Origin of the sequence: Sorangium sp. So ce836 (assembly GCF_028553905.1) — a bacterium.
Taxonomy (GTDB): Bacteria; Myxococcota_A; Polyangia; order Polyangiales; family Polyangiaceae; genus Sorangium; species Sorangium cellulosum_D.
This window is the reverse complement of the sequence record NZ_CP102233.1, coordinates 9,312,570-9,773,942: the sequence shown is the minus strand read 5'-3', so window position 1 is coordinate 9,773,942 and position 461,373 is coordinate 9,312,570. Positions and strand designations below refer to the sequence as shown.

At 71.9% G+C, this 461,373-nt stretch carries 331 protein-coding genes and 9 tRNA genes (2 of these 340 running past the window's edge); 181 read left to right on the top strand and 159 right to left on the bottom strand.

Annotation, left to right across the window (positions count from 1 at the left end; translation table 11 throughout):
- Positions 1–720, top strand: the 3' portion of a protein-coding gene (locus tag NQZ70_RS35390) for an SMP-30/gluconolactonase/LRE family protein (RefSeq protein ID WP_129578166.1). It extends 354 nt beyond the left edge of the window; 720 of the gene's 1,074 nt are visible here — the last part of the coding sequence; its start codon lies beyond the left edge, outside the window; the stop codon is at positions 718–720.
- Between the two features lie 37 nt (positions 721–757).
- Here NQZ70_RS35390 and NQZ70_RS35385 read toward each other — a convergent pair whose 3' ends face one another.
- The gene (locus NQZ70_RS35385; RefSeq protein WP_237244324.1) at positions 758–1,045 is read right to left on the bottom strand and encodes a hypothetical protein; all 288 of its coding nucleotides are present in this window, start codon (positions 1,043–1,045) and stop codon (positions 758–760) included.
- A 345-nt stretch (positions 1,046–1,390) separates the two neighbouring features.
- Here NQZ70_RS35385 and NQZ70_RS35380 point away from each other — a divergent pair, with 345 nt between their 5' ends.
- The 3 genes from NQZ70_RS35380 to NQZ70_RS35370 all read left to right on the top strand — a co-directional run bounded on the left by NQZ70_RS35380 (position 1,391) and on the right by NQZ70_RS35370 (position 6,876).
- Entirely contained in the window at positions 1,391–3,676 is a 2,286-nt protein-coding gene (locus tag NQZ70_RS35380) for a hypothetical protein (protein WP_129578165.1), read from the top strand.
- 127 nt (positions 3,677–3,803) lie between these two features.
- On the top strand, positions 3,804–4,508 hold the full coding sequence (locus tag NQZ70_RS35375) for a YafY family protein (protein WP_129578164.1): 705 nt from the start codon (positions 3,804–3,806) through the stop codon (positions 4,506–4,508).
- Positions 4,509–4,590: 82 nt separating this feature from the next.
- Positions 4,591–6,876, top strand: coding sequence for a M20/M25/M40 family metallo-hydrolase (locus tag NQZ70_RS35370; protein WP_129578163.1), 2,286 nt, complete (start codon positions 4,591–4,593; stop codon positions 6,874–6,876).
- Positions 6,877–7,019: 143 nt separating this feature from the next.
- On the opposite strand, the gene NQZ70_RS35365 is transcribed toward NQZ70_RS35370, so the two are convergent.
- The 4 genes from NQZ70_RS35365 to NQZ70_RS35350 form a co-directional block, all read right to left on the bottom strand.
- On the bottom strand, positions 7,020–7,886 hold the full coding sequence (locus NQZ70_RS35365) for a fibro-slime domain-containing protein (protein WP_237244323.1): 867 nt from the start codon (positions 7,884–7,886) through the stop codon (positions 7,020–7,022).
- A 182-nt stretch (positions 7,887–8,068) separates the two neighbouring features.
- Positions 8,069–9,133 (bottom strand): pyridoxal-phosphate dependent enzyme, encoded by a 1,065-nt coding sequence (locus tag NQZ70_RS35360; protein WP_129578162.1) that lies wholly within the window; start codon positions 9,131–9,133, stop codon positions 8,069–8,071.
- A gap of 37 nt (positions 9,134–9,170) precedes the next feature.
- The gene (locus tag NQZ70_RS35355) at positions 9,171–9,632 is read right to left on the bottom strand and encodes a PaaI family thioesterase (protein WP_129578161.1); all 462 of its coding nucleotides are present in this window, start codon (positions 9,630–9,632) and stop codon (positions 9,171–9,173) included.
- A gap of 59 nt (positions 9,633–9,691) precedes the next feature.
- Complete coding sequence (locus tag NQZ70_RS35350) at positions 9,692–11,155, bottom strand: DUF2156 domain-containing protein (protein ID WP_237244322.1); 1,464 nt, start codon at positions 11,153–11,155, stop codon at positions 9,692–9,694.
- Positions 11,156–11,461: 306 nt separating this feature from the next.
- On the opposite strand from NQZ70_RS35350, the gene NQZ70_RS35345 reads away from it, so the two are divergent.
- From NQZ70_RS35345 to NQZ70_RS35335, 3 genes are all read left to right on the top strand, one after another.
- Entirely contained in the window at positions 11,462–13,354 is a 1,893-nt protein-coding gene (locus tag NQZ70_RS35345; RefSeq protein WP_129578160.1) for a DUF4215 domain-containing protein, read from the top strand.
- A gap of 163 nt (positions 13,355–13,517) precedes the next feature.
- The gene (locus tag NQZ70_RS35340; RefSeq protein ID WP_129578159.1) at positions 13,518–14,255 is read left to right on the top strand and encodes a hypothetical protein; all 738 of its coding nucleotides are present in this window, start codon (positions 13,518–13,520) and stop codon (positions 14,253–14,255) included.
- Between the two features lie 267 nt (positions 14,256–14,522).
- The gene (locus NQZ70_RS35335; protein WP_129578158.1) at positions 14,523–14,960 is read left to right on the top strand and encodes a hypothetical protein; all 438 of its coding nucleotides are present in this window, start codon (positions 14,523–14,525) and stop codon (positions 14,958–14,960) included.
- A gap of 31 nt (positions 14,961–14,991) precedes the next feature.
- Here the strand turns inward: NQZ70_RS35335 and NQZ70_RS35330 are convergent, their stop codons facing one another.
- From NQZ70_RS35330 to NQZ70_RS35320, 3 genes are all read right to left on the bottom strand, one after another.
- Positions 14,992–16,443: a peptidoglycan-binding protein gene (locus tag NQZ70_RS35330; protein ID WP_129578157.1), complete on the bottom strand. Its 1,452-nt coding sequence runs from the start codon at positions 16,441–16,443 to the stop codon at positions 14,992–14,994.
- Positions 16,383–18,005 carry an NAD(P)/FAD-dependent oxidoreductase gene (locus tag NQZ70_RS35325; protein WP_269467622.1) on the bottom strand — a complete coding sequence of 541 codons (1,623 nt, stop codon included), beginning with the start codon at positions 18,003–18,005 and terminating at the stop codon, positions 16,383–16,385. Before NQZ70_RS35325 ends, NQZ70_RS35330 begins: the two co-directional genes overlap by 61 nt.
- Positions 18,006–18,082: 77 nt before the next feature.
- On the bottom strand, positions 18,083–18,787 hold the full coding sequence (locus NQZ70_RS35320) for a hypothetical protein (RefSeq protein ID WP_129578156.1): 705 nt from the start codon (positions 18,785–18,787) through the stop codon (positions 18,083–18,085).
- 212 nt (positions 18,788–18,999) lie between these two features.
- On the opposite strand from NQZ70_RS35320, the gene NQZ70_RS35315 reads away from it, so the two are divergent.
- The 12 genes from NQZ70_RS35315 (at position 19,000) to NQZ70_RS35260 (ending at position 32,015) form a co-directional block, all read left to right on the top strand.
- Complete coding sequence (locus tag NQZ70_RS35315) at positions 19,000–19,746, top strand: RibD family protein (protein ID WP_129578155.1); 747 nt, start codon at positions 19,000–19,002, stop codon at positions 19,744–19,746.
- On the top strand, positions 19,730–20,806 hold the full coding sequence (locus NQZ70_RS35310; protein WP_129578154.1) for a zinc-binding alcohol dehydrogenase: 1,077 nt from the start codon (positions 19,730–19,732) through the stop codon (positions 20,804–20,806). The genes NQZ70_RS35315 and NQZ70_RS35310 overlap by 17 nt, the downstream gene beginning before the upstream one ends.
- A 14-nt stretch (positions 20,807–20,820) precedes the next feature.
- Positions 20,821–21,219, top strand: a complete 399-nt coding sequence (locus tag NQZ70_RS35305; RefSeq protein ID WP_129578153.1) for a 6-carboxytetrahydropterin synthase — start codon at positions 20,821–20,823, stop codon at positions 21,217–21,219.
- Between the two features lie 646 nt (positions 21,220–21,865).
- Positions 21,866–24,403 carry a nitrite reductase large subunit NirB gene (gene nirB / locus NQZ70_RS35300; RefSeq protein ID WP_129578152.1) on the top strand — a complete coding sequence of 846 codons (2,538 nt, stop codon included), beginning with the start codon at positions 21,866–21,868 and terminating at the stop codon, positions 24,401–24,403.
- A gap of 104 nt (positions 24,404–24,507) precedes the next feature.
- Positions 24,508–24,924 (top strand): Rieske 2Fe-2S domain-containing protein, encoded by a 417-nt coding sequence (locus tag NQZ70_RS35295; RefSeq protein WP_129578151.1) that lies wholly within the window; start codon positions 24,508–24,510, stop codon positions 24,922–24,924.
- 428 nt (positions 24,925–25,352) lie between these two features.
- Positions 25,353–26,075 carry an HPP family protein gene (locus tag NQZ70_RS35290; protein ID WP_165374682.1) on the top strand — a complete coding sequence of 241 codons (723 nt, stop codon included), beginning with the start codon at positions 25,353–25,355 and terminating at the stop codon, positions 26,073–26,075.
- Entirely contained in the window at positions 26,072–27,199 is a 1,128-nt protein-coding gene (locus NQZ70_RS35285) for an MFS transporter (RefSeq protein ID WP_129578149.1), read from the top strand. Before NQZ70_RS35290 ends, NQZ70_RS35285 begins: the two co-directional genes overlap by 4 nt.
- Positions 27,200–27,223: 24 nt before the next feature.
- Positions 27,224–29,449: a molybdopterin oxidoreductase family protein gene (locus NQZ70_RS35280; protein WP_129578148.1), complete on the top strand. Its 2,226-nt coding sequence runs from the start codon at positions 27,224–27,226 to the stop codon at positions 29,447–29,449.
- Positions 29,446–30,114: a 4Fe-4S dicluster domain-containing protein gene (locus tag NQZ70_RS35275; RefSeq protein ID WP_129578147.1), complete on the top strand. Its 669-nt coding sequence runs from the start codon at positions 29,446–29,448 to the stop codon at positions 30,112–30,114. The genes NQZ70_RS35280 and NQZ70_RS35275 overlap by 4 nt, the downstream gene beginning before the upstream one ends.
- On the top strand, positions 30,114–30,629 hold the full coding sequence (locus NQZ70_RS35270) for a ubiquinol-cytochrome c reductase iron-sulfur subunit (protein ID WP_129578146.1): 516 nt from the start codon (positions 30,114–30,116) through the stop codon (positions 30,627–30,629). Before NQZ70_RS35275 ends, NQZ70_RS35270 begins: the two co-directional genes overlap by 1 nt.
- 8 nt (positions 30,630–30,637) lie before the next feature.
- Complete coding sequence (locus NQZ70_RS35265; protein WP_129578145.1) at positions 30,638–30,901, top strand: DUF6755 family protein; 264 nt, start codon at positions 30,638–30,640, stop codon at positions 30,899–30,901.
- A gap of 67 nt (positions 30,902–30,968) precedes the next feature.
- Positions 30,969–32,015, top strand: coding sequence for a glycosyltransferase family 4 protein (locus NQZ70_RS35260; RefSeq protein ID WP_129578144.1), 1,047 nt, complete (start codon positions 30,969–30,971; stop codon positions 32,013–32,015).
- Between the two features lie 4 nt (positions 32,016–32,019).
- Here NQZ70_RS35260 and NQZ70_RS35255 read toward each other — a convergent pair whose 3' ends face one another.
- Both NQZ70_RS35255 and NQZ70_RS35250 read right to left on the bottom strand, forming a co-directional pair.
- Positions 32,020–32,547 (bottom strand): hypothetical protein, encoded by a 528-nt coding sequence (locus NQZ70_RS35255; RefSeq protein WP_129578143.1) that lies wholly within the window; start codon positions 32,545–32,547, stop codon positions 32,020–32,022.
- Between the two features lie 496 nt (positions 32,548–33,043).
- Positions 33,044–33,991 (bottom strand): 1-acyl-sn-glycerol-3-phosphate acyltransferase, encoded by a 948-nt coding sequence (locus NQZ70_RS35250; RefSeq protein ID WP_272826309.1) that lies wholly within the window; start codon positions 33,989–33,991, stop codon positions 33,044–33,046.
- A 244-nt stretch (positions 33,992–34,235) separates the two neighbouring features.
- Here NQZ70_RS35250 and NQZ70_RS35245 point away from each other — a divergent pair, with 244 nt between their 5' ends.
- Positions 34,236–35,705, top strand: a complete 1,470-nt coding sequence (locus NQZ70_RS35245) for a cytochrome P450 (RefSeq protein WP_129578142.1) — start codon at positions 34,236–34,238, stop codon at positions 35,703–35,705.
- 21 nt (positions 35,706–35,726) lie between these two features.
- On the opposite strand, the gene tpx is transcribed toward NQZ70_RS35245, so the two are convergent.
- The 6 genes from tpx to NQZ70_RS35215 all read right to left on the bottom strand — a co-directional run bounded on the left by tpx (position 35,727) and on the right by NQZ70_RS35215 (position 42,556).
- Entirely contained in the window at positions 35,727–36,221 is a 495-nt protein-coding gene (gene tpx / locus NQZ70_RS35240; protein ID WP_129578141.1) for a thiol peroxidase, read from the bottom strand.
- A gap of 172 nt (positions 36,222–36,393) precedes the next feature.
- A complete protein-coding gene (locus NQZ70_RS35235) occupies positions 36,394–36,768 on the bottom strand; it encodes a hypothetical protein (RefSeq protein WP_129578140.1) in 375 nt (124 codons plus the stop codon).
- Positions 36,769–37,178: 410 nt separating this feature from the next.
- Positions 37,179–38,477: an SGNH/GDSL hydrolase family protein gene (locus NQZ70_RS35230; RefSeq protein WP_129578139.1), complete on the bottom strand. Its 1,299-nt coding sequence runs from the start codon at positions 38,475–38,477 to the stop codon at positions 37,179–37,181.
- Positions 38,478–38,752: 275 nt separating this feature from the next.
- Positions 38,753–40,174, bottom strand: coding sequence for a hypothetical protein (locus NQZ70_RS35225; protein ID WP_129578138.1), 1,422 nt, complete (start codon positions 40,172–40,174; stop codon positions 38,753–38,755).
- Between the two features lie 331 nt (positions 40,175–40,505).
- A complete protein-coding gene (locus NQZ70_RS35220) occupies positions 40,506–41,849 on the bottom strand; it encodes an endo-1,4-beta-glucanase (RefSeq protein ID WP_237244320.1) in 1,344 nt (447 codons plus the stop codon).
- A 158-nt stretch (positions 41,850–42,007) separates the two neighbouring features.
- A complete protein-coding gene (locus NQZ70_RS35215) occupies positions 42,008–42,556 on the bottom strand; it encodes a tol-pal system YbgF family protein (protein ID WP_165374334.1) in 549 nt (182 codons plus the stop codon).
- A 438-nt stretch (positions 42,557–42,994) separates the two neighbouring features.
- On the opposite strand from NQZ70_RS35215, the gene NQZ70_RS35210 reads away from it, so the two are divergent.
- Positions 42,995–44,776: a CotH kinase family protein gene (locus NQZ70_RS35210; RefSeq protein WP_129578135.1), complete on the top strand. Its 1,782-nt coding sequence runs from the start codon at positions 42,995–42,997 to the stop codon at positions 44,774–44,776.
- Between the two features lie 66 nt (positions 44,777–44,842).
- On the opposite strand, the gene NQZ70_RS35205 is transcribed toward NQZ70_RS35210, so the two are convergent.
- Both NQZ70_RS35205 and NQZ70_RS35200 read right to left on the bottom strand, forming a co-directional pair.
- Positions 44,843–46,261, bottom strand: a complete 1,419-nt coding sequence (locus tag NQZ70_RS35205; RefSeq protein WP_237244319.1) for a proteinase inhibitor — start codon at positions 46,259–46,261, stop codon at positions 44,843–44,845.
- 362 nt (positions 46,262–46,623) lie between these two features.
- A complete protein-coding gene (locus NQZ70_RS35200; RefSeq protein ID WP_129578134.1) occupies positions 46,624–47,757 on the bottom strand; it encodes a hypothetical protein in 1,134 nt (377 codons plus the stop codon).
- A gap of 417 nt (positions 47,758–48,174) precedes the next feature.
- Here NQZ70_RS35200 and NQZ70_RS35195 point away from each other — a divergent pair, with 417 nt between their 5' ends.
- A complete protein-coding gene (locus tag NQZ70_RS35195; protein WP_129578133.1) occupies positions 48,175–49,599 on the top strand; it encodes a peptide MFS transporter in 1,425 nt (474 codons plus the stop codon).
- Between the two features lie 54 nt (positions 49,600–49,653).
- On the opposite strand, the gene NQZ70_RS35190 is transcribed toward NQZ70_RS35195, so the two are convergent.
- The 7 genes from NQZ70_RS35190 to NQZ70_RS35160 form a co-directional block, all read right to left on the bottom strand.
- Entirely contained in the window at positions 49,654–50,013 is a 360-nt protein-coding gene (locus tag NQZ70_RS35190) for an S-adenosylmethionine decarboxylase family protein (RefSeq protein WP_129578132.1), read from the bottom strand.
- Positions 50,014–50,110: 97 nt separating this feature from the next.
- A complete protein-coding gene (locus tag NQZ70_RS35185; RefSeq protein ID WP_129578131.1) occupies positions 50,111–53,761 on the bottom strand; it encodes a response regulator in 3,651 nt (1,216 codons plus the stop codon).
- A 112-nt stretch (positions 53,762–53,873) separates the two neighbouring features.
- Positions 53,874–54,920: a response regulator gene (locus NQZ70_RS35180; protein ID WP_129578130.1), complete on the bottom strand. Its 1,047-nt coding sequence runs from the start codon at positions 54,918–54,920 to the stop codon at positions 53,874–53,876.
- Complete coding sequence (locus NQZ70_RS35175; RefSeq protein WP_129578129.1) at positions 54,917–55,291, bottom strand: response regulator; 375 nt, start codon at positions 55,289–55,291, stop codon at positions 54,917–54,919. Before NQZ70_RS35175 ends, NQZ70_RS35180 begins: the two co-directional genes overlap by 4 nt.
- A 527-nt stretch (positions 55,292–55,818) precedes the next feature.
- The gene (locus NQZ70_RS35170) at positions 55,819–56,535 is read right to left on the bottom strand and encodes a hypothetical protein (protein ID WP_129578128.1); all 717 of its coding nucleotides are present in this window, start codon (positions 56,533–56,535) and stop codon (positions 55,819–55,821) included.
- 255 nt (positions 56,536–56,790) lie between these two features.
- Positions 56,791–57,255 carry a PaaI family thioesterase gene (locus tag NQZ70_RS35165; RefSeq protein WP_129578127.1) on the bottom strand — a complete coding sequence of 155 codons (465 nt, stop codon included), beginning with the start codon at positions 57,253–57,255 and terminating at the stop codon, positions 56,791–56,793.
- Positions 57,252–60,179: a 2-oxoglutarate dehydrogenase E1 component gene (locus NQZ70_RS35160; RefSeq protein ID WP_129578126.1), complete on the bottom strand. Its 2,928-nt coding sequence runs from the start codon at positions 60,177–60,179 to the stop codon at positions 57,252–57,254. Before NQZ70_RS35160 ends, NQZ70_RS35165 begins: the two co-directional genes overlap by 4 nt.
- Before the next feature lie 144 nt (positions 60,180–60,323).
- Between NQZ70_RS35160 and NQZ70_RS35155 the strand changes: the two genes are divergently transcribed.
- Positions 60,324–61,961, top strand: a complete 1,638-nt coding sequence (locus NQZ70_RS35155) for a glucose-6-phosphate isomerase (protein WP_129578125.1) — start codon at positions 60,324–60,326, stop codon at positions 61,959–61,961.
- 164 nt (positions 61,962–62,125) lie between these two features.
- Here NQZ70_RS35155 and NQZ70_RS35150 read toward each other — a convergent pair whose 3' ends face one another.
- The 8 genes from NQZ70_RS35150 to NQZ70_RS35115 form a co-directional block, all read right to left on the bottom strand.
- Positions 62,126–62,920: a hypothetical protein gene (locus NQZ70_RS35150; RefSeq protein WP_129578124.1), complete on the bottom strand. Its 795-nt coding sequence runs from the start codon at positions 62,918–62,920 to the stop codon at positions 62,126–62,128.
- Between the two features lie 47 nt (positions 62,921–62,967).
- The gene (locus NQZ70_RS35145; protein ID WP_129578123.1) at positions 62,968–63,726 is read right to left on the bottom strand and encodes a hypothetical protein; all 759 of its coding nucleotides are present in this window, start codon (positions 63,724–63,726) and stop codon (positions 62,968–62,970) included.
- Positions 63,727–63,845: 119 nt separating this feature from the next.
- A complete protein-coding gene (locus NQZ70_RS35140) occupies positions 63,846–65,237 on the bottom strand; it encodes a S41 family peptidase (RefSeq protein ID WP_129578122.1) in 1,392 nt (463 codons plus the stop codon).
- A gap of 589 nt (positions 65,238–65,826) precedes the next feature.
- Positions 65,827–67,503: a hypothetical protein gene (locus NQZ70_RS35135; protein ID WP_237244318.1), complete on the bottom strand. Its 1,677-nt coding sequence runs from the start codon at positions 67,501–67,503 to the stop codon at positions 65,827–65,829.
- 56 nt (positions 67,504–67,559) lie between these two features.
- Positions 67,560–68,306 carry a hypothetical protein gene (locus NQZ70_RS35130; protein WP_165374333.1) on the bottom strand — a complete coding sequence of 249 codons (747 nt, stop codon included), beginning with the start codon at positions 68,304–68,306 and terminating at the stop codon, positions 67,560–67,562.
- 151 nt (positions 68,307–68,457) lie between these two features.
- Positions 68,458–70,068 (bottom strand): hypothetical protein, encoded by a 1,611-nt coding sequence (locus tag NQZ70_RS35125; protein ID WP_165373713.1) that lies wholly within the window; start codon positions 70,066–70,068, stop codon positions 68,458–68,460.
- 143 nt (positions 70,069–70,211) lie between these two features.
- The gene (locus NQZ70_RS35120) at positions 70,212–71,198 is read right to left on the bottom strand and encodes a c-type cytochrome biogenesis protein (protein ID WP_129578120.1); all 987 of its coding nucleotides are present in this window, start codon (positions 71,196–71,198) and stop codon (positions 70,212–70,214) included.
- A gap of 22 nt (positions 71,199–71,220) precedes the next feature.
- Positions 71,221–72,843, bottom strand: a complete 1,623-nt coding sequence (locus tag NQZ70_RS35115) for a serine/threonine-protein kinase (RefSeq protein ID WP_129578119.1) — start codon at positions 72,841–72,843, stop codon at positions 71,221–71,223.
- 338 nt (positions 72,844–73,181) lie between these two features.
- Between NQZ70_RS35115 and NQZ70_RS35110 the strand changes: the two genes are divergently transcribed.
- Positions 73,182–73,919 (top strand): FmdE family protein, encoded by a 738-nt coding sequence (locus NQZ70_RS35110; RefSeq protein ID WP_207217576.1) that lies wholly within the window; start codon positions 73,182–73,184, stop codon positions 73,917–73,919.
- An 85-nt stretch (positions 73,920–74,004) separates the two neighbouring features.
- On the opposite strand, the gene NQZ70_RS35105 is transcribed toward NQZ70_RS35110, so the two are convergent.
- Positions 74,005–74,988, bottom strand: a complete 984-nt coding sequence (locus NQZ70_RS35105) for an ATPase (protein WP_129578118.1) — start codon at positions 74,986–74,988, stop codon at positions 74,005–74,007.
- A 1,256-nt stretch (positions 74,989–76,244) separates the two neighbouring features.
- On the opposite strand from NQZ70_RS35105, the gene NQZ70_RS35100 reads away from it, so the two are divergent.
- The 4 genes from NQZ70_RS35100 to NQZ70_RS35085 all read left to right on the top strand — a co-directional run bounded on the left by NQZ70_RS35100 (position 76,245) and on the right by NQZ70_RS35085 (position 78,657).
- A complete protein-coding gene (locus NQZ70_RS35100; protein WP_165374332.1) occupies positions 76,245–76,391 on the top strand; it encodes a hypothetical protein in 147 nt (48 codons plus the stop codon).
- A 636-nt stretch (positions 76,392–77,027) separates the two neighbouring features.
- Entirely contained in the window at positions 77,028–77,318 is a 291-nt protein-coding gene (locus tag NQZ70_RS35095; RefSeq protein ID WP_237244317.1) for a hypothetical protein, read from the top strand.
- Complete coding sequence (locus tag NQZ70_RS35090) at positions 77,315–78,094, top strand: hypothetical protein (RefSeq protein WP_129578117.1); 780 nt, start codon at positions 77,315–77,317, stop codon at positions 78,092–78,094. Before NQZ70_RS35095 ends, NQZ70_RS35090 begins: the two co-directional genes overlap by 4 nt.
- On the top strand, positions 78,091–78,657 hold the full coding sequence (locus NQZ70_RS35085; RefSeq protein ID WP_237244316.1) for a hypothetical protein: 567 nt from the start codon (positions 78,091–78,093) through the stop codon (positions 78,655–78,657). Before NQZ70_RS35090 ends, NQZ70_RS35085 begins: the two co-directional genes overlap by 4 nt.
- 172 nt (positions 78,658–78,829) lie before the next feature.
- Here the strand turns inward: NQZ70_RS35085 and NQZ70_RS35080 are convergent, their stop codons facing one another.
- The 3 genes from NQZ70_RS35080 to NQZ70_RS35070 form a co-directional block, all read right to left on the bottom strand.
- Positions 78,830–79,498, bottom strand: a complete 669-nt coding sequence (locus NQZ70_RS35080; RefSeq protein WP_129578116.1) for a hypothetical protein — start codon at positions 79,496–79,498, stop codon at positions 78,830–78,832.
- A 198-nt stretch (positions 79,499–79,696) separates the two neighbouring features.
- A complete protein-coding gene (locus NQZ70_RS35075) occupies positions 79,697–80,872 on the bottom strand; it encodes a hypothetical protein (RefSeq protein ID WP_129578115.1) in 1,176 nt (391 codons plus the stop codon).
- Between the two features lie 224 nt (positions 80,873–81,096).
- A complete protein-coding gene (locus NQZ70_RS35070) occupies positions 81,097–82,035 on the bottom strand; it encodes an AraC family transcriptional regulator (RefSeq protein WP_237244315.1) in 939 nt (312 codons plus the stop codon).
- Positions 82,036–82,090: 55 nt separating this feature from the next.
- Between NQZ70_RS35070 and NQZ70_RS35065 the strand changes: the two genes are divergently transcribed.
- Positions 82,091–82,228 (top strand): hypothetical protein, encoded by a 138-nt coding sequence (locus NQZ70_RS35065; protein WP_165373712.1) that lies wholly within the window; start codon positions 82,091–82,093, stop codon positions 82,226–82,228.
- Complete coding sequence (locus NQZ70_RS35060) at positions 82,218–82,667, top strand: DUF4267 domain-containing protein (protein WP_237244314.1); 450 nt, start codon at positions 82,218–82,220, stop codon at positions 82,665–82,667. The genes NQZ70_RS35065 and NQZ70_RS35060 overlap by 11 nt, the downstream gene beginning before the upstream one ends.
- Positions 82,668–82,764: 97 nt before the next feature.
- Here the strand turns inward: NQZ70_RS35060 and NQZ70_RS35055 are convergent, their stop codons facing one another.
- Complete coding sequence (locus NQZ70_RS35055; protein WP_207217575.1) at positions 82,765–83,910, bottom strand: hypothetical protein; 1,146 nt, start codon at positions 83,908–83,910, stop codon at positions 82,765–82,767.
- Positions 83,911–84,538: 628 nt separating this feature from the next.
- Between NQZ70_RS35055 and NQZ70_RS35050 the strand changes: the two genes are divergently transcribed.
- From NQZ70_RS35050 to NQZ70_RS35040, 3 genes are all read left to right on the top strand, one after another.
- Positions 84,539–86,188, top strand: coding sequence for an FAD-dependent monooxygenase (locus NQZ70_RS35050; protein ID WP_165374330.1), 1,650 nt, complete (start codon positions 84,539–84,541; stop codon positions 86,186–86,188).
- Between the two features lie 128 nt (positions 86,189–86,316).
- Positions 86,317–87,168: a Cof-type HAD-IIB family hydrolase gene (locus NQZ70_RS35045; RefSeq protein WP_129578111.1), complete on the top strand. Its 852-nt coding sequence runs from the start codon at positions 86,317–86,319 to the stop codon at positions 87,166–87,168.
- A gap of 22 nt (positions 87,169–87,190) precedes the next feature.
- Positions 87,191–88,591, top strand: coding sequence for an FAD-dependent oxidoreductase (locus NQZ70_RS35040; protein WP_129578110.1), 1,401 nt, complete (start codon positions 87,191–87,193; stop codon positions 88,589–88,591).
- A 91-nt stretch (positions 88,592–88,682) separates the two neighbouring features.
- Here the strand turns inward: NQZ70_RS35040 and NQZ70_RS35035 are convergent, their stop codons facing one another.
- Positions 88,683–91,130, bottom strand: a complete 2,448-nt coding sequence (locus NQZ70_RS35035; RefSeq protein ID WP_129578109.1) for a membrane dipeptidase — start codon at positions 91,128–91,130, stop codon at positions 88,683–88,685.
- Positions 91,131–91,255: 125 nt separating this feature from the next.
- Here NQZ70_RS35035 and NQZ70_RS35030 point away from each other — a divergent pair, with 125 nt between their 5' ends.
- Positions 91,256–92,341 carry an AraC family transcriptional regulator ligand-binding domain-containing protein gene (locus tag NQZ70_RS35030; protein ID WP_129578108.1) on the top strand — a complete coding sequence of 362 codons (1,086 nt, stop codon included), beginning with the start codon at positions 91,256–91,258 and terminating at the stop codon, positions 92,339–92,341.
- A gap of 63 nt (positions 92,342–92,404) precedes the next feature.
- On the opposite strand, the gene NQZ70_RS35025 is transcribed toward NQZ70_RS35030, so the two are convergent.
- Positions 92,405–94,645 (bottom strand): cytochrome c peroxidase, encoded by a 2,241-nt coding sequence (locus NQZ70_RS35025; protein WP_129578107.1) that lies wholly within the window; start codon positions 94,643–94,645, stop codon positions 92,405–92,407.
- A 729-nt stretch (positions 94,646–95,374) separates the two neighbouring features.
- On the opposite strand from NQZ70_RS35025, the gene NQZ70_RS35020 reads away from it, so the two are divergent.
- The 5 genes from NQZ70_RS35020 to NQZ70_RS35000 all read left to right on the top strand — a co-directional run bounded on the left by NQZ70_RS35020 (position 95,375) and on the right by NQZ70_RS35000 (position 101,648).
- Positions 95,375–96,445: an L-tyrosine/L-tryptophan isonitrile synthase family protein gene (locus NQZ70_RS35020; RefSeq protein ID WP_165374329.1), complete on the top strand. Its 1,071-nt coding sequence runs from the start codon at positions 95,375–95,377 to the stop codon at positions 96,443–96,445.
- An 81-nt stretch (positions 96,446–96,526) separates the two neighbouring features.
- The gene (locus NQZ70_RS35015) at positions 96,527–98,014 is read left to right on the top strand and encodes an MFS transporter (RefSeq protein ID WP_207217573.1); all 1,488 of its coding nucleotides are present in this window, start codon (positions 96,527–96,529) and stop codon (positions 98,012–98,014) included.
- Positions 98,011–98,607: a DUF4142 domain-containing protein gene (locus NQZ70_RS35010; protein ID WP_129578105.1), complete on the top strand. Its 597-nt coding sequence runs from the start codon at positions 98,011–98,013 to the stop codon at positions 98,605–98,607. Before NQZ70_RS35015 ends, NQZ70_RS35010 begins: the two co-directional genes overlap by 4 nt.
- Positions 98,608–99,063: 456 nt before the next feature.
- Positions 99,064–100,683 carry an ABC-F family ATP-binding cassette domain-containing protein gene (locus tag NQZ70_RS35005; protein ID WP_129578104.1) on the top strand — a complete coding sequence of 540 codons (1,620 nt, stop codon included), beginning with the start codon at positions 99,064–99,066 and terminating at the stop codon, positions 100,681–100,683.
- 95 nt (positions 100,684–100,778) lie between these two features.
- On the top strand, positions 100,779–101,648 hold the full coding sequence (locus NQZ70_RS35000) for a phytanoyl-CoA dioxygenase family protein (protein WP_129578103.1): 870 nt from the start codon (positions 100,779–100,781) through the stop codon (positions 101,646–101,648).
- A 27-nt stretch (positions 101,649–101,675) separates the two neighbouring features.
- Here the strand turns inward: NQZ70_RS35000 and NQZ70_RS34995 are convergent, their stop codons facing one another.
- Positions 101,676–102,599: a hypothetical protein gene (locus NQZ70_RS34995; protein WP_129578102.1), complete on the bottom strand. Its 924-nt coding sequence runs from the start codon at positions 102,597–102,599 to the stop codon at positions 101,676–101,678.
- 142 nt (positions 102,600–102,741) lie between these two features.
- Between NQZ70_RS34995 and NQZ70_RS34990 the strand changes: the two genes are divergently transcribed.
- The 4 genes from NQZ70_RS34990 to NQZ70_RS34975 are packed head-to-tail and all read left to right on the top strand — an operon-like array spanning position 102,742 to position 108,047.
- Positions 102,742–106,542 carry an RHS repeat-associated core domain-containing protein gene (locus tag NQZ70_RS34990; protein WP_129578101.1) on the top strand — a complete coding sequence of 1,267 codons (3,801 nt, stop codon included), beginning with the start codon at positions 102,742–102,744 and terminating at the stop codon, positions 106,540–106,542.
- A gap of 29 nt (positions 106,543–106,571) precedes the next feature.
- The gene (locus NQZ70_RS34985) at positions 106,572–107,159 is read left to right on the top strand and encodes a hypothetical protein (protein WP_207217572.1); all 588 of its coding nucleotides are present in this window, start codon (positions 106,572–106,574) and stop codon (positions 107,157–107,159) included.
- Entirely contained in the window at positions 107,146–107,442 is a 297-nt protein-coding gene (locus tag NQZ70_RS34980) for a hypothetical protein (protein WP_129578099.1), read from the top strand. Before NQZ70_RS34985 ends, NQZ70_RS34980 begins: the two co-directional genes overlap by 14 nt.
- Positions 107,439–108,047, top strand: a complete 609-nt coding sequence (locus NQZ70_RS34975; protein WP_129578098.1) for a hypothetical protein — start codon at positions 107,439–107,441, stop codon at positions 108,045–108,047. The genes NQZ70_RS34980 and NQZ70_RS34975 overlap by 4 nt, the downstream gene beginning before the upstream one ends.
- A gap of 616 nt (positions 108,048–108,663) precedes the next feature.
- On the opposite strand, the gene tnpC is transcribed toward NQZ70_RS34975, so the two are convergent.
- The 3 genes from tnpC to NQZ70_RS34960 form a co-directional block, all read right to left on the bottom strand.
- Positions 108,664–110,700, bottom strand: coding sequence for an IS66 family transposase (gene tnpC, locus NQZ70_RS34970; protein ID WP_165374010.1), 2,037 nt, complete (start codon positions 110,698–110,700; stop codon positions 108,664–108,666).
- 276 nt (positions 110,701–110,976) lie between these two features.
- Entirely contained in the window at positions 110,977–111,378 is a 402-nt protein-coding gene (gene tnpB / locus NQZ70_RS34965) for an IS66 family insertion sequence element accessory protein TnpB (protein WP_129572581.1), read from the bottom strand.
- Positions 111,318–111,731 (bottom strand): helix-turn-helix domain-containing protein, encoded by a 414-nt coding sequence (locus tag NQZ70_RS34960; protein WP_129572580.1) that lies wholly within the window; start codon positions 111,729–111,731, stop codon positions 111,318–111,320. The genes tnpB and NQZ70_RS34960 overlap by 61 nt, the downstream gene beginning before the upstream one ends.
- 131 nt (positions 111,732–111,862) lie before the next feature.
- Between NQZ70_RS34960 and NQZ70_RS34955 the strand changes: the two genes are divergently transcribed.
- The 9 genes from NQZ70_RS34955 to NQZ70_RS34915 all read left to right on the top strand — a co-directional run bounded on the left by NQZ70_RS34955 (position 111,863) and on the right by NQZ70_RS34915 (position 124,743).
- Entirely contained in the window at positions 111,863–112,270 is a 408-nt protein-coding gene (locus NQZ70_RS34955; RefSeq protein ID WP_129578097.1) for a hypothetical protein, read from the top strand.
- Between the two features lie 106 nt (positions 112,271–112,376).
- Complete coding sequence (locus NQZ70_RS34950) at positions 112,377–112,928, top strand: hypothetical protein (RefSeq protein WP_129578096.1); 552 nt, start codon at positions 112,377–112,379, stop codon at positions 112,926–112,928.
- A 124-nt stretch (positions 112,929–113,052) separates the two neighbouring features.
- Positions 113,053–115,257 (top strand): type VI secretion system Vgr family protein, encoded by a 2,205-nt coding sequence (locus NQZ70_RS34945; RefSeq protein WP_129578095.1) that lies wholly within the window; start codon positions 113,053–113,055, stop codon positions 115,255–115,257.
- A 12-nt stretch (positions 115,258–115,269) separates the two neighbouring features.
- Complete coding sequence (locus tag NQZ70_RS34940; protein ID WP_129578094.1) at positions 115,270–117,507, top strand: type VI secretion system Vgr family protein; 2,238 nt, start codon at positions 115,270–115,272, stop codon at positions 117,505–117,507.
- Positions 117,508–117,510: 3 nt separating this feature from the next.
- Complete coding sequence (locus NQZ70_RS34935) at positions 117,511–120,186, top strand: type VI secretion system Vgr family protein (RefSeq protein WP_129578093.1); 2,676 nt, start codon at positions 117,511–117,513, stop codon at positions 120,184–120,186.
- A 6-nt stretch (positions 120,187–120,192) separates the two neighbouring features.
- Positions 120,193–121,221 (top strand): DUF2169 domain-containing protein, encoded by a 1,029-nt coding sequence (locus tag NQZ70_RS34930; RefSeq protein WP_129578092.1) that lies wholly within the window; start codon positions 120,193–120,195, stop codon positions 121,219–121,221.
- Positions 121,218–122,261 (top strand): hypothetical protein, encoded by a 1,044-nt coding sequence (locus NQZ70_RS34925; RefSeq protein ID WP_129578091.1) that lies wholly within the window; start codon positions 121,218–121,220, stop codon positions 122,259–122,261. The genes NQZ70_RS34930 and NQZ70_RS34925 overlap by 4 nt, the downstream gene beginning before the upstream one ends.
- Positions 122,258–122,632 carry a PAAR-like domain-containing protein gene (locus NQZ70_RS34920; RefSeq protein WP_129578090.1) on the top strand — a complete coding sequence of 125 codons (375 nt, stop codon included), beginning with the start codon at positions 122,258–122,260 and terminating at the stop codon, positions 122,630–122,632. The genes NQZ70_RS34925 and NQZ70_RS34920 overlap by 4 nt, the downstream gene beginning before the upstream one ends.
- A 77-nt stretch (positions 122,633–122,709) precedes the next feature.
- On the top strand, positions 122,710–124,743 hold the full coding sequence (locus NQZ70_RS34915; protein WP_129578089.1) for a hypothetical protein: 2,034 nt from the start codon (positions 122,710–122,712) through the stop codon (positions 124,741–124,743).
- Position 124,744: 1 nt separating this feature from the next.
- On the opposite strand, the gene NQZ70_RS34910 is transcribed toward NQZ70_RS34915, so the two are convergent.
- The 4 genes from NQZ70_RS34910 to NQZ70_RS34895 form a co-directional block, all read right to left on the bottom strand.
- A complete protein-coding gene (locus NQZ70_RS34910) occupies positions 124,745–127,102 on the bottom strand; it encodes a hypothetical protein (protein ID WP_129578088.1) in 2,358 nt (785 codons plus the stop codon).
- Positions 127,103–127,566: 464 nt separating this feature from the next.
- Positions 127,567–127,743 (bottom strand): hypothetical protein, encoded by a 177-nt coding sequence (locus tag NQZ70_RS34905; RefSeq protein WP_165374328.1) that lies wholly within the window; start codon positions 127,741–127,743, stop codon positions 127,567–127,569.
- Positions 127,744–127,783: 40 nt separating this feature from the next.
- Positions 127,784–128,047 carry a hypothetical protein gene (locus NQZ70_RS34900; protein ID WP_020738639.1) on the bottom strand — a complete coding sequence of 88 codons (264 nt, stop codon included), beginning with the start codon at positions 128,045–128,047 and terminating at the stop codon, positions 127,784–127,786.
- Positions 128,044–128,664 carry a hypothetical protein gene (locus NQZ70_RS34895; RefSeq protein WP_129578087.1) on the bottom strand — a complete coding sequence of 207 codons (621 nt, stop codon included), beginning with the start codon at positions 128,662–128,664 and terminating at the stop codon, positions 128,044–128,046. The genes NQZ70_RS34900 and NQZ70_RS34895 overlap by 4 nt, the downstream gene beginning before the upstream one ends.
- A 51-nt stretch (positions 128,665–128,715) precedes the next feature.
- On the opposite strand from NQZ70_RS34895, the gene NQZ70_RS34890 reads away from it, so the two are divergent.
- The 18 genes from NQZ70_RS34890 to NQZ70_RS34805 all read left to right on the top strand — a co-directional run bounded on the left by NQZ70_RS34890 (position 128,716) and on the right by NQZ70_RS34805 (position 142,354).
- Positions 128,716–130,380, top strand: coding sequence for a Ppx/GppA phosphatase family protein (locus tag NQZ70_RS34890; protein ID WP_129578086.1), 1,665 nt, complete (start codon positions 128,716–128,718; stop codon positions 130,378–130,380).
- A 190-nt stretch (positions 130,381–130,570) separates the two neighbouring features.
- Entirely contained in the window at positions 130,571–132,055 is a 1,485-nt protein-coding gene (locus tag NQZ70_RS34885) for a hypothetical protein (RefSeq protein ID WP_237244313.1), read from the top strand.
- A 146-nt stretch (positions 132,056–132,201) separates the two neighbouring features.
- Positions 132,202–132,615 carry a hypothetical protein gene (locus NQZ70_RS34880; protein WP_044986386.1) on the top strand — a complete coding sequence of 138 codons (414 nt, stop codon included), beginning with the start codon at positions 132,202–132,204 and terminating at the stop codon, positions 132,613–132,615.
- Positions 132,616–132,794: 179 nt separating this feature from the next.
- Positions 132,795–133,874: an NAD(P)/FAD-dependent oxidoreductase gene (locus NQZ70_RS34875; RefSeq protein ID WP_129578085.1), complete on the top strand. Its 1,080-nt coding sequence runs from the start codon at positions 132,795–132,797 to the stop codon at positions 133,872–133,874.
- A gap of 32 nt (positions 133,875–133,906) precedes the next feature.
- Positions 133,907–135,130 (top strand): tetratricopeptide repeat protein, encoded by a 1,224-nt coding sequence (locus NQZ70_RS34870; protein WP_165374327.1) that lies wholly within the window; start codon positions 133,907–133,909, stop codon positions 135,128–135,130.
- Between the two features lie 220 nt (positions 135,131–135,350).
- On the top strand, positions 135,351–135,527 hold the full coding sequence (locus tag NQZ70_RS34865) for a hypothetical protein (RefSeq protein ID WP_165374326.1): 177 nt from the start codon (positions 135,351–135,353) through the stop codon (positions 135,525–135,527).
- A gap of 498 nt (positions 135,528–136,025) precedes the next feature.
- A tRNA-Lys gene (locus tag NQZ70_RS34860) sits at positions 136,026–136,099 on the top strand.
- A gap of 151 nt (positions 136,100–136,250) precedes the next feature.
- Positions 136,251–136,322: transfer RNA gene (locus NQZ70_RS34855), tRNA-Asn, on the top strand.
- A 175-nt stretch (positions 136,323–136,497) separates the two neighbouring features.
- Positions 136,498–136,572: transfer RNA gene (locus NQZ70_RS34850), tRNA-His, on the top strand.
- 97 nt (positions 136,573–136,669) lie between these two features.
- Entirely contained in the window at positions 136,670–138,349 is a 1,680-nt protein-coding gene (locus NQZ70_RS34845; RefSeq protein ID WP_129578083.1) for a TROVE domain-containing protein, read from the top strand.
- Between the two features lie 185 nt (positions 138,350–138,534).
- Positions 138,535–138,606: transfer RNA gene (locus tag NQZ70_RS34840), tRNA-Arg, on the top strand.
- 76 nt (positions 138,607–138,682) lie between these two features.
- Positions 138,683–138,804, top strand: a tRNA-OTHER gene (locus NQZ70_RS34835).
- Positions 138,805–138,811: 7 nt separating this feature from the next.
- Positions 138,812–138,883, top strand: a tRNA-Asp gene (locus NQZ70_RS34830).
- Between the two features lie 154 nt (positions 138,884–139,037).
- Positions 139,038–139,109 (top strand) — tRNA-Ala (locus tag NQZ70_RS34825).
- Between the two features lie 139 nt (positions 139,110–139,248).
- A tRNA-Glu gene (locus NQZ70_RS34820) sits at positions 139,249–139,321 on the top strand.
- A gap of 71 nt (positions 139,322–139,392) precedes the next feature.
- Positions 139,393–139,465, top strand: a tRNA-Leu gene (locus NQZ70_RS34815).
- A 60-nt stretch (positions 139,466–139,525) separates the two neighbouring features.
- On the top strand, positions 139,526–140,044 hold the full coding sequence (locus NQZ70_RS34810; RefSeq protein ID WP_129578082.1) for an HNH endonuclease: 519 nt from the start codon (positions 139,526–139,528) through the stop codon (positions 140,042–140,044).
- Between the two features lie 114 nt (positions 140,045–140,158).
- Positions 140,159–142,354 carry a serine/threonine-protein kinase gene (locus NQZ70_RS34805; protein ID WP_129578081.1) on the top strand — a complete coding sequence of 732 codons (2,196 nt, stop codon included), beginning with the start codon at positions 140,159–140,161 and terminating at the stop codon, positions 142,352–142,354.
- 75 nt (positions 142,355–142,429) lie between these two features.
- Here the strand turns inward: NQZ70_RS34805 and NQZ70_RS34800 are convergent, their stop codons facing one another.
- The 4 genes from NQZ70_RS34800 to NQZ70_RS34785 all read right to left on the bottom strand — a co-directional run bounded on the left by NQZ70_RS34800 (position 142,430) and on the right by NQZ70_RS34785 (position 146,861).
- The gene (locus NQZ70_RS34800) at positions 142,430–143,005 is read right to left on the bottom strand and encodes an HPF/RaiA family ribosome-associated protein (RefSeq protein WP_129578080.1); all 576 of its coding nucleotides are present in this window, start codon (positions 143,003–143,005) and stop codon (positions 142,430–142,432) included.
- A gap of 34 nt (positions 143,006–143,039) precedes the next feature.
- On the bottom strand, positions 143,040–143,447 hold the full coding sequence (locus NQZ70_RS34795) for a hypothetical protein (RefSeq protein WP_129578079.1): 408 nt from the start codon (positions 143,445–143,447) through the stop codon (positions 143,040–143,042).
- 696 nt (positions 143,448–144,143) lie between these two features.
- A complete protein-coding gene (locus tag NQZ70_RS34790; RefSeq protein ID WP_272826290.1) occupies positions 144,144–145,220 on the bottom strand; it encodes a hypothetical protein in 1,077 nt (358 codons plus the stop codon).
- A gap of 63 nt (positions 145,221–145,283) precedes the next feature.
- A complete protein-coding gene (locus tag NQZ70_RS34785; protein WP_237244312.1) occupies positions 145,284–146,861 on the bottom strand; it encodes a DUF4215 domain-containing protein in 1,578 nt (525 codons plus the stop codon).
- 278 nt (positions 146,862–147,139) lie between these two features.
- Between NQZ70_RS34785 and NQZ70_RS34780 the strand changes: the two genes are divergently transcribed.
- Complete coding sequence (locus NQZ70_RS34780; protein WP_129578077.1) at positions 147,140–148,108, top strand: ornithine cyclodeaminase family protein; 969 nt, start codon at positions 147,140–147,142, stop codon at positions 148,106–148,108.
- A gap of 9 nt (positions 148,109–148,117) precedes the next feature.
- Here the strand turns inward: NQZ70_RS34780 and NQZ70_RS34775 are convergent, their stop codons facing one another.
- On the bottom strand, positions 148,118–149,329 hold the full coding sequence (locus NQZ70_RS34775; protein WP_129578076.1) for an SUMF1/EgtB/PvdO family nonheme iron enzyme: 1,212 nt from the start codon (positions 149,327–149,329) through the stop codon (positions 148,118–148,120).
- A gap of 678 nt (positions 149,330–150,007) precedes the next feature.
- Here NQZ70_RS34775 and NQZ70_RS34770 point away from each other — a divergent pair.
- On the top strand, positions 150,008–150,901 hold the full coding sequence (locus NQZ70_RS34770; protein WP_129578075.1) for a hypothetical protein: 894 nt from the start codon (positions 150,008–150,010) through the stop codon (positions 150,899–150,901).
- A gap of 205 nt (positions 150,902–151,106) precedes the next feature.
- Here the strand turns inward: NQZ70_RS34770 and urtE are convergent, their stop codons facing one another.
- From urtE to urtA, 5 genes are all read right to left on the bottom strand, one after another.
- The gene (gene urtE, locus NQZ70_RS34765) at positions 151,107–151,808 is read right to left on the bottom strand and encodes an urea ABC transporter ATP-binding subunit UrtE (protein ID WP_129578074.1); all 702 of its coding nucleotides are present in this window, start codon (positions 151,806–151,808) and stop codon (positions 151,107–151,109) included.
- A gap of 4 nt (positions 151,809–151,812) precedes the next feature.
- Positions 151,813–152,676: an urea ABC transporter ATP-binding protein UrtD gene (gene urtD, locus NQZ70_RS34760; RefSeq protein WP_237244311.1), complete on the bottom strand. Its 864-nt coding sequence runs from the start codon at positions 152,674–152,676 to the stop codon at positions 151,813–151,815.
- 15 nt (positions 152,677–152,691) lie between these two features.
- Positions 152,692–153,852, bottom strand: a complete 1,161-nt coding sequence (urtC, locus tag NQZ70_RS34755) for an urea ABC transporter permease subunit UrtC (protein ID WP_129578073.1) — start codon at positions 153,850–153,852, stop codon at positions 152,692–152,694.
- Between the two features lie 14 nt (positions 153,853–153,866).
- Positions 153,867–154,763, bottom strand: a complete 897-nt coding sequence (gene urtB / locus NQZ70_RS34750; protein ID WP_129578072.1) for an urea ABC transporter permease subunit UrtB — start codon at positions 154,761–154,763, stop codon at positions 153,867–153,869.
- A gap of 106 nt (positions 154,764–154,869) precedes the next feature.
- The gene (gene urtA / locus NQZ70_RS34745) at positions 154,870–156,174 is read right to left on the bottom strand and encodes an urea ABC transporter substrate-binding protein (protein WP_129578071.1); all 1,305 of its coding nucleotides are present in this window, start codon (positions 156,172–156,174) and stop codon (positions 154,870–154,872) included.
- A gap of 677 nt (positions 156,175–156,851) precedes the next feature.
- Between urtA and NQZ70_RS34740 the strand changes: the two genes are divergently transcribed.
- Both NQZ70_RS34740 and NQZ70_RS34735 read left to right on the top strand, forming a co-directional pair.
- Positions 156,852–157,613, top strand: coding sequence for a hypothetical protein (locus NQZ70_RS34740; RefSeq protein WP_129578070.1), 762 nt, complete (start codon positions 156,852–156,854; stop codon positions 157,611–157,613).
- A 364-nt stretch (positions 157,614–157,977) separates the two neighbouring features.
- On the top strand, positions 157,978–158,490 hold the full coding sequence (locus tag NQZ70_RS34735; RefSeq protein WP_207217571.1) for a hypothetical protein: 513 nt from the start codon (positions 157,978–157,980) through the stop codon (positions 158,488–158,490).
- Between the two features lie 201 nt (positions 158,491–158,691).
- On the opposite strand, the gene NQZ70_RS34730 is transcribed toward NQZ70_RS34735, so the two are convergent.
- The 3 genes from NQZ70_RS34730 to NQZ70_RS34720 all read right to left on the bottom strand — a co-directional run bounded on the left by NQZ70_RS34730 (position 158,692) and on the right by NQZ70_RS34720 (position 163,593).
- Positions 158,692–160,506: a hypothetical protein gene (locus NQZ70_RS34730; RefSeq protein WP_129578069.1), complete on the bottom strand. Its 1,815-nt coding sequence runs from the start codon at positions 160,504–160,506 to the stop codon at positions 158,692–158,694.
- Position 160,507: 1 nt separating this feature from the next.
- Positions 160,508–161,557 (bottom strand): M48 family metallopeptidase, encoded by a 1,050-nt coding sequence (locus NQZ70_RS34725; RefSeq protein WP_237244310.1) that lies wholly within the window; start codon positions 161,555–161,557, stop codon positions 160,508–160,510.
- Between the two features lie 272 nt (positions 161,558–161,829).
- On the bottom strand, positions 161,830–163,593 hold the full coding sequence (locus NQZ70_RS34720; RefSeq protein ID WP_237244309.1) for a serine/threonine-protein kinase: 1,764 nt from the start codon (positions 163,591–163,593) through the stop codon (positions 161,830–161,832).
- 349 nt (positions 163,594–163,942) lie between these two features.
- Between NQZ70_RS34720 and NQZ70_RS34715 the strand changes: the two genes are divergently transcribed.
- From NQZ70_RS34715 to NQZ70_RS34700, 4 genes are all read left to right on the top strand, one after another.
- The gene (locus tag NQZ70_RS34715; RefSeq protein ID WP_129578068.1) at positions 163,943–164,878 is read left to right on the top strand and encodes an ABC transporter ATP-binding protein; all 936 of its coding nucleotides are present in this window, start codon (positions 163,943–163,945) and stop codon (positions 164,876–164,878) included.
- Positions 164,878–165,930, top strand: coding sequence for an ABC transporter permease (locus NQZ70_RS34710; protein ID WP_129578067.1), 1,053 nt, complete (start codon positions 164,878–164,880; stop codon positions 165,928–165,930). The genes NQZ70_RS34715 and NQZ70_RS34710 overlap by 1 nt, the downstream gene beginning before the upstream one ends.
- Before the next feature lie 147 nt (positions 165,931–166,077).
- Positions 166,078–168,849 (top strand): hypothetical protein, encoded by a 2,772-nt coding sequence (locus NQZ70_RS34705; protein ID WP_165374324.1) that lies wholly within the window; start codon positions 166,078–166,080, stop codon positions 168,847–168,849.
- A 299-nt stretch (positions 168,850–169,148) separates the two neighbouring features.
- A complete protein-coding gene (locus tag NQZ70_RS34700; RefSeq protein ID WP_129578066.1) occupies positions 169,149–170,507 on the top strand; it encodes an LLM class flavin-dependent oxidoreductase in 1,359 nt (452 codons plus the stop codon).
- Between the two features lie 161 nt (positions 170,508–170,668).
- Here the strand turns inward: NQZ70_RS34700 and NQZ70_RS34695 are convergent, their stop codons facing one another.
- The 5 genes from NQZ70_RS34695 to NQZ70_RS34675 all read right to left on the bottom strand — a co-directional run bounded on the left by NQZ70_RS34695 (position 170,669) and on the right by NQZ70_RS34675 (position 176,230).
- Positions 170,669–171,037: a VOC family protein gene (locus tag NQZ70_RS34695; RefSeq protein ID WP_129578065.1), complete on the bottom strand. Its 369-nt coding sequence runs from the start codon at positions 171,035–171,037 to the stop codon at positions 170,669–170,671.
- Between the two features lie 696 nt (positions 171,038–171,733).
- Positions 171,734–173,032: a diaminopimelate decarboxylase gene (gene lysA / locus NQZ70_RS34690; protein ID WP_129581756.1), complete on the bottom strand. Its 1,299-nt coding sequence runs from the start codon at positions 173,030–173,032 to the stop codon at positions 171,734–171,736.
- A 181-nt stretch (positions 173,033–173,213) separates the two neighbouring features.
- Positions 173,214–174,866, bottom strand: a complete 1,653-nt coding sequence (locus tag NQZ70_RS34685) for a phospholipase D-like domain-containing protein (protein ID WP_237244308.1) — start codon at positions 174,864–174,866, stop codon at positions 173,214–173,216.
- Positions 174,867–175,078: 212 nt separating this feature from the next.
- Entirely contained in the window at positions 175,079–175,336 is a 258-nt protein-coding gene (locus NQZ70_RS34680) for a hypothetical protein (RefSeq protein WP_129578064.1), read from the bottom strand.
- Between the two features lie 348 nt (positions 175,337–175,684).
- Positions 175,685–176,230, bottom strand: a complete 546-nt coding sequence (locus tag NQZ70_RS34675; protein ID WP_129578063.1) for a hypothetical protein — start codon at positions 176,228–176,230, stop codon at positions 175,685–175,687.
- On the opposite strand from NQZ70_RS34675, the gene NQZ70_RS34670 reads away from it, so the two are divergent.
- Positions 176,229–176,696: a hypothetical protein gene (locus NQZ70_RS34670; protein ID WP_129578062.1), complete on the top strand. Its 468-nt coding sequence runs from the start codon at positions 176,229–176,231 to the stop codon at positions 176,694–176,696. The genes NQZ70_RS34675 and NQZ70_RS34670 overlap by 2 nt on opposite strands.
- 178 nt (positions 176,697–176,874) lie before the next feature.
- On the opposite strand, the gene NQZ70_RS34665 is transcribed toward NQZ70_RS34670, so the two are convergent.
- Positions 176,875–178,626 (bottom strand): alpha/beta hydrolase, encoded by a 1,752-nt coding sequence (locus NQZ70_RS34665; RefSeq protein WP_129578061.1) that lies wholly within the window; start codon positions 178,624–178,626, stop codon positions 176,875–176,877.
- A gap of 332 nt (positions 178,627–178,958) precedes the next feature.
- Here NQZ70_RS34665 and NQZ70_RS34660 point away from each other — a divergent pair, with 332 nt between their 5' ends.
- From NQZ70_RS34660 to NQZ70_RS34650, 3 genes are all read left to right on the top strand, one after another.
- The gene (locus NQZ70_RS34660; protein ID WP_207217570.1) at positions 178,959–179,876 is read left to right on the top strand and encodes an SAM-dependent methyltransferase; all 918 of its coding nucleotides are present in this window, start codon (positions 178,959–178,961) and stop codon (positions 179,874–179,876) included.
- 214 nt (positions 179,877–180,090) lie between these two features.
- A complete protein-coding gene (locus NQZ70_RS34655; protein ID WP_129578060.1) occupies positions 180,091–181,122 on the top strand; it encodes a hypothetical protein in 1,032 nt (343 codons plus the stop codon).
- 3 nt (positions 181,123–181,125) lie between these two features.
- A complete protein-coding gene (locus NQZ70_RS34650) occupies positions 181,126–181,608 on the top strand; it encodes an SIR2 family protein (protein ID WP_165374323.1) in 483 nt (160 codons plus the stop codon).
- Positions 181,609–181,900: 292 nt separating this feature from the next.
- Here NQZ70_RS34650 and NQZ70_RS34645 read toward each other — a convergent pair whose 3' ends face one another.
- On the bottom strand, positions 181,901–183,271 hold the full coding sequence (locus NQZ70_RS34645; RefSeq protein WP_129578058.1) for a sigma-54-dependent Fis family transcriptional regulator: 1,371 nt from the start codon (positions 183,269–183,271) through the stop codon (positions 181,901–181,903).
- A 176-nt stretch (positions 183,272–183,447) separates the two neighbouring features.
- Between NQZ70_RS34645 and NQZ70_RS34640 the strand changes: the two genes are divergently transcribed.
- Positions 183,448–183,756: a ferredoxin family protein gene (locus NQZ70_RS34640; RefSeq protein WP_129578057.1), complete on the top strand. Its 309-nt coding sequence runs from the start codon at positions 183,448–183,450 to the stop codon at positions 183,754–183,756.
- Positions 183,757–184,043: 287 nt separating this feature from the next.
- On the top strand, positions 184,044–184,721 hold the full coding sequence (locus NQZ70_RS34635) for a hypothetical protein (protein ID WP_165374322.1): 678 nt from the start codon (positions 184,044–184,046) through the stop codon (positions 184,719–184,721).
- A gap of 56 nt (positions 184,722–184,777) precedes the next feature.
- Here NQZ70_RS34635 and NQZ70_RS34630 read toward each other — a convergent pair whose 3' ends face one another.
- Positions 184,778–185,242, bottom strand: a complete 465-nt coding sequence (locus NQZ70_RS34630; RefSeq protein WP_129578055.1) for a helix-turn-helix domain-containing protein — start codon at positions 185,240–185,242, stop codon at positions 184,778–184,780.
- Positions 185,243–185,675: 433 nt separating this feature from the next.
- On the opposite strand from NQZ70_RS34630, the gene NQZ70_RS34625 reads away from it, so the two are divergent.
- Both NQZ70_RS34625 and NQZ70_RS34620 read left to right on the top strand, forming a co-directional pair.
- Positions 185,676–186,524 (top strand): polysaccharide deacetylase family protein, encoded by an 849-nt coding sequence (locus NQZ70_RS34625; protein ID WP_237244307.1) that lies wholly within the window; start codon positions 185,676–185,678, stop codon positions 186,522–186,524.
- An 810-nt stretch (positions 186,525–187,334) separates the two neighbouring features.
- On the top strand, positions 187,335–188,846 hold the full coding sequence (locus NQZ70_RS34620; protein WP_237245696.1) for a hypothetical protein: 1,512 nt from the start codon (positions 187,335–187,337) through the stop codon (positions 188,844–188,846).
- Between the two features lie 16 nt (positions 188,847–188,862).
- On the opposite strand, the gene NQZ70_RS34615 is transcribed toward NQZ70_RS34620, so the two are convergent.
- Together NQZ70_RS34615 and NQZ70_RS34610 are read right to left on the bottom strand one after the other, a co-directional pair.
- Complete coding sequence (locus NQZ70_RS34615) at positions 188,863–190,224, bottom strand: restriction endonuclease subunit S (protein ID WP_129578053.1); 1,362 nt, start codon at positions 190,222–190,224, stop codon at positions 188,863–188,865.
- Entirely contained in the window at positions 190,221–191,684 is a 1,464-nt protein-coding gene (locus tag NQZ70_RS34610; RefSeq protein WP_129578052.1) for a class I SAM-dependent DNA methyltransferase, read from the bottom strand. The genes NQZ70_RS34615 and NQZ70_RS34610 overlap by 4 nt, the downstream gene beginning before the upstream one ends.
- A gap of 191 nt (positions 191,685–191,875) precedes the next feature.
- Between NQZ70_RS34610 and NQZ70_RS34605 the strand changes: the two genes are divergently transcribed.
- The 3 genes from NQZ70_RS34605 to NQZ70_RS34595 are packed head-to-tail and all read left to right on the top strand — an operon-like array spanning position 191,876 to position 193,821.
- A complete protein-coding gene (locus NQZ70_RS34605) occupies positions 191,876–192,511 on the top strand; it encodes a hypothetical protein (RefSeq protein WP_129578051.1) in 636 nt (211 codons plus the stop codon).
- A complete protein-coding gene (locus NQZ70_RS34600) occupies positions 192,508–193,398 on the top strand; it encodes a DUF4159 domain-containing protein (protein WP_129578050.1) in 891 nt (296 codons plus the stop codon). Before NQZ70_RS34605 ends, NQZ70_RS34600 begins: the two co-directional genes overlap by 4 nt.
- A 6-nt stretch (positions 193,399–193,404) precedes the next feature.
- Positions 193,405–193,821, top strand: coding sequence for a hypothetical protein (locus NQZ70_RS34595; RefSeq protein WP_129578049.1), 417 nt, complete (start codon positions 193,405–193,407; stop codon positions 193,819–193,821).
- Positions 193,822–193,885: 64 nt separating this feature from the next.
- Here the strand turns inward: NQZ70_RS34595 and NQZ70_RS34590 are convergent, their stop codons facing one another.
- On the bottom strand, positions 193,886–195,292 hold the full coding sequence (locus NQZ70_RS34590) for a PAS domain-containing protein (protein WP_129578048.1): 1,407 nt from the start codon (positions 195,290–195,292) through the stop codon (positions 193,886–193,888).
- Between the two features lie 279 nt (positions 195,293–195,571).
- Between NQZ70_RS34590 and NQZ70_RS34585 the strand changes: the two genes are divergently transcribed.
- Positions 195,572–197,932, top strand: coding sequence for a glutamine amidotransferase (locus tag NQZ70_RS34585; protein WP_129578047.1), 2,361 nt, complete (start codon positions 195,572–195,574; stop codon positions 197,930–197,932).
- Positions 197,933–197,987: 55 nt separating this feature from the next.
- On the opposite strand, the gene NQZ70_RS34580 is transcribed toward NQZ70_RS34585, so the two are convergent.
- The 7 genes from NQZ70_RS34580 to NQZ70_RS34550 all read right to left on the bottom strand — a co-directional run bounded on the left by NQZ70_RS34580 (position 197,988) and on the right by NQZ70_RS34550 (position 205,998).
- Entirely contained in the window at positions 197,988–199,121 is a 1,134-nt protein-coding gene (locus tag NQZ70_RS34580) for an SMP-30/gluconolactonase/LRE family protein (RefSeq protein ID WP_237244306.1), read from the bottom strand.
- A gap of 428 nt (positions 199,122–199,549) precedes the next feature.
- The gene (gene sigJ, locus NQZ70_RS34575) at positions 199,550–200,521 is read right to left on the bottom strand and encodes an RNA polymerase sigma factor SigJ (RefSeq protein ID WP_129578046.1); all 972 of its coding nucleotides are present in this window, start codon (positions 200,519–200,521) and stop codon (positions 199,550–199,552) included.
- Complete coding sequence (locus NQZ70_RS34570; protein ID WP_129578045.1) at positions 200,518–201,843, bottom strand: FAD-dependent oxidoreductase; 1,326 nt, start codon at positions 201,841–201,843, stop codon at positions 200,518–200,520. The genes sigJ and NQZ70_RS34570 overlap by 4 nt, the downstream gene beginning before the upstream one ends.
- 97 nt (positions 201,844–201,940) lie before the next feature.
- Entirely contained in the window at positions 201,941–203,500 is a 1,560-nt protein-coding gene (locus NQZ70_RS34565) for a hypothetical protein (protein WP_237244305.1), read from the bottom strand.
- A 131-nt stretch (positions 203,501–203,631) separates the two neighbouring features.
- A complete protein-coding gene (locus NQZ70_RS34560) occupies positions 203,632–204,708 on the bottom strand; it encodes an ABC transporter substrate-binding protein (protein ID WP_129578044.1) in 1,077 nt (358 codons plus the stop codon).
- Positions 204,708–205,490: an ABC transporter permease gene (locus NQZ70_RS34555; RefSeq protein WP_129578043.1), complete on the bottom strand. Its 783-nt coding sequence runs from the start codon at positions 205,488–205,490 to the stop codon at positions 204,708–204,710. The genes NQZ70_RS34560 and NQZ70_RS34555 overlap by 1 nt, the downstream gene beginning before the upstream one ends.
- Positions 205,491–205,866: 376 nt before the next feature.
- The gene (locus NQZ70_RS34550; protein ID WP_257792738.1) at positions 205,867–205,998 is read right to left on the bottom strand and encodes a hypothetical protein; all 132 of its coding nucleotides are present in this window, start codon (positions 205,996–205,998) and stop codon (positions 205,867–205,869) included.
- A gap of 428 nt (positions 205,999–206,426) precedes the next feature.
- On the opposite strand from NQZ70_RS34550, the gene NQZ70_RS34545 reads away from it, so the two are divergent.
- The 6 genes from NQZ70_RS34545 (at position 206,427) to NQZ70_RS34520 (ending at position 211,962) form a co-directional block, all read left to right on the top strand.
- Positions 206,427–207,266 (top strand): hypothetical protein, encoded by an 840-nt coding sequence (locus NQZ70_RS34545; protein WP_129578042.1) that lies wholly within the window; start codon positions 206,427–206,429, stop codon positions 207,264–207,266.
- Positions 207,267–207,326: 60 nt separating this feature from the next.
- Positions 207,327–207,974, top strand: a complete 648-nt coding sequence (locus tag NQZ70_RS34540) for an HAD family phosphatase (protein ID WP_129578041.1) — start codon at positions 207,327–207,329, stop codon at positions 207,972–207,974.
- 159 nt (positions 207,975–208,133) lie between these two features.
- Positions 208,134–209,108: a hypothetical protein gene (locus tag NQZ70_RS34535; protein WP_165374320.1), complete on the top strand. Its 975-nt coding sequence runs from the start codon at positions 208,134–208,136 to the stop codon at positions 209,106–209,108.
- Positions 209,109–209,298: 190 nt separating this feature from the next.
- Positions 209,299–209,901: an RNA polymerase sigma factor gene (locus tag NQZ70_RS34530; protein WP_129578038.1), complete on the top strand. Its 603-nt coding sequence runs from the start codon at positions 209,299–209,301 to the stop codon at positions 209,899–209,901.
- Complete coding sequence (locus tag NQZ70_RS34525; RefSeq protein WP_237244304.1) at positions 209,898–210,677, top strand: hypothetical protein; 780 nt, start codon at positions 209,898–209,900, stop codon at positions 210,675–210,677. The genes NQZ70_RS34530 and NQZ70_RS34525 overlap by 4 nt, the downstream gene beginning before the upstream one ends.
- A gap of 70 nt (positions 210,678–210,747) precedes the next feature.
- Positions 210,748–211,962 carry a glycosyl hydrolase family 8 gene (locus NQZ70_RS34520; protein ID WP_237244303.1) on the top strand — a complete coding sequence of 405 codons (1,215 nt, stop codon included), beginning with the start codon at positions 210,748–210,750 and terminating at the stop codon, positions 211,960–211,962.
- Between the two features lie 101 nt (positions 211,963–212,063).
- Here NQZ70_RS34520 and NQZ70_RS34515 read toward each other — a convergent pair whose 3' ends face one another.
- Both NQZ70_RS34515 and NQZ70_RS34510 read right to left on the bottom strand, forming a co-directional pair.
- Complete coding sequence (locus NQZ70_RS34515) at positions 212,064–212,834, bottom strand: class I SAM-dependent methyltransferase (protein WP_129578036.1); 771 nt, start codon at positions 212,832–212,834, stop codon at positions 212,064–212,066.
- Between the two features lie 58 nt (positions 212,835–212,892).
- A complete protein-coding gene (locus tag NQZ70_RS34510; RefSeq protein ID WP_129578035.1) occupies positions 212,893–213,336 on the bottom strand; it encodes a hypothetical protein in 444 nt (147 codons plus the stop codon).
- A gap of 298 nt (positions 213,337–213,634) precedes the next feature.
- Between NQZ70_RS34510 and NQZ70_RS34505 the strand changes: the two genes are divergently transcribed.
- Positions 213,635–214,636: a metallophosphoesterase gene (locus NQZ70_RS34505; RefSeq protein WP_129578034.1), complete on the top strand. Its 1,002-nt coding sequence runs from the start codon at positions 213,635–213,637 to the stop codon at positions 214,634–214,636.
- 36 nt (positions 214,637–214,672) lie between these two features.
- On the opposite strand, the gene NQZ70_RS34500 is transcribed toward NQZ70_RS34505, so the two are convergent.
- Positions 214,673–215,020, bottom strand: coding sequence for a glycerol-3-phosphate acyltransferase (locus NQZ70_RS34500; RefSeq protein WP_237244302.1), 348 nt, complete (start codon positions 215,018–215,020; stop codon positions 214,673–214,675).
- Between the two features lie 181 nt (positions 215,021–215,201).
- On the opposite strand from NQZ70_RS34500, the gene NQZ70_RS34495 reads away from it, so the two are divergent.
- From NQZ70_RS34495 to NQZ70_RS34465, 7 genes are all read left to right on the top strand, one after another.
- A complete protein-coding gene (locus NQZ70_RS34495; protein WP_129578033.1) occupies positions 215,202–216,488 on the top strand; it encodes a patatin-like phospholipase family protein in 1,287 nt (428 codons plus the stop codon).
- Positions 216,489–216,646: 158 nt separating this feature from the next.
- Positions 216,647–218,680 (top strand): bifunctional serine/threonine-protein kinase/formylglycine-generating enzyme family protein, encoded by a 2,034-nt coding sequence (locus NQZ70_RS34490; RefSeq protein WP_129578032.1) that lies wholly within the window; start codon positions 216,647–216,649, stop codon positions 218,678–218,680.
- A gap of 294 nt (positions 218,681–218,974) precedes the next feature.
- The gene (locus NQZ70_RS34485; protein ID WP_237244301.1) at positions 218,975–219,661 is read left to right on the top strand and encodes an STAS domain-containing protein; all 687 of its coding nucleotides are present in this window, start codon (positions 218,975–218,977) and stop codon (positions 219,659–219,661) included.
- A gap of 101 nt (positions 219,662–219,762) precedes the next feature.
- Positions 219,763–220,395: an RNA polymerase sigma factor gene (locus NQZ70_RS34480; protein ID WP_129578030.1), complete on the top strand. Its 633-nt coding sequence runs from the start codon at positions 219,763–219,765 to the stop codon at positions 220,393–220,395.
- On the top strand, positions 220,386–221,663 hold the full coding sequence (locus NQZ70_RS34475) for a FecR domain-containing protein (RefSeq protein WP_272826271.1): 1,278 nt from the start codon (positions 220,386–220,388) through the stop codon (positions 221,661–221,663). Before NQZ70_RS34480 ends, NQZ70_RS34475 begins: the two co-directional genes overlap by 10 nt.
- A 71-nt stretch (positions 221,664–221,734) precedes the next feature.
- Positions 221,735–222,772 (top strand): hypothetical protein, encoded by a 1,038-nt coding sequence (locus tag NQZ70_RS34470; protein ID WP_129578028.1) that lies wholly within the window; start codon positions 221,735–221,737, stop codon positions 222,770–222,772.
- Positions 222,773–222,847: 75 nt separating this feature from the next.
- Complete coding sequence (locus NQZ70_RS34465; RefSeq protein WP_237244299.1) at positions 222,848–224,416, top strand: hypothetical protein; 1,569 nt, start codon at positions 222,848–222,850, stop codon at positions 224,414–224,416.
- A 30-nt stretch (positions 224,417–224,446) separates the two neighbouring features.
- Here the strand turns inward: NQZ70_RS34465 and NQZ70_RS34460 are convergent, their stop codons facing one another.
- Positions 224,447–225,466, bottom strand: coding sequence for an amidohydrolase family protein (locus NQZ70_RS34460; RefSeq protein WP_257792737.1), 1,020 nt, complete (start codon positions 225,464–225,466; stop codon positions 224,447–224,449).
- Positions 225,467–225,642: 176 nt separating this feature from the next.
- Here NQZ70_RS34460 and NQZ70_RS34455 point away from each other — a divergent pair, with 176 nt between their 5' ends.
- The 3 genes from NQZ70_RS34455 (at position 225,643) to NQZ70_RS34445 (ending at position 228,790) form a co-directional block, all read left to right on the top strand.
- Entirely contained in the window at positions 225,643–226,446 is an 804-nt protein-coding gene (locus tag NQZ70_RS34455) for a hypothetical protein (RefSeq protein ID WP_165374318.1), read from the top strand.
- Positions 226,447–226,650: 204 nt separating this feature from the next.
- The gene (locus NQZ70_RS34450; protein WP_129578024.1) at positions 226,651–227,832 is read left to right on the top strand and encodes an oxygenase MpaB family protein; all 1,182 of its coding nucleotides are present in this window, start codon (positions 226,651–226,653) and stop codon (positions 227,830–227,832) included.
- A gap of 55 nt (positions 227,833–227,887) precedes the next feature.
- Positions 227,888–228,790, top strand: a complete 903-nt coding sequence (locus tag NQZ70_RS34445) for a hypothetical protein (RefSeq protein ID WP_129578023.1) — start codon at positions 227,888–227,890, stop codon at positions 228,788–228,790.
- Positions 228,791–228,825: 35 nt separating this feature from the next.
- On the opposite strand, the gene NQZ70_RS34440 is transcribed toward NQZ70_RS34445, so the two are convergent.
- Entirely contained in the window at positions 228,826–229,899 is a 1,074-nt protein-coding gene (locus NQZ70_RS34440) for an aldo/keto reductase (RefSeq protein ID WP_129578022.1), read from the bottom strand.
- Between the two features lie 121 nt (positions 229,900–230,020).
- Here NQZ70_RS34440 and NQZ70_RS34435 point away from each other — a divergent pair, with 121 nt between their 5' ends.
- Entirely contained in the window at positions 230,021–230,971 is a 951-nt protein-coding gene (locus NQZ70_RS34435; RefSeq protein WP_129578021.1) for a LysR family transcriptional regulator, read from the top strand.
- A 192-nt stretch (positions 230,972–231,163) separates the two neighbouring features.
- The gene (locus NQZ70_RS34430; protein ID WP_237244297.1) at positions 231,164–232,477 is read left to right on the top strand and encodes an endo-1,4-beta-xylanase; all 1,314 of its coding nucleotides are present in this window, start codon (positions 231,164–231,166) and stop codon (positions 232,475–232,477) included.
- Between the two features lie 129 nt (positions 232,478–232,606).
- Here NQZ70_RS34430 and NQZ70_RS34425 read toward each other — a convergent pair whose 3' ends face one another.
- The 3 genes from NQZ70_RS34425 to NQZ70_RS34415 all read right to left on the bottom strand — a co-directional run bounded on the left by NQZ70_RS34425 (position 232,607) and on the right by NQZ70_RS34415 (position 235,830).
- Positions 232,607–233,158 (bottom strand): nuclear transport factor 2 family protein, encoded by a 552-nt coding sequence (locus NQZ70_RS34425; protein ID WP_165374317.1) that lies wholly within the window; start codon positions 233,156–233,158, stop codon positions 232,607–232,609.
- Positions 233,159–233,704: 546 nt separating this feature from the next.
- Positions 233,705–234,199 carry a hypothetical protein gene (locus NQZ70_RS34420; protein WP_129578019.1) on the bottom strand — a complete coding sequence of 165 codons (495 nt, stop codon included), beginning with the start codon at positions 234,197–234,199 and terminating at the stop codon, positions 233,705–233,707.
- 182 nt (positions 234,200–234,381) lie between these two features.
- Positions 234,382–235,830, bottom strand: a complete 1,449-nt coding sequence (locus NQZ70_RS34415; protein WP_237244296.1) for a glucose/sorbosone family PQQ-dependent dehydrogenase — start codon at positions 235,828–235,830, stop codon at positions 234,382–234,384.
- Between the two features lie 675 nt (positions 235,831–236,505).
- Here NQZ70_RS34415 and NQZ70_RS34410 point away from each other — a divergent pair.
- Both NQZ70_RS34410 and pgm read left to right on the top strand, forming a co-directional pair.
- A complete protein-coding gene (locus NQZ70_RS34410; RefSeq protein ID WP_129578018.1) occupies positions 236,506–237,228 on the top strand; it encodes a cyclopropane-fatty-acyl-phospholipid synthase family protein in 723 nt (240 codons plus the stop codon).
- A gap of 150 nt (positions 237,229–237,378) precedes the next feature.
- Positions 237,379–239,025 (top strand): phosphoglucomutase (alpha-D-glucose-1,6-bisphosphate-dependent), encoded by a 1,647-nt coding sequence (gene pgm / locus NQZ70_RS34405; RefSeq protein ID WP_165374316.1) that lies wholly within the window; start codon positions 237,379–237,381, stop codon positions 239,023–239,025.
- A 168-nt stretch (positions 239,026–239,193) separates the two neighbouring features.
- On the opposite strand, the gene NQZ70_RS34400 is transcribed toward pgm, so the two are convergent.
- Positions 239,194–239,439, bottom strand: coding sequence for an RING-H2 finger protein (locus NQZ70_RS34400; RefSeq protein WP_129578016.1), 246 nt, complete (start codon positions 239,437–239,439; stop codon positions 239,194–239,196).
- A 213-nt stretch (positions 239,440–239,652) separates the two neighbouring features.
- Positions 239,653–241,989: a DNA polymerase II gene (locus NQZ70_RS34395; protein WP_129578015.1), complete on the bottom strand. Its 2,337-nt coding sequence runs from the start codon at positions 241,987–241,989 to the stop codon at positions 239,653–239,655.
- A 455-nt stretch (positions 241,990–242,444) separates the two neighbouring features.
- On the opposite strand from NQZ70_RS34395, the gene NQZ70_RS34390 reads away from it, so the two are divergent.
- Positions 242,445–243,113: a DUF4142 domain-containing protein gene (locus NQZ70_RS34390; protein WP_129578014.1), complete on the top strand. Its 669-nt coding sequence runs from the start codon at positions 242,445–242,447 to the stop codon at positions 243,111–243,113.
- A gap of 174 nt (positions 243,114–243,287) precedes the next feature.
- Here NQZ70_RS34390 and NQZ70_RS34385 read toward each other — a convergent pair whose 3' ends face one another.
- Together NQZ70_RS34385 and NQZ70_RS34380 are read right to left on the bottom strand one after the other, a co-directional pair.
- A complete protein-coding gene (locus NQZ70_RS34385; RefSeq protein ID WP_129578013.1) occupies positions 243,288–244,457 on the bottom strand; it encodes a zinc-dependent alcohol dehydrogenase in 1,170 nt (389 codons plus the stop codon).
- Positions 244,458–244,459: 2 nt separating this feature from the next.
- Positions 244,460–245,245 carry a hypothetical protein gene (locus tag NQZ70_RS34380; protein ID WP_129578012.1) on the bottom strand — a complete coding sequence of 262 codons (786 nt, stop codon included), beginning with the start codon at positions 245,243–245,245 and terminating at the stop codon, positions 244,460–244,462.
- Positions 245,246–245,571: 326 nt separating this feature from the next.
- Here NQZ70_RS34380 and NQZ70_RS34375 point away from each other — a divergent pair, with 326 nt between their 5' ends.
- The 4 genes from NQZ70_RS34375 (at position 245,572) to NQZ70_RS34360 (ending at position 251,634) form a co-directional block, all read left to right on the top strand.
- Positions 245,572–246,429, top strand: a complete 858-nt coding sequence (locus NQZ70_RS34375) for a carbohydrate binding domain-containing protein (RefSeq protein ID WP_129578011.1) — start codon at positions 245,572–245,574, stop codon at positions 246,427–246,429.
- Between the two features lie 196 nt (positions 246,430–246,625).
- On the top strand, positions 246,626–248,149 hold the full coding sequence (locus tag NQZ70_RS34370; RefSeq protein ID WP_129578010.1) for a sugar ABC transporter ATP-binding protein: 1,524 nt from the start codon (positions 246,626–246,628) through the stop codon (positions 248,147–248,149).
- The gene (locus NQZ70_RS34365; protein WP_129578009.1) at positions 248,146–249,246 is read left to right on the top strand and encodes a sugar ABC transporter permease; all 1,101 of its coding nucleotides are present in this window, start codon (positions 248,146–248,148) and stop codon (positions 249,244–249,246) included. The genes NQZ70_RS34370 and NQZ70_RS34365 overlap by 4 nt, the downstream gene beginning before the upstream one ends.
- Before the next feature lie 213 nt (positions 249,247–249,459).
- The gene (locus NQZ70_RS34360; RefSeq protein WP_207217568.1) at positions 249,460–251,634 is read left to right on the top strand and encodes a catalase; all 2,175 of its coding nucleotides are present in this window, start codon (positions 249,460–249,462) and stop codon (positions 251,632–251,634) included.
- 276 nt (positions 251,635–251,910) lie between these two features.
- Here the strand turns inward: NQZ70_RS34360 and NQZ70_RS34355 are convergent, their stop codons facing one another.
- The 6 genes from NQZ70_RS34355 to NQZ70_RS34335 all read right to left on the bottom strand — a co-directional run bounded on the left by NQZ70_RS34355 (position 251,911) and on the right by NQZ70_RS34335 (position 261,129).
- Complete coding sequence (locus tag NQZ70_RS34355) at positions 251,911–253,836, bottom strand: ABC-F family ATP-binding cassette domain-containing protein (protein ID WP_129578008.1); 1,926 nt, start codon at positions 253,834–253,836, stop codon at positions 251,911–251,913.
- Between the two features lie 254 nt (positions 253,837–254,090).
- Positions 254,091–257,363, bottom strand: a complete 3,273-nt coding sequence (locus tag NQZ70_RS34350) for an FG-GAP-like repeat-containing protein (RefSeq protein ID WP_129578007.1) — start codon at positions 257,361–257,363, stop codon at positions 254,091–254,093.
- Positions 257,364–257,585: 222 nt separating this feature from the next.
- A complete protein-coding gene (locus NQZ70_RS53170) occupies positions 257,586–257,924 on the bottom strand; it encodes a type II toxin-antitoxin system VapC family toxin (RefSeq protein ID WP_324293069.1) in 339 nt (112 codons plus the stop codon).
- Between the two features lie 53 nt (positions 257,925–257,977).
- On the bottom strand, positions 257,978–258,223 hold the full coding sequence (locus NQZ70_RS34345) for a type II toxin-antitoxin system prevent-host-death family antitoxin (protein ID WP_129578006.1): 246 nt from the start codon (positions 258,221–258,223) through the stop codon (positions 257,978–257,980).
- 194 nt (positions 258,224–258,417) lie between these two features.
- Positions 258,418–259,245: an ABC transporter ATP-binding protein gene (locus NQZ70_RS34340; RefSeq protein ID WP_207217567.1), complete on the bottom strand. Its 828-nt coding sequence runs from the start codon at positions 259,243–259,245 to the stop codon at positions 258,418–258,420.
- 105 nt (positions 259,246–259,350) lie between these two features.
- On the bottom strand, positions 259,351–261,129 hold the full coding sequence (locus tag NQZ70_RS34335) for a bifunctional serine/threonine-protein kinase/formylglycine-generating enzyme family protein (RefSeq protein ID WP_129578005.1): 1,779 nt from the start codon (positions 261,127–261,129) through the stop codon (positions 259,351–259,353).
- Between the two features lie 238 nt (positions 261,130–261,367).
- Here NQZ70_RS34335 and NQZ70_RS34330 point away from each other — a divergent pair, with 238 nt between their 5' ends.
- The 7 genes from NQZ70_RS34330 to NQZ70_RS34300 all read left to right on the top strand — a co-directional run bounded on the left by NQZ70_RS34330 (position 261,368) and on the right by NQZ70_RS34300 (position 272,671).
- Entirely contained in the window at positions 261,368–262,327 is a 960-nt protein-coding gene (locus NQZ70_RS34330) for a GNAT family N-acetyltransferase (RefSeq protein ID WP_129578004.1), read from the top strand.
- Between the two features lie 21 nt (positions 262,328–262,348).
- Positions 262,349–263,134 carry an aldo/keto reductase gene (locus tag NQZ70_RS34325; protein ID WP_129578003.1) on the top strand — a complete coding sequence of 262 codons (786 nt, stop codon included), beginning with the start codon at positions 262,349–262,351 and terminating at the stop codon, positions 263,132–263,134.
- A gap of 11 nt (positions 263,135–263,145) precedes the next feature.
- Positions 263,146–264,120, top strand: a complete 975-nt coding sequence (locus NQZ70_RS34320; protein ID WP_129578002.1) for a D-2-hydroxyacid dehydrogenase — start codon at positions 263,146–263,148, stop codon at positions 264,118–264,120.
- Between the two features lie 83 nt (positions 264,121–264,203).
- Positions 264,204–265,472: an ATP-binding protein gene (locus NQZ70_RS34315; RefSeq protein WP_129578001.1), complete on the top strand. Its 1,269-nt coding sequence runs from the start codon at positions 264,204–264,206 to the stop codon at positions 265,470–265,472.
- An 11-nt stretch (positions 265,473–265,483) separates the two neighbouring features.
- Positions 265,484–267,868 (top strand): ATP-binding protein, encoded by a 2,385-nt coding sequence (locus tag NQZ70_RS34310; RefSeq protein WP_129578000.1) that lies wholly within the window; start codon positions 265,484–265,486, stop codon positions 267,866–267,868.
- Between the two features lie 580 nt (positions 267,869–268,448).
- Positions 268,449–270,473 carry an FG-GAP-like repeat-containing protein gene (locus tag NQZ70_RS34305; RefSeq protein ID WP_129577999.1) on the top strand — a complete coding sequence of 675 codons (2,025 nt, stop codon included), beginning with the start codon at positions 268,449–268,451 and terminating at the stop codon, positions 270,471–270,473.
- Between the two features lie 230 nt (positions 270,474–270,703).
- The gene (locus NQZ70_RS34300; protein WP_129577998.1) at positions 270,704–272,671 is read left to right on the top strand and encodes an FG-GAP-like repeat-containing protein; all 1,968 of its coding nucleotides are present in this window, start codon (positions 270,704–270,706) and stop codon (positions 272,669–272,671) included.
- A gap of 284 nt (positions 272,672–272,955) precedes the next feature.
- Here NQZ70_RS34300 and NQZ70_RS34295 read toward each other — a convergent pair whose 3' ends face one another.
- From NQZ70_RS34295 to NQZ70_RS34270, 6 genes are all read right to left on the bottom strand, one after another.
- Positions 272,956–273,501: a hypothetical protein gene (locus NQZ70_RS34295; RefSeq protein ID WP_129577997.1), complete on the bottom strand. Its 546-nt coding sequence runs from the start codon at positions 273,499–273,501 to the stop codon at positions 272,956–272,958.
- Between the two features lie 50 nt (positions 273,502–273,551).
- Positions 273,552–275,735, bottom strand: coding sequence for an FG-GAP-like repeat-containing protein (locus NQZ70_RS34290; protein WP_129577996.1), 2,184 nt, complete (start codon positions 275,733–275,735; stop codon positions 273,552–273,554).
- Between the two features lie 267 nt (positions 275,736–276,002).
- Positions 276,003–277,754, bottom strand: coding sequence for an EGF domain-containing protein (locus NQZ70_RS34285; RefSeq protein ID WP_207217566.1), 1,752 nt, complete (start codon positions 277,752–277,754; stop codon positions 276,003–276,005).
- Between the two features lie 732 nt (positions 277,755–278,486).
- Positions 278,487–278,972, bottom strand: a complete 486-nt coding sequence (locus NQZ70_RS34280) for a hypothetical protein (protein ID WP_129577995.1) — start codon at positions 278,970–278,972, stop codon at positions 278,487–278,489.
- A gap of 153 nt (positions 278,973–279,125) precedes the next feature.
- Positions 279,126–279,632 carry a hypothetical protein gene (locus NQZ70_RS34275; protein WP_129577994.1) on the bottom strand — a complete coding sequence of 169 codons (507 nt, stop codon included), beginning with the start codon at positions 279,630–279,632 and terminating at the stop codon, positions 279,126–279,128.
- A 727-nt stretch (positions 279,633–280,359) separates the two neighbouring features.
- Complete coding sequence (locus tag NQZ70_RS34270; protein WP_129572542.1) at positions 280,360–281,949, bottom strand: IS1182 family transposase; 1,590 nt, start codon at positions 281,947–281,949, stop codon at positions 280,360–280,362.
- A 122-nt stretch (positions 281,950–282,071) separates the two neighbouring features.
- Here NQZ70_RS34270 and NQZ70_RS34265 point away from each other — a divergent pair, with 122 nt between their 5' ends.
- A complete protein-coding gene (locus tag NQZ70_RS34265) occupies positions 282,072–283,733 on the top strand; it encodes a hypothetical protein (RefSeq protein WP_129577993.1) in 1,662 nt (553 codons plus the stop codon).
- Positions 283,734–284,028: 295 nt separating this feature from the next.
- Here the strand turns inward: NQZ70_RS34265 and NQZ70_RS34260 are convergent, their stop codons facing one another.
- Together NQZ70_RS34260 and NQZ70_RS34255 are read right to left on the bottom strand one after the other, a co-directional pair.
- A complete protein-coding gene (locus NQZ70_RS34260) occupies positions 284,029–284,772 on the bottom strand; it encodes a hypothetical protein (RefSeq protein WP_129577992.1) in 744 nt (247 codons plus the stop codon).
- Positions 284,773–284,963: 191 nt separating this feature from the next.
- Positions 284,964–286,274 (bottom strand): RNA polymerase sigma factor, encoded by a 1,311-nt coding sequence (locus tag NQZ70_RS34255; RefSeq protein ID WP_129577991.1) that lies wholly within the window; start codon positions 286,272–286,274, stop codon positions 284,964–284,966.
- Positions 286,275–286,573: 299 nt separating this feature from the next.
- Here NQZ70_RS34255 and NQZ70_RS34250 point away from each other — a divergent pair, with 299 nt between their 5' ends.
- The 3 genes from NQZ70_RS34250 (at position 286,574) to NQZ70_RS34240 (ending at position 290,827) form a co-directional block, all read left to right on the top strand.
- Entirely contained in the window at positions 286,574–287,554 is a 981-nt protein-coding gene (locus tag NQZ70_RS34250) for a hypothetical protein (RefSeq protein ID WP_272826249.1), read from the top strand.
- A gap of 32 nt (positions 287,555–287,586) precedes the next feature.
- A complete protein-coding gene (locus NQZ70_RS34245; RefSeq protein WP_129577989.1) occupies positions 287,587–288,702 on the top strand; it encodes a hypothetical protein in 1,116 nt (371 codons plus the stop codon).
- A gap of 799 nt (positions 288,703–289,501) precedes the next feature.
- Positions 289,502–290,827: a PAS domain-containing protein gene (locus NQZ70_RS34240; protein WP_129577988.1), complete on the top strand. Its 1,326-nt coding sequence runs from the start codon at positions 289,502–289,504 to the stop codon at positions 290,825–290,827.
- A 133-nt stretch (positions 290,828–290,960) separates the two neighbouring features.
- Here the strand turns inward: NQZ70_RS34240 and NQZ70_RS34235 are convergent, their stop codons facing one another.
- The 4 genes from NQZ70_RS34235 to NQZ70_RS34220 all read right to left on the bottom strand — a co-directional run bounded on the left by NQZ70_RS34235 (position 290,961) and on the right by NQZ70_RS34220 (position 297,237).
- Positions 290,961–292,937 carry a hypothetical protein gene (locus tag NQZ70_RS34235; RefSeq protein ID WP_129577987.1) on the bottom strand — a complete coding sequence of 659 codons (1,977 nt, stop codon included), beginning with the start codon at positions 292,935–292,937 and terminating at the stop codon, positions 290,961–290,963.
- 195 nt (positions 292,938–293,132) lie between these two features.
- On the bottom strand, positions 293,133–295,952 hold the full coding sequence (locus NQZ70_RS34230) for a cation-translocating P-type ATPase (protein WP_129577986.1): 2,820 nt from the start codon (positions 295,950–295,952) through the stop codon (positions 293,133–293,135).
- A gap of 13 nt (positions 295,953–295,965) precedes the next feature.
- Positions 295,966–296,799, bottom strand: a complete 834-nt coding sequence (locus NQZ70_RS34225) for a PspA/IM30 family protein (protein WP_129577985.1) — start codon at positions 296,797–296,799, stop codon at positions 295,966–295,968.
- Between the two features lie 48 nt (positions 296,800–296,847).
- Positions 296,848–297,237 (bottom strand): hypothetical protein, encoded by a 390-nt coding sequence (locus NQZ70_RS34220; protein ID WP_129577984.1) that lies wholly within the window; start codon positions 297,235–297,237, stop codon positions 296,848–296,850.
- Positions 297,238–297,732: 495 nt separating this feature from the next.
- Between NQZ70_RS34220 and NQZ70_RS34215 the strand changes: the two genes are divergently transcribed.
- Entirely contained in the window at positions 297,733–299,265 is a 1,533-nt protein-coding gene (locus NQZ70_RS34215; RefSeq protein ID WP_257792736.1) for a serine/threonine protein kinase, read from the top strand.
- Between the two features lies 1 nt (position 299,266).
- Positions 299,267–300,658, top strand: a complete 1,392-nt coding sequence (locus NQZ70_RS34210) for a sigma 54-interacting transcriptional regulator (protein ID WP_129577982.1) — start codon at positions 299,267–299,269, stop codon at positions 300,656–300,658.
- Between the two features lie 377 nt (positions 300,659–301,035).
- On the opposite strand, the gene NQZ70_RS34205 is transcribed toward NQZ70_RS34210, so the two are convergent.
- A complete protein-coding gene (locus NQZ70_RS34205; protein WP_129577981.1) occupies positions 301,036–302,838 on the bottom strand; it encodes a monovalent cation:proton antiporter-2 (CPA2) family protein in 1,803 nt (600 codons plus the stop codon).
- A 123-nt stretch (positions 302,839–302,961) separates the two neighbouring features.
- Between NQZ70_RS34205 and NQZ70_RS34200 the strand changes: the two genes are divergently transcribed.
- The 3 genes from NQZ70_RS34200 (at position 302,962) to NQZ70_RS34190 (ending at position 308,368) form a co-directional block, all read left to right on the top strand.
- Entirely contained in the window at positions 302,962–304,362 is a 1,401-nt protein-coding gene (locus NQZ70_RS34200; RefSeq protein ID WP_129577980.1) for a B12-binding domain-containing radical SAM protein, read from the top strand.
- 386 nt (positions 304,363–304,748) lie between these two features.
- Entirely contained in the window at positions 304,749–306,287 is a 1,539-nt protein-coding gene (locus tag NQZ70_RS34195) for a hypothetical protein (RefSeq protein WP_129577979.1), read from the top strand.
- Positions 306,288–306,793: 506 nt separating this feature from the next.
- Positions 306,794–308,368 (top strand): hypothetical protein, encoded by a 1,575-nt coding sequence (locus NQZ70_RS34190; protein ID WP_129577978.1) that lies wholly within the window; start codon positions 306,794–306,796, stop codon positions 308,366–308,368.
- Positions 308,369–308,398: 30 nt separating this feature from the next.
- Here the strand turns inward: NQZ70_RS34190 and NQZ70_RS34185 are convergent, their stop codons facing one another.
- Complete coding sequence (locus tag NQZ70_RS34185; RefSeq protein WP_129577977.1) at positions 308,399–308,920, bottom strand: hypothetical protein; 522 nt, start codon at positions 308,918–308,920, stop codon at positions 308,399–308,401.
- Positions 308,921–309,389: 469 nt separating this feature from the next.
- Between NQZ70_RS34185 and NQZ70_RS34180 the strand changes: the two genes are divergently transcribed.
- Positions 309,390–314,243, top strand: a complete 4,854-nt coding sequence (locus NQZ70_RS34180) for a hypothetical protein (RefSeq protein WP_237244294.1) — start codon at positions 309,390–309,392, stop codon at positions 314,241–314,243.
- A gap of 531 nt (positions 314,244–314,774) precedes the next feature.
- A complete protein-coding gene (locus NQZ70_RS34175; RefSeq protein ID WP_237244293.1) occupies positions 314,775–315,941 on the top strand; it encodes a serine/threonine-protein kinase in 1,167 nt (388 codons plus the stop codon).
- Positions 315,942–316,106: 165 nt separating this feature from the next.
- On the opposite strand, the gene NQZ70_RS34170 is transcribed toward NQZ70_RS34175, so the two are convergent.
- From NQZ70_RS34170 to NQZ70_RS34160, 3 genes are all read right to left on the bottom strand, one after another.
- Positions 316,107–317,321, bottom strand: a complete 1,215-nt coding sequence (locus NQZ70_RS34170; protein ID WP_237244292.1) for a glycosyltransferase — start codon at positions 317,319–317,321, stop codon at positions 316,107–316,109.
- 812 nt (positions 317,322–318,133) lie between these two features.
- The gene (locus tag NQZ70_RS34165) at positions 318,134–320,833 is read right to left on the bottom strand and encodes a hypothetical protein (RefSeq protein WP_269467621.1); all 2,700 of its coding nucleotides are present in this window, start codon (positions 320,831–320,833) and stop codon (positions 318,134–318,136) included.
- An 864-nt stretch (positions 320,834–321,697) separates the two neighbouring features.
- Positions 321,698–323,017, bottom strand: coding sequence for a ferritin-like domain-containing protein (locus tag NQZ70_RS34160; protein ID WP_129577974.1), 1,320 nt, complete (start codon positions 323,015–323,017; stop codon positions 321,698–321,700).
- 296 nt (positions 323,018–323,313) lie between these two features.
- Between NQZ70_RS34160 and NQZ70_RS34155 the strand changes: the two genes are divergently transcribed.
- Complete coding sequence (locus tag NQZ70_RS34155; protein WP_129577973.1) at positions 323,314–323,856, top strand: GNAT family N-acetyltransferase; 543 nt, start codon at positions 323,314–323,316, stop codon at positions 323,854–323,856.
- A gap of 39 nt (positions 323,857–323,895) precedes the next feature.
- Here the strand turns inward: NQZ70_RS34155 and NQZ70_RS34150 are convergent, their stop codons facing one another.
- A complete protein-coding gene (locus tag NQZ70_RS34150) occupies positions 323,896–325,542 on the bottom strand; it encodes a serine protease (protein ID WP_272826246.1) in 1,647 nt (548 codons plus the stop codon).
- A gap of 175 nt (positions 325,543–325,717) precedes the next feature.
- On the opposite strand from NQZ70_RS34150, the gene NQZ70_RS34145 reads away from it, so the two are divergent.
- Together NQZ70_RS34145 and NQZ70_RS34140 are read left to right on the top strand one after the other, a co-directional pair.
- The gene (locus NQZ70_RS34145; protein WP_129577972.1) at positions 325,718–326,350 is read left to right on the top strand and encodes a TetR/AcrR family transcriptional regulator; all 633 of its coding nucleotides are present in this window, start codon (positions 325,718–325,720) and stop codon (positions 326,348–326,350) included.
- On the top strand, positions 326,350–327,654 hold the full coding sequence (locus NQZ70_RS34140; protein WP_129577971.1) for an MFS transporter: 1,305 nt from the start codon (positions 326,350–326,352) through the stop codon (positions 327,652–327,654). Before NQZ70_RS34145 ends, NQZ70_RS34140 begins: the two co-directional genes overlap by 1 nt.
- Here the strand turns inward: NQZ70_RS34140 and NQZ70_RS34135 are convergent.
- Positions 327,623–329,011: a sorbosone dehydrogenase family protein gene (locus NQZ70_RS34135; RefSeq protein ID WP_165374312.1), complete on the bottom strand. Its 1,389-nt coding sequence runs from the start codon at positions 329,009–329,011 to the stop codon at positions 327,623–327,625. The two genes, NQZ70_RS34140 and NQZ70_RS34135, sit on opposite strands and share 32 nt — an antisense overlap.
- 315 nt (positions 329,012–329,326) lie before the next feature.
- Here NQZ70_RS34135 and NQZ70_RS34130 point away from each other — a divergent pair, with 315 nt between their 5' ends.
- Positions 329,327–329,986: a histidine phosphatase family protein gene (locus tag NQZ70_RS34130; RefSeq protein ID WP_129577968.1), complete on the top strand. Its 660-nt coding sequence runs from the start codon at positions 329,327–329,329 to the stop codon at positions 329,984–329,986.
- 34 nt (positions 329,987–330,020) lie between these two features.
- Here the strand turns inward: NQZ70_RS34130 and NQZ70_RS34125 are convergent, their stop codons facing one another.
- The 3 genes from NQZ70_RS34125 to NQZ70_RS34115 all read right to left on the bottom strand — a co-directional run bounded on the left by NQZ70_RS34125 (position 330,021) and on the right by NQZ70_RS34115 (position 339,366).
- Positions 330,021–331,607 carry a cache domain-containing protein gene (locus NQZ70_RS34125; protein WP_165374311.1) on the bottom strand — a complete coding sequence of 529 codons (1,587 nt, stop codon included), beginning with the start codon at positions 331,605–331,607 and terminating at the stop codon, positions 330,021–330,023.
- A 534-nt stretch (positions 331,608–332,141) separates the two neighbouring features.
- Complete coding sequence (locus NQZ70_RS34120; protein WP_129577966.1) at positions 332,142–338,129, bottom strand: AAA family ATPase; 5,988 nt, start codon at positions 338,127–338,129, stop codon at positions 332,142–332,144.
- A gap of 130 nt (positions 338,130–338,259) precedes the next feature.
- Entirely contained in the window at positions 338,260–339,366 is a 1,107-nt protein-coding gene (locus tag NQZ70_RS34115) for a P1 family peptidase (RefSeq protein ID WP_129577965.1), read from the bottom strand.
- 156 nt (positions 339,367–339,522) lie between these two features.
- Between NQZ70_RS34115 and NQZ70_RS34110 the strand changes: the two genes are divergently transcribed.
- Positions 339,523–339,717 carry a hypothetical protein gene (locus NQZ70_RS34110; protein ID WP_129577964.1) on the top strand — a complete coding sequence of 65 codons (195 nt, stop codon included), beginning with the start codon at positions 339,523–339,525 and terminating at the stop codon, positions 339,715–339,717.
- Here NQZ70_RS34110 and NQZ70_RS34105 read toward each other — a convergent pair.
- Positions 339,707–340,822 (bottom strand): GIY-YIG nuclease family protein, encoded by a 1,116-nt coding sequence (locus NQZ70_RS34105; protein ID WP_129577963.1) that lies wholly within the window; start codon positions 340,820–340,822, stop codon positions 339,707–339,709. The genes NQZ70_RS34110 and NQZ70_RS34105 overlap by 11 nt on opposite strands.
- A gap of 143 nt (positions 340,823–340,965) precedes the next feature.
- Between NQZ70_RS34105 and NQZ70_RS34100 the strand changes: the two genes are divergently transcribed.
- Together NQZ70_RS34100 and NQZ70_RS34095 are read left to right on the top strand one after the other, a co-directional pair.
- A complete protein-coding gene (locus NQZ70_RS34100; protein ID WP_129577962.1) occupies positions 340,966–341,169 on the top strand; it encodes a hypothetical protein in 204 nt (67 codons plus the stop codon).
- A gap of 54 nt (positions 341,170–341,223) precedes the next feature.
- Positions 341,224–342,426: a glycoside hydrolase family 16 protein gene (locus NQZ70_RS34095; RefSeq protein ID WP_272826244.1), complete on the top strand. Its 1,203-nt coding sequence runs from the start codon at positions 341,224–341,226 to the stop codon at positions 342,424–342,426.
- A gap of 492 nt (positions 342,427–342,918) precedes the next feature.
- On the opposite strand, the gene NQZ70_RS34090 is transcribed toward NQZ70_RS34095, so the two are convergent.
- From NQZ70_RS34090 to NQZ70_RS34075, 4 genes are all read right to left on the bottom strand, one after another.
- A complete protein-coding gene (locus tag NQZ70_RS34090) occupies positions 342,919–343,335 on the bottom strand; it encodes a hypothetical protein (protein ID WP_129577961.1) in 417 nt (138 codons plus the stop codon).
- 161 nt (positions 343,336–343,496) lie between these two features.
- Positions 343,497–343,622, bottom strand: coding sequence for a hypothetical protein (locus tag NQZ70_RS34085; RefSeq protein WP_257792734.1), 126 nt, complete (start codon positions 343,620–343,622; stop codon positions 343,497–343,499).
- A 27-nt stretch (positions 343,623–343,649) separates the two neighbouring features.
- Positions 343,650–344,147 (bottom strand): response regulator, encoded by a 498-nt coding sequence (locus tag NQZ70_RS34080; protein ID WP_129577960.1) that lies wholly within the window; start codon positions 344,145–344,147, stop codon positions 343,650–343,652.
- Positions 344,148–344,161: 14 nt separating this feature from the next.
- Positions 344,162–349,570, bottom strand: coding sequence for an ATP-binding sensor histidine kinase (locus NQZ70_RS34075; protein ID WP_129577959.1), 5,409 nt, complete (start codon positions 349,568–349,570; stop codon positions 344,162–344,164).
- A 541-nt stretch (positions 349,571–350,111) separates the two neighbouring features.
- Between NQZ70_RS34075 and NQZ70_RS34070 the strand changes: the two genes are divergently transcribed.
- The 8 genes from NQZ70_RS34070 (at position 350,112) to NQZ70_RS34040 (ending at position 358,797) form a co-directional block, all read left to right on the top strand.
- On the top strand, positions 350,112–352,304 hold the full coding sequence (locus NQZ70_RS34070; protein ID WP_237244290.1) for a hypothetical protein: 2,193 nt from the start codon (positions 350,112–350,114) through the stop codon (positions 352,302–352,304).
- A gap of 147 nt (positions 352,305–352,451) precedes the next feature.
- A complete protein-coding gene (locus tag NQZ70_RS34065) occupies positions 352,452–353,387 on the top strand; it encodes a LysR family transcriptional regulator (RefSeq protein ID WP_129577957.1) in 936 nt (311 codons plus the stop codon).
- 229 nt (positions 353,388–353,616) lie between these two features.
- On the top strand, positions 353,617–354,624 hold the full coding sequence (locus NQZ70_RS34060) for a hypothetical protein (RefSeq protein ID WP_129577956.1): 1,008 nt from the start codon (positions 353,617–353,619) through the stop codon (positions 354,622–354,624).
- An 844-nt stretch (positions 354,625–355,468) separates the two neighbouring features.
- Positions 355,469–355,834, top strand: a complete 366-nt coding sequence (locus tag NQZ70_RS53535; RefSeq protein WP_129581744.1) for a transposase — start codon at positions 355,469–355,471, stop codon at positions 355,832–355,834.
- 115 nt (positions 355,835–355,949) lie between these two features.
- Positions 355,950–356,159: a hypothetical protein gene (locus tag NQZ70_RS34055; protein ID WP_129577955.1), complete on the top strand. Its 210-nt coding sequence runs from the start codon at positions 355,950–355,952 to the stop codon at positions 356,157–356,159.
- Between the two features lie 69 nt (positions 356,160–356,228).
- Positions 356,229–356,429, top strand: a complete 201-nt coding sequence (locus tag NQZ70_RS34050; protein WP_129577954.1) for a hypothetical protein — start codon at positions 356,229–356,231, stop codon at positions 356,427–356,429.
- Between the two features lie 89 nt (positions 356,430–356,518).
- A complete protein-coding gene (locus NQZ70_RS34045) occupies positions 356,519–357,448 on the top strand; it encodes an alpha/beta fold hydrolase (RefSeq protein WP_129577953.1) in 930 nt (309 codons plus the stop codon).
- A gap of 443 nt (positions 357,449–357,891) precedes the next feature.
- Positions 357,892–358,797, top strand: a complete 906-nt coding sequence (locus NQZ70_RS34040) for a YihY/virulence factor BrkB family protein (protein WP_129577952.1) — start codon at positions 357,892–357,894, stop codon at positions 358,795–358,797.
- 21 nt (positions 358,798–358,818) lie between these two features.
- Here the strand turns inward: NQZ70_RS34040 and NQZ70_RS34035 are convergent, their stop codons facing one another.
- Positions 358,819–359,973, bottom strand: a complete 1,155-nt coding sequence (locus NQZ70_RS34035; protein WP_129577951.1) for an AI-2E family transporter — start codon at positions 359,971–359,973, stop codon at positions 358,819–358,821.
- 1,811 nt (positions 359,974–361,784) lie between these two features.
- On the bottom strand, positions 361,785–362,507 hold the full coding sequence (locus tag NQZ70_RS34030; RefSeq protein WP_237244289.1) for an IS110 family transposase: 723 nt from the start codon (positions 362,505–362,507) through the stop codon (positions 361,785–361,787).
- Between the two features lie 24 nt (positions 362,508–362,531).
- Between NQZ70_RS34030 and NQZ70_RS34025 the strand changes: the two genes are divergently transcribed.
- A protein-coding gene (locus NQZ70_RS34025; RefSeq protein ID WP_129572590.1) for an IS3 family transposase occupies positions 362,532–363,700 on the top strand; the annotation gives its coding sequence in 2 pieces (ribosomal slippage) (positions 362,532–362,784 and positions 362,784–363,700; 1,170 coding nt in all).
- On the opposite strand, the gene NQZ70_RS34020 is transcribed toward NQZ70_RS34025, so the two are convergent.
- The 7 genes from NQZ70_RS34020 to NQZ70_RS33990 all read right to left on the bottom strand — a co-directional run bounded on the left by NQZ70_RS34020 (position 363,632) and on the right by NQZ70_RS33990 (position 372,083).
- Entirely contained in the window at positions 363,632–364,234 is a 603-nt protein-coding gene (locus NQZ70_RS34020; RefSeq protein WP_129577949.1) for a transposase, read from the bottom strand. The genes NQZ70_RS34025 and NQZ70_RS34020 overlap by 69 nt on opposite strands.
- Positions 364,235–364,916: 682 nt before the next feature.
- Positions 364,917–365,291: a DUF4406 domain-containing protein gene (locus NQZ70_RS34015; RefSeq protein WP_129577948.1), complete on the bottom strand. Its 375-nt coding sequence runs from the start codon at positions 365,289–365,291 to the stop codon at positions 364,917–364,919.
- Between the two features lie 157 nt (positions 365,292–365,448).
- Positions 365,449–366,483 carry an aspartate-semialdehyde dehydrogenase gene (locus NQZ70_RS34010; protein ID WP_129577947.1) on the bottom strand — a complete coding sequence of 345 codons (1,035 nt, stop codon included), beginning with the start codon at positions 366,481–366,483 and terminating at the stop codon, positions 365,449–365,451.
- 298 nt (positions 366,484–366,781) lie between these two features.
- Positions 366,782–368,044 (bottom strand): glucose-1-phosphate adenylyltransferase, encoded by a 1,263-nt coding sequence (gene glgC, locus NQZ70_RS34005; RefSeq protein ID WP_129577946.1) that lies wholly within the window; start codon positions 368,042–368,044, stop codon positions 366,782–366,784.
- Positions 368,045–368,465: 421 nt separating this feature from the next.
- Positions 368,466–369,137 carry a hypothetical protein gene (locus NQZ70_RS34000; protein ID WP_207218054.1) on the bottom strand — a complete coding sequence of 224 codons (672 nt, stop codon included), beginning with the start codon at positions 369,135–369,137 and terminating at the stop codon, positions 368,466–368,468.
- Positions 369,138–369,399: 262 nt separating this feature from the next.
- The gene (locus tag NQZ70_RS33995; RefSeq protein WP_129577944.1) at positions 369,400–371,055 is read right to left on the bottom strand and encodes a serine hydrolase; all 1,656 of its coding nucleotides are present in this window, start codon (positions 371,053–371,055) and stop codon (positions 369,400–369,402) included.
- A 200-nt stretch (positions 371,056–371,255) separates the two neighbouring features.
- On the bottom strand, positions 371,256–372,083 hold the full coding sequence (locus NQZ70_RS33990; RefSeq protein ID WP_129577943.1) for a TIGR02452 family protein: 828 nt from the start codon (positions 372,081–372,083) through the stop codon (positions 371,256–371,258).
- A gap of 206 nt (positions 372,084–372,289) precedes the next feature.
- Here NQZ70_RS33990 and NQZ70_RS33985 point away from each other — a divergent pair, with 206 nt between their 5' ends.
- On the top strand, positions 372,290–373,294 hold the full coding sequence (locus NQZ70_RS33985) for a DMT family transporter (RefSeq protein ID WP_272826233.1): 1,005 nt from the start codon (positions 372,290–372,292) through the stop codon (positions 373,292–373,294).
- A gap of 1,653 nt (positions 373,295–374,947) precedes the next feature.
- On the opposite strand, the gene NQZ70_RS33980 is transcribed toward NQZ70_RS33985, so the two are convergent.
- A complete protein-coding gene (locus tag NQZ70_RS33980; protein WP_129577941.1) occupies positions 374,948–375,268 on the bottom strand; it encodes a hypothetical protein in 321 nt (106 codons plus the stop codon).
- Positions 375,269–375,744: 476 nt separating this feature from the next.
- On the opposite strand from NQZ70_RS33980, the gene NQZ70_RS33975 reads away from it, so the two are divergent.
- The 6 genes from NQZ70_RS33975 to NQZ70_RS33950 all read left to right on the top strand — a co-directional run bounded on the left by NQZ70_RS33975 (position 375,745) and on the right by NQZ70_RS33950 (position 380,497).
- Complete coding sequence (locus NQZ70_RS33975; protein WP_129577940.1) at positions 375,745–376,185, top strand: hypothetical protein; 441 nt, start codon at positions 375,745–375,747, stop codon at positions 376,183–376,185.
- A 407-nt stretch (positions 376,186–376,592) separates the two neighbouring features.
- The gene (locus NQZ70_RS33970) at positions 376,593–376,943 is read left to right on the top strand and encodes a hypothetical protein (RefSeq protein WP_272826231.1); all 351 of its coding nucleotides are present in this window, start codon (positions 376,593–376,595) and stop codon (positions 376,941–376,943) included.
- 7 nt (positions 376,944–376,950) lie between these two features.
- A complete protein-coding gene (locus tag NQZ70_RS33965) occupies positions 376,951–377,514 on the top strand; it encodes a hypothetical protein (RefSeq protein WP_129577939.1) in 564 nt (187 codons plus the stop codon).
- Between the two features lie 303 nt (positions 377,515–377,817).
- Positions 377,818–378,648 (top strand): hypothetical protein, encoded by an 831-nt coding sequence (locus NQZ70_RS33960; protein ID WP_129577938.1) that lies wholly within the window; start codon positions 377,818–377,820, stop codon positions 378,646–378,648.
- A gap of 751 nt (positions 378,649–379,399) precedes the next feature.
- Positions 379,400–379,864, top strand: coding sequence for a MarR family winged helix-turn-helix transcriptional regulator (locus NQZ70_RS33955; protein ID WP_129577937.1), 465 nt, complete (start codon positions 379,400–379,402; stop codon positions 379,862–379,864).
- Between the two features lie 72 nt (positions 379,865–379,936).
- Positions 379,937–380,497 (top strand): carboxymuconolactone decarboxylase family protein, encoded by a 561-nt coding sequence (locus NQZ70_RS33950; RefSeq protein ID WP_129577936.1) that lies wholly within the window; start codon positions 379,937–379,939, stop codon positions 380,495–380,497.
- Between the two features lie 53 nt (positions 380,498–380,550).
- Here NQZ70_RS33950 and NQZ70_RS33945 read toward each other — a convergent pair whose 3' ends face one another.
- A complete protein-coding gene (locus NQZ70_RS33945) occupies positions 380,551–381,954 on the bottom strand; it encodes a serine/threonine-protein kinase (RefSeq protein WP_129577935.1) in 1,404 nt (467 codons plus the stop codon).
- Between the two features lie 170 nt (positions 381,955–382,124).
- Between NQZ70_RS33945 and NQZ70_RS33940 the strand changes: the two genes are divergently transcribed.
- From NQZ70_RS33940 to NQZ70_RS33930, 3 genes are all read left to right on the top strand, one after another.
- On the top strand, positions 382,125–383,006 hold the full coding sequence (locus NQZ70_RS33940; protein ID WP_165374309.1) for a hypothetical protein: 882 nt from the start codon (positions 382,125–382,127) through the stop codon (positions 383,004–383,006).
- Positions 383,007–383,014: 8 nt separating this feature from the next.
- The gene (locus tag NQZ70_RS33935; RefSeq protein ID WP_129577934.1) at positions 383,015–387,070 is read left to right on the top strand and encodes a serine/threonine-protein kinase PknK; all 4,056 of its coding nucleotides are present in this window, start codon (positions 383,015–383,017) and stop codon (positions 387,068–387,070) included.
- A gap of 97 nt (positions 387,071–387,167) precedes the next feature.
- Entirely contained in the window at positions 387,168–391,034 is a 3,867-nt protein-coding gene (locus NQZ70_RS33930; RefSeq protein WP_129577933.1) for a serine/threonine-protein kinase, read from the top strand.
- Between the two features lie 13 nt (positions 391,035–391,047).
- Here the strand turns inward: NQZ70_RS33930 and NQZ70_RS33925 are convergent, their stop codons facing one another.
- A complete protein-coding gene (locus NQZ70_RS33925; protein ID WP_129577932.1) occupies positions 391,048–393,501 on the bottom strand; it encodes a thrombospondin type 3 repeat-containing protein in 2,454 nt (817 codons plus the stop codon).
- 242 nt (positions 393,502–393,743) lie between these two features.
- A complete protein-coding gene (locus NQZ70_RS33920) occupies positions 393,744–395,753 on the bottom strand; it encodes a hypothetical protein (RefSeq protein WP_129577931.1) in 2,010 nt (669 codons plus the stop codon).
- Positions 395,754–396,280: 527 nt separating this feature from the next.
- Here NQZ70_RS33920 and NQZ70_RS33915 point away from each other — a divergent pair.
- Both NQZ70_RS33915 and NQZ70_RS33910 read left to right on the top strand, forming a co-directional pair.
- Positions 396,281–396,979, top strand: a complete 699-nt coding sequence (locus tag NQZ70_RS33915) for an alpha/beta fold hydrolase (RefSeq protein WP_129577930.1) — start codon at positions 396,281–396,283, stop codon at positions 396,977–396,979.
- A 388-nt stretch (positions 396,980–397,367) separates the two neighbouring features.
- Complete coding sequence (locus tag NQZ70_RS33910) at positions 397,368–398,009, top strand: glutathione binding-like protein (RefSeq protein ID WP_129577929.1); 642 nt, start codon at positions 397,368–397,370, stop codon at positions 398,007–398,009.
- Between the two features lie 130 nt (positions 398,010–398,139).
- Here NQZ70_RS33910 and NQZ70_RS33905 read toward each other — a convergent pair whose 3' ends face one another.
- Together NQZ70_RS33905 and NQZ70_RS33900 are read right to left on the bottom strand one after the other, a co-directional pair.
- Positions 398,140–399,057, bottom strand: a complete 918-nt coding sequence (locus tag NQZ70_RS33905; RefSeq protein WP_129577928.1) for a fatty acid desaturase — start codon at positions 399,055–399,057, stop codon at positions 398,140–398,142.
- Positions 399,058–399,777: 720 nt separating this feature from the next.
- On the bottom strand, positions 399,778–400,767 hold the full coding sequence (locus tag NQZ70_RS33900; protein WP_129577927.1) for an FAD-dependent oxidoreductase: 990 nt from the start codon (positions 400,765–400,767) through the stop codon (positions 399,778–399,780).
- A 224-nt stretch (positions 400,768–400,991) separates the two neighbouring features.
- Here NQZ70_RS33900 and bluB point away from each other — a divergent pair, with 224 nt between their 5' ends.
- Complete coding sequence (bluB, locus tag NQZ70_RS33895) at positions 400,992–401,666, top strand: 5,6-dimethylbenzimidazole synthase (RefSeq protein ID WP_129577926.1); 675 nt, start codon at positions 400,992–400,994, stop codon at positions 401,664–401,666.
- Positions 401,667–401,764: 98 nt separating this feature from the next.
- Here the strand turns inward: bluB and NQZ70_RS33890 are convergent, their stop codons facing one another.
- The 6 genes from NQZ70_RS33890 to NQZ70_RS33865 all read right to left on the bottom strand — a co-directional run bounded on the left by NQZ70_RS33890 (position 401,765) and on the right by NQZ70_RS33865 (position 413,619).
- Positions 401,765–403,093: a formylglycine-generating enzyme family protein gene (locus tag NQZ70_RS33890; RefSeq protein ID WP_237244285.1), complete on the bottom strand. Its 1,329-nt coding sequence runs from the start codon at positions 403,091–403,093 to the stop codon at positions 401,765–401,767.
- 209 nt (positions 403,094–403,302) lie between these two features.
- Positions 403,303–405,201, bottom strand: a complete 1,899-nt coding sequence (ilvD, locus tag NQZ70_RS33885) for a dihydroxy-acid dehydratase (RefSeq protein WP_129577925.1) — start codon at positions 405,199–405,201, stop codon at positions 403,303–403,305.
- A 219-nt stretch (positions 405,202–405,420) separates the two neighbouring features.
- Entirely contained in the window at positions 405,421–407,388 is a 1,968-nt protein-coding gene (locus tag NQZ70_RS33880; RefSeq protein ID WP_237244284.1) for a cytochrome D1 domain-containing protein, read from the bottom strand.
- Positions 407,385–412,121: a copper oxidase gene (locus NQZ70_RS33875; protein ID WP_207217563.1), complete on the bottom strand. Its 4,737-nt coding sequence runs from the start codon at positions 412,119–412,121 to the stop codon at positions 407,385–407,387. Before NQZ70_RS33875 ends, NQZ70_RS33880 begins: the two co-directional genes overlap by 4 nt.
- 432 nt (positions 412,122–412,553) lie before the next feature.
- A complete protein-coding gene (locus NQZ70_RS33870) occupies positions 412,554–412,787 on the bottom strand; it encodes a hypothetical protein (protein ID WP_061623714.1) in 234 nt (77 codons plus the stop codon).
- Positions 412,788–412,833: 46 nt separating this feature from the next.
- Positions 412,834–413,619, bottom strand: a complete 786-nt coding sequence (locus tag NQZ70_RS33865; protein ID WP_129577924.1) for a bifunctional 2-polyprenyl-6-hydroxyphenol methylase/3-demethylubiquinol 3-O-methyltransferase UbiG — start codon at positions 413,617–413,619, stop codon at positions 412,834–412,836.
- Between the two features lie 878 nt (positions 413,620–414,497).
- On the opposite strand from NQZ70_RS33865, the gene NQZ70_RS33860 reads away from it, so the two are divergent.
- From NQZ70_RS33860 to NQZ70_RS33850, 3 genes are all read left to right on the top strand, one after another.
- Positions 414,498–415,028 (top strand): hypothetical protein, encoded by a 531-nt coding sequence (locus tag NQZ70_RS33860; protein ID WP_129577923.1) that lies wholly within the window; start codon positions 414,498–414,500, stop codon positions 415,026–415,028.
- A gap of 236 nt (positions 415,029–415,264) precedes the next feature.
- Complete coding sequence (locus tag NQZ70_RS33855; protein ID WP_129577922.1) at positions 415,265–417,130, top strand: type IV pilus twitching motility protein PilT; 1,866 nt, start codon at positions 415,265–415,267, stop codon at positions 417,128–417,130.
- A 1-nt stretch (position 417,131) separates the two neighbouring features.
- Positions 417,132–418,202, top strand: a complete 1,071-nt coding sequence (locus NQZ70_RS33850; protein WP_129577921.1) for a type IV pilus twitching motility protein PilT — start codon at positions 417,132–417,134, stop codon at positions 418,200–418,202.
- Positions 418,203–418,361: 159 nt separating this feature from the next.
- Here the strand turns inward: NQZ70_RS33850 and NQZ70_RS33845 are convergent, their stop codons facing one another.
- Complete coding sequence (locus NQZ70_RS33845) at positions 418,362–421,757, bottom strand: ATP-binding protein (RefSeq protein WP_129577920.1); 3,396 nt, start codon at positions 421,755–421,757, stop codon at positions 418,362–418,364.
- 261 nt (positions 421,758–422,018) lie between these two features.
- A complete protein-coding gene (locus tag NQZ70_RS33840) occupies positions 422,019–424,316 on the bottom strand; it encodes an AAA family ATPase (RefSeq protein ID WP_129577919.1) in 2,298 nt (765 codons plus the stop codon).
- Between the two features lie 397 nt (positions 424,317–424,713).
- Here NQZ70_RS33840 and NQZ70_RS33835 point away from each other — a divergent pair, with 397 nt between their 5' ends.
- Positions 424,714–425,532 carry an arylamine N-acetyltransferase gene (locus NQZ70_RS33835; protein ID WP_129577918.1) on the top strand — a complete coding sequence of 273 codons (819 nt, stop codon included), beginning with the start codon at positions 424,714–424,716 and terminating at the stop codon, positions 425,530–425,532.
- 129 nt (positions 425,533–425,661) lie between these two features.
- On the opposite strand, the gene NQZ70_RS33830 is transcribed toward NQZ70_RS33835, so the two are convergent.
- Both NQZ70_RS33830 and cysS read right to left on the bottom strand, forming a co-directional pair.
- Entirely contained in the window at positions 425,662–428,172 is a 2,511-nt protein-coding gene (locus NQZ70_RS33830) for a LamG domain-containing protein (RefSeq protein ID WP_129577917.1), read from the bottom strand.
- A 1,224-nt stretch (positions 428,173–429,396) separates the two neighbouring features.
- A complete protein-coding gene (cysS, locus tag NQZ70_RS33825) occupies positions 429,397–430,935 on the bottom strand; it encodes a cysteine--tRNA ligase (RefSeq protein WP_129577916.1) in 1,539 nt (512 codons plus the stop codon).
- A gap of 158 nt (positions 430,936–431,093) precedes the next feature.
- Between cysS and NQZ70_RS33820 the strand changes: the two genes are divergently transcribed.
- The gene (locus tag NQZ70_RS33820; protein WP_207217562.1) at positions 431,094–432,155 is read left to right on the top strand and encodes a class I SAM-dependent methyltransferase; all 1,062 of its coding nucleotides are present in this window, start codon (positions 431,094–431,096) and stop codon (positions 432,153–432,155) included.
- A gap of 52 nt (positions 432,156–432,207) precedes the next feature.
- On the opposite strand, the gene NQZ70_RS33815 is transcribed toward NQZ70_RS33820, so the two are convergent.
- On the bottom strand, positions 432,208–433,764 hold the full coding sequence (locus NQZ70_RS33815) for a serine/threonine-protein kinase (RefSeq protein WP_129577915.1): 1,557 nt from the start codon (positions 433,762–433,764) through the stop codon (positions 432,208–432,210).
- Between the two features lie 85 nt (positions 433,765–433,849).
- Between NQZ70_RS33815 and NQZ70_RS33810 the strand changes: the two genes are divergently transcribed.
- Both NQZ70_RS33810 and NQZ70_RS33805 read left to right on the top strand, forming a co-directional pair.
- Entirely contained in the window at positions 433,850–437,827 is a 3,978-nt protein-coding gene (locus tag NQZ70_RS33810) for a serine/threonine-protein kinase (protein WP_129577914.1), read from the top strand.
- 173 nt (positions 437,828–438,000) lie between these two features.
- On the top strand, positions 438,001–438,915 hold the full coding sequence (locus NQZ70_RS33805) for a hypothetical protein (protein WP_129577913.1): 915 nt from the start codon (positions 438,001–438,003) through the stop codon (positions 438,913–438,915).
- Between the two features lie 498 nt (positions 438,916–439,413).
- Here NQZ70_RS33805 and NQZ70_RS33800 read toward each other — a convergent pair whose 3' ends face one another.
- Complete coding sequence (locus NQZ70_RS33800; RefSeq protein ID WP_129577912.1) at positions 439,414–440,235, bottom strand: hypothetical protein; 822 nt, start codon at positions 440,233–440,235, stop codon at positions 439,414–439,416.
- 371 nt (positions 440,236–440,606) lie between these two features.
- Here NQZ70_RS33800 and NQZ70_RS33795 point away from each other — a divergent pair, with 371 nt between their 5' ends.
- Positions 440,607–441,749 (top strand): AAA family ATPase, encoded by a 1,143-nt coding sequence (locus tag NQZ70_RS33795; RefSeq protein WP_129577911.1) that lies wholly within the window; start codon positions 440,607–440,609, stop codon positions 441,747–441,749.
- Positions 441,750–441,752: 3 nt separating this feature from the next.
- Positions 441,753–442,364: a DUF4276 family protein gene (locus NQZ70_RS33790; RefSeq protein WP_129577910.1), complete on the top strand. Its 612-nt coding sequence runs from the start codon at positions 441,753–441,755 to the stop codon at positions 442,362–442,364.
- Positions 442,365–442,439: 75 nt separating this feature from the next.
- On the opposite strand, the gene NQZ70_RS33785 is transcribed toward NQZ70_RS33790, so the two are convergent.
- The 5 genes from NQZ70_RS33785 to NQZ70_RS33765 form a co-directional block, all read right to left on the bottom strand.
- Positions 442,440–444,455, bottom strand: a complete 2,016-nt coding sequence (locus NQZ70_RS33785; RefSeq protein WP_237244283.1) for a serine/threonine-protein kinase — start codon at positions 444,453–444,455, stop codon at positions 442,440–442,442.
- Between the two features lie 97 nt (positions 444,456–444,552).
- Positions 444,553–445,188, bottom strand: coding sequence for a hypothetical protein (locus NQZ70_RS33780; protein WP_129577909.1), 636 nt, complete (start codon positions 445,186–445,188; stop codon positions 444,553–444,555).
- A gap of 26 nt (positions 445,189–445,214) precedes the next feature.
- The gene (locus NQZ70_RS33775) at positions 445,215–445,736 is read right to left on the bottom strand and encodes a hypothetical protein (protein WP_237244282.1); all 522 of its coding nucleotides are present in this window, start codon (positions 445,734–445,736) and stop codon (positions 445,215–445,217) included.
- Positions 445,737–445,806: 70 nt separating this feature from the next.
- Positions 445,807–446,874 carry a fibrinogen-like YCDxxxxGGGW domain-containing protein gene (locus NQZ70_RS33770; RefSeq protein ID WP_237244281.1) on the bottom strand — a complete coding sequence of 356 codons (1,068 nt, stop codon included), beginning with the start codon at positions 446,872–446,874 and terminating at the stop codon, positions 445,807–445,809.
- Positions 446,875–447,055: 181 nt separating this feature from the next.
- On the bottom strand, positions 447,056–448,228 hold the full coding sequence (locus NQZ70_RS33765) for a PAS domain S-box protein (protein WP_129577908.1): 1,173 nt from the start codon (positions 448,226–448,228) through the stop codon (positions 447,056–447,058).
- Between the two features lie 352 nt (positions 448,229–448,580).
- Between NQZ70_RS33765 and NQZ70_RS33760 the strand changes: the two genes are divergently transcribed.
- From NQZ70_RS33760 to NQZ70_RS33740, 5 genes are all read left to right on the top strand, one after another.
- Positions 448,581–449,480 (top strand): 1,4-dihydroxy-2-naphthoyl-CoA synthase, encoded by a 900-nt coding sequence (locus NQZ70_RS33760; RefSeq protein ID WP_061629811.1) that lies wholly within the window; start codon positions 448,581–448,583, stop codon positions 449,478–449,480.
- A gap of 353 nt (positions 449,481–449,833) precedes the next feature.
- Complete coding sequence (locus tag NQZ70_RS33755; RefSeq protein WP_129577907.1) at positions 449,834–451,807, top strand: glycoside hydrolase family 9 protein; 1,974 nt, start codon at positions 449,834–449,836, stop codon at positions 451,805–451,807.
- Between the two features lie 108 nt (positions 451,808–451,915).
- Entirely contained in the window at positions 451,916–453,838 is a 1,923-nt protein-coding gene (locus NQZ70_RS33750; RefSeq protein WP_129577906.1) for a DEAD/DEAH box helicase, read from the top strand.
- Positions 453,839–453,971: 133 nt separating this feature from the next.
- Positions 453,972–454,373 (top strand): DUF4398 domain-containing protein, encoded by a 402-nt coding sequence (locus tag NQZ70_RS33745; protein WP_237244280.1) that lies wholly within the window; start codon positions 453,972–453,974, stop codon positions 454,371–454,373.
- A 17-nt stretch (positions 454,374–454,390) separates the two neighbouring features.
- Entirely contained in the window at positions 454,391–455,341 is a 951-nt protein-coding gene (locus NQZ70_RS33740) for an OmpA family protein (RefSeq protein WP_237244279.1), read from the top strand.
- A 110-nt stretch (positions 455,342–455,451) separates the two neighbouring features.
- Here NQZ70_RS33740 and NQZ70_RS33735 read toward each other — a convergent pair whose 3' ends face one another.
- The gene (locus tag NQZ70_RS33735) at positions 455,452–456,243 is read right to left on the bottom strand and encodes a hypothetical protein (protein WP_129577904.1); all 792 of its coding nucleotides are present in this window, start codon (positions 456,241–456,243) and stop codon (positions 455,452–455,454) included.
- A gap of 169 nt (positions 456,244–456,412) precedes the next feature.
- On the opposite strand from NQZ70_RS33735, the gene NQZ70_RS33730 reads away from it, so the two are divergent.
- The 3 genes from NQZ70_RS33730 (at position 456,413) to NQZ70_RS33720 (ending at position 459,724) form a co-directional block, all read left to right on the top strand.
- Entirely contained in the window at positions 456,413–457,702 is a 1,290-nt protein-coding gene (locus tag NQZ70_RS33730; protein WP_237244278.1) for a nitronate monooxygenase, read from the top strand.
- A 95-nt stretch (positions 457,703–457,797) separates the two neighbouring features.
- Entirely contained in the window at positions 457,798–458,640 is an 843-nt protein-coding gene (locus NQZ70_RS33725; RefSeq protein ID WP_129577902.1) for a CPBP family intramembrane glutamic endopeptidase, read from the top strand.
- A 304-nt stretch (positions 458,641–458,944) separates the two neighbouring features.
- Positions 458,945–459,724, top strand: coding sequence for a hypothetical protein (locus NQZ70_RS33720; protein ID WP_237244277.1), 780 nt, complete (start codon positions 458,945–458,947; stop codon positions 459,722–459,724).
- A gap of 97 nt (positions 459,725–459,821) precedes the next feature.
- Here the strand turns inward: NQZ70_RS33720 and NQZ70_RS33715 are convergent, their stop codons facing one another.
- The gene (locus tag NQZ70_RS33715; RefSeq protein ID WP_129577901.1) at positions 459,822–460,463 is read right to left on the bottom strand and encodes a glutathione S-transferase family protein; all 642 of its coding nucleotides are present in this window, start codon (positions 460,461–460,463) and stop codon (positions 459,822–459,824) included.
- Between the two features lie 209 nt (positions 460,464–460,672).
- On the opposite strand from NQZ70_RS33715, the gene NQZ70_RS33710 reads away from it, so the two are divergent.
- Positions 460,673–460,996, top strand: coding sequence for a helix-turn-helix transcriptional regulator (locus NQZ70_RS33710; RefSeq protein WP_129577900.1), 324 nt, complete (start codon positions 460,673–460,675; stop codon positions 460,994–460,996).
- Positions 460,997–461,038: 42 nt separating this feature from the next.
- On the opposite strand, the gene NQZ70_RS33705 is transcribed toward NQZ70_RS33710, so the two are convergent.
- Positions 461,039–461,373: the 3' portion of an SDR family oxidoreductase gene (locus tag NQZ70_RS33705; protein WP_129577899.1), read on the bottom strand. Its footprint extends 427 nt past the window's final position; only the last 335 of its 762 coding nucleotides appear in the window; the start codon falls outside the window, past its right edge; its stop codon occupies positions 461,039–461,041.

Sequence of the window (461,373 nt, the reverse complement as noted above, 5' to 3'; positions counted from 1 at the left end):
AACATCGTTCGCTACGAGGCCTCGGGCCATACCTCGAACTTCGCGTCCCTGCCGGGCAACGTGCTCGGGCTGCGCTACCGGCCCGACGGGACCCTCGTGGCCGCGCGGCCCGGCCAGGGCGACGTCGTCCAGATCTCGGCGGCCGGCATCGTCATCGAGTACGTGGAGGGCCTCCAGGAGCCGAACGGCCTCGCTGCGGACGCCGACGGCAACGTCTGGGCGACCGACCACGCGGCCGGCCGCGTGCTCCGCCTCAACCCGGACGCCACGGTCGACGAGATCGCGAGCGGCGCCCCCGAGGTGAGCCAGCCGAACGGAATCGCCTTCGATCCGGCGCGAAAGGCCGTGTTCTACACCAACGCCGCCGCCGGCGAGATCCGCAGGATCGACCTCGCCGACCCCGGCGCGCGGCCCTCGCTCGTGGCCACGATCGCGTCGGCCACGCTCGACGGGCTCGCCCTCGACACGTGCGGTCACCTCTACACGATCGATAACAAGGACAGAGAGCTCTACCGCGTGCGGCTCGACGCGGGCGGGGCGGCCGTGGGAGAGCCGGAGCTCCTGGCGAGCTTTCCGACCGGGGTCGCCAATGCGCAGTTCGGATCGGGCCCCGGCTTCAACGCGAGGACCCTTTATGTCGGGGGCGCGTCCGGCTCGATCTACGCCGTCGCGGTCGGCATCGGCGGCGCGCCGGTCCCCGCGCCGCCGGAAGCGCCCTGATGAACGCTCCTCGGCGGCGCGCTGGCTCGGCGGTGGTTCAGCGGGCGCCCTCGGCCGCGGCCACGTCACCCTTCTTGAGCTTCTCTTGAAGCTCGCCGAGCTTCCCCGCCGTCCGGTCCAGGGCGCGCGCGGCGTGCTCGAGCGCGAGCCGCCCATACCCGATCGCCACCCCTGCCCAGGACGTGCCCCGCTCGCGCAGCGTCTCGATGAAAGGCGGCTTGGTCGCCGGCGCCGCGGCGCTCGCGTCGGCCTGATGCGCGGGCGCGGCGCTCCCGTTCACGCTGTTCTCGACCTTCGGCTCCGTGATGCTCTGCGTCTCACTCATGATCTGCCTCCCACCTCGGTTGTTCCCCCCGCGACGGACGCGGGCGTACAGAAACGATCCATCGAGCACAGGCCGACCGTCCTCGCACATCGCCCGCTCTCGCGAGGACGCAAGATGCGATGTGCACTGGAACGAGGGGCCTCGCCGCGCGGCCATGCCAGCCGACAGACCCACGCTGTGGCCTCGTCGGAGGCACAAACGCGACGCAACGACACTGCGACGCGACGCGTTAACTGTCAAGCCCTCATGTCGATTTTGTTGCAGTCGTTTTTCGCTACGCTGTTTGATGAGGACGCTGCGGCGGCCATCGCGTTCGCTCGGCAGGTCAACGAAGGGAGTCTCCCTATGTCGCTAGCGCGCTGGAACAAGGCCGCGCCTCCAAGGCTCTTCTGGTTCCTCGTGGTGCTGTTGCTGCTCGCCGTCCCCTCGCTCTCGCTGGCGCAGGCGCCGGCAGAGGCGACGGCGGCGCCTGCTGCGGGCGCGGCGCCCGCGGCGCCCGCGGCGAAGGCCGCCGCGGCGCCGGCGCACGCGTCGTCGCCGCCGCCGGACTCATGGGCAGGTCAGCTGGAGATGCTCTCGCGCTGGGTCGATCAGCGCCGCGGCCCGGGGCACTGCGAGGAGCGCTGTTACGCGCTCGACCGGCTGCGCATCACCGGCGCGGTGGGCGAGGGGCCGCTCCAGTTCGAGCTCTCGGGCGGCGTGCTCGCGGATGGCCCGGTGGCGGTGCCGCTCTTCGGGCCGCCGGCGCACGTCCGCATCGAGGCCATCCTCGACGACGGACGGCCCGCGTCGCGCCGCGAGGCCGCGCCGATCAGCTTCGAGAACGACCATTACTACCTCTGGACCGCCGCGCGCCGCTTCGTGCTCCGGGGCACGCTGTCGCTCGACGGCGATCTCACGCTGCTCGTGGCCGGCCCGCTCAACTCGTTCGAGGCCGACGTCACCGGCGGCTCGGTCGCGGAGGGCGCGCAGCTCTCGGGCCTCTCGGGGGCGACGCTCCACTTCAGCCGCGACGGGGGCGCGGCGGCGCAGAGCGCGGGCCCCACGGTCTTCCAGCTCTCGCGCGCGGTGCGCGTCGGGCGGGAGATCGGCTTCGAGTACCGGCTCGTGCTGCGGTCGGGCACCGATCTCGGCGTGGTGCGCCTGCCGCTCGCGTTCGGGGAGAAGGTGCTCGACGTCTCCGGCGCGAGCGGCTTCCGGGTCGAGGGCGAGGAGCTCGTGCTGCCCACCTCGGGCCGCACCGCCGAGGTGGCGATCTCGGGCACGCTCCCGAAGGTCGGCGTCTTCTCGCCCGACCCGCGCTCGGCCTACGAGTGGTGGCTGTTCGAGTCGGACGCGGAGCACCGGCTCACCGTGAAGGGCGACGCTCGCCAGGTCGACGCCGCCGAGTCGCCGATCCCGCGGACCCAGGCGACGTCGCGCCTGCTGCTGGTCCAGCGCGGGCAGCGCGTCGAGGTCGCGGTCGAGCCGCTCGCGGGCGTCGAGGTGCTCGCCGCGGTGGTGCGCGAGCACCGCCGCACCCTGATCCTGACCGAGCGCGGCGACCTCGTGGCCGACGACGCGTTGACCTACGAGAACAACGGGATCGATTACCTGCCCTACGCGCCCGGCGGGCGGCCGATCTTCCTCGCCACCGACGGCAAGGCGCAGCGGATCATGCACCAGGGCGCCGCCGCGGAGGAGGTCCTCGTGCCCCTGCAGACGGGGAGCCACAGGATCCAGGTGCAGTCGCTGGGGCAGGCCGCGGTGCGCCCGCTCGGCGGGTCCCTGGAGCTGCCGATGCCGGGCTACTCGCTCACCGCGAGCGAGGTGGCGCTCACGGTCGGGCTGCCCGAGCGCGTGGTGCCGCTCGCGCTGCTCGGCGGCGACCGGCCGGTGTGGTTCGCGGACGCGGGCGACGCCGTCGCCGTGGCGATCGGCTTCGTGGCCGCGTGGATCGCCGTCCGCCCCGGCGGGGCGCCGAGCCGCGCGCGCCTGCGCGCGCTGCGGGCGCTGGGCGGGCTGATCATGGCGGGCCTGTGGTTCGTGGCGCCCGCCACGTTCGTGGCGATCCTGGTCGGGATCGCGACGGCCGGGGCGGCGTGGCTCGTCGGGCGGCTCTTCCGGGGCACGAGCCGCGCGGTCGCGATGGTGGTGCTGCTCGGCGCGGGCGGCCTCGCGCTCCTGGTCGGGCTCTTCGCGGTCTCGGCGGGGCGTTACCGGTCGGAGCGGTGGAACTCGTACGAATCGGCCATGGCGCCGGCCGCGGCCCCGCGCGCCGTCAAGGGCGACGAACCGTCCAAGGGCGGCGGCTCGCTCGCGCCCGGCGGCGCCGTGCTGGAGGGGGTGACGCCGGTGGCGCTGTCGCTCCCGGACTACGAGCGGTCCGTGCAGGCGAGCCGCGAGCTCGTCACGCGCGAGCGCGCCTTCCGCCCCGTGCTCGTCTACACGACGTCCTCGGCGCTCGTGCCGCTCGCGCTGCTGTGGCTGGCCGGGGCGACGGTCCTCCTCGCCGCGCATCGCGCGCCGCTCACGGAGCTCTACCAGCGCGCGGCCGCGCGCCTGTCGCGCCGGCCCGAGGACGAGGACATCGACCGGCCCGGGGGCGGCAGGCCCCAGGGCGGCCCGAGGCCCACGGCGCCGCTCGGCTGAGGCGGAGCCCGGGCGCCGGCGGGCCGGCGCGGATCGGATCGACGCTCCTGACAGCTCGCTGTCAGGAGCCCCGGGCTAGGCTCCCTCCACGCGCCTCGCGTCCGCGCCGGCGAGGGGGCGCGCCACCATGCGGAGAGCCGACCGACTGTTCCAGATCGTCCAGCTGCTGCGCCGCCGCCGCATCACGACGGCCGCGCGCCTCTCCGAGGAGCTCGAGGTCTCGGAGCGGACCATCTACCGCGACGTCCGCGATCTCATCGCGTCGGGCGTGCCGATCGAGGGCGAGGCCGGCGTCGGGTACGCCCTGCCTCGCGGCTTCGATCTGCCGCCGCTCATGTTCCAGGACGACGAGATCGAGGCGCTCGTGCTCGGCGCGCGCATGGTGGAGAGCTGGTCCGATCCGGCGCTCGTGCGCGCCGCGAGGCGCGCCCTCGAGAAGATCGAGGCGGCGCTGCCCGAGCGCCTCCGGCCCAGGGTCGCGGCGAGCGCGTTGTTCGCGCCGAGCTTCCACATCCCCGAGGGCGCCACGGCGCACCTCGCCGAGCTGCGCGCCGCGGTCGGCGAGCGCCGCAAGGTCCGCTTCGGCTACGCGCGCGAAGACGGCGCCCGCTCGACGAGGACGGCGCTCCCGCTGGGGCTCTTCTTCATGGGCACCGGCTGGTCGCTCGCCGCCTGGTGCGAGCTGCGCGCCGAGTTCCGCAGCTTCCGCCTCGATCGCATCCACGGCCTCGAGGCGCTCGACGAGCGCTTCGAGGAGGTGGAGGGCCGGACGCTCGACGACTTCTTCCGGTTCCGGCGGGCCGAGGCGCGGAACGATCGAGGCGGTCCGTGACCGGCGAGGCGCGCCCCCTCGCGCCGTGGGAGCGGCCGGCCGCGCGCTCCGCGCCGCCGCGGATCGGTGATACGACCGCGGCATGGCGTGGTCGCCCCGTCTCGCCGTGGCCCTCGCGCTCCTCGCGCTGATCGCGCTCCGCATCGCGCAGCTGAGCCCTCCGAGCGTCGTCCCGCAGAGCGCCCCGCCCGACGTGTTCTCGGCCGAGCGGGCCAAGGCGCACCTCCTCGAGATCGCCGCTGAGCCGCGCCCCACGGGCTCGGCGGGGCACCGGCGGGCGCGCGACTACCTGCTCGCGCAGCTCGCGGCGCTCGGCGTGCAGGCGGAGGTCCAGCGCACCTCGGTGCTCAGCCGGCAGTGGGGCCTGCCGTACGACGCCGCGCGCGTCGAGAACGTCGTGGCGCGGCTGCCGGGCGCGGACAGCACCCGGGCGGTCGCGCTCGTCGCGCACTACGACTCGGTGCCCGGCAGCCCGGGGGCCGCCGACGACGGCAGCGGCGTGGCGGCGCTGCTGGAGACGCTGCGCGCGCTGAAGAGCGGCCCCCCGCTGCGCAACGACGTGCTGCTCCTGTTCACGGACGCGGAGGAGGGGGGCGTCCTCGGCGGCAAGGCGTTCATGGACGAGCACCCGCTGCGCGGCGAGATCGGGATCGCGCTCAACTTCGACGCCCGCGGCGCCGGCGGCGTGGTCGCGATGTTCGAGACCGGGCCCGGGGACGCGCTCCCCGTCCGCGAGCTCGCCCGCGCCGCGCCGCTGCCGATCGCGTCGTCGCTCTTCCCCGAGGTCGCGCGGCGCCTCGGCCACGGCACCGACTTCAGCGTCTTCAAGCGGGCCGGCATCCCCGGGCTGAACTTCGCCTTCAGCGACGACGCCGCGCACTACCACACGCCGTCCGATACCGTGGACAATCTCGACCTCCGGAGCGTGCAGCACGCCGGCGACTACGCGCTCTCGCTCGCGCGCCGCTTCGGCGGGCTCGACCTGCGGAGCCTCGATCGCGAGGACGCGGTGTACTTCAACACCTGGGACGCCCACGTCGTCGCCCACCCGATCGGCTGGGCGATCCCGATCGCCGCGCTGGTCTTCGGCCTGTTCGCGGGCGCCGCGGCGCTCGCGCGGCGCCGGCGGCGCGCTTCGCTCGGCGGCCTGTTCGCGGGCTCGCTCGCCTTTCTGGCGCTGCTCCTCGGCGCTGCCGGGGCGGTGGGCGGGCTCGGCTGGCTCCTCCGGCGCGTCCACCCGGCGCTGCGGGCGATGCCGTTCGAGCCGTACAACGCGCCCGCGTTCCGGCTCGCGCTCACCCTCGCCGCGCTCGCGGTCTCGGCGGCGGGCTACCGGCTCTTCCGGCGGCGGCTCGGGGCCTGCGCGCTCGCCCTCGGCGCGCTGCTCGTGTGGCTCTCGCTCCTCGTCGGGGCGAGCCTCTTCATGCCGGGCGCGAGCTTCTACTTCGCCTGGCCGCTCGCGTTCGCGCTCGTCGGCGTCGTGGCCGTGACGATCCGGCGCGGCGACGCCCCGCCCACGCTCGGCGACGCGGCGCTCCTCGTCGCGACCGCGGCGCCGGCGGTCGCGCTGGCCGTGCCCGGCCCGTACCTGCTCTTCGTCGCGCTGGGGCTGCCGCTGGCGGCGGCGCCGGCCCTGGCCGTCGCGCTCGTGTTCGGGCTCTTCCTGCCGCACGCCGAGCTACTCGGCGGCGGCGCCTCGTGGCGGCTCGCGCTCGCCTTCGCCCTGCCGGGCCTCGCGGCGCTCGCCGCGGCCTGCGCGACCCACGGCTTCACCGAGGCCGAGCCCCGGCCGGCGAGCCTCGCGTACGCGCTCGACGCCCCCGGCGGGAGGGCCCACTGGCTCTCGGCGGACCGGGACCTCGACCCGTGGACCGCCGGGTACTTCCCGGCCGGGCGCGCGCAGGCGCCCTCGTTCGCGGTGCCGTACGTGCGCGTGGCCCGCCAGAGCGAGGCGCCGGCCCTCGCCCTGCCGCCGCCCTCGCTCACGGTGCTCGGCGACGCGACGGGCGGCGGCGTGCGGTCGCTCCGGCTGCGCGTCGCGTCGCCCCGGGGCGCTCCCTGGCTGCTCGCCGAGGTGACGTCCCCCACGGCGGTGATCCGCGCGGTGGTGGACGGGCGGCGCGTGGAGGAGTCGGCCCGCGGGGCGGGGCGGAACCAGCGTTGGGGGTTCACCTACATGGGCTTGCCGCCGGAAGGCATCGAGTGGTCGCTGGAGGTCGAGGACGCGGGGCCGATCGAGATCCGGCTGCTGGACCAGACCTATGAGCTCCCGCGCGAGCTCGCGCCCGGGTCGCGGCCGAAGGAGATCATGGGGGTGCCGTACCGGCTCGCGGATTCGACGTTCGTGAGCGGGTCGTCCTGGCTTTAGCCCCGCGCCGCGGCGTCGTCCCCGGGCTCACGAGAGAGAGAGAGAAAGAAAGAACCACAGAGGGCATAGAGGGCACAGAGGGAGAAAAATAATCTCTGTGGCTCTGTGCCTCTGTAGCTCAAATCCTCCCGAGGAACGCACGCTCAGTCGACGAAGATGGGCTCGCAGTTGGTGAACGCGAGCGTCGACTGGATCTTGAAGTTCGACTCGTTCGTGTGCCGCTCGGCGTGGAAGAAGTCGAGCGGATACTCCTGGCCGGGCGTGATCCCGAGCTCGCTCGCCATCGCGTCGAGGTCGAGCTCGTCGGACTGCGGGCTGTGGAGGCCGCCGAGATCGATGGCGAGCCGGTTGTTGATGAACACCCAGAGATCGTCGTCGCCGGAGAACGAGAACTCCTCGCCACCTCTGTAGACGAACTTCATGTGGAGCTCGAACGTGAAGTGGAAGTTGTGCTCCCTCCGCTCGTTCCCGAAGCCCTTCCCGTCGATGGGGAAGAAGGCCCGGTTGTCGTAGGTGGCAATGCCGTTCCCGTCGACCGTGGGCGTGATGGTGAACTGGATCGGCATGTTCACGCCGTCGACGTCGCGGTACCACTGATCGAACTCGGCCGGCCCGGTCGTGTGCTCGGTGCCGCCCCGGTGCGCATAGACGGGCTTCTGATCCGGGCCCAGCTCGCGCTCGACGATGCCCTTCAGGCCCTGGCCCGTGAACGTCTCGAAGTCGGGGTGCCCCTCGCCGCGGTTGTAGGCGCGGAAGTCGCGCACGATCCCCGTGAGGGTCGTGTCGCATCCGCTGCCGCTGCCCGCGCCCGAGCCCGCGCCCGGCCCCCCCGTCACGCCGCTGCCGATGTCGTCGCCGCCCGTCGGCGCGCCCGCGCCAGCCCCGGCGCCGGAGCCGGCGCCGTTCCCGGAGCCGCTCGACTCGCCGTCGCTGCCGCCACAGGCGACCCCGGCCAGGACCAGCATCATTGCGAGCGGAGCACACCAATTCGATTGCAGCGGCTGAAGCATGCGAAGACTCCTTCTGAGCGTGAGTTGCGCGCGCGAGGCGCCCGGGCAGCCAAACCAAACACCGGCCGAGGGCGCAAGGGAGAACGCGATCTTATCCCGCCGCCATCGCTGGTCGAATCATAAAATTGCGACGATGCGACAGAGCGGTAGGTCCGCCGGAGATGCGCTGAGCTGTGGGGCATTCACCGAGCGCCGCCGCCGCAGTGGGCGCCGAGCCGCTGCGACAGCGTCGCCGGGAGGCGGTCGCAAAAGCCGGGCGCGCGGGGCAGGGGCTCGCGCCGCGCGGTCTGCCAGAAGAGCGCCGGGCCGAGCCGGCGACGCCGCGCGTCGGCCATGAGCGCGGCCATCGCCTTGCCGGTGTAGACCGGCTCCAGCGAGATGCCCTCGGCCGCGAGCGCCTCGCAGGCCGCGAGCGATTCGGGCGTCGGGGCGCCGTACCCGCGGCCGAGGTAGCCGTGAACGAGGTCGATCGGCGCCGCGGCGGGCACCGGCCAGGCGCCCTTCTGCGCGAGCAGGGCGCGGAGCTCGGCCGTGAGGGCGCGGAGGCGGAGGCGCGAGGCGAGGAGGCGCTCGACCACGGCGACGGCGACGACGCGCGACCGCAGGCCGCCGAGCGCGAGCCCGACGGCGAGCCCGGCGGCGGTGCCGCCGGAGCCGAGCGGGACGTAGACGCGCTCGGGCTCGGGGAGCTCGCCCGCGCGCACCTGCGCGCAAAGCTCGAGCGCGGCGCGCGCGACGCCCACCATGCCGAGCGCCGAGGTGGCGCCGAGCGGCACGATCGCCGCGCCGTCGCCGTCCCGCGCGCGGAGCGGCAGGAACAGCGATGGGCGCGCGAGCGCGAGCTCGAGGCGCGAGGGGTAGAAGCGGATCGAGGTCGGCCCCGAGGCGATGAACGCGAGGTTGTCGACAACGCTCCTCGACAGGTCGGTCCAGAACAGGTGCGCGTGCACCCGCCGGCCGAGCCGCTCCGCCGCGGCGGCGAGCGCCGCGAGGTTGCCCGAGCCGATGCCGCCCGCCGCGGACCACGCCGCCGCGGTCGAGAGCGGAGGGGCGGCGAGCACGTAGTCGAGCTTCCGCATCTTCATCCCGCCGTGGACGGGCTCGCAGAGGTCGTCGCGCTTGACGCCGAGGTAATCGAGGCCCAGCGCGGCGGCGAGCCGCGGCAGCGCCGCGACCGGCGAGGGGGCGTCGATCCAGCCGAGCCGGGGAATGCGATCGATCGTCCGGAGGGCGGCTGCGTCGCGCATCGAGGGCACCTCGCGAAGGGGCGTCGAGGCTACCGCGTCAGCCGGGCGCGCCGGCGCGCTGCCCGGCGAGCACCGCGTCCGGCTCCAGCACGAGCAGGCGCACGCGCCCGGTGGCGCAGAGCCGTCCCTCCTCGTCGTGGACCGAGCCCTCCCAGACCTGGGTGCGCCGCCCGCGGTCGAGCGGCCGCGCCCCGGCGCGGAGCTTCCCCGACCGGACCGCGCGCAAGAAGCTCGTGTGGTTCTCGAGCCCGACGACCGATCGGCCGTCCGGCAGCGCGTGGAGCGCGGCGCCGACCGACGCGAGCGTCTCGATGATCCCCGCGTGGACGCCGCCGTGCACGATGCCGTAGGCCTGCCGGTGCTGCGGCCCGATGTCGAGCTCGGCCTCGACCCCGTCGCCCGTCGCGCGGAGGAGCCGGAGCCCCATGGCGCTGACCCAGCCGTCGATGTTCGCGGCGTTGAACGCCGCGGCGAAATCTTCAGGTGCCCCTTCGGCCATGGAGACAGCCTAGTCCATCGTCGGCCGGAGACGAACCCGCAGTGGCAGGTGCTGCGATCCTATCGTGAGTGCACGGTCGAGGACGAGCTTGGGCCTCGAATCTGCGGTGGCGGACCGCGCCGCGCCTCGTCTCGCCGGCTCCTCCGAGGCGCCGCCAGGACGAGCCGCTTCGGCCTGTGCATCCGTGCGCTCCACAGCAGCACCGCCGCGACCGCCGGCGCCGCGACCGCCACCCCCACGACCGCGAGCTCGAACGCCCCCCGCGCCCGCGGCAGGTTGAACAGCAACGCTTGCGCCAGCGTCAGCGCAGCGTCGCAGGTCACCAGCCCGGCCAGCACCAGAGAGAGCGTCTGCCCGTGCCGCTGGCTCAGCCGCAGCATGGCCGGCGCGAGGCACACGTCGAACGCCACCCACGCCCATTTCACGGCGGGCGACGGGAACCATCGCTCCGCGGGAGCGAGCGCGAGCAGCGCGGTCCACGGAATGAGCAGCCAGCCGAGCACCTCGAAGACCACGGCCGGCCCGCGCAGCAGCGTCGCGAGCCCGAAGCGCAAGAGACCTCCGCGCGCGAACGCCGCGAGCGCGTCATAGATGGCCACGAGCCCGTGGCCGCCGGGCGGGTACACGAGGTAGATCGGGACCCAGCTGTCGGGCCGCAGCTTCGCCTTGAACGCGTAAAGGCCCTGGAAGTCGTAGAGACGAGCCCCGAGCCGCTGCGCCGCGCGCAACCCGCGCCGCACAGGCCCGGCGAGCGGCGCGAGGCCGAGCGTGACATAGACGCACTCCTCCGCCGCGGCGGTGCGCATCGCCTGATCCACGAGCAGCTCCGTGGTGCCGTTCGGCGCGGACGGGTCGCGCAGCAGGTCCTCCAGAAAGAGGCCGCGCCGCGCGTACACCGGCACCGCCGCGAGGAAGCCGACCACCGCGCCTCCGGCCTCCGCCACGACGTAGCGCCGCTCGCCGGCGAACGAGAACGGCTCCAGCTGCACGAGGAATCCCATGGGCGCCATCGGCCGCGAGGAGGCCCAGCGCGCCATGAGGCGCTCCACTTCGCGCCGCAGCGGGCTCTCGGCGTCCTCGATCTCGCCGGGGCTCACCGCGCGCGCGACCACGCCCTTCGCGCGCGCGCGCCGGAGCTGCTCGCGCAGCCTCCGGCTCGACCGGAGGACATCGCCCCAGCGCGCCGGATCCCACACCGGCTGCTCCCCGATGAGCATCGCGCTCCACGGGACCCTCTCGGAGAGCCGCGCCTCCGCGCCGAAGAGGCACGCCCGCCGCCCCGCCGTCGCGGCCGCCTCCACGAACGCCCGCGCGACCTCGGCCAGCCGCTCGGCCGCCGCGATCGGGGCGCCGGCGGCGACCCACGCGCCGCCGGTGTCGACATAGGCCACGCAGGCGTCTTCGCCGTGGAACCAATACCGAAAGTCGGACTCCAGGGTCTGGAACGAGGTCGCGTTCCACCCGTGGCGTTTGAGCAACGCGAGGACGCGCTCGCGGTCGGGGCCATGGTTCAGCGGCGGCACGGTCCGGCCGAGCTTAGCGCAGGGGCGCTCCGGTGCGCGCCGGGCTGTTCGAGGCAGCCGCGTCGATACGCCACGCAGGAGTCCAGCGGCAAACGGCCTGATCGACAGCGCGGTCCTCGATCCGCCCTTGTAGAAAAGCGACGCTGCGTCGGTATTTATCCGCGCACCGGAGAAGGGGCCTTCACCGCGCGATCCTCGCGGTCGGCGGCGCGGCCCACGAGGGGCTCGAGTTCAGGGCATCCGCGTGAAAGACTGCGGCCGCTTCGCGCATCTCGGGCGATCGCGGGCGACCGAAAGGAGCAGGTCATGCGTCCTCGTGCTTCGTGCTTTGGTTCGACGATCTTCATCGCGGGCTGCCTCGCCGTCGCGGCGAGCTGCTCTGCGGCCAGCGAGGGCAAGACGGGCACGTCCGGCGGCGGCGGCGGCCCCGGGGACGGCCCCGGCGCCGGCGCCGGCGGCGATTTCGGCGACGGCGACATCGGCGTCGACGGCCCGACGTTCCGTTGCGGTGACGGCGTCCTGACCTCGGACGAAGCGTGCGACGACAGCAATATCCAGAGCGGGGACGGCTGTGCCGGGGATTGCCTCTCGGTCGAGCTGGGCTGGTCGTGCCCGATCGCCGGCGCTGCCTGCTCCCGCATCGCCCGCTGCGGGGACGGCGCCGTGGTGTTTCCGGAGCTCTGCGACGACGCCAACACCGCTGCGGGCGACGGCTGCTCGCCGACCTGCAAGATGGAGGTGGGCTACAAATGCGCCGGCAGCCCGAGCGCCTGCGCGGCGACGACCTGCGGCGATGGCGTCCAGGAGGGGGCCGAGAGCTGCGAGGACGGCAACACCATGCCCTTCGACGGCTGCTCCTCGACGTGCCAGGCCGAGCCCGATTGCTCCGCGGGCACCTGCGTCTCCCGCTGCGGAGACGGCCTCGTGCTCGCGGAGGACTGCGACGACGGCAACAACATCGACGGCGACGGGTGCTCCTCGGCGTGCACGAGGGAGCCCGGTTATGAGTGCGCCGTGCCCCAGCCTTCGGGATCCATGGCCGTGCCGGTGGTGTTCCGCGACTTCCGGGCGGCCCACCCCGACTTCGAGCCGAACGGTCCAGGCCGGAGCGCGCCTGTCTTCGGCATGGTCGCCAACCGGCTCGACGCGGAGAAGAAGCCGGCGTACGTGGCGGCGGCGAACAGCCAGGTGAGGAGCGCGCAGAGCTTCGCCGACTGGTATCACGACGTGCCTGGCACCAACAGCACCACGGTCACCACCCTCACGCTGTGGGACATCGGGGATGGCCGCTTCGTGAACCGCTGGGGCGAGGACGGCGCGCCGTGGACCCTGCTGTCGCCGGAGAGCGCGCACTATTGCGGCAACGTGGGCAACGAGGTGGACGGCGAGCGCTGCACCTCGTCGACCGAGAACACGGCGGCCTGCGGCGACATCCACGGCCCCGATTTCCGCAGCTGCGAGGTGCGCGGCGGCGTCTACTGGGCGAGGTACGTGGAGGCCACGTACGACGGGAACCCGCTGTTCTTCCCCGTCGACGGAGATCGGTTCACCCCGGCGGCCGAGCGCGTCCCTGCCGATATCTTCCCGAGCTACGGGGACGGGAGCTGGCTGAAAGAGGAAGGCACCCCGGACCACAACTTCCACTTCACGAGCGAGATTCGCTACTGGTTCCAGTACACGGCGGGCGAGCAATACGTGCTCGACTTCACCGGCGACGACGACGTGTGGGTGTTCATCAACGATCGTCTCGCGGTCGACGTCGGCGGCATCCACAGCGCCGTCACCGGGCACCTCGTCATCGGCGCCAACGGGACAGGGACGGTGACCTACGCCGGGGGCGAGGACGACGTCATCCGGCCGCGGAACGTCGACCTCGGCCTCGCGGACGGCGGCGTCTACCAGATCGCCGTGTTCCACGCCGAGCGCCAGACGGCGGCGTCGACGTTCAAGCTGACGCTGCAGGGCTTCGCGACGGCGCGCAGCGAGTGCAGGCCGATCTGCGGCGACGGCGTCGTCGGCCTGGGCGAGCAGTGCGACGACGGCGTGAACGACGGCGGCTACGGCGAGTGCGGGCCGGACTGCCAGCTCGGCGAGTACTGCGGCGACGGCATCGTCCAGGGTCCCGAGGAGTGCGACGACGGCAACAACCGCGACGGCGACGACTGCGGCAGCGGCTGCCGCAACCTCATCCCCCGCTGAGCCGGCGCGCGCCCGCGCGCGCGGTCGCCCGGGAAGCGCGTCCCCCGCGAGCGCGCGCCCGCATGTGCGGGCGGGCTCGGCCACATCGAGGACGGCCGATCGCCGACAGCGTGCGCACATCTCCCACGCAGCGCGGAGGGCGCCTTTGCGCTACGACTGCGGGATGTTCGGTCCCGGGCATCCTCAGTATCGTCCCCAGCAGCCGCCTTATTACCCTCCCCAGCAGCCGCCTTATTACCCTCCTCCGCCGCCGCCGCCGCAGCGCCCGAAGCCGGGCGTGTCGCCGATCGTGATCGTGCTCGCGGTCCTGGGCGGGTTGTTCGCGCTCGGCGTCGGCGCGCTCGTCGTGATCGGCGGCGTGGTGTACGTGGTGGCGAGCGCGGAGCCCGAGAGCGCGGAGCCCGAGAGCGCCGTCGGCGAGCCCGCGCTCACCGGCGCGCCGACCGCGGGCGGCGCCTCGCCCGTGCTGCCCGTGCCGCCCGCGTCGACGAGCACCCGGCTGCGCCCCGACCAGGAGGCCGACGAGGCGGCGGGCGCTGACCCGTCCAGCGGCGGCGACGGCGTCCCCGAGGTGCCGTCGCCCGCGGGCGACGACGGGGCGGGCGACGCGCCGGCGCCCGCGGTGGCCGGAGCGCGGACGCCCGCCGCCCCGAGCACGGGCGCCGCGAAGGAAGGGTCGAACAGCGGGAGCGCGGCGGGCGGGACGTCCTGGTGGTGCACGGCGAGCGCGTCCGTGCGCGTCTGCGGCTTCGCGGGCGCCTGCAACTATCAGATGGTGTTCGGCAACGGCACGGGGAACGACCGCTTCATGGCGTCGCAGCAAGCCAAGCGCTCGTGCGAGGCGAGCGCGCGCGCGAAGGGCGCCTCAGCCATCTGCGTCGTGCAGTGCAGCCCTCGCTGACGTCGTCGATGATGCAGAGTCGATGTCGTCCGATGTGAGAGGGCGACGAGCCGTCGTTGCGTGCGCGCGCGAGCGCGGCGGATGAATCAAATAAATCCCCAAGAGCCCTCACGATCGATTAGTTTACGCTTGGGAGCTCCGTCGCCCCGGAGCCAACCAAGCAGAGGAGATGGCTCCGGAGCCGATAGGACATGCGCCTCCGGCGCGCTTGCTTCGGGCAGCCGCGTGCGGGTCGTCACGCGGTGGGTATCTAAGGGTATCGTCATCATGAAATTGTCCAGTGTGCTTCTGATCCTGGGTTCGGCGTTCGGGCTCGCGGGGTGTGTCGCCGACATGGACTCCTCGTCGGAGCAGGGGGACGACGTGGAGGCCGGCGAGCAGACCGGTGTCGCCGAGCAGGGGGTGACGAACGGCGCGATCAACGCCGCCTGCGCCGATTCGCTCACGCTCCGCAGCTCACCCGGCGGAGCGACGATCGGCACGATGTACACGGGCCCGTACAACGGCATCTCGAAGTTCTACGTCTGGTCCACCGACAAAGATGGCTGGTCGTATGGCTACTCGTATTCGCTTGGTCGCCCTGGCTACGCGATGGCCTATTACCTGACGACAAACTATTTGGAGTCGGGCACACCGGGGCAGATCGGCTACAACTACGCGTGCTATCGATCGGACGGGACGGGCAGAGGCGGCGGTATCGGCTGACCGGCGCTCGGGGTCGCGGGCGGCGCCGCCCCTAGCCCCTGAGGGTCGCGCCGTTGATGTGCGCGGCGAGATCGGCGTACTTCATGCGAAACCGGCCGCCGCGCTCGGGGACCGGCGCGCGGGGCGGGGGGCCCTGGCAGCTGTCCGCCCCCACGGGGTTGCGCAGGATGACCGTGGCGGGCGCGCCGTCGGCCCCGCGCTCGATCTTCTCGGCCGCGACCCAGTGGTAGCCGCCGTCCCATTTCAGGAGGACGGGCACCCTCTCGCCGCGATCCATCGCCGCGGCGACGTCGGCGGCGACGGACGCGCCGCTGCGCAGGAGCGACGAGACGCTCGTGTAGCTGCCGCCCATGATGTCCTGGAACAGGCTCGTGAAATTGCCGAGCGGGACGCGCGAGTCGCCCCCCAGGGCGGCCCAGAACGAGTCGTTGTCCTCGGGGTTGTCGTAATCGAAGATCCAGCTCATCGCGGTCGCGTGGTTCATGAGCGCGGATTGCAACAGCCGGTCGATGTCGACCCGGCCCGAGGCGTCGCGCAGGATCGCGTTGCGCGGCATCCTGAGCGCGCGGCCCGAGCGGAGCGTCACCTCGCCCGCCTCCCGCGTGATCCCGTCGAGGATCCGCACGAACTCGGCCGGATCGACGCGCAGCAGGACGTACTCCATCGTCCCCGCGCCGCAGGTGCCGTGACACGCGCCCTGCTTGACGCGCAGCGGGTTGTCCACGTGCCGGATCGCCTGCGCGAGCACGAGGTGCGGATCGATGCCGCCCTCGAGCACGAGCCTCGGATCGCGCCGGACGCCCGCCATGGTCGCCAGGTTCGGCAGGAGCGCCCCCGTGTGCAGCCGGCCCGCCGCGAGCAGCCTGTCGAGCGCGGCCAGCGCGGGCGCGTCGCCCCGGAGCGCGCGCCGGACCTCGTCGAGGCGCGCGCCCCGATCGGCGGCGAGCGCGCCGGCGGCGGCGGCCGCGGGCCTGTCGTCGACGGAGTCCACGGCGGGCGGCGGCGAGTCCGGATCCGGCTCGGCCCCGGGCACCACCTGCGGGAGCCCGTCCGCATCCCTGAAATAGCCCTGAGCGTGGCGCGAGGGCGCGGCGGACGCCTGGACCGCGGGCGACTTGCGGCCGAGCGCCGCCACCTGGTCCGGGCTGAGCCCCGCGGCTCTGGCCAGGGCCTCGTCGAGCGCGAGCGCACGCTGGGCGGCGAGGCGTCGATCGAGGACGGCGATCGTCGCGGCGTCGACGATGCCCGTCTGCGGCAGGCCCTCCGCGGCTTGCAGCGCGACGATGGCGTCGCGCGTCTTCGGCCCGAACGAACCGTCGGCCGTCATCCGGTCGCCGATCGCGCCGAGCGCCTCTTGCAAGGCGCGCACGCCGTCGCCGCGCGCCCCCTCCGCGAGCGTCGCCGCGCCCGCCGCGATCGATCTCAGCTCCTCGTTCGCCGCGAGCTCGGGGGCGCCGAGCCCCGTGTTCCCGCTTTCGCCCATGGGTCCCCTCCGGCAGTCGCCACACGCGCTGGTTCCGTCCCAGGATACCACGCCTCCGCGTGCCGAGGACGCGCCGCGCTCGCGACATCGCGGCGCGGCGGCCGACCCTCTTTGGAAAAGACCATGGCGCGGTCCTCCACCGGGCCGAGCTTCATCGCGAGCAGATCGAGCACGTAGTTCTGGCGGAAGTACCACGGCGCCTTCGACCCCTGCTTGGGCAGGTGGTCCGCCGAGCGCCGCACGTAGCCCGACGTCAGGCCGAGCAGCGGCCGAGGATCGAGGTCGGATTCGTCAGGGCGGGGCAAGCACTGCCGGTAGCCGTGGCGATCCATGTGGCTTAGCAGCCGACAGACGTATATCGAGGCCAGCTCCGCGCGGAGCGTCCACGAGGCGTTGGTGTAACCGAAGCAGAGCGCGAAGTTCGGGACGCCGCCCAGCATCAACCCCTTGTAGATGAACGCCCGCCCGGGCTCGAGGACGTCGCCGTCGACGGCGATGCGGATACCGCCGCAGAGCAGGAGCTCCAGGCCCGTCGCGGTCACGATGATGTCCGCCTCTAGCTCCTTGCCCGACTCGAGCAGGACGCCGCCCTTCGTGAAGGTCCGGATCCGGTCGGTGACCACCGAGGCGCGCCCCTCCTTCACCGCACGGAAGAGGTCGCCGTCGGGCACGAGGCAGAGGCGCTGATCCCACGGATCGTAGCGAGGGTTGAAGTGCGTATCGATGTCGAAGTCGGGCGGCAGGTGCCGGGCGACGCCGCTGCGGAGCATCCGCCTGGCGAGCCGCGGCGCGCGCTGACAGACCTGGTAGACGAGCAGGCTGAGCGCGACGTTCTTCCAGCGCGCGACGCGGTGGGCGATCCGCTCCGGCAGGTGCTCGCGGATCGCGTTCGCGATCGCGTCCTCCGAGGGCAACGAGGCGATGTAGCTCGGCGAGCGCTGGAGCATCGTCACGTGCGCTGCGTCGGCGGCCATCGCGGGCACCAGCGTCACGGCCGTGGCGCCGCTGCCGATGACCACGACGCGCTTGCCCCGGTAGTCGAGATCTTGCGGCCAGCTTTGAGGGTGCACGAGCCGTCCCTGAAAGTCGTCCGCGCCAGGGAAGCTGGGCGTATAGCCGCTCTCGTAGCGATAGTAGCCGCTGCAGACGTACAGGAAGTCGCAGGAGTAGCGGACGCGCTCCTCGCCTGGGCCGACGTCGACCTCGACGGTCCAGCGCGTGTGCTCCGAGGACCACGACGCGGAGCGAACCCGGTGATTGAACCGGATGTGCCGGTCCACGCCGAACTCCCGGGCCGTATCGCGCACGTACTCGCGGATCGACGGCCCGTCGGCGATCGCCTTGGCCTCCTTCCAGGGGCGGAAGGAATAGCCGAGCGTGAACATGTCGGAGTCCGAGCGGATCCCGGGGTAGCGGAACAGGTCCCAGGTACCGCCGATGGCGCTGCGCCCCTCGAGGATCGCGTACCGCTTGCCGGGGCAGCGCGCCTGGAGGTGGTAGCCGGCCCCGATGCCGGAGAGGCCGGCGCCTACGATCAGGACGTCGAAGTGCTCGATGGACATGCTGCGTTCCCTGGCGGCGAGCGCCGTGGCGCTCCAGGACCCGAGCATAGCCTGGCGAACCACGGCTGTGCTCGGCGCTACGAGCTGATTTCGCTGCGCCCCGCGGGCGGGGCAGCGCGGAGGAACGCGCGCATGTGGAAGCGGCGTTGATCGTCGGAGTAGATGTGCTCCTGCCCGACGGGGCACGCGCGGCGCGACAGGCACCCTGCGGTCATGCACGCCCCGGCAGGCTGGGCGTCGAGGTGGCCGACGCAGGCGGCGACGTCGTAGCTGCCGGGCGAGAAGGCGGAGACGGGGCAGGCGCGCAGACAGGGCTTGTCGGCGCAGGACGCGCAGGGGCTCGGCAGGTCCTCGCGCGGCGGGAGCGACAGCCGCTCGGCGAAGACGAGCGCGGCGCGGTACCCGTGCCAGAGGCCGAACCGCGGGTGGATGAGGATGCCGAGGGGCGACGGGGACACCGGCTCGGCCCGCTGCGCCCAGCGCTGGAAGGGCCAGTACGGAGGGCCGGTGAAGGGGAACAGCGGGGCCGCGCCGAGCTCCGCGGCGAGCGCGGAGACCACCGCGGAGGTCCAGTCGTCGAGCGCGAGATCGGGCGCTTGCTCGCGGGCGCGCGAGAACGCGCGCCACATGGAGGGGCCCGCGTTGCCGAGCAGGACGAGCGTCCCCGCGGCGAGCTCTCCGGCCGCGGGGACGCCGTCGCCCTCGCAGGGGTGGAACCCGCCGCGCAGCGGGATGCCCGCGCGGTCGCAGCGCGCCGAGAGATCAGGCCAGCCGATGGGCATCGGGGCTCGCTTAGGGCGCCAGCGCCGGCGCGGCAAGTGAGCGACGGCGAACGCGGCCCCGCGGGCGCCCTCCTCGCCCGATCAGGCGTTCTGTTCTAGAGTGGCGCCGTGGTCCGGAGGCTCGATGGCCGGCTCGGGACGAGGACGTCGTCCCCCAACGCCCGCGCGGCGCGCGCGTTCGGCCGCGCCGGGCGTCCGCCCGCGAGCGCGCCATGAGCCTCCCGCGCCCGCTGGTCACGCTCCACTTCGCCCAGACGCTCGACGGCCGCATCGCGGCCCCCAACGAGCGCGTCGAGCTCAGCACGCCCGCGGGGATCGAGCACGCCCACCGGGCGCGCGCGGATCACGACGCGGTGCTCGTCGGGATCCGCACCGTCGTGATCGACGATCCCCTGCTGACGGTGCGCGCATGCGAGGGCCCGCAGCCGATGCGCGTCGTGCTGGCGAGCTCCCTCGGCGTGCCGGAGGGGGCGCGCCTCTTGCGATTGTCGTTCACCACGTCCACCACGTTCACCACGTCCACCACGTCCTCCGCCATCACCGGCACCGCACGAGGGCAGCCGGCCGGCGGGCGCGTGGTCGTCGTCGGCGCGGCGGGCCGCGCGCTCGACAGCGCGCGCGCCCGCCTCGAGGAGCGCGGCGCGGCGGTGATCGTCGTGCCCGCGGACGACCACGGCCGCGTCTCGCTGCCGCACGCGCTCGCCGAGCTCCACGCGCGCGGCGTGCGGCGGCTGCTCGTCGAGGGGGGCGCCGCCGTGCTCACCTCGTTCCTGCGCGCGCGGCTCGCCGATCGCGCCGAGGTCGAGATCGCGCCGCGCCTGCTCGGCGACACGGCGATCCCCGCGGTCGGCGCCCTCGGCGAGGCGCCGCTCGCGTCGGCGATCGACCTGCGCGAGCCGGCGGTCGAGCTCCTGGGGGGCAACCTGCTCTTGCGAGGGGAAGTTGCCTATCCCGACTGATCCTCCGGCGCCGCCCGGGACCTCCGCGCCGCCCGCGGCGCCCGCGCCGCTCGCGGGGCCCGCGCGAGAGCTCTGGTTCGTCCGGCCCGGCGTCGTCGAGGTGCGCGCCGGCGACCCGCCGCGCGAGCCGCGGGCCGGCGAGGTCGTGGCGCGCGCGGTCGCCTCGGGCATCAGCCAGGGGACGGAGCTCCTCCTCTTCCGCGGCGAGGGGCCGACGCCGTTCGATCCGTCGCTCGACGCGCCGGGCGCGCCGACCTACCCGCGCCGCTACGGCTACGCGTGGGTCGGCGAGGTCGTCGCCCGCGGCGAGGGCGCGGCGCTCGGGCTGGGCGACCGCGTCTTCGCGCTCGCGCCGCACGGCGATCTGCACCTGTTCGGGCCGGGCGCGGCGCGCGCGCTGCCCCGCTCGATCCCGGGCGAGCGCGCGGTGCTGGCCGCGAACCTCGAGACGGCGATCACGTGCGTGTGGGACGCGGGGGTGGGGCTCGGGGACGCCGTGGTGGTGCTCGGCGGCGGCGTCGTCGGGCTGCTCGTCGTGGCGCTCGCGCGGCGCGCCGGGGCCGAGGTCCGCCTGGTCGAGCCGAGCGAGCGGCGCCGCCGCGCCGGCCTCGCGCTCGGCGCCGCCGCGGCGATCCGGCCGGAAGACGACCGGCCGCGCGGCGACGCGGACGTCGTGATCGCCGCGACGGGCGACCCGGGCGAGCTCGACCGCGCGATCGCGCACGCGGCGCGCGAGGCGACGGTGACGGTCGCGTCGTTCTACGGGGCGCGGACGAGCCCGGTCGCGCTCGGCGCGGAGTTCCACCGCCGCCGGCTGCGCCTGCGCGCGAGCCAGGTCTCGACCATCCCGCCCGAGCGCGCGCCGCGCTGGGACCACGCGCGCCGCTTCGCGCTGGTGCGCGCCCTGCTGGAGGACGCCGCGCTCGACGCGCTGCTCGACCCGCCCGTCCCGTTCGACGCCGCGCCCTCGGTGTACGCCGAGCTCGCCGCCGCGCCCGGGGCGAGGCTGCAGACGGTCTTCCAGTACGCACCGCGATCGGCTACGCGAGGGGCAACCTAACCAAGGGGCCTCCCATGTTCCTCCTGGGCGTCAGCGATCACGTGATGATCGCGCACAGCTTCTCCGATCCGTTCTTCGGCCCGGCGACCCGGATGCACGGCGCGACGTACACCGTCGAGGTCGAGATCCGCGCGAAGGCGCTCGGCCGGTACCACGTGGTCATGGACATCGGCGCGCTGCACGCGTCGCTGCGCCGGGCGCTCGACACGATCGACTACCAGAACCTCGACGAGCACCCGGCCTTCCCCGGGCGCACCTCCACGACCGAGCGCGTGGCCGAGCACGTGGCCGGCCTGCTCGCCGCGGACATCGCGAAGCTCCCCGCGGACGAGGCGCCTTGCCCGGGCGCGACGCTGCGGGTGCTCGTCCGCGAGTCGCCCACGGCATACGCGGGCTTCGAGCGCGACCTCTAGGCTCTGTCCGACGAGCTGCTGCGCCGCCCGGACGGCCGGCCGACCCCGCTCGAGGACCTGCAGATCTCCTCGCTCGCTCTCCCCGGCCCGAGGCCGCTCGCGACGCTCGTCCGGCAGAGCCGAGCGCCCTTGCGCCCGGCGAGGCGCGCGCCTGTCCGGCCGAGGCCGAGCGGCCAGCGGCTCGGCGCCTGCTCCGGCGCTCGCGCGGGAGCAGGGCAGTCGGCTCCGCCGCCATAACAAGGCCGAGACAGGCTTATTCCTCTGACGAGCGATCTTCACAGAGACGCCATGTAGCCCGCCCGGGCGCGCCCGTAGGACACCCGCGGTGTCTCGCGACGTGCGATCGGGATCCCACAATTCGTCACGACGCCCGGAACCCGGCACCCCCCTGTTCCGTCTTCTGGGCCACAAAGGCGCGGCGCATCAAGGCGACCCGCGCGGGGCTGGATCAATTTTTGTATCCATGTTGCATCAGTAACTCGATGCGAGAAGGCGACCGAGCCCGCTCCGCCGCGTCCTCGTGACGTCGAGGGGCCGCTGTTCCGGATGGCCCGACGAGCGCTCTCGTAGGACCGCGGGCGACAGCGCTCGGGGCGCGCGCAGCCGCGTCGAGCGGCTGCCTGAAGAACAAGGAGGACTGGATCTCATGAGCGATGAACCTGGATCTGCCGTCGCCGACGGGGGCACGACCGGCAGGAGCGGGCAGGCGGTCCCAAAAAGGGAGAGGGAGCGCCTCGTGGTGATCGGCAACGGGATGGCAGGCGCGCGGTTCGTGGAGGAGCTCGTCGCGCGGGGGGGCAGGGACCGCTTCGAAATCGCGATGTTCGGCGATGAGCCGTACGGCAACTACAACCGCATCCTGCTATCGAACGTTCTTGCGGGAATCCAGGATCCGAACGACATCTTCATCAACCCTCTGTCGTGGTACGAGGACAACGGCGTCCGCCTCCACGCCGGGGTCCGGGTCGCCTCGATCGACCGCAGGAGCAAGACCGTCCGCGGCGCCTCGGGCGTCGTCGAAGCCTACGACAAGCTCGTCATCGCCACGGGGAGCCGCGCCTTCGTGCCGAAGCTCGAGGGACTGGAGCGGGAGGGCGGCGGGTACAGGAGCGGCGTCTTCGTGTTCAGGACGCTCGATGACTGCAGCGGCATCATCGAGCACGCGAGGCGGTCGCGGCGGGCCGCCGTGATCGGCGGCGGGCTCCTCGGCCTCGAGGCCGCGCGGGGCCTGCTCGGGCTCGGGCTGGAGGTGCACGTGGTGCACCTGATGAAGCACCTCATGGAGGTCCAGCTCGACGCGGCCGGCGGCGCCGTGCTCCGGCGCGCGCTGGAGGACATGGGGCTCGCCATCCACCTCGAGAAATCCACCCGGGAGATCCTCGGCGACGACCGGGTCGAGGGGCTCCGCTTCGAGGACGGGAGCGAGCTCGCGTGCGATCTCGTGGTGATCTCCGCCGGAATCCGCCCGAACGCAGAGCTCGCGCGCGACGCGGGGCTCACGGTCGAGCGGGGGATCGTCGTGGGAGACGACCTCTGCTCGCCCGACGATCCGGACGTCCATGCGATCGGCGAGTGCGCACAGCACCGCGGGCGCACCTACGGGCTCGTGGCTCCCCTGTGGGAACAGGCGCAGATCCTGGCCGATCGGCTCACGGAGCGCAGGCCCGACGCGGCGTACGCGGGCTCGAAGGTCTCCACCAAGCTCAAGGTGATGGGCGTCGATCTCCTGGTGATGGGGGAGCAGCGCGCCGCGACCGACGCGGAGGAAGAGGTCGCCTACGCCGAGCCGTCGCGCGGGATTTACCGGAAGCTCGTGATCCGCGACGGGGTGCTGGCGGGCGCCATCCTGCTCGGCGGCGGGGGGCCCGGCGGGAGGCTGCTCCAGGCGTTCGAGCGGGGCCTCGCGATCCCCGAGGATCGCGCGGCGCTCCTCTTCCCCGGGGCCCACGCCGGCGCGGGCGAGCCCAGCGTGGCGGACATGCCGGACGAGGCGCAGGTATGCAACTGCAACGGCGTCTCGAAAGGCCAGATCGCCGCGGCGGCGCGGGGCGGGTGCCGCACGCTCCGGCAGGCGTGCGCGGCGACGCGCGCCGGGTCGGGCTGCGGGGCGTGCAAGCCGCAGGTGCAGGCCGTCCTCGAGCTGGTCCTCGGGAGCGGCGCGGCGGAGGACCCCGCGGCCCATTACTACGTGCCCGGCGTGCCCTACGCGAAGCCGGAGCTCGTCCGGCTCATCAAGGAGCGCGGGCTGCGCAGCGTCTCGTCCGTGTTCCGGGAGCTCGCGGGCGGGCAGGAGGACGTCGCGAGCAAGCCGGGGCTCGCCTCGCTGCTCAAGAGCATCTGGGGGAGAGCCTATGAGGACGAGCGCGACGCGCGCTTCATCAACGATCGGGTGCACGCCAACATCCAGCGCGACGGGACGTTCAGCGTCATCCCGCGCATCTATGGAGGCGTCACGACGCCGGCCCAGCTCCGGAAGATCGCGGACGTGGCCGAGCGCTACGACGCGAGGATGGTGAAGATCACGGGGGGCCAGCGGATCGACATCCTCGGCATCTCGAAGGAGCGGCTGCCGGACGTGTGGCGCGACCTGGGCATGCCGTCCGGTCACGCTTACACGAAGGGATTCCGCACCTGCAAGACGTGCGTCGGCAGCGAGTTCTGCCGCTACGGGGTCGGGGACAGCACGGCGCTCGGCATCGCGATCGAGCGCCGGTTCCAGGGGTTCGAGGCGCCCCACAAGCTGAAGCTCGCCACCGCCGGCTGCCCTCGCAACTGCTCGGAGGCGACGACAAAGGACGTGGGCGCCGTCGCCATCGAGGGAGGCCGGTGGGAGATCTACGTGGGAGGCGGGGCCGGCTCGCGCGTCAGGAAGGGAGACCTGCTCTGCGTGGTTGACACGCAGGAGGAGGTCATCCGCTACGCGGGCCGCTTCATGCAGTATTACCGGGAGCAGGCGAGGTACATGGAGCGCTCGTACGATTTCGTCGAGCGTGTCGGCATCGAGAAGGTGCGGAGGGTGATCGTGGACGACGCCGAAGGGATCGCGGCGCGCCTCGACGCGGAGGTCGAGGCCTCGGTCGACGCATACGCGGACCCCTGGAGCGAGGCCGAGAGCCCGATCCATCCGTCCCAGTTCACGACGCTGCTCCCGCCGCCGAGCGGCACGCTCGCGCCGGCGGAGTAGGCGGTGGATCGGCGGAGAGGAGCGCCGGGCCAGCGCCCGGCGCCCGCGGAGACGATGGGTGTCATGCGGCCGGCCCGCGCGCCGGCCGGGGAGGAGTTCAGGTGATGGGCAATGTAGCGCTGAAGGAGAGGAACGTCTTCAACCTTGGCCCGCTGGGCCAGATACCCGAAGGAGAAGGGAGGGCGTTTCATGTCGGCGGCTGCGAGGTAGCCGTGTTCCGGACGCGAGCAGGGGAGCTGTTCGCCGTGCAGGCGCGCTGCCCTCACCGGGAAGGGCCGCTCGCGGACGGGCTCCTCGGGGGCAACGTCGTCCAGTGCCCTCTTCACGGGATCGCCTTCGACCTCTCGACCGGTCACCCGATCGGCGCCGAGTGCAGCGCGCTCGCGTGCTTCGAGGTGGCGCTGAGCGCGTCGGGAGAGATCCTCGTCCGCCTCTCGCGTCCCGAGGCGGGCACCTCCCCCTTTTCGCGCGAGGAGCTACCCGCGCTGGCGCAGCTGCGCGCCGAGGCGACCGCCCGCTGAGGAGGGCAGTCGGCGCGCACTATCGAAACACTATCGAAACAATCCCGATCCCGAAACAATCCCGATCCCGAAACAATTCCGAGCCGCGCGTATTCCGCCGACACGATCTCTTCGTGAACGCCATTCAGGCTGGCCCGGTCGCGTCCGGATGACACGCGCGGTTTCTCACGAATCGCTCGGGGCTCTCCTGAATCGTCGTGACATTGGAACCCGGCGCACGGCTCGTTCCGTCTTCTGGGTTACATGGATGCACGTCGAGGCTGCCGGGCAACGGCGCCTGTTCTACTGCAATCGTGCTGCATCAGTGACGACGTGGCCGGAAGGCGGTCGAGCCCGCCGTGTCGCGTCTGCCCGGTAGCGCTGGACGCGGCGGCGAGCGAATGCGAGGGCCCCAGCCCATGATGGAAGACAGGGACATTCGATCCAGGATGCAGGAAGAGCCGTGGGGCGCCGGGCGCGGCTACGGCCCGATCTCGCCGCGCCACCCGCTCGGCGGCGAGATGTCGGACGTCGCGCGCGGGATCTTCTCGCGCCTGCGGCTGCCGCGGCTCCTTCAGCGCTACGCACAGGTGCCGGTGCTCGCCGCGTTCAGCTTCGTGAACGGGTTCGTGAGCATCGGCCTGATGGCGGCCCTCGCCGCCGTGACGAAGGAGCCCTTCGTGTTTCCGTCGCTCGGTCCGACCGCTTTCTTGTTCTTTTACACGCCCAGGGCTGCCTCGGCCGCGCCGCGCAACACCCTCATCGGGCACAGCATCGGTATCGCGGCCGCTTACTTCAGCCTGTTCGTCACGGGGCTGACGCACGCGGGCCCGGCGACCGCCGCGAGCGTGACGCTCCCGCGCGCCCTCGCCGCCGCGCTCTCGCTGGGGCTCACGGCCGGCCTCATGGTGCTCGCCCGAGCTCCCCACCCGCCGGCGGGCGCCACGACGCTCATCGTCTCGCTGGGCATCCTGGACCGGCCGCCGATGTTCCTGGTGCTCCTCGGAGGCGTCGCCCTGCTCACGATGCAAGCCATCGTCATCAATCGCCTCGCGGGCGTCGATTACCCGCTCTGGGCGCCGCGGCAGGCGCGCGGAGCGGAGGACGCGCCGCCGCACGTCGCCGCGCCGCCGGGGCGGAGCGCGGCGACCGGCACGGCGGTGCAGCCATGAGCGCGGAGCTCACCGAGCGCCCCGCGTGCCGCGCGGTGCCCGCGCGCCCCGGCGCCGCCGCGAGTGCGCCGCGGCGCGTCCCGCTCGCGCACTGGGGCGCGGTCCGCAACGGGGCCGTCGCCGCCGCCGCGCTCGCGGCGCTCATCGTCCTCGGCAGCCGCGACCTCGCGGACTTCGACTCCGCGCTCGTGGGCTACACCTTCGCGTGCCTCTTCATGACCTTCGGGGTCGTGTACCGGTACTCCGTCTGGCTCAGCAAGCCGCCGACCCGCAAGTACTGGGTCCGCGGCGTGGAGGTGCTCTTCTCGCCGCGCCGCTGGCCGCGCCTCGGCCGCCCGACGCTCATCGTCAAGGCGCTGTGGTCGAAGATCATCGCGCAGGATTTCATCCTGCGTCGCGGCCTGACCCGCTGGATCGCGCACATGCTCATCGCGTGGGGCTGCGCGCTCGCCGCGGCCGTGACGTTCCCGCTCGTGTTCGGCTGGCTCCACTTCGAGGCCGGCGCCGCCGGCGCGGTCTATCGCGTGGTGCTGTTCGGGGTCCGCGTGTCGGAGATCCCGGTCCACGGCGTCGTGGGGTGGGCGATCTTTCACGCGCTCGTCGTCAGCGGCTTCATGGTCGTCCCGGGGGTGATGCTCGCCATGCTCCGCCGCATGCGGGAGGGCGGCGCGGTGGCGGCCCAGCGCTTCGAGCGCGACCTCCTGCCGCTCCTCCTGCTCTTCGCCGTGAGCGCGAGCGGGCTCTTGCTCTGGGTGAGCTACGAGTGGCTGCACGGGTATTTCTACGGCGCGCTCGCCCAGGTCCACGCGCTGACGGTGATCGTCACGCTCGTTTACCTGCCGTTCGGCAAGCTCTTTCACGTGTTCCAGCGCCCCGCGTCGGTGGGCGTCACGTTCTACAAGGAGGCGGGCGGCCGGGGCGAGAAGGCGGTCTGTCCGGTCACGGGCGAGGCGTTCGCGGCCAAGCTCCAGACCGACGATCTCAAAGAGGTGCTCGCGGAGGTGGGGTTCGACTACGCGGCGCCGACGGCGACCGGACCTGCGTGGAGCGAGATCTCCCCGCGGGGGCGGCGGATGCTCATCGGCCGCGCGCACCACCGCGCGCGCGGTGGCCGCTTCTCGTGAATGACGGAGCGGAGGAGACGACACATGGCTCACCTGAGATTGCCTATTTCCGACTACATCCGCGAGTACGGGCCGCACGTCTCGGACTCGCCCGTGACCGGGTGGGGACCGAAGCCCGAGCCCGACAGGCTGGTCGAGACGCACTGCTGCTTCTGCGGGATGCAGTGCGGCGTGAAGCTGCAGGTCAAGGACAGCCGGGTCATCGGCATCGAGCCGTGGGAGGAGTTCCCGTTCAACGAGGGGCGGCTCTGTCCGAAGGGGGTCAAGCGGTACATGCAGACGCACCACCCCGACCGCCTGACCGACCCGCTGATCCGCGACGGGGCCGGGTTCAGGAAGGCGGGCTGGGACGAGGCGCTCGATCTCGTCGCGTCGAGGGTGCGCGCCATCCAGGCGAAGCGGGGCAAGGACGCCTTCGCGATGCTGAGCGGGGTCTCGCTGAGCAACGAGAAGAGCTATCTCGTGGGCAAGTTCGCGCGCCTCGCGCTCGGCACCGCCAACCTGGACTATAACGGCCGGTTCTGCATGGTCTCCGCGGGCGCGGGGAACAAGAAGGCGTTCGGGATCGACCGCACCGCGAACCCGTGGGAAGACATCCCCGAGGCCGGCGTCGTGCTGCTCGCGGGCACCAACGTGAGCGAGTGCTTCCCGACGCTGACGCACTACATCTGGAAGGCGCGCGACCGGGGGGCGAAGCTCATCGTGGTCGATCCGCGCGAGACGCCCATCGCCCGCACCGCCGACCACCACGTGGCGCTTCGCCCGGGCACCGACAGCGCGCTCAACCAGGCGCTGCTCCACGAGCTCGTCGCGAACGGCTGGTTCGACCGGGAGTTCGTCGAGCAGCGCTGCACCGGCTGGGCCGAGCTGCGCGCCTCGGTCGAGCGCTGCACGCCCGAGTGGGCCGCGGAGATCTGCGGCGTCCCGGCGGCGCTCATCCGCGAGGTCGCCGCGGCGTGGGGGCAGGCGAAGACGAGCTTCCTGCTGCACGCGCGCGGCGTGGAGCAGCACACGAAGGGCGTCGAGAACGTCCTCAGCCTGATCAACCTCGTGCTCGCCACCGGCAGGATCGGCCGCAAGGGCTGCGGCTACGGGACCATCACGGGGCAGGGCAACGGGCAGGGCGGACGCGAGCACGGGCACAAGTGCGATCAGCTCCCCGGCAACCGCGACATCGAGAACCCGGAGCACCGCAAGCACATCTGCGATATCTGGGGGATCTCCGACGCCGAGCTGCCGCGCAAGGGCAAGACCACCGTGGAGATCGTCGAGGCGATCCACGCGGGCGAGATCCGCGGGCTCCTCAACATCTGCTTCAACCCGATGGTCAGCCACCCCGACACGGGCTTCGCCCGCGAGGCGCTCGAGAGGCTCGAGTTCTTCTGCGTCGTCGACTTCTTCATGAGCGAGACGGCCCGCTATGCCGACGTCGTGCTGCCCGGCTCGCTGCACGAGGAGGAAGAGGGCACCTCGACGACGGCGGAGGCCCGCGTGGTGCGCATCCGCGCCGCCGTCGATCCGCCCGGCAACGCGCAGCGGGACACGTGGATCCTCCTCGAGCTCGCGAGGCGGCTCGGGAAGGAGGAGCACTTCCGCTTCTCGAGCAGCGAGGACATCTTCAACGAGCTGCGCCGCGCGAGCGCGGGAGGGACCGCCGATTACGCCGGCGTCACATACGAGCGCGTGGAGCGGGAGATGGGGGTGTTCTGGCCCTGCCCGTCGGAGGGGCACCCGGGCACCCCGAGGCTCTTCGAGGACGGAAGGAGCTACCACCCCGACGGCAAGTTCAAGCTGATCCCCACGCCTCATCGCCCGAGCGCGGAGGTGCCCGACGCGGAGTTTCCGCTGTACATGACCTCGGGCCGGAGCGTGTTTCATTATCTCAGCGGGACACAGACGCGGCGGATCAAGTTCCTCGTCGAGAAGAGCCCCGGGCCGAGCTGCGAGATGCACCCCGCGCTCGCAGCGCGGCTCGGCCTCGCCGATCGGCAGCTGGTCACGGTCGAGACCCGGCGCGGCGGGATCACGGTCCCGCTCCGGGTCGCCCCGACGATCCGCCCGGACACGGTGTTCCTCCCGTACCACTGGCCCGAGGAGCTCGCCGCCAACCAGCTCACGGTCCGCGCGCTGGATCCCGTGAGCAAGATGCCGGAGTTCAAGGTCGCGGCGTGCAGGGTGCGCGCCGCCACGCGCGCCGAAGCCGCTCGGGCGCGAGCGCTGTTCGCCGAGCTCAAGCTGGAGGCCTCATGAGCGCTGTGGTGCGAGATTTCTTCATCGATTTTCAGCGGTGCATCGGCTGCCAGGCGTGCGCCGCGGCGTGCTCGGAGTGCCACACGCACCGCGGGCTACCGATGGTGCACGTGGACCTCGTCGCGCCGGGCGTGTCGCTCCAGACCGCGCCGATGGTCTGCATGCATTGCGCCGATCCGACGTGCGCGTCGGTCTGCCCCGCGGACGCCATCAAGGTCGATGAGCACGGGATCGTGCACTCGAGCCTCAAGCCCCGGTGCATCTCCTGCGGCAACTGCGAGCTCGCGTGTCCGTTCGGGGTCCCGATCATCAAGATGGAGATCCAGCAAATGCAGAAGTGCGACATGTGCTTCGACAGGACGAGCGCCGGGAAGAAGCCGATGTGCGCGACGGTCTGCCCCACGGGCGCGCTGTTCTACGGGACGCGCGAGGAGATCGCGCAGCAGCGGCCGGCGAGCAAGCCGATCAACCGCTGGCGCTTCGGCAACCAGCGGATCGCGACGCGCGTGCACGTGATGGTGCCGCACGACGTGGACGAGATGGCGGTCGAGCTGCCCGCCTTCGACGAGGGCGGCGGCCCCGCGGCGCTCGCGACCGCGTTGGCGGCGGGCGCGGGCGACGGGCGAGCGCCGGAGGAGGCGCAGCCGGAGGCGGAGTTTCTGTGATGGGCGCGGACGATCTGCCCAAGTGGCGAGAGGACTTCCCCTACGAGTCCGAGGGCGACGACCACGTGACCCGCCGCGATTTCGCCCGCTTCCTCGTGCTGCTGAGCGGCGGGCTCGCGACCGGCAACGCGGTGGTGTACCTCCGCTCGCGCCGCCCGCCCGCGGAGCCGCCCGGCCGCGTGGAGATCGCGCGGATCGACGATCTCGCGCCGGGGAGCGCCGTGGCCTTTCGCTACCCGGACGAGACGACGCCGGCGCTGCTGATCCGCCGGGAGAGCGGCGAGCTCCTGGCCTTCGAGCAGAAGTGCTCCCACCTCGGATGCCCGGTCTCCTATGCGCGGGAGGGCGGGGAAGAGCACCTCCGGTGCTACTGCCACAACGGCCGCTTCGACGTGGCCACCGGCGAGGGCACGTCCGGTCCGCCGCGCGACCTGCGGCCGCTCGGGCGCATCGCGCTGGCGGTCGAGGACGGCAAGGTGTTCGCGGTCGGGCTCTCGCGGCGGCGCGCGACGTGAGGTGAGCGATGCCGATCCCTGGACCGAAGCACGATCTGCGCCCTGGAGCGAAGGGCGCGATGAGCGCGAGGCTGCTCGCCGTGGTGATGCTCTGCGCGTTCCAGTACTGGCTCCTGACGTCCACGGTCGAGGCGTACAACGGCGGCGATCGCGACATCCCGCTGCCCGCGCTGGCGACCTCGCTGGTGTGCTTCGCGCTGGGCGCCGGCCTTGTCGCGGCGGGGGAGCTGTCGGCGTGGAGGGAGCGTCGGAGGCCCCCGCCCGGCGCGTGACACCCGGGCGCGGCGGCTGGCCGCCCGCGCGGGGCTGGCCGGGTTCCGTGGTACTGGGTCGACGCATATGCGCATCGCCTGGGTCGTCTACGGCGCCCTCGACCAGATCACGGGCGGGTACATCTACGATCGGCTCGTCGTCGAGCGGCTGCGGCGGAGGGGCGATGTCGTCGAGGTGGTGTCCCTCGACCCGGCGCCGCGGTCGCGCGCGCTGGCCGGGCTCGCGCTCGCGGAGCGCCTCGCCCGGCTCGACCCCGCCGTCGTGGTCGGCGACGAGCTCTGCTTCCCGGAGCTCGGCCCGGCGTTCGCGGCGCTGCCGCGGCGGATCGCGCGCGTGCTCCTCGTGCACCACCTGAGCGCGTGGGAGCTCCCGCCCGGCGCGCGGCGCGCGGCGCTCGCGCTCGCCGAGGCGGCGGTGATCCGGCTCTGCGACGCGCACCTCGCGACGAGCGCGACGACCGCGGCGCGGCTCCGGCGCGAGCACGGGCTCGCCCGGGTGGACGTGGCGCCGCCGGGCGCGGACCGGCTCCCCTTGCGCCCTCGCGCCGCGCGGGGCGGCGGCCCGCTGCGGCTCACGTTCGTGGGGAGCTTCATCCCGCGCAAGGGGCTCCTGGAGCTGCTCGCGGCGTTCGAGCGGGTCGGGAGCGCGCGCGCCGCGCTCGTCCTCGTCGGCGACGCGGCGCGCGACCCGGCCTATGCCGAGCGCGTGCGCCGGGCGATCGACGGCTCCGCGCGCCTGCGGGCGCGCGTCGAGGTGCGCGGCGTGCTCGACGACGAGGCGCTCGCGGCCGCGCTCGCGGAGACGGACGCGCTGGTCCTGCCCTCGCGGCTGGAGGGGTACGGCATGGTGCTCACCGAGGCGGTCCGCGCTGGCGTGCCGGTGCTCGCCGCCCGCGCCGGCGCGATCGCCGAGGTCGTGCAGGACGGCGCCGAGGCGCTGCTCTGGGACGACGGCGAGGGGCTCGTGCGGACGCTCACCCGCTTCATCGAGGACGGGGCGCTCAGGGCGAGCATGCGCCGCGCGGCGATGCTCCGCGCTCCGGCGCTGCCCACGTGGGACGGCGCCGCGGCCGCGGTCGGCGCGGTGCTCGCCCGGGCGGCGCCGGGGCGCTGAGCCGTCATCCGCCGCTGCCGCCGGGGTTGCGCAGGACGCACCTCTTGGCGCGGACGAAGGCGTCGAAGCGGGCCTCTTGCAAGCCGTCCGCGTCCGGGGTCGGGTCCTTCACGATGCACGCCGCCACGGAGAGCTCCCCTTCGTAGAGGTCCTTCTCGCGAGTGGTCTTGTGGTTCAGCTGGCAAACACCGCTGAGCACGTCGTCGCCGAGGTTGGCGGACACGTTCCATTCGTCGTCCAGCTCGCGAGATGCGCGGAGGGTGATACCCCAGAACCCCTTCTTTTCCCGGATGGGATCGTTGAGGATCATCACCTCGAGCCCATCGCCTTTCACCCCACAATCCGTGTACCAGCTGCGCTGGTTGTCCTCGTCGAACGCGACCGCGGTCTCCCCGTTGTTCCCCGTATCGAGGAAGAGCTGCTTCGCGCCGAGGGTGAGCACGGCTCTCCCCGCGACCAGCGGCGGCTCGAAGTCGCTGCCGCACCCGAGCGGCGCGAGCGACAATGCGGTGGCGAGCAATGTCCTGAGCATGGGTATCCTCAGTTGCGAGGATCATGCGTGGTCAATCCACAAGTCAATCGTCAAATCGACCGAATCGCGCACGGTGACGCGACAATTTATATGGGCTCGCGGGAATGATGCCGGCTGACACCGTGGAAATCGGTCTCCCCTGAACCATCCGCATGCAGTTTCATGAACCCAGGGCGGGAACAGGGGCAGAGCATGAGAATTTTCGTCGGTTTATGGGAATGGGTGCGCTGTGGGCCTCATTGCAGCAGAGCCGCTGTCGCCCTCCATCGCGGTGCTCTCGCGCTTTCCCCTGCGGCCGTGTTGCGCGCGGTCAGCCGCAGCAAATACCGCACAACCTCATCGACGCCCCCCGCGGCCCCTCACGCCAAGCCTCCTCGACCGGATCCACCCCCCTTTACCGTAGGCCCCCGGAGAGGGTGTTCTCGGCGCGGGGTGGGGGGTGGGGATGGGCCGATGTTTGAGCCTGAGATGTGAGCCATCCGGCTTGCCGGATGGCTCACATCTCAGGCGAGTTCGGCGGGGCCCCACCCCCCACCCCGCGCCGAGAACACCCTCTCCGGGGGCCGGTCCTCGCGTGCAACGCCGCCGCCTCTTCCCGGAGCCGCCGCGTGAGCCCCGCGTCATCGTCCCCCTCGCCGACCGCCGCCGCCGCCTCCCGCGCCTCGCCGAGCCGCACCCGCACGTCGACGTCGTCGAAGCCCGGCAGCGTCACCTGGAGGAGCGGCGCCAGCGTGCTGATCCCGCGCCGCTCGGCCCAGCGCGTGACGGCCAGCCGCTTCGCCCGAGGCGAGTGCACCCCCGAGACGACCGCAACCGCGACGCGCCCCCCCGCGGCCGCCGCCGCGCGCAGCAGCGCCCCGGCGCTCGGATGCCACGCCCCGAGCGGCGCGTCGCCGTCGCCCGCGAACGCCGGATCCGCCTCGATGCGGCCCGCGGGGAAGTGCAGCAGCGCCCCCCCGCCGCGCAGGTGCCGCAGCGCGCGGCGCACCCCGGCCGTGCGCGCCGCGAGCTCCCGCCCGCCGCCGCCCCCATCGATCGGCACGAAGAGCAGCCGCTCGCTCACGTGTGGCAGCGCCCGCAAAAACCGCCGCTCGGCCGCCACGATCATGAGATCCCCCCGGCCGATCGCCGCCATCAGCGCGAGCGCGTCGTAGGCGCCGGGGTGGTTCGACACCACGAGCAGCGCCCCGCGCGACGGCGGCGCCGCGTCGGCCGTCCACCGCGCCCCGAAGCCCGAGAGCGCCTCCCGCGCCGCCACGTGGATCCCCGCCTCGCCGGCGCGCCGGTCGAACCGCGCGAGCGCGCGCCCGAGCGGCCACGACGGCACCGCGAACGCCGCGCGCCCCGCGCGGCGCACCCACGCCGGCGCCCCGCCGAGGCCGAGCGCCGCCACCATCTCCTCGCCGGACAGCATCGCGAGCTCTCTCGCCAGCGGTTCCGCCATGTCCGCGTCTCTACCCGCGCCGGTGCCGCCACGCCAGCGCCGCGCTCCGGCCCGGCCGACCACCAGGCGCCGCGATCCGTACCCCACCGACGCTGCGGCCCACCGCCCCGGCGCCGGGCGACGGCCCGGCGCGCGACGGCCCGGCGCGTGGCGGCCTCGAGCCGCGCTCCAGCGCGACCTGCGGCGCGCCCATCGTGGCCTGTCGTGTTTGCGCCGGGGCGCGCCGGCTCTGTATGAAGAGAGCATGAAGGCCACGTCCCTGACCATGGATGACTCCATCCGACGCGGCGCCGCGCCTGCGCGCCCGCGGCGGACGCTCGCGGACCTCCCGGGGCCGAGGGGGCTGCCCGTGGTCGGTCATCTGCTCGCGCTCCACCCCGACCGCTGGCACCTCGACTTCGAGCGATGGTGGCGCGCCCACGGAGACCTGTTCGCCGTCCGGCTGGGCCGCAAGTCGAACCTCGTCGTGGCCGACGGTGAGCTCGTCCGCGACGTGCTCCAGCGCCGTCCCGCGGTGTTCCGGCGGATGCGCACCATCGAGGACGTGTCGCGCGAGGCGGACATGGTCGGGCTGTTCTCGGCGGACGGGGACGCGTGGCGGAAGCAGCGGCAGCTCATCGGCCCGACGTTCCACGCGCGGCACGTCGAGGGCTTCTTCCCGAGCATCTCCGCGATCACGGGCAGGCTGCGCGCGCTCTGGGCGCAGGCGGCCGACGAGCGCGCCGCGCGCGACGTGCTCGGCGATCTCATGCGCTACTCGGTCGACGTCACCTCGTCCGTCGCCTTCGGCCGCGATCTCGACACGCTCGCGCGCGGCCCGGACGCGCTCCAGGAGCACCTCCAGCGCGTCTTCGTCGGCCTGAACCGGCGGATGCTCGCGCCGCTGCCCTACTGGCGCTACCTGGGCCTCCCCGCCGACCGCGCCTACGATCGCGCCATCGCCTCGGTGAAGCGGTTCATCCTCGATCTCGTGACCGCCGCGCGCCGCGAGATCGAGGGCGGCGCGGACCGGCCCGCGCGCCCGAGGACGCTCCTGGAGCTCATGATCGCGGCGCGCGACGGCGAGGACCCGAAGGCGCGCCTCTCGGACGCCGAGGTCTACGCGAACGTCCTCACGATGCTGCTCGCGGGCGAGGACACGACGGCGAACACCCTCGCGTGGATCCTCTATTACCTCGGCTCGCGCCCCGACGTGCAGGCGCGCGCCCGCGAGGAGGCGGATCGCGTCGTCGGCGGCGCCCTGATCCCGACGCTCGAGCAGAGCAAGCGGCTGGAGTACGCGGGCGCGGTCGCGCACGAGACGCTGCGCCTGCGCTCCGCGGCGCCGCTGCTCTACCTCGAGGCGAACCACGACACCGTCGTGGGCGACGTCGCGGTGCCGGCCGGCGCCGGCGTCGTGGCGCTCACGCGCGCCGCGGGGCGGAAGCCCGAGTATTTCGGCGATCCGGAGTCGTTTCGCCCCGAGCGCTGGCTCGGGGGCGCGCCCGCGACGCTGCCGCACGAGCCGCGGATGGCGCTCGCGTTCGGCGGCGGGCCGCGCGTCTGCCCGGGGCGCTCGATGGCGCTGCTGGAGTGCGCCGTGACGGTCGGCATGGTGCTCCGGAGCTTCACGGTGGAGCTCGCGGATCCCGCGGCGCCGGTGCGGGAGCGGATGGCGTTCGCGATGCAGCCGGAGGGGCTGCGCATCCGGTTCACGAGGCGCGCGAGCGCGTGAGGGCGAAGGCGCCGGCGCGGCTCACCGCACCTTGGCGAGGGCCGCGTCGTAGTCGGGCTCCTGCGCGATCTCCGGGACGAGCTCCGCGTGGACGACCTTGTTCTGCTCGTCGAGCACGAGGACCGCGCGCGCGAGCAGGCCGGCGAGCGGCCCGTCCACCAGCTTGACCCCGTATTTGTCCCCGAAATCGCCCCGGAAGGTCGAGAGGCTCTCCGCGTTCTTGATGCCCTCGGCCCCGCAGAAGCGGCCGTGCGCGAACGGCAGATCGGCCGAGATGTTGAGCACCGTCACGCCCGGGAGCTGCGCGGCGCGCTCGTGGAACGTCCGAACGGACTTCGCGCAGACGCCGGTGTCGACGCTCGGAAAGATGTTGAGGATCTTCTTGCCCGAATACGACGAGAGCTTGCCTTCCGACAGATCGCTCTTCACGAGCGTGAAATCGGGTGCGGTCGCGCCGACGGACGGCAGCTCGCCGGCGGTGTGGACGGGGCTTCCCTTGAACTTGGTCTGAGCCATGGTCGCATCCTCCTCTGTGCAGCGGTGCTTCGGCGCCCGTCGTAGGCGCGCGGAGGGCGGATGCCAAGCAGATCCAGCCAGGCCGCCGGCGCCCCGAAGCGCCGGCCGGCCTGCCGCGTGGGCGATCGCTGCCTCGCGGGCTTCCGGGCGCGAGCCGTCGCTCGCGGCCGGATCATCCGCCGAGGGGCGAGCGACTCACCAGGGGGAACGGCTCGACCTCGGCGTCGTCGGGGTTCATCGAATCCCTGCTGTACCCGATCTCCTGCTCGGCCGTGGTGATGATGAAGGGCCCCCCGATCTCCTCGGGATCCTCCGCGTCCTCGTAATCCTCGGTGGTGTCGCCCTTGCCCGACGTCGCGGAGGCGAGGTACTGCTCGGCGATCTGCTCGGCGAACTCGTCCACCACCCGCGGCGGGCCGTCCCCCGGATCGGGGATGAACGCATCGCGGTCGTCCGTGCGAGTCGCGCTCTTGCGCGCTGCCTCCACGAAATCCTTTCCGTGGCTTCTGCTGGTGGCCCGCTGGGAGCCGTCTTGCTTGGTCTGCATGATGGGTGATCTCCTCGCTCGGCGGCACGCTCCCACGCGCTTTCAGCGGCGCCGCCCGTCCGGTGTTCCAACATCGAGAGATGCACCGCGTGTACCAAGGCTGAAACGCTGCGCTGCGCGCGCTGTGGCGAGCCGATCCGATCGGCGCTCGAGCGCCAAGGCGCGGGCGAAAGCCCCAACGCGCGTCGGGTGTAGCGGCGTGCCACAGCCGACGAGAGGCGCCGGTGACACGATGCCCCGGCGCTGCGCCGCCGGTGCACGGCGTTGCCCCGGCGTGTCCGGCTCGCGTGGGCTGCTGGAGAAGAGGCCAATCTCATGGCCGGCGCCTCGTCGAGCGCCGCGCGCGGCGAGACGCGGCGCGCGCCGGAGCGCCGCGGAGGAGCGATGTCGTTGCGCCCCGCGCCGTGCCTTTACCAGCCGAGCTCTTCGCTGATCGCGTCGGCGAGCTGCTCGGCCATGTCCCGGTTCTTCTTCGCGCTCGGGTGCCAGTCGCAGCCGAGCCCGTCCGTCGCCTTGTCGTGCGGCGGGAACTCGAGGAAGCGCACCCGATCGTCGCCGCCGGCGGTCCGGTCCTCCACCACCTGGCCGATGTAGTCGCGCGCCCTGCTGAGCGCCTCGGCGCCCTCCGGGTACGAGTCGCTGAGCATGGGCCCGATGGTGCAGAAGATGTACGCCTCCGGGTAGTTTTTCCTGACCGTGTCGACGAGGCCCTCATAGGCGTTCGTGAACGGCGCGCGGAACTGGGCGTCGCCCGGGACGTTGATGCTGAAGTCGTTCGTACCGAGGTTGATCACGACGACCTGCGGCACCCAGGACGAGAAGTCCCACGCGGGCTGCGCCTCGTCGGCGATCGTCCGGCCGTAGATCTCCGGCATGGTGGGCACCTTCTCATCGTCGTAGTTGCGGACCACGCCCCTGCCGGACCAGGCGACGATCGTTGTGTCGGCCTCGAGCAGCCGGCCGACCAGGGCGCTGTAGGCGAGGTAGTTGTTCTCCGTGTCGCTCGTGAACGGGCACGTCTCATCCGCTCCGTCGACCCCGTAACCGGCGGAGATCGAGTCGCCGATCACCTCGATCCGGCGCTCGGGCGCGGGCGCGACCGGCAGGAGCTCCCCGCCTTGCTCCGGGACGAACTCGAGGAACTGCGTCACGCCGACGAGCGGCTCGGTCCGGCGGTGGAGCAGGAGATCGTGCTCGCCGTCGGGCAGCCCTTCGGCGACCGTGTAGAGCTCCTCGTTGGCGTTGACCTTGAGGACGCCCTTCGACTCGCCGTCGATCACCACCTGGAAGAAGTTGGACCGCGCCGTCGTCGACGCGTCGTCGAAGCGGACGCTGATCGACGTCCCCGAGAACCGCGTGGCGATCGCGCTGCCGGCCCAGGAGAAGCGGGGGCCTTCAGGCTTCGTGGTGTCGAAGCGCCCGATGAAGCGGACGGTGTCCCCGGAGGGGTTTCCCCCGCCGGTGCCGCTCGTGCTCGACGCCGTCGTCGCGCCTGCGCCGCCCTCGCCGGCGCCGCCCTCGCCCGTGCCGCCCTCGCCCGTGCCGCCGTCGCCGCCCGCGCCCGAGGCGCTCGTCGTCGAGGTCGATGAGCCGGCGCCGCTGCCCGTCGTCCCGTTCGGATCGTCGTCCCCGCACCCGGCGAGCGCCGACCAGGCGATGCAGACGGCGGAAACGAGCTTCGGGAAGGTTGAGTAAGCTGCTGTCTTCATGGCGGCGGAGGATGCTGCAGGTCGGTGGCGCACACAACTCCAATCTGTCCCTGGAAACCGGTGCAGACTCCGCGATGCGGCCGTGGAGAGGCGGAGATCGGTTGGCGCGCGGGCGCTCCGACGATGTCGGGTGAGCGAGGGGCGGCGCTGTCGCCAGAAGAGGGGACTCGAACAGGAGGGCGGGGAGGCGGGGCGGGAGCGCTGAGTGGTTTGCGCGCCTCGGCGGCCGCGCCGGGGGTCAGGGGGAAGGGGACGCGCGACCGGCGCGGAGGCGCTCAGTTCCAGGTCCGGTTCTGGCTCTGGTGCTCGGAGCGACCGCTCTCCTCGGCGGAGGAGCGGCCTGGGCCCTGCGAGGCGCGCACGTCGTCGCGCTCGTGGACCCGGGTCGAGTACCCCTGCGGGATCTCGTCGCCCATGAAGCGGCCGAACCCGGGCCGGCGCTCCGGGCGGTTGTAGATGTCGCCCTGGCCGCCGCGCTCCTGGCCGCGGCCGTGGCTCTCGCGCTCGTCGCTGCGGCCCTGGTGGCCGCGGTCCTCGTCGCGATCGCGGCGACCGCCGCGCTCTGCCTCCCAGCCCCGGCCGCCGGCGCGCTGGTGCTCGTCGCGACCGCGCTGGCCGCTGGACCCGCCGCGCTCGTCGCCCCAGCCGTAATGGCCGGGGTTCTGGCGCTCGTCGCCGCCTCGATACCCGCGGTGCTGGCCCTCGCCGCGCCCGTAGCTCTCGCGGCCCTGGTACTCGTCCTGTCGCCCGTAGCCGCGGCCGTAGCTCTCGCGGCCCTGGTACTCGTCCTGTCGCCCGTAGCTCTCGCGGCCCTGGTAGTCGTCGCGGCCCTGATAGCCGCGGCCCTGGTAGTCGTCGCGGCCCTGATAGCCGCGGCCCTGATAGTCGTCGCGGCCCTGATAGCCGCGGCCCTGGTAGTCGTCGCGGCCCTGATAGCCGCGGCCCTGGCTCTGGCCCTGATAACCGCGGCCCTGGTAGTCGTCGCGGCCCTGATGGCTGCGGCCCTGGCTCTGGCCCTGGTAGCCGTGGCCCTCGTACTCCTCCTCGCGCCCGTAGCCGCGGTGCTGGTTCTCCTCGCGGCCGTAATCGTCGCGACCGTAGTAGTCGCGCCCGTAAGAACCGCGGCGCTGGCCCTCTTCCTGTCCGGTGGTTCCGCGGTTCACGTCGCGGCCGTAATAGCCGCGGTTCTCGTCGCGCCCTCGCTGCGCCGAACCGAACCCTCTGCGCTCGTCCTCCGCGCCCCGGCCGCCGAAGTGATCGCCGCGCCCGCCGTTCCGCTCCCACGAGGGGCTGTCCTGTCCGTACGCGCGGCTCTCCTCGTGCTCGCGGTAGCCGCGCCCGCCGTAGCCGCCTTGCTCCTGCCCGCGCCCGCCGTACCCGCCGCGGTGGTCCTGCCCGTGCTGGCCGCCCGCTTGCCACGGTCCCCTGCCTTCGCCGCGCCCCTGCTGGCCATAATACTGCGGCTGCCCGTACTGCGGCTCCTGGCCCAGCTCGCCCTGCCGGCTGCCGCCGCTCTGGTTCGCGTAGTTGCCGCGGCTGTACGAGCCTCGTTCGAACGCGTCCCGCTCCTCCTCGTGGCCGCGGAAGCCGCGTTGATCGTAGCTCCCTGGAAAGCGCCCCTGCTCTTCCCGGCGACGCCAGTCGTCGCGCGCCCCCTGGTCACGGAAATCTCGGTCGTCGTAGCGATCTCGTGCCATGTCGCTCTCCTTGCTGGGTGCTGGTTGACAACGCTCGTGGCTCACGCAAGCGAACACCTCCGTGAGCAGCGGGCCTACTTGCCCAGCAACCGACGTGCCCGCAGGAGACGGAGGACGAGCGCCGGCGCGCCGAGCGACGCCCTCGGCGGCCCGATCGCGCGCCGCGCGCCGCGCGCGCGACGACGCGCCAATGCGCCACACGCTGGGGCAAGCTGTCACGCGAGCGCGGTCGAGCTCGTCCAGGATGAGCTCGCCACCGCCGGCGCGACGACGAGGTTCAGGCTGGATGGCGGGAAGCGCGGCGCCGCGGACAGCGGCGCTCGCCCGGCGCTCAGTACCGCGTCTCGCAGGGGTGCTGATCGGCGAACGCCTTCACGCGGGTCTTGTTGGACGACCAGGGGAAGTTCGCGTCGGTGACCGACCAGGACATCGCGCCCGCATACCCCATGTTGTAGAGGTCGCCCACGAACTTGTCGTAGCCCACGTCCATCTCGGCCATGTTGATGGGGAACTCGCCCATGACGACCGGCTTGTCCGTGAGTCGGTACTCGGACAGGGGCTTGTCGTACGGGAAGTAGTCGTTGACCCAGCCGTACATGTGGACCTGGTAGAAGTCGACGTCGGCGTGGGTCCACGCCTGACCCCACTTGATCGCGGCGCTGCCGACGCTCACGGGCGCGCCGGTCTCCTCCCGCAGCACCGCGGCCGACTCCTTGGCGAGCGCCTCCATCTGCTGGTGCGTGACGAGATCGAACTTGCTCGAGTCCCCCTCGAACGCCGGGTCGCCGCCGTAGAGGCTCGGCCCGGTCATCGCCCACTCGGGCTCGTTGATGACGTCCCAGGCCAGCATCCGGCCGCGGTGCGGGCTCGACGCGACCGTCTTGGCGATCGGCCGGACGACGTTCTCGATGAGCTTGGCCCGCCGGCCCGCGTCCGCGACGATCGGCCCCATGCTCCAGACCGTCAGGCCGTTCGGTGGGTTGTGCGACGTCTTGTAGAAGCCGTCGAAGGAGAACAGGGTGAACATCACGTTGACCTGCGCCTGATCCGCGAGCTCGAGCGCCGCCAGGATGTCCTGCGCCGAGGTGCCGCCGAGCCCGGTCGGGTTGCCCTGCCCATCGAAGTTGATCTGGTCCCCGTAGAAGCGGGGGTAGATCCACCAGCGGACCACGTCGACGCCGTTGGCGCGCATGTCCTGGAGGTCGGAGAGCACCTGGCTCCTCTTGCCCGAGACGCCCGCCTGGCTCCACCTGGACTGGCCGCCGAAGTCGGCGCCGAAGTCGCGCCACGCGTAGTTCACGCCGTACATGAAGCGGAGGCGGCAGGCGATCTCGACCCCGGCCTCGAACGGGCATTCGTCCTCCACCGTGCAGGTGCTGGGCTCTCCGCCGCTGCTTGTGCTGCTGCCCACGGGCTCGCCGCTGCCCGTGCTCGCGGGCCCGCCCGTGGGCGCGCCGCCGCCCGTGCCGGTAGGCCCTCCGCCGCCCGTGCCCGTGGGCGCGCCGGCGCCCGTGCCCGTGGGCCCGGCGGTGCCCGAGGAGCCGCTGCCGGTCGGGCCGTTGTCCGCCGATTCCCCGCCGGCGCCGCCCTCGCCGCCGTCGCCCGTCCCGTCGCCGCACCCAAGGCCAGCCGCGGTGAGCTGGAGAACCCCAACAAGAAGAAGCCAATTGCGCATGGGCCGATTATCGCCAGAAACGCACGTTCGAGCCAGCCCGAAATCTTAATCGGTTCAGTGACTCGCCGCGCAACGTTCTGCCGTGGCTACAAGATGCTTGTCACAGCGGCCCTGGCGAGATCATCGCCTCTCCTCTGCGGCAGCTGCGGTGTTTCGCCTTACCGCGAGGGGCCGCGCGGCCTCGGGTGAACCCCCATATAGGCGGCGGCGCTCCTGGCGGACGGGTCGTCCGGATAGCGCTCGATGAGGTCTTCCGCGAGGCTGCGGGCCTGGCCGGCCCGGTCGAGGCGCACGAGCGCCCGCACGCGGAGCAGGCCGCGCTCGGCGGCGCGCGAGCTGTCGTCGAAATCGCGCGACGCCGCGTCGTCGAGCCGGAGCACCTCCTCCGGGTCGCTCGTCAACGCGGCGCGCATGCGCTCGATGACGCGGGCCTCGGGGTCCGCGTCCAGCGCCGCCGGCGCCGCGTCGGGCTGCGGTGCTGCGGCGCTCGCGGGGGCAGCGGCCGGCGGCGGCGCCGGGGGGACGGCGGACGACTCGTCGCGTCGCTGCGGCCTCGCGCCCTCGCTGGGCTCCGCGCTCGACGGCCGCGCCTTCGGGGCGGGGCGCTCGTCGCGGCCGAGCGCGAGGAAGCCCGCCACGGCGAGCGCGGCGAGGGGGAGGCCGATGAGCAGCGCGCGGCGGGTGCCGGACGGTCGGGGTGCGTCCACGGCGGCGAACGTAGCGCGCCGGCGTGGCCGGCGGTAGCCGCCGCTCGAACGGCGGGGCGGCGGCTCGGGCGCGCTCGATCACGACATGAGGGCGCGCGGGTCGTGGAGCGAGCCATCCTCGGAACAGGCCATCGAGGTGCGCTGTGCGCCGCGCGAGGGCCGCGCGCTGGAAGCGCGTTGAGGGACTCGCCCTGTCGGAGCGCGAGCTGGCACAGATGGCCGCGGCGCCGGGGGAGTGTGCCAGGATCTGATCCCCGTGTCATGAGGGGGCGAAGGCCGCGCGCCGCGCGGCCCGCGGGGCGAGAGGGATGAGCTCCTCGAAGATCTCACCGGATCTGCGGGGTCGGCATGGCCCCGGGGCATCGCCACCGTCGCTGTCACAATTTTGCCACGGACGGTACGATTTTTGCAGTGACATGGTGCGGAAAGGTTGCGCTCATGCCCTCTCAGCTACCGTCTCTTTCGGCTCGGTCACGGTCGTTCCGCACGCGAGCGATTTCGCTGTTCGCCCTCTCGGTCATCCCGTCTGCCATCCTCCTCGCGGGCTGCGCCGATCCGCCGGACACCATCAACAACTACTATTACACGAACGGGGAGGGCGGGGCCGGCGGCGACGGCGGCGACCGCGGCGACGGCGGCGATGGCGGCGCGCCGGCAGAGGAGTTCCCGGGGGCGCCCGTCGCGGACACCGAGGTGGCCGATCATGCGCTCGACGTCTTCGGCGCCATCGGCAACCGCTACTGGCTCGCCGTCTCGAAAGAGCAGCTCGAGCTCATGAACGAAGGGCTCGACAACGGCCCGATCCCCATCGCGCGGCCGGGGTTCGGGGATATCTACTCGCCGACCGGGGAAGACGCGACCTTCGTGGATCACCTGTGGGTGACGACGGCCGGCGCCAAGGGCAAGACGGCCGATTACGGCAAGGTCCAGGTGGGGGTCGCCGGCCAGTCGACGCTGCGGCCCTGGACGAAGCGGACCATTCCCAACCTCAACGTCGACGCGGACGAGTTCGTCGAGAAGCAGCGGCTCGGCGGCTTCGAGCACCTGCGCTTCAACAACGGCCAGGTCGGCACCGTCTTCCGCGAGCGCCTCACGCTCGAGCTCTATGCCCGCCTCGATTACCCGGCCCCCCTGACCAACTACGCCTGGATCTCGAGCAACGTCTGGGGGCCGGAGGTGTCGATTCCATACATCGTGGTCGAGCGCTACAAGAAGGCGTTCTGCGCGCGCCTCGGGGACAAGCTCGGCGGCGGCTGCGCCAACATGTGGGAGTTCGCCGGGGACTTCGCCGGCAACATCCCGGGGGGCGGCTGGATCCCGAAGCCGATCGACGTGGTGATCCCCGGCGGCAGCATCTTCGACGACCCGGCGACCTGCCAGCTGAAGACGTGCGACAACACCCGCGCGAAGGCGCTCGAGCAGGCGATCGCCGAAACGCCGCCGGGCGAGGGCTTCAAGGCCGCGCTCGAGGGCTGGATCGACTGGCCTGCTTTCCACCGGTTCCAGTGCCTGTCGTGGGTGCTCGCCACCGGGGATGACGCCATCCACAACAGCAACAACGTCGTGCTGGTCGAGCGGTCCGATGGTCTGTTCCAGTACCTGCCGTACTCGGTCGACATCAGCCTGGGGCAGAGCTGGTATCCGCTGGTCCCCCTGGCCGGCGCGAACTCGCTGGCGCGCGGGTGCCAGAGCGATACGGCCTGCTGGGCCGACACGATCGCGATGTGCGAGGACGTGATCGAGGATTTCGCGGCGCTCGACCCGAACGCGGTGCTGAAGGGCATTTACGAGCAGCTCTCGGACGAGGGGATGCTCCGTCCGGGCGACGAGGAGCGGTACGCGGCGCTGGACGCCTGGCTCACCGAGCAGCTCAAATTCCTGCCGGAGGATCTGGAGAGGAACCGCGAGCAGCCGCAGCTCTGCGTTCCTCCGCAGGTCGATTGCGGCGGCTACTGCGGCTATCCCCAGGACTGCGGCTGGGGCGTCGGTGCGGCGGTCGGCGCGGGCGGCTTCGGCGAGGGCGGTGGAGGTGAGGGCGGATTCGGCGAGGGCGGTAAAGGCGTCGGCGGATTCGGCGAGGGCGGTGGCGGCGTCGGCGGCTTCGGCGAGGGCGGTGGAGACGCGGGGAGCGGCGGCGTGGGCGGAAGAGATGCGGGGAGCGGAGGCCTGGGCGGCGGCGCGGCGGGGAGCGGCGGCGCCGGCGGTGAATCCGCGGGCTGACGCCGGGTAAGCCTCGACAGGCTCGACGCTCGGAGAGGGAGGGGCGCCGCGCTCCGGCGCTCCCTCTCAGGGCGAGATCTCGAACAGGCACCGCGTGATCGGGATGCCGACGTCCGCCAGCACGTAGAGATAGTATTTCGTGCCGGGGACGAGCTCCTCGGGGGTCCCGTCGGCGGGATAGCCCTGCTTCGTGCTCGGCGGGGCCTCGCCGTAGGTGATACCGCTCTTCATGGGCTCGGCGCTCGAGGGCACGTCGAGCCGCCAGATCGTCCCCTCGGGCAGGTCGAGGTTGGGGGGAGCGCCCGGGTTCTCGGCGTCCGCCGACATGACGTAGACGTAGCGGGCGCCGCCGCCGGCCCAGGTGACCTTGCCTGCGGCGTCCACGCCTTCCCCCGCCGCGCAGTCGCTCGGCTCGTAGAGGCTCTGTTCATAGATGGGCCCGCCGAACGGGGTCATGTCCGCGAAATCCTCCCTCGTGAACCCGCGGCGCTCGAGCTCGCCCTCGAAGAACGCGATCATGCGCGCCGGGTCCGTGGTGGGCAGCCCGGCGACGTCGCGGGAGAAGCCGTTGTTCTGGTCCGGCGGATACGCGCCGAGCGCCGCCGAGGAGACCCAGCCGGCGGCCAGCGCGAGGCCCGACGGCTTGAAGCTGTCGGTCCAGACCGGCCCGGCCTCGATGTACCAGTTCGACGGCCCCGCGGCGGGCGCGGCCTCCGTCGAGTGACAGCACACGCACCCGCACGCCTCGGTCTGCTCCGTGACCCAGGCGAGCTCGGCGAGCCATGCCGGGTCGGACAGGCGCGGATCGTCGCTCGGGGTCTTGTACTCGGAGGGCGGCGCGGGCCAGTACGGGCGCTGCGTGAGGACAGGCTCGCACGACGCGTAATCGGTGAACCGGCGGCCCGGCTCGGTGCAGCCCGAGATGGCGCCGAACGTGCAGACTTTGCCGTCGCTCTGCCCGGCCGGCTCGCCGGCCTTCGGATCGACGCAGACCTGCTCGGGCCACTGGAAGACGGCGCCGCCGGTGCCGATGCCGGGGTCCTCGGTCGCGGCGTCGCAGGCGTCGGGCTCGAACTGGCCGCCGCCGAACATCTCGCAGCCGCGCTGGGTGGCGGCGCACTGGCTCGTGTCGCCGCCGGGGAAGACAAGGGTGTACGCGTCGTCGGTCCCGCCGCCGAGCACGCAGCGGCCGAGCGTCTCTGGATACGCGCAGCGCTCGCCGCCGGTGAAGGTGGCGCCCTGGAGCGCCTTGCAGTCGGCCTCGGCGGCCTCCGCGGTCCAGCCGCCGCCGGTGTACTCGCGGCACTCCTCGGCCTGGCTGAAGGCGCTCGTGTAGACGCAACGGCCCGGTGACCCGGAGGGCTCCGGAGCCCCCGAGGCGGCGTTGTCTTCGCCGCTTTGGCAGGCGCCCAGCCCTCCGAAGGCCGAGACGAGGAGCGCTGCGACCAGCATCGCGTGCGGTGAACGGAGGAGCTCTCGCTTCACGGTGAATCTCCTGAACGTGGACCTTCGAGCGAAGGTGAATGTGGTTCAGCTCGCCGGATTGTCCGGAGAGCGTGTTGATGTGTATCGTTTGTTCATGATTGTGCAATCTTGGTACATGGTTTTGTGAGTATTTTGTGGTCTGGGACACTGTATTTGTCCGTCGGCGCCCTGCTTGGAGGCATGCCGGAGGCGTGCCGGGGGACGGCACCCGCCTTGTCCAGGAAACATGAAGGGGCGGTCCGAGGCGCTTCAGCGACGGGAGGCCGGCGCCGCCGGCGCAACTCGCCCGTAGGCGACGCGATGCTGCGGGGCGGAACGGCGCCCTCGGCGGCGAGGAGCAGCGCCCCGGCGGCGCCCGCGCCTCACCGGAGCGCGCCGATGCCGAACGAGAGGCACGGCTCTCCGTCGCGCAGCGACACCGCCGCGAACTGCTTCTCCGGCGGGTACATGTACCCGAACAGCGTGCACATCTCGTTGTCGCCGAAGCCGAAGGTGAGATCGTGGTCCGACGTGTTCCGGAACCTGCACGCGTACCGGAGCGAGTCGCCCTCCTCGAGCGCGATCGCCCGCCGGTACACCTCGATGTCGCCCTCCAGGTCGAACGCCCCGCCCTCGTAGACGCGCGCCTCGCCGCCGTCCTCGCCGACGACATCCACGTCGAAGGCCTCGGCGTAACGGTGCGTGTGGGGCATGAGAGACACGATGTTCCCGCCGAACGTCGAGCACGTGGCGCCGACGGTCCGGGTCGCGCGCGGCGGGACGAGGAAGTCGTTCACGTTCATGACGAACGGCACGAGCTCTTCCGTGCGCTCGGAAATGGGCATGGTGAAGAAGTCGTAGGCGAGCTCGACGACCGCGGGCTCGGCCGACGCGTTGAGCAGGTGGACGCTCGTCGAGATCTCGCGGGTCGTGTCCAGGGTGAAGCCCATCCCCTCGGGGAAGACGAGCGTCTCGTCGCCGACGACCTGGGTGGAGCTCGCGAAGAGGACGTCCGGGATGACCGCCGGCAGCGCGCCAAAGGGATCGTCGGCGCCAGGATGGCAGCCCGGGTAGGGGTTCGGCCCGAACGACGGATTCACCGGCTTGGCGATGACGTTGCTGTGGTGCAGCCCGGCCGTCGTGTAGAGGCGCGCCGCGTGGACGGTCTCGTTCACGAGGGCAGGGAAGGGCCATGAGAGGCAGAAGAGCGCCTCCTCGCCGGGCGCGAGGGTCCGCGGCGGCGCGATGATCCTGAAGCCGCTGCGCGGCGGCTCCGGCAGCTGGAGCCGGGTGAGCGGCGCGCCGAACGCGACGACGTTGTCCCGGTCGATGCGCTCTTCGGGCTCGTAGCGGGCGGCGGGGTGGACGCACCGACCCCGGAAGAGCTCCTCGCCGGGCGCGCACGCCGCGGGCGGCGAGGGCTCGATTCCGGCGCAGGCAGGGAGGAGAGGAATCCAGAGGAGGAGCGACGAACGAGCGATATGCTTCGGGACGGAGCGGAGCTTTGGAGTTCGCATCACGCGTCACCTGCGACCGGCGGCGCCTCACCGGAAGCCTCGACTGCCGATCTTCACCGATCGATCGTATCTCCCGTCGTCGACGCGCGCGGCCTCGCGCGGCCAGGGCGGAGCCCGCGCCCGCGCGGCGCGACCGAGGGCGCGCCGGCCGGCGCCGCCCAGCCGCCTCGACCGCCGCCCCGCCGCGCGGCGCTATCGCGCGCGTACCGACGGCCTGGAACGCCGGAGGGGCGCCGCGCACCGCGGGGCCGCCCACGTGGATACCCGGTTCACCCGGGTCGACGCTGTGCGCAACAAGGGCGTGACGTGGGCGTCGCGGATCGTCTAGCATCCGCATGCCGAGGGGCATCGCGCCCCACCATCCCCTGCATCGCCCGACGACCACGCAGCGTGGTCCCAGCTCGTGGAGAGACAGCATTGAGCGAGCAAGCAACCGAGCCGGCCCTCCCCGTCACCGCCTTCGAGAGGCGCTTCAAGCACCCGCCGGGGCTCGTGATCCTCTTCTTCGCGGAGATGTGGGAGCGCTTTTCGTATTACGGCATGCGCGGCCTCCTCAAGCTGTATATGGCGAACTACCTGTTCGTCACGGCGCGCGAGGCGTACCAGGGGTGCCGCCAGCACTCGCCGCCGTGCGACCTCGTCCCTGGCGATCCGGCCACGGTGTTCGCCGGGGACTTCATCCGGGGCTTGCTCCCGAGCGCGCCCGCCGAGCAGGCGTCCATGCTCTACGGGCTGTACACGGGCCTCGTCTACCTCACCCCGTTCTTCGGCGGCATCCTCGCCGACCGGGTGTGGGGCCAGCGCAAGACGGTGGTGATCGGCGGCGTCCTGATGGCCGTCGGACACTTCGTCATGGCCTTCGAGAACTCGTTCTTCCTCGCGCTGCTCCTGCTCATCCTCGGCAACGGTGCGTTCAAGCCCAACATCTCGACCCAGGTCGGCAGCCTGTACCCGAAGGGTGATCCGCGCCGCGACGGCGCCTTCACCATCTTCTACATGGGCATCAACGTCGGCGCCTTCATCTGCAACTTCGTGTGCGGCACGCTGGCCGCCGTCTACGGCTGGCATTACGGCTTCGCCGCCGCGGGCGTCGGGATGTGCCTTGGGCTCGTCGTCTACCTGATGGGGCAGAAGTACCTCGCCAAGGACAACCTCACCAAGGCGGCCGAAGGGACCGGCGAGGAGAAGCAGCCGCTCTCCAGCGAGGAGTGGAAGCGCGTCGGCGCGCTCGTGGCGCTCTGCGCCCTCAACATCGTCTTCTGGGCGGTCTACGAGCAGCAGGGCAACACGATGCAGACCTGGGCCGACGAGAAGACCGTGTGGCCCGTCGTCCTCGGCTTCCAGATCCCGTCGACGTGGTTCCAGTCGTGGAACCCGCTCTGCATCATCCTGTTCGCCCCGCTCCTCGACATCTTCTGGCGCTGGCAGTCGAAGCGCGGCACGGAGCCGACGAGCGTGTCGAAGATGGCGATCGGCTGCACCCTCCTCGGGCTGTCGTTCATCGTGATGATCCTCGGCGCGCAGGCGGTCGGCGACGGCAAGGGCAGCCTGTTCTGGCCGCTCTTCTGCACGCTGCTCCTCACGATCGGCGAGCTCTACCTGTCGCCCATCGGCCTGTCGCTCGTGACCAAGGTCTCGCCGGTGCGGATCGTGTCGATGATGATGGGCATGTGGTTCGTCTCGAGCTTCTTCGGCAACACGCTGAGCGGCTATATCGGCATCTTCTACACGCGCTGGCCGAAGGAGATGTTCTTCCTGCTCCTCACCGTCCTCGGCATCGGCGCCGGCGCCGCGATGTTCGCGTTCAACAAGCCGCTCCGCCGGGTCATCGGCAGCCACTGACACCGACCGCCGAGAGGCGCGGCGGCGCCCCCGGGGAGGGGGCGCGCCGCCGCGTCAGGGCGCCCGGGCGCCGCCGGGGTCGACGATCCGCTCGTCGAGCACCGCGAGCCGCCCCGCGGGCAGCGCGCCCCCGATGGCCTCCACGGCGCGGCGGACGCTCTCCAGCGTGCTGCACGAGGCGACGTCGACGAAGAGCCGCCCCGACTCGGGCCAGGAGTGCAGCGCCACGTGCGACTCGCTGACGACCGCGCACGCGGTGATGCCCTGCGGCGAGAACGGGACGACCACCATCTCGAGCAGGGTGAACCGCCCGGCGGCCACGGCCGCCTCCAGCGCCCCGCGGAGCGCGGCCTTGCTGTTCAGGAAATCGAAGGGGCAACCTTCGAAGTGGGCGAGGGCGACGTATAACCGCATCGTGGGCGAGGCGCGCAGCGGCGGCGCCGCGCTGGCCGCCGAGGATAGCCGAGGCCGGGCGCGCCGGCGAGCTCACGCCGCGGGCGCGCCGGCGAGCTCACGCCGCGGGCGCGCCGATGGGGGCGGGCGCCCGCGGAGCGCCGGCCTGCGCCGCGGCCTCGACGCAGACGCGGACCTCCTCCAGGAGCTCCTGGAGGCCGAGCTCCCCCTTCTGGAACACCCGCTCGGTGCCCAGCCGGAGCCGCGCGCGATCCTCGTCCGTGAGCTCCTTGGCCGTGAGCACGATGAGCGGCATCCGGCGCCAGTGCTCGTGGACGCGCAGCCGCTCGATCAGCTCGAACCCGTCCATCTCGGGCATCATCAGATCGACGATGGCCGCGTCGGGCGCCTCCGCGTCGGTCGCCAGGAGATCGAGCGCGACCCGGCCGTTCGCCGCCGACAGCGCGTCGCAGCCCGACCTGCGCAGCATCCCCTCGAGCACGTCCCGGCTCGGCGCGTCGTCCTCGACCACGAGGACGCGCGGGCTGCGCCCGCTCCGGAGCGCGCAGCGCGCGAGCGCGCGCTCCAGCGCCTCGCGCTCCACCGGCTTCGTGATGTAGTCCGCGGCGCCGAGCGAATACCCGATGCCCCGCTCCTCGACGATCGAGATGACGATCACCGGGATCGACGCGAGCGCCGGGGTCGACTTGAGCGCCGAGAGCACCCGCCAGCCGTCCATCTCGGGCATCAGGAGATCGAGCGTGATCACGTCGGGGAACAGCGTGCCGGCGAGGCGCAGCCCCTCCCGCCCGCCCGGCGCGAGCGCCACGTGGTGGCCGAGCGCCTCGATGTGCCGCTTGAGCAGGTCGCGCACCGTGGCGTCGTCGTCCACCACGAGGACGAGCCGCTGGGCGTCCGCGTCGCCCGGCGCCCACGCCTCGGCGCCCGCGCGGCCGTGGCCGTCCGCCGCGCCGCCCCGCGCCGCGGCGTCGTCGCGCGGCGCCGCGAGCGGCAGCCGCACGCGGAACGTGGAGCCCTTGCCGACCTCGCTCGTCACCTCGATGACGCCGCCCATGAGCTCGACCAGCCGCTTCGTGATCATGAGGCCCAGCCCGGTGCCGCCGTACCTGCGCGAGGTCGACGCGTCGGCCTGGACGAACGGCTGGAACAGCCGCTTCAGCTGCTCCTCCGTCATCCCGATGCCCTCGTCCTCGACCTCGAGGTGCAGCGCCGGCAGGCCGGGCCCGCGCTCGACCGCGACCCGCACCCGCACGGCGCCGTCGGCGGTGAACTTCGCCGCGTTGCTGAGGAGGTTGTAGAGGATCTGCCGCGTCCTCCGTGGGTCGGCGTGCAGGGTGATCGCGCCCTCGGGGCGGTGGATCGAGAGCGTGTTCCGGCGCTGCGCGACCAGCGGGCGCACGGTGGAGGTCACCTCGTCGAGCACCGCCTGGACGTCGAACGACTCGGGGTGGAGCTCCATCCGGCTCGCCTCGATCTTCGACAGGTCGAGGACGTCGTTGATGAGGCCGAGGAGGTGGGCGCCGGCCTGGTGGACCTTCTTCAGGTCCGCCACGAACGCCTGGTTGCCGAGCTCGATCGCGTCCTCCTGGAGCATCTCGCTGTAGCCGAGGATCGCGTTGAGCGGCGTGCGCAGCTCGTGGCTCATGTTGGCGACGAACTGGCTCTTCGCCAGGTTCGCGCGCTCGGCCGCCCGCGCCATGGCCTCGGCGTGCGTCTTGGCCTCCGAGAGCTGCCGGTTCACGACCTCGGCCCGCTCCATCGCCTGGGACAGCGCCTGCTCGGTCTCCTTGTGCAGGGCGATCTCCTGCTGCAGCTGCTCGTTCTGCCGATCCAGCTCCTCCTCGACGAGCTCGCGGCTCTCCCACGAGAGGACGAGCCACCACGCGCCGACGCCGATGAGGACCACGACCGCGGCGTAGAGCTTGATGAACGCGGCGAGGACCTCGGGCCGCGCCTCGGCGGTCAGGGCGGCGCTCCAGTAGAAGAGCCCGAAGAGCGCCCCGACGACGCCGGCCATGGCGGCGAACACGAGCGCGAAGCGCGCGAGCCGCGACGAGAGCCGCGCCGACAGCCGCTCCGCCACGAAGGCGCGGAGCGCCGTCGCCCGGCGCGCGGACACCCCGGGCCGGGGCGTCTTGCAGACGTCGTGGCAGCGCGCGTCCAGCGTGCAGCAGAGCGAGCAGATCGCCCCCTCGTACACGGGGCAATACGCCATGTCCTGCGGCTCGTAGCCGTGCTCGCAGACGCAGCACTGCGCGATCCCGGGGGCCTTGTCGCTCGGGAAATGGGTGTTCTCGCGGGCGATGTAGTACTTGCCCCGGGTGAGCCAGGCGATCGCGGGGGACAGCGCGAACGCGAGGCCGAGCGCGATGAACGAGGAGTACGCCGCGGCGGCGGGGCCGAACACCCCGGCGAAGCAGAGGATGGAGGCCGCGGCGCCCGCGCCCATCGCGCCGACCCCCACCGGGTTCACGTGATAGAGGTGCGCCCGCTTGAACTCGATAGTCCGTGGGCTCAGCCCGAGGGGCTTGTTGACGACGAGGTCGGCCACGATCGCGCCGATCCACGCGATCGCGACGCTGGAGTAGATCGCGAGCACCTTCTCGAGGGTATGGAAGACCCCGAACATCATGAGGAGGAGCGCGATGGCGACGTTGAACACGAGCCAGACGACGCGGCCGGGGTGGCGGTGCGTGAGCCGCGAGAAGAAGTTGGACCACGCGAGCGACCCGGCGTAGGCGTTGGTCACGTTGATCTTGAGCTGCGAGACGACGACGAACGCCATCGCCGCGAGGAGGACGACGCTCCGGTTCGAGAAGACGTGCTCGTAGCCGGCCAGGTACATCACCACCGGCCGGAGCGCCGCGTCCACGCTCGAGCCCTGCCGCACCGCGAGCGACGCGAGGAAGCCGCCGGCCAGCTGCTTGGCGCCGCCGAGCAGGATCCACCCCGGCCCCGCCAGGATCAGCGCGAGCCACCAGCGGCGGCGGTTCGATCGCGTCCTGTCCGGCATGAACCGCAGGTAATCCACCTGCTCGCCGATCTGCACGATGAGGGAGAAGCTCACGCTGGCCGCGAGGCCGAAGAGGACCGGGTCGAACCGGTCGCCGCCCTCCGACCTGCCGACGAAGCTGGTCCAGCCGGACAGCGCCTCCGGGTCCCTCTGGAGCACGAAGACGAACGGCAGCGCCATGAGCATGAGCCACAGCGGCTGGGTCCAGAGCTGGAACTTGTTGATCAGGGTCACGCCGAAGAGCACGAGCGGGATGATCACCGCCGAGCACAGGAGGTATCCGGGTACGAGCGGCAGCCCGAAGTAGAGCTCGAGGGCCTGCGCCATGATGGCGGCCTCGAGGGCGAAGAAGATGAACGTGAACGACGCGTAGATGACCGACGTGATCGTCGAGCCGATGTAGCCGAACCCCGCGCCCCGCGTCAGGAGGTCCATGTCGAGGTTGTAGGTCGCGGAGTAGTACGAGATCGGCAGTCCCGTGAGGAAGATGATGACGCTGGAGACCAGGATCGCCCAGAGCGAGTTCGTGAACCCGTAACTGACGATCAGCGAGCCGCCGATGGCCTCCAGCGCCAGGAACGAGATCCCGCCGAGCGCCGTGTTGGCGAGGAGCGCCGGGGACCATTTGCGGAACGACCTCGGCGCGTAGCGGAGGGAGTAGTCCTCCATGGTCTCGTTGGCGACCCAGCTGTTGTACGCGCGCCTCTCCCTGACGATGGTGTGGATGACCTGCATGGCTCGCCGCTCCGCGCCTGTCCGCGGCACGCCCCGGACAGGCGCCCTCGTGTCCTCGGTACAACCGCCCTGTGAAGCGCCCCGCGCGCGCCCGGCCGGCGCGGCCTCGCGCTCAGCCCCCGCCCTGCTCGCCCGCGGCGCCCCGCGTCGCCGCGCGCTGCGCCTCCTCGGCGCGCGCCTGGTGCTCCCGGAGCAGGGTGACATAGGCCTCCTCGCACTGCCTGAGCCGCTTGAGCTCGAGGCAGGCGCGGATGCGCGCCTGGAGCAGGACCATGTTGAACGGCTTGGTCACGTAGTCCTCGGCGCCGCACTCGATGCCGCGCGCCACGTCGCCGAGCTTGTCGGACGCGGAGAGCAGGACCACCGGGGCGAGGCCGAGGCGCCCCTCGTCCCGCAGCTTCTCCAGGACGTCGAGGCCGCTCAGGTCCGGCATGACGAGATCGAGCAGGATCAGGTCGTAGTCGTTCTCGCGGATGAGCTGCAGCGCCGTGCGCCCGCCGGGCGCCTGGTCCACCTCGTACCCCCGCCGCTCGAGGCACGACGTCAGCATGTCGCGGTTCACGGAGTTGTCGTCGACGACGAGCAGGCGCCCGCCGATGCTCCCGGCCCTGGCCGGGGAGGTGAGCGCGGGAGGGGGAGCCTCGTCCTGGACCAGCGGCAGCCCGAGCCACGGGGCCTTCGGGAGGCCGCTCTGCGAGTAGCCCGCGATGAGGCTGCGCAGCATCACCCCCGCCGCCTGGATCCGGCAGAGGATGGGAATCAGCGCGAACCGCTCCTCGCGCTCGAACCGGGAGAGCAGCTCCGCGCAGAGCGGCTCGATCTTGCTCGTGTGCGGCTCGGTGGCGTCGTTGAGCTCGCGCAGGCTGCGGAGCAGCGCCTGCGAGTCGCGGTTGCCGAGCGCCTCCTCGGAGATGCGCTCGTTCACCTGGGCGAGCACGGAGGCCCCGATGCCCCGGAGCCCGTTGAGCGCGTCGAACGTGCTCGTCGGCGCGTCGAGCGGCAGGCACTCGAGGAGGTGGTCGCCGTAGCCGACGATCGCGGTGAGCGAGGTGCGGAGCTCGTGGCGGAGGTGCGCGATGAGCGATCTCCAGAGCTCCTGCTTCCCGGGCCTGTCGCTCGCGGCGCCGCGCCCGGCGAGGGGATCGGCCGGGCGCTTCACGGCGACTCCCGGGCGAGCAGCGTCTGGATCTTGGCGTCGAGGCGCTCGATCTCGACGGGCTTGATGTCGTAGTCGTCGCCGCCCGCCTCGATGGCCTGCTCTCGATCGCTGCTCATCGCGTGGGCGGTGAGGACGATGATCGGGATGTCCCTGGTGCGCGTGTCCCCCTTGAGGCGGCGCGTCGCCTCGAGGCCGTCGATGTTGGGCAGGCCGACGTCCATGAGGATCAGCTGCGGCCGCGCGGCGCGCGCCATCTCCACCCCCGACTCGCCGTCCACGGCGGTCATCACGGCGTATCCACGGCGAAGCAGGCGTCGCGATAACATGTCGCGGTTCATCTCGTTGTCTTCGACGAGGAGAATGGTGGTCATGAGGTCGCCCCCTTGAAAGCAAGATCCCCGCAGCGCCCCGCCCGACGACGAGCGCGGCCGCCGCTCGCGCAGGCGCGCGACTGAGGCGCCGGAAGAGGACCGCAAGGGCGCAAGGGACGCAAGGGGAAGAGAAGAATACAATTTTATCTCTGTCCCGTTGCGCCTCTTGCGCCCTTGCGGTCTCTCCTCTTGCCCCATGCCGTGCTCTTCCAGCTTGCTCGTCGCCTAGAAGAGCTCCTGAGCGGTCGTGTCCCCCGTCCGCGCCGCCTTCGTCGATTCGATGTCTCGTACGTTACGGTATCGGTTTTTGAGGATCCATAGAAATCGGTGTTTGCCACCGCCAGAGGCGTGCTGCTCGGAGAGCGAATGTCCGCGGCCCGAGCCTCTCCTGGAAGGGGAGCCGCGTTGTGTCCAGCACGTGTCGAGCGGTGATGGAGAGAGCGGTGAGGCCACGAGATGGCCTGTCGCAGGTGGATGAATGGATTCGGGACGTACGCTGCCGGAGCGCCGCTCCGCTCCTCGAGCGCTCAGCGCCGCGCGATCTCGACGATCTCCCGCGCGCGCTGGCCGCCGAGGTCGAAGCGCCCCTCGAGCCCCGCGAACACGAAGCCGTTCATGCGGCTGCCGCGGACCTCGTGGGCGGCGCTCGCGCCGCCGGTGCGCTCCAGGAAGAAGACGTTGAGCCCGCCGCCGACCGATGGGCCGAGCGCCACGCTGTCCGACATGCGGACATCGAGCGTCGCGGTGAGGCGCGCGAGCTCGACGCCGTGGGTGAGCGTGTCGCGCTCCTGGCCGGGCGCCGCCGTCCAGAGCGCGCGGTAGCCGCCGCCGAGCGCGATCACCGGGTCGATGCGCTGGAACGGCGCCATGTGGAACCTCGCCTCGGCGCCCGCCGTCAGGCCGCGGACGTCGGTGTCGCGCCGGGCCGGGCCCATGGCCATGTACTGCTCGTAGCTCGACGTCAGGCCGAGGCCGATCTTCGGCGTCGCGCGGTAGCCGAGCTTCACGGCCACGCCGGCGCCGGGGCCCGACACGTCGCGGAGGCGCCGCTCGCTCCCGATGTTGCCGAACCCCTGCGTGTACCCGGCGGCGACCCCGAGCTCGAGCGCGTTGCTCGGCGCCCGGAGCGGCGAGCTCAGGTAGCTCGGCGGGACCTCGCCCTCGTAGTCCTGCGCCGAGGCGACGCGCGCGTACAGCGCGCCGAGCGCGGCCGCGGCGACCGCGAACCCCGTGTATGCCTTCATTGCGGATCCTCCTCGTTCGCGGCGCCGCGAGGCGGCGGAGCCGATCCGCGCGCCACGATCCGCGCTGCGCGGCCCGCGCCGCGCGAGCCGTCCGGGGACGCCGCTCGCGGGGCGCGGAGCATCGCGTGTGCCACGGAGGCGGCGAGCACCGCCTTCTCGGTCGCGGACGGGCGGCGCGGCGGCGCGCGCGGCCGCCGGCCTACCGCAGCGGCGCGCGCGACCGCTGGCCTACCGCGGCGGCGCGCGGCCGCCGGCCTACCAGCGGTGGTAGGCCGGGTGCCCTTCCTTGACGGCCACGAACGTCCCGCGGCACGTCGCCGTGACCCGGCCCCCCGCCTCCAGGGTCGCCTCGACCACCACGCGGTCGCCCTCGGCCTCCGCGACCTGCGCCCGCAGGCGCACCGGGCCGAGCGGCGTCGGCTTCTTCAGCTTCACGTGGAAGTCCGCCGTCACCGTGCACGGCGGCGCGTCGGCCCCCCGCGCCTGCATGAGGTGGTGGGCCGCGGTCCAGTTCGAGTGGCAGTCGAGCAGCGCCCCGATGATGCCGCCGTTGACCATCCCGGGGAACGCCTCGTGGTGCGCCTCCGGCGTGAAGTCGCAGACCACCGCGTCGCCCTCGACGCGGCTCTTCAGCCGGAGCCCCCTCTCGTTCGCCGGCCCGCACCCGAAGCACCGGCTCTCTGGCGCGTACCTGTCCTGCAGGCTCGCCGCTTCGCTCAACGGGTGCCCCCCACGAACGCCTCGTCCATCAGCATCTTCTGCTCGAGGAGGTGGCTCGCCCGCGAGCCGGTCGCCGGGCTCGCGCTCGGCGCGCGGCTCACGCACGAGAGCGGCAGCCGGTCGCCGAGCTTGTTCCGGAGCACCGCGAGGACGTAGTACCAGGACCCGTAGTTGCGCGGCTCCTCCTGCACCCACACGAGCGGCGTGCCGTCCTTGTAGGGCGCGAGCGCCTGCACGATCTCCTCGTTCAGCGGGAAGAGCTGCTCCAGCCGCAGGATCGCCACGTCCTTGAGCCCGCGCGTCTCCCGCGCCAGCGCGAGGTCGTAGTACACCTTGCCCGAGCAGAGCAGGATCCGCTTCACGTCGGCCGGATCGACGCCGCTCGTGTCGGGCAGCACGCGCTGGAACTGGCCCTCGGCGAGGTCCTGGATCGTCGACACGGGCCGGTGCGGGCCCTTCGACGTCGCCGGGACGCGCAGCAGGCTCTTCGGCGTGGCGATGATGAGCGGCTTGCGCCACGGGCGGTGCACCTGCCGCCGCAGCACGTGGAACAGCTGCGCCGGCGTCGTCAGGTTGCACACCTGGATGTTGTCCTCGGCGCTGTTCTGCAGGCAGCGCTCGATGCGCGCGCTCGAGTGCTCCGGCCCCTGGCCCTCGTAGCCGTGCGGCAGGAACAGCACGATGCCGCTCAGGCGGTGCCACTTGTCCTCGCTCGACGTGATGAACTGGTCGACGATGACCTGCGCGCCGTTGAGGAAGTCGCCGAACTGCGCCTCCCAGATGACGAGCCCGTCCGGGTAGTCGAGGCTGTAGCCGAAGTCGAAGCCGAGCACGCCCGCCTCGCTGAGCGGGCTGTTGTACGCCTCGAAGCGCGCCGGCGCCTTGGCCACGCTCGACAGCGGCGCGAAGCGCGCGCTCGTCTCCACGTCGCGCAGCACCGCGTGCCGGTGGCTGAAGGTGCCGCGCTGCACGTCCTGCCCGGAGAGCCGCACCGGCGTCCCCTCGGCGAGCAGCGACGCGTAGGCGAGCATCTCGCCCGTGCCCCAGTCGAACGGCTCGCCGGCGACGAGCTTCTCGTGCCGCTGCTTGAGCGTCGGCAGCACCTTCGGGTGCGCCTTGAAGCCCTCGGGCAGCTCGAGGAGCCGCTCGGACAGCGCGATGAGCCGCTCGGCCGGCACGCTCGTCGGCACGTCCGGCGTCGCGTGATCGGCGCCGCCGCGGTAGTGCGTCCACACGCCGCCCATCGAGTAGAGCACCGGCGCGAAGCCCTTCTGCTTCACCTCGTCGAGCGCGGCGGCGAGCGCCTCGCGGCGCCGCAGCACGATCTCCTCGGCCTTCTCCGCGGTGATCTGGCCGAGCTCCATGAGGCGCCGGACGTAGACCTGCCGCACGGTCGGCTTCTTGTCGATCGCGGCGTACATCCGCGGCTGCGTGTAGCGCGGCTCGTCGCCCTCGTTGTGGCCGTACTTGCGGTAGCAGTACATGTCGATGACCACGTCCGAGCCGAAGCGCGTGCGGTAGTCGATCGCGAGCTGCGCGACGTGGGCGACCGCCTCCGGGTCCTCGCCGTTCACGTGGAACACCGGGACCTTCAGCATCCGCGTGATGTCGGACGCGTAGCGGGTCGAGCGGCCCTCCATCGGATCGGTCGTGAAGCCGACCTGGTTGTTCACGATGACGTGGACCGTGCCGCCGGTCGAGTAGCCCTTCAGGTTCATCATGTTGAGCGTCTCGGCGACGACGCCCTGCCCGATGAACGCCGCGTCGCCGTGGATGAGCAGCGGCATCACGCGGCGGCGCGCGTCGGCCGCGCCGTCGGCGAGCCGCCGGTCCTGCTTCGCGCGGACGCGGCCCTGCACGACGGGGTTCACGAACTCGAGGTGGCTCGGGTTGAACGTGAGCGTGAGGTGGACGTTGCGCCCGTTCTCGAGCGTGCGGTCGGTCGAGTAGCCGAGGTGGTACTTGACGTCGCCGCTGCCGAGGTGGCGCTCCGCGTCCTTGTCCTCGAAGGCCGCGAAGATCTCGCGCAGGCTCTTGTCCATGATGTTCGCGAGGACGTTGAGCCGGCCGCGGTGCGCCATGCCGACCACGATCTCGTCGACCTCGTGCGACCCCGCGCGCTCGATGATGAGGTCGAGCAGCGGGATGAGGCTCTCGGCGCCCTCCAGCGAGAAGCGCTTCGTCCCCGCCTCGTAGGACTTGTGGATGAACTGCTCGAAGATCTCGGCGTCGGAGAGCTTCGTCAGGATGCGGAGCTGCTTCTTTCGGTCGAGCGTCAGGCGGTTGCGCGTCGACTCCATCTGCTGCTGGAGCCACAGGCGCGCCTCGGGCTCCTCGATGAACGTGAACTCGACGCCGATCGAGCGGCAGTACGTCTCCTCGAGCCGGCGGATGATCTCGCGCAGCGTGAGGACGGGCGGCACGCCGGCGAGGTCGGTCGTCGGGAAGGCGAGGTCGAGGTCCTCGACGCGCAGCCCGAAGTTCGTGAGGTCGAGCTCGGGCGGCGTCGCGGGCGGCAGGCCGAGCGGGTCGACGTGCGCGAAGAGGTGGCCGCGCACGCGGTAGGCGTTCACGAGGGCGTAGACGCGCGCCTTGAGCGCCGCCTCCGCGAGCACCTTCAGATCGCGCGACGTCTCGAGCGAGGTCGGGTGCTCGCTCAGCGTCTGCGCGAACGCGGCCTCCAGCGTCTTCGCGGCCTCGCCGTTCGTCTTGCCGTGCCCGTTCCCCGGCGCGGCCGCGGGCCGCACCACTTGAGGCTGGACGGACGGCAGCGCGGCCGGAGCGGGCAGCCTGATCGGCGCGGCGCCGCCGTTCTTGCTCTCGAAGAACGAGCGCCAGCCGGGGTCTACCGACTCCGGGTTCTCGAGGTACTGCGCATAGAGCTCCTCGACGAGCCCTGCATTGATTCCGAAATCAAGCTGCATCGTGGTTCGGCGTGCAAATAACGCGTGTCGGGGCGGCACGCTAGAGTCGTTTTCCGATGGCCTCGGTGCATAGGGCGGAACATCGTCCGGGCAAGGGGTCCGAGCGCCTGGAGAAACGGTAGGGAGAAGCGGTAGAAGGGAGCCATGGATCAAGACCGCGCAACCCCGGGTCGAGGACCGGCGCCCGCCGTCCTCCCCATCGACCGTTTCCGGGACCACCTCTTCCACGACGGGAGCCTCGGCTTCTGGCTGGACGTGAGCCGGATCCGCTTCGAGAAAGACTTTTTCGCCACGATGGATCCGCGCATCCAGGCGGCGCTCGCCGAGATGGCGGCGCTCGAGGGCGGGAGCATCGCCAACCCCGACGAGAACCGCCGGGTCGGCCATTACTGGCTGCGCGCGCCTGAGCTCGCGCCCGAGGCCGCGCTGCGCGCCGCGATCGAGGCGACGAACGCGCGCATCCTGAGCTTCGCCGCGGACGTGCACGCGGCGCGGGTGCGGCCGGAGCGGGCGGCCCGCTTCCGCAAGGTGCTGGTCGTCGGGATCGGCGGCTCGGCGCTCGGGCCGCAGTTCGTCGCGTCGGCGCTGGGGACGCCGGCCGACCGAATGCAGCCGTATTTCTTCGACAATACGGATCCGGACGGGATCGATCGCACGCTGGACGCCATCGGGGACGACCTCGGCGCGACGCTCGCGGTGATCATCTCGAAATCGGGCGGGACGAAGGAGACGCGCAACGGAATGCTCGAGCTCGAGGCGGCGTACCGGCGGCTCGGCCTCTCGCTCGGGGCGCACGCGGTCGCGGTGACGGGGGAGGGGAGCGAGCTCGACAAGTACGCGGTAAAGCACGGCTTCCTGGCCCGCTTCCCGATGTGGGACTGGGTCGGCGGGCGGACGAGCGAGCTCTCGGCGGTCGGCCTCTTGCCGGCGGCGCTGCAGGGGCTGTCGATCCTGGAGATGCTGCAGGGGGCGCGCGAGATGGACGAGGTCACGCGCTCGAAGGACGTGCTCCGGAACCCGGCGGCGCTGCTCGCGCTCGCCTGGTACTCGGCGACGGGCGGCGTGGGCCGCAAGGACATGGTGCTGCTCCCGTACAAGGACCGGCTCGAGCTCTTCTCCCGCTACCTCCAGCAGCTCGTGATGGAGTCGCTCGGCAAGCGGCTCGATCGCCAAGGCAAGGAGGTGTGCCAGGGGATCGCCGTCTACGGCAACAAGGGCTCGACCGATCAGCACGCGTACGTGCAGCAGCTCCGCGACGGGCTCGACAACTTCTTCGTCACGTTCATCGAGGTGCTGCGCGATCGCGCGCCGCCGCGCGGCTCGATCGAGGTCGACCCCGGCGTCACGACGGGCGACTACCTCTCCGGCTTCCTGCAGGGGACGCGCAAGGCGCTCACCGAGAGCGGGCGCGAGTCGATCACGATCACGATCGAGACGGTCGACGCGCGCGCCGTCGGCATGCTGATCGCGCTCTATGAGCGCGCGGTCGGGCTGTACGCGTCGCTCGTGGGCATCAACGCGTACCACCAGCCCGGCGTCGAGGCCGGCAAGAAGGCCGCGCAGGAGGTGCTGGATCTGCAGGCCAAGGTGCTCGCGGCGCTGGCCGCGGGCGCGGGGCGCGCGCTGAAGCTCGAGGAGATCGCGGGCGCGGCGGGCACCGGCGACGTCGAGACGGTCTTCTGGATCCTGCGCCACCTCGCGGCGAACCCGGAGCGCGGCGTGGTCCGGGAGGTGCCGCAGGGGGGCTCGCCGTTCGACGCGACGTACCGGCTGGCGCGGTGAGCGGGCGCCCGCCCGGGGGGGCGGGCCGCCTCGCCCGGGGCGGCCGACGGGGCGGCGCCGCTGAGGCGTGAGGCGCGCCGCTGAGGCGTGAGGCGCGCAGGAGGCGCGGGGAGGAAGGGCGCAGGGGGCGCCGGGAGCCGGGGTGGGCTCCCGGCGCGCGTCGCTCAGAAGTGGACGCGCAGGGTCCCGCCCGTCGGGCCGACGCGGAGCTCGGGGGCGTGGAGCGACGTCTGGCGCGGGATGTCGTGGCGCACCCAGACCTGCTGGTTGGAGACGAGGCCCGCGACGAGCAGCGCGAAGCCCGTCACCTGCGTGAGCCCGTTGAGGAGCACGAGGGAGCCGGCGACCTGGCCGTCGTCGCGGGAGAAGTCGACGTCCTCGCCCGTGGCGAGCGTGATGAACGGGCCGCCCACGGGCACGAACAGCGGCGTGTAGCTGCTGGCCTCGCTCTCTCCCTCGCTGAGGATGCTCCCGGCCGTGAGCGCGGCGAGCGCCCACGCGGTGCCGAGGACGATGGACCCCGCGACCAGCAGCCGGCGGCTCTTCTGCGTCTCGAGGCGGTAGCCGTGCGGCGCCGGCTCGCCTTCCTTGAAGGGCAGCGTCCGCGGCATGCCGAGGATGAAGGGCGCCGTATACGACGCGTCGTCCGGCGGCGGCGGGTAGCCGAGCGGCGGCGGGTAGCCCGGCGGCGGCGGGTAGCCTGGCGGCGGCGGGTAGCCCGGCGGCGGCGGGTAGCCCGGCGGCGGCGGGTAGCCCGGCGGCGGCGGGTAGCCCGGCGGTGGCGCGTAGCTCTGCGGCGGCGGGTAGCCCGGAGGTGGCGCGTCGCCCGTAGGTGGCGCGTCGCCCGGCGGCTGCGCGCTCTGCGCTGACGGAGCGTCGCTCTCCGCCGCGGCCGGGGTCGCGAGCGCGAGCACGCCCAGCAGCGCGGCCATCGAGAGGACAGTGCGGATCGCGATCACGTGCGTCTCCCTTCGGGGATGAGAGCCGCTGGCGCAGGCTCGCCGGATCAGAATCGCCATCGGAGCTCCGCGGACGACGCGCCGATCGAGATCGCGGGCCACGGGGACGCAGCGTGCTCGGGGTTGCGCGAGCTCGCCGTGAACTGCCGCTCCAGGTAGACCTCCTCGTGCGCCAGGCCGGCCGCAAACAGGAGCAGCCCGCCCACCTGGGCCACGGCGTCCACCGTGAGCCAGAACATGCCCGCGCCCTCGGCGTCCAGGCTCACCGTGCCGATCATCGGGCCGACGAACGGGATGAACAGCGGCCCGAACTCGTCGAAATCCTCCTCCGCGAGGGTCGCGACGCCCGCGACCGTGAACGAGAGCGCGTACGAGATGCCGAACGTCAGGAGCCCCGCGCCGACGAGCGCGCGATCCGCCCTGGTCTTGAGCGCGTAGCCGCGCGGGATCGGGTCGCCCTCCTCGTACTGGATGGTCCGCGGGTTCGCCCACGGCGGGAGCGGCGGCAGCAGGTAATAGCCCGGCGGGATGGGCATCTGCGCCCCGCCCGGAGGCGCGGGAGGAGCGCTCGCGTGCGCGGGAGGAGCGGTCGCAGGCGCGGGAGGAGCGTGCGCGGGAGGAGCGGTCGCAGGCGCGGGAGGAGCGCCCGGCGCGGCGGGAGCCGCCGTCGTGCTGCCGAGCGCGGGCCTCTGCGGCGCGCCAGGCACCTGCGCGGCCGCGGGCGCGGCGAGCCCGAGCAGCGCGGCGAGCACCGCGGCGGCCTGCGCGCCGCGGGCGCGCGGCGCGGCGAGGCGGCGGCGCGGCACGATACTCCCTTCCGTTGGCCCGATCGGCATGCTGGCTCCCGTCGCGCTCGCGCGGCGACTCCGAGGAACTGCGGTGGCTTCGGTGCAGCGAGGCCAGCATACGCGGACGGCTCGCGAACTCAACGAGGCGCGCACGATGTCCGCGCGCCGCGGCGACGCGCGCCGGACGGCGCCCCGCGCAGCGCGAGCGCGGCCGCGCCTTCGACGACATCGGCGCCGTCGAGCCGCACGTCGGGCTCGAACCCGCGCAGCTCGACGAAGTCGCCGAGCGGGTCGCGGTACGCGCGGGTGCCGAGCGAGAGGGTGACGCCCGAGCGCGGGAGCCGGAAGAGCGCGAGCTCGCCGACGCTCATGCCGCCGCGGGTGTTCTGCCCGACCACGAGGACGCCCGGGATCTGCCGCACCAGCGCGAGCAGCATCTCGCACGCCGACGCGCAGCCGCGGTCGACCAGGAAGACGGCGCGCCCCTCGAGCGGCCCCGCCGCCCGCCCGCGGACCACGGCGCCGCGGGTCGTGAGGTCGACGCGCGGCGCCGCGGCGGCGCGGTCCGCGGCGCGACCCCGCAACGCCCCGGCGACGCGCTCGAGCGCGGCGAGGTGCTCGACGAAGCGCGGCCGCGCCTCGGGCGGGACGTCGCCGCGGGCGAGCCGGCGGCGGGCGCTGTTGGCGCGCCCCTCGGCCGCGGCGACGGAGATGACCTCGCGCTCGTCGAGCGCGCAGAGCGGCGCGTCGGTGAGCGCGAGCGCGAAGCGCTCGGCGAAGAGGTAGTTGCCGCCGGCGTTGCCGCGCAGGTCCACGACGAAGGCGGGCGCTCGCCGCAGCTCGGCGGCGAGCGCGGGGAGCGCCGCGAGCGCCGGGGCGGCGGCGGCGCTGAAGGTGCGGATGGCGAGCACCGGGACGCCGTCGCGGCTCTGCGTGAGCTCGACGGGCGGGCCGGGGCGGCGCGGCGGATCGAGCGGCCGCGGCGGGGCCTCGGTCCGCGCGTCGGCGCCGCGGCCGGCGCACGCCGCCGGGGCGGCCGGCGCGAGCGCCGGGGCGGCCGCCGGCGCGGCGGTGAGCCGGAGCGGCGCGCGGCCGCCGTGGCCGAACGCGAGGTGGCCGTCCGGCGCCGCGAACACGTCGCGCAGGAGCCGCGCGAGCTCGCCGGGGCGCCACGCCGCGCGGCCGCGGAGCGCGGCTTCGGCCCGGGCGAGCGCGAGCGGCGAGGGCGCGGGCGGGCGCCCGTCGAGGCCCGCGTAGGCATGCTCGAAGGCGTAGCGCGCGTCGTCGAGATCGAGGATCGCCTCGGCCGAGGACACGGTCCGCGGCTCGCCGTCGAGGTCGACGTCCGCGATGCGCAGGCTCCGGAGCGGCGCCGGCGCCTGCGAGGGGGCGACCGCCGGCGCCGGGGCGCATGCGAGCGCGGCGCAGGAGAGCGCGGCGCCTGCGAGCGCGGCCCATGCGACCGAGGCGCAGGAGCGCGCCGCGGTCGCGGCGCGGCGAGGTCGGCGGAGCGAGCTCTTGGGGGGCACGGCGCGCGAGGGTGCGACGGCGCGCGTCGCCGGCGCAACCGGAGCCGCTCGGGCTCGTGAAGGAGATCACGGCACCGCAGCGAGATCCAGGGCCAGGCGCGACGGCGCGGCGCCCGCACCGCGCGCCGGCTAGCTGGATGCGCGCCGTCGCTCGACGCGTAGCGCGCCACGAAGATCCCGCGGCCCTCCGGGGCGCGGGGCGTGTCCTCGCCGAACGCGACGGCGCCGCGCGCCGTGTCGTACTCGCCACAGAGCCCAGCTCGGAGCTTCGTCCGAGAGCGCTTCATTGCGTCGACCTCTATCGCACGGCGCAGTCGCGGCCGCCATGACAGGAGGCGAGCGAAGCCTCAATCGCCGCTCCTCTCGAAACCCAGCGTGCCTGAGCCCGGAACCGCAGAGAGCATGAGGTCCCGGACGGGTCCTCTCCGCTGCTCACGACGTCTCCTGGAAACACGCTGGTTGCGCGGCGACAAACAACTCCGCCCTTGAAGTCGACTGCATGGATCTCCTTACGCCTCGTCGCCGCGCGCGCCGTGCGGGACGCGACGGCGCCTCCGCCGCTTCCGGCTGTGCTCGGCGCGATCGCCGCTCAGCGCACGCCCGAGAGCCTCGCGATGAACCCGTGAGACTCCGGATCGCTGTCGCTGCCGAGCGGCTCGTCGAGCCCGGGGAGGTGGAGGGTCCCGGTCACGGCGCCGGCGACGTAGAGGGGATCGCCGGACGCGCCGTTCGCGGCGACGACCCGCAGGGCGACGGTGCCGTCTCCCTCGAGCTGGGCCGCCGAGACGAGGTTGCCTCGAGCATCCAGCCTCATCAGGAATCCCGCCCGCTTCCGGGAGGTGGTGAGCGCCCCGGCGCCCCCCAGCGGGAGCGCGCCCGTGAACTCGCCCGTGACGTAGATCGAGCCCGCCTCGTCCACCGCCACGCCGGCGGCGACCTGGCTCTCCGTCGCATCGCCGAAGCCGCGGCTCCACACGACGCCGTCGTCGGAGACGCGCGCGATGAAGAAGTTCTCGGTCTCCCCCGCGTCGGGCAGCGGCGGGCAGCGCTCTTCGAAGCGGACGCGCCCGCGGTACGTCCCGGCGATCACGACGTCGCCGCCCGGGAGCAGCGCGGCCCCGTGCTGCGCCACCTGCTGATCTCCCTCGACGTTCAGCGTCTTCACGTCCTGCAGGGCGCCGTCGGTGGTCACGTAACGCGCGATGAAGACATCGCGGCGCACCGAGGCGAAGGGGAGGTCCCCGCCGAACGAGACGTCCCCGCTGAGCGAGTCGTAGTCGCCCACGACGGTCACGAACCGCGACCCTGACCTCGAGTTGGCGGCGATCGCCTTGACCGTCACGGCGGCTCGCGGCCCGAGGCGGTGCTGCCACCGGCACGCGCCGTCCTGCGGGTGGAGCGCGGCGAGCAGCGCCGACTCCTGCGGGATGTCCCGGAGCGCGCACGGCCCGAAGCTCCTGCCGGCGTCCGTCACGTCGACGGCGAAGACGAGCGCCTCGGAGGTCGCCGCGAGGCCGCGCGCGGTGGTGCCGTGCGCGGCGTCGACGCTCCACACCCACCCGCATTTGCCCTCTGGGCCGAGCGCCGCCACGAAGCTCGTCGTGAAGGCGGTGTCGAGCAGGCCTGGTCCGATGCGGCAGGCGCTGAGCGACCCCGTGGGCAGGTTGGTGGCCCCGTCGGACTCCCCGGCGACATAGGTGAAGTCCTTGCCGGCGGCCAGGTGCAAGCCCCAGATGTCATTCACCGAGAGCCCGTACCGGCCGTCGCGCGCCCCGGCGGCGCTCCACTTCGCGACCGTGAATTGATAGCGTGAATCCTCGAGGACATCCGTGGCGACGGCCGTCAGCGCGCCGCCCGAGGCGGTGAGATCGCCCACGTCGAAGCCGAGCGTCTCGCCCCACGCGGCCGACGGCTCGATGATGGCGCCCGGGGCCTCGCTGCACATCGGAGCCCCGCCGCCGCTGCCCCCGCCGCCGCCCGCTCCTCCCGCGCCCGAGCCCCCGCCGCCCGATTCCGCGGCTCCGGAGCCGCCCTCGCCCGTGCCGCCCGCGCCCATGCCGCCCGCGCCCATGCCGCCCGCGCCCGTGCCGCCCTCGCCCGAGCTCGCCGCGGAGGAGGTCGCGCCCGGGGCCGCGCCAGCGCCGGACTGCGACGGGTCGAGCTCGCCGACCTCGAGCCCGATGATCGCGTTGCAGCCGCCCGCCACGACGGCGCACAGGCCGGCGCAGGACACGGCGGATCGGATCGGACGGGGCTCGCGTTTCATCGGATCGGCTCTCCGCGGGGTGGCATCCTCCAGGCTGCCGCCGCGCCAGCGAGGGCTCAATGGCAGGCTCTGACGTAATCAGGAAAGATGATGGTGGACTGGCAGGTGAGGCTGCACGACCCGAACGGGCCGCGTTGCCCGCACGGCACGTCCGTCAGAAACACGTTGGAGACCACCGCGCACGTCAGGAGGCCGCTGCAGTTGACCGAGCGGAACTCCTTCTCCTCGGCGCCGCTGCAGTCGTAATCGAAGCCGCCTCCCGGGCTGATCGGCCTGTCGTAGAACGCGCTGGCCTGGCCGGGGTGGACCAGGGGGTTGTCGTCGTTGCAATCGTTGCCGCCCTCGCACGCCTTCGAGCGATAGCCGTCGCCGTCCGCGTCGCAGTCGACGCCGCCGCCGCCGCCGGAGCCCGAGGTGGCCGAGGTGGAGCTCGCGCTGGAGGTCGCCTCGCCCCCGCCGGCGCCGGAGGTGGCCGAGGTGGAGCCCGCGCTGGAGCTCGCCGCGCCCCCGCCGGAGCCATCGCCGCCCGCGCCGCCGCCGGAGCCGGAGGCCGTTGCGGCGCCGCCGTCCCCGCCGGCGCCGGAGGTCGCGGCGCCGCCGCCGGAGCCTGCAGCGTCCGCGGACGAGGCGGCGGTGCTCGCGGACGAGGAGGTGGTGCCTGCGTAGTCCCCGCCAGCGCCTGCGTCGCCGGGGCCGCCCGGGCCCTCGGTGAACGTGACCTCGGGGAAGCACCCCGCGACCGCGCCCAGCGCGGCGGCCGCGGCGGGCAGAGCCAGGCGGAAACATCGGTGAAGCGAGCGCATCCTCGAATGGAAGCCCCCGTTCCCACCGGCGTCAACCGGCGGCGGCCGGATCACGCGCCGCGCCGCGCCGCTTCCGTGGCAGGCTCAGCGGCGCCGTGTGGAAATGTCGTGGGCTGTTCTGCAGGCGCGCGCTCGATGCCGAGCGCAGCGGTCACGGCATGCCCTTCAGCCGAACGATGAACCCCTCTCCCGGCGCCCGGATGGGACGGTCGAAGTCCATGAGAGGGAACGTGTCCGTCAGCTCGCCGGCGATGTGGAGCGGATCGCCGGGTCTCTCGCCCGGCGCGACCGACCAGACTGCCACGGTGCCGTTCCCCGCGATCGCGGTGCCCCAGAGGACGTTGCCGCGCGGGTCGAGCGCGATCAGATAGCTGGACAGCTCGTCCGTCCCGGCGGCGAGCGTCTCGCCGCTCTCCAGCGGGATCTCGCCCTCGAGCGTCCCCGCCACGTAGATCGCGCCGCTCTTGTCCACTTCGAGGCGGACGGCCATCTGATCTTTCACCGCGTCGCCGAATCCACGGCTCCAGACGACTCCTCCTCTCGAGACGCGCGCGACGAAGGTGTTCTCCGAGCTCCCCGCGTCCGGCAGCAGCGGGCAGTCATCCTGGAAATTGAAGGACGGCCCGGAGTACGTTCCGGAGATCGCGAGGTCGCCGCCCGGGAGCAGCGCGGCCCCGTGTCGCGCCGCCGACTGGCTCCCAGGGGCCCTGAGCGGGAGGAGGTCCGTCAGCTCGCCGTCCTCCAGCCGGACGCGCGCCACGAACAGGTCGCGATCCGGCGTGCGGGGGAGCTCCTTCGTCTGGATCTTGATCGCCGCGTCCGGCGCATCGTAATCGCCGAAGACGAGCACCTCCCCGGTCTCCGGGGCCGCGACGAGCTCTTCGATGCGCACGGCCGCGGCGGCCTCGAACGGGCGATGCCAGAGGCACGCGCCGTCGGAGTCGAGCGCCACGAGCTCCGTGGAGCCGCGCTCGTCGCCGGGCCCGAGGGCGCAATCGCGGGTGCCCGCCGTCGCCTGTCCCGAGAGCGAGACCGCGAACACGACCCGCTTGGGCATCGCCGCGAGGGCGAGCGGGGAGGTGTTGAACTCGGCGTCGACGCTCCAGATCCACTTGCATTTGCCCAGCGGATCGAGCGCCGCCAGGAAGCTCGGCCTGTGCCCGTTCTCGTCGGGCAAACCGATCAAGCACCCGCCGTCCGGCGTGAGCAAGGTGAACGGCGCGTCCGACCAGCCGGTCACGTAGGCGGTGTCCGACACGACGGCCAGGTGCTCGGGCCAGACGCTGCCGGGCAGCTCGCCGGTCCTCATCCCGTACGCGGTGTCGAGGGCCCCGGACGGGCTCCAGCGCGCGACCGAGAACCCGACCTTGCCGGGCATGCTGGGGAGCTCCCGCGCCTCCTTGATGACCGCCGTCACCGCGCCGTCCCGCGCCGCGATGCCGGCGACCGACAGGCCCGACAGCTGTCCCCACGCGCTCGACGCGCCGCGGACCGCCCCCTCGCGGGTCGGGCCGCAGAGCGCCGCCTCCCCGCCGGCGCCGCCGCCGCCGCCGTCCCCGCCGCTGCCGTCCCCGCCGGCGCCATCCCCGCCGGCGCCGCCGCCGCCGCCGCCCGTGCCGACCGCGGACGCGTTCGCCGACGTCGCGCCCGCGCTGCCGGACGACGAATCGAGCTCGCCGACCTCGAGCCCGATGATCGCGTTGCAGCCCGCTCCGGCCGCGGCCGCGAGCAGCGCAGCGCGGAACATGGGTCGAGTGTTCATGAGATCGCGCGTCATCTCTCCGTCTCCCGTGGCGCGGCGCCTCCGGCGGCCGGCGAAAGATCACCCTCGCCACCGCCGGCTGCATGCCGGGCGTGGCTCCGGACGTCGCGAGATTACCAGCGCTCCGCCGGCCGCGGCTGCCGTCAGAAGATCACCTTCGCCACGGCGCCTCCCGGCACCACGCCGACCGTCGCCCTCGGGGCCGCCGGCGCCTGCGCCGACGACGGCGCCGTGAAGATGAGCACCGCCCCGGCGCCCAGCGCCGCCGCCCCGACCAGGAACGCGACCGTCGAGATCGTCCCCGCGGTCGCGCCCTGCCGCTGCAGCTGGATCCCTCGCTCCGCGCAGACGTTGGCCTCGTCGCAGTACGGCTCGGCGTCGCCCTTCTTCCCGAGCGCGCGCAGGCCGAACGCGGCGCCGACGCCCAGCCCGACAACGCCGGCGCCTGCGCTGATCCAGCCGGCCGTCCGCTGCATCGAGCTCCCCCCCGCCCGCGGGCCCTCCTTCGGCGGGAGCGCGGGCCCGGCGCTCCCGCCGCCGGCCGCGGGCTCCTCCGGCGCCACGAGCAGCTCGGCCTGCGCGCCCTCGGCGAGCTGCACCGTGAACGTCTTCTGCTTCCGGCCCGGCGCCGCCGCCGTCACCTGGACCTCGCCCGGATCCACCGGCAACGGCGCGCCCAGCGAGCCCGCGCCGACCGGGATCCCCGAGCGCTGCACGGCCGTGTCCGACGGCGCGCCGGGCGCGAGCCGGATGGTGAGCCTCGGGACGCGGCCCTCCAGCGCCGCGGCGCGCGCCTGCGCGATGGGGCGCCGGTCGTCGTTCGCCGGCAGATCGCGCGCGAGCTGCCGGAAGATCGACCACGCGGTCGCGATCTTGCCGCGCTTCTCCTCGCAGTCGGCGAGGTTGAGCAGCGCGCCGGGCGCCGGATCGAGCTCGTAGCTCTCCCGGAATTTCGGGCACGCCGCGTCGTAGTCCTTCGCCTGGAGCGCCGCCCTGCCGGCGTCGAACAGCGCCTCCGCCGCCGCGGGATCGCGCACCTGCGCCGAGGCGCCGGGGCAGGCGAGGAGCGCGGCCCCTCCCAGGGCGAGCACCTCGACCGGGAATCGTTTACGCGAGCTCAATCTACCCATCGGTCTACCCATCGGTGCGACCTCAGCGTCGCCGGTTGAACGGGTCCTCCGCCGGCGTGGGCGCTGGGGCCGGCGCGGGGGCGGGCGGCGTCTTCGCCGGGGCGGTCGCGGGCGGTCGCGCCTTCCCCGCGGCGGGCCGCGCGGTGGCCGCCGTGGTCGCGGGCGGCGCCCCGGTCGCGGACGCGCTCGGCGTGGGCGCCGGCGGCGGCGTGGGCTCCGGCGGCGCGGGCACGGGCGCGGACGGCGCGATCGCCGGGACCGCATCGCCGGACGCCGCGGGCTCTGCGCCGGCCCCGGGCGCGCCCGCGCCGCCGAGCGGCCCCTGCGCCGCCCCTGCGCTCGCCCCGGGGCGCGGCTCTGCCTCCACCGCGGAGCCGTTCGACGCGTGCTCCGCGCCCCCGGCGCTCCCGCGCTGCCACCACACGAGCCCGACCAGGGCGCCCACGGCCAGCGCGCCGGCGCCGGCCAGGAGCGCGCCCACGGCCGCCGCGCGCGGCGCCGGGCGCTCCGTGCCGACCGAGCGCTCCACGACCGGCGAGACCGTGCCCGCGCCCCCGCCGGCCGAGCCGGCGCTGACCGCGCCGCCGCTGCCCGTGCTGGGCGAGCTCGCCGCGGAGAGCTCCGTGCCGTGCGGCCCGCTCGCCGGGGCGCGCGCGTGCGCCGCCTGGCGCCCTGGATCCGAGAACAGGTGCCCGCGCCCCGGATCCGGGTGCGCGGACATGCGCGACGGATCCGGGTGCGAGCCGGGCGCGGGGTCGAACGCCGCGCCGCCCCGCGCCTGGCGCAGCGCGCGCTGCATCGCGCGGGCGTTCGGCCAGCGCCGGTCGGGATCGAACGCGAGGGCCACGTCCATGACGGCGGCGATCGGCGGGGGGAGGGCCGGCAGGACGCTGCCCACGGGCGGCGCCGGCTGGGTCATGGCCGCGAGCAGGAGCAGCGGGAGCGTCTCGGCCTCGTGCACGTAGCGCCCCGAGAGGAGCTGGAACATGGTGCTCCCGACGGCCCAGAGGTCGGTGCGCGGGTCGACCCTGTCCCACTGCCCTCGCGCCTGTTCGGGCGGCATGAACTGCGGCGTCCCCATCAGGCTGCCGGCGCGCGTGGTCGCGTTCGCCGGGGACGAGAGCTCGCGCAGCCGCGCGATGCCGAAGTCGAGCACCTTGAGCTGCCCCTGGCGCGTGAGGAAGAGGTTGTCGGGCTTGAGGTCGCGGTGGACGATCCCGCGCTCGTGCGCGACGGCGAGCACGTCGAGCAGGTCGTCGGCGATGCCGAGCACCTCGCCCACGCCGAGCACGCCGCTCGGCTCGCGGGCGCGGCGCGCCTCGACCGTCTCGCCCTCGAGCAGCTCCATGACCAGGAACACCGAGCCGTCCTCGGTGACGTCGTCGTCGAGGACCCGGACGATGCCCGGGTGGTCCACGCGGTTCGCGACGTAGCCCTCGCGCAGGAAGCGCGAGCGCGCTTCCTGGTCCTCGGACAGCTCGCGGCGGAGGATCTTCACCGCGCCGCGCATCCCGTTGCGGTGCGTGCCGGCGTAGACCATGGCCATGCCGCCGAAGCCGAGGAGGCGCTCCAGGCGCCATTTGCCGCGCAGGACCTGGCCTACGAGCGCCTCCGGCCGGAAGCCCTCAGGGTCGACTCGGGTCATCGGCGGAGATCACCTCTTGTCCTGGCCACGGGGGGCGTCGCCCCGCCGGCGAGGCCGGCGGAGCCGACGAGGCCGGCGCGGCTCGAGCGGCAGGGGTGGCTGACGGGCGCGCGGCGCATGACGGCCGCATGTTACCCCGGTCTCGGGCGGTGGGGCGCGAAACCGTCCAACACACGCGCGCCTTCCGATCCGCGCGCTGGCGCCGGCGGATCGGGAGGCGCGGGGGAGCGGCGCGCGTGCGGCGCGGGGGAGCGGCGCGCGGCGCGCGCGGGGGCCGACACCCTTGACGTCGCGCGCGAACGGGGACACTTCGCCTGCTCCCGGAGGATCGAGCGAGCATGCGCAAGACGGTGAGCCACGCGGCGTTGATCCTCCTCGCCGCCGTTTCCTCGATTCGGTGCGGCGGCGCGGCTGCCCATTCCCCGACAGCCCCTGCGCACGAGCCCGTCGTCCATGCGCAGGCGCCTGCCGGCCCTGATCGCGGTCCCGGGCACGCGGCCCATCACCACGATCGCGGTCCCGGGCACGCGGCCCATCACCACGATCGCGGTCCCGGGCACGCGGCCCATCACCACGATCGCGGTCCCGCGCAGCACGACCACGGCCATCGGCCGGCGGCGGGCTCGGCCCCGGGGGCGCCCGAGGACGAGCTCCGCGCGGTCGCCGCGATCCATGGCGGCGCGGGGCCGTGGGCCGTCGCCGGCTACCGCATGGGGCGGTATGCCCTCGCGAAGCTCGGGCTGCCGCCGCGGAGCTTCGACCTCGAGGTGGAGCACCACAGCCCGCGGAGCGTGCAGTTCTCCTGCATCGCGGACGGCGCCGCCGCGGCTACGGGCGCGAGCCTCGGGAAGCTCAACCTCAGCCTGGTCGAGGCGAGCGAGGCCGGCGTGGAGACCACGTACCGGCGCAGGTCGACCGGACAGGCCGTGACGCTCCGCCCGTCCGCGGCCTTCCGCGCGCGCTTCCGCGACGTGCCGAGAGAGGGGCTGGAGGCGTCCGGCAAAGAGGTCCTGTCCTTGCCGGACGCCGAGGTGTTCGAGGAGGTGCCGCCGCCTCCCGCCGGCGCGCCCCGCTGACGAGGCGGCCGCGGGGGGGAGCTTGGGGGAGCCCAAGGACGAGCCGACCACCCCCTCTGGGCGCGCTCACCGCGGCCTGAGGCGATTACCGCTCGTCCTCGCCCTCGCCCGACGCGCCATCTTCCGTTGCGCCCCCATCCGACGCGCCGCCGTCCGCTACGCCCTCCTCCGACGCGTCGCCTTCCGGCGCGCCGTCCTCCGCGAAGGACTCGTCTTCCTCTTCATCTCCGGTGGACGCGGCGCCGCGGGAGACGGGGAAGGGCGCATAGTCCTTCATCTTGTCGGTGCCGGCGTACCAGTACTCCGCGGCGGCGCGCAGCCTCCGCTCGGCGTGCACGACGAGCGTGTAGGCGGCGTCGCGGAGCTTGCGCGAGCGCTGCGCCTCGGGAGAGAGCGTCTTGTCGGCGAGCATGCGCGCGAGCAGCGGCGAGAGCTCGCGGAGGCGGGCCGCCGCGTCGGCCTCGCCGCGAGGCGCCTTGTGAAGGGCCTCCGCGTGCTCGGAGCAGAGCAAGAGGAGGTCGGAGACGTCCTGGACCAGATCCGCGTCGCCGCTGCCCGCGCGGATCGCCGTGAGCCGCTTTTGACCCTCGGGGCTCTTCCTGAAGCGGAGATCGAAGAAGCGGAGGAGCGTTTGCCGGTGCAGGGCGGCCTCGGCCGCCGGCTTCGCGAACGTCGCTGCGGCCCGCTCCTGGCGCTGCTGCGCGGCTTGCCAGCGCGATTGCGTGGCGCGCAGGAGCTCGATCTTGTCGCGCAGCGCGAGGATCTCCTCGCGCGTGAGCGGGGGCTCGTCCTCGGGGAAGGGGGTGCGGACGAGATCCGCCGCGTCGCGCTCGGCGGCGAGCTGGATGCGGCTCGCCCAGACGACGCGCCGGGCGAGCTTGCCTGGAAACACCACGGTGTTGTCGCCGACCGACTCGGCCTCTCGGAGGAGCTCGGCCTCGCGGGCGGTGCTCAGCGTGGTTGCCGCTGCTCTCGTCGAGGCGCGAGGCGCGCCCCGTGTCTCGCGCGGAGCGGGCTTCTTCGAGGCCTTGTCGGTCCTGGGCGACGTGGTGGTGGATGCCTTTGCCATGGTAAAAATACGCCTCCTTGTCGGGGCCAGCGCCCCTCGGAACGAGGGGCTGGAAGAACGGCGAGGGTATCGGCGAACAAGGCATTGGCCAGAGGAGAGCACGAGTCGGTCGCGTCGCGAGCGAGGCGCTGGGGCGAGGGTTGGGAGATGCGGTGTGCCGCGGCATCGGAAGGATGCGGAGTGCCGGCGTCGCGGGCAGCGGGCACGGCGCTGGCGAAGGGGGCGCGGGCGCAGGAGGGAGGAGGGAGAAAGGGGTGCGCAGCAACCACAAAGGCGCGCGAGACGACGCCGGGGCTGCGCAGGAGGGCCGACGGGGCTGCGCAGGAGCCGGACGATCGTGGCGAAGGACCCCAACGGGGGCGCGCAGGAGGGGCGCGGGGGCTGCGCAGGACAGCGGCGAGTGTGGCGTAGGACACAGACGGGGGGTGCGCAGGAGGGCGCTGGGGCTGCGCAGGAGGGCCGGCGGGGCTGCGCAGGAGGGTCGACGGGGCCGCGCAGGAGGGCGCCGGGGCTCGTGCAGGAGGGCCGACGGGTTGCGCAGGAGGGCCGACGGGGCTGCACAGGACGGCCGACGGCGCTGCGCAGGAGGGCGCCGGGGCCGCGCAGGAGGGCCGGCGGGGCTGCACAGGAGGGTCGACGGGGCCGCGCAGGAGGGCGCCGGGGCTTGTACAGGAGGGCCGACGGGTTGCGCAGGAGGGGGTACGAGCGGAGCCCTGATAACACTTCACACCGGCAGCCGCCGTGACACTTTCCTGAGCTACGGGCCCGTGGTCCGGGAGGACTGGAAACAGGGACCGGATCCTCGTCGACGCGACACGCTCGCCTCGTTCTCTCGAACCGCCAGGATCTATATACGAACCGCTCCCCGCGGTCTCGGTACACGCGAGCCTCTGCTCACGGTCCGGCGTGCGAGCGCGCAGGTCACCGTGCCTTGGCGAGCTGCAGCTCCTTATTCTTCAAGGTGACCTGCGCGAGCAGAACCGGCCCATAGTACAGCTCCCAGACGTCGTCGGCGCGCGATCGCGTTGGCGTTCCACATGATGCCGGAGCAGACAGCGCGGCCGCGGCGTCGAGGTGGACGCCGGCGAGTTCGCGATCGCGCTTGCGTACACGGCGCCCGCGCAGATAGTGGGGCCGCGACGTCGAGGAGCACCGCGTGTCAAGCGACAGTAACTTTTACTGACGCTCTACACCGCGGCGTGCTCCGCACCTTCCGGCGGACCGGAGGGGCGGTCTATGAGAGGAGGGGCTGCCTGATGAAGAGAGCGTGTTCTCCCGGATGCGGCGCGGTGGCCGTCTCCTTTAGCTCGGATCCCCTGGATTGGGTGTGGGTCGGCGTGGCCCTGCTCGTGCTCGTCGGCATGGGCGCCGCGCTCGTCCTCCGCTTCCGGCGCCGTCGCTGACGCGGTAGGCTGGGTATACCCCGCACGGGGGCGCCGCTCGCTTGGGGCGGCGCCAGGCGGGGGAGCGGCCACGGGGACGAGGTGAACGTCCGCAAGCCTCGGGCTCGGTGCCGTCGGTGTCGCCTGGCCGGGCCGCGGAGCGGCCGCGGAGGTCGAGAATTGCATCGGGCGCTGGTGACCCGCCGTTCATCGACCAGCTCGTTGGCGACACCCCCGCCGCGTCACCGCGTGCGTCCCTGCGCACGCCCGGGACGGGCCGACCCACATGCATTCCGGGTTCACCGCGAAATTTGTCTTTGACGCCCACGTCACGCTCAGAGAAATGGCTCGCGGTCCTCAGCGCACTGCGCGCGCAGCGGCCAAAGGCTTCCAACCCGGGGGGAGACGGTGAGGGCGTCACAGCGACGGATCTCATGGGCAGCAGGGGTTGTCCTCCCGCTCCTTGTCGTCCCGGCGCGCGTAGAAGCGTACGAGCTGAGGGCCGGCGTAAGCCTCGGGTGGCTCCAGGCCGGTACCGTTCCGCGCCTCGCGGTGGGGCCGCACGCGGGCATGGCGTGGCCCATCCAGCGAGACATCCTGTTCGGGGTGCACGACCTTTGCACGATCCTACCCCCGACCCAGGAGGACGGGCCCGGGGTGTACAACCAGACCTCGGTTGACATCGGGTACGCGTGGAAGGACGGCAACGTCAGCGCGGGGCCATCGGTCGCGCTCTACGTCGTGCCGGCATGCGGCATCACCTTGTGCGGCCTCGTCGGTGGCTTGGCCGTAGGCGGCCACGCGCAGACGAACGCGTACGTTGTCGGACCGCTGGGGGTGTCGGTGAGCGTCAACGTGGATTGGGTCGGTCGGGGCAGTCTGGTGCTCCCGAGCTACGTGTCCGTCGTCGTTGTTGCTGGTCCTGTGCTTCGATGGAGTGCTAAATGAACGTGAGAACAGTCCTATTATTGGTCGTGGTCATATCCGTTTGGACGCTGGCGGCGTGCAACTGGACGATCGGAGACTGCTACCCTGTCGGGGAAAGAACTTCGGGTGCAGGTGCCGGTCCAGGCTCGGAGCCCCGCCCCGTCTACACCTCCGCCGCATCCGGGGACTTCGGGGCGGAGCCGCCAGACGGCCCGCACGACGGCAGCGAGCGCAAGATCGCCTGCAACGAGTGGGAGCTCGAAGATGATGAAGAGGAGAGACCGAGCGACAGCTCGGAGACCCCGACGACATATAGCCCGGAGAGCCCGCGAGACACGTGCCCCGGAGCCGGCGACGTAGCCGCAGACGGAGCGACCTTCTTGAGCTGTAGCGGTGCATGCAGCTCGAAGTGTCCGAAGCCCGGAATGGCCCACTTTGTCTGGGTAAATTTTGATCCATCGGATTTTCCGTTTGTTACCACTGTCCAGGATGACGGAAGGGGTAAGGCCGGAGGGTACCAACAGGCCAAGGCAAACCTGAAATTCGAGCACGTGTCTACAGCCGGCACCAGGGAGTGGTACTGTTCTCTCACCATCCAGATGCCGCTCCGGACTGAGTTGATGGGAAAAATCGATCCACTCCTTGCAGCCAACCTCAGCGAAGAGATCACGGAGGAGGTCGGACAGCTCATGGACTATAACTTGCCGCCGGGGATCTTCTGCGAAAGGTTTCACCGCGCGGTGGACGCTGCGTTCAAATTCAAGTGCCCGAAACTAGGCGCCTCGGTGACGAAATGATGGTGATAAACCGCTCCGATCTGCTCGACCTCGTCTACCGCTTCTACCCGCGGGGCGTGCATAACTTCGAACGCAGGCACGTGCCTCCCAACGAGCCCTTCTACGACGACACGGAAGAGCACCGCCGCCTGGTGGAAGCCGCAAACCGCGGGCGAGCGGAGTACCCAACGTGGGAAGCGATGATCCACCGCATGTACGAGCGATACAGCCTTCAAAACGAATCGCTCAGCCTTGTGGCAGGGGGGAGCGACCCGGCATACTCGGCCCGCATCTATCGCCCCCAGGACTCGGGGCCCGTTCCCTCGCTCAGCGACAGGGCTTCGCTCAGCTTCCACGTGAGCCTCCTCGGGCCCTATTATGGGATCCACGATACGGGCGAGCCCGACGAGATACCGGCGGCGGTCGCAGAAGAGATCGAGGCCACGTACCCCGGTTACCAGACGATCCCGCCGGAGCTCGGGAACGAGGTGGTGCCGGACGTGGCGATGGACGGGGCGTTGATGGGCGAGGCGACGATCTACATGTGCCTCTTCTCGAAGGTCTGGACCTGGGTGGATCCGTAACTACTCCCCCCGGGCGGCCGCCGTGCCTGTGGCTGAGCTCGGCGCCCCGCCGCGGCGGCGCGACCGTGGCGATACGCGCCGGGGGATCTCGGGCGGCTCGCACCTCGGCAGCGGCGTAGCTGCGCTTGGCCATCGTCAGCCCATCCGTAGGTATGGTGGTTGATAACCGCTGCTACCGCCACCGAAACAGGGGCCACCAGCTTCGCTTGGGCTTTGCGGCGGCGCGTGAAGCACCGCCATCACCACCGCTCCCGGCGCCCTCCCCGTGGAGCGAATAGCCCCGCTCCACGATGGCGCCGCTCACCATCGTCGTGAAGAGCATCCGCAGGGACTCCTCCTGTTCGAGCGGCGCGACGAAGCCGAAACCGAACAGAAGCAGGTCGCCGTGGGCCTCGCAGAGGAACAGCTCGTACACCGCCCCGAGGGCGAGCTTCGTGCACTCCTCCAATCGGTGCCGCTCGAACGCCATGCCCTGCCAGCTCGTGCTCTCGCGGAGGTGACGCAGCGGTGCCTTGCCCTTCACGAATCCGTCGACGTGCCGCCGTCGTTCCTCCTCGTCCCGCCCCCGCCCGACGATGACGTAGAAGTCGAAGCTCACCCCCACGATGGCGACGGCGTTGTACCCAAAGAAGCCGGGCTTCTCGCGGACGTCACCCTCCTCGTACCAGAGCTCGGGCAGCCGAAGGGGGTAGGGTCCAACGTGAACGATCTTCGGCTCGATCATGGTCATGCGCTCCAAGCGGAGCTCGACCGATACCACGGCGGCCGAGCAGGTCACGACGAAGAGTGTGTCGAGCTCCAGATCCCTGCCCGCGATCACCTCCTCGCGCCGCTCGTCCACGCCCCGAGGGCTGCGCCGTTGACGCGTAGACCGGAGACCAGTACGCCTTGCAGAGGGTGGAGAGGGCTGCGCGGCCTTCGGGCGTGTCCTGACCGGCCTTCACGACGAGCGTCCACGAGGCCTTGTCGAACCGATCGTCGGGCATGGAGGCTCCTGGAAGCGTACACGGCACGCAGGAGCCCTGAACGGATCCAATTGTCAGAGATTGCCGCAGGTATAGGGATCGGGCGAGGTCGTATCGAGGCACGCGCTCCACCAGAGGGGCGCCGTGTCGGCGGTGGCCGTCCAGAGGCTCCTGACGTTGAAGCTCCAGCGCGAGCTCGCGCCCACGGTCGTGAACTCCTTCGTGGAAATGGAGGCGATGAACCAGCTCGAGCCATCGCCCGGCTGCAATGCGCTCCATCCGGAGAGGGGCGTCGGGCCGAAGACAGCCCCGCCCCCGCCAGCGCCCGAGGTGTCCGGGAAATACCGCGGCCCGCCCCCCCTCGCGACGGGGACCCAGGTACATCCGAAGCCGCTGCATTGCTTCTCTTGGATGAAATAGCCGACCCACTGGCAGGTGCCCGTCTGGGGGGCAGTGCAGGTGGACCGCTTGACCGAGACGTTGATCTGGTAGGTCGATTGGTCCTGGAACAGCGGAGCGGGCATCACGCCGGTCTTTTTCTGGCACCAGGTCTTGTTGGAGACGCCCGCGCTCGAGCCCCAGGGCCTCAGGAAATGCTCGATCCCCACGGCGTTCGGGAGCCTGCCCTGGTAGTCCTGCAAGGCGCCGCCGTCGTAGTAGAACGGCCGACCATCGGACGGCTCTTGATTGAAGCAAGGCACGTTGCCCAGCATGATGCCGCTGCCCATCGCGTAGGGCATCTTGGCATTGTTGTACTCGGGCTCGACGGTGAAGGCGGGATATCCATTGTACATGGCGCCCCCGACCGCGTACGGGAGGAACGCCCGCGGGGAGACGGCGATGTGGGCCGCGGGGTTCTTCGAGAAAAAGTCCATCGTATCGAGCTCGAAGCTCATCGAGTGGTAGACCCGCTGTCCCTGAGGGTCGAGGTAGGCGTTGTCCCCCCGGACCGCGGCGCCGTTCATGATCTGGTCGAGCTGATTGCCGATCACCGTCCCGTTGCCGACAGGCGTCGCGTCCCCGTAGTCGCAATACGGACCGGCGCAGACCGTGAGGTAGTGGAGGATCGGCGCCGTTTGCGCGCCCCATACCGGGCCCGAGGCCGAAAAGCCCTCGAACGTGTAACTGTTCCATCCCGGAAACGTGTCGACCCCGGCGAGCGCGGTCGCGGGAGAGAGCGCGAAAAGGCTGCAGGCGACAGTGACCGCGAGCCGGGCGAGAGAGGAATGGGGCGATATGCTGTGAGACATGACACCTCCGGTGCTCACGTCTACAGCCAAAGCCACGCAACGTCTACAGCGAAAGCTGCGCAACGTTATTACGGCCGCCGCAGCGCCCGGCGGATGTGCGGCTCGGCCGCGCACCTCGTCGACCACGTCCTGCCCGACGTGCCCGTACGGGATTGGGGGCTCACCGCAACGGCGCCACACACCACTCGATGAGGGAGGGCGCAGCCGTCGCGTCGTCGCCGGCCTCACGCCCGGTCATGCGCGGCGCCCTGCTTGCGGAACGCGCCGGGCGGCACCCCGTGCTCGCGGTGGAAGGCGCGGTTGAAGGCGGACACCGAGGTGTAGCCCACCGCCTCGGCGATCTCGGTGAGCGGTCGATCGGTCTCGCGCGCCAACCTCGCGGCCTCGTGCATGCGCGCCTGGGTCAGGTACGCGAGCGGGGAGAGACCCACCTCGGCCACGAAGCGGCGCGCCAGCGTGGGCCGCGAGGTCCCGAGCTTCGCCGCCAGCGTCGCGACGTCCCAGGGCGCGGCGAGGTCCTCGTGGAGGCGCGAGAGCGCAGCGGCGACGAGCGAATCGCGCAGCGCGCCCAGCCAGCCGGCGCCGCCGGAGGGCTGATCGTCGACCCAGGCGCGGAGGAGCTGCACGAAGAGCACGTCGAGGAGCCGCGACACCACCAGGGATTGGCCGAGATCCGCGCGATCGTGCTCGCGCGTCAGGCCGGCGATGGTCTCGGCGAGCTCGGGCCTTCCGCGCGTCTTCTTCGCCGGGATGTGGACCAGCTCGGGCAGCACGCGCAGCGCCGGGTGGCGGGCGCCGGGGACGTCGAACGCGTACACCCCGCAGAGCACCTGCGTCTCCGCGCCCTGGCCGTCGCCGAGGCGCATGCGGTGGTCGACGGCCCCGCGCGCCGCGAGCCACGCCGCGAGCGGTATCCGCCGGCTCCGCGCGTGATCGGCGAGCGCGTGCGCGCTGCCGCGCGGCAGGAGCACCACGTCGCCCGGCCCGAGCGCGACCCGCTGCTCGCCGAGGAAGAGCCAGCACGTGCCGGCCGTGACCAGGTGGAAGACCGCGCCCGCGGACGCGTCGAAGCAGAGCCCCCACGGCGCCCGCGCCGACGAGTGGCAGTAGATCCGGCCGCGCAGGTGCGTCAGCTCCAGCACCCTTCCCAGCACATCGTGCACCGCGCCCTCGTTCATGGACCGCCACGGTAGCAGCCTTCTCCCGAACGATCGCGCCGTGAGCGCTTCAGACAAAACATCGAGAGCCGGAGCGATGGCTCGTGGCGGCGACGATCCCTACTTCTCTCGCATCGAACGGCTCGCGCACCGCAAGGGTGGCGATGCCGTATCGGAGGAGGCGGATCGTGAAGCGTGAACCTTTGGAGCAATCGTCGTCCTGGAAGCCCACCTCGCCGTCGTTCATCCTCGGCGCGCTGGGCGGCGCATTCATGCTGTTCCTCGCGGTGCGCGGCTTCGCCCAGCCGGTGACGGCGGCTCAGGGCTTCGGCCTCCCGCTCCTCGACGTCGGAGACGCAGTCTTTCTCCACATCAAGGCGGGCCGCGATCTCGGGATCGGCCTCATGTTCGTGGGTCTGCTCGCGCTGCGGATGCGCACGGCGCTCGGCGTCGTCACGCTCGCCTCCAGCGTGATGCCGCTCGTCGACTGCCTGGTGACGAGCACGAGCGGCCGTTGCAGCATCCCCTACGCGCTGATGGTCCACGGCTCCGCCGTCGTCTACTGTGTGGTCGCCGCCGTGGTCATGCTGTGGACGCCGCGCCCCGTGCTGGAGCCGCACGCGGCGCTGGAGCGTTGAGCGGCGCGGCGGGCAGCTGCCGCGGCGCCGCTTGCTACGTGCCGCGTGCCCTCTTCCTGATGACTCTTGATGGTGTTTACCTGCCAGCGTTTATCGATCATTGCATCGGCGCAGGCGCAGGCGCGGCGTCCGGTGCGGGCGCAGGTGCAGGCGCCGCGTCCGGTGCGGGTGCAGGCGCAGGCTCGGGGGCCGGCGTGGGCGCAGGCGCCGGCGCGGGCTCCGGGGCCGGCGTGGACACCGGGGCTGGCGCGGGCTCCGCCTTGGCCGGCGCCGGCTTGCAGGGCACGCAGGGCGGCAACCCTGGCACCTTCGAGCCCACGGCATAGGAGAGCGTGAGCAGGATGTTATTCTGCACCTGCCAGGCGTCGACGAGCTGCGGCTGGCGCACGACATGGAGCTGGTAGTCGAGGGACGCCCACTCCACGAGCTTGAAGGAGAGCCCCCCGACGATGTCGACGTTCATGAGGTCCAGCGCGCCGCGCTCATCGCCTGCGTCCAGATCCGAATACACGATCGGCAAGAGGGCGGCGATGCCCGCCTTGTACGTGATCTGCTTGTCACGGAGCGCGCCCGAGGCCTCGACGACAGCCTCGGCGCCGAGCTGGCTATAGCTCGAGAGCTCGCTCACCTCGACCTCGGGCGTCCCGTCGTCGTCCCCCAGGGCGAGCACGCCCGACGCAATGACCTCCTGCGCGCCAGCGCCGGCGCGCGCCTCGACGAGGACGGACTCCCGATTGACAGGCTGGACGAAGACGCCAAGCGACTGCTTGAGCGTCACCGGCTGGAACGGATCGCTCAGGTGAAGGCGCGTCCCGGTGATCGCCTCGGCCGTCCCGTCCGCGTGCGTGATCGCATAGGTCGTCGGCGCCGAGCGCGGGTCGCTGCCAGGGAACATCTGCGTATCGAGGGCGAAGCGGCCGAACGGCCCGAACCAGGGCACGGCGTGGTAGAGGTAAATCGCCTCGAAGGCGAGCGCGTCGCGCGTCTTGACCCAGGCATCCAGGGCCGGCGTGCGCGTCACGCCAGCGCCAGCCCCGAGCGTCGCGCGGAGCTCATGGGCGGCCTTATTGAAGTCGAGGGAGCCCTCCAGAACGAAGCCTGCGGATACGCCTGTCCCGTCTGCCTGCCCGACGACGCTGCGATTGTTGGCCAGGTGGAACGTGCCGCCGAGGAGCAGCCCCGGTGACCAGCCTTCCACGCGCCCCGGATCGGTCGCGGGCGCGTCGACGTACGTGGTCTCCACGGAGGGGGCCGACTGCGCAGAGGCTCCGCGAGCGAGGAGACCGGCCACGGCGCACGCTGATACTACAAGCCCGAAGCGTTCTGAAGAGATTTTCATGGGAGATCCTCGGCGATTGTACTGAACTAGGTGCAAACGCGGGGTCTATAGCACACAAAGCGTTTGACGAGGGTCGAACGTAGAAATAACTCAGAAGAGATCGGCGCCGTCGAGTGAACGGCTGGGTCTCACGTGAGCTCACCTCGCCCGAGCCCCTCTGTCACGAACGATGCTGCTTGGAGGAGATGGGGCCACGGCCGCTCCTCTCCAGTCGCTTCTCCAGTCGCTTCCAGTCGCTCGTAGTCCAGTCGCTCGTAGCGCCCCGCCCGCCTGCGCGCTTTTCCGGAGAACGGGTCGATCGCTTCAGGATCCCGGTGCGCAGAACGAACACGATGTCCGTCGACGCGACGCGGTCGGGCGTCCTCGATCGGCCTCGTCGCGATCGGCCCCGCGGCTGGCAAGCAGAGGTTCGATCTCTGCCCACGACCCGTCATCGATCAGCGACATCCAGCGCCGGATCCTCCGCTCCGAGCAGGCAAGGTCAGCGGTCGCCGCGACCTTCGAATGGCACGGCGGATGCGAACGACGGGGCATGTCGATCCCCGTGCTGATCGTAGGCGCCGGGCCCACCGGAATGACGGCCGCTCTGGAGCTCTCGCGTCTGGGTATCCCGGTGCGCCTGATCGAGAAGGTGCCTGCTCCGCCTCCGGCTGCGGCTCCGCCGCCCGAGCGGTCCCGGGCCATCGGCGTCCAGGCCCGGACGCTGGAGCTGATGGAGATGCGGGGGTTGTCGGAAGAGATGCTGCGGATCGGCCATCCAACCGCCGGGGTCAGCGTCTACGGCGGCGGAAAGCGCCTCTTTCACCTGGACTTCAGCCACATCGACAGCCGGTATCATTACCTCCTCTTCATCTCGCAGATGGAGACCGAGCGGATCCTCCGCGAGGCGATCGAGAAGCTCGGCGTCGCGATCGAACGCGGCGTCGAGCTCGTCGGCTTCGAGCAAGACGCGCGGACCTCCGACCCGAGCCCGGTCAAAGCCACGCTGCGCCACCCGGATGGCAGGCTGGAGCAGGCGCAGGCGCCCTGGCTCATCGACGCCGAGGGCGCGCACAGCGCCGTTCGGGCCACGCTCGACCTTCACTTCGAGGGCCGGACGATGGACGAGACGTATGCGCTCGGCGATCTGCACGTCGACGGCGACCTCGCCGAGGATGATTTTCATATCTTCTCCACGGAGTACGGCTTCATGGGACTGTTCCCGCTGGGCCACCGGCGCTTCCGCATCATCGCCGGCGTGCCGCCGAGCAAGGTGCGCAAGGACGCCGCCCCGGCGATGGCGGACCTACAGGCGATCTACGACGAGCGCTCGCCCGTCCCTGGGCGCTTCAGCGACCTGCGCTGGGCCTCCTGGTTCCGCATCAACAGCCGCATGGTGCCGCACCTCCGGGTTGGCCGCGTGCTCCTCGGCGGCGACGCGGCGCACATCCACAGCCCGGCGGCCGGTCAAGGGATGAACACCGGCATCCAGGACATGATCAACCTCGCCTGGAAGCTCGCCCTCGTGATTCAGGGGCAGGCCCCGGAGGCCCTGCTCGACACCTACGAACAGGAGCGTGTGCCGGTGGCGCGCTACGTCCTCCGCAAGACCGAGCGGATTACGGACCTCATGACGTCCCGCCGTCCCGTCGTCCGCGGTCTGCTCCGTCACCTCGCCCCCAGCCTCGGGGGAGTCCGGCCGCTCCAGCGGATCGTCCCATTTCGAATCAGCCAGGTCGCGATCGCCTATCGCCGCAGCCCGCTCTCCGCGCACCACGGGCGTGCCGGCCGACTGCGTGCCGGCGATCGCGTGCCCGACCTGCCCGTCCTGAGCCTGGTCGGCCACGGCGATGCCTGGCAGGAGAGACGGCTGTTCGGCCTGCTCGATCCATCCCGATTCACGCTTCTGGTCGTGCACCCCGAAGCCTCCGACGCAGCGAGCGTGGACTGGTGCGAGGCCGTGCGGCCGTGGCCCGCCATCCGTGTCGTCGGGATCGCCCCCCTATCGGACGACGCCGCCCGCGCGCGATTTCACGCGATCTTCGGCCGATCGAGGGGCGTGCTCCTGGTGAGGCCCGACGGCTACGTCGGGTTCGTCGGCGACAAGAGCGCGTCGGCCAGGCATCTCGAATCCTATTGCCGGCGGTGGCTCCGCACGTGGCAGGAGGCCCGAGCTCTCCAGCAGCAGGCGGCGCTCGGGTGAGCGCAGAGGTCCACCACGCGCTCGCGCACGCGCTCGCGCACGCGCTCGCGCAGGCAGCGCTCGACCCGAGGGAGGGCGCGCCTCGCGCCGCGCGGACCTCGTCCGCCCATCATGGGAGTCGTGAGACAATGAACTCGTCACCTGCAATCAAGCTGCTCCTCACCGACGTCGACGGCACCCTCGTCACCTCGGACAAGCGCCTCACCGATCGCGCCCGCGCGTCGGTCGAGCGGTTGCGCTCGGCCGACGTCGGGCTCGCCATCATCAGCGGTCGCCCGCCGCGCGGGATGGCGATGCTGAACGGACCGCTCGCGCTGGCGACGCCCATCATCGCGTTCAACGGCGGCATGTTCGTGACGCCCGATCTCGCCAGGGTGCTCGAGCAACGCTGCCTGCCGGTCACCGTCGCCGAGGAGGTGGTGACGGCGCTCGCGAACGCCGGCCTGGACGTCTGGGTCTACCGTGGCAGCGACTGGTTCATCCGCCGCCGCGACGCGCCGCACGTCACGCGCGAGGAGCAGACCGTGCAGTTCGCGCCCGTCGTCACCGACGATTTCGGCGGCGTCCTCGAGAACGCCGTCAAGATCGTCGGCGTCAGCGACGACCTCGCCCTGGTAGCGCGCTGCGAGGGCGAGCTGCGTCGACGCTTCGGAGCGCAGGTGTCCGCGGCGCGATCGCAGCCTTACTACCTCGACGTGACGCACCCCGAAGCGAACAAGGCGGCGGCGCTGCGGTGGCTGTCGCGCACGCTCGGCGTCCCGCTCTCGCAGGTCGCCTGCATCGGCGACATGCCGAACGACGTGCTCATGTTCGGCCTGGCGGGGCTGAGCATAGCGATGGGGAACGCGAGCCCCGACGTGCAACGCTGCGCGCGCCACGTCACCACGTCGAACGACGACGAGGGGTTCGCCAGCGCCGTCGACCGGTTCGTCCTCGGCGCGCGCGCCGACCCGTCACCGCGATCTGGTCAGCTTCAATGACCCCGAAAGCCAGGAGGGCCTCATGTCTCCCGAACAGTTCGACATCCTCATTCTCGGCAGCGGCGCCGGCGGAAAACACGTGGCCTGGGACATGGCCCCGCCGGGGAGCCGTACGGCCGTCGTGGAGCGGGACCGCCGCATGATCGGCGGCGCGTGTCCCACCACCAATTGCCTCCCGAGCAAGAATGAGATCTGGAGCGCCAAGGTCGCCGACCTGGTCCGCCACGCGGCCGCGTACGGCACGATCACCGGCCCCTTCGCGGTCGACATGGCGCGCGTGCGGCAACGCAAGCGCATCATGGTCGAGGCGCAGATCGCCCGCCATCTGGCGCTCTTCCGCGCGAGCGGCGCCGACCTGATCATCGGCGCGGGACGGTTCGTCGCGCCGAGGACCCTCGAGGTGCGATCCGACGGCGAGACACGCGTGCTGAGGGGCGACCGCGTGTTCCTCGACCTGGGGACACATGCCACGATCCCGGACGTCCCCGGCCTCTCGGCCGCGGGACCGCTCACGCACGTCGAGGCGCTGGAGCTCGACAGGCTCCCCGAGCACCTCATCGTGCTCGGCGGGGGCTACGCGGGCCTCGAGTTCGCGCAGGCGTACCGTCGCTTCGGGAGCCGCGTCACCATCCTCAGCCGCGGGCCGCAGCTCGCCCCTCGTGAGGACCCCGACGTCGCCGGGGCGCTCCGCCAGATCTTCGAGGGCGAGGGGATCGAGGTGCTGCTGTCGGCCGAGCTGCTGCGGGTGCAGGGCCGGTCCGGCGACCATGTCAGCCTGCGCGCGCGCACGCCGGGCGGCGAGCAGACCATCGAAGGGAGCGATCTCCTGGTCGCGGTGGGGCGCACGCCCAACACGGCCGGGATTGGCCTCGAGAGCGCCGGCGTCGAGCTCGACGCTCAAGGGTACATCAAGGTCAACGAGAGGCTGGAGACCACCGCGCCTTCTGTCTGGGCGATGGGCGAGTGCGCCGGCAGCCCCCAGTTCACCCACGCCGCCATCGACGACTTTCACGTCGTCCGCGACAACCAGGCCGGGGGCCGCCGGACCACGCGCGACAGGCTCATCCCCTTCTGCATGTTCACCGACCCGCAGCTCGCCCGCGTCGGCCTGAACGAGCGCGAGGCAAGGAGCCGTGGGGTCGAGGCGCGCGTCGCCACGCTGCCGATGAGCGAGGTGCTGCGGGCAGCGACGACCGGCGAGACGCAGGGCTTCATGAAGGCCCTCGTCGACGCGCGGAGCGACCGCATCCTCGGCTTCGCCATGCTCGGCGTGGAGGCCGGGGAGGTGGTCGCCGTGGTGCAGACCGCGATGCTGGCCGGCATGCCCTACACAGGGCTGCGAGACGCCATCCTGGCGCACCCGACGATGTCCGAAGGCCTCGGCGCGCTGTTCGCAAAGGTGCCGGCCAGGTCCACGCGCTAGGTCCTCCCCCCGGAGACGTCAGCTCGTCCGGGTCGCCGGGCCGCCGCCGGGCCCGGCTGTCCCACGGTGAGCGCCCGGCGGGCTGCCAGGGTCAGCGGCAGAAGAGGAGCCTGCAGTTCCCGGACTGGCACTGGTTGTCCTTCGTGCACGCCGCGCCTCGGCCGCGCTTGTTCACGCACTCGCCCTCGTTGGTGCCCCAGCCGCAGAACTGGTTCGCGCCGCAGTGCGCGTCGTTCCGGCAGAGGCAGGTCTGGGTGAGGTCGCCGCAGCGGTTGCTCGGGCACTCCTCGTTCACCCGGCACCCCTGGCCGATGGCCTTCGATCCGGGCGTGTAGCACCAGCCGGTGCCGGCGATGAACCCGCCGCAGCGGCCGGACGCGCACTGGCCGTCGCGCGTGCAGATCGCGTGATCGCCCTTGTCCGGCACGCACTCGTTGTCGCCCCCGATCCCCGGCGTCTTGACCGCGCAGTAAGCGACGCTGTCGTCGCAGTCGGCGTCGTCGTTGCAGACGCAGCGGCCCGGGATCGCGTTGCAGGCGACGGCGGTGCACTGGCCGCTCTCGCACTCCTCGTTGAACCTGCAGCTGCCCCCGAGCTCCTGGAAGCCGGGGCAATACGCGGCGCCGCACTTGGTGGGATAGGCGAGCTCGCGCGCCTCCGCGGGGACGAACGGCGCGACGCCGCTCTCGTCCATGTCGGCGGCGGGGTCGGCCATGCCGGCGCGCGGGCCGTGGGCGCGCTCCCACATGCGGAGGAAGGACTCGGTCGAGGAACGCAGGCCCGTCGTGTCCACGCCGAGGCGTTCCAGGTCGGCCACGAGATCGGGCAGCATCCCCTCGTGGGCGAGGCCCTTCTCGTCGAACTCCGTTCCCAGGGGGCCGGGCCCCTGCTCGCGCTGCTCCCAGGCCTGGCAATCGGCCTCCGCCCGGAACGCCGCCGAACAGGCGCCGTCCTCGCCGAAGCGCGGCCGTGTCTGCTGGATGAAGCCGTTGAGATCGGCCCCGAACGCCATGGGGACCTTCAGGCCGAGCCGCCCGTAGTCGTAGGCCTGCGCGAAGGAGCGCGAAGATCCCTGGCAGCTGTTCTCGACCGAGCTCCGGGTGTACTGCTTTGTCTCGTCGTGCGCGGTGCGCAGGCCGAAGATGCCGCCGGTCTGCCGGAGCATCCGGATCACCCGCGCCGGCGTGGACTTCTCGGCCTCGGCCACCTTGGGGCCCATGATCTCCCGGAAGTGACCGTGGGAGATGTACATCGGGTAATAGTCGCGCGCCCGCGCCAGATCGAAGACGCGGTCGACGCCTCGCTCGGACATGTGGGCGACGTCGATCAGCATGCCTCGGTTCATCATCTCGCCGACGAGCTGCTCGCCGAGCGGCGTGAGCCCGCGCATGTTGTTGCAGTTCGCGTCGACATCCATGCCCAGGGTGACCCCCGCGAGGGTGGCGCCGCAGTCGGTGTCGATGAAGCAGCTCTCGGTGTACTGCGCGAACTGGAAGATCGGGTTGTGCAGCGCCGCCCCGGCGAAGGCGTTGTCGACCTGGTGCACCGGCTGGAGCGTCCGGACCCCCAGGGCGTGGTACTTGTCGAGCTGCGCGCGCATCCTGGCCGCGTCGACGTCACGACCGAACAGGTGGCTGGCCTCGATGGACAGGACCACCGCCAGCTTGCCCGCCCCGATGATCTGCCGGGCGTGCGCGGGCGAGAGCGCGATCTCCATCCAGCCGGCGTTCCGCGCGGCCAGCGCGTGGGTCATCTGGAGCTGGAGGTCGACGTCGGCCATCTCGTCACAGGCCCGCTCGCGGTTCTGCGCCGGCAGGATCGAGCACAGCCAGTCGTAGCTCACCGCCGACATGACGATGAGGCTCAGCCCGCGATCGTGGGCTGAGCGCAGCCAGCTCACGTGACCTTGCTGGTGAGCGATGGTGTCCCAGCGCGGCCAGCCCTCGGAGAAGCGCTTCCGCTGGAGGTGCAGCCCGGTGTCGCCCTGCGTCCCTTCGGTCTTGCCTATCGCCTCCGAGCCGAGGGCGCCGCCCCCGATGCCGAGCAGCGCCGACAGCGCGCCGTTGCTGGCGAAGTCGAGCATCGTCGACTGAGGGCAGCTATCGAGCAGGCCGCTGAGGTCCTGTCGAACGCGGGCGTGGTCGCTCGCGGGCATGCCGCCGTCGCAGTCGTCCAGGGCGCCGGGGCCGTCGTGCTTGCCGTGCAGCCATCCGCCGCCGAACGCCTCCTCGGACATCATGTGGAAGTGCAGATCCGCGAACCCGCTCACCGGGGACGCGGCCAGCGCGGCGAGCGCGCCCGACGCGGCGGGCCCGGCTGCCGCCGCCTCGGCGGAGAGGTCGCTCCGCGCAGGGAGGGGGAGCTCGGCCATCTCGTCTTGCCCGCTGCCCGAGGGCAGGATCGCGGCGTCACACCCGCAGGCCAGCAGGGCGGAGACGGCCAGCGCCGCGGTCGCGAACGGGCTCGCGCGGCGCCGGCGGGGCGCCGCGCCGGGGAGGGCGGATAGGCCAAGTCGTGAGAGGTGGTCGTGGCTGGTCATCGCTGTTGCGGCCGGAGGGGTTCGAGTGAGCTTGTCCCCGGCTTACGCGCAGGATAGCTGCGCTGCCATCGATCGGACGCCGCGACAGATTTACATTTCGCGACACGCTCTCATAATGCGCCATCGTGCCCGTCCAAGGTTCGGCGTCGACGGAGTTCCTGCGCGTCCTGGCGACGGCGGCGGTGAAGGACGGCCTCGAGGTCGACGACGTGCGGCGCGTGATGGCCGTGCCCGGCGATCTGCTGGAGAGGCGGGGCGCCCGGATCCCCATCGCGCTGGTCCGCCGTGCCTGGAGCGGGCTGACGGCGCGGGCGGCAGACCCTCTCCTGAGCTTGCGCGCTGCCCGCAGGCTCCCGCCGGGCAGCCTGGACATCCTGGACTACCTCGCGCAGACGAGCACGACCGGGGCCGAGGCGTTCGAGCAGCTCACGCGGTACCTTCCGCTGCTCGCGGACGCCGGGCGCGTCTGGACCGAGGTGGATCGGCGCTCCTTCCGGTTCCGCCACGCCGCGCCCGGCGGCCTGCCCTCGCTCGCGGAGCTGCTGCTCGGGCTGATCGCCGAGCGCGCCCGGGCGATGTTCGGGCCGGCGTTCGCGCCGCGCCTCGTCCGCTTCGCGCACGCGCCCTCGTCCACGGCGAGCGCGTACGAGGAGGTCCTGGGCGCCCCGGTCCAGTTCGGCGGCGACTTCGACGAGCTCGTCTTCGATCGCGACATCGTCCGGGCGCCGGTCTCCAGCCACGACCCGGCGCTCCGGGGCATCCTCGTGGCGCAGGCGGAGGAGGCGCTCTCCCGCGTGCACCTCGACCTCCGGGCAGCATCCTCGCTCGATCGCGAGTTCGTGCCGGCCTTCCGGCACGCCCTGGCGCTGGCGCTCGACGCGGGCGACCCCAGCATCTCGCGCATCGGGGAGAGCTTCGGGATGAGCGCGCGGACACTGCAGCGCCGGCTGGCCGCGGCGCGCGTGAGCCACCGGGAGCTCCTGCAGGAGCTGCGGCTGGAGCGGGCGCGGCAAGCGCTGGCCGCCGCCCAGCCCAAGGCGGTGTCTCATGAGCTCGGCTACTCGAGCCCCAGCGCCTTTCATCGCGCGTTCAAGCGGTGGACCGGGCTGACCCCTGGCGCCGTGGCCGAGGGCGGCGCCTCGCCGCCGGCGGGTGGGGGCGGCCGCAGCGCGCTGCCGGGGGCGGGGGGGAAGCCGTCCGCCGGCGCGTGAGCCGTGGTGTAGGGCCGGGTGGTCCTGGCCCCTCGTACGCTGTCGCCCGCCCTCGGGAACGGCTCAAGGCGCCGCGCGATCCATCACGATCGCGCGGGACGCGTCGTCGAGCTCGATGTCGGCGTGGGGGATCTCGCCCGTCAGGCTGCCGAGCCAGAGGGCGATGAGGCGCGCCTCCTTGTCGTGCAGCTCCTGTCCGAGCTGGTGACGCGCCATCCTCCGCACGGCCTCTTCGAGCGAGGATACGGACCCGTCGTGGAAATACGGCCCCGTCTGAGCGACGTTGCGCAAGCTAGGCACCCGGAAGACCATCCAGTCCACGTCGTGCCGCGTGACCTCGTAGCGACCCCGGTCCTTCGTGTCGGGCCACGGCTTCACGAGCCCGGCCTTCTGGTACATCGTCGCGCCGACGTCAGGACCGAAGTGGCAGGAGATGCACCCGACGTCGACGAACAGGTTGAAGCCCTCCTTCTCCTCGCCGCTCAGCGCGCCCGTGTCCCCCTCGAGGAACTTGTCCCAGCGGCTGTTCCGCGTGAACAGCGTCTTCTCATAGGCCGCGAGCGCCCGCGTGACCTTGTCGAACGTGACGGTGTGCGGCGGATCGGGGAACGCCTCGGCAAAGGCCCGCGCGTAGCCTTCCGACGAGCTCAGCGCCGCCTCGACCCGCTCGGGCGTCGACGCCATGGCGCGCGGCGACGCCAGCACCTCCTTCGCCTGATCCACGAGGTTGTCCTTCCGGCCGTCCCAGAGCAGCGCGAAGTAGTTCGCGACGTTGTAGATGCTCAGCGTGTTCCGCGGGGGCTCGCGGTCGTCGCTCCCCCGCGATAGCTTCCGCCCGTCCACCCCCCAGGTCTCGAGCGGATGACACGAGCTGCAAGCGATATCGTGGTTCTTGGACAGGCGTGGATCCTGAAAGAGCATCCGGCCCAGCCTGATCTGCGCCGCGGTGGACGGGTCCGGCGGCGTGGCCGGGCCGGCGGGCATGGGCGCGAAGCTCGCGAGCCGCTCCGGGGCGATCTCCGAAGATAGCGCGTGGATCGGCGGCGCCTTGCGCGAGAGCGCCCAGCCGAGCGCGGCGGCCGCGACGATGGCGGCGCCGAGGAGAAGGGTGAGGCGCCCCTGGGACGCTCGCGCGGCTGCGCCGCGGGGCGAAGCGATCCGCACCTCCGGCTCCAGGGTGCCCGTCGACGTGACGAGCGGTGGAGCCGGCGCGACGAGCGGTGGAGCCGGCGCGACGAGCGGTGGAGCCGGCCGCGCCGCGGGAGGCAGCGCGCCCGGCGGCAGCCGCTGCGTCGCGTCCTGGTCCTCTCGGGCCGTCCACCCGCCACCTGCCGGGACCTGCTCCGCGGTCGGATCGAGCGACAGCGCCCAGGAGTCGGGCGGCGCCAGGCAGCGGCGGATGCGCTCGACGGAAGCGCCGGATGCCGGGGTCGCGAACGGCTCGAGCGCCCGGGCCAGCTCGGCGACCGTCTGCGGGCGCAGGCGTCGATCCCTCTCCAGGCAGCGCAGGATCGCGTGCTCGATGCCCGCCGGCACGCTGATGCCCCACGCGCTGAGGGGCTCCGGCGGGACCGCGAGGCTCGCGAGCAGGCGCTCCGGCGTCAAGCCGCCCTCGAAGGGGCGGTGCCCGGTGATGAGCTCGTAGAGGATGACGCCGAGCGCCCAGATGTCGGCGCGCGCATCGGCGCATTTCAGGCTGAACGCCTGCTCGGGCGCCATGTACGGGATCGAGCCCCCGGCCAGGCTCGAGCTCGTGATGCTCCCCTCCGCATCCTCCGTGTCCGCGAGGGTGCACTTCGAGAGCCCGAAATCGAGCACCTTGACGACCTCCTCGCCGCCCTCGTCCCTCGCCAGGAACAGGTTGGCCGGCTTGAGATCGCGGTGGACGATGCCGCGCGCGTGGGCCTCGGCGATCGCCTCGCAGACCTGCAGGACGAGGTCGACGGACTCGGCGACCGGAAGGCGGCCGCGCGCGCGGAGCGCCTGCCGCAGGTCGAGCCCCGTGAGGCGCTCCATCGCGAGGTACGGCGTGCTCTCGTCGATCAGGCCGGCGTCGAGCACGCGCACGACGTGCCTGCTCTGCAGCGACGCGGCCACCCGAGCCTCGCGCAGGAAGCGCGCCAGGGACTCGGGAGATCGCATGCAGCTCGGGAGCAACAGCTTCAGCGCGACAGGCTGCTTCAGCGCCAGGTGCTCCGCGGCGAGGACGACCCCCATCCCGCCTCGCCCGAGCACGCGCTCGACGCGGTACCTACCCGCGATGACCTCGCCCGGCTCCGGGACTCCGGCGATGGATGCGTCCATGTCCTCTCGACGAACCGATGAGATGGATAGACAGCCGCCGCCCGGGCTGCAGCGGCGCTGCAGCGGCGTGGCGCGGCGTCCGGGCCGGGAACATGGGCGAGTCGACGACCGCTGGCAAGGCGAGGACAGCCGCCTTGACGCGCGGTGGCAGGCGAGCTGAAACGAGGGACAGCCCGCGGAGCATGAGGCTGCGCGGGCGTCGAGGGGCGCGGTCCAGAAGCCCGAGCCGTCGGCCTAGCAGGCCGAGGTGCCCGCGCCCCCGCACCGGCACGAAGTTGCTTGATCGCGCAATATGGCCCGACGGCCCATCCCCACGATACTCCTCGATATCGGACCTCTACCCCTCTCGACGTCGCTTCCTCCAGGCTCTCCCGGCCCGGCGGACCTCTCCTCTGGAATGCGATGTGGACCGGGATTGGTCCGGCCCTTGCTCGAGAGCTCGCGCACGGCGCCGAACGAGAGGGTCGGGCGGGCCGCGAGATACATCGCTCATCTACACGGCGGAGATCGCCGTGACGGGAGACCATGTCGAATCAGGGCTATGTGGCTGGTGGTCACGAGCTCGGCACCTCCGAACCCACGGATCTGACGAAGCTTGAAAGCGGCGCTCTTGCGCGAGGCCATCACTCTTATGTTGAAGTCGGCCGCCGTGGCGAGATTATCTCCGATTGCAAGCTCGGGAAGCGATATCGCTGGCCCGCGACGGATCCTCGACAGCAGCAGCGGCGCGTGCGTGTCGCGTCCGAGGCCGATGCGCGCATGGTGAAGCGGGCGTCCATCACGCCGCACTTCAGTCCGCGCTCGTTCTTCGAGGCGAACAGAGGCAATCCAGTCGACCTGCAGGTCCTCGAGCTCCTCAACCACAGGGCGTTCCAGTTCAACTCGCGGCGCCGGTTCCGCGAATCGCCCGTCTGGCGGGAGCGAATCAGCGCCGCCTGCAAGGACCAGCGCCCGGTCGAGATCGTCGTCCCGGTGTTTTGTGTGGTCGCCAACCCTGTGAAGAGGCTCCAGTCAACCGTGGCCACCGCGGCGGAGGACGTCTCTCTCCTTCACCTGGGGAACCTGGCCAATCTCGTGTCCGAGGTATATGCCCCAGGAGCGGTCTTCCACGTCGTCACCGACAGCACGTTCTACAGCATGCCGTTCCAGGTGACATCGGTCGAGGCGCAGCGATATGTGAGCCTGCTTCGCGCTCGCGTCGCGGCGCTCGAGCTGTCGGCGAGCGTTCGCATCCACGACATGTCGGACGTCCTCGCAGAGCACGGCTCCGCGTTTTATCGGCGCTTCGAGGGCCGGCGGCAGGAGTTCTTGAACAACGCCTTCGCGGACGGGATATCGCTGGACAGCTATGAGGGCTGGCTCTCCAGCATGAAGGCCAGCATGAACACGCGCGACCTGAGCCTCTCGTACGATAAGCTGCGGGACACCTTTGGCGCCGAAGGGGGCTCCCTCAGCGGCGCGCTCGATGAGCGCGCCCGCAATGCGCTCGCGGAGTACAGGGCGCTCAAGGCCGCCGCCGCCGATCTACAATGGGAAGAGCGAGCTTTCCCCGGCGCGATCCGGGCGACGATTCACAGCAAGAACATCCCGGTGCTGGGCCTGCGAATCTACCCGGAGTACAAGTTCCGGTCCACGCTCCTTCCGTACCACGGCATCGGAGCGATCTCGTCCTCGGAGGAGACGGGCCGCTGCGTCTTGAAGATAGAGCCCGAGATGTTCCTCTGTGGAGATCCGGAGTATACCAGAGTGATCGACAGCCAAGGAAAGACGTTATTCTACCACAGGTCGTCGGACCAGTAGGCGGCGTTCGGCTCCGGCACAAGGAGCCCTGGGGTCCTGGGAACAGCTTGAGAGCGTCGCGCGACGCCCTGGGCAGTGCGCATGAAGATGGAAGAGCTGGACGAGCAGGTCGTTCCCCTCTCGCGAGCCGGAGGAGTCACGAGAAGCGACGAAGAGCCAGGCAGGAAAGCAGGGGTAGATGAATCGGTGGGCGGCCGAAACACGCGCGTGCTGGCGGTCTGCCAGGCGCTGTACACGTCGTCGCTGTCGATCGATCTGACGCTTACAGGGCTCGTCGGGTACACGATCTCCACAGACAAGTCGCTCGCGACGCTCCCTTTTTCGCTCATCACGGTCGCGGCAGCGGTGACGACGGTGTTCGCGTCGCTCCTGATGAGGCGCATCGGGAGGCGAGCGGGCTTCATGCTCGGGGCGACGGCCGCGTCCATCGGAGGCGCGGTTTCCGTGTGGTCGATAGTTCATCGAAGCTTTCCGGCGTTCTGCCTCGGAACCTCGCTGGTCGGAGTTTTCCAGGCTTTTGCTCAGTATTACCGGCTCGCCGCCGCAGACGCGGCCGGCCTCAGCTCGAAGGGGCGCGCCATCTCTGTCGTGCTGACAGGCGGCGTCGTCGCGGCTGTCGCGGGCCCCGTGATCGCCAACTGGAGCAAGGATCTCCTGCCGTCTGTGACGTACGCCGGCTCGTACCTGGTCGTCACGGTGTTCGGCATGCTCTCGCTGGCGTTGCTCGCGTTCGCGTTCCATGACGACGGCGCGCGTCGACCGGAGGGGGCGGCGGAGCAGCCGCGATCCGGTCGCCCCCTCGGGCAGATCGTGCGCCAGCCGGTCTTCGTCGCTGCGGTGGCCAACAACGCGCTGGGCTATGCGGTGATGATGTTCGTGATGACCGCGACCCCCATCGCCGCGGTCGGGTGCGGGCATACGATCGGCAGCGGCGCGCACATCATCCAGTGGCATATGGTCGGCATGTATGCGCCATCCCTGTTCGCGGCGCGCCTGCTCCGGCGGTTCGGCGTGCTCTCCTTGGTCTTCGCAGGGATCGCCCTGTCCGCGGCGTGCGGAGGGCTGGCGCTACACTCGACCGACGTGCAGTACTTCTATGCGGCGCTCGCGTGCCTCGGCGTGGGGTGGAATTTCATGTTCGTCGGCGGCAGCACGCTGCTCGCCCACTCGTACCGTCCAGGGGAGCAGGCCAAGGCGCAAGCGGTGAGCGAATTGACGACGTTCGTCTTCTCGGCCTTCGGCTCGCTCTTCGCTGGTCAGGTGCTCGCCCGCTATGGTTGGGGAGCGGTCAACGTGGCGATTTTTCCTCCTCTCGCGCTGGCTGCTCTGGCGACGATGTGTTCGGGCTGTCGGAGCGCCGGAGAGCGCCTGCGTCCGGTGGATGACCGCCGCCATGGGCGCCGACAGCGCGCCATGGCGGCTCCGAAGCGGCCCGCCGCTTGCTTGGCTCGAGCCGTGGCGGGCTATCGCGCGTGCGCGATGCTGCGCGCTTTCGGCGATGTCCAGCTTTTACGGCTGGTGCCGTGTCCTTTCGACGTTTCATCGGAGCATTGTAGGGGGAATCCATGAACCGCAAGCGATGTGAGCTCTGCACTGTCGTCCTCTTCGTCTTCGGCTGTGGCCTGTTCGGGTCCGCCGCGTGCAGCACCGAGGACATAGCCGATCTCTCTGGCCGGGACAGGGGCACGCCCGAGCAACAGGGACCGGTGGTCGTGTCGGACGCGGAGATCGCGGCTGTCGTATCGGCTGTCAACGCGAGCGAGATGCGTCGAGCCCAGGTCGCCTTGCAGAGCGCCCAGCTCCCGGCGGTGCTCGATTTCGCGAGGGCCATGTTGCACATGCACAGCGAGGCGGAGCAGCGCCAGTCCGCCTTCTTCGCGCAGCTCGGGATCTCACCTCGACAGAACCCGGTAAGCGCGGCGCTCGTGGCCGACGCCACCGCCTTCACGGCCTCCTTCAGCGCATCGGACGGCTCCTTCGACCGGAAGTACATCCTCACGGAGATCAAGGCGCACTCGAGCGGGCTCTCGCTGATCGACGAGCAGCTCCTGCCCCGCGCGCAGAGCCCGGAGGTCAGGGCGGAGCTCGAGAGGTTCCGCGCCACGGTGGTGGCTGCGCACCTCGCGAGCGCCGAGCAGGTCCTCCGGTCCATGGGAAGGTGAGGCGCTCTCCGGCGCCCCCTGGACGCCGGTGACGTCGGCCTGCGCGCCGGTGACGTCGGCTCCCTCGTGCCACCAGCCCAAGCAGCCGACCGATCGCCTCGTGGACGCCCGGGTGCCACCTCATCCGCCCAGGGCCACGGCGTGGCTCAGGGCGCTGGCAAGCTCGGCAATCACGGCGACCCGAGGCGGCGAGTCGGCCGCCGTCGGCTCCCCGAGCCGGGGGTTCGCCAGTTGGACCCGGCGGCTGGACCCGGGTTGGGGCCATCACTACCGAGGGGGATCCGGCGTCACGCTCGCCGAAAACGCCGGCGGAACGCACCGACCGCGCCGGATCGCCACCGCAAATTTCTCCCTGGGCGACGCGGCGCTCGCCGCGGGCCGCGCTGGCGGGCGCGCGCGGCCGCCGATATTTACCGGAAGCGCACGCGCACACGTGCTACTGCCCGCCCCGCTGCGATGATCACGCTCGAAAAACTCACCAAGCGGTACGGTCCAAAAATTCTCTTCGAGAACGTCTCGATGCGCTTCGATCCCGGCAAGCGGTATGTGCTCGTTGGCGCGAACGGAGCGGGCAAGTCGACGCTCCTCAAGATCATCTCCGGCGAGGAGGAGTCGGATCAGGGCACGGTCGAGATCCCGAAGCAGCTCCGGGTCGGGGTGCTCAAGCAGGACCATTTCGCCTACGAGTCCTGCCGCATCCTCGACACGGTCCTCATGGGCAACCGGGCGCTCTGGGACGCGATGCAGGAGCGCGATCGGCTGTACGAGGTCGAGATGACGGACGAGGTCGGCATGCGGCTGGCCGAGCTCGAGGGGACGATCGGCGAGGAGGACGGCTACACCGCCGAGGCGCGCGCCTCCGAGATCCTGGAGGGGCTCGGGATCGCGACCGCCCGGCACACGAGCACGGTGAGCACCCTCGCGGGCGGCTACAAGCTCCGCGTCCTCATCGCTCAGACGCTCTTCGCGGGCGCCGACGTCCTGCTCCTCGACGAGCCGACGAACCACCTCGACCTCGACTCGATCCGCTGGCTCGAGTCGTACCTCACCGAGACCTTCCGCGGCACGCTGCTCGTCGTGAGCCACGACCGGCACTTCATGAACGCGATCGCGACGCACGTCGCCGACGTCGATTACCAGACGGTCCAGCTCTACACGGGCGACTACGACGACTTCATCGAGCAGAAGACGACGGGCAAGCGCCAGTCCGAGGCCGACGCCGCGCAGAAGAAGAAGAAGATCGCCGAGCTCAAGGACTTCGTGGCCCGCTTCGGCGCGAGCGCGAGCCGGTCGAGCCAGGCGCAGTCGCGCGTGAAGGAGATCGAGAAGCTCGAGGCGGGCATCCAGGTGAAGCGCACGAGCGTCGTCCGGCCGTACATCAAGTTCGAGATCGAGAAGCCGTCCGGCCGCGACGTGCTGCGCGTCGAGGGGCTCGCGAAGAGCTTCGGCGATCTGCGCGTCCTCGAGAAGCTCGACATGAACCTGAACCGCGGCGACAAGCTCGCCGTCATCGGGCCGAGCGGCATCGGCAAGTCGACGCTCCTCAAGCTCCTCGTCGGCGAGCTCACGCCCGACGCGGGCACGGTCACGTGGGGCCACGACACGAGCGTCGGCTACTTCGCCCAGGACCACCACGAGGCGATCGAGCCGGGGTTCACGGCCTACGAGTGGCTGTACCGCTTCGACCCGAGCGCGACGAAGGAGCACGTCCGCTCGGTGCTCGGAAAGCTGCTCTTCAGCGGCGAGGCCGGGCTCAAGAAGACGGAGAACCTGTCCGGCGGCGAGGCGGCGCGCCTGTTCCTCGCGAAGCTCATCCTGGTGAAGAACAACGTCGTCGTGCTCGACGAGCCGACGAACCACCTCGACGTCGAGAGCATCGACGCGCTGCTCCAGGCGCTGGTCGAGTACAAGGGCACGGTCATCGTCACGAGCCACGACCGGCATTTCGTGGGCAAGCTCGGCACCCGCGTGCTCGAGCTGTCGTCCCGGGGGCCGCAGCTCTTCAACGGGACGTACGACGAGTTCCTGGAGGGGCCGGGCAACCCGAGCGCCTACCAGGGCGCCAAGGCGTCGTAGCCAGGGCGCCGTTGCGCCACGCCCGGCGGGGGCGCGGCGCCTCGGGGCGCCTGGCCGCCGGCCTGCGTCCCGCCGGCGCGCTGGTAAGGTTGGGCATGTTCTCCGCCAGGCCTCCCGGGCTCACCGCCGACGAGCGCGCCCGCTTCGCTCGCGACGGCTTCCTGGTCATCGAGGGCTTCGTGCTCCCGGCGCAGTGCGACGCCCTCAGGGCGCGCGCGGCCGAGCTCGTCGAGGGCTTCGATCCCGCGGAGATCTCCATCTTCTCGACCCGGGATCAGGCGCGCTCCACCGACGCGTACTTCCTCGGCTCCGGCGACCGGATCCGGTTCTTCTTCGAGGAGGAGGCGTTCCTGCCCGACGGCTCGCTGCGGCAGGCGAAGGCCTGCTCGATCAACAAGATCGGCCACGCGCTCCACGATCTCGATCCGGTCTTCGCGCGCTTCTCGCGGGCGCCGGCCCTCGCGTCGGTGGTGTCGCATCTCGGGCTCGCGCGCCCGCTCCTTCTGCAATCGATGTACATCTTCAAGAACCCGTTCATCGGCGGCGACGTGGCCTGCCACCAGGACGCGACGTTCCTCTACACGGACCCGCTCAGCGTGATCGGGCTCTGGTTCGCGCTGGAGGACGCGACCGTGCACAACGGCTGCATGTGGGCCCTGCCCGGCGGTCACCGGGGCCCGCTGCGCAAGCGCTTCGTGCGCGACGGCGATGCCGCGAGGATGCTCGCGCTGGACGACACCCCGTTCCCGGCGGTCGCCCCGCGCGCTCCCTATGTGCCGATCGAGGCGCCCAGGGGCACGATGGTCCTGCTCCACGGGCTCTTGCCGCACTGGAGCGGCGCCAACCGGTCCGAGCGCTCGCGCCACGCCTACGCGCTCCACGTGGTGGACGGCGCGTGCCGCTACCCGGAGGACAACTGGCTGCGCCGCGCGCCCGACCGGCCGGCGCGCGGCTTCGAGGCGTAGCGCCGCGGGCGCGGCGCGCGGGTCGGCTCAGCGCGCCCTGTAGTAGGCCCGGTAATGAGCGACGAGCTGCTGCCAGCGCGCCTCGAGGGCGGGGTCGCTGCGCATCCGGAGCTGCCACGCGGCGTCGGTGGCCTGCCACGCGGCCGCGTCGCGGAGGCCGTAGCGTGGGTAGAGGGCCGCGGCGCCCCGCGGGCACAGCGAGAGCTCCGCGCACAGCGCGGCGTAGTGCTCCAGCGAGAGGGCGGGCGCGGCGCGGGCCGCGATGGGCTCGGTCGGCGCTGTCGCCGGCGCGGGGCGCTTCTCCGGGGCCGGGGTGAAGGGCAGGGAGGCGACGAGCGCGGGCATGTCGGGGAGCGGGGCGGTGCCGGCCGCGATGGGCTCGGCCGGCGGTGTAGCTGGTGCGGGGCGCTCCTCCGGGGCCGGGGTGAAGGGCAAGGAGGCGACGAGCGCGGGCATGTGATGGAGCGGCGCGGTGCCGGTGAGCCCGGGCGGCGCCGGGCGCCGCGGCGCTGGGCCGGCCGCCGACGGTGCGGCCGGCGCCGGACCACGCGGCGCGCCTGGCAGGAAGGGCAGGGCGGCGACGAGCGCAGGCATGTCGGGGAGCGGGGCCGTGCCGGAGGGCGCGGGCGGCGCCGCGCGCCGCGGCGCCGGTGCGGCCTTCGGCGGGGCCGGCGCTGGACCGGGCGGTGGGCGCACCGGCGTCGCGCTCGCGGGCCGCGAGGCTGCGAGGATCGCCCGCTGGTGCTCGAGGAAGGCCTGCGTGTAGCGGTTGGTCAGCTCGAAGCTGCCGTGCTCGAGCTCCGCCCCCATCCGCTCGAGCCAATCGCGCTGCGCGGCCGTCCACTCGTCCGCCGTGAGGCCGGCGCGCGCGAGCACCTCGTCGCGGAGCGTTCCGGCCTCCATCTGCGCGCGCATCTCCGCGTAGCGCTCCAGCGAAAGCGCCGTACCCATCGCGTGCATCCTAGCCCGAAGCGTCGCTCCTCTGCTGCGCCGCCTCGAGGCGTTGCGCCGCGCCGCGGGGAAGCGATACGTTCGCGTCGTTTGTCGCCGCGATCTCGCGACCGAGTCACCCGCCCGGAGGGCACGCTGAGCCATGTCGACCGCACCGGCGCCTGATGCCTCTGCTCCCCCCGGGATGTGCCCTGGGATCGCCGTGCTGGGAGGCGGCGGTGGATCCGGCGACGGCGGTGGCGGCGGCAGCGGCGGCGATGGCGGCAGCGGCGGTGGGGGGAGCGGGAGCGGCAAGGGCGGGGACGGCGATCAGAAGAACGCCCCCTCCGGGGCGGGGAGGCAGAGGTCCGAAGGGGAGCCGGTCGATGTCGTCACCGGGCGGGTTTACACCGTGCCGCGGACCGATCTGGCGCTGCCCGGCCCGCTCCCGTTCTCGTTCGTCCGCCGATACTCCTCGGCCATGGCCGAGCGCGACGTCGGCCTCGGCCACGGCTGGGCGCACAGCCTCGGCTGGCGTGTCACCGTCGCCCGGCGCGCGATCCGGGTGTGGACCGACGAGGGCATCTCGGTCGACTTCCCGGCGCTGGCCGAGGGCAGCGAGGCGATCGGGCCCTGGGGCTGGCTGCTGCGGCGCGAGCGCGGCGGCTACCGCCTCGACAAGGGCGACGGCCTGCTCCACGCCTTTGCGCTGCCGCTCGCCGGCGAGCGGGAGTGGCTGCTCACGGCGATCGAGGATCGCTCCGGGAACCGGATCGCGATCTCCTACGACGGCTCGCGGATCGCGGAGGTGCGGGACAGCGCCGGCCGGCGCGTCCGCTTCGCCCCGGGCCCCGAGGGGCGGATCGCCTCCATCAGCGTCTACAACGCCGCCTCCCAGGGGCGCTGGGTCCGCTTCGCGCGCTACGAGCACGACGACCTCGGCCGCCTCGTCGCCGCGGCCGATGCCGAGGGCTTCACCTCGCGTTATGCGTACGACGAGCGCAACCTGCTCACGGAGCACACCGATCGCGCCGGGCTCACGTTCCACTACCGCTACGACGCCGAGCGGCGCTGCGTCGAGACCTGGGGCGATCGCGACGGCCGGCCGGATCCCGGCCTCGCCGACGGGCTGCCGCCGCTGCTCGCCGACGGCACGACGCGCGCGAGGGGCATCTATCATTGCCGCTTCGCCTACCTGCCGGACGGCTACCGCGAGGTCGCCAATTCCCGGCAGGTGAAGCGCTTCTTCGGTAACCGGCACGGCCTGCTCGACCTCGAGGTGGACGGCGGGCACGCCGTGTCGGCGACCTACGACGACGCCGGGCACCTGCTCTCGGAGACGGATCAGCTCCAGGCCACCACGCGCTACGAGCGCGACGCGCGGGGCCGGCTGCTCTCGCAGACCGATCCGCTCGGCCGCGCCGTGCGCTACGAGCGCGACGCGCGGGGCGACGTCGTGCGCGTGATCGATCCCGCGGGGCTCGCGACGGCGATCGAGCGCGACGCCTCCGGCCTGCCGGTGCGGACGACGGATCCGACCGGCGCGGTGCGGCGCTTCGCGTACGACGCGCGCGGCCAGATGATCGAGGCCGAGGACGCGACCGGCCGCGCCGTGCGCATCGGGTACGACGCCCACGGCAACGTGGTCTCGCTCCTCGATCGGCGCGGCGGAAGGTGGCAGTGGACCTACGATTTCTTCGGCCGGACGCTGTCCATGACCGATCCGACGGGCGCGGTGAGCCGCTTCGAGGTTTCGCCGCGCGGGGATCTCGTGGCGACCATGGATCCGGCGGGCGCCACGGCGCGGTATGCCCACGACGGGGAGGGCCGGCTCGTCTCGGTCGCCGACCGCGCGGGGCGCACGTCGCGCATCGCGTGGTGCGGGTACCACTGGCTTCACGAGGTGACGGACGCGACCGGCCGGACCGCGCGGATGCGCTACGGGCGCGAGGGGGAGGTGCTGGAGGTCGAGAACGCGCGCGGCGAGCGGCACGTGTTCGAGTACGACGCCGCCCTGCGCCGCGTGAAGGAGCGCACCTTCGACGGGCGCGTGCTGCGCTACCGCCACGATCCGGCCGGGCAGCAGACGCGGGTCGAGCCGGGGATCGGCGCGCCGATCGGCTTCGCCTACGATCTCGCCGGGCAGCTCGTGGCCCGCGAGGTCGAGGGCAAGCGCGAGGTATATGCGTACGACGTGCGCGGCTTCCTCGAGTCGGTGGCGGGGCCGGATGGGACGGTGGCGTTCGAGCGGGACGCGATGGGGCGGATCGTGCGCGAGACGCAGCAGGGCCCGGGCGGGCCCGCGTTCACGGTCGAGGTGGGGCACGACGCCGAGGGGCGCGCGATCGGGCGAAGGACGTCGCTCGGCCACACGCTGTCGTGGGAGCCGGCGCCGGACGGCCGCGCCGCCCGGGTGACGCTCGACGGTCGGCAGGTGGTGCGCCGGCACTTCGATCCGGTCGGCCGGGAGATCGCGCGCGTGCTGCCGGGCGGCGGGGAGGTGCACAGCGCCTTCGACGCCGTCGGGCGCCTCTCGCGCCGCGTCGTGCGCCGCGCCGCGGCGGACCCGGCGATCGGCGCCGGCGATCCCGGCTGGGTGGGCCCGCGCCCGGCGGGGACGGTCGTGGACGCGCGTTACAGCCATGATCCGACGGGGCGCCTCGAGGCCGTCGAGGATCTCACCCGCGGCCGCACCGCGTACCGCCGCGATCCGGCCGGGCGGCTGCTGGAGGTCGTCGCGGAGGCGGGCCTGTCCGAGGTCTTCGCCTTCGATCCGACCGGGAATCTGGTCGATGCGGGCCCGCTGGCGCCGGCGCGCGAGCACGGGCCCGGCGACCGGCTGATCCGGCGCGGCGACGTGGCGTACCGCTACGACGCGCTGGGCCGGCTGGTGGAGAAGCGCGAGGGGGGAGCGCGGATCACGCGCTACGCGTGGGACGGGCGCGGGCTCCTGCGCCGGGTGGAGACGCCGGAGGGGCGCCGGGTGGAGTTCTCGTACGACGCCTTTGCGCGGCGGATCGAGAAGCGCGTCTCGACGCTGGACGGCGCGGGGGCGCGGCTCGTGTCGCGCACGCGGTTCTACTGGGACCGGCACGTGCCGGTGCACGAGGTGCGCACGCGCGAGGGCGATGCGGCAATCGAGGAGCGGACGTATGTGTTCGACGGCGGGAGCGCGGTCCCGCTCGCCCACTGCGAGACCCGCCGGGTGAGCGGCGACGTGGCGTCGCGCTGGTACCACTACGTGAACGATCCCCTGGGGACGCCGGAGCGGCTGCTGGACGAGCGCGGCGACATCGCCGGGGAGCTGCGGCTGTCGGCGTGGGGCAAGCGGATCGAGGGGGGCGGGGAGGGGGGCGTCACGACGCCGATCCGCTTCCTCGGGCAGTACGCGGACGAGGAGACGGGGCTCGTCTACAACCGGCACCGGTACTACGACCCGGAGGTGGGGAGGTTCATCAGCCCGGATCCGATCGGGCTGGAAGGTGGGGGGAACCTCTATGCGAGAGGGGGGGATCCGACGGCGGAGGCCGATGTTTATGGCAAATTTGTGAGCTGGATAGAGCCCCAGCCGATCAGCGCCGCCGAGAAGAAGGCGATGCGTGATGCAGCCCGCGCGCGCTTCGATGCCGACCCGGAGCTCAAGGCGCGACAGGCGGCGATCAAGGAGCGGAAGAACGCGAGTCAGTGTGCCAACGTCGCCAAGGAGGCGAGGCGCCTCGGCGCCGGCCACCAGACCCAGATCATGGGTCCAGAGCGGGACGTACACCGCAACGAGCCGCTCCAGACTTGGGATGATAGTACGGGCAAGCCCAAGCGATGGGAGGACCACTGGGTGAACCAGGACCCCGATGAGAGGATCGTCGACTACGATCAAGGAATGGTCTTCGACAATCGCCAGCAGTACGCGACGGCGATGTTCGAGAATCCCCGGGTCAGCTACCAAACGGACTACGGCGAATGGTAAATTCCCACCTGCCACAAGCACCCTTGGAGGTGGTCTACTACAAGTCCACCATGGGCAACGCCGAAGGGCTCCTTCGACACGTCTTCTCGCATGGCAGCGACGGTGTCGTGGTCGAGGAGCCCGTGCCGAGGGAGGGCCGCGTGCTCTGGACTCGCGGCGACGTCGTGTACTCCCTCCACCTGTTCTTCGTCGAGGCGCGCGGCAGCTCGTGGGCGCACGCCATCGAGAATCTGGTGGCCACGGAGGCTGCCACGGTACATGAGAGTACGACCTTCGCCCGCGAGTTCGCCGCGCTGAAAAGCGCTCAGACCATCATCCTCCTGGTCGATGATCAGACGCATCGCGTCTGGCGCGGCCGACACTTCACCAAGATGCTCCGCGCCGATCTCATCGCCGCAGGACGGAACCCGGACGACATCCCGGTGGTGTTCCAGATTGATCATCCGTGCCAGGAGGGTGTCCCCACGACGCCGTCATCCGACATCATCCCGGGACTCTCCTGGGCGCGCTGCGATCACATCGAAGCCTTCCCCAAGGAGAAGCGCGGCGCGAAGGAGGCGCTGGATCGCGCCATCGCGCTTTACGAAGAGATGAGGGCCGAGCATGAAGCCAAGTAATCTCCTCTGCCGGCAGCTCGCCGCCCGCGCGGCCGCCGAGGGCGGCGGCGCGCCGCTCGCCGTCGTGGCCTGCGGACCCGACGGCGCGCCGGAGCCGCTCCGCACCTGGGACGACGCCACGGGCGAGCCGGTGCTCTGGGGCGTCCACTGCGTCAACGAGGAGCCCGGCGGCCGCATCGTCGACTACGCCCAGGGCCTCGTCTTCGACGACCGGCGGCAGCTCGTCGCCGCGCTGTTCGAGAACGCGCGCGTGCTCGTCGAGCAGGAGGATCTCGACTGGTGAGCTCCCCCGCCCAGCCGCTCCCGCTCCACGTCGCCTACTACACAGGCCCCACCGGGAGCCCCTACCGGCTCCTCCGGCACCTCGCCGCCCTCGCCCGCTCGGCCTCGATCGAGGCCGGCCCAACCCCGGCGCGGGCCGACCTGCTCTGGCCGCGCGGCGCCGCCGTGCTCCCCCTGCGCCTCTCGCTGATCGTGACGCGCGGGGTCGCCTGGCACGAGCCCATCGAGGGCCTCGCAGCCGAGAGCGACGAGGTGCGCGGCGAGCTCGACGCCCTGAGGCGCGCGCAGGTCGTCGTGCTGCCGATCGACGGCCGCGCGCGCCGGCTCGCCCTCGGCGTGCACCGCGCGGCCGCGCTGCACGCAGACCTGATCGCGGCGGGACGACAGCCCGAGCAGGTGCCGGTGCTCTTCCAGGTGCACCGCTACGCCGACCCGAACGAGCCGGCGGCGGCGCTCCCGGACATCGCGCGCGCGCTGGCGTGGCCGCGGTGGGAGCACGTGGAGGCGTTCCCTCGGGAGAAGCGCGGGGCGAGGGAGGCGCTCGATCGCGCCATCGCCCTGCACGAGGAGAGCCGCGGCGCCTCGGCCCGCAGCGACGCTCGCTGATCGCTCCGTCGATGGAGCGCGCCGTGCTCCGTGGTGGATCGGCACACCCGCATCGCATACGCTCTGCGGCTCGCTCATGGTGCTCGATCGTAGCCGCTCCGCAGAGCGCGTTCCGAAGCGTGCTTGTGGAAGGCGGCCCCGTGCGTACAGTCGCGGTGCGATGACGAAGCGACGGAGCGGGGATGCAGGCGTCGAAGTCCCGAGCCTGACGACAGCGGTGCTGAAGCTGTCAGCACCGCAGGTCGCATGGCAAGGCCGCGAGGACGCCCCCGCCAGGGCGAAGGGACGCCCGCGTCGCGCGGCTGAGCAGGAGGAGGAGCGCGCAGGAGCGGCCGAGGCCGCCGGCGTGCGGCGCCGCAAGACCGCCGCCCAGCCGTCGGCGGAGGAGGTGGGCGAACGGCGGCCGACCCGAGGCGCGGACAAGCAGCGCCGAAGCGAAGCGAACCGAAGGCGCCCCGTCGAGACGAGCTCGACGGTGGCGGGGCGAAGCGACGACAGCACCGGCTCGACGAGCCGACGCACCTCGGCGCGGACGCGGAAAGGACGCGCGCCTGGCTCGGCCGCTCCGGACGCAACGAGCACTGTGGGCGCGACGCAAGCGGGCGACGCGGCGCGATCAGCGGTCGCGGAAGACGAGCCGCGAGCCGGAGATCCGAGCCAGGTCCAGGTACTTGAGCCGCCCCTCGGCGATGAGGCGTTGTCGCGTCGCGACCCAGTTCTTGGGACTCAGGTCGAGGATGCGGCTGAGCGGATAGCTCGGAGCCACGGTCAGGATCTCCTGCAAGTACAGCTCGGGGTCGAGCCCGTGCATCTGGCAGGTCGCGATGAGCGACGTGACGGCACAGGCCCGGACAGCATGCTCGTCGCTGCCGTGGAAGAGCCAGTTGCGTCGTCCCTTGACGACGCGGCGCAGAGCCCTCTCACTGGCATTGTTGTGGATGGGGACCTCCCCGTTGGAGAGGAACTCGCAGAGCGCCTCCCTCTGGTTGTGCAAATAGACCAGCCCTTCGCGCAACGGCGAATGCTCCGGGACGACCTGCCGCTGCGCCTCGACCCAGGCGAAGAGCTTCTCAATCAGCGGTGCGGACTCGCGCTGCCGGATCTCGAGACGCTCGTCCGGGCTGCACAGGGCGCATTCCTCCTCGACGCGGAAGAGCGCCTGGATGGCCTGGAGCGCGAACGCCGCATCCTTGCCCGCCCCGGCCTTGAACGCCTTGAAGAAGCGCCTTCGTGCATGGCTCCAGCAGCCGGCCTCGCGCGCCTTGCCCGGCCCGAACAGCACGTTGTGGTTGGCCGAGGCATCGGCGACGAGCGTCCCCTGGTAGCCGCCGAAGAGCTTCGCGACGGTGGGACCGTCGTACGTCGGTGTATAGCGGAACAGCACCCCATCGCCCGGCGCGACGAGGACGAAGACATGCCCATAGCGGTGCTTGTCCTTGGCCCGGATGGCGGTGCCCGTCGCATCCATGGCGAACCACGACCGCGAGAGCGCGTCGCTCCAGATGGCATCGGCGATGCGCATCGCAATGCCGCCACAGTCGTACTGCCAGCGTGTCATGTTGCCGCGGCCAATGCGGAAGCCGTGGCGCTCCGACTCCACCTCTTGCCTGTAGTATGGCATGTGGTAGTCGAGCTTGTGGACGAACAGGTGGGCCAAGAGGCTCGGATCGGCAAGGCATCTGGCGATCGGGCGCTCCGGCAGCGAGGCGATCTTCACAGGTCCGCCGCTGTCCTCCGCAGCGTCCGACTCGGGCGTGTAGCGTACGAGGACGCCGTCGACGAAGGGGCTTTGCTTGAAGCCCGTGTCCGCGGGGATCCCCAAGAGCTCGTGCTCCCGCACGACGAGGGGCTCGTCGAGCTCGCGCTTGAAGGCCGGCTCTGCGGCTGGCAAAGAAGCAGGCTCCTCGCCCGCTCCGCGGCTCGCCGCCGGTGCCTCCGCCTTGGCCACGTACTTGGGGCGACGCCAGACGATCTCCACGGGGCCGCCGCGCCGGTGGCCGATCACCGAGCTGTCTTCGACGCCCACACGCTCGAAGCGCTCGCTACCTTGGAGCAGCACCTCCGGCGGCAGCGTCTCGATGATCACCCTCGGGATGACACCGATGCGACGGCGCCCGTGCTCGTGGCGCTGAACTCGCTTGCCACCTCCGGGATCCGAGCTGGAGCAGGACTCTGCGGTCCCCCCACGCTCCGCCGGGCTCGCGAGGCCCGGCGGCGGGATGCTGCCGTCGCTCCGATCCGCCTCAGGCGAGGCGCTGTGGGTCTCGGCCTGCGACGAAGCTTGAGCCGGACAGGCGTCTGGCTCGCCGGCCAGCGAAAGCCGCAGCTGGTCAGGCGAGATCTGCTCGGAGACGTGGCGCCGGAACCCGATCTCCAACGTCCGAATCGTCTCCTGCAGCTGTTGATTGTACGCCTTGAGCGACTCGACAGAGCGAGCGAGCTCTTGGGCCTGTTGCTCCGCCGTCGAAAGCTCGGCCAGCTTCGCCTCGAGCTCCTGCACCCGCCGGAGCAGCGCGTCGACCACCGACGCGGGGTCGGCGGGGCTCCCCTGTCCTTGTCCCCTGGCCTGAAGATAGCCGAGCACGAGCGCCGTGCCGTCAAGGCGCTCTGTCTCCGCCGCCTGCGGGAGCTCGGTCTCACCGGGTCGTGTCAAGGCGCGCCATGGATGCCCCCTCCGCTGGCTCCTGGCAAGTACCTTACGCAGGCACTTTTGGCTGTTTTTGATGAGAATCCTTTGTTGAAAATGGGAACGCGGGGCAAACATGGTGCGCCCTCGACGCCGCGCTCTCGCGAGGTCTTCGGGAGGATGCAACTCGCGCCCTGCTCCATCTCCGCATCAGGCTGAGCCGGCTCCGTATCAGGCTGAGCCGGCCGCCATCGGGCCGCGCTGGCGCCGGCAGCGTGGTGGACGAGCGCCGGCGCAGACGCCTCAGTGGACCAGCCGGCGGCGGCTTGCCAGCTCTTCCACGGGTAGACCAGCGAGCAGCTGCGCGAAGTCCTGTGCTGACAGCTCGATACACTTGCCGTCAGCCTCGGTGAACGAGGGCAGAGCAAATGCACCCTTCGAGAAACGCTTGTATAGAATTGTATACCCGTTGCGGTCCCACCAAAGTGCCTTCAGTCGGTTGCGCCTCTTGTTGAAGAACAAGAATAGCGCGCCGCTGGCTGGGTCCAGGCACAGCACCTGCCGGGTGATCGCGGCGAGCCGGTCGAACGCGCCACGCAAGTCCACTGGACCGACGGCCAGATACACGGCTATCGTCGCGGGGGTCACTGCCCCCTCCGCAACGCCTCGATCGCTTCCACGAGGTCGCGCGCGCCTATCCCACATACCTGCATCCGCGTCCCATCGGTAAATGCGACGTTGAGCCGCAAAGGCGGCGCCTCTCGGCGCTCCGGGCGCACCACGACGGGTAGGAACGGAACATGCTGAGCCGCCTTGGTGGTCGCTGGCAACGCACCATCATCTGCGCGCTCACCGCCAGCCACCCATCGGTCGGCAGTCATCTTGTGGACACCGAGCTCCGTGGCGATCTCGGCCGGCGTCGCCCCCGCCCGGGAACGCTCCCTGGCGTACGCCTCGGCTCGGTCTCGCAGCTCGCTCGGGTACTTCCCACGGCTCTTCTTCTCACGATACCTCGACAGCTCCGCACGCAGCTGCACCAGCTCTCTGCTTCCTGGCATCGCACGCTCCTCTTCGCTCGGCGAGGGCACGCCCCTCATCGGACGTCGCGTAGCGTGCAACCGAAGCTGGCCAGGGGAAAGACGCGGTCTGCGGAGCGGCTACGCTCGATCTGGAGACGTACGCGCGGGTGATGGCTCGGCTCGCCGAGTCCGGCGGCGCGCGGGCCGAGGTGCTCGCGCGACACGGGGTCGACGAGGCGCGGTGGGACGCCGCCGACGCACACTGGCAGGCGCGCCTCTCCGGCGCTCTGGCCGACGAGGACGAACCGGTCCCGGCGCTGCTCGCCGCGTATTGCGAGGCCTACCAGGCGGCGTCGCGCGCGGCCGCGCCGCCGGTCTCGCTCGAGCAGTTCGCCCGGGTGACATCGCTGCTGCAGTCGACCGGCGACGTGCAGGCCGCGCTCGCCCAGGTGGGCGTGACCCTGGCCGACTACGTGCGCGGGAGCGAGCACTGGAGCCGTCGGATGGCCGAGGACTCCGGCATGGAGAGGCGGTTCCACGCGGCGCTCCGCGGCGAGACCGGAGGCTCCCCGGAATGAGGGCGTCGACCTCCGCGCCGCCCGCCGCACGGTCGACATGGAGAGCCATGGTCGCTCATCGAGGTCGCCGCGGTCGAGCGCTGCCGCCACGTGGAGTATCGGAGGCATGATGGGAGCTCACGACAAGGGCGCCGACGCCGCCGGCAGCGCGACCGTCGAGCTGGAGGAGGCTGCGCCGGCGTCGCGCCTCTCCATCGACGATCTGCTGCCGGAGCCCACCTCTCCGGCGCCGGCGCCGCACCGGGCGGGCGTCGCGCCGGCGGCCGGCACGCGCACCGCGCGCGTGCTCGCCGTGACCGACCGCAGCGCGACGATCGTGCTCCGCGGCGCGCCCGCGGCGGTCGAGGCAGAGCTCGCGCCCGAGGTGGATCCCGAGGTGATCGCCGACGCCCTGGACAACGGCGATTCGGTGCTGGTCGAGTGCTGCGAGGGCGAAGCGCCGCTCGTGGTCGCGGCGCTCGCGACGCGCAAGCCCCGCGAGCTCCGGCTGCAGGCGACCACGGTCCACATCGAGGCCGAGGACGAGGTGCTCCTGCGCTCGGGACACGGCGCGGTCCGCATCCGCCAGGACGGGGACATCGAGGTGATCGGCAGCCGCATCAGCGCCGCCTCCCGCGGGCTGTTCCGCCTCGTCGGGCGGATCTTGAGGCTGAATTGAGCCCGCGCCCGCGCCGGTGCGCCCCGCGCCCCGAGGAGATCCCGCTGGCCCCGCGCGAGGAGCGTCGCCAGGGGCGGAGAGCACGGGCGCTCCTGAGGGTTCCCGATCGTGGAGGGCTCGTTTGATGGAGGGCACGCTCGGCCACCTCCTCCTCGCGGGCGACGGTCTGCCCGGCGATGTGCGGGTTCATTCCTACGAAGCGCACGAGGCGATCTCGATTCCGTACGCGGTCCGCGTCGAGATCTCCACCTGCGACCCGTCCTTTCGCGTCGATGCGTGCCTCCAGCGCCGGATGCTGCTCGAGGTCGATGACGGCCACGGGAGCGTCCGCCATTACGACGGCCTGCCCGACCGCGTCGGCTTCCTCGCGTACCGGGCCGGCGAATACGTCTTCGAGCTCCGGCTCCGGCCCGCCGTCGCCGCCCTCGAGCACCGCGAGGGCTCACGCATCTTCCAGGACAGGAGCCCGGTGGATGTCGTCAAGGCCGTCCTGGCCGACGCCGGTGTCGACCGCGGCGTGGAATGGCGGCTCCGCCACAGCTACGCGCCCCGCGAGCTCCTGTGCCAGTACCGCGAAACAGAGCTGGATTTCGTCCACCGGCTCCTCGAGGAAGAGGGGATATTCTACTTCTTCCTCCACGGCCCCGAAGGGCACAGGCTCGTGCTCGCCGACGACCCGGCGGCGTTCGCGCCGCTGGACGGGACCCCCGAGGTGCTGCTCTCCGTCCGGCAGGGCGCTGGCGCGCGCGCCCGGCCGGTGCTCGATCTGCGCCGGAGAAAGGCCTTGCGGCCCACGGAGCTCGCGCTGCGCGACCACGACTTCGAGCAGCCCGAGGTCTTCCCCACGGCCTCGGCGGCGGCGCCCGGCAACCGGGCGATTCGCCACTTCGAATACCCAGGCGGCTTCACCGCGGCCGCCGAGGGCGCACGGAGAGCCGCGCGGCGGCTGAGCTCCCTCCGCGGTGACGTCGACCTCTGCCGCGGCAAGACCGGCGCGGCGGGGCTCCTGTGCGGCACGCCGGTGGCGATCGAGGGGGCGGCCGAGCCGTTCCTCGAGGGAGAGTTCGTGGTCGTCGAGCTCCGGTCGCGAGGCCGGGCGGGCGCAGCAGCGTGCGAGAACGAGTTCTCCGCCATCCCGAATGGCGCGCCGTTCGCCCCGCCCCGCCGCACGAAGAAGCCGAGGGCTCGGGGCGTCCAGACGGCCATCGTGACCGGGCCATCGAACGAGCCTCAGGCCGTCCACGTCGACCGGTACGGCCGTATCAAGGTGCGATTCCTGTGGGATCGCTCGGGCAAGCAGGACGACACCTCGAGCGCCTGGCTGCGCGTATCGCAGCTCGCGCTCGGCGGCTCGATGATCCTGCCCCGCGTCGGCTGGGAGGTCTCGGTCGGCTTTCTCGACGGCGACCCGGACCGCCCCCTCGTGCTCGGGCGCGCGTTCAACGCCGAGGACACCCCTCCTTACGCCCTCCCCGGCGCGGCGGCCAGGAGCGCGCTGAGGAGCATGTCCACGCCCGGCGGCGCCGGGCACAACGAGATCACGATGAGCGACACGGCGGGCGGTCAGGGATTCTCCATCTCCGCCCAGAGGGATCTCCATATCGCCACCGGCCACGACAAGGACGAGACCGTGGGGGTCGACGAGGAGCACAGCGTCGGGGGCAACTACGCGGTCTCCGTCGGCGCGAGCGAGTCGGTCGCGGTGGGCGCGAACCAGTCGATCGACGTGGGCAACGCGCTCCAGAACAAGGTGGCCGGCGCGCAGACGATCTCCGTGGGCGGCGACGACCGGATCCACGCGAGCGCCGATCTCGTGGAGAAGGTCGGCGGGGCGCGCGACTATGCCGTGGGCGGGGACCAGATCACCATCTCGTGCGGCGTCCGCCAGCAGATCACGGGCGCCTTCACGCGCGACGTCGGCTCGGTCCAGACCAGCCTCTCGCTCGCCTCGATCGATGACGACATGCTCTCGACCTACGATGAGGCGGCCGGGGCGCTCATCGCGCAGCTCGTCGCCGGCGCGAGCGTCGAGAGCGTCGCCGCGAGCAAGGACCAGACGTCGTCCGCGGGCGAGATTCACAGCGTGGGCGCGCTCTCGACGCAGGCGGGCGAGGTGAAGCAGCTCATCGGCGGGCTGCACCTGCGCAACGTGGGCGGCGATTGCGTCGTCGAGGCGCCGCAGATCGTCCTCGCGGGCGGCGTGGCGAGGCTCATCGGCGGCGGGAGCGCCATCAAGCTCGACGGAGGCCCGATGACGCTGGCGGGCCCGAAGATCGCGATCGACGCGGCGCTCATCGTCCGGCAGGCGGCGAGCCTCAAGATCGGGTGAACGAGGCCAGGCGTGGCAGACCTCATCGAGATCGGACACGAGCTCACGATAGACGGCGCTCCGTTTCCCCTCCTCTGGCTCGAGGCGCGCGAGGCGATCGACGACATCGGCTCGCTCCGGTGCGAGATCGCGGGCGGCGCCGGCGGGCCGGACCCGGCGACCCTCGTCGGCAAGCCGCTCGTGCTCACGCTGTCGCGCGGCGGCCGCGAGGAGCGCAGGCTGGCCGGCGTCGTCGTCGAGGCCGAGCGCGGGACCACGCGGGGCACGGACGAGCCCGGGACGCGGCTCGTCGCGCGCCCCCGGCTGTTCCGCCTCACCCAGCGCGCCGATTGCCGCGTCTTCCAGCGCATGTCGGCTCCCGACATCGTGAAGGAGGTCCTCGCGGGCGCGGGCATCCCGGCCTCCGCGCAACGCTGGCGGCTCGTGGACAGCTACCCGACGCGCGAGATGGCGGCGCAGTACCGCGAGACGGATCACGATTTCGTCCGGCGGCTCCTTGCGGAGGAGGGGATCGCCTTCTTCGTCGATTCGAGCACGGGCGCCGACACGGTCGTCTTCTTCGACCGCGAGCCCGAGGACATCGAGGGGGGAAGAGAGCTGGCTTTCCGCCCGGCGGACGGGCTCGACACGGCGCATGACGCGATAACCACCCTCTCTTACGAGAGGGCGACCGCGCCGGGGCGCGTGCACCTGCGGGATCACGATTTCGAGCGACCCCGGGTGAAGCTCGACGCCACGGCCGAGGGGGACGACGCGCCGGAGAGAGCGCTGGAGGTGTACGCGCACCCCGGCCGGTTCACCGAGCCCGCCGTGGGCGATCGCCGCGCCAGGGTGCTCCTGGAGTCGCTCCGCGCCCGGCGCGAGCTCGCGAGCGGCACGACGAACACCCTCCGGGTGCGCCCCGGGCGCAGGTTCTCGCTGGTGGACCATCCGTACGAGCCGCTCAACCAGGAGTACCTGGTCGTGGAGGTCGACATCGCGCTGGAGGCGCGCGCGACGGCCCAGCCGCGCGGGGACGCGATGGGGCGCGGCGCGCGCGTCGCCTTCCGCGCGATCCCGGCGTCGACGACCCCCTATCGGCCCCCGCGAGCCCCGCCGGCGACGGCGGTGGCAGGCGCGCAGTCGGCCGTCACGACGGGGCCGCCGGGCAGCGAGATCCACCCGGATCGGCATGGCCGCGTGAAGGTCCTGTTTCCCTGGGACCGCCGGGGCAGGGCCGACGACGCCTCGAGCCCGTGGATCCGCACGAGCCAGCTCCCGCTCGGCGGCGGCATGCTGACGCCGCGCGTGGGCTGGGAGGTGTGCGTCGGCTTCGTCGACGGCGACGTGGATCGGCCGTTCGTGGGGGGGCGGCTGTACAACGCGGCGTCTCCGCCACCGTATCCGCTGCCGGCCCACAAGACCCGGATGGCCCTTCAGACCGCCACGACCCCCGGCGGCGGTTCGGTGAACGAGATCCGCATGGACGACCGGGCGGGCGCCGAGGAGATGCTCATGAGCGCGTCCCGGGACGGCTCGGTGCGCGCAGGGAACGACGCGACCGAGAGCATAGGAAATAACGAGTCGCGTTCCATCGGGGCCGATCACACGCTGGCGGTGGCCGACAGCTTGTCCGCCACGGTCGGAGCGAACCAGGACCTCGCGATCGGCGGCGACCAGAGCGTGCGCGTCTCGACGTTCATGGTGGATGACGTCGGCAGCCATTCGCTCACCGTCGGGGGCAACCGCGATCTCGCGGCGGGCGGAGATCACAAGCGCACGGTCACCGGGAGCTCGACGCTGACCATCGGCGGCATGCAGGTCGAGGTCGCGGCCGGCTCGGTGGACGAGGCGACCATGGCCACGATGAACGACACGGTCGGCGCGGCGCTGATCGAGGTGACCGCCTCGGATCGGACCGTGACGGTGAAGGGGAGTCGGATCGAGACCGCGGGGGCGGCCAAGGTGATCCTCGCCGGCGGCGGCCGCTCGGTCGAGGTCGGCACCAGCTTGAGCCAGAAGGCCGCGGGCGCGATCCTCAACCAGGTCGCCGGGGACCGCCACGACGTGAGCGAGACGGATTTCCTCGAGATCGCGGGGGGCGCGCAGATCGTCAAGGCGACGAACGTCGTGTTCGAGGCCCAGACCCTGCTCAGCGTCGTCATGGGGGCCTCGACGATCACGCTGACCCCTGCGTCGGTGTCGATCGCCGGCACCGCGATCACGTTCGACGGCGACTGCGGCGAGCTGGGCGTCATCAAGGAGAACTGAGCCGTGACACCCCGGACGCTGAGCACCTTCTTTCGAGCCCACGCCATCGCGTCGCGGGACGTCCTCGGGTTCCGGGTCGAGCACCGGCTCGGGCTCGTCACCAGGGCGGAGGTCGAGCTGCGCTCCGGGGCCTACGTCGATCCGGACGAGCTGCTCGGCAGCCCTGCCACCCTTGCATTCGGCCGGGAGGGCCCGGAGCACGAGGTCCACGGCGTGGTGACGGACGTCGAGATCACCGCCACGCCGGCGGACCACGACCTCCAGGGCGCCTTGTACCGGATCCACGTCGCCTCGTGGATGGGGCTGCTCGAGCGCGAGGTCGACTGCCGCATCTTCCAGGACAAGGACGTGAAGGAGATCGTCTCCGAGGTGCTGCGGCGCGCTGGCATCGACGACCAGCGCCAGTCATGGCGGCTCGTGAGCAGCTATCCGAAGCGCGTCCATTGCGTGCAGTACAACGAGAGCTCGCTGGCCTTCGTCTCGCGGCTCCTCGAGGAGGAAGGCATCTACTTTCACGCCGAGTCCGGCGACGCCGGCGAGGTCGTCGTCTTCGAGGACGACAGCACGTCGAGCGATCCGATCGACGGAGACAAGGAGGTGCCCTATCGGCTCGGCGCCGGGCTCGCCGGCGCCGAGGACGCGATCGGCGTCCTCACGCGGCGGTGCCGTACGGCGACGGGCAAGGTGGTCTTGCGCGATGTCGACTTCGAGGCGCCGACGTTGGACCAGACCGTGACCGCGGCGGCGGATACGGACGCGGACCTCGAAGTGTACGACCATCCGGGGCTGTACACGGATCGGCGCGAGGGGGAGCGGCTCGCCCGGGTCCGGCTGGAAGCCCTGCAGGCCGAGCGGGCGCTCCTCGAGCTGGAGTCCGGATGCCCGCGGCTCATGGCGGGCCGGTGGCTCAAGCTCGTCGATGCCCCCGACGCTCTGGACGGCGATCACTTCATCACCGCTGCCGTCCACGAGCTGCGCGACGGGGTGTACCTTGCGCGCGCCACGACCGTTCCGAGGAGCGTCCGCTACCGCAGCCCGCGGCGGACGCCCGCGCCGATCATCGAAGGTCCGCAGACGGCGGTCGTCGTCGCGCCGCCCGGCGCGCCCACCGAGGACATCCATACGGATGCGCACGGCCGGTGCAAGATCAAGTTCCACTGGGATCGCCACGGCGAGGGCGATGACACGGCCTCGTGCTGGATCCGCGTGGCGCAGCCGCAAGCGAGCGGGGCGATCCTCCTGCCGCGGGTGGGATGGGAGGTGATCGTCGAGTTCCTGGAGGGCAACCCCGACAGGCCCATTGTGACGGGGCGCGTCTTCAACGGGCGATTCATGCCGCCTTACGCGTTGCCCGAGGGCAAGTCGCGCACCGCGCTCCGGACGAGCTCGTCGCCTGGCGGGTCGGGCGCGAACGAGATCCGTCTGGAGGACAGGGCCGGGAGCGAGGAGATCAGCATCCGGTCCCAGAGGAACACGACGCTCGCGACGGCGAACGACAAGACGCGCTCCACGGGCGCCCACGAGTCGAAGAGCGTCAAGGTCGACGCGCGGCTCACGGTGGGCGCGGACCAGAAGATCCAGGTGACGAACGGTTACCTGAGCACGGTCGACGGCGCGCAGACCGCGACCGTGGGCGGCAATCGCACGGTGCAGGTGAGCGCCGCCTTCGGGCTCACGGCCAGGGGGGCGAGCGCGGCGACGGTGGGCGGCACGCACAAGGAGATGGACGGCAATCCGGCCAGCGCCCTGCTGTCCCTCGCCGGGAAGGCGCCGACCGAGGCGGCGACAGCGGAGGCGCGCCGCGCGCTCATGGCGCTCGATCGGGCCGTCGTGGCGAAGGTCGACCAGGTGATGGCGCCCGTCCATGCGCTGGAAAGCCAGCTCGGGGATCTGGGAGCTGCCATGGACGCCCTGGGGGCCGGGAACCTGGGCGCCACGGGGAAGGCGCTCGACGCGACAGCGAGCCTGCCTTCGCCGGCGGCCTTCGGCGCGTCGCTCGGCGCGATCGCCGGCGGGCCAGCGCCCCCGGGCGGCGACGCTGGCTGGCTCGAAGCGCTGCTCGGGCGCGGACGGGAGGCCGGCTCGGGCCGCCCCGGCGATGCGTCGGGCGCCGGCTCCGGCGCCTCGGGCGAAAGCGGAGCGGGGCCGGACGGCGGAGCGGCGAGCCCTTCGGCATCGGACAGCGCCACCGGGCCGGGGCACTCCGTCAACGTGTGCGCCTCGACGCACGAGGAGAAGGTCGGTGGCGTGAGGGCGACGATCGCGGCGGCCGGCATCCACACGACGGTCGGGGGCGCGCGGACGCAGCGTGTCGGGGCGGCGCGGGTCGAGCTCGTGGCCGGCGCGCGGGTCGAGACGTGCCTCGCCGACAAGACGGAGAAGGCGGCTGGCCTGGCCGTCGTGAGCGGCGCGCCGGAGTCGGAGAGGGTCGGCGGCAGCCGGACGACGATGGTGGGCGGCGCCGTGATCGACAGGATCGGCGGATCGCACACCGTCGTGGCAGGCGGCAAGGGCATGTTCATCGGGGCGTTTCACGAGGTGGACGCCGCGGGGGCCATCCTGCTCAAGTGCGGCCCGAGCGAGGTGGTCATCGACGGCGGGGGCGTGACGATCAAAGCCGGGCTCGTCACGATCACCGCGCCCAACGTCAGGCTGAAGCGCAACGTGTCCTTGATGTGAGGCGGTATGGATGCGCCGCGTGTGGACAACCGGACCGATTTCGCCGCCGCGCCGTTCCTGCTCATCGGCAAGGACGGCGAGCGCCTCGTCGTCGTGGTGAAGGCGACGTTCGTGCTGGCCGCCGGGCAGGGCGAGCTCGAGCTCCCGGACAGGGCGGAGCAGCGCCGCATCCGCAGCGCCGACGTGCCGTGGGGCGATCCGGAGAAGAGCAGCATCAAGTATCCAGCGGACCTGTGCATCGCGAAGCCGGGCACGGACGTCATCGTGGTGGCGGCGGCGCACGCGCCCGGCAGGAAGGCCGTCCCTTTCTTCGATGCCGGCGTGCGGCTCGGCGCGCTGGAGAGGGTCGTGCGGATCTTCGGGTTGCGCGTCTGGCAGGCGAACGGCGCCGGGCTCTCCGAGCCGCGCCCCACGACCGGGATCGAGGTGCGGTACGATTACGCGTGGGGCGGGTTGGATCGGAGCGATCCGTCGCGCCCCGTGGAGGAGCCGCGGAATCCGGTGGGGATGGGGATCGCGCGCGATCCGGCGGCGCTGACGCACAAGCCTGCTCCGTTCATCGAGGATCCGGCGGATCTCATCGCCTCGGCGAGCGCGCGCCCGGCGCCTGCGGGGCTCGGCGCGATCGGCCGGCACTGGGAGCCGCGGCGGCGTCATCTGGGGACCTACGACGCCGCCTGGCGCAGGCAGCGCGCGCCGCTCTTGCCCCTGGATCACGACGACCGCGCCAACCTGTGCGCCTCGCCAGGGCTCATCGCGGCTCCGTCGCTGCGCGGGGGAGAGGACGTGGCCCTGCTCAACCTCACGCCGGGAGGGGGGACGACGCGCTTCCGGCTCCCCAGCATCGTCGTCGAGATCGCGATGAGGGCGCGAGGGCGAGCGCCTGAAATCCTCTTGCCCGAGGTCGATACGGTCCTTATCGACGCGCTCGCGCCGGCGTGCGTCGTCGTCGAGCTCGTGTGGCGAGCGGCGTTCCAGCCCCCGCGGCGCATGAAGGATGTCGAGATCGTCGTGACCGAGACGGGGGCAGGGTGAGCGTGGTCGGGGTCGTCAGGGTCGGGGCACGGACGCCGATCGGGCTGAACGCCCGGCAGACGGGCTTCTTGCTGCGCGCGGGCTTCCCGGCGGTCTCCGAGGCGCCGCTCGCGAGCTCGGCGGGCGAGGCGATCTCGATGGGATTCATCCCGGCGATCGATCCGCGCATCGTGGGGCCCGAGCGGCTCGTCCTGCTCGCGGCGCCGGCGTTCGAGGAGGCGGCCGCGCCGATCCGCGACGGGAGGACGGTGGTCCAGCTCGCGCTGGACGAGGGAGTTCCCGACGCGCCGGCGGCAACGCAGCTCCTCGCGGCTGCCGTGAAGCGCTCGATGCCATCGGCGACCGTGGGCATCGTCGCCGGAGGCGAAGCCGCCCTGGGACCGCTCCTGATCGAGGCGCTGAGCGCCCTCTCGTCGAGGCTCGTCGACGCGGTGATCCTGGGCGGCGTGCACAGCGATTACGACCCGCGCGCGATTGCGGCCCTCGAGGAGAGCGGGCGGCTCTTCTCTCCCGACAACCTCGACGCGCGCATCCCGGGGGAAGCTGCGGTGTTCTTCGTGCTGATGCGCGACGCGGACGCGGAGCGCCAGGGCCTCCGAGCGCGCGCGCGCGTGCTCGGCGTCGGCGCCGGGCGGGAGCGCGCCCGGCCTGGCGACGACGCGCCGGCCTACGAGGCGCTCGGGCTGACCAGCGCGGCGCAGCAGGCGGCCGAGCCCCTGGCGCGGGCCGGGCGGACGGCGGGGTGGATGTTGACCGATCTCACGGGTGAGATGCGGCGGCTCCGCGAGTGGCAGGCTGCGTTCGTGCGGATGCAGGACGTGCTCGGTCGCCCTTACGTCATCGATTCTCCAGCGCAGCGCATCGGCTACCTGGGGGCCGCGGCGGTGCCGCTCTTGGTCGCGATGGCGGCCACAGGGTGGGAACACGGGTATGCGCCGTCGCCTGTGGCGATCGCGACGGCGGGGAACGACGGCGGGGAGCGGGCTGCGGTGCTGCTCGCGAGCCCGGCGCGAGGGGCCGAGAGGGAGGAGCAGGCATGAGCATCACGGCGTGCGGGATGGATTGCATCACGGCCGGGTCGGGGCACCAGATGGTCCCGCTGGCGGTCAGCGTGTGCACGACGCCGGCCGCGCCTGGCCCGGTTCCGGTGCCGTATCCGGTGTTCGCGAGCTCGGCCGACGGGATCGAGAACGCGCCGGTACGAACGAAGATGGGCGGCGCGAAGATCCTGACGGTGGGTGGGAGCTTCAAGGCGTGCCACGGCAACGAGCCAGGGACGCTGAAGGAGGTGGTCAGCCTCAACACCGGCGGGCCGTCGTTCATCGTGATGGGAGCGCCGATCGTGTTCGTGGAGCTGGGCATGGTGGGGATCACCGGCAGCCCCGGCTTCTTGAACAAGGGAGGGCTCTGATTCATGTCGACAGGCGCTGGGCGCCGCGGTCCCGCCGGGAGCGTCCGCACGCAAGGCATCGGGTGAGGCGGCCAGCCATGTCCGACGAGCTCTCCGCCTTCGACGCTGGCGCGCCCTGGGTTCAGCACCTGGAGCGCGCGCACGCGCTCCTCCACGCGGTCGCGCGCTCCATCGAAGCGCAGCGTGAGCCGAGCGCCCATCTCGCGCCCGCGGCGCGCAAGCTCGAGAGCGGCCTCGGCGCGCTGTACGACGCGTTCGATGGCCGCGCCGACCGCCTCACGGCCATCGGTCGCGCGCACGGCCACGCCTGGGCGGCCGCTGTGCTCGTGGCCCGCGCGGGTCTGCCTCGGGCGCTCGCTCCCCTCCGGGACGCGTGCGCAGCGCTCGTCGCGGCCGAGGAGCGATTCCCCGGCGCGCCGCTCGCCGGGCCCAGCGCTGCCCTCCTTCGCGCGGGCGTCGATCGTCCGCCGCTGCACTTCGTCGAGCGGGCTTCGCTCGTCCCATCGTTCCGCGCGCCGAAGGTGCCCGAGCCTGAGCCTGAAGCGCGAGAGCTCGCGCCTTCGGAGCCGAGGACGTTCGACGAGCTGGCCGCCATGGCCGAGGCGATGCGCCGCCTGGCGCGCGAGCGGACCGAGGCGCTCGTCCGTCCAGCGAGACCAGCGCCGAGGCTGGTGAAGCCGGCCTCGGCCGGGGGAGAGGCGCCGCCCGGATTTGCGTTCGCGCCGCCCGCCGCGATCTCCGACGGGGACTTCGTCCGTCGCTGGGCGCGCGTGTGCTTCGAGGACATCGGGATGCTGGGAGTCCAGCGGGCGCCGCTCCCGGGTGACGACTGGCGTTCATGTCAGGCGCTCGAGCTGCGCATGGTCGCTGCCATCGACGCGCTGGCCGCGCTCGGTCCGACGGCGATCGCGCACGTCGAGCCGATGGCGATGGATGCGCCGGCCGCCGACCCCATGCGCGTCTTTGCAGCTGCGATGATCGCCGGGTGCCTCGAGGGGCGCGACGTGCTCGCCTGCGCCGAGCGGGTGCTGTTCCGGTTCGGCCCCCGCAATCCGGTCGTCGCCGACGCGTTCGTCTCGGCCATGAAGCTCGCCCAGAACCCGTTCTCGCCGAATTGCCTGCGGGCCTTGTCCGCGTCCTCCGAGCGAGGGGGCCGGGCGATCGCCGTGGAGGTGCTGGCGCACCGCGGTTGGCTCACGCCCGCGGAGCTCGAGGAGCTGAGCGAGGAGGAAGACGCGCGCGTCTTGGCTCTGGGGCTGTCCGCGCTCGCCGCGGCGAGGCATCCGCGCGGTCGACACGCGATGGAGCGGGCGCTCGCGCACGAGGATCTCGACGTCCAGGCGGCGGCGCTCGATGCCATGCTCCTCGCGGCGCACCGGGGTACGGCCGAGGCCGCGCGCAGGGCGGCGCAAGGGGCGCTCGGGGATCGTGCGCTCGTGCGCCTCTCGCTGGCCGCCCGCGAGGAAGACGCCTGGTGGCTGCTCGAGCGCATGCAGCGCTCGCCGACGCCCGCCGCTGTCGAGGCCGTGGGGTGGGCCGGGCTCGTCGAGGCGATCCCGAGCTTGCTGGATCTGCTGGAGTCGGCGGTGGAGGAGGTGGCGCGCGCCGCCGGCGCCGCGCTCGAGCGGCTGCTCGGCGCGAACCTCGTGGAGGAGGTGGAGGTCGACCCGGAGGCGCTGGAGGATGTGGTGGTGATCGATCCGGACCCGGCGCCGCTCCGGGGGCGTCGTCCGCTCGGAGAGCTGGTGAGCGATCCGCGCGACCGCCCGCCGGTCGGATCGAAAGAGACGCTGGAGGTGCCATCGACGGATCCCGCGCACTGGCGGGCATACTGGTCGGAGCACAGGGGGCGCTTTGACCCGAAACGGCGACTGCGGCGCGGGCAGATGTACTCGCCGTCGGTGTCGCTTCACGAGCTGTGGAGGCTCTCGCTCCCGGTCGAGGATCGGCGGCGGCTATGCAGGGAGCTTGCGGCGCAGACAGGGAGATGGACGCGCTTCGATCCGCACGATTTCGTCACGGAGCAGGAGCGGTGCCTCGGGGCGTGGCAGGCGATTCTCCAGGGGACGCGCGAGGCGCCGGGGGCCTGGGGACAGCGGCTGGGAGAATAGGCTACTGCTTGGCGGTGTCGCCGGAGCAGATGACGAACTGCGTGGCGCCGTCCTGAGCGTCACCGTCGCCGGTGAACCGGACCTGCCGGCGCTCCGTGGACGGGCACTTCGCGACGACCTCGTCTCTGCCCAGGCCGAGCCGCGGGTCGACATAGCACCACCCGTGCACCTTCTCGCCTCCGACCTCGACGGGCGCCGGCGGCACCGTCTCCTGGCAGGCCTTGAGCTCGTCCGGATCGCTGAGCTGCTCGACCTCGCAGACGCAGTTCCAGCCGTTCGCCTTCGCGACCGGATCGTCGCGCACCATCTGCTCGGCCATGCTGTGCTCCGTGGGCACCTTCCGCCGCGCCGCGAGCTCGTCGCAGCTGCACTGCCCGTCGGCGACGGTCCGCGCCTCCAGGACCAGGCAGCTGACCTGTCCCTCGTCGTTCGGCTGGAGGGCGCGGGGCAGGCACTGCCCGGCCAGCTTCGTCTTCAGACGATCGACGATCGCGCCGATCGCCGGCCGATAGCCGAAGTCGAGCGCGCCCTCGGCCGGATTTGTGAGCTGCGCCGGGCACACCGATCCGACGATGCCCTGGTCCCCGAGGCTCCGGATGAGCTCCAGCTGCCGGAGTCCCGGATAAGCCTTCGCCTTCACCTGGAGGTTGCTGTCGGTGCCGTCGGGGTTGTCCTGGCACAGGGGGCTGTTGTAGTCCGTCTTGTCGGTCGCCTTGTCGCAGTCTCCGTTCATCACGGGGTTCCGCAGCGGAAACACGCAGGCGAACTGGAGGTCGGTGGCGGGCGTCCACTCGTGGCCGTTGATGACGTTGGCGTCGTCCGGCGCGTCCACGCCGGCGATGGTCGTCCCGGTGATCGGGTTCACCCCGTCGCGGGGGGCCGGCGACTCGACCATGTGCGGATCCGCGGGGGGGCGGCGCGCCTTGGGATCTCCGAGGATGATGTCCCAGGTGCTCGAGAAGCCGGCGTTCGGGGCGGTCAGCTCCTCGGCGCTCTTGAAGCCGCCGACGGGGTTGCCGTCCTTGTCCTTGCCGCTCTTCAGATCGGGCTGGCCCGCGTCGTTCTGGCGCGCGATGTCCTGCCAGGGGACGCCGATGAGGCCCGCGAAGAACACGTGCTCCGGCGGGCGAATCGTGCTGAGCTCGTCGTCCGGGTCGAGATCCGAGAAGATCGGGTTGTCGACGAGATTGCCCTCGTGATCCTCGATCTGCGTGTCCGTGAGCGCCTTCGTGTAGCGGTCGATCGGGTAGAGCAGGTTGGCCCCGAACCGCCGCTTCTGGTCGAAGCAACGCAGGTTGGTCGGGTCCTCTTCCTCGTCGAGGAACGTGAGCGCGCCCCCTTCGTCGGTGCAGGTCTCATCGACCGGGCATATGCCCTTCTCGTCCTTCCACGAGCACGACTTGCAGCACGGGTCATCCGGGCCTTTCGTCGCGCACTCCTGGCGCGGCCGGGGCATCCGTTTGTACTTCGCTACCCAGAAGTCACCCCCGCCCTCGCGGATCGAGCAGTCGTTCTCGTCCGACAGCATGATGATCGCGAGGAGCGAGTCCGGCCGGAGGAACGCTTTGCGCTGGTCCAGCAGCGCCCTATCCAGCCCTCTCCGCATGGCCACTTTGTCCACCACCTCGATGGTCTCGTGGGGCGCGGGGTCCGCGAGGAACCGGTACCAGCTCTCCAGCTGCGACTCGTAGCCGCACCCGACGTCGCCCACCCCTCTGACCATGTTCGCCAGCGTCGGCACGAGTCCGCCGCCCTGGCCGTCGTCGAGGATCGACTCGCCGGCCGGGGTCAGCTTCTGCTCCGGATCCCAGGCTAGGAACCCCTTGTTTTGATACGTCGGCGGATCGTTGTCCGCGTAGTTGTCATCGTCCGTGTCGCTCCGGGCGATGAGGTGCCCCTTGTCGTTGTTGGAGAAGTGCCTGTTCAGCCCCTCGCATACGGTCCCCGCGCCGTGGTCGCCGAGGCTCGTGCTGATGATGCCGATGTGGATGTCGAGGACGGGCTCGAACTCGCGCTCCATGCCGCTCGGGCAGCCGCCGTTCACCGGCGGCGACGCACTCGTGGGGTTCAGCGGATCGACGCACTGGGGGTTGACCAGGCGCCTCACGAGGTCGGGCACGGCCAGCGCGAGGATCTCCTGCTTGTCCTTCATCGACGACGAGTTGTCGATGGTCAGGAGGAGATCGATCTTGTCGACGCGCTGCGGGAGCCGCTCGACGACAGTGCCCGTCGTGCGCGTATCCTGCTCGGCGATGGGTCGGGTCAAGCACCCCGAGATGAGCGATGTCCCGCCTACGACGAGGGAGCACCAGAGCAACGCGGCTGCGCGGGCAGCGCGGGACGGAGGACGGTCGGCCATGAATCCTTCCTTGCGCGAGAGATGGAGTAAGCCCTTCGCGCGTCGCACGCGGCGCGCGCGCTCTGCCGGCGCGCCTGTCTCGCGCGGAGTGGACGACAGGCCGCCTGGCGATCGCGAGTCAGACGCGGAGAGGGGGTGTTCGCTTGGCTGCGTGGCAAGAGCAGCGCGGCGCCATCACGAAAAATGCAGGAAGCACAGGAAGGGCGGGACGACCGCCGCGTCGCGCAGGGGTGGTGCGGTCGTCGCGTCGCGCAGCATCGGCGCGGCCGTAGCCCGGCGTGGGACGGCGCGACCGTCGCCGGGCGTGGACACGGCGCGACCCTGGCCCGGCGTGGGGACGGCGCTTCCGTCGCCCGGAGCGGACGAGGCTCGCGCCAGGTGGTGGTTTCGGAAAATTGAATTGAAGGCGGAAAGGGAGCGCCGGGCGCCTGGGGCGCCGTCGGCCGGCGGCCGGGGGGCGGAGCTCAGCTCTCGGCGGGGGCGGCCGTCTCGGCGCCGGCGACGAGCGGCGCGTACTGCGTGAGGAACTTGTTCCAGCGCTTGGTCTTGCGGCCGGGCTTGCGGGAGCTCTGGGAGCTCCTCTCCTGCTTCTGGGTGACTTTGAGGGTGAGGTGCTGGTGCTGGCGCGTAGGGCGATGCATGGCGGCGGATGCTGCTCGAAGGCGCCGCGCTGCGCAAGCCTCAACGCGACGGAAGCCGCGCCCGCTCGTCCCGCTCCGGCCCCAGGCGGCCGAAGCTGTGGATCCCGTAGATGAGGACGACGAGCGCGATCAGCGTGAGCCCCATGCCGGCGTCGGACGGCCCGACGCCGACGAGGGCGAGCCCGGCGACGAGGAGCATCCCCCCGCCGCCGAGCGCGCGGCGCGCGCGCGCCTCCTCCTCCGTCCGCTGCCCCCGGCGGCGCGCCGGGCGGCGCGCGCCCTCGCCCTGATCGACCGCGCTCACGGGAACTTCTGCGTCCGCGCGTAGGTGATGAAGTCCTGCACGTCGCGCGTCAGCTCGCGCTCGGCGGTGATCGTCGTGCGCTCGTGCGACTCGCCGACGAGGTCGTCGTAGAGGTAGTTTTGCTGGTAGAGGAGCACGATGCGGACGGCCCCGTCCGGCCCGCCGCGGACGATGCGCAGCTTCTCGTCCCGGCCGTTGGGCGGCGGGAGCGCGGCGCCGAGCGCCTGGGCGTCCTCCTCGGTCACGTAGACGACACCGTACGAGCGGTTCTGCACGCCGACGTCGACGCGGACCTTGCCCCCGCTGACGAGAGCGACCTCGCGCCCGAGCGCCGGCTGCGCGCCCTCCCGCACCATCGCCCGGCGGATGACCTCGATCGCCCGGCGCTCGTCGAGGGCGCGCAGCGGGTTCGGCGCGCGCGCCTCACCGCCGCCGCAGCCGGCGAGCGCGAGCGCCGCGGCCGCGATCCCTAGCGCGGCGCGCGCCGCCTCGCGCGCGCCGCCGAGGAGACGGCGCGCGCTCCGGGCCTCGCCGGGCGCGGCCGCGCGCGCTGAAGGCCGATGCTGAAGGGGACCGAGATGGCGGGCCCCCGACCCGCGTTGAAGCTTCCTCCACATGAGCGGGCATGAGAGTAGCCAACAGCCCGGAGCTTCGCTACTTCTCCCGGCATGGCGCGGCTCGCTGCCATCGACATCGGATCCAACGCCATCCGCCTTCGCATCGTCGACGTCGATCCTCCGGCGCTCGGGGCGTTCGGCGGCGGCCGGGAGCCGGCGCTCGCCGGGGGCTCGGCCGGGGCGCTCGACGCGCCGCGCTTCCACCCGTTCCGCGACGTCCACGCGGATCGCGCCCCCGTGCGCCTCGGGCACGACGTGTTCACGAAGGGCCGGCTCGAGTCGGGGGTGATCGGCGCCGCCTGCGAGGCGCTCCGGCGCTTCCGCACGGCGATGGATGCGGCCAAGGTCGACCGCTACCGCGCCGTGGCGACGAGCGCCGCGCGCGAGGCCCAGAACGGCGACCTCTTCGTCGAGCGCGCGGCGCGCGAGGCCGGCGTCCACGTCGAGGTCATCGAGGGCGTCGAGGAGGCGCGCCTGGTCCAGCTCGCCGTCCTGGAGCGCGTCGCGCTCGGCGACCGGACCGCGCTCCTCGTCGACGTCGGCGGCGGCTCCACCGAGCTCACGCTGCTCCGCGGCCGCAGGGCGGTCTTCTCGCGCTCGCTCCCCGTGGGGACGGTGCGGATGGTCGAGACCTTCCTCGAGGCTCGCCGCCCCGTCGACGCGGGGCACCGGCGGCTCGTCGAGGAGTACGTCGACCGCGTCATGGCCGACGCCACGCGCGAGATCGTGGAGCTGCTCGGCGAGGGTTCGGGCTCGGGGGTCGACTTGCTCGTGGGCACGGGCGGCAACATCGAGACGCTCGCGGACCTCTGCCCCCTGCCGGGCGCGCCGGTGGAGGGGCGGGCGATCGACGTGGCCGCGATGTCCCGCCTGCTGGACGAGCTGGTGTCGAAGACGCCCGAGGAGCGCGCGCAGATCTACGGCCTGCGCCCGGAGCGCGCCGACACGATCGTCCCCGCCGCGACGATCCTGAGCCGCGTCGCCCAGTCGTTCGTGCAGCCGCTCATCGTCGCGCCCGGGGTCGGGCTGAAGGAGGGCGTGCTCGTCGACCTCGCCCACGCGCACTTCCTCGGGCCTGACTTCCGCGGCGAGGCCGCCGCCGTCAGCGACGCCTGCACCCGGCTCGGCCGCCGCTACCACTTCGACGAGCAGCACGGCGCGCTCGTGGCGCGCTTCGCCGAGCGGCTCTTCGACGACCTCGCGCCGCGCCACCGCCTCGGCCAGCGCGACCGGATCCTCCTGCGCGCGGCGGCCCTGCTCCACGACATCGGCGACTTCGTCCGCTACGAGGGGCACCACAAGCACAGCTATTACATCATCGCCCACAGCGACCTCATGGGGCTGACCCCGGAGGAGCGCGCGATCGTCGCGAACATCGCGCGCTACCACAGGAAGTCGCCGCCCAGCATGGACCACGACAACTTCCGCGCGCTCTCGCGCGACGCGCGCGCCAAGGTGAAGGCGATGGCGTCGATCCTCCGCGTCGCCGACGCGCTCGATCGCGAGCACCGGGCGAAGGTCGCGGACGTGAGCGGCCGCATCGAGGAGGACACGTTGGTGCTCGAGGTGCAGGGCGCGGAGGACCGGGCGCTCGAGGAGTGGACCGTCGTCGCGAAGGCGGGGATGCTGCGCGACGCCCTCGGCCTGGACGTGCGGATCGTCGACGCCACGCCGAGATCGCTCCCGCCGGCGTCCGGCGCGACCTCCGGCGGCTGACCCGCGGGAGCCGCCGCGGCCCCGAAAAAATCGCCGCGGCCTTTGCGCGGAGCCCTGCGCGTCACCATGTAGGTGAGCACGGGGGCAACTGTGCCTCCGGGAGGGAGCGCGGCGACGCCGTGCCAGCGAGCGCGGCCGTGCCGCGAGCGAGGGCGGCTGCGCCGCCGCAGAGAGCGAGGGCGAGCGACCGTTGACGCTGAAATCTCCAAAGCTGATGGAGGCCCGCCGGGCCGCCGGCATCCTGGAGTCCGCCCTGCGCGGGCACACCGGCGATCTGACGCTCGCCGACGCCTCGGCGAGGAGCGGCTTGCCGCTGCGCGACGCCGAGAGCGGCCTGCACCTGCTCGTCAGCGAGTACCGCGGGCACCTCAAGGCGACGTCCGAAGGCGAGCTGCTCTTCCGTTTCCCGCACGGCTTCACCAAGCCGTGGGAGACCCGCACGCGGCTCGAGCGCGCGCTCGGGTTCGTCCTCCGGGGCGCCGCCGGCGTGGCCCGCTTCGTCGTGCGCGCGTGGATCGCGATCGTGCTGATCGCGTACGTCGCGATCTTCGTCGGGATCCTGATCGCCCAGCTGCTGGCCCGGTCGAACAGCGACTCGCGCGATCACGGCAGCTTCTCCGGCTCGTTCGCGGGCTACGTCCTCTTCCGGATGGTCTTCGACGCGATCTTCTGGACGTTCCACCCCTTCTCGCCGTTCGTGTGGACGGCCGAGCCGCCTTGGTCCTCGTCCTCGTCGTACGAGCGCCGCGGGGCGTTCGGGCGGCGCCGGGACGAGACGCCGTTCTACGAGAAGGTCAACCGGTTCTTCTTCGGCCCGACGCCGGCGCCGCGCGATCCGCTGGAGAGCGAGAAGCTCATCCTGGCCGAGATCCGCGCGCAGCGGGGCCGGATCGGGCTCGCCGACGTGATGCGCGTGACCGGGCTGTCGCGCGACGAGGCGGACCCGATGATGGCGCGGCTGATGCTCGACTACGACGGCACGGTCGACGTCTCGGAGGAGGGGGGGATCGTGTACCGGTTCGAGGCGATCCGGCGGACGGCGGTCGAGGCGCCGTCGCGGGCGCCGGCGCCGGTGTGGGCGAAGCGCGAGGAGCTGCCGCCGCTCACCGGGAACGACCCGGGGGTGAACGCGCTCATCGTGGCGCTCAACGGGTTCAACCTGATGATGAGCCTCTACGCCCTCGGGGCGCACCTCACGCTGGCCAACCTCGGTCTATTGGCCCGCGGGGTGCCGATGGCGGAGCTGCCCGCCACGGGGACGGCGATGGCGCTCGGGGTGGTGCCGCTCGTCTTCTCGCTCGCGCTCTTCGCGCTGCCGCTCGGCCGCGCGCTCCTGCGCCCGCTGAAGCGGCGGCGGCTCGCCCGGCGGAACGCCCGGCGGGCGGTGCTGCGGGCGATCCTCACCCGCATCGGCGCGCGGCAGGCCCGGGAGCCGATCACGGAGGCGGTGCTCCAGCGGGCCTGGCAGGACGCGGCCGGGGAGGCGCCGCGCTCGGAGGAGATCACCCGCGAGGTGGTCGCGCTCGGCGGTGACGTGGACCTCGAGGCGGGCGACGGGATCCGGTACCGCTTTCCGGATCTGGAGACCGAGGCGAAGGCGCTCGAGGCCGAGCGGGAGGCCGCCTCCGAGGACGAGGCGCGCCCGGGGAAGGTGATCTTCTCGTCCGGTGCATGAGCACCGTCTCGGGCGGTTTTGTTCTATCGAGGCGGCCGCCGACAAAGCGTCATTGCCGTGGGCGCGCGTACGGGGCCGTACCGCACGGATTCGCCGTTGATTGACGCGCTCTGGCTCGGACGTCTACGGTAGGTTTAATTTCGCTCATGTACTCCGTTGACAATAGAGCCGGTCGTCTCATCGAAGTGAGGCTGGCCTCACCGCTCCCGGCTGGCGAGGTCGACGCGTGCATCGCCAGGATCCAGGGCATCGTGACCCAGAACCGGCACGGGGCTGTGGTGTGCATCGAGCTGCTCCAGGTCGACGTGCTCGCGCCCGAGAGCGCGGAGAAGTTCCTGGAGATGATGCGCGTGCAGAACGCCACGGTGCATCGGACGGCCTACCTGCTGCCGGTGGCGAACGCGATCCTGGGGCTCCAGGTCGAGCGGCTCATCCGGGACGCGCACAACTCGAGCCGAAAGGCGTTTCGCGACACCACGTCGCTCGAGGCCTGGCTCGTCCCGGTGATGACGATGGTGGAGGCGCAGCAGCTCCGGAAGTTCTTGTCGCAGCTCGGCTGAGGCGCCGGCGGACACCGAGGAGAACGGGCCGTCGAGGAGGCCGGCCCGGCCGGCCGCGCGCCGGGCGCGACAGGCATCCTGCGGCGCGGCCCTGACGAGCGCGATCGGGTCCAATCGACGTCCAGGGGCCCGCGGCCGAGCGCGCCGCTCGGGGCGCCGCCTCGTGGTATACGGGGGCGATGCGACGCGTCGCCATCGTCGGAGGCGGTCTGGCCGGGTGCATCGTCGCGTTCAGGCGAGCGGCGGCGGGCGATCGGGTGACGCTCGTCGAGGCGGCGCCGCGGCTGGGCGGGCAGCTCTGGACCGAGCGGACCGCTGGCTTCGTGGTGGAGCACGGCGCCGAGGGGTTCATCGCGCGGAGCGAGGCGGTGCCCGCGCTGGCGGGCGCGCTCGGCATCGCCGGCGATCTCGTCGGCCAGGAGACGCACAGGTCGTTCGGCTTCGACGGCGCCGCGCTGCGGGAGCTCGCGCCGGGCGAGGCGGCGGCGTTCCTCGGCTTCCAGGTGCCGCGCGACGAGCTCGGCAAGGGGATCCGGACCTTCCGCCTCGGGATGGCGCAGCTGACCGAGGCGCTCGCGCGCGCGCTCGCGCGCGATGGGCGCGTCGACGTGCGCACCTCCGCCGCGGTCGCCTCGCTCGCGCGGGGGGCCGGCGGCGGCTTCCGGCTCGCGCTCGCCGGCGGGGCCGAGATCGACGCCGACGCGGTGGTGATCGCCACCCACGCCGCCGGCGCGGCCGCGCTGCTCGGCGAGCCGGCGCGGGCGCTCCGCGACGCCGAGACGCTCTCCAGCGTGACCGTCTCGCTGGCCTACCCGCGCGCCGCGATCGAGCACCCGCTCGACGGCACCGGCTTCGTGGTCGCCGCGGGGCACCAGGCGCACGGCTTCCGCGCGTGCACGTTCACGACCTCGAAGTTCGCCGAGCGCGCTCCCGCCGGCCATGTCGCGCTTCGCCTCTTCTTCCGCCCCGAGCCGGCCGATCTGGAGCAGATGGGCGACGACGCGTGGGCGGCGCGCGCGGAGGCCTCGCTCGCGCGCGTGCTGCGCGTGCGCGGGCCCGCCGAGCGCGCCTGGGTCTCGCGCTGGTCGAGCGCGCTCCCGGTCTCCACGCCCGCGCACGCGGCGCGGGTCCGGGAGACCGAGCAGGCGCTCGCCGGCAGCGGCGTGCTCCTCGCCGGCTCGGCGTTCCACGGCTCCGGGATCGACGCGGCCGTGCGCTCCGCCGAGGCGGCCGCGGAGCGCGTCGGCGCCCTGTCGTGATGTCCCCGACCCGGACGCGGACGATGCGCAGCATGACCACGCGCTTCACCGGCAGCTGCTGCACGCGCGGCGCGGGCGGGCCCCTCGCGCTCGGCCTCGCGGCGGCGTGCGCCGTCGCGGGCTGCCGTGACGCGCCGCAGAGGCCGGTCGCCGAGCGCTCGCCGCCCGTCGCCGAGAGCGCGCCGCCGGCCGCGGCGAGCTCGGCCGCCCCTGTCGCATCCGCGAGCAGCGCCGCGCTGCCGGCCCCGCCCTCGCCCGGCGCGCGGCCGCTCACCGAGAAGGAGAAGCAGGCCCTCGCCGCGAGCAAGGCGGCCCTGGCGAGGGGCCGGCTCGCGACGAAGGCGCGGGATTTCGGCGCGGCCATCCGGGCGTTCACCGAGGCGCTCGCCGCGGATCCGAGCGACGCGCGTGCGCTCGCGGAGCGGGGCTTCGCGCACCTCGGCGATGGCGACAGCGACGCGGCGGAGGCCGATTTCGCCGCGGCGCTCTCGGGGGCCGGCGACCCCGAGCTCCGCTCGCAGATCTGGTTCAACCTCGGGCTGCTGCGCGACAAGGCCGGAGACGCCGAGGCGGCCCGGGTCGCCTATGCGAACGCGCACGCGCTCAAGCCCTCGCCGGCGACGCGCGGCAAGCTCGCCGGCAGGTCGACGTGCGCCGTGGAGGTCCGCAAGACCGGCCTCGAGCACGCCGCCCTCGTGACAGGCTGGATCGAGCTCCTCGATCGGGTCAACCACGACGGGGAGGCGCCCGGCGAGGTGACGACCGAGGCCGCGGCGAGGGCGCGCCTGTGTGGACCCGACGGGAAGAGCGCGAGCGACGGCCCGTGCGCCGGCGACCCGCCGTGGATCTTCCCTCGCGAGCACGCGACGTATACCTACTTCCGCAACCATGTGGTCTTTCCCCGCAAGCCAGGGGGGTTCGTGGTCGCGAACGGCGGTCACTCGGGGGGCTGGCCCGCGCGCTGCCACGGGATGCGCAGCGTGAGCGGCGCGATCAAGGGGGATCTCCTCGTGGTCGAGGGGTACTTCGACGGCACCGGCGCGGTCTTCGACGGAGAGCCCAATGAAGAGCAGCGCTGCCGCGATGGCGTGAGCCACCGGGAGCAGACGTTCTACGACGCGCGCACCGGCCGAGCGATGGTGGCGCTGCGCTGGCCGGTGGGGAGCGAGGCCAGCGTGACGGTGGAGGGAGGCCACGTGGTGGTCTCTGGGGCCGGGTGCAATGAGCGATTCCGGATCGAGGCCGGTGCCCGATAGGGCACGAGGTGTGCTTTGCTTGCGCAGCTGCCTTCCGCCGCCCTCGGCATATCCAGGGCAAATCGCCGTATATCCGCGGCATTCCCCGATTGCGCCGACCGGCGCTGAGGCCCGGCGAGCTCTGGTCTCGAAGGCGAAGAAAAAAAGAATCGACTCGAAGAACTTTTCTGTTGCGCAGCCCCTTCAAGGGGAGTACTCATTCGGCAGACAGGGATTCGTTATGTTCAGCCGCCGCGACAACATGCAGCTCATCGCCAACCAGCCCAAGGCCGCAACGCCTGAAGCGATCGTGGCATGGGACCATCTGCTGGGTGGCGATTCCTTGGCGCACGACCACGGATACTCCTGCGGCATCCGCGCGTCGCGGAAGCTCGGTAACCCGGAGAATAGCGCCTAGAGGCAGCTAAGCACGCGTCGATCGACGACGTTCGCGAAGGCCGCCTCGGGAGACCCAGGCGGCCTTCGGCGTTTTGGGGCTCGTGAGCTGTAGGTCCGATGTGGGCTGCAGGCCTGTTGTGGGCCGTAGCCTCCTTGTGGGCCGTAGCCCCCCTCGTGGGCCTCAGGCCTGCTGTGGGGCGCGAGCGATAGGTTCGCCGAGGAGAGGGATTGTCTTGCTTGCAGCGCGTGCGAGGTCGCCGCGCGCTGCGCCGGGGTATTGCGCCCATGGAAAGGAGGCGCGGTAGAGAATGCGCTGGAAGCATTCGAGTCGATAGCGAATGACGTACGGGGGGAAGGTGCGCGCCCGCGAGGGCGCGATAGGGATTCGTGTGCGTCGTCTCCGGGCGCGGTAGAGCCCGAGCGGCCGTGGGTCGCTCTCTCTCGGCTCGGAGCTCGAGCTCTTCGGATCATGACGGCCTGCCGCGCGGCAGGCGATGCGGAGGTGCGCCCTCCGCGCGGACCCGTAGCTCAACTGGATAGAGCAGCCGCTTCTTAAGCGGACGGCTGGAGGTTCGATTCCTCCCGGGTCCACCCGGCGCACCGCTCGGCATTCCATGCCGGCGCGCGCCGTGAGAGCGCAGAGATCGTCGATGCGCTCTCATGGATCCCTCCGTGGAGGGATCGCTCGTTCTGTGACAACCAGGATGTGCAATGTAGATGGAGGCGCGCTGCGCCTCCATGTTCCGGTGTAGCTCAATGGTAGAGCGCCCGCTTGTTAAGCGGTGGGTTGGAGGTTCGATCCCTCCCGCCGGAGCCGCGCCCCCGGCGCTCGGAGGCAGGGCCCGCCTCGTTCACGCGAGGCCCGGGCCCGCCTCCGGCCGGGGGCCGCCGGCGCCTGCCGCGAGCAGGCGCCCCGGGATGGAAAGGCGCCTCATCTGGGGTGAGGAGCTCCGCCGGTTCGAATCCGGCCATCCCGACGATAGCTTGCGTGGGTGTTACTCTTCTGGTGAAGAGGGCAGGTTGTGACCCTGCGGAGACGGGTTCGATCCCCGTACGCCCACCCAGGACGGGTCGATCGCGCTCGGTTATCTTTGGTAGATCCTCCGAGCGCGCCGCTTATCCGTCCTCTTTTGCCCGGGCCCTCGGGCCGGAGGTGGTGTCATGGCCAATTATCTGAAGCACTTCGCCGCGCTGGTCACCCCGCAGCGGCGGAAGGCCCGCGCCGATCAGGTGCAGAACAGCGCCGGTGGCTACGCCTTCGCCCTGGACGAGTGGGCGAGGCTCGACCGCTGGCTGATCCTCGGCGCGGAGGGGGGGACCTACTACGCGACCGAGCGGAAGCTCACCGTGGAGAACGCCCGCGCCGTCGAGGCCTGCCTCGCCGCGGACGGGCCCCGCGCCGTGCAGCGCATCGTCGACGTCAGCGGTTCGGGGCGAGCGCCGAAGAACGCGCCTGCGATCTTCGCGCTCGCCATGGCCTCCGCCGACCCGAAGCTCGAGACCCGGAAGGCCGCCCTCGCGGCCTTGCCCGAGGTGTGCCGCACGGGGACGGATCTCTTCCACTTCGCTCGCGACGTGCAGGGGTTCCGCAAGTGGGGCCGCGGGCTCCGGTCCGCCGTCGCTGCGTGGTACAACGGCAAGCCCGCCGACAAGGTCGCGCATCAGGCGATCAAGTATCAGCAGCGCGACGGCTTCAGCCACCGCGATCTCCTGCGGCTCGCGCATCCTGTCGCGCCGACCCCGCAGCACGACGCCCTTTACCGCTGGATCGTCGGCGGCATCGAGGCGCTCGGCAAGGAGTCGGCGCGCGGCAAGGCGCTCCCCGTCGGGGAGCTGCCGGGCGCGGTGCGCGCGTTCGAGTCGCTCCGCGCGGCGACGAACCGGAAGCAGGTCACGGCGCTGATCCGACAGCATCGCTTCACGCACGAGATGCTCCGGACCGAGTGGAAGAACGACCCCTCGGTGTGGGAGGCGCTGCTCGAGCACATGCCCCAGACGGCGCTCGTCCGGAACCTGGGGAAGATGACCGCGATCGGCCTGCTCGCGCCGATGAGCGACGCGTCGCGCAGGGTGGCGCAACAGCTCACCGACGCCGGCCGCCTGAAGGCGGCGCGGGTCCACCCCGTCGCCGTGCTCTCGGCCCTCGAGGTCTATGAGCAGGGTCACGGCGAACGCGCTCGCCGGCGCGAAAACGCGCTCTCGTGGACCCCGGTCCGCGAGATCGTCGACGCGCTGAACGAGGCGTTCTACCTCGCGTTCCGGTCGGTCGAGCCGACCAGGAAGAAGCACCTCCTGGCGCTCGACATCTCCGGATCGATGACCAGCGGTTGTATCGCTGGCGTCCCTGGCCTGACGCCGCGCGTGGCGAGCGCGGCCATGGCCATGGCGACGGCGCGGATCGAGCGCGAGTACAGCGTGGTCGGCTTCTCGGCGGCGTCGGGCGGGTACGGCGGCAAGTGGGGCGGGGGAGTCCCCGGCCTCTTGCCGCTCGCGATCTCGCCGGAGCAGCGGCTCGACGACGTGCTGCGCGCGGTGGAGGGCCTCCCCTTCGGCGGCACCGACTGTGCTCTGCCGATGATCTGGGCGAAGCGGAACCGGGTGGAGGTCGACTCGTTCGTCATCTACACGGACAGCGAGACCTGGGCGGGCGGCGTTCACCCGTTTCAGGCGCTCAGGGACTATCGGCAGGCGATGGGCCGACCGGCGAAGCTGATCGTCGTCGGCATGACGTCGACCGGCTTTTCGATCGCCGACCCGACGGACCCCGGCATGCTCGATGTCGTGGGGTTCGATGGGGCGGCCCCCCAGGTGATGGCGGATTTCACCCGGGGTGCCTCGTGACAGACAGCGTGACGGACGGGCTCCGCCGGCCCGTCCGTCCGACGCCGTGGCGCCGCGCGGGCGCCCCCTCCTGCGGGACGCCGCCATGATGGATGGCACCTGTTCTTCATCCTTTGCCCGGGCTTGCCCGGGCCGCCGGAGGACAGTTCTCGTGGTTCGACTCCAGCGTCCCGCTCCCAGGAGCTGCCCCCGAGCCCGATTGGATAGGGGCCGGCCTACGAAGCCGGTCGATGCGGGTTCGAGTCCCGCCGGGGGCGCCGGGATCCTCACCTCCGTCGTCCGATCCATCGCCCGACCCGGGCCGAAGGACGACGGTTCTCGGATCCCGACCATGCCGCTGTAGCTCAGCCTGGTAGAGCACCTAATGCCGTTCTCCGCCCGCTTGCCCGACCCGGGCCGAAGGAGGACGGTTACCGTAACCTAGGATGTCGCGGGTTCGAGTCCCGCCGGCGGCGCCGCGTTGCCCTCGTATGCATCTGGTGAAGCAGCCTGATTGTCGATCAGGTGAGGGGAGTTCGATCCTCCTCGGGGGCGCCTCGGGAGCTCTCCAGAGCTCCTGCGAAACGGCGCGATCGCTTCATGCCCGGCTCCCTCCAAGAAGAGCGAGCTCGGTCCAAAGAAACCGACGGCGCGCCGTCCAATGCACAAGGAGATGACGATGAAGATCTGACGCGATGATCGCTGGTCCGGGGTGATGGTTCAACCGGGAGAACACTGCCCTCGCACGGCAGGGATCGAGGTTCGACCCCTCGTCGCTCCACCGGACGGGCCGAAGCTCGTGGGTTACCGCCATACCTGTTCCGTGTGTCCCCCACGGCGTGCCTTGCCCGTCCGTTCGTCTTCCGCGATCGCGCGACGCGGCGCTCTCCCCCGGCCCGCGGTCCTCGTCACGTGACCACGTCCCCATCTTGCTAGCGGCTCAGGCGGCCGGATTTTCGCTCCGGAGACGCGGGTCGAATCCCGCTGGGGACGCCGGGCCGCTCCGCTCGCCTGCGTGCTTCCTCGGGAGCCCGCGCCCGAGCGAGCTCCACGGGTGACACCCTGCCCGGGTGGCGAAACGGCAAACGCTGCTGGCTCAAACCCAGCCTACTGGGGGTTCGACTCCCTCCCCGGGCACCGATCGCGCGTGACCTGGAGCGACATCATGAAAAGAAAGAGACGATAACGAGGTGGGCCATGACCGCGCAGACGCTGCTTTTGACGCCGTGGATGGTGCCCCATAAGGTCATCCCGTGGCAGACCGCTGTCACGATGAGCTTCCTGGGCAAGGTGGAGATCATCGAGGAGTACGACGACGTCATCCGGTCGCCGTCGCTTTCCATCAAGGCGCCCGCGGTGGCGCGGCTGAAGCGGCCGACGCTGGGGATGAAGCGCGGCGTGAAGTTCTCGAGGGTCAACGTCCTGCTGCGCGACGGCTTCCGCTGCCAGTACTGCGGCGTGAAGAAGGAGGCACGCGAGCTCAACTATGATCACGTCATCCCGCGCGTGCAGGGCGGCAAGACCGTCTGGGACAACATCGTGGCCTCGTGCTACGCGTGCAATACGATGAAGCGGGGCCGGACGCCGGAGCAGGCCGGCATGAAGCTGCTCCGCGCCCCGGTGAAGCCGAAGTGGCTGCCCCCGGCGCCCGTCCTGGGCCTGAGCGAGCGGCGCATCCCGGAGGTGTGGGCAGGCTACTGCGCGAGCGCGGGATGACCCGAGCCCCGCGCGCCGGCGCGACCACGACGCCGCCCCACGGGCGAGGCGTCCGGCGCGCCGGCGCGCCTCGGGGCTTCCGCCGCCGGGCGGGCAGGTGCAGGATGGTCGGGCATGGTGATGCGTCCGACGCCCGACCGCATCGAGGACGAGCTCGCGCCGTTCCCCGCGGTCCTGCGCGGCTGGCTCATCGAGGGCGAGCTCGGCCGCGGCGGGATGGGGCGGGTGTTCCGGGCGCGGCACCCGAAGACGCGGGCGCGGGCGGCGATCAAGGTGCTGCTCGGCGATTACGCCCGCCGGCCGGACGTGGTGGCCCGCTTCCGGCAGGAGGCGATCGCCGTCAACATCATCAACCACCCGGGAATCGTCCGCGTCTTCGACTCCGGCGAGCTCGAGGACGGCTCGCCCTATATCGTGATGGAGTACCTCGACGGCCGGGGGCTCCGCGACTGGGTGCAGGCCGTGCCGCCCGCGGAGCGGCCGCGGCAGGTCGTGCGGCTCGGCTACCAGATCGCCTCGGCCATGGCCGCGGCCCACGCGTCCAAGGTCGTCCACCGCGATCTGAAGCCGGAGAACATCATGGTGGTCGACGACGAGCTCGCGCCCGGGGGCAGCCGCGTCAAGATCCTCGATTTCGGCATCGCGAAGGTCCTCTGGGGGGGTCTGCCCGAGGTGCTGGAGCTCGAGGGGAGAGGCTCCCTCGCGCCCGCGTCCGCGCCTACGATCCGCACCGAGCTCTCGACGCGGCCGGCGCCGACGGTGGGCGCCACGACCGGCCCAGCGAGCGCGCTGGGCGCGAGCGCCACGCCAGAGAGCGCCCTGGGCGGCGCGAGCGCCACGCCAGAGCGCGAGGCCCACGAGGACGACGCGCTCCGGAGCCTCCCCGTCGTGAGCATCGGCAGGCCCGCGATCCACCCCGTGCCGGTCGAGATCCCGCCCGAGGCGGTCTCCTCCGCGGCGCCGCGCGGGTCGCGCGCGTCGATCGAGCCAGGCGCGCCCGCGCCGCAGAGCGAGGGCGCGGGACAGCCCACGATGCCGTTCACGCAAGAGGGCGCGTGGGGCCTCGGGACGAGGAGCTACATGGCGCCGGAGCAGGAGCGCCACTCCGGGAGCGTGGACGTCAAGGCGGATGTCTACTCGCTCGGCGTCATCCTCTATGAGCTGCTCGAGGGGCGGACGCCCGACGCGCCGAGCGCGGCGTGGCCGCCCCCGATGAGCGCCGCCACGCCGCCCGATCTCGTCGCCCTCGTCCACCGGGTGCTGGCGTTCGATCCCGAGGCGCGGCCGCGCATGGCGGAGGTGGCGAGCGCGCTTCACCGGCTCGGCCGGGCGAAGAAGGAGCTCGACGAGGCGCTCTCGAGGTGGGTCGCCGGCGGCAGGGCGCCGGGGCTCTTGCCGCGCGGCAAGGCGCTGCACGAGCTGTCCGCCTGGGCCCGGGACATCGACGATCTCTCCGGCCTGGAGCGCGGCTTCCTCGACGCGGCCGCCGCCGCCGAGGCGCGCCGCGAGCGCCTCACGCGGGTGCTGCTCGCCCTCGGCGTGGTCGTCCTGATGGGGATGGTCGCGACGACCACCGTGTTCTGGATGCACGCGACGCGGGCGCGCAAGACGGCGGAGGCCGCCGAGCGTGCCGCGCGCGAGCACAGCCGCCTCGAGGCGGCCGCGAACGCTTCGGCGCAGGAGGCGCTCGCGAAGATGAGCGAGGCGCAGCGCGCGACCGAGGAGGCGCTCGCCCTGGCGATGAAGGCGAGCGACGACGCGAAGAGCGCCAACTCTGCCAAGGAGTCGATGACCGAGGCAAAGCGCCTGGCCGAGAACGCCGAGCTCCGGGCGAGGCGCGCGGCCCAGGCTGCGGCCGCCGCGAAGGCCGAGGCCGACGCGCGCTACGAGCAGTCGAAGAGCGCGCTGGAGCGCGAGATCGCCGGCCTCGAGATCGACCGCGAGCGCCTGGCGGCGCGGCTCGATCAGGCCGAGATCGAGCGCGAGCGGGCGAGGGCCGCGCTCCGCTCGAGAGATCACGATCTCAGGACGGCGCTCTCGGAGCTGAGGCGTGAGTCCGCGCGCGTGGGCTGGCTCGAGCGCAAGCTCGATGAGGCCTCCGAGCGGATCGACGCGCTGGAGCGGCAGCGCGAGGAGTGCGTCATGCGGCAGCCCAGAGCGCAGCCGCAGCCCGATCCGCCCCGGGACGGGGTCGCGGTGCCCGTACAGGAGGAGACGGAGGAGATCGCGACGCCGCCGGCCGAGCCCCCGCTGGGCTCGACGCCGCAGCCGGCGCCTCTCCCGCCGTTGCCGCGCGGTACGACGATATAGCCGCTCGCAGGGGGAACGAGGGAGAGCGGGGCTCGCGCGCCGCCCGCGCGAGCCCCGTGATCGCTTCGTTCGGGGCTAGCTGAGCGTAGGGATCTCCTCGCGACCGCGATTGCCGCCGCGCGCGTCCACGATCCGCACCGTGCTCGCCTGGGGCCCCTCGTCGCCGTCCTCTTCCGTGTAGGCGACGCCCATGCCGATCTTCAGAGCGGAGAACGGCGCCGACACGATGCTTCGCTCGTGAAAATAGATCTCCCGACCATCGGTCGTCGTGATGAAGCCGTAGTCGTTGAACAGCTTGGAAATGACGCCGGCCGTGTCTTGCGCCGGGTGGGACTTCACCTCGCTCCGCTGCTCGCTCGCGAGCTTCTTCAGCTGGCGGACGGCGCGCTGGAAGACGTCGCGCACGGCCGTGGGCAGCAGGTTCCTGGCGGCCCGCTCCTCGCTCACGATCTCGTGCTTGCCGGCCACGTGGAGATCGACGCGCACCCGGTACTCTCCGCCCGTGCCCTGGCTCGCGTGGTCGCGCTCGACGACCACGGCGCAGCTGTTGATGTGGTCGTTGAAGCGCTGGATCTTGTTCGCTTGCTCCCGGATCAGCTCCTCGAGCGAGGGGCTTTTGTCGATGTGTCGGAAGGTGAGCTCCACTTGCATGCTCGCTCCTTTCATCCTGCGTCGCTGGGACGCGTCACTGCAGCCGATGTGAATCGCTGATTCGTACCAGCCGATTCCAGTACATGTGCGGGGTGTCTGATTTGGGTACCAGGTACTGTCCGGACCTCGCGAGCATCTGTGCGGTCGCCCGGAACGCGCGCCGCTCCGGATCGGCCAGGTCGACGTAGACGGCGTCCTGCAGCAGCCGGGCCCCCTCGGGCAGGACCGGGATTTCCCGGAGCTCGTCCGCGGTGAAGTCCTGAAGCCGGCGCGTCGGCTCCTTGATGTCCGACGCGAGCTTCACGCTCGGATCCAGGGTGGAAGGCCCGCCCCCGATGTTCTGCCCGGCCATGTGGTTCGGGCTCAAATCGCGCTGCAGCTCATCGGGATGCTTCTGCTTCGCCTGCGGCGCAGGTTCCGAGTGGTTGCTCTTCGCGACCATGAACACCTCGTGTGTGCTTGACGTGAGCAGGTAGCAAGTTCGCTGCCACGGTCGCTCCGCCGCGCGGCAGCCGCGGGCGGCGAGCTCCGCGGTCGACCAGCGCCGGGTCGGATCAGGACGGCGCAGGCTCTGCGCGACAGGCGCAGGTTCTTGCGTCCGTCGTGGATCTCCAGGCTGGCGCGGGGAGCGCGGCGAGGAGCGGCGGAGCGCCCTCCTCTGGGGCAGTTTGCGACACGCGGGGCATCTCGGGTCGTTTCGTCACATCTCCTCGGAATGCCACGCGCCTGTCCGGTCCGGGAAATCGAGGCAGCACGAAGCGGGCGGGCTCTACCGCACCAGGCGGGGGGTTGACCACCGCAGCGGGCCTTCGATCGCGCCGAGCGACTCGGTGGTTCGCCCGCCGCGCCGCAGCCGTGCCGATCGGGAGCAGGTGCGCACGGCGCGTCGCGCCGGCGCTGGGCGGCACCCAGGGGAGCGAGCGCGAGCGCGAGCGTTCGCAAGCTCCCCTCGCCTGGCTGCGCGAGCTCTCCTCGCCTCACGCTCGGGGGAGCCCCGCGAGGCATAGCGCCCCGCGCTCGGGCCGTTCGGAGCGCCGGACGCCGTCGGCTCGAGCGCTGGTCGGCCTGGCCGCAGGCATCACGGCGCATCGGCCCGGCCGTCCGTCGGCGGGCGCGCCGGCCGCGCCCCGAGCGCCGCTCAGCGGATCTCGAAGACGTAATCCGTGTCGTAGGTGCGGACGAAGAGCTTGCCGTCCTTCTCGACGAGGTAATCAGGCCCGCTCTTCAGCGAGAGCTTCGAGACCACCTTGCCGGTGGCGCGCTCGAGGACATAGAGGAAATCCGGCTCGGCCGTGAAGCCGTAACCGCAGAGGAGATGATCGCCGCGCAGGACGAAGTTCTCCGCATTGCAGACGAGCGGCGCGCTCTGCCAGAGGAGCTGCCCAGACGCGAGATCGACGGCTGACAGGTAAGCGTTCTTGCCCTTCGAGGAGGCCGCGTACGTCCTGTGCCCCGACGAGACGTAGAGCACGCCGTCCTTGACGACGGCCCAGCCGACGTGGCCCCGCACGAACTCGGCCTCGTTGGGAGCGATCTCGGGCGGCGTGAGGAAGCTCTCGAAATCGAAGAAGGCGACGACCCCGTGCGCCGCGTCGAGGATCGCGACGAAGCGCTCCTCGGCGAAGCTCGGGCCGTAGAACAGGGCGAGGTGATCGCCGAGATCGATCGCCTTGACGAGCGGTTGATCGCGGTAGCTCTCGGGAACGAAGGAGGGGAGGGGACGGGAGCCGCTCGCCCCGCCCGCGGCCGCGCTCGGAATCTGCAGCGTCGGCAGCGACAGGCCGTTCGCGGTGAACCACGCCGCCTCGTCCGTGATCTTGTTCTTCTGCTCGGCGATCTTCACGAGGCGCGGGGCGGCGGAGCTTCCGGCCGGCGCGGGCCGGAAGAGCGTCTGACCGAACGGCGGCGGCGCGAGCTTCACGGGGGACCTGCCGTCGAGCGACGATGCGCGCGCCCCGCCGGCACCCGGCGCGGGGTCGCCCGCGGCCGTCGGCGCAGGCTGCGCGGCGCTGTCGCCCGCGGCCGCTTTCAGGGGCCGCGGGGACGGGGCGGCGACGTGAGATGACGGCGTCGCGGCGCCGGGGTGCAGCGAAGCGTCCTGGGGGGCGCGGGCCGGCGGCGCGGCGCCCGGCTGGCAGGCACATACGGCGAGCAGCGCGGCGGCGACCAGGCGAGCGCGGCGACATGGCAGAGCTGAAGGAGGGGTGGCAGGCACGCGCGCAGCGTACCTCATCCACCGGCCCGGGGGGCGCTACGCCGCGCCGCGCGGCGCCAGAGCTCAGGGAGAGGGGGTGAAGGAGAGGCGGAGCGTGTAAGGCCCCACGTCTCTCAGGCGGTACGCCTCGACGAAGATGATCAGGGGCACGCCGCCCTCGACGGCGATCGAGCGCCTCTCGTCCCGGCCGGCGATCTCGCTCTCGACGCATGCGAGCTCGCGGCCCGAGCAGCCCGTCCGCACGTAGAAGCCTTGGTCGGTCGCGGAGGACAGCACCAGCCTGAGCGTGCCGCTGCTCGGCGGCGTGAACGCGTGGAGCCTCTCCGGCGTGCCGCGGGCGGTGCAGGTGCCGTCGAACACCGTTGTGCCGCCCGTCGTGTCGCCCGCATTGGTCCCCAGAATGGCCACGGGCGCGTCCGCGCAGACGTCGTCGATCTCCACGGTGCACGCGGCGGAGCAGCCGTCGCCGTCGACGGTGTTGCCGTCGTCGCACGTCTCCGGCTCGCTGACGATCCCGTCGCCGCAGGTGGCCGGCGAGAACACGAGGTCCAGCGTGTACGGCCCCGCGTCGGCGCGCGTGCGGGCGTCGACGACGATCGGCACCGCCTGGTCCTTGCGCACGACGACCTCGATCGCCTCCTCCTCGGGCTCGGCGCCCGAGGCGACGTGCTCATCCTTGCACGCGATCTCGGTGGACGCGTCCGTGCACGCCGCGCGGGCATAGAGGCCGTGGTTGCTCTCCGACCGGAGCACGACGAGGAGCGTGCCCGACTGGCCGGCGGGCGGCGTGAATACGTGGATCTCCTCCGGCCCGGCGCCGGTGCAGCTGCCTTGGAGCACGCTCGTGCCGCTCGACGTGTCGCCCTCGATCGTGGTCGTCACCGGCGCAGCGCCCGCGCAGGCTGCGCCGACGAGCGGGCGGCAGGCAGCCGCGCAGTCGCTGTCCGCGCAGTCGACCTGGCCGTCGCCCTCGTCGTCCTCGCCGTCGGAGCAATCGATCTCGCCGAGCTTGCAGAGGCCGTCGACCCTGTCGCACAGGCCGAGCGCGGCGCACTGCGCGTTCTCGGTGCACGCCGGGATGCACGCCGTGATCTCGCCGCCGATGTCGCTGCACGTGTAGCCGTCGCGGCACTCGTCGGTCGTGCTGCAGCGACGGATGCACAGGCCCCGATCGCCGAAATCGACGCAGACGCCGCCCTCGTCGCAGGCGCCCACGATGGGATCGCAGAGGCCCGCACAGGACCCGGCCGGCCAGCCCCAGTCGGTCTCCTTGATGCAGTACTCGCCGTCGCACGCCCCATGGTAGGTGCACGCCGCACCGTAGTTGACGGGCGTCCCTCCACCGCCGCCGGTGCCGGTTGGCTCGGCGCCGCCGGTGCCGGTGGGCTCGGCGCCGCCGGCGCCGCCGGTGCCGGTGGGCTCGGCGCCGCCGGCGCCGCCGGCGCCGCCGGTGCCGGTGGGCTCGGCGCCGCCGCTGCTGCCCGTGCTGGTCGCGCCCGATGCGCCGGCGCCGCTGCCCGTGACGCCGGCGCCGCCAGCGCCGCCGGAGCCGCCATTGCCCCCTTCGCCTCCATCATCACCGCATCCGGCTGTCGCCGAGAGCGCGAGCACAAAAAGACCTGCAACGAGTCGTACGTTCATCCACCCGCTCCACCACAAGAGAGATCGTCGAGACGCGGGGTGCACCCCACCCCACGGCGCAGCTACGCCATCTTCAGCGCAACGGCGTGGCCTGCCAACCCCCCGGTTCATGTCGCCGGCGCTCCGTGACTGCCGCTCTCGGCCGCTGGATCCGAGCGGGATACCCGTCCCTTTCGCGAAAAGAGGGCCCACGGAGGCGGCGGGCGGAGCATGCGCGCACACCGGTCCGCACGTGGGGCGCGTGCGTTCGCGTTCGGCGTCGCGTACGGTCGCATCCGATGAAGCCCGAGAAAACATTGCTCCTCTCCCAGTCCGATGTGGTCTCCCTCCTCGCGATGGACGCGGCGATCGCCGCTGTGGAGGCGGCGTTCGCGGCGTACGGCCGCGGCGAGGCCGCGATGCCGCCGAAGGTGTACCTGGGGCTGCCTGCCCACGACGGCGACCTCCGTGCGATGCCGGCCTACGCCGAAGGGGCGGCCGGGGTGAAGTGGGTCAATTCGCACCCGAAGAACCCGGCGCGCTTCGGCCTGCCGTCCGTCATGGGGCTCTACATCCTCAGCGATCCGGCCACGGCGGCGCCCCTCGCCGTGATGGATGCGACCCGCCTCACGGCGGTACGGACCGGCGCGGCCGCGGCGATCGCGTCGAAGCACCTCGCGCGGCAGAGCCCGAGGACGCTCGGATTCATCGGCTGCGGCGTGCAGGCGCGCTTCCTGCTCGACGCGCACCGCGCCGTCTACGGCGATCGGCTGGAGGTGCTCACCGCCGACGTGTCGCGCGAGGCGAGCGAGCGGTTCGCGGCCGAGGCGCGCGGGCGCGCCGTCTCGGTGGAGGAGGCCTCCGGCTGCGACATCCTCTGCACGTCCACGCCCGCGCGCGCGCCGGTCGTGCGGCGTGCGTGGGTCCGCCCGGGGGCGCACATCAACGCGATGGGCGCCGACGCGCCCGGCAAGCAGGAGCTCGATCCGGAGATCCTCCGGGACGCGCGCGTGATCATCGACGACTGGGCGCAGGCGACCGAGAGCGGCGAGGTCAACGTGCCGCTGCACGAGGGCGCCCTGCACCGCGAGCACCTCCAGGGGACGCTCGGCGAGGTCGTCGCGGGCAAGCTGGCAGGGCGCGGCGACGCCGCCATCACGGTGTTCGACTCGACCGGCCTCGCCATCCAGGACGTGGCGCTCGCGCGCGTCATCTACGCCGCCGCGCGCGAGCGGGGCGCCGGGACGGCGTTCGACTTCTTCGGCTGAGCGCGGCGCCTACGGCCTCCTCGCGCACCGCATGCCGAGGCTGTAGTAAGGGGCCGCCGGCGCGACGCTGACCCGCGCGGACGTCAGCAGGTAGCTCGGCGTGCCGAAGCTGCTCCCGCCGCGGACCACCCGGTTCGAGGTGTCCGTCAGGTTGGCGCAATCGACGCACTCCGCCGGATAGGTCCCGTATCCATCCAGCGCCCACTCCCGCATGCTCCCGCCGAGATCCGCCTGCGTCCACCGCCCGTCGCCCTTCGGCGAGCGGGATCCGACGGGCACGATGTCGCTGAAGTCGCTCTGGAACGTGCAGCCGGGTGCCGCGCTCTCCCTGCAATCGTAGGAAGCGTAGCTCGGGTCGATGGTCGTCGACTCCGGTGGATTCGACCACGGATACTGCCGTTGCTCGCCCCCTCCGGCCGCAGCGTAGTTCCACTCGGCCTCGGTCGGGAGGCGGCCCCCATCCCACGCGCAGAACGCGAAGGCGACGTACCAGCTCACGCAGTTCATCGGCAGGTGCTCCTGGCCGCCAGCCTCCTCCGTCCACGTCCGCATGTCCGGGTTGTCCGGATTGCACATCACCGCGGCGCGCAGCGCCGCCGCGTCCGCGGGCAGCTCGCCGTTCCAGGCCGGGTTCCATCCGCTCCCCGGGATGTCCGGGTGCGCTCCCGCGTCGGCGGCGGGCTGGCTCGCGGGGTACGCCGCCACGAACTTCCGGAACCGCCCCACCGTCACCTCGAAGCGATCGAGCCGGAGGTCGCTCACGGTCGCCGGCAACGCAGGATCGTTGCCGCGGTGGAACGTCCCCCCGGGCACAACCGCGCTCGCGCAGCAGCTCTCGGTCGCGCCGGGACCGCACGTCGACGGCAGCCCTTCGCAGCTCGGGGGGATCGTGCACGCCGCGCCGCGGCACACGGGCGCCTCCGCGGGACACGGCTCGGGGGCATCCCACTGGCCGTCGTCGTTGCACCGCGCCAGCAGGTCGTCCGAGCACCGCGCGTCGCCGGGCGTGCACGCTCCGGCACCGCCGCCGCCATGACCGGCGCCACCGCGGCCCGAGCTCGCGACGCCGGCGCCGGAGCCGGCGTCGCCGCCGCTCGATCCGGTGCCGCCGCCCGCGTCGTCCAGCGGGTGATAGTCCTTGTCGAGCCCCAGGAGCGCCGTGCAACCGCTGGCCACGAAGGCCGATGCTGCCCACCACCATCCAGCGCGCACACTTCGCATCTCTTCTCCTTAACTCGCTCACGGGTCCGTTCGGCGCAGAGCGCGTACGCCTCGCACCAGCTCGGGCAGTTCATCGGCGGATGCTCATGGTCTCCGGACTCCTCGGTCGATGTCGAGCCATGTCGAGCGCGGCGAGCCCAGCGCGCACGTCACCGCGGCCCGCAGCGCGGCCGGCTCCGCGGGCGAGCGAGGCGGCGTCGCGGTCGATGCCGGACGCGATTCCCATGAAGAAGGGAAGGCGGCAAGAGCATCGAGCTTTCTTCCCGCCTTCGAGCTCGAATCCGGCCACCTCCGAGGCCCCGCCGCAGGAGGAGGTGGCCGAGCTCGGGGGCCGTGGATTCAGATGGGCGCCGGATCGCCGCCGGCAGGCGCTGCCGGCTGCGCCTCGTAGGCGCGGCCGGCAGCGCTGTCCCACGGTCCGCGCACGTGCGCTCGGCGTGTGTTCGGCCTGTGGCGGATGAGAGGCCGTGCCCACCCCGCCTCGGTACGCCGTCGCGCGGCTCCGCGGCGCTCCGCGGCCGCACCGACCGAGCGGTGCGGTGTCGCCCGCGGCTCCGGGCCACGATCACCCGCCCTCACGCACTTGCGCGCAGGCACGCGAATCCATCTCTCTTTATCTACCGTACAGCGCTCTTATTCGAGGTGCATCGCTGCAGGTGAGCTGATATCAACGCACCGGTGGGCAAGCTGGACGGGTTCGCGAAGTTGACCTTCGCCGAGGTGACCCCGAGCGTCACCGCCGGCTCCGCCGCATGGCACCGGCCGCCCGAGGTCCGGCTCGAGCGCGTCCAGGCCGACGGCTATCTCCGCGTGGTGCGGCCCGACGGGCTCGTTCCTCTTGCCGCGCCCTGGCCGGAGGCGTGCGACCATGACGAGGTGGTCGTCGAGATCAAGATGGCCGGCGACCACGTCGACATCGTGGAGCTCAAGCGCGCCACGCTCCGCCGGCTGGCGCGCGAGATCGAGCGCATCGAGGAGCGCGAGCCGCCGTGGATGGGCGAGGAGCCGCTCTGGGTCGTCGCTCCCCACCTGCCATCGTGGCTGCACACCGTCCGGGCGCTGGAGCGGTTCGCCCCCGGCTGCTACCGCGTCGGGCCCTCGCCGCTTCTGTTCCTCTGGATCGCGGCCAACGAGCTGCCGCTGCGCGACGAGCTCGTGCCGTTCCTGACGGCTCGCTCAGGACAGGCCCTCGACGACTTCGCCCGGTGGGTCGCACCGCGGCGGGATGTGGAATGGGTGATCTCCATGCTAGAATACCTGCCGATGTCACCGAAGACCCGTGAGGACTTGCTGCGATGGTTCGCCCGCGTCGATGACCCGGAGATCGAGGCGCGCAGGCAGTGGATCCTCCAGGCCCTGCTCGACTACACCCCGGAGGTCAAGGACCAGCTCATCGAGCAGGGCCAGCTCACCGCAGCGCGCGCGGCGCTGCGCAGGGTCCTAGCGCGGCGAGGGCTCGCGCTCAGCGCGCCGCTGGAGGCGCAGATTGACGCCTGCTCCGAGCTGCCCACGCTGGAGCGATGGCTTGACCAGGCCGTGATCGCGCCCAGCGCCGAGGAAGCGCTCGCGTAGACCGCAACGTCGCGATGCCCTCCATGGCCCACGAGATCCTCGTGGATCTCTTCAAGATCCGCCCGTCGCTGTGCGCTGCGCCGATCGAGACCGGCATCCCCGGCTTCGTCCTGCGGCCGCCGGTGCTCGGGCGCGAGGCGGTTCGGGTCGTAACGGACCCCGCGGACGCGCCGCTGCCAGCGTCAGGAGCCCCGGCGCCGCCCCTTCACACCGCCAGAAACTCCCTCGCGATCTCGTCGCTGAACTCCGCCACGCTCCCCCGCCGCACAATCCCCCCATTATCCATGATGAAGTACTCGCTCGCCGTCGAGAGCGCGAAATCCAAGAACTGCTCCACGAGCAGGATCGCCATGTCGCCCTGCTTCCCGAGGTCTTTGATCACCTCCCCGATCTCCTGCATGATCGACGGCTGGATCCCCTCCGTCGGCTCGTCCAGGAGGAGGAGCTTCGGCTTCCGCAGCAGCACGCGCGCGAGCGAGAGCTGCTGTTGCTGCCCGCCGCTCAGCGTCCCTGCCGCCCGCGCCTGGAACTTCTTGAGGATGGGGAACATGGACATCATCTCTTCGAGCGCCGCCGGGCTCGGCGCGGAGTCGCTCCTGGCCTCGAAGCCCATGAGCAGGTTCTCTCGCACCGTCAGGTAGGGGAAGATCCCGCGCCCCTGCGGCACATAGCCGATGCCCGCGCGCGCCCGATCGCTCGGCGACCTCGAGGTGAGATCCGCCCCGTCGAGCGCCACCTTCCCGCGCCGCGGCTTCAGCACGCCCATGATCGCCTTGAGCAGCGTCGTCTTGCCGACCCCGTTCCGCCCCAGGAGGCACGAGACCCGGCCGGGCGCGACATCCAGGCTGACCTGCGACAGGATGCAGCTCTCCTCGTAATAGACCGCGAGATCCTCGACCACCAGCATCTCTCTACCGCTCCTCCGCCGCGACCGCGGCCCGGGCGCCGCCGCGCGCGCCCCCCGCGTCGTGCGCCCGACCGAGGTAGACCTCGATCACCTTCGCGTCGCGCTGGACCTCCTCGACCGGCCCCTCGCACAGCCTCCTGCCGGCGTGCAGCACCGTCACCGTGCTCGCGTAACGCCGGACGAACTCCATGTCGTGCTCCACGACAAGCACCGACCGCTCCTTCGCGATCTCCTGGACGAGCTCCCCGGTGCGATCGCGCTCGCGCCGGGTCATCCCCGCCACCGGCTCGTCGAGCAGGAGCAGCTTCGGCTGCTGCACGAGCAGCATGCCGATCTCCAGCCACTGCCGCTCGCCGTGCGCGAGCACCGCGGCCCGCACGTCGGCGCGCCGCCAGAGCCCGATTCGATCGAGCGTCTCGGCGATCTCCTCCTCCTGCTCCGCGGACAGCCCGCGGAGGAGCCCCGGCGCGCTCTCCCGGAAGCCCATCGCCGCCTCGAGGTTCTCGAGCACCGTGAGGCTGCCGAACACCGCCGGCGTCTGGAACTTCCGCCCGATCCCGAGCCGGACCAGGGCGTGCTCCGGCAGCCGGTGCGCCTCGACCGCCTCTCGCCCCGACTCCCCACCTCCGTGGAACACCACACGCCCGCTCGACGGCTTCGTCTTCCCGGTGAGGATGTCGAGCAGCGTCGTCTTCCCGGCGCCGTTCGGGCCGATCAGGAACCTGAGCTCCCCGCGCTGGATGGAGAAATCGAGCCCGTCCAGCACCTTGAAGCCGTCGAAGCTCACCGTCACCTGCTGGACCTCGACGATGTTGCCGCGGCTCATCCCATCGCTCCTCTGCTCGCTCTCGCGCTCATCTCCGCTCATGTCCGCTCCTCCGCCTCAGCGCCCGGTCGTCGCGGGCGCCTCGGCGCGCCCCGCCGCCTCCACCTCGCCCACGGGCCCCTCCACGGCGGCCTCGCCGCGCGCGCCCGCCGGGCCCGCCGCGCTCGCCTCGCGGCGCGCGAGCCGCGACGCGTGGCGGCGCAGGAAGCCGGCGATGCCCGTCGGGAGCAGCATGACCGACGCCGCGAAGAGCGCGCCGAAGCCGAGCTGCCACACCTCGGGGTACGACTCGCTCAGCGCGCTCTTGCCCAGGCTCACCAGGATCGCCCCGACCACCGCGCCGATCAGCGTGCCGCGCCCGCCGACCGCCACCCACGTCACCATCTCGACCGACGGCATCACGCCCATCGAGGACGGCGAGATGAGGCCGACCTGGCAGACGAACAGCGCGCCAGCGATGCCGGCCATGCCCGCCGACAGCGCGAACACCAGCGTCTTCAGCGTGACCGGGTTGTAGCCGAGGAAGCGCACCCGGTTCTCGTCGTCGCGCGTCGCCACGAGCAGGCGCCCGAAGCGCGACTGGGTGAGCCGCCGGCACAGGAGGTACAGCGTCCCCAGGCAGAAGAGCGTCACGAAGTAGAGCACCGTCTGCGTCGAGGCGGCCCCCCGCGCGAAGCCGAAGATCGTCTTCAGGTTCGTGATCCCGTTCGTGCCGCCCGTGATCGCCTGCTGGCCGACGAAGAGGATCGACGCGATCAGCGTGAGCGCCTGGGTGATCAGCGAGAAATACACCCCCTGGACGCGGCTCCGGAAGACGAGGTAGCCCACCGCGGCCGCGATCGCCATCGGCGCGAGGACCACGGCGCAGAGGGCCACGATCGGCGAGCGGAACGGCTCCCAGAAGAGCGGGAGCGCCTCGAGGCCGCTCCAGCTCATGAAGTCCGGGAGGCGCGAGCCCGACGTCTCCAGCTTCAGGTACATCGCCATCGCGTAGCCGCCCACGCCGAAGAAGAGCCCCTGTCCGAGGCTCAGCATCCCGCCGTAGCCCCAGATGAGGTCGAGGCCGAGGGCGACGATGGCGAACGTGAGGAACTTGCCGAGCAGGTTCAGCCGGAAGTCGGAGAGCACGAGCGGCGCGACGAGGAGCGGCAACGCCACGGCGAGGGGCGCTCCCCAGGTCCAGAGGAAGGTGCGAAGGGCGGAGTCTCGAGGGGCCATGTCCGTGTCCTCTCCTATCGGGTGCGCAGGGCGAGCAGGCCTGTCGGCCGCCACTGCAGGAAGGCGATCACCAGCGCGAACACGAGCGCCTTGCCGAGCGAGGCCGTCGTCGACAGCTCGAGCAGCGTGTTCGCGACGCCGATCACGAGCGCCGCGACGGCCGTCCCGGGCAGCCGCCCGAGGCCGCCGAGGATGACCACCATGAAGGCGTCGACGATGTAGTTCGTCCCGAGCGACGGGCCGATCGAGCCGAGCTGCGTCAGCGCGCACCCGGCGATCCCGGCGAGCCCCGCGCCGAGCGCGAACGTCGCGGCGTCGACCCGGCGCGTGCGGACGCCGAGGCACGAGGCCATCTCCCGGTTCTGCATCACCGCCCTGAGGCGCCTGCCGCCCGCGGAGCGGTGCAGGTACGTGTAGACGGCGGCGATGTACGCGATCACGAGGGCGATGAGGAAGACGCGCTTATAAGGCAGCTGCACGCCGCCCGAGAGCGCGACGCCGCCGCTCAGCCACGACGGGCTCGAGACCTGCACGTTGGACGCGCCGAACAGGCTGCGCGCGGCCTGCTGCAGCGCGAGGCCGACCCCCCACGTGGCGAGCAGCGTGTCGAGCGGCCTGCCGTAGAGGAAGCGCACGATCGAGAGCTCGAGCAAGAGCCCGAGCACGCCGGCCACGAGGAACGAGGCCGGCAGCGCGAGCAGGAACCAGAGCCCGGCGTCCGTCCCCCCGACGAGCGGCGCGACGTGCTGCCCGACGACGTACGTCGTGTAGGCCCCCGCCATGATGAACTCGCCGTGGGCCATGTTGATCACGTTCATCAGCCCGAACGAGAACGCGAGGCCCATCGAGATGAGCAGGAGGATCGAGCCCAGGCTCAGGCCGTTGAAGGCGTGGAGGAGAACTTCGTTCATGCTAGAGCACCGAACAGGTTGAGACGCCGCGCAAGAGAGGTTCGAGCCGCGGAGGCACAGCGGGGACCACGGCGAGCCCGCTGCGCGCTCCGCGCCGCCGGCCGCGCTACTTCGCGGCCAGCTCCTTCGCCCAGGGGTATGCGGTGAGGTACGGATCCGGCTGGATCGCCTTGCCCGTGCTCCAGACCTCGTCGATGAGGCCGTCCTGCCGGACCTTGCCGATGCGCACCGTCTTCCACGTGTGCTGGTTCTTCCCGTCGAGCCGGACCAGCCCTTCGGGCGCGGCGTACTCGATGCCTCCGGCGCTCACCGCCTCCTTCACCTTGGCGACCTCGGTCGACTTCGCCTTCTCGACGGCCATCTTCCAGAGGTAGACCCCGAAGTAGCCCGCCTCGATCGGGTCGTCCGTGACGCGCGCGGCGCCGTACTTGGCCTTGTACGCCTCGACGAACTTCTTGTTCTCCGGGGTGTCCGTGGTCTGGTAGTAGTTCCACGAGACGAGGTGTCCGGCGATGTTGTCGGCGCCGATGCCGCGCACCTCTTCCTCGGCGACGCTCACCGAGAGGACCGGCACCTTGTCGGCGGTGTAGCCGGCGTCCTTGAACTGCTTGAAGAACGCCACGTTGCTGTCGCCGTTCAGCGTGTTGAAGATCGCGTCCGGCTTGGCCGCGCCGATCTTGCTGATGATCGTGCTGACCTCGGTCCCGCCGAGCGGCAGGTACTCCTCGCCGGCGAGCTCGCCGCCCTTCGCCGCGAGCTGGGCCTTGATGATCTTGTTCGCCGTGCGCGGAAAGACGTAGTCCGAGCCGAGCAGGTAAATACGCTTCTTGCCCTTCTCGAGCAGGTAGTCGACCGCGGGGACGATCTGCTGGCTCGGCTCGGCGCCGGTGTAGAAGATGTTGGGCGACTGCTCCAGGCCCTCGTACTGGACCGGGTAGAAGAGCAGGCCGTTCAGCTCCTCGAACGAGGGCAGCATCGCCTTGCGGCTGGCGCTGGTCCAGCCGCCGAACACGACCGCGACGCCGTCCTGCTGGACGAGCTTCCTGGCCTTCTCGTTGAACGTGGGCCAGTCGCTGGCGCCGTCCTCGATCACCGGCGTGAGCTGCTTGCCGAGCACGCCGCCCGCCTTGTTGATCTCCTCGATCGCGAGGATCGTCGCGTCCTTGACGGCCACCTCGCTGATCGACATGGTGCCGCTCAGCGAGTGGAGCACGCCGACCTTGATGGTGGCGCTGTCCGAGGCGGGCGCCGCCCCGGGCGAACCCCCCGGCGCCGGCGCCTCCTTGCCCTCGTTGCCGCAGGCGGAGAGCAAGGCCGCGCCGGCGACGGCCGCCGCCGCGACGCAGAGCGACCGCCGCCGAAAGGAGCCCGCCGCCGGCCGCTCCTCAACGCTTCGCCCAGACGTGAACATATTCAACGCATCCTCCTTGGGTACCGGTGCGCGTTCGATGCCCTGCATCGACGCGGCGCGGCGAACCGACTGCACAAGAGCCGTTGGGAAGCTCGGGAGTCGGCAACTGGAGACTCCCGGCCGGACACCGAAGGACCGCCCCGCACAGCGAGGTTCGGCCCTCGAACAGGGGCCAGCGACACGACGTCGTGGTGAAATGTCTTATGCCGAGCGCCATGTTTCCTCGACGTTTCGTCGAGATGAAATGTCGACCGGCCGGGGGACGAGGCGCGCTTTCCGCAGCGCCAATCGGGGTCCCCGATCACAAAGCGAGTCTCGACCGCACCTCGGCTTCGGCCGGGCGGAACGGCGCCGCGGATAGGCGGGGCGGCGCGCGCAGGCGGAGCCGTCCCAGGCGCCCGCGCGGCCGGGCAAGACGGTCGTTCCGGAGCGCCGGCCCGGCGTCCGACCCGCCGCGCCGGTGTCGCTGGCGACGAACCGGTGTGGGGCGCTCTGTCCTCGGCGCGCACGAACGCTGAGCGCTCCGCCGCTGTTGCGATGAGGTGCGCTCTCCAGTGCAGCAAAAAACTTGTATCAAGAGCGGAGGAGTCCACGTAAATTGGTGGATGCTGTCTGCGCCCTGTGCTCGGACGACACGGAGGGCAGGCGGGGTGGAGCGTATGGGAAGCACGAAATCCATGTCCGGTGATGCGGAGAAGCGATCCTCGAGCGGCGGCGCTGCGCCGAACGGCGTGGCGGCCGGGCCGCGGGACGAGAACTCGGTGGTGATCTCCCTGAGCGCGCTGCTCGCGGTGGAGGAGGCGGCCGCCGCGAAGACGGCGGGCGCGCGGGCGGATCAGGGGCCGAAGGGCTCCGGGATGGTGGATATCCAGGGGCTGGCCGCCGGCGATGATCAGCAGCGCAGCAGCTATCTGGATCTCTTCCCTTTCGGCGCGCCGGAGCTGCCGGCGTTCAGGCCACCCGATCTCACGCCCGTGCCCTCCGAGGTCCCCATCGATCTGCGTCCGCCGCGCGGCCGGCGGTCGGCGGGCGTGCGCCATGCGGTCATGGGCCTCGCGGGCGCCGCGGTCGTGGCGAGCGCGGTGTGGCTCGGCGCCCCGCGCGAGGCGCTCCGCGCTGCCGCGCAGCCGGGGGTGCGCTCCGCGGCGAGCGCGGCGCTCTCGCGCGTGCCGAAGATGGAGGCGAAGGCCCAGGCCGAGAGCGCGGCGGCGCCCTCGACGAAGCGCGGCGACAGGGCGAACGAGCGCGCCGCGCGCGGCGCGAAGGCCCGGCCCGCTGCCCCTGGAGGCGCGGGCAAGGCGGCGGCGCGGCGCGCCGAGAGCAGCGGACCGGCCGGCGGCGGCGCCGCCCCGCCGAGCCAGGGCGGCGCGCGCGCGGCGAGCGATCCCTGCAAGGGCGATCTCGACTGCGCCATGCGGCGCGCGACGGGCGGCTCGTAGCGCCGCGCGCCCCGCGAGGCGCCCGCGATCTCCCTGCTTCGTGGGAGCTCAAAGCACGTCGTCGGAGCGCAGAGCGAGCCGCCGAGGCGCCGCGCCGGCGCTCTGGAGCTCGCGGCTCAGCTCGGCTGCGCCGCGCGGTCGTCCGGACGACGCACCGCTACAAACCCTCCGGACGAGCGCCGGGTGGCGCCCCCGGGGCGCAGCTGTGAGCACGCAGCGGATACCATCGCGTAAATTTCTGGTGTAGGAACAGAACCCGGCGCCAACGGCGGCGCTGAAGTGCACAGGAAGGGCTGCCGGGCGGCGTCGCCCGACGCGTCCTTCCCCATGAGCAGCGCAACTCTTCTTGTCGGAGGATTCAGGGATGAAAGCTTTCAACTTTGCGGCGATCCTGGTCAGCGTGTGTGCGATGGCGGCCTGTACGGTCACCGACGGCAGCGGCGACGGCGGCGAGGGCGGCACGGGCGGCGACGGCGGCGCGGGTACCACCACGACGACCACCACGTCGGGGACCGGCGGCGAAGGCGGCACGGGCGGCGAGGGCGGGGGCGGTGTCTGCGCCGAGGAGGCCGCGGACGACTGTCAGACCTGCTGCGATACGGAGCTCCCGGATGAGAGCGCGCTCATCATGGCTTACGGGTTCTCGCAGTGCGGCTGTGCGGCGGATTCGCCGTGCGCCGACGTGTGCGACACGACCGATGCCACGACCGACTCCTGCTCCGACGAAGGTGGCATGACGGACGTGACGAACCCCGACTGCGTGGAGTGCCTGAACGGCCTCGATGCGGACGCCCCCTGCTGGGAGGCCGCCACGGCGGACTGCGAGGGGGATGAGGACTGCGCCCCGTACCTCGAGTGCCTGGTCTCCTGCCAGTGAGACCTCGCGAACGCTGAGCCAGCGCCGCGCGCCAGAGACCCTGGGGCGGTCGGCGCTGGCCGGGCAGGACAGGCGACCTCCCGCGGGTCGCCTGTGCTGTTTTTGTCGGCGCGGGTCGAGCCAGCCGGCTGGGTCTGGTGCCGTGTCGGCGCGCGGTCGAGCCTGCGTGGCCGGCGCTCGGTAGAGCCAGCCGCCGGGGATCTACGGCGCTAGCCGGACCAGCAGGATGTCGGCCGCGCGCGCCTGCGCCGCGGCGCCGTCGAGGTCCACGCTCCCCTCGACGGTGCCCGCGAGCAGGACGTGGCCGCGGTCCACGAACGCCGCGACGCCCGCCGCGGACCGGCTCCCGCCGCTCTCCCCGGTGCCGGGGCCGAGCCGCTTGCTCCACACGTGGCGCCCCTCGGCGTCGAGCCGCGCCACGACGATGTCGCTGCCGCGGCCGGCGCCGTCGAGCGGCCCGCCGCCGAGATCGGTCGGCCCCTCGACGGTGCCGGCGAGGACGAGCCCGCCGTCCGCCTCGAGCGCGAGGCGCGGCGGCTGCTCCGCGGCGTAGGCCCGGCTGAAGCGGTGCTCCCGCGCGGCCCCGAGCTCGACCACGAACGCCGAGAACCCCTCCGAGAACAGCGTGCTGCCGCCGAGGCCGAGGAGCCCCTCGAACGTCCCGCTCAGCGCGATCTCGCCGCCAGGACCGATCGCGATGTCGCCCCCGTGCTGGCGGCGGCCGTCGCCGAAGGACTGCGACGCGACGTGCTCGCCGCCCTCGTCGAGCTTGGCCAGGAACACGTCGCTCATCCCCGCGGACGAGAGGTGGGGCGCCCCCTCGCCGAACTGGAGGTCACCCTCGAAGGTCCCCGTCAGGAGCACGTCCCCGTACGCGTCCACGGCGACGCCGGTCGGCTCCTGCGTCCCCGGCCCGCCGAAGACCCGCTCCCAGAGCTGCCGGCCCCCCGCGCTGAGCCGGGCGATCGCGACGTCGCTCCCACCTTGCCCGGGGAGCGCCGACGCCACGGCGACGTCTCCCGCCGCCCAGACCGCGACGTCTTGCGGCTTGCCCGAGACCAACGTGCCCCAGCGCAGCTCGCCCCAGGCGTCCAGCTTGACCACGAACCCCTGCGCCTCGGGCGCGGTGAGCTCGGCGGCGCCCATCACCCCGGCGAGCTCGCCAGCGACCGCGATGTCGCCCTCGGCGTCCACCGCGAGCGCCCGCAGCGCGCCGTGCCCGCGGTCGACGAGCCGCCGCACCCAGGCGATCGCGCCGTCCGCCTCGATCCGCGCCACGAAGACGTCCCGATCGGCGCCGGTCGCGATGGGGCCGGCGCCGAGATCGAGGGAGCCCTCGAAATCGCCGCCCAGGACCGCGAAGTCCCGGCCCGCCGCGAGCGCGCGCGCCCGCTGGCGGCCGGAGCCGCCGACGAGCGCGCCGAGGGGCCCGCCGGGGATCACCGCGCCGCAGTCGCCTCCGCCGCTGCAGTCCTCGTCGGCCGGGGTGGCGCAGTCCTCGGCCCGAGGCGTGATCTCGCCGGTGCACGCGCCCCACCGGCCGTCGCTCCCGCACGTCCGCTGGCCAGCGCTGCACGCGCCGACGCCGAGGGTCCCCGGCGGCCCGCCGTAGGGGCACGCCTCGACCGCGCCCGGGTCGCAGGCGCAGACGTCACCGCCGCCGGCCGCGGGGCCGCCTGCGCCGCCGTCCGCCTCGTCGACCGCGCCGTCGCAGTCGTCGTCGGCCGCGTTGCCGCAGCGCTCCGGCGCGGGCGTGACCTCGCCCTCGCAGGGGCCGTAGCCGTCGCCGGAGGCGTTGCACCGCCGGAGGCCGGTCCGGCAGGCGCCGACCCCCTCGGTCGCCGGCGGCCCGGTGTAGCAGGCGACGGCCGAGAGCGGCTCGCAGCGCTCCTCCACGAGGATGCCGTCCTCGAGCCCGAGCAGCGCGTTGCAGCCGGCGCAGCCGTGCGCCGCGAGCGCCGCGAGCGCCGCGCGCGAGAGCCGGCCGACGGTCGGGATCGAGCTGCGCGCGCGCATGTCAGTAGCTCCCGCCCACGACGAGCGAGAACGCCCCGGGGCCGGCCGTGGCCGCCGCCGCGGCGCGGCGCGCGGGCGGGGCGGCGGCGTTCGGCGGGGCGGTCCAGAAGAGCAGGCCGGCCGCGAGCAGCGCGGCGGTGCCGGCCGAGAAGGCGATCGTCGAGGCGGTGCCGGCCGCCTGCGCGTCCTCGCGCAGCGCGACCCCGGCGGCGTCGCAGCGGCTCCGCGCGTCGCAGTGGCCCCGGTTCGAGGCGTCCCGGCGGGCGATGGCCTCCAGGCCGAACGCGGCGCCGAGGCCGAGCCCCACGAGGCCGGCCCCGCCGCTCGCGAGCGCGATCACCCGCTGCGCGCGCCCGCCGCCGTCGCCGTCGCCGTCGCTGCGGCCGGCGCTCGCCAGGAGGCGAGGCGCCTGCCCGCGGGGGCCGGGCAGCGCCGCGGCGAGCGCGCGCGGGGGCGGCTCGTGCTCCAGGGAGGGCACGTGGACGAGCTCGCGCGCGCCGTCCGGCGGGACGGCGCGCACGGTGGACCAGCGCCTCCTGCCGGGCGCGCGCGCCTCGACCGTGTGCGTTCCAGGATCGACCGGGAGCGCCCGTCCCCACTGCGCGGGCGGGATCAGCACGCCGTCGTGCCGGATTTCCAGGCCCGGCGCGGCGGCGGCCGCGGGCACGTCGATGGTGATGCGCGAGAGCCGCGGCTCGAGCGCGGACGCGAGCGCGGCCGCGCGCGCGGCGCGGCGGTCGCCCGCGCTCTTCGCGACGGCCGCGGCCTCGCTGAAGACGTTCCAGGCGCCCGCGGTCCTGCCCGCGCGCGCGAGGCACTCGCCGAGCCGCAGGAGGAGGTTGATCGCCGTCGGATCGAGGGTCCTGCCCTGCTCGAGCACGGCGCAGGCCTCCGCGACGCGCCCGGCATCGAGCAGCTGCCTCGCTGCCTGATACAGCGCGAGCACCTGCTCCTTGCGCGCCTCGAGCTGACCCGGGTTGGGCTGACCCGGGTTGGGGTGCGCCGAGCCGGACGAACCCGGGTTGGGCTGACCCGGGTTGGGGGGCCTCAAGCCGGACGGACCCGGGTTGGGCTGACCCGGGTTGAGGTGCGCCGAGCCGGACGGACCCGGGTTGGGCTGACCCGGGTTGAGGGGCCTCAAGCCGGATGGACCCGGGTTGGGCTGACCCGGGTTGGGCTGACCCGGGTTGAGGTGCCTCAAGCCGGGCTCGGCGGCCGTGCCGCTTGCCGGCGAGAGGAGCAACGACAGCGCAGCGAGGGCACAGGCGAGCTCGCGCGGGCGCGACCTGCTGACCTTCGGGAGAGCTCCTCGGCACATGGCGATCACCAGGGGCTGTCCTGCGCGCCTACCGACGGCGGGGCTTCCGCGCCGTGGCCGGGCGCCGCCATGGGGACCGGCGCGCCGGTCGCGGTGCCCGGGCCGGACGCCGGCGCCGGCGCCGCCGGCTCCGCGGCCGCCGTCCCCGCCGCCCCCGCAGCGGCGGTGCTCGCCGCCGGCGAGGGCACCTCGGCCGGCCCAGGCCGCCGCGACGTCCCATCGCGCCCTGCCGAGGGCGCATCCCCGGACGCCGCCGGCGGCTCCTGTCGCTCGGACCGCCCCTGCGGCGCCGGGCCCACCCACGGGCCGGCCACGAGCGCCGCGCGCGCGGCCGCCCGCGTCGGCCTCCCTGCGTCCGCCCGCGCGTGCGGCACGCCCCTCGTCGGCGCGACGGCGCTGGCCCCGTCGCACGCGTCCGGGGGCACCGCTCTGACCTCGGTCTCGGGCCCGCCGCACGCCGCGCCGGCGCCGCCGTGCAGCACGCCGTCGGCGGCGGTGCGGGGCGCATGGAGCGCCCCGTCCACCGCGATGGTCCCCAGCGGCCCCGCGACCAGCCCCTGCGGCATCCCGGCGAGCCCCAGCGGCTCCCCGGCGAGCCCCTGCGGCACCCCGGCGAGGTGCGGCGCGCTGGCGCCGTCGGACCACGCGACCCCCGCCGAGCGCGGCCACCCGGGCGGCGCGACGGTCGCGGCCAGCGCGGCGCTCGCGGAGAAGGCGCCGGCCATCAGCCACGCCCGCCTCGGGCGGCGGACCCCGGATGCCGGCGCCTCCGACGGCCTGACGGCGGTCGTGGGCGGCCGGACGGCGCTCGTGGGCGGCCCCTCGTCCACCCACGTGTACGTCGGCTGGCTCCGGTGGACCGCCGTGGGCAGCGTCGCGTCGGGCGGCCCGCGCAGCGCGAACGGCGAGAGCGCGGCGGCGAGCTCGCGGGCCGAGGCCGGACGGCGGGCCCGGTTCTTCTCGAGGCAGCCCATCACGATCTCCTCGAACCCCTCGGGCAGCTCGGCGCACGCGCTCCGGAGCGGCCGGGGCGCCTGCTCCGACACGACGAGCACGAGCTGCTCCAGCGTCTCCGCGCCGAACGGCAGCGCGCCGCTCACGAGCTGGTAGAGCACCACCCCGAGCGCCCACAGGTCGGCGCGCAGGTCCACGTCCTTGGGCGTGAGCATCTGCTCGGGCGCCATGTAACGGCGCGAGCCCATGACCGACCGCGCCGTCGTCATCTCGAGCCCGTCCTCCTCGGGCCTCGCGCACGTGAACTTCGCGACCCCGAAGTCGAGCACCTTGACGAGCGGCGTGCCGTCGGTCCGGTACGTCAGGAACAGGTTCGCGGGCTTCAGGTCCCGGTGCACCATCCCCAGCGCGTGCGCCTCCATGAGCGCGACGCAGGCCTGACGGACGTACTCGGCCGCCTCGTCGACCGGCAGCCGCCCGCGGCGCTCCACGATCGAGCGGAGATCGTTGCCCGAGAGGTGCTCCATCACGATGTACGGCACCGGCAGCGCGATCCCCGCCCTCGGCGCGAGCGCGCCCAGGTCGTAGACCCGCGGCACGTGCTCGGTCTTCAGCCGGAACATCCCGCGCGCCTCGCGCTGGAACCGCCTCAGCAGCGCCGCGTTCCCGCAGTGCTCCGCCCGCATGAACTTGATGGCCACGAGCTCGCCCAACGACAGGTGCCGCGCCGCGACGACGGCCCCCATCCCGCCGATCCCGAGCAGCCGCTCGACCCGATAGCGGTCCGCGATGACCTCGCCGCAGTGCACGGGCACCACTCCCTCTTCATCGCTCACCACGCGCCCCCCCCACTCCGTCGCTCTGAGATTGCAGACCGGCCAGCCACGATCTCGGACCGGATGGTTCCTTGCAGGGCCACGCTCGTCGCGCTTGCCGCAGGCTCTGGTGAGATTCGATTCTCCGGGGAGGCAATGCGTCGCGTCGGCTGTCGAATTTTCCGGCGCTCCTGTGGGCGCGTCCGGGCCCGCGCCGTGCGCCGCGGGCGATCTGGAGCGCGCCTCCGCCCGGCATGCGCCGCCCGCGCGGCCCGCGCCGTCCGCGCCGTCTGCGCATGATTGCAGCGCGGCGGTTCCTTTTCGGCGCTCCTCGCGATACATGCGTTCCGTGTCCGCCCCTCCCGCCCTGGTCTGCCGCGGTCTGGTCAAGCGTTACGGCGACGTCGTGGCCGTGAACGGGCTCGACCTCGAGGTGCGGCGCGGCGAGTGCTTCGGCCTGCTCGGCCCGAACGGCGCGGGCAAGACGACCACGGTGGAGATCCTCGAGGGGCTGACCCGCCCCGACGGCGGCGACGTCGAGGTGCTGGGCGAGCGCTGGACGGGCGACGGCATCGCGCTGCGCCGGCGCCTCGGCATCCAGCTCCAGGAGACGCGCTTCCCGGACAAGCTCCGGGTCGGCGAGGTGATCGCGCTGTTCCGCAGCTTCTACCCGCGCGGGCTCGATCCGGCCGAGGCGCTGCGCCGCGTGTCCTTGCAGGAGAAGGCGGGCGCGTTCGTGCGCGGGCTGTCGGGCGGGCAGAAGCAGCGGCTGTCGCTCGCCTGCGCGCTCGCGGGCGACCCGGAGGTGCTCTTCCTCGACGAGCCGAGCACCGGCCTCGATCCGGCGTCGCGCCGCGAGATCTGGGACATCGTCGAGGACCTGAAGGCGCGCGGCCGCACGATCCTCCTGACCACGCACTACATGGAGGAAGCCGCGCGCCTCTGCGATCGGGTCGCGATCGTCGACCGCGGGCGGCTGCTCTCGCTCGGCACGCCGGCGGCGCTCGTCGCCTCGCTGGGCGCCGAGCACGTCGTGGAGATCGAGGTGGACGGCGCGCTCGACGAGGAGGAACTGCGGGGCCTGCCCGGCGTGGAGGCCGTGCGCGCGGCGCAGGGGGCGCTCCGGCTCACGGTGCGCGACGTGGCGCGCGTGCTCCCGCCGCTGCTCGCGCTCTGCGCCGCGCGCGGCGCCGCGCCGAGGCGGCTCGCGACGCACCACGCGAGCCTGGAGGACGTGTTCATGGCGCTCGCCGGGCGGAAGCTCGCGAGCGAGGAGGCGGCGTGATGGCAAGGGGACTCCGCTCCCTGCGCGGCTCGCCGCTCGCGCTCCTCATCCGGGCGCGGGTGGTGGAGTTCCTGCGCGAGCCCGAGGCGATCTTCTGGATGCTCGTGTTCCCGATCCTGCTCTCGTCGGCGCTGGCCGTCGCGTTCGGGGGCGGGGCCGCCGAGCCGCTGCCGGTGAGCGTCGAGGCGGGCGCCGGGGCCGAGGCGCGGCGCGCCGCGCTCGAGGCCTCGGGGCAGGTCGCCCCCCGGGTGGTCCCGCGCGAACAGGCGCAGCGGGAGCTCCGGACCGGCAAGGTCGCGCTGGTCGTGCTGGCCACCGATCCGCCCACGTACTGGTTCGATCCGACGCGGCCGGAGAGCCGCGCCGCCCGGCTCGAGGTCGACGAGGCGCTCCAGCGCGCGGCGGGGCGCGCGGACGCGTTCCGCCCGGCCGCGCTCGAGATGACCGAGCGGGGCTCGCGCTACATCGACTTCCTCGTGCCCGGGCTGCTCGGCATGAACGTGATGTCGACCGGGATGTGGGCGATCGGCTTTTCGATCGTGCAGCAGCGCATCGGCAAGCTCCTCAAGCTGTTCGTCGCGGCGCCGATGAAGCGCTGGCAGCTCCTGTTCGCGCACCTCGGGGCGCGGCTCGTGTTCCTGGCGATCGAGGTCGTCGCCCTGCTCCTGTTCGCGGTGCTCGCCCTCGGCGTGCCGATCGCCGGCTCGCTCGCCGCGCTCGCGCTGGTCATCGTGGTCGGCGCGCTGTCGTTCGTCGGGCTCGGCCTGCTCGTCGCGGCGCGGCCGCGGACGCTCGAGGGCGTCTCGGGCCTGACCAACCTGGCGATGTTCCCGATGTGGATCTTCTCCGGCGTCTTCTTCTCGACCGAGCGCTTCCCGGCCGCGATGCAGCCGTTCATCCAGGCGCTGCCCCTCACGGCGCTGAACGACGCGCTCCGCGGCGTGATGCTCGAGGCCGCGCCCCTCGCCTCGCTCGCGCCCGAGCTCGCGTTGCTGGCGGGCTGGGGCGTCGTCTGCTTCGCGCTCGCCCTCAAGCTCTTCCGCTGGCAGTAGCGCCCCGCGCGGCGGCCAGCGGAGGCGCGGGGCGGTTCGCCGGCACCTCCGTCGCATCATGCTCCTGGGACCCGGCCAGCCCACCGGGCCACGTCGCGCGACGTTCGCGACGTTGTAAAATATTTTTAATTTATATAACTTGAAACAATGCTGCCATCACGCTCTTTGCGCTGCCTTCTGGCTGTGAGCTCCAGTATTACAGCCGTGCTCCTGGCCGCCGCTCTCCCCGCGGCGGCCGCCACGTCGTTCACGACGTTCGAATCGGGCCAGGTCCGCCCCCTGGCTCTCTCTGCGAACGGCAAGCTGCTCTTCGCGGCGAACACCCCCGACAACCGGCTGGAGATCTTCCGCGTCCAGGCCGATCGTCTGCGGCTCGAGGCGTCCGTGCCCGTGGGCCTCGAGCCTGTCGCCGTGGCTGCCCGGGGCGACGACGAAGTCTGGGTGGTGAACCACCTGTCCGACAGCGTGAGCGTGGTCGATGTTCGAGACGCCAAAAGGGCGCGCGTCGTCCGCACGCTGCTCGTGGGTGACGAGCCGCGCGACATCGTGTTCGCCGGACCGAAGCGCTCGCGGGCCTTCATCACCACGGCCCACCGCGGGCAGAACATCCCCTTCGATCCGCAGATCACGACGCCCGGCGTGGGGCGCGCGGACGTGTGGGTGTTCGATGCCAGACAGCTCGGGAGCTCGCTCGGCGGCACGCCGCTCTCCATCGTGACGCTCTTCAGCGACACGCCGCGCGCGCTCGCGGTGACGCCGGACGGCAGCCGGGTCTACGCCGCCGCCTTCCACTCGGGCAACCGCACGACCTCCATCGACGAGAGCCTCGTGCCGAACGGCGGGGAGGCCGCGGGCGGATTGCCCTGGCCCAACACGAATGTCGAAGGCGTCCCGCAGCCCGAGGTCGGGCTGATCGTCAAGTTCGACGGGGCCCACTGGGTCGACGAGCTGGGCCGCCCCTGGGACGACATGGTGCGCTTCTCGTTGCCCGACAAGGACGTCTTCGTCATCGACGCGACCGCCAACCCGCCGCGTCAGGTGGACGGGCCAGGCGGCTTCTTCACGGGTGTGGGGACCGTCCTCTTCAACATGGTCGTGAACCCGGTGAACGGGAAGGTCTATGTGTCCAACACCGACGCCCGAAACGAGCAGCGCTTCGAGGGGCCGGGCCTCTTCGCTGGCCACAGCGTGCGAGGCCACCTGCACGAGAGCCGGATCACCGTCCTCGGCCCGGGCGGCGTCGTCCCGAGGCACCTCAACAAGCACATCGATTACAGCAGCTGCTGCGCGCCGGTGCCGAACGAAGAGAGCGAGAAGAGCCTGGCGCAACCGGTGGAGATGGCCGTGACGAGGGACGGCGCGACCCTGTATGTCGCGGCGCTCGGCTCGGACAAGATCGGCATCTTCGACACCGCGAAGCTCGAGGACGGTACGTTCGTGCCCAGCAGGGCGAACCAGATCCGCGTCCCTGGAGGCGGCCCGACCGGCCTCGTCCTCGACGAAGGCAGGCGGCGACTCTATGTGCTCACGCGCTTCGACAACGCGATCTCGGTCATCGATACACGGACCCGCCGCGAGGTCGCGCACGTGCCGATGCACAACCCGGAGCCTCCGAGCGTCGTCCGGGGGCGCCGCTTCCTCTATGACGCGTCGCTGAGCTCGAGCCACGGCGACTCGTCCTGCGCGAGCTGCCACATCTTCGGCGACTTCGACAGCCTCGCGTGGGACCTCGGAAACCCGGACGGCTCCGTGCTGGACAACCCGGGACCGTTCTGCACCGAGCTCTTCGGCCTGGATCCGAGCCTCCATCCGATGAAGGGGCCGATGACGACCCAGAGCCTGCGCGGCATGGCGAACCACGGGCCGATGCACTGGCGCGGCGACCGCACGGGCGGCCACGATGAGGCCACCTCCCAGCCGGACAGCGGCGTGTTCGACGAGCGGGCGGCGTTCAAGAAATTCAGGGGAGCGTTCGTCGATCTGCTGGGGCGAGACGAGACGATCTCAGAAGAGGACATGGAGGACTTCACGGACTTCATCCTCCAGGTCACCTATCCGCCCAACCCCATCCGCGCGCTCGACGACTCGCTCACGCCCGATCAGCTCGCGGGGCGCGCCTTCTTCGGGGGGCCCGTCTCGAGCATCCTCGGCACCTCGTGCATCGGGTGCCACGTCGTCGACCCCGACGCCAACCCCGACGACTTCGCGCCGGGCTTCTTCGGCAGCGACGGCGGCTCGGCCAACGCCAACGAGTCTCAGGTCTTCAAGGTCCCGCACCTGCGCAATCAATACCAGAAGGTCGGGATGTTCGGCATGGCGGAGTCGTTCGTCTTCCCGTTCGGCGGCTCCAACGCGCACATGGGCGACCAGGTCCGCGGCTTCGGCTTCCTCCACGACGGCGCCGTCGATACGCTCTTCCGCTTCAATTCCTTCTCCGATTTCGTCCAGATCCCGGAGAACCCCGGCGGCTTCGCCGTCGGCCCCGAGGGGGACCTCCTGAAGCACCAGGTGGCAGCGTACATGCTGGCGCTGGAGTCGAACCTGAAGCCCATCGTGGGCCAGCAGATCACGCTCACGTCGTCGAACGCGGCGGCGGCCGGCCCGCGCGTCGATCTGCTCGTGGCGCGCGCCGACGCCGGCGACTGCGATCTCGTGGTCAAGGGCTGGTCGCACGGCGCCGAGCTGGGCTTTGTGTACATCGGGAACGGCTGGTTCGACCCCGACCGCGTGAGCGAGCCGTTGCGATCGGACGCCGAGCTCCGCCTGCTCGCCACGGGGCGCCGCGGCGAGCTGACGTATACCTGCGTGCCGCCCGGGTCGGGCGAGCGTATCGGCATCGATCGCGACGGCGATGGCTTCCGCGACGGTGACGAGCGGGACGCGCGCAGCGACCCGGCCGACCCGAATCGGGTTCCGTGATGGGGGTGGCCGCAGCGTGACGGGCCCGTGCGGGGGCGCCTGCGAGCACGCCAGCGGGAGGACGACCGTCGAGCGGCGGGCCGGCCGCGGCCGGGTGCTTCCCTGACAGCAATGCTTCCGCAGCGCGGGCGGTCCAGTGCTGCTCTCGCAGCACTGCCTCGTTGCCGGCGAGGGGAGGTGCCTTGCTCCCGGCCGGTGCGCCCGTGGCTCCGCCTCCGGGCACGACGCTTGCGGTGTGCGGCGCGGCCGTGCGGCGGCACGCGCGCGCCCGCGCGCGAACGCGAGGATCGAGGACATCCATGAGCGACCATCAACGAAAGATCCGTCTGGGCGCCTTCTTACCCGGCGCAGGACACCACGTGGCAGCGTGGCGGCACCCGGAGGCGCAGGCGGACGGAGGCATCAACTTCGCGCATTACAAGCGCATCACGCAGGCCGCGGAGCGGGCCAAGTTCGACGCCGTGTTCCTCGCGGACGGGCTCGCGCTGCAGAGCCGGCCGGGGGCGCAGGGCCGCACCGCCTACGGGGCCAGCTTCGAGCCGGTCACGCTGTTCTCCGCGCTCGCGGCGGTCACCGAGCGCATCGGCTTCATCGCCACCGCGTCCACCACGTACGAGGAGCCCTACCTCCTGGCCCGCAAGTTCGCCTCGCTGGACCACCTCAGCCAGGGGCGGGCGGGGTGGAACGTGGTCACCACCGGCGGGGGCGAGGCGGCGGGGAACTTCGGGCTCGACGCCCACCCCGACCACGCGCAGCGGTACGTCCGGGCGCGGGAGTTCGTCGACGTGGTCACCGGCCTCTGGGACAGCTGGGAAGACGACGCCTTCCTCCGCGACAAGGCGTCGGGGGTCTATTACGACCCGGAGAAGCTGCACAGGCTCGATCACAAGGGGAAGTTCTTCTCCGTTCGCGGGCCGCTCAACATCCCGCGCCCGCCCCAGGGGCACCCGGTGATCGTGCAGGCGGGGTCCTCGGAGGCGGGCAGGGAGCTCGCCGCGGAGACGGCCGAGGTGATCTTCACCGCGCAGCAGACGCTGGAGGACGCGCAGGCCTTCTACGCCGACGTCAAGGGGCGGATGGCCAAGTACGGGCGCCACCCCGACCAGCTGAAGATCATGCCGGGGGTGTTCCCCGTGGTCGGGCGGACGGAGTCGGAGGCCCGGGCGAAGTACCAGGAGCTGCAGGACCTCATCTTGCCGGAGGTCGGCCTGTCGCTGCTCTCGGGGCTGTCGGGCGGGGTCGATCTCTCGGGGTATCCGGTGGACGGCCCGCTGCCCGATCTTCCGGAGACCAACAACAACAAGAGCCGGCAGGCGCTGATGTTCGACATCGCCCGCAAACGCAACTTCTCCATCCGGGAGCTTTACCTCTGGGTGGCTGGGGCGCGCGGGCACTGGACGATCGTGGGCTCGGTGGAGCAGGTCGCGGACCAGCTGGAGGCCTGGTTCACGCAGGGCGGCGCCGACGGGTTCAACGTGATGCCGCCGTGGCTCCCGGGCGGGCTGGACGACTTCGTCGAGCTGGTGATCCCGGAGCTGCGGCGGCGGGGGTTGTTCCGCACGGAGTACGAGGGCCGCACGCTGCGCGAGAACCTCGGGCTGGCTCGGCCGACGAACCGCCACGCGAGCAAGGCCGGGTCGCGGGCGTCGGCGGCCTGAAGGCGCGCCGTCGCGCGCAGGGCGCCTGGCCCCCGGCGGAGCTGCGCGCGGCGGGGCGGCGCCGATTCACGCGCTGGCGGTCGCGTTCGACGGGAAGGTGATGCGGGCGGCGCGCGTCCCCGGGGGGGGCGCGCCGTGAAGCTCGGGCTGCGCGGCGCGCCTCAGCCGCCGTCGATGATCTCGATCCGGTTCCCGAACGGATCGTCCGTGTGGAACCGCCGCACCTCGGGCAGCTCGTCGCTCCAGCGCACGGCGTGGCCCGCGGCCTCGAGCGTCGCTGCGATGTCCTCGATGCCCTTCACGACGAGGCCGGGGTGCGCCTTGCGCGCCGGCCTGAAGTCGTGCTCCGCGCCGAGGTGGACCGCCACGGCGCCTGCGCGGAACCAGGCGCCGCCGCGCGACGCGAGCGGCTCGGGCTTGGGGACGTGCTCCATCCCGAGCACGTCCCGGTAAAACGCCACGGCGCGCGATTCCTGCCCGGGCGGCATCGCGAGCTGCACGTGATCGATGCAGACGAACGTGAACGGCATAGGCCACGTATACAAGAAAGCAGGGCAGGTCGCGAGCGGCCCCGGGCGCGACGCGCGCCGATCGAGCCGCCGTCCGGCGGATGGTGTTCGCCGGATTCGCGCGAATCCACGCGTCGTTTGCCGCCTCTCTCGACCGCTCCGCCGCGATTGACGAGCTGCCTGTGTCATCCAAGGTAATCGGGGCTGGTCAGCTGTGTCGTGGCGACTCTGTCGGTCTTCGGGGCAGCGGTCGAGCGATCCCGCCTCGCCCTTCAATCAGGAGATTCCACATGGATGAATCGAGGAGGATCGTCGTGCTGCTCGCAGCCTCGTTGTCGGCGGCGATCGCCGGCTGCATGGCGGCGACGGACGAGGGGGATGGGCGGGAGGACCCCTCTGCCGCCCTGGCGCCGGCGGACGTCGAGGAGAGCGTGGGTGAGGCGTCGGCCGCTCAGCAGTGTCGCGGCTGTCCGCCGGGGACCACGTATGTCGCCGCGGTGAACACCTGCGTCACCGAGCCTGCCAGGTTCGATGCCACGCCGGGGGGCTACGGGTGCCGTTACGGCGCCATCCTGACGGGTCGCGGCAACGTCATCTGTTTGCCGGCCTCGGAGTGGGGGCCTGTGCCCCCTCCGATCGTCGCGATAGGCCCCGGCCTTCCGGGACCGCAGCCAGGCGACTGGCTTCCCCGCGCCGCGGCCTCCCGGGCTCCGCCGCTCAGCCGCGCCCCGCCGGGTCCACCCCCATCGTGCGCAGCCGCTCCTTGATGTCGTCGGACAGGCACATCCGCGACACCATGTCCTCGAACGTGTCCCGCCGCCGGATGAGCCGGCTCTTCCCGCCGTCGACGAGCACCTCCGCCGGCCGCAGCCGGCCGTTGTAGTCGTAGCTCATCACGTGCCCATACGCGCCCGCATCCATCAACACGACCACGTCCCCCTCGGCCACGTCCGCGGGGAGCTCGCGCTCGCTGATCCACATGTCCGTGTTCTCGCAGACCTGCCCCGTCATCGCCATCGGGGCGGTCTTGCCGCGGCGGCCGTTGATCCGCACCTCGTGATACGCGCCGTACATCACCGGCCGCGCCATCGTGTTCATCGAGATGTCCGTGCCGATGATCGTCTTGTATCCCTGCTTGATCGAGATCACCCGCCCGAGCACGTAGCCCGCGTCCCCGACGAAGTAGCGCCCCGGCTCCATCACGAGGCGCGGCGCCTTCAGGCCGTGCTCGGCGCACTTCTTCTGCACCACCGCGGCGATCTCGCGGGCGACGGCGTCCACGTCGAGCGCCGGCTGCTCCCTCCGGTAGGGGATGCCGAGCCCGCCGCCGATGTCCAGGAACGCCAGGTCGAAGCCGAGCTTCCGCGCGACCGGCCCGATCAGGTCGAGCAGCTTGGCGGTCACGTGCGCGAAGCTCTCCGGCTTGTTCGCCTGCGAGTGCGGCATCATGTGCACCCCGAGCCGCTCGACCCCGTTCTCCAGCGCCGTGCGGTAGGCGTCCTCCACGTAGCGCGGGTGGATCCCGAACTTCGCCGACGGCCCCGCGAACGGCTTCAGATCCGGCGTCGCGATGTCCTCGCCGCTCGGGTTGATGCGGAAGGACATGCAGCGCGGCCGCCCGAGCGCGAACAGGCGCCGCAGGATGCCGTGGTCGTCCACGTTGAAGATCACCCCGGCGCGCAGCCCTGCGGCCAGGTCCTCGTCCGAGAGGCTGTTGCCCGTGTAGATGATCTGCTCGCCCGAGAGCCCGAGCGCCTGCGCCAGGCGGATCTCGTTCGGGCTCGCGGCGTCCACGCCGGAGCCCTGCTCGACCAGGAGCTTCGCTATCTCCAGGTTGTTGCACGCCTTGATGGCATAGAAGACGGACACGTCCGGGTAACAGCTGCGCAGCGCGCGCGTGAGTCGGCGGAAGTTCTCCCGGATGCGCTCGGCATCGTAGGCATAGAGCGGCGTGCCGTACTGCTCCGCGAGGTCGCGGACCGAAATGCCCCCGATCTTGATCTCTGCCTCTTGCATACTCCTCATCGCGTCAACGCTTCAGAAACGCTTCAAATTCGAGAGAACACCCGAAGGAACCGTTTGCAGGTTTGCAGTACACCAGCATACCATGTGCCACCGGCGTCCGGCAACGGCGCGCGCGCGGCGCGGGCCGTCCGTGCGGCCCGCCCGTCGGCGAGCGCGGAGCGCCGCCTGCCGGCTACGTGGCGTCGGTGCGGCTCGTGTCGGTGGGGCTGGCGTCGGTGAGGCTGGCGTCGGTGAGGCTGGCGTCGGTGAGGCTGGCGTCGGTGAGGCTCGCGCCGGCGTGGTTCGCGTCGCTGCGGCTGCTGAAGAGGTGGCGCCAGAGCGCGCCGAGCCCGCCCACGAACAGCGAGCCGTTCCGCCTGTCGATGTCCTCGACCGCGGCGGGGTCGAACGGCAGCTGATGCGGGTCGATCACCTCGAGCAGGGCGCGCTCGTCCGCCGTCGGCGACGGGTGGAGCCTCAGCCGGCACGAGCTCCCGGGCGTGCGCGGCCCGGTCGGGGGGCTCGCCAGCCCGTCGAGGTACGCGACCAGGTCGTCCGCCCGGTCGAACTCCATGTCGCCCAGGTGCTCGCCGATGAGCGACGCGCGCACCCTGCGGATCGAGCGGCCCAGCGCGTCGCCCGGGTCCTCGGCCTCGACCGAGGCGTTGATCTCCGTGTCGATCGACAGGCTGCGGTTCGTCAGGTTGGCGGAGCCCACCGTGAGGAACCGGTCGTCGACGATCATCAGCTTGGAATGGATGTACGTGGCGCGCTCGGCCGTCTCGTCCTCGCCGCACGCCGGCAGGGTGTAGTAGATGCCGAGGCGGTGGCCCGTCTCGGCCGCCGCCGCGCGCAGCGCGCCGAGCACCTTGGCCTGCGAGAGGCCGACGGCGATCTGCTCCTTCATCGTCTCGGCCTCCATGTTCAACACGAGCACCACGTCGAGCAGCGGCCGGCCCTCGGCGCGCATCCGCCGCACGATCCCCTCGGCGATGACGTGAGAGCTGAAGTACTGCGTCTCGATGTAGATGAAGCGCTCGGCGGCGTCGATCGCGTCGAGGTAGAGGTCGCGGATCTCCGTGCAGCTCGGGGCGCCGGTCGGCGCGCCGTGCGGATCGGTGCGGCTCAGCGTCACGTGCCTCGCCGCGATGGGGGTGCCGCCCTCGGGCCGGTAGTCGGGGAACGTCGGCTCGGCCCCCTCGAGGTCCGGCAGCGCGATGGGCACGCCGCCGGCGCGCCGCCAGCGATCCGTGAAGATCTCGGTCAGCGCCCGGGCGACCTCGCGGCCGCGCAGGTAGGCCTGCACGTCGTGAAACGGCTTGTGCGGCTCCCCGCGGCTGACGCGGAGCGGGTTCTTGTTCGCGTGGCTGCGGTCGTCCCAGCGGTGGTCGCACAGGTCGAGGCCGCCGAGGAAGGAGAGCTCGCCGTCCACCACCACGAACTTCTGGTGGTGCGAGGCGCGCTCGACGTGGGTGGAGTCGAAGAGGAAGTGCAGCCTCTGGTTCGTCCACTCGAAGACGAGCTGCTGCAGCCACTCGCGCTCGAGCGCGAACACGAGGTGGAAATCCCAGGCGAGGATGAAGATCTGGAGATCGGGGTTGATCTCGCAGAGGTGGTTCAGGAACTTGAGCAGCGTGATCGGGCTCGACACCTCCGCCTCCCGCCCGCCGCGGAGCAGGGCGACGTCGCTGTCGAACTGCCAGCCGGCGAGGAGCAGGTAGCGCCGCGCCTTGGCGGCGACCCGGTAGAACTCGGGGTAATACTCGTCGGCATCGATCAGAAGGCCGAAGTCGTCCACCGGGGTGCTACACCACGTGTGACGCCGAGGGTCGATGATCTTGGCCATCGCCCCTTCCTTAGCGACGCGCGCGGCGCCCCGCCAGGGCGCCGCGCGCGCCGAGGGCCGGAGCCGCCGGCGCCGCGCGGAGGAAGCGGCGCGGCCTCGCTGCCGAGACGAGCACGTCAGACGCATGACACCGAGTCATCACGTTCGCTCCGCGGCATCCCTCTCGGGTCTTTGCCTTCATCGGTCGTTCCCGTCGTCGCGCCGCCGCGCCTTCACGTCGTTGCGTCCGGGCGCTCCGCGCCGTGCGGCTCTGGCCTCGCGTGCGCCTCGATGAGCCGCTTCAGGCCCGCCACGTCCGCTTGGTCTCCGCTCGCCTCGCCGATGACGGCGAGGCGCTCCGCCTCGTCGCGCGAGAGGTCGGGGCATATCCATTCCAGCAATGCCGCCCAGTCCGGCGAACCGTCGCAGCTATAGCAGTCGTCGGGGATCGGCGTATCGTCGGGGAAATTCCGGAAAACGAAGTACGGCATCGCATCTACCTTTGTGCCGAGATCACGGGCATGTCCTCGTCCCGGCTCGCGTCGCGCCGGCGCGACGGCCGGTCGGCTATGGAGCCGGCCGCGCGGGGGAGCAAGCCCATCCATGCCAGCCTCGGCCCGTTCGCCGCCGATCGCGCCCGGAGGGCGGAGGAGAGCCAGCGCCTCGAGCCGAAGCCCGGGGCGCTCCTCGACCTCGCCGTGTGCCACGAGGAGGTGGGGAAGCTCGCGACCGCCTGGGCCGATCTCGGCGCGGTGGAGGAGGTCGCGCGGCGCGAGGGCCGGAGGGACCGCGGAGAGAGCATCGCGCCGGCGCCACGTGCGCGCCGGCGCTCGGGCGTGTCAGGGGGTGGCGCAGCCGATCCGCTCGGACGCGACCGCCACGTCGTCGTACCACATCGAGCGCGCGGGGCCGTGGAAGCCGAGGTAGCCGAAGCTGAACGTCTTGAAGTCGAGCTTTTTCCAGCCGGTCTTGTCGATGATCTTGGTGCCGTTGGCGTAGATCTGGACATCGCCCTTGGTGCCGTCGAAGTAGGCCTCCATGCAGTGCCACTGGTCCTTGGGGAGGCTCGCGCCGCCGCTCCCGCACCGGAAGTCGCCGCCCATCGGCAGGACGACATCGTCGTGCAGGTTCAGGACGATCTGGCAGTACTGCTCGGCGACCTCCACGTTGTCCCCCTCGTTCGGCTCGCCGGTGCCGGTCATGGCCTGGAAGTAGGCGTTGTGGTCGGACTGGCCGAGATCCACGCTGCTGCGCACGTAGAGCCGGACCCAGAACGTCGGGCCGGGCGCCGGGACGGAGAGCATCCTCCAGTCGTAGCCGCCGCCTCCGGGCTTCACGTGCAGCGAGCGGGCGCCGGCGTGGACGATCGAGGCGTCGATCTCCATGTTCTTCAGCGCGTCGGCCGCCTGGTACGACGGGCGGTACGTCGCGCCCTCCGGGAGCCCGTCGCCCTCGAAGTCGGCGCAGAACGTCGCGGTCGCCGGGCACGCGCCGGTCGGCGTGCCGGTGCCCGTGCTCGACGTGGTGCTCGTCGCGCTCGGCGTCCCGGTGCTGCTGCTGGTCGTGGTGCTGCTGCTGGTCGTGGTGCTGCTGCTGGTCGTGGCGCTGCTGCTGGCGCCGCCGCCGGCGCTGCTGCTGCTGGCGCTGGGGTTGCCTGTGCCCGAGCTCACGCTCGACGCGCCGCCGGTCCCCGCGCCGGAGCCGCCGGCGCCCCCCGCGTCCGAGCCGCCGTTCCCGTCGTCCGAGCACCCCGCCGCCGCGGCGGACAGGGCCAGACAGGAGATCCCAACCCACGTGAAGCGTGCGATGTCGCGATGCAAAGAAGAAGTCATGTCGATGCCCGAAAGGTGATAGGCGCGCTCGCCGGAGCTGCGCTGCCGCAGCGCGGCACGTTCGCCGTCGTCTTAAGAATCCGCCGCTCGCGTCGGGGCGCGATCAGCGCTCGACGCGGGTCACAGCTCTAGCAGAATTCGCCGCGCCCCGGGAGACGTTCTTCCGGATCTAGTCTTGTTGTAACTCTATGCAGCGATCATCGAGGCGCGATCGCCTCGCGCAGGCGCACGAGCGCGGGCGCGAGCGCGGCGGGGGGCGCGCGCCGCGCCGCGCCCGGGTCGCCGTCCCATGCGTCGTCCGTGCCGAGGTAGGCGGCGCTCAGGGTCGGATCGACGCTGAAATCCAGGGGCAGGACCCGCTCCGTGCACGACGTGTCGAGGGGCGCCTCGGGATCGGCGATGAACTGGAGCAGGATCTCCAGGTCGCACGAGGCGCCGCTGCTGGTCGGGCTCTCGAGGCCGTGGGGGGCCCGCGGAATCATCACGAAGGTCTGGTTCGGGCCGGTGAAGTGGCGCTCGACGGCCTCCGGTATCGCGCTCGGGATGAAGTCGAGCCCCCCGTGGAGGAGCAGCAGGGGCACGCTCGTCGTGGCCCACTGCCCTGCGTACGCGTCCGGGGTGTACCGCGGCCAGCTCTCGTGGACCGCGGCGGCGTCGTCCGTCAGCCCGAGAGCCACGTTGGCCTCCGCGAGGTACTCCAGCATCTCGGACGCGGGCGGCGGCGGGTCGGCCCAGAGCTCCGACAGCATGATGTTGTTGCGGAGCACCGGGGAGTAGAACCGCAGGGAGGGCGAGAGCGGCTCGGGGAGGGGAGCGAGCAGGATCCCCGCGAGGTGGGTGAACGCGGCGACGTCGGCAGGAGAGCACCGGTCCAGCCGGTAGATCAGCGCCGGGATGAGCGGCCGCGGCGCCCATTGATAGAGGAGCTGCGCGAACAGCGCCTGGAAGACCGGCCGGTCATATCCGAGCGCGGCCACCTCCGGGCAGGCGCCTTCGTCGAAGGCGTCCAGGGTCTCCGTCGTCGTCGCCCACGGGTCGGCGCCGAGCTTCTCCGAGCAGGACGGGTCGTCGCCGCAGAGGCCCATGAACCGCTGGCCGAGGTCGTTGAGCCAGACATCGATGTCCGAGAGTTGCGAGTTGACGGCCAGCGCGGTGAGCGACACGGCCGCTGGCTGGTCGGGATAGAGCTGGAGGTAGCGGTGACCCCAGATCGATCCGTAGGAGCCGCCGAAGACGATGACGTCGCCGCCTGGGGCGCGCGTCCGCGCGATGGTCTCGCCGACGTCGCGCGCGGCGTTCGTCACGGTGTAGCCCTGGATGTCGTCGCCCAGCTCGGCCTTGATCGACGGTAGACAAGCGGCCAGCTCGGCGTCGGTGAGATAGCTGCCGGCCTCGCTCTCCGGCGTCTCCCCGTCCGCGCAGCCGAGGCGGCTCGAGCGGCCGGTGCCGCGGTGGTCCGGCATGTACATGTCGAGCGTCGGGTCGACGCCGGCGAGGAACTGCACGGTCGGCTCGAAATCGGCGCCCGAGTACCCCGGCCCGCCGTTCAGGAGCCAGAGCTGCCCGCGGCTCGGCTGGGCCGCGGCGGGCTTGCGCTTGACGAAGAAGGTGATGGTCTTGCCTTCCGGCTGGTCCCAGCGGAGTGGGACGGGGATCTCGGCGCACTCGGCGTCCTCGCCGGTGCCGTCGGTGAAGAGCGGGCAAGGGGTCCAGGCGATGGCGTCGCCTCCGCCGTTGCCCCCTTCACCGCCGCTGCCGCCCGCGCCGCCCCCGCCATTGCCACCGTCGCCGCTGCCGCCGGTGCCGCCGCCGGTGCCGCCGCTGCCGCCGCTGCCGCTCGTCGAGGAGCTCGACGGCCCGGTTCCACCGGGATCCGTATCATCCCCGCATCCCAGCATTGCCTGGGCAAACAAGATGACCATCGCGCCGCAAGCAAGACTCGCTCTCATGCTCAACACTCCTGAAGAAGGGGTGCAGCCCCGCACCTCACGTGAAGGGCAACCGTTAATTTATCGACACGCCATGGCGGCTCTACCGGCCGCGGCCGCGTGGCAGGCAAGAACCGGTGCATTCGGTGCGGCGCCGCGACCGCGGCTCTCCGCGCCCAGGATCTCCGCAGCGACAGCGCGCTGACGCAGGGCGTGCGAGCCGCAGCGACCGCGACCTGGAGCCGAGCGGGAACCGAACGACGGGAGGCGGGCGCGCTGGCGACGTGGCATGTACGCTGCCGGGGCGCCGCCGCGGACGACCCCGGGCGGCCCACCGCGAACCCGGGCACCTCGTGCGATCTCAACGTCCAAGCCTCACGGCCTCCATCGTCGCTGCGCTGCGGGCGCTCTACACCGGGATGCCCGAGCCCTACCGCCTCGCGCCCGACCCGCTCGCGGCCCGCCTCGTCCCGTGGCCGCTCGCGCTGCCGGCGCGCGCGCTCCCGCGGGCGGCGGGCTCTCCTGCCGCCGCCCGCGCCCTTCACCGCGCGATCGGCGTCGCCACGTTCGGCGTCGGCTACCACGTCGCGCTCCGCACCCGCGCGATCGACGACGCGCTCCGCGAGGCCGCCGCGCGCGGCACCTCCCAGCTCGTCGTGCTCGGCGCCGGCCTGGACAGCCGCGCGATGCGCCTGCCCGAGCTCGCGGGCGTCCAGGTCTTCGAGGTCGATCACCCGAGCACGCAGCGCGACAAGGTCGAGCGCCTCGCGTCGCTCGCGCGCGGGGACGGCAGCGCCGCGGGCGCGCCGGGCGCCGCGCCGGAGCTCAAGGCCCGCGGCCTCGCGCGCGTGCCGGTGGACTTCGAGCGAGACCGCCTCGACGAGGCGCTCCTCGCGGCCGGCTTCCGCCCGGCCGAGCCCACGTTCTGGATCTGGGAGGGCGTGACCGTCTACCTGACGCGCGAGGCGATCGAGGCGACGTTGCGCCTCACGGCGGCGCTCTCCGCGCCCGGCAGCCGCATCGCGCTCACCTACGGGATGCTCCCCGACGCCGAGCTCCCCGCCTGGGCGGAGCGCGTGATCAGGGGCATGTTCCGCTCCCTGGGCGAGCCCGTCCGCACGCCGCTCGCCCGCGAGGAGATGCGCGAGCTCCTCGCGCGCGCCGGCCTCCGCGTGCTCTCCGACGAGTCGACCGTGGACTGGGCCGCGCGCTACTGGCCCCCGCAGCGCGGCGTCCGCGCCATCGAGCGCCTCGCCGTCGCGGAGCGCTGACGCGTGCGTCGAAGCGACGACGACGGTCCAGAGCGTAGGAGGCCCGGCGGTGCTCGGCGCAGGTCGGCAGCGCGCGCGACCTCGCGGCGGCGTTTGCGGATCGGAAGCGGCGGAGGGTTGCCGCCGCTTCCGCCGCCTTGTTAGCCTGACCGGGAGCACCGAGTCCGTCAGCGCAAGCGCGCGAAGTCCTGCGCGCCCTACATCCAGGAGGCCCATGCTGCGATCCGTACGCGTCTTCACCAACTGCGTCGATGAGGAGCAGCGGGCACAGCTGGAGCGAGCGCTGGCCCATTTTCACGCTGCACAGGGAGTCATCCGCATAGAGCCTTGCGGCGACACTGAAGTGCCAGTGAGCGTCGAGCGGCTCAATGTCACGAGGTTCTTCGCACAGGCCGCTGTCTCCGACCCGCAGATCGTGGTGACTGGACGACGGCTGAGCGACAACTGGTTCACACATGCGGAGCAACGGCGAGCGGTCATCTCGGTCGCGGACTGGACCATCGCCTTCGTCAACGAGCAGGGTGAGACTCCGCTCGGAGCTCCGGACGCCAACATCCTGACGTCGCTCGCGCTCACGACCCTGCTCGCGATCGCTGGCTGCAATGATTTGGATGTCCTCCACGAGACGGTCGGGTGCCTCTTCGATCTCTGTCTGAACAAGCCCGACCGCGCGCTCAAGATGCGCGCCGCCTACATCTGTTCTCGCTGCGCGACCAGGTTAGCTGCACAGGGTGTCTCATCCGTCGAACGGGACGCGATCAGCGCAGTCCTGGATCGCGTTCGTGCCCTCCTGCTGGGGCGCCGCCCTCAGGCCATGGCCCCCCAGACAGACGATGCCGAGGACGAATCCTTCGTCCAACACACTCCTCCCCCCGATGGCGTTCACCTGCCGCCTCGCCTGATCGAGGCGTGCGTCACAGGACGGCTGACAGTGCTGGTCGGATCGGGAATGTCCTTGCAGAAGGATGTCGCCGTGAAGTACCCTCCGAAGCTTGGATGGTCGTCCTTGCCGTCCTGGGGCGAGGTCCCGCGGCGACTTGCGAACGCGGTAGCTCACTACGCAGGTCGGTCCGTCGAGCCGAGGCAGACCGTGACCCTGGAGGAGCTGCTCGCCGACATGGATTTCTTCCGGCGAGCGCTGGGAGAAACCGTCTACTATCCGCGAGCCATCTTCGATCTCTTCTCGCCGCACGTAATCTCCCCTGGTCGCGCCAACCGGCTGCTCTTCAAGATGCCGGTTCAGTGAATCTTGACCACCAATTACGATTTCGTGCTTCAATACGCGGCTCCGCCGGGGACCCCGGTCTTCACATGGCGTGAGGCTCGACAGGCACGAGAGTATCTCGCAGCTGTGAGCGCACATCGCCCATTGTTAAAGCTCCACGGGTGCGCGTCGCGTCCGGATACCGTCGTGCTCACTGGCCTCGAATACGAACGCCTACGACAGAATGAGGAGTATCTCTCGCTGCTTCGTTTTGTTTTCGATTCCCAGGCTATCCTCTTCCTCGGTTTTGGTCTATCCGATCCGCTCGATCTCGATCTCGCGATGAGGCAGGCTCGGTACGCTGGCGCCGCGGAAGGCGAAAAATTCGCGTTGCTCCACCGCGATTGCGCGGCTCAAGTCCGAGAGAAGTTCCCACAGGTCCAGGTGATAACTTATCCCGATCATTCCTCGGTTCCCGCCATCATTGCCCAGCTCGTGCGAGCTGCGCGTCAGCGCCAACAGCCCTGACCTGTTAGAACGCCGATCGCATTGAAAGTGGGCAAAAATCGATTCATGGGAAGATGACCGCAAGGGCGCAAAGGGCGCGGGGGAGGAGAAGAATAAAAAATCCCATCTCTGTCCCCTTGCGCCTCTTGCGCCCCTGCGGTATCTCCTCTTGCAGCATGCCATGCTCTTCCAGCTTGTTGCTCGGCGGCTCCGGCTGGTGCTGCAATCTGTTGAATTTAGCTGACTTTCAACACGTTTGTCGCTCTAGCGTGGTACCCCGAGAGGGCGGGAGGCGATTCGCTACCTTGCGGCGTCATCCCTTCTCGCCATCCACCCGCCGGATCCCGAGCTTCCGCATCTTGCTTTGCAGCGTCGTCGGCTTCAGCCCGAGCGCCGCGGCCGCCCCGTCCTCCCCGTAGATCTTCCCGCCCGACGCCCGCAGCGCGTCCTCGATGCAGCGCTGCGCCGCCTCCCGGTACGTCATCGCGCGCCCGGCCTCGCGCGGCGCCGCGGCGAGCGGCGCGGACAGGATGAGCTCGTCCCCGGTCGACATCACCATCGACCGCTCGATCACGTTCTCCAGCTCCCGCACGTTGCCCGGCCAGTCGTGCGCCCGCAGCCGCGCCATCGCCTCCGCGCTCACCCGCGGCGGCCGCCGGCCGAAGCTCGCCGCGACCTTCTCCACGATGACCCGCGTGAGCGGCTCCAGGTCCTCGGGCCGCTCCCGCAGCGGGGGGACGACGATCGGGAACACCTGCAGCCGGTAGTACAGGTCCTCGCGGAACGCCCCGCTCGCCACCATCGCCTCGAGCGGCCGGTGCGTCGCGGCGATCACCCGCACCGACACGCGCACGGCGCCCTCGCCGCCGACGCGCTCGATCTCGCCCTCCTGGAGCACGCGCAGGAGCTTCGCCTGCGCCGCCCTGGGCAGCTCGCCGATCTCGTCGAGCAGCAGCGTCCCCCCGCTCGCGCGCTCGAACGTCCCGAGGTGCCGCGCCGCGGCGCCCGTGAACGCGCCGCGCTCGTGGCCGAAGAGCGCGCTCTCGACGAGCCCCTCGGGCAGCGCGCCGCAGTTCACCGCGAGGAACGGCCGCTCCGCGCGGCGCGAGAGCGCGTGGATGCGGCGCGCGATCACCTCCTTGCCCGTGCCGGTCTCGCCGCGCACCAGCACGGTCGTGTCCTGCCGCGCGACGAGCGGCACCATCTCCAGGAAGATCGCCCGCATCGCCGGGCCCCTCGCGACCACCTCCCGGGGCAGCGCGACGCGGTCGAGCTCCTCCTTCAGCGCCCGCTTCTCGCCCTGCGCGCGGCGCGCGATCGCCGCGACGCGCCCGAGGACCTGCACCTGCCGGAGCGCCACGGCGAGCAGGCGCCCCAGCGCCTCGAGCAGCGCGGGCGAGAGGTCGAGCGCCGCGCCCTCGCCGAGCTCCATCGCGGCGCAGCCGACCGCGCCCTCCGCGTCGCGGAGCGCGAAGACGGCGATCGCCTCGCCGCCCGCCCCGCGCCGGATCTCCGGCGCGCCCGGCGCGGCCGCGCCGCGGCGGAGATCGAGCCGCCGGAGCGGGAGGTGGCGCGCGAGCACGGCGCTCACCGCGGGGACGAGCGTCGCCTCCGTGTGCGCGCGCGCCGAGGCCTCGCCGAGGTCGGCGAGCAGGAGGAGGGCGCGATCGGCGGGGGCGGTCATCGGGCGGGGAACGACGTCACCGAAATGGCGTTGCGCGGCACCGTAGGGGCGTTGCGAGGGCCGCACAAGGCCGGCGCGAGCCCGGGAAAGGGCCGTTCGGGGCGCGGGTATGCGCCGTGCACATGCACAAAGGAGCGAGGAGAGCGCGGGCGATCGTTCCGCGGAAAGGATCCCTCATGGCTTACGTCATCGCCGAGCCCTGCATCGCCACCTGCGACACCGCGTGCGTCTCCGTCTGCCCCGTGGAGTGCATCCACGGCCCGATCCCGGCCGACGAGATCGCGCGCATCGCGGAGCTCCCGGAAGAAGAGCGGCAGACGCGCCTCGCGCGCCTCCAGCTCTACATCGATCCCGAGTCGTGCATCTCTTGCGGCGCCTGCGAGGGCGAGTGCCCGGTGGACGCCATCTTCGATGAAGACGAGCTGCCGGCCGAGTGGCAGCACTACCGGGAGATCAACGCCCGCTTCTTCGCCCAGCGCGCCTGACGCGCCGCCGGGCGGCCTCCCAGGGAGGGCGCGCCCCGCGCGAACGGACGAACGGACGACAGGCGGCGACCACCACCTCGCCGAGCGCGGCAAGCCGAGCCACCGGGTGTTCTACAGCCGCCGCATCGTCGCGTGGGTCGAGCGCTGCTGCGCGAAGGAGCGCGCTCCGGACGGGGCGTGACCGCGATCTGCGCTGCCGCCGCCATGGCCCGAGCTCCGCGCGCACGTCCGCGGGAACGCGGGGGCCGAGCGGTGGTAGGATGGGGCCCGATCGGAGGACGTCATCCATGAAGGCCGCGACCGCGCTGGTGAAGGACATCCGCGAAGAGCTCCGCGACATCGACGATCGGCTGAGGGCGCACCCCTATCCGGGCGCCATCGAGCGCGGCGAGATCACGCTCGAGGGGCTGAAGGCGTTTCCGGGCCACCAGCACCATGTGGTGCTCAGCGACATGCGGTCGATGGCGATGATGCTCCAGCGCTTCGCGGACACGCCCTTTCGCGATTTCTGGAGCGGCGTCCTCCAAGGCGAGCTCGCGGCGCCCGCCGGGGTCGCCGCCATGGGCCAGAAGCTCGGCATGACGAGGGACGACCTGGATCGGTACGAGGTCACCGCGGAGGGGTTCGCCTACGCCACCCAGATGGCCTGGGCGGCGGCCAACGCCTCGGCGGCCGAGATCGCGTGTGCCTTGCTCATCAACTTCCCTGCCTGGGGGTTCAGCTGCGGCAGGATGGGGAAGGCGCTCCGCGACCGGTACGGCTTCGGCCCGGAGCACACGGCGTTCCTGGACGCGTTCGCGAACCTGCCGTCGTTCGAGGACACCGCGGTCGCGATCGTGCAGGACGGGCTCGACCGCGGCGTGGAGCCCCGGGCGATCCGCCGCACGACCCGGCTATTTCAGGCCTACGAGAAGATGTTCTGGGACGCGATGCTGGCGCTCGGGGCGCGGCAGGCGAGCGGCTAGCGCCGGCTGCGGGGAGCGCGACCGGCGCTCGCGCTCTCCGCGGAGCCGCCCCTCGCTCACCCTTCCTCGCGCTCACACCCGTACGTCTCGCGGATCTCCGCCGCCATCCGGTGCACCACCGCGCCTGCGTCCGCGCGCACGTGCAGCTCCAGCCCCGGCATCAGCTCCACGCGCCGCCACGCCCGACCGATCTCCGCCGCGTGCTCCCCCACGCCGGGCGCCGCGCTCGCGGGCGGCTCCGGCGGCAGCACCTCCTTCGCCAGCTCCTCGAGCGGGATCGCGGCGAGCTTCCGCTTGATCTCCGAGAGCAGCAGGTTGTGCTCGCGCAGCTTCTTGATCGCGAGCGCCCGCACGAGGTGCTCGCGGCCGTACGTGGTGCGGCGGCCGCGGAACGCGGGCTTGTCCATCAGCCCCTCCGCGAACCAGTGCTTGATCGTGCCGGTGCTCACGCCGGCGGCGCGGGCCAGCTCCAGGGCGCTGTAGCCGCGCGGGGCGGCGGGGGGCGTGGGGACCAGGGGCATCGAGACATCCTAGCCAGAAAATCAGACAAAGATCCAGGAAATCTAGAAAATATGCCCGGGTTTCTGGATGTACAACAGCTTCATCTAGAAATTTATCGGTCGAATCAGGATAAATTGCAGCCAAATCGAGAAAATCAATTCAAAAAATAAGACGATCTTGCCCTGAATCCAGAAAAACTGCTCAGGAATCAGGCGAATCTGGCCGCTCCGACGTACCCCTTCGGTGAGCGCGCGGCTTCGCACGCCACTTTGTAGGTCGTGCCGCCAAGAGCAAAAGAAGACAAACCACAGAGGGCACAGAGGAGAAGAGGAGAAAGAGCGCTTTTCTTTCTCTCTCCTCCGTGTCCTCTGTGCCTCTGCGGTTCAAATCTATTGTTGAAGACGTGGCCCGATCGCTGGCGGCGTCGGCGCAGGCACGGCCGATGATACGGCGGTGTCTGGTGTGGAGAGCCTGCGCACAAAGAAGGGCGGCGCGCGGCGCCTCGCGGCGCGCCAAGACCAGGCGGTGCTGCTGTGCATCGGGGCGTGCCTTGCCGCCGTCCTCCTCGCCTCGATCCTCCTGACAGGGTATCCCCCGGGCGTCGCCGTCGTGTCCCTCGAGTTCGACGATACCCTGGCGAATCAGCTCTCCGCGCGCGCCATCCTCGCCGAGCACCGGATGCATGCCACGTTCTTCGTGAACAGCGGTCGACTCGACCGTCCCGGCTACCTGACGGTCGCGCAGCTCCGCGCGCTCGCGTCCGACGGCCATGAGATCGGCGGCCACACCGTCGATCACGCGCCGCTGCCCGGCCTCCCCGCCGGAGAGCTGCGCCGGCAGATCTGCGACGATCGCCGCGCGCTCCTCGCGCTGGGCCTCGACGTGAGCGACTTCGCGTACCCCGCGGGCCACTACGACAGTGTCAGCGAAGAGCAGGTGCGCTCCTGCGGTTACGACAGCGCCAGGAGGGCGGGCGGGCTCGGCATGCCCCCGTGCATCCTCTGCGCACCGGCGGAGACCATCCCGCCGCGCGACCCCATGGCCACCCGCACGCCCGGCTCCCTCCGCCGCGTTCACCGCCTCCCGACGATCCAGGCGCTCGTCCGCCGCGCGCAGCAGGAGGGCGGATGGATACAGCTCACCTTCCACCATATCTGTGACGCCTGCGACGACTACAGCATCTCGAAAGAGGACCTCTCCACGCTCCTGGGCTGGCTCGCGGAGGAGCGCGAGGCGGGCCGCGTGGCCGTCCTGACGGTGCGTCAGGTGATCCGCGGGGAGGCGCCTCCCCCCGCAGGCTGAGGACGCCGCTCGACCGAACGGCAGAGCCCGCCGGGCCCGGGCGAGGAGCCCGCGTCTGCGAGCGCGTCCATCAAACTTCATCGGGCACAGTGGAACACGCACTCCGGGGCGCAGGCCTGCCGCACCCATGGTCTCGTCTCGTGAAAATGTTCTGCTGGACGCGGTATCGATACGATCAGCGAGTCCGAGTGATCAAAATTCGGAGCCGCGGGAATGTCAGGGGTGGGGTGGTCCACGGCGAGGGCGCCGTGTGCTGCCTGCGTAGAGCTTGAGGAAGGCAGGTTTTGATGTCCCTGAAGCGCGAGCGTTCTTGGATCCTCCGCGGATGAGCCTGTTTCGCAGAGGATCCCGGGCCGATGATCGGGATCGGGGCTGGCTCCACCTGGAGACGGCTGGGGAGGCAGAGGTCGCCACGCGTGCCCAACACAAACGCTCGATGCCTGACGGGCGTGATGCGCTCTTCGATGCATGGGTAAGTTCTTGAATCAGCGTCACTTTTTCAAGAGGGAGGCGGATCGCGCAAGGAACCTTTTGTCACCTGAGGAGAGCGTGGCGATGCGCCCTTGACATCCTCGGAGTCGCTTCGCTCTTCCTTTTCCCTCGGCTCATCCAACGACGGCGACGATCCTTTTCAACAAACTTTACACTCGCCTTTCTGCTCGGACGCCTCGTGCGAGGCGATGCGACCAGCCGCTGCCTGACGCCCCCCCATCCGGCGTCTCGCCCAGCGGCTGCGCGGGAGCACGCACCAGGCATCCAGCGGTCACTAGGAGCACCATGCGAATCAACGATCAGGCAGGCTTGTCCACCGTGTCATTCGGCAAGATCTCGCAGCGCACGTTCTGTCTCGTCTCGTGCGTCACGGCCCTTCTGCTGGGAGCCTGCAGCAGCGGAGATCCCGACGCGGAGGGCACCGCTGGGGGAGGGGAGGGCGCGGGCGGAGCGGGCGGCGCGACCTCCGTCGCCAGCGGCAGCGGCGCGCCCACCTCCTCCTCCGCGACCACGACCTCCTCGTCCGCCGGACCGGCCGTCGGCAGCGGCGGCGGCGGCGAATCGAGCGGGACCGGCGTCACGCACCCGAAGGATCATTGCTTGGATGGCTTCGATCCCCATCCCAGCGACGCGACGATCAAGGACGGCCCGGCGGAGTTCGTCAAGAACGGCCAGACCGATCTCACGGTCCAGCCGGAAGTGATCGCCTGGATGCAAGAGAACGAATGGCAGGCCGCCCACTTCGAGTGGCACAGCATCCGGCGCTGCGGCCCCGGTGCGCTCGGCGGGATGAGCAGGGTCGATATCTGCAACTCGTCGGTCCCGGTCCCGTCGGACCAGGAGTGCAAGACCACGGGCGACGGCTTCCAGTTCCTCGCCATGCATCGGCACATGATCCAGTCGCTGAAGCAGCTCTGGCCGAATCACTCGGAGCAGTTCGAGGGCTTCGACAAGTTCCCCACGAGCGCGGAGGAGCTGCCCCAGCAGTGGAGAGCGGACTTCAGGCCCTGGAGCGCCACGACGATCGCGAACGCGAAGATCGCCGACGAGATCGACAAGCCGGAGAACCTGAGCCGCTTCCCGGACGAGGGCGCGTTCGGCATGTGGCTCCAGTGCTTCGCCGGTCAAGCCATCCCCGGTGCGAGCGTGAGCGCCAGCGGCCTGCACGGCGAGCTCCATTTCAAGTGGGTGCGCAGCAACAACACCGACCACGGCCTCGGCAACCAGTTCACGAACATCGACAACTACATGTTCTGGAAGCTGCACGGCTGGATCGACAAGGTCTGGGAGAAGTACCGCGTCGCCAAGGGCCTGTCGCCCGACGACCAGAAGCTGAAGGACGCCATCGCGGCCCAGTGCTACGAGATGGACGCGATCGCTCGGGTCATCAATCCTGAGCTGACCCCCGACCCGGTCGACCCCCTGCCCACGGAGTCGGGCGTGTTCCACACCAATGTTCGTCCGATCTTCGAGAGCATGGTCAACAAGTGCAGCGGGTGCCACGCCGCGCCGTCGACCGGTCCCCAGGCCGGTCTGTCGCTCGGCGGCGAGATCAGCTCGACGGACATCGTCGCGGGCCTCGTCAACAAGCCGGCCAAGGGCGGCGGGCAGTTCAAGCTCGTGGTGCCGGGAGATCCGGAGCAGAGCTGGCTCTACCGCAAGGTCGCGGGGACGGCGGCGAGCGCCGGATGCAGGCCCAGCGCCACGGCCAGCTGCAACACGGGCGTGATGCCGCAGAGCGCGGACAACAAGCCGACCCTGACGAGCGCCGAGCTCGCGACCCTCCGCCAGTGGATCCAGGACGGCGCGCCCGCGCCGACGAAGAACTAAGCTCTCCCCATCTGCCTCACCCGCGGCCGCTCGCCCCGGATCCCGCCTGCTCGCCGTGGATGCGGCGCAGGAGCGCGTCCGCGGGCTCGCAGCCGCGGCCCTCTGCGCGGGCCAGCTCCGCCTCGGTGGGGACGAGCTCGCCCGAGAACGCCCGGGCGAGGATCGCCTGCGGGAGCCGGTCGGCCCGGGCCGCGGCGGCGGTCACGCGCTCCTCGATCGCGTCGGCGAGCGCGAACAGCGCCCGCGCGCGGCGGACGATCTCGACCTGCTCCTCGGTCGGGGGGAGCGGGGCGGGGATGGCATGGAGCGCCGCCTGCGTGAGCTTCGGCTGCGCGGAGCCGGTCACGTGGTGCTGGAGATCGAGCGAGTTCAGGAGCAGCTCGAGGTACCCGAGGACCACGCCGGGCTTCGGCTTTAGGACGTGAGCGTGGTTGTTCACCCAGAACCGCCCGCTCGCGGCGAAGGCCACCGCGGTGCTCCTGGACAGGAGGTTCGCGCCGTCCTCGGCGACGAGCAGGTAGTCTCCGTCGAACCGATAGCCATCGATCGAGTCGATGATCCCCGAGGCGCCATAATAGGGGTACGGGCCCCGGCGCCGCTCTCGAACCGTGGAGTTCAGGGGGACGCGCCTGCCGTCGTGGTTGTCCACCAGGGCGCCGAGCGGGCAGAGGGCCCACGACGCCGGCAGGGGCCGCGCCCCGGCGCCGTCGCTCGCCGTGAGAGGCGCCGCGGGCCACGCGCGCACGAGGGGCTCCGCGAGCCCGGCGGGCGGCGGCGCGGCGGCGGCGAGCGACGGCGGCGCGCGGAGATCCTCGGTGAGCCTTCCCGAGCACGCCGCCGAGAGCACGGCCTGCCGGAGCCGCCGGAGGACGAGCGACGCCCGGGCGAGCCGCGCCTTCGCGGCGTCCACCTCGGCGAGCAGCGCCTCGACCTTGGCGACGATGCGGCGCTGCTCGGGGAGGGGAGGCAGCGCGAAGGGGCGCTCGAAGGTCTCGCGCACCTTCACGAACGGCTGCGCGGAGCCGCCCTTCACCCAGAAGCCCTCGTCGTTGAGGTGGAGGAACAGGTAGTCGAGATCGATGGCCCGCCCGTCCGGCCAGACCACGTGGGTGTTCGCGATCGCCGACCACCGCCCGCGCGCCTTGAACGCCTTCCCGCACCGCGTCCCCACGGCGGAGACGACGATCGCCTCGCCCTCGTGCTCCCAGCGGTCGCACCACACGTCGGGGCCGGAGGCGCTGAACGCCTGGTAGCGCCCGGGCCGCCGCTCGGGGTGGAGCTTGCCCTTGATGAGCTTCGAGCTCCCGGTCCGGTGCGCGCAGATCGACGCGAGCGTCGTCTCGGCCCACGCTTCGGGTAGGCGCAGGCGCCCGCTCACGCCTCGGCCGCCTTCGCCCCGCCCTCGAGCAACGCGAGCACGCGGCCGAGCGCGGCGACCGCCTCTTCCAGCTCCAGGATCGCGTCGGTCGCCAGCTCCTCCGGCTCCGGCAGCTCGCCGGCGTCGTCGGGCGACTCCTCCCTGAGCCATTTGAACCCGTCGAGCTTGAACTCCCGCTCTTCGATCTCGCGGAGCTCGAAGCTGCGGAATCGGCCCTCGCGGGAGCTCGCCGCCTGGCGCCCCGCCCGCCCGTCGGGGTCGTCGCCGTAGCACCGCTCGAACTCGGCGAAATGCGCCGGCGAGAGCGGCCGATCCTTCTTGGTGATCGACGGGACGCCCGTCCGGGCGTCGTAGATCCAGACCTTCTCCGTCGCGCGGCCCTTCGTGAAGAAGACGACGTTGGCCTTCACGCCGGGGCTGTACGGCGTGAACGTCCCGCGCGGCAGGCGGAGCACCGTGTGCAGGTCGCAGCCCTCGGCGAGGATCTCGAACACGGCGCCTGCCTGGTCGGCGAACAGGCAGTTGTCGGGCAGGACCATCGCCGCCCGCCCGCCGGGCTTCAGGATCGTCAGCACGTGCTGGATGAAGTTGAGCTGCTTGTTCGCGGTCGCGATCGCGAAGTCCTCGCGGTCCGGCGTCTGGTGCGCCCCCTTCGTGCCGAAGGGCGGGTTCGTCAGGATCACGTCGAACCGATCGGCGGGCGGCGGGGCGTCGATCGAGTCGCCGAGGGCGATCCTCGGCTCGATCCCGTGGAGGTACAGGTTCATGAGGGCGAGGCGGCGAGGGCGCGCGACGAGCTCGTGACCGAAGAACGCCGTGGACTTGATCCGGTCCGCCGTCTCCCGGTCGAGCGCACCTCGCGCCTCGGCCTCGAGCCACTCCCAGGCGGCGACGAGGAACCCCCCGGTGCCGCACGCCGGGTCGCAGAGGGCGAAGCCCGGCCGTCCCCGCGGATCGGGCCGCATGCACCGCACGATCGACTGGATGAGGACGCGCGGCGTGAAGTACTGCCCGGCGCCCTTCTTGCCCTCGGCGGCGGCCTTCTCCAGGAGGCCCTCGTACGCCGCTGCCTGGATGTCCACGCCGAGGCCGGTCCACTCGATCTCGTCGATGAGGTCGACGAGCCGCTTGAGGTTCGCGGGGCTCTTGAAGCGCGGCTGCGAGCCCGCGTAGATCTCCCCCAGCACGCCGGGGGCCTGCTCGAGGGACCGGAGGACCTCGGCGTAGCGATCGAGCAGCGCCTGCCCGCTCGCCGCGCGCAGGGCGGGCCACGAGCAGTCCACCGGCTCGGGCTCGCCGCGGGGCGCCCTCGGCGCGACGCGCGAGAGATCGAGGCCTCGCTCCGCGGCCATCTTCAGGAAGAGCAGGTACGTGATCTGCTCGATGTAGTCCCCGTGGTCGATGCCGTCGTGGCGGAGCGTGTGGCAGAACCCCCAGAGCTTTCCAACAACATCGGTCATGCGGCGATGGCTTCGTTCGGGTCGAGGAGGCGTCGAGGCGCGGCCGAGCCGCCTTACCACGGCCGCGCCCCCACGGCGCCGCGGCGCGCCACGCGGGCCGATCGCGGCGGCCGCGGCGCGCCTCGGCGGCCGTCGCGGCGCGCCTCCACGGCGCTGGGACGCGCCGCCGCCGATGTACTAGGCTCGCCCCCGTGCCGCGCGCCCTCCTCTCGCCGCTCGCGCTCGTCGTGCCGCTCGCCGGCCTCGCCTGCGCGTCGCCCTCGCTCCCCGACCCGAATGAGGCGGTGCGGGCCTACGCGGACGCGGCGGCGCGGGGCGACGCCGACGCCATCTACGGCATGCTGAGCGAGCGGAGCCGCACCGCGATGTCGCGCGAGGAGGTGCGGCGGCGCGTGGCCGAGGCGCGCGCCGAGCTCGCCGAGCAGGCCAGGAGCGTCACGGCGCCCGGGGTGGTGATCAAGACCCGCGCCCGGGTCCGCTACCCGGACGGCGAGATCGCGACGCTGGAGCTCGACGACCGCGAGCGCGCCTTCCGGATCTCGGCCGCCGACGCGCTGCCCGCGGGCGGCCGCACGCCCGAGCAGGCGCTCGAGCAGCTGCGCCGCGTCCTCGCGCGCCGCAGCTACGCCGGGCTGCTGCGCGTCCTCACGCCGGCCACGCGCAGCGCCATCGAGAGCGACCTCCGCTCGCTGGTCGAGGGGCTCGCCCAGCCCGAGGGCCTCGAGGTCCGGATTGCGGGCGACTCCGCGACGGTTCAGATCCCCGGTGGGCACGAGGTGAAGCTCCGGCGCGAGGCGGGTGTATGGCGGGTGGAGGACTTCGATTGATACGGCAGCTCGGCGCCGCTGGCGGCTCCGGGCGCCGCCGCCTGGCCGCGGCGCCGCTCCGCCGCCTGGCCGCGGCGATGCCGCCCCGCCGCCTCGCCGCGGCGGCGCTGGTGCTGGTCTCGGCGCTGCTGCTCGCGGCGGTGCCGCGCCCCGCGCGCGCCTTCGGGGAGGAGGGGGCGTGGAACCCGAGGCCGCTGCTCACGGGCAACGCGCGCTGGGAGGGCGTGCGCGCCACCGCGCCGGCGCGCTGGTCGTTCGAGCTGGAGCGCCGGACGAGCGCGCCGGCGCGCCGCAACCCGACCACGGTCCGCGCGGACGACCCGGCGCTCCTGGCCGAGCCGTTCGCGCTCTGGGGCGGCGAGGGCGACATCCCGCCGCTCACCGAGCGCGAGGTCTTCGGCCTGCGGCGCTTCCTCGCGCTCGGCGGCGTGCTCTTCGTCGACGATTTCGCCCCGGGGAGCGGCGCGTTCGGCCGCGCCGCGCGGCGCGAGCTCGCCCGCGTCCTGCCGGAGGGCTCGCCCATCCCGATCGGCACGGAGAACGTCGTCTTCCGTTCCTTCTATCTCCTCCCGCGCGCCGTCGGCCGCGTCGAGGGCCCGCAGAAGCTCTCGGCGATCGTGCGCGGCGGCATGCCGCAGGTGATCTTCTCCGACCACGACCTCGCCGGCGCGCTGGCGCGCTCGGACGGCGGCGGTCCGAGCGTCGAGGTCACGCCCGGGGGCGAGGCGCAGCGCGAGCGCGCGTTCCGGCTCGCCGTGAACATCGCGATGTACGTGCTCTGCTCGAACTACAAGGACGACCAGGTGCACGCGCCGTTCCTGATGCGCCGCCGCGCCGTCGACGACACGCGACCCCGCTCCGCGCCTGCGCCCCGCGGGGCGCCCTGAGCCGATATGTCGGACCGCCTCGTCCCCGCGCCGAAGCTGGTCTGGCAGAACGACTACTACGCGGTCCTGGTCGACGCGCAGCTGGGCATCGTCTGGAACGTGCGCAGCAGCAAGCCGTTCGCCTCGCTCGACGAGCTCGATACAATGATGGGTGCGGTCGTCGATTACATGGATGGGCTGGACCGCCCGCGGTACTCCCTCCTCCTCGACATCCGCGCCGGTCCTGGCCGGAACGATCCCGAGTTCGAGGCCGCCATCGCCCGCCTTCGGCTACGGTGGTTCCAGGGCTTCCGCAGGATCGGCGTGCTCGTGCAGACGGTCGTCGGCGCGATGCAGGCCCAGCGCTATGCGAGGCAGGACGGCATCAGGCGGATGATCACGAGCGACGAGGCCGCGCTCCTCCGGTACCTCACCCAGCCGTGAGCCTGCCCTCGGCGCCGCGAGCGCGCCATCTCCTCGGCGGCCTGCGCCTCCGAGGAGCTCGCCGTCACCGCCGGGCGTGGCGCAGGGCGTTCGCGATGCCGCTCTGCAAGGTGCTCAGCGTGGTGATCCCGGAGAGGTCCACGCCGAGCGTGACCAGCGTCTGCGCCACCTCGGGGCGGACGCCCGTGAGCACCACGCGGGTGCCGAGCAGCTGGGCCGCGCGCGCGGTCCGCGTCAGCGCGTCCGCGACGTGCGTGTCGACCGCGCGCACGCCGGTGATGTCCAGGATCGCCGTGTGGGCGCCCTGGCTGCTGATGCCGGAGAGCAACGTCTCCATGATCTGCTCCGCGCGCCCGGTGTCGATCGTCCCGACCAGCGGCATCGCCACCACCCCGTCGGCGAGCGGGATGAGCGGCGTCGACAGCTCCCGCAGGGCGGCCTGCTGCGTGGCGATGATCTCCTCCTGCAGCGCGGCCCGCTCGGCCTCCGCGCGGCGCAGGGACGTGATCTCGGTGACGATGCCGCCGAGGCCGATCGGCTGGCCGCGCTCGTCGTGGATCGGGAATTTGACCGTGAAATAGTGGAGCTGACCGTTCACGGTCTGCAGGGCCTCCTCGAACTGCATGACCCGCCCGCCGGCCATCACCTCTTGCTCCTTCGCCGCGAGCACCTCCGCGATACCGGGGAACAGCGCCTCCCTGTCGTCCCTGCCGATGAGCTCGACGACGTGCTTCTCCACGGGCTGGGCCTGCGCATAGGCGCGGTTGGCGAAGACGTAGCGTCCCGCGATGTCCTTGACGAAGATGAAGCTGCGCGCGTTGTCCACGAGCTGGAGGAGCATCTGGTAGCGCCCGTGCACCGTCCGCTCCCTCCGTCGCTGGTCGCCCGTGTCGTCGACGATCGCGGCGATCTCGCGCGCGTCGCCCCGATCGTCGCGCAGCACGGCGTAGGTCCACCTGCAGAGGAGCGCGTGCCCCTCTCTCGTCCTGGCCTCGCTCGAGGCCGCCGCGAACCGGCTCTCCGCCCGCGGGGAATCGAACGCCCGCACCGCGGCGGGGGACACGGGATCCGCGGCGACGAGGTCGGCCAGCCTGCGGCCGAGGGCCTCGCGCGCGCTCCACCCGAAGAGGCGCTCGGCGCCGTCGTTCCAGTGCGTCACCGTGCCATCCGGGCGCCAGTAGATCACCGCCGGCACCGCCGTGGGCAAGCCGTCGAGCGCGGCGTGATCGCCCGCGCTCGCCGCGCCGTTCGACGCCGCGCCGTTCGACGCCGCGCCGTTCGACGCCGCGCCGTTCGACGCCGCGCCGTTCGACGCCGCGCCGTTCGACGCCGCGCCGTCCAGCGCCGTTCCGTCCGGCGCGCGCCCGCTGGATCGCTCTGCCAGCGCCTTCTCCAGTGCCGCGACGCGCGCGCGGAGCTCCACGTTCTCTTCTCTAAGCCGCACAGCCTCGCTCAGATCTTCGCGCATCATCGGCCAGATTCGAGCCTACGCGGGGCATCTCCGGCGTTGCAAGGTTGCTTTGGGTCGTTTCACGTTGCCTCTCAGGTCGCAGAGATGACGCTGGGCTGGGGCGCCCGGCGTCGATGTGAGCGCCGGGCTGGGACACCCCGGCCCGATGTACTAGGCTCCGCCCGTGTCGCGCGCCCTCGACTCGCTGCTCGCGCTGTCGCGCTTCCACGCCGCCGGCGTGTCCAGCGAGCCTCCCTCCTCGCCCTCTCCCACTCGTGCTCCCTCGCTCCCGGAGCGGCCGTGACCCAGAGCCTCGCGCCCTCGGGCGACCTCTCCTCGCCGGTCGTCGCCGTCGCCTGCGTCGTCGCCGCGCTGAGCTTCGGGCTGCTCGCGCTCGAGCTCGTCCGCGCGCGGGGCCGGACCGCGGCGGGGTCGGGCGGCTTCCGCGGCGCGGCGCTCGCCACGGCGCTCACGGGCGCGATCGCCGTGCTCTGCCTGCTCGCCGCCATCCTCCGCCCGGTCGCGGTCACGTCGCGCGGGAGCCTCGTCGGCCCGAAGGTCGTGGTGCTGGTCGACGGCTCCCGGTCCATGGACCTGCCCGGCCTCGCGGGGACCCGCCGCGACAGCGCGGAGCGGGCGCTCGCGGAGCTCGGGAAGCGCGCCGACGTCCGGCTCTCTCGCTATCTGTTCGGCGAGGGCGCGCCGCTGCCGGCCGACGGGCAGGCCGGCGTCGGCCCCGCGCCGGCGCCGGGCGGCAGCGCTGGCCCCGCGCCGGCGTCGACGCCGCGCGCGGACGCGGGCGCGGCGGCGCCCGCCGCTCCCGCCGCGCCGCCCGCGCGAGGCCGGCCGCAGCGCCGCTCGGACCTCAGCGCCGCGCTCGAGGCGCTCGCCCGCGCCGCCGACGAGCGGCCGTCGGCGTTCGTCGTCGTCTCGGATGGCCGCCTCGACCGCCCCGGCCCCGAGGACACCGCCGCGGCGACGCGGGCCGCGCTGGAGGGGCTCGGCGTCCCGGTGCACACGGTCGCGGTGGCGACCGAGTCCCCGCGCGACGCCAGCGTGCGCGCGGTCCGGACCTCCGGCGCCGCCGTCGCCCACCAGCCGCTCTCGCTCCGCATCGACATCGGCTGCAGCGGCGGCCTCGCGTGCGACGCGGTCCCCGTCGTCGCGCGCGAGCTCCGCGAGCAGGGCGCGCCCACGACGCTCGCGACGGGCACGGCGCACGTCGAGGGGGGCGTCGGCACGGTCGAGCTCGGCGTGACGCTCGATCGCGCCGGCACGCGCATCCTCGAGGTCGCGATCGACGCGCCGGACGGCGACGAGCTCCCCGAGAACGACGTCCGCTACGTCACGCTCGACGTCGCGCGCGATCGCATCCGGGTGCTCCACGTGGCGGGCCGGCCGACCTACGACGTGCGCGCGCTCCGGATGTGGCTCAAGGCCGACGCCTCGGTCGACGTCGTGGCGTTCTTCATCCTGCGCACCCCGGGCGACGAGGTGAACGCGTCCTCGGACGAGCTCGCGCTCATCCCGTTCCCGGTGGACGAGCTCTTCAGCGTGCACCTGTCGAGCTTCGACGCGGTCGTCCTGCAGGACTTCGACGCCAAGCCGTACGGCCTGACCAAGCACCTGCCGGCGCTGGCCCAGTACGTCGACAAGGGCGGGGGGCTCATCATGGTGGGCGGCCCGAACGCCTTCGTGCCCGGCAACTACGCGCGCACGCGGCTCGCCCGCGTGCTGCCGGTCGATCTCGAGATCGGCGGCGGGCCCGGCGTGGATCTCGGCGCCTTCGTGCCGCGCATCACCGCCGCGGGCCGCGCGGCGCCGGTGCTCGCGCCGCTGCTCGCGCTGATCGGCGACGAGATGCCGGAGATGCCGGGGACCAACGTGGTCGGCGACCCGCTCCCCGGGGCGACGGTGCTGATGACGCACCCGACCCGCACGACGGCCTCGGGCGCGCCGATGCCGGTGCTCTCGCTGGGCGAGCACGAGAGCGGCCGGACGATCGCGCTGACCCTCGACGGCAGCCACCGCCTGCTCTTCAGCGCGTTCGCCTCGAGCTCCGCCGGCCGCGCGCACGGCGCGTTCTGGGACGCCCTGCTCGGCTGGCTCATGCGCGACCCCCGCTTCGAGCCCGCCGCGATCGAGCCGCGCGGCGGCTGCCTCGCGGGCGAGGAGACGACGCTCGTCCTGCGCCCGCTCGCCGGGCAGCGGGGCGAGGCCAAGGTGACGATCGCCCGCCTCGGCAGCGGCGCGGTCGTGCGGACGCTGAGCGCGCGGATCGGCGAGGGCGGCGAGCCGGTCGAGCTCGCGGCGGGCCGCCTCGAGCCCGGCGGCTACGCGGCCACGGTGGAGATCGTCCCGGCGGAGGGCGCGGGCGACGCGAAGGGGGCGACCACGCGGCGCGACTTCGCGTGCGAGCGCGGCGGCGACGAGTGGGCGGATCCGCGCCCCGACGTCGCCCGCCTGGAGGAGATCGCGAGGGCCACGGGCGGCGCGTCGGTGCTCCCGCCGGGCGCCGGCTCGCTGCCGCTGCCGGCCGCGACGCAGGTGGCGGCCGAGCGCCACGTCGCGCCGCTCCTGCCCCCGTGGGTCTGGACGCTCGCGGCGGCCGCGGCCCTCGGCGCGCACTGGATCGTGCGCCGGCGCGGAGGGCTCGCCTGAGGCGCGATGGCCCCCGTTCCGCGGGGCGGGCCGCTCGCGGGCTACCCGCCTCGCCTCAAGGCAGCCACGGCTTCTCCAGCGGATCTGCCTTGTCGCCGACCCAGACCCTCAGCACCCCGAAGTTGTCCGGGTTCCCGCTGAGGAGCGCGTGGTTCACGATGAGCAGCGTCTGCGCCGGGTCGTTGAAGGCGACGTTGGCGGGCGCGTCGAGCGGCACCTCGTCGCAGGGCGAGCTCTCGATGCGCGACACCTCGTCCCCGTCCTCGTCGAGCACCGAGATCGCGTTGGCCACGGCGAGCGTGACATAGAGCTTCCCCGACTTGCCGAAGGCGAACCCGTCGGGCGCCTCGCCAGCGGTGTAGTCGTGGACCAGCTCCAGATCGGCCTCCTCGGGGGCGTCGACGAGGGGGAGCCGATAGATGGACCCGAGGCTCGGATTCGCCAGGGAGAAGGTGACCGAGAAATAGACGTGCTCCCGCAGCGGATCGAGCCTGATCCCGTTGACGCCGAACGGCTGGAGGCCCCCTCCGGCGAGCGCCGCGCTCTGGAACCAGATCTCCGGCGCGCCGCCGCCGGGCGCATAGCGGAAGATCGTCGCCTGGAGCGAGTCGGTCACGTAGGCATAGCCGTCCTCGTCGAAGACGATGTCGTTCGGGATCGGCGTCGCGTCGAAGGGCGCCGGCGAGCACGCCTCTCCCGGCGCAGCCGTCGCGCACGGCGGGAGATCCGGCAGCGGATCGCCGTAGCTCTCCTGGACATATCCATGTCCAGTCTTCCTGAAGCGCAGCAGGCCGAGCTGCGTGCTGAGCGCGTAGACGCGGCCCGGGCCGTCGACGGCGATGCAGCTGAGCGCATGCTCCGCGCCGAGCGCCTCGCCCGCCACGGTGATCGTGCTCTTCAGGACCTTGCTGTCCCTGTCGTAAACGAAGATCTTCGACGGCCCCGAGCCCGCAGTGCCGAAGGTCGCCGGACCAGACACGAAGACCCGATTGCCATCGACCGCGATCCCCTCAGGGAACCCGGGAGTCGCCGGGAACGTCGCGAACGGCTTGATCTCACCGTGCCACGCCGCCATCGCCCAGGCCGGATCCGAGATCTGCGCCGATGCGACGGAGAGGAGCGACAGCGCGCCGCAAACAAGCCCCGTTTTGCTGGAGCGGGATAGTTTTGACTGCATAAAACGCGACATGATCCCTCCTGGGTCCGTGGCTCACGGACCGGGGTTGTCGAAGTGAACGCTCGAAATAAACGCTGATGAACGCTATCGAGAAGCCAAGGTGCGATCGGCCCGGCCTCGTCAAGACGAAGACGCGTCCATGATGGCTGGAGTATATGCCGATAAGCCAATCGGCTGTCGAGATAATTTTCTCTGGTCTCTGAAGTCTCGGCGAGGCCGGCTGCGCGACGCGCTTAGGTTATGGTCTTTATTATGGATGCATCTGCGCACTTGCGCATTCATGTTTGTTGCGCCCCCGCTGAACTACGTGTTCCCACGTGCTGACACGTGTGTGTAACAGGCGGATGGCGTCCTGTTACCGATTGCCGTCCGATTGTCATTGAACCGCGCGCCGAGCAGTGTTTCGTCGGCGCGGGCTCGGCGCGATGCGCCGGCGTCGGTCACGCGCGCGCGTCGGGCAGGCCGCGCGACGGGAGCAGCGGGAGCGCGGCCCCGAGCCGGGCCAGCTTGTCGGGATTGCGCATGAGCCAGATCGCGTCGATGCCGGCGGGCGAGGCGTCGAGGCCCACGGCGGTCGCGAGCCGCGCCCCCTCGTAAACGAGGAGGGCGGGCGCGCCGTTGACCGACGCGACGCGGGTGACGATCGCGCCGGCGCCCTTCCGCCACAGGCCGATGAAGTAGCGCGCGATGCGATCGCGGCCGCTCAGCACCCGGCGCGCCGCGCTGGCCTTGCCGCCGGAGTCCGGGGTCACGCTCGCGCCGTCGGCGAGCATCGCGGCGAGGGCGCCCGCGTCGCCGCGCGCCGTCGCGTCGAGGAACGCCTCGAACAGGCGCCGCCGCTCCGCCTCCGTAGCGCGGAACCGCGGCTGGCGCGCGGCCACGTGCTCGCGCGCCCGGTGCACGAGCTGCCGGCAGGCCGCAGGCGAGCGGCCGAGCGCCCCGGCGAGGGCGTCGAACTCCCAGTCGAACACGTCGCGCAGGATCAGCGCGGCGCGCTCGAGCGGCGACAGGCTCTCGAGGACCACGAGGAACGCCATCGAGATCGACTCGACCCGGTCCATGCGCGCCGCCGGGCTCTCCGCGCCCGCGCGCTCGACCAGGTAGCCCGCCGCGGCGCCGCCGCCGTCGAGCAGATCGCCGGTCGGCACGGGCTCGGGCAGCCACGGCCCCACATACGCCTCGCGCCGCGCGCGCGCCGACTTCAGCACGTCCAGGCAGAGGCGCGTCACGATCGTGGCGAGGTACGGCCCTGGCGCCTCGGGCACCTCCCCGGCGGCCCGCGCGCGCAGGTACGCCTCCTGGACCACGTCCTCGGCCTCGGCCGCGCTGCCGAGCATCCGGTAGGCGAGGCCGAAGAGGGAGCGCCGGTGCGCCGTGAAGCACTCGGCGCTCACGCCCGCGGCGGCGCTCATGTGGCGGCACCGGACGGGAGCCGCTCGCCGGACGCGTCGCTGCCGAGCGACCGCGCGCCCCGCGGCCGCGGCGCCTGACCGGGCGAGCCGTGAGCGCCGGCGCGGAGCCCCTCGAGGCGGATCGCCGCGATCGTGGAGCGGCAGACGAGCTCCTTCGCCCACGCGCCCAGGCGGCCGGTGATCACCCGATCGAGCGGCCTGTCGCGGGGATCGACCCGCTGGATGAGCCCGCGACGCCGGCCGAGGCTGATGCACTGGATGAAGAACGCGAAGCGGAACGGCGGCGGCGGCGCGTCGCCGGCGAGCGCGGCGACGACGCTGTCCGCCGCGTACGCCGCCTGCGGCAGGGCGGTGGCGCAGCCCATGCGCAGCGGCGCGCCGTCGCCGTCGAGCACGGCCGCGGCGTCGCCCGCGCCCCAGATCTCCGGGTGCGCGGGCGCGCGGAGCCACCGGTCGACGGCGAGCCGCCCGCCGGCCACGGTGGCGAGCCCGGAGCGCTCGGCGAGCGCCGCCGGCCGGAAGCCCGCGGCGAGGACGACGATGTCGGCGGCCAGGCGCTCGGCCGCGCCGTCGCCCGGCGCGGCGCCGCCCGCCTCCGGGGCGACGGCGAGGCCGCTCGCGTCGACGGCGACCGCGCGCACGCCCTCGCGGATCGCGACGCCGAGCTCGCGGAGCGCCCGGCCGACGTACGCGCGCCCGCCGACCGACAGGCCCTCGCCGACGCGCCCGCGCGTCGCGAGCGCGACGCGGAGCGCGGGGAACGCCTCGGCGATCTCCGCCGCGGCCTCGATCGCCGTGAGCCCGCCGCCCACCACGACCACCCTGCCTCCGGCCGGCGCCGCGCGCAGCCGCTCGCGGAGCGCGCGCGCGCTCGCGGCGTCCGCGACGGAGAGCGCGTGCTCGCCGCCGCCGGGCACGATCTCCTGCGCCGCCCCGCTGCCGGGCGCGTACACGAGCGCGTCGTAGCCGAGCCGCCGCGTCTCCGCCCCGGCATCCCCGCCGCCTTCGAGCTCCACCTCGACCGCGCGCGCCGCCGCGTCGATCCTGCGGGCGCGGCCGAGCACGAGCTCGATCCCGCGCGCCCCGAGGAGCCGCGCGAGCTCGATCCGGCGGGGCGCCTTGCCGGCGGCCAGCTCGTGCAGCCGGATCCGCTCGACGAAGAGCGGCGACGGGTTCATCAGCGCGACCGAGACCGGCACGCGGCGGCGCGCCGCCTTGCCGACGATCCGCAGCGCCGCCGCCACGCCCGCGTACCCGCCCCCGATCACCACGACCCGGGCGCGACCGGAGATCTTCGTCCCGCCTTGCTTCCTCTCGTCCATGAGTGCCTCCCGCCCCGCAGCCCGGGGCTCGGCGGCAAGACGAGAGGGGGGATCCGGTTGTGACATGGCGGTCGCCGGATTCGTCCGGAGCCCGCCCCTACGGCCGCGACGGCCATTTGACGGCCGTCGGCACGAGCCGCGGCGTGTCGGTCCCGTCGCCCAGCTCGCCGTTCCGGTTGTCTCCCCAGCAGAGCATTTCGCCCGTGCGCTTGAGCGCGCAGCTGTGGTCCGCCCCGAGGGCCAGCTCGATCACGTCGGTCAGATCGAGCGGCTGCGGGGTGAAGGCGGGTTCCTGGTTCCCGCTGCCGAGCTGCCCCTTCGTGTTGTCGCCCCACAGCAGCGCCTGTCCGCTCGCCAGCACCGCGCCGGAGTGCCTCGCGCCGAGCGAGAGCCGGCTCACGTCCACGAGATCCGGGATCTCGCGCGGCGCCGCCTCGACGTTCACGGTGCCTGTCCCGAGGCGGAACTGCGCGCCCTCGCCCCAGCAGGAGGCCGCGCCGGTCGACGGCGCGGCGCACGTGTGCAAGGCGCCCGCGGCCGTGATCGCGACGCTGGTGAGGCCCCTGATGGTCCGCGGGACGCTCGACTGCTGGAAGTTGCCGGAGCCGAGCTGACCGCTCTCGTTGTGGCCCCAGCAGCTCATCAGGCGCTCGCCCATCCGCTCGATCATGCCCGCGCAGGTGTGCGAGAGGCCGGCGCTCACCGAGGCCACGCCGTCGAGGACCACCGTGGGCTCGAACAGATCGGCCTCGTCCCCGTACCCGAGCTGGCCGGAGCTGCCCTCGCCCCAGCACCAGAGATCGTGCAACGTCGTCACCGCGCAGGTGTGGCTCCCGCCGACGGCGACCTGGGTCGCGCCCGCGAGCTCCTTCGCGCGCACGGGGGAGAGGGCGTTCATCGCCTCGCCGTCGCCGAGCTGCCCGCTGTTGCCTGCGCCCCAGCACGCCACGGCGCCGTCGGTCAGCACCGCGCAGGTGTGCGAGCGCGCCGACGAGATGCTCGTCGCGACCGTGTCGGCTTCGCCGCCGAGGCCGACGACCTGCCTCGGGATCCGACGATCCTGCTGCTGCGTGCCGTCGCCGAGGTTGCCCCAGGTGTTCCTGCCCCAGCACCAGACCGTGCCGTCGCTGAGCGCCGCGCACGTGTAATCGGTGCCGGCCGAGATGTGCTTCGGCACGACGCAGGCGCCCCGCACGCACTGGCCGCTGCACGGCTTGTCGCAGCTGCCGCAGTGCGAGAGGCTCGTGAGGAGATCCTCCTCGCAGCCGTTCTCGGGGTCCTCGTCGCAGTCGCCGCGGTCCTCCTCGCACGCCGGCGACTGGCAGACGCCGCCATGGCAGCTCGGCGTGCCGCCGAAGGCCGAGCAGACGACATCGCACGCGCCGCAGTGCTCCGCGTCCGTCCTCGTGTCGACGCACGCGTCGCCGCACACCTCGCCGCCGCCCGGGCACCCGCCGCCGCTCCCGCCGCCCCCGCCGCTCCCGCCGCCGGTGCTCGAGCTCGTCGACGCGTCGGGCGGGCGCGCCGTGAACTCCTTGCCGCACGCGCCGGAGGCGACGGCGACGGCGACGGCGACGGCGGCAGGCACGTACGCCGCCGCGAGGGGCAGCGAGGCGAACGGGAGCCGGCTGGCCCGAGGTCGATGCGTGGAAGCCATGGAGGGCGGTGTTTCCCTTGCGTTGTGGCGCGGCGGCGCCGTGGGGGCGCGGCGCGCGCGCCGCATTCTAGACGAAGTCGCGCGCCGGGATCTCGCCTCGCGCCGCGCGGGAGGCGCGCCCGCCGCGTCGATCAGAGCGCGGCGACGAGCAGGTCGTCGAGCGGCGGCACCTTCTCCAGCACGCCGAGGTCGGCGAGCTGCTTCGCGAGCGTCTCCCAGCGCTCGCGGGTCATCACGCCGAGGCCCTTCTCCTGGCTCTCGGGGGTCTCGATGAGCGGCCGCTGCGCCTCCGCGGCGGCGACGAAGGTCTCCGCGTCCATCGACGTGTTCAGCTTGGCCATGACCTCGTTGGCGCGCGTCGGATCGTGCAGGTAGCTGCGCCAGCCCTCCCGCGTGGCGCGGATGAAGGCGCGGACGCGCTCCGGGTTCTCCTTCCAGAGCGCCGCGCGCGTGATCACGACCACCACGTACGGGTTGAACCCCTCGCTGGCGACGAGGAACGCGGCGGGATCGCTCCCCTTGCGCTTGGCCGCGATCGGCTCGGCGGTGATGAAGCACTGCTGCGAGAAGTTCTTGTCGGCGACGAAGCGGGCGACGCCGCCGTCGTACGGCACCACCTTCACCTTGTTGAACCCGTACTTCTTCTTGAGGTACGCGGCGTAAGGCAGCCCTGGCTCGATGGCGAGCGTGCCGCCCGACGAGAGGATGTCGGCGATGCCCTTCGCGCCGCGGCTCTCGTGGGTCATGATGGCCTGCGGCGAGGTCTGGAACACGGCGAAGAGGGGGAGCACGTCCGCCCCGCGGGCGCGGGCGGTGAGCACCTCGTCGGCGCCGGCGAGGCCGAAATCCACCTGCCCGCCGGCCACCATCTGGACGACCGGCACGCCGGCGCCGCCGCCGAGGATCTCGACCTCGAGCCCCTCCTTCGCGAACGCGCCCGACTCGCGCGCCGCGTAGAAGCCGCCGAACTCGGGCTCCGGGACCCAGTTGAGCGCGAGCTTCACCTTCGCGGTCGGCGCGGCCTGGGCGGGCGCCGCAGGCGCGCTCTGGGCGGGCGCGGCCGGCGCGCTTCCCTGAGGGGAGGCGGCCGAGGAGCGGCCGTCGCCTTCGGGCGACGACGAGCGCGAGCAGGCGGGGGCGAAGAGGGGGAGGGCGACGAGGGAGGCGAGGCGCTGGAGGGCCAGCCGGCGGCTGTCACGGGAGTGCATCAGCGATTGATCTCCGAAGGATGCCAGCGCCGCAAGAGCCGCTTGCCGGCGAGGTCGACGGCGCCGAAGAGCGCGAGGCCGAGCGCGGAGGCGAGCAGCACGGCGGCGAAGAGCAGATCCGTGCGCAGCTGGCGGTAGGCGGAGAGGACCAGGATGCCGAGGCCGGCGGCGTCCTCCGAGAAGCCGGCGACGAACTCCCCGACGATGGCGCCGATGACGGCGAGGCCCGCCGCGATCCGGAGCCCGGTCACGATGTGGGGCAGCGCCGAGGGGAGCTCGAGCTTGCGGAGCATGGCGAAGCGGCGGGCGCCGTAGAGCCGGAAGAGATCGCGCAGCGCCGGCTCGACGGAGCGCAGGCCGGTGAGCGTGTTCGCGATGACCGGGAACACGGAGACGATGAACGCCGAGACCGCGACCGCGCGCAGGCCGGGGCCGCACCAGAGCACGAGCAGCGGGGCGATGGCGACGATCGGGACGGTCTGCAGGAAGACGGTATAGGGGTAGAGCGCCCTCTCGAGCGGGCGAGACGAGGCGAGCGCGATGGCGGAGAGCACGCCGACCGCGGCGCTGAGGCAGAAGCCGGCGAGCGCGGCCTTCGCGGTGGTGGCGGCGCCGGCGAGCAGGGTGGCGGCGTCCGCTGCGCCCGCGCGCGCCACGTCCGAGGGGGGCGGCAGGAGGTAGGCGGGGATGCCGAGCGCGCGGGCGAGCACCTCCCAGAGCGCGAGCACGAGCACGAGCGCGGCGAGCGGCGGCGCGACGGCCTGGAGCAGAGTGGGTCGCACGGCCCGAGCCTCATAGCGCGGGGTCGCCTCGCCAGGAAGAGGGCCCGGCGGAAGAAATCCGGCCGGCGCGCCGGCGCGGCGCGGGCACGACGGCCCGAGCGCGCAGCGGAGAGAGCGACTCGAGGCGAGGAGACGCAGTGGCGGAGAGGCCGAGAGCACAGGGCGGTTCGTCGCGCGGAGGAGCTGCGTCGAGGGCCCTCTGCGATCGAGGAGAGATCGGGTGGAGAGCGACGCATCGCGTGGCCGGTGCTTGCCCGCGATGGCGCGCTATGCGTCCGGAACGCCCGCGGCTGCGGGAGGAAGGAGGGGCTCGGGTAAGGGGGGTTTTGTCGAGACGGGGCGTGAAGGGCGCTGAGCGCGGCGCCTCTCGACCCGACTATTTGCTCTTCTTGGCAGGCGCGGCCGGAGCAGGCGACGCCTTGGCGGTCGCGGCGACCTTCTTCTGGTTCTTCTCCGCCGCGTCCTGCTTCTTCTGTCGCTCTTTGGCCTTCGGAGATTTGTCACCCATGGGAGCACCGCCTCGGTGGATGCGTTGTTAAAATCGACCTTGAGCGAGGCTAGCACCAACTCCGGTGGCGGCGTCACGAACTTTGTACTTCGCGGTCGTTTGCATTCCGCCGTCTCGCCGTCTCGCCGCCTCGCCGCCTCGCCGTCTCGCCGCTTCCGCGCGCCCGCGGATAGGCAGGACGGTCGGGAGACGGTGAAACCTTCGGCATGGCCGCCTGCTTTCTGCGGGCGGAAGCGCCGCTGGCGCCGGTGTCCACGCCGTGGACACCGGCCGCCTACCGGCTGGGCGCCGGCAGGGCCTCCGGTCTCGAAAGTCGCCAAAAACCAGGGCTTTCGACCCGGCACCGGGCTTGCTGAACCGCCCGAGCGAAGGGCACCGGGAAACCGCCGTGGTCTGCCGGCGTTCACCGGGCCCGAGGGGAGCCTGTCATGAGAGCCACGTACCGAAACGATGAGGACGTCGCGCGTTTACATATCGAGTCGCTCCTCGCGCGCCACCGCCGTCAGGTCGACGCGATCCCGGAGCACCTCCGTCGCCTCTACGCCCGCCGCGTCGCCCGGTCGCTGGCGGGCCAGGTCGCCCTCGCGGGCGCGGTCCTCGTGGCCATGGCCGCCGCCGCGCCCCCGCTCCTCGGCGTCCTCGACGACGGCGCCGCCACGATCACGCTCCTCGCCGCGTGGGCGACGTCCGCGCTCGCCTACGTCGTGGGCCGGGAGCTCGCCGGCGGGAGGCTCCAGCGGGCGCTCTCCCGCGAGATCCAGCAGAGCGGCGACGTGCACGCGGATCGCGCGAGGCTCGAGGCCGCGGCGCCCGAGGCGTGCGTGCGCGGCATGATCGACGCCGAGGAGCGCCGCAGCGTCGCGCTCCCTCTCGCCGGCGTCGTGGTGCTCGCGCCGCTCACGCTGCACTTCGCGATCTACTGCTGCCTCGGCGGCTGGTTCGCCACGTGGAGCGAGCTGATCGAGGACTTCGACGGATGGGTGCGCGTCTCCCTGGTCCTCGTGGGCCACGTGCACGCCGTCGTCGCGTACCTCGCGTTCCGCCACGCGCGCGACATCCACGTGGCGTTGACGCCCGATCTCGCCGCCGGCGCTCCCCGGGGCGCGGTCCGCGCGCTCGGCTACGCGGCGCTCGCGAGCCTCTTGCCGGGCGGGGTCCTCTACCTCATCCCGCCGCTCATCGTCCTCGCCACGGGCGCCGTGATCCTGCCCGTCTTCGCCCTCGCCCGCCGCCGCGCCCTCGCCGAGCGGCAGCTCCTCGAGGCGTGACGCGCGCGCTCCGCGGCCCTCTCTTGCGGGCCTGGAGTGGCGGCGCTAGGAACGCCCCGCGTGTTCAAGGCGATCCTCTGGGACAACGACGGCGTCCTCGTCGACACGGAAGGGCTCTACTTCCAGGCGACGCGCGAGATGATCGCGTCGGTCGGCGTCGAGCTCACCGCCGAGGACTATCGTCAGCTGTTCCTCGTCGAGTCGCGCGGCGCCTGGCACCTCTGCAGCGCGCGCGGCGTCGACGAGGCGGGGGTGCGGCGGCTGGCCGACGAGCGGGATCGCCGGTACCTCGAGCTCATCGCGCGCGGAGATCCCCTGTTGCCGGGCGTGCGCGAGGTCGTCTCCGCGCTCGCCGCGCGCTTCCGCATGGCGATCGTCACGAGCAGCAAGCCCGAGCCGTTCCACCGCGCGCACGCGACGACGGGGCTCCTCCGGTGGTTCGAGTTCGCGCTCACGCGGGAACAGTACGCGCGCGCAAAGCCGGATCCCGAGCCGTACCGGGTCGCCTGCGAGCGGCTGGGGCTCGCCGCGCACGACGTGCTCGTCATCGAGGACTCCGAGCGCGGGCTCCGGTCGGCCAAGGCGGCGGGCCTGACGTGCTGGGTCGTCCCGTCGCCGCTCACCGCGCCGTCGGATTTCACCGGCGCGGACGCGGAGCTCGGCTCGCTGCGCGAGGTGCTCGAGCGCCTCGGGGGAGCTCGAGCGTGATCTCGCGCTCGCACGATGGGGTAGCTCACAGCGCCTGCCCGCTCACCCCCCGCCGCCGCGCGCACCGCGACGCGCGGACGAGTGGATTTTTGCACGACCCCGCCGAGGAGCGCATGAGCTTCTGGCGGTTCGCGCGCGGTTCGTGGCACCTTCGGGCCCGTGGCTTCCGGTGACGGCATCTCGTTCATCGAGCTCGTCGTCCTCGGCTGGTCCTCGGCCACCGCGGCGCCGACGCCGATTCCCATCCGCGTCGACTTCGACGCGCCGGCCGATTGCGCGGCGGTCGACGATCTCTACGAAGCCATCCGCGCCCGCTCGGATCGCGTGCGGAAGGCGGAGGACGGGGAGGGCGCCTGGGGCCTCCGCGTCCGGCTGACGCGCGTCGGGTCCGGGGTCCACGGCGAGCTCCGTGTGATCCACGAGCGCGGCGCGACGGACACGCGCACCGTCGATGCGACCTCGTGCGAGGTCGTGGTCCAGGCGCTCTCGCTCACCGCGGCGCTCGCGCTCGACGAGGCGGCCGAGGAGACCGCGCCCCTGCCGCCGCCCCCGCCGCCCGCGCCCCCGCCGCGACCCGTCCGACCGCCGCCCGCGGCCCCGCGCCCGCGGCCGCCGATCACGTTCGGGGTCGGCGCGCAGATCCTGGTGACGCAGGTCGTCTCGCCCTACGCGAGCTTGGGCGGCGCGCTCTTCGCCCGCGCGACCGCGCACACGGACGGCGCGCTGAGCCCTTCGCTCGGGCTCTCGCTGAACTACGCCCGAAACGACATCCTGCAGGGCACCGACAACGCCTTGATACACTGGGCGGCCGCTGCCCTCACCGCCTGCCCCCTGCGCTGGCAGATCGCCGATTTCCTCAGCGCAGAGCCGTGTGTCGTGGTCACCGGCGGCTGGCTCACGGCGTCGGGGGAAGACCTGTCGCACCCGCGCTCCGCCGTGCGATCGTGGTGGAGCGCCGGGGCCCTCGCGCGCGCCGCCGTGCCGCTCGGCGGGGGCACCGCCATCGAGATCGAGGCGGGGGCCAGTGTGCCGCTCGTTCGTCGGAGCTTCACCATTTCCCTGCCGGCGGAAGCCGTCGGCGAAACTCCTGTGATTTCGCCGCTGGCGGGCGTCGGGATCGTGCACAGCTTCTGAGCCTGGACTTCCGTGATCACTTCGATGCAGCCTGGGAATTATGGGACATGGACGTCATCTGGAAGCAGCGCGTCGCGGAGGCTGCCCCTCGCAACCCGGGGCACCTGGTCCGCGCTCGCTGCTGCCGGGCGCCGTTCCTTCGGAGCCCTCGTCCACGGGTCTCAGGCCCCGCCTCGCGCTGAGCGGAAACATGGTCGTCGAGGTCATGACATCGCCTGCTTTATCTGACCTGGAGCCGGCGAACGTGAAGCCTTCGGCAGAGAGCGTGAGACAGCGGGATGCGCGACTGCGCCGGATGGTGGACGCCCATCTCGACTTCATCGGGCGGGTGCTCCGCAATGCGGGGACCCCTGCCGCCGAGATCGACGATGCGGTGCAACGCACCTTCATCGCCGCAGCCCAGCGGCTGGACGACGTCCGGCCGGGGGCGGAGAAGAGCTTTCTTCTCCAGACCGCGCTTCATGTGGCCGCCCACGCGCGACGCAGCGCTGCGCGTCGGCGGGAGTTTCCGGCGGCCGAGCCGCCGGAGGTCGTGGACGCTGCGACACCGGAGCAGCTTACCAGCCAGAAGCACGCGCGGCAGATGCTAGACCAGGTACTCGACCAGATGGAGTCGGACCTGCGGACCGTGTTCGTGCTGTACGAATTCGAGGAGATGAGCATGGTGGAGATCGCCGGCGTGCTGGGGATCCCGCAGGGTACCGTGGCCTCTCGGCTACGAAGGGCCAGGGCCGATTTTCGAGAGCGCGTCCGAGCGCTCGAGCTCGTTTCGACGAGCGAGGTGAGACGATGAGCGAACCACGCCGCATGCTGGAAGAGAGCGACAGCCCGCTCGAGCGCGCGCTGCTGAACGCCGGCGCGTCGTACCAGACTTCACCGGAGACGCGCGCGAAGACGCTGGCCGCGCTGGGGCTCGCCGGCGCCGCCGCGCTGTCGGCCAGCGTCGCAGCGCCCGCCGCGGTCTCCGCGGCAGGGACGGCCGTCGCGTCCTCGTCGGTCGCCGTGAAGCTCGGCTGGACCAAGATCCTCGTCGCGCTCTCGACGGTGGGCGTGCTGGCCGGCATCCCTGCCGGCTATCTCGCCTGGCGCGGGGTTGAGGCGCCGGAGCTCGTCGCGGTCCACCGCTTCGGCGGCGCGCTCGCGGGTCCGGTCGAGCGCGCCGCGGCGCGCCCGGCGCCCGCGGCGGTGCCGGCGCCGGTGCCGCCGGTGGAGGCTCAGCCGGAGGAGATCCCCGCCCCGGCGCGCGCTGTCAGCAGCGGCGGCGCGGCCTCCAGGGTCGACCCGAAGCCCGCCTCCACGAGCGCGGCCCTCAAGGCGGAGCTCAGCGCGCTGGACGCGGCGCGCTCGACGCTGGCGAGCGGGAACGCGCAGGGCGCGCTCGCGCTCCTGGACGCCTACTCCAAGGAGCATCCGCGCGGCCGGCTCGGGCTCGAGGCCGAGGTCCTGCGGATCGACGCGCTCGCGAAGAGCGGCCGGCTCGACGCCGCGTCGCAGCGCGCGAAGGCGTTTCTACAACGACATCCGAACAGCGTGCTCGCCTCCAGGGTACGACGCTATGTAAACGATTAAACTCCGGGTCATGCGCTGTCCCGTCCCCCTCCGCTTGTTCCGCGCAGCATCGGGCATTGCCTGTGGCTCGTTGGCGCTCTGCGCGCTGCCCGCGTGCGGGAACACGGTGGACTGGCTCGGCCACGACCGGATGACCAGCGACGAGCTCCGCCCGCTGACCGGCCCACAGGAGTACCCCAACGCGCTCCGCGACGTGCTGGGCAAGACGGACGAAGAGATCGCGTCGAAGATCGACGCTACGTTCCAGCAGCTCTTCTACGGCGATAAATACAACGAAGCCATCTTCTACCACGACGCCTACGACGCCAATCGGGCTTACATCTGGGACACCCTGCACTGGCAGGTGCGCACCGAAGGCATGGGCCTCGGGATGATGATCACCGTCCAGCTCGACAAGCGGGACGAGTTCGATCAGCTCTGGAGGTACGCCAAGGAATGGCACGAGCACACGTCCGGCCCCAAGCAGGGCTACTTCGTCTCTTGGTGCGACGTGCCGTCGAGCGAGAAACCGGTGCTCTGCTCCGATCCCTTCGGTCTCCAGCAGCTCGCGATGGCGCTGATGTTCGCCCACGGCCGCTGGGGGAGCGACACCGGGACCATCGATTACGGAGCGGAGGCGATCGCCCTGCTCGAGGTGATGCAGTTCAAGGAGACGCTGAACGGGGGCGTCGACGACGGTGTGACGAACACCTTCGACCCGGAGACGAAGCTCGTCTTCGACGTCCCGCACGTCGACGCGGCCGACACGACCCGCCCCTCCGCCGAGATGCCGGCGTACTACGAGCTCTGGGCGCAGGCCACGGGCGACCCGTTCTGGTCCGAGGCCGCGGAGAGCGCGCGCGAGCACTGGAGGCGGGCCGCGCACCCGAGCACCGGGCTCATCCCGGTGCGCGCCCACTTCGACGGCACGCCGGTGACCGGCTCGGCGAACTTCGATTCGGAGTCCTACCGCACGCTGCTGAACCTCGCGCTCGACCACATCTGGTTCGGGGTCGACCCGTGGCAGGTGGAGGAGGCCAACCGGCTGCTGGCGTTCTTCTCGAGGCAGGGCATCGACTGGTACGGCGGGGCCTACACGCTCGACGGCGTGCTGATCGAGGGCAGGGACCCGGCGCTCGTCGTCGTGAACGGCGTCGTCGGCCTGGTGGCGACGGCCAAGGATCGCGCCGCGTACATCCAGGCGGCGTGGGCAGCCCAGCCGACGACCGGATTGTCGCGCTACTACCCGGGGCTGCTCCACCTGCTCTCGCTGCTGACGCTGAGCGGGCAGTTCCGCGTGTACTGATCGAGGGCGCGCCCTGCCCCGCGAGCGCGCGGGCTCGCTCGTGATCCCGGCCTCGGCGGGCACATCGCGGCTCGGGCGCAGCGCCGTCGCGCTCGGCCGGCTCATGCGAAGCGGAGATGGAGGACGGGCGGGGCGCCTCCGTCCTGGTGCAGGCGAGGCACCCGGCTCGCGTCGCGCAGCGCGCGCCCGAGCGCGGTCGAGGCGTCGCCCTCGCTGAACGGGCGCAGCCGCGGGTAGCGCGCCACGGATCCGTCCAGCGAGGGGAGCTCCAAGCAGGCGCGCGCCCGCGGCGGGACCAGGAGCGGCGACGCCTCGTGATCGAGGATGAGCTCCGTCCCCGGCGCGAGGCGCCGGGAGGCCCGCGTGAGGAAGGCGTCGACGACCTCGGGCGCCTGGCGGGCCAGGGCGCCCTCGGCGATGAGGAGCGTCGGCACGTCGCCCGCGCCGCGGAGGCAGTCCATCCAGCCCGTGCACGCGATCGAGCAGCTCCGCGCGACGGCGTGGCGGTCCGACGCGTGGCCGAGGCGATGCGCGCACTTGAACTCGGCCAGGTGGGGCGGGTCGAGCTCCACCCAGCGGAGCGTCCCGTTGTCGACGCGCGAGAACCGCGTGCAGAGCCCGGCGTCGAGCGCGATGACGAGGCCGTACGGGCTCCGCGCGACGTAGTCGAGGACGAGCCGATCGATGGCCATGGTGCGCACGGTCGAGGTGCGGAGCGCGCGGGCGTCGAAGCCCGCCGGGTCCACGTCGAGCGAGGCCAGCATCGCCTCGGCCCACGGGTCGGCGAAGCCGAGGTCCGGAAAGCGCACCCGCGCCTCGGCGCGCCCGACCAGCGAGAGCACCGCGTCCCTGGAGACCGCCGTGGAGATCATGCGCCCTCCTCGCGGCGCGGGGCGCGAGGTCGCGCGATCACCCCCGGGGGCCGGCGCGTCACGACGGCACCCCGCCGCTGCCTCGGACGACCTCGGCGACGAGCGCGCGCTCGAGGCGCAGCACCGCGGACCTCTCCGGGAGCTTCGCCGGGAACAGCCCGCCGAGGAGCGTCACGAGCTTGTCGTAGTCGGGCGCCTGCGCCTTCCAGTTCGCGATCGGGTACGCCTCGTAGAGCCCGCACGTGAGCCGCGAGGGCGTCAGCACCGAGACGCGCGCCTCCGGGTGCCAGAGCTGGAGGTGCCAGAAGCCGCGCGCGACGAAGTACTCGAACTTCCGCCCGACGAAGAGGCGCACCTCCCAGCCGGCGACGACCAGGGCGAGCTCGCGCTCGCGCGGATCGTGCGGCGGCGGCGGCCAGCCCTCGTCTTGCGCGGGCTCTGCGGGGCGCGCGGGATCGAGCCGGAGCGGGGGAGCCACGGCGAGCGGCGTGCGCGAGCTCACGAGAGCTCCGCCTGGGGCGCGTCGGACCCGGGGAAAGCGGCGAGCGCTGCGCATGGGGGCGGGCTCGGGGCAGGGGGCATCTCTCGGCTCACGTGGGCTCCGTTGTTGATATTGAAAGTGATGTTCAACTTCGTTAAACGGAGACCTTGATGGTGTCAAGCGAAAACGGTGCCGGCTAGAATGCGCGCCGATGGCACATTCCTGTCGTTTGTCCGGCGCGTTGCGGTCCTTTGCGGTCCTCGCCCTCTCCGCGTTGCCGGCCGTCGCCTCGGGCGCAGGCTGCGGTGTAGCGGACAGCGTGACGCCCCCCTTCGGCGTCGCGCCGGCCGGAGCGGGCGGCGGCTCGAGCGGCTCGAGCGGCGAAGGCAGCGGTGGCGCGGCGAGCGGCGCCGCGAACGACGGGGGCGCCGAGGTCGACGGCGCCGTCGGCGAGCCGCCCAGGGTCGTGAGGATCATCGCGATCGGCGACACCGGCGAGGGCAACCTCGCGCAGCACCAGGTCGCCGATCGCATGAGCGAGAAGTGCCTCGCGGTGGGGGGCTGTCACGCCGTGATGATGAACGGCGACAACTTCTACGATCACGGCGTGCTCGATACCGGCGACGCGCAATGGGGGCCGAAGTTCGAGCAGCCCTACGATCGACCGGGGCTGAACGGCCTCCCGTTCTACGCGGTCATCGGCAACCACGATCACGGCCCCAGCAGCAGCGGCGTGCGGCAGGCGCAGATCGATTACTCGCTGCTGCCCGTGGGCAACGGGCCGGGAACGCGGACGACCGACAAATGGCGCATGCCCGCTGCGTATTACGATGTCCGCGTCGGGCACGTACATCTCTTCGGGATCGATACCGTCGACTTCACCTCCGATGAGCAAGCGGTCGACATGAGCGCGCGGGTCGCCGCCTCGGACGCCCGGTGGAAGATCGTCTTCGGCCATCACCCCCGCTACACGTCGGGCGCTCACGCCGCCGACAATCAGCAGCTCGGGCTGGACGGGATGTTCGCCATGCAGCGCGCGATCTACTGCGGGGCCGACATGTACATGTGCGGCCACGACCACAATCTCGAGCTCATCGACAAGGGGCGCGACGAGCTCTGCCCGGATACCTATTTCGCCGTCAGCGGCGCCGGCTCGAAGACCCGCCCGAGGCTCGCCTCGGCCCCGAACGAGCCCGGGCAGCTCTTCTATAACGACGAGACCGAGGCCTTCGCTTACCTGGAGTTCGAGGAGAGCGCGCTGCGCTTCGAGTTCATCGACAAGCAAGGCGCGGTGATCTACGCGAAGACGATCACCAAGTGAGCTGGCGAGGCGCGCGGCCCCGGCCGGCCTGCGGCGTCAGCGCCGCTCGCCCTCGCGCGGCGCCCCGGCGCTCGCGCTGTCCTGGGGCCGCTTCCCGAAGGAGAGGGTGCTCTCGGTGCCCGCGAGGATCCGCCGCAGGTTCGGGGTGTGCTTCAGCCAGATGAAGGCGCCGAGGAGGAGCGAGAGGCACAGCACCGGGGCGCCCCGCTCGCCGAGGAGCCAGAGGAGCGCCGGCAAGGCGAGCGCGCCGGCCAGGGAGCCGGCCGAGACCATGCGGGTCGCCCGCACGACGATCGCGAAGACGGCGAGCGTGGCGAGCGTGGCCCGCGGCGCCAGCACGAGCAGCACACCGCAGGACGTCGCGACGCCTTTGCCGCCTCGCACCGCGCAAAGAGGTAGCCTGTCGGGATCGCTCCGAGGAGGTAGGCAAGGACGAGGTAGATTGCCGTCATCGGGCGCCTCGGTGTCCGCGCGCGCGCCTTGGCCACGGGTGTGTAGCATGGCGCCGCGCGAGGCGCGCTTTTCAGGGTCGGTGTCGCGCTGGCGATCGTGGTACTCTGCGACCATGGCCAACGCCTCGCCCGCTTCGACCCGGCATGGCCGCGCCCCCAAGATCGCGCTCGTCCTGGCCGGCGGCGCTGCCCGCGGCGCGTACGAGGTCGGCGTCGTGCAGCACATCCTCGAGGAGGTCTCGCGCGACCTCGGCCGCGAGGCGCCGCTCGACATCCTGTGCGGCACCTCGGTGGGCGCCATCAACGTGTGCGGGCTCGCCGCGTTCGCGGACGAGGCGCGGAGCCGAGCGCGGCGGCTCGCCGCGGTGTGGACACGCCTGCGCATCGACGACCTCGTGCGCCTCGACGTGCGCGGCGTGCTCGCCGTCGGGCACGACCTGCTCCGCGGCGGCGCCGCGGGCGCGCCCTCGAGCGGCGGCCACGCCGCGCTCCTCGACACGTCGGGCCTCGAGCGGCAGATCGCGGAGGCCGTCCCCTTCGAGCGGATCGACGGCCACCTCGAGCGAGGGCTCCTGTCGGCCGTCACCGTGTCGACGACGCTCGTCAAGAGCGGCCGCACCGTCGTCTTCGTCCACCGCGGGGAGCCCGGCCTGCCGCCCTGGAGCCACGACCCGACGATCTCCCCGCGCGCCACCGCGATCCGCGCCGAGCACGCGCTCGCCTCGTCGGCGCTGCCCATCCTGTTCCGCCCGGTGAACATCGACGGCGAGCTCTACTGCGACGGCGGGCTGCGCCAGAACGTCCCGCTCTCGCCGGCGCGGCGCCTCGGGGCCGACGGCGTGATCGTCGTCAATCCGCGGTACATCGAGCCCGCCTCGGCCGCGCCCGAGCGCGACGCGCCGGGCTTCCCCGGGCCGCTCTTCCTGCTCGGGAAGACGCTGAACGCGCTGATGCTCGACCGGATCGACAACGACCTGGCGCGCCTGGAGAGCATCAACGGCATCCTGGAGGCGGGGCGGCGCCGCTACGGGGAAGGCTTCGTCGACGCGCTGAACGAGGGGCTCGGGCTCCCGCCGGGGCGCGCGCTCCGGCCGCTGCGGTCGCTGCTCATCCGCGCCTCCAAGGACATCGGCAGCCTGGCGGCGGAGTTCGTGCGCTCGCCGGCGTTCCGCGCGCGGGCCACGAGCGTGCTCGGCCGCGTGATGCGGCGCCTCGCCGAGGGGGACGAGCAGCGCGAGGCCGACTTTCTGTCGTATCTGCTGTTCGACGGTGAGTTCGCGGGGCGGCTCATCGAGATAGGCCGCGCGGACGCGCGGGCGCGGCACGAGGAGCTGTGCGCGTTCTTCGAGCGGGCGCTGAGCTCTGGCGGGGTCGAGGCGCGGGCGCGCGACGAGGGCTGAGGGACACAGGCGCTCCTCCGGAGCGCTCGGCGCCTCTCGGGCGCTGAAACGCGATGAGGGCGGCCGAGGTCTCCACGCGCGATCACCGCGCGATCACCACACGATGACGGCATGATCTCCGCGCGGCCGCAGCGCCCGGTGTAGACTCGCGCCGCGAGATGGCACCTTCGGATCCCTTCGGCTGGGTGGGCGCGACGATCGGCGGCAAGTACCGGCTCGACGCCGTGGTCGGCGAGGGCGGGTTCGGGGTCGTCTACCGCGGCCATCACCTCGGGTTCGACGAGCCGGTCGCGGTCAAGTGCCTGAAGCTGCTCGGATCGCTGGCGCCGGCCGAGCGCGAGGCGTTCCAGCGGATGCTCCTCAACGAGGGCCGGCTCCTCCACCGCCTCTCCCGCGCGAGCGCCGGCATCGTGCAGGCCCTCGACACGGGCGCCGCGGTCTCGCCCTCGGGCGAGTGGACGCCCTACCTCGTGCTCGAGTGGCTCGACGGCGCCCCGCTCGACCACGACATCGCCGCGCGGCGCGCCCGCGGCGGGGCGGCGCGCCCCCTCGCCGAGGCGATCGCCCTGCTCGCGCCCGCTGCGCACGCGCTCGAGGTCGCCCACGCGCAGGGCGTCGCCCACCGCGACATCAAGCCCGCGAACCTGTTCCTGACGGACATCGGCGGCCGGCGCACGCTGAAGGTCCTCGACTTCGGCATCGCCAAGGTGCTCGGCGAGCTCTCGAGCATGACGCAGGCGATGGCCGAGACGGGCAGCGCCCTCCGGGCCTTCACCGTCCACTACGGCGCGCCGGAGCAGTTCCACCAGCGCTTCGGCGCGACCGGGCCGTGGACCGACGTCTTCGCGCTCGCCCTGGTGCTCATCGAGGTGGCGTCGGGCAGCCGCGCCCTCCTCGGGAGCGACGTCACGCAGCTCTACATCGCCGCGACAGATCCGGCGTTCCGCCCGAGCCTGCGCGGCGCGGGCGTGAGCGCGCCGGAGGCCGTCGAGGCGGTGCTGCGCCGCGCGCTCGCGGTCGAGCCGCGCGAGCGCTACCGGACGGCGGGCGAGCTCTGGGGAGCGCTCGAGGCCGCGATGGCCGCGGCGGTCGCGTCCGTCGCGCTCGCGGCGGACGCGACCGTAAGCGCGCCGCCCACGCACGCAGCGCTGCCTCCGCCCGAACCCGCACCACCGGTCGCGCCCCTCACGACGATGGGCGGCATCACCGCGAGCGCGCCGCCGCCGGGAGCGCCTCCTCCGGGCTCGCTCCCGGCCGCGCCCGCGGCCGCGGCCGCCGGGGCCGCTCGGCGGCGTGGTCTGCTGCTCGCGGTCGTCTCGGCGGTCGCGCTGGCCGCCGCCCTCGGCGCGGGCGCCGTCGCGTTCTTCCAGCACCGCGCCCCCGACGACGCGCTGCCGGCGCGCGCGGGCGGCGGCCTGACCGCGCCGCCGGCCAAGGCGCCGCCCCCGCCGGAGATGGTCCGGGTGCCCGCGGGCCGGTTCTCGATGGGCAGCGCCAAGGGCGGCAAATCCGAGCGGCCGCCCCACGAGGTCACGCTGACCCGCGCGTTCGATCTCGATCGAACCGAGGTCACGGTCGCCGCCTACCAGCGCTGCGTCGACGCGGGCCGGTGCACGCCGAGCGGCCTGCACGGCCCCCGCGCCAGCGACGCGGACGTGGAGCAGCGCGGCGCGCTCTGCACCGCGGCGGATCCCGCGAAGGCGCAGCACCCAATCTCCTGCGTCGATCAGGGGCAGGCGGCCGCGTACTGCGCCTTCGTCGGCAAGCGGCTCCCGACCGAGGCCGAGTGGGAATACGCCGCGCGCGGCGTCGACGGCCGCGAGTACCCGTGGGGCAACGAGCCGCCGGGGTGCGCGCACGCGGTCGTGTCGCGGCCTGCCGGGCAGGGCTGCGGCGCGATCGGCAAAGGCACCCAGGAGGTCGGCTCGGCCACGGCCGGGGCGAGCCCGTCGGGCGCGCTCGACATGGCGGGCAACGTCTGGGAATGGGTGGCCGACGGCTGGGACCCAGGCGCCTACGCGAAGGGCGCCCAGACGGATCCCCAGGTGCCGGCGACGGGCAGCAAGGGCGTGCTCCGCGGCGGATCGTGGGATTTCTCGGCCAGCACGGCGAAGTCGACCTTCCGCCTGGCGTTCGATCGTGAGGCGGGCGACGTCTCGACCGGGTTCCGCTGCGCCCGCACGGTCGACTGATGATCGCGAGCAGCCTCGACGCTGCCGGCCGGGCGAGCAGGTTCCTTCCAGCCGCGATGAAGATGGGCTATCTGTTGGACCTTGGTCGAAGGTAGATTCACTCGTCGGACGGCGAAATAGGATACCTGGACAGGTGTGGTCGTGTGGTCCGGCGCGCGGTGAGGTCGCTACGAGCGCGTTCGCGCGCAGGCCGCCGGTGAGGTCGGCGCCGCGCCTCGACGCAGCGACATCGCACCGCGGCCCCCCGGTCAACCTCTGCCGAGCGCACAGGAGCCCATGCAAGAATCCGAGAACATGATCTCTTTCGAGGAGCGCCGGATGCAACGCGTCATCGATGCGGTCGCGCTCGCGTCGACGGGAGAGATCGAGCTCGCCTTGAAGCAGCTCGAGGCGGTCGAACAGGATGCCTTCGGGGTGGTCGAGGAGGCGCTGCGGGTCTTTCTCTTCGAGCTCTCCGCGACCGCGGAGCAGAACGCGCAGGCGCTCGCCGCGCTCGCGGCCTCCAAGCGCGAGCTCGAGAGCCAGCTGGACACCATCCAGCGCCAGGAGTGCGCCATCCGGGAGCTCTCGGTGCCGATCATCGATATCTGGCATGGCATCCTCACGCTCCCGCTCGTCGGGCTCTTCGACTCGGTGCGGGCCGTCGAGGTGACCGAGCGGCTGCTCGCCCGCGTGGCGGACGACAGCGACGTCGAGTGGGTGATCCTCGACCTCACCGGCGTCACGGTCATCGACTCGATGACCGCCCAGCACCTCGTCAAGCTCGCCCAGGCGGTGCAGCTCCTCGGCGCTCGCTGCGTCCTCACCGGGCTGGGCGGCCACGTCGCCGAGACGCTCGTGGCGCTCGGCGTCTCGTTCGACGAGCTGAACCCGATGCGCAGCCTGCGGGAGGGCCTCAGGTTCTGCCTGGCGCAGCGCAGGGCGGGCAGCGCCGCCCTCGCAGCGCACGGGGAGCGCGCGGCACCCCGCACGCAGACCTAGCGTCGGCGCGCGGTCACCTCGCCAGCGGGCGCGCGCGGGCTGCCCATGGCGACGATCGCTGAGCCGTCGCGACGGGGACCGGCCATTTAGAGGCTACCGCGATGTCCGCGCACCTCCGCGTCGTCCGAAAGCCTCGCTCGCCGGATCCCCCCGTCGACGGGCAGCCCACCTCGTCCGAGGTCCTGCGCGGCCTGCACGCCCGGAACCCCGCGGCGGAGCGCCGCCTGCTCGACGCGTACGCGGGCCTCGTCGAGCGGATGCTGTTTCGCATCCTGGGCGACGTTCGGACCCTGGAGGATCTCGTGCAGGACGTGTTCGCCCGGGTGTTCTCCCGCATCGACGACGTGCGCGAGCCCGCGGCGCTGAAGCCGTTCATCACCAGCGTCACCGTGTTCGTCGCGCGCGAGGCGATCCGCAAGAAGCGGCGGCACCGATGGCTCGCGTTCTTCGCGAGCGACGAGCTGCCGGAGATCGCGGCCAGCGTCGATCCTGAGGCCCGGCAGGGCGTGCGCGCCTTCTACCGGGCCCTGGAGACGCTCGATCCCGACGAGCGGCTGGCCTTCACGCTGCGGATCGTCGAGGGCCAGGAGCTCGCCGACGTGGCCGCCGCGTGCAACGTGTCGGTGGCGACCGTCAAGCGCCGGCTCCAGCGCGCGGAGGTCGCGTTCGTCGAGCGCTGCAAGAAGGATGAAGTGCTTGCCTCCTGGCTCGCGGAGGGCGACCGATGGACGTGAGGACCAAGGACATCGCGGCCCTGGGGCGCCGGGTCGCCGCGCACCAGGACGCCGCGCTCGAGCGGCTGGCGCGGCCCCGTGCGGCGGATCGGCTCCAGGCGATCTACCGCAAAGAGGCCGCGCTCTCGCTGCGCGAAAGGGCGGCTCCCTCACCGCGTCGGCTCGGCTTCGCGCTCGCGGCGGCGTGCGTCGCCGCTTCCGCGCTCGTCTTCTTCGCGCTCTCCCGGCCGCGCGACCCGTTGACGTACCGGGTCGACGGGTCGCCCGGCGCCGTGGGTCGGTGGGTGGCCGCGGATGCGTCGCACGTCGGGCTCGACTTCTCGGACGGGTCGCGCGTGGACCTCGCGCCGGGGACGCGCGCCCGTGTGACCGAGGTCGGCCCGCTCGGCGCGGCGGTCCTCCTGGAGCGCGGATCGCTGCACGTGCGCGTCGTGCATCGCGACGACACCCGGTGGGTGGTGGCGGGAGGGCCGTTCGAGGTGCACGTGATCGGCACCGAGTTCGACGTCACGTGGGACACGGAGGCCGAGGAGCTCGCGGTCTCGATGAGCGCCGGCCGCGTGCGCGTCCTGGGCTCCTGCGTCGAGCCGCCCGGGCGCGCCGTCGCCGCGCCCGAGTCGATCCGGCTGACGTGCGCGGCCCCCCGCGCCGCCGCGCCGCCTCCGGCGCCCGATCCGGAGTCGAGCCCACCCGCCGATCCGCCGGCCCTCCTCGCGAGCGCGAGCGCCGCCGCGCTCGCGCCGGCCGCGCCTCCTTCGCCGCCGGCCCGCGCGGAGGCGCCCTCGTCCGCGGCCCCCGCCGGGGGCTGGCGCGCGCACCTCGCCGCGGGCAAGCTCGCCGAGGCGCTCGCGGACGTGGAGCTCCTCGGCATCGACGTGGTGCTGGAGCGCGCCGCCGGCGCGGAGCTGGTCGAGCTCGGGTCCGCGGCGCGGCTCGCGCGCAAGCCGGACGTCGCGGCCCGGTTCTACCAGACGGCGCGAGCGCGGTTCGCCGGGAGCGACGCCGCCGCCGTGGCGGCGTACCACCTCGGCCGCATGGCGTTCGACGGGCGCGGCGCCTGGGCGGAGGCCGAGCGCTGGTTCGCGGTGTACCTCGCGGAGCGGCCGCGCGGCGCGCTCGCGCCGGAGGCGCTCGGCCGCTCCCTGGAGTGCGCGAGGAACCTGAAGCTCCACGCGCGCGCCCGCGAGCTCGCCGCGCGCTACCTCGCGGCCTATCCGAACGGCGCCCACGCCGGGCTCGCGGCGACGCTCGCTGGTGGGGCCGATTGACGCTGCGCCCGCGCACGTCGCGGGGGTCGGGCCGGCGCCGGCGGTCCGGAGCGCGCGCCGCGGCGCGCTCGATGGGCGGCGCGCTCGTCGCGCTCCTGGCGTCCCTGGCGCTCGCGGCGCCGTGTTTCGCCGACGAGCGCTCGCCGATCACCGTCGTCGCCGGTGCGCGCGGCGCGCTGGCGCACCGGCTCTCGCAGGAGCTCGAAGCGGCAGGCTTGCCGGTGCAGGTCGAGGCGAGCCCGGCGGCGGCCGCGCCCGGCGGGCTGCTCATCGTCGTCCCCGAGGGGGATGAGGGGGCCATCGAGATCTGGTCGGCGTCGGGCGGGCGGGCGGACCTCGTCGCGAGCGTCGCGCCGGACGGCCCGCTCGACACCCGGGTGCTCCGCGCGGCGGAGCTGGTGCGGGCGCTCCGGTCGGCAGCCGACGCCCCCGCCGGCGCGACGCCGGCGCCGCTCCCGCCTGCGCCCGTCGCGCCGGCGCCGCTCCCGCCCGCGCCCGTCGCGCCTCCGGCCGCGGGGTCGGGGCAGGCGTGGTGGGGTCGGCCGCTCCGCGCGTGGGCGCCGCCGCCGCCCGCGTTCCCGGTGTCCGCGGCGCCGAGGGCCGCGCTCGTCGATGTGGGCGTCGCGGTGGCCGTGGGGTGGCAGACGCCGGGTGTGTCGCTGGCGCTCGATGCCTCGCTCCGGCTCTGGCCTTCGGCCCGGGTCGGCGTCGGGCTCCTCGCAGACCTGCCGCTCGTCGGCCCGACGATCGACGCGCCGGAAGGCGAGGTCGGCTTTCGCGCCACGCTCCTCGGCGCCGAGCTCGTCCTCGCGCCCGTCGCGAGGACGGGCCGTTTCGGGCTCGTCCTGTCCCCTGGCGTGGGCCTCGCCCACGTGAGCGCGTCTGGCGAGGCGAGGCCGCCCTACCTCGACAGCGACGAATCCACGTTCACCGCCCTCGTCTACGGGCGAGGCGAGGCGCGCCTCCGGCTCATCGACTCCCTGGCTCTCACGGCGGGCGCGCTCGGCGGCGCGGCGATCCCCCCTGTCGATCTCCGGTTCGTGGGACGGGTGACATCGACCTTCTGCCCGCTCGCGTCGTTCTCGCTCGGCGTCGTCGTCGAGCGGTGAGCCGCCGGCGCGGCAGGCGGCCATTTCTAGGAGCAGGACACGCGCGCTTCCTCAACCGAGATCGGAGAGTGCTCCTTGAAACAGCTCATCGTACCTGGATACCTCGCGCTCAGCGTGCTCACGGCGGCGTGCGACAGGATTCCGCTCGATCCCATTCGTGGCGATAACGCCGGCGGCGATGCGGCGGGAGAAGGCGGAGCCGGCAGCGGCAGCGCCGGCAGCGCCGGCAGCGCCGGCAGCGCCGGCAGCGCCGGCAGCGGCAGCGGCAGCAGCGGCAGCAGCGGCGGCAGCGGCGACGCGCCCGGCGCCGGCGATTCCCTCTGGAGCCTGCACTTCGGCTCGACGGTACGCCAGGCCAGCGTCTCCGGGGGCCGCATCGCCGTGGACGGGGCGGGCCACGTCATCCTCGCGACCGAGGTCGCCGATGGCGTCGACCTCGGCGACGGCCCGCTCTCGACAGAGGGCCGCTCGGACGTCAGCCTCGCGAAATTCGACGGGGAAGGACAGCTCATCTGGCACAAGAGGCTCTTCGACGCGGGCTACGTGCAGGATGTCGCCGTCAATCCAGCGGGGCTCATCGCCATGACGGGACGCGCTCGCCAAAGCAGCATCGATCTCGGGGGCGGTCCGCTCGTGGGGCAGGGGGGAGCGCTCGACGCCTTCGTGGCCGTCTTCACGGCAGAAGGAGAACACGTCTGGTCGGCTCGAAGCGGCGCAGGATCCTATGTATTATGGGACCGCATCGCCGTGGACGCGACCGGAAACGTGGTCGTGGCCGTGAGCTTCACGGGCCAGATCAGCCTCTGCGGGCGCTCGCTGACCAGCGCCGGGGTGGACGACTCGTACCTCGCGAAATTCGACCCTGCGGGGCATTGCCTCTGGGTCAAGCAGCTCGGCGCCACGGAGACGCACGACGTCGCGCTCGATGCGACGGGCAACGTCGTCCTCGCCGGGAGCTTCGGCTACGGTGACATCAAGACGATCGACCTCGGCGGCGGGCCGCTGACCTCGGCCGGCGGCGAGGACGTCTTCGTGGCGAAGCTCGACGCCGCCGGGGCGCACCTCTGGAGCAAGCGGTTCGGCGACGACGCGCTCCAGAGGGCGTACGGCGTCGCGATCGACGGCTCCGGAGCCGTGGTGATCGGCGGGACGTTCCTCGGGAGCGTGGATTTCGGCGGAGGCCCTCTGGTGAGCGCGGGCGGGTTCGATTTTCTCGAGCCCGGCTCGGTCACGTGGGGCGGCAACATGTTCGTGACCAAATTCGGCCCCGCGGGCGAGCTCCTGTGGGCCAAGCGCTTCGGGGAGTACGGGCCCCAGACGGCGCTGGACGTCGCGGCGAACGTGGAAGGCGACATCGCCATCACGGGCTTGCTGTACGGCGATGTCGATCTGGGCACGGGCCTCATGGACTGCACCTACGGCGATGCCTTCGCCGCGAAGCTCGACGCGATGGGCGCGGTGCGCTGGGCCAAGCACAGCGGCGACAGGGGGCGCCAGTACGGCCAATCCACGGCCATCGACGCGACCGGCAGCGTGTTCGCCGCCGGGCCGTTCCTGGGCACGATCGACTTTGGCACGGGGCCGCTCGTGAACCCGCCGTCGGAGCGGGCCTTCGATTCGTTCCTCGTGAAGTTCGGGCCCTGAGGTCGCGGGCGGCGATCCGCGAGATGGCTCTCACCGCAGGCAGGCGCCGAGCCATCGCGAGGCGTTCTGTCCGAGGGCGGGGCCGAGGAGCTCGGGGGGCAGGTGAAGGCCCTGATAGGTGCCGAGGGTGCGGGCCGGCTGGTCGGCGGTTTGACGAAAGAAGCGAAAATTGTCCTCTTTCAAGAGACCCATGTTCGACTCCACCTGCAGATCCCACAGCTCCATGGACAGCGGGTCCAGCCCGCTGGTCACGAGGTCGGTCCCGAACAGGAAGCGCTCGGGCCATCGAGAGAACAGCCTGACGAGCTGGGCGCGCTCGCGCTCGAGGTTCGCGAACCCCTCTGCCGCCGGGCCGGCGGAGCCATGGCTCGTATCGACGAGGAGGCGTGGAAACGCCTCCATCAGGGACTCCATGCGCGCGAGGTCGGTGCGGCTGCCGCAGAGATGTGCGCACACCACCCGCAGGTCGGGGAAGGCGCGCAGGACCGCCTCGAGCTCGCTGCGGTATCGAACGGTGTTGGCATGAAGGAGGACCGGGAGCGACTGATCGGACAGCGCCTGCCACATCGCCTTGTGCGAGGGGTCGTCCAGGGGACGCTCGTGGAAGAGGTTGTGCCCCTGATAGAGCTTCACGCCGCAGGCGCCTCGGCGGCGGAGCTCGGCGAGGTACGCGAGATCGCCGTGACCCAGATCTACGGTGACGAACGGAATGAGCTTTCCAGGGTGAGCCGCCGCGGCGTCGAGGACGATATCGTTGCCCGTGCGGTAGCCGGCGAGCCCGGAGCCGCCGCGGCCGCTGGTCAGGTCCGGGCTCGCCAGGATGACGGCGCGATCGATGCGGTGCTTGGCCATGTGGGCGAGCAATGGTGTCACCGCGTCGGCGTGCGTCAGGTGCACATGGATGTCGATGACCTCCTGGCGGGGCGGAGGCGGCGACGAGCGGCACCCCAGGACGGCGGCGAACGCAGCTCCCCACGCGACGCTGCGGAGTCGAGCCCCGCGACCGGCGCGGGTGGCCTTCGGAGAGCGGATTGAACGATGCGGAGCCATCGCCGGCAAGGATACTCCGCGGCTTCGCTGACGCCATGGAAAAGAATGGAGTCGTGCGAAATGATATGATCTGACATCGCGCTTCCAATCATGGTTCATGCAATGCTCGATGCGCGTGCTTCAGGGGCGACGTCTCGCCCTTGGGGGCGTTGTCGCCTGTGCTCAGGAGGTTTTGTATGTCGCTCATCCGTAGCTCGATTCGATTCATGGGGTTCGCGGCGCTCTGCGCTTCGTTGTTCGGAACGACGTCTTGCTTGCCGAGGCCGGACAATGGCGTGGGCCCCGGCGCAGGGGGGAGCGGCAGCGGTACCAACACCACCGGCAGCAGCAGCGGTGATGGCGGCAGCAGCAGCGGCGGCGGTGGCAGCGGCAGCAGCAGCAGCAGCAGCAGCAGCAGCAGCAGCAGCAGCAGCAGCAGCAGCAGCAGCAGCAGCGGCGGCGGCGGTGGCAGCGGTCCTGGTGGGGTCGGCGGAGGCGGCTCCGCGACCGGGGGCGGCGGAGCGCCGGCTTGCGCGGACGACGCCCACGAGGAGAACGACGCGGCCGCCTCCGCGGCGCCGCTCGCCTACACGGCGGGCGGCAGCGGATCTCCCGACGCGTGGTTCTCGCACGTCGGCTTCGTCCTCTGTTCAGGCGATGAGGACTGGTACCTGATCGATACCTCTCTCGGGTACGAAGAGTTTTATTGGAAGCTCCGCGTCCTGGCCGCCGGGGCAGAGCTGTGCGGCGCGGGGTGCGAGCAGTACACTCCGCCGCCCGGTCCAGAGAACACGGTGATCGTGGAGGTGTACAGCGCGGCCACGATGGAGCTCATCGGATCTGAACAGAGCGATCATGGGCGGGTATGGCTCGACGGCGAAGGGCTGGATTCGGCGAACGATCTGCTCCTGCGCATCTATGGGCCGCCGGAGGCGACCTACCCGTACGACATCACGTTCATCGCCAAGTCTTATGAAGGGGAGGATGAGTGCGAGTGCTGAGCATCGCCTAGAGCGCCGGGGCGCGAGCCAGGTCGAGGTGGGCCGCGGCGGCGCCGCCCGAGGGCCGGCGGCTCCGGCGCCGCGCAGGCACGGCCGAGCTTCGGGGCGTGGTGGATCCTGCACGCGTGATGCGAGCCCGCCGGGCGGGCGGCCTCCGCGTTGCGCGACGTCGGCAATGTGCCAAGGAACTCGACTCCACCCCCCATGAAGAACGCGACGCTCCCTGCCCGGTTCCAGGACACCGCGGACGCCCGCCGTCGCTTCGGCGATCAGCTCGATCGCCTCGCCCCCTTCCTGCTCCGCGTCGATCCCGCGGCCGACGCCGTCGTGGAGGCGTTCGCGTCGATGCCCTCGGGTCAGGGCTTCCGCCTCCTCGAGGCCGCCCTCGCGCGCGGCATCGACCACGTCGCGAACGACGCTCCGGCCGAGCTGCGGGCGCTCTTCGCGGACGTCGATCACGTCCCCCTCTGGGTGGACTGGGACGCGGTGAACCGCGGCGGCGCCGCGTTCCTGCGCACGGGCGTGCTCGGCGGCGTCCTGCTCGCGATGCAGTCGCTCATCCTCGGGTACGCCTCGCCCGGCGGGAACAAACCGCTCGTCTTCTCGGGGAGGCTCCGCGAGCAGGCCGGGCGCCGCCTCGGCGAGACGAGCCGCTTCGTCTACGCCGTCAGCCAGGCGAACGGCATGCGCCGCTCCGGCGACGGCTTCGCGATCACCGTCAAGGTGCGCATCATGCACGCCCAGGTGCGGCGCCTCGTCCGCGCGAGCGGCCGGTGGCAGACGGCGCTCTGGGGCGAGCCGATCAACCAGCACGACATGATCGCGACAGCGCTGCTCTTCTCGGTCGCGGTGCTCGACGGCCTCGACAAGCTCGGCTACCACGTCCCGCCGGACCAGCGGGAAGATCTCGTCCACCTCTGGCGCTACGTGGCCTACGTCATCGGCGTCGAGCCGGAGCTCATCCCCGGCTCCTCTGCCGAGGCCAGGCGCCTCGCCGAGATGATCTTCGCCACGCAGGGCGCGCCGGACGACGACTCGCGCATGCTCGTCGACGCGCTGGTCACCCACAGCATCCGCAGCGCGCGGAGCGACGGCGAGCGCCGGCGCGCCGAGCAGGTCATGGCCATCTTCTGCTGCGTCGCCCGCGCCGTCCTCGGCGAGGCGCTCGCCGAGCAGCTCGGCGTGCCCCGGCAGAGCTCGCTCCTCGCCGTGCCGCTGCTCCGCGCCGTCGCCGCCGCCTCGAGCCGCGCGCACGCGCTGCCGTCGCTGCAGGACCTCGCGCTCGACCTCGGCGGCCGGTACTGGCAGCGCGCCATCGCCGTCGGCCTCGGCGGCCGTCCGGCCGACTTCGCCCCTCCGGAGCGCTTCGCCGACGGCCAGACGTGAGCGCGCCCGCGGTCGGGGTTGAACCGCGCTCCCGTTCTGCGGTACGAGCCCGATCATGGAGATCATCCCCTACGGCGGTTGGAAGCGCGCCGCGCGCATCGTCTGCGGCGACACGGAGGTCGTCGTCACGCTCGACATCGGCCCGCGGATCATCCGCTATGGCGCCATCGGCGGCCCGAACGAGCTGTCCGAGATCCCCGAGGATCAGGGCGCGACCGGCGGGACCCAGTACAGGTTCTACGGCGGCCACCGGCTCTGGATCGGCCCGGAGGACGAGCAGCGGACGCTGCAGCCGGACAACGATCCGGTCGAGCACCGGGAGGAGAACGGCGCGCACGTGTTCCGGTCCGGCCCGGACAAGTACGGGATGCAGAAGGAGACCCGCATCACGGCGGACGCCGCGGCGGGCAGGTTCGTCCTCGATCACGCGATCGAGAACCACGGCGCCTATGCGGTCGAGCTCGCGCCCTGGGCGCTCACCGTGATGGCGGGCGGCGGTGAGTGCCTGTTCCCGCAGGCGCCGTTCTTCCCGCACCCCGAGCGCGTCTTGCCGGCGCGGCCGCTCGTGCTGTGGCCGTACAGCGACATGACCGATCCCCGGTGGACCTGGGGCAAGCGCGTGCTCCGCCTGCGGCAGGTCGCCGGCCAGGGCCCGCAGAAGGTGGGGATGCTCGTGAGCCAGGGCTACGCGGCGTACGCGAACCACGGGAACGTGTTCCTGAAGCGGTTCCCGTTCATCGAGGGCGCCACGTACCCGGACATGGGGGTCAATTTCGAGACCTTCTCGAACCAGGACATGCTTGAGGTGGAGTCGCTCGGCCCGCTCCAGCGCGTGGAGCCCGGCGCCCGCGCGCAGCACCGGGAGGCGTGGTATCTCCTGAAGGGCGCGCAGCCGCCCGCCGAGGACGGCGCGTGCGCGGACTGGCTCGAGGCGATCGCGAAGGCTCGGCCGCTGTGATCCGCGGAGCCTGAGCCGCGGACGGGCGCTCCCCGTCAGCGCCGCGCTTCGATCTTCACGTCGCCGGACACGACGCTCCGGGTCAGCGGCCGCGCCAGGAAGTCGTGCGGAAAGCCGAGCTCGACGGCGCTGGCCCGGTCGAGCCGGGCGCGCTGGCCGTCCGTCAGCCGCACGTCGAGGGCGCCCAGGTTGTCCTCGAGCTGCTTCAGGGTCCGCGCGCCCAGGATCGGCGCGGTCACGGCCGGATTCAGCAGCGTCCAGGCGATCGCGATCTGCGACGGCGTCTTGCCGCTCTCGGCCGCGACCGATTTCACCACCTCGGCGATGGCGAGGCCCCGCTCGGTCAGCGCGCCGTTCGCGGCAGCGATGTTCTTCCGCGTGCCGGCCGGGTCCGCCGTGCCGTCGCCCGCGGCCAGATCGGCCTTCGAGTACTTCCCGGTCAGCACGCCGCTGCCGAGCGGCGACCACGGGACGACCCCGAGGCCCATCTCCTGCGCCATCGGGATGAGCTCCCGCTCGACGGTGCGCTCGATCAGGCTGTACTCGATCTGCAGCGCGATGAGCGGCGCCCACCCGCGCAGATCCGCGATCGCCTGCATGCGGGAGACCTGCCAGGCCGGCGCGTCGGAGATGGCGACATAGACCACCTTCCCCGACCGGACGAGATCGTCCATCGCGCGCAGGACCTCGTCCACGGGCGTCGTCCCGTCCCACGCGTGCAGGTACAGGATGTCGATGTAATCGGTCCCGAGCCGCCCGAGGCTCGCCTCGACCGAGCGCACCATGTTCTTGCGGTGGTTGCCGCTCGAGTTCGGATCTCCCGGCCGCATGCCGAGCGTGTATTTGGTGGCCAGCACCAGGCGCTCTCGCCGGTCGCCGGCGAACTCGCCGACCAGCCGTTCGGACGTGCCGTTCGTGTACTTGTTGGCCGTGTCGATGAAGTTCCCGCCGCGATCGACGTAGGCGTCGAAGATGCGCCGCGCCTCGTCGCGGTCGCTGCCCCACCCCCAGTCGGCGCCGAACGTCATCGCGCCGAGCGCCAGCGGGGAGACGCGCAGGCCCGAGCGCCCCAGCAGCCGGTAGGTGTCGAGAGAGAGAGCGTTGGTCATGGTTGGCTCCACAGGTGCGGCAGGCGCGTCATGTGCCCTGCCTCGATCCGGACGTTAAGGCCCTGGCGCCCTGCGAAGAATCCGACATGATCGAAGGAGCCTGTTTAGCCAGGGGTACACAATGCGCGGCAGGGAGTTCGCCGATCTGACAGCGTTCGCGGCCATCGTGGAGCACGGGAGCTTCGCCCGCGCGGCGGCGCACCTGCGCGTCTCGCCGTCGGCCCTGAGCCAGACCATCCGGGGGCTCGAGGAGCGGCTCGGCGTGCGCCTCCTGAACCGCACCACGCGCAGCGTCGCGCCGAGCGAGGCGGGGGCGCGGCTGCTCTCGCGGCTCTCGCCGGCGCTGACCGAGCTGGACGCGGCGGTCGCCGACGTGAAGGCGCTCCGGGACAGGCCGGCGGGCGTGCTGCGGATCAACACGGCGCGGGCGGCCGCGGTCTGGTGCCTCGCCCCGCTGCTCGGCCCGTTCCACGAGGAGCACCCGGAGATCGCGCTCGACGTGGTGGTCGAGGACGCGATCGCCGACATCGTCGCGCGCCGCTTCGACGCCGGGGTCCGCCTGGGCGAGCGCCTCGAGCGGGACATGGTGGCCGTGAAGCTGAGCGGCGATCTCTCGATGATGGCGGTGGCGTCGCCGGCCTACCTGGCGCGCCACGGCGTCCCCGCGACCCCGCGCGACCTGCACCGGCACCGCTGCATCAACATGCGCTGGCCGACCGACGGCAGCCTCTATCGGTGGGAGTTCGAGAAGGGGAAGCAGTCCCTGGAGGTCGCCGTCGAGGGCCCGCTCACCGTCAACGACGTGGACCTCGCGCTGCGCGCCGCGGCGGACGGCGTCGGCATCGCGTACGTGTTCGACCAGCAAGCGAGGCCGCTCGTCGAGGCCGGGAAGCTGACGCGCGTCCTGGAGCCCTGGTCGCCGTCGTTCCCTGGCTTTTACCTCTACTACCCGAGCCGCCGGCAGACGCCCCCCGCGCTGCGGGCGTTCGTCGACTTCCTGCGCCGCGCGGGCCCGCCGGAGAAGAAGGCGCGACGCGCCCGTCCCGCCGTCGGCGCGAAGAACCGCGACTGAGATTGGAATTTTCTTCCGGAGTCAGATTTTCTCGTGCCGGCGTCGTTGCGGCTGTGGACTTGGGGGGGAGCGTCCGCTCTACTGTCGCTTCGGCACCCCTATCGGGGCCGCCCGTGCGCGGTGTGACCCGGCGATGATCACGGCACCGCTTCGCGGGAACAAGGACGAGATTTTCCTTCGGAGGATGCGAGCATGAGGTCAGCACCCCTTACCCTTCTACTCTCGGCGTTCCTGTGTGCTGTCGGCTGTTCGGACGGCGGCGACGGGGGAGGGGAGACCGGCGGCGCGGGTCCGACGAGCGGCCCCGGCAGCACGACGAGCGGCCCTGGTAGCACGACGAGCGGCCCTGGTAGCACGACGAGCGGCCCTGGCGACACGACATCCACGACCGTCGGCCCGACGACCGGCCCCGGCGGCGCGGGCGGCGACATGGCCGGCTCGGGCGGCATGGGCGGCGGCGGTGGCTCGGGCGGCAGCGGCGGCGCTGACGCCCGGAGGATCCCTGCCGCGAGCGCCAGCTCGCTCAGGGAGGCCGGCTCGAAGGCGAACCCCCCCATCCTCATCGGCGCGGCCATCTCCGGCTCCGGTCTCAACGACGCGAACTACAAGCGCGTCGCCGCCGCCGAGCACGACTACGTGACGGCTGAGAACGAGATGAAGTGGGACGCGCTGGAGCCCAACCCGGGGAGCTTCAACTACGGTGCCGCGGACAACATCGTCAACTGGGCGACGAGCAATGGAATGAAGGTCAAGGGCCACACCCTGGTGTGGCACAACCAGCTGCCGGGGTGGGCGAACTCCCTGTCTGGGTCGACCGCGGTGGAGCAGGCCATCCGCAGGCACATCGAGAACGTCATGGGCCACTTCAAGAGCAAGATCAAGCACTGGGACGTGGTCAACGAGGCGGTCATTACCAACAGCGACACTGGCGTCGGCAATCCCCGCATGAGGCCCTCGGTGTTCTTCAACGCGATGGGGGAGAGGTTCCTCGATTTCGCTTTCCAGGTCGCGAGGGAGCAGGACCCGGAAGCCAAGCTCTATTACAACGACTACAGCATCGACGCGCTCAACGACAAGGCCGATTTCGTCTATAATATGGTCAAGGGGATGGTCGAGCGGGGCGTCCCGATCGACGGCGTCGGGTTCCAGATGCACATCGGGCCGCCCAACAACGAGGCCGGCGGCGCGGACGTGGCGGCGAACCTGAAGCGCTTCTCGGATCTGGGCCTGGAGGTGTTGATCTCCGAGATGGACATCAACCGCTGCGGTGGCGTGGTGACCGCCGAGGAGCAGCTCGCTTACTACCACGACATCGTCGCGGCCTGCTTCTCGCTGCCCAAGTGCGTCGCCATCACGTTCTGGGGGATCAACGACGGCAGGTCGTGGCTCAACAGCTGGAGCGGGGCCTTGTGCAACGGGCAGAGCTCGCAGTCGCTGCTCTTCAATGACCAGTATCAGAAGAAAGAGACCTACAACAAGGTGCTGGACGCCCTGCTGGGCCGCTAGAACACCGATCTCGTCGATCGACCGCCCCCACGCGCAGGCGTGGGGGCGCCTTGCAACTGCGCGCGAGCGCGCCTCTCGCCCGCCGGACAGGGGGGCGACGTCAGCGGCGCGCGAGCCGCCCCTCCAGGATCACGGCGCCTCCAGCGGGAGCTCCTCGTTGGGCAGGCCGACCGACCAGTGCCCCTGGATGATCTTCCACTGCCCGCCCTCCTTGCGGAAGACGAGGCTCAGCCGGCTCGGGACGTCGCCGCCCAGGAAGGCGAACGTCGGGTCGTCCGCCACCCAGGCGACGGTGCCCTGCTGCTGCAGCTGGAGGAGCCCTCCGGTGGCCTCGATCGGGAGCCCGCCGTCGTTCGGGTACCCCAGGCCATCGAGGAAGATGAACATGTCCTGCCACCATTGAACGATGGCGTCGTGGCCGGTATAGACCTCCCCGGGCGCCGTGCCGAGGAACACCGCGTTCGGGCTGGTCGAGATGATGTCTTCGATGAAATCGAGATCTCCGTTGGTGGACGCCTGGTAGAACTGGTGGACCAGGCTGGCGATCTGGGTGTGCTCCGGGACGGTGAGGCAGATGGGCACGACCTCGGCCTCGGCGCTCTTCATCGTGCCTCCGAGCGCCAGCATGGCCGTCGACGCTGCGATCACGTGAAGGACCTTTCCCATCAAACCGTTCTTCATGTCCATTCTCCTTCGCTGGATTCACCACGAGGGCGTGGCATGTGTCATCGTTGCCGCCTTGATCGCGGCGAGCAGACGTTGCTTCCTCACGCAGCGCGAAGCTCGAGTCGGCGGCGATCGTCCTCTCCCCTCTGCCAGCGGCAGAAGGGCGCAACCAGGTGCGCTCCGGAAGGTCGACGCTGCTGCTCGGCCTCGCTCCGGGGGGCAAAGCACCCGACGTGCCAAGCGTAGAAACAGCTCGATCTCTCGAACCGTCGCTTCCCACGCGCCGGACGGTGCGCCGCTCGCCGTGAAATGCGGCCCATTTCACCGTGACATGTCACGGGTTGCGGCGTGACATGTCACGGATCGCAGGATTGCGGCGTGACATTCGCCGGCCGGGCTTCGGGCGGGCGGAGGGGGCGCCCGGCTCGCGCCGCACCAGGCCAGCGCTCTCCGGCGAGCACCTGGGCGGTCGCCGCCTAGGACGCGCCGCTGACGGCGGCGATGCGGTCCGGAGGTGTCGGCCAGCGTTTCGAGGAGGAGAGTCCCCGCCGGCCGCGCCGTCTACGGCACGGGCTCGACGTCGAACGTCGCCGTCGAGACCCCTTGTCCGTCATACGAATCGCCGATGACGCGCAGGCGATAGAGCGCCGTGTGGTCCGCGTTCCACACGAGGAGCCCGAGCCCGATGACAGACGACTCCTCGGTCGTGTGCGTCGTCGCCCCGCTCAGGTACGTCCTCTGCTCCCAGGTGCCCGTGAGCCCCTCCGGGCAGGAGTCGACCTCCGTCGGGACGTCGCCCAGCGCGCTGAAGGTCCCCTTCGCGCAGAGGGAGCCCGGCGTGGGCGAGGAGAGCGAGAGCACCATCGCCTGATAGAGGCTCAGGTCGCCGGCGCCCGCGACGATGGCGCCGTCGGCGAGCCGCACGCCGTCGCTCTCGGTCGCCACCGACGGCGTCACGAGCGTCACCCGCCTCGGTCCCGTCGATTCCGGCGGGACGGCTTCCGTACCACCGCACCCGCCGACGAACAGCAACGACAACGACAGCCATGCGCGCATCGAACGCCTCTCCATGCGATGACCCGCCGAGGGAAGGGGACCCGGACAGCCAGGCTATCACGGCGCGCGGCGCGCATGGAGAGCCACCGGCAGCGGGGCGAGGCACCGCTCGTCTCGGGTCACACCCACGCGGTCGCGGAGCTGCGCTGGCGGGGCGCAGGCCCCGCTCCTCCGGCGTCAGCTCAGTTCGTGCCCGTGTACTTGAACTCCAGGATCGCTCCCGGGTTGCTCAGCGCCGACGTGGCCCCGCCGGTCGGCCCGCTGGTGCTCCCCTGGCTGTCCGTGATCACGTAGACCGTCAGGCCATCCGGGCTCAGCGCGAGATCGCGGTAGCGGTTGGTGGTCTGGAAGTGGACGACCGGCTCGCCGACCACGGAGTCCCCGGCGGGGCCCAGGCTCACGCGGTACACCGCGCCCTTCTTGAGGGTGGTCATCAGGAGCGAGCCCTCCCACTCGGGGATGCCGGTCTCAGCGGCATAGGTGTGGAGCGACGAGGGCGCGATCGTCGGCCAGCAGATGTAATCGTTGCCCCCGCACGCCGGATCCTTGAAGTTGTAGCCGTTCGGGACCGTGTAGAAGGTGACGAGCGGCGGCGTGAAATCGGGGTGGCTCCAGGCGCTCTCCTGCTGCCGGGGGACCGAGGAAGGGGGCGTGTAGTCGTTCCACGCGAGCGACGAGCACGGCGTCGGGCTCGAGGCGGACCAGTTGTCGTACGTATAGGCCTGACTGTCCTGGTAGCCGGCGACGTGCGGCCAGCCATAGTTCTTGCCGGGCTGGATGAGGTTGAGCTCGTCGTCGCTCTTGGGCCCATGCTCGTTCGCGTAGAGCTTGCCGCCGAGGAACGTGAGGCCCTGCGGGTTGCGGTGGCCGTACGAGTACACGTGGCTGCGGACGCCGGCGATCTGCGGGTTGTCGCCCGGGATCGAGCCGTCGAGGTCGAGGCGCAGGATCTTGCCGGTGTATTTCGACCAGTTCTGCGCCGCGACCTCGGTCGCCGTGGGCAGGTCCTGCGCGCCGACGGGGAGGCACTTCCTGTTGAACTGGTTGTTCCCCTGATCCCCGACGGTGTAATAGAGCTTTTGATCGGGGCCGAACAGGAGCCGCGCGGAGTTGTGATCGTCGCTCCCGGGCAGGCCCGTGATGATGTCGACGGGGCTCCCCAGCGTCTTGGTCGTGAGGTTGTACGTGTAGCGACGGATCTTCGCCCTGCGGTTCACGGCTGAGCCTGGATCGGCGTCATAGGTATAGGAGACGTACACATAGTCGTTGCCCGTGCCCTGGAGCAGATCCGGGTGCAGGGCGAGGCCCAGCACCCCGTCCTGTCCTCCCGACTGGTACGCTTCCGTGATGGTGACCGCGGTCGTCTTCTGGCCGTCCGAGGGCCTGACGCGCACGACCCGCTTCCCCACGCGCTCGGTCAACCACAGGTAGCCGTCCGGCCCCCAGACGATCCGCATCGGATACGACAGCCCGCGCAAGATCTCGCGCGACGTGAAGCCGGCGTCCAAGCCCGCGCGCGCCTCGACGACGGGCTCGCTCTCGGCGGTGCCATCGCCGTGCGCTTCGACAGGACCGTCCAGGGGGTCCTCGGAGCCGCATCCGACGAGGCTCCACGAAGCCGCGGAGAGCAAACCAACCTGAGCCAGGAAGACCGTTGAGCGACGTGAGACAAATGCGGACATGGGATTACCTCGCTGTTCGTTTCGAAGGACGGCGCTGACCAAGTCCCACCGCTCCAGGGCCCGGCGGACGTGACGAGCGAGCTTCCGACGTGAAACCGCGGATCGCAGGGCATCCGTCGTGTCGTGCCCTGGCAGGAAGATGTCTTTACTATGGGTGGCGATTGTCAAGTTGAATCTGCAATGCAACGTGAATGGCCGGGCGTGCGCGCGTGGCGACTGCGACGCTCACGCAAGGATCGGTCAGGCGATTGTTCAACGGCAGGTCAGGTGAACCATGTAGCCATGGCAGGTCAGGTGAACATGCAATGGCAGGCTCAGGTGAGCCAGGGAGGCGGCAGCGCTGCGCTGCAACGCGGATGCCGCGCGATCGGAGGCCCCCGGCTGAGGCCGCCGATGGCGCCGGCGCGCTCGCGGCTCGTCGGCTCAACCGGACGCGTCCGAAGCGATCGCGGGCGCCGGGCGGCTCCACCGGGCTGACGGGCGCCGGGTCCCCGCCCTGCGCGGGGGCCCCGACACGAAGCCTCGACCATCGGATCGAAAACCCCGCCCTGCCGAGAGGACGCGAAGGGCGGTACTCCTTCTCTGCAGGCGGTCCGAGCGGCCGTCAGCCGAGGAGAACGCGAGATGGGGACCGACGAGCACGAAAAGAACGCGGCGGCCTTCGGGCGCGAGCGCGCATTGAGCTACGACGACCAAGTGCACCGCTTCTGGCCAGGTCATGGCCTCATGCACCGGATCGCCGCCGAGGTGATCGCCGCGGCGCTCCCGGACGACGAGGCCGCGTCGCTGCTGATGGTCGGCATCGGGACCGGGAGCGAGGTGACGCCGTTCGCGCGCTACATGGGGGCCGGCGTCCGTTTCACGGGCGTCGATCCCTCGGCGGAGATGCTCGCCGTCGCGAGAGAGAGGCTCGCGGCGGAGGGCCTCCTCGAGCGGACGAGCCTGCATGCCTGCGAGCTGCGCGACCTCGCGCGCGGGCCCCTGTTCGACGGCGCCCAGATGATCGGCGTCCTGCACCACCTCCCGGGGGACGAGGCGCGCGTCGCGCTCCTCCGCGAGATCGCCGGGCGGCTGAAGCCGGGGGCGCCCTTCGTGATCGGCTGCCGGACCGGGGACGATCCGCGGCTGACGGCCGTCGAGGACCGGCGGGCGTTCGCGGGGGGGCGGCCGCCCGAGGCGGCGGAGAAGCGACGGAAGATGATGGCGTCGTTGAGGATCCCGGCCTCGGAGGAGGAGGTCTTCGCGCTCCTCTCCCGGGCAGGCTTCGTGGCGCCTTGTTTGATCTTCGGCGAGCTGCACATCAGGGCCTGGGTCACTCGCTACGAGCCATCCACGGTCGGCGCGTGACGTGGCGGGGCGCGGGGCCGCGGCTCCGCCCGATGCCGACTGGGCGGTCCCGAGGGCGGGGCCGCCGCGGGGCGCCGCGGCGCCCGCAGCGGCCCCCGGCGCCTCGTGGGAGGGTTGGCTCGTCCCGCGCGTTCGGCTATGCGGAGGCCCATGGCGCTCCACCCCCTCGCGGGCCGTAAAGCCCCGCCCGACGTGCTGATCGATCCGGACAAGCTGCGCGCGCAGTACTACAGCGAGCGCCCCGACCCGAGCGATCCGCAGCAGCGCGTCGCCTTCGGCACCTCCGGCCACCGCGGCTCGGCCGCGCGGCGCAGCTTCAACGAGGCGCACGTCCTCGCGGTCGCGCAGGCCATCTGCGATTACCGCGCGAAGCAGGGCACCACGGGCTCGCTCTACCTCGGCATGGACACCCACGCGCTCTCCGAGCCGGCGCAGCGCTCCGTCATCGAGGTCCTCGCCGCCAACGGCGTCGACGTCCTCATCGCCGAGCGCAACGGCGTCACGCCGACGCCGGTCATCTCGCACGCGATCCTCACCCAGAACCGCGGGCGCACCTCGGGCCTCGCGGACGGCGTGGTGATCACGCCCTCGCACAACCCGCCCGACGACGGCGGCATCAAGTACAACCCGCCGAACGGCGGTCCGGCCGACACCGCCGTCACCGGCTGGATCGAGGACCGCGCCAACGAGCTGCTCCGCGCCGGCAACGCGGGCGTGAAGCGCATGACCTACGAGGCCGCGCTGCGCGCGTCGACGACGCACCCGTACGATTACGTCGGCTCGTACGTCGCCGACCTCGGCAACGTCGTGGATCTCGAGGCCGTGCGCGGCGCGAAGCTGCGCCTCGGCGTCGATCCGCTCGGCGGCTCGAACATCGCGTACTGGGGGCCGATCGCCGAGAAATTCGGGCTGGACCTCACCGTGGTGAACCAGGCCGTCGACCCCACCTTCAGCTTCATGCCGCTCGATCACGACGGCAAGATCCGCATGGACTGCTCGTCGCCGTACGCGATGGCGAACCTCATCGCGCTCAAGGACGACTACGATCTCGCGTTCGGCAACGACGCCGACTCGGATCGCCACGGCATCGTCACGCGCAGCGCCGGGCTGATGAACCCGAACCACTACCTCGCCGTGGCGGTGTTCTACCTCTACCAGAACCGCCCCGAGTGGCGGCCCGACGCGGCCGTGGGCAAGACGCTCGTCTCGAGCAGCATGATCGACCGGGTGGCGAAGCACCTCGGCCGGCCGCTGCGCGAGGTGCCGGTCGGCTTCAAGTGGTTCGTCGACGGGCTGCTCGACGGCTCGCTCGGCTTCGGCGGCGAGGAGAGCGCGGGGGCCTCGTTCCTGCGGCGGAACGGGCGGGTGTGGACGACGGACAAGGACGGCATCATCCTCGACCTGCTCGCCGCCGAGATCCTCGCGCGCACCGGCCGCGAGCCGGCCGAGCACTACCGCGACCTGACCCAGCGCTTCGGCGCGCCGCTCTACACCCGCATCGACGCCCCGGCGACGCCCGCCGAGAAGAGCGTGCTGAAGAAGCTCTCCCCCGACGCGGTGCGCGCCCAGAGCCTCGCGGGCGAGCCGATCACCGCGAAGCTCACCCGCGCGCCGGGCAACGGCGGCGAGATCGGCGGGCTCAAGGTCGTCGCCGAGAACGGCTGGTTCGCCGCGCGGCCCTCGGGCACCGAGGACGTCTACAAGATCTACGCGGAGAGCTTCAAGGACCAGGCGCACCTCGATCGCATCCTCGACGAGGCGCGCGCGATGGTGGCCGACGCCCTGTCGGCGAGGTGAGCGCCCCGGGGGGACATCGGCCCGGGGCGAGCTCCATCAAGGCGGGAGCGCTGGAAGATCGTTGATCGTCTCTCCCGCCTTCCCCTGGCTGGCGTCCCGGGCGTCAACCGCGGGCAATCCGGAGACCGAGCGGCGAGAGGTGGGGCTTCGCGCCGAGCAGGACGCGAATCACCAGGTCCAGGTCGCGGTCGGACGCGCGTCCTGGGGCTGGTTGCAGTTCGGACACTTGCTGTTCTTCTTGTTTTTGTCGAACCAGTCGGCCAGGCATCTCCAGTGAAATGGGTGCGGCGTGGGGTAGCACGAGGTGAACCAGGCCTCTCCGTCGTCGGATTGCCGTTTGGTGATCTTCTCCAGGCAAATCGTGCACCTGGTGTCCGAGTCGAACGTGAAATGATCCGGTGCTTTTGAGCTCATGGGGCCCTCCCGCGCGCGCCAACGCGCGTGCCGCCGCAAGTCTACGCCCACACCCCGCGCCGGATCAATCCAGCCGGGGTCCGGCGCCGCCGGGCCTCTCGGCGCTGCTTCGCCACTGCGCCGGGCAGCGCCTCGTCCCCGCGGTGGGCGAGGGCCTCGCGCGCGGCGCAGGGCGGTCCGCCGTGTCGAGGACGCGATTTCCAGCGCCCGGGGCTAAAACAACGACAGCTGCCGCCGCGCCCCGATCATCGCGTCGAAGTCAGCGCTGCCCAGCCACCGGAGCACCGAGTCCGCGATCGGCTTGAGCTGCTGCGACACGTAATGGTCGTAGTCCGGCGGCGCCGTCGTCTGGCCGACCGGCTCGGGGCCCGCGCGCGTGATCACGTACGCCACGATCCGCCCCGCGTCCCCGCCCAGCTTGCGCGCCGCCTTCACGTGCGGCGGCGTCGTCTTCGTGTACGCGCCGAGCGGCTTGCGCAGCGCCTTCTTGTAGACGAGCTCCGCGTCGAACCGCCCCGCGCGCAGCTCCGCCACGAAGGTCCGCACGAAGCCCTCGACCGGGCGGTCGTGGAAGACGAGATCGAGCAGCTCCCGCTGGAAGCGCCGCGCGACCGCGCTCGCGTCGCGGCGGACCGCCTCGAGCCCGACGATCTCGAGCTTGCCGCCGCCCTCGCCGGCGACCAGGCCGGCGTAGCGCTTCTTGCTGCCCTGCGCGGCGCCGCGCAGCTCGGGCAGGAGGAAGCGCGCATAGACCTTCTCGAACTCGAGCTCCAGCCGGCTCTCGCACCCGAAGGTCCTCGCGATCTCGGCGGCGACCGAGGCCGAGACGGCGTCGCGGAGCTCCTCGGCGCGGGCGGCGGCGCGCGCGGCGTCCGGCTCGCCGATGTCGACGAAGAGCGAGTCGGTGTCGCCGTAGAGGACCCGGTGCCCGGCCCTCCGCACCGCCTCCGCCGTCAGCCGGATGACGTGCTGGCCGGCGCTCGTGATCGCGTTCGCGACCGCCGGCGAGAACAGGCGCGACGCCGGCGAGCCGAGCACGCCGAAGAGCGAGTTCATGAGGATCTTGATGGCCATGGCGCCGCGCTCGTCGCCCGCCCGCCGCGCCTCGGCCCGCTCGTCCCAGAGGCGCGCGACCAGCTCGGGGAGGATGCCCGGCTCGCCGCGCCGGAACGCCGCGCCGCCCGGCGTCACGATGAGCGCCTCCGGCGGCGCCCCGTCCCCCGCCACGAAGGTGAGCGGATCGATGTTGAACGTGCGGATGAGGCTCGGATAAAGGCTCTTGTAATCGTAGACGACGATGTTGCGGTAGAGGCCCGGGAGCGGCTCGAGCACGAGGCCGCCGGCGATCTCGACCTCCTCGTCCGGCGCCTCCCGCGACACCGACGGCGCGACCTTGCCGCGGGCGCGGAGCGCGGGCAGGTACAGCGAGTCGATCGCGGCGATCTGCGCGCCCACGCGGTCGAGCTGCATGCCCGTGAGCAGGCTCCGCCGGACCGAGAGCTCGATGAGGCCGGTCTTCTCCAGGAGGTCCCGGACGAGGCGGGCGTCCTCGAGGTTGTACGCCGCGAGCAGCGCCGGGTCGTCGCGGTACGACGCCTCGATGTGCGCGCCCCGGTCGTCGGACGCGAACAGCTTGCCGCGCCCGAGGATCGTCTGCGCGGCGGTCTCGAGGCGGTAATCCTCGAGGCGCATGAAGGCGCTGCGGAGCAGCGCGAGGCCGTCGAGCACCACGCGCCCCGGGAGCACGGCGCGCGCCTCGCGCGAGAAGCCCGGGTCGCGCAGGATCGAGACCTCCTCGGGGCCCCGCCCGAGCGCGCACGAGAGCCCGGCGCGGCGGCAATAGCGCTGGAGCGCCGGCAGATCGAAGTCCGGGATGTTCCAGCCGGTGAGGACGTCGGGATCCGCGTCCGCGACGTGCGCGAGGAACCGCTCGAGCAGCGTCCGCTCGTCGGGGAAGCGCTCCACGTAGGCGGGCAGGCCGGACGGGACGGGCTCGTCCCGGACGAGCAGGCAGCGCTCGCCGCCCGCGCCGGCGACGGCGATCGAATAGAGCTGCTCGCCGTCGAGGCTCGTCTCGATGTCGAGCGACAGCACGCGCAGCGCCGGGACGAAGGTCGCGGGGAAGAGCTCGGGGTTCTTGTACACGCGCCCGACGCCCGGGCGGAGCTCGAACGGCCCGGAGACCGCGAACGCCCCGCGGATGCCGCGATCGATGAGGAAGCGGTAGGCGAAGCGCACGTCCGCCTCGAGGGCGTCGGCGCCGGCCTCGGCCAGCCTGTCGCGCAGCGCCGCGACGTCCCGCGGGAGCGCGGCGAAGACGCGCAGCACCGGCTCGCCGTCGAGCGTCTCGAGCGCCTCCGGGGAGACGCGATTGCCCGCGAGCCGCCGCGCGATGTCCGCGTCGCGCTCGCGCACGAAGAAGTACGGCCTGAACCTGTCCTCGACGACGAGCGCCGGCGTGCCGTCCTCCATCACCGCATACAGATGGATCTCCGGGCATCCGGCGACGACCCGGTACGTGGGCGTGAGGATGAAGCCGCGGTCGGGCATGTGCGGGTGCGCTGAGGCCTCCGGGCGAGCTCGTCGCCGGTGCGCGGGGCGGCCCGGGACCGCTCCGCGCCACGCCGCACTTGACCACCGGGACCGGCCCCCCGCAAGCCCCGTCTCACCCCCGGCGCCACGGATCCCGGAGGAGCGCGGCGGCCCTCGGAGCCGGGGCTCGCCGGAGAAAGCGCCTTTTGCGAAGGCGACGTCGCGTGGAGGGATGATGGCAGCCTATCCATCGCTTCCCGCGAAGGCATGAGACATGGCACCGAAGTCCTGCCCGGGTGCGCGGCGCCTGCCCTCGCTGCGCGCCCTCGCGCGCCGCGGTGAGCAGCGCCGTACCGCCGATTCCGTCGAGAGCGGGTCCGCTGCTTGCTTGATGTTGGAGACGTAGTGACCCGCGGGCGTTCCATGGATCGGTCCGTGAGGCGCGCCGCGGAAAACAAGGAAGGGAATCCACCATGATGCGCCATCATTTCAGGCATCGGGTCGCGGTGATCGCCGCGCTCGCCGCGAGCGTCGTCGGCAGCTCTGCGCACGCGCACGGGCGAGGCGGTTACGCGCAGCAGCAAGGCGCGCATATCTCCCAGCAACAGCGGCCGCAGCAGCAGCGGCCGCAGCAGGCGACCCCGAAGCGCGCGCACACGCAGGTGACCGACGGCGCCATCGCCGGGGTCGTGTCGGCGAGCAACCATCTCGAGATCTCCCTGGCGACGATCGCCCGCAAGCAGGCGCGGTCGCGCGAGGTCAAGGATTTCGCCCGGGATATGCTCGAATCCCACACCCAGTCGGAGCGCCGTCTGAGCGCGCTCGTCCGGCGCCTCAGGATCCAGGTGCAGCCGACGCGGGTGAGCGCGATGCTCGTCGGGCACTCGCCGCTCTTCGCGGCCTACCTCCGCCGGCAGCCGGCCCAGAAATTCGACCAGGCGTTCATCAACGCCCAGGTGATGACGCACCGCTATACGCTGCGGATGCTGGACGAGCAGCTCATCCCGAAGGCGAAGGAGCCGGCCCTGAGGGAGGAGCTCCAGAGAGTGCGGGAGCAGGTGGTGAGCCACCTGGAGCGGGCGCAGGCGCTCCAGGCGAAGCTCGCGAAGCAACAGGGGACGTCCTCCGGACAGGGCCGCTAGAACGCCGATCGCGTTGAAATCCCGCGAAGATCCATTCATGGGAAGAGGACCGCGAGGGCACAAGGGACGCAAGGGGAAGAGAGGAATATAATTCCAACTCTGTGCCTTTGCGCCTCTTGCGCCTCTTGCGCCTCTTGCGCCTCTTGCGATCTCTCCTTTTGCTGCATGCGGGCGTCAGGGCGCGAACACCGCGCGCATGCACCCCTCCGCGCGCTCCTCGAACAGCCGGTATCCGCGCGGCCCGTCCTCCAGGCACATCCGGTGCGTCAGGAGGTACGACGGATCGAGGTCGCCGCTCTGGAGGAGACGGAGGAGCCTCGGGATGTACCGCTGTCCGTGCTGCTGTCCGGTCCTGACGATCAGGGCCTTGTTCATGAGCGCCCCGAGCGGGATCTTGTCGGCGAACCCGGCATAGACGCCCGCGATCGACACCGTGCCGCCCTTGCGGCAGGCCAGCATCGCCTCGCGCACCACGAGCGGGCGATCGGTCTGCAGCCGGAACGCCTGCTTCACCCGGTCGTACGCGTACTGCAGGCCCACGCCGTCGGCCTCCATGCCCACCGCGTCGATGCAGGCGTCGGGGCCGCGCCCGCCCGTCATCTCGCGGAGCGCCTCCTGCACGTCGACCTCGGCGTAGCTCAGCACCTCGGCGCCCCCGTGCGCCCTCGCCATGGCCAGTCGGTCCGGGACCCGGTCGATCGCGATGACGCGCTCGGCGCCGAGCAGATACGCGCTCTCGATCGCCATCTGACCGACCCCGCCGCACCCCCACACGGCCACGACGTGGCCCGGCCGGATGTCGCAGAGATCGGCCGCCATGTAGCCCGTCGAGAGCGCGTCGGACGCGAACAGGGCGCTCTCGTCCCGCACCCCGTCGGGCACCTTGAACGCGCCGTGATCCGCGAACGGCACCCGCACGTACTCCGCGTGGCTCCCCGCGAACCCCCCGAAGGCGTGCGAGTAGCCGAAGATCGCCGCCGTCGTGTCCCCGAGGATCCTGTCCGCCACCACGTGGTGAGGGTTCGAGTTCTCGCAGAGCGACCACAGCTCGCTCTGGCAATACGCGCACCGCCCGCAGCCGATGATGGACGACACCACGACCCGATCGCCCCGCTGCACCCGCTTCACCTCCGCGCCGGTCTCCACGACCTCGCCGAGGAACTCGTGCCCGAGGATGTCGCCCTCCCTCATCGTCGGGACGTACCCGTGGAGCAGGTGCAGATCCGAGCCGCAGACCGACGACAGCGAGACGCGGACGATGGCGTCGTGCGGGCTCAGGATCCTCGGCTCCGGCACCGACGCGACCGCGACGTCATTCACCCCGTTCCAGCAGATCGCTCGCATGATCACATCCTTTCACGGCCCGTCCGGCCGGACGGCTGCCCCACCGTCGTCGGGATCTCGCCGACCTCGATCCATTGCCTCAGCCGCCGCAGATCGCCTCTCAGCCGCCGCCTCGGCTCCTCCGCGAGCAACCTGCCGGCCGCCCGCGCGAGCCACCCCTTCGGCCGCGCGCCGGGCAGGACCGCCCGGATCTCCGTGCCCCGCTCTCCCGGCGCGTCGGCGAGCGACACGATCCCCGTCCTCACGTGCTCCCGGCCTCCCATGCCGGACGCCACGATCGTCGAGGCCGCCTCGGCCGCGCCCATCTCCACGTGCGCGATCCGCTGCAGGTACCGCCGCACGCCCTCCGCGTCGCGCAGCGCGCCAAGCACCGCCGCGCGCGCCCTGCTCACCGTGACGCTGCTCGCGATCCGCGGCGCGGGGACCCTGAGCGCCCGCAGCACCGGCGCCGCCGCCTGGACCCCGAGGGCCGGCCGCTCCTCGGACAGACCGGAGATCCGCTCGTAGGCGCGGTAGGCCGCCGTCTCCACGCGGCTCCAGAGCCGCCTCGCGACTCGGCTCCTCCCCGGCAGCGGCGCGCACGGCTCGCGCTGCCCTGCGGCGAACCCCTGCTCGACGGGCGCGGCCCTCTCCTGCTCTGCGGCCCTCTCCTGCTCTGCGGCCCTCTCCTGCTCTGCGGCCCTCTCCTGCTCTGCCGGCGGCGCGCTCGCGCTCCGCTGCCGGCCCGCGGTCCCTTCCGCCCGCTGCGCCGCGGCGCGCGCTCGCAGGACAGCCTTCTTTTTTGCCATCTTTCCCCCCTCGAGCCTCGTCCAGAGAGCCCGCGAAGGCGCGTTGCAAGCAGGCGGCCACTTGCGATGATCCAGCCGCTCACGTCTCAACGGTGCTCCGAACACGCCACCGCCGTTGCGAGCGGCCCGAGTCGGGAACTCCGGGCGAGCGGCCCCATCGCCGCGCGCGCGAGGAAGGAAGACGGATTGCAGCGTGGAAAGAAGAAGGTTGCGGTGCCTGAAATTCCGGGTGATACTCCGCGCGCCCGGACGGCGTTCATTCCCATGTTGTCCGGACTTAAGGTACGTCCTGATTAGCCTAAGGTAGATTACGGAGACGCGAGCCTATGAAGAATCGAATTTTCCTACGTGGCTTGAACTTGGCGGTCTGTGGTCTGGCGGTCGCGGCGTTCGCGGCGTGCGGCGACGATAGCGACGGCTCCGGCGGCGCCGGCGGCGGCGGCACCAGCGGCACCACCTCTTCGGGCAGCGAGAGCCCGTCGGCCACGAGCACGGGGAGCACGGATCCCACCACCTCGACCACCACGGCCGCCTCGACCACCGCCGCGACCACGGGCGCGGGCGGCGCCCCGCAGAGCATCGAGATGATCGATGACATGGAGGACAAGGACAACGCCATCCTCGCCGCGGGGGGCCGGGTCGGTTACTGGTACACCTTCAATGACGAGACGGCCGGGGCCACGCAGAACCCTCCGCCCGATCCGGAGGGGACCGGCGACAAGCCTTTCACGATGACGGCGCTCGATCCGGCGCGCGGGCAGAGCACGTACGCGGCGCGCTCGTGGGGCTCGGGCTTCGAGGACTGGGGTATCGGGTTCGGCTTCGATCTGAAGAGCGAGGACGGGACGAAGACGCCCTATGACGCCTCGGCGTACACCGGAATCACGTTCTGGGCCAAGCTCGGCCCGGGCTCCGGCAAGGCCGCGAGCATCAAGGTCTCGGACCCGGGCACGGACCCCGCCGGCGGTGCCTGCACCACGTGCGACGCGTGGCAATGGTCGTTCCCCGTCACCGAGGAGTGGCAGCAGTTCACCATTTCGTTCGCGGACCTGAAGCAGGGCGGCTGGGGCGACCCGGCGGGCACCGACCAGATCGACGCGACGAAGCTCTACTCGATCCAGTTCCAGATCAACGACGCGGCCTCGTTCGACATCTACATCGACGACCTCGCCTTCTATAACTGAGCGCCCTCGCGCCGGCCTCCCCCCCGGGCGCCCTCGCGCCCGGGGTCCTTCATTCAGTCTGCGCCTCTCGCGCTCCCACGCCGCCCGAGCGACCGCCCGGGCGGCGCTGCTCCCGTGCGCGCTGGCAAAATAAGTGCTTGCATCGCGGGCGCGTCCCGGGCAAACGTGGCCGCGCTTCTGCACCTGCGCCAGGACAATGCCCCTCCTCGAGCTCGCATCGATAACGAAGCAGTTCCCCGGCGTGAAAGCCCTCGACGGCGTGTCGTTCGACCTCGAGGAAGGCGAGATTCACGCCCTCTGCGGCGAGAACGGCGCGGGCAAGAGCACCCTCATCAAGATCCTGTGCGGCTACTATCCGGCGGGCACCTACGGCGGAGAGATCCGCTTGAACGGCCGCGTCGTCGAGTTCAGCGGCATGCGCAGCGCCGAGGAGCACCGGATCGCGCTCATCGCGCAGGAGCTCGCGCTCGTCCCCGAGCTCACCGTGGCCGAGAATCTGGTGCTCGGGCGCGAGCCGGTCCGCGGGGGGCTCATCGACTGGGACGCGGTGCGCGCCGACGCGCGGCAGGCGCTCGCGCGCGTGGGGCTCGAGGTCGACCCCGAGCGCCCGATCAAGGACCTTGGCATCGGCCAGCAGCAGATGGTCGAGATCGCGAAGTCGCTGCTCAAGGACGCGAAGATCCTCGTCCTCGACGAGCCCACGGCGGCGCTCACCGACTCCGGCGTGAGGACGCTGCTCGGCCTGCTCCGCGACCTGCGCGCCCGCGGCGTCTCCTGCATCTACATCAGCCATCGTCTCGAGGAGGTCTTCGAGATCGCCGACCGCATCACCGTCCTCCGGGACGGGAAGTCGATCACGACGCAGCCGCGGACCGCGCTCACGCCCGACAAGGTCATCTCGTACATGGTCGGGCGCGAGGTGACGAACCTCTACCCCTGCCCGCCGCCGCCGGAGGGCCCGGTCGCCCTCTCGGTCGATCGCTGGTCGGTCGAGGACGCGGGGCACCCCGGGCGGTTCGTGCTGCGCGACGTCAGCTTCGAGGTGCGCGCCGGCGAGGTGCTGGGCATCGGCGGCCTCATGGGCGCCGGGCGCACCGCGCTCGTCTCGACGATCTTCGGCGCGGCCCAGAGCCGCGTCACCGGCACGATCTCGGTCCGCGGGGGCCCCGTGTCGCCGCCGTTCAAGTCGCCCGCCGAGGCCATCGAGGCGGGCATCGCGCTCGTCAGCGAGGATCGCAAGCGCTACGGCCTCGTGCTCGAGTCGACCCTCCTCGACAACATCACGCTCGCGACGCTGCGGCGGTTCGTGAAGGGGCTCTTCCTCGATCACGCCGAGCGGGAGGCCACGGCGGTCGAGCAGATGAGGGCGCTCAAGACCAAGGCGCCGGGGCCGCTCGCGCTCGCGAACCAGCTCTCGGGCGGCAACCAGCAGAAGATCGTGATCGGCAAATGGCTCATGGCGGGGCCGCGCGTGCTCCTGCTCGACGAGCCGACGCGGGGCATCGACGTCGGGGCGAAGGCCGAGATCTATCAGCTCATCCACAAGCTCGCGTCGGACGGCCTCGCCGTGGTGCTCATCTCCTCCGATCTGCCGGAGCTGCTCGGCATGAGCCACCGCGTGCTGGTCCTCTCTCAGGGCAGGGCCACCGCCTGCCTCGACCGGAACGACGCCACCGCCGAGCGCGTGATGCTTGCAGCAACGAGGAAGGTGACGGAATGAGCGAGGCGAAGCTTCGCGTACGCATCCCCTGGCGTGCCCTCTCGATGGTGGGCTCGCTCATCGCGATCTGGATCGCCTTTTCGATTACCACCGACGGGACGTTCGTGACGCCCCGCAACCTGACGCTGCTCGCGCGGCAGATGTCGGTGACCTCGATCCTGGCCGTCGGCATGGTGATGGTCATCGTCGCGGGGCAGATCGATCTCTCGGTGGGCGCGATGGCCGGCCTGCTCGGCGCGGCGTCGGCGATGATCTACGTGAACCTCGGCTGGCCGCTGCCGGCCGCCTTCCTCCTGCCGCTCGGGCTCGGGGCGCTGCTCGGCTTCATGCAGGGCACGCTCGTGGCGCGGCTGCGCATTCCCCCCTTCATCGTCACGCTCGGCGGGATGCTCATCTTCCAGGGCTCGATCCTCGGCACCACCGGCGGCGTCTCGGTGTCGCCGGCGCGCCCGTACCTGTTCGTCGGCCAGGCGTATGTGCCGCACACGCTCGGCTGGGCGGGCGCGGGCCTCCTCTGCCTCGTGCTGCTGTACAAGGCGGTGCGCGCGACCGGCCCGGCGCGCTTCACGTGGATCGGGCTCGCCGCGTTCGCCATCGCGTTCACCGCGCTGATGAACTCGTACGAGGGCATCCCGTTCCCCGTGCTGCTCGTGCTCCTGCTCGCGACCGTGTTCACGGTGCTGGCGAAGCACACCACGTTCGGGCGGCACCTCTACGCGATCGGCGGCAACCGCGAGGCGGCCTTCTACTCCGGCATCAACATCGATCGTCACCTCATCGCCGTGTTCACGCTGATGGGCGTGATGTGTGGCATCGCGGGCATCGTGCTCACCGCCCGCGTCGGCTCGGCGACCTCGGACGCCGGCCGCATGATGGAGCTCGACGCCATCGCGGCCGCCGTCATCGGGGGCACGTCGCTCCTCGGCGGGCAGGGCACCATCTGGGGCGCGCTGCTCGGCGCGCTGGTGATGGCCTCGCTCGACAACGGCATGAGCCTGATGAACACCGAGAGCTTCTGGCAGCCGATCATCAAGGGCGTCATCCTCATCCTCGCCGTCGGCATCGACATGGCGAGCCGCAAGGGCCGCGGCCACTGAGCCGCGCCGCCCCTGCGGTGCGCAGGGGCGGAGCCCACCGACGCTTCCGCCGGCGTCACCCCCCTTCCGCCCGCGACTCCACCTCTCCGTCGCTCCCCGGCGCGCCTCGCCATCGGCCCGGGCGCGTTCCCCCCCGGTGCGACGCGCGCCCGGCTCTCGCATCCAATCGCCACCTGCGCAGGCGGGCGCCGGCAGGAAGGATGGGGGGGACGCATGGCCGAGCAAGGCGAGAAGGGCGCGAGCCCGGAGAGCAGCGCGTACAGCAAGATCGATAGCCTGGAGCCTCACCGGGAGGACCTGACAGGCACGGTGCTCTCGACCGACCAGGGCATCCGGATCGACAGCACCGACGATTCGCTCAAGGCCGGGGCCAGGGGGCCGACGCTCCTTGAGGACTTCCATCTACGCGAGAAGATCACTCATTTCGATCATGAGCGCATCCCCGAGCGCGTCGTGCACGCGCGCGGCTCCGGGGCGCACGGCTACTTCCAGGTCTACGCCTCGATGGCCGAGTACACGAGGGCGGCGTTCCTGCAGGACCCGAGCGTCAGGACGCCGGTCTTCGTGCGGTTCTCCACGGTGGTCGGCTCGCGCGGGTCGGCGGATACGGTCCGCGACGTGCGCGGCTTCGCGACGAAGTTTTACACCAGGGAGGGGAACTTCGACCTCGTCGGCAACAATATCCCGGTCTTCTTCATTCAGGACGGCATCAAGTTTCCGGATGTGATCCACGCGATCAAGCCGGAGCCGGACCGGGAGATCCCGCAGGCCTCGTCCGCGCACGACACGTTCTGGGACTTCATCTCACTCATGCCAGAGTCGACCCACATGGCCATGTGGGTGCTCTCGGATCGCGCCATCCCGCGGAGCTTCCGCATGATGGAGGGATTCGGCGTCCACACCTTCCGCCTCGTCAACGCGCAGGGCAAATCGCGCTTCGTCAAGTTCCACTGGAAGCCGCTCCTCGGCGTGCACTCCCATGTCTGGGACGAGGCGCAGGAGCTCGCCGGCAGGGATCCGGACTACCACCGCCGCGATCTCTGGGACGCCATCGAGCGGGGGGATTACCCCGAGTATGAGCTCGGCGTGCAGATCATCGAGGAAGAGGACGAGTTCGCCTTCGACTTCGATCTGCTCGACGCGACGAAGATCGTCCCCGAGGAGCTCGTGCCGGTGCGCCGCATCGGCAAGCTGACGCTGAACCGTAACCCGGACAACTTCTTCGCCGAGACCGAGCAGGTCGCGTTCCATACGGCCAACGTCGTGCCCGGGATCGACTTCACCGACGATCCACTGCTCCAGGTCCGGAACTTCTCGTACCTCGACACGCAGCTCCTGCGGCTCGGCGGCCCGAACTTCCCGCAGATCCCCATCAACCGCCCGCTGGCCCCGGTGCACAACCAGAACCGCGACGGCTTCATGCAGCAGCGGATCAAGCAGGGCCGGGCGCACTATGTCCCGAACTCGCTCGCCGGCGGCTGTCCGGTGACGGCGTCGTGGGAGACGGGCGCGTTCGTGCACTACGCCGAGCGGGTGCTCGGGCTCAAGCAGCGGGTGCGGAGCGAGAGCTTCAAGGATCACATCACCCAGCCGAGGCTCTTCTGGAACAGCCTCTCGGTGCCCGAGAAGAAGCACCTCATCCGCGCGGCGCGCTTCGAGCTCGGCAAAGTAGCGACCCGGGAGGTGCGCGAGCGCATGGTCGCGCGGCTCGGCGAGGTCGACACCGAGCTCGGCCGGCTGGTGGCCGAGGCGATCGGCGTCGCGCCGCCCGCGGGCCAGCCCCACGTGCCTTCGAAGGGCGGCAAGGCCGCGGGCAAACGCTCGGTGGACGCCTCGCCGGCGCTCAGCATGGAGAACACGGTGAAGGACACGGTGAAGAGCCGGCTCGTCGCCCTGCTCGTGGCCGACGGGTTCGCCGTCGCCGAGCTCGCGGCGGTGAGGGCGGCGCTCGAGGCGGCCGGCGCACACGCGCAGGTGGTGTCGACGCGGCTCGGGCCGATCGCCGGCGACGACGGCAGCGCCGTGGAGGCGGACCGGTCGCTGCTCACGGCGAAATCCGTCATGTTCGATGCGGTCTATATCCCCGGCGGGCGCGCCAGCGTCACGGCGCTCGCGTCCCTCGGAGAGGCGGTGCACTTCATCAACGAGGCGTTCAAGCACTGCAAGGCGATCGGGGCGACGGGCGATGCGGTCGATCTCCTCGTGGCGACGGACATCCAGGGCGTCGCGCTGGCCGACGTCCAGGCCGGGGCGCCGCTCCTGTCCGACAAGGGCGTGGTCACCCTGCGCGACCCCGCCGGTCTCGCCCCGTTCACCCACGAGCTCCTCCGCGCGATCGCGCAGCACCGCCACTGGGACCGCGAGGACGTCGCGCAGATCCCCGCATGACGAGCGGCTGAACGAACAGCGCTAGCGCGGGGAGGGCCGTTGCCGCCCGGTTCAAAGGACATCGGCAGGGCCGCAGCCGATCAGAAAAACCTCCAAAACAACATCGGTAGGCCCCGTGGGAGGGAGGGCGCGGCGCCGCGCGGCGTGGGGGATGGGCCGATGTCTGAGCCTGAGATGATGTTCCTCCGGCTCCGCCGGAGGAGCATCATCTCAGGCGAGTTCGGCGGGGCCCCCACGCCGCGCGGCGCCGCGCCCTCCCTCCCACGGGGCCGGGCATCACTGGACCGCCCCCATCTCCGCGATCTCCTGCTCCAGCTGCTCCCATTCGGCCATGAGCGCGTCGATGCGCGGCCCGAGCGCCTCTTCCTCGGCCTGGAGCGCCGCGATCTCCGCCTTCCCCGTGCGCTCGAAGAACCCGTCGCTGCAATAGAGGTCGTGGATCGCCTCCTTCCGCGCCTCCGCCGCCTCGATGGCCGCGAGCACCTTGTCGCGCCGCGCGGGCAGCTCCTTCTGCCGGTTGCGCCGCCGCTTCTGCTCCTCCCACGAGCCGCCCGCCTCCGGCGCGGCCGCCGCCTTCTGGTGCTCGCGCTTCGCCTTGAGCACCACCGTGTCGGCGTCGAGGTGATCGTCGCCGCAGCCGGCCAGGTACTCCTCGTAGGTGCCGGGGAAATCGCGCGGCCCGCTCGGCGTGATCTCGAGGATGCGCGTCGCCAGCTCGGACACGAAGAACCGATCGTGCGAGACGAAGAGCACCGTCCCCTCGAACGCCTTGAGCCCCTCGACGAGCCCGTGGATCGCCTCGAGATCGAGGTGGTTGGTCGGCTCGTCCAGGACGAGCACGTTGGGCCGCTCGACGATGATCCGGCAGAAGATGAGCCGCGCCGCCTCGCCGCCCGAGAGCGAGCCGACGCTCTTCTCCACGTCGTCGCCCGAGAACAGCGCCTTGCCGAGCTGGCCGCGGACGTAGCTCGGCGACTCGTCGGGGCACGCCTCCCACAGGAAGGAGAGGGGCGTCATCGACCCGTCGACGAGCAGCTCGCGGTGATCCTGCGCGAAGTACCCGACGCGCACCTCGTGCCCCCACGACGCGCCCCCGGCGTCGGCCGCGAGGCGCCCCACGAGGATCTTGAGCAGCGTCGACTTGCCGAGCCCGTTCGGCCCGATCACCGCGACCCGCTCGCCCCGCCGCACCGACAGCGACACGTCGCGCAGCACCTGCTTGTCGCCGTACGACTTCGAGATGCCCCGCGCCTCGAGCACGTCGCGCCCGCTCGGCCTCTGGATCGCGAACCGGAACAATGGCGTGCGCCGCGACGTGTCGGCGAGCTCCTCGACCTCGATCTTCTCGATCTGCTTGAGCCGGCTCTGCGCCTGGCGCGCCTTGGTCGCCTTGGCGCCGAACCGCTCCACGAACGCGCGCTTGTCCGCGATGATCTTCTCGGCGCGCGCGATCTCGGCCTGCTTGCGCTCGCGGATCGCCTGCTTCTCGACGACGAACGCGGCGTAGTTGCCCGTGTAGAGCGTGATGGTCTCGTAGTCGACGTCGAGGATGTGCGTCGCGACGTTGTCGAGGAAGCGCTGGTCGTGCGAGATGACGACCGCGCACCCCTTGTAGCCGGCGAGGAACTTCTCGAGCCACCGGATCGACAGGATGTCGAGGTGGTTCGTGGGCTCGTCGAGCAGGAGCACGTCCGAGCCGCCGAGGAGCACCTGCGCGAGCAGCACGCGCAGCTTGAAGCCGCCCGACAGCGTCGAGAGCGGCCTCCTGTGGGCCTCCACGGGGATGCCGAGCCCCTCCAGGACGGCGCTCGCGCGCGCCTCCAGCGTGTAGCCGTCGTGGGCGCGGATGCGGTCCTCGAGGTCGGCGACCCGGCCGGCGTCGCCGCCCTCCTCCGCGAGGCGGCGCGACTCGACGAGCGCGTCCCAGACGACGCGATCGCCCATCATCGCGAGATCCAGGATGATCTGGTCGTCGCTGAGGAACCGGTCCTGCCGGAGCACGCCCACGCGGGCGTCCTTCGGGAGGCTGACGTTCCCCTCGGTCGCGGGCTCGTCGCCGGCCACGATCTTGAGGAAGGTGGTCTTCCCCGAGCCGTTGGCGCCCACGAGGCCGTAGCGGGAGCCCGCGTTCAGCTTGAGCGAGACGCCCTCGAAGAGGGTCCGATCACCGAAGGATTTCGCGAGGTTGGACGTTCCGAGCATGGCGGTTGGGGCTTGGGTCGATCGGCGTGGCGCGCGGCGAGCGGCGCGCGGCGAGGAGAGCGGCGCGCCGCGCCGCGCGCGGCCGGGTGCGGCGCCGCGGGGGCCACAGGCATAGCACTGCGCCCCGGGGGAGCGGGCGGTTCGTGCGCCGCCGCGGGCGCCTCAGGGGCGCGGCGGGCGCCCGGCCGCCGCGGGGGCGGCGCGGCGCGCGCCCTGGCGCCGGCGGCGGGCCCCGGCGGCAGGGCGCCGGCGGGTCAATCGACGTGCTCGCACACGACCTTGTCCGAGGCAGCGTCCTTGTTGTTCCCGTCGTTGCACTCGTCGATCGCGCCGTCCGGGTCGACGACGCCGTAGATCAGGATCGAGAGGTTCCACGGGAACTTGTCGATGGTGGCGACGAGGTTCACGCTCTGCCCCGGCGCGATCGGCCCCGGGACGACCTCCTCGTGGAGCACCGTCCCGCCCTGGCCGGGGTCGCCGGCGTAGTACCGGACCCGCACGTCGCTGGCCGGCGCCGAGCCGGCGTTCCTGACGACCGTCGGGACGTCGACCTGCTGCGCGTTGCACTTCGCGTCGGTCACCCGGCCGATCTCGATCTGGAGGTCCGGCAGCGCGTCGCCCTCGTCCACGACCGCGATCTCCTCGTTGTTGTCCTCGTTGCACTCGCGCTCGGTGGCGCCCTCGTCGACGACCGCGCGCAGCCGGGCGGGCAGCGTCTCCTGCGGGTTGTTCGCGGCGCTGTAGCTCACCGTGAGGAGCAGCGAGCTGTGCGGCTCGATGCTGCTCTGGAGGACCACCTGCAGCGGCGCGCCGGCCTCGTCGAGGAGCGCCTCGTCGACGTCCGGGGTGTCCCACTCGCCGTAGAAGCTGATGACGACGCCGGGCCCCACGCGGAGGTCGCCGAGGTTGTCGACGCGCACCGTGATCTCGACGTTGTCGGTGAGCTCGCCGCAGGCCGCGTCGGGCGACGAGATCTGGATGCCGCTGAGCGCGAGGTCCGGCGCGATCCCGTACGACCGCGGGTTCGAGCGGTAGGTGTTGTAGACGCGGCCGCTGTACGCCTTCCAGCTCTCGGGCTCCCGCACGGGGATGCGGCCGCTCTCGAGCACGTTCGTCACGTGGTAGCTGTGCTGGTTCCAGATGCGGCGGGCCGAGACCCAGAGGTCGTTGGGATCGCCCCAGACCTCGAGGCCGTTGTTGTAATCGACGCCCTCGCGGCAGTTGTTGGACTCGTTCGAGGTGGCGAACACGATCTCGGCGTTGCCGTCGTTGTCGACGTCGGCCACGACCGGGTACTCGGTCCGGGTGCGGCTCGGGGAGTGCTCCTTGGACAGGACGTTCCCGGTCACGCCGTCGTAGATGCGGAAATAGCACTCGTCGTTGTAGATGACCTCGGCGGCGCCGTCGCCGTTGAAGTCGAACACGCTCGACCCGGTGGCGCGGCTGGAGTTGTCCTCGATGACGCGCTGCCAGCTGTTGTGGTAGCAGACGCAGGTGCCCCGCTGGGTGTTGCAGGTCGCCGCGCCGGTGGCGCTGCAGTCCTCGTCGGTGGTGCACGCCTTCCCGTTCGGGGAGCGCGCGGGGTTGGCTGTGCCCGAGCCGTTGTCGTTGAGCGGGTTGGTCCACGCCGGGCACTCCGCGGTCGGCTCCTGGAGGTCGAGCATCACGTAGCGCCCGCCGAACGCCGTGCCGACCTCGGGGAAGCCGTCGCCGTCGAAGTCGTCCACGTTCGGCGCCCCGCCGTCGTACTGGGCGCCCTCGCCCATCACCGTCCGGCGCTTGATGGTGCCGTCCTGCCCGTTGAGCACGAAGAAGTACCCGTTGTTGAACAGGATCACCTCCGGCTTCTGGTCGAGCGGGTTGTTCGGTCCGGGGGCGGCGCTCTGGTCGGCCCCGAGGATGTCGGCCACGGCGCAGAACCCGTCGCGGTGGGCGTCCGGAATCTGGTTATCGTCGTCGCCCCTGCCGTTGACCGTCTGCCCGTCCCAGACCACGAGGAGCTCCCCCTTGCAGAAGGCCGTCGCCTCGGGGTCGTCGTAGGAGGGCGCGCACTCGGCCCTGCTCTTCACGCCGACCGGCGGGCGGGGCAGCGCGTAGGCGGTGCTGCCCGCGACGATCTCCAGCCGGTGGTCGTCCTTGAGGTTCGCGATGCACGTGATGGGCCCGAGCCGGTTGGGGTTGTTCGTGGTCGTCGGATCCCCCTGAATCCCTTTCATCAGGCCAACGCCGCCCTTGAAGCGGTCGAGGATCGCGAGCTCGCGCGTCATCGCGTCGTAGCGCAGCGTGAACACGTACTGGCCGACCACGATCTCCGGGAGCCCCGCTCCGTCGATGTTGGCGATCGCCGGCGCCGGCTCGTTGTAACCGTCCGCTTCGGCCCAGAGGCCGTTCTCGAGGTACCGGGTCTCGCCCGTGTTGCTGAAGATCTGGAGCCCTCGCGACTCGGTGACCGCGACGATCTCCGGGACGCCGTCGCCGTCGAGATCGCCGACGGCGAGCTGGGCGGTCGGCAGCAGCGTCGCGTTGCTGCAGGTGTAGGCGGCATTGAGGGCGTCGCCTTCGTGCCACACCAGCGCGCCGAGCACCGCGAAGTAGTCGCGCCCCTTGTTGGGGCCGCCGCCGTGGATTGCGCGGAGGACCCCGCTATTTTGGTACGTCGAGCCGCAGAACGTGGTGAAGATGATCTCGGGGAAATCGAGCTCGTTGATGAGCCCGTCGCCGTTGTCGTCGTCGAGGTTGGCGACGAGCGGCGTCATGACGTTCTGCGCCGAGTTGGGGAACGGGCTGCCGACGGCGCTCGCGTTGGCGCGGTTCACCCCTCCCCACTGGATCTCGATCTGCGGCAGGACGCGCTCGAACGGCACCGGGTCGAGGAGGCACGTGGGCGCGGCGCCGGTGCCGGTGCAGGAGCCGACCTCGCAGGAGGCGAAGGTGGGGCAGTCCCAGTCGTCCTCGCACGGGCAGCTCGCGTTCCCTGCGCCGCTGTCGGTGCACGTGCTCTCGAAGTAGGCCTCTCCGCCGCACGTGAAGAGCTCGCGCGTGGTGCTGCCGTTCGAGACGCAGACGAGGAGGCTCTCGCCGTCGCACGTCCGTTCGCCGGCGGTGCAGGCGTCGTCGACGCAGATCGTGCCGTTGCAGTACTGGTTGAAGGGGCACTCGAGGTCGCTCTGGCAGCTGATATCGACGCAGGTGGCGCCCCCTTCCGGGGTCATCTGGCATCGCTCGGTCGGGTCGCAGCTGAGGTCTTCGCAGGTGTTGTTGACGCAGGTGCCTTGTCCGTCCTCGACCTCGCAGTGCTGATCGGGCCGGCACCTCACGCCTTCACAGCCGCTCTCGACGCCGCCCGCGCCGCCGCTGCCGGTGGTGGTCCCGACGAACCCGGTGCCTTCGCTCGTGCTGGCGCCCCCGCCGCCGCCCCCGCCGCCCTCGCCGGGGTGGTTCACGATCTCGGGGTTGCTGCAGGCCGCTGCTGCGAACAGGAACCAAGGAAGCGCGAGGGGAATTATCCGCCGGGGGCACGTGGGCATGAGGCGATTGTACGGGCGCGCTGTCGCCATGGAAGCGCGTTCGCGCGCGGCTTCGTGCGCCGAGTGGGAGCTCTGCCCACGGTGGGCGTCGCCCGCGGCGCAGGTCCGGTGCGCAGGGGAGGGCGCCGCGGGGGCCGTGCGGGACGGCCGCGGGGAGAGGACGGGCTCAGCGGGGGCGCAGCCCCGGCGGGTCGATCGGGCAGCAACAGCGGTGCTGCTCCGTCACGACCCGGCCCACAGCAACGTGGCGCTGTACCGGGTGAGCAGCTCGTCCACCGTGACGAGCGCTGCGCCCTCGCAGAGCGCCTGTGCCACGAGGATGCGCTCGAACGGGTCTCGGTGATGGTACGGCAAGGCCGCGGACGAGATCGCGTGACGGGCGGTTACGGGGAGCTCGATCGCATCGAGCGCGGCGATCGCTCGCGGGACGAGGACCTCGGGCTGCTCGGGGAGCGGGAGCTTGCCGTTCGCGTGCTTGACCGAGATCTCCCAGGCGCTGGCCGCGGAGATCAGGAGGGTGTTGTGCGGATCCTCGACGGCCTGGCGCGCCGTCGTCGCGATGCGCTAGGGGGCGAGCACCGCCCAGAGCCACACGTGGGTGTCGAGGAGCAGCTTCAACGCTCGCCATCTCCCTCGAAGGCGCGCAGCATGTCCTCCGGCAAGGGCGCGTCGAAGTCTTCCGGGACGTCGAACAGGCCTCGGAGCGCTCCGAGCTTGCGCGCCGGCGGCGTGCCCCTGCGCGGGGCCGGCTCCTCCTCAAGGATGATCACCTCGACGTTCTTGCCCACGAGGGCCGAGAGCTCCGGGATGTGGAGCGTATCCGAGGTGACCTGGGTGTGAATGCGGATCGCGTTGGCCATGGTCAACCGGCGGGAGTGTAGCGCGGGGCCAGGCGTCCCGCACCGCGGGGGCCGTGCGGGACGGCCGCGGGGAGAGGACCGGCTCTGCCGGGAACTGTGCTGCCGGGCGGCGCGCCGCTGAGAACAAGGACGCCTGACGGATGGCGTTTTACGCAAACGAAAATGAATGGCTGCTCTCGCCCCCGCTCCGCCCCTCACGCCCCGCCGCTCTCGAGCGCCTCCTGCAGCGCGCGCACCTCGCGCGCGAACGCCGGCTCGGTGCGCAGCGCGGCGGTCCGCTCCGCCGGCAGCGCCAGCGTGCGGTCGGCGACGATGCGCGCCGGGCGCGGGGACAGCACGACGGCGCGCTCGGCGAGGTAAGCGGCCTCGGTGATCGAGTGGGTCACGAAGAGCACCGTCATGCCGAGCTCGGCCCACAGCGCGCGGAGCTGATCGTCGAGCCGGCTCCGGGTGAGCTCGTCGAGCGCGGCGAACGGCTCGTCGAGCAGCAGCAGCCGGGGCCGCGTGACCATCGCGCGGGCCAGCGACACGCGCATGCGCATGCCGCCGGAGAGCTCGGCCGGGTACCGCGCGCCCGCGTCGGCGAGGCCGACCTGGAGCAGCGCGGCCCGCGCGGCGGCGCGGCGCTCCTCGGGCGGCGCGCCGGCGAGCTCGAGCGGCAGGGCGGCGTTCTCGAGGACGCTCCGCCAGGGCAACAGGTGCGCGTCCTGAAAGACGTACGCGATGGGCGCGCGCGCGCCGCCCGCGCCGCCCGGCCCCTCCTCGGCCTCCACGACGGCCGTGCCGGCGTCGGCGCGGTCCAGCCCGGCGACGAGGCGCAGCAAGGTGGATTTGCCGCACCCCGAGGGCCCGAGCAGCGCGACGAAGGCGCCCGGCGCGACGTCGAGGTCGAGGCCGTCGAGCGCGACCACGCTGGAGCCGCTGCCCCGGAGCGCGCGGCCGGCGTCGTCGAGCACCGGGAAGGCGCGCCGGATGCCGGTCAGCCGCACGCGGACCCCGCCGCTCGCCATCGCGTTCTTCATCTGCGCCCGCCGTTCTATCCGCGCCGCCGCCGGTTGGCCAGGCGCTCGTGAACGCCGCGCCGCGCGGAGAGCCGCCGCCCAGCGCGGAGGCGCCGCGCCCGCCGGTCAGCTCGACGAGGCCGTGCGCACGCAGCGGAAGCCGCCGCCGGCGAAGCGGTAATGCGCCTCGAAGCTCGTGCGCGCCCAGGTGCGGAGCGACTGCGCGCCGTACATCCACGAGCCGCCGCGCATCACGAGCAGCGGCTTGTCCGGAGGCCGCGTGTTGCGCGGGTTGTGCGAGGGGCCGTCCGCGTAGAAGTGCGCGTCGTCGTAGTCCTCGCACCACTCCCACACGTTGCCGGCGAGGTCGAGGATGCCGTAGGGCGAGGCGCCCGCCGGCAGCGCGCCGACGGGCACCGTCCCGCCCTCGCGGTTGTCGTAGTTCGCGCGCGACGGCCCCGGCTCGGCGCGCCCCCAGGGGTACTTGCGGCCGTCGGTGCCGCGCGCGGCCTTCTCCCACTCCGCCTCGGTCGGCAGGCGCTTGCCGGCCCAGTTGGCGTAGGCCCGCGCGTCGTCCCACGACACGTACACCACCGGGTGCTCCTCGAGCCCCGGCGGGATCTCGCCGCGCCGGAAATGGGAAAGGAACCGGCTCGCGTCGGCGTCGTCGGGGCGATACCCGGTCACGTCGACGAACGCCTTGAACTGCCGGTTCGTGACCGGGGCGCGATCCATGTAGAACGCGTCGACATGGACCTTCCTGCGCTGCTGCCCGCTCAGGAACGGCCCGCCGGGGACGAGGATCATCTGCTCGCCGGTCTTCTCGCGGACCGTCGGCGCGAGCTCGCGCCCGTCGGACGCCGGCCGCGACGGGGCGGGCGAGAACTCCGCGAGCGCCTCGTCGAGCCGCGCCCGGAACTCCGCGCACGACGACGGCCGCCCGGCCGGATCCTTCGCGAGCGCGTCGAGGATGAGCCGGTCGAGCGCCGGCGGGATGTCGGGCCGGAGCGACGAGGGCGGCGCCGGCGGATCGGCGACGTGGGCCATCATCACGGCGAAGTGGTTGGGGCTGTCGAACGGCACCTGCCCGGTCGACAGCTTGTAGAGCGTCACGCCGAGAGAGTAGATGTCCGAGCGCGGGTCCGCGGCGTGGGGGCTCTTCACCTGCTCGGGCGACATGTAACAGCAGGTCCCGAGGAACGCGCCGCTCAGCGTGTACGTCGTCCCCTCGAGGATCTTGGCGATGCCGAAGTCGACGATCTTGGGCATCAGGCCGTCTTTGCCGGCCGTGACCAGGATGTTGTCGGGCTTGAGGTCGCGGTGGATGATGCCCATCCGGTGCCCCTCGTCCATCGCGTCGAGGACCCCGCCGAACAGCGCGCGGATCTCCTGGAACGGGATGCGCCCGCGCCACCGCTCGAGGTGCCGCACCAGGGTCGACCCCTCGACGTACTCCATCACGATCGCGAGCAGGTGCTCGCGCTCCACGAAGTCGTAGACGGCCACGACGTTGTCGTGGTTCCAGGCGCGGAGCACCCGCGCTTCCCGGGCGAAGCGCCGCCGGATCTCCGGGTTGCCGGAGAGGTTCGAGTGCAGGCATTTGACCGCCACGACGCGCTCGCGCGCCCGGTCGTGGGCCCGGTAGACGACGCCCATGCCGCCCTCGCCGAGCGTCGACTCGATGCGGTAGACGCTGATCTCCGTCCCGGGCAGGAGCCGCACCGGCGGCAGCGGCAGCGAGGGGGGCGAGAGCCCTCCGGCGCCGAGCTGCGTGGCGGGGAACGCCGTCGCGGCGAAGCCGGGGTCGAGGGCGGCGACGGGGTGGCCGCACGAGGGGCAGAAGCGGGCGTTCCCCGGGAGCGGAGAGCTGCAGCCGGCGCACCGGGAAGAGGTGTCCTGGCCCATCGGTCGCGGGGAGTCTCGCACAGGTCGAGGCCGTCGTGGGCGGCGAATGTGTGGCGCGCCGGGCGCGTCGGCCCGCGTCGGCAGCGGCTCAGTCCGCGCGGCGGCGCGGGATTCCTGCGCTTCGCGGACGGCGCGGACGACGCGGACGGCGCGGCGGTGCGCCGGGGCGGTGGTGTGCCGCGCTGTCGGTCTCGGAGCGCCGCTCCGGGGGGGCCGCGCGGCGTGGTAGCGTCGCGCGGTGGGCGCTCCTCAGGACGGCGACGTCGACGGGCGGATGCGCGCGATCCACGCGGCGCTCGTCGCGGGCGGCGCGCTCGCGCCGCTCGCCCTCGAGGACGCCGAGACGCGCGCGTGGATGGATTGCGAGCTCGCGTCGCTCGTCGAGAACCGCTTCTTCGCGCGCGTCGATCCGGCGGCGCGCGGCGCCGAGCTGCGCGCCGTGTGGGAGCCGAGGGCGGCGCGCGACGGCGCGCAGCTCGGCACGCCGCACGCGGGCGCGCGCTACGCGGTCCCGTACTGGCTCGCGCGGGGCGGCCGCCGGGTCGGCACCGTCGCGCTGTCGACGGGCGCCCGCGGCGAGCCGCTGCTCGAGGTCTCGAGCCTCTACGTGCTGCCCGCCCACCGCGGCCGCGGCGTCGCGGGCGCCCTGCTGCGCCGCGCGGACGGCGTCGCGCGGGCCCACGGCGTGCCCGGCCTGCGGCTGCAGACCCCGTGGTCGTGGCAGCCCGCCGTGCGCTTCTATCTCGGCCTGCGCATGTGGGTCGCCGGCTGGTCGGACGCGCTCACGTTCGTGGTTCGCGCCGGGCTGCCCGCGCACGACATCGAGATCGGCGAGCGCGAGGCCGCGTTCGGGGTCGTGGTCGACGGCCGGACGGAGCACCTCATCCGCGCCACGCGCGAGGGCGATCGGCTCGGATGGGTGGAGTCGCCCCGGATGGAGGCCTATCGCGCCGACGGCTCCGACGTGGGGTGTCTCGGCCCGGGGACGTTCGCCGTCGCCCTGGCGACGCGCGGCTACCCGCTCGTCCGCTCCGAGGCCCGCTGGCGGGAGCGCCACCGCGCCTCCGGCTGCGGGGAGCCCGAGGGGCTCGCGCACAAGATCGAGCTCTTCGAGGCGGTCGATCGCAGCTTTGGCTTCGACGTCCGCACGCCGCGCATTCCGGGCCTCCGATACAGGGAGTACGACGACATCGACTGAGGTGGTGTAAGCTGCCGGCGCATGGACGACTGGCTCCACCGCGCGCCGACCGCGTTCCGCGGCAAGCGCCTCTTCCGGCTCGGCCTCGCGGCGAACTACGGCATCGACGAGGATGGCGTGCGCGCGGCGATGGATCGCGGCGTCAACCTCTTCCTCTGGACGATGCGCGCGCGCGGGCTCGGCAACCCGCTGCGCGAGGCGCTGAAGCGGCGGCGCGACCAGGTGGCGGTGGTCGGCTACGCGCAGGTCGGCTGGTTCGGCTGGGGCGTGCGCCGTGGGGCCGAGAAGCTCCTGCGCGAGCTCGGGACCGATCACCTCGATGTCTACCTGCTCAGCTGGCTCGGCGTCGGCTCCGCGTGGACGGGCTCGACCGAGCGCGAGCTCGTGCACCTGCGCGAGAGCGGCAAGGTGGGCGCGCTCGGGGTGAGCATCCACGACCGCCCGCGGGCGGGCAGCCTGGCGGCGTCGTCGCCGCTCGATCTCTTGATGATCCGCTACAACGCCGCGCATCCCGGGGCGGAGCGGGACATCTTCCCGCACGTGCGCGACGCGCGGCCGAGCGTCCTCGCCTACACGGCGACGGCGTGGCGGCGCCTCTTGAAGAGGCCGAAGGGCTGGTCGGGTCCGGCGATGACGGCGGGCGACTGCTATCGATTCCAGCTCTCCAGCCCGCACGTGGACGTCGCGCTGACCGGCCCGAGGAGCCGCGCCGAGGTGGAGGAGAACCTCGACGCGCTCGCGAAGGGCCCGCTCACCGCGGACGAGGACGCGTGGATGCGCGAGTTCGGCCGGGCGGTGCACGGGTGAGCGGGGCGGCCATGGATCGGAGGGTCATCGCTTGCACCATGGTCTTCCCCGAGGAGGCGGCGCGGCGGCTCGTCGAGGGCGTCGCGCCGCACGAGCTCGTGCTGGCCGGCGCGCGCTCGGCGGAGAACCTCGCCGTGGTCGGGCGCGATCCGGTGGTGCAGGGCGCCGACGTGGTCTTCGGCCAGCCGCACCCGGACGACGTCTGCGCCGCCCCGCGCCTGCGCTGGGTGCACCTCAGCACGGCCGGCTATGCGCGTTACGACGTGGCGGCGGTGCGCGCCGCGCTCGCGGCCCGCGGCGCGGTCCTCACGACGAGCAGCGGCGTCTACGCCGACCCGTGCGCGGAGCACGCCCTCGCCTTCATGCTGGCCGCCTCGAGGCGGCTGCCCGAGTGCCTCGAGAACCAGCGCGGCCCGCGCGGCTGGCCCGACGCGGCCGTGCGGTCGAGGAGCGCGCTGCTCCGGGGCCGGCGGGTGCTGCTCCTCGGCTTCGGCGCGATCGGCCGCCGCCTCGCCGCGCTGCTCGCCCCGTTCGAGGTGGAGCTCCGCGTCCTGCGCGCCCATCCCCGCGGCGACGAGCCTGGCCGCGCCGTCGCGAGGGAGGAGCTCGGCGACGCCTTCGCGTGGGCGGACCACGTGGTCTCGAGCCTGCCGGAGGCCGAGGGCACGCGGCGGCTGGTCTCGGCCGCGCTGCTCGCGCGGATGCGCCCGGGCGCGTGGCTCTTCAACGTCGGCCGGGGCGCCACGGTCGACCAGGCGGCGCTGCTCGAGGCGCTCGAGGCGCGCCGCCTCGCGGGCGCGTATCTCGACGTGACGGATCCCGAGCCGCTGCCGCCGGATCACCCGCTCTGGCGCGCCCCGGGCTGCTTCATCACGCCGCACACCGCCGGCGGGCGGCGCGAGGAGCCGGTGGCGCAGGTCGAGCATTTCCTGGCGAACCTGCGGCGGTTCGAGCGGGGGGAGGCGCTGCTGGACCGGGTGATCTGAGGCGGCGGGGGCGCGCCGGGCGACGGCGGCTCTGTTGCCAACGAAACTGTTGCGAGCGATGGCCGGCGGGGTAGGTTGACCCCATGCAGGTCAAGGCGAAGCTCGTCCGGGAGGTGGGCAACTGGGTGAGCGGCGACCGGTTCTGGAACCGGGAGCAGGAGGTCTGGGATCTCAAGGAGCTCCTGGGCGAGGGGGCGAACGTCCTCATCGCCGCGCCTCGCCGTGTCGGCAAGACGAGCTTGATGCGCAAGCTCTGCGAGGAGCTGGAGAAGGGGGACTACAGGTGCCTGTTCCTCGATCTGCAGAGGTCCCAGAGCGGCGAGGACGCGGTCGTCGAGCTGGGCGTGGCCACGCGACCTCACCAGACGCTCTGGGACAGGGCCAAGGAGCTCGTGCGGGACAGGGCCGAGCGGATCGAGTCGCTCGGCACCGAGGAGTTCAAGCTCACGTTTCGCGAGCACCTGAAGCAGAACTGGCAGGCCAAGGGCGAGCGCCTCTTCGACGCGCTGGCCGGCGACGACAGGCCCGTCGTCGTCTTCATGGACGAGCTGCCCATCCTGGTGAACCGGCTGCTCAAGGCGGACGAGTACACGATCACGCCCGAGCGCAGGAAGCTCACGGACGAGTTCCTGTCGTTCCTGCGCGGGCAGACGATCAAGCATCGCTCGAAGATCCGGCTGGTCGTCGCTGGGTCGATCGGACTCGAGCCGGTGCTGCGCCAGGCTGGCCTGAGCGCCACCGTCAACACGTTCACCCCGTACGAGCTGCGCCCTTGGGACGAGGAGACGGCGATGGGGTGCCTGGAGGCGCTCGCGAACAACTACAGCGTGGTGCTGCGCGAGGGCGCGGCGCGGCGCATGGTCGAGAAGCTCGGCTCCTGCATTCCCCACCACGTGCAGATGTTCTTCAACCACGTTTACAACGACACGAAGCGCCGCGCCCAGCACGAGGTGTCCCTCGAGGACGTCGACCGCGTCTACATGCACAGCATGCTCAGCACGCGGGGGCATGCGGAGCTGAGCCACATGGAGGAGCGGCTCAAGCTGGTGCTCGGGCAGCGGGACCTGCCGCTCACCCTGGATCTGCTCACCGAGGCGGCGGTCGTCGGGGTCCTGACGCCGGGGGCGTCGATGGCGCTCGCGAGGGACAACGCGGCGGCCGCGGAGCCGGGGGCGTCGGCGGAGAAGCCCCAGGACGTGCTGCGGCGCGTGATGGACGTGCTGAAGCACGACGGGTACCTCGTGGACAACGACGCCGGCGCGTTCGTGTTTGCGTCGCTCCTGCTGCGCGACTGGTGGAAGGGGAGGTTCGCGGCCCAGTTCACGCCGGCGGCGGCGCGGGGCGGGCCGTGAACGCGCCGCTCATGAAGCACAACCCGGCGTTCCTCACGCCGGAGCAGCTGCGGTCGTCGTTCGTCGTGAGGAAGCGCGATCTCGACATCGTGCTCCAGTACATCCGCGACAGCACGGGCCCCTCGAACCAGCACGTGCTCGTGCTCGGGTCGCGCGGGATGGGCAAGACGACCCTGGTGCGGATGCTCGCCGACACGGTGACGCGGGATCCGGAGCTCGGGGCGCGCTGGTATCCGCTGGTGTTCGGTGAGGAGAGCTACACGGTCTCGACGATCGGAGAGCTCTGGCTCGAGGCGATCATGCACCTCGGCGACCAGACGGGAGATGCCCGCTGGCAGGCGCTCCACGACGAGCTCCGTGCCGAGCGGGACGACGATCGGCTGTGCGCGAGGGCGCTGGCGCGGCTGGTCGGCTTCGCCGAGGAGCAGGGGAAACGCATCCTGCTCGTCATCGAGAACCTGCACATGCTGCTCGACGAGCAGATGTCCGAGAAGGACGCCTGGTCGCTGCGACATACGTTGCAGAACGAGCCGCGCATCCTGCTGCTGGCCACGGCGACGTGCCCGTTCGGGGCGATCCTCGACGAGGAGCAGGCGCTCTACGAGATGTTCGCGACATACGCGCTGGAGCCGCTCGATCTGGCCGAGTGCCGGGCGCTCTGGGAGGCCGTCGGCGGCGTGGAGGCGGACGCGCGCCGGGTGCGGCCGATGCAGATCTTGACGGGGGGCAACCCGCGGCTGCTCGGGATCTTGGCGTCGTTCGCGGCGAAGACGTCGCTGCGCCATCTGATGGAGAACCTGACGCAGCTGGTCGACGACAACACTGATTATTTCAAGAGCCACCTGGAGAGCCTGCCGGCGACGGAGCGCAAGGTGTACGTCATGCTGGCGGATCTCTGGACCCCGTCCACGGCGCGGGAGGTGGCCGAGGCGGCGCGAATGGAGGTCAATCAGGCCAGCGCGCTTTTGCACCGGCTGGTGGGGCGGGGGGCGGCGGTCGAGGAGGGGCAGGGGCGGAGGCTCAGGTACCGGCTGAGCGAGCGACTGTACAACATCTATCACCTGCTCCGGCGCCGCGGGGCGGGCGCGGCGCGCGTGCGGGCGGTGGTGGACTTCATGGTCCACCTCTACGAGGGGGATGGCCTCGTGGGGCTGCTCGGGCGGATCGCGGAGGAGGCCAAGGGGCTCGGGCCGGAGGAGCGGAGGGACCACTTCGATGTCATGGAAGGGATCCTTCAGAGCGTGCGCGATCCGAAGCTGCGGCGCGATCTGGTTCAGTCATTGGTTTTTACGTTAGACGTCTTGAGTTGGCCTGATGTCAGCGCATCCCTCAGGAGGACGCTCGAGCGTTTGATGTTCAGGGAAGCCGAAGGCGCAGATAAGGAGCGGAAGATTGCGGCGGAGGAATCGGCTCTGATTGATGAGATAGGAGCGTTGGTCGAGCAGAAGCGGTACGGAGAGGCAGGGGCGGCGCTCGAGCGCCTGGTCGAATTCGAGTCAAGCAGAGGCGCGGATTGGGCTAGCTCTGCTGAAGCAGCAACGAATGCTTACGTAGCGGCCGAGCGACCGTATGATGCGGAGCGCTGCGCGAGAAGATGGCTGTCTCTCGCGGCGAAGGAGCCGAAATTCGCCGAGCAACTTGTAGGGATCTTGTCACGCATGGACGCGGGAGAACAAACACGGCTTCTTTGCGAGTACGAAGGAGCGGCAGCTGCGGGGGAGCGCTGGGCGTGGGTCGCCGTCGCAGCTGCGCGGCTCTCTAAGGAGGATTGGCGCGGCGTTGTTCAAGCATTCGGCGAAGCGAGATGTCGTCGTGTGGTCAATCCATTGCTGACGGCGATAGCCTGGTGCAGCGCGATGGTTCCTCAGTCCGGGATCGACGTCGCGACGTGGCAGAATGAGCATCGGAGGGTGCTGAAGCCCGCTTGCCCTTGGGCTGGACGAATACTCGCAGCATCGGATCAGCCAACGGTGCGGATCGAAGGTGCCGTGATGCTCGGTGTCGGGGCTGGGCTCTGGGACGAGGGATTCACTGTCATCGAGCAGATCCTCTCCTCCGAGGAGGATACGATGAAAGTTGCACCCAGTCTGAGTGCGCTTCTCATCGAGGCCGCCGCGGCGGGGCAGGCCGACAGAGCGCTGTCCGTCATCGAAGCATCCCCGGCCAGGCTCACGTTCGAGCCGCTCATCGTCGCGCTCCGGCAGATCGTAGGGCGGCCCGTTCACGCTCCACCTGAGGTGCTGGAGGTCGTCTCCGACCTCATCGGGCTCATCGAGCGACGCCGCGAGGGGAGAGAGAAAGCGGGCTCCGAAAAGGCGCGTGCCTCACAGTACCGCGCGAGCGCCAGCACCAAGCTCCGGCGCGCCGATAAGAGCCGCGTTGCCGCGAAGAGCTGACCCGAGTGGGGCCTGTCATAGCGAGCAGGTCGACGGCCATCCTGGCGGAGCCGTCCCGCTGGATGCCGTCGCGTGTGCTTCGCGAGCTCTCGATCCTGGCGACCAGAGCAGCACGTCGCCAACGAGGTGGGTGGCCCGCGAGACGTGGCTCGCCTGATTGAAGCGCCCTGCGTGCGCTGAAAACCCACCATCGACGGCGGAGTGTGCGCGGTCGTCCCGCACGATGAGGCGCGCACTCCGCAGCTGAGGCGTTCAGGCAGCAGCCGCCGTAGCCGCGGAGCGCGGCTGGCCCGGGGGGCTGCTCGTGCCCGGTGCCGTGATGTGTGCGGTGCCGGGCCAGCGGGCCCGATGAGGCGGCGTGCCCTGATTTCGGCGCGAGCTCGGCGCGGGCTCTCCTGGCTCGCGCGGCGGCGCGCCGAGCGACGCGCAGGGGCCTGCCTCGACATCACCCCCGCAAGGGACGTCTTCGCGCTGGCCTCGAACTTGAATTGGCAGATGTGCACGACCTGACATTTCCTCAGCCAGCGCAGGCCCGAGATCGCGCGGCACCCCCCCGCTCCGACAAAACAGAGGACCAACGATGCGCTATCGCAAGGGCTCTCTTCTCGGCTATCTGGCGATCCCGGCCTTCTCCACCCTGCTGGTCGCGAGCTGCACCAGCGCCGACCCCTCCGCGGCCGACGGCGACGACGACGAGGCGGTGGGCGAAGCCCATGGCGCGCTCACCCCCGACCATTGCAACGACTTCGACGTCCACGGCACGATCCTGATGTGCCACAGGAACGGCTCCACGACGTACCCCTACACGATCCTCAAGATCAATCTGTTGTGCCTCCCCGCGCACTTGCTGCATCTCGGCGACTACATCGCCCTGGGCAACCCCACCTGCCACGGCGACGGCTGCCTCCCGAAGGGCGCGCCCTGCGACGCCACGGTGCCGTGCTGCGACGGCCTCACCTGTCATCACGGCACATGCACCGAGAACAACGAGTGCGTCCTGGGCACCGACAACTGCGACGCGAACGCTACATGCACCGATACGCCGACCTCCTTCACCTGCGCTTGCAACGCGGGGTACGAGGGCAACGGCGTGACCTGCACCGACATCGACGAGTGCGCCGAAAGCCCATGCCAGAACGGCGGGACCTGCGTCGATGGCATCGACAGCTATACCTGCGCGTGCTCGCCCGGCTTCACCGGCGCGAGCTGCGAGACCGACATCGACGAGTGCGCCGAAAGCCCGTGCCAGAACGACGGGATCTGCACCGACGGCATCGACAGCTACACCTGCGAGTGCTTGCCCACCTACGAGGGGACCCGCTGCGAGGCGTGCGAAGGCAGCCTCGCGGACTGCAACGGGGTCACGTCCGACGGCTGCGAGGTGAACCTCCAGAGCGACGCCTCCCACTGCAGCGCCTGCGACAGCGCGTGCGCGGCGGGTGAAATCTGCTCGAACGGCGGCTGCCAGGCCGCGCCCCCCGGCCAGGTCCCCGGCACGCCGATCAGCGTGCCCGAGACCCACAGCCCGCTGGCTCCGGCGGTCGCCGATGTGAACGGCGACGGTGCGCTCGACATCCTGGTGGCCAACGCCGAATCCGGATCGCCGCAGACCCCCTCCGGGTCGCTCTCCGTGTTCCACGGCAACGGCGACGCGACCGTCCAGCCCGAGCTCTACTACACAGGCGCCCCGCTCTCCAGCAACGCAGTCGTGGCGGTGGACGTGGACGGCGACGGGTGGCTCGACGCCGTCACCGTCGACGGCCAGACCAACCTGCCCACCACCAACGGGAGCATCAGCGTCTACCGAAACCTGGGCCCGAGCGCGCCCGGAACCTTCGGCATGCCGACGACCTTCACCACCGGAACCCCGGGCTCCGTCCACCTCTGCACCGGGGACTTCGATCACGACGGGGTGGCCGACATCGCCACCACCAGCGTGACCCTGAGTCAGGTGAGCGTGATCCTGGGCACCGGCGGTGGAGGCTTCGGCGCGCCCGCGCTCATCTCCATCTCGGGCACCGGCGGCGTGCAGTCGAGCATCGCCTGCCGTGATCTGAACGGCGACGGCTTCTCCGATCTCGTGGTGACGAGCCCCGGCACCGCGCGCCTGTCGATCCTCATCAGCCAGGGCAACGGCTCGTTCGCCGCGCCGGTCGCCTACGCCAACGCCGCCAGCGGCCAGACGGCGGGCATCGCCTTCGGCGACGCCGACGGCGACGGAAAGCTCGACATCCTCTCGAACGGCGCGGCCGGCCGGTTCCTCTTCTTCTTCAAAGGGAACGGCAACGGCACGTTCGCGAGCGGCGTCTCATCCACCGCCTCGCCCACCGCGATCGCCAACTCGGCGCTGGGGGTCGTGGCCAGCGACTTCAATGGCGACGGTAAGCTCGACGCCTACATCCTGGTCACCACCTCCTCGGGCGGCGTCCGCCCGATGACCGGCAACGGCGGCGGAGGCTTCACCTCGGGCCCCGTCGTCCCGACCGGCGCCTCGCCCGGCCCCAACGCCATCGCCGCCGCGGACCTGGATGGCGACGGGTACGACGATCTCGTCCTGACCAACCGCGGCTCCGGCACCCTCACCGTGATCCCGAACGGACTCTGACCCGCCTTTTCGCCCTTTTCGCGCGGATCCGGTGGCTCGCGCGGCGGCGCGCGCGAAACGCGAAAGACGCGCAGGGGCCTGCCTCGACATCACCTCCGCAAAGGACGTCTTCACACGGGTATCGGTCTCGAGTCGGTTGAGTCGGACGACCTGAGATTTCTTCAGCCGGCGCAGGCTAACATCGCGCGGCACCACCCCCGCCGCTTCAACAAAGAAACAGAGGACGACCCATGAGCCATCGCAAGAGCTCTCTTTTCAGCTGTCTGGCGATCCCGGCCTTCTCCGCCCTGCTGCTCGCGAGCTGCACCAGCGCCGGCCCCTCCGTGGCCGACGGCGATGACAACGACCCGATCTGCGACCCGACCTGCGGCGGCGAGGGCTGTCTGGCCGTGAACGCGCCGTGCGACGCCATGGTGCCGTGCTGCGACGGCCTCACCTGCCAGAGCGGCACATGCACCGATGTGAACGAGTGCGCCCTGAGCACCGACAACTGCGACGCGAACGCGGCGTGCACCAACACGACAGGCTCCTTCACCTGCGCTTGCAACGCGGGGTATGAGGGCGACGGCGTGACGTGCACCAACATCGACGAGTGCGCCGAAAGCCCGTGCCAGAACGGCGGGACCTGCGTCGACGGCATCGACAGCGCCACCTGCGAGTGCTTGCCCGGCTTCACCGGCGCGAGCTGCGAGACCGACATCGACGAATGCGCCGAAAGCCCGTGCCAGAACGGCGGAACCTGCGTCGACGGCATCAACCGCACCACCTGCGAGTGCTTGCCCGGCTTCACCGGCGCCAACTGCGAGACCGACATCGACGAGTGCGCCGAAAGCCCGTGCCAGAACGGCGGGACCTGCACCGACGGCATCGACAGGTACACCTGCGAGTGCTTGCCCACCTACGAGGGGACCCGCTGCGAGGCGTGCGAAGGCAGCCTCGCGGACTGCAACGGGCTCACGTCCGACGGCTGCGAGGTCAACCTCCAGAGCGACGCCTCGCACTGCAATGCCTGCAACCTCGCTTGCGCGGCGGGAGAAATCTGCTCGAACGGCGGCTGCCAGACCCCGCCCTCCGGCCAGGTCCCCGGCACGCCGATCAGCACCTCCGCTCCCCACAACCCGCTGGCTCCCGCGGTCGCCGATGTGAACGGCGACGGTGCGCTCGACATCCTGGTGGCCAACGGCGAATCCGGATCGTCGATGACCCCCTCCGGGTCGCTCTCCGTGTTCCACGGCAACGGCGACGCGATCTTCCAGCCGGAGCTCTACACCGCGGGCGCCCCGCTCTCCAGCAACGCGGTCGTGGCGGTGGACGTGGACGGCGACGGGTGGCTCGACGCCGTCACCGTCGACGGCCAGACCAACCTGCCCACCAGCAACGGGAGCATCAGCGTCTACCGGAACCTGGGCCCGAGCGCGCCCGGAACCTTCGACACGCCGACGAGCTTCACCACCGGAACGCCGGGCTCCGTCCACCTCTGCGCCGGGGACTTCGATCATGACGGGGTGGCCGACATCGCCACCACCAGCGTGACCCAGAGTCAGGTGAGCGTGCTCCTGGGCACCGGCGGGGGCAGCTTCGGCGCGCCCACGCTCATCGCCATCGCGGCCACCGGCGGCGTGCAGTCGAGCATCGCCTGCCGTGATCTGAACGGCGACGGCTTCTCCGATCTCGTGGTGACGAGCCCCAGCGCCGCGCGTCTCTCGATCCTCATCAACCAGGGCAACGGCTCGTTCGCCGCGCCGGTCGCCTACACCAATTCTGCCAACGGCCAGACGGCGGGCATCGCCTTCGGCGACGCCGACGGCGACGGCACGCTCGACATCCTCTCGAACGGCGCGGCCGGCGCGTACCTCTACTTCTTCAAAGGGAACGGCGACGGCACGGTCGCGAGCGGCGTTCGGTCCGCCACCGGGGCCAGCGCGATCGCCAATTCGGCGCTGGGGGTCGTGGCCGGCGATTTCAACGGCGACGGCAAGCTCGACGCCTACATCCTGGTCACCACCTCCTCGGGCGGCGTCCGTCCGATGACCGGCGACGGCGGCGGAGGCTTCACCTCGGGCCCCGTCGTCCCGACCGGCACCTCGCCCGGCCCCAACGCCATCGCCGTCGCAGACCTGGATGGCGATGGGTACGACGATCTCGTCTTGACCAACAGGGGATCCGGCACCCTCACCGTGATCCCCAACGGGCTCTGACCCGCCGTTTCGCCCTCACGCTGCGTACCGTCCGGGGAGTCTACTGACGAGACCGGCCGGACTGACACGCAGCGCTCCCCGAAGCTCCACGGAGCGACTCACGGTCTCCCCCCTCCCGCAGGCACGTCGTAGGATGTCTGCGAGGTGGGGGGAGAAAGGGAGGGGATCACTTCCTGGAGACCCGCCGCGCGGAGGCCGTCATAGGCTTGCCTTCGCGCGCCGGCCGGTGTCCGCAGCTGGTGCGTGACGTCTCCGAAGTGGTTGGATCTCGTGCCCCCGTGCCGTCACTGGGTGAGCACGATGCTGTCGACCAGGCCTGTGGTGTTGCTGACGGGAGTGCCGAGCAGGCATCCCACGACGCTGCCGAGATAGCTGACCCCGGATGTGACCTTGGTGGCAGCGTCTCCCGCGTAGCGCCCGGCGGTGACGGTCCCGGTAAAAATGGCGGTTTGGCCGACGACGGTCGGGGCTGACCAGGTGATGGTGCTGGTGCCGCCGGTGGCATCGCTCCAGGTGACCGTCTCGGTCTCCGGCGGTCCCGCGGTGACGGGCACGCAGCCGAGGGATACCTCGATGGAGGCGGCGCCGGTGGCGCTGGGGCCGATCGCGCAGGTGTCGTAGTCGAAGGCTTCGGTCACCGTGACGTTCTGCGGGGTAACGGTGACGGCCGGGCTGAAGGACCGGTCGAAGGATCCCGCGCATTGAACGTCGACGACCGCTGCGCGCGCGGGCGCAGCGAGGGTGAAGCACACCGGGGCTGCGGCGGCCATGATGGCGGCGACGGTGAGCTGGGCGATTCGCAGCGTGTCGATCTTCGCGTTGCGGAGCATCGGTCATCCCTCCTGTGAGAATCTAGGCAGCGCAAGGGCGAAGAGGCGGGTCAGAGTCCGTTGGGGATCACGGTGAGCGTGCCGGATCCCCGGTTGGTCAGGACGAGATCGTCGTACCCATCGCCGTCCAGGTCCGCGGCGGCGATGGCGTTGGGGCCGGGCGAGGTGCCGGTCGAGACGACGGGGCCCGCGACGAAGGTCCCGTTGCCGTTGCCGGTCATCGGGCGGACGCCGCCCGAGGAGGTGGTGACCAGGATGTAGGCGTCGAGCTTGCCATCGCCGTTGAAATCGCTGGCCACGACCCCCAGCGCCGAGTTGGCGATCGCGGTGGGCGAGGCGGTGGATGAGACGCCGCTCGCGACCGTGCCGTTGCCGTTCCCCTTGAAGAAGAAGAGGAACCGGCCGGCCGCGCCGTTCGAGAGGATGTCGAGCTTGCCGTCGCCGTCGGCGTCGCCAAAGGCGATGCCCGCCGTCTGGCCGTTGGCAGAATTGGTGTAGGCGACCGGCGCGGCGAACGAGCCGTTGCCCTGGTTGATGAGGATCGAGAGACGCGCGGTGCCGGGGCTCGTCACCACGAGATCGGAGAACCCGTCGCCGTTCAGATCGCGGCAGGCGATGCTCGACTGCACGCCCCCGGTGCCCGAGATGGAGATGAGCGTGGGCGCGCCGAAGCTGCCCCCGCCGGTGCCCAGGATCACGCTCACACGACTCAGGGTCACGCTGGTGGTGGCGATGTCGGCCACCCCGTCGTTATCGAAGTCCCCGGTGCAGAGGTGGACGGAGCCCGGGGTGCCGGTGGTGAAGCTCGTCGGCGTGTCGAAGGTCCCGGGCGCGCTCGGGCCCAGGTTTCGGTAGACGCTGATGCTCCCGTTGATGAGGGGCAGGTTGGTCTGGCCGTCGACGGTGACGGCGTCGAGCCACCCGTCGCCGTCCACGTCCACCGCCACGACCGCGTTGCTGGAGAGCGGGGCGCCCGTGGTGTAGAGCTCCGGCTGGACGGTCGCGTCGCCGTTGCCGTGGAAGACGGAGAGCGACCCGGAGGGGAACAGCAACGACCCCGATTCGGCGTTGGCCACCAGGACGTCGAGCTTACCGTCGCCATTCACATCGGCGACCGCCGGAGCCAGCGGGTTGTGGGGAACGGAGGTACTGATCGGCGTGCCGGGCACCTGGCCGGAGGGCGGGGTCTGGCAGCCGCCGTTCGAGCAGATTTCTCCCGCCGCGCACGCGAGGTTGCAGGCATTGCAGTGCGAGGCGTCGCTCTGGAGGTTGACCTCGCAGCCGTCGGACGTGAGCCCGTTGCAGTCCGCGAGGCTGCCTTCGCACGCCTCGCAGTGGGTCCCCTCGTAGGTGGGCAAGCACTCGCAGGTGTACCTGTCGATGCCGTCGGTGCAGGTCCCGCCGTTCTGGCACGGGTTGGGCGCGCACTCGTCGATTTCCGTGCACGTGGCGCCGTCGCCGGAGTAACCCGCGTTGCAGGCGCAGGTGAAGGAGCCCGCCGTGTTGGTGCACGTCGCGTTCGCGTCGCAGTTGGCCGTGCCGGCCGCGCACTCGTCGACGTCCGTGCAGGTGACGCCGTCGCCGGAGTAGCCCGCGTTGCAGGCGCAGGTGAAGGAGCCGGCCGTGTTGGTGCACGCGGCGTTCGCGTCGCAGTTGTCGGTGCCGGCGGCGCACTCGTCGACGTCCGTGCAGGTGACGCCGTCGCCGGAGTAGCCCGCGTTGCAGGCGCAGGTGAAGGAGCCCGCGGTGTTGGTGCACGCGGCGTTCGCGTCGCAGTTGTCGGTGCCCAGGGCGCACTCGTTGATATCGGTGCACGTGCCGCTCTGACAGGTGAGGCCATCGCAGCACGGCACCGTGGGGTCGCACGGCGCGTTCACAGCGAGACAGCCCTGGCCGCCGCAGGTCGGGTCGTAGAGCGACGAGCTCGGATCGAGGCTGGTGACGTAGTCCTGGGCGTGGGAGCTGTGCGCGTTGATGCACGCCTGATCGCTGACGCGAATGATCGTGTACGGCTTCGTCGCGGAGCCAGTCTTGTGACAGATCTGGACCGTTCCGTTGACGTCGAAGTAGTTGCACTGCTCGGGAGTGAGCGCATGATGGCCTTCGTCCACGGCCTCGTCCTCGTGATCATCGTCGACCGCGGATGGGCCGGCGCTGGTGCAGCTCGCGAGCAGCAGGGTGGAGAAAGCCGGGATCGCCAGATAGCCGAGAAGAGAGCCTTTGAGGTGACGCATGGTTTGTCCTCTGTTGATGTTGAAGCGGGGGTGCCGCGCTATGCACGAGCCTGCGCTGGCTGGAGAAACCTCAGGTTATGTACTTCAAGAGTTCAAGATCGACGCCGGCGCGAATATGCCGTTTGCGGAGGTGATGTCGAGACGGAACACCAGGCGTGTCCCGCGAGCGCGTACAAGGAGCGGGACCTGCTGGAGGAGGTCATTGTGGGGCGGTTCGAGGGGTCTCCGCGCTTCCGGGACCACTACGTACCCGTACGACCGGTCTCGTCAGTAGGTCTCGACCGCGGCGTAGATGTCGCTCCCACTGCGGAACACGACGAGCGCGCCCTGACTGTTGGGCAGCCCCGCGACGCCCGGCGCCGCGCCGCTCGCCGCGATCAGCCGGGCATCCGCGGCCGAGATGACGCCCGACTGGTACACCATGCGGTCGAGCTGGATGCTCCCGTCGGTGAGCTGGGAGACGACGTACGCATTGCCGACCGGGTCGGCGTCGATCGCGCGGAGGGGCCCAGGAGGGTTGGCGGGGAGCCCGTTCACCTGGGTCGACGTCCCGGGCGCGGAGAGCGGGATGATGTCGATGTCGGTGCCGCCGAAGGTGCCGGTCGTGTAAAGGAGCCCGTTCGAGCCGGCCCAGTCCGAGAAGAACGCTTGCCCGGGGGGGTTCGCCTCGGTGCCGAAGGTGACACCGCCGTCCGTGCTCTGGCGGACGCGGAAGGCAGGGTCGTCCGACGACGAGATCACGTTGCCGCTGATCTTATCGACGATGATCTCGTGGAAGGCGTTCGACTGCGCGATGGTCGTGGAAGCCCACGCGCCGGCGTCGCCGCCCTGGTCGTTGCGCACGATCTGGAGCTGCCCGCCGGCCGGGACGACCGAGATGTAGACGTCCTGGCCGAGCGAGTCGATGCTCACCTCGGCGTCGAGGATGGGCTCCACGAGCTCCTGGACGGTCTCCCAGCTCGCGCCGCCGTCCGTCGAGCGCGTGAAGCTGAGCTTGCCAGGGGCGCGGGTCGCCGCGACGAACGCGGTGTTGCCGGCGCCGCCTTCGATCGCCGCCTCGGCCACGTCGGTGAGGCCGGTCGAGATCGGGGTGCTCCAGGTCTGGCCGAAGTCCTGGCTCGCGGCCGTGAAGGCCTCGCCCCCGCAGATCATCACGACGTAGAACTTGCCGAGCGCATCGCTGGAGACCTTGCGCCCCGTGTTCGGGTTTCCGCCGGCCGGGCACGAGAGGGTGCCGTTGATCTTCTGGGCGGGCACGCTGGTGATGGTGGGCAACTGGCACGCGTGGCAGCCGTCGGCAGGGTCGCTGTCATCCCCGTCATCGCACTCCTCCGTGAGGTAATCGGTCAGACCGTCCCCACAGACCTCCAGGCCCTTGCAGTCTGCGCGGCAGCCGTCGCCGGCGGTCTGGTTTCCGTCGTCGCAGGCCTCCGCTGGCGCCTCGACGAAGCCGTTGCCGCAGCCGGGCAGGACGCACGTCACGCCGTCGCCGGCGTATCCCTCGTTGCAAGCGCAGGTGAAGGAGCCCGTGGTGTTGATGCACGTCGCGTTCGCGTCGCAGTTGTCGGTGCCCAGGGCGCACTCGTTCACATCGGTGCACGTGCCGCTCTGGCAGGTGAGGCCGTCGCAACACGGCACCGTGGGGTCGCACGGCGCGCTCACAGCCAGACAGCCCTGGCCGCCGCAGGTCGGGTCGTAGAGCGGCGAGCTCGGGTCGAGGCTGGTGACGTAGTCCTGGGCGTGGGCGCTGTGCGCGTTGATGCACGCCTGCTCGTTGACGCGAATGATCGTGTACGGCTTCGTCGCGGAGCCGGTCTTGTGGCAGAGCTGGACCGTACCGTTGACGTCGAAGTAGTTGCACTGCTCGGGGGTGAGCGCGTCATGGGCTTCGCCCACGGCCTCGTCGTCGTGATCGCCGTCGGCCGCGGAGGGGCCGGCGCTGGTGCAGCTCGCGACCAGCAGGGTGGAGAACGCCGGGATCGCTAGGTAGCCGAGAAGATATCTCTTGTGATGGCGCATGGTTGTCCTCTGTGTCTGTTCGGGCGGATGGGTGCCGCGCGATGCCGAGCCTGCGCTGGCTGGAGAAGCCTCAGGTCACGCACTTGACAGTTCAAGATCGATGCCAGTGTGAATAAGTTGTTTGCGGAGGCGATGTCGATGCAGGCTCCTGCACGTCTTTCGGCGCGCCGACGCACGAGCCTCCGGCTCTCGTGCTGCGCTCGCGCTGAAATCAGGGCACACCGACTCATCGGGCCCGTTTGCCCGGTATCGCGCACATCACGGTACCGGGCACGAGCAGCCCCTGGGTCCAGCCGCGCTCCGCCGCTGCTGCTGCCTGAATGCCTCAGCTGCGGAGTGCGCCCCTCACCGCCCTAAACGACCGCGGACACTCTGCCCAAATCGATGACGGAGTGTCGCCGCATCATGATGCTCCAGTCAGGCGAGCCGCGTAAATCGAAAATTGGTCCTGGCACACATTCTTGTCGTTCGTGGACAGGCGCTGCCGTTCGTGGACAGGGGCTGCCGTGTGTATACAGGCGATACCGTTGGTCTACGGGCGGTACCGTTCGTGTACGGGCGAACTTGCTCTTGGCATGTCCTCGGACGGGATCCGCACGATCCCGCTGCGATCGAGCGATCAAGGTCGGGTCGCGATCGCCCACGGTCACGCGGTGGCCCGCCGCGGCCCTGCCGCGATCACCGCGCCTGCGCGCTCCTCCGCCCTCGACACGCCCGCACGCGCGGAGGCCGTCAGGGGCTCGCCGTCGCGCGCCGGCCGGTGAAGGTGTCGGAGGCGATGGGATCGCCGGTGTCGCTCGAAGGATCGAGCGGATCTTCCCCGTCCTCGAAGGTGCGCACGACGAGAGAGCCGGCGATCTCGTCGCAGCCCTGACCGACCGTGTCGAGGACGATATCGATCCGGGCCGTCGTCATCAGGGTGTTGTCCTCGTTGTAAACGAAGGCGAACAGGGCGCCCCGAGCGCCGTCGTGACCGACCTTCTCCCAGCTGCCCTGCTGGTTGGAGAAATTGTAGAGGGGCTGCGTCGAGGTGGTCCCGAAGAAGGTCCCGTCAGCCGCGAACGTCCAGAAATCCCTGGCCCCGCCCGCTTCCGAGATCAGGTAGGTCCCTGCGCAGCTGCGGGGGAAGCCGCCGGCCAGTGTGGGCGCCGGCCGGAGCGCGAGCCCGAGGGCCGCGAGCGGGAGCAGCGAGAGAGCGAACAGAAGCCTTTTGCGCATACCGGTTTCGATCCTTCTCCATGGACCGGCGCCACGTGCTCTCGGCGCGTCCTCGCGCCAGTACGCCGCGACAGGTCCGTTCAAACGAGCACGGAAAAACGATTTCTTGTCCCACGGCGGTGACGCCACCGGAAGCCTTTTCGGTGCGGGGAGCTACGGCGCCGGCGACCGATGGTAGAGATATCCATTCAGGTACGCGCAATCGAACTCCGTGACCGGGGTGACGCCTGGATCGAGCGGGTCGACGCCCGTGGCGAAGATCTTGCCCTGACAGCTCGCCGTGAACGTCTCCTTGTCCGGCGCGAACACCAGGACGTAGTCGACGACGGCGATCCCGGAGAACGCGGGCGCTGCGCCGGTCAGATCGAAGTTGAGGTTGAGCATGCGCACGGAGACCGTATGGCTCCCCGCGCGCCTCCAGGAGCCCAGGCTGTCGCTGAACGTGAACCCGCCGGCGCCGAACGTGACCTGATCCGAGAGGGTCATCCCGGCCGTGCCGTCCCGGTGAAGGTGCATGATCTCCGCGCGCTCCGGGAGGCTCGCCACGTAGGCCCCGGCGAAGTCGTTGCCCTCCGCGAAGGCGCCCCCGGCGCCGGCGAAGAGCCCTCCGAGCGCTGCGGCGAGCGCCGTGGCTGCAAGGTGAATTCGAGAGATGCGCATCGTTGAACGCTCCTTTGTATTGAAACCTTCATCCAGTCACGCCGTGCACCGGCTGGACGGACAGTGAAGAAGCACGGAGTTCGGCATCTCGGGAGCTGCGCCTGGCCGAGCAGCGAGGGCGACAGCGCGGGCTGCGTCTCGCGGAGCGCGGCGTCGAAGAGCGCGACCGGATCGACGCTCCAGCGGGCCAGAGCCGCGCCGATGCCCCCGAGCGTCGCGACGGCCGCCTCGCGCACCTCGCCCATGGCCTCGCGCGCCTCGCGCGGGAGCGCACCCCCGGTCCGTCGACTCCGGAGCGGCCGGCTCGGTACATGCGGCGAGGCCCAGCGCCGCGAGGGCGAGCGCGGATGCGCCTCTGAGGAAGCTCGATGTGCTCATGATGGAGAGGTCATCCCTGGCGGCCCCCCGGCAGGGACGCCGCCCCCGGTGCGATCCGTCGCAGGCCCCGCGTTGCCCCCCGACGGGGCCGAGGCGCGTGTGCCCTGACCGCGCACGGTAAACGTCAGCGCAGCGGCCCCACACGCGTTTTTACCGTGAATTCGCTGTGAATCACATCGCCCGGTCCGCGGCTCGCGCCGATCCTCGCGCATTCCGCGGCGGAACGGCCCGACGTTGGGCAAGGCCACACGCTCTCCTCGGGGAGGGGAGAGCGGTGCGATTCACGCTGTTGCATCCGGAGGGGCACCTAGAGCGCCGAACATGTTGAAAACCATCTAATTCCAATGGTTTACGCCGCCTCCTGCATCAGCCGCTGGGCCGCTTCGAGGTTTTGGATCGCCGCTGCGCGGCGGAGGTCGAACAGGTTTCTCCTGGCGCCGATGTAGCGCGCGCTGTGTCCTTTCCGCGCTGCGATGTGGGCGAGCGCATGCTCCACAGCTGTCCGCTGCCGGAGCACCTCGCGCCCCGGCCCGGTCTGCTGCAGCTTCCGGAACTTGCGCTGCAGGGCTTCGTCCTTGGCGATCGATACCGTCCGACCTCGTCCGGAAGCGGCCTGGGTGCACTTAGCTCGCAGAGGGCACGCGCCGCACTCCTCAGGATCAAACTCGACCGTGTCGCCCGGTTCGAATACCTCGACCTGTCCTGCCGGACACGTGATCGTCTTGGCGCGCAGGTCGATCTTGAAGTCGCGCTTGCTGAACAAACCGGGGCTGCGAGCCCGCTGGCCCCAAGGTTTCGAGAACACCTGGCCGCCCGCGCGGAGCACGTCGTCAACGACCGGGCTGTTCACGTAGGCGCGATCGATGTGAAGCTCGACCAGACGTAGCCCCTGATGCTGGACGTCCTCGGCGAGCGGCGCGGCGCCCTCTTCTTCAGGCCGATTCGCTGGTGTGACGGCGCAGGCGACGATGACGGGAAGGTCAAGGTCGCGTGCGATGTGTTCCTTGTAGCCGTCGAACCGCTTCGAGCGGCTTTTGCGGCCGTGGCGCATCTCGACATCCTCAATGGAGACACGGCGGTCGGGCGCAACGCCTTGCCGGATGCGAATCGTGCCATCCTCGGCTGTTTCCAGGTCCTGGTTTCGAACCTGTGTGAGCGCATCAAGATAGGTGCGAAGTGGCTGCTCGACGACGTCGTCCAGATGCCGGTCCACCCACTGCTGCAGCGACGAGACCTGCCGCTCCAGGATCTGGACCGCCGCCGCTTTCTGCTTCGGGTCGCTCCAGTCGAGGTCGAGCCCGGCCTTGATGCTGGGCGCCAGAAGCAGCGGGATGCCCGCCTTGCGGCAGATCTCCTCGGCAGGACGCCCGGTGATCTTCGACACGACGCCGACGATGCTGCGCGCAGCATGGCCGAGCAGGTTGATCGTGTCCTCAACCCGCCCGGCCCCCGCTAAAGGGCGGCTGTCGATGGCCACGCGCAGCGCTTTGGACACCGCACGCCTCTCGCCCTCCGTCATCGCGCCGGACCGAACGAGCGCCACGGTCCGCTCCAGCAGCACTCGGTCCATCTCGTGCGCTACCATCCGCTCCCGGAACGCCTGCAGCGCGCCCTGCGAGAACGGAGGCGTGGCCGCACCCAGACAGCCGAGCACCATCTGCCAGCGCAGGTCGACGACGGACAGCTCCACCGCCTCGGCATCGGATGCGCCGACGTAGCCCTGGAGCAGCGTGACCATGCACATCAGCGCCGGCGGATGCGGCGGCTCGCCTGCCCCCGTCATCCGGTACATGCCCTCCAGCTGCTCCTGGAACGTCTCATCAAACAGCTCGTGCCGGTGCAGCCTGAGAAAGCCGAACAGGGCTCTCACGCGTGTCAGCCGCTTCATCAGCGACTGCTCCTGCCGCGACAGCTCCACCGGCGGCGACCATCGTTCCATCCGTGAACCTCCGGCCGCGGACGAGATCATGGCCCGGCGAGACGGTCGAGCCTTCCATCGAAGCGCCGGGGATTGTCACAAAATCAACCTGATCGGTGCTCTAGGGGAGCATGCTGACGTAAATGGAAAGTTCTCCGCAGACCGAACTGCGCGCGGCCATCGTGGCCGAGCTGGATCGGGTGGTGACGAGCCCGGTGTTCGGCGGGTCCGCGCGGCAGATCCGGCTGCTCCGCTTCCTGGTCGGCGAGGTGCTCGCGGGGCGCGGCGCCGAGCTGCGCGCGCCCCTCCTCGCCACGCGCATCTTCGATCGGCCCGAGGGCTTCGACTCCACCGAGGACTCGATCGTGCGCGTCGAGATGAGCAAGCTCCGGCGCGCCCTCGAGCGCTGCTACGCCGCGAACCGCGCCACGGCGGTGCGCATCGAGCTGCCGCGCGGCCGCTACGCCCCCGTCTTCGCCACGGGGCCAGCCGCGCCCGACCCCGCCCAACCCTCCGTCTCCCGGCGGCCCTCGCTCGATTCGCCGCCCTCCGACCGGCCGGGCCCACCGTCCCCCCGAGGGCCGCGGTTCCCGGCCAGCGCCGATGGGCCCGTCATCGCGATCCTCCCCTTTGCCTCGATCACCGCCGTCTCCGCCTCCTTGAACGCGGATGGGTCGGAGAGCGAGCGGCCGGTGCCGGGCTCGACCGGCACGCGGAGCCGCGCCATCGCCCACGGCCTGACCGACCGGCTCGGCGACCTCTTCGTTCGCGCCCCCCGCGTGCGCGTGCTCTCGCGCGCCGCCACCCTGGAAGAGGCCGAGGCGCGGGGCGCGCGCTACGTGGTCGAGGGGAGCGTGCGCCTCATCCCCGGCGCGCTCCGCGTGGCGGTCAAGCTCCACGACACGACGCGCGGAATCCAGGTGTGGAGCAAGACGTTCGACCGCTCCGACGTCGACAACCGCCTGTTCGCGGTCGAGGACGAGATCGCGCGCGACATCACCACCTTGCTCGTCGCGCTGCCCCTCGGCGCCGTCCATGCCATCGAGGCCGAGGAGCGCTGCGTCCACCCTCCGCGCTCGGCGTACGAGGTGCTCCTGCGCTTCCCCCGGTGGCTCGCCACCTTCGATGGCCGCCTGCAAGCCGAGCTCGCGGACCACTGCGCGCGCTTCCTCGAGCGCGACCCCGATGACGGGGTGCTGCTGGCCTATTCCTCGTTTCTTCATGTGCTCTCGTCGTGGACGGCCGCCGGCAGGGATCACGACCGTTGCCGGTCCGCCGATCATGCGCGCCGGGCCGTGGCGCTGGAGCCCAAGCTGGCCAACCCCCACCAGGTGCTCGCGTTCGTGCTGCTCGACGCCGGCGACGGCCCGGGGGCGCAGGCCGCGGCCAAGGTCGCCCTGAAGCTCGGCGGGCCGCTCATGTTCACGGGCTTCCTCCTCGCGCTCTCCGGCGACTGGGAGCGCGGCACTGCCATCCTCCGCAAGCATCGGAGCTTGACGAAGCGTTATCCCGGCACCGTCCACCACGCCCTCGCGCTCGACGCCTGCCGCCGCGGCGACTACGCGGCTGCCCTCATCGAGGCCGAGGCCATCACCACCCCCAACCTCGCCTGGAGCGCGCTCGACCGCGCCGTTGTCCTGGCCCGCCTCGGCCGCGTCGCCGACGCCCGCGCCGCCGGCCGCGACCTCGCCGCCATCCTGCCCGAGGTCGCGCGGGATCCCCGGGCCGTCGTCCGTCGCGTGACCGCGGACCAGGCCCTGGTCGACGACCTCGTGGAGGCGCTCGCGCTCGCAGGGCTCGGCTGAAGCGGGGAGGCAGCGGCCGGGTGCCGCCGGCTAGCGCCGATGCCCCTCAGTTGCCTTGAGAGCGCCTTCCATGGCGCATGGTCGCCCGCTTCAAGGCTTGAACGGCCGACTCGGCCGCCCAGCCGGCGATTTCATGCCACGAAATGGCCCTCTGGGCCGCCCAGCCGCCCATCTCATGCCTCGATCCGCCCCGCTGGGCCCCCGAGTCGGCCATCTCACGCCTTGAAATGGCCGACTCGGTCCCCGAGGCGCCCGTTGCAACGCTTGCATCGAGCGTTGCAACGGAACCGCCGGCTCACGCGTCCGGCGAGGCCTCCGGCTGGCCCGCCGGCGCGCCGGTCGGCGCCGCCGGCGCGCCCGGCTGGCCGGTCGGGAGCCCGTCGCTCACGCCGGTCGCGCGGTGAATCTCGGCGAGGTCGTCGAAGATGAGCGGCAGGAGCTCCGGCTTGCCGAGGTGGGCGAGCAGCCCGCGCACGAGGCTCTTGTTGGCGTTGTAGACACCCAGCCAGGCGTCGCGTGCGGTCGACACCTCGGGGCCGAGCTCGAGCCGCTCGACGCGCGAGGCGCGCTGCTGCCGCTCGATGATCCCGAGCTTCTCGTGCGCCTCCCGGAGCTCGGCCAGCCACATGTCCGCGCCCCGCACCTGGTCGCGGTGCTTCTCGAGCTCGTCGGCGATGTGCCCTACCGCGGCCGTGAGCTTCGTGAGCCGCCGGCGCGCCAGCACGCTCGGCGCCTCGCCGCGGAAGAACACCTTGGGGTCGACCGGCCTCCCCTTGAGCGAGTCGAGGTATGCGGAGAACCGCACCACGACGTCCCGCGCCTCATCGAGCACCGCGCCGCTGTCGAGCTGCGGCGCCGGCCTGGGCTGGCGATCGAGGACGTCGGACATCGCCTGATCGGCGACGAGCTGCTTGCCGATCGCGAACTCCACCATGCCGTCGAGCGGCGGGACCTTGCCCATCAGGACCGCGGCCATCTGCTCGCGCGCGAACTTGCCGTAAATCTTCGTCTCGAAAGGATCGATGTAGGGGTCTGCCACAGGCGCCTCCTTGGTTGAGCAAAACGGGGCCATGTTGGCGGGCCTGGGCGGATATGGCAATGCCTGGAGGACTCGCCAGGACGGGAAGGCACGAATCGGGCGCCCTGCGGCCGAGCAGCCCATTCGCTTCTCCATCGCTGCTGATCTCTTTCACCCTCCTTGTTGCGCCATCGCGCACCGTGCTGCGTCGCTCACCGCGATCGCGGCGGAATGCTGCTCACCGGCGCGTGGCCGTGTCCATGGCCGTCGACGTCCGCGCGCAGCCGTCGCAGGAGCTCCTCGCGGTCGCCTGCGTAGGCACCTCGCGGGAAGTCGCGCCGGTGCCGCTCGAGCAGGCGCCGCGCGTCGACGGTTCGACCTGTGGCGAGCGTCGCGATGGCCAGCCGGATCAGCCGCTGCTCGGGCGTCGATCGGGCGCCGTCGCCCCGAGCACGCGCGGACGGAGGCCGCGCGGTCGCCCGGTTGTGGCTCGCGGCCTCAAGGGCGCGAGTCACGGCGCCGGCGCCCAGGGGATTCGTGGGCACCTCCGGGCTCGGGGGGACGGGGCTGCCGTGCTGGGCTGGCCAGGCGGGAGCTGGCTTTGCGGCGTGCGGAGAGCGCAGCGCAACGGCGTGGGCGATCGGCAACGGGAAGTCGCCGCCCCCGGCCGGGGCGAGCAGGACGAGCGCGCCCGCCACGGCGCCGGGCGCGGCGCGGGCCGCCCATCGTCCGACGGCCACCGGCGCCACCGGCGCCACCGGCGACGTGCGCCGCGGCCTCGCCGCTCGGCGGGCCTCTCCGGGAGACGGCGCGCGCCGGAGAGCGCGGCGAGCCCGGTCGAGCAGCCGCCGCAGCCGACCTCGCCGCAGCGCGCCTCCATGTAGCAGCGGGCTCTCCCGCAGCGAGCCCGAGGCAGCGCGCGCCTCGCGCAGGCCGAACGCGACGGCGAGCAGCGCGCCGCGGCCGCGGTTCCGCGCCAGCCAGCGCCGCGCGGCGGCGCCGAGGCTCAGCCGCGCGAGCCGGAGGTGGTTCCACACGGTGCTGCGCGGGAGCGCGCGCTCCTCGGCGATGTCCTGGACCGCCGCCTCCTCCAGATCGTGCGCGACAAGGATCTCGCGGCGCGCCGGAGGGACCGAGAGGAGCAGCTCCGCGAGGATCTCGCTCCGTTGCGCCTCGATCAGCCGTGTCTCGGAGTCCGGCGCATCGCTGGAGAGCTCGTCCAGCGCCTCCTCCGGCCACAGCGCCTCGTGCCGGCGATGGGCGCGCTCGCGCTCGTGGGAGATCAGGTTGAACGCGATCCGCAGGAGCCACGCGCGCACGGTCCCGAGGCGTGGATCGAACCGGGGCAGCGACCGCGCGGCGCCGTGGAAGATCTCCTGGACCAGGTCGTCCCGATCCGCCCCATGGAAACCTTGCCGCTCCACGTAGCGGCGAATGGCGTCCTGGTGCTCGGTCATGATCGCCTCCAGGGTGAGCGGTGATCCCTCGGCGGCGTCGTCGGTCTCGCGAGATGGTTTCCCCATACCAACCCAGTTACGTGGCGCGCCTGTTCGACATTTGAAAAACGTCATGCAGGCCGAGCCGAACCAGGCCCGTTGTGCTCGCATGCGCGCGCTCTCTGCATCTGGCCCTGGAGGAGGCGGCGAAGCATTCCGGAAGGCCACAAAAATTGCCTGACGATTGCATCCATTTCGTCGCCCTCTTCGGACCAAGGCGGCTTGACCGTATGGAGCCTCCCACGTAGGGTGCCGGGGAGATGGGCTCCACGGGCAGGTTGCTCCTCGCGGTGGCCGCCGCATCTGCCGTGTGGAGTCTCGCGGCAGTGTCCGCCGGCGAAGAACGCCATGATGGACCGTCCGAAGCGGCCTCGGCGCGCTCTGCCGAGGCGGACGAGGCGTTCGCGCGGGGCGAGAGGGCGCGGCGCGCCGGGCGGTGGGAGGAAGCCGAGGCGGCGTATCGCGCGGCGTGGCAGGCGGATCCGCGGCCGGAGCTCGCGGGAGAGCTGGGCCTCGCCGAGCTCGCGCTCGGGCGGCTCCGGGATGCGGCGGAGCACCTGGGGGCGTCGCTGCTGTATCCGGAGACGCTCGCGCCGGCGGCGCGGCGGCGCTTCTCCGAGGGGCTACGGCGGGCGGAGCGCGAGGTCTCGTCGGCGACCGTCGCGGTGAGCCGGCCAGAAGCCGAGGTGTTCATCGACGGCCGCCGGATCGGCCGCGGACAGGCCACGTACTTCGTTTACCTGGATCCGGGGCGGCACGAGGCGCGCGGCAAGCTCGAAGGGTATATCGACGAGGTCTATCCGTTCGAGGCGCAGCGGGGCCGGGAGTCGATGATCGGCCTTCACCTGCAGCCCAAACCCCCGCCGCCGCCTGCGGCGCCGGTCGCGCCGGTGCGGGCCGCAGCGGCGCCCGCAGCGGCGAGCGGCCCGGCGGCGGGCACGGTGTTCCGCATCGGCGGGCTCGCGCTCGCGGCCGCCGGGGTCGCGCTGGGCGCAGGCCTCTCGGTCGAGGCGTCGGCGCGCGGCGACGAGGCGGCGGCGCTGGAGGAGGGGATCCGCCGGCGGGGCGGGCCGGCGGCGTGCCTGTACGACGAGCACACGGCGGCGTGCGGGGAGCTGGGCGACAAGCGCCGCGCGCGCGACACGCTGGAGACCGCGGCCTGGGCGAGCTTCGTGGGCGCCGGCTTCGTCGGCGCGGTCGCGCTCTCGTCGTTCTGGTGGGCCCCGGCGCCGGGCACGGGCGCTGTGCGCGCTGTGCCGCTCGCGACCGCGAAGGGCGGGGGCGTCCTCGTCGTCGGCGCCTGGTAGGTTGCGAGGGCGATGGTGAGGAGGGGAGGATCATGAGAGGCATGCAGGGCTTGCTGTCCGGGCTCTTGCTCCTCGGCGCGGGCGGCCTGGCGGCGGCGGGCGGATGCGGCGGCGGCGCGGAGTACGGCTGCGCGGAGGAGGTCGCCTGCGAGATCGTCAACGACGACGGCACGAGCAACGGGTACTGCTGGGGCCGGTGCGTGCCCGAGCCGCCCGAAGGAATGCCCGCGCCGGAGCTCGTCTGGACGGGGGCCGAGCCGCTGGCGCCGTCCTGCGACGATCTCGTCTGGGCCGTCCCCGGGACGGCGGGCGAGGTGGTGCAGCTCGCCTTCGAGCCCGCGAAGTTCAGGGGGCGGACGCTGCCCAGCGAGCGCCACGAATGCCCCACGTGCGCGTGCTCCTCGCCGTCCTGCGCGCTGCCTTCGGACATCGCGGCGAGCTCGCTGTCCACGTGCATGGAAGCGCCCGCGGAGACGCAGACGCCCTTTGTGCCGCCTCCGGACTGGGACGGCTCGTGCGTATCGCCGGGCTGGGTGCCGCCGGAGCAGCTCGGCTCGCTCGCGATCGGTCCGACCCGCGAGGTGCCGTGCGCGCCGGTGGTCGAGGAGGCGCCGGTGCCCCGCGATGTGCCTGTCATCGAGGTCGCGGTCGCATGCAGAAGCAGGCTGGTCCATGACCTGTGCGCGCTGCCTGGCCAGCTCTGCATGATCTATCAGCAGCAGGACCACCTGCCCGAGGGGTGGCGGCACTGCCGCCGCTTGCCGGGGGAAGACGTCCCGTGCGAGGCGCCTGCGGAGCCGGGGAATCCCTGGCCGACGTACTCGGAGAAGCTGGGGGTGTTCTACGCCGAGGTGAACGACACGCGCGACTGCACGCCGTGCACCTGCAAGGCGGTCGAGGAGGGCCGGTGCGAGGCAAGGGTGTCCGCGTACCAGGACCGCGCGTGCGGCGATCCGCTCGTCAGCGACATCCGTGTGACGGAAGACGGGAGCTGCCACGACCCGGTGCCGGATTCCACGCTCGGGAGCCTGAGCGCGACGTGGATCGTCAACGAGCCCGGGCGCTGCATCCCGGAGGGCGGCATGGAAGTGGGCGAGCTGAAGGGCGAGGGGGCGGAGACGATCTGCTGCCTGCCCAGCGAACGATGAGCCGGGAGGGTCTCCTTTTGCTTCCGGGCAGATAGTCGTCGGGCAGCAGCCGCAACGCCTCGTCGGGCGCGACGAGGAGCCGTTGCTCCGGCGGCAGCCCGGCGAGCCGCTGCTCCGGCGGCAGCCCGGCGAGCCGCTGCTCCGGCGGCAGCCCGGCGAGTCTCCTCTGCACCGATACGATCCACCAACCCCCGGCGGGCCTCGACCGTCCGCGCCTCGCCGTGGCCGAGCAAGAGTAGCAGATCGTCGCGCTTGTCCTCGACCAGCCTCTCAAAGCCCTCGTCTTATCGCAGTACGAAGATGGGTAATCTGTCGTTCGCGACCATCAGCCTCGAAGATCGGCTCGAGGATCATCGGGACGGCGGCCCGGACCACGCGGTCCAGAATCGTGGGAATCGGACACCTCCATGCGTCACACGACCACCTCGACACTCACCGACTTGGGCGTCTCCGCCTGTGCCTCACCCTCAGGCATCGGTGAGGCCGCGCAACAGTTTCGCCAGGATGCCCGGATCACGGCGAGAGGCCCCGCCCGCCAGGCGCGGGCGAGCCTCCGCCGTGTCTACATCGGGCGCACGCGGGTTACCTCACACGATTCAGAGCACAGGTCCACGCAGGTGTGAGCGCCGCCACACACCAGCCGCGACCGCCGAGCTCTGGATCAAATTGGCTTGGCAATGCTGGACAGACCCTGTAAGGGTCCGGCATATCATCAAATACACTTGACGTGAGCGCGATGGCCATTCGCGAGCTGACAGTGTGGGCACGATGACCCGGGGGGCGCGTGGATATCGAAGGAATGCAGGCTGAGCTGGAGCGGCTCCGCCGTGAGATCGAGGCGCTGGAGCAGCGCGCCCAGGCCGCGGAGGCGCAGGCGGCCCTGTACCAGGGCGTCTTCGAGCATCTGCCCGTCCCGTCGGCTCTCTACCGCGCCGACGGCGTCCTGGCGGACATCAACCGCCGGAACCGCGAGATGCTGGCCGTGCCGTCGAAGGAAGCCATGGTCGGCAAGCACAATATGTACGAGGATCCGGTGGCCGTGGCGGGCGGATACACCGCCCATTTCGATCGGGTGATCCGGAGCGGCGAATGCGTGATCATGGCGCCGACCCCGTACGACACGGCCGACGCCGGCCTGGAGCGCGCCGAGGACCGCACCGTCTGGACCGAGACCAGGATGTCGCGGGCCGACGTGGGCGGCGCGCGCTACGTGATCGGGATCAACCTCGACGTGACGGACAGGATGCGCGCCGAGAAGGCGTACCAGGACGGCGCGGCATTTGTCACCGCAATCGTCGAGCACGCGCCCAGCGCCGTCTACGTCAAGGATCTGGACGGCCGCTACGCGCTCGTCAACAGGCACTTCGAGCGGCTCATGGGCCTCTCCCGCGAGGCGGTGCTCGGGCGCGCCGCTCGCGACGTCGTGCCCTCGGAGCTCGCCGAGCGTCTCGAGCAGTCGGAGCGGCAGGTCATCGCGACGGGGGCGCCGCTCGTCATGGAGGAGCAGCTCCTGCTCGAGGGCCGCACCCATTACTTCGTGACCACGAGGTTCCCGCTGCTCGATTCGCGAGGGAGGCTGTATGCGGTGTGCGGCATCTCCGTGGAGGTCACCGAGAGCCGAGCGGCCGAGGCCGAGGCTCAGCGGCTCCAGGACGAGATCATCCGCCTGCAGGAGGCCAGGCTGCGCGCCCTCTCCACGCCGCTGCTGCCGATCGCGCGCGGCGTGGTGGTGATGCCGCTCGTCGGCAACATCGACGCGCCCCGGGCGCAGCAGGTGCTCGAGACCCTGCTGGAAGGCATCGTCGCCCACCAGGCCTCCATGGTGATCCTCGACGTTACAGGCGTGCCGACCATCGACACCCAGGTCGCCAGCGCGCTGGTGCGGACGGCGCGGGCGGTGAATCTGCTCGGCGCGCAGGTGCTCGTGACGGGGATCCAGCCCGCGATCGCGCGGGCGCTCGTGGAGCTCGGGGCGGATCTGGGCGGGATCCTGGTGCGGTCCACGCTCGATTCGGGCATCGCGTACGCCCTCGCGTCCGGCTCCGGGCGCGTGAGCGGGCAAGCCCGCGAGCTGTCGAGCGGAGGCGACCCCTTCGATCGGCGACTCGAGCGCCGATCGCGCTGATCGAGCGAGAGATGAACCGCCGAGGCGGATGCGCCGGTCGCATCCACCGCGGCAGTTACCCTCCGCAGCCGGTGCGGCGCGCGCATCCCGAAGGGCGATCGGGGCATGCGACCCCGCGAGGCCCGCTGCCCGCCTACTTGGCGAAGGCCGACCCATTCCAGACGTACCGCACCGGCTGCGCTCCCCCCCACGGCAGGAGCAGCGGCTCGAAGCCGCCGACAGGGCCCTTGTCCTGGTTGAACGGATACGTCTGCTCCGTCCACTCGACGGCCCGCCCGGGGGCGAGCTCGATCCCCACCTTGTCGCCCGCGCGCACGAACTTGAGCTCGCCGACGATCTTCTTGTCGCCGATGCTGCGCCCGACCTCGGCCGCGAACACCCGCTGGATGCTGTCGCCCTCCAGCCGGAAGACGAGCACCACGTCGCGGTCCACCGTCGCGCCGCCCGCCTCCTTGGGCGCCGCCGCGCGGACGGTGCCGTGGACGATGATCTCCGCCTTGCCGTCGCCGGTGAGATCGAGCGCGCGCACCGAGCGGATGTCGGCCGGAGAGGCGAACTGCGCCAGCGTCATGAACGCGTACCCCGTGCCGCCCCGGAAGCCCTTGCCGAACACCACGAGGTCGCGGTCGTGCAGGAGCACCCGCTCGGGCTCGCGACCCCCGGCCACGTCGGCGCCGAGATCGAACCGCGGCTTGCTCGACGAGGCGCCGCGGTCGCGCCGGTAGAGCGCGTACACCTTGTCGAGCATCTCGGCCGGCGACAGCCCGGCCGGCTTCGCCGCGCCCCGCGGCTCCTCGGCCCTCGCCGCCGCCGCCGGGCGCGCGACCGCGGCCGCCGCCTGCCGCTCCTCGCTCGCCTTCGTGAACACCCCCCCGTTCAGCTTGTAGAGCTGCGACTTGATCGACCCCCACGGCAAGAGCAGCGGGTCGTACGTCTGCTCCACCCCCTCCGCGTAGTTGCTCGCGTCGTACCGGGTCGCCTTGCCCGGCTCGACGCGGATCGCCATCTTCCCCCCGTCGGGAACGAGCTCGACGTCGTTGACGACCGAGCCCTTCTCCGTCGAGATCGCGATCTCGTGCTGGAAGATCGGCCTCGGCGTGTCGCCGGCGCCGAACTGCAGCACGTGCATCACCTCGCGGTACTTGGCGCCGCTGCCGGTGCGCTTGCGCAGGATGAGCTCGGCCTGGCCGTCGCCCGTCACGTCGCGGGCCGTGAGCGACGGGAGCATCCCCTCGCTGGCGTCGACCCCGAGGTCCTCGAAGTAGTACTGCGCGCCCTTCCGGAACCCGGGGCCGAGGACGACCAGGTACCGCTCGTACACGGTCACCCGCTCCCGCATCGCGTCGCCGGCGACGTCGGCGACGAGGTCGTACTTCGGGGCGCTGCGGATGCCCTTGCTCCTCAGCAGGCCGTCGATGACCGCGAGCTCGGGCTCGGTCGCGAGCGGCGACAGCGACGCGTACGCCTCCGAGGCGGCGCTGCCGACGATCGCGTCGACCCCGCCGGCGCCGTCGGCGTCGTGGACGAAGAGCCCCGCCCGCAGCCCGACCCGGGTCGTCGCCGCCTCGGGGAACGCCGACCAGGGGACGCTCGCCTCGAGCGTGTACCCGCCGGCCCGCGGCGCCTCGATGACCTTCGCCCCCGCCGCCTCCTTGCCGCCCGGCAGCTTCACGATGCCCCGGGTCTTGCCCGGCTGGCCCGGGTAGAGCGAGACCTCCTGGACCTTCCCGCCCGGGAAGCCGAGGACGAGCTTCACGTGGTCCGCGCCGCCGCGCAGCGCGTCATCGGTCACGTCGGCGGCCACGTAGACCCGCGCGTCGTCGTAGGCGATGGCCACCTGCGCGGCGAGGTCGGCCTTGCTCGGCTTGCCCTTCACCTTGACGCCGAGGGTCGTGAGCGCGACCGGCCACTCCTTCGGGACCCCGTCCAGCTTGAGCCACTTCGACTCGACCAGCGGCGCCGCGATCGGCGCGCCGGCGGCGAGGGCGGGGGAGGGTGCCGCGGCCGCGAGGGCGACCAGCGCGACCAGCGCGGCCGGCGCGAGCGCGGCGAGGCGGGAACCGAGGGCAGGCGCCCCAGGCGCACGGAGGAAAGGTGTTCTACGTCTCATAAGCTCGGGTTTGGACGCCTCTCCGCGCCCGCTTGTTCTTACCACGAGCACTTTGTTTCCGGATCGCTCCGCGCGCGGGCCCGCGGCCGCTGCAGCCGGGCGAGCCAGCTCCGCCGGCGCGCGAAAGCAGCGCCCCGCCGCGGCCGAGGGCGGCGGCGGGGGAGGGGACCGGCGGCGCCGGCCCAGGTCGGCGGATCAGCGGGGGCCGGCGGAGGCGGTGAGGCGGGCGGGGCCGGCGTCGACGGGCCGGATCCGGCGGTACACGAGCTTCGCGATCTCGACCGCCGGCACGATGAGCGCCGAGAGCAGGAGCAGGAGCATCCACTCGTTCGGCGACATCTCGTAGGTGCGGAAGACCGGGCGCAGCGCGGGCACGAGCAGCGCGATCAGGTGGATCGCCGCGCTGGCCGCCACCGCCACGAGGAGCGGGAGGCTGACGAGCGGCTTCGACGCGAAGAGCGAGATCACCGGGCTCCGGCAGCTCCAGGCGTGGAAGAGCGGCGACAGCGCGAGCAGCGAGAAGGCGACGGCGCGCGTGCGGAGCAGCGCCTCCTCGGTCTGCTCCGACGTGGCGTAGAGCGCCACGGCCGCGAGCCCCATGAACGCGCCGACGTACAGGATCCCGAGGTAGTCGCGCTTGACGAGCAGGCCCTCGTCGCGCGGCCGCGGCGCCTCGGACATGAGCTGCGGATCCGGCGGATCGATGCCGAGCGCGAGCGCCGGCAGGCCGTTCGTCACGAGGTTGATCCAGAGGATCATGAGCGGCGTCAGCGGGGGCCACTTGCCGAAGAACGAGACCACGAACACGGCCACGAGCAGGCCCATGTTCGACGAGAGGAGGAAGAAGATGAACTTCTGGATGTTGCGGTAGATGGCGCGCCCCTCGCGCACCGCCTCGACGATGGTCGCGAAGTTGTCGTCCGCGAGCACGAGGTCCGCCGCCTGCCGCGCCACGTCCGTGCCGCCGCGCCCCATCGCCACGCCGATGTGCGCCTCGCGGAGCGCGGGCGCGTCGTTCACGCCGTCGCCCGTCATCGCCACGATGTGGCCGTGCGCCTTGAACGCCCGCACGAGCCGGAGCTTCTGCTCCGCCGTCGTCCGGGCGAAGACGCGCAGGTGCATGATCCGCCGCGCGAGCTCCTCGTCGCTCATCGCCGCGAGCTCCGCGCCGCTGAGCGCCTCGTCGCCCTCGTCCCAGAGCCCGATCTCCTTGGCGATCGCCGTCGCGGTGAGCCGGTGGTCGCCCGTGATCATGACGGCGCGGATGCCGGCGCGGCGGCACTCGGCCACCGCCTCCTTCACCCCCTGCCGCGGCGGGTCCATCATCCCGACCAGGCCGAGGAACGTGAGCTCGCGCTCGATGTCGTCCTCGTCGTGGCTGACCCGCACGCGGCGGCAGATCGCGAGCACGCGCAGCGCGCCCTCGCTCATGCGATCGGCCTCGGCGATGATCGCGCGCCGGTCGTCGTCGGTCAGCGCCCGCACGCTCTTGTCGTCCGCGAACTTCACGCAGAGCGGCAGGAGCACGTCGACGCTCCCCTTCACGTGCGCGATCTCCCGGCCGCGCTCGTCCCGCGTGATCACCGTCATCCGCTTGCGGTCGCTGTCGAAGGGCAGCTCGTGCACGAACGCGTGCGACGGCGCCACCGACTCGCGCGACTGGCCGCCCTTCGCGGCCAGCGTGAGCAGCGCCCCCTCGGTCGGGTCGCCGACGATGTTCCAGCGGCACGTCGCCTGGTCCTCGTTCAGCGAGGCGTTGTTGCAGAGCGCGACCGTCGCGAGCAGGTAGCTGAGGGGCGCCGACAGATCGACGACCTCCGCGCCGGCCTCGTCGCGCAGCGCGCCGGCCGGGTTGTACCCCTCGCCGGTCACGGTGTAGCGGTGGCCGCCCGCGTACACGTTGCGCACGGTCATCTCGTTCTGGGTGAGCGTGCCCGTCTTGTCCGACGCGATGATCGTCGCGGCGCCGAGCGTCTCGACCGCGGGCAGCTTGCGCACGATCGCGCCGCGCTTCGCCATGCGCTGCATCCCGAGCGCGAGCGTGATCGTCGTGATCGCGGGCAGCCCCTCGGGGATGGCGGCCACGGCGAGGCTCACGCCCTCGAGCAGGAGCTCGTGCCACGGGCGCCCGCCCCGGATGAACCCCCAGCCGAGGAGCACCGCGGAGAGCGCCAGGCACACCCGCAGGATCACCGCGCCGAAGCGGTCGAGGCGCTCCTCGAGGGGCGTCTTCTGCTCGCCGACCGAGCGGATCATCTCGCCGATGCGGCCGAGCTCGGTGTTCACGCCGGTCGCGGTCACGACCGCGCGCCCCTTGCCGCGCACGACGCTCGTGCCGGTGAAGACCATCGTCACGCGGTCGCCGAGCGGCGCGTCGCGCGCGACCGGGGCGAGGGCGTCCTTCACCGCGGCCGCGCTCTCGCCCGTCAGCGCCGCCTCCTCGGTCGCGAGGCTGATCGTCTGCACGAGCCGCGCGTCGGCCGGGACGGCGTCGCCCGCCTCGAGCTCGAGGATGTCGCCGGGCGCGACGTCCTCGGCCGCGATGACCACGGTCTTGCCGCCGCGGCGCACGCGCGCGTTCGGCGCGCTGAGCTTCTGGAGCGCCTCGAGGGCCGCCTCCGCGCGCCGCTCCTGGTAATAGCCGAGGAACGCGTTCAGGATGACGATGAGCAGGATGGCGATCGCGTCGCCGAACCTGTGGAGGAAGCTCTCGTGCTTGTCGGCGGTGAAGCCGACGACCACGGCGATCGTCGCCGCGGCGAGCAGCGTGAGGACGAGCGGGTTCGCGAACTGCTCGAGGATCCGGACGAGGTCGCTCTTCTTCTTCGTCTCGGGCAGGCGGTTCTTCCCGTGCTCCGCGAGGCGCTTCTGCGCTTCGGCCTCGGAGAGGCCGCCGGACGAGCTGACGCCGACGCGCTCGAGGAAGGCGCCGACCTCTTCGGCGTGTACGGGGATGGGGGCGGCGGGGGCGGCGTTCGGTTCGGTCCGGCGGAGCGCCGTAACGGCTTGGCTCATGGGCGGGCGTGCTCTAGCGCTTCATCCGAGCTTGTTCACGTTGCTCTTCGGCCTCGAGCTCCGCGATGGCCGCCGCGAGCTCGTCCTGCTCGGCCTGGGGCATCCCGGCCGGCGCGCCGCCCGCGCCGGCGACGCGCACCTGCGGCGGCGCGGCGGCCGGCGGCGGCTCGGGCGGGAGCACGCCCATCTTCCGCTTGAGCGCGAGCAGCTCGTCGTCCGCGCCCGCCGTCGCCTCGAGCTGCCCGAACCGGTGCGCCAGCGTGTCGCCCGTGTACTGCTCGGCGATCTCCCCGGCGGCCTCCGCCTCGGCCTCGATCTGGTCGATCTTGTTCGACATCCGGTCGAACGTCTCGAAGGCGGAGGCGTTGTTGAGACCGCTCATGGTCTCCTGGATCGCCTTCTGCGCCTCGGCCCGCTTCTTCCGGGCGATGAGCACGTTCTTCTTGCGCTTCGCCTCCTCGATCTTGTTGTTGAGGAGGCGCAGGGCCGTCTTCAGCTGGTCGACCGCCTGCTTCTGCTTCTGCCACTGGTCCTTGTAGGTCGTGGCGAGCTGGTCGTGCTCCTTCTTGCGGTTCAGCGCCTCCTTGGCCAGCGCGTCGTCGCCCGCCTTGATGGCGAGCATCGCCCGGCGCTCCCACTCCGCGGCGTTGGCCGCCTCCTGCTCGGCCTGCTTCGCCAGCCGCTTCTCGTCGGCGATCGAGACGGCGACCTGCTTCTTCGCCTCGATCAGCTGGTTTGCCATGTCGATGACGACCTGGTTCAGCATCTTCTCGGGGTCCTCCGAGCGGCTGATGAGGTCGTTCAGGTTCGACTTGATGAGGGTCGCAAGGCGCGCGAAAATTCCCATAGATCAGCTCCAACTCTCGGGTAGCGCAGGGTCGAAAGGCGCGGCAGGTCAGCTCAGCGCGAGATCGTGCAGCACGGGGACGTGGCGGGCGAGCGCTAGATCGATGTCGCTCAGGATCGCCTCGAGCTCGTTCATGTCGAGGTTCTCGAGCTCCAGCGCCGCCGACAGGACGATGGTGCCGGCCTCGATCCCGTACGAAGCATGCATCAGGTCGGTCGCGTTGTACTCGAGCAGGCGGCGGAAGAGCTTGGTCTGGTGGGCGTCGTCCGCGGGCACGGAGCCGATCGAGACGCGCACCGCCACGATGGGCGGATCGATGCGGATCGCGATCGGCGGCGCGCCTGCGCCCCCCGAGATGAGGTAGGTACCGGCGTCGTTCTCGAACCGGCGATCGAGCTGCAGGAGGTAGGTTTCAACGTCCTCGGCTGTACGCGGCATGGCGCGGCGAGCCTACAGAATCATGGCGCATCGGGCTAGTGCCGCCGCCCCTCGAGTTCTCCCGGGATTCCGCGCTGCGGCGCGGGCTCGGGCCGCGCCCGCCGAAGGCGCGCCGCGCGGCCGTGGTCCTCCGAACCGCCGTGCGCGGCGCCGGCTCCCCTGGGCGCGCCGGCTGGCGCGGCGCCTCGTCCGTTTCATGCTTCCTCCGCGCGCCGCCACGCCAGCGCGCGAGCCGCCGCGCCGCCGCGGCGCCGCGCCATCGCCGCGAGCCGCCGCGCCGCGCGTCGCCACTGCCGCTCCGCTCCTCGCGCCCCCGTGCCGCCGCGGCGCCGCGAGCCGCGCCGCCGCGAGCCGCCGTGGCGCGAGCCGCGCCCCCGCTTCGCGCGCCGGACGTGATCGGTTCCGCTCGCTCCGGGAATCACCGGGTTTACCTGGACGCTCGCTTTTTTCTCACCTGTTTGGGATTGGCGGTGGTACGGTCCCGATCCAGGTTACGTGGCGATCCACCCGGGCGACGTTGTTGCTGGCTACCGAGTCACCCGCTTGCTTGGGCGGGGGGGCATGGGCGAAGTCTGGGCGGCGACACGGGAATCGGACATGCAGCAGGTGGCCATCAAGGTCCTGCTCGCGCGCGCCGCGATGAAGCCCGACCTCGTGCGGCGCTTCGACCGCGAGGCCAAGATCGCCTCGGCGATCAAGAGCCCGTACGTCTGCCAGCTGCTCGAGGTCGGCGAGACCGACGACGGCGCGCACCTGCTCGTGTTCGAGCAGCTCGACGGCGAGTCGCTCGCCGACCGGCTGAAGCGCGAGCAGTACCTGCCCTTCAGCGAGGTCGGCCCGATCATCGACGACGTGCTCCAGGGGCTCGTGGCGGCGCACGCCGCCGGCGTCATCCACCGCGACCTCAAGCCCGGCAACATCTACCTCGAGCACCTCGGCCTGCCCGACCGGCGCGAGCGCGCGAAGATCCTCGACTTCGGCATCTCCAAGATCACCCGGCGCGAGAAGGAGGAGCCGACGCTGACCGCCTTCGACGCGACGCTGGGCTCGTTCGCGTACATGGCGCCGGAGCAGGTGCGCGGCGCGGCGCGGGCCGACGAGCGGGCTGACATCTACGCGGTCGGCGCGGTGGCCTTCCGGGCCCTGTCCGGGCGGCTGCCCTTCGAGGGCGCGACGGCCGCGGTGCTCGTCGCGATGAAGCTCGACCGCCCGGCGCCGTCGCTCGCCGAGGCGACCGGCGAGAAGTGGCCGGTGGGCATCGAGCGCTTCCTCGAGCGGGCGCTCGATCGCCGGCGCGAGGGTCGCTTCAGCACCGCGGCCGAGGCGCTCGCGAGCTGGCGCGCCATCCAGCCGGCGAACATCACGCGCGCGGTGCGCCGCTCGCAGCGGAGCCGGTACCCCTCGGAGCTGCCCGACGCGTTCCTGGAGGACAACCCCACGGTCGTCGACGGCCCCCCGACGATGACCGAGAACGGCGGCTTCGTCGATGTCGGCCCGAGCTCGATGCCGCCGCCGCCGCCGAGCAGGACCGGGGGCTCGATGCCGCCGCCGCCGAGCAGGACGGGCGGCTCGATGCCGCCGCCGCCGCCGAGCAGGACGGGGGGCTCGGTGACGCCGGCGCCGCCGAGCAGGTCCGGCGCGGTGCCGCCGGCGCCGCCGAGCAGGTCCGGCGCGATGCCGCCGGCGCCGCCGAGCAGGTCCGGCGCGGTGCCGCCGGCGCCGCCGAGCAGGTCCGGCGCGATGCCGCCGGCGCCGCCGAGCAGGTCCGGCGCGGTGCCGCCGGCGCCGCCGAGCAGGTCCGGCGCGATGCCGCCGGCGCCGCCGAGCAGGTCCGGCGCGGTGCCGCCGGCGCCGCCGAGCAGGTCCGGCGCGGTGCCGCCGGCGCCGCCGAGCAGGTCCGGCGCGGTGCCGCCGGCGCCGCCGAGCAGGTCCGGCGCGGTGCCGCCGGCGCCGCCGAGCAGGACGGGGGCCGCAGAGATTCCCCGGCCGGAGGGCCCACCTTCGCGCCGCAAGACAGAGAGGCACTGAGTTGCTCGACGCCACGGTAGGCACGAAGAACAGGGTCGAGGTGCGCGGCGGGCGCATCCGCCCGACGAAGTCGTCGGCCGCTCGCGGCGGCGGCTGGCTGGAGATCGGCACCGATCCCGTCATCGTGGGCCGCAACGCGGCCTGCCAGCTGGTCCTCGACGACGCCAAGGTGAGCGCGGTGCACGCCGAGTTCGTCGCCACCGAGCAGGGCGTCCGCGTGCGCGACCTCGACAGCAGGAACGGGACGTTCGTCGGCGGCGTGCGGGTCGGCGACATCTACCTGCTCACGAGCACGAAGCTCCGGCTCGGCGAGACCGAGATCCAGTTCGAGCCGCTGCGCCCCGAGCGCATCACGGTCTCGGCGATCCCGTCGTTCGGCCCGCTCGTGGCGAGCAGCCCCGGGATGCGCGCCATCTTCGAGCGCCTCTCCAAGATGGCGCCGACCGATCTCACGGTGCTCATCACGGGCGAGACCGGGACGGGCAAGGAGCTCGTCGCCCAGGCGCTGCACCAGGCGAGCGCCCGCTCGAAGAAGCCGTTCGTGGTCGTCGACTGCGGCTCGATCCCGCCGACCCTCGCCGAGGCGACGCTCTTCGGCCACGAGCGCGGCGCGTTCACCGGGGCGGTCGACAAGCGCCTCTCGCCGTTCATCGAGGCGGACGGCGGCACGATCTTCCTCGACGAGCTCGGCGAGCTGCCGCTCGAGGTGCAGCCGAAGCTCCTCCGCGCGCTCGCCGAGCGCCGCATCAAGAGCGTCGGCGGGTCGAGCTACCGCGAGGTCGACGTGCGGGTGCTCGCGGCGACGCGCCGCGACCTCGTGCGCGCGGTCAACGCCGGCAATTTCCGGAGCGACCTCTACTTCCGCGTCGCGCAGATCAAGATCGAGCTGCCGGCGCTACGGCAGCGCGTCGAGGACATCCCGGTGCTCGTCCGCCGGATGCTGAAGGATCTCGGCGACGAGAGCGCCTACGAGCGCGTCTCGAACAGCACGCTCGAGCGGCTGATGCGGCACGACTGGCCGGGCAACGTCCGCGAGCTCAGGAACGCGGTCGCCGTCGCGTTCGCGCTCGCGGGCGAGGGCGAGGAGATCGACATCGCGGCGCACCTCGGCGCGCTCACCGAGACGCCGGTGCACGGCAACTCGTCGCCCTCGATCCACCCGGCCGGCGGCGGCGGCGCGTTCAACGGCGCGTTCGCCTCGCTGAAGGGCCGCCAGTTCCAGGAGGCGAAGCGCGACGTGCTCGCGCGGTTCGAGCGCGACTATTTCGCCGCCCTGTCCGAGGAAGCGAAGGGCAACGTGAGCGAGATGGCGCGGCGCGCGGGCATGGAGCGGGCGCACGTGCGGGCTTACCTTCGCCGCCACGGCATCGGCGCGAAGCAGGAACAGGAGTGAGCGGCGGAGCGCGGCGCGCTGTCGGCTGGCGCACCGGGTGAGCTCGGCGCGGCGTGAAGGTGCGTTGCGCGGCGCGCTACGATGATCGCTGTGTGCGTCGTACGAGGCGCGGGGGCCCACTTAGTTAGGCTGACGAACTTGTTCGTGGCCATGAGGCTCCGGCCGCGGGGAGCTGCCGCCGATGGCTGGCTGCGTGCACGGGCACGAAGCGCAGGGACGAGTTAGTTAGGCTGACGAACTTGTTCGTGCTCGTGAGGCTCCGGCCGCGGGGAGGCCCCGCGGATGGCTGGTCGTCGCACGAAGCGCCGGGGGGCCACTTAGTTAGGCTGACGAACTTGTTCGTGGCCATGAGGCTCCGGCCGCGGCGGTGCCCTGCGTCACACCGCCGCGGCCCTGTCGTCCCTGCCGGACGGCGCGCTCTCGTCGGTCTCGAACAGCCCCTCCAGCTCCTGCGCGGCCTGCCTCGCGGCCTCGATGAGCTTGGCCTCGTCGTTGTGGACCGCGTGCCCGCGGAGCAGCACCCGCTCGTCGTGGGCCCTGAACCGCTCGACGATCGCGCGGGCGTCCGGCGCGCGCGTCCCGAGGCCCTCCAGCACGCGCGCCGCCACCTCGAGCGACGACCGGAGCGTCTCCCGCTCGAGCACCTCCACCCCGATATCCATGAGCTGGTACGCGTGCTGGCGGTTGCGGGCGCGCGCGTAGATCTTGAGCTCCGGGAAGTGCCGCTTCACGAGCTCCGCCGTCTTCACCGAGGACGCGACGTCGTCGATCGCCAGCACGAAGATCTTCGCCTTGTCGGCGCGCGCCGCCCGGAGCAGGTCGAGCCGGGAGGCGTCGCCGTAATAGATCTTGTTGCCGTACTTGCGGACGAAGTCGACCTGCGTGGCGCTCGCGTCGAGCGCGGTGAAGGGGATCTTCCTCGTGCGGAGGACGCGGGAGACGATCTGGCCGAAGCGGCCGTATCCGGCGATGATGACCTTGGGGTCGCTGTCCTCGATCGCGTCGAACTCCCGCGCCGGGCCGGCCCGCCGCCATCGCTGGAGGAGCAGGTCGCCGAGCGCGATGACGAGCGGCGTGATCGCCATGGACAGGGTGACCACGACGACCAGGAGGTCGGCGAGGAGCCTGTCCATGATGCCCTGCCCCGCGGCCAGCCCGAAGAGGACGAAGGCGAACTCGCCCCCCTGCGGGAGCGCGAGCGCGAGGTCGCGCGCGGAGCCCGCGGCGTGCCCGCTCGCCCTGCCGAGGACGAACAGGACGCCGGCCTTGAGCGCCATCATGCCGAGGACGAGCCCGAGGACGAGCAGCGGCCGCTCGATGAGCAGACCGATGTTCGCCGACATGCCGACGGCGATGAAGAAGAGGCCCATGAGCAGCCCCTTGAACGGCTCGATGTCGGCCTCGAGCTCGTGGCGGTACTCCGAGTCGGCGAGCAGCACGCCCGCCATGAAGGCGCCGAGCGACATGGACAGGCCCACCTGCTCCATGAGGAGCGCCGTGCCGAGCACGACGAGCAGGGCCGCGGCGGTGAAGATCTCGTGGGCGTGGGCGGCGGCGATCGCCCGGAAGACGGGGCGCAGGAGGTAACGGCCGCCGGCGACCACGGCGAGCACCACGGCCACCGCCTTGAGCGACGAGGCGAGGGCGCCCCCTTCGGCCGGGGACCCGCCCCCCGGGCCGAGCAGGGGGAGCAGCGCGAGCAGCGGGATGACGGCGAGGTCCTGGAACAGCAGGATGGCGAACGCGGAGCGGCCGTGCTGCGCCTGCATCTGGCCCTTCTCGGCCAGGATCTGCAGCACGAACGCCGTGGACGAGAGCGAGAGCCCGAGGCCGGCGATGGCCGCCGTGTCGGCGCGATGACCGAGCGCGATGCCGATGAGCGCGATGAGCGCGCCGGTGACGGCGACCTGCGCGCCGCCGAGCCCGAACACGGCGCGCCGCAGCACCCAGAGCCGGGACGGCTGGAGCTCGAGGCCGATGAGGAAGAGGAGCAGCACCACGCCGAGCTCCGAGAAGTGGAGGATGTTCTCGACGTCCGTGACGATCCGCAGGCCCCAGGGGCCGATGAGCGCGCCCGCGACGAGGTAGCCGAGCACGGCGCCGAGGCCGAGCCGCTTGAACATCGGCACGGCGACCACGGCGGCGCCGAGAAAGACGGCGGCGTGAGAGAGCAGGCTCATGCGTCGTTGGGTCTCCTTGGGCTCCGCGTCCGGAGCGCGCGGGAGGGTGCGCCGGACGTGGCGGCGCGCCCAGCGCAAAGCAGGGAGGCCCTCGCCGCGGCCCCGTGATAAGCACGATCTGCCATGCAGATCGAGCTCATCGCCACGGCAAGCGAAGATTCCGCGTACCTGCCCCGGGTGGGGCTCGGCACCCTCGCGGCGCTCACGCCCCCCGAGGACGAGGTCATCTACACCGACGACGTCGTGCAGCCCTTCGACCTCCAGCGCGACGTCAAGGACGTCGATCTCGTCGGCATCAGCGTCGACAGCAAGACCGCGCGCCGGAGCTACGATATCGCCGCCGCTTACCGCAGGCGCGGCGTCAAGGTGGTGCTCGGGGGCATCCACCCCACGGCCTGCCCCGACGAGGCGATGCAGCACGCGGACGCCATCGTGGTCGGCGAGGCGGAGGACGCGTGGCCCGTCCTGCTCGCGGACGCGAAGCGCGGCGAGCTCAAACCGATCTACCGCCCGGAGCTGCCGAACCTGGCCGGCAAGCCCCCGCCGCGGCGCGATCTGTTCACCTCCAAGAAGTACATCCCGTTCCAGGTCGTGCAGACGATGCGCGGCTGCCCTTACCCGTGCGAGTTTTGCAGCGTGTCGACGGCGAACGGCACCACGATGCGGTTCCGTCCGACCGACGAGGTGCTGAGCGAGCTCAGGTCGCTCGGCAAGCTCATCATGTTCGCGGACGACAACGTGATGATCCACCGGGCCTACTCGAAGGAGCTGTTCACCCGGATGGTGCCGCTGAAGAAGCACTGGATAGGCCAGTGCTCGCTCGCCGCGGTCAAGCGCCTCGAGAACGTGAAGCTCATGGCCGAGAGCGGGTGCAAGGCGCTCTTCATCGGCTTCGAGAGCATCGACGAGGAGACGGTCAAGTTCACCGGCAAGCGGCAGAACCGGCCCTCGCAGTACAAGGAGACGATGGCGATGCTCCACGACCACGGCATCTCGGTCTGGGGGAGCTTCGTCTTCGGGTTCGACACGGACGATCCCGAGGTGTTCGATCGCACCGTGGAGTTCGGCATCGACATGAAGCTGACGATGGCGCTGTATGCCATCCTCACCCCGTACCCGGCGACGCAGCTGTACCGCCGCCTGAAGGCGGAGGGGCGCCTCACCGACGAGCGCTGGTGGCTGCGCCGCGACCACGACGCCGGCTCACCGTATTTCGTGCCGAAGCAGATGTCCCGGGAGCGGCTCCGGGAGGGCTGGGTGTCGGCGTGGACGAAATTCTACTCGCCGTCCTCGATATGGCGCAGGTTCACCCTGACGCGACAGTCGAGCTGGATTCAGCTGGCTGGCTTCTTTCCGCTGAATTTCATGCAGCACACGCTGGCGCACCGGAAGATCGCGGGCGGCGAGCAGCGCTTCCGGTCCGGCGTGCACATCGAGGAGACGGCCGCTCCGCCCGCGGCGCAGCCGCAGCCGCCGCAGCCGGCGAAGGCCAGGGGCGGCCGGCAGCTGCCGATCGTCGGATAGCTTCCTCCGGCGGCCGGCGCGCGTCCGTCCCGCATTCTCCGCCTGCAAGCGGCCATGCAAGGCCACAGAGCTCTCCAGGGTCGCGGTGACGCGGTGTTCCGGCGCGGCGCTCCTCGGCGTGACAGGACGCCGCGCGTCGGCGGGAGCGGCCGCAGTCGTGGCCGAGCGCCGGCGGCTCGCGATCGCCGCAGCTCGCCTGACATGTGAGCCTGTCGACGGCGTCCGGATCAGCGGCGGCGCACCATCCGCGGGCCGCGTTTTCCTGCTGCGCTACAGTAAAGTTGTCGCTTGCTGATTTTGCTACACTCGCGTGAGCTCTGGAATGCCGGGGTGGCGGGCGGGGGTGGATCCGCTCGGTCACCGCAGTGCCCTCGAATGGAGGTCTCATGGGTCGACTTCGTTTCTCGTCCTCGCTCCTCATCCTCGTGGGCGCTGCGGTGTCGAGCGCCGGCATCGCGGCTGGCTGCAGCGCGACGGGCAAGCCCAGCGCGTTCAACCCGAGCGGAAGCGGCGACACCGGGGTGGGGGCGGCCGGCGGCCTGGGCGGGGCCGGCGGCGAGGCGGGAGAGGGGAGCGGGGTCGGCGGCCTCGACGGGCTGGGCGGGCTGCTCAACACCGATGGAGGGCACGAGAGCTCCCCCGACGTGACGGTGAACCCGTGCGGGAGCGCGTGCGGCGACCAGGAGCTGTGCACCGGCGCGAACCTCGGCCTGGACGACGATTGCGACGGCGAGATCGACGAGGAGTGCCCCTGCGTCCCCGGCCAGGCGCACTCGTGCTTCCGCGGGGATCCGTCGTTCCGGAACGCCGAGGGCTGCTACCCCGGCTCCCAGCTCTGCGACGAGACCGGCACGTGGGGCCCGTGCCTCGGCGGCGTGCACGCCGACGAGGGCTGCTATTCGAACAGCTCCATCGCGTGCCACCCGATCCAGTCGCCGCCGTTCGCCAACGTCGATCTCAAGCCCGGCACGGGCATCTTCAGCGCGGATGCGGTCCCGGGCTCCGAGGTGTGGACGGTGGAGTGCCCCGAGGGCGTCGACCCGTGCCCCGGCGTGGGCGGATCGAACCCGGCGGACGATTTCAAGCCGCTGCAATCGGGCGAGTATACGGTCACGTACACGAAGCGCGTCGCGAGCGGCGAGACCCAGAGCTGCCACTACCCGCTCTTCGTCGGCGCGGGCGGCCTGCGCGTCGAGCTCCAGTGGGAGCACGACTTCGGCAACGTCGATCTCGACCTGCACCTCCACAAGCCGAACAACACGCAGCCCTGGTCGACGTCGGGCTCGCCCGCGGACTGCGGCTGGAACAACTGCACCATCGAGCACTTCGTGGGCTCCCCGGAGATCCGCTGGTTCAGCAACACCGCGACGCCGCCGGCTCCGGTGAACTGGTACCTCGACCCGGTGGAGAGCAACAACACCTGCTACTACGCGCCTCGGGGCGTCGGGGAGGAGTGGCGCGACAACGAGCGCGGCTGCCACAACCCGCGGCTCGACCTCGACAACCGGGAGTGCGATCCCACGGTGAACGACCCCGACGACCCGGATTTCTGCGCGCCGGAGAACATCAACATCGACTTCCCGCCGAAGGGCCAGTGGATGCGGATCGGCGTGCATTACTACGGTGGCCGGGTGACCAAGGATGTCCACCCGCGGATCAAGATCTTCTGCAACAGCACCCTCGGCGCCGATCTCGGGCCCACGGGTTTCTTCAGCCCCGAGCAGCCCGTCACCTTCACGCCCGCGGACTCGGGCACCAGGTTCTGGCTCGTGGCCGACGTGCTCTTCCCCGAGCCCGACGAGTGCGGTCAGGCGAACTGCATCGTCCAGCCGATCTACCGGAATGAGGACGTGAAGACGCCGCTCCTCACCACCGAGGCCTACGTCGAGTCGAACTTCGGTCCAGCCTACCCGTCGCTCCCATGACCGGCGGGCGCGCCGCGCGCCCTCCCGAGCGGCCCGATCCCGGCGAGAGCGAGGGGCTCTGTGCGGGCCTCCGAGCGAGCTCGTCCGGTCGAGTCGCCGCGGCTCGTCGAACAGCGCCTGCCTCCCTGCCCGCGCGCCGGCGCCCCGAGGCGCACTGCCGTGCTCGCCGGGCCGATGAGATCCTGTAGTGATTCACCTGATGGTGATTCGCCTGACTCGAAGGCTCGGGAAAACGCCTCTCGCTGGCTCACGTCGGTTCGTTGTCGCCGACGCCGGACCGATGCCGTGCTAGGGAGCGCTGCGCGTCGCCTGTCGAGCCCGTAACCTGGTTTTATCTCTCACCGATGAAGGCCGAGGCATCGTGGGCCGCCATCCCTGCGCGCGCAATCGCGCGCGCCCTCGGGCTGCAGCGTCTCCGCTTTGCTAAGGTACGGTGCTCTTCGCTGTGGCGCTGAGCGGCCGCGGTCTCCCTGCGGCCGCGTGTCGAGGTCCCGAGTGGAGGTCTCATGTTTCGTCTTCGTGTCCTCACCGTGTTCCCGGTCGTCATCGCAGCCGCGGCGTCGGGCGCCGGCGTCGCGGCGGGCTGCAGCGCCGAAGGCATACGGTTCGGTTTCGACGGGATGCCGGGGGGCAGTGCGAGCGCCGGCGGGGCGGCCGGCGCCGCCGGCGAGCCGGGCGGCGCCGCCGGCGAGCCGGGCGCCCAGACCGGCGGCTCCGACGGCTTCGGCGGCATGCTCAACATCGATGGAGGGGCGACCGAGGAGACGCCCGACGTGGCGGTCAACCCGTGCGGCAGCGCCTGCGGTCCAGTGGAGCTGTGCGGCGTGGATGAGCTCGGCGTGGACCACGACGGGCTCGACGACAACTGCAACGGGATGATCGACGAGACGTGCCCGTGCATCGCGGGTCAGGCGCACTCGTGCTTTCGCGGCGATCCGTCGTTCCGTCACAGCCCGGGGTGCTACCCCGGCACCCAGCTCTGCGACGAGACGGGCACGTGGGGCCCGTGCGTCGGCGGCGTGCACGCGGACGAGAACTGCCACATGAGGGACGTGACGGGGTGCCACCCGATCCAGGCGGCCCCGTTCGCGAACGTCGACCTGAAGGAGGGCACCGGCTCGTTCAGCGGGGATGCGCTCGCGGGCTCCGAGGTCTGGACCGTGGCCTGCCCGCCGGGCGTGGACCCGTGCCCCTCGGTCGGCGGCTCGGACCCGGCGGACGATTTCAAGCCCCTGCAGTCGGGCGAGTACACGGTCACGTACACGAAGCGCGTGGCGGGCGGCGAGACCGCGACCTGCGCTTACCCGCTGTTCGTCGGCGCCCGCGGCCTGCGCGTCGAGCTCGAGTGGGAGCACGATCCGTACAGCGTCGATCTGGACCTCTACCTGCACAAGCCGAACAACACCCAGCCCTGGACGATCGGCGGCTCGAGCGTCGCGTGCGGCTACGGGAACTGCACGCTCGACGGCATCGTGGAGGGCTCGTCCATCCGCTGGTTCGGCGACGACGCGGCGCCGCCCGAGCCGGTGAACTGGTATCTCGATCCGGAGGAGACCAACAACACGTGCTTCTACGCGCCCCGCGGCGTGGGGGACGCGTGGCGCTCCTACGGCCGGGGATGCCACAACCCGCGGCTCGATCTCGACAACATCGCCTGCGTGCACCGCGTCACCGACCCTGACAACCCGAACTTCTGCGCGCCGGAGAACATCAACGTCGACTTCCCGCCGGAGGACGGCTGGATGCGGGTCGCCGTGCACTACTTCGGCGGCACCGCGTCGTTCGACGTGCACCCGCGGATCAAGATCTTCTGCAACGGCGAGCTCGGGGCGGATCTCGGGCCCACCGGCTTCCACGACCCCGAGGAGCCCGTGGCGTTCCTCCCGGAGGACTCGGGCGACAGGTTCTGGCTCGTGGCCGACGTCGTGTTCCCCAAGCCCGACCCGGGGCAATGCAGCAACCCGACCTGCATCGTCCGGCCGATCTACCGGGACGAGACGATGAAGACGCCGTTCCTCTCGGACGCGCGGACCGTGGTCAGGCAGTTCGGTCCGCCTTACCCGAGCCTGCCCAGGCCCTGACGTCGCGGCCGGGGCCGGCGGCGGGCGCGCTCACGCCTCGACGCCGGCCCGCTTGAGGAACGCGAGCGCGGGGCCGAGCGCGTACGCGGGCGCCCTGCCCAGGCGCAGCTGCTCCCCGGTCGACAGGTGGAGGAGCAGCCAGCGCGGCGCGAGGCCCGGCTCGTCGACGTCGGCGTCCGAGGCCGGCGGGGTCGACACGCGGGCGATCGCGTGGATCGGAAAGGTCCGCCGGAAGCCGCGGCCTTCCTGGACGATCTCGGCCCGCTCGAAGTCGAGGCGGAACAGGCCGTGGAGCCGGCGGCGCCGGCGGACGACGAGCAGCGCCGCGGTGGCTCCTGCGGTCCACGTCCCCGCGATGAAGAGGATGGGAAAGGGCGCCGCGCGCGCGGCCACGATGCCCACGATGATCAGCGAGGCGGTCAGCGCGAACGCGGCGATGCGGCGCACGGCGAGGTCGAGGTCGTCGCCCGGGCACTCGCAGACGAGCACGGCGGGGCCGAGCGCCCGGATGGCGCCGTCGGCGTTCGAGAGCAGGACGTCTCCCTCAGGCACTGCGTTCCTCCCGATCGGGTGAGGTCGTCAATACCGCAGCCGGGCGGGGGAGGCCATCCCCCGCGCCGCGCGACGAGCACCCTCGCAGGGGGCCTACGGTGAACGCCCGGAACAACCGGGCTTCGAGGATCGATTCATGTCCTGAGCTCCGTTTCCGCCGGAGGCGATCCGCGCGAGCCAGGGATTCGCACGCGGGCGGGCGGAGGCGTCAGTCCACTAACGCTGGCGGCGCCGCGCGGTCGCGGCGGAGGTCGACAGGACACCACCGCACGACCGGAGATCCGCCGCGAAGAAGGGCGATTGGGGGCGTGTGGCACGCGATGTGCCGCTGATTCGAGGGGGGAGCGGAGACGCCGATCGCGCAATCAGGGCGGCCGTCACGCAGGTCGCGTGGGGACGCCGAGGCTCTCTTGGGGGCATGCGCGCTCGGGCCGAGCTGCAGGAGGAGGACTCTGCGATGAGTTGGATCGTGAGACTGGCACTGTTCGCGGCGGCCGCGGGCTCGATCGCGGGCTGCGCCGAGGAGCGGAGACCGATCAGCCAGGTGCAGGCGAACGCGCTGGCGAAGTCGTTCTTCGTGGGCGCCGATCTGCAGAGCAAGGAGGACGATCCGGAGTTCTGGACGCGCACCACGGTGGTCGACGTGGGCTACGGCGCCTCGCAGGACGGGCTCTTCTCGTCCTCGTACGCGCAGGCGGAGGTCGCGCGCATCAAGTGGGTCATCCAGGAAGACCTCCTGATCGGGCGCCTCACCTACGAGCGCGTGAACGACACCGACGGCAAGGGCGCCGGCGCCGCCACGGACGACGGCGTCGTGGCCGTCGCGTACAAGATCCTCTCGCACTTCGACGTCCAGCGCGATTACAACCGGTCGACGGGGGAAGAGACCAACGTCGTCGTCGAAAACACGACCGACCGCCCCTGGTACGCGCGGGAGTACATGCGGGTCGACTGGTCGAAGAACCTGAACGTCGACTCCTACGACTTCGACACGCTGTCGCTCATCGGCGTCTACGGCGGGGTGCAGTACGAGCCGCTCTCCTATTACGTGAGCGACCCGAGCCACCCCGACGCGCCCCACTTCGACCCCGAGGAGGGATATTTCGACGTCACCAACAAGGCCTTCGCGATGCCCCAGCTCATCGATCTGAGCCACCTCGGGGTGGGCATCGGCAGCTTCCCGGCCTGCATGCTCGACGCGGACTTCCCCGGCGGCACCGCGCCGGTCGGCTCGTGCAACCCGGTCGAGGTCACGCTCCGGCAGTCGTTCCGCCGCGTCGTCGATCGGGACTACGAGCCCGCGGAGTGGGACGGATACCGGTTCCAGGCGTTCGGCCCCTTCGTGCGAGAGCGCTTCGGGTACGCGCGCAACTACGGCATGAGCGACGCAAAATGGCATCGGATGATCACCCGGTACAACCTCTGGGAGCGCAGCCACTACTACGCCGATCCGGAGCGCATGACGGGCGAGATCCGGTGCTTCACGCCCGAGACGACCCCGGTGGGCGCGGACCCGCACCGCGACGACGACAAGAACGGGACCGAGGACGAGTGCGAGGCCGTCACCGGGGCGACGATGGACGTCGATGGAGAGCGGGTGACGGTCGGCCCCGGCTCGCGGTGCGACACGTTCAAGCAGCGATGCACCCTGCCGTACCAGCGTCGAGAGGCCGTGCCGCAGCCCTGGTACGTGACGTCGAACAGCAACCCCGATTATTTCGACGCTACGGCCTCGGCGGCGCACGAGTGGGACGTCGCCCTGCGCAGCGCCGTCGTCACCGCCAAGCACGTCGAGTGCGTCCGGACGACGGGCGACGCGGCGCGCTGCAGCGCGGCGTTCCCGGTCTACGACGGGCAGATGGACGACAGCGCCGACGCCGTCGCGCTCGCGCGCGAGGTCGACGCGTGCCGGCGCGACGCGGCGCGCGCGGGGCAGGGGTGCGACGCCCTCGCCGACGAGCTCGGAGAGCGGCGCGGCTACGCGCCGGGCGTCGTCGCGCTCGCCAAGATGCCCGAGATGATCGTGCTCTGCCACAGCCCGGTCGAGGCCGCCGACCCGGAGGCGTGCGGCGGGCCCCGGCTGCCGGAGGGCGTGACCGCGAGGATGTGCAGCGACGAGCGCCGGAAGGAGGCGGGGCGCGATCCCGCGCTGATGAAGGCGTGCGGGGCGGCGCTGAGCGCGCGGATCGGCGACCTGCGCTATCACCAGATCAACAACTTCGAGGCGCCGCAGTCGCCCTCGGCCTGGGGCATCTACAGCGACTCGGAAGACCCGCTCACCGGCGAGAAGATCGCGTCGAGCATCAACGTCTGGACGCACGTCAACGACATCTGGAGCCAGGGCATCGTCGACACGGCCCGTTACATCAAGGGAGAGCTGAAGACCGAGGAGGTCACCGACGGCGACTACGTCCGGGACTGGGCGCAGGCGAGCGACGGCGCGTCGAAGGGCGGCGCGCTGCCGCGGCTCACGCGGGAGGAGATCGCGCGGCGGATCGCCGGCGCCGCCGGGGTCACCGCGGAGCACGCCGCCGAGGTCTCCGGCCAGCTGGCGCGCGATCCAGCGCTGCGCGACGACCTCCGGCGGCTCTCGAAGGAGGTGCGCGCCATCGCGGCCGACGCGACGGCGCCGGACAGCATGCGCGCGGTGTACGAGGCGCGCCGCCAGTCGGCGGTGGGCACCGAGCTCGAGGCCGAGCTCACGACGAAGACGATCCAGCAGCTCACCGGCGTGGAGGCGCTGCCGCTCACGGACGAGGTGATGCGCTTCGCCTCGCCGCTCCGCGGGGCGAACCCGAGCGTGCAGCGCGAGCTCAGGAACCTGAGGGAGGTGGCGCTGGCCGAGCGCGGCGCGTGCGTGATGCACGAGGCGCCGGCGCCGCTGGCGACCGCCAACCTGGCGGACATCCTGGAGGAGAAATTCGCGAGCAAGCACGGCCGCTTCGGCGAGGGGGACGCCGCGCAGGAGCTGCGGCGCGCCGAGGCCATGCGGCGCTACCTCGCGCAGCGGGCGCACTACGCGGTGATCCTCCACGAGATGGGCCACTCCGTCGGCCTGCGCCACAACTTCGTGAGCTCGTCCGACGCCTGGGGCTACCGGCCGCAGTACTGGCAGCTGCGCACGGACAACGGGCGGGTGAAGACGCCGTGCGAGACGCTCTCGGAGGACGGCGAGTCGTGCGTCGGGCCGCGCTACTACGATCCCGTCACCGAGAACGAGCGGAAGAACCTGATCTGGATGTTCATGCACTCGTCGACCATGGATTACGCCGGCGAGCCCACGCAGGACCTCATCGGGCTCGGCGCCTACGACTTCGCCGCGGCCCGCATGTTCTACGGCGACGTCGTCTCCGTGCACGCCGACCCGAGCTACAGAGCGGGCACCCCGCGCGGCAAGGGCATGCTCGCCAAGATCGACGACTTCGGCGGCATCCTCGGCTTCCAGCCCGAGTACGACGACGAAGACATCCATTACTCCGACCTGCAGAACAAATACGAGCTGATCCGGCCGGGCAGCTGCGTCGAGGTCGACCCGAGCGCCTACAGGCCCTCGGGCTGGGACGAGGAGCAGGGCGGCGCCTGGCACCCCGTGCTCGACGGGCACATCGTGCCGGTCGACGGCAAGTACACGCGGTGCCGGCAGCAGAAGGTCGACTACGTGTCGTGGCGCGCGCTGGAGACGCCGAAGGGCGTGAAGGGGCCCTCGGTGGACCCGGCGGGGCGCACCCGCGTCCCCTACGGCTTCGCGAGCGACCGGTGGGCCGATCTCGGCAACCTGAGCGTGTACCGGCACGACAGCGGCGCGGACGCCTATGAGCTCTTCAACTTCTTCATCACGCAGCAGGAGGTGAATCACATCTTCGACAACTACCGCCGCGACCGGCAGGCCTTCAGCGTGCGCGCGGCGTCGGAGCGGACCTTGAACCGCTACAACGCCAAGATGCGCGACGGCGCGAAGGGCCTCGGGCTGGCCGCGAACATCTACCGCGAGTTCGCGCTGGACCGCGGCTACGACTTCGACACGTTCTGGGTGCACGCCGCGGGCAGCCTCTTCCAGCAGAACATCCTCGCGGCCGGGATCGCGTTCGATCACTTCGCGCTCCAGATGGCGCGCCCGCAGCCGGGCGAGCACTTCCTTCCCAAGGGCGATACCGTCCTCCGGTCGTCGAGCGACGTCTTCGGCGATCCCGGGGATACGGTGGTGGTCGTCCCGAACGGCGCCACGGGCTATTTCGGCGACGTGGCCGTGGGCGGCAAGCCGCTCGAGAACGCGCTCGCGGAGGACAAGGGCGAGTACGACTCGTCGTACACGATGAACGCCGGCTCTTATTACGACAAGGCGTGGGTGGCGATGCTGATGACCGAGTCGGTCGACAACTTCGTCAGCGACTCGCGGCACGACTTCCTCGACGCGCGCTACCGCGCGGTCTCGCTCGCCGACGTGTTCCCGGAAGGGTACCGCCGCTGGCTGGGCAATAACCTCACGGGCGACGACGCCATCAAGGGCGTGCGCATCGAGGCCGACGATCGCGGTCGCCCCGTCAGGGACGCGAGCGGGTATCCGGCCAGCGCGCTCGGCTGGACGTCGTGGTGGAGCGAGGCCGGGCCGGAGAGCTGCTTCCCCGGCGCCGGGAGCATCGTCTGCAGCGCGTACGGCGCGGTCGACAGCGCGCCGTGGAACCCGCGGGCCCCGGCCAAGGTCGCCATCCTCGACCCCCAGATCGGCTGGGAGCAGCAGAAGTTCCTCATCGCCTGGACGCTCCTCTATCTGCCCGAGAACCAGAAGCAGAGGTGGCTGGACATGATGCACATCTGGGAGACCGGGGCGGACACCGATCCTGGCTTCCCGAACCGGATCGAGCTCCACCATCCGTCCGGGAAGGTGTTCGTGGCGAAGGCGTACGGGACCGAGACCGTCTTCGGCAAGGTCGTGCAGAAGGGCATCGGCGCGCGCGTGCTGGAGTACGCCAACGAGCTCCTGGCCAAGGCGTATGTCACGGAGCCCGGCCCCGACCTCGACGGCGACGGCAAGGCGGACTGGCACAAGGTGAAGCTGAGCCCGGAGAGCGGGCAGCCGATCGTGCGGTGGGATCCGACGGTCGCCGCCATCGCGCCGGACGGCGAGGTCTTGCGGGACGGCGTGCCCGGATGCGAGGCGGACTCCGACGCAGACGACGACGATTTCAGCGACTTCTATCGCTGCACGTGCTCCTCGAACCGCGCCTGCGTCGCGCTCGAGGCCTACGTCTCCGTTCCGGTCTTCATCCGCCAGGCGCTGGCGGCGTTCAAGCTGGGCGACCCGACGATGAGGGGCCTCCACTGACCTCGCGCGCGAGCGGGCCTCCGCGGACGACATGCGCCGCGTGAGCACACGCGCGGCGCTCCTCCCCACACCCTGCGATGCCGAGCGGCGCTCGCCCCGGAGATCACGAGAGCAGCGGGCTCATCGAAGGAGGCGCCGACACCGTGTCGACATCCGCGCCCACGTGGACCCGAGCGACCCGTGGCGGCGCAATGGTCGTGGCATCTTGCCGCAGGGAGGCGATTCGCCCCATGCGCGCTGCCCGTTCGCCGCGGTCCTCGGCGCGGGCTGCCGTGGCGCAGCTCTTGCTGAACTTTTCCATGAAATGACGTGCTGTTGGACACCGCCCTCCCCAGGCGTCGCCTGGTTCGGTGACGCAGGACGGCCGGACAGGTCGCGGTTCCGACGAGTTGCACCCCCAGCCCGCCATCGTGGAGCTCCGATTCCGCCGTAGCGCCGGTGCATGACACCGGGAACGTAAAGAAGACAGCCGTTCTTGCGTCGCGAGCGTTGAAGCGTCGGTTGCCCGAGGGCACACAGAGAGAAGCAGCCATGGACTTCGAGAATGTCACGCACGTCCAGAGGGCACAGGCACGCGTAGGGGTGGTGTTGAGCGGCGCGTGGCGGCTGGATGCGCTGATCGGCCTCGGGGGGATGGCGGCTGTCTATGCCGCGACGCATCGGAGCGGCCAGCGGGTCGCGATCAAGCTGCTGCACCCCGAGCGGGCGAGGGACAAGGTGGATCGGGCCCGGTTCCTTCGCGAGAAGGCCATCGTGAACACCGTGAATCACCCCGGGGTCGCGGCGGTGCTCGCGGACGACGTGACCGAGGACGGGTCGCCTTTCCTGGTGATGGAGCTCCTGGAGGGCGAGACCCTCCTCCAGCGCTGGAAGGCGCAGAAGGGCCCGCTCCCCCCGGCCGAGGTCCTCGCCCTGAGCGAGCAGATCCTCGAGGTGCTCGCGGCCGCGCACGAGAACGGGGTCATTCACCGGGATCTGAAGCCCGACAACATCTTCCTCACCCGCGAGCACGGGGTGAAGATCCTCGACTTCGGCATCGCGCGCCTGCGGGTCCCCTCGTCGCAGACGTCGCTCGCGGGGCTGCGGGCGATGGGCACGCCGGCGTACATGCCGCCCGAGCAGGCGCGCGCGCGCTGGGATCTCGTCGATGCGCGGACCGACATCTGGGCGCTCGGGGCGACGATGTTCTCGCTGCTCACGAACCGGTACGTGCAGGATGCGCCGACCGTCAACGAGCTCTTCTTCCTGCGGATGACGTGTCCGATCCCGTCGCTCGCGCGGATCCAGCCGTCGATGCACCCCGCCGTGGTGCGGGTGGTGGATCGGGCGCTCGAGTTCGCGCAGGCGGATCGCTGGCCGGACGCGCGGTCGATGCTGGCAGCGGTGCGCGAGGCGCAGGCCGCGGTCGGGGCCGCGCCGCCGTCGCGGGCCACGGTGGCGCCGCCGCCGCGGAGCACGATCGTGCCGCCGTCGCGGAGCGCGATCGCGCCGCTGCCCCGGAGCACGGTCACGCCGCCGCCGCCGCGGGGAGTGCTCGCGCCTCCGCCGAGGGATGTGCGCGACCTCGGCGCGGTGGAGGCGCGGCCGCCGTCCGGTCGTCCGACGCAGACGCGGTCCTCCCGGACGTCGGGGCTCTCGTCGCCGGCGTCGCTCGCCACGGTCCCGCGCGCGATCTCGACGATTCCCCGCGCGCCTTGACGCGAGCGTCAGGCGGCCACGGCCCGCGCCTCGATCCTGGCTCGCAAAAGCACGGAGGGCGCAGAGAATGGGTGCACTCTCTGCGTCTTCCGCGCCTTCGCGGTCGCGCTCGGCGCGGCCTGGACGCCCCGCGCAGGGTGGGCCGCGCCCTCGCGGGGCGTGCGGCTACGCGTTCAAGCCGGCGAGCAGCTCGCTCGGCCGCAGCACGGCGCGGCGCTCCGACTCCCGCCGGGCGAGGAGCGTCTCGTAGATATCCATGTAGCTCGCCATCATGCGCTCCGCCGAGTAGCGCCCCAGCGCGAGCTTCCGCCCCCGCCTGCCCATCGCCGCGGATCGCCCGGGATCTGCCTTGAGGTCGGCGAGCTTCGCGGCGAGCGCGCCGACGTCGTCCGAGGGCACGAGGAAGCCTGTGTCGCCGTCGGTGATCAGGGCGGGGATGCCGCCCACGGCGGTCGAGACGACGGGCAGGCCGGTGGCCATGGCCTCGACCATGGAGAGCGGCAGCCCCTCCGACGTCGACGAGAGGACGAAGACGTCGCTCGCGGAGAGGAGCTCCGGGACGTCGTGCCGCTCGCCGGCGAACACGACGCGGTCGCTGATGCCGAGCTCGTCGGCGAGGGCGCGCAGCGAGGCGGCCTCCGGCCCGTCCCCGACGAGGAGGAGGCGCCCGTTCTCCGATAGTACGCCCGCGGCCGCGGCCGCGCGGAGCAGGAGGGCGTGGTTCTTGACCTGGGACAGGCGCCCGACCGCCCCGGCGACCCACGCGTCCTGGGGGATGCCGAGCTCGGTCCGGACGCGGCGCCGGGCCGCGGCGTCTGGCCTGAACCGGGAGAGATCGATGCCGTTCAAGACGACGTGCAGCTTCGAGCTCGGGACCTCGTTGTGCTTCAGCATGAAGTCGGCCGTCGGCTGCGACACGGCCACGTGCGCGTCGGCGAGCTTGGCGGCCATGTGCCGCAGCCACGCCCGGCGGCCCTGATCGAACATGGCGCCGTGCAGGGTGTGGCACACGGGCACGCGGTGGAGCCGGCCCGCGGCCGTCGCGTAGATGAGCGGCAGCTGGTTGTGCGAGTGCACGATGGAGACGCCGTGCTTGGCGAAGAACGCCGCGAGCTTCCCGGGCAGCTTGAAGTCGAAGCCGGGGCGCTTCGGGAGCATGTGGACCGCGACGCCGCGCTCCCGGAGCTGCGCGGCGCGCGGCCCGTCGGGGTTCGTCTCGATGCCGACGACCATCACCTCATGCCCCGCCTCGCGCTGCAGCGCGGCCAGATCCACCACGACCTGCTCCGCGCCTCCCACCTGGAAGGAGTTCAGCACGTGCGCGATCACAAGAGGGTTGTTGCGCGCGCGGGTCATCGGTGCATGCTGGGTCGTATTCATAGGGTAATCTACGCTCATGGTTCCCCTCTGGGATGCGCTCGGAGGCATGTGGTCTGACCTGAGAGAAACCCCTCCTTCGTGTCCTCGTCCACTGGGGGAAGTTACCACAGAGTCTAATGAGGCAAGGAGGATTCTCCGTGAATCTCCTAAGCATGCCTCGTACCTCTGGGTTGAAGTGAGGGGATGCCTTCACCAGCCGGTGAGCTGACTACGTGAAAGCACTGCTGTGGCACATGACGACAGCTGGGACAAAGGGCAACACCGCGACGCGGCGCGCCGCGGCCTCTCCCCTACGCACAGCAGTACGCACAGCAGCCATGGCGCGCCGGAATTCCGTCAGAAGTCGCCGCGGCCGCGCATTTTTTTCGGTGCCGAGGAAGAGCCCAGTGTTCACGACGTCACCGCCCTGGCCCCTTGCGAAAAGCGTGCGAGCTGCGCCACGGTCCGGCCCGGCATCTGGACCGCGGTACGCTGATGGCGGAATTGTCTCACGTTGTGTGATGCTTGGCGACGTGTGGGGGCCTCGCCATCGTGGCGCTTCGCAGCGCGTCGGGGTCCGTGGCGCGGGGGTGCGGGGGCTGCGACCTCGTGGCCGGCGGGCTCGCGACGGGTGAAGGGCTCGCGGGTCCCGCCGTGCTGGGCGGCGCGGCGGGGCGCGGCTTCTCGCCGTGCGTGCGGCGTGTGGGGAGCAAGGCTGAGGGGCTGAGCCAGCTGTCCCCTGTCCTCAAGGCCGTTGTGAAGGGGGACAGGGGGCAGCTGGTCGAGAGGTGGGGCTCACGAGCCCGTGAGCATGGCCCTGCGGTCGTTCGTCGTCAGCGCTCGGGCACCTCGGCGCAGACTGCGAACGTGGTCAGCGCCACCGTCTGCCCCTTCTTGCCGTAGCCGCCCTCGAACACGGCGGTCGAGGTCCAGCCCGCGCGGCCTTCGGTAGCGTCGAGCGGCGAGTTCTCCACCACCCTGCTGGTCGCCTGGGCCCCGCCGGAGATCGAGAATCCGCCGCTGAGCATGACCTCGCCCGCGTTGCAGAGCGCCTTGACGTTGACGAACGCGCTCGTCGGCCCTGCCTCGCGCGTCACCGAGACCACGTGGATCTTGGCGATGCCGGGCGACCCCATGGGCCCTTGCGGGCCGCGCTCACCCCTCGGACCTTGCGGACCCTGGGGACCCTGGATGCCCTTGACGCCGTCGGCGCCCTTGAGGCCCTGGGGACCGACGGTGCCCGCAGGACCCGCGGGGCCCTGGGGACCGCGCTCGCCGCGCTCGCCCTTGGGGCCCTGGGGACCGCGCTCGCCCTTGGGGCCCTGGGGACCGAGCTCGCCCTTGACCCCCTGCAGACCCTGGATGCCCTTGACGCCGTCGGTGCCCTTGAGGCCCTGAGGACCGATGGCACCCGGAGCACCCGCGGGGCCCTGGGGACCGCGCTCGCCGCGCTCGCCCTTGGGACCCTGGGGACCGCGCTCGCCCTTGGGGCCCTGGGGACCGAGCTCGCCCTTGACCCCCTGCAGACCCTGGATGCCCTTGACGCCGTCGGCGCCCTTGAGGCCCTGGGGACCGATGGCACCCGGAGCACCCGCGGGGCCCTGGGGACCGCGCTCGCCGCGCTCGCCCTTGGGGCCCTGGGGACCGCGCTCGCCCTTGGGGCCCTGGGGACCGAGCTCGCCCTTGACCCCCTGCAGACCCTGGATGCCCTTGACGCCGTCGGCGCCCTTGAGGCCCTGGGGACCGATGGCACCCGGAGCACCCGCGGGGCCCTGGGGGCCGCGCTCGCCCTTGGGGCCCTGCGGACCCTGGGGACCCTGCAGACCCTGGGGACCGCGCTCGCCCTTAGGGCCCTGGGGACCGAGCTCGCCCTTGACCCCCTGCACCCCCTGCAGACCCTGGATGCCCTTGACGCCGTCGGCGCCCTTGAGGCCCTGAGGACCGATGGCACCCGGAGCTCCCGCGGGGCCCTGGGGACCGCGCTCGCCGCGCTCGCCCTTGGGGCCCTGGGGACCCATCTCGCCCTTGGGTCCGGCCGGCCCCTGAGGACCGCGCGCGCCGTCAGCGCCCTTGAGGCCCTGCGGACCCATCTCGCCCTTGATCCCCTGGGTACCCTGGAGGCCCTTGGCGCCGTCGGCGCCCTTGAGGCCCTGGGGGCCGACGGTGCCTGCAGGACCCGCGGGGCCCTGGGGACCGCGCTCGCCGTGCTCGCCCTTGGGGCCCTGAGGACCCTGGTGCCCTTGAGGACCGCGCTCGCCCTTGGGTCCCTGCGGCCCCTGAGGACCCATCTCGCCCTTGGGTCCCTGCGGCCCCTGAGGACCCATCTCGCCCTTGGGTCCCTGCGGCCCCTGAGGACCACGCGCGCCGTCAGCGCCCTTGAGGCCCTGCGGACCCATCTCGCCCTTGAGCCCTTGAGGGCCGCGCACGCCGTCGATGCCCTTGAGGCCCTGCGGACCCATCTCGCCCTTGAGCCCTTGAGGGCCGCGCACGCCGTCGATGCCCTTGAGGCCCTGCGGGCCGACGAGCCCCGCCGTCCCCTGCGGGCCCGTCTCGCCGCGCTCGCCCTTGGGCCCCTGCGGGCCGGCCGGCCCCTGGGGACCGCGCTCGCCCTTGGGGCCCATGGGCCCCTGCGGCCCACGCGCGCCATCAGCGCCCTTGAAGCCCTGAGGACCGATCTCGCCCTTGAGCCCTTGAGGGCCGCGCACGCCGTCGATGCCCTTGAGGCCCTGCGGGCCGACGAGCCCCGCCGTCCCCTGCGGGCCCGGCTGGCCGCGCTCGCCCTTGGGCCCCTGCGGGCCGGCCGGCCCCTGGGGACCGCGCTCGCCCTTGGGGCCCATGGGCCCCTGCGGCCCACGCGCGCCGTCAGCGCCCTTGAAGCCCTGAGGACCGATCTCGCCCTTGGGCCCTTGAGGACCGTGCATGCCGTCGATGCCCTTGAGGCCCTGCGGGCCGACGAGGCCCGCCGTCCCCTGCGGGCCCGGCTCGCCGCGCTCGCCCTTGGGCCCCTGCGGGCCCCGCTCGCCGCGCTCACCCTTGGGGCCCTGGGGACCCTGAGGACCGCGCGCGCCGTCAGCGCCCTTGAAGCCCTGAGGACCGATCTCGCCCTTGGGCCCTTGAGGACCGTGCACGCCGTCGATGCCCTTGAGGCCCTGCGGGCCGACGAGGCCCGCCGTCCCCTGCGGGCCCGGCTGGCCGCGCTCGCCCTTGGGCCCCTGCGGGCCCGCCGGCCCCTGAGGACCGATCTCGCCCTTGGGTCCCTGCAGCCCCATCGGCCCCTGCGGCCCCTGAGGACCGCGCTCGCCCTTGGGCCCCTGCGGCCCCTGAGGACCGCGCTCGCCCTTGAAGACCTGCTGACCCACGAAGCCTTTGCTCGTGCGGGGCTGGGACACCAGCTCCTCCGAGGCCTGGCACTGGTCCGGGCTCTCCACGCTCCGGAGCTGCCCAGAGTGCTGGTGCTTGCACGCGTAGCTCAGCTGGGCGTCAGCTGTGCCCTGTTCCGAATCGCCGGCCCAGACCACGCCTGCGCTGGCCATCACGCCCGCAAAACCGGCGACGATTCCAGCAGAAACCGCACTCGCTCGATACTTTCGCATGTGAGTCCGCCTTTCTATCGATTTCGAGCTTCGATGCGCTCGATTCCCGCGACAGTCGTGTTCAGATGAGGTGGAGCCCACAGGCGAGCGAATCGGATGAAGGGCGACTCCAGGGCAGATCTCCGCGCTGGCCCTGCCCCGACCTCTCGACGAAAGTCCCACCAATTGCCGGCACGAAAAGCCAGGTCGATGCGTCGATACGACACCTGCGCGCCACGCCACGACGCGTGGCGCAGCCAGGTGCCGCCAGCGCTCGAAGGCTCCAGTCGCCAACCCGCTGTGTCTGGAGCGATCCTAAGATGATGGGGGCGGCTCACCAAGCCCCCTGCCGAGGGCTTGACGACCACGGATCCTGTCGATCCGCGGCCGCCCATTCGTGGAGCGCTGGGCGGCGGCCGCGCCCGCGGAGCCCGGGCGCGTCGCGGAATCAGAACGAAGGCAGAGCGCGGCGAATCCCTGGAGAAGCAGCGCCCCGCGCGTCGCGGTGCTCAGACGAGAGGAGGTTGAACCCCACGGCGCCAAGACGAGAGGACGTCGACGCTCTTGGCGTCCTTGGCGTCTATCTTGTCTGGATTCACCCTCGGCGCGCGGGCCGGGTGTTCGAAGAGAAAAATGAACCACAGAGGGCACGGAGGGCGCAGAGGGGAGAGAAAGAAAGAGCTCCTTCTCCTCTTCTCCTCTTCTCCTCTGTGCCCTCCGTGCTTCTGTGGTTCGTCTTCTTTTGTTCTCTGGCTTTCTAGGCTGACGATGGACGCCTCTGGTGAATGCGAGAGGCGCCGCGGGTGCGTTGGGGGCCAGCCCCCGCTAGGCGCCCACGCCCGCAGCGATCGCGTCCGCGAAATTCCGCGAGAGCCTCCTCGCCGCCTCCGCGCCCGGCATCCCGGCGTGGACCACGAGCGCCGGATCCACCTCGCCCCGCGCCTCCTCCTCGAGCGCCGCCAGCGCCCCGCGCCGCGCCTCCTCGACGCGCCGCCGCTCGGCGGCCGAGAGCCGCGGCCGCACCCAGACGTCGATCGCCCACGAGAGCTTCGCGTGCCGCGCCTCGTCGCGCGCGACGCGCGTCATCACGCGCCGGACCAGCGGATCCCGCGCGAAGCGCCCCTGCCACATGCCGACCAGCGCCCCGTACGTCTCCCGCACGCACCCCTCGGTCGCGTTGTCGATCGCGAGCTCCTCCAGCGATCGGACCGGCCTCGGCTCTACCCGCGGCGGCTGCCAGCGGCCGCCGTAACGCGCCGAGAGGCGCCGCATCACCCGCGCGTGCCGCACCTCGTCGCGGCCGGCGGCGCGCGCCCGCTCCACGAGCGGCCGCGGCGCCCCGTGATGGGCGAGCTCGCGCCCGAGCACATCGAAGGCCCAGACGCTCGCCGCCTCGAGCCGCGCCACGTTCGCGAAATACGCCCCCACCGGCGTCGCGCCCCGGCCCGCGGCCCGCAGCAGCCCCGCCGGCCTCCGGCCGACGCAGGCGCCGGACTCGGACTCGATCACCTCGGACTCCAGCTCCTGCACGTCGCCGTCCGCGTCCACCCCGAGCACATAGAGCGTGCGCTCGATCGGATCGCAGATCTCCGTGTACCGCGTCGCGAGGACCTCGTACGCGTCGCCGGCAGGCCGGACGCCGCCCTCGTCGGGCTTGCTGCAGCGGACGGTGTAGTCGGCCAGCGACGCGGCGAGCACCGCGTCCGCGGGCGTGTCCACGGGGCCGAGCCACGCCCTCACCGCGTCCCGCGTATCGAGGACCGTCACCTCGTCGCCCGTGTTGACGATCAGGACGTGATCCGGGCAGAAATCCACGCAGTCCCCGAGGCGGAACCCCTTCGTCGACGTGGCCGCCGCGATCTTCTCCTCGCATGCGGGCCTGTCCGCCGCCCCGGAGCACTTCTCGCCCACCGACTCGAGCGCGCTCGGCGCCGCCGCGCCCGACGGGCTCGCTATCATTCTCAGCTCTACGTAATCGGCAGGAGCGCCGGGCTCGACGCCCGCCAGGTACGGGGTGCGCCCGCCGCTCGCGCAAGGGATGGGCTCGAAGCCGGTGGTGTCGATGCCGCATCCGCCGACGAGGGGCGCGAGCGAGAGCGACAGGACATGACGCAGGATTTTGTCGATGGGGTTCGAAGAGGCCATATGCGTCCTCACCCAACAAGTTCTGTGCCGCCGAGAACAGCGCGGACGGCTCGCAGGCTCGCGCGGACGGCGAGCGCTCCCTGGCCTGACATCGGCGTCGCGCCGCGCGCTCCGGGAGCATCCGCGGCACAGCCCGACGAGGGCGGCCGCCGCCGAGCGTGCGCCGCGCGCCGGCCGCGCCGGGGCCGAGGAGCGACCATGGCCGCGCTGTGCCACGCACGGGCCGGAGCCGACGCGATGCTGCGCCTGGCCGCGCCCGCGGTGCATCGCCGTGGCGGACCCGGTACGATGGCGGGATGGTTACCCTCGACAGGAACGAGCCTGACGCAACCCCCGCTGTCCTCGTGACGGAACGCCTGAGCCTCCGCCCTCACCAGCCCTCCGACGTCCCGTTCATGATGCAGCTGAACGCCGATCCCGAGGTGATCCGCTACACGGGGGACCCCGCGTTCGCCAGCGAGGACGAGGCGCGCGCGGTGATCGCGCGGCTCGCGCACCAGTTCGAGGCCTTCCGCATGGGCCGGTTCATCGTCTCGAACCGGGAGACGGGGGAGAAGCTCGGCTGGTGCGGGCTGAGGTGGCACGAGGACCTCGGGCTCGCGGATCTCGGATATCGCTTCTTCCGGAAGCACTGGGGCAAAGGCTACGCGACCGAGGCGGCCGCGGCGTGCCTCCGGTATGCGTTCGAGGATCTCGGGCTCCCGCGCCTCGTCGCCCACGCGATGCTCGAGAACGCCGCGTCGGTCAGGGTGCTGGAGAAGCTCGGGTTCCGCCGGACGGGGCCGACCGTGTTCAAGGGGCTCGCGGCGGAAGAGTTCGTGCTGCCGAGGCCGGCATGACGGCGAGGATGTCCGGCGTCCGGCGGCGGGCGACGCGGCTCACTCGGGCAGCAGGTAATCGAACGGCTCGCCCACGTTGCCCACCCAGTCCGTCGGGCGCACGCAGAACCGGGCCGGCAGGTCGCGGGGGTCGAGGAAGATGGGGATCCGCCGGTACCTGAGCCACTCGGCCGCCGGATCATCGCAGTCGGTCGTGTCCCGGGGGCCGAAGCGGTACTCGAAATCCGCGTGCTCCGGCAGGGAGAAGATCGGCTCGACGCGCATGCCCTCGGCGGCGTCGCCCCCGCGCGAGAGCGCGGGCCGGCGCGACGGCGGGGTCGTGTCGATCGTGGTGAGGACGACCGTGGGGAACGAGAGCGATTGCCACGCGGCGTCGGGCGCCGCCGTCGGGCCGGCGAGCACGCAGAGCAGGTGGACCCCCTCGGCCTCGGGCAGCGCGAGGGCCGACAGGTCCTGGGCAACGAGCTTGATCGGCGCCGAGTAGCCCTCTTGCCGACGGCAGTCGACCTCGCCGGCGCGCCCCAGCTTGTAGCGGAAGAACCCGAGCGCGCCCCGCGCGCCCAGCGTCATATCCCAGGTGTTCGTCGCGCCCGTCGCCGGATCGCTCGGCCGCTCGCGGGGAGCGGGGTAGGTCAGCACGTCGAGCGCCCGGCCGGCGTCGAGGGCGCAGCCCTCGCGATCCAGCGCGAAGCGGCCGTCGTCCCCGAAGCAGGCGCTCACGCCGGTCACGTCGACGGCGTAGCTCGCGCCCTCGGCCGACACGCCGGGGGGCGCGCCGACCTCGCAAGGTCTGCCGAGGAAGCAGTCGCCGTCGGGCGGGCTCCCCAGGGTCGTGGTGTTGACGACGGCATAGACCCGCTGCGCCTCGTCCAGCACCGGCGAGCCCGAGCTGCCGTTGGCGATGTCGGCGCAGCGGTTCCGGTGCGCGCCGAACCAGTGCCAGCGATACTCGACGATATCGAAGGTGCCCTCCTCGCTGCAGCGGGCGCGCCGCAGGAACTCCACGTCGAGCTGCGGCGCGCCCACCACCGACACGCGCCCCCCCGGCGGCGGCGGCGAGGGCGCGAGCCCGAGCGCGACGACGCCGCGCTCGGCGAGGGCGCCGATCGTGGTGTCGAGCTCGACCACCGCGAGGTCGGTGCCCTTCATCGTCGCATAGCGGATCGCCTTCGCCGGCACCTCGACCTGCGCGCCCTCGGTGTCGCGGAAGTAATTGAAGATCATCCGCAGCTCCGGGGTCGCCCCGGTGTCCACGAACACCGCGTTGGCCGAAGTCTCCGCGGCCCACTCGTGGGTGCAGTGAGCGTTCGTCAGCACGTGGGCCGGCGCCTCGGGGCGCCCCGCGGGGTCGATGAGGAACGCCGTGCAGGCCCCGGAGCCGAGCCCGCCGCTCAGCCGGCCCACCGCCCTGAAAGGAGCGCTGGCCTCGTCCCGCCCCGAGAGGAGCTCGGACGCCCCGTCCCCCGGCCCGCTCCCGCCGGCGCCGCCAGCGCCGGCCTCGCCCCCGGCGCCGGCCTCGCCGCCAGCACCGCCCGCCCCGCCGCCGCCCTGGCCGCCCGCGCCCGAGCCGGCGCTCCCCTGGCCGCCCGCGTCGCCGGGGGGCGACGACGGCGCGCAGGACGCGGAGACGAGGCCGGCGCAGGAGAGCAGCCCTGCGATCATCAGCGAGAGAGGACGCGGCGTCATCGGTCGAGCTCCTTGATGGCGAGACGCCGTAGCTTACCCGCCGCTCCTGCAGCTCGCCCGGCGTGATCCTGCTCGAGCGGCCCGAGCCCCTCCTTGACACGCGGCTGAGGTCGCTTCATAAGTTGGTTGTACGACCAACCAATAAACCGGCGCCAGCCAGCGCAGGAGCGTCAGGATGCCTCGCCCCTCGAACACCGCGGAACGTCGAGCCCAGATCGCGCGCGCTCTCCTGGAGGTCATGGCGGAGCGCGGCTACGAGGGAGCGTCCATCGGGGCCGTCGCCGCGGCGGCCCACATCGCGCCGGGGCTGGTCCACTACCACTTCGAGAGCAAGCGGGAGATCCTGCTCGCCGCCGTCGAGCTACTCGCGCGGGACCATGAAGGCCGGATCGAGCGGCGGCTCGCCGCCGCGGCGGGCGATCCGGAGGCCGAGCTCCGCGCGTTCATCGACGCTCACCTGCGGGTGGGCGAGGGGGCCGACCCGCGGGCGCTCGCCTGCTGGATCTGCGTGAGCGGCGAGGCGCTCCGCGACGCCGATGTGCGGAAGGCGTTCGCGGGCGCGCTCGAGAGCGCGGTGAAGAAGCTCGCCGCGATCGTGCGGCGCGGCGCGCAGGAGCGGGTGTTCTCCTGCGCGCGGGGCGACGTGGACGCCGCGGCCGCGGCGATCGTGGCCGCCATCCAGGGGTATTTCGTGCTCGCGGCCACGGCGCGCGATCTCATCCCCCCGGGCTCGGCCGCCGGCGCGACGTGGGCGATGGCGTCGGGGCTCCTCGGCCTCTCTTCCGCCTCCAGGAAAGCGAGCCGCTGATGCGCTCTCCCCACCTGTCCTGGCGGCGCCTCGGGCTCTTGGCGTCGCTTTATATGTGCCAGGGGCTCCCGTTCGGCTTCTTCACCCAGGCGCTCCCGGTCCTCCTGCGCAAGCAGGGGATCTCGCTCGAGGGCATCGGGCTCGCCTCCCTGCTCGCGCTCCCGTGGGCGCTCAAGTTCCTCTGGGCGCCGCTCGTCGATCGCTTCTTCTTCCCCCGCCTCGGGCGCCGTCGCTCGTGGATCCTCCCCTTGCAAGGGCTCACGATCGCGGCGCTCGGGCTCCTCGCGCTGCGGGACCCGGGGGAGGGGCTCTCGCCGGTGCTCGCGGCGGTGCTGATCGTCAATCTGCTCTCCGCGACCCAGGACATCGCCACGGACGGCCTGGCGGTGGACCTGTTGGCGCCGGGCGAGCGAGGCCTGGCCAACGGCATCCAGGTGGCCGGTTATCGTGCCGGGATGATCGTGGGCGGCGGGGCGCTGCTCGTCCTCTTCGACCGGCTGGGCTGGGGGCTCACCTTCGCGCTCATGGCGCTGTCCATCGCCCTCCTGAGCATTCCCACGCTGCTCGCCCGCGAGGCGGGGTGCGGGCGCGAGGGCGCTCGCTCCTCCTCGGTCGCCGCCATCGCCGCCTCGTTCTGGAAGCGCCCTCACGCCCGGCAGGTGCTCGCGCTCATCGTCGTGTACAAGCTCGGCGACGCCTTCGCGGTGGGCATGCTGCGGCCGTTCCTCACCGATCTCGGCCTCTCCCTCGCGGACATCGGGTGGCTCCTTGGGACGGTGGGGTTCGTCGCGGGGCTGCTCGGCGCGCTGGCCGGCGGGGCGCTGGTGCTGCGGCTCGGGCGGCGCTCGTCGCTCGTCGGCTTCGCCGTCCTCCAGGCGGCGAGCGTGCTCGGGTACGCGTACGCCGCCCGGGGCGAGGCAGGGGTGCCGCTGCTGGCGGCGCTCTGCGCGTTCGAGCACTTCGCCGGGGGGATGGCCACCGCGGCGCTCTTCACGTGCATGATGGACTGGACCGCTCGGGAGAGCGCCGCCACGGATTACACCCTCCAGGCGAGCGCGATGGTGATCGCCACGGGGGTCGCCTCGGCGGCGAGCGGCTTCTCCGCGGGGCGCCTCGGCTATCCGGCGCACTTCAGCCTGGCGGCCGTCCTGGCGGCGCTCTCGCCGATCCTCGGTTTCCTGCTGTTTCCGAGCGCGCGCCTCCCCGCGAAGCTCGCGCTCGAGGAGGCTTCCCAGGGCCAGGGCGACAGGCTCCCTGCGCAGGCGCCTTGCGTCACTGGCCGGTGTACGAGACGCGGTAGATGATGCCGCTCGTGTCGTCGCTCACGAGGAGAGACCCGTCCGGCATCTGGAGGAGCCCGGCGGGGCGGCCGAAGGTGGCGCGGCCGTCCTCGATCAGCCATCCGGTAATGAAATCCTCGAAGCCCATCGGCGTGTGGGTCGCGTCGTCGAAGAGGACGCGCACCACCTTGTAGCCCACCGGCGGGTAACGGTTCCACGAGCCTCGCATCGCGACGAAGGCGTCGTTCTTGTACTCGGCCGGGAACTGGTCGCCCGTGTAGAAGCGGAAATCGATGGGCGCGCTGTGCGCCTCGTAGATGAGCACCGCGGGATCGGTGGCGGCGGCGTACTCCTCTTTCGTCGTGCCGGGCGGGTCGTCCATGATCGGATCGATCCCCCGCTCGCCGGGGCCGCTCGAGTACACGTAAGGCCAGCCGTAGTTGTTGCCCTCGACGAGCCGGTTGAGCTCCTCGGGAGGCACGACGTTGCCGCGCTGGTCGCTGCCGTGATCCATGCCCCAGAGCTCGTCGGTCCCCGGGTACCAGTCGAAGCCGATGGTGTTGCGAAGGCCCTTGGCGAAGACGGTGCGGTCCTGCTGCGTCTGGGGGCCCAGCGATGGGTCGATGAGCAGCAAGGCGGCGTGCTCGGGGTTCGTCTCGGCGCACGCATTGCAGCTGCTGCCCACCGAGAACAGAAGGGATGTCCCGTCGGGGGTGAGGCGCATCGTGCGCTTGCCGTGCTGGCCGCCGTCGGGCAGATCGGTGATCAAGGTCGACGCGTCGCCGAGGCGGCCGTCGCCGTCGATGCGCGCGGAGTAAAGGCTCGTCGCCGTCGCCAGGTACATGGTGTCGCCCGCGGCGTCGAGCGCGATGCCGTGCAGGGTCTCGAAGCCCGGACCCCCCGTGAACACCTTCGTCGACTCGTCCGCCGCCCCGTTGCCGTCGGTGTCGCGCAGGAGCAGCACGTCCCCGGTCGTCGGCCGCGTGACGTACACCCCGCCGCCGGGGGCGAGCTCCATCATGCGCGCATTGTCGGCCCCTCTGGCGAACACGCTGATGGTGAACCCCGGCTTCGTCTTGAGCTGCTCGAGCAGCTCGTCGGAGAACGGCCGCTCCTCGGGCCGGAAGGTGTTGTCGTTCTCCGGACTGTACCCGCCGCTGCCGCCCTCGCCGCCGCTGCCGCCTTCGCCGCCGCTGCCGCCTTCGCCGCCGCTGCCGCCGTCTGCGCCCTGGCCGCCCCCTCCTGCCTGCGCGCCCTGATCCGGCGGCGCGCCGCCGCTCCCCCCGGAGCCGGCCTGGACGTCGGCGGGCTGAACGCCGCCTTCCTCGCCGCACGCCGCGACGAGCAACAGGATGAGCCAAGGCGCAAATTGCCGTTTCATGCGAGCGACCCTTTCCGCGAGAGAGGCCCCGGATGCGTCGGGGAGCGCCCTTCGCCCGGAACCCTCGCTGGATGACCTCATTCCGGACGAGGGCCGAAGCACGCCGCGTACCTGTTGGGCGGCTGGCGGGTAAGTGAGGACGTCTTACAAACCGGCCTCCGTGCGCTGTGGCACGATGGCCCGGCGCCGGCCTGCGCGTGGCAGAAAGGCACGCCGGTGCGCCGCGCCGCCGTGCGCCGCGCGGCGGTGCTGCCAGGATCGCGGCCAAGGCTGTGCCGAGCGTGATCGCGGGGCCCTGCTACAGTGCGGCCCATCGTGCACGCCACCACGAAGCTGATGCTCATCCGGCACGGGGAGACCGACGACAACCGCGCGCAGGTGTTCCAGGGACAGGCGGGGCGCGGGCTCAACGCGCGGGGGCGCGAGCAGGCCGCGCGGCTCGCGGAGCGGTTCGCCGGCGCGCGGCTCCGGCTCGCGGCGGTCTACTGCTCCGACCTCGAGCGCGCCGAGGAGACGGCGGCGCGCCTCGCCTCGGCGCTAGGCCTCCAGGCCGTCGCGGACCCTGCGCTGCGGGAGGTGAGCCTCGGCGCCTGGCAAGGGCTCAGCCGCGGCGAGGTGCAGGCGCGCTTCCCGGAGGAGTGGGCCGCATGGCGGAGCGGCGTCGATGTCCGGCGCGGGGGCGGCGAGACATACGCCGAGCTCGGCGATCGCATGATGCGCGCGCTCGACCGGATCGCGGAGCGGCACGCCGGCGAGGCGGTCGGGGTCGTCTCCCACGGCGCGGCCATCAAGACCGCGGTCGGGCGGATGCTCCAGATGGACGGAAGCGGGTTGAAGGCGCTCCAGGTGCCGGCGAACACGGGCGTCTCCCTGATCGAGCACGATCCGAAGAGCGGCTATCGCGTCGTCGTCTGGAACGACGCCGCTCACCTCGGCGACGCGCTGGTCGAGGCGCTCTCCGCGCCCCCGGCCTGAGGCGCGGCGCGGGCGGCCCGGGGGCACGCGGCGCTCAGAGCGCCGGGGATCGAAGCGAGGCCGCCTGGCGGGCGGACATGCAATGCTTGATGCCCTCCTTCAGGCTGCGCAATGGCCGGAGGTCGTCCAGCTCGACGCCGAGCGCGACGAACGTGCGCGCAATGTGAGGGCTGATGCCCGTCACGATGCAGGCGCAGCCGAGCAGCCGCACGGCCCTGGCCACTCGGGCCAGGCGCGCCGCGACCTCCTCATCGATGGCCGGCAGCCCGGTCACATCGAGGATGATCCAGCGGGCCTGCGCCTCGACGATCCGGCGGAGCAGGCCTTCCATCATCTCCGTCGCCCGCGCGGCGTCCACGGGCCCGATGATCGAGAGCGCGAGGATCTCGTCCCAGACGTCCACGATGGGCAGCGACAGCTCGCGGATGGTGATGCGCTGGCGCTCGATGGTCTGGAGCTGCTGCTCGAGGTCGAGCTTGGCGGCGCGCAGCTCGCGAAGCGCCTCCTCGCGCTGGGCGAGCGACTCCGTCTTGGCCTGGGACGCGGCCGCGGACGTGCTGAGCGCCGCCTCGAGCTCCTTCTGCGCGACCTTCCGCTCCTCGATCTCCTGCTCCAGACGCTCCTTGGCGCTGTTCAGCAGCGTCGACCGCTCCCGGAGAGCCCGCTGGATGCGGCCGAGGAGGACGTGAAACATCGCGAGCAGCACCGCGCTCACGCCGGCGAACGCGGCGCAGCCCGCCGCGAGCTGCATGCGGGCGGCGGCGGCGATGCTCGTCACATCGCGCATCACGAGCAACTTCGCTGTTTCGAGGGCCCGGACGTCATCGATCGGGAGCAGCATGCACTGCAGGACGCGGCCGTCCGCCCGGATGGTCGCGGTCGGCTCGTCGAGGGCCAGGCCCTGCCGCGACAGCAGCGCGGAGAGCTCGTCGGGGATCGCCTGCACCGTGCTGAAGACGGAGACGACCGAGGGGAGCGTGTCCCAGAGCGGCAGCCTCTGTTTCTGGGCGGTCGGCTCCCAGAGCTCTCGCTGCACGTACCGCTTGTCCACGAGGATGACGAGCTCGACGCCCGGAACGTCGCGCAATGAGGCGGCGACGTGCTCGAACTCCTTGCCGAGCTCGATGTACCCGAGGAGGCGTCCCCCGGAGCGCCAGGGCACCACATAGCGGAGGGTGTATGTGCCGAGGGGCCCCTGCTCGTTTCCGAAGCTCGGCTGTCCTGTCTGCTCCGCTTCCAGGAGCGTGACTCGAGAGATCGTGTCGCCGAAACGGGGGGGCTCGTGAACCCGCAAAAAGTTCACGCGGTCGGGAGCATGAAAGTAGAGGTGGGTGATCCCGGCGCGTGCCTTGAGGGCCTGGAGGAGCGGCGCCCCCCGCTCGAGGAGCGCTTCGCGGTCCCCCTGGAGCATGGCATCTTCGAGGACCGGATCCCGCTCGATGGCGCTCATCAGCGAGCTCAGGATCTCGACGTTGTCGATGAGCGCCCGCCGGAGGAGCTCCGTTGTGCGCTCGGTGTCCTGCCGGAGCGCCTCGTCGCGCCGTGAGGCGAACACGCTGTACGTGGTCGCCACATAGAGTGCGAGCAATACGGCCAGCGCGAGCGCCAGAGGGACGAGCACTCTGAGACGTACGTTATGGTCCGCGTCCTCGCGGACTGCGCTGCGATCCTCCATGAGCCTCCTCCCACGTCCCGGTCTTCGCCGGGGTCGGCGCTCGCGTGCGATGCGCCGCGGCCGGGGCCCCCGCAGGCCGATGGGCACATGCGCCCGGCACGTGGAACGGTTCTACACCTCCCGGCGCGATGAAGATACTGCTGTCAGAAAGAGACGACGAGATCTCCCGGCGCTCGTCTATCACGCTCACCTGGGGGAGCTCTCTCGGCGTCGGTGGAGTGGAGATGGACGGAAATGCCTGCCGAATCGCCGAGGCGTCCGCGAGGGAGCGCGTTCGATCCGGACGGGTAATTGTCCGGCGTTGTATGGCGAAGTGGACCCGCTGCGATTGAACGAGGCGTAACGTGGCGATAAGCCTCTGGTAAATCCGCCGCGGGGGAACGCCAGCGTCGCACCTTCCTTGGATCCGGCCTGGCCCTCGAGCGCCACGGGAGCGGCAGCGCAGCAGCTCGAGCCCCCGCAGAGGCTCCAGGTGAGCGATCACGTCGGCGGGCGCGCGGCGCCCTGGCCGTTCGTGTCGGTCTCCGCCTCGGCCGCGTGCAAGGGGAGCTCCACGATGAACGTGGCGCCGGCGCCCGGCTCGCTCTCCACGCGGATGGTGCCGCCATGCGCGGTCACGATCCATCGGACGATGTAGAGCCCGAGGCCGAGGCCGCCGAAGTTCCGGACCGACACCGCGCGCTCGAAGCGCTCGAAGATCCTCGCCTGATCCGCCTCCGCGATGCCCATGCCGTGATCGCGGACCACGAGCAGCGCCCGATCGGGCTGACCGCACACGGCGACGTGAATGGGGCCGCCGGCGCCATATTTCATCGCGTTCGACAGGAGGTTGATGAGGACCTGCTCCATGCGAGACGGATCCCAGCGCCCGACCACGGGCTCGTCCAGATCGAGCTGGACGCTGCAGCGGGCGTCGGCGAGCTGCTGGCTCATCCGCTCGACGATCTCGCACACCAGGGCCGCCAGATCGACCGGCGCGCGCGCGAGCGCCAGCCGCCCGGCGCTCAGCCGCGTCACGTCGAGCAGCTCGTTGACGAGGTGCGCGAGCCGCGCAATCTGCCGATTCAAGACCTGCAGCGCCGCGTCGAGCCGCTCCGGGGCGAGCTCGGAGCGCTGGTAGCGGCGCAGCAGCCGCTCGATGAGGTGCGCCTGCATCTTCAGCGATGTCAGCGGGGTCTTGAGCTCGTGCGAAGCGACGAGGAGGAACTCGTCCCGCCGCTCGATCGCCTGCTGGGCCTCGGCGAACAGACGGGCGTTGTCGAGCGCCAGCGCCGCGCGGGCCCCGAGCTCCTCGGCCAGCCACAGGTCGGCTGGGCCGTAACGGCGCTGAGGCCCCGTCAGCAGCAGGAGCATGACGCCGAAGCAGCGGTCGCGCGCGAGGAGCGGAACCCGGATGAAGGCGTGAACGCCGAGCTGCCCGAGGAGCGGCGCGGCGCCCGTGTCGCCCATCTCGGGCCGGGCCGGCGACGCCGTCGTGAGGGGCCGCACCGCGTCCTTCACGGCGTCGACCAGCTCGGCGGGCACGCCTGCGATGGCCGTGTGCCCCGGGGCGCCGGGATCGAGGCGCATGTCGACGACGCACCGGTCGGCCAGCTCGGGCACCGCGAGCTGCGCCACGCTCTCGAGGGTCGCGCTGTAGCCGAGGGCCATCAGCCTGCGGCTCGCCTCGGCCAGGAAGCGCTCGGCCCGCTCGGCCCGCTTGCGCTCGGTGATGTCGGTGGAGATGCCGCACAGCACGCCCGACATGACCCCCTCGCCGAGCGGGAACTTGACCGACAGGAAGGTGTGCAGCCCGTCCTCCAGCTGCACCTCCTCCTCGATCTCCAGCGGATCGCCCGCGTCGAGCACGCGCCGGTCGTTGTCCTGGAGGGTCCCGACGGTCGGCCCGGGAAAGAGCTCGGCGTCGGTCTTTCCGAGGATCTCACGGCTCGGCAGGCCCACGGCCTTGCCCGCCTGCCGGTTGGCGAGCAGATACCGGCCCTCGCGGTCCTTCAGGTAGACGGCCGCGGCCGAGTTGTCGACGATCGCCTGGAGGGTGGCCTGGTTCGCCTGGAGCGCCTGCTCCGCCCGCCGGCGCTCGGCGTTCTCCTGCTCGACCTGGGAATAGAGCATGGCGTTCTCCAGCGAGATGGCCGACTGCGAGGCGAGCAGCTCGAGCACGCTGAGCCGCGCTGGGGTGAACGCCCCGGCGACGAGCTTGTTCTCCAGGTACAGCAGGCCGAGCAAGCGGGCCTGCCGCACGATGGGGAGGCACAGCACCGACCTCGGCTGCTTCCGGGTGAAATACGCGTCCTCCGAGAACGGGTGCCTGGCGGCGGCGTCGTCGAGGAGCACGCGCTCGTGGCTGCGACGAACGTAGTTGAGGATGGACCGCGGCAGCGCCGCCGCCTCGCCGGCGTCGAGCAGCCGCGCCGCGCCGCCGGATGCCGCGAGCGCCGCCGCGGTCGACAGGCGATCTTCCCGGACCAGGAGCACATAGCCCTCCTCGGCGCCCGCGTGCTCGACCACGATGCGCAGCAGCATCTCGAGCAGGCGCGGGAGCTTGAGCTCCACGGAGATGCTCTGCGCGGCCTTGACCACCGACAGCACGTCGAACTGCTCGGCCCGCACGGCGAAGGTGACCGTGGGCGCGATCGGCTTGCGCTCGACGAGGAAGGGATAGCGTTGGTCGAGCTGCTCCACCTTGGCGTGGGCGCCCCAGCGGAAGTAGGCGGCGCGGGCCTTTTGCAGGTAAGCGTCGGCAGGCGTGGACAGGCCGCGCGCGCGGTAGAACCCGGCGGCGAGCTCGCAGGCGATGGCCTCGTGCTGGACGAAGCCGTGCTCCCGCGCCGACGACGCGGCCTGCTCGTAGCGCCGGATGGCCTCCCCCTCCTGCCCGCGGAGCCGGGCGATCTCGGCGCAGACCAGCGCGTGCTTGTGGAGGAAGTTCGGGGGACAGCTCTCTGCCCACTCGGCGAGCTGCCGCTCGCAATCGAGGAGCGCTCGGGGGAGCTCCTCGGGCGGCGGCGCCTCGTCCGAGACCGCGGCGAGCGCGAGCGCGTGGTAATAGAAGCTCTCGACGACGAGCGCGTGCGCGTCGTTCCTCCAGTCGTAGTCGACGACCAGGCGGGACGACGCCGCGAGCGCCTCACCCGGAGCGCCGAGGACGAACAGCGCCTGCGCCTTCAGGCCGAAGTAGATGCTGTGCGCGCTGCCCGCGGCCCCCGAGAGGAGCCAGTCCTCGAACCCCGCCGGGTCGAGCTTGGACCCGTCCAGCATCGGAAACTGGACCGGCCGCCCGCGCAGCGCCTGGATGACGTGCCGGAGCGCGAGCAGGACGCCGTGAACGAACGAGTAGCCGGCCCTGCGCACGAAGGCGAGGCGATCCTCGGTCTGATGGAGGACGTCCTCCAGCGGCTCGCCGCAGAGGAGCGGGAACATCGATGCCCAGATGCAGTTGTAACAGGCGTTGTTCCAGTCGCCGCACTCCACCGCGGCGTTGAAGCCGAGGCGGGTATACGAGGAGGTCTCCCGGTAGTGGCGGGTCCAGAAGACCACCTGCTGCCCGAGCAGCGTGAACACCGGGGCCTTCGTGGCGAGGACGGGGCTCCTGTCCGCCAGGTCGTAGGCGAGCTTGCCGAACAGATACGCCTCTCTGTATCTCCCGAACCTCGGGGCGAGCACCCTCGCGAAGGCGGCATACGCGTGGGCGGAGGTCTCCGCGTTGCCGTGGCGGAGGCTGAGCTTGACCATGCGGACGACGAGCAGATAGTGCAGGTTCTGGTCGACGAAGAAGGCAGGGATGAAGACTCCCCGGAGGACGCCCATCGCGACCTTGATCTCCGGGTGCGTCATGGGGGGCAGATCGAGCAGGCCCTCGATGGGCCGGTCGCCCAGGAGCTTCCAGACAGCCTCGGTCTCCTCTTCGGCCTGCGCGTCCGTGACGGGGAGCGACACCTCGAGGTCCCAGGCGCGGAGGCACGAGAGCCCGAGCTCCACGGCGCGCGCGGGTCGCCCGCGGGTGGCGTTCAGCGCGACGGCGAGCTCGACGACCGCGGCCCGTTCGGCCCTGCTCCTCGCGCGCTCGGTGAGCTCCGCGAGCAGCCGCTCGGCCTCGTCGAAGCTGCCGGTGACGTACGCGGCGTGCGCGCGCTCCAGGCCGAGGTCGTAGGCGAGCTCGTACTGCGCCTCCCAGCGCTCCTCGGGGAGGAGCGCCGCGCCCGCGGCGAAGAGGGAGGCGGCGGTCTCGTGGGCCGCCGCCGCCTTGGCCCTCCTGCCGGCGCGCAGGTTCAGCGCGGCGAGCTCGGCGCGCTCTGCCGGGGATCGGATGAGCGCGGCGCCGCGGTTGAGGTGGCCCACGATGTCGAAGAGCATCTCCTCGCGCTCCGCCGCGCTCCGCCCCTCCAGCAGCAGCCGGCCGATGCAGAGGTGCACCTCGGCGAGCTGCGCCGCCGGGATGAGCGCCTGGGCGGCCTGCTGCACCCGGTCGTGGACGAACCGGTACGCGCCGTTCCGGCGGAGCAGCAGCCCCTCTCGCGCGGCCTCCGAGAGCGCCTCGGAGAGCTCCGCCGCGGGGCGCTTCGCGACCACCGCGAGGGTGTCGAGCGTCAGGCTGCTGCCGAGGCACGCGGCGAGCTTGAGCGCGTCCTGCGCCGGGGCCGAGAGCCGCTTCAGCTTGCCCACCATCAGATCGACGACGTTGTCGCTGAAGCCCTTGTCGCGGATCGCGGCGATGTCCCAGCGAAAGGCGCCCGCCTCGGCGTCGAAGGCGATGAGCCCCTCCTGGTGCAGCTCCATCAGGAACTGGATCGCGAAGAAGGGGTTGCCGCCGGTCTTCTCGTGGACGAGCCGGGCGAGCGGCTCGACCTGCTCGGCCGGGGCGTGGAGCGCGCCGGCGGCGAGCGCGCCGACGTCGGACGCGGAGAGCGGCGCGAGGACGATGTCGGTGACCAGGGCGCCGCGCCGCTGCGCGTCGGCCAGCATGAGCGCGAGCGGGTGCGCCGGGCCGATCTCGTTGTCCCGGAAGGCGCCGATCAACAGCAGGTGCTCGGCCTCGGCGTAGGTGACGAGCTGCTCGAGCAGCTGGAGGCTCCCGGCGTCGGCCCACTGGAGATCGTCGAGGAAGAGCACCATCGGGTGCTCCTTCTGGACGCACGCCGCGACGAAGCGCTGGAGCGCCGCGTGGAACCGGTGCCGGGCCTCGACCGCGGGGAGCTCCGGCGCGGGCGGCTGCGGGCCGAGGAGCAGCTCGAGCTCGGGCAGCACGCCGGCGAGCAGCCCGCCGCTCGCGCCGAGGGCCTCCCGCAGGCGCTCCCGCCAGCGCTCGAGCTCCTCCTCGCTCACGCACAGGATCTCCTGCACGAGCCCGCGGAACGCCTGGAGAAAGGCGTGGTAGGGGACGTCCTTCTTGAGCTGCTCGAACTTGCCGGAGAGGAAGAAGCCCCGCTCGCGCGCGACGGGCCGGTGCAGCTCGGCCACGAGCGACGACTTGCCGACGCCGGAGTAGCCCGACACGAGCACGAGCTCCGGCCGCCCCTGCGCCACCACGCGCTCGAAGACGGCGAGCAGCGCCTCGACCTCGCGCTCGCGGCCGTAGAGCCGCTCCGGGATCTGGAACCGGCCCGAGGCGTCGCGCTGCCCGAGCGGGAAGGCCTCGACGGCGCCGCGCGACCGGAGCTCGGCGAAGCACCGATCGAGGTCGTGCCGCAGGCCGAGCGCGCTCTGGTAGCGCTCCTCGGCGGCCTTCGCGAGGAGCTTGAGCACGATCGCCGACAGCTGCGGGGGGATCGAGGGGACGATCGCGTGCGGCGGGGGCGGCGTCAGGGCGATGTGGCAATACACCCACTCGACGGGATCGCTCGCCTGGAAGGGCAGGGTGCCAGTCAGCATCTCGTAGAAGGTGACGCCGAGGGAGTAGAGGTCGGTTCGCTCGTCGATGGAGCGGTTCATCCGGCCGGTCTGCTCGGGCGCCATGTACGCGAGCGTGCCCGCGATCAGCGCGTCGTGGGCGAGGTCCTCCGGCCCGCGGGGCGAGGGGCAGGCGATCCCGAGATCGGTGATCTTCACCTCCCCGGTGTCGGGGTTGCAAAGCAGGTTCTGGGGCTTGATATCCCTGTGGACGACGTGGTGCCGGTGCAGCTCGGCGAGCGCGGCGGAGAGGCGCAGGGCGAGGGGGAAGAAGCGGTCGAGCTGCATCGGCCCGCCCTGGAGCTGGTCGAGCGAGCGGCCGCCGAAGTCCTCCAGGACCAGCGCCGCCTGGTCGCCGAACGCCTCGATCGCGTGCGCCTTGACGATGACGGGCACATCGAGCCCCCTCGCCACCTCGTGCTCGTGGTGGAGCCGCCCGAGGGCGTGGGGGCTCGCGTGGTCGCGCCGCAGGACCTTGAGCACGACCGGTCGGCCGTCCGCCGCGCGCCGGGCTCGGTAGAGGATCGTATCTGCCCCGGTGTGCAGGACCTCCAGCACGAGGTAGCGTGAGCTCTGGGGCATAGGGAGATTTTCGAAAGCCGGGGCGGCCCCCGAGGCGCCGACGTGGATCCTGATGTTGCCAAAAGTGTGGCGCTTCGCCACGCACAAAAGGCGGCTCGCCGCCGAGCCGGCTCGCCTGCGGCGCCCCCCGTCAGGCGCGCGGGGGGCGGCCGTCTCGCCGCGGGACGCCGTGCCTGGACAGCACTTCACGGACGCGATCCAGCGGAATGGCCTGCACCGTACAGCCGTTTCCTGCGGTGGTCTCGGCCGTGAAGAGCGAGTCGTAGATGGCCTCTTCGGTCGCCTCGATCACGGCCTGGAACAGCGCGGAGGTCTCCTCGTTGGCGAGCTCCGTCGTCACGAGCCGCCTCGCGCCGGAGGGGCGCCGGACCGAGGCGCTCGTCGAGAAGGCGACCGCGTAGTCTCCAGATCCGTTGGCGGCGGAGGAGCCCGTGCGCGCCAGGCCGAAGATCGCGCGGGCCGCGAGGCGACCGAGGTTGCGATCCGACAGCGGCGCGTCGGTCGCGACGACGATGAGGATGGACCCGCCGCCCTGGTCCGGATCGAGCGCCGCGCGGAAGGCGTGCTGCCCGAGCTCCTCGCCGACGGGCGCTCCCATCACCTGCAGCACGCCGCCGAAGTTCGACTGGACGAGCACGCCGACGGACGCGCCGCCGAGCGACGCCGGCAGCGCCCGCGAGGCGGTGCCGATGCCGCCCTTCCATCCGAACGCGACCGTCCCCGTGCCCGCGCCCACGCACCCCTCCGGCACGGGCCCCTCGCGCGCCGAGGCGAGCGCCGCGCGCACGTGCGCGGCGGTGATCGGCCGGCGCCGGATCGCGTTGAGCACGCCGTCGTTGGTCTCGCCGACGACCGGGTTGAGCGAGCGCACGTCCTCCATGCCCGGCTGCTCCAGCATCCATTCGACGAGGGCGTCTGCCGCCCGGAACACGGAGAGCGTGCTCGTGAGGAGGAGGGGAGTCTCGAGCTCGCCCAGCTCGCGGACCTGCGTCGCGCCGACGAGCTTGCCGAACCCGTTGCCCACGTGGATCGCCGCGGGGACGCGATCGAGATAGAGATTCTCTCCGTGCGGGAGGACGGCGGTGACGCCGGTGCGGATCGCGTCGCCTTCGACCACGGTGGCGTGGCCGACGCGCACGCCGCCCACGTCGGTGATCGCGTTCAGCGGGCCCGGGTCGAAGATCCCGGGCGCGACGCCGAGATCACGCGCGCGCACGGCGCCCCCTGCCGGCTCCATGGAGCCGGGCGCGAAGGGCGCGCGGCCTGCCTCGTCCGGACAGCGGGCGTCCGCGCCCTGGCGGCGAGATGCGGTCGGCCGCGACGTGCGCCCGGGTGACGGGAGGCGGCGAGCAGCGGTGTCTGGCGCTCATGGCGAGAGGCGGTATCAACCTCCGTGCCAGACAGCGCAGCGGCGCGGGAGGTCGAGCGTCAAGGCGCCGGCACGAGGACGCGCGCGCCGCGGGCGAGCGCCACGCGATCCACGTGGCCCATCGGCGATCGCTCCGGCAAGACGACGTGGAAGTGCGTGCTCGACCCCATGTGCGTGAAGACGCCGCGGTGGCGCTTCGAGGCCGAGGCTACCCCGTGAGCCCCGGGACCGGCTGCGTCCGCGCGAGCTCGTCCGGGTAGCGCTGGAACCACGACGACAGCAGCAGCACCTCGTCGATCTCGCTGAGCGGCACGGGCGCGGCGGCGGGCTCCGGGGGGCCGTAGACGTCGGCCGTGAGCCGCGCGAGCGCGCGGCGGTCGTCGTCCGAGCGCGGCGCCGGGGCCTCGGCGCGCACGCTGCCGCGCCGGACGAGGTAGACCCGATCGTCGCCCTCGTGGCCGGGGACGGTGTAGAGGAACGAGAGCGACTCGATGGCGAAGCGGAGCCGCCCCAGCTCGCCGCGCAGGGCCGTGAGGCGCTGGATCCGGTCGCGCAGCGCCGCGGCGCGCTCGAACTCGGCGCGCTCGCGGCAGGCCTCCATCTCGTCGCGGAAGCGGCCGATCGGGCCGTCGCTGCGGCCCTCGAGGAAGGCGCGGGCGAGCGCCGCGCGGTCGCCGTACTCCCGCGACGAGCAGCCCGCGACGCAGGGGCCGAGGCAGCGCTTGATCTCGTAGCGGATGCAGCCCGGCGTGCGGCGCCCGAGCGAGAAGAGCGTCTGCTGATCGTTGAAGAGCACCGGCACGTCCTCGGCGCAGTCGCGCAGCCCGAGCGCGTCGGAGAGCGCGCGCACGGCCTCGCGGACGCGGCCCGCGCCCGTGAACGGCCCGTAGTAGAGCGCGCCCGGATCGCGCGCCGGGCCGCGCACGACATGGAGCTTCGGCGCCGGCCCGCGCGTGACCTTGATGAAGGCGTAGCGCTTGAGGTCGCGCTTCATCGCCACGTTGAAGCGCGGCCACAGCCGCCGGATGAGCCGGAGCTCGGCGAGGAGCGCGGCGAACTCGCTCGGGCAGTACTCCCACGCGACGTGGCTCGTCTCGCGGAGGATGCGGGCGCCCTTCTCCTCGGGCTCGCAGCGGAAATAACCGAGCAGCCTCGTGCGCACCCGCTTCGATTTGCCGACGTAGAGGACGGCGCCGTCCTCGGCGGCCATCTGGTAGACGCCGGGCCGGTTCTCGGCGCCCGCCCGCACGAGGCCGCGGAGCCGCGCGAGCCGCTCTTCATCGCCTGGGCCCTTCCGGGCAGGGAGCAGCGCCGCGCGCGACATCGTCCGATGTTCTTGCGAACCCGCCGCGGGCGCGCAAGCCGCGCCGCGGAGAACCCGCTCCACCGTCGAGGCCGTCGGGCCGCCGCGGCAGTGCAGCCCCGAACGCCGGCACCTCGGCCCCGGCGGCCGCCGGCAATCCGAAGGTGGGTGTCGCGATCGACAGGTTCGACGATCATGTCGTACGTGCGGCGGACCATCGAGGAGAGCGCCAAGGGCACGGCGGAGCCGAACCTGGTCGACAGCCGAAATCCGCAGCCCACCCCGAATACTGGCAGCAGATCATCCAGGGGATCATCATCGTGGCGGCCGTCTCGGTCGACATCCGCAAGTACCTGTGGAAGCGCTGAGTCGCGGCGCTCGGTCCCGGCGATGGGACGCTCGACACGGAAGGAACAGCCTCGATGCAAATGGATCGCGAAGACCAGAGGATCGCTGCTTCGAAGGAGGGGGCGCCCCGCGGCGCGCGCGTCGTCACCGCCGCGGGGGCGACGCTCCTTGCGGTGCACGCGCTGCTCGGTTGCTCGAGCGAGCTCGCCGCCCCTGGCGGGGCGAGCGGCAGCGGCGCTTTCGGGGGGAGCGGCGGCGAGGGCGGCAGCGGCGCTTTCGGGGGGAGCGGCGGCGAGGGCGGCAGCGGCGCTGGCGGAGGGACCGGCGGCGAGGGCGGCAGCGGCGGCGAGGGCGGCAGCGGCGCTGGCGGGGGGAGCGGCGGTGAGGGCGGCGGCGGCGCTGGCGGGGGGAGCGGCGGTGAGGGCGGCGGCGGCGCTGGCGGTGAGGGCGGCAGCGGCGGCGTCACGGTGTCGGCCGAGCTCTTCGACGACTTCAGCTACACCGGCATCGCCGACGACAACCTCACGAGCCGGTGGTGGGTACGGACGACCGACGGAGCCCCCGGGGTCGCCGGCGCACAATGGCTCTCGTCCAACGTGTCGTTCATCGAGGATCCCGATCTCGCCTCGAACAGGCTGCTGCGGCTCAAGGCGACCACGAGCGGCTCCGGCGCGAGCACCTCGCACGCGGAGATCCAGTCCAACGACGACAGGTTCCGCCTCGGGACGTACTCCGCCAGGGTGAAATTCAGCAACACGCCGCTGACCGGAACCCGGCACCTCGCCGACAAGCTGGTCGAGACGTTCTTCACGATCAGCCCGTGGATCAACGACCCCGAGACCGATCCCAACTACTCGGAGCAGGATTTCGAGTACATGCCCAACGGCGGGTGGGGTCAGGGCAACACCAGCACGTTGTGGTTGACCTCGTGGGAGACGGCAACGCTCGAGAATACGCAGTCGAACCAGGTTGCGGGGGACCAGTCGGGCTGGAAGCGGCTCCTCATCCAGATCGACGAGTCCGGTAGCCGTTACTACATCGAAGGCGCGCTGCTCTGCACGCACGACGCCAGCTACGTTCCCGAGACGAACCAGCACCTCGACTTCAACCTGTGGTTCGACGAGCTCGCCGCCGGAGAGACCGGACCGCGGACGTACGCCGAGGACGTCGACTGGGTTTACTTCGCGAAGGACGTCCTCCTGTCGCAGGCCGAGGTGGACGCGCGGGTGGCCGGCTTCCGGGCGTCCTCGGCTGCCCTCGTGGACACCCTTCCTTAGCCCCACCCGGACGCCGCGGCGCGAGACGGCGGCCATGACGGTGCGAGCTCACGGCCGCTCGCGGCGCGCGCAGCGGGCGCCGCGCCGATAGTCGGCCAGGGCCTCGAGGTACAATGCGCTGAACCGGCCCGTGGAGAAGGGATTCTGGCTGGTCACGAGGTCGCAATCGCGCAGCGCATGGGCGCTCCCCGGGAAGGCGGCGTCGTGCTCGTCGCCGTGGTCCTCGCGCTGCTCGCGCCGCGATCATGCGCGCGAGCGCCGCTACCTGGTCCGCGCGCGAGAGCTGCGCCATGAACGAGGAGCCTAGCACGGCGTCCCCAGAGCTCGTCCCTGGGCCGCGCAGGCTCGTCTCGGCGGCGATCCGGGCCAGGCGGGCCCGGGCCGATGGAGCTCCTCGGCCTGCTCACCGAGCCAAGCCACATCGCCCGCTCCCGCACCCGCGGATGAACGCCAGGACGCTCGGGCAGCCGGCGCGGGAGGGGGGACCGACGCCTACTCGCAGGCGGCGAGGTCGACGGTGTCGGTAGCGAAGCACGTCACGCGCTCGCCGGATCCTTCCTCGCCGCAGGACACATAATATTCACGGATGAACCCGAATTGGGCATCGAACGAGAGCTGCGAGAGCTCGCAGTCGTCCGGGGTGCCCTCGGCCCGATCGAACATCCACGCGATGGGCTCGTCCACGATCGTCAGATCGTCGATGTCGCTCCAAGGCGAGTCGTCGTTGGGGAATTTCTCGCGCGCGGCGACGACCTGGCCATCCTCGACGGCCACGCGCCGGCAACCGGCGGAGAAGCCCGTATCGCACGTCTCCACGACGTAGCTCGCGACATGCTTTTCGTTCCACGTCTCACGTTGCCGCTCGATGCGCTCCGCGTCGCCGTCGCCACACCCCGAGAGAAGGGCCATGAGAGCAAGGGAAATGAGGGAGTTGTGAATTGTCGTCATGTCGAGTCGCGAATGCAACGCTCGTGCCTGAACGGCTGTGCCACCGACGCCCCCGAGGATCGCCGCGGGAGACGCGCGCGGTGGCACACCCGCCAGCTCCTCCGCGACGGTCCTGTCGCCCCTCACGGCGCGGTGCGGTCGTCCGCGCCGAGATCGTGCGCGCCGAGATCGTGCGCTCCGCACCGGGGCTCGCCGCCGATCGCGCCGGCGACCTCTCCAGCAGGCGCGGCCGCGTCGTCGTCGATCACCCGGCCTGTCGGGACACGCCGCCCGGGTCAGTGATCGTCCGGGGGCATGAGCCCGCGCACCAGCTTCTGCGCGCTCGCCATGCTGGAGACCACGCTGTGGTGCTGGACCGCCTTCTCCACCGCCGCCTTGAGCCCCGACACGTCGCCGTTCTTGTCGAAATAGCCGAACGCCTTGTGGGTCGAGAGCAGGTCTTGCTTCTCGAGGATGTCCTGGAACGCGGTGTAGAAGATGATGGGCACCTTCGGGTACAGCGCCTTGATCTTCAGGTAGGCGGTGAGCCCGTCGATCCCCGGCATGCGGATGTCCAGGATGACCAGGCTGGTCATCTCCGTCACGCCGGCGATGCCCTCCTGAGCGTTCGCGTACAGGCGCACGTCGTAGTCGTGCCGCAGCGTGAACGCGAGCGCGGACCGCATCCTCGGGTCGTCGTCGATCACGACCACGATCGGCCGTTCCTTCTGCGGCTCCTCCGGCGTGGCGTCCGAGGCTCCCCGAAAGCGCCTGGTGAATTTCGCCGTTGTCATCTTGGCGCCCCCTTTCAGTTCCCGGCGAGGTTGAGCTCGATTCGGCCAGCGGCGGCGCCGACCGGCTGCGGCTGCCCGCGCGGCACCGCGCGCGGGAGCCGGACGACGAACGTCGTGCCGCGCCCCGCGTCGCTGTCGACGTCGATGGTCCCGCCATACATCGCGACGATGCGAGAGACGAAGCTGAGCCCCAGGCCCACGCCGGTCGTCGGCTTCGTCGAGAAGAACGGCTGGAAGATCTTCGAGACGTTGTCGGGAGAGATGCCGTCGGCGTTGTCGCTGACGGTGAGGACCTGGAAATCCCCCTCCTCGGCCGTCTCGATCCGCACCCGCCGCCCGCGGCCGTCGTCGACCAGGAGCAGCGCGTCGCGCGCATTCAAGACGATGTTGTTCACGATGGAGTCGAAGTGCGACTCGTGCCCCACGACCGCCGAGCCGCCCCGCAGATCGAGCTCGACCGACACGCCCTGGCGCGCGAACTCGTCGCGGTGCCGCGCCGCGACCGACTCGACGATGCGGCGGAGGCTCACGACGTCGTTGCCGGCGAGCGCGACGCCGAGCTTCGAGTACTCCAGGATGCTGTTCGTCACGCTCAGCGCGCGGGCCGTGCAGTCGCCCACCATGCAGAGCACGCTGTCCAGCGTCTCCTCGGCTTCCTCGATGTCGCCCAGCCGGGCCAGGACCGAGCCGAGCTTCCCGTCGGGGATGTCGTCCTTGAGCAGGTCGAACAGCTCGCCGAGCCGGGCCGCGTTCTTCGCGCACACCGTCTCGCCGCCCTGGGTCACGGTCCCGAGCACCATCGCCGCCCCCGACAGGGCGTTGCGCATCTCGTGCGCGAAGCCGCCCGCCATCTGGTTCTCGACCGCCTCCCGCTCCAGCCGGACGATCGTCGCGTGGGCCTCCTCGAGCTCCGCCGTGCGCTCGCGGACCTTCTGCTCCACGCCCGTGTAGAGCTTCGCGTTCTCGATGGATATCGCCATCTGCGAGGACAGCATCGTGAGGAGCTCCAGCCTGTCCTGGGTGAACGTGCCGGTCGCCGTATTGTTCTCCAGGTAAATGGCCCCGTACAGGTCGTTGTGGTGGATGATCGGCGTGCAGAGCACCGATCTCGGGCGGCGCTGCGCGACGTAATCGTCGCGCTGGAACTGCCGGTCCGCGGAGGCGTCGGCGAGGACGAGGCTCTGGCCGGTCCGCGCGACGTACTGCACGATCCCGGCCGAGACGAGCGGGCGATCGTCCGCCGCGGCCTGGGTGAGGGGCAGCCCCGGGAAGCGCGCGTCCTCGCGGCCGTCGGTCCAGTCGACCTCGGCCTCGACCCGCAGGCCGTCGCTCTCCCGGAGCACGAGGCAGCCGCGCTGGGCGCCGGCGTTCTCCATGGCGACCGCCATCAGCTTTGTGAGCAGCCGGTCGAGCACGATCTCCCCGGAGATCGCCTGCGCGGCCTTCAGCACCGTCCGCAGATCGAGGCGGGATGCGCCGAGCGAGGTCGTCGTGACGAACGTCCGCGAGGGCGCGACCTCCGTCGCTCGCTGCGAGAGCGGCTCGCGCGGGGCGAGCTGCGGATACCGCTCCTCTAGATCCTGCGTCTTGCGGACGGCGCCCCAGAGGTTGTAGTGATAGCAAGCGTCCGCGAGGTACACGCGCGCGAGCTTCTCCTTGCCCTGCGCGAGCCAGAACCGGCCCGCGAGCTCGCAGGCCACCGCGGCCTCGTTCACGTAATCGTGCTCCGACGCGGACGCGATGGCGCGGTCGTACAGGTCCAGCGCCTCGGCCACGCGGCCGTCGATCCGCGCGAGCTCGGCCTCCACGAGCAGGACCCTGTGCAGGAAGTTGCTGGCGCACGTCTCGGACAGGGCCTTGAGCTTCGCCTGGTTCTCCGACACCTTGGCGCGGTAGCGCTCCTTGTCTTCCGGCGAGGCCGCCGGGTAGAGCGCGGTCATCGCGAGCGAGTAATAGAAGTTGTGCAGCGGCGTGAACACCTTGCCCGTGCTCGCGCCGAGGGTCGGCTCCGTCTCGGCGGCGTGCTTGTATGCGAGCTCGTAGTCGCCGAAGACGAAATAGAGCATCGCTTGCGCCGTGTGGATGTAATTGACGGTGTTGAAGTTCTTCGTCGCGTACAGGCCGGGGAGCACCTGCTCGGCGTCGAAGAACTCTCCCTTGATCTTAGCCGCGTGCTCGGACCTGCCGGTGAGGTTCCGGATCACCTGGCGCCACACGCTGAGCTGGTTGATGACCTGCGCTTGCTTGAACTTGAAGACCTCCTCGATGTACCGCTCGAACATCGACTCGAGCTCGAGGAGGTTCTGCCCGGAGACGGCGCCGCAGACGAAGGCGTTGATGAGGCAGTACGCGGCGCTCTCCGCGTCGCCGTTCTCGGCGTAGCTCAGGTATCCCTCGATGAGCGGCGCCTGGCTCTCGCGCGCGGGGCGGTAGAAGTGCCGCGAGAGCCCGTAATAGAAGTTGTAGACGCTCGCCTTGTAGAGCGGCTCGTCGCGGCGCCGGTGCGCCTCGATCGCCAGCTCGCCGAACCGGGATCCCGTCGCGATGTCGCCCACGCCGGCGTTGACGAGGACGCTGAACGCCGCGAACGCATAGGGCGCGAGCGGCGACTCGCCGTGATCCATGGTCAGGTCGAGCGCGCGGCAGATGAAGAGCCCGAGCATCTCCGGCGCGGCGAAGTACGACGCGTGGATCGCGCGCCGGAGGATCACGAGCGCCGCCTGCTTCGGGGCCGCCGTCATCGGCGGGAGCCGGCCGAGGCGCTCGAAGCCCACCTCGGCGACCTGCTTCGTCGCCTTCGTGTAGGCGTCGAGGAAGTCCTGCATGCCCGGGCTCGCGGGGAACGTCTCGCCGAGCTGCGCGAGCGCCTCCACGGCGGTGTCCACGGCCCTCCGGAACTCGGCCTGGGTGTGGTGATACAGGATGAGCAGCTCGTAGAGCTTGCTCCTGTCGATGACGTCGTGGATCTCGCTGAGCGCCGCGTCGATGAGCTCCTTCATGGCGCCGAAGTCGGCGTTCATGCACGCGGCCTCGGCGGCGCCGACGTGGAGCGCGCTCGTCAGCGCGTGGTCGCTCTGCCAGGCGCCCGTGGGCAGCAGCGCGAGGCCCTCGGCGAAGTAGCCGCGCGCGGCGTCGAAGGCGGCGGAGAGCAGCGCGCGCCGGCCCGCGAGGAGGTTCAGCTCCGCGAGGCGCCGGCGCTCGGCGGCGTCGCTCAGGCGGTCGGCGCCGCGGTTCAGGTGGTGGACGATGTCGAACACCTCCTCCTCGGCGGCGCGCCCGCCGAGGCTCCGCAGGAGGAGCCGGCCGATGTCGGCGTGCAGGCCGCTGCGCCCGCCCTCGTCGATCATGGCGTAGGCCGCCTGCTGGACGCGATCGTGCAGGAACCTGTAGTCCGGGAAGACGAGCGGCGCGGCGAGATCGTCGGGGACCGCGGGCTCCATCGGGGACAGCGGGACGATGAGGCCCTCGTGCAGCGCGGGCAGGAGGCGCCGGTGGGCGTCGCCGCGCGTCGCCTCGAGGATGACCGCGAGCCTGCCCAGGTCGAAGCGGTTGCCGAGGCACGACGCGGACATCAGCGCCCGCTGCGTGTCCGCGGGGAGCCCGCGGAGCTTGTCGATCATCAGCTCGACGACGTTGTCGGTGATGTTCCTCGACTCGATGTGCTCGACGTCCCACGTCCACGCCGCGCGGCCGGCGTCGTACCGCAGACACCCGGTCTGGTGCAGCGTGCGGAGGAACTCGTTGACGAAGAACGGGTTGCCGCCGGTCTTCCGGGCGACCAGCGCGGCGAGCGGCATGACCGCCGCGGGGTCGGCGCGCAGCGCGTCCGCGAGCATCCGGCAGACCATCTCGGTGCTGAGCGGCCCCGGGGCGATCTCGCGCACGACCGCCCCCTCGCGCCGCAGGGACGCGAGCGCGGTCGAGAGCGGGTGAGCGGCGCCGACCTCGTTGTCCCGGTAGGCGCCGATCACGAGCAGGCCGCGCAGCCCGGCGTCCGTCATCAGGAGCTCGATGACCCGGAGCGACGCCGCGTCGGCCCACTGGAGGTCGTCGAGGAAGACGGCGAGCGGGCGCTCGGCGTCGCAGAACACGCGGACGAAGTTCTGGAGGACGCGGACGAAGCGGTTCTGGGACTCGGCGGGCCCGAGCGCCTGGACGGGCGGCTGCTCGCCCACGATGAGCTCGATCTCCGGGATCACGTCGACGAGGACCTGCCCGTTCACCCCGAGCGCCGCCTTGATCTTCGAGCGCCACTCCGCGAACTGCGCCTCGGGCTCGGCGACGATCTGCCGCACGAGGTCGCGGAACGCGCTGGTGATCGCGGTATATGGAGTGCTCCGCTTGAGCTGGTCGTACTTGCCGGCGACGAAGTACCCGCGCACCTCGGTGATCGGCTTGTACAGCTCGTGCGCCAGCGCGGACTTGCCGACCCCCGAGTACCCGGCGATGAGCATCAGCTCGGTGCCGCCGCGCGCGACGCGGCCGAACGCCTCGAGCAGCGCCTTCACCTCGCTGGTCCGCCCGTAGAGCTGCTGCGGGATGCGCAGGTCGCCGGAGGCGTCGGCGCTGCCCAGCGGGAACGGGGCGATCTCGCCCGCGGCGTCGAGGCGGCTCTGGCACGCTTCCAGGTCGTGGAGGAGGCCCGTCGCGCTCTGGTAACGGTCCTCGGCCGTCTTCGCCATGAGCTTCATCACGATGTCCGACACGGCCTCCGGCACGCTCGAACACCGCGCGCGCGGCGGGGCGGGATCGCGCGCGATGTGGCAGTGCACGAGCTCCATGGCGTCCTTCGCGTCGAAGGGCGCCGCGCCCGTGAGGAGCTCGTAGAAGGTGGCGCCGAGCGCGTAGAGATCGGTGCGATGGTCGAGCGACCGGTTCATGCGACCGGTCTGCTCCGGGGAGATGTAGGCGAGGGTCCCCTCGATCACCGTGGGGCTCTTGATCGACAGCTCTTCCCGCGAGAGCCGCGTCGAGATGCCGAAGTCGATGATCTTGACCGTTCCGGTCTCGCGGTTGAAAACGATATTGGACGGATTGATATCCTTGTGTATGATTCTGCTCTCGTGGACATCGCGGAGGGCGCGCGTGATCGCGATGGCGAGCGGGAGGAATGCTGCGGTGTCGAACCTGTCGCCCTGCAGGTGGTGCGCCAGCGCGTGGCCGCCGAAATCCTCGAGGACGAGGAGGAGCCCCTTCTCGTGTCGGCAGAGGTCGAGCGCCCGGACGACGCCCGGCGCTTCCAGGTTGCGGAGCACCGCGTATTCATGCCTGTAGCGCGTGAGCTCCATCTGGCTGGGATAGTCTGAGCGCAGCAGCTTGAGGACGACCGGGCGCCCATCGACGGCGCGCCGGCCGCGGTAGACGAGCGAGTTGCCGCTCTCGTAGATCTTGGCGACCGCTTGATAACCGGAGATCGTCAGCATCGCTCCCCTCGACGGACGTGGACGTGTTCTGGCGCCGTTCGAAGCACGGACGGCCCACGGCGCGGCGTGACCGGCAGTGGTTGTGTCCGGGATGATACCACGACGACACTTTGTGGCGGACGAATCTCGCTGTGGGGTGTGCGTGGATGTCTGTCGTGGATGCCTGTTCTGGTTCCAGGTGTTGCGGCGGTATCCAGGCCGGCGACGTCTCCGGACAGGCGCCTGGAGGCCCGAGGGCGATGAAACCGCGCGCCGGCGAGGGCCCGCCCACATCGGCTGACGATTCGCCATGGCGTGCGCGCGCTGCTCGAAATTTCCACGCTGCGCAGGGAGAGGGGCACGACGTAGGTGAACCTGTGCCCCCGGCGCGCCTGTCGACGGCGCCCGACGGGGGGCTGCGACTGCCCGTGTGTCGCGGCGCTCCGGAGGGGTCTCCCCGGAGGTTTCCCCGACGCGGTGGCGAAGCGAGGAATCGCCGGAACATTTGCGCTCCATATGGAATTCTTGCATTGGAAAGCATCCGGGAAGTAGCTTTGATGCCATGTCGACACGATGCGTGGGAGTCGCCTGGTCGCTGATTCTGGCCACCTTGACCGCGGGCTGCACGGGAGAGTCGGGATCGGCGGCGAACGGCGGGACCGGGGCGTCGAGCGCGAGCGGCGGTGGCGCGGGAGCGTCGAGCGCGAGCGGCGGCGGCGCCGGGGCGTCGAGCGCGAGCGGCGGTGGCGGTGGCGGTGGAGCGTCGAGCGCGAGCGGCGGTGGCGGTGGAGCGTCGAGCGCGAGCGGCGGTGGCGGTGGAGCGTCGAGCGCGAGCGGCGGCGGGGCGTCGAGCGCGAGCGGCGGCGGTGGAGCGTCGAGCGCGAGCGGCGGTGGGGCCGAGGCGTCGAGCGCGAGCGGCGGCGGCGCGGGCGGCGATCCGGGCCCGGGCGCGTGCGCCGTCACGCGAGACCGAATCCGCATCACCGAGGTCGACGTCGGAATCCGCGTGATCAACAACGAGGACGAGGCCGCGCTGATGCCGCTCGTCATCTCGCCGATACCGTCCGGCGGCTCGCGTCTCGCGTGGATGAGCGACGACGACCGGGTCCACGTCGCGGAGCTCGACGCAGGCGACCAGGCCGTGGGCCCCTCGTTCGGCCTGCCGGCGAACGATTTCTCCGACCTGTACGCCGACGCCGAGGGCGGCGTGCTGCTGCTCACCCGCGACGCCGAGGGCGGCGGGACGTTGAATTGCGGCGCGCCGGAGAACCTGTGCGGCGCGCCGCCGTCCCCGCCGATCCCCTGTCACGACATGTACATGGTCCGCTTCGACGGCGCGCGCGAGACCTGGGCGACCAAGCTCACCAGCTCGACCGCCGCGCTGCCGCCGTACTCGACCGGCCCCACCGGCCCGAACGTGTACATGATCTGGTGGTATGCGCACCACGGCCGCATCGCCTTCGACGGCTCGCGCTACGCCGGCTATTTCGGCGCCGCGATCAGCGTCTCGCAAGGGGGGTGCATCAACAACCATCAGGGCGACCGTATGCAGGTGGTCGACGCGAGCGGGGAGCTCCAGCGCGGCGGCTTCGACTGGGGCTGCAGCCACAGCGGCTACGAGCGCATCCTCTGGGACGAGAGCGCCCGGAAGTTCGTGACGGTGTGCAAGACCGACAACAACAACCGCATTGCGTTCGCGCCCGAAATCAAGACCATCTATCCGGTCGATCTCGCCTACTCGAACCTGGGGAACCTCGTCGCGGCGTCCGGCGGCGGCTACTGGCTCACGGCGAGCAACATCCGCCCGGGCCAGCCGGCGGGCTCGAACGGGCTCGCCGACGTGCGGCTGCTCCACTTCACGGGCGGCGCCGCGGACAAGGACCTCGTCATCGCCAGCGCGTCGGGCCTGAACCACCGGGCGCCGCACCTGGCCGCCTACGGCGGCTCCCGCATGCTCGCGGCCTGGGAGACCACCTCGCGCGCCAGACCACCTCGCGCGCCGGCGACATCGCGCGCAACGACCCGGAGCGCACGCTCTACGTACAGACGCGCGACCGCGCCACCGGCGAGGCCGAGGGCGAGCCGCTCGAGGTCGACGTGCTCGGCAATCGATACCAGGATCTCGTCGCCTTCCCCGACGGGAGCGTGGCCTTCGCGGCGCCCGGCAGCGCGAGCACGAAGATCCGGGTCCTGCGCGTCCTGCCCTGCGAGTAGCGCGCCCGCGCGGCGCGCGCCCTCCTCGGGCGTCGCCGCGCAGGCCTCGGCGCGGGGCGGCGGCTCAGGCGGCGCTCTCGGCGGGCCGGAGCTTGCCGCGCTCGACGCCGACGCTCGCCGTGGCGCCGGCGTCGACGCGCGCGGCGAGCATCGGGCGGAACGCCGCGCGGTACGCGAAGGCGAGGTAGACCTCGAGGGCGAGGACGAGCCAGGCGACGGGGTTCGGCGGCGTCAGGAAGGTGTGGAAGGCGACGATGTTCACCACGATGGGCGCGAGGAGCGCCAGCGCCAGCGGGACGTAACGGTTCGAGAGCAAGAGGGCGCCCGCGACGACCTCCGTCCCCTTGATCAACGGGAACATGTAGCCGGTCGCGGCCAGCGCGGCCGCGAAGCGGCCGGCGGCCTCCGGCGCCGGGGGCTGCGGCAAGAACTGCAAGAAGCCGTTGAGCCCGAAGACGAAGAACACGAGCCCAAGGAGGATGCGGGCGGCGGAGGGGGCGAAACGCTTGACGGTGTTCATGGCAAAGCCTCGCTGAGGTGAGGCGGGCCCTCCCGCTCGGAGCGCCCGCCCCCTTTCTATGGGCGCTCGCCGAGCCCGGTGCTATCGTGCAACGGCTCAACGCAGCGTTGCGCTTGCGCAACCTCGCCCGAGCGAGCGACGACGCCGGAAGCGCCCTGAGGTCCCTCGATGTCCAGCCCCCGCGCGGCCGCCCGAGCGCAATCGCACCGGGCGCCCCAGCTCGACGAGATCGCCGCGTTCGCCAAGGTGGCGGAGCTCGGCTCGTTCACGGCCGCGGCCGCGCAGCTCGGGGTCCCGAAGTCGACGGTGAGCCGCGCGGTGACGCGGCTGGAGGAGGGCCTCCAGGTTCGGCTCCTCCACAGGTCGCCGCGCGCGGTCGCGCTGACCGACGCGGGCCGCCGCTTCTTCGGCGACGTGGCGCCGCACATCGCCGGCCTCCGCGACGCGGCGCTGGCGCTCGACGCCTACCAGGGCCAGCCGCAGGGCCTCATCCGGCTCAGCGCGCCCCCCGACGGGGGCGAGTCCTTCGTGGGCGACCTGCTGGTCGACTTCTGCGCGCGGTATCCGCTGCTCTCCGTGGAGGTCGACCTCTCCTCTCGCCAGGTCGACCTGCTCCGCGAGGGCTTCGATCTCGCGATCCGCGCGACGCGCGAGCTCCTGGACTCCTCGCTGGTCGCGCGCAAGCTGTTCGACTCCGACGTGCAGCTCTTCGCGGCGCCCTCGTACCTCGCGCGCCGCGGCCTGCCGCGCGCGATCGACGACCTGATGGACCACGAGCGGGTGGTGTTCGTCCCGAGCTCCCGGCGCGGCCAGTGGCCGGTCAGCGACGCGCGCTCGGTGCGCGACGCGCTGTCGACCGGGCGCATCGCCACCGACAACTTCCAGCTCATCCGCTCGGTGCTCCGCGCGGGCGGCGGCATCGGGCCGCTCCCGCGCGTCCTCGCCGCGCCCGACCTGGCGAGCGGGCGCCTCGTCCACGTGCTGCCCGAGTGGTCGCAGCGCGCGGGGACCGCGTACCTCGTCTATCCGAGCGCGCGGCACGTGGCGCGGAACGTGGCCGTGTTCCGCGATTTCGCCCTCGCCTGGGTGAAGCGGCTCGCATGAGCGGGGCGGCCGCGCGCGGTCGCCGATCGTGCGCGCCTCTGCTCCGCGCGCCGGGCACGCCGGAGATGAATAATGACGATGGTTCTGGCGGCGCGCGCGCCGATCGGCCGCGCCGGCGCACTGCCGTGTTTCGCGGACGTCCCGCCTTGGATACGCTGTCTGGCGCGCTCGCCCGTCTCGCGCGTGGACCCGGTGCCGAGCACGCCGCTCCTCGAGGCCCGCACCCGCCATGTACCGAACCGCCGCCACCCTGCCGCCCGAGCCGCCTCGCGAGTGGCAGCTCATCGTCGAGGCTCACCTGTACGAGCACCTCTCGGTGCCGGAGGCCTGGCTCGCGCGCGCCGGGGGCACGGTCGCGCTGCTCGTCGGCGCGCGGATGCTCGCGCCCGAGCACCACGGGGAGAACCGCGCCTGGCTGTTCGGCGATCTGCGGCGGGTGGAGGGCCAGCGGCCGCCGCTCGTCGCGCCCACCTCGTTCGGCCTGGAGCGCGTGTGCGCGCCGGGCGAGGCGGAGGCCGCGCCGCGGCACGTCGCGGTCTGCCCCTGGCCCGACGCGGCGGGCATGACGCTGGCGGGCATCGCGCGCTACCTCCCGGGGGCGCGCTTCGAGATCGGCGCGGCGGCCGAGGTCGCCGCGCAGCTCGCGCGCGTGCGGCTCGCGGTGCCGCACGCCGGCTTCACGTACGCGCGCGTCGTCGTGTTCGAGAGCGGCGAGGTGCGCGTCGCGCCGCCCCTGCCGGACACGGAGCGCTCGGCGATGCCGAGCTACACGGGGCTCGAGTACCTCGACGACCTGGGGATCGGGGGCTTCCTGCTCCAGGGCCGCGAGGGCCTCGAGCCCGGCTTCGGCGTCGCGTCGGCGCTCTTCGAGCTCGCCGTGGGCTTCGGCGAGGCGGGCGCCGTGGCGAAGCGCCAGTTCCTCGCCGCCGCGCTCACGGCGCACCCCGCGCACCCGCTGCCGTCGGACTTCGGGGTGCGGAGCCGCGAGCTCGACGCCCTCGTCGCGCGGGGCACGTCGGGCGAGGCGTCGCTCCCCGAGCTCGCGCAGGCGCTGGCCGCGCTCAGCCAGGCGCTCGACGGCGCGGCCGCGCTCGGGCGCGCCGTGCGCGCGAGCGCCGCCGCGGCCGCGCCGTCGCCGCCGCACGGGCAGACGAGGGATGGGAAGCGCGTGTACATGCTGTTCCCCGACGTGCAGGCGCTCCCCGTCGGCGCCGGCTGGCCGGCGGTGGCGCCATGAAGCGGCCGCGGCGGCGCGGGACAGGGCGGTAGTTCCGCGTGTCGGAAATCCCGCCAGGATTTCTGCGACGGCGCAGGGGATCCGAAAAAAACATCAATAATTTGATATGGTTTTATCTCGTTCGCGGCCGAGCGAGTCTCCGGCGCGGCCCAACGCGCCGCCTGTAGCCGTCGCGTCGCCTCGTGCGGCTGGCCGGCATGGTCATCGACCGCTCCGGGTGCTTGGCCGTGCAGCGCGCGGGCGAGGGACGCGCCATCGCTCGGCGACGGCGAGCCTGCCTCCAGTCCCGCGGACGTGGGAGCACCTCCGCCTGAAGGGCCGCCCTTGCCGTTCAGCTCGGGGATCGCCTCGTCCAGAGGCGCGAAGTTCCCCAAGCCGATCTCAGCGACCTTGCGCGCCGCGCGCTTGTCGTGGTGGATCTGACGGCTCGACTTATGCACGGTCCGATCGGAGATCCACGTCTCCGTCGTCTCCGTGCGGCCGTTCGCGAGCTTGATTGTAATGAAAGTCGCACGGGTGTCATGCAAGCGGATGTTGAGCCTCGAATGAGTGGTCTCGAAGAGCTCAGGCCGATCGATTCCGGCGCGACGCAGGTGATTTCGAAAGTCCTGCGCCCCATTGCGCCCCGGCAGTGGGCCGCTCGGCCCAATGAGGACGCGCTGCTTCGGTGGAGATAAGCAGAATAGGTTCGAAGCGCGCGCACAACATCGGGGGAGAGCGCACAGGCCCGCGGGTCATCCGTCGTATTCTCGTCGAGCACCACGGCGCCGCGCTCGAGATCGAGCTCGGACGGCTCTAGCCTTCCAGCCTCGTCTGCCCGCATTCCCTCGCGGAACAGGAAGCCATCATAGATCCGATAGCACAGTGGATTCACCTGGCGCTGGGCAACCTCAATACTCACGCCGCCGCATCGCTCATCAAGGCCTTCGGGACCGAGCGGGGCCACGCGCTCGCCTCGCGCTTCGCGTTTCACCACGCGCCCAAGCACGCGAGCTGGCTCAACGCCGCGGAGATCGAAGCCAGCCTCGTGTCCAGGGAATGCCTCGATCGCAACCGCATCCCAACCCTCGCGGAGCTCCGGGGTCGCGTCCGGCAGTGGGATGCAGCTGCGGTTCGAGCTCGCCGTAAGATCAACTGGAAGTTCACCGTCGGCGACGCCGAGCGAATCTTCGGGTCCGACTGGTTCAACAGAATCGTGTCAGAGCGCTAGCCCCAAAACGACAAGAACGACGCCGTGCACTTCGTCGCCGCCAGGCCAGGGCGCCGCTCCAGCCGAGAACAACGCCGAACTTCAACTTCATCGTCTTCATGCTCGCAGGTCGCTTGTGCTCTTCGAGCGCTGCGACATCCGCGAGGGACGGCGGCTCGAGCTCCGGCCTCGACAGCTCACATCAGCGAGCGGCCAAGCTCTGGCGAGGCCCCACCTCGACACCCTGCACGCTAAGCTCGACGTCGCGAAGGCCAAGCTCCATGAGATAGCCAAGACGACCGACGACAGGTGGGACGAGGTGAAGCAGGGCGCCGACGACGTCTGAAGCGACGTCGAGGCGTCCGTCGAGGGGGCGCGTACGACGCCTCAAGAAGCCCAGGAAGGAGGGCTGACCATGTCGTGGTTCACAGCATGGCTCGGTTACGGCCTCGGCCGGGGAGCGGCCAAGGCCATCTTCGGCGAAGACAAACCGGAGGCAGCGCGCCCGCCGATCCGCGAGCAGACCGAGGCGGAGATCCGCGCCGACGAGGAGCGTTACGACGAGGAAGCGCAGCGGCTCGACACGGAGGACGAGGCGGCGAAGAGACGCGGCTAAGGCTGAGGACGAGCGCCTGCTCGACCAGGCGCGACCCGCATAGGTCGGAACAGTGCGACACCGGCCGTAACCGCATTACGCTTCGTGTCATGGAGCTGCAGCACACCACGATCCACGGGCACGACATCGCCTTCCGCCGGGAAGGCCGGGGCCCGCTCATGGTGCTCATCCATGGCATGGTCGGGAGCTCGGCGACGTGGCGGCACGTGATCCCCGCGCTCGCCCGGCGGTTCACCGTCGTCGCGCCGGATCTGCTGGGCCACGGCGCCTCCGCCAAGCCGCGGACCGACTACTCGCTCGGCGCGTATGCGAGCAGCATCCGCGACCTCATGGCGGCGCTCGGACACGACCGCGGCACGCTCGTCGGGCACTCATTCGGCGGCGGCGTCGCCATGCAGACGGTCTACCAGTTCCCCGAGTGCTGCGAGCGGCTCGTCCTCGTCGGCAGCGGCGGCCTCGGGATCGAGGTGAACGCGCTCCTGCGGGCGCTGAGCCTGCCTGGGGCCGAGCTGGCGCTGCCGATCGGCTGCTGGCCGCTCTCCCGCGCGCTCGTCCGCTTCGCTCTCCGCCCGGAGCGCTTCCTCACGCGCGCCGCCGTGCGCTTACTGGAGCGGCGCGGCCGGCGACCCGGCCCGGTGCTCGTCGAGTTCGTCAACGCCTATTCATCGCTCGCGGACGCGGACGCCCGGCGCGCGTTCGTCCAGACCCTGCGCTCGGTGATCGACCGCGCCGGCCAGCGCGTGAGCGCGCACGACCGGCTGTACCTGACGGCGGAGGTGCCGACGCTGATCGTGTGGGGGACCAACGACCCGGTGATCCCCGTCGCCCACGCCCGCGACGCGCACGCATCGATGCCGGGCAGCCGTCTCGATCTTTTCGACGCCGTCGGGCACTACCCGCATTGCGAGGATCCGGAGAAATTCGTGCGAGTGCTCGAGGGGTTCGTGGACACGACGGAGCCGGCGCGGGTCTCCGCGCAGCGGTGGCGCGAGCTCCTCACGCGCGGGCGCGCGGCGTGACGTCGACGCGCCTTCGCTGGCCATGTCGGGGCGCGATCACACGACGCGCGACGCTGACAGTATATCCGTACCCGTTCCGCGAAACGACCCGTTCCGCGAAACGAGGTCCTCGGCCGCGCCCGTACGCGATCGACGGGCGCGCCGAGGCAACAACGCCCCTCGCTGCACCCCCGGGTCGCCGAGGTTGAAGTCCCGCGTCACGCACGCGACGAGCTGTCGGTCCGTCGGATGATCGACCGTCTCGAGCCCGCGATCCTCTCCTCGGCTCGACACGGGCGCTGTCGCGGTCGTGCGATCGGCTGGAGAAGCACACCGCCGAGGTGGATCGGCAGAGAGCCGGCTCCGTCGCGCGGCTGCGCGAGAGGGAGCTACGGGAGGAGGACGCGGAGGGCGGTTCCGGATGCAGAAGAGGAGCCCATGGAGCCCCGAGGTGGGAGGCATCGATGCGTCGGCTGCACATCTTGAAGCTGGCGGGATGGAAGCGGCGGTTTTCACGCGCCGGCGCTTGGTCGAAGGACGTGCTCGTCTGCCTGGATCGCATGAGGGTCCTCGGCCTCGCCGCCGAGACGGCGTTCTGGCTATTTCTCTCGCTCGTGCCGCTCGCCGCTGTCGCGGGTCTCCTTGCCGGGCGCTTCTCGATGAACAACTGGAGCGCGGTCGTGCAGCTGTTGAGCCCGCTCCCGGCAGCGGCCCGCCAGCTCGTCAGCGCCGAGCTGATCAACCTCGCCACCTGGAACGAGGGTTCGGTGGGCGTCGGGAGCACAGCGGTCTTCATCTGGCTCGCCTCGAGCGGCGTGCACTCGATCTTCGACTCCCTCGAGATCGGGACCGGGATCGCGCGTCCCTGGTGGAAGAAGCGCCTGCTCGCCATCGGCATGTGCATCGCCCTGCCGGTCGCGGTCGCTCTCCTCGCGTCCCTGGGCCCCGCGCTCCAAGGCGCGATGGGTGGGCTCGGGCGGTGGATCCCGCTGCCGCGGGCGACCGAAGCCCCGACCCTGGCGAGCCGCCTTCTCCGCTTCTGCGTCAGCGCGGGAATCGTCCTCGCGTACGTCTGTGCCCTGTACCGGGTCGGCATCCCGCCCCGGGCCCGGCGTGGCGTGCCGATCCTCCCCGGTGCGCTGCTCGCCGTCGCGCTCGAGATCCTGTTCGGCTTCGCCTATGCGTTCTACATCGCCAAAGCGGGAGATGGCGGCGCCTACCTGGCGGGGCTCGCGGTGATCGGCGTGACCATGATCGGCCTGTACTTGTTCACGGCAGCGCTCCTCGTGGGGGCGGTGGTGAACCGGAAGCTTGCGCGCGGCGTCGAGACCTGCCCCGGGGCGGCAGCCAGGAGCACGATGGACGATTGAGCGTCGATCTCGCCACCTCGATCATCTCCGAGCCTCGCCCTCCGAGCGCCTCCCCTTCGTCTCCGCCACGTAGATCCGCAGCGTCGAGATCGCCAGCGCCATCACCAGCGGCCCGAGCAAGAGTCCGATCAGCCCGAACGTCTCCACCCCACCAAATAGCGCGCCGAACGTGAAGAGCGCTGGCATGCTCGATCCCCGGCCCACGAGCCGCGGGCGGATCACGTAGTCGGAGATGCCCCCCACCACCAGCGCCCCCCACGCGAGCTCGACGATCCCCATGGCGATGTGGTCCGTGAGGATCAGGTACACGCCCGCTGGCACCCAGACGAGCAGCGTGCCGACCGCGGGGATCAGCGAGGCCACCGCCGTCGCGGCGCCGAAGAACGCCGCCTCGGGCATCCCCGTGATGAGGAAGCCGATCGCCGCGAGAAACCCCTGCGCGATTCCGGTGAGCACGGTGCCGAGGAGCGTCGTCCGGCCGACGACCCGGAACTCGTCGAGCAACGCGCGGGTGTGGCGTGGGTGCAGCGGGAGCACGTCTTCCGCGCGGCGCGCGAGCGAGGTCCAGTGCCGAAGGACGAAATAGGTGGTCATCGACACGAAGAAGAAGCCGAGCAGAGCGCTGAAGCTGGCCGAGGCGACGAACGCCGCGATGCCGGCGGCGCGGGCGGCGAGATCGGCCGCGGCGTCGCGCAGCCGGGCGGGAAGATCGTCGGCGCGGAGCCCGAGCGGTTCGAGGCGCCGGGTCCACTCGACGACGCGCTCCCGGGCCGGGGCCCCGGGGGAGAGCGCGGCGATGAGCGCCCCCGCCAGCACCACGCCCCGGCCTACGAGCAGCGATGAGATCCCGGCCAGCACCGCGACGATCACGATCGACGACAGCCCGACCGCGATCGCCGCCGCCACCGCGGGTCGACGCCCGCGCGCCCGCATCCGCTCGTAGAACGGCTGCATCGTGAAGGCGTTGAGCGTGCCGAGGAGGATGCCGATCCCCACCGGGTGGGTGATCCACACCATGGCCGCGACCGCGGCGATCGCCAGCACCGCGAGCGCCCTTCGCTCCCGCGCGGGCTCCGGAGGGGCCGCCGGCAGGACCGCGGTGGGAGGCGGCGCCGGCGCGCGCATTTCCGAGGACGGGGGCGGCCCCGAAGCGTCGGGCCGGAGGGGGTCGGCCATCACGTAGGCCTCCGCGGTTCGAGGCGAGGTCCGATCTCCGCGCAGGTGGAGAATGCCGCGATCTCCTGCCCGGTGTTGGGGCTACTTGCCCCGGTGTTGGGGCTACTTGCGCTGGAGGACTGGCGCTTGGGTCTCCGGGCAGGCCGCAGCGTCATGATCGCCGGAGGGGGTATTCAGTCGTCCGGCCGATCTCAGTGGCCGTCCTCGGGAAGCGTTTGCTGCAGCTTGCCCAGTGGCGTCGGGGTCGCAGGGGGCGAGGGCTCTCATCCGCTCTGCTCCCCTGTGTGGAGCCGGCGGGTCGGGGGGCGTGTTTCTGCTTGGGGTCGCTCTCGATCTCCTCCTCGGACATGCGGCACCTCCGTGCGCTCGACGTGGTGATCGTCGTCGTGGTTCGTGCCTCGTCAAGACGCCCGAGGCCCTCCGCTGCACGCGGTGAAGCTCAGGTTCGAGCGTTGCGCACGACAGATGTCGGACGAGCTCGCCACCCTGCCCGTTACCACGAGCATCGAGGACGTCGTGCGGACGATGCGCGAGCCTACCGGCGAGAGCCGGCAAGGCGCCGGGCGGACACCTTACGCGACCAGGAGGTCCTGACCGCACTCATCGCAATGGAACCGTAGAAATCCATGCGCGAAGACTCCGCAGCGCAGGTAACAGCGAAACGCCTGCTCTACGTACCGAGGTAGCGACCGCTCGTAGGTTTCGCGCGCGTGCGCGAGGAACGATTCGAGATTCTCTCGACCAGCCCATGAAGGACCGTCTCGTCGGGGCGATGGGGCGCGTACCCCGCCGGAAACGTCGCCCACGGCGCAAGATGCACCGCACCCGGTCCAGCAGAAGCAACGGAGGCGCCGCTTGAAGCCAACATGGCTCCGCAACCCGGCGGCATCCGTGCCAACATGCAGGAGCCCCTTCGCCGCTCCTTTTCTCACCGCTCCCTGTGGCGTCCGCAGTTCCGCCAAGGCGTCGCCAGGCATCATCGCGGCGAGAGGTCGAGCGCCGCGTACGCCCTCGCGCTTGCCTCCCCGGCACAGGCCTGCTGCTTGCCAATATCACTTTGCCGGAGGTCGCCGGGGCGCTTCGGCGCGCAACCACTGCGCGCGGGCGATCTCAGCAGAGTCCGCGGGCGCTGGCGAGCGGCAAGGCTCCGGCAGCGAGTCGACGCGAGCGGCGAGCTCGACGTTCGGCCCAAGTTTGTTCACCGCTCCGGTGCCACCGGCAGCCCGAACAGGCGACCGATCGCCTCGTGAACGACCCGGGCCGCCACCTCATCCCCGAGGGCGACAGCGCGGCTCAGGGTGCCGGCGAGCGAGGCGATCACGGCCGCCCGAGGCGACGGAGCGGTCACAGCGAGCTCCCCAGGCCCGGGGCTTGACCATTGGGCCCGGGTTGGGTCCATGCCACCCGACGATGAGGCAGCCCTGAGGTCAAGGGCTTGAGCGCTCTCTTTGCGCGGCTGGCCGGCTTCGGCTCGGCAGCGGCGGCGCTCGGCGTCGTCAGTGCAGGTCGTTTCGGCATGGACATCTCCCTTCGCCCTGGTCGGGCGTCGTTCCGCTTGTGCTTGAGCGCCTCGTCGCGTCCGCAGGAGCGAGCTGTGGCTCGATCGACGATCCGCATTCACAGGCCGGCGGTCGCCCTGGTGGCCTGGATGCACACTGGGGTCCGAAACGGGACCGTGGAGGCGCATTCTAGGGGACGGCATGTTCGACCCACAGGCCGGTCACCCGGAAGGCTTCCGCGCTCATCCACGTGGCCCTCTTTCACGCTCCCAGCGTGACGCGCTCGTGGCGCACGTTCCCGTAGGGGGAAAGTCAGTGCATCGAGGCCCTCCTTGAGGTCGAGACCGGCCTCGACCGAGCCGTTGCCCGAGCGACGCCGAGTCCCTTGTCGATCGAGCGCTGCCGGCGGCGCGCCTTGGCCGCGGCCTCCTTCATGCTTTGCGCCTGCTGCTCGATCGACTGTGCTTGCAGCCGCAGGCCCTTGGCCGAAGCGACCGCTGCGCTCTGCGCATCGTAGACCATGCCGTCGCGCCACATGGCCCACAGCACCCCCGACAACCGCCGCGCCAGCGCCACGACCGCGACGTGGCGACCCCGGCGCTCATCGATGGCCTTTGCCCATCGGCGCAGCGGGTCGTCGCCGCTCTTGTGCCGCAGGATCGTGTGCGCGGCCTGCGTCAGCAGCGCGCGCAGATAGCCGTTGCCTTGCTTGGTGATCGAGCCCAGCCGCTGCTTGCCGCGCCCCCCGGAGGTGTCCTCCAGGGGGACCAGGCCGAGATAGGAGGCGAGCTGGTGGGCGTGGTGAAAGCGCTTGGCTTCGTCCACCACCGAGACGAACGCGGCAGCGACGACCAGCCCCACGCCGGGAGCCGTGGTCAGCCGCACGATCACCGGCTCGTGGGTGCACAGCTGCTCGAGCGCGGCATCGGCCAGCGCGATCTGAGGGGTGAGCATCTCCAGCGCTGTCACCAGAGGTCCAACGAGCTGGCGAGTCTCGGCCGGCAAGGCTTGGTCCTCCCCCGCTTCCGTCGACACCCCCGACGGCACCAGGAGGCAGGGATGGGACGGAGAAAGAGGAGGGCGTTCACGCCCGAGTTCAAGGCGGAGGCGGTACGGCTGGCGAAGGCGAGCGACCGGAGCATCGGCCAGGTGGCGAAGGACCTCGACCTGACCGAGACGGCGCTGCGCGACTGGATCAAGCGCGCGGACACCGACGCGGGCCACGGCCCGCCGGGGGCGCTGACGACGCCGGAGCGTGAGGAACTGCAGCGGCTGCGCCGCGACGTGAAGCGGCTGGAGATGGAGCGCGAGATCTTAAAAAAAGCGGCGGCCTTCTTCGCGAAGGAAAACGAGTGAGGTTCGAGTTCATCGACGCGGAGAAGGCGCACTACCCGGTGCTGGTACTGTGCGCGGTGCTGCTCGTCTCGCGCAGCGGCTACTACGGGTGGGCCAAGCGCTCGGAGTCCGCGCGGGCCAAGTCCGACGCTCAACTGAGCGCACAGATCAGGGCCGTGCACCACAAGAGCCGTGGCCGCTACGGCAGTCCGCGCATCCACGCGGAACTTCGTGCTCGCGGCATGCGTGTCGGCAAGAAACGGGTCGAGCGGCTGATGCGAGCTCAACGACTCGCGGCTCGGAGGAAGCGGCGCTTCCGCCGCACCACCAACTCGCGGCACAACGGCCCGATCGCCCCGAATGTGATCGAGCGGCAATTCGATGCTCGAGCGCCCAACCAGGTCTGGGTGACGGACGTGACGTACATTCCCACCGGCGAGGGCTGGCTGTACTTGGCCGTGATCCTGGACCTGTTCTCGCGCCGCGTGGTCGGCTGGGCCGCGAGCGCGTTCAACGATCGCGCCCTGGCGCTCACCGCGCTCGCGTTCGCCTTGGGAACGCGGCGGCCGGCGCCTGGGCTGGTGCACCACTCGGATCGTGGCAGCCCCTACGCCAGCGACGACTACCGGCTCGTGCTCGGGACCCACGGGCTCATCCCGAGCATGAGCCGCGCCGGCGACTGCTGGGACAACGCCGTGGCCGAGAGCTTCTTCGCGACGCTGAAGGCGGAGCTGGTCGAGCACGAGCGCTACCCGACGCGAGCGGCCGCCATCGCATCGATCGGAGACTACATCGAGAACTTCTACAACCTGAAACGACGGCACTCACGGCTCGCCTACATGAGCCCGATCGAGTTCGAATTGAAGACCTACGTGACCGCGCGCGCGGCATAGTGAGACTGTCCGCGGAACCGGGGGAGGACCAGCTGCCGCGCTCAGCACCGTGAGGAATCCCTCGGTGGTGCACCTCGCGAGCTTGTGTCCGCAAGCGCGCAGGATGCCGCGCACGGTAGTGACGTACTGGGCCCGCGTCTCAACCAACGCGCGCCGGACGGCCAGCTGGTGGCGAATGGCCCGCCGGTGAGGCGACAGCACGTGTGCGAGTGGAATGCCCCCGCGCTCGACGGCGCGCGCTAACGCCTCGGCATCAAGGCGGTCATTCTTGCGGCCGTGCTGGCCGATGCCGAGCTGACGAGCTCGCGTGGTGTCGACGACCAGCACGTCGTGACCCCAGTCGCGCAGCTTGTCGTGCACCGCCCAGGCCTCGCGGCAGGCCTCGATCGCCACCCGGGCCGGCGAGGACGACGGGCCGAGGAGATCCTGCAGCGAATCCAGCGAGCGAACCGTGCGCCGTAGCACCACGGCCCCGCCCGCCACCTCGCAGAATGAGATCTCATGGACCCCCAGATCCAGCGCTACACTTCGCATGGCTGACCTCTCCTGGGCCCCCGTCTTCTGCGTCCTCGAACGCGTGGGGGTGCCCGCAGGCAACCCTGCAGGCGAGAGGTCAGCCACATTGCTCGCTGCTCCGAGCGGCTCTTTCTTGCTCGCTCCTCTCCGGAGCCTGGAGCCCCCGCCGGAGGCCTCCGTCCGCCCATCGCCCGCAGCTTTGTCCGGCTGGAGCGCGCAGGGGGAGTCAAGGGCGGCGGAGCCGGCGAGCTCCGCTCGCGAACCCTTGACGCCTCCGAGCACTCCAGCACCCTCGGCTGCCGATGGGCCGACCTCCACGGTGCGGCGGGCTGTCTTCGCAGGCCCCGCCGCGCGAACGCGTCGAGCAGAGGCTTGGGTCGGTACGGTCGGCATCATGGGTCCAGGCGCGCCGTGGGCTGCCTCATTCCATCTAGGGGGTGCGATCCGTCGTCACGCCCTCCCAAATTGCCCGGGGATGTGACGGATCGCGACGGTCCGCCCCCACGGGACAGTCCCGCCAGGGATCTGCCTCGCGAGCGAAGAGAATTCTAACGCAAAGGCGCAAAGGCGCAAAGACGCAAAAAAGAATAATATTTGTTCTTTGCGCCTTTGCGCTTTTGCGCCTTCGCCTTTGCGTCTTTGCGCCTTTGCGTTGAATTCTCTCTCTCCGGATCGCTGGCCGGACTCCTGGCGGGTGGAGCTAGCCGCAGCTCGGCACCTCGTCCAGGCTGAAGAAGACCTGCTTGCCCAGGGATCGGGACAGCTCGACCATCTCGTCGGCGCCCTTCGAGGGGCCGCCGATCCGCAGGCAGGCGTCGCAGCGGGCGACGAGCCGGCGGGCGACGGGGTGGAAGATCTCGTTGAAGATCTCGTCGCCGATCTGGCGCGAGCCGGCGTGCTCGATGAGCGGCAGCGCGAACCACTCGCCGAGGACGGGGAGGTGGCCGGCGCGAAACAGGCGCACCGCCATGTCGTTCATGGCGCGAACGTTGGCGGCGATCAGGGCGGGGTCGTCGTTGGTGCCGGAGCGATAGGGCCCGGCGACGAGGATCATGAGCGGCTGCCCGGTCGTCATCGTCTTGAGTCCTCCAGGGGGGTAGAGCCGACAGAAACGCAGAGGGGCGAGGAGCGGTGTCGGGTGGCGGGCTGCTGGCCCGTGAGATCGGGTGAGGCCCGCGCCATCGCGGCCGCCGCGGCCGTCGCGGCGGTTCACGCCCGTCCGGGCGCGCCGGTCACGGGGCCTGGAGGTCCTGGTCGGCGCTCTTGAACCAGCGCGTCGCGATGCGGACCGCGTTCGTGGCCGCGCCGAGCCGGAGGTTGTCGCCGACCACCGTGATGCACACGGTCTTCCGGTCGCGGTCCCGGGCGTCCGGGCGGATCCGCCCGACCAGGGCGCGGTCGCGGTCCTGCACGCAGTGGAGCGCGCTCAGGCCCTCGCCCGCGGCGCCGGGGAGGTACTTCACATACGGCGCCTGCGCCGGATCGCTCAGGAGGCTCGCCGCGCGCTCCAGGTCCACCGGGCGCTCGAACGTCACCCACGCGTTCTCGTAATGGCCCACGGCGACCGCGACCCGGCAGCACTGCGCGGACACGCCGAGCTCCGGCATCGCCAGGATCTTGCGGCTCTCGAAGATGAGCTTCCGCTCCTCCGAGGAGAAGCCGCTCTCGTCGGTGCCGCCGTTGTGCGGGACGACGTTGCCGGCGTAGCCCGACAGCTTGAACGGGCCGCCCAGCCGGTCGAGCGCCTGGTAGCCGTCGCGCGCGTCGGCGAGGAATGCGTCGAGGGCGGCGATGCCGGCGCCGCTGACCGCCTGGTAGGTGCTCACCGTGACCGCGCTGAGCCCGAACTCCCGGCGCAGGGGCGAGAGCGCGAGCGTCAGCGGGATGGTCGTGCAGTTCGGATTGGCCACGAGCCGGACCGAGTCGTCGATGATGCTCGAGTTCACCCCGGCGGCGACCAGCGGCACCTTCGGGTCGGTGCGGTACGTGTTGCTCTTGTCGATGACGCGGTAGCCGAGCTCCAGGAGCCGCGGGACGTACCGCTTGCTGTGCTCGTCATCCAGGGCGACGAACGCGAGGTCCCCGCGGGGGGCGTCCTGCGCCTCGAGCCGCGACGCGCCGAGCACCTCGTACGACTTGCCGTCGAGGGTGAGCTCCTGGTCCCGGCTCGCGAACAGGGCGAGCGTCGCGCCGGGCCAGGCCCGCGCGATGAGGGTGATGGTTTCGCGACCGACGAGGCCCGTAGCGCCGAGGATGCAGATTCGCATAGGGGCGCTCTTTACCAGACCGGCGCCCATCCGACGAGGGGCCAGTGGGCGGGCGCGGCGGGGCCGCCCGCGGCGGGGCATCCGCGCGCCGGCGCCGGAGGCAGCGCGCCGGCGCCGCCGGCGCCGGAGGGGGACCGGCGCCCTGGACCGACCGAGGGCGAGGCGACCGCGGCCCCGATGGCGCAGGGCGCCATGCCCGGCGGCCTCGGGTCGGCCTGTCCGGGACGCGCGGGCGCCGCGGCGCCGACCTGCGCTGGCGAGCTCGCCGCCGGCCTGGCGCGGCGCGCGGGCGGCCTGCTCAGATGACCGTGCCCGGGGGGACGACGGCGTTCTTCGGGACGACGACGATGCCCTCGCGGGCCGCGTAGTACTCGGCGTCGGCGTCCTCGCGATCCGGAATGTTGCGGATCACCACGCCCTCGCCGATGCGCGCGTTCTTGTCGATGATCGCGCCGTCGATCCTGCACCCCCGGCCGATGCCGATGGGCGGGAGACCCCGCGTGCTCTCGGGGGCGTGGCCCTGGAACAGGACCTCGTAGTCCGCGCCCATCATGACCGTGTTCGACATCGTGACGTGGGGCCCGATCGACGAGAGCTGCCCGACGACGGACCGGGAGATCTTCGACTCGATGATCCGGCTCCCCTCGGCGAGGAGCACCTGGTCGAGGACCGAGCCGGCGCTGACGTGGGCCGGGGGGAAGAACTGCGGGCGGGTGTAGATCGGCCGCTGGGGATCGTAGAACGAGAAAGGAGGATTGGAGTCGGTGAGCGCGAGGCTGGCCTCGTAATAGCTCCGGATCGTGCCGATGTCCTCCCAGTACCCGTCGAACGTGTAGGTCACCATCCGGTGGGTGTCGAGCGCGCGCGGCAGGATGTGGTGGCCGAAGTCGGAGGCGTTGTCGCGCTCGAGCATCTCGTAGAGCGCCTTCGCGCTGAAGATGTAGACGCCCATCGAGGCGAGCCACGGGTTCTTCGGATCGGGGAGCCGCCGCACGCCGTCGAGCAGCTTCATGTCCTTCGGCTTCTCGACGAACTTGACCACCCGCCCGTCGTCGTCGGTGTCCACGATGCCGAGGCGCGACACCTCGTCGGTCGGGACGGGCCGCACCGCCAGCGTGACGTCCGCCCGGGTCTCGCGGTGGCGCTCGAGGAAAGGCTCGTAGTCCATGCGGTAGAGGTGGTCGCCCGAGAGGATCATGACGTCGCGCGGGTTCGGCGACTTGACCTCGCCCAGCTGCTTGCGGACCGCGTCGGCGGTGCCCTGGTACCAGTCGCTGTGGGTCGGCGTCTGCTCGGCGGCGAGGATCTGCACCGCGCCCGCGGAGAAGACGTCGAATCGATACGTCTGCGTGATGTGGTTGTGGAGAGAGACCGAGTTGTACTGCGTGAGGATGTGGATGCGATTGAAGCCCGAGTTGAGGCAGTTGCTGATCGGGATGTCGACCAGTCGGTACTTGCCGCCGGTCGGGACCGCTGGCTTCGAGCGCAGCTTGGTGAGCGGATAGAGGCGGCTTCCGACGCCTCCGCCGAGGATCAAAACCACCACGTCGTTGTGCTTCAAGCGGACCTCCGCAGGTGAGGGGGACGGTTCGACGCCCGGAGCATGGGCGCGACTAGACTAGCCGATCCTCGGGATCGGTCGAGCCGAATACCATGTTGTGCGATGTGGTTGCAACCGTCGCGCTCGCCGGGTGATCCCGGGCCGGCCCGCGCGGGAGGCGCGCCGGCCCCGGGGCCGCCGCCGCCGCGCCGGGGCGGTGAGCCGCCGCCGCGCCGGCGCGGCGATCGGGCGAGAGAGAGACAAACCGCCAAGGCGCCGAGGACGCCGAGAGAGAGAATTCTCCGGGTCCCGTGGCGCCTTGGCGGTTTCTTCGGTGATCGGGTATCTCGTCCGGCGAAGCGGGCTCGCGCAGCGTCACGCCGCTGTGCGAGCCCTGGCGCGGCCCGGGCCGTCGGGCGACGACGGCGGCCGCTCCGCCCGATCAGCGCGTGGCGCCGGAGCCCGGCGCGCTGCCCGTGGCGCCGGAGCCCGGCGCGCTGCCCGTGGCGCCGGGGCCCGCGCCCGGGCTCTGCGTGCCGGGGCCGGTCCCCGTGCCGGTCGTGCCGCCCTTCTTGTTCTGCGGATTGCCCTGCTGCGGGCTGGTGGTGGGCGACTGCGTGCCGCTGCTCGTGTCGCCGCGGAAGCCGCCGGGGACCCCCGCGCCCGTGCCCGGGGTCCCGGTGCCCGTCGCGCTGCTGCCCGTGCCGGTGGCACCCGGGGTGCCGGTGCCGGTGGCGCCAGCGCCCGTGGTCCCCGTGCCCGTGCCCGTCAGACCGGTGCTCCCGGTGCCGGTGCCCGTTACACCCGTGCCCGTCCCGGAAGCGCCCTGTCCAGAGCCCAGGTCGCTCGTGCCGGAGCCGATGCCGCCCGTCGAGGGCTGACCCGCGCTGCTGCCGGTCCCAGGAGCTCCCGTGGCGTCGCCCGTCCCGACGCCCGTGCCCGCGTTCGTCCCGGTGCCGCTCGCGTCCGAGCCCCACGGCGCTTGCGTTCCTTCCGTGGCGCCCGGGGAGGTGGCGCCAGCGGGGCTCTGCGCAGGCTGCGAGTTGCTGGAGCAGCCGAATCCGGCGAGGGCGAGCATGGTCGAGAGCGCAAGAGAGTGAACGAGAGTTCGCATGATCATCAGTCTCCTCGCTACCGCCCGAGACGGGCGTGATAGCGCTGAAACGAGCTCCGGTGTCCCGGAGTCTCGTGGACAACGGCAATCCGTTGGTGTGAGCGGTGGCGGCCCAATGCACGGCGCGAGCCACCCGCGCGGCGGCCCCGGAAAACAGGCCGCTTCCGTACGTCGCCGTCACGCCGTCACCGCGAGCTCAGCCGCGCGTCCGTGTGGGGGCGCTCTGCCACAGGTGTGGCACGATGGCCGGCCGCCGGCGGGCTCAGCGGCAGCGCGCCGGCCGGGCGCGCGCGCGGAGGCCCTCCCACGCGATCGCCCCCGTCTGCTCCTCGACGCTGAGCGAGGTGATCAGCGGGTCCGGCGAGGTGTCCACGCGCACCGCCACCGAGAGCGCCCCGCGCTCGCAGCGCAGGCCGAAGCGCGCCGACGTGGCGCTCTCGACCATCGCGGAGCCGTCGAGCGCGCACGCGCCCACCCTCGCGCCGACGTCCCGCAGCTCCTGCCGCAGCGACGTGAGGTAATCGTCGGGGAACCAGCCGGGCCGGAGCCGGCGATCGAGAGGATCCATCCGCGCGCGGCCGATGACCGAGGCGACCGCCTGCGCCGCGCGGCGCACCGACGGGGAGGGCGGGACGACGCGCGCGACCATCGCGCCGGTCGCCTCGAGCTTGCCGAGCACCTTCGTGCTCAGCGACTCGAGGGCGGCGCCGGCCACGTTGGCGAGCGCGACGACGCCGACGCCGCGCTGCGGGAGGATCATCACCGAGGCGGAGAAGCCGTCGATGAGGCCGTTGTGGAACACCACGTGGCCGAGGTCGCAGTCCTCGCGCACGTGCCAGCCGAGCCCGGGGCCGTCGGCGCCGCCGGCCGCCGGGAACGCCGAGCCGTTGCGCGCCATCATGTGCGACTCGCGCAGCGTGCTCCGCCGCAGGGGGCCGGCCTCGGGCGCGTCGCGGGCGGGCCAGGCGGCGAGCTGGAGCCCGATGAACCGGCCCATGTCGGACAGGCTCGCGTAGAGCCCCGCGGTCGACTCGGAGGCCCCGAGCCGCCACGGCTGGATGGGCGTCACCTCGTCGCCCGCGCGCACGTGCGGCGACGCGAGCGCGTCGGGCGGCACCTCGGCGGCGTCCCACGCGGCGTCGCGCATGCCGAGCGGCGCGAGCAGCGCGTCGTTCATGTAGCGCCGGTACGGGACGCCGGCGGCGCGCCCGACGAGCAGCCCGAGGAGCGAGTAGCCGAGGTTCGAGTAGGACGTCTCGGTGCCCGGCGCGCTCTCGAGCCCGAAGCCGTCGAGGGTGGCCAGGATCTCGCGCTCGGTGAGGTCGCGCGCCGTCGAGGCGGGGGAGAACACGCCGAGCCGGGGCAGGCCGGAGCTGTGCGTGAGCAGGTCGCGCACCGTCATCGGCCGCGAGTCGCGCGTCGGGTAGACGACGCCGGCGAGCGCGGGCAGGTAGCGGGCCGCCGGGGCGTCGATCGACAGCCGCCCCTCGTCGCGGAGCCGCAGGACCGCCGCGGCGGTCAGCGTCTTCGTGATCGAGCCGATGCGGAAGCGCGTGTGCTCGTCGACCGCCCCGCCCCGCGCGACGTCGCGCACGCCGACCACCTTCTGGATCGCGAGCTCGCCGTCGATGACGACGCCGAGCGCCAGGGCGGGCAGGCGCTCCCGCTCCGCGGTGCGCTGCGCCAGCGCCTGCACCTCGGGCGCGGCCGCGCGGAGCTTCCGCCCGCGCTCCGGATCGAGGAAGCGCGGCGCCGGCGCGGGCTCGCTGGCGAAGCGCTGGAGGAGCGGCGCCGGGGCCGCTGGCCGGGCGGCCCGCGGCGCGGGCGCGGCCTTCGCGCACCCGCCGAGGAGCGGGAGCGACGCGGAGAAGACGGCCGTCGCGAGGCGTACGGCGAAGTTGCTACCAGTCGTCTTCAAGGCGGAACCGTGATTTTCGCTCCTCCATCACGGTCCGACAATCGAAAGCAGCAATCGAGCGATTTCCGTTCTCGATTTTCCATTGAAGGAAGACGGAAAGAGCCACCTCGGCGCAGCTCGGGCGTATGTCTCCCACGGTGTGGCCCGCGCGTGGGTCTCCCACGGTGTGGCCCGCGCGCGGGCCATGGGGCGGTGCGCGCCTACGCCCCTGCGAACCGATCCCGGAAGGCCCGATAGTTCGGCTGGTCGGCGCCCCGGTCGTACACAGCGAACACCACGCGCGAGAACGCGCCGCGGAAGCGCGGGTGATCGAGCCACCGGGCGAACACGTCGGCGACCTCGCCCGGGTCGTTGCGGAAGACGCCGCACCCCCAGGCGCCGAGCACCAGGCACCGGTGCCCGTGCGCGCCCGCCGCCGCGAGCACCATGGCCGCGCGGCGCTCCAGGGCCGCGCGGATGTCCTGGTCCACCCCCTCGTCGCGCAGGAGCGCCTCGCCGGCGTTCGGCGCCGGCGCGGTGATGATCGACAGCGCGAAGGGCCGCTCCAGCAGGTTGTGCTGGTCGTCGCGGAAGAACGGCACGTCCGGCGAGTAGATGAGGTGATCGGTGTACAGGAAGCTGCCCGAGGCGCGGTTCTGGTCGTAGTACTCGCGCTGCTCGACCAGGCATGCGTACAGCGCGGAGCACCTGGCGAGGTCCTCTTCCTGGGCCTTGGCCCCGCGCAGGAACCCGCCCCCGGGGTTCTTGCCGGACGCGAAGTTGAGGGCCGCGACGCGGGCCTCGCCCTCCTGCTCGACGAGCCGACGGCCGGCGGCCCCCGTGGTCTCGCCCGTGACCTCGAGGGTCGTCGGCCGCTCGAGGCGCTCCTTCGGCTCCCAGGTGTCGAGGGATCCGGGCCGGTAAAGCGCAGTGGCCTTCACCGCGGCGAGCACGCGATCGCGGATGCGGACCGTCGCGCCCGAGGGCGCGGTGTACTCGCCCCGGCTCGCGATCTGCACGGTTTCTGCGGCGATGCCCGTGAGCTTCATGCGTCCAAAGATTGGCGAACCGCGGCCGAGCGTCCAGCGAAACGCGCGCCGCCGCGGGCGCGCGGGGCCTGCTCCACCGGGGCTCCGGCGGGCCGGCGGCGTCGTCTGCCCGCGATCTCCTGCGGATCGGCGCCGCGGATGGCGCGCGGGCGCCGCGCATGGCGCGCGGACGCCGCGCATGGCGCGCGGGCGGCGCGCGTGAGATCATGGCGCGCGATGTCCGAGGTCGAGCTCAGCGTCCGGCGTCACTCGGCCGAGCAGGCGGCCCCCGCGCCCCGGCGGAGGCGGCCCCCCGCGCCCTGGCGAAGGCGGCCCCCCGCGCCCTGGCGGAGGCGACATCGGCGGCGCGCCCCTCGCGGCGCACCGCCACCCTCGCGGGCGTCGCGGCCATCTGCCTCTGGGGCAGCTTCACGCTGCTCTCGACCTCGGTGCGCGGCCTGCCGTCGCTCCAGGTGCTCGCGTCGACCTTCGCGATCGCGGCGCTCCTCGGCGCGGCGCGGATTGCCCGGCGCGGCCGGGGCGGCCTCGGCGCGCTCCGCCAGCCGCTCGGCTGGTGGCTCGTCGGCGTGGGCGGTCTGTTCGGCTATCACGCCCTCTATTTCTACGCGCTCTCCGTCGCGCCGCCCGTGCAGGTCAGCGTGATCTCGTACCTGTGGCCGCTGCTCATCGTCCTGTTCTCGGCGGCGCTGCCCGGCGGCCGTCTGCGCTGGAGGCACGTGGCCGGGGCGCTGCTCGGGCTCGCGGGCGTCTGGACGGTCCTTGCCGCCGGGGGCGCCGTCATCCCGAGCGCCGCGCACCTGCCCGGCTACGCGGCCGCGCTCGGCTGCGCGCTCCTCTGGTCGACGTACTCCGTGCTCCAGCGCCGCTTCGCCGAGGTCCCCGCCGACGCCCTCGTCGGCCCCTGCGCCGCGACGGCGGCCCTCGGCCTCGCCGGGCACCTCGCGTTCGAGCGCACGGTCGCGCCCACGGCCGGCCAGGTGCTCGGCCTGCTCGCGCTCGGGCTCGGCCCCGTGGGCGTCGCGTTCTTCGCCTGGGATCACGCGACGAAGCACGGCGACGTCTCGCAGCTCGGCGTGCTGGCCTACGGCGCGCCCATCCTCTCGACGCTGCTCCTCTGCCTCGCCGGCCACGCCGAGGCGAGCCTCGCGCTGCTCGCCGCCTGCGCCCTCGTGGCGGCCGGCGGCCTCGTGGCCACCGCTCGCGCCGCCTGAGAGGCGCGGCCGCGCCCCTCGTCACGGGCGCTATCGGATACGCCCTATTCCAGCCTGTCGCCTGACGATGCGGCGTCGAATCGGCTCAGGTAAGGCGCGCCTCGCGCATCGAATCGGCATACCCATGCGTGGTCGGGATCATACGCGGTAGCACCTCCGATAGAGACAGGCGGGGCCGTTTGTAGACTCGGCAGCGCCTCGAGGATCCCCTCGCTCCCCGCACGCCATCGAAAGCACCATCTCGTCATCTCGGAAGGCCTCGGGTGATGCGCGCTTCGCCGTTCGATGATACGGCCCCGCGTGTGGCGATACCATTCATTGAGCCGTTTGGCTACGTACAGATCTCCCGTGTGTGAAAACCATGCGTCGAGCTCAGATTTTGCATTGATCGCGTTGGCAAAAACTTTGACCGGCGAGAGCCACTCTCGCGATAGCTGTCGCAGGAGGAGCTCATCAAAGCGCGATAGGTAGAGCCCATGGCCTGCCCGTCGGGGAAAGAGTCCGGCATGATAACGCCCAAGGTTGGCCAGCTGCGGGTGGAACGTGCTCCCAGATGCACAGAACCTGGAAAAGGCGACGGGCGAGCGGCGGCACCACAATTTCCAGAGCGTAGCCGCGAGAGCTGTCTCGAGCTTCGACCATTGGACCACAGGCGGCTTGCGTAGCAGAGCATCCGCGACATTGAGGGATATGGCCCTGCCCGGGCCGGGCCCTCGCGGAAATACTCCGGCGGCGTCTGGGCTGAGATCGACGACGAACACCGTGCGCCCGCGCTCGACCACGGAAGCGCAGATCCGACAGAGGCTCATCAGGCCGCCTGGTGTCGGCGGAAGCGCCACGCAGACCGGCGGCCCATCAGGACGTGCGAGCTCTTCATTGAGATCGGCAGACGGCTCTCCCCCCCAGTATCTAAGGCGCGCAGCACGATGACGTTTCGGATCGACTCTTGATGGACCCAGTAGGAGATTGTCATCTTCGGCCACGACCGGGGATGCAACCTTGGCTAGAGCCGCTCCGGCAATCCTGCCCATGGCAACGTAGACTGCGCCCCGTATCGGATTGTTCATCATCTGAATCCGCACGATCTGCATTTGCATGCTGGCGGGTATGGTGCGTCCGTTTGGCAGGCGTCGCGGCAACTTTCACACGGTGTATAGCCCCATTTGTCGCAGCCTGGATATCCCGTGATGCACTTGCCGCCGATCTATTGGCAATCCACGAACATGTCTGTGCATGTCTTGTCGGGCGTGCACCCTGCCATCTCCTCAGTGGCGCCGCTCCCCACGTCGTCACCGTTTCCGAACCCGTCCCCCGTAGCTGCTGACCCCGGTGGGTATGGTTCTCCGGCCCCTGCGCCTTCCGTCCCCCTCAGATAGCACTCGCCCACGTCGTAGTTACACGCCCACACCGTGAGACCGAGAGGAATAAGAACAGGGATCGCCTTCATTTTCAGCCTGTGGCGCATGCCCATCCTCCAGGTCGTTCCAGATGCGCGTGCGGAGGGGCGGTGTCAACCGTGATTCAGGGCACGGATTGCGTCCCTGCGGCTACGGCTCGTCAACCTCGCCCTGGGTCGAAGCCGAGATCGACTGCACGCACTGCCCCGGGGGAGGGCGTCCAGGTTCTTCCGGCCGATTCATCGCCACCTCAAAGTCAGCGCTTGATCTGGGCATCGGGCCAGAGCCCAAGGATCTCTTGCAGCTGCTGCTCGGGACCGAACTCTTCCCAGAGAATGCCATTGCAATCCCGAGCCTCGGAAAAGGCGCTGGCGTCATCGTCCTCCCACCCCAGATGACGCAATCCCGGAGCCCCGCCATCGGGGAGCTGGCGAATCGAAAAGTTCACCGCGTCGGTGCGCCAGAGCGCGCACTGGCGCGGCACGATCACCTGCGGCTGGGCCGCCAGGCGCCGCGTGTAATCCGTGATGGAATCCGCCAGTGAGCTCACACCCAAAGCAATATGAATCTTTCGCATCCAGGACCCTCCGCGCAGCGCCGACGTCGGCGCCGCGAGACACGTCATGATCGAGCTCCGAACAGAGGCCGATACCATGGGCGAGGCAACGGCACCAGCCTCGGCGTGCGAGCTCGGCGCGCGCGCCGGATCGAGCTCGGACACGCCGGCGCACATGGCGCCGGAGCATCAGCGAGGGCGCGCCGCGCGCCCGCTCCGGCGCAGCCACGGCGCTACTGCCTGCGCACCTGCGCACGTTCGGGACGGGGCGACCCCGAGGCGCTCTGGTTTCGCCGCAGAATTTGTCGTTGACGTCCATCCCACGGCCGGAACAATGGCGCGCGGTCCTCAGCGCGCAGCGCGCGCATCGGCCAAAGGCTTCCAACCGGGGGGTGACGGTGAGGGCGTCACAGCGACGGATCTCATGGGCAGCAGGGGTTGTCCTCCCGCTCCTTGTTGTCCCGGCGCCCGTAGAAGCGCCCGAGCTGAGCGCCGGTGTGAGCCTCGGGTGGCTGCAGGCCGGTACCGTTCCGCGCCTCGCGGTGGGGCCGCACGCGGGCATCGCGTGGCCCATCCAGCGAGAGATCCTGTTCACGGTGCACGACCTGTGCACGATCCTACCCGCGACCCAGGAGGACGGGCCCGGGGTCTACAACCAGACCTCGGCTAACATCGGGTACGCGTGGAAGGACGGCAACGTCAGCGCGGGGCCCTCGGTCGCGTTCTATGTCATGCCGGCGTGCGGTATCACCTTGTGCGGCCGCGTCGGCGGCTTGGCCGTAGGTGGCCACGCGCAGGCCAACGCGTACGTTGCCGGACCGCTGGGCGTGTCGATGAGCGCCAACGTGAACTGGGTCGGCGGGAGCAGCCTGGTGCTCCCGGGCTGCGTGTCCGTCGTCATTGTTGTTGGTCCTGTGCTTCGATGGAGTACCCAATGAGCATAAGAACGAGTCTACTGGCGACCATGGGCGCCGCCGCTCTGGCGGTTTCGGCGTGCAACTGGACGATAGGAGACTGCTATCCTGTCGAGGAACGAAGCTCGGGGGTAGGTGCAGGTCCAGGTTGGGATCCCGTCCCCATCTACACCTCCGCCGCATCCGGTGACTTCGGGGCGGAGCCGGACGGCCCGTACGATGGCAGCGAGCGCAAGATCGCGTGCAACGAGTCCGACCTCGAAGACGAAGACAAGAGGCCGAGCGACAGCTCGGAGAGCCCGGCATATAGCCCGGACAGCCCGCGAGACCCGTGCCCCGGATTCGGCGATGTAACGGGAGGCGGAGCGACCTTCTTGAGCTGTAGCGGTGCCTGCAGCTCGAAGTGTCCGCAGCCTGGAATGGCTCACTTTGTGTACGTGGATTTCGATCCGTCGGACTTTCCATTTGTTACGATTGTCAAGGATGACGGCCGGGGGAGCGCAGGCGGGTGGCAACAGGCCAAGGCAAACCTGAAGTTCACGCACAGATCCTCACGCGGCACCACCGAGTGGTACTGCGCTATCACCATCAAAATGCCGATTCGGACTGAGTTTATGGGAAAAATTGATCCGATTCGTGCGGCCAACCTCAGCGAAGAAATTACGGAGGCGGTCGCGAACGTCATGGACTACAATCTCCCGCCGGGGATCTTTGCAAAGATTTTGCCGGCAAGGCAAAGGTCGCGTTCAAGTCCACGTATCCGCTGCTCGGCGCGTCGGTGACGAATCCATGAAAATGACCCGCTCCGAGCTGCTCGACGTCGTCTACCGTTTCTACCCGCGGGGGGTGCAGAAAATGCAGCGCATCTATGTGCCTCCGGGCGAGCGCGTCTACGAGGACACGGAGGAGCACCGCCGCTTGGTGGAAGCCGCAAACCGTGGACGTGCGGAGTATACAACGTGGGAAGCGATGATTCACCGCATGTACGAACGATACAGACTTCAAAACGAGTCTATCGACCTGTTCGCGGGAGGGGTTGCCCCGGCCTACTCGGCCCGCATCTATCGCCCCAAGGACTTCGAGCCCGCTCCCTCGCTCGGCAGCAGGGCTTCGCTCAGCTTCCACGTGAGCCTTCTCGGGCCGTATTATGGAATCCACAGTAGGGGCGAGCCAGACGAGATACCGGCGGCGGTCGCAGAAGAGATCGAGGCCACGTACCCCGGCTACCAGACGATCCCGCCGGAGCTCGGGAACGAGGTGGTGCCGGATGTGGATATGGATGGGGTGTTGATGGGCGAGGCGACGATCTACATGTGCCTCTTCTCGGACGTCTGGACCTGGGTGGATCCGTAGCCATTCTCCTGGGCGGCCGTCGTCCACTCGGCCGAGCTCGGGCGCATCGCCGTCGAGACGCTCGAGGCGAGCTCGGCGCCGTCGCTGACGTGGAAAGCCGGCTTAGCCGCCGGGAAGCGCCGCTCGCTGGGGGCGCCGCTCGCTCGGGGCGGCGACTGGTGGAGGAGCGGCCGCGGATCGAGGTGGACACCGGGATCCCCAGCGACCCAGCACGAACGCGACGGCCGCAGAGGTGCCGCAAGGTTGCATCGAGCTCGACCGGCGCCGAGACTCGGGGCGCCCCTGACCAAAGGAGGGTATCTCATGGGTTATCGCAATCTCAGCCCCCAGGCGATGGTCAACATCTCCGCGCCGTGGCTCGATCCGGCGCAGGATCGGAAGGTGTTCACGTCGCTGCCGCTGCTCGCGCCGCTCCTGCCCGCGGTCGAGGAGGCGCACGGTCGGATCCTGACCACGCAGCGGCTCGGCTCCAGCCTGCAGCAGCAGGCGAAGGCGCTCATGGAGCGCGCGCTCGCGCTCGACGCGACGCACGACCGCAAGCTCCGCGGGGCGTACAACTACCTCGGCGCGCTCGCCGAGATGACCGACGATCCCGAGCTCGCCGCGGCGCTCCTCGACCTGCGCGATCGGCTCGCCCCGGCGGGGCTCCGGGCGATCTCGCGCAGCTATGGCGACCAGGCGGGCGACGCAAAGCTGCTCCGGTCGCGCCTCGACGAGGCCTCGGAGAAGCTGCTCAAGAAGCTGAAGACGCCCGAGGGGCCGCTCGCGCAGGTGGTGGACGCCTGGGTCGCGGCCGCGCTCGAGATCGAGAAGGTGGAGGCGCAGCGCGAGCAGCTCGCGCTGAGCGCCCCGTCGAACACGGACGGCGCGACGCCGCGTGAGGTGCTGAACGCCCGCAACGCCTGGATCCGCATGGCCCGCGCGGTCGAGACGAACCTCGCCCTCGAGAAGACCGCGAGCGCCGAGACCGTCGACCGCCTGCTCGGCCGGCTCCGCCGCGAGTCCACCCGGGCCGACCGGCGCGGGCGCAAGGGCGGCGCCGAGGCCGCGGCCGAGCCCGCGCCGGCCGACGACGCCGCGCCGCCCGCCGCCGACGCCGTCGCCGACGCGGACGATTCCTTCGACGGCGCCTGAGCCCGGCGCTCCTCACCTCCTCGGCACGAGCACCACGCCCGCGCCAGGACGCGCGAAGGTTGGGCACCTTGCTCGAACTGCCGTCCTCCACCCCGTTGAGGTAAGCCATCTTTCTTTTTTTGCCGCCTGCCAGGGGGTGCGAGGCTGTCCACTTGCGCCGATCGGTGGTCGGTGGCGATCTCGAGGAAGATGTCTCACGCCGAAGCGCCTCCAGGCGGCGATCTCAAGTAAGATGTCTTACGCCGAAGCGCCTCCGGGCGGCGATCGCGAGTAAGAGGGCTTACGCAAGATCGCCGCCGGGCGGCGATCGCCGAGAGTTGGTTTGCGCCGAGCGCCGCCGGGCGGCGATCTTGAGTAAGAGGGCTTACGCGAGAGCGCCGGCGGGCGGCGATCGCCGAGAGTTGGTTTGCGCCGAGCGCCGTCGGTCGGCGATCGAGGGGAAGGGGGCTCGCATCCGAACGCCGCCCGGCGGCGCTCGCCGGCAGTGGATTGGCGCCGAGGAGCCGCCCGGCGGCGCTCGACGGAGCACGGCGACGTCCCGCTGCTCGGCGTGCGGTCCTGCGGCGCGCCCGTCCTCTCGACGCCGCTCCTCTGCCTCGCCGGCCACGCCGAGGCGCGCCCCGCGCCGCTCGCCGCCTGCGTCGCCATGACCGCAGGCGGGCTCGCACAGGCCGCGCCAGCGAGCCCCGCGCGGCGCGCCGGACAATTGGTTGTATTGACAATTAATTCTTCTGCGGTACGCTCGGCCATCATGCGCGACCAGTTCACGGCCGAAGGGGGGATCATCCTCGACAACGCCCTCAGCTACTGGGTCGCGCGCGTGTACCTCGCCTCCCGCGCCGCGATGTACCGGCGCTTCCGCGCGCACGGCGTCGAGATCACGCCCGAGCAGTGGATGGTCCTCGTCCGCCTGTGGGAGCAGGAGGGCGTCACGCAGACACACCTGGCCGAGCGCACCTTCCGGGACGTGCCCACGATGAGCCGGATCCTCGCGCTCATGGAGCGCGACGGGCTCGTCGAGCGGAGGCACGACCCGACGGACCGGCGCGCCCGGCTCGTCTACCTCACCGCGCGCGGGCGCACGCTGCGCAAGGAGCTGTCGGGCGAGGCCAAGGCCCTCGTGGACGCGCTGCGCGCCGGCATCCCGGAGGACGATCTGCTCACGACCCGGCGCACGCTGCAGCGCATCCTCGCGAACCTCGAGCCCGAGGGCTGAGCGCGGCCCGCCCCCCGCCGGCCTCATCATCCCCAATTGATTGCATAGACAACCAATTCAGGAGACACCCGCATGACCCAGACCGCTGCTTCCCCTGCCCAGGCCGCCGCATCCCCTCATTTCCCCGCGCACACGCTCGACACGGCGCCCGCGGCGGCCCGCGCCGCGCTGGAGCGGACCTCGCGGAAGTTCGGCTTCCTGCCGCTGCCCTCGGCGCGCTTCGCGACCTCGCCGCTCCTCGTGCGCGCCTTCGACGAGCTCCTCTCGGTCTTCGAGGGGGCCACGCTCTCGCCGGTGGAGCGCGAGGTCGTGGTGATGGTCGTCGCCGGCGCGAACGGCTGCGATCTCTGCCGCGCGATGCACCGCGGGCTGCTCCTCCGCGCGGGGGCGCCCCCCGAGGTCGCCGCGGCGCTGTTCGAGCGGAGGCCGGCGCCCGACGCGCGCCTCCAGGCGCTCGCGGCGTTCACCGAGGCGACGCTGCGCGAGCGCGGCCAGGTCTCGGACGCCGATCTCGACGCCTTCCTCGGCGCGGGCTTCACCGCCGAGCAGGCCCTCGAGGTGATCGTCGGCATCGGCACCTACACGCTGTCGACGTTCGCGAACCGGATGACCCGCACCCACGCGCTGCGCTGACGCGCCCGGAAGCGCGGGCGCTCGCCGCGATCGCGGGCCGCGCTCGAGATGGGTCACGCGCCGCGGATGGGGCGCAGCTCCTCGCCGACGAGGCCCGCGGTCGCGCTCGGCGTCGCGAAGACCCCCGGCTCCTCGCCGGCCGGCGCCCACTCGCCCGCGCACATCAGCGCGCCCCCCAGGATCTCGGGCTGCGCCGCCGGGCGCACCTGCACGTCGTCCGCGTGGACGCTCACGTTGACGTGCACGCGCGCGTCCGCCCCCGCGCGGCGGACCACCGCCTCGTGCAGCGCCGCCGCGACCCGGAGCGCCGCGCGCCGCTCGTCGCGCTCCGCGTCCGCCCCGGCGGGCAAGAGGCGCACGCCGAGCACCTCGTTGCCGGTCGTCGAGGCCAGGATGAACCCCGCGCGCTCGAGCTGCGACTCGGCCGTGTCGAGCACCTGCCCGATGTCCGCCGCGAGCGCGTCGTCGAGATCGTCGGAGCCGCCGCGCGTCCTCACCTCCAGGTACACGCCCACCGCCGGCTGCGTCGGATCCGGCCCGCCCCTCGTCCCCGACGCGGGCTCGCCGATCGCCTCCCGGAGCGCCCGCACCAGCTCCTCGACCGAGCCGAACCGCCGCTCCCGCCGCTTCTCCATACAGCGAAGCACCACCGCGTCGAGCTCGAGAGGAAGCGGCACCCGCAAGCTCGGGGGCATCGGCGGCTCCTCGAGGTGCTTCCGCACCATCTCATCCATGTCATGTGTGTGGAATGGTAATCTTCCGACCAACATGCGATGGAGGAGCACTCCGAGCGCATAAACATCCACCCGCGCATCGATGGGGCCGCCCAGGATCTGCTCGGGCGCCATGATCGATGGCGTCCCGGGCATTCTTCCGGCGGTGGTCAGCCAGGTCGAGCCCTCCTCGGGCCCCATCAATTTCGCGATGCCGAAGTCGAGCAGCTTCACGGTCCGTGGTTTGCCGGAGCAGATGAAGATGTTGCTGGCCTTCACGTCGCGGTGAATGATGCCGGCGGCGTGCGCGGCCCCCAGCGCCGCGCAGATGGGCTCGAACAGCTCGAGCGCCTCCCGCGGCGCGAGCCGGGTTTCGGCCCTGATCAGCGCATCGAGCGTCTGCCCCTCCAGGCGCTCCATCACGTAGAACGGCTGATAGTTGTTCAGCTCACCTACTTCGTAAATTTCTACGATGTTGGGGTGGGAGATGAGGCGTAATGCCTCGATCTCGCGCGCGAATCGCTCGACCACGCGGCGCGAGTGGGCTACCGCCTCGCTCAGCACCTTGACGGCGGCGGGCCTCCCTGAACGGGCGTGCCTCGCTGCATAGACGACCCCGCAGCCGCCGCGCGCGATGAATCCTTCGAGGATGTATTCGCCGGCCAGGGTCCCCGGCGGGAGCTCGCCGCGCGCGCTGGCCCGCTCGACCTCCGAAAATGGCCTCGTCTCGTCCTCTTTCGTCATCTTGCCCCACCGTGCGGCGCGTCACGGGCCGCGGCGCGCGCTGCTGTCCCCTTCGAGGATGATCTTGATGAACCGGTATACTCAGGAGCGTTTCTAAATGGTAACTTAAACTTGGCCGCACCTCGACACTGAACCGCCGGCCGGGACCCGTCGCTGAAAGGGGGAACAAGATGTTCCTTTGCTGGACACGGACTGTTGCGCTGCTCGCAATACCTCTGGTTACTACCGCCTGCATCGGGGCCGAGATCGACGACGAGACCGAGGAACCAGTCGCAGAGGCCGAGGACGCTGTCCTCAGCACCAACAGCATCCTCAGCAATGCGCTCTGGAAAAACTCCCTCAACTCGACCGCGCTCACCCCCGCCGCGCTCGCCGCGAACCCGCTCACCTGGGCCGGGCTCAGCCCGGGCTCGCGCGCAGCCGTCCAGAATCCAGGACCCAACGGCGACCTGTCAAGGGAGCTTCTGCGGTACACGGTCAGCTGTGGCCTCCGGCCGGACCAGTCGCTCTCGTTCTCGTGGACCGACAGCAGCGGTACCGTCCGTTCAGAGACCTACCGAGGCGACCTCGGGATCGCGGACTGGTGGGTGTACGGTCCGATCACCGATCCCTACTTCCAGAGCTGGATCTCGGCGTGCCTCCTCTCGAGGACGAACTGGTACGGCGTCTCGGTGCTGATCTCCCTGCGCTCCGGTCAGCCGTTCCTGGCCTCGGGCGCGGCGGAGCGCGCCAGCTACACGGTGCGCGAGGGCGCGTTCTGGGGGAACCTGTTCGGCTCGACCCCGTATGCGCACGCCTGCTACTCGCCCACGGGCGTCACCAGGGCGCGGGCGCTCAAGCGTGACTGCGCGGCCGGGCACATGGACGTCGACCCCGGGACTGGGGCGAGCACCACGCGGCCGTGTGGTCCTATCACGATCGCGGGCTCTTGCGATACGGTGTGCAGCGTCGTGAGCTCCGACGGGGGGTTCTACGCCCAATGCCTCGACAACCCCGCGAACCCCTCCTCAGCGCGCACGGACCAGGTGGTCACGTCGTTCTTGCCCCCGTAGGCGTGGGCGTGCGCTCGGAGGCGTCACCCGACGAGGGGCCGGACCGCGCGCCCATCGAGGCCCGGCGCTGCCCGTCCTGCGGACGGCGGAACGAGGGCGTATGCCCCGAGTGCGGCGCGCTGGGCCCGTCGTCGTTGCCGGATGACGCGACCGTCCTCGACGTCACCGAGGTCGTCCCGGTCGCGCTGCCCTGCTTCGAAGGCTACCGGACCGTCCGGATCCTGGGGCAGGGCGGGTTCGGCACCGTGTTCGAGGCCGAGCGCGAGGACGGCGGGGCGACGGTGGCCATCAAGCTCGCGCGCGCCGATCGCCGCGGCGCCGGCGCGCGCCTCCGGCGCGAGGTCGAGGCGCTGCTCGCCGTGGGCGCGCCCCACGTGCCGGCCGTGCACGCGTGGGGCACGCTGGACGACGGCTCTCCCTACGCCGTGATCGATCTCGTCGCCGCGCCGACGCTCGCCGTCCGCCTGGCCCTCCGCCCCGCGCCGCGCGTTGAGGAGGCGGCCCGGCTCGGCCTCGCGACGCTCGCGGCCCTCGAGGCCGTCCACGCGCGCGGCTACGTGCACTGCGATCTCAAGCCCGAGAACATCTTCGTGGATCCCGCGGGGAAGGCGACCCTCATCGACCTCGGCATCGCCCGCGTCGTGGGGCGCCGCGACGGCGCGCAGGACGCGGATCTGGCCCTGGGGACGGCGGAGTACATGGCGCCGGAGCAGTCCGCGGGGCGCGCGGATCTCGACGCGCGCGCCGATATCTATGCGATGGGCGTCATCCTGTACGAGCTCTTCGCGGGCCGGCCGCCCTTCTGGGGGCCGCGGGCGGCGGTGCTCGAAGATCACCGGAGCCGCAGGCCCCCGCGCCTGTCGGCGCGCGCGGCCGTGCCGCGGGCGATCGAGGACGTGGTGCACCGCTGCCTGCTCAAGGATCGGAGCGAGCGGTTCGCCAGCGCGACCGAGCTCCGCGCCGCGCTGGAACGCGCGCTCGGGGAGGATCTCGCGGCGAGCGAGCGCGACGGGGCCCGGACCGGAGGCGGGGCCCTGCGCCGCCCGGTGGGCCTCCTGTTCTTCGAGGGGGTCGCCGACCGGGGCGCCGTGCAGCGCAAGGTCCGGGCGCTCGGGGGCGAGCTCGCGCACGCCTCTGGCTCGCGCTACGCGGCGGTCTTCGGCCACGAGGGCGCGGCGAGCCCGGCGCGCCACGCGCAGCGCGCTGCCGACGAGCTGCTGCGAGGAGGGCTGTGCGCGCGGGTCCTCATCGATCTCGCGCCCGTCTCCGTCCAGGCCCGGCCGGGCGGGGCGACGCGCTTCCTGAGCCCGCTCTTCTCGCGCGCCGAGCGGTGGCCGGCGGCGTCTGGGCCGCCAGGGCCGTTCCTCACGCCTGCGGCCGCGGCCGCGCTCCCCGAGGCGTCCGCCGCGGCGGAGGACGAGCTCGCGCGCGAGCGGACGCTCGGCTCGGTCGGCGTGGCGCGTGAGCCGACGGATCCCGGCGCGCTCATCGGTCGCCGCGACGTCCTCGATCGGCTGCTGCACAGCGCCGAGGAGGCGCTCCGCCTCCGGCAGCCGACGGTCGTGTCCGTGATCGGGGAGCCCGGTTACGGGAAGAGCCGCGTCTTCGCCGAGCTCGGCAGGCAGCTCCGGGCGCGCCTGCCGCACGCCCAGCTCATCGACCTGCGCGGGCAGGAGCCGACGAGCGGCGCCTCGGACGCGACGCTCCAGGAGCTCGTGCGCGTGGCGCTCGACGTGCCGGACGCGCCCCCGCAGAGCGGCGTCCGCGCCGTGCTCGCGGAGCGGCTCGGCCCCGCGCTCGGCGAGGACCTCGGCTCGGGGCTGGCGATGGCGCTCGGGTGGGTGGACGAGCGGACGGGCGGCGAGGTGTTCCCGGAGATCGAGGCGCTCAGGGCCGCGCCCGGCGCGCTGCGCTCGGCGCGCGTGCGGGCGGCGGGCGAGTGCCTGCGCCGGCGCGCGGCCGCCGCGCCCGTCGCCGTCATCCTCGACGACGCGCAGTTCGCTCAAGACGTGACGCTCGCGGCGCTGGAGTACGCGGCGCTCGCGGACGGCGCCGCGCCGCTCTGGATCTGCGCGATGGGGCGCCCCGCGTTCGCCGAGGCGCACCCTTCCTGGGGCGAGCGCGCCGCGCGGCGCGAGGCGGTGCGGCTCGGGCCGCTGGACGCCGAGAGCGCGCGGGCGCTGTGCCGGCGGCTGCTCCTGCCGGCGCGGGACGTGCCGGAGTCGGCCATCGATCACCTGCTCGAGCGCTCGCAGCGGGTGCCGCTCTTGCTGGTGGAGCTCGTGCACGGGCTCAAGCGCGAGGGGGTCCTGCGGCGCCACCCGCGGGGCGACGCGTGGTACCTGGCGACCGACGAGCTCGATCGCCTGCCGGCGCTCCCGCTCATCGATCCGCTCGCGGAGGCAGAGGTCGCGGCGCTCGGGTCGGCGCTCGGGGCGCACGCGCGGCTCGTCTCGCTGCTCGGCGCCGAGGTGTCGCTCGACGAGGTCGCCGGCGTGCTGCGCCACCTGGACGAGCGCGGGGAGGGCGCGGCCTTCCCGCTCGACGCGCGCGTCGGGACCGAGCGGCTGGTGGAGGCGGGCGTGCTGGTGGCGGGCCGGAAGGGGCGGTTCGCCTTCCGGCACGCGCTCGTGCGGGAGGCGATCGCGCACGGGGTGGCGCTCGCCGAGCGGCGGCGGATCCACCTGGCCGCATACGAGCATCACCGCGAGGTGGCCCACGAGAGCGTGGAGCAGGGGCGGTTCAAGATCGCGTTCCATGCGGCCGAGGCGGGGCTCGCCGCGATCGCGGAGGAGGCGTACCTGGAGCTGGCCGAGCGGGCGCGGGCGCGGCACGCCTACGTCGAGGCGGAGATCCACTACAGCCGCGCGCTCGCGCAGCCGGTGGAGGAGCGCGGCGCGCGCAGGCGAGCGGCGTACCGGGGCCGGGGGCTGATGCGCTACCGGCTCGGGCGTTACCACGACGCGCTCGGCGATTTCGATCGCGCGCGCGCGATGGCGGTGGAGGAGGGCGACGCGATCGAGCAGGTCGAGATCCTGCTCGACGAGGCCACGGCGCTCGACTGGATGGACGACTACGGGCGGTCGAAGGAGCGGGTAGAGCAGGCGCGGGCGATCGCGCCGAGCGCTCTGCCGCCGGCGCTCGCGGCGCGCCTCTCGATGAGCGTGGCGCGCTCCCTCGCCCGCGAGAGCCGCGAGAAGGAGGCCGCGCCGCAGCTCGAGCTCGCGGCGGCGCAGGCCGAGGCCCTGGGCGACGAGGGCTACGAGACGCTCGTGGTGTCGCTGGTCCTCCTGAGCTTCATCTATCCGGGGCTGGGCAAGCTGGACGAGGCAGGGGGGGCGCTGGAGCGGACGATCCGGATGTGCGAGTCGCGCGGCGACCTCCTGCACCTCGGGCCCGCCATCAGCAACCGGGCTCTCCTGCGCGCGTGCCTCGGGGACAACGAGGGCATGCTCCTGGATCTGTGCCGCGTCCTGGCCACCTCGCGCGAGCTGGGCCTCGGGACGATGGAGCTCGTCGGGGAGTTCAACCTGGGCGAGTACCTCTACCTGATGGGCAACCTGGAGATGGCGATGCCGCACGTCGAGCGGGCCGTGGCGCTGGAGCGCCAGCAGCGCGGGGAGGAGGCGCGGCCCGTCGTGCATCTCCTCCTGGCGAGGCTGCTGCTCTACCGGGGCGATGAGGGCAAGGCTCGAGAGATCATCGAAGAGATCCGGGCGCAGCAGGCGAAGGCCGCCGCGGAGGGGCGCTCCGGCGCGGAGATGGCCCCCGCGGAGGAGGTGCAGTGGTCGATGATCGACCTCGCGACGCGGGACGCGAGCGACGAGGCGTGGGACGAGCTGGAGGAGCGATCCGCCCGGTTCTCCGTGGGGCAGGAGCAGATCGAGGTCATCGAGGCGCGGGCGCGCGCGCTCTCCCGCCGCGGCCGGCACGCCGACGCGCGCGCGGCGCTCGAGCGGGCGGCGGAGGCAGCCGGGAGGATCCCCAACGTGATGCGGGAGCGGATCTCGCGGCAGCGAGAGGGCTCGCCGGGAGGCGCATCGCCCGCCGACGCCAGCGCATGACGGGCGGGCAGAGCCCGGCGCCGTGCGCTGGACGACGTGACGACCTTCGCGCCGGGGTTGGTCACCTCCCGGCACAGGAAGTAAATTAGACGGCGCCATGCGTGCGCTGGACATCGTCGAGGGGCGGTTCGAGATCGAGCGCCTCGCGGGTTCTGGCGGGATGGGGGACGTGTATCGCGCGCGCGACCGGCAGTCGGGCGAGGCGGTCGCGCTCAAGGTGCTGCAAGGCGCGAGCGCAAACGAACGGCGTCGGTTCGCGCGGGAGGCGGAGGCGCTCGTGACGCTCCGGCTGCCCGGCACGGTGCAGTACGTCGCGCACGGCGTGACCGGCGAAGGGCAGCCCTACCTGGCCATGGAGTGGCTCGACGGCGTGACCCTGGAGGAGCGGCTCGCCGGGGCGCCGCTCACGCTCGCCGAGAGCGTGACGCTGGCCGCGTGCGTGGCCACGACGCTCGGCGCCGTGCACCGGCTCGGCGTCGTTCACCGTGACCTCAAGCCGAGCAACCTGATGCTCGTGGACGGCGCGGTCGAGCGCGTCACGCTGCTCGACTTCGGCATCGCGCGCGACCTCCGGCTCACGCAGACCCTCACGTCACCCGGCGCGATACTCGGCACGCCCGGGTACATGGCCCCCGAGCAGGCGCGCGGCGACTCGCCCGTCGATGCCCGGGCCGACGTGTTCGCGCTCGGATGCGTGCTGTTCCAGTGCCTCGCGGGGCGTCCGCCTTTCATGGGCGACAGCGCGCTCGCGCTCCTCATGAAGGTCGTCCTGGAAGAGCCGCCGCGGCTCGGGCAGCTGCGCGGCGACATCCCGGAGCAGCTCGAGCGCCTGGTGTCGCGGATGCTGGCGAAGGAGCCGGGGGAGCGGCCGCGCGACGGCGCCGCCGCCGCCTCGGAGCTCGCGGCCGTGGACGGCGCAGGGCCGTTCGCCGGCGCGAGCGCGATCGCGGCGCCGCTCGTGGAGATCACGACGGCAGAGCGCAAGGTCATGTGCGTCATCCTGGCCGAAGACGGCAGCACCGAGGCCGACGCCACGCTCTCGGAGGCCGATTGCGCCGCGCGAGCCGAGGCGCTGCGCGACATCGCGGCGCGCCACGGCGGGCGGCTCGACGGTCTACAGTCGCGCTGGCTGCTCGTCGCGCTGTCCGGCGCCGAGTCGCCCACGGATCTCGCCACGCGGGCGGCCCACTGCGCGCTCGCCCTGCGGACAGTGCTCGGCGCCGTGCCCACGTCCGTCGCGACGGGGCTGGCGGAGATCGAGGGGAAGCTGCCGCTCGGCGAGCTGGTCGATCGGGTCGCGCAGCTCATCGCCGGGCGCGACGGCCCGCCGACCCCGGAGATCCGGGTCGACGACGCGACGGCCAGCCTGCTCGCGAGCCGCTTCGAGACGGTACAGGGGCCCGGCGGGTGCTGGCTCCGCGGCCCGAAGGAGGAGCCGGACACCGTGCCCCGGCTCCTCGGCAAGCCGACGCCCTGCGTGGGGCGCGAGCGCGAGCTCTCGCAGCTCGCGACCGAGTGGCGCCATTGCGTGGACGAGCCCTCCGCGAACGCCGTCGTCGTCGTGGGCGCCCCGGGCGTCGGCAAGTCGCGCCTTACGTGGGAGTTCCTCCGCGCCCTCGAGGAGCGGGGCGAGCTCGCCGAGGTCTGGATCGGCAGGGCCGACCCGGTGGCCGCCGGGTCGGCATTCGGCCTGCTCGCCCGGGCGCTGCGCCGCGCCATGGGCATCCGCGACGGCGAGCCGCTGGAGGTGCGGCGGCGCAAGGTGATCTCCCGGGTGGAGCGGCTCGACCGGCTCGGGGACGAGGGCGCGCACGTGGCGGCGTTCCTCGGCGAGCTCGTCGGGGCGGCGTTCCCCGGCGACGGGGATGTGCAGCTCCTCGCTGCGCGGCAGAACCCGATGCTGATGAGCGACCGTCTCCGCGAGGCGTTCGAGGACTTCGTGCGGGCCGAGTGCCAGCGGCAGCCGGTGCTGCTGGTGCTGGAGGATCTGCACTGGGGCGACCTGCCCACGGTGACCCTGGTCGACGCCGCGCTCCGACGCGCGAGGGACCTGCCGTTCTTCGTGCTGGCGCTCGCACGCCCGGAGGTCGACGGGCTCTTCCCGTCGCTGTGGCGCGAGCGCAACGGCCTCCGGGTCCGCCTCGCGCCGCTTTCGCGGCGCGCGAGCGAGCGGCTCGTCCGGGAGGTGCTCGGTGACGCGCTGGGCGCCGAGCAGGTGGACGCGCTGCTCGTGCGCGCCGAGGGCAACGCGCTCATGCTGGAGGAGCAGATCCGCGCGGTCGCCGAGGGCAGGAGCGAGAGCATGCCCGAGACGGCGCTGGCGATGGTACAGGCGCGGCTCGAGGCGCTGGACGTGGAGGAGCGGCGCGTGCTGCGCGCGGCGAGCGTCTTGGGCGAGACGTTCTGGGAGGGCGCGGTGTCGGCCCTCGTGGGCGGCGCGCCGGTGGCGCCGCGGCTTGGGGAGCTCGCGCGGCGGGAGCTCGTGCTGCGGCGTCACGAGGCACGCGTCGCGGGTGAGGTGGAGTACGGGTTTCGGCATGCGCTGGTGCGGGAAGCCGCCTACGGCACGCTCACCGAGCGCGATCGCCGGGTCGGGCACGCGCTCGCGGGAGACTGGCTGGAGCGGGCCGGCGGCGCGGACGCGATGGCGCTCGCGGAGCACTTCGAGATCGGCGGCGCGCCGGCGCGGGCGGCGGACGCGTACCTGCGCGCGGCCGAGGACGCGCTCCGCGGCAGCGATCTCGCCACGGCGCTGGAGCGGGCCGAGCGCGGTATCGGCTGCGGCGCGGCCGGGGACACCGCGGGTAGGCTCCGCGGTATCCAGGCCGAAGCCCATGTGTGGCGCGGGGACCTGGCGCTCGCCGCGGAGCGGGGGGGCGAGGCGATGCGCCGGATCGAGCGTGGCTCGGCCGCATGGTTTTCGAACGTCACCTCGACGGTATGGGCCCTGTCCAAGCTGGGACGGCTCGACGAGCTCGGGCGCTGCGTCGCCGAGGCGGTGGACGTCGCCGCGATGGACGGCGCGCAGAGCGCGAGGCTCGGCTGCCTGTCTGCCGGCGCGAGCGCGCTGTCGCTCGCCGGGCGGTATGGCGAAAGCGCCGCATTGCTCGACGTGCTCCAGCGCGCCCTCGCGGACGTGGAGGCGCCTGGCCTCGAGGTGAGGGCGTATCTCCACGGCGCGCGCTCGACGTACGCGCTCTGCACCGGTGATCTGGGCGCCGGCGTGGCCAGCCTGGAGGCCGAGGCGCATGCGCTCGAGCAAGTCGGCGACCATCGCAACGCGTGCAGCGCTCGCGCAGGAGTGGGCTTTACCTACGCGGAGCTCGGCGACCTCGAAAGGGCGGAGTCGATGATACGCGCAGGGGTGGCGGAGGCTGACCGGCTGCATCTGCAGGAGCTGAAGCTCGGCACCGAGGTCAACCTCGCGCGGGTCCTCGCGCTCCGAGGCCAGCTGGCCGACGCGCAGGCGCTCGCCGAGGCCGTGGCCGCGTCGAGCCGGCGAGCGGGCCTGGTGCGTACGGAGCTCGCGGCTCGGAGCTACCTGGCGCAGATCGCCCTGGCCATGGGCGATTTCGAGGCCGCCGAGCGCTCGGCGCGCGCCGCGATGGCGCTCGCGCCGAGCGCACCGACGATCGCTGTAAACGCCTCTGCCGTCCTCGCCCGCGCGCTGCTCGGGCTCGGGCGTACCGACGAGGCGATGCAGGCTGCCGCTGAGGCGAGCGAGCAGCTTGCGGCGTTCGGCACCCTCGAAGAGGGCGAGTCGCACGTCCGGCTGACGTATGCCGAGGCGCTCGCCGCGAGCGGCAGGCACGCCGAGGCGAGCGCCGCCATCGCGTCCGCCAGGGCGGCCCTGCTCGCGCGCGCCGAGAAGCTCCGCGACTCGACGTGGCGCGAGCGCTTCCTCCGGGACGTTCCGGACAACGCCCGCACGCTCGAGCGCGCGCGGCGGTGGCTCGACGGCTGACGCAGCGCCGCGCTCACGCGCGCCGCCGGCCGCACGCGAGCCGCAGCATGCCGCCGAGGAGCGCGAGCCACGGCGCGAGCGGGCCGCCCGACGGCGCGCCGCTCGCGGCGTGGCAGTCACAGCCGGGTCCGCCGCCGCCGAGCCCGCCGCTGCTGCCCCACGACGACGACGACGACGCCTCGACCGACGAGCTCGCCGCGCTCGAGGCCGCCGCGCCGCCGCCCTCGCCCCCGGGGCAACCCCGGTTCGAGGCAGGCCCGGGCTCGGTCGGGCACTCGTCATGGACGTCCCGTACGAAGTCGTTGTCGTCGTCGGCGTCGCACGCGTCGCCCGCGCCGTCGCCGTCGGTGTCGGCCTGATCGGCGTTCGCTCGAGCCTCGCAGTTGTCGCAGGCGTCGCCCACGCCGTCGCCGTCGGTGTCGGCCTGGTCCGGATTCCTGACGACAGGGCAGTTGTCCATGCCGTCGAGCGCGCCGTCGCCGTCCGAGTCGGCGAGATCCCCGTCGCAGGCGTCGCCGGTCCCGTCGCCGTCCGAGTCCTCCTGGCCGGGATTCGCCACCTTGGGGCAGTTGTCCTCGTCGTTGTTCACGCCGTCTCCGTCGTCGTCGGCGTCGCACGCGTCGCCGACGCCGTTGCCGTCCGAGTCCCGCTGATCGGCGTTCGGCGTCCGAGGGCAGTTGTCGTCGGCGTCGAGGACCGTGTCGTCGTCGTCGTCCGGGTCACAGGCGTCGCCAGCCCCGTCGCCGTCGGTGTCGCGCTGGGTCGAGTTGGCGGTGGAAGGGCAGTTGTCCGCGCCATCCAGCACGCCGTCACCGTCGTCGTCCGGGTCGCAGGCGTCGCCCTCGCCGTCGCCGTCGAGATCCTCCTGACGCGGGTTCTCCGCATGGGGGCAGTTGTCCGCGCCATCCAGCACGCCGTCGCCGTCGAAATCGATCGCGCCGGGCGTCGGGACGGCGCACGCGGCCCAGGTCGACGACGTCGGCTCGCTGGTCTCGACCGCGCCGGTCACCCCGTTCCCCCCGCTCGCGGTCTGGGTGCCTTCGGTGAAGTCCTGCCGACAGCTCCCGTTCGCGGTCGACAGCGGCGCGTGCAGCGCGGCGTCGTCCGCCGCGTCGTCCAGGTAGGCGCTCGGCGCGGTCCCGGGGTCCGGCCCGTCGATCGATACACCCGTCTTGTCGACAGGCGTGTTCGGCCCCGTCACGCCATAAAAGACGTAATCGACGTCCTTCACGAGATCGCTCACGCCGTCCCAGTAAAAGAGGATCAGGCACTCATGATCGTTCGTCAGCCCGCGCGTCTCTCCCACCGATCCCTGGATCGGCAGCCGCATGTCGGGCACCGCGTCGGCCGACTTGCCCTCCGCGCCGCCGGCGCTCTGGATCTCGTAGGTGGGGGGCGCGCCCCAGCCGTTGAACGCCCTGCTCTCGTTGCACCCCGTGCGGTAGCACTCGGCGCCTGCGATCGACACGGTCTGGACCTCACCGGGGCCGATCTCGGCGCCATCCGGGAAGCGCACCAGGAAATCATTCGTGTTCGGGAGCGTCGGGGCCGGCGTGACGAGCTGGTAATAGAAGCGGTAGTCCGCGAGGTAGTAGTCCGACAGATCGACCGGCGCGCTGCCCGGGTTATAGATCTCGACGAACTCCGCGGCTGTCGGGTGGACGAGGAGCTCCGTCAGGAGGAGCTTCGCGGGGCTCGACGCCTGCGCGCGCATCCGGCCGTGGCGCGCGTCGAGCTCCAGCGTGACGACCTGCCCCGCCGCCGCGCTGAGGGCGCCGCTCGACGAGTCCCGCGGGGCGTAGCTCCAGCCGTTCGCCCCGAGCCTCGTGCTCCAGGGGCCCTGCGCCGCGAACTTGAAGGACGCGCCGGAGAGCGCCGTCCGGGCCACGAAGCGGTACGTATACACCCCATCGCCCGCGACGCGATCGCCGAGGTTGCCGTCGTCGCGCGCGACCGTGAGGGAAGAATACGGGTTCCAGTCGGTGTCGCCCACGGAACTCTGCCAGTCTCCGACGGCGACCCACACCTGCGGTGCGCCGCCTTCGTCGAGCGAGGCGCTGCGCGAGTCCGAGGCCGACTCGGTCGCCGGCAAGAACCCTTGTGCGGTCAGGTCGCGCTTGTCGTAGTAGAAGGTGACATCGTAGGGCGGTGTCCCGCCGGCCAGCGTGAAACGCAGGCTCTCGCCGCTGGCCGCGCCGGCGCCGCCGTCCGCGAGATCGACGCCGTTTCGCGAGATCTTGTACTCGACGTCTCCCGGCGCCGCGAACGAGACCGCCGCCGTGAAGACGCCGTCCCCGGCCGCCCTGTCCGGGGCGATCCCGTCGTCGCGGAGCGGCGCGCCGCGGCGCGCATCCCACGATCCGAGCTCCGGCGTGGAGCCGGTCACCGTCGGCGAGGCGAGCGCCGCCCTGGGCAGGAGCGAGAGCAAAGCGAAGCTGATACCGACGAAGGAGCGGCGTCGTCGCACGGGGCCACCTCGGTGCCGGGGCGAAAGTTCCGGACCCGCGGAACCCTAGCGCAGGACGGACGAACAACGAAGTCACAAAGCAGGAACGATCCAGCGCGCGTGACGCGGCGTCACGCGCCATCCATCGGTGAGCGACGAATCCCGACCTTTACCGCGTCGAGCGGCGTAAAGGTGCCTCGATGTCGCGGCCCAGGCGCGCGGGTCGCTCCAGCGACCCGCGCGACCCGCGCGGCGCCGCGCCCTCAACGCGGGACAGCCGCTGTGGCCGGGCGAGGCGAGTCCTCGCGATGCGAGATGCTCGTGAGAACGCTCTTTACGCTCGTCTGACCGACGGGGTCGCCCGTCGCGTCGAAGAGGGCGAGCGCCCTCGTGTAGTCGAGCGCCGCGCCGGCGGTGTCGCCCCGCTCGCAGCGCAGGTCGGCGCGCGCCTTGAGCACGGCCGCCTGGCCGGCGCCGTCCCCGAGCGCCTCGAAGAGGCGGAGCGCATCCTCGTAGTCGCGCTCCGCGCCCGGGAGCGCGCCCCGCTCGCGGCGCAGGTCGCCGCGGGCCTTGAGCGCGGCGGCCTCGCCGCGCCGATCGCCGTTGTCCCGGTAGAGCAGGATCGCATTGCCGTAGTCGCGGGCCGCGAGCGCCGTCTGGCGCTCCCGCAGCCGCAGGTCGCCGCGGGCCTGCCACGTGCGCGCGTGGGTCTGCTCGCACCCGAGCGCCCGGAGGAGCTCGGCCTGCGGCAGGATCTCGCGCGCGGCGCGGGCGCTCGACCCGCGGCGCTCCTCGGCGCCGCCCGGCGGCGCGCGGAGCTGGCTGAGGACGCGCTCCTCCACGCCCTCGAGGATGTAGAGCGCCCGGTCGTAGTCGCGCGCCGCGCCCGTGAGATCCCCCTCGCGGAAGCACAGATCGCCGCGCACCTTCAGCACGTTGGCCTCGCCCGGGCGATCGCGGCAGGCCCTGAGGAGCGTGAGCGCGCAGCCGTAGTCGCTCGCCGCGCCCTGCGCGTCGTCCTGGTCGAGCCGGAGGTTGCCGCGGGCGAGCAGCCCCATCGCCTCTCCGGTCCGGTCGGACGCCGCCCTGAACACCGAGAGCGCCCGCTCCAGGTCGCGCGAGGCGGCCGCGAGGTCCCCCTGCCGCCGGCGCAGCTCGCCGTCGAGCAGGAGCGCCGTCGCCTGGCCGCGCCCGTCCCCGGCCGCCTCGAACGCGGCGAGCGCCTCGCCGCAGTCGGACGCGGCGGCCTCGAGCGCGCCCTCGCGGAGGCGCAGGGCGCCGCGCGCGAGGAGCTCCTTCGCGCCGCGGAGGGCGTCGTCCTCGACCGGCGCGCTCCGCGCCGCGGCGCGCTGCGCGTTCGCGCGCACCGCCTTGCGGAGGACGTCGCGGTGGCCCGGGCGGCCGCGCTCGCGGGCGGCCGGCGTGGCCCGGAGCGTCCCGAAGGTGCCCCGCCGCTTGCTCGCGAGCTCGGCGCGCCGCGTCCCCTCGAGCGCCGCCAGCGCGCGCGCGCCGAGCTCGGGGAGCGCGTCGCCGGCGAGGCGCGCCGCCTCGTCGAGCAGCCGCTGCTGGACCTCGGTCGGGAGCCCGAGATCGAGCACCGTGCAGGCGTCGACGAGCGCCCGCGCCAGCACGTCGGCGCCGCGCGCGCCGTCCCGGAACGGGGCGATGTCGAGGGCCGCGAACACCTCGGCGGCGACGCGCCGGCGCATCGCCGCCTCGGGCCGCCCCTCGACCGCGGCCGTCCAGAAGAGGAGCGCCTGCATCGCGTCCGCCGCCCCGCGGTGCAGCGCGTCCCAGCGCTCCGCGTCGCCGGCCACTTCCTTGCAGGCCACGGCGCGCACGAGCGGCGTCACCCGATAGGTCTGCGTGGCCTGATCGAGCGACGCCAGCCGGCCGTGCACGAGCAGCTGAAGCGGCCGAGCGGCCGAGGGCGCGGGCTTCCCCGCCGCCGCGGCGACCACCTCCAGCGGGACCCCCGCGGCCGGGAGCACGGCGAGCGCTTGCACCACGCCGCGCGCGTCCTCGCCGAGCGACTCCAGCGCGTCACCGAAGACCACGCCCAGGATCTCGTCCCCGGGCCCTCCAGGATCCAGGTGCGTCGCATTTTTCCGCAGATAGGCCTCGGCCGACATCCCCGTCCGCCGCAGCGTGGCGGCGGCGATCTCGATCGCAGCCGGCAGGTACCCGAGCGCGGCGACGAGCGCATACGCCCACTGGACCTCTGCTGCGGGCGGGGCGTCCGTCCCCCATGCACCCTGAGAGAGGGCGGACATCGCAGCGGATACCGAGAGCACCGAGACCCTGAGCTCAGCTGTCTTCCGATCTCCGGACGTGGAGCGGAACCTCAACATTTCGCCTCTATCATTCCCGAAGAGCTGGTTATCCGAGCAGGCGCCGCCGGGCTCTCGGCCCGTGCCGACACGCCTGCTGGCCCCCGTGAGCCTGGAGATTGCTGCGGTTTCGAAGAGCTTAGCGCGGCGCGGGACGGGCTCAACGACCTTCCAGGTTTTCGCATACGGCGGCCCGCGCTGCACGCGCTCCGCATCGCCACTTCGCACCGGCGCCGCGCGCGGGGTGGCACGCGTCCGGCATCGCCTCGCGGCTCATGGGGAAGCGCGCCCGACGACATGGAACGATGGAACCCTGCGATGGACGCTCGCGCGGCGCCGCCGAGGTGTCTGTCCTGTGGCCGGCTCGAAGAGACGAGAGCCGGCGCGGCTCCGCGGACTTCGCGGCGAGGCGAGCGGCGCGGGAGGAGAGCCGCGGACGGGAGATCCGGGTCGGCGATGAGGTCGTTTATGTGACCGAGACGGGCACCGGGGCGCCGGTCGTGCTTCTGCCTAGCATGCTGGTCGGCGCCGCGACCTACCGGCCCGCGGTGGACGCGCTCGCGCGGCGCGCCCGGGTGTTCGTCTTGGAGCTGCCGGGCTCGCGCCGCGGCTCGCGGCTGCGCGCGCCGTGGTTGCTGGAGCGGTACGCGCGTTGCGTCGACGACACGCTGCGAGCGTTGCGGCTCGATCGCGTCACGCTGATCGGTCACTCGCTCTCGGGCGCTGTGGCGCTGGTCACCGGCGCCCTGTACCCCGAGCGGTTATCCGGGCTCGTGCTCGCCGATTCCGTCGGAGTCAACCCGCCGCGCTCGGTCCTGTCGCTCGTGTGCGCGCGCGCGATCGACATGCTGCTCGAGCCTCGCTTCTCCGTGCGGACGGCGCCCGCTTTCCTCTACAACATGCTCGTCCACACGCGGAGCGTGCTGAGCCTCGTGCGGATCGCCGCGACGGTGGACCTGAGCGGCTACGCCGTGCGCGTGCGGGTGCCGACGCTGCTCGCGTGGGGCGCGCGCGATCTCACGGTGCCGCTCCGCGATGCGCTCGCCCTCCAGCGCCTGATCCCGGGCTCGACCCTCGTCGTCTCCGCGAAGGGGAGCCACGACTGGATCGTCGGGCGACCCGAGGAGTTCGCGGACGTGGTGGCGAGGTTCATGGCGCGCGGCGGCTGAGCGCGGAGGGGGCGTGGCCCGCCGGCGTGCGCGATCGTGGTCGCGGCGATCCGCGCCGCCCGCGCGGTGGCGGCGCGCCCTCGCCCTCCGTCTTCCGTCCCCCTCCTCGTGCGCGTGCGCGATTTCCCGGATTTAGCGCGCACGCGCACGCGCACGAAGGACGAGCACGAGAGACAAGCACGAGAGACAAGCACGAGAGACGAGAGACGAGCACGAGAGACGAGAGACGAGCACGAGAGACGAGAGACGAGCACGAGAGACGAGAGACGAGCACGAGAGACGAGCACGAGAGACGAGCACGAGAGACGAGTACGAGAGGTGAGATATGAGATGATGCGGAGGTGTATCGCACTATCTATCTCTTGGTGTCCTTGATGCCCCGGCGCTCTTGCTCACCTCCTTCAGCGAGATCGAGTTCCTGGACCGGAAGGTCTTTCCCCTCGGCCTCGGGGCCGCCATGCGGTTCACGCTGCGCACGAGGACGGCCCATGGCCGGGACGGTACGCTCGACGGCGTCGATGTGTTCGAGCTGAACGAGCAGCGCAAGATCGCGAAGATCACGAGCTACCTCGACGCGCCCGGCGCCAGCGCCGCGGCGTCGGCGCCGCAGGCGGGCGCGCTCGAGGTGTACTGGGCCAGCGGCAGCCCGCCCGCCTGGCGGGTCCTGCTGCTGCTCGCGGTGAAGGGGTGCCTTACACGTCGAAGCTCCTCCAGCTCTCGAGAGAGGAGCACAAGGCGCCGGCGGCTCGCCGACGAGGAGCCGGCCGTGCGCGCGGCGGTCGCCATGCTGCACGAGGAGCTCGCGCGCCTCGAGGCGTCGCTCGCGCAGCGCGACCACCTCGCAGGCCCGCGCCTCTCGGCGGCCGACCTCACCGTCTACCCGTCGATCCAGCTCGCCGTGCGCGCCGCGACCCGCCCCGCCGCCGCGCCGCTCGCCGCGCGCTACCCGAAGCTCGCGGCGTGGGGCGCGCGCATCGAGGCGCTGCCCGGCTACGACGCGACGTACCCGTCGCACTGGCGCGCGGCATGATCCGAAGCGCACGCGCCGCCTCGTCTCGTCGGGGGCGACGTGCGCTCGTGCGCGCAGGACGGCGGCGCGCTCACACGCGGCGCGCTCACATGGCGCGCGCGGCAGCGGCGCGGCGCGCGCGCCGCGCGGATCAGAGGGCGTCGAGCTCGGCCGCCGCCTGCACCGGGTGGGCGGCGTGGATCGTGGGCGCGCGCGGCGCGGCGAGGCTGCCTGCCGCGAGCAGCGGCAAGGGCGCGCGCGGCGGGGCGAGGCTCTCCGACTGGAGCTTCATCAGCTCCTCGCGCTGGTACTTCCACACGGTCCGGTAGCGGAAGAACGGCACCGCCGGGTAGAGGTGGTGGATCAGGTGATACGTCTGCCCGAAGAGCAGCACGTTGAAGAGCGCGCTGTCGATCGCGCGCGTCGCGCGATACCGGTTCTGCGCCGCCGTGATCTCGTGCGGGTAGTGAGGCAGGTAGTCGAAGGCGAACGCGAGGAAGAAGATCGCGAGCCGCGCCGGCACGATCCAGTAGAGCAGCGCGAGCTCGCCGTGGCCGAGCCCGAACGCCAGCGCCACGAGCGCGAACATCGCCGCGAGCGTCGCGATCGTCTCGATCCGCTCGCCGCGCTTCTGCGCGTGGTACGAGCGCAGAAACAGGTAGTAGTAGTGGAGATCCTGCGTCGCCCAGCGCAGCGGGAGCAGGTACCACGGGCCGCGCCCGCTCCAGTGGTCGGGATCCCGGTCCGCGTCGTTCGTGTGCTTGTGATGCTCGAGGTGGAAGTGACGCACCGCCAGGAACGGCGCCATGAGCAGCAGCCCGGACAGCCGTCCAACCACGCCGTTCAGCAGCGCGGAGCGCGCCAGCGACCGGTGCGCGGCCTCGTGCATCGGCGTGAACGCGGCGTACGCCGCGACCGCCGCCCCGAGCACCGCCGGCACCGTCGACACGAGGCCCGCGACGCCCGCGTAGACCGACGCCGCGAACAGGGCGTACGACCCCGCGAAGAGCGCCAGCGACGGCCACTCGATCGGCCGGGTCTGCAGCAGGCCGCTCGCCAGCGGGAGCACGCTCCAGACCGCCGGCCGCCCGGAAGGTCTCCCCGACGGCCTCCCTGAAGGCCGCCCTGACGGTCGCGCCGAGGGCCGTCCCGAGGGCCGGCTGGAGCGATGCTCGTCGTTGTTCATCGTGAAATTCCAGACCGCTGGCCGCCCCGATGGACGACTGAGTCGATTCTCGTCGTTGTTCATGGCGTTCAACACTCCCGGGGGAAGCTTCGGTTTTTCACTATGATGACAGCGGACGACGGACGCCGGAGCAAGCGCAAGCGAACGTTCGACCACCCGGGACCGCGCTCCAGGGATCGCGCCGCGAGATCGTCAGCGGCCGGCGATCTCCAGAGCGAGGTCCTCCACGGCCACTCTCTCGAATGAACAGGGGAGCGCCGTGGGCGTTTCCGCTGCGAGAGAAGGCGGGAGTTGCTCGCAGACGAGCACGAATCCAATCTAGCAGCCTCGCAACAAGAGCACAACGAGACTTTCGGAGCGATGCGTTGGGCTTCTGGTTAGCTGGATTTCAGAAGCGGCTTCTTCTGCTTGGCCTGCACAGGGTTCACAGCGTCACGGCGTTCATAGCATCACAGCGTCACAGCGGGCGCGGCCGTTGCAGCGGCCACGCGAGCGCGGCTCGACGGCGTGTCTTGAGCCGGCCCGGAGGCGAGGCGCTGAGCTCGCCGACACCGTCGAAACAGTGCGGGCGCGCTTTTTCTTTCTTCCTCCTTCGCGTTCCTTCTAGACGCAGCCGTGCGTCGAACCGCCGCCGTGCCGCAGCATCGCGCTCACCTCGCTGGCACAACCCCACGCGAGCGTGTACCCCGCGCCACCATGGCCGTAATTGTGGATCACGCGGCCTTCGCGCTCGAGGCGCACGACGCTCCGGTACGGGCGCAGGCCTGCGCGCGCGCGGAGCAAGCGGCCTGGCCGAAGACCGGCCGCCCGCACCCGCTGGAGCATTGCGTCAGTACGCTCGGGGTCGGGCGTCAGCGAGCGGTCGTCAGGGGACGGAACGACGCAGCCGCCAATCACGATCTCGTGACGCCGCGGGATCACGTAGACGAGCGCGGATTCGTCCCTTTCATCACCCAATGCGACATCTAGGTGTATCTCGCCTGGCTCGACGATCGCTACCTGGCCGTAAAGCGCGAGGAGCTCTCCGTCGCCGGTGAGGGCGCGCGCCCCGAGCCCGGTGCAATTCACGACGACGTCGCCCTCGACCTCGGCGAGCGATCGCACGCGCTCGATGCGCAGCGGGCGCTGGAGCTGGGACTCCAGCCAGGGCAGGTGCAGCGCCGGCTCGATGCGGGGCGCCGTGAACCGCAAGCTGTGGGGCGCGCCCAGCGGGTGCGGCCCAGGCTCGATCGCGAGGTCCGGGACGCTCGGGGCCCACCAGGGCAGCTGCACGTCGTCCGACGCCTCGCGCGTGATCAGGAGATCCACGCCGGCCTCCGGGTGCTCCCTGGCGATGCGCGTGAGCTCATCGAGGGTCGCCCGCGACCACGCGTTCACGCGCTCGGGCGGGTTCGCCGCGAACGGGTGCCACAGCGCGGCCGCGACCGCGGACGTCGTGTGCTCGCCGCGCTCTGCCGCGATCACCTGCACGCGGTGGCCGTCGCGCTGGAGGACGACCGCCGTGGTCAATCCGATCACCCCTGCGCCCACGACGGTGACGTCCAGCCCCGGAGCTTGCCTCGCCGATGACTCCACGATCGCGCGCTCTAGCACGCTGAGCCCCTGCGTCGAGAGCGCGCGTCGCGCCCGTGGATCGAGGCCGATCGGCCGGCCGACCGACCGGGCGACCGATCGCGCGGCCGCCCCGGGCGAGGCGCGGCCGCGGCGGCCCGCGCCTCGCGCGCGCTGACGCCGCCGCGCGGGCGGTGCTACGCAGTCGCGGATCCGCAGCGCCGGATCGCCGCCGTCCTGCGGCCCGGCGCGCGACGCGAGGGACCATGTCGAGCCACCGCTTCAACGATCCGGAGATCGCCGCCGTGTACCGCGCCATCCACGAGCGGCGCGACATGCGCCACTTCCTGCCCGGGCCGGTGGACCCCGACGCGCTCGCCAGGCTGCTCGCGGCCGCGCACGCGGCGCCGAGCGTGGGCATGATGCAGCCCTGGCGCTTCGTGCGGATCACGGCGCCGGCGCTCCGGCGCGACATCCACGCGCTCGTCGAGGCGGAGCGCCTCGCCACGGCGCGCGCGCTCGGGGAGCGCGAGGACGAGTTCATGCGCCTCAAGGTCGAGGGCGTCCTTGAATGCGGCGAGCTGCTCGTCGCCGGCCTCATGGCGGGGCGCGAGGCGCACGTGTTCGGCCGCCGCACGCTGCCCGAGATGGATGTCGCGTCGGTGGCCGCGGCCATCCAGAACCTGTGGCTCGCCGCGCGCGCGGAGGGGCTCGGCGTGGGGTGGGTGTCGCTCTTCGAGCCGGACAGGCTGGCCGCGCTGCTCCGCATGCCGCCGGGCAGCAGGCCGCTCGCCATCCTCTGCGTCGGTCACGTGGAGGCGTTTTACGGCCGCCCCATGCTCGAGGCGTGCGGCTGGGCAGCGCGCCGACCGCTCTCGGAGCTCGTCGCAGAGAACGTCTGGCCCGACGAAGCCACCGCGTCCACGGGCCGACGCCCGTGAGCGCGGCGCGCTCGCGCCGGCGTGCGCGCGAGCGCGGCGAGCGCGGCGAGCGCGGCGAGCGCGGCGAGCGCGGCGAGCGCGGCGAGCGCGGCGCCGGCTTACGGGTCCCGCGCGCAGCGGGCGCCGATGTTGTTGACGCGGTCGAAGGGGTAGCTGAAGTCGCGGTTGCCCGCGCGCAGGTCCGACGCCGGCGCGCGGTAGCTCCCGCCGCGCGTGACCCGCGTCGCGTCGCGCTCGCCGTCCACGCGATGCACGCAGTCGATGCACGGCGTGAGGAGCGCGTCGCGCCACCAGTCCATCGTCCACTCCCACAGGTTGCCGGCCAGATCCGAGTGCCCCCATCGCCCGTCTCCGCTCGGCTTCGACCCCACCGGCAGGATGTCGCTCAGCGCGCAGTCTCCCGCGGCGCTCCCATCGCCGGTGCAAGCATAGGCGGCGCGCTCGCCGTCGAGATCGGCGCCCCACGGGTACGGCCGGTGCTCGTCGCCGCCGGCCGCCGCGTAGTTCCACTCCGCCTCGGTGGGCAGGCGGCCGCCGTCCCACGCGCAGAACGCGAAGGCCTCGAACCACGTGATGCAGTTGATCGGGAGCTCCTCGTTCGGCCCCGGCGCGTCGGTCCATGTCCAGAGGCGATCACCATTGCATTGCAGCGCCGATTTCAGCGCCGCGGTGTTCGGCTCGAGCCGCCGGTTCCACCCCGCGATCCATCCGCTTCCGTCGACGTGAGGGTTCCGGCCAGCCCCGATCGCGGGCGGGTTCTCCTGCACGCCCCGCCCGGCCTCCACGAAGGCTCGAAATCGACCCACGGTGATCTCGAACTTGTCCAGCCGGAAATCGCTGACGGCCGCAGGGAACGAGTCGTCCGTGCTCGATACGCCGTCGTAGCTCCTCAGGTACGTGCCGCAGGGGACCAGCCTGTTGCCGCAGCAGCTCGCGCCGCCGGGCCCGCAGCTGTCCCCGGCGCCGGGCGCGCCGCTCGCGCAGCTCGGCGGCCTGGCCATCACGTCCGGCGAGCCGCACGTGTTCGGGCAACCCGGGTCCCCGCACTCGCCGCATCCATCGCGGCCCTCGCACGGCGCGCAGACCCCGGCGGGGTCGCACTCCGCGCCGCCGTCCGGCCCGCAGGGCGTCCCCGCCGGCCGCGGCCGCTCCGCGCACGCGCCCTCGCTGCACACCGCTTCCATGCACGCGCCCTGCGCCGGCGGGCAATCCTCCGCCGGATCGACGCAGACCCCCGGCGCGCCGCCGGCGCCGCTGCTGCTGCCGCTGGCGCTGCTGCTGCTGCCGGCGCCATTGCCGCCGCCGCCACCGCCGTCTCCAGACTCGCCTCCGGAGCCCCCGCCGCCGTGTGCGTCGGGGAAATCGCGGACCCGCGCGTTGCAACCCGACACGAGAGAGATGGACACGAGGAGCGCCAATTGTCTCATGTACGCCATGATACGCCACGGCGTGCGCCACGTCGTCGCGTCGAGCGCGGGGAGGATCGACCCGGGCGCCGCGGGCCGTCCCTCCGGCGAGCCCGGGCGCCCTCTGTCGGCCGGGGCGGCCGCCAGGATGGCGGCGACGCTCTCGTCGCCGCGCCGCGCGCGCCGTGACCTCGACAGGCGGGGCGGCGACTCGATGGCTCCGGGATTGGCTACTTGCGCTGGCCGTCGCCGCCTTCGCGCCGCCCGGGCTCGATCTGGCCGACATCGCGGACAGCGCCATGGGCGGCGCTCGTGGCCATGAGCGCGTAGGCCCGCAGGGCAGGGGAGACCTTGCGATCGCGGTTCGGCTTGAATGCATCGGCGCCCCGCGCCTCGGCGGCGCGGCGGCGGCGCTCGAGCTCCGCGTCGCTGACGAGGACGTCGATGGTCCGGGCGGGGATGTCGATCCGGACGCGGTCGCCCTCCTCGATGAGCCCGATGTTCCCGCCCTCGGCCGCCTCGGGCGAGACGTGCCCGATGCTCAGGCCCGACGTGCCGCCGCTGAACCGGCCGTCGGTGATGAGGGCGCACGCCTTGCCGAGGCCCTTCCCCTTCAGGAACGACGTCGGATAGAGCATCTCCTGCATGCCCGGGCCGCCCTTCGGCCCCTCGTAGACGATGACGACCACGTCGCCCGAGCGGACCTGGTTGTTCCAGATCGCGTCGCACGCCGCCTCCTGCGAGTGGAACACCCGCGCGGGCCCCTCGAACTTCCAGATCTCGGGATCGACGCCCGCGGTCTTCACGATGCAGCCGTCCGCCGCGATGTTGCCGTAGAGCACGGCGAGGCCGCCCTCGCGGCTGTACGCGTGAGCGACGTCGCGGATACAGCCCTTCTCGGCGTCGTCGTCGGTGTCGGCGAAGTACTTGTCCTGCGAGAAGGCGACCGTGGTCGGGACGCCGCCCGGCGCGGCGAGCGAGCGCTTCTTCGCGGCCGCCGTCGCGGTGGGGCGGCGGAGGTCGTTCTCGTCGATCGCCTCGCCCAGCGTGCCCGCGTGGACCGTGCCCACCTGCCGGTGGATGAGCCCCGCGCGATCGAGCTCCCCGACGATCGTCAGCACGCCGCCCGCGCGGTGCACGTCCTCGACGTGGTGGTGCGACGACGGCGCCACCTTGCAGATGTTCGGCACCTTGCGCGACATCCGGTCGATGTCCGACATCTTGAAGTCCACCTGCGCCTCGCGGGCGACCGCCAGGAGGTGGAGCACCGTGTTCGTCGAGCCGCCCATCGCGATGTCGAGCGCCATCGCGTTCTCGAACGCCTCGAACGTCGCGATGCTCCGCGGCAGCACCGACGCGTCCCCGTCGACGTAGTACCGCTTCGCGAGCTCGACGACGCGCTTCGAGGCCGCCTCGAAGAGCTCCCAGCGCGCCGCGTGCGTCGCGAGCAGCGTGCCGTTGCCGGGCAGCGCCAGCCCGAGCGCCTCGTTGAGGCAGTTCATGCTGTTCGCCGTGAACATGCCGGAGCACGAGCCGCACGTCGGGCACGCGGACCGCTCCATCGCGGCGAGATCCGCGTCGGTCACCTTGTCGTCGCTCGCGGCGATCATCGGATCGATGAGGTCGAGCTTGCGGATGAGCGGCTTGCCGTCGCGGTCGTGCGTCCCGACGATCTTGCCCGCCTCCATCGGACCGCCGGAGACGAAGACGGTCGGCACGTTGAGGCGCATCGCCGCGAGCAGCATGCCGGGCGTGATCTTGTCGCAGTTCGAGATGCAGAGCAGCGCGTCGGCGCAGTGCGCGTTGACCATGTACTCGACGCTGTCGGCGATGAGCTCCCGGCTCGGCAGCGAGTACAGCATGCCGGCGTGGCCCATCGCGATGCCGTCGTCGATGGCGATGGTGTTGAACTCGACGCCCCACCCGCCCGCGGCGTCGATGACCTTCTTCGCCCGCTGCCCCACGTCGTGGAGGTGGACGTGCCCCGGGACGAACTGCGTGAAGCTGTTGGCAATGGCGATGATCGGCTTCTCGAAGTCCGCGTCCTTCATGCCGGTGGCGCGCCACAGCGCGCGCGCCCCTGCCATGTTGCGTCCCTGGGTGGATGTACGACTGCGGTATCCGGCCATGCCCGGAACCTACTCCGTTCCAGCCGTGGCGCCTAGCCGACAGGCGGGGCCGGCGTCATCGGCGAGCTCCGCGTCGGAAATTCGCCGCGGCCGGGGCGCCGCCGCCGGTGGACGAGGCGCCCGCCCGGGCGCGGGGCCGCTCCGGCGCGGGCTCCTCGGCCGGGCTCGCAGACGGCAGCGCGAGCGCGAGCGCCCCCGCGAGGGAGGGCGCGGCGCGCCTCATCGGCCGCCTCCTGCCGCCGGGGCGGCGGCGTGGAGATCGACGAACGGCAGCGCGCCGAACGGGGCGTTGCGCGACTCGGCCGCCAGCAGGAAGCGGTACTGGCCGGGCTCGGGGGGCGTGAACGTCACCGAGAAGGCGCCGTCCGCTTCGGCGCGGGGCAGCGCGATCTCGCGGAAGCCGACCGGGAATCGGAAGATCATGACCTTCATCTCCCTTGCTTCGAGGGGAGGCGCGGGCGCCTTCGGCGTCGCGCGGAAGCGCAGCGTCGCGGGCCTCGAGACCTCGAGATCGACGCTGCCGTCGAAGAGCGGCTCGACGGCGAGCCCGGGCGAGCGGTCCTCGGCGGGGGCGGCCGACGGCGCGACCGTCGCCTCGAGGCACGCGGCGACGCGGCGGCCGCCGAGCAGGAGCTCGACGTCGTACGCGCCCTCGTCGCCGAGCCGGACCGTGGCGGCGTACACGCCGGGCTCCACCTCCTGGAGCGAGCGATCCTCGATGAGCGCCGCCCGGGGCTCTCGTCCGTAGTTCGAGAGGGTGCCCATCGGCGCCATCAGGCCCTCGACGTAGTAGTAAAGGCCCTTGTCGGCCGGGCTCGCGACGATGGCGCCGTTGCCCTCGGGCAGGACGGCGAACGGCGCGGCGCTCCGGGCGCCCTTCGCCGTCCGGGGGGCCTGCTGGCCCACCGCCACCTCGACGACCACCGGCTTGCCGGGCCGCTCCAGGGACGGCAGCTCGATGAGCGAGACCCGGTTCTCGCCGAGGCTCCTCACGTAGGCGTACGTCTTCGTGAAGGTGATCGCGTCGGGGCCCGCGAACCCGGCGAGCGTGTGCGCGAGCGCGCCCGTCGAGGCGTCGAGGATCGACACCTCGCCCTTCGCGGGGTTCAGCGCGAAGGCGAAGCGGCCGCTCGGCGCGAACTGGACCGCGCTGACGCCGGGCTTCACCGAGATGCGGCTGGAGATGGCGCGGCGCCCGGCGTCGAGGATCGCGATCTCGCCGTGCGGCTCGTTCGCGACGTAGACGGCGCCCGCGGCGTCGCTCGCCGCGACGGCGGCGGCGCCCTCGCCGATCTCGATCTCGGCGACGGGCTCGAGCGCGCCGGTGTCCACGGCCGTGACGACGCGGGCGTCGCGGCTCGTGATCCACGCGGTGCGCCCGCCGTCCGAGAAGGCGATCTCGTGATGCCCGGCGCCGACGTGCAGCGTCTTCAGCACCTCCGCCACGCGCGCGTCGACGACGCTGACCGTCCCGTCGCCGTCGTTGCCGACCCACACGGTGCGCCCGTCCGGCGCCACCGCGACGCGCATCGGGTCCGCGCCGACGGGCACGTTGGCGGCTACCAGGCTGCGCCTCGTGTCGACGACGGCGAGGCCTCGCCCGTTCTGGAGCGTCACGTAGAGGCGGCTCCCGTCCGGGTGGAGCGCGAGCGACGTGGAGCCGGCCGCGAGCGTGACGAGGCTGCGCAGCTTGCTGCGGGTGAAGGCGAGCTGCGGGTTGATGACCGACAGCGTGTTGTCGTCGTTCTGCGTCCACAGGAGATAAGCGTTCATGTCCACGTCCGGGCGCACGGCGATGAGCCCGCCCATGAAGCTCTTGATCTTCTCCTGGCACCCGGCGTCGTCGGGCGGCGCCGCCGCGCGCCTGGTCATCCAGGCGAGCGGCGACAGGTCGCGCGCGGGCGCGCCGGTGGCGGCGTCGGTGATCGTGAAGACGGCCGTCGCGTCGGAGCGCGCCTGCGGGAGCGCTGAAGCGCCGGGGAGCGGCCGGAGCTCGAAGGCGATCGACAGCCCATCTCGCTCGAGCCGGCTCGCGGCCGGGCCAGGCTCGCCCCCGGCGCGGCCCTGCGCGGGCGCCGGGATCGGAGGAGGGGGAGGCGGCTCCCGCCGGCCGCAGGCCAGCGCCACGACGGCGCCGAGGAGGCCTGTGGCCAGCGAGAGCCGGCGCGCGGCGAGCGAGGCCCTCACGGCACCACCCGGAAGATGCCCCAGAGGCCGTCCGAGACCTTGAAGCTCGGCTGATCGAGGTAGAGCCGGTCGCCGGGGACGAAGAACCTCCCGCCGGCCGCCGAGAACGGGACCACGTTGCGGTGGGTCATGGGGGCGATGGCGTTCTCGACGCCGATGTTCAGCACGTCCCTGTTCTCGCCGATGCGGCGGGAATGCTCCCCCTCGGCGAACGGGTTGTGCGGCCACGCCGCGCCCCAGAGCCCGAAGGCGTGCATGCGCCGGTGGCCGGACGGCTGCACGATGCGCACGCGCACCTTCTGCGTCGCGCCGGCCGTGAAGATCGGCGTCGCCGGGTCGCCGTGGAGGCGGGAGCTGAAGATGTCGCTCAGGTCCTTCTCGTTGAGCCGCAGCCTCGCGAGCTCGGGCTTGATCCCGAGCCGCGCCCAGAACGGCTCGGTGCGGTAGTTGAAGGCCTCGTGGCCCGCGTCCTCCGCGTCGTCCTCGCCGTCGTAGCTCCGGAGGGCGGTGCCGCAGTTGAGATCGGGATCGAGGCACTGGAACCTCGGATCGTCCGAGTGCAGGCCGACCTCGTCCTGATAGACGACCACGAACTCCCGGAACGAGCGCGTGTATCCGTAGTAATCCTTGAACGTGACCTCCGCCTGCGCGTGCGTGCCCCGATCGGCGCGCCAGGTGGCGCCCTTGGGCTCGATGACGAGGGCGCCGACGGCGCCGTGCATGCCGTGGTTCACGACGTCGGCCATGTCCCTCAGGTTGATGGCGCCGTACTCGACGGCCCTCGGCTCGACCGGGCCCCACCTGCCGTCCTTCTGGGAGAGCTCGCCAGCGTACCACGTGTACTCGCGGGACTCGTCGGGCGCGACGGTCTGGTCCTCGTTGAGCCCGACGTTGGCGCCGTCGTCGGTCGCGACGTCGTAGGCGACGAGCTGCGGGTGCAGCGAGACGTGATTGGACGGCCTGACCTGGTTCGTGTTGAACCCGTCGACGATCGGCGGGCTATAGTTCCAGTGCGGCGTCTTGGGCAGCTCGAAGGGAAGGTCGTTGACGAGGGTGACCTGGATGCAGTCGCCGGCGGCGGCGCGCAGGATGAGCGGCTCCGGGGCCCGGCGCCCGGCGCGGAGATCGGGCAGATCCTCGGCGCGGACGAACAGGATGGCGTCGGGGTCGTAGAGCTTGAACGTCTCGTTGTAGACGAGGCGATTGCGCGGCAGATTGCCCTTCGCGGTGATCGCGTGGACGACATACCTCGTCACCGGCGCGTCCGCCGGGCAGGTCGGGAAGCGGCGCATCCCGCGGGGCTCGCCGTCCGGCGGGCCGGGCAGCGGCAGCAAGGCCGTATCGGTCCGCGGCCGCACCCTCATGATCCCCCACATGCCGTCCCAGAGGTCGTCGGTCGGCGCGCTCTGGTAGAGGTAGTCGCCGGGCTCGCGATCGCCCCGCGCAGTGGCCGAGGGCGCCATCCCGAACTCGAAGTGCTCGGAGAGGCCGATGGGCTGGCCGTTCGAGTAGCCGCTGTCCGGGTCGTTGAGCTCGTTGAGCCACCGCTGCCCGTGCATCGTGAAGACGTGCTGTTCCTCCTGCGCGCCCTGGAGGAGGCGCACCCGGACGTGGTCGCCCTCGTGGGCCGAGAGCAGCGGCGTGAACGGGTCGGGGTGGACCCGGGAGCTGAACACGTTGTGCATCTCCCCCTCCTCGCCCGGCTTCTGCTCGACGCGGCCGGTTCTACAGTCGCGCCGGGCGATGCGCAGCGGGATCGGCTCGTTGCGATAGTTGATGAGCCCACCGCCCGGGTCGGCCGCCGAGATCGCCTCCGGCGCGAGCACGTCGCGGTGCTCGACCGCGAGCGGGAGCGGGGCCTCCTGCACGGTCGGCGGGTTCACCGGCTCGCCGCACTCGTCGAAGAGGAGGGCGAAGTCGGCGAATGCGAGGTTGAACTCGCGGAAGGGCGGCTGCGCGGAGCCGCGCGGCGGGAGGATGTCGGCGCGGAAGCTCGTGGGCCCGCCGTCGGCGCGCGAGCCGAACACGACCCCGGTCTCCGGGTCGCGCCATACCGAGCCGCTCGGCTCGATGACGAGGCCCATGTAGAGGCCGTGCTGCTGGTGGGAGGAGGGGCTGAAATGGTCGTGCGAGAACGAGGTGTTGAGGGTGATGTCCTCGGCGCGCCGGTTCTGGACGGGGTTGGCCCACCAGCGCTGCACCGTGGTCTGCAGGCCGTACCGGTCGTCGTGGATGCGCGGGTGTCGCCGCGCGGTCAGCCGGACGCGACGGCCGCGCTCGTCGACCGAGCCGTCCGCCTTCAGGGCGCCGCCGACGTTGTTGGCCGCGTCGATGCGCTGCACGACGTCCCGTGGCGCGAACGTGCCGTCCTCGTAGTTGAAGCCGTTCGTCGACCCATCCGAGGAGGTGACGTCGAACTTCACGAGGTGGATGTGCTGGCCGACGATGTCGGTGGGCGTGAAGATCTGGAAAGGATCCTCTTCCAGGGAGTCGGGGAGCAGGTTCGTCGCCTCGGAGACGACGCACTCGTTCGAGTTGGCGCGGATGAACAGCGGCTCCGGCGGCCGGGCGCCCGACAGGGTCGCGTCGATGTCGCCCTCGAGGACGAGGATGCGCAGCTGCGGGTCGTGCCAGCCGCGCCGGTTGACCACGCCGTCGAGCTGGACGAACGCGCTGCGGTACGTGCGCTCCGGCGCCCCGTCTGGGCAGGGGTTCGCGTACGGCGCGCCCGCGGCCGGCGGCTGGCCGTTGACGACGAACCGCGCGGGCTCACCCTCGGGCGTGAACGCCGGGTACGCCTTCGCGGGGAAGCCGTCCGTGGTCGTGATGGGCGTCGCTCCCGGGAACTGGCCGGAATGGAACGCCTGCGCCGCCAGCTCCGCGGGCGTCCCCTCGTTCGGCAGGAGCTTGATGTTGGCTCTCTCGATCTCCACGTCGAACCTGCCGCGCCTGCCGAGCTCGGCGCCGCCCGGGGGCACGCTGGTGACGACGTGCCGCGGGAGCCCGCCGTCGACCGCGAGATCGAGCGGCGGCTGAGGTGCCCTGTGGCCTTCCAGGGCAGCGATGTAGAACGGATATCCCGGCATCGACGGCCGCACCTTCTTGCCGCCGCCGGGCAGCTCCACGACGGTGGGCTCGTAGGTCGGCATGGGCGGCATCGCGATCCCGGGGACGGGCACGACGGCGGGCGTGGGCGTCCCGCTCTCGATCTCGCCGTCGGGCAGGGAGCGATCGCGCGTGCCGGCCTCGAAGACGTCGTGGTTGCGGAAGAGCTCCCACATGCCCTGCGCGAAGTGGGGATACAGGTGGCAGTGGAAGATCGCGTCTCCGGGCGTCAGGACGCGGTTGCCGCCCCTGCCGATGTTGTAGGTGAAGGCCGCGCCCGGGCCGATGGATTGCGCGTCCAGGACGCTCCCGTTCTCGTCGCTCGGCGTCTTCAGCCACTGGTGCGCGTGGAGGTGGAAGATGTGCGTCTCCTTCGGTCCAGCGTGCAGGTTCCTGAACCAGACGGGGTCGCCGAGGTACGCGTGGTGGACGTTCGAGGGGTCGGCGGGGAACAGCGCCTTCGTCGCCTTTCCCCGCCTGTCCCGCTCGACGATCATCGCGGGATCGCCGTTGGCCCAGGAGCTCAGGAAGAACTCCTCGTACTTGCACTCCATGCATTCCTTGCTGGGACCGAGCCTCGCCCGGTTGGCGAGGAGGATGGAGCCGAACCCGGAGGCGCCGTAGTTGACCCCGAACCCATCGCGCACGCCGTGGAAGGTCTCGTCGTCCTCGAGCTCGTCGAACGCCTGGACGGCCTTGAGCTCGTCGTGGAACAGCACCGTGAGCTCGCGGAACCGCCCAGGGGCGACGGGGACCTGGCTGTCGAGCTGGCTTTGCTCGTAACCGGCGATGATCGCGTTGAGATCGCCGTGCACGATCTCGTCGCGATCGTTGATCATCCTGAGGATCGGCTCGCCGCGCTCGTCCAGCGCGTCATAGTCGATCCTGGGCGTCCCGTCGGGGTTCCGCGTGGGCAGCGAGGCGGCGGCGAGCTCCTCGGCCGTGACCTGCGACCGGTACGCGACCGCCCCGGCGGGCTCGACGGTGACCGCGCCGAACAGCCCGAGCACGGTCTGTCCGCCGTCCCCCTCGCCGCCGGCCATGGCGCCGGCGCTGTGCATCAGGAACGTCCCCTCCTTGTCGGCGAAGAGCTCGTAGACGCGCGTCTCGCCTGGCTCTGCGAGCGAGTCGGGCCCCAGGCCAACGTTGCCGCCGAGCGCCTCGATGTTCCTGATCTCGAGCCCGGTGACGTGCACCGAGGCGCTCCTCGTCGCCGTCGAGTCGTCAGGGCGTTTGTCCGCCGGCCGGAGGAGGTTCGTGAACCGGATGCGGAGCGCGTCCCCGACGTTCACGCGCAGCACGAGCGGCCTCGGCCGCTTGCCCGGCCGCAGCATGGCGTTGCCCGGGCCGAGCGGCTTGCGCCGATCGATCGGCACGACGTCCCGCTCGAGCGCGTAGATCATGCCGGCGGGGTTGAACGCCCCGAACCGGTTGTACACGTAGACCTGATCGAACGCGACGACGTCGGCGACTACGGTCCTGCCGCTCGTCGGATGATCGTTCAGCTCCGATGCTGCGAACTCATGACTTTCTTCCTCGGGCGCCGCGCCGTCCGGGGCTCCACAGCCCGCGACGCCGAGCGCCACCGCGGCCCACCCGATAGCTCCGAGCAGCCTATTCCTGATCAAGGTTGTCCTCTCCTCGGTATGCGCGCAGGCGCGCGCCTCGCACGGCGCGTCGACCGCGCCCCGTGCGTCTCCACTGCGCCGGATCGCCGCCGTCCGCCGTGGACTGGCCGCGATCAGGATGGCATTCCGGGTGAGCGAGTCTGTGACTTTGTGAGAACGCCGTCAATTAGAATTGCTCGCGTCCGGCCGGCGCAGTCGACGCGCGTGGATTACGAGCTTTACAGGGATCGTGTCGTCGGCGCGGCCCGGGGGGAGCCGATTGCGCTGGAAGATCGATGCGCGGTGGAACGGCGTCGCGCCCTCTCTGCGCCTCGGTCGAGTCGCCCGCGTCGGGGTGGGTGAGGGGGTGTCAGGGACGTTGGGCCGCGTGGGCGCGCCCGTCGGTAACGTACCGGCCCCGCCGCGGCGCGAGGAGCCTCGCTGGCGGGGTGTTCAGCCTTGCGGCTTGGACCACCGGTCCACGGCGACCATCGCGGCGCCGAGCCCGTCGATGTACGTGCCGTGCCGGAACGTCGCGCGCTTGAGCGCCGTCACCAGCGTGCTCAGGAGCTGGCGCGCTTCGTCTCGCTCGCGCCGCAGGTCCTGGACCTCATCCCGCGACGGCCGGCTCACGGCCGCCGCTTGTCCGGCGTCCTTCGTGCCTGTCTGCTGTGCTCTCTCGGACATGGGTCTCATCCTCCCCTATCAAGGTAGCGCCGCCGCGACCTGGCCATCAACCTCCCGTGCAGGGTTTTGACCCGGTGTTCGTATCCCGGCCCACGCCGCCTCCGGAGCGCGCGACGAGGGTGACGAGGCCGCGCGCGATCTCGCGATGGAGGACGCGGAATCCGGCCGCTTCGAGCCTGTCGCAGACCCAATCGGGGGAGAGCCGCAGCTTGCGATAAAAGCTCGCCGATAGCCTCCACCGTCCGTCCTCGCGGCCGCGCGTGTGGACGAGATCGTGCACCTTGACGGTCTCCGGTTCGTATTCGAGGAAACAGGTCATGATCACGTCCGCCGAGTCGTGCACGGGGATGAACCGGTCGACGCCCTCGAGCTCTCGGGTGAGGTCGCGGAACGTGAGCACGAGCTGGCCGCCGGGCGCGAGGCGCCGACCGCAGGCGGCGAACATCCGCTCTACGTCCCCCTTGCTGCCCAGGTGCGGGAGCGTGTCACCCATGCACACGGCGAGCGCGCAGGGGGGGCCCGGGTGGTCCAGCGCGTCGAGGAGATCGCCTCGCACGAGGTCGACGGGGAGCTGCCCGCGGCGCGAGGCGAGCTCGGCGAGGAGCGTGTCCGACGTGTCCACCGCCGTCACCCGGAACCCGAGCTGCGCCAGCGCGAGGGACTGGAAGCCCGAGCCGCACCCGAGGTCGATGGCCTCCGGAGCGCCCTCGGGGCGGACGCCGAGGCGCTCGAAGAGCGCTCGCTGCTCGGCGACCTTGGCGTCGTAATCCCCGAACATCCTGGAGTAGTGCTCGGCGAGGAGCTTGTCGTAGTGATCGGCGACGGTGGGCATGGGCTCTCTTCCTCCGCGGCCATCCTACAGCCGCGCGGCCGTCCGCCGCACACCGCCGCACGCGCGGAACCTACGCGACCACGCGACCACGCGACCCACGCGAAAGCGTACATGGACGCACGAGGGCGCACCAGAATCGCTTGTTCTGGAAAATTTCTGTTCTGCTTTGACGAAGGCGTGATATCTTGATTGAAACGCGACTTTTACTCCGACATCGATGTTCGCGTCGGCGATGTTGGAAGGCAACGGGGATGTCCCGGGGCGATGTTGACGAGGGAGAGGTCGCGGTGTTGTGCGCAGCTGGTGTCGTCGGACGGGTCAGAATGAGATGCGGCGAGCTTGGACCGAGCACGCCGGTCGCTCGCGCGGGCCTCTCGCTCTTCGAGAGCGCGCCTCGCGCGAAGCGCGCTGACCTACCCGTGGGCGGAGCCAGCCAGGCGAGCCGGAGAGCCCAGGCGAGCGGTCGAGCCGGGTAACCAGGCAGCCAGAAGAGCCGAACGGCGGGCGAGCCAGAACGACAGGCGAGCCGCAGGAGCAGGTGACAGGTGAGCTCGGGCGAGCCGCGAGGCGCTGTTGCGCGCGCCGCTCCTCCAGGGCCGGTCAGCCTCGCCGAGCAGCCCGCGCCGGGATCAAATCTTGAGAATCCGGCGGTGCGGTGACGGCGGCGATGCGGCGACTGCGGCGACTGCGGCGACTGCGGCGACTGCGGTGAAGCGGGATGACGGGACCGCGCCGTGAATGAAGCCGAAAGCTGAAAAAAAAGAGTTGCGGAGAGTGGCAGTCTCGGGCAGGATGATAAGTTTTGTTGCTGGGGTGTTTGCGGCCTCGCCGGGTGGATGCGGGCCGCGGGGTCTCATTGAAGCGAAGGAGCGGAGTGCATGAAGACGTTGGTTGTTAGGCTCTCCAGGTGCTCGCGATCCCTCGTCGCGGCGGGTGCGGCCGCGCTCCTCTCTGCCACGCCGGTCACGGCCTCGGCGGAGCACCCGGGGGCGACGCGGCCAGCCGCGCCCGGGGGCGCGGCGGCGGCGGCCCCGGGCGCGGAGAGCGCGCCTGCGGCAGAGCCCGCTGCCCCGCCCGGTGCGGGCGAGTGGGACAGCTACTCCGTGGAGGTCTACGGTATGCTGGTCTCCCGCGCCGGGAAGGTCGCGACGCTCCTGCCGCTCGTCGCCACCAGCGCGACGCCGGTCGCCGCGGGGACCAAGGCGGTGCTCTTCCGCAGGATCGGGGATCCCAAGGGCGCGAGTCCCACGAAATGGGTCGAGATCGCCAGGGTGACCATGAAGAAGATCGAGGCCACCGGCAACATGCAGCTCAGCATCGACTCGGAGCCGCAGGCGCCGGCCGAGGAGAAGGGCAAGGCGCCGGGCCACTTCGTGAAGGGCGCGCGGCTCAAGCTCGCGATCCAGTAGCCCCGACACCGCCTCTGCTGAGCACGCCGCCCGCGTGAGCTGCGCCGCGCAGGGGCCGCCGCAGCCGCCGCGCGCCGTCGCGGCGCGGCGGGGGGCGGCGCGCCGCCGAGCGCCGCCCGCGCAGGCCGCGCGCGGCGCGGTGAGGCCGCCCTCCGGATCTCGCCGTCCCCGCACGACATTTTGAAACGCCGCGCCTCATCGTTGATAGAGTCGCCTTGCGGAGACGAGCGACGACGATGAACGCCCTTCGATCCTGGCTCTCGCAGCTGAATCGCCCCGAGGTGACCGAGTTCGCCGTGGCCACGGGGCGCATGCCCAGCGTCAAGATCTCGGGCGCCTTCCAGGCCGTCGATCCCGGCGCCCTCACCACCGAGGACATCCTCATGCTCCTCAGCGCGCTCGGCGGCGGCCGCTACGTCGAGGCGCTCGGCGCGAAGCCGTCGCAGTGGCACATCCGCATCGAGGGCATCGGCGCCATCTCGGTCGTCGCCGCCCGCCAGGGCGACCTCGTGCACGCCCGCATGACGCGGATGCAGCCGTCGTCCGCCGCCGCCGCGCCCGGGGCCGCCGCCGCGCCCGGGGCCGCCGCGGCCGCGCCGCCGGCCCGTCCCTCGCAGCAGTTCTCCATGCGGGAGCACCTCGCGCCCGAGGAGGCGCAGCGCCCGCCGCCGCGCGACCCGGACGCGAAGCGCCCGAGCTCCTCCGAGCTCGCGTTCGACCTCCGCGGCGCGCCGCCGCCGCCCGCCGAGCCCCGCGCCGGCCGCCCCTCGACCCCGCGCTTCGATCCGCGCGGCGAGGACGCGCCCCCCGAGCCCCGCGCCGGCCGCGCGTCCGCGCCGCCGGCCGAGCCCCGCGCCGCCGCCCGGCCGGCCGCGGCGGGCCCGCGCGCGCGGCCCTCGTCCGCCGACGTCCCGGCGGGCGCCCTCGACGGCCTGCTCGCCATGGCGCGCGATCAGGGCGCGAGCGATCTCCACCTCGTCGCCGGCCGGCCGCCGCTCCTGCGGATCGCGGGCGAGCTCGTGCCGCACGGCGATCCGCTCGACCCGGCGGCGGTCGAGTCGCTCCTGCTCCCGCGCGTCCCCGCGCGCCTCTCACCGGTCCTCGCGGCCGAGGGCTCGTGCGACTTCGCCCTGGAGCTCGGCGCGCTCGGCCGCTTCCGGGTGAACATCGCGCGCCACCGCCGGGGCTACAAGGGCTGCTTCCGCCTGATCGCGCGCAGCATCCCCACCCTCGCGTCGCTCGGCCTGCCCGACGCGATCGGGCTCGCCACCCGCCACCATCAGGGCCTCATCGTGATCACCGGGCCGACGGGGCACGGCAAGACCACGACGCTGACCGCGATCGTCGACATCCTCAACCGCGAGACCAGCCACCACATCATCACGGTCGAGGATCCGGTCGAGTTCGTCCACGCGCGCGGCAAGGCGATGATCAGCCAGCGCGAGGTCGGCACGCACACCCGCTCGTTCGAGAACGCCCTCAAGGCCTCGCTGCGCGAGGATCCCGACGTCATCGTCGTCGGCGAGCTCCGGGACACGGCGACGGTGCGCATGGCGCTGGCGGCGAGCGAGACGGGCCACCTCGTGCTCGGCACGATGAACACCCCGAGCGCGGCGAAGACCATCGATCGGCTGATCGACCTCTTCCCGCCCGGCGATCAGCAGCAGGTCCGCGTCACCCTCGCGGGCGGCCTCCGGCTCATCGTCAGCCAGCGGCTCCTGCCGAGCGCGGACGGCAAGCGCATGGTGGCCGCCGCCGAGGTCCTGCCCGGCTCGGTCGCGCTGTGGAACCTCATCCGCGACTCGAAGACGTTCCAGATCCCGAGCCTCCAGCAGCGGGGGAAGGGCCTCGGGATCATCCGCCTCGACGACTCGCTGGCCGAGCTCGTCCGCGCCGGCAAGACGACGCTCGAGGCCGCGCTCACGGTGGCCGAGGCGCCGGACGAGCTCGAGGCGGTCCTCACCGGCAAGCGGCAGCCCGCGCTCGCGCCGGACAGGAAGCCGCCGGCCCCGCCGCCCGAGGCGTCGCGGCCCGGCGCCCCCGAGGCGGGCAAGGGCCTGTTCGAGCGCGCGGGCGCGCTCTTCGGGAAGAAGGGAGGCTAGCGTGGCCAGGATCGATCGCCTCTTCGACGAGCTCCTGATCAGGAAGGGCAGCGACCTGCACCTCGGCATCGGGTATCCGCCGCTCGTCCGCGCCCGCGGCGAGCTCGTCTCCCTGCGCGACACGCCCCTCGACGCGACCGAGATGGAGGCGCTCCTCTTCGAGATCACGACCCCCGAGGAGCGGCGGCGGATCGTCGACGAGCTCGACCTCGATTTCGCCTATTCCTACGCGGACAAGGCCCGTTTTCGCGCCAACTACTTCTACAAGACCACCGGGCTCGCGGCCGTCTTCCGCACCATCCCGAGCAAGATCCTCTCCCTGGACGATCTCGGCTGCCCCGAGATCGTCCGCCGGCTGTCGGAGCGGCAGAGCGGGCTCATCTTGATCACGGGCCCGACCGGCTCCGGCAAGTCGACGACGCTGGCGGCGATGATCGACCACATCAACCGCTCGCGCGCCTGCCATGTCCTCACGATCGAGGATCCGGTCGAGTTCGTGCACAGCCCGATCAAGGCCCAGATCACGCACCGCGAGGTCGGCCCCGACGCGGGCAGCTTCGCGAGCGCGATCCGGAGCGCCGGGCGGGAGGACGCCGACGTGATCCTGATCGGCGAGCTCAGGACGAACGAGACGATGAAGCTCGCCTTGCAGCTCGCGAGCTTCGGCGTCCTCGTCTTCGGCACGGTCCACACGAACAGCGCCGCAGCGACGATCGACCGCATCATCAACGCGTTCCCCGCCGACGAGCAGCTCCAGGTCCGCGGCATGCTGTCGGAGAGCCTCGCCGCGATCATCGCCCAGCAGCTCCTCCGCACGAAGGACGGCACGGGCCGCGTCGCCGCGCACGAGATCCTCGTCGGGTCCAGCGCGCTGTCCGCGATGATCCGCGAGGGCAAGACGTTCCAGATCACGAACCTGATGCAGGCCGGCCGCTCCGCCGGCATGCAGACGATGGACATGGCGCTGGAGCGGCTCGTCAAGAAGGACACCATCTCCGTCCAGGCGGCGCTCGAGAAGGCGATCGACAAGGACAACTTCCAGCGGCTCTTTCCCGACGCGCAGGGGGCGTGAGGGGAGTTGCCAAGGCGGCAGAAGATTGGATGATGAAGAGGGAGAGATTAACGTAAAGACTCAAAAAGAAGAGAGATTTAGTATTTTTTTTTCTCTCTCTCTCATCTGCGCCTTGCGTTAATTTCTCCCTCTCTCTTCCGACACTCCTGCTCCAGCAGATCACGACGCGAGGCGGCGCGGCAGAACCACGGTGAAGCAAGCGCCCTCGCCCCGCTGGCTCGCCACCTGGATCGTGCCCCCGTGCGCCCGGACGATCTCGTTCGCGAGATAGAGCCCGAGCCCGAGCCCGCCGTAGAACCTCGACGAGACCGCCCGCTCGAAGCGCGTGAAGATGCGCTCCAGATCCTCGGGCGCGATGCCGATCCCGTGATCGCGCACGACCACGCGCGCCGCGTCGCCGCGCCCTTCGACGGTCACCTCGACGGGGCGGCCGGCGCCGAACTTGATCGCGTTGTTGAGCAAGCTCCTCAGGACCTGCGCGACGCGGAGCCGGTCGAAGCGGCCGAGCACCGGGCCTCGCGCGTCGAGCTCGACGCGACAGCCCGCCCGCGACGCGGCCTCGCCGAGCTCGACCACGACGTCGCGCGCCAGCGCGGCGAGGTCGAGCTCCGCGAGCTCCAGATCGAGCCCGCGGCGGGCGACCCGGTCGACGTCGAGCAGGCTGTCGAGGAGCGCCTCGATCCGCACGACGTGCCCCAGGCTCGCCGCGACCATGCGCTCGAGCGACGGGTCCGCGGCCTCGGTCGCGAGCTTCTTCTGCAGCAGCCCGAGCTTCAGCTTGAGCGGCGTGAGCGGCGTGCGGAGCTCGTGGGAGGCGACCGAGAGGAACTCCTCACGGAGCTGGATCGCCCGCTGCGCCTCGCGGTAAAGCCGCGCGTTGTCGAGCACGATCGCCGCCCTCCGCGCGAGCTCGTCCACGAGCTCGGCGTCGGCCCGGCCATAGGGCGGCGCCGCCCCCGTCCGCACCAGCGTGAGCACGCCGAGGCAGCGGTCCCGCGTCAACAGCGGCGCGTTCAGGTACGCCGCCGGCGAGAGCGCGAAGAGCGCCTCGGGGCGCGCCGCCGCCGCGGCCCAGCGCCGCATCACGCCGTCGTCCACGCGGCCGAGCTCGACGCGGTCGGCGCCCAGCGCGCGGCGGGGCGCCCAGGGCGCGCCCTCGGGCGAGGCGAGCGCGCGCAGCCGCCCGGCCCTCACCGGCGAGTCCGCCGCCACGGCCGCGAGCTCGAGCGCGCCAGCCTCGTCGAGCGCGTAGAGCGCGGCGCCCTCGGCGAGCTCCGGCACGGCGACCTCGGCGATCGTCTGGAGCGTCGCCTCGTAGCCGAGATCGGCCACGAGCCGCCGGGTCGCCTCCGCCAGGAAGCGCTCGGTCGTCGCCGCCCGCTTGCGCTCGGTGATGTCCGTGGAGATGCCGCAGACCGCATACGCGGCCCCCGCCGCGTCGCGCAGCGTGAACTTGAGGGTCAGGTAGGTGTGCGGCCCGTCCTCCTGCGGGATCACCTCCTCGAGGTCGAGCAGCGTCTCCATCTCGATCGCCCGGCGATCGTTCGCGGCGAACCGCTCCGCGGTCTCCCGCGGGAAGATGTCGTGATCCTTCCGGCCGACGATCCGAGCCCGCGGCCGCTGGACCGCCCGCTCGTAACACCGGTTGACCAGGAGCAGGCGGCCCTCGAGGTCCTTGACGTAGATGATCGCCGGCGAGTTGTCGACGATGGCCTGGAGCTGCTCCTGGCTCTTCTTCAGCGCCGCGTACAGCGACGCGTTCTCGAGCGAGATGGCGGCCTGCGACGAGAGCAGCTCGAGCACCGCGATCGTGCCCTCGGAGAACGCGCCGCGCATCGCCGCGTTCTCCAGGTAGAGGATCGCGAAGGCCCCGGGGCGCCGCGCGATCGGCATGCACAGGACGGAGCGCGGCCCGGCCTGCGCGACGTACTCGTCGGCCGAGAACCGCGACTCCGCCGCGTCGTCGAGGACGACCGGCTCGCCGGTCCGGAGGACGTAGTTGACGATCGACAGCGGCAGCGCGGCGGAGGACGCCGGCGCGCGCGCCTCGCCCGTGAGCGCCTCCGCGAACGGCCTGCCCCCCTCGATCCTCGCCCTCGCCCGGATCGACGCGGCGCCGCGGCGGGCCTCCAGCAGGTAGCCCTTCTGCGCGCCCGCGTGCGCGAGCACGACCCGGAGCAGCGCCTCCTCGAGCCGGGGCATCAGGATCTCGCCGGAGATGCTCTGCGACGCCTTCACGACGGCCAGCCGATCGAGCTCCTCGGCCGGCATGGTGACCGTGCTCGTCGCCGCGAGCGGCCGCGCCGCGAGGTGCGGATAGAGCTGGTCGAGCTGCTTCACCTTGGCGTCGGCGCCCCAGCGGGCGTACGACGAGCGGGCCGCGCCGAGGTAGGTGTCGGCGATGAGGTCGAAGCCGCGATCGCGGTAGAACGCGGCGGCGAGCTCCAGCGCGAGCGCCTCGCCCTGGACGAGGCCGTTCGCGCGCGCGGCCCGGATGGCCTGCTCGTAGAGGCGCATCGCGGCGAGCTCGTCGCCCGCGATGCGCGCGATCTCGGCCGACACAAGCGCGTGGCGGTCCTCCTGGTTCGCGGGCTCGACCTCCGCCCAGCGGCGGAGCTCCGCCTCGTGCGCTCGCAGCGCGGGGAGGAGCGCGCGCCGCTCGGCCTCGGGCAGCGCGCGGGCGTGGCAGGACAGCGCGAGCGCCGCGATATAGCCGTGGTCGGCGGACTGGATCTGGCCGGTCACCAGGCCGAGCAGCTCGCCCGCCGCGGCCGCCGCGTCGACGGCCTCGCCGTAACGGCCGAACACGAGCGCCGCCTGGGCCGCGTAGAGGCGCTCGTAGAAGCGCGTGAGCGGCGACGCCGCCTCGCGCGGCCGGGCGCCCTCGTCCTCCGCGCCCTCGCCCGCCCGGCCCGGCTCGTGGCCGCGCAGGCGCTGCACGAGCCGGTGCAGGACGGCCACGATGTCGTGGACGGCGTCGTACCGGGCCCGGCGGGTGAAGTCCAGGCGCCGCTCGGCCTCGGCGGCGACGTCCGCCAGGGGATCGCCCGACGCGAGGCGCAGCGCCACGATGTGAAAACAGCAGTACGACGCGTAGATGAGCGCGCCGGTCTCGATGGCCTCGTCGAAGGCCTCGTGGAAGAGGGCGACGACGTCCCGGAAGGGGCGGATCCAGGGGTCGATGAAGGTGCTGATCATGTGGAGGATCTGCGCCCGGCTCCCGGCCTGGCCGCCGGCGTCGAGCAGCGCGCGGGCGAGCTCGCCGAACCGGTAGCTCTCCCGGTAGAGCCCGAGGACGCGGCCGAGCGTCCCGCCGAACGCGACGTAGCCGGGCGGAGAGGCGTCCGAGTTGCCCGCGCGCAGGCTGAGCCGGACCATGTGGCACGCGATGAGGCCGTAGAGGTCCGGATCCGTGTAGTAGGCCGACGGCAGCGCGGTCGACAGGGTGGTCATGAGGGCCGCCGCGTCCGGATCGGCCATGCGCGGCAGGCGGGCGAGCGCCTCGGTGCGGCGATCGCGGATCTCGCCCCACGCCTCGCGCGCCGCGCGCTCCACCGCGTCGCGCGCCGGGTGGAGCGGGAGGTCGACGCCGAAGCGGCGCGCGCAGGCGAGGGCGCTCCGCGCCGCCCGCTCGAAATCGGCACGGGTCGTGTGCAGATCGATCTCGATGCGGTGGATCTCCGCGAGATCGAGCCGGCCCCGGGCGCGCTCGAGGAGCTCGCCGACGAGCCGCTCGGCGGCGGCGAAATCGCCGCTCAGGAAGGCGCAGCGCGCGCCCTCGCCGTGGAGATCGAGCGCGAGCGCGTACTCCTCCTCTCACGCGTCGTCCGCGAGCAGCGCCATGCCCGCCGCGAGGTAGCGGGCCGCCGCCGCGAAGGCGGAAGAGGCCTTGGCCCGCCGGCCCGCCATCAGGTTGAGCCTGGCGATCCGGTCCCTCTCGCGGCGATCCGTCACCAGCGCCGAGCCCAGGTTGAGGTGGCCGGCGATCTCGAAGACGCGCGGATCGGCGGCGTCCGCCGCCGCGCGGGCGGAGAGCAGCCGGCCGATGCGGAGGTGGACCGCCGCGCGATCCGCCGCCGGGATGAGCGCATGGGCCGCCTGCTGGACGCGGTCGTGGAGGAAGCGGTAGGTGTCGCCGGACCGGAGGAGCAGCCCCTCGCGCACGAGCTCCCGGTGGTCCTCGTGAATCGCGCCCGCGGGCCGATCGCGGATGACGGCGAGGGTGCCGGCGTCGACGGTGTTCCCGACGCAGGCGGCGAGCGTGAGCGCCTCCTGGGCGGGCTCGGAGAGGCGCTTGATCTTCGTGACCATGAGATCGATCACGTTGTCGGCGAGGCCCTTCTCGCGGATCGCGCCGATGTCCCACCGGAAGGCGCCGGCGCGCGGATCGACCTCGATCAGGCCCTCCTTGTGGAGCATGGCCAGAAACTGCGTGGCGAAGAACGGGTTGCCGGCGGTCCTCTCGTGGACGAGCCGCGCGAGCGGGGCGCTGTCTTCGCAGCTCGCCTGGACCGTGTCGGCGACGAGCCGCTGAACGTCCCGGGGGGAGAGCGGCGGGATCTCGATCTCGCGGACCGGCGCGCCGGCGCCCCGCGCGCGCTCGATCATGCGCGCGAGCGGGTGGAGCGGCCCCACCTCGACGTCGCGGTAGGCGCCGATGGCGAGCAGGTGCCGCGTCTCGGGGTGGGTGACGAGCTGCTCGAGGAGCGAGAGGCTCTCCGGGTCTGCCCACTGGAGGTCGTCGAGGAAGAGGACGAGAGGGCGCTCCGCGCGGCAGAAGACGCCGACGAGCTGCCGGAACACCGCCTCGAACCGGCGCTGCACCTCGGTCAGCGGCAGCTCGGGGACGGGCGGCTGCTCGCCGAGGATGAGCTCCACCTCGGGGAGGACGTCGATGACGAGCTGCGCGTTCTTGCCGAGCGCGGCGGAGAGCCGCCTCCGCCACTCGCCGACGACGGGCTCGCTCGCGCCGAGCACGCCGAGCAGGAGCTCGCGGAGCGCCTGGGCGAGCGTGGCGTAGGGGACGTGCCGGTGCTGCTGGTCGAATTTGCCCGCCGCGAAGAGGCCGCGCCCGCGGACCGACGTGCGGTGGAGCTCCTGCACCAGCGACGTCTTGCCGGCCCCGGCGCTGCCGGCGAGCAGGACGAGCTCGGGCGCGCCGCGCAGGGCGACGCGCGCGAAGGCGGCGAGGAGGGCGGAGGCCTCGCGCTCGCGGCCATAGAGCTTCTTCGAGATCCGGAAGAGGCCGGAGAAGTCGTGCTCTCCGAGCCGAAATGGGTCGATGTGACCGGCCGTCGTGAGCCGCTCGAGGCACAGCTCGAGGTCGCGCGCGACGCCGCGCGCGCTCTGGTAACGGTCCTCGGCGGCCTTGGCCAGGAGCTTCATGACGAGCTCGGACACGGCCCACGGGACGCCGGGGACGAGCTCCGAGGGCGGCCGGGGGAGCACGGCGGCGTGGCAGTGGACCCACTCCAGGGCATCGCCGGCCGAGAAGGGCAGGACGCCCGTGAGCATCTCGTAGAGCGTGACGCCGAGCGAGTAGAGGTCGGCGCGGTGATCGACCGCCCGGTCCAGGCGCCCTGTCTGCTCCGGCGAGATGTAGCCGAGGGTCCCCTCGATGACGCCCGGGCTCCGCGCATCGCTCTGCTCCTCCGGGAGGAAGGACGCGAGATCGAAGCTCACGATCTTCACCTCTCCCGACTCGGGATCGAGGAGGATGTTCTGCGGTTTGATGTCTTTGTGGACAACCCCCTTCGCATGGATGTCCGCGAGCGCGGCGGAGGTCCGGGCGGCGATCGTCAAGAACCGCCCGAGCTCCATCGGCGCGCCCAGCATCCGGTCGAGCGAGCGCCCGCGGAAGTCCTCCAGGACGAGCGCCGGCCGGTCCCGGTACGTCGTGAGCTCGCAGGGCCTGATCGCGGTCTTTTCGCTGAGCCTCCGCCCGATCTCGAGCTCGCGGCGCAGGCGCGCCACGTCCCGGCGATCGAGGCGCTCTGCCCGGGGGATCTTGAGCAATACCGGACAGCCGTCCTCGTTCCGCACGCCGCGGTGGACGACATACCTGGTCTCCTCGCGCAGGACCTCCGTCAGCGTATAGCGATCGGGCCCGGGCATGGGCCTCAACCGGCGGTCAGGCTGCGCCGCGCGAGCTGCCGAGTTCGCCGGCGCTCGGCGCTGCGCGCGCCCGGACGCTCGACCGGGCGGCTTCGCGCAGAGCGCCGCCGAGCGCTCTCCACGGCAGAGGGCGACCGAGCATACCGCGCGCTGGCCCGGTAGATCTGCTCCACTGTCGGGAGTGTGCTGGCCGGTACAGTGGCGGTCAAGCCGCGGGGGCGTATCGAAGCCTGCGGTCCACCGCAGCTCGGGCCGCGAAGGCGCGCGGCGCGCGGCGCGCGGCGCAGCGATGCGGGCTCGAGCGCGCGCGACGACGGCTTCGCGCCGGCCGCCCCGCGGCCCTCGCGGAGCTTCCGTCTGGCGCGGCCAGGGGCGACGCGCGTATCCTGAGGGCGCAATGCATCCGTCCGCACACGATACCGCTTCGCTCGACCTCGACGCCTACCTCGCCCGCATCGGCTACCGCGGGGCGCTCGCTGCCACGCGGGAGGTGCTCGATGCGCTGCACTCCGCGCACGTCTACTCCATCCCTTTCGAGAACCTCGACGTCCTCCTCGGCCGCCCTATCCGCATCGACCTGGCCAGCGTGCAGTCCAAGCTCGTCAAGGCGCGCCGCGGCGGCTACTGCTTCGAGCAGAACACCCTGTTCGTCGCGGCGCTGCGCCGGATCGGGTTCAAGGTCACGACGCTCCTCGCGCGGGTGAGGTTCCAGCGGAGCGAGGTCGGCCCGCGGACTCATATGCTGTCCCTGGTCGAGCTGCCCGAAGGGCCGTTCATCGCGGACGTCGGCTTCGGCGGTCCGGGCCTCACGCAGCCGATCCGGCTCGTCGAGGGGGAGAGCCAGGCGCAGGCGCACGACGTGGTCGGCCTGCGCCGGGAGGGCCACGTATGGGTGCTCGAGTCGAGGGGGCGCGAGCCGTGGCAGGATCTCTACGCGTTCACGCTCGAGGAGCACTTCCCGGTCGATTACGAGGCGGCGAATCATTACACGTCGACCCACCCCGACTCGCTGTTCGTGAGCAATGTGCTCGCGGCGCTCGCCTCGCCGGAGGCGCGCCTGACGCTGCGCAACCGCCAGCTGGGCGTGTTTCGGGGCGGTCGGTTCGAGCGCTTCGGCGACCTCGGCGACGACGAGCTCCTCGACGTCCTGAAGAGCCGCTTCGGGCTGGAGCTCCCGGCCGGAGCGCGGCTCTCCTGCGCTGGCCTGAACGGCTGAAGCGGCGGCGCGGCGAGGGGGGATGTCCGGCGCGCCCCGCCTCCGCCGCGGGCCGTCGCGGTGGCGAGGCCGCGCCGGGCCGGCGCGCGCGGCTCGCCGGCCGCGCCCGCCGCCCGCCGCGCTGCCGCGTCAGTGGACGCGCCCGATGCCGCGGCGGATGAACGCCGATCGGCTCGTGGCCGCGCCGGCTCGCCCCGCGGTCGCGGCGCCTGCGAAGGTCGGGGCGGGCTCGCAGACCAGCGCCTTCAGGTCCTGGTTCCGGCGCCCCAGATCGTTCAAGAAGCGCAGCTCGCCGGTCACCGGGTCAGGCATGTTGATGCCGGTCATGAAGCCGGACAGCGTCGCCTCGTTCCCGAGGGACCTCGGGTTCACGTGCAGGAAGCCGGTCCCCGTCTCATCGGCCCCGTGGCACCCGTTGCAGGTGTTGAGCGAGAACTTGTGCCGCGCCTCGTTGTTGAGGATGCCCGGGGCCGTCCACGCCGTCAGGTTGTTGAACGACGAGCCGCCGAGGAACGGGCTCCCCTGGAACGTGTCGGGCACCGTGTGCTGCTCCAAGAGGATCGCCGCCTCGTTCTGGTTCACGAAGTCCGCGAGCCTGGCCGAGCCGTCGAAGCCGATGTCCGGCGTCAGCTTCACGGTCTCCGGGCGCAGGAAGCCCGTCTCGGCCGAGAGGACGAACTCGCGCAGCTCCCACGGGGCTGCCAGCGCGATCTCGTTCGTGCGGAGCTGCCCGAGGGAGCTCCCGTTCGGCCTGCCGGGCGCGGCGTTCCGGCCCGCGAACCGCGTGGTGATGGCCTGGAGGGCGGCGTTGTACTCCTCGGACGGGAAGGGCAGGCTGCCGAGGGCGTGCCAGTCGTTCGCCCAGTCGAGCACGTCGGCCTCGGTCGACGCCGGGAGCTTGTACTCCAGGATGATGGTGAACTGCTGCGGGAAGCCCTGGCTGACGACGCCGAACACGAAGCGCCCCTCGCCGGCGTGACCTTCGGCGAGGTTCCGCACGTCGATCCTGTTGACGATGCCGAGCAGCAGGAGCGGCGCCTGCGTCAGGTCGAGCGACCCGTCGGGGCTCCTCGGCCACTCGTCGAGCACGACCTGCTGAAGGGTCGGGCGGGCCGGCACCGTGAAGCCGTTCACGACCTGGTCGGTCAGCCAGGTATTGAACATCTGCTCGACCATGGCCGGCGCGTCGGCGGGCGTGGGGGCCATGTCCTCCATGAGGCGCGCGAACGTCCACGCGCCCGTCCGGGGGTCTTCCGGCGGGCCATTGAACGTCGTGCGGATGGGATCCTCGACCACGCTGAGGTTTTTCACGAAGATCTCGCGGCTCGTCCGGACGAAGCAGCCGGTGGGGGCGGCGAGCTCGAAGTCGAGGGCGCCTGAGCCGACGAGGAACTCGGGCGAGCTGAAGTTGAGCACGTCGAAGGGGATCTCGTGGACGCCGGGATCCGCGTCCTCGGTGCCGCTCACGGTGATCGCGAAGGTCGCCGTGCTCCCGGGCGGGACGCCGGGGATGAACGTGGTATTTCCGGAGACGTTGATGCCCGGCGACGGGCTGAAGATCTGGAGGGCGTAGTCCCCCGGGACGCACGCGCCGACATCGTTGTTGGCGACGGCGACCTGGTACGCCACCGGCGTGTTCGGGGCGACCGGCCCGCTGCTCGCCGGGGTGACGGTGATCGTCCCGGGGCGCCGGAGGCAGGAGAGCTGGGCGATCTCGCTCCCGGTCGTCGGGCTGGCGGAGAGCCAGACCTCGTCGATCAGGCCCGTGAAGCGCTGCTGCTTCTGCGGGTTGCCGCCGACGTGGATGGGCGCGTTGACGTCGCGGATCGTGCCGGTGGCGCTGATCTGGCCGACCTGCTCGCCGTTCAGGAACAGCCGCACGAACCTGCCGTCGTAGATGCCTGCCACGTGCGTCCACACATTGGCCTCGATGGGGGCGCGGGAGGTGATGGTCCGGCCGTCGGTGAGGGTCACGGCGAACCGCGCCTCGTCGTTGCGGATGCCGAGCGAGAAGCTCGTGTCTCCGCCGTCCCGCTCCGTCGCGATCGTCTGCAGCGTCGACCCGGACACCGAGGTCGGCTTGACCCACGCTGCGACCGCGAGGTTCTTTCCGAAGGTGAAGCGCGGATCGTCGTCGGCGCTGACGGTGTCTTTTTTCTGGTCGAACGCGATGGCGAGGCCGCTGATGCCCTGAGCGCAGGCGGCGCTGGCCGAGCGGGTGGCGGTCGCGTCGTTGCCTGACGAATCCAGCAGATCCGTCGTCGCGCCGCTGCAGTCGTCGAACTGCCAGAATCCGACGGCCGGGGGCCCGACCGGGGGTGGATCGACGGGGCCGCCGCCGGTGCCCCCGCCGACGCCGGTGCTGCTGCTGCTGCTGCTGCTGCCGGTGCTGATTCCGCCGGCGCCGCCGCTGCCGCCGGTGCTGCTGCCGCCGCCGACGCCGGTGCTGCCGACGCTGACGCTGACGGCGATCGTGGCGCCTTCCGCCTCGTCGAGCGCCAGCTCTGTGTTGCCGAGCGAGCCTTCATCGACGCCATAGCTTCCGCATGCGGCGGCGCCCGAGGCGAGCAGGGCGAGGACCGCAGCCGAGCTGGTTTTGATTGCGAGAGGATGGGCGAAGCCGAAGGAGAGGTTCCGCATCTGCGTTCTCGTTGGGTAAGAGTTGACTGCACGAGCGTGGTCCGGCCGCAGCGCGATCTGCGGCTGTTGACGCGAGCAGGCGATGGTCAGACCCGACCGGGCTGTTCGGGCTTGGGCGCTGGTGCGGAGCGCCCCTTGGCTCTTTGGCAATCGATATGCCCGCTGCTGGACCGCGATTTCTCCCTTGTCGCGTCGATCCCAGCGTGCCTGGCCATGTCGCGGGAGCCCGGCACTGGCACATCTGGCACACCATTTTTACGATGTCAGGCGGGTGCTCGAGGTCAGACAAGCACGCTTCCAACGCGTCCTTATCGTGCGCCGCTTCGTCGCGTCGACGACAAAGCTCCTCTTTGGCGCCGCGCGCCCGTCGCACTTCGTCCCGAACGCCGCGTCTCTGCCGTCCGTCGCCCCGTTACGCGCTGGAACGCCCGTCGCGCCGCGTTCCGCCCTCGCGCCGTCCCCCGCTTCTATATGCCGCGCCGCGCCGCCTCAATGCATCGCGCCGCCCCAATGCATTGCGCCGCGCTCTCCGAGCATCGTCCCGCGCCGCCGTCTCTCTCTTATAAGGAGGGGGCGTCGGTAAGCAGCGGGCCGGCCGTCCCAGCTCCTATAAGGAGGGGCATGCCCTCTCAGCTCCCCGAGGGCTTGTCGGCCTTATGTCATCGCGGTCGCAGCTCGTCGTTCTGGCGGGGCTGCGGAGTTCATTTCGAATCCCGGCAGGTTTCCGCCGCTCCCCCCTCTACAACCTCACCCCTAATCTCTGAACCACGTCAGCGGAGCCTTCTCGCCCAGGAGACGGGCCTCGCCCCTCATCTCTGAACCACGTCAGCGGAGCCTTCTCGCCCAGGAGACGGGCCTCGCCCCTCATCTCTGAACCACGTCAGCGGAGCCTTCTCGCCCAGGAGACGGGCCTCGCCCCCTCATCTCTGAACCACGTCAGCGGAGCCTTCTCGCCCAGGAGACGGGCCTCGCCCCTAATCTCTGAACCACGTCAGCGGAGCCTTCTCGCCCAGGAGACGGGCCTCGCCCCTCATCTCTGAACCACGTCAGCGGAGCCTTCTCGCCCAGGAGACGGGCCTCGCCCCCTCATCTCTGAACCACGTCAGCGGAGCTCTCCCGCACAGGAGACGGGCCCAGATCGGCGTTTTCGGCGCGGAGGCGTACTCTTGTACGCCGAGCACCGAAAACGTCGAGATGGGCCCGTATCCGAAGCGGGAGAGCTCCTCAGGACGAGGTCCAGCGGGGGCCTTGGGGGGTGTCTTCGAGGACGACGCCGGCCTCGGCAAGCAGGTTGCGGATGGCGTCCGCCTTGGCGAAATCCTTCGCCTTCCGCGCGGCCTGGCGCATCGCGATCAGCCGGTCGACGGCGGCGTCGCCCCCGCGCCCCGCCGCGCTCTCGGAAGGGGCGACCGCGTAGTCGGCCGCGAGCGCCGGATAGAGCGCCGGCTCGGCGATCTCCACCCCGAAGACCCAGAGGTGGCGCGCCACCGCCCGGTACACCGCGAGCAGCGACGCGCGGTCGTCGCACTGCTCGATCCCCGCCGAATAGAGCGCGCTCACGTAATCGAAGAACGCCGCCACCGCGTTCGGCGTGTTCAGGTCGTCGTCCATCGCCTCGATGAAGCGCGCGATGAACCGCTCGGTGTGCTCCTTGAACCGGCCGTGGACGTACTGGTGGCGCATCCTCGGGAACCGCTCCTCCTCGGGCCGCTGCGACGCATACGCGCCCGCCGCGAGCGGCTCCTCCCCCGCGCCGCGCAGCTTCTCGGCGAGGACAGCCGCGAGCTTCTTGATGCGCGCGTAGCCCTGGGCGCTCTGCTGGAGCAGATCCCAGCCGAACGGGAGCTTGCACCGGTAATGGTGCGTCACGAAGAACCACCGCGCCTCGTCGTGGCCGTGCCGGGACAGGAGCTCCTCGATGGAGATGACGTTCCCGAGGCTCTTCGACATCTTCACCTCCTTGAGATCGAGGTGCTCGGGGTGCAGCCAGTAGCGCACCCACGGCCTCCCGCAGAGCGGCTCGCTCTGCGCGATCTCGTTCTCGTGGTGCGGGAACATGTTGTCGATTCCGCCCCCGTGGACGTCGAAATGGTCGCCGAGCAGCGCCGTGCTCATCGCCGAGCACTCGATGTGCCAGCCGGGGCGCCCCGTCGGCCACGCGCCCTCTCCGGTCGGCCAGCTCGGCTGGCCCGGGGAGGTCGGCTTCCAGAGGCTGAAGTCCGCCGGGTGCCGCTTCCGCGCGAAGTCCTCCTCGACGCGGCCGCTCGCCCCGACCTCCTGCTCGTCGACCTTGCGCCCCGAGAGCTCACCGTAGGAGGGGCACGTGGCGACCTCGTAGAAGACCTCGCCGTTCACCGAGTACGCGTGGCCCTTCTCGATGAGCCGCTTCACCATGTCGACCTGCTCGTCGACGAAGTCGGTGGCGCGCGTGTAGACGGCGTAGTCCTTGATGTGGAGCTTGCGGCAGTCGCGCCGGAACGCCGCGATGTTCCGCTCGGCGACGTCGACGGCGCCCTCGCGCTCGTTCGCGCGCTGCATGATGCGGTCGTCGATGTCCGTGTAGTTGATGATGCTCAGCACGTGATTGCCGCGGTACTCGAGGTAGCGGCGGAAGACGTCCCAGAAGCAGTAGGTGCGCGCGTGACCGATGTGCATCGGCGCGTAGACCGTGAGACCGCATGTGTAGATGCGCACGATCTTCGGCTGGGCGGAGACGAATGGCTCCTTCTTCCTCGTGAGCGTGTTATGGACCTTGAGCGGCATCGGCCACCTGCGTGAATGTGCGAGCTGCCCCCCGGACCGCGTACGCTACCCTGGCGCTGCCGCCCGGTCAACGCGGAACATCGCCGCCGTTCCCGTGGTTTTCCGCGTGCTTTTCCGCACACTTGCGGCCGTCCTGTCTTCGATCTACGCACGCGTGCATGCACATCACTTCAAGGACCTTGCTGTTCGTCCTCACCGGCGCGCTCGCCGCCTGCGCGTCAAATCCGCCGCCCGTCGAGACCGCCCCGCCGCCCCCGCCGCCGCCTCAGGCGCCGGCCGTCGAGCCGGCCGCGCAGCCTGAGGTGGCGGCCCCGCCCCAGGTCGACCCGGCAGAGGAGAAGAAGAAGGCGGAGCTGGCCAAGCTCGCCGAGGACACGAAGGTCATGGAAGCCAAGGCCGACCAGGAGGCCGCGCGGTTCGACGACGCGCTCAAGGCCGAGGTGAAGGCGCTCGTCGCGGCCAATCACCCGAGCGCCGGCGCGGCGCTGCGCGCGGCTCTCAAGAGCAAGCACCGCGCCCCGGGCAACGCCGAGCGGGACGCGGCCCGCCACCCCGTCGAGACCCTGGAGTTCTTCGGCCTGAAGCCGACGAGCACCGTCGTCGAGCTCGGGGCAGGGGAGGGCTGGTACACCGAGCTGCTCGCGCCCGTGCTCGCCAAGAAGGGCAAGCTCGTCATCACCGCCTTCGACCCGAACGGCCCTGCGGAGTCGCGCAACACCCTCTATGGCAAGCGGGTGAAGCGCATGCTCGAGAAATCGCCCGACCTGTTCGGCAAGGTCGATGTCGTCGTGATCGACCGCGACGACCCGAAGCTCGGAATCGACGGCAAGGCCGACCTCGTCCTCGCCATCCGCGAGGCGCACGGCTGGCATCGGAACGGCAAATTCGACACCTACGTCGCCGAGGCGTTCAAGGCGCTCAAGCCGGGCGGCGTCTTCGGCATCGTGCAGCACCGCGCCAAGCCCGACGCGAACCCCGACGAGAGCGCCAAGCAGGGATACCTCCCGGAAGCGTGGGTGATCCAGAAGGTCGAGTCGGCCGGCTTCAAGCTCGCGACAAAGTCCGAGGTGAACGCCAATCCGAAGGACACGAAGGACTATCCGGAAGGGGTCTGGACCCTGCCGCCGAACTTCCGGCTCGGCGACAAGGACCGCGCGCGCTACGCCGCCATCGGCGAGAGCGACCGGATGACCCTCAAGTTCGTGAAGCCCGCCCGCTGACCCCCGCCCGCGCAGCTCCCGCCCGCGCCTCGAGCGCCGCGCCGGCCCGCCGCTACGCGGGCGCCGCGGCGCCGTCCGAGGGCGGCCGCGCGGCCACGCGGCGCATCGGGATCGCGGCGCCCGGGGCCCCCGTGGCCCGGTGCGACGCGAAGCCGAGGCCGTCCAGCATGGCCGGCGACGCGTAGACGCCCGCCGCCGCCGTCTCCGGGAGGCACGAGGAGAGCTCGAGCACGTTCCCGCCCACCACCGAGCCGTCCTCGGTGACCACCACGTCGCCGGCGTGGAGGCAGAAGCGCACGCCGACCCGCAGGTCGCGCCGGTCCGGCCCGGCGATCCGCTCGTACAGCGCGAGCGCGGCCGCGATCGCGCGGCGGCGCGCCTCCTCGGCGCCGCGCTCGTCGCGCGGCCAGCCCGCCGAGAGCAGCACGCTGGTGCTCGTGACCGCGAGCGGCGAGAACCCCGCGGTCGCGAGCTCGGCCATCGCCTCCGGGAGCACCGCCTCGAAATCGGTCAGGAAGGAGTCGGTCGGCGCCTCGAGCGCCCGGCTCTCGGCGAGGACCTCGACGAGCATCCCGATCGCGAGGCGGCGGATGCGCCCCGCCTCCTTCGCGTCGGTGCGGAGGACCCGCGCCGTCGCGGCCCGCACGTCCTCCAGGAACGCGGTGACGTCCGGGTGCCGGCCCGCGGGGTCCTTGCTCATCGCCCGCACGACGATGTCGTCGAATGCCGGGTCGACCGGCGCGTGCAGGCTCGGGCGCGGCGGCGCCTGGTGGAGGTGCAGGTGGCGCAGCACCGGGTACGCGCTCGCCGAGAAGGGCATGGCGCCCGCGATCATCGTGTAGAGCAGCGCGCCGAGCGCGTAGACGTCGGTCCGCATGTCGACCGGCCGGTTCAGGAGCTGCTCGGGCGACATGAACGCCGGGGTCCCCACGACGTGCCGCGACGACGTGAGCGAGAGATCCGTCGTGCCGAGCAGCTTCGCGATGCCGAAGTCGAGCAGCACCACCCGGAGCCCGCCGCCCTGCTCGCACAGGATCACGTTCGAGGGCTTCACGTCCCGGTGGATGATCCCGAGCGCGTGGACCGCGGCGAGCGCGCTGCAGAGCGGATCGAGGATCGCGAGCGCCTCGTCGGCCGGGAGCCGGCCGCGCGAGAACAGGTGCTGCTCGAGGCTCCTGCCCTGCAGCAGCTCCATCGCGTAGTAGGGCCGCCCGTCCTCGAGCTGCCCGACGTCGAGGATCTCGACGACGCTCGGGTGCCGGATCCGCCCGATCGCGTCGACCTCGCGCTGGAACCGGAGCACCACGTCGGTGCGCGAGATGAGCTCGGCGTGCATGATCTTGACCGCCGCCGGCGCCCCGCTCGTCGCGTGCACCGCGCGGTAGACGACGCCGAACCCGCCCTCGGCGATCACCCCGTCGAGGAGGTACTCGCCCGCCCGCGGCGCCGCGGCGATGGGGATGCCCACGCCGTCGCCCTCCCGATCGCGCGTATCGAGCGTGCGCTGGTCCCAGGTCGGCGCCGTTCCGGCCGCCGTCGCGCCTGCGACGGGCGCGTCCGCCGCCGGCCTGGCGGGGGACGGCTCATCGTTTTGAGAGGAGGTCTTCATACATGACAGCCGTCGACTTCCTGCGTTACTGTAGGCGTCAGCCGGTGTCCAACGCGACCGTCGGCTGCCTGAATTCGAGCCGATCATGCACCGCTGCGCCGTATGTCACGGGCGGCTCGCCGATGGCGCGCCGTGCGCCAGGGACGGCTTCACGCCGCCGCCCGGAGAGCACCACCCCGTGGCAGGCGCGGCGCCCGCGGTCGGCGGCTTCTCGGTGCTCGGTCCGCTCGGGCGCGGCGGCTTCTCGGACGTGTGGGCCGCGGAGCGGGACGACGACGGCGCGCCGGCGGCCATCAAGGTGGCGCGGCAGGCGGCGGCGAGCCTCCGCGAGCGGTTCCGGCGCGAGGCCGCGCTCCTCGAGCGCGTGGGGGTGCCCCACGTCGCGCAGCTGTACGCGCAGGGCGAGCTCGCCGACGGCCGGCCGTACCTCGCGATGGAGCGGCTCTTCGGCCGGACCCTCGCCGACGAGCTCGCCGCGCTCCGCGCCCCGCTCGACCCGGACCGCGCCGCCGGGCGCGCGGACGCGATCCTCGCGGTGCTCGAGGCGGCGCACGCGCGCGGCGTCGTCCACCGCGATCTCAAGCCGGAGAACCTCTTCCTGCTCCGCTCGAGCGGCCGCGCCGTGCTGCTCGATCTCGGCCTCGCGAAGCTCGCCCAGGGCGACGACCAGCCGGCATCGTCGGTCCGCGCGACGCGCGCCGGCGACGTCGTGGGGACGCCGGAGTACATGGCCCCGGAGCAGCTCCGGGGCGACGCCGCGCGGATCGACGCGCGCGCCGACATCTACGCGTTCGGCGTCATCCTGTTCGAGCTGCTCACCCTGCGCCCGCCGTTCGTCGGGAACGAGGACGCCGTCGAGCACGGCCACCTGGCGCTGCGCCCCCCGCGCCCGAGCGACCTCGCGGACGTCCCCGAGGGGCTCGAGGAGCTCACGCTCGCCTGCCTCGCCAAGGACCCGAGCCGCCGCCCGGACAGCGCCGCCGCGCTCCGGCGCACCCTGCACGCCCTGCGCGCGCGCCCGGCCGGCGACACCCTCCCGCCGCCGCCGTCGTCGCGGCGCTCCGGGCCGCGGTCGTCGCCGCCGGGCGACGGCGTCGCGACGGCCGCCGCCGAGGGGCGCCAGCCGGTCGCGCTGCTCCTCGCCGAGGCCGGCGCCGGGCCGGTGATCGCGGCGGTCGGCAGCCGCCGGGGGTTCGTCGCGCGGCAGCGGGGGCAGCGCTGCCTCGCCGTGTTCTCCGCGCGGGACGTCCACGACCCGGCCCGCGCCGCCCTCGCCGCGGCGCGCGAGATCGCGGAGCGCAGCGGCGCGCGCGTGGCGCTGCACCTCGCCAGCGTGCGCCTGCGCCGGGTCTCCGGCGGCATGCACGCGGCCTACGGCTCCCCGGTCGAGCGCCCCGAGACGTGGCTCCCCCCCGAGCCGTGGCGGGGCCTCGCGATGACCGAGGAGTTCCAGCGCGCGCTGCCCGAGGAGGAGCTCGCCCCCACGCCGCCGGACGACCCGGAGAGCCTGGGCGAGCCGCCGCTGCTCGGCCGCGACGACGTGCTCTCGGCGCTCGCGGGCAGCGCGACCGAGGCCTTCGACGGGGCGTGCCCCGGCCTGTTCACGCTGATCGGCGACGCCGGCCTCGGCAAGACGCGCCTCACGGCCGAGGCCGCCTGCATCGCCGGCGTGCCGGTCCCGGACGTGCGCGTGGTGGTCGTGCGCGCGCTCCACCCCATCCACGGCGGCGCCGCGCAGGCGGTGCGCGCGCTCCTGCGCGTCGCCCTCGACGCGCCCGACGGCACCCCCGACGATCCGCGGGGCTTCTGCGTGGCGCGGCTCGGCGAGGCGCTCGGCGGCGCGACGTGGGAGGCGGTCGCGGCGGCGCTCGGCTGGGCGGACCCGGGGGGCGGACGGCTGTCCGGCGCGGCCCGCCACGGCCTGATGCTGGCGCTCGCCGAGGCGCTCCGCCAGCGGGCGCGCCGCGGCCCGCTCGCCGTCATCCTCGACGACGCCGACCAGGCGGACGACGTGCTGCTCGACGCCCTGGAGTACGCCACGCTCGACGGCGAGGGCGTCCTGCTCTGGGCGGTCGTGACCGCGCGCCCTCGCTTCGAGCAGGCCCGCCCCAGCTGGGGCCAGCGCAACCAGCGCCACACCCGCGTGACGCTCGCGCCGCTCGCGGAGGAGGCGGCGATGGACCTCGCGTCGCGGCTGCTCCTGCCCGCCGAGTTCCCGCCCGCCGAGACCCTCCGCCGCCTGGCCGACTGGGCGGGGGGCAACCCGGACTGCCTGCGCCAGATCGTCCGTTCCCTCAAGCACGCGGGCGTCGTGCGCCGGCGCGCCGGCGGCGGCTTCTACCTCGCGACCGCGGAGGTCGAGGCGCTGCCGCCCGCGCCGGCGTGGCAGTGGCTCGCGGCGCGGCAGCTCGACGAGCTGCCGGCGGAGCTCGCCGCGTGCGCCCGGGTCTGCTCGGCGCTCGGCATGTCGTTCGATCGCGCCGAGCTCGAGGCGGTGCTGGACGGCCTGGAGCGCGCGGGCGGCGCCGGCCCGATGGTCGACGCGGGCTTCGGGCTGTCGGCGCTCGTCGAGCGGCGGATCCTGCAGCGCGACAGCGAGGGCGGCGGAGGCGCGGACGACCGCCACGCCTTCCAGAACGCGATCTTCCAGGAGGCGGTCTACGAGATGCTCGACCCGGCGCACCGCGCCGAGATCCACCTGAGCGCCCTCGCCTACTGGCGCGCGCAGGTGGCGGCCGGCTCGACCGACGGGCTCCGCGCGCTCGCGCGCCACGCGGCCGCGAGCGGCGAGTGCGCCGAGGCCGCCGACGCCTACCTCGCGCTCGGCGATCTCGCGTCCGCGCGGCACCACGTCGTCGAGGCGGACCAGCGCTACGGCGCCGCGCTCCAGGTCGCCGGGCCGGGCGACGCGCGCCGGCGCGTGCGCGCGCTCGCGGGGCGCGGCAGGAGCCGGTACCGCATGTGCCGCCTGAAGGAGGCGCGCCGCGACTTCGGCGAGGCGCTCGCGCTGGCCGAGGCGCTCGGCGACGCCCACCAGAGGGCGAGCCTCCTGCTCGAGGACGCGACCGCGCTCGACTGGGACTTCGACTTCGAGGCGTCGGCGCGCCGGGTGGACGAGGCGCGGCCGCTCGTCGACGCGGCGCGCTCGCCGGAGCTCGCGCTGCTCCTCCGGGTCGCCGAGGGCCGGACCTCGTGGCGGCGGGGGAAGCTCGAGGCGTCGATCGCGGAGCTCACCGACTGCGCCGAGCAGGCCGGGGCGTCGGGCGACTACGACGCGCGCGTGCTCGCCCTCCTCATGCTGTCGTTCCAGCTCGCGTCGGCGGGCCGCCGCGAGGAGGCCGAGCGGGCGTTCGGGGATCTCATCGCCCTGCTCACGGCGGCCGGCGACCGGTTCCACCTCTGCGCCGCGTACATCAACCGCATCGCGCTGTGGGCCTGGAGGTGGTCGCTGCCGGGCGCGGTCGACGACCTCCGCCGCGCGGTCGATCTCGCGCGCGAGATCGGCAATCCGTGGCTCGAGAAGATGGCTTCGTACAACGTCGCCGTGCTGCTCCACTGGAGCGACAGGCAGCGTGAGGCGCTCGCGCTCGCGCGGCGCGCCCGGTGGCTGGAAGAGCAGGCCTCGGAGCGCCCCGTGCCGCACACGGCGATCCTGCTCGCGCAGATTCACCTGGTGCTCGACGAGTACGAGCAGGCCAGCCAGCTGGCCCTGTGGATCGCGCGCTCCTGCGTCCTCGAGCCGGGCGACGTCCGGGACTACGCCTTGCTCGAGCTCGTGCTCTCCGAGGTCGGGCTCCGGCCGGCCGGGTCCTCCTCTCTCTCGTGGGACGAGGCCATCGCGCTCGCGAGAGACCAACCCATCGTCGAGAACACGCTTCAGCTCTTCTACTGGCGTGCTCGAATGGCGCTTCGTCGAGGACACACCGGTGAGGCGGAGGAGTCGCTCGCGAGCGCGCGGGCGCTCCGCGCGGCGAGCCCCATGTGGCTGTCCCGCTTCGGCGAGCTGGAGCGCAGGCTGGAGGAGGCGTCGCGAACGGACGTTCGTCCAACCCTGCCGGCCTGATTCGACAAGCCATGTCCCCGCGCCGCGTTCGGGCGAGTCCCGATATCCGTGCACGCAGTGTGTACTGGTTTTCAGTATTGCGCGCCTTCCTGGAAAATGAAATAGTGTTGGATTAAGAAAATAGCGCTTGTGGTCTTATGTCTGCCGCTGTAATCACCCAGGAGGAGAGCGGAATGTCCTCGACTCGCTTCGTCGCAGTTGGTGTCCTCGGCGCCTGTGCGCTCATGGCGGGGTGCATCGGTCCATCTGACGTCGAGCCGGTCGAAACGGCCGAGACGGCGGAGGCGCCGATCATGCGCCGCCCGGTGGCGCCCATCGGCGCGAACGGCCTGGCGCCTGCGCACTTCTGGGCGCCGGAGAACCGCGCGGCGTTCCGGGCGCTTGGCGGCGCTGCGCTCGCCCGCGCCGGCGGCGTCCTGGTCGCGACGCCGCTGCTCGGCACTGCAGCCGGGAGGAGCGTGCTCGACTATACGGTGCGCTGCGCGCTGTCCCCGGATCAGGTCGTTTACGCGCCGAACGGCGACCCGTATTACGGCTCCTTTGGGTTTGCGCCGGGCTGGACAGGTCGTGCTCTCAACATCTCGGAGCAGCGCTGGGTCTCGGCGTGCATCTTTCAGCACCTGAACGGCTCCGGCGCCCATGTGGATATCCTGCTGAGGGGCGGCCATCCGGCCCTCGCGTGCTCCCAGGACGAGGAGCCCTTTCTCGATTTCATCGTGCGGGACGCCACGATGTACGGCAATGCCTTCGCTCCGAGCCCCATTGCCGGGTTTGCCTGCATCGATCCCGATCTGACGGGGGAGCTCTCCAGGATCTCGCTGAGCTGCCCGCTCGATCTCAGCCTCCTCGAGCTGGACAGGCTCTGCGGTCATGTGCCGACGTGCGGGATCGCCTTCGTCGGGCTCTGCGACCTGGCCTGCACGGAGGACACTGCCGGCAACAAGACGTGCCGCACGCTCCCGCTGCTCGGGCCGATCCTCGGGCCGCTGCTCGGGCCGATCCTCGGACCAAGCTACGCGGAGACGATCCGGACCCAGCTACGCGACGCCGATCTCCTCCCGCTCTACCCAGGATGCGGCCTGCTCTGACCGGCGCCGGCGGGCGGGAGGGGAGCTCGCCCCGCGCATGTGCCCGGCGCGGGGAGCCATGCCGCCGTCCCCGCTGGGGATCGTGGGGGGGGAGGAACATCGCGTCCGGGCTGGGAGGGACAGCGGACGGATCATGGCCGGGCTGGGAAGGGCAGTGGACAAGTGACGTCCGCGCTGGGGAGGGCAGCGGACAAGTGGCGTCCGGGCTGGGAAGGACAGCGGACGGGTCACGTCGGGGCTGGGAAGGGCAGCGGACGGGTCACGTCGGGGCTGGGAAGGGCAGCGGACGGGTCACGCCCGGGCTGGGAAGGGCAGCGGACGGGTCACGTCCGGGCTGGGAAGGGCAGCGGACGGGTCACTGCCGGGCTGGGAACGGCAGCTGCCAGCGAGCTCCAAGCTGGACGGGGTGGCGGCCCGAAGGCGTCCTGATCGGGCAGGACAGCGGGTGCCGGGCGGCGGTGCACGCCGCGATGATCTCCCTTCGGACGGAGCCTGCGCTCAGGGCGGGGCGCTCGCCGGCTCCTCCTCGTCGTCCGCGGGCTCCTCCATGGCGAGTTCCTCTTCTCCTTCGCCGTTATCCCTCGTGCCCGAGCGCGCGGGGGGCGGATAGCGCTCGAGCAGCGCGAGAAAGGGAGCATGGAGCGCTTCGAGCTGCTGCCGCTGCACGCCGGGCGCGGTGTGCGCGAGGAGCCACGTGATCTCGTCATGGATGGCGTTGAACGCCGTCACACACCCGCTGATGGCCGCGCGCAGCCGCTTCGCCCGCGTCCCCAGCCGCTTCTCCCCGCCGCCTCGGCCGATGCCCCTGGCGAGCGCTTCGGTGGCCCTCTCGATACGCTTCAGGTGCGCACCGGCGCCGATCTTCTTGAGGTCGGCCTCCATCGTTCGTTTCGCAGCCGCCGCCTGGGAGCGCCCGAAGTCGACCTCGGCGTCGTACCCGAGGCGGGTCTGCTCGGTGCCGTTGCCCTTGAGCATGACCGCGCGGACCCGGGTTGCCGCCTCGCGGACCGCCGCGTCCTCGCCCTCTTCGGCCGAGGCGACGAAGTGGTGCAGCGCGCGCTGCGCCGCGTCCCACTCGGCGTCGAGCGCGGCGAGCTCGCTGGCCGAGGCGATGCCGAGCACCTCGTCGAGCGCGGCGATGCTCCAGGTGGCGCGGAGCTTCCACGCGACGGGCCGCGGCGCCTCCATGAGCTGCGGCGGCATGCGATCGGGCGTGTCGTACTTCTTGATGGAGACGTCTTTCCACGCGCCCTCACCCAGATCGCGCGAGAAGGCGCTGAATCCCCGGTCGGGGACGAAGCTATACCCGTATCTGGCCATGTGTCCTCTTTCCCCCTCCCCCGAAGGGACAGTTTACCGGGGAGACCGGCGGCTCGTTCAAGCGTTTTTCGTACCTGGGCGCCGCCGCGTGCTCGACCCCGACCGGGGAGGGGCCGCTGCGCCCGTCGGCACGGTGCGCGAGCCAGCCGGGATCTGTCGGCCTCCTCCGCGTCGAGGCGCGCGGGCGCGCGCGCCGCGCGCCCGCCGACGGACCGACCCGCCCCTCGGCGCTGCGCGCGGGCGAGCACGCCGCCTCGGCATGCAGACCCCGGCGCCTCGGTTCCGGCCCCCGAGGCGATGTCGTGGCCGCTCTTGCCCGAGCGGGAAAACGGGCATAATGTACGCGGGCAACGCGCGCCGGCGAGCCATCCATGAAGCTGACGACCCTCCGAGCAGAGCGCTACCGCAGCCTCAAGCACGTCGACACCTCGTTCGGCGGCCTGAGCGTGCTCATCGGCACCAACGCGAGCGGTAAGAGCAACGTCCTCGACGCGCTCCGCTTCCTGTCGGAGGGCGTCAGGGCCAAGGACTTCGCTGACAGCGTCGCAGACCGCGGCGGTATCCTGCACCTCGCCTGGAAAGGCGAAGTCGCCGGCGAGGTCTCCGTCGAGACGCACTACGAGGATGAGGGGAAGCGCTACGCGTGGACCGTGGGCCTCCGGCGAGCAAGCGGCGGCTTTGCGACGTGGGAACGCCTCTATCAGATCCATGATGGGGGCCCACCGGGCCACCTGCTCGAGGCGAACGCCGGCAAGGCATGGTGGTATTCGACCCAGGCGAAAAGCAACAGAGTCAACCTGGCGCTCGCTTCCACCGCCTGCGCCCTCGCCGTCGCCAGCGCGGACGAGTCGTTTCCGGCGAGGCGCCTCGGCGCGTTCGTTCAGCGATGGGGGTTCTTCGATCCGAGCCCGCCGCTCCTGCGGCGTGCCTCGAACGTGTCGGATGCCGACCGGCTCGACACGTTCGGGCGCAACCTGGCAGCTCGGCTCTATGCGCTGAAGAAGGGGCCGGACGGCGGCGAAGCATTCAACCGGATCGTCATGGCCACGCGCCGGGTGCTCGGCGTGCCGGAGCAGCTCGACCTCCGGGAGTCGGACATCGATGGGCGCGTCTACTTCGTCCAGCGCGAACCCGGTCTTTCCTACAACGTGCACCAGGTAGGCGCGTCCAGCGGCACGCTCCGCATCCTGGCGATGATGACCGCGCTCTTCGGTGAGGCGGACGCGAGCCTCGTGGGGGTCGAGGAGCCGGAGAATCATGTACATCCCTCGGCGCTCAGGGCCTTCGCCGAGTACCTCCGAGACGCGAGCGAGCGCGTGCAGATCCTGGTCACCACCCACTCTCCGTTGTTGCTCGACTGCTTGCCCAAGGCCGAGGAGGTCGCCGTCGTCCGGCGTACGCAGGACGGCACCACCATCGAGCGCGAGCAGCACCCCGAGGCGATAGACGCAGCGCTGGATGCCTCCGGTTTCGGGCTGGGTGAGTTTTACGAGACCAAGGGGTTCGGGGCCTGAGCCATGGCCAAGCGGGTCGTCGTCATCGCTTCCGGAGAGACCGAGCGGCGCGCTTTACCACATCTTCTGCGACACCTCGGCGAGCAAGGCGCTCTCGTCGACGAACCGATCCGAACGCCCTCGCGCAACCGGGCCATCACCGCCGAGAATGCATGCAGGCTCGTCCTCAGCGCGTGGTACGAGAAGCCGCCGATCGACCAACCTGACAAGTTCGTCATCCTGCTCGACGCCGACGCGAAGGACCCGCAGGACGTCGTGGCTCGGTTCGAGGAGGATTTGATGGCGACGGCGGTGGGGCATCGCGTTCCGGTCCCCATCCTCACCGTCGCGGCGAAGTGGCACCTCGAAGCCTGGTTCTTCGCCTGCGCGGCGTCGCTCCGTGAGTACCTCGGGCGGGACCTCGGGAACATCGACACCAGCCAGCCTGACGAGATCGTGAACCCCAAGCGGCACCTGATCCACCTGCTCAAGGCGGGGCGGGGAGAGATCTACACGGCCCGTGTCGCCGAGGAGATCGCGGAGCGGCTCTCGGTGTACTCGGCGCAAGAGCTGCGGCGCAGCCCGAGCTTCGCTCGCTTCGAGTCAGCGGTCCGCAACGGCCCGAAGCCGGCATGACGAGGGGTGGTGCCCCGCGGTGCGGCGAGATCTCCGCCGAGCTGCTCGGGGCCCTCGCCGCGCCAGTCGCTGGTGTTACGTCCCGAGGCGCGCCTTCAGCTGCTGGATGGCGTCGGCGATCGCCTTGTCCTCGCGGAAGCAGCACGGGTCGTTCCGCCTGCACCGGGCGCCGTGCAGCACCTGGAGCTCGAAGAGCGTGCGCTCGTCCCCCTCGGCCGCGGCGCGGCCGAACAGCGCCCGCTTGCCGTTGCACGTGGCCTTGCGGAACGCGAACGTGATGCGGAGCGCGGGGGTCGCGCGCGCCATCACCTCGGGCCGCGCCAGGATCTCGCTGGCGCGCCGGGCCGCCTTCGTGCCCCCCCGGGCGCGCACGATGTCGAGCAGCACGTCCAGCCCGCCGGTGCCGAGCCGGTTCGTGAGCAGGTCGAAGACCTTGTCCGCCGCCGGGTTGTCTTCCTCGAACGCGATGCCCGCCACCGTGGAGACGACCTCTTCGCGCAGGCCCCGGCTCAGGACGAGCTCCGGGTCGGCCTCGGCCAGGGCCAGCATCGACTGCGCGCCGAGCACCCAGTTCCTGGTCGCCACCGCCTTGCCGAGCTGCGCGCGCAGCGCGGCGGCGCCCCGGTCGTCCTCCTCGGGCGGCGCGCTCGCCGGCGCTGCCGGCGCTGGCGCTGCCGGCGCGGGCGGGGTGACCACGGCGGCCGCCGCGGGCGCCTCCGCGGTCGGCTTCGGCTGCCGGAGGACGAGCCAGATCGCGCCGCCGATCGCGAGCGCCGCCACGGCGACCAGCGCCACCGCGAGGGGCACCCAGCCCGCCGAGGGCGCGGGCCGGCGGTGCGCGTGGGCGAGCAGCGTCTTCCGGGGGCCTGACCAGGCCGGCGGCGCCTGGGCCTTGGGGGCGCCTTGCGCGGGCGGCGTCGCCGGCGCCCCCGGCGCCGCCTGCGCGGCTGGCGCTCGCGGCGCGGGCTGCGCTCCCGGCCCAGCCTGCGCGGCGTGCGCTCCCTGCGCGGCGTGCGCCGCCGCCCGCGCGATCGCCGCCAGCGCCTCGTCGAGCGCCGCGACGGCATCGGCCGCCGTCTGGTAGCGGAACGACGCGTCGTGCTCCATGAGCCGCGCCACCGCCTGCTCGACCTCGTAGGGCACGACCAGATCCGGCGCGCGCAGGCGGAGGGGCGGCGGCCCCGCCGCGCCCTGCTGCTTGAGCCGCGCCACGATGTTCTTCGTGTCGAAGGGGTGATGTCCGGTGAGCATCTCGTAGAGCACGAGCCCGAGCGCATACAGGTCCGCGCGCGCGTCCACCGCGTCCATCCCGCGCAGCGCCTCCGGCGCCAGGTACGCGAGCGTGCCGAACACCTCGCCGGCGCTCGTGAGGGCCGGGGTCGGGCTCGCCGTCTTCCGGCTCTGGCTCGACAGGAGATCGACATTCACCTTCGCCAGCCCGAAATCGATGAGCCGGACCTGATCGTGCGCGTCGAGCAGGACGTTCAGCGGCTTCACGTCGCGGTGGACGATGCCCTTCTCGTGCGTCGCCGAGAGCGCCGACGCGATCTGGCGCGCGATGCGGAGCGCCCGCGCGGGCTCCAGCGGCCCCTCGGCGATCACGTCCTTGAGCGGCGTGCCCTCGACGTACTCGAGGACGAGGAAGAACGATGCGTCGTCCAGCTGACCGAAGTCGATGGCCGCGACAACGTTCGGGTGCCGGATGTGGGCGCCCGCGACCGCCTCGCGCTCGAACCGGGCCACGAGCTCCGGCATCCGCCGGGCGAGCGGCCTGAGCACCTTGATGGCGACCCGCTTGCGGAGGTGCACCTGCTCGCCCCGGTAGACGGCGCCCATCCCGCCCTCGCCGATCAGCGCGTCGACGCGGTACCGCCCCGAGATCAGGCTCCCGACCAGCGCGTCGCCGCCCGCGCCGCCGCCGGCGGCGGCCGCCGCCTCGATGTCCTCGGCGAGCGCCGAGCTCGAGAGCTCCTCCAGCGGCACGGCGGCCGGCGCTCCGACCTTCCCCTCCGTGAGCTCCTCGATGTAGGCCGAGCCGAGCGGCTCTTCGGCCGAGCCGAGCGGCTCTTCGGATCGCGGCGTCTCCGGCATGCGGCGCAGGATATCAGGTCGGCCGGCGCCGCGGGGAAGGGGCGCAGCGCCGGGGGCCGGGAGGGGCGCGGGCGCCCGCGCCTCCCGGCGGCGCACCTCACAGGAGGAACGACACGCCGAGCGAGAACGCGGGATACCCGAGGCGCATCGTGAGCGTCACGTTCTCGGTGAAGTGAAAGCGCCCTCCGATGAACACCACCGGTGAGACCCCGGGGTACGGGTCGCGCCCCAGGTCGCCGAGATAGAACGACAGCCCCGGCTCGCCGAAGACCGACCACCGCCGGTGAAGCCAGAAGTTCCACTGCATCACGACCGAGCCGAACACGTAGTTCGACGCGTCCCCGTACGCGTCGACCTCGGTGCAGATGCGCGTGCCCGCAGGCCCGTTCTCGAAGCGCGTGCAGTCGCCGCGGTAATTCCCGTTGCCCGCGTAGTGGACGCCGTCGATGCCGAAGCCGAGCCCCACCGAGTCGTTGATGCGCTTGATGAAGCCGTCGGGCACGATATCGATGGTGGCGCGGAAGCCCGCGCCGACGCCGGTCCCGACGCCCGGGCCCAGCGGCTCGAACGGCGCGAAGAGCAGGTGCGGCTCGAGCTCCACCTTGTAATCCGGGCGATCCCCGGGGCGCTTGATCGTCATCTGCGCTTCCCCGACCTCGGCCCATCCGACGGTCAGCGCCGCGAACGAGAGCGCGGCGGCCAGGAGGCGCGGCGCGCGAAGCTGCGATGTCATCGCTCTCTGCATGGGTCTCCGTCTCCTCAGCATCCGCCGCACGCGCGCGAGCCGTCCGGGCAGCTGACCGCGGCCTCGCCGTCGGGGCAGCGGACGCGGCACTCGCCGCTCACGTTCTCGCAGAACACATGGCACGAGCCCCGGCACTCGACCTCGCAGGTCGCCACGTTCCGGCAGGTCACGACGCTGCTCGACCCGACGCTGACGCCGCACCGGCTCGTGTCGTGGCACTCGTACCGGCAGCCGCGGTCGCAGATGGCGCCGCACGACGCTGTGTTATGGCAGTTGAGATCGCAGTCGTCGCCGCACGAGGCCGAGCAGTCGTTGACGTCGAAGCACTCGAACGAGCACCCGTGCTCGCAGACGGCGCCGCAGTGGACCATCTGGAAGCAGCGCTGGTCGCAGAAGTCACCGTCGCAGCCGAGGTAGCAGTCGTCGCCGTTGAAGCACTCGCACGCCTCTCCCTCGACGCAGGCGCCGCTGTTCCAGCAGCTCGCCAGGCAGAGGCCCGCGAAGAGCATGAGCAAACACAGTGCATAGAAGCGCATGGCCGGGGCAGCATACTCGAGCCGCCCGGAAACTGTCACCAAATCCGCGGAGGTACGCCCGGAGGTCGGCTCACCACCGCGTCCAGCGAGAGATTCGCCGAACGCGCGTAAATCTTGTGTCGTCGCTGGCCAGCCCGAGCCGGTCCGCGAGGTGGGTCCCGAGGTGGGGGCCCCAGCCGCCGTCGTCCCGCGGCTCGTCCCCGTCCGCGCCGAGGTTGTATTCCCAGCACTGCGCGTAGTGCTGCGTGACGCTCTGGTTCTGGAGCGCGCAGTTCCCCGGGTCGGGGTCGCCGTCGTGGTCCTGTGACGACCACCCGGAGAGGAACTGCGAGACGTAGATGTCGGCGTTCCCGGAGACGTGCTCGGGGCGCAGGAGCTTCATGGTCGCCGAGTCGATGCCTTGGGCGGTCGCGCGCATGACCACCTTGACGGTCCCCTCGATATCCTCGATCTCGTCGCGGTACTCTCGACCGACGAAGTAGAGCGAGCCCCGGTAATAGTTCTGCGAGATGGCCGGCTCTCCCCGGGTCCCGAGCCGCTCGGCGTAAGGGATGTTCCAGAAAGGGAGCGTCGCGCCCGCGTCGGAGCCGACGCTGTTGTAGACGAGCGCCCAGCCGCCGCCGTCCGTTTCCAGATCGCAGTAGGCGGGGAACTCCGGCTGGGGATCGGCCCCGTCCAGATCGAGGAGATAGACGCCGCTCGGAAGACCGCGGGGAACATCGGCGCACCGGGCGTAGGTGCACCCCTGGTTGACCACACCGTCGCAGTCCTCGTCCTCGGCGGTGTCGCAGCGCTCGGACGCCGGCAACACCTCTCCGGCGCAGGGGCCGTATCCCTTCCCGTCCTCGTCGCAGGTCCTCACGCCGCCGCGGCAGACGCCGCGGTTCAGCGTGTCGCGCCCTCCGCTGTAACAGCCGTTCTGGGTCCCGGGCTCGCACGGCCCGCCGCCGCTGCTCGCCGAGGCGCCGCCGGCGCTCGCCGTCGAGCCGCCCTCGCCGGCGCTCGCCGTGGCGCCGCCCGCGCCGCCTCCGGCGCCGTCCTCCCCGAACCTCCGCACCTTCGTCGTGCAGGCCGGCGCGGCGGCGAGCCACACGACGGCCGCGCAGCAGGCGCCTGCGACCGGACGTTTGCCGAGCACGATGCGATTTCGGGGGGATTCTTGGGAGGACCGAGCGCGCGCCACGCTGCCTTATACACCAGCCGCCTCGCCCCGCCCATCGGCCGAGCGCGACCGGGGCGAGCCGGGGGGCGGCGCCGGCGTGGCGCGCAGCGCCGGCGCGGCGTGGCCGCGGCGCCGACGCGCGGCCGTCACGCGGCCGTCACGGGGACAGGGCCCGGGCAGGGGTCTGCCCGCTTTGCAGCGCGAACGAGATGGCGCTCTGGAGGGTGCTCTTCGTGATGACGCCCGCCAGGTCGAGCCCGAGCCCGACGAGCGTCTGCGCCACCGCCGGCCGGATGCCGGTCAGGATCGTCTTCGCGCCGAGCAGCTGCAGCGCCCTCGCGGTGTCGACGAGGGCGGAGGCGACCCGCGTGTCGATCTCCTTGAGCCCCGTCACGTCGAGGATGACGATCTGGGCCTGGGTGGACTGGACTCCATCGAGCGCGACGGCCATCACCTGGCTGACGCGTTCCGTGTCCATCTGACCCACGAGCGGCATGACCACGATGCGATCGGTGATCGGGATGAGCGGCGTCGACATCGCCTGCATCGAGTCGCGGAGCCGCGCGAGCGTCCGCTCGAACTCGCCGAGCAGCTCCCGGTACGACGTGACGTCGTGGGCGGTGCCATAGACGAGGCGGTTCGCCGGATCCTCGGACGCGTCCAGGTGCGCGGTCCACGCGAGCCACTTGTAGGAACCGTCCTTGCACGCGTAGCGGTTGTCGAACCGGATGGTCGTGCGGCCCTGGAAGAGGGCGGTGGCCTCGGCGACCGTGGCCTCGCGGTCGTCGGGGTGGACGAACTCGATGAACGGCCTCGACGTCATGTCCTCGGGCGACCACCCGAGGGTGCGCTCCCAGGCCGGGTTCGCGTGCCGGAAGTACCCGTCGGCGTCCAGGGTCACGAGCAGGCCCACCGAGACCTGGAACAGCCGCTCGTACACTTTTGCGAGCTGCGCCACCTGCGCGAACCGAGCCGCCTGCTCCCGGTCGTTCGTCACGTCGAGCGCCGTCGCATAGATGAGGCGCGCTTCGGCGGGCTCGGCCATGTCCACGCGGGCGGCCCAGCCGAGCCACCGGTACGACCCGTCCTTGCAAATATAGCGATTGTCGAACCGGGACGTCGCGCGACCGTTGAAGAGGGCGTTGGTCTCGGCGAGCGTGGCCTCCCGGTCGCCCGGGTGGACGAACTCGATGTACGGCTTCGCCTTGAGCTCGTCGAGCGACCAGCCGAGGGTCCGCTCCCAGGCGGGGTTCAGATCGTGGAAATGGCCGCGTGCGTCCGCCGTGGCCAGGAGCCCTGACGCGACCTCGAACAACTTTTCGTGGCTCAAGCCAATATCCTCCCCTGCGCGGGCACGGCGCGCTCCTTGTCGCGTCCGGCCGCTCCCAGCGATTCCCCTGCCCGGATGCAGGTGAGCGCCTCCGCCGTCCGGCCGGAGCGCGCAGGCGCCCGCGTCCACACGGCGGGAGGTCGACCCTACCCATGCTTCGGAGATTGCTTGTCGACGAGATCGACTTTTATGTCAAGAGTGTTTCGTGGGCTCCGCGGCGTCGCCCGGAAGCCGCGGGGAGCGGCCGGAGCCGGGTGTGCGTGCGCGCCCCTGGCCGGCGTCCGCTGTCAGTGTGAGCGAGGTTGCAAGGCCATGGTGAGGCGGGTAGGGTCCGCGCCACAAGGAGTGGACCATGACCGTCTCTGCGATTTTCAACCCGGCGCGCTGGCGTGAGGTCGAGGGGTTCTCGTTCGAGGATCTCACCTATCACCGCGCCGTGGATCAGGGCACCGTGCGTATCGCGTTCAACCGGCCGGAGGTGCGCAATGCCTTTCGTCCCCGCACGGTCGATGAGCTGTACACCGCGCTCGAGCACGCGCGCACGACCTCCGACGTGGGTTGTGTGCTGATCACCGGCAACGGGCCCTCTCCGAAGGACGGCGGCTGGGCGTTCTGCTCCGGCGGCGATCAGCGCATCCGCGGGAAGGACGGTTACAAGTACGAGGGCGAGAGCGCGGGGCAGGCCGACCCGGCGCGGCTCGGCCGGCTCCACATCCTGGAGGTGCAGCGGCTCATCCGGTTCATGCCGAAGGTCGTCATCGCCGTGGTGCCCGGCTGGGCGGCGGGCGGCGGCCACAGCCTCCACGTCGTCTGCGACATGACCCTGGCGAGCCGCGAGCACGCGATGTTCAAGCAGACGGATCCGGACGTGGCGAGCTTCGACAGCGGCTATGGCTCGGCGCTGCTCGCGCGGCAGGTCGGGCAGAAGAAGGCGCGGGAGATCTTCTTTCTGGGGCTCGATTACACGGCGGAGCAGGCGGCGGCGATGGGGATGGTCAACGCCGTGGTGCCTCACGCCGAGCTCGAGGAGGAGGCGCTGCGCTGGGGAGCGATCATCAACTCGAAGAGCCCGACCGCGATGCGGATGCTGAAGTATGGCTTCAACCTGCCTGACGAGGGGCTCGTCGGACAGCAGCTCTTCGCCGGCGAGGCGACGCGGCTCGCCTACGGTACGGAGGAGGCGCAGGAGGGTCGGGATGCTTTTCTAGACAAGCGCCGTCCAGATTTCAAGCGCTTTCCCTGGCACTACTGACGGCGCCGCGCCGGCCGTTCCCCGCGCGGCCCCGATGGACTCCCGGAAGTCCGCAAAAACATGAAGAAAAATTGATGTAGAGCCGGGCGGCCGGGCGCCGCTCCCGCGGCTTACGCGCGGGAGCGGACCTGCAAAAATCCACCATGGACGCACGGATGCGGCGTGTTCGCGACGCCGCGATGCGTGATCTCGAGTCGACGAGGTCGGGTGATCGTGCGGCGCCAGGGGCGCCTATCTGCGCTTGACAATCACACCGTATCCATCAATGGTGTCGCTGCCGCGCCGTGACGTGACGTTCGCATCGTTCACTGCTGCGCGGCTCTCAACTTCTTCTTCTTCCGGAGATGCTCATCATGCTTTGTGCTGCTAGGTCGGCTGGTTGGAAGCGTTCATGGCTGTCCCTGGGAGGGTCGCTTCTCCTGGCGCTCGTGGGCGGCCTCACCGCGGTTGGCTGCGGCGACGACGGCTCCTCGAACGGCGCGAACAACGGTTCGGGCGGCGCGGGGGCCTCGGGCGGCGGGGGCGGCGGGGGCGGCGTGGGGGCCTCGGGCGGGGGCGGCGCGGGCGGCGAGGAGCCGGTCGAGACGGTGCCGCCTTCCGGCACGGAGCTGATCCGCGTCAATCAGGTCGGGTACCTGCCTGCCGCCGCCAAGGTCGCCACGGTCGTGGCCGCGGCCGACAAGCCGCACGCGTGGGAGCTCGTCGACGCCGCCGGCGCGGTGGTCGACAGCGGGGCGACCCGGGTCGTGGGCGACGACGCCGCCTCCGGCGAGCACGTGCACACCATCGACTTCAGCGATTTCACCACCGTCGGCGAGGGCTACACGCTCCGCGTCGGCTCGGTGTCGAGCCATCCGTTCGACGTGAGCCCGACCATCTATTCTCAGATGAAGTACGACGCGCTCGCGTACTTCTATCACAACCGCTCCGGCATCGAGATCCTGGAGCAGTACGTCGGCCCGGACCACGCGCGCCCCGCGGGGCACAAGCCGGACCAGGCGCCCTGCGGCGAGGACATCGGCTGCACGTACACGCTCGACGTCACGGGCGGGTGGTACGACGCCGGCGATCACGGCAAGTACGTGGTCAACGGCGGTATCTCCGCCTGGACGCTGCTGAACCAGTACGAGCGGTTCGTCGCGCTCGGGTCCACGGCGGGGGATTTCGGCGACGGCAAGCTGAAGATCCCCGAGAACGAGAACCAGATCCCCGACCTCCTCGACGAGGCCCGGTGGGAGATCGATTTCATGCTCAAGATGCAGGTGCCCCAGGGCGAGACCAACGCGGGCATGGTGCACCACAAGGTCCACGATCTCGCGTGGACCGGCCTGCCGCTGGCGCCGCACGAGGATCCGCAGCCGCGCTTCCTGCGCCCGGTCAGCACGGCGGCGACGCTCAACCTGGCCGCGACCGCGGCCCAGGCCGCGCGCATCTGGAAGGAGCTCGACCCCACGTACTCGGCGAAGTGCCTCGAGGCCGCGAAGCGGGCGTGGACCGCGGCGAAGGCGAACCCGCGGGTCATCCCGAACGAGGGCGCGGTGCAGGGCGGCGGCGCTTACGGCGACAGCGACCTGAGCGACGAGTTCTACTGGGCGGCCGCCGAGCTGTTCCTCACCACGGGCGACGCCGCGTATCAGGCCGAGCTCGCGGCGTCGGACTACAGCAAGGAGCTCATCGGCGTGAACGGCACGTTCAGCACCATGACCTGGGGCCAGGTCGACGGGCTGGGCGCCATCTCGCTCGCCGTGGTCCCGGCCCAGCACGCCGCGGCGGAGCGCGAAGCGGCCCGGACCCAGCTGATCGCCATCGCCGACAAGTACCTCGAGGCCATCGCGGCGGAGGGGTACCGGGTGCCCTTCGACGTGGGCGAGGGCGGGTATCCCTGGGGCTCCAACTCCTTCGTGCTCAACAACATGCTGGTCCTGGCCCTGGCCCACGACTTCACCGGCGAGCAGAAGTACTTCGACGGCGTGGCGTCGGGCGCGGACTACCTCCTCGGGCGCAACCCGATGGACAAGTCCTATGTCTCCGGCTACGGCGAGAACCCGCTCCAGAACCCGCATCATCGCTTCTGGGCGGCCCAGGTCGACCCCGAGTACCCGTCGGCTCCGCCCGGCGCGGTCTCCGGCGGGCCGAACTCGGGGCTGGAGGATGAGGTGGCGCAAGAGGCGCTCGACGAGACGGCCGAGCGCGCGAAGTGCACCCCGCAGAAGTGCTACCTCGACGATATCGGGGCGTGGTCGGTCAACGAGATCACCATCAACTGGAACAGCCCGTTCGCGTGGACGGTGGCCTGGCTCGACGAGAAGGCCAAGAGCGCCCAGTGACCCGGGAGCGCCGCGCGGTCGCGTGATCTCGCGGCGCGCCCCCCGCGCGCCCCCCCCGGGCGATTGGCCGCGACAACCGTCCAGGATCTGCTAGGTTGCGCGGCTTTCATGAATCCAGACTCACTGCACGACGCCTTGCCCGCGCCGCTCGCGGGCGCGCTCGCCCGCCGCGGCTTCACCTCCCTCACCCCCGTTCAACACGCCGTCCTCGCGCCCGAGCTCGCCGGGCGCGACATCCGCATCTCGTCGCAGACCGGCTCCGGGAAGACCGTGGCCGTCGGCCTCGCGCTCGCCCCCCGCCTCGAGCGCGCCCTCGCCGGGCGCGCGGCCGCGCCCGACGCCGCTCCCCGGACCGCGGCCGCGCCGGCCGCGGTGATCATCGCGCCGACGCGCGAGCTCGCCGCGCAGATCGCCAGCGAGCTCGGCTGGCTCCTGTCGCCCCTCGGCGCGCGCGTCGCGTGCGTCACCGGCGGCACCAGCTTCGGCGCCGAGGCGCGCGCGCTGCGCAGCGACCCGCTCGTCATCGCCGGCACGCCCGGGCGCCTGCTCGACCACCTGGAGCGCGGGACCCTCGATCCGCGCGGCGTCCTCGACCTCGTGCTCGACGAGGCGGACCAGATGCTCGATCTCGGCTTCCGCGAGGACCTCGAGGCGATCGTCGGCAGGATGCCCGAGGACCGCCGGACCCACCTCGTCTCGGCCACCTTCTCGCGCGAGGTCCGCGCGCTCGCCGACCGCTTCCAGCGCGACCCGGCGAGCGTCGAGGGCACGCGCCCCGGCGCGGCCAACGGCGACATCGCGCACGTCGCCCACCTCGTGCGGCCGGCGGAGCGCGACGCCGCGCTCGTGAACCTGCTGCTCCTCGCGCCCGGCGAGCGCACCCTCGTCTTCGTGCGGACGCGCGAGGGCGCCGCCGAGCTCGCCGACAAGCTCACCGCGCTCGGCCTGCCCGCGCGCGCCCTGAGCGGCGACCTCGAGCAGCGCGAGCGCACGCGCACGCTCGACGCGTTCCGCTCGGGCGCCGTCACCACCCTCGTCGCGACCGACGTGGCCGCGCGCGGCATCGACGTGCCCGAGGTCGGGCGCGTCATCCACGCCGATCCCCCGGGCGATCCCGAGGTCTTCACGCACCGGAGCGGCCGCACCGGGCGGGCGGGCCGCAAGGGGACGAGCGTGCTGCTCGTCGCGCCGTCGGCGCGCGAGCACGCGCTGAGGCTGCTCCGGCGCGCGCGCGTCGAGGCCACGTTCCGGCCGGCCCCGTCGCCGGAGGACGTGCTGCGCGCCGCCGACGAGCGGCTCGCGGCGGAGCTCGCCGGCGCGCGCCGGGGCGGCGCGGTCGACGCGGCCGCCCCGGCGGCCGCGGAGGGGGCGGGCGAGGCGCGGGAGCCCTGCGAGGCGGCGGGCCCCGCGCCCGACGCGCGGGAGCCCCGCGAGGCGGCGGGCCCCGCGCCCGACGCGCGGCTCCGGCAGCTCGCGGCGCGGCTGCTCGCGGACATGGACGCGACCGAGCTCGTCGCGGCCCTCCTCGCGCGGGCGAAGCACACCGGCCCCTGCGCTCCGCAGCCGGTCACCGCCGTCGCGCCGCCGCGGTCCGAGGCCCCGCCGCGCAACCGCCCCGCGGCGCCGCCGTGGTCCGGTGCGCCGCCGCGCGGCCGTTCCGCCGAGGCGCCGTGGTCCGGTGCGCCGCCGCGCGGCCGCTCCGCCGAGGCGCCGTGGTCCGGTGCGCCGCCGCGCGGCCGCTCCGCGCCTCGCCGCGGCGACGGCGAGCAGCCCCCGCGGCTCCCGTTCGTGCCCTTCCAGGTCAACTGGGGGGAGCGCCACGGCGCCGATCCCCGGCGCCTGCTCGCCCTCGTGTGCCGCCGCGGCGGCGTCTCGAGCCGCCAGATCGGCGCGATCCGGATCGGCTCCACCGCGTCGGTCGTCGAGGTGGCCTCCCCCGCCGCGCCCGATTTCGCGCGCGCGGTCAACCAACCCGACGCGCGCGACGCGCGGATCCGGATCGTCCGCGCGAGCTCGATGCGCGTCGACTAGCCGAGTCGCCGAGCATCGGAGCCGCGCGCCGCCGCGCCGCGATCGATCTCGCTCGCGCGCTGCGGCGACGATCGCCAGCAAGTGCAGGGGTTTCCTGATTTCTCGACGACCCCAGGTGTTGTACAAAGGCCGGGTGAACCGACGCCCGAACGACAAGCCAGCCCTACGCCGTCTCGCGAGCCCGGTTGCGGCGCTCGCTGCATTGCTCGGCCTCGCCCTCGCCGGTTGCGGCGGCTCCCTGCCTCCGCCGAACGACCAGCTCGCCGAATCCCAGGCAGCCATCCGCGCGGCCGACGAGGTGGGCGCCGAGGCCGACCCCCAGGCCACCCTCCACCTGAAGCTCGCCCGCGAGCAGCTCGAGAAGGCCAAGAAGCTGATCGAGGCCGAGGAGAACGAGCCCGCCCTGCGCCTCCTCGAGCGTGCCGAGGCCGACGCCGAGCTCGCGCTGGCCATCGCCAAGGCGCGCGCCACGCAGGCCCAGGCGCAGGAGGCGCTGAAGCAGGTCGAGAAGCTGCAGGAGTCGGGGGTCCAGTGAAGCGAGAGGTGAAGGAGATGGCTTCTTTCGTGAACGACCTGTCGTCGCGGGGTTGGTCCCTCGCGCTGTGCGCCGCGCTCGTCGCGGCCACGGGGTGCAGCGCGGCGCTCCCGCCGAAGGAGCTCGTCGACGCCCGCACCAGCTACAAGCGCGCGGCCCAGGGCCCGGCCTCGAGCCTCGCGCCCGCCCAGCTCGACACCGCGAAGCAGGCGCTCTCCCGCGCCGAGGGCGCGTTCAACGAGGACCCCGAGGCCCAGCAGACGCGCGACCTCGCCTACATCGCCGATCGCAAGGCGCGCGAGGCCGAGGCGGCGGCGGCGCTGCAGCAGGCGCAGCGCGACAAGGCCGCGGCCGAGGAGGATTTCAAGGAGCTCTCGCAGCAGCAGCTCGCCAGCGCGAAGGACGCGCTGCAGAGCGGCCAGCAGCAGATCGAGCGCGAGCGTCAGGCGCGCGCCCAGGCCGAGAGCGCGCGGCTCCAGGCCGAGAGCGCGCGGACCGAGGCCGAGAAGGCCCGGCAGGAGGCCGAGGCGGCGCGGCGGGAGGCCGAGCGCGTCGCGAACGCGGCGCTCGCGAGCCTCAAGGAGATCGCCGCGGTGAAGGAGGAGAAGCGCGGCGTCGTCATCACGCTCTCCGGCGCGGTGCTCTTCGCCTCGGGCAAGTCCGAGCTCCTGCCGATCGCCAAGGAGAAGCTCAACCAGGTCGCGACCACCCTGAAGGATCAGGGGTCGCCGCCGCTGCGGATCGAGGGGCACACCGACTCGACCGGCTCCGCCCAGGCGAACCGCAAGCTCTCGCTCGCGCGCGCCGACTCCGTGAAGGCCCACCTCGTCAGCGTGGGTCTGCCGGCCGACAAGATCACGACCGTCGGCCACGGGCCGGATCGCCCGGTGGCGGACAACGCGAGCGCCGAGGGCCGCGCCAACAACCGGCGCGTCGAGATCATCGTCAACCCCACCTCGGCGCAGTAAAGCCGCCGGAGGGGGCTCGCAGGAAGGCGGGGAGAACGTCGATTCGGCTCCTCCCGCCTCCCTGCACCTCTCTCATCATCACCTCACGGCGAGCGACGGCGCGACGCCGGTCATCCGGGGCTGCCCCCATCGCCCCGCGGGGCGCGCCGCGCGAACGGCCTCGGGACAGGCGTCCTCACGACGCGGAGCGCCGCTCCTCGCGCCGTCCGGGGCCTTGACGGGGCGAGCGCGGGGCGCGCCGCGCCGGCCGCGACCTGCGCCTCGATCGCGTCGAACATGCCCGTGAGCTCGCGGTAGCACCGCTCGATGAGCTGGAGCGCCTCGGTCCGCGCCTCCTCGTCGAGGGCGATGGCCTCGATTCGAGCGTCGGTGTCTTCCTCGAACACGTCGTGGGCCCTCTCGACGTCGAGGTGCGTCTGGGAGAAGTAGCGCAGGCGGCGCCGCTCGCCGATGCGCACCAGGTAGCGCGCGACGCGCTCGAAGAAGACGTGTCCCGCCGACTCGAGCGTCAGGAGCAGCGTGAGCCGGCCCGCGTCGTGGCGCGCTCGGACCGCGTCCGAGAGCAGCGCGAGGCTCGCGGTGCGCGCGGCGCGATGACGCTCGCCGAACAGCTCGGCCGCCGTGGGGGGCTCGAGGCCGAGCGCCGCCAGATCGCCGAGAAACCAGCGGTCGTGCCCCGCGTCCTCGAGGCGATGGCGGTGCACCACGCGCTTGTACTCCGGATCCGTCGCGCGCTCATCGCAGATGCGCAGGATGTCCTGAAATGTCATCACGAAGAACATCAGACAGACCGGGAAAGGCGCGAGCCGCTCCAAAGGCGGGTCCGTCGAGAGGCGCGCGAAGAAGGGGTGGTCGCTGAACTGCTCCTGATGGCGCACAATGTGCTGCTGAACGATTTTCATGGGCTGGCTTTCTCCGAGAGCCCGTAAGAGTGCAAAACACATACCGAAAACGGAGCGTCCGGTACGTCGCCAACCGCGCTGAGGAGCGCTGAGAGGCCCTGCGGCCGCCGGCCGAGGCGGTTCTGGGTGGGCGTGAGTGACGCGCAGGACGAAAGACACGGAGGAATCGGTGCACAAGCTCGATCGACGTACGTTTCTCGACCTCGTGGGGCTGAGCGGGCTCGGTCTGGCCATGGGCCCGGGCTGCGCGCCGGGCGACGCGGGGCGCGGGCCTGATGAGGCGGGCGAGGCGCTGTCGGACGGATTGCGCGCGGCGTCGGCGCTCTCGCTCCGGACCCGGCTCACCGTGGATTACGGTGTTCCGTTTCCGCTCGTCAGCGCCGGCATGGCGTTCGTCAGCCTTCCTCCGCTGGTCGCCGCGGTCTCGAACGCGGGTGGGATCGGCGTGCTGGGGTCGGCGACCGAGCCGCCTTCCGTGGTCGAGGCGCGGATCCGGGCGACCAAGGCGCTCACGGCGGGCCTGTTCGGCGCGAATTTCATCGTCGCGACCGGGCCCATGGGCGCTTTCGTCACGCGGGACCACATCGATGTCTGCGTCGCCGAGGCGGTGCGGCTCGTGATCTTCCACTGGAACGCGCCGGAGGTCGCCTGGGTCGACGCGCTCCACGCGGCGGGCGCCAAGGTCTGGGTCCAGGTGGGCTCGGTCGCGGCCGCTCGCGCCGCCGTCGCGGTCGGCGCGGACGGGATCATCGCGCAGGGGTCGCAGGCCGGCGGGCACGTGCGGGCCACGTCGACGACGAAGTCCCTCGTTCGCGCGATCCGCAGGGGCGTGAGCCCCGCGCTGCTCCTCGCCGCGGGCGGGATCGCGGACGGGGCCGGCGTCGTGCGGGCGCTGTGGCACGGCGCCGACGGCGTGGTCGTCGGCACGCGGCTGGTGGCGTCCACGGAGGCCTACGCCCATCCCGACTACAAGGCTCGCCTCGTCGCGGCGGGCGCCGGGGCCACGGCGGTACAGACCTTCTTCGGCCCGGAGTGGCCGGGTCAGCGCCAGCGCGTCCTGCGGAATCGCGTCGTGCGGCGGTGGGCCGGGAGAGAGCCTCGGATCCCGGATCCGCCGCCCCCGCCCGCCACCATCGGCACCACGGTGCTGTTTCCCGGGGTCCTGGACGTCGCGTACGAGATGCCCAAATTCAGCGCGATCGTGCCCACGCCGGACACGGTGGGCGACCTCGAGGAGATGGATATGCCCGCCGGCTCCGAGAGCGTCCTGTCCATCGCCAGCGTCAAGCCAGCAGCCGAGATCGTGGCGGAGATGATGACCGAGGCGCAGGACATCCTCGACGTGCTCGCGACCGGCGTGCTCGGCGCCGACGTGCTCGACGCCGACGCGCCTGGCGCCGAGCCATCGGACGGTGACGCGGACGACGACGAATCCGACGATCGTGCGTCGGACGACTGACGGGCTGCAGAGCGGCCCGGCCGGAGCCCCGCGCGGGCTCGGGCGCGGGCCTTCTGGATTGTGCCGGGGGCGCCCGCGGTGATAAGGCACGGCGCGTGATCGGACGTTTTTTCCGCGGGATCTGGCAGGAGTACGTCATCGACCTGCGCGATCGGCTCGACGCCGAGGCGGCGCTCCATCGGGCCGAGACTCCCGCGGGCGAGGTCACCCGCCGCATGGTGAGCGTGTTTCTCACCGTGATCGGCGTGCTCATCTTCGTCCGGTTCGCCGGCAACGAGAACGACACGCGCTGGATGGTGGATGGCCTGCGCGCCGTGGGCCTCGACGACGTGGCGGCGCGGCTCCACGACGCGCTGAACACCTCCCCGGACCGCCGCTTTCACCAGCGGATCGTCTGGGCGGTCGGCCGCCTCGCCGGTTACCTGCTCCCGACCCTCCTCGTCGCGCGCTTCGTGCTGGGCGTGCCGATCCGGACCCTCGGCCTGCGCGTCCGCGGGACGGCGCGGCACTTGTCCATCTATGCCTTTTTCTTCGCGGTCATGGCGCCGGTCCTCTACGTCGCGTCGCTCTCGCCGGCCTTCCAGGCGAAGTACCCCTATTACAAGCTCGCGCGCGGCGAGGACCTCTGGCCGTGGTTCTGGGCGTGGGAGGCCCTTTACGCCGCGCAGTTCGTCGCGCTCGAGTTCTTCTACCGCGGCTTCTTCATCCACGGCGTCCGCCGCGCGCTCGGCTATGCCTCGATCTTCGCCATGATGGTGCCTTATGCGATGATCCACTTCGGCAAGCCGTTGCCCGAGGCGCTCGGCTCGGTGCTCGCCGGGTTCATCCTCGGCACCGTGAGCCTGAAGAGCGACTCCATCTGGGGCGGCTGCGCGATCCACGTCGCCGTCGCGACGTCGATGGACCTGCTCTCCCTGTGGCATCAAGGGCGTCTGTAGCGACGCGCGCGCCTCGAATCGCCATCGCCGTCCAGCAGCACCGTTCATTTCTCCGGAACCACCGCTGCAGCGCAGATTCAAGGAGAGCCACCCCGGTTCTAGCGCGGTGGCAATATTCCTGAATGAGCGTCGGGCGAAGGCGCTCTCGTTCAACGCGGCACGATGTTGCGGTCGAGGGCGTGCCCCGCCGCGCCTGCCAGCGGGTCCCCGGGCGATGGCCGCAGGTTCGAGGGCGCACACGGAGCGCAGGATCCTCGAAAGAAAAATTTGAACATGCGCGGGCGACGGGCAATTGTTAATGACCATGACAAAGTCGCCCCTCCTCGCCCTCGTCATCGCCGCCGCGGCTTCCCTCGTGCAACTTGGCTGTGCTGTGCTCCCGGAGGATACGGAGGAGCCCGTCGATGCGGACGAGCAGGCCGCGATCATGGGGAATGGGCTGACGTTCAACGGGCTGACGTTCAACGGGCTGACATTCAATGGGCTGACGTTCAACGCGCTGACGTTCAACGGGCTGACGTTCAACGGGCCCGTCATGGCGGCGCTCTCGGATCCGCGGGGCCGCCAGCAGCTGTCCGCCATCGTGGGCTGCGCGCTCCCCAAGGGGGAGGCCATCCGCCTGAACATCGACGGTGTCGACCACTCCTTCGAGGGCTCGATCGGCCTCGCGCCCGAGTGGGGCAAGTCCGGCGGCGCCTGCGGGGAGAACTGCAAATCCTGGGTGTCCGCGTGCGTCATCTCCCGGGTCAACCACCTCGGCCAGAGCGTCCAGATCTCGGTCCGGGGGAAGGACAAGGCGCTCGCCAGCACGAGGGAGGAGCGCGCGGGGTACACCGCGCGCGAGGGCGCCTATTTCGGAGACATCTTCGCGACCCCGCAGAAGCTCCACGCCTGCGTCGCGCCCGGCGCGTCGCAGATCCCCCGGGTGTGCGGGCCCTCCATCCAGGGCTGCTCCCCCATCGACGTGCTCGGGGAGTGCGATGACGTCTGCGGCCACGAGCTCGACGACGGCGCTTTCGACAAGTGCAGGGATCGCTCCGGCAAGATGCAGAAGGCCGCCGTGACGGTGTTCCTGGCCCCGTAAACCAGCTCACGTTCCGCGCGGCCGGCGAGCCCCGAGCCTCTCTCGGTGGCCGCCGCCGGGCGGAGCGCGACATGCGCCTCGGCGGCGCGGAGCTCGCTCAGCGCTTCCGCGCGAGCTGCGGCTCGGTCTCCCTGACGCTCTCGCGGGAACCGAGGCGCTCGCACCACGCGCGCAGGCGCGGGTGCGGATCGAAGAGCGACGCCTCCGGGGTCAGCAGGAGATAGCGGACGATCGGCAGGACCATGATGTCCGCCAACGTCAGCCGATCGCCCGCCAGGAACTGCCGATCTCCGAGGAAGCGATCGAGCTCGGAGAGGCTCGTCCGCACGACCGGGATCGCCGCCTGCACCGCGGCCTCGTCCGGCGCGAGGCCGCGCGCCGCCGCGAACAGCCGCTGGCCCACGATGCCGGGGCCCGCGGCCCTCCAGAAATACCAGTCGACGATGCCGATCGCCTGGTTCATCCGCGCCGCGTCGCGCGGGTCGCTCGGCTGGAGGGGCGGGGAGGGGACCACCTGGTCGAGATACCGGAGGATCGCCTGCGTCTCGTACACCCTGAAGCCGTCGTGCTCGAGCACGGGCACCTTCGCGAACGGATGCCGCTCCCGGTGCGGCGGCAGGAGGTGCGCGCCGAAGGCGACCTCGACGAGCTCATAGGGGATCTTCTTCTCGACCAGCGCGATCTCCGTGCTCCAGGTGTATGTCGAGCCAGGGGTGCCATAGACGATCATGCGCGACATGACAGCTCCTTTGACGAGAAACAGGGGCGCGGACGCGCGGCGCGAGCAGGCATGGAGCGCCCCTCTCGCCGCGCCTCCGGCGGTCCGCGCCAGCGCGCGGCCGAACCCGGCGCGCCGTATCGCGTAAGCCAATACTTACTGGTTCGACGGGGCCGGTCAAGCGGAAGATCGTTCTTGCGGCTGCCTTTGCGCCTGCGCATGCTGGATCCATGGATCCGGTCGGTGCGGTGCTGGCGGCACTCGCTGATCCGACGCGCCGGCAGATTCTCGAGCGGGTGCGCGCACAGCCGCTCTCCGTGGGGGACATCGCCAAGACGGTGAGCGTGAGCCGCCCCGCGGTGTCGCAGCACCTCCGCGTGCTGGAGGACGCCGGGCTGCTCCGGTGCCACAAGCGCGGTCGCCACAATTTCTACGAGGTCGATCGCGAGGGTCTCAGCGCGCTGCGGGCGTATGTCGAGAGCTTCTGGGACGATGTCCTCGGCGCCTTCCACGCCGCGGCCGTCGAGGAAGCGGGGCGCAAGAAGCGGCATTGAGGGCGGCGCCCCGGGCCCTCGGCCGCGGGCCCGCCGGGCGGGTCAGACCAGGGTCCTGCCGCCGTTCACGGAGAGCTTCTGGCCCGTGATGAACCTGGCGGCGTCGGACGCGAGGAAGACCACGGCGTCGCCGATCTCGTCCGGCGTGCCCAGGCGCCGGAGCGGGTTGCCCGCCGCATAGCCCTCCATGGCCGCGTGGCTCGCGCCCTCGCTGAGGTGGCGCTCGACCGGGACCCAGCCGGGCGCCACGAGGTTGACGGTGATCCCGTGCGGGCCGAGCTCCACCGCCCACGAGCGCGTGAGGCCGAGCTGCGCGCCCTTGGCCGAGACGTAGTTGGAGAACGCGGGGACGCCCTGCTCGAAGACCTCGGACCCGA

What these genes read in the sequence shown, in the direction of transcription:
- NQZ70_RS34700 (WP_129578066.1), top strand. Translation starts at nt 169,149, where the DNA reads ATGAGCGACCATCAACGAAAGATCCGTCTGGGCGCCTTCTTACCCGGC.
- NQZ70_RS33920 (WP_129577931.1), bottom strand. Translation starts at nt 395,753, where the DNA reads ATGTCCGCCCTCTCTCAGGGTGCATGGGGGACGGACGCCCCGCCCGCA.
- NQZ70_RS34995 (WP_129578102.1), bottom strand. Translation starts at nt 102,599, where the DNA reads ATGGGTACGGCGCTTTCGCTGGAGCGCTACGCGGAGATGCGCGCGCAG.
- NQZ70_RS34280 (WP_129577995.1), bottom strand. Translation starts at nt 278,972, where the DNA reads ATGCGCAAAAGGCTTCTGTTCGCTCTCTCGCTGCTCCCGCTCGCGGCC.
- NQZ70_RS34155 (WP_129577973.1), top strand. Translation starts at nt 323,314, where the DNA reads ATGGTTACCCTCGACAGGAACGAGCCTGACGCAACCCCCGCTGTCCTC.
- NQZ70_RS34680 (WP_129578064.1), bottom strand. Translation starts at nt 175,336, where the DNA reads ATGCCGTACTTCGTTTTCCGGAATTTCCCCGACGATACGCCGATCCCC.
- NQZ70_RS34410 (WP_129578018.1), top strand. Translation starts at nt 236,506, where the DNA reads ATGGGGACCGACGAGCACGAAAAGAACGCGGCGGCCTTCGGGCGCGAG.
- NQZ70_RS33710 (WP_129577900.1), top strand. Translation starts at nt 460,673, where the DNA reads ATGGATCCGGTCGGTGCGGTGCTGGCGGCACTCGCTGATCCGACGCGC.
- NQZ70_RS33965 (WP_129577939.1), top strand. Translation starts at nt 376,951, where the DNA reads ATGAAAATGACCCGCTCCGAGCTGCTCGACGTCGTCTACCGTTTCTAC.
- NQZ70_RS33810 (WP_129577914.1), top strand. Translation starts at nt 433,850, where the DNA reads ATGCACCGCTGCGCCGTATGTCACGGGCGGCTCGCCGATGGCGCGCCG.
- NQZ70_RS34255 (WP_129577991.1), bottom strand. Translation starts at nt 286,274, where the DNA reads ATGGGGAAACCATCTCGCGAGACCGACGACGCCGCCGAGGGATCACCG.
- NQZ70_RS34915 (WP_129578089.1), top strand. Translation starts at nt 122,710, where the DNA reads ATGTCCGACGAGCTCTCCGCCTTCGACGCTGGCGCGCCCTGGGTTCAG.
- NQZ70_RS33800 (WP_129577912.1), bottom strand. Translation starts at nt 440,235, where the DNA reads ATGGCCAGATACGGGTATAGCTTCGTCCCCGACCGGGGATTCAGCGCC.
- sigJ (WP_129578046.1), bottom strand. Translation starts at nt 200,521, where the DNA reads ATGAGCGCCGCCGCGGGCGTGAGCGCCGAGTGCTTCACGGCGCACCGG.
- NQZ70_RS34685 (WP_237244308.1), bottom strand. Translation starts at nt 174,866, where the DNA reads ATGGCCAAGATCATCGACCCTCGGCGTCACACGTGGTGTAGCACCCCG.
- NQZ70_RS34400 (WP_129578016.1), bottom strand. Translation starts at nt 239,439, where the DNA reads ATGAGCTCAAAAGCACCGGATCATTTCACGTTCGACTCGGACACCAGG.
- NQZ70_RS34135 (WP_165374312.1), bottom strand. Translation starts at nt 329,011, where the DNA reads ATGAAACGGCAATTTGCGCCTTGGCTCATCCTGTTGCTCGTCGCGGCG.
- NQZ70_RS34200 (WP_129577980.1), top strand. Translation starts at nt 302,962, where the DNA reads ATGCAGATCGAGCTCATCGCCACGGCAAGCGAAGATTCCGCGTACCTG.
- NQZ70_RS33805 (WP_129577913.1), top strand. Translation starts at nt 438,001, where the DNA reads ATGTCCTCGACTCGCTTCGTCGCAGTTGGTGTCCTCGGCGCCTGTGCG.
- NQZ70_RS34870 (WP_165374327.1), top strand. Translation starts at nt 133,907, where the DNA reads ATGACCACGCGCTTCACCGGCAGCTGCTGCACGCGCGGCGCGGGCGGG.
- NQZ70_RS34350 (WP_129578007.1), bottom strand. Translation starts at nt 257,363, where the DNA reads ATGCCCACGTGCCCCCGGCGGATAATTCCCCTCGCGCTTCCTTGGTTC.
- NQZ70_RS34340 (WP_207217567.1), bottom strand. Translation starts at nt 259,245, where the DNA reads ATGAAGAACGCGATGGCGAGCGGCGGGGTCCGCGTGCGGCTGACCGGC.
- NQZ70_RS34145 (WP_129577972.1), top strand. Translation starts at nt 325,718, where the DNA reads ATGCCTCGCCCCTCGAACACCGCGGAACGTCGAGCCCAGATCGCGCGC.
- NQZ70_RS34240 (WP_129577988.1), top strand. Translation starts at nt 289,502, where the DNA reads ATGCAGGCTGAGCTGGAGCGGCTCCGCCGTGAGATCGAGGCGCTGGAG.
- NQZ70_RS35355 (WP_129578161.1), bottom strand. Translation starts at nt 9,632, where the DNA reads ATGGCCGAAGGGGCACCTGAAGATTTCGCCGCGGCGTTCAACGCCGCG.
- NQZ70_RS34595 (WP_129578049.1), top strand. Translation starts at nt 193,405, where the DNA reads ATGTCGGACCGCCTCGTCCCCGCGCCGAAGCTGGTCTGGCAGAACGAC.
- NQZ70_RS34315 (WP_129578001.1), top strand. Translation starts at nt 264,204, where the DNA reads ATGCAGGTCAAGGCGAAGCTCGTCCGGGAGGTGGGCAACTGGGTGAGC.
- NQZ70_RS34360 (WP_207217568.1), top strand. Translation starts at nt 249,460, where the DNA reads ATGGCCGAGCAAGGCGAGAAGGGCGCGAGCCCGGAGAGCAGCGCGTAC.
- NQZ70_RS35050 (WP_165374330.1), top strand. Translation starts at nt 84,539, where the DNA reads ATGTCGATCCCCGTGCTGATCGTAGGCGCCGGGCCCACCGGAATGACG.
- NQZ70_RS34895 (WP_129578087.1), bottom strand. Translation starts at nt 128,664, where the DNA reads ATGTGGAGGAAGCTTCAACGCGGGTCGGGGGCCCGCCATCTCGGTCCC.
- NQZ70_RS34045 (WP_129577953.1), top strand. Translation starts at nt 356,519, where the DNA reads ATGGAGCTGCAGCACACCACGATCCACGGGCACGACATCGCCTTCCGC.
- NQZ70_RS34635 (WP_165374322.1), top strand. Translation starts at nt 184,044, where the DNA reads ATGAAGGCCGCGACCGCGCTGGTGAAGGACATCCGCGAAGAGCTCCGC.
- NQZ70_RS34300 (WP_129577998.1), top strand. Translation starts at nt 270,704, where the DNA reads ATGAGCCATCGCAAGAGCTCTCTTTTCAGCTGTCTGGCGATCCCGGCC.
- NQZ70_RS34695 (WP_129578065.1), bottom strand. Translation starts at nt 171,037, where the DNA reads ATGCCGTTCACGTTCGTCTGCATCGATCACGTGCAGCTCGCGATGCCG.
- NQZ70_RS34460 (WP_257792737.1), bottom strand. Translation starts at nt 225,466, where the DNA reads ATGGCTCCGCATCGTTCAATCCGCTCTCCGAAGGCCACCCGCGCCGGT.
- NQZ70_RS33990 (WP_129577943.1), bottom strand. Translation starts at nt 372,083, where the DNA reads ATGAAGCTCACGGGCATCGCCGCAGAAACCGTGCAGATCGCGAGCCGG.
- NQZ70_RS33865 (WP_129577924.1), bottom strand. Translation starts at nt 413,619, where the DNA reads ATGCCCACCGTCGCCGATCACTACGACAAGCTCCTCGCCGAGCACTAC.
- NQZ70_RS34015 (WP_129577948.1), bottom strand. Translation starts at nt 365,291, where the DNA reads ATGACGACCGGGCAGCCGCTCATGATCCTCGTCGCCGGGCCCTATCGC.
- NQZ70_RS34590 (WP_129578048.1), bottom strand. Translation starts at nt 195,292, where the DNA reads ATGATGCGCGAAGATCTGAGCGAGGCTGTGCGGCTTAGAGAAGAGAAC.
- NQZ70_RS34475 (WP_272826271.1), top strand. Translation starts at nt 220,386, where the DNA reads ATGGACGTGAGGACCAAGGACATCGCGGCCCTGGGGCGCCGGGTCGCC.
- NQZ70_RS34980 (WP_129578099.1), top strand. Translation starts at nt 107,146, where the DNA reads ATGAAGCCAAGTAATCTCCTCTGCCGGCAGCTCGCCGCCCGCGCGGCC.
- NQZ70_RS35265 (WP_129578145.1), top strand. Translation starts at nt 30,638, where the DNA reads ATGCCGATCCCTGGACCGAAGCACGATCTGCGCCCTGGAGCGAAGGGC.
- NQZ70_RS34205 (WP_129577981.1), bottom strand. Translation starts at nt 302,838, where the DNA reads ATGAGCCTGCTCTCTCACGCCGCCGTCTTTCTCGGCGCCGCCGTGGTC.
- NQZ70_RS35120 (WP_129578120.1), bottom strand. Translation starts at nt 71,198, where the DNA reads ATGGGTAGATTGAGCTCGCGTAAACGATTCCCGGTCGAGGTGCTCGCC.
- NQZ70_RS35385 (WP_237244324.1), bottom strand. Translation starts at nt 1,045, where the DNA reads ATGAGTGAGACGCAGAGCATCACGGAGCCGAAGGTCGAGAACAGCGTG.
- NQZ70_RS34265 (WP_129577993.1), top strand. Translation starts at nt 282,072, where the DNA reads ATGGAAAGTTCTCCGCAGACCGAACTGCGCGCGGCCATCGTGGCCGAG.
- NQZ70_RS35200 (WP_129578134.1), bottom strand. Translation starts at nt 47,757, where the DNA reads ATGCGAACTCCAAAGCTCCGCTCCGTCCCGAAGCATATCGCTCGTTCG.
- NQZ70_RS34580 (WP_237244306.1), bottom strand. Translation starts at nt 199,121, where the DNA reads ATGTCGCGTTTTATGCAGTCAAAACTATCCCGCTCCAGCAAAACGGGG.
- NQZ70_RS35115 (WP_129578119.1), bottom strand. Translation starts at nt 72,843, where the DNA reads ATGACCCGAGTCGACCCTGAGGGCTTCCGGCCGGAGGCGCTCGTAGGC.
- NQZ70_RS34170 (WP_237244292.1), bottom strand. Translation starts at nt 317,321, where the DNA reads ATGAATACGACCCAGCATGCACCGATGACCCGCGCGCGCAACAACCCT.
- NQZ70_RS33890 (WP_237244285.1), bottom strand. Translation starts at nt 403,093, where the DNA reads ATGAGACAATTGGCGCTCCTCGTGTCCATCTCTCTCGTGTCGGGTTGC.
- bluB (WP_129577926.1), top strand. Translation starts at nt 400,992, where the DNA reads ATGTCGAGCCACCGCTTCAACGATCCGGAGATCGCCGCCGTGTACCGC.
- NQZ70_RS35345 (WP_129578160.1), top strand. Translation starts at nt 11,462, where the DNA reads ATGCGTCCTCGTGCTTCGTGCTTTGGTTCGACGATCTTCATCGCGGGC.
- NQZ70_RS33735 (WP_129577904.1), bottom strand. Translation starts at nt 456,243, where the DNA reads ATGAAAATCGTTCAGCAGCACATTGTGCGCCATCAGGAGCAGTTCAGC.
- NQZ70_RS34220 (WP_129577984.1), bottom strand. Translation starts at nt 297,237, where the DNA reads ATGCCGCGTACAGCCGAGGACGTTGAAACCTACCTCCTGCAGCTCGAT.
- NQZ70_RS35100 (WP_165374332.1), top strand. Translation starts at nt 76,245, where the DNA reads ATGAAGAGAGCGTGTTCTCCCGGATGCGGCGCGGTGGCCGTCTCCTTT.
- NQZ70_RS34735 (WP_207217571.1), top strand. Translation starts at nt 157,978, where the DNA reads ATGAAAGCTTTCAACTTTGCGGCGATCCTGGTCAGCGTGTGTGCGATG.
- NQZ70_RS35040 (WP_129578110.1), top strand. Translation starts at nt 87,191, where the DNA reads ATGTCTCCCGAACAGTTCGACATCCTCATTCTCGGCAGCGGCGCCGGC.
- NQZ70_RS35155 (WP_129578125.1), top strand. Translation starts at nt 60,324, where the DNA reads ATGGATCAAGACCGCGCAACCCCGGGTCGAGGACCGGCGCCCGCCGTC.
- NQZ70_RS34080 (WP_129577960.1), bottom strand. Translation starts at nt 344,147, where the DNA reads ATGACAACGGCGAAATTCACCAGGCGCTTTCGGGGAGCCTCGGACGCC.
- NQZ70_RS35135 (WP_237244318.1), bottom strand. Translation starts at nt 67,503, where the DNA reads ATGAAACGCGAGCCCCGTCCGATCCGATCCGCCGTGTCCTGCGCCGGC.
- NQZ70_RS33790 (WP_129577910.1), top strand. Translation starts at nt 441,753, where the DNA reads ATGGCCAAGCGGGTCGTCGTCATCGCTTCCGGAGAGACCGAGCGGCGC.
- NQZ70_RS34065 (WP_129577957.1), top strand. Translation starts at nt 352,452, where the DNA reads ATGTCCAGCCCCCGCGCGGCCGCCCGAGCGCAATCGCACCGGGCGCCC.
- NQZ70_RS33945 (WP_129577935.1), bottom strand. Translation starts at nt 381,954, where the DNA reads ATGACGAAAGAGGACGAGACGAGGCCATTTTCGGAGGTCGAGCGGGCC.
- NQZ70_RS34645 (WP_129578058.1), bottom strand. Translation starts at nt 183,271, where the DNA reads ATGACCGCCCCCGCCGATCGCGCCCTCCTCCTGCTCGCCGACCTCGGC.
- NQZ70_RS34035 (WP_129577951.1), bottom strand. Translation starts at nt 359,973, where the DNA reads ATGGCCGACCCCCTCCGGCCCGACGCTTCGGGGCCGCCCCCGTCCTCG.
- NQZ70_RS34150 (WP_272826246.1), bottom strand. Translation starts at nt 325,542, where the DNA reads ATGACGCCGCGTCCTCTCTCGCTGATGATCGCAGGGCTGCTCTCCTGC.
- NQZ70_RS34435 (WP_129578021.1), top strand. Translation starts at nt 230,021, where the DNA reads ATGCGCGGCAGGGAGTTCGCCGATCTGACAGCGTTCGCGGCCATCGTG.
- NQZ70_RS34095 (WP_272826244.1), top strand. Translation starts at nt 341,224, where the DNA reads ATGCAAATGGATCGCGAAGACCAGAGGATCGCTGCTTCGAAGGAGGGG.
- NQZ70_RS34560 (WP_129578044.1), bottom strand. Translation starts at nt 204,708, where the DNA reads ATGCACTCCCGTGACAGCCGCCGGCTGGCCCTCCAGCGCCTCGCCTCC.
- NQZ70_RS34565 (WP_237244305.1), bottom strand. Translation starts at nt 203,500, where the DNA reads ATGGCTTCCACGCATCGACCTCGGGCCAGCCGGCTCCCGTTCGCCTCG.
- NQZ70_RS34945 (WP_129578095.1), top strand. Translation starts at nt 113,053, where the DNA reads ATGGAGGGCACGCTCGGCCACCTCCTCCTCGCGGGCGACGGTCTGCCC.
- NQZ70_RS34640 (WP_129578057.1), top strand. Translation starts at nt 183,448, where the DNA reads ATGGCTTACGTCATCGCCGAGCCCTGCATCGCCACCTGCGACACCGCG.
- NQZ70_RS35225 (WP_129578138.1), bottom strand. Translation starts at nt 40,174, where the DNA reads ATGGCACGAGATCGCTACGACGACCGAGATTTCCGTGACCAGGGGGCG.
- NQZ70_RS33840 (WP_129577919.1), bottom strand. Translation starts at nt 424,316, where the DNA reads ATGCCCGGGCCCGATCGCTATACGCTGACGGAGGTCCTGCGCGAGGAG.
- NQZ70_RS34775 (WP_129578076.1), bottom strand. Translation starts at nt 149,329, where the DNA reads ATGCGAAGTGTGCGCGCTGGATGGTGGTGGGCAGCATCGGCCTTCGTG.
- urtE (WP_129578074.1), bottom strand. Translation starts at nt 151,808, where the DNA reads ATGCTGGTGGTCGAGGATCTCGCGGTCTATTACGAGGAGAGCTGCATC.
- lysA (WP_129581756.1), bottom strand. Translation starts at nt 173,032, where the DNA reads ATGCAAGAGGCAGAGATCAAGATCGGGGGCATTTCGGTCCGCGACCTC.
- tpx (WP_129578141.1), bottom strand. Translation starts at nt 36,221, where the DNA reads ATGGCTCAGACCAAGTTCAAGGGAAGCCCCGTCCACACCGCCGGCGAG.
- tnpB (WP_129572581.1), bottom strand. Translation starts at nt 111,378, where the DNA reads ATGTGGGATAGGCGCGCGCGACCTCGTGGAAGCGATCGAGGCGTTGCG.
- NQZ70_RS35290 (WP_165374682.1), top strand. Translation starts at nt 25,353, where the DNA reads ATGCAGGAAGAGCCGTGGGGCGCCGGGCGCGGCTACGGCCCGATCTCG.
- NQZ70_RS34115 (WP_129577965.1), bottom strand. Translation starts at nt 339,366, where the DNA reads ATGGAGCCGGCAGGGGGCGCCGTGCGCGCGCGTGATCTCGGCGTCGCG.
- NQZ70_RS35005 (WP_129578104.1), top strand. Translation starts at nt 99,064, where the DNA reads ATGATCACGCTCGAAAAACTCACCAAGCGGTACGGTCCAAAAATTCTC.
- NQZ70_RS34550 (WP_257792738.1), bottom strand. Translation starts at nt 205,998, where the DNA reads ATGGGTGACAAATCTCCGAAGGCCAAAGAGCGACAGAAGAAGCAGGAC.
- NQZ70_RS35250 (WP_272826309.1), bottom strand. Translation starts at nt 33,991, where the DNA reads ATGGCGGAACCGCTGGCGAGAGAGCTCGCGATGCTGTCCGGCGAGGAG.
- NQZ70_RS33750 (WP_129577906.1), top strand. Translation starts at nt 451,916, where the DNA reads ATGAATCCAGACTCACTGCACGACGCCTTGCCCGCGCCGCTCGCGGGC.
- NQZ70_RS34990 (WP_129578101.1), top strand. Translation starts at nt 102,742, where the DNA reads ATGTCGACCGCACCGGCGCCTGATGCCTCTGCTCCCCCCGGGATGTGC.
- urtD (WP_237244311.1), bottom strand. Translation starts at nt 152,676, where the DNA reads ATGAGCGGAGATGAGCGCGAGAGCGAGCAGAGGAGCGATGGGATGAGC.
- NQZ70_RS35360 (WP_129578162.1), bottom strand. Translation starts at nt 9,133, where the DNA reads ATGCGCGACGCAGCCGCCCTCCGGACGATCGATCGCATTCCCCGGCTC.
- NQZ70_RS34335 (WP_129578005.1), bottom strand. Translation starts at nt 261,129, where the DNA reads ATGGGCCAGGACACCTCTTCCCGGTGCGCCGGCTGCAGCTCTCCGCTC.
- NQZ70_RS35285 (WP_129578149.1), top strand. Translation starts at nt 26,072, where the DNA reads ATGAGCGCGGAGCTCACCGAGCGCCCCGCGTGCCGCGCGGTGCCCGCG.
- NQZ70_RS34320 (WP_129578002.1), top strand. Translation starts at nt 263,146, where the DNA reads ATGGATCGGAGGGTCATCGCTTGCACCATGGTCTTCCCCGAGGAGGCG.
- NQZ70_RS34805 (WP_129578081.1), top strand. Translation starts at nt 140,159, where the DNA reads ATGGTGATGCGTCCGACGCCCGACCGCATCGAGGACGAGCTCGCGCCG.
- NQZ70_RS34710 (WP_129578067.1), top strand. Translation starts at nt 164,878, where the DNA reads ATGGCAAGGGGACTCCGCTCCCTGCGCGGCTCGCCGCTCGCGCTCCTC.
- NQZ70_RS34920 (WP_129578090.1), top strand. Translation starts at nt 122,258, where the DNA reads ATGAGCATCACGGCGTGCGGGATGGATTGCATCACGGCCGGGTCGGGG.
- NQZ70_RS34930 (WP_129578092.1), top strand. Translation starts at nt 120,193, where the DNA reads ATGGATGCGCCGCGTGTGGACAACCGGACCGATTTCGCCGCCGCGCCG.
- NQZ70_RS34800 (WP_129578080.1), bottom strand. Translation starts at nt 143,005, where the DNA reads ATGCAAGTGGAGCTCACCTTCCGACACATCGACAAAAGCCCCTCGCTC.
- NQZ70_RS34950 (WP_129578096.1), top strand. Translation starts at nt 112,377, where the DNA reads ATGATGGGAGCTCACGACAAGGGCGCCGACGCCGCCGGCAGCGCGACC.
- NQZ70_RS34515 (WP_129578036.1), bottom strand. Translation starts at nt 212,834, where the DNA reads ATGATCTCCACGGCGGTCTCCAGGGACGCGGTGCTCTCGCTGGTCGGG.
- NQZ70_RS35170 (WP_129578128.1), bottom strand. Translation starts at nt 56,535, where the DNA reads ATGAAGGCATACACGGGGTTCGCGGTCGCCGCGGCCGCGCTCGGCGCG.
- NQZ70_RS34290 (WP_129577996.1), bottom strand. Translation starts at nt 275,735, where the DNA reads ATGCGTCACCTCAAAGGCTCTCTTCTCGGCTATCTGGCGATCCCGGCT.
- NQZ70_RS35175 (WP_129578129.1), bottom strand. Translation starts at nt 55,291, where the DNA reads ATGACCACCATTCTCCTCGTCGAAGACAACGAGATGAACCGCGACATG.
- NQZ70_RS34795 (WP_129578079.1), bottom strand. Translation starts at nt 143,447, where the DNA reads ATGGTCGCGAAGAGCAACCACTCGGAACCTGCGCCGCAGGCGAAGCAG.
- NQZ70_RS35220 (WP_237244320.1), bottom strand. Translation starts at nt 41,849, where the DNA reads ATGCGCAATTGGCTTCTTCTTGTTGGGGTTCTCCAGCTCACCGCGGCT.
- NQZ70_RS34960 (WP_129572580.1), bottom strand. Translation starts at nt 111,731, where the DNA reads ATGCCAGGAAGCAGAGAGCTGGTGCAGCTGCGTGCGGAGCTGTCGAGG.
- NQZ70_RS34665 (WP_129578061.1), bottom strand. Translation starts at nt 178,626, where the DNA reads ATGAGAGCGAGTCTTGCTTGCGGCGCGATGGTCATCTTGTTTGCCCAG.
- NQZ70_RS33955 (WP_129577937.1), top strand. Translation starts at nt 379,400, where the DNA reads ATGCGCGACCAGTTCACGGCCGAAGGGGGGATCATCCTCGACAACGCC.
- NQZ70_RS33985 (WP_272826233.1), top strand. Translation starts at nt 372,290, where the DNA reads ATGGCGCGCGATGTCCGAGGTCGAGCTCAGCGTCCGGCGTCACTCGGC.
- NQZ70_RS33720 (WP_237244277.1), top strand. Translation starts at nt 458,945, where the DNA reads ATGACAAAGTCGCCCCTCCTCGCCCTCGTCATCGCCGCCGCGGCTTCC.
- NQZ70_RS35340 (WP_129578159.1), top strand. Translation starts at nt 13,518, where the DNA reads ATGTTCGGTCCCGGGCATCCTCAGTATCGTCCCCAGCAGCCGCCTTAT.
- NQZ70_RS34275 (WP_129577994.1), bottom strand. Translation starts at nt 279,632, where the DNA reads ATGCGCATCTCTCGAATTCACCTTGCAGCCACGGCGCTCGCCGCAGCG.
- NQZ70_RS34545 (WP_129578042.1), top strand. Translation starts at nt 206,427, where the DNA reads ATGAGAGCCACGTACCGAAACGATGAGGACGTCGCGCGTTTACATATC.
- NQZ70_RS34060 (WP_129577956.1), top strand. Translation starts at nt 353,617, where the DNA reads ATGTACCGAACCGCCGCCACCCTGCCGCCCGAGCCGCCTCGCGAGTGG.
- pgm (WP_165374316.1), top strand. Translation starts at nt 237,379, where the DNA reads ATGGCGCTCCACCCCCTCGCGGGCCGTAAAGCCCCGCCCGACGTGCTG.
- NQZ70_RS35000 (WP_129578103.1), top strand. Translation starts at nt 100,779, where the DNA reads ATGTTCTCCGCCAGGCCTCCCGGGCTCACCGCCGACGAGCGCGCCCGC.
- NQZ70_RS34050 (WP_129577954.1), top strand. Translation starts at nt 356,229, where the DNA reads ATGTCGTGGTTCACAGCATGGCTCGGTTACGGCCTCGGCCGGGGAGCG.
- NQZ70_RS35210 (WP_129578135.1), top strand. Translation starts at nt 42,995, where the DNA reads ATGCCCTCTCAGCTACCGTCTCTTTCGGCTCGGTCACGGTCGTTCCGC.
- NQZ70_RS34530 (WP_129578038.1), top strand. Translation starts at nt 209,299, where the DNA reads ATGGTCGTCGAGGTCATGACATCGCCTGCTTTATCTGACCTGGAGCCG.
- NQZ70_RS34440 (WP_129578022.1), bottom strand. Translation starts at nt 229,899, where the DNA reads ATGACCAACGCTCTCTCTCTCGACACCTACCGGCTGCTGGGGCGCTCG.
- NQZ70_RS33755 (WP_129577907.1), top strand. Translation starts at nt 449,834, where the DNA reads ATGCTTTGTGCTGCTAGGTCGGCTGGTTGGAAGCGTTCATGGCTGTCC.
- NQZ70_RS35375 (WP_129578164.1), top strand. Translation starts at nt 3,804, where the DNA reads ATGCGGAGAGCCGACCGACTGTTCCAGATCGTCCAGCTGCTGCGCCGC.
- NQZ70_RS34165 (WP_269467621.1), bottom strand. Translation starts at nt 320,833, where the DNA reads ATGGCCAGCGCAGGCGTGGTCTGGGCCGGCGATTCGGAACAGGGCACA.
- NQZ70_RS34570 (WP_129578045.1), bottom strand. Translation starts at nt 201,843, where the DNA reads ATGGACGAGAGGAAGCAAGGCGGGACGAAGATCTCCGGTCGCGCCCGG.
- nirB (WP_129578152.1), top strand. Translation starts at nt 21,866, where the DNA reads ATGAGCGATGAACCTGGATCTGCCGTCGCCGACGGGGGCACGACCGGC.
- NQZ70_RS34890 (WP_129578086.1), top strand. Translation starts at nt 128,716, where the DNA reads ATGGCGCGGCTCGCTGCCATCGACATCGGATCCAACGCCATCCGCCTT.
- NQZ70_RS34610 (WP_129578052.1), bottom strand. Translation starts at nt 191,684, where the DNA reads ATGACCGATGTTGTTGGAAAGCTCTGGGGGTTCTGCCACACGCTCCGC.
- NQZ70_RS35185 (WP_129578131.1), bottom strand. Translation starts at nt 53,761, where the DNA reads ATGCAGGTCATCCACACCATCGTCAGGGAGAGGCGCGCGTACAACAGC.
- NQZ70_RS35380 (WP_129578165.1), top strand. Translation starts at nt 1,391, where the DNA reads ATGTCGCTAGCGCGCTGGAACAAGGCCGCGCCTCCAAGGCTCTTCTGG.
- NQZ70_RS34390 (WP_129578014.1), top strand. Translation starts at nt 242,445, where the DNA reads ATGATGCGCCATCATTTCAGGCATCGGGTCGCGGTGATCGCCGCGCTC.
- urtC (WP_129578073.1), bottom strand. Translation starts at nt 153,852, where the DNA reads ATGGCCCCTCGAGACTCCGCCCTTCGCACCTTCCTCTGGACCTGGGGA.
- NQZ70_RS35280 (WP_129578148.1), top strand. Translation starts at nt 27,224, where the DNA reads ATGGCTCACCTGAGATTGCCTATTTCCGACTACATCCGCGAGTACGGG.
- NQZ70_RS34225 (WP_129577985.1), bottom strand. Translation starts at nt 296,799, where the DNA reads ATGGGAATTTTCGCGCGCCTTGCGACCCTCATCAAGTCGAACCTGAAC.
- NQZ70_RS34425 (WP_165374317.1), bottom strand. Translation starts at nt 233,158, where the DNA reads ATGAAGAACGGTTTGATGGGAAAGGTCCTTCACGTGATCGCAGCGTCG.
- NQZ70_RS35255 (WP_129578143.1), bottom strand. Translation starts at nt 32,547, where the DNA reads ATGCTCAGGACATTGCTCGCCACCGCATTGTCGCTCGCGCCGCTCGGG.
- NQZ70_RS34470 (WP_129578028.1), top strand. Translation starts at nt 221,735, where the DNA reads ATGGGCGGCGCGCTCGTCGCGCTCCTGGCGTCCCTGGCGCTCGCGGCG.
- NQZ70_RS33870 (WP_061623714.1), bottom strand. Translation starts at nt 412,787, where the DNA reads ATGTCCGAGAGAGCACAGCAGACAGGCACGAAGGACGCCGGACAAGCG.
- NQZ70_RS34740 (WP_129578070.1), top strand. Translation starts at nt 156,852, where the DNA reads ATGTCCGGTGATGCGGAGAAGCGATCCTCGAGCGGCGGCGCTGCGCCG.
- NQZ70_RS34845 (WP_129578083.1), top strand. Translation starts at nt 136,670, where the DNA reads ATGGCCAATTATCTGAAGCACTTCGCCGCGCTGGTCACCCCGCAGCGG.
- NQZ70_RS35335 (WP_129578158.1), top strand. Translation starts at nt 14,523, where the DNA reads ATGAAATTGTCCAGTGTGCTTCTGATCCTGGGTTCGGCGTTCGGGCTC.
- NQZ70_RS35125 (WP_165373713.1), bottom strand. Translation starts at nt 70,068, where the DNA reads ATGAACACTCGACCCATGTTCCGCGCTGCGCTGCTCGCGGCCGCGGCC.
- NQZ70_RS34020 (WP_129577949.1), bottom strand. Translation starts at nt 364,234, where the DNA reads ATGCGAAGTGTAGCGCTGGATCTGGGGGTCCATGAGATCTCATTCTGC.
- NQZ70_RS35325 (WP_269467622.1), bottom strand. Translation starts at nt 18,005, where the DNA reads ATGTCCATCGAGCACTTCGACGTCCTGATCGTAGGCGCCGGCCTCTCC.
- NQZ70_RS34810 (WP_129578082.1), top strand. Translation starts at nt 139,526, where the DNA reads ATGACCGCGCAGACGCTGCTTTTGACGCCGTGGATGGTGCCCCATAAG.
- NQZ70_RS34040 (WP_129577952.1), top strand. Translation starts at nt 357,892, where the DNA reads ATGCGTCGGCTGCACATCTTGAAGCTGGCGGGATGGAAGCGGCGGTTT.
- NQZ70_RS34230 (WP_129577986.1), bottom strand. Translation starts at nt 295,952, where the DNA reads ATGAGCCAAGCCGTTACGGCGCTCCGCCGGACCGAACCGAACGCCGCC.
- NQZ70_RS34430 (WP_237244297.1), top strand. Translation starts at nt 231,164, where the DNA reads ATGAGGTCAGCACCCCTTACCCTTCTACTCTCGGCGTTCCTGTGTGCT.
- NQZ70_RS35025 (WP_129578107.1), bottom strand. Translation starts at nt 94,645, where the DNA reads ATGGACGCATCCATCGCCGGAGTCCCGGAGCCGGGCGAGGTCATCGCG.
- NQZ70_RS33950 (WP_129577936.1), top strand. Translation starts at nt 379,937, where the DNA reads ATGACCCAGACCGCTGCTTCCCCTGCCCAGGCCGCCGCATCCCCTCAT.
- NQZ70_RS33855 (WP_129577922.1), top strand. Translation starts at nt 415,265, where the DNA reads ATGAACGCCCTTCGATCCTGGCTCTCGCAGCTGAATCGCCCCGAGGTG.
- NQZ70_RS35235 (WP_129578140.1), bottom strand. Translation starts at nt 36,768, where the DNA reads ATGCAGACCAAGCAAGACGGCTCCCAGCGGGCCACCAGCAGAAGCCAC.
- NQZ70_RS35090 (WP_129578117.1), top strand. Translation starts at nt 77,315, where the DNA reads ATGAACGTGAGAACAGTCCTATTATTGGTCGTGGTCATATCCGTTTGG.
- NQZ70_RS35295 (WP_129578151.1), top strand. Translation starts at nt 24,508, where the DNA reads ATGGGCAATGTAGCGCTGAAGGAGAGGAACGTCTTCAACCTTGGCCCG.
- NQZ70_RS35320 (WP_129578156.1), bottom strand. Translation starts at nt 18,787, where the DNA reads ATGCCCATCGGCTGGCCTGATCTCTCGGCGCGCTGCGACCGCGCGGGC.
- NQZ70_RS35305 (WP_129578153.1), top strand. Translation starts at nt 20,821, where the DNA reads ATGTTCCTCCTGGGCGTCAGCGATCACGTGATGATCGCGCACAGCTTC.
- NQZ70_RS35330 (WP_129578157.1), bottom strand. Translation starts at nt 16,443, where the DNA reads ATGGGCGAAAGCGGGAACACGGGGCTCGGCGCCCCCGAGCTCGCGGCG.
- NQZ70_RS35085 (WP_237244316.1), top strand. Translation starts at nt 78,091, where the DNA reads ATGATGGTGATAAACCGCTCCGATCTGCTCGACCTCGTCTACCGCTTC.
- NQZ70_RS33940 (WP_165374309.1), top strand. Translation starts at nt 382,125, where the DNA reads ATGTTCCTTTGCTGGACACGGACTGTTGCGCTGCTCGCAATACCTCTG.
- NQZ70_RS34295 (WP_129577997.1), bottom strand. Translation starts at nt 273,501, where the DNA reads ATGCTCCGCAACGCGAAGATCGACACGCTGCGAATCGCCCAGCTCACC.
- urtA (WP_129578071.1), bottom strand. Translation starts at nt 156,174, where the DNA reads ATGTTCACGTCTGGGCGAAGCGTTGAGGAGCGGCCGGCGGCGGGCTCC.
- NQZ70_RS34875 (WP_129578085.1), top strand. Translation starts at nt 132,795, where the DNA reads ATGCGACGCGTCGCCATCGTCGGAGGCGGTCTGGCCGGGTGCATCGTC.
- NQZ70_RS34905 (WP_165374328.1), bottom strand. Translation starts at nt 127,743, where the DNA reads ATGCATCGCCCTACGCGCCAGCACCAGCACCTCACCCTCAAAGTCACC.
- NQZ70_RS34445 (WP_129578023.1), top strand. Translation starts at nt 227,888, where the DNA reads ATGGAGATCATCCCCTACGGCGGTTGGAAGCGCGCCGCGCGCATCGTC.
- urtB (WP_129578072.1), bottom strand. Translation starts at nt 154,763, where the DNA reads ATGAACGAAGTTCTCCTCCACGCCTTCAACGGCCTGAGCCTGGGCTCG.
- NQZ70_RS34490 (WP_129578032.1), top strand. Translation starts at nt 216,647, where the DNA reads ATGGCACCTTCGGATCCCTTCGGCTGGGTGGGCGCGACGATCGGCGGC.
- cysS (WP_129577916.1), bottom strand. Translation starts at nt 430,935, where the DNA reads ATGCCGCTCAAGGTCCATAACACGCTCACGAGGAAGAAGGAGCCATTC.
- NQZ70_RS35315 (WP_129578155.1), top strand. Translation starts at nt 19,000, where the DNA reads ATGAGCCTCCCGCGCCCGCTGGTCACGCTCCACTTCGCCCAGACGCTC.
- NQZ70_RS34780 (WP_129578077.1), top strand. Translation starts at nt 147,140, where the DNA reads ATGAAGCCCGAGAAAACATTGCTCCTCTCCCAGTCCGATGTGGTCTCC.
- NQZ70_RS34420 (WP_129578019.1), bottom strand. Translation starts at nt 234,199, where the DNA reads ATGCGCGCATGGCTGTCGTTGTCGTTGCTGTTCGTCGGCGGGTGCGGT.
- NQZ70_RS34370 (WP_129578010.1), top strand. Translation starts at nt 246,626, where the DNA reads ATGCCCCTCCTCGAGCTCGCATCGATAACGAAGCAGTTCCCCGGCGTG.
- NQZ70_RS34175 (WP_237244293.1), top strand. Translation starts at nt 314,775, where the DNA reads ATGGACTTCGAGAATGTCACGCACGTCCAGAGGGCACAGGCACGCGTA.
- NQZ70_RS34160 (WP_129577974.1), bottom strand. Translation starts at nt 323,017, where the DNA reads ATGGCCTCTTCGAACCCCATCGACAAAATCCTGCGTCATGTCCTGTCG.
- NQZ70_RS34630 (WP_129578055.1), bottom strand. Translation starts at nt 185,242, where the DNA reads ATGCCCCTGGTCCCCACGCCCCCCGCCGCCCCGCGCGGCTACAGCGCC.
- NQZ70_RS34385 (WP_129578013.1), bottom strand. Translation starts at nt 244,457, where the DNA reads ATGCGAGCGATCTGCTGGAACGGGGTGAATGACGTCGCGGTCGCGTCG.
- NQZ70_RS34480 (WP_129578030.1), top strand. Translation starts at nt 219,763, where the DNA reads ATGTCCGCGCACCTCCGCGTCGTCCGAAAGCCTCGCTCGCCGGATCCC.
- NQZ70_RS35270 (WP_129578146.1), top strand. Translation starts at nt 30,114, where the DNA reads ATGGGCGCGGACGATCTGCCCAAGTGGCGAGAGGACTTCCCCTACGAG.
- NQZ70_RS34195 (WP_129577979.1), top strand. Translation starts at nt 304,749, where the DNA reads ATGGGTCGACTTCGTTTCTCGTCCTCGCTCCTCATCCTCGTGGGCGCT.
- NQZ70_RS35370 (WP_129578163.1), top strand. Translation starts at nt 4,591, where the DNA reads ATGGCGTGGTCGCCCCGTCTCGCCGTGGCCCTCGCGCTCCTCGCGCTG.
- NQZ70_RS33980 (WP_129577941.1), bottom strand. Translation starts at nt 375,268, where the DNA reads ATGCGAAAGATTCATATTGCTTTGGGTGTGAGCTCACTGGCGGATTCC.
- NQZ70_RS34955 (WP_129578097.1), top strand. Translation starts at nt 111,863, where the DNA reads ATGGCTCGGCTCGCCGAGTCCGGCGGCGCGCGGGCCGAGGTGCTCGCG.
- NQZ70_RS34305 (WP_129577999.1), top strand. Translation starts at nt 268,449, where the DNA reads ATGCGCTATCGCAAGGGCTCTCTTCTCGGCTATCTGGCGATCCCGGCC.
- NQZ70_RS35160 (WP_129578126.1), bottom strand. Translation starts at nt 60,179, where the DNA reads ATGCAGCTTGATTTCGGAATCAATGCAGGGCTCGTCGAGGAGCTCTAT.
- NQZ70_RS34495 (WP_129578033.1), top strand. Translation starts at nt 215,202, where the DNA reads ATGGCCAACGCCTCGCCCGCTTCGACCCGGCATGGCCGCGCCCCCAAG.
- NQZ70_RS33830 (WP_129577917.1), bottom strand. Translation starts at nt 428,172, where the DNA reads ATGCGGAACCTCTCCTTCGGCTTCGCCCATCCTCTCGCAATCAAAACC.
- NQZ70_RS34675 (WP_129578063.1), bottom strand. Translation starts at nt 176,230, where the DNA reads ATGGAGATCGACGCCTCGATCGTCCACGCCGGCGCCCGCTCGCTGCAC.
- NQZ70_RS35015 (WP_207217573.1), top strand. Translation starts at nt 96,527, where the DNA reads ATGAAGATGGAAGAGCTGGACGAGCAGGTCGTTCCCCTCTCGCGAGCC.
- NQZ70_RS33835 (WP_129577918.1), top strand. Translation starts at nt 424,714, where the DNA reads ATGCATCCGTCCGCACACGATACCGCTTCGCTCGACCTCGACGCCTAC.
- NQZ70_RS34655 (WP_129578060.1), top strand. Translation starts at nt 180,091, where the DNA reads ATGCTGCGATCCGTACGCGTCTTCACCAACTGCGTCGATGAGGAGCAG.
- NQZ70_RS33785 (WP_237244283.1), bottom strand. Translation starts at nt 444,455, where the DNA reads ATGCCGGAGACGCCGCGATCCGAAGAGCCGCTCGGCTCGGCCGAAGAG.
- NQZ70_RS33715 (WP_129577901.1), bottom strand. Translation starts at nt 460,463, where the DNA reads ATGTCGCGCATGATCGTCTATGGCACCCCTGGCTCGACATACACCTGG.
- NQZ70_RS34270 (WP_129572542.1), bottom strand. Translation starts at nt 281,949, where the DNA reads ATGGAACGATGGTCGCCGCCGGTGGAGCTGTCGCGGCAGGAGCAGTCG.
- NQZ70_RS33775 (WP_237244282.1), bottom strand. Translation starts at nt 445,736, where the DNA reads ATGCGCTTCTATGCACTGTGTTTGCTCATGCTCTTCGCGGGCCTCTGC.
- NQZ70_RS34075 (WP_129577959.1), bottom strand. Translation starts at nt 349,570, where the DNA reads ATGCTGACGATCTCCGGTTATCAAGCGGTCGCCAAGATCTACGAGAGC.
- NQZ70_RS33815 (WP_129577915.1), bottom strand. Translation starts at nt 433,764, where the DNA reads ATGAAGACCTCCTCTCAAAACGATGAGCCGTCCCCCGCCAGGCCGGCG.
- NQZ70_RS35035 (WP_129578109.1), bottom strand. Translation starts at nt 91,130, where the DNA reads ATGACCAGCCACGACCACCTCTCACGACTTGGCCTATCCGCCCTCCCC.
- NQZ70_RS35110 (WP_207217576.1), top strand. Translation starts at nt 73,182, where the DNA reads ATGCGCAAGACGGTGAGCCACGCGGCGTTGATCCTCCTCGCCGCCGTT.
- NQZ70_RS35130 (WP_165374333.1), bottom strand. Translation starts at nt 68,306, where the DNA reads ATGCGCTCGCTTCACCGATGTTTCCGCCTGGCTCTGCCCGCCGCGGCC.
- NQZ70_RS34325 (WP_129578003.1), top strand. Translation starts at nt 262,349, where the DNA reads ATGGACGACTGGCTCCACCGCGCGCCGACCGCGTTCCGCGGCAAGCGC.
- NQZ70_RS35275 (WP_129578147.1), top strand. Translation starts at nt 29,446, where the DNA reads ATGAGCGCTGTGGTGCGAGATTTCTTCATCGATTTTCAGCGGTGCATC.
- NQZ70_RS34235 (WP_129577987.1), bottom strand. Translation starts at nt 292,937, where the DNA reads ATGAGACGTAGAACACCTTTCCTCCGTGCGCCTGGGGCGCCTGCCCTC.
- NQZ70_RS34380 (WP_129578012.1), bottom strand. Translation starts at nt 245,245, where the DNA reads ATGGCAAAAAAGAAGGCTGTCCTGCGAGCGCGCGCCGCGGCGCAGCGG.
- NQZ70_RS34785 (WP_237244312.1), bottom strand. Translation starts at nt 146,861, where the DNA reads ATGAACGTACGACTCGTTGCAGGTCTTTTTGTGCTCGCGCTCTCGGCG.
- NQZ70_RS34705 (WP_165374324.1), top strand. Translation starts at nt 166,078, where the DNA reads ATGCTGCCATCACGCTCTTTGCGCTGCCTTCTGGCTGTGAGCTCCAGT.
- NQZ70_RS35075 (WP_129578115.1), bottom strand. Translation starts at nt 80,872, where the DNA reads ATGTCTCACAGCATATCGCCCCATTCCTCTCTCGCCCGGCTCGCGGTC.
- NQZ70_RS35190 (WP_129578132.1), bottom strand. Translation starts at nt 50,013, where the DNA reads ATGCGGTTATACGTCGCCCTCGCCCACTTCGAAGGTTGCCCCTTCGAT.
- NQZ70_RS33860 (WP_129577923.1), top strand. Translation starts at nt 414,498, where the DNA reads ATGAAGACGTTGGTTGTTAGGCTCTCCAGGTGCTCGCGATCCCTCGTC.
- NQZ70_RS34190 (WP_129577978.1), top strand. Translation starts at nt 306,794, where the DNA reads ATGTTTCGTCTTCGTGTCCTCACCGTGTTCCCGGTCGTCATCGCAGCC.
- NQZ70_RS34865 (WP_165374326.1), top strand. Translation starts at nt 135,351, where the DNA reads ATGTTCAGCCGCCGCGACAACATGCAGCTCATCGCCAACCAGCCCAAG.
- NQZ70_RS34090 (WP_129577961.1), bottom strand. Translation starts at nt 343,335, where the DNA reads ATGGCCCTTCTCTCGGGGTGTGGCGACGGCGACGCGGAGCGCATCGAG.
- NQZ70_RS34105 (WP_129577963.1), bottom strand. Translation starts at nt 340,822, where the DNA reads ATGTCGCGCGCGGCGCTGCTCCCTGCCCGGAAGGGCCCAGGCGATGAA.
- NQZ70_RS35010 (WP_129578105.1), top strand. Translation starts at nt 98,011, where the DNA reads ATGAACCGCAAGCGATGTGAGCTCTGCACTGTCGTCCTCTTCGTCTTC.
- NQZ70_RS34455 (WP_165374318.1), top strand. Translation starts at nt 225,643, where the DNA reads ATGTCGCTCATCCGTAGCTCGATTCGATTCATGGGGTTCGCGGCGCTC.
- NQZ70_RS34525 (WP_237244304.1), top strand. Translation starts at nt 209,898, where the DNA reads ATGAGCGAACCACGCCGCATGCTGGAAGAGAGCGACAGCCCGCTCGAG.
- NQZ70_RS34880 (WP_044986386.1), top strand. Translation starts at nt 132,202, where the DNA reads ATGTACTCCGTTGACAATAGAGCCGGTCGTCTCATCGAAGTGAGGCTG.
- NQZ70_RS34485 (WP_237244301.1), top strand. Translation starts at nt 218,975, where the DNA reads ATGATCTCTTTCGAGGAGCGCCGGATGCAACGCGTCATCGATGCGGTC.
- NQZ70_RS34140 (WP_129577971.1), top strand. Translation starts at nt 326,350, where the DNA reads ATGCGCTCTCCCCACCTGTCCTGGCGGCGCCTCGGGCTCTTGGCGTCG.
- NQZ70_RS34670 (WP_129578062.1), top strand. Translation starts at nt 176,229, where the DNA reads ATGTTCTTCAGCGCGTCGGCCGCCTGGTACGACGGGCGGTACGTCGCG.
- NQZ70_RS34245 (WP_129577989.1), top strand. Translation starts at nt 287,587, where the DNA reads ATGAGAGGCATGCAGGGCTTGCTGTCCGGGCTCTTGCTCCTCGGCGCG.
- NQZ70_RS33740 (WP_237244279.1), top strand. Translation starts at nt 454,391, where the DNA reads ATGGCTTCTTTCGTGAACGACCTGTCGTCGCGGGGTTGGTCCCTCGCG.
- NQZ70_RS34730 (WP_129578069.1), bottom strand. Translation starts at nt 160,506, where the DNA reads ATGCGCGCGCGCAGCTCGATCCCGACCGTCGGCCGGCTCTCGCGCGCG.
- NQZ70_RS35105 (WP_129578118.1), bottom strand. Translation starts at nt 74,988, where the DNA reads ATGGCAAAGGCATCCACCACCACGTCGCCCAGGACCGACAAGGCCTCG.
- NQZ70_RS33960 (WP_129577938.1), top strand. Translation starts at nt 377,818, where the DNA reads ATGGGTTATCGCAATCTCAGCCCCCAGGCGATGGTCAACATCTCCGCG.
- NQZ70_RS35365 (WP_237244323.1), bottom strand. Translation starts at nt 7,886, where the DNA reads ATGCTTCAGCCGCTGCAATCGAATTGGTGTGCTCCGCTCGCAATGATG.
- NQZ70_RS34395 (WP_129578015.1), bottom strand. Translation starts at nt 241,989, where the DNA reads ATGCCCGACCGCGGCTTCATCCTCACGCCCACGTACCGGGTCGTCGCC.
- NQZ70_RS34375 (WP_129578011.1), top strand. Translation starts at nt 245,572, where the DNA reads ATGAAGAATCGAATTTTCCTACGTGGCTTGAACTTGGCGGTCTGTGGT.
- NQZ70_RS34345 (WP_129578006.1), bottom strand. Translation starts at nt 258,223, where the DNA reads ATGGCCAACGCGATCCGCATTCACACCCAGGTCACCTCGGATACGCTC.
- NQZ70_RS34365 (WP_129578009.1), top strand. Translation starts at nt 248,146, where the DNA reads ATGAGCGAGGCGAAGCTTCGCGTACGCATCCCCTGGCGTGCCCTCTCG.
- NQZ70_RS34450 (WP_129578024.1), top strand. Translation starts at nt 226,651, where the DNA reads ATGAAGAACGCGACGCTCCCTGCCCGGTTCCAGGACACCGCGGACGCC.
- NQZ70_RS34285 (WP_207217566.1), bottom strand. Translation starts at nt 277,754, where the DNA reads ATGCGCCATCACAAGAGATATCTTCTCGGCTACCTAGCGATCCCGGCG.
- NQZ70_RS33780 (WP_129577909.1), bottom strand. Translation starts at nt 445,188, where the DNA reads ATGACATCGCAGCTTCGCGCGCCGCGCCTCCTGGCCGCCGCGCTCTCG.
- NQZ70_RS34000 (WP_207218054.1), bottom strand. Translation starts at nt 369,137, where the DNA reads ATGCGAACTCTCGTTCACTCTCTTGCGCTCTCGACCATGCTCGCCCTC.
- NQZ70_RS34120 (WP_129577966.1), bottom strand. Translation starts at nt 338,129, where the DNA reads ATGCCCCAGAGCTCACGCTACCTCGTGCTGGAGGTCCTGCACACCGGG.
- NQZ70_RS34910 (WP_129578088.1), bottom strand. Translation starts at nt 127,102, where the DNA reads ATGGCCGACCGTCCTCCGTCCCGCGCTGCCCGCGCAGCCGCGTTGCTC.
- NQZ70_RS34310 (WP_129578000.1), top strand. Translation starts at nt 265,484, where the DNA reads ATGAAGCACAACCCGGCGTTCCTCACGCCGGAGCAGCTGCGGTCGTCG.
- NQZ70_RS35260 (WP_129578144.1), top strand. Translation starts at nt 30,969, where the DNA reads ATGCGCATCGCCTGGGTCGTCTACGGCGCCCTCGACCAGATCACGGGC.
- NQZ70_RS35245 (WP_129578142.1), top strand. Translation starts at nt 34,236, where the DNA reads ATGAAGGCCACGTCCCTGACCATGGATGACTCCATCCGACGCGGCGCC.
- NQZ70_RS35230 (WP_129578139.1), bottom strand. Translation starts at nt 38,477, where the DNA reads ATGAAGACAGCAGCTTACTCAACCTTCCCGAAGCTCGTTTCCGCCGTC.
- NQZ70_RS35045 (WP_129578111.1), top strand. Translation starts at nt 86,317, where the DNA reads ATGAACTCGTCACCTGCAATCAAGCTGCTCCTCACCGACGTCGACGGC.
- NQZ70_RS33795 (WP_129577911.1), top strand. Translation starts at nt 440,607, where the DNA reads ATGAAGCTGACGACCCTCCGAGCAGAGCGCTACCGCAGCCTCAAGCAC.
- NQZ70_RS34355 (WP_129578008.1), bottom strand. Translation starts at nt 253,836, where the DNA reads ATGCTCGGAACGTCCAACCTCGCGAAATCCTTCGGTGATCGGACCCTC.
- NQZ70_RS33820 (WP_207217562.1), top strand. Translation starts at nt 431,094, where the DNA reads ATGCACATCACTTCAAGGACCTTGCTGTTCGTCCTCACCGGCGCGCTC.
- NQZ70_RS33760 (WP_061629811.1), top strand. Translation starts at nt 448,581, where the DNA reads ATGACCGTCTCTGCGATTTTCAACCCGGCGCGCTGGCGTGAGGTCGAG.
- NQZ70_RS33930 (WP_129577933.1), top strand. Translation starts at nt 387,168, where the DNA reads ATGCGTGCGCTGGACATCGTCGAGGGGCGGTTCGAGATCGAGCGCCTC.
- NQZ70_RS34070 (WP_237244290.1), top strand. Translation starts at nt 350,112, where the DNA reads ATGTCGACACGATGCGTGGGAGTCGCCTGGTCGCTGATTCTGGCCACC.
- NQZ70_RS34010 (WP_129577947.1), bottom strand. Translation starts at nt 366,483, where the DNA reads ATGCGAATCTGCATCCTCGGCGCTACGGGCCTCGTCGGTCGCGAAACC.
- ilvD (WP_129577925.1), bottom strand. Translation starts at nt 405,201, where the DNA reads ATGGCCGGATACCGCAGTCGTACATCCACCCAGGGACGCAACATGGCA.